Annotated in this window: 353 protein-coding genes, 4 tRNA genes, 3 pseudogenes and 2 riboswitches; of the genes and pseudogenes, 216 read left to right on the top strand and 144 right to left on the bottom strand. The window is 62.2% G+C overall.

Translation table 11 applies throughout. The annotated features are described in order from the left end of the window. Window positions 1-235: 235 nt before the first annotated feature. A tRNA-Met gene (locus BM216_RS13775) sits at window positions 236-312 on the top strand. Window positions 313-627: 315 nt separating this feature from the next. Here the strand turns inward: BM216_RS13775 and BM216_RS13770 are convergent. Continuing rightward, on the bottom strand, window positions 628-1,341 hold the full coding sequence (locus tag BM216_RS13770) for a GntR family transcriptional regulator (protein WP_177230782.1): 714 nt from the start codon (window positions 1,339-1,341) through the stop codon (window positions 628-630). A gap of 149 nt (window positions 1,342-1,490) precedes the next feature. Here BM216_RS13770 and BM216_RS13765 point away from each other — a divergent pair, with 149 nt between their 5' ends. From BM216_RS13765 to BM216_RS13735, 7 genes are read left to right on the top strand one after another with little or no spacing between them, the layout of a single operon-like run. After that, entirely contained in the window at window positions 1,491-2,489 is a 999-nt protein-coding gene (locus BM216_RS13765) for a Bug family tripartite tricarboxylate transporter substrate binding protein (protein ID WP_092999737.1), read from the top strand. A 21-nt stretch (window positions 2,490-2,510) separates the two neighbouring features. Further along, window positions 2,511-2,978 (top strand): tripartite tricarboxylate transporter TctB family protein, encoded by a 468-nt coding sequence (locus BM216_RS13760; protein WP_092999736.1) that lies wholly within the window; start codon window positions 2,511-2,513, stop codon window positions 2,976-2,978. Between the two features lie 4 nt (window positions 2,979-2,982). Next, the gene (locus BM216_RS13755; protein ID WP_092999735.1) at window positions 2,983-4,524 is read left to right on the top strand and encodes a tripartite tricarboxylate transporter permease; all 1,542 of its coding nucleotides are present in this window, start codon (window positions 2,983-2,985) and stop codon (window positions 4,522-4,524) included. Between the two features lie 35 nt (window positions 4,525-4,559). Then, window positions 4,560-5,423 (top strand): isocitrate lyase/PEP mutase family protein, encoded by an 864-nt coding sequence (locus BM216_RS13750; RefSeq protein ID WP_092999734.1) that lies wholly within the window; start codon window positions 4,560-4,562, stop codon window positions 5,421-5,423. 16 nt (window positions 5,424-5,439) lie between these two features. Further along, window positions 5,440-6,855, top strand: a complete 1,416-nt coding sequence (gene leuC / locus BM216_RS13745; RefSeq protein ID WP_092999733.1) for a 3-isopropylmalate dehydratase large subunit — start codon at window positions 5,440-5,442, stop codon at window positions 6,853-6,855. Continuing rightward, window positions 6,852-7,469 carry a 3-isopropylmalate dehydratase small subunit gene (gene leuD / locus BM216_RS13740; protein WP_092999732.1) on the top strand — a complete coding sequence of 206 codons (618 nt, stop codon included), beginning with the start codon at window positions 6,852-6,854 and terminating at the stop codon, window positions 7,467-7,469. Before leuC (BM216_RS13745) ends, leuD begins: the two co-directional genes overlap by 4 nt. 12 nt (window positions 7,470-7,481) lie before the next feature. After that, window positions 7,482-8,408 carry a 3-hydroxyacyl-CoA dehydrogenase gene (locus BM216_RS13735; RefSeq protein ID WP_092999731.1) on the top strand — a complete coding sequence of 309 codons (927 nt, stop codon included), beginning with the start codon at window positions 7,482-7,484 and terminating at the stop codon, window positions 8,406-8,408. Between the two features lie 19 nt (window positions 8,409-8,427). On the opposite strand, the gene BM216_RS13730 is transcribed toward BM216_RS13735, so the two are convergent. Both BM216_RS13730 and hisD read right to left on the bottom strand, forming a co-directional pair. Then, a complete protein-coding gene (locus BM216_RS13730; RefSeq protein WP_092999730.1) occupies window positions 8,428-9,180 on the bottom strand; it encodes an SDR family NAD(P)-dependent oxidoreductase in 753 nt (250 codons plus the stop codon). Further along, a complete protein-coding gene (hisD, locus tag BM216_RS13725) occupies window positions 9,177-10,487 on the bottom strand; it encodes a histidinol dehydrogenase (RefSeq protein WP_092999729.1) in 1,311 nt (436 codons plus the stop codon). The genes BM216_RS13730 and hisD overlap by 4 nt, the downstream gene beginning before the upstream one ends. Before the next feature lie 96 nt (window positions 10,488-10,583). On the opposite strand from hisD, the gene BM216_RS13720 reads away from it, so the two are divergent. The 4 genes from BM216_RS13720 (at window position 10,584) to BM216_RS13705 (ending at window position 14,690) form a co-directional block, all read left to right on the top strand. Further along, window positions 10,584-11,564 carry a LacI family DNA-binding transcriptional regulator gene (locus BM216_RS13720; protein ID WP_092999728.1) on the top strand — a complete coding sequence of 327 codons (981 nt, stop codon included), beginning with the start codon at window positions 10,584-10,586 and terminating at the stop codon, window positions 11,562-11,564. Between the two features lie 174 nt (window positions 11,565-11,738). After that, a complete protein-coding gene (dctP, locus tag BM216_RS13715) occupies window positions 11,739-12,728 on the top strand; it encodes a TRAP transporter substrate-binding protein (RefSeq protein WP_177230781.1) in 990 nt (329 codons plus the stop codon). Window positions 12,729-12,877: 149 nt separating this feature from the next. Next, a complete protein-coding gene (locus BM216_RS13710) occupies window positions 12,878-13,408 on the top strand; it encodes a TRAP transporter small permease (RefSeq protein WP_092999726.1) in 531 nt (176 codons plus the stop codon). 1 nt (window position 13,409) lies between these two features. Next, window positions 13,410-14,690 (top strand): TRAP transporter large permease, encoded by a 1,281-nt coding sequence (locus tag BM216_RS13705; RefSeq protein ID WP_092999725.1) that lies wholly within the window; start codon window positions 13,410-13,412, stop codon window positions 14,688-14,690. A 39-nt stretch (window positions 14,691-14,729) separates the two neighbouring features. Here the strand turns inward: BM216_RS13705 and BM216_RS13700 are convergent, their stop codons facing one another. After that, entirely contained in the window at window positions 14,730-15,755 is a 1,026-nt protein-coding gene (locus BM216_RS13700) for a LacI family DNA-binding transcriptional regulator (protein WP_092999724.1), read from the bottom strand. Between the two features lie 186 nt (window positions 15,756-15,941). On the opposite strand from BM216_RS13700, the gene BM216_RS13695 reads away from it, so the two are divergent. From BM216_RS13695 to BM216_RS13665, 7 genes are all read left to right on the top strand, one after another. Further along, window positions 15,942-17,309 (top strand): LLM class flavin-dependent oxidoreductase, encoded by a 1,368-nt coding sequence (locus BM216_RS13695; protein WP_092999723.1) that lies wholly within the window; start codon window positions 15,942-15,944, stop codon window positions 17,307-17,309. 21 nt (window positions 17,310-17,330) lie between these two features. Continuing rightward, window positions 17,331-18,692, top strand: coding sequence for an acyclic terpene utilization AtuA family protein (locus BM216_RS13690; protein ID WP_210217041.1), 1,362 nt, complete (start codon window positions 17,331-17,333; stop codon window positions 18,690-18,692). Window positions 18,693-18,694: 2 nt separating this feature from the next. Next, entirely contained in the window at window positions 18,695-19,012 is a 318-nt protein-coding gene (locus tag BM216_RS13685; RefSeq protein WP_092999722.1) for a DUF4387 domain-containing protein, read from the top strand. An 81-nt stretch (window positions 19,013-19,093) separates the two neighbouring features. Continuing rightward, window positions 19,094-20,437, top strand: coding sequence for an MFS transporter (locus tag BM216_RS13680; RefSeq protein WP_092999721.1), 1,344 nt, complete (start codon window positions 19,094-19,096; stop codon window positions 20,435-20,437). A gap of 36 nt (window positions 20,438-20,473) precedes the next feature. Further along, window positions 20,474-21,442: a flavin reductase gene (locus BM216_RS13675; RefSeq protein WP_092999720.1), complete on the top strand. Its 969-nt coding sequence runs from the start codon at window positions 20,474-20,476 to the stop codon at window positions 21,440-21,442. A gap of 25 nt (window positions 21,443-21,467) precedes the next feature. Next, window positions 21,468-22,349 carry an MBL fold metallo-hydrolase gene (locus tag BM216_RS13670; protein ID WP_092999719.1) on the top strand — a complete coding sequence of 294 codons (882 nt, stop codon included), beginning with the start codon at window positions 21,468-21,470 and terminating at the stop codon, window positions 22,347-22,349. Window positions 22,350-22,384: 35 nt separating this feature from the next. Further along, window positions 22,385-23,509: a zinc-dependent alcohol dehydrogenase family protein gene (locus BM216_RS13665; RefSeq protein WP_092999718.1), complete on the top strand. Its 1,125-nt coding sequence runs from the start codon at window positions 22,385-22,387 to the stop codon at window positions 23,507-23,509. 24 nt (window positions 23,510-23,533) lie between these two features. Here BM216_RS13665 and BM216_RS13660 read toward each other — a convergent pair whose 3' ends face one another. The 6 genes from BM216_RS13660 to BM216_RS13635 form a co-directional block, all read right to left on the bottom strand. Next, on the bottom strand, window positions 23,534-24,427 hold the full coding sequence (locus tag BM216_RS13660; RefSeq protein ID WP_092999717.1) for an ABC transporter permease: 894 nt from the start codon (window positions 24,425-24,427) through the stop codon (window positions 23,534-23,536). Window positions 24,428-24,443: 16 nt separating this feature from the next. Next, a complete protein-coding gene (locus BM216_RS13655; protein WP_092999716.1) occupies window positions 24,444-25,394 on the bottom strand; it encodes an ABC transporter permease in 951 nt (316 codons plus the stop codon). Between the two features lie 123 nt (window positions 25,395-25,517). Next, window positions 25,518-27,197: a peptide ABC transporter substrate-binding protein gene (locus tag BM216_RS13650; protein ID WP_092999715.1), complete on the bottom strand. Its 1,680-nt coding sequence runs from the start codon at window positions 27,195-27,197 to the stop codon at window positions 25,518-25,520. Window positions 27,198-27,278: 81 nt separating this feature from the next. Next, window positions 27,279-28,610, bottom strand: coding sequence for an NAD(P)/FAD-dependent oxidoreductase (locus BM216_RS13645; protein ID WP_092999714.1), 1,332 nt, complete (start codon window positions 28,608-28,610; stop codon window positions 27,279-27,281). Between the two features lie 57 nt (window positions 28,611-28,667). Continuing rightward, a complete protein-coding gene (locus tag BM216_RS13640) occupies window positions 28,668-29,165 on the bottom strand; it encodes a MarR family winged helix-turn-helix transcriptional regulator (RefSeq protein ID WP_092999713.1) in 498 nt (165 codons plus the stop codon). A 274-nt stretch (window positions 29,166-29,439) separates the two neighbouring features. Further along, window positions 29,440-30,162: a GntR family transcriptional regulator gene (locus BM216_RS13635; protein ID WP_092999712.1), complete on the bottom strand. Its 723-nt coding sequence runs from the start codon at window positions 30,160-30,162 to the stop codon at window positions 29,440-29,442. 371 nt (window positions 30,163-30,533) lie between these two features. Between BM216_RS13635 and BM216_RS13630 the strand changes: the two genes are divergently transcribed. The 8 genes from BM216_RS13630 (at window position 30,534) to BM216_RS13595 (ending at window position 41,332) form a co-directional block, all read left to right on the top strand. After that, a complete protein-coding gene (locus tag BM216_RS13630) occupies window positions 30,534-31,502 on the top strand; it encodes a 2-hydroxyacid dehydrogenase (protein ID WP_244530168.1) in 969 nt (322 codons plus the stop codon). Window positions 31,503-31,544: 42 nt separating this feature from the next. Next, window positions 31,545-33,206 carry an amidohydrolase gene (locus tag BM216_RS13625; protein WP_177230780.1) on the top strand — a complete coding sequence of 554 codons (1,662 nt, stop codon included), beginning with the start codon at window positions 31,545-31,547 and terminating at the stop codon, window positions 33,204-33,206. Between the two features lie 40 nt (window positions 33,207-33,246). Continuing rightward, window positions 33,247-34,875, top strand: a complete 1,629-nt coding sequence (locus BM216_RS13620) for an amidohydrolase (RefSeq protein WP_092999710.1) — start codon at window positions 33,247-33,249, stop codon at window positions 34,873-34,875. After that, window positions 34,872-35,810, top strand: a complete 939-nt coding sequence (locus BM216_RS13615) for an ABC transporter permease (protein WP_092999709.1) — start codon at window positions 34,872-34,874, stop codon at window positions 35,808-35,810. Before BM216_RS13620 ends, BM216_RS13615 begins: the two co-directional genes overlap by 4 nt. Further along, complete coding sequence (locus BM216_RS13610; protein ID WP_092999708.1) at window positions 35,807-36,703, top strand: ABC transporter permease; 897 nt, start codon at window positions 35,807-35,809, stop codon at window positions 36,701-36,703. Before BM216_RS13615 ends, BM216_RS13610 begins: the two co-directional genes overlap by 4 nt. A 76-nt stretch (window positions 36,704-36,779) precedes the next feature. Then, window positions 36,780-38,375, top strand: a complete 1,596-nt coding sequence (locus BM216_RS13605; protein ID WP_210217040.1) for an ABC transporter substrate-binding protein — start codon at window positions 36,780-36,782, stop codon at window positions 38,373-38,375. 98 nt (window positions 38,376-38,473) lie between these two features. After that, window positions 38,474-39,820 (top strand): aspartate aminotransferase family protein, encoded by a 1,347-nt coding sequence (locus BM216_RS13600; RefSeq protein ID WP_092999707.1) that lies wholly within the window; start codon window positions 38,474-38,476, stop codon window positions 39,818-39,820. 78 nt (window positions 39,821-39,898) lie between these two features. Next, window positions 39,899-41,332: an amidohydrolase family protein gene (locus tag BM216_RS13595; RefSeq protein WP_092999706.1), complete on the top strand. Its 1,434-nt coding sequence runs from the start codon at window positions 39,899-39,901 to the stop codon at window positions 41,330-41,332. Between the two features lie 41 nt (window positions 41,333-41,373). Here BM216_RS13595 and BM216_RS13590 read toward each other — a convergent pair whose 3' ends face one another. Next, window positions 41,374-41,955, bottom strand: coding sequence for a cytochrome b (locus BM216_RS13590; protein ID WP_177230779.1), 582 nt, complete (start codon window positions 41,953-41,955; stop codon window positions 41,374-41,376). Between the two features lie 230 nt (window positions 41,956-42,185). On the opposite strand from BM216_RS13590, the gene BM216_RS13585 reads away from it, so the two are divergent. From BM216_RS13585 to BM216_RS13560, 6 genes are all read left to right on the top strand, one after another. Next, window positions 42,186-42,845: a TetR/AcrR family transcriptional regulator gene (locus tag BM216_RS13585; RefSeq protein WP_092999704.1), complete on the top strand. Its 660-nt coding sequence runs from the start codon at window positions 42,186-42,188 to the stop codon at window positions 42,843-42,845. Between the two features lie 28 nt (window positions 42,846-42,873). Next, entirely contained in the window at window positions 42,874-44,181 is a 1,308-nt protein-coding gene (locus tag BM216_RS13580) for an MFS transporter (protein ID WP_092999703.1), read from the top strand. Between the two features lie 101 nt (window positions 44,182-44,282). Continuing rightward, window positions 44,283-45,527 carry an amidohydrolase family protein gene (locus BM216_RS13575; protein ID WP_092999702.1) on the top strand — a complete coding sequence of 415 codons (1,245 nt, stop codon included), beginning with the start codon at window positions 44,283-44,285 and terminating at the stop codon, window positions 45,525-45,527. A 46-nt stretch (window positions 45,528-45,573) separates the two neighbouring features. Next, complete coding sequence (locus BM216_RS13570) at window positions 45,574-46,275, top strand: creatininase family protein (RefSeq protein ID WP_092999701.1); 702 nt, start codon at window positions 45,574-45,576, stop codon at window positions 46,273-46,275. Then, a complete protein-coding gene (locus BM216_RS13565) occupies window positions 46,272-47,291 on the top strand; it encodes a ketopantoate reductase family protein (RefSeq protein ID WP_092999700.1) in 1,020 nt (339 codons plus the stop codon). Before BM216_RS13570 ends, BM216_RS13565 begins: the two co-directional genes overlap by 4 nt. After that, entirely contained in the window at window positions 47,288-48,034 is a 747-nt protein-coding gene (locus BM216_RS13560) for an SDR family NAD(P)-dependent oxidoreductase (RefSeq protein WP_092999699.1), read from the top strand. Before BM216_RS13565 ends, BM216_RS13560 begins: the two co-directional genes overlap by 4 nt. 219 nt (window positions 48,035-48,253) lie before the next feature. Here BM216_RS13560 and BM216_RS13555 read toward each other — a convergent pair whose 3' ends face one another. From BM216_RS13555 to BM216_RS13545, 3 genes are read right to left on the bottom strand one after another with little or no spacing between them, the layout of a single operon-like run. Next, window positions 48,254-49,684 carry a cytochrome c gene (locus BM216_RS13555; protein WP_092999770.1) on the bottom strand — a complete coding sequence of 477 codons (1,431 nt, stop codon included), beginning with the start codon at window positions 49,682-49,684 and terminating at the stop codon, window positions 48,254-48,256. A 2-nt stretch (window positions 49,685-49,686) separates the two neighbouring features. Beyond that, the gene (locus BM216_RS13550; protein ID WP_092999698.1) at window positions 49,687-51,318 is read right to left on the bottom strand and encodes a GMC family oxidoreductase; all 1,632 of its coding nucleotides are present in this window, start codon (window positions 51,316-51,318) and stop codon (window positions 49,687-49,689) included. Between the two features lie 43 nt (window positions 51,319-51,361). Next, window positions 51,362-51,868 carry a sorbitol dehydrogenase family protein gene (locus BM216_RS13545; RefSeq protein ID WP_210217039.1) on the bottom strand — a complete coding sequence of 169 codons (507 nt, stop codon included), beginning with the start codon at window positions 51,866-51,868 and terminating at the stop codon, window positions 51,362-51,364. A 351-nt stretch (window positions 51,869-52,219) separates the two neighbouring features. Between BM216_RS13545 and BM216_RS13535 the strand changes: the two genes are divergently transcribed. Further along, window positions 52,220-52,663 carry a MarR family winged helix-turn-helix transcriptional regulator gene (locus BM216_RS13535; protein WP_177230778.1) on the top strand — a complete coding sequence of 148 codons (444 nt, stop codon included), beginning with the start codon at window positions 52,220-52,222 and terminating at the stop codon, window positions 52,661-52,663. Window positions 52,664-52,675: 12 nt separating this feature from the next. Here the strand turns inward: BM216_RS13535 and BM216_RS34030 are convergent, their stop codons facing one another. After that, window positions 52,676-84,700: an Ig-like domain-containing protein gene (locus tag BM216_RS34030; RefSeq protein ID WP_177230777.1), complete on the bottom strand. Its 32,025-nt coding sequence runs from the start codon at window positions 84,698-84,700 to the stop codon at window positions 52,676-52,678. Window positions 84,701-85,136: 436 nt separating this feature from the next. Here BM216_RS34030 and BM216_RS13525 point away from each other — a divergent pair, with 436 nt between their 5' ends. The 4 genes from BM216_RS13525 to BM216_RS13510 are packed head-to-tail and all read left to right on the top strand — an operon-like array spanning window position 85,137 to window position 90,982. Further along, complete coding sequence (locus tag BM216_RS13525) at window positions 85,137-86,603, top strand: TolC family protein (protein WP_092999693.1); 1,467 nt, start codon at window positions 85,137-85,139, stop codon at window positions 86,601-86,603. Window positions 86,604-86,618: 15 nt separating this feature from the next. Further along, on the top strand, window positions 86,619-87,374 hold the full coding sequence (locus tag BM216_RS13520; protein ID WP_092999692.1) for an efflux RND transporter periplasmic adaptor subunit: 756 nt from the start codon (window positions 86,619-86,621) through the stop codon (window positions 87,372-87,374). Window positions 87,375-87,377: 3 nt separating this feature from the next. Beyond that, entirely contained in the window at window positions 87,378-88,763 is a 1,386-nt protein-coding gene (locus tag BM216_RS13515; RefSeq protein ID WP_092999691.1) for an efflux RND transporter periplasmic adaptor subunit, read from the top strand. Then, the gene (locus tag BM216_RS13510; protein ID WP_244530167.1) at window positions 88,760-90,982 is read left to right on the top strand and encodes a site-2 protease family protein; all 2,223 of its coding nucleotides are present in this window, start codon (window positions 88,760-88,762) and stop codon (window positions 90,980-90,982) included. The genes BM216_RS13515 and BM216_RS13510 overlap by 4 nt, the downstream gene beginning before the upstream one ends. Window positions 90,983-91,016: 34 nt before the next feature. Here BM216_RS13510 and BM216_RS13505 read toward each other — a convergent pair whose 3' ends face one another. The 6 genes from BM216_RS13505 to hutI all read right to left on the bottom strand — a co-directional run bounded on the left by BM216_RS13505 (window position 91,017) and on the right by hutI (window position 102,193). Beyond that, window positions 91,017-95,675: a beta strand repeat-containing protein gene (locus BM216_RS13505; protein ID WP_092999690.1), complete on the bottom strand. Its 4,659-nt coding sequence runs from the start codon at window positions 95,673-95,675 to the stop codon at window positions 91,017-91,019. Window positions 95,676-96,082: 407 nt separating this feature from the next. Next, entirely contained in the window at window positions 96,083-97,042 is a 960-nt protein-coding gene (locus BM216_RS13500) for a siderophore-interacting protein (RefSeq protein ID WP_092999689.1), read from the bottom strand. A gap of 106 nt (window positions 97,043-97,148) precedes the next feature. Next, a complete protein-coding gene (locus tag BM216_RS13495) occupies window positions 97,149-97,715 on the bottom strand; it encodes a HutD/Ves family protein (protein ID WP_092999688.1) in 567 nt (188 codons plus the stop codon). Between the two features lie 5 nt (window positions 97,716-97,720). Next, window positions 97,721-99,406: a urocanate hydratase gene (hutU, locus tag BM216_RS13490; protein WP_092999687.1), complete on the bottom strand. Its 1,686-nt coding sequence runs from the start codon at window positions 99,404-99,406 to the stop codon at window positions 97,721-97,723. 28 nt (window positions 99,407-99,434) lie between these two features. After that, window positions 99,435-100,970, bottom strand: a complete 1,536-nt coding sequence (hutH, locus tag BM216_RS13485) for a histidine ammonia-lyase (protein ID WP_092999686.1) — start codon at window positions 100,968-100,970, stop codon at window positions 99,435-99,437. After that, a complete protein-coding gene (gene hutI, locus BM216_RS13480; protein ID WP_092999685.1) occupies window positions 100,967-102,193 on the bottom strand; it encodes an imidazolonepropionase in 1,227 nt (408 codons plus the stop codon). Before hutI ends, hutH begins: the two co-directional genes overlap by 4 nt. Window positions 102,194-102,295: 102 nt before the next feature. On the opposite strand from hutI, the gene BM216_RS13475 reads away from it, so the two are divergent. Then, entirely contained in the window at window positions 102,296-103,639 is a 1,344-nt protein-coding gene (locus tag BM216_RS13475; RefSeq protein ID WP_092999684.1) for a formimidoylglutamate deiminase, read from the top strand. A 5-nt stretch (window positions 103,640-103,644) separates the two neighbouring features. Here the strand turns inward: BM216_RS13475 and BM216_RS13470 are convergent, their stop codons facing one another. The 5 genes from BM216_RS13470 to ytfQ form a co-directional block, all read right to left on the bottom strand. Next, window positions 103,645-104,433 (bottom strand): FadR/GntR family transcriptional regulator, encoded by a 789-nt coding sequence (locus BM216_RS13470; RefSeq protein WP_092999683.1) that lies wholly within the window; start codon window positions 104,431-104,433, stop codon window positions 103,645-103,647. 2 nt (window positions 104,434-104,435) lie between these two features. Then, on the bottom strand, window positions 104,436-105,422 hold the full coding sequence (gene yjfF, locus BM216_RS13465) for a galactofuranose ABC transporter, permease protein YjfF (protein ID WP_092999682.1): 987 nt from the start codon (window positions 105,420-105,422) through the stop codon (window positions 104,436-104,438). Further along, on the bottom strand, window positions 105,419-106,450 hold the full coding sequence (locus BM216_RS13460; protein ID WP_177230776.1) for an ABC transporter permease: 1,032 nt from the start codon (window positions 106,448-106,450) through the stop codon (window positions 105,419-105,421). Before BM216_RS13460 ends, yjfF begins: the two co-directional genes overlap by 4 nt. Next, entirely contained in the window at window positions 106,450-107,976 is a 1,527-nt protein-coding gene (locus tag BM216_RS13455) for a sugar ABC transporter ATP-binding protein (RefSeq protein WP_092999680.1), read from the bottom strand. The genes BM216_RS13460 and BM216_RS13455 overlap by 1 nt, the downstream gene beginning before the upstream one ends. Window positions 107,977-108,069: 93 nt before the next feature. Next, window positions 108,070-109,032, bottom strand: a complete 963-nt coding sequence (gene ytfQ, locus BM216_RS13450) for a galactofuranose ABC transporter, galactofuranose-binding protein YtfQ (RefSeq protein WP_092999679.1) — start codon at window positions 109,030-109,032, stop codon at window positions 108,070-108,072. Window positions 109,033-109,354: 322 nt separating this feature from the next. Between ytfQ and araD1 the strand changes: the two genes are divergently transcribed. The 9 genes from araD1 (at window position 109,355) to BM216_RS13405 (ending at window position 122,433) form a co-directional block, all read left to right on the top strand. Beyond that, entirely contained in the window at window positions 109,355-110,347 is a 993-nt protein-coding gene (gene araD1 / locus BM216_RS13445) for an AraD1 family protein (RefSeq protein WP_092999768.1), read from the top strand. A gap of 7 nt (window positions 110,348-110,354) precedes the next feature. Then, window positions 110,355-111,281, top strand: a complete 927-nt coding sequence (locus tag BM216_RS13440) for a Gfo/Idh/MocA family protein (RefSeq protein ID WP_092999678.1) — start codon at window positions 110,355-110,357, stop codon at window positions 111,279-111,281. Window positions 111,282-111,284: 3 nt separating this feature from the next. Next, window positions 111,285-113,114: an IlvD/Edd family dehydratase gene (locus BM216_RS13435; RefSeq protein ID WP_092999677.1), complete on the top strand. Its 1,830-nt coding sequence runs from the start codon at window positions 111,285-111,287 to the stop codon at window positions 113,112-113,114. 105 nt (window positions 113,115-113,219) lie between these two features. Continuing rightward, on the top strand, window positions 113,220-114,281 hold the full coding sequence (chvE, locus tag BM216_RS13430) for a multiple monosaccharide ABC transporter substrate-binding protein (RefSeq protein ID WP_092999676.1): 1,062 nt from the start codon (window positions 113,220-113,222) through the stop codon (window positions 114,279-114,281). 57 nt (window positions 114,282-114,338) lie between these two features. Next, on the top strand, window positions 114,339-115,901 hold the full coding sequence (gene mmsA, locus BM216_RS13425) for a multiple monosaccharide ABC transporter ATP-binding protein (protein ID WP_092999675.1): 1,563 nt from the start codon (window positions 114,339-114,341) through the stop codon (window positions 115,899-115,901). Window positions 115,902-115,904: 3 nt separating this feature from the next. Continuing rightward, window positions 115,905-117,095: a multiple monosaccharide ABC transporter permease gene (gene mmsB / locus BM216_RS13420; RefSeq protein WP_092999674.1), complete on the top strand. Its 1,191-nt coding sequence runs from the start codon at window positions 115,905-115,907 to the stop codon at window positions 117,093-117,095. A 308-nt stretch (window positions 117,096-117,403) separates the two neighbouring features. Beyond that, window positions 117,404-119,980, top strand: coding sequence for a bifunctional lysylphosphatidylglycerol flippase/synthetase MprF (gene mprF, locus BM216_RS13415; protein WP_092999673.1), 2,577 nt, complete (start codon window positions 117,404-117,406; stop codon window positions 119,978-119,980). After that, complete coding sequence (locus BM216_RS13410) at window positions 119,977-121,383, top strand: virulence factor family protein (RefSeq protein ID WP_092999672.1); 1,407 nt, start codon at window positions 119,977-119,979, stop codon at window positions 121,381-121,383. The genes mprF and BM216_RS13410 overlap by 4 nt, the downstream gene beginning before the upstream one ends. A 396-nt stretch (window positions 121,384-121,779) precedes the next feature. Further along, window positions 121,780-122,433: a TerC family protein gene (locus BM216_RS13405; RefSeq protein ID WP_092999671.1), complete on the top strand. Its 654-nt coding sequence runs from the start codon at window positions 121,780-121,782 to the stop codon at window positions 122,431-122,433. An 85-nt stretch (window positions 122,434-122,518) separates the two neighbouring features. On the opposite strand, the gene BM216_RS13400 is transcribed toward BM216_RS13405, so the two are convergent. Together BM216_RS13400 and BM216_RS13395 are read right to left on the bottom strand one after the other, a co-directional pair. After that, complete coding sequence (locus tag BM216_RS13400; protein WP_092999670.1) at window positions 122,519-123,598, bottom strand: acyltransferase family protein; 1,080 nt, start codon at window positions 123,596-123,598, stop codon at window positions 122,519-122,521. 243 nt (window positions 123,599-123,841) lie between these two features. Next, a complete protein-coding gene (locus tag BM216_RS13395; RefSeq protein WP_092999669.1) occupies window positions 123,842-124,765 on the bottom strand; it encodes a methylenetetrahydrofolate reductase in 924 nt (307 codons plus the stop codon). Between the two features lie 212 nt (window positions 124,766-124,977). Between BM216_RS13395 and BM216_RS13390 the strand changes: the two genes are divergently transcribed. Together BM216_RS13390 and pbpC are read left to right on the top strand one after the other, a co-directional pair. After that, window positions 124,978-130,431: an alpha-2-macroglobulin family protein gene (locus tag BM216_RS13390; RefSeq protein ID WP_092999668.1), complete on the top strand. Its 5,454-nt coding sequence runs from the start codon at window positions 124,978-124,980 to the stop codon at window positions 130,429-130,431. 285 nt (window positions 130,432-130,716) lie between these two features. After that, window positions 130,717-132,798, top strand: a complete 2,082-nt coding sequence (pbpC, locus tag BM216_RS13380; protein WP_092999666.1) for a penicillin-binding protein 1C — start codon at window positions 130,717-130,719, stop codon at window positions 132,796-132,798. Between the two features lie 380 nt (window positions 132,799-133,178). Here pbpC and BM216_RS13375 read toward each other — a convergent pair whose 3' ends face one another. The 5 genes from BM216_RS13375 to BM216_RS13355 form a co-directional block, all read right to left on the bottom strand. Beyond that, entirely contained in the window at window positions 133,179-134,033 is an 855-nt protein-coding gene (locus tag BM216_RS13375; RefSeq protein ID WP_092999665.1) for a dipeptide ABC transporter ATP-binding protein, read from the bottom strand. After that, complete coding sequence (locus tag BM216_RS13370; RefSeq protein ID WP_092999664.1) at window positions 134,030-134,905, bottom strand: ABC transporter ATP-binding protein; 876 nt, start codon at window positions 134,903-134,905, stop codon at window positions 134,030-134,032. Before BM216_RS13370 ends, BM216_RS13375 begins: the two co-directional genes overlap by 4 nt. A gap of 2 nt (window positions 134,906-134,907) precedes the next feature. Next, entirely contained in the window at window positions 134,908-135,774 is an 867-nt protein-coding gene (locus BM216_RS13365) for an ABC transporter permease subunit (RefSeq protein WP_244530172.1), read from the bottom strand. A gap of 77 nt (window positions 135,775-135,851) precedes the next feature. Beyond that, complete coding sequence (locus tag BM216_RS13360; protein WP_092999662.1) at window positions 135,852-136,856, bottom strand: ABC transporter permease subunit; 1,005 nt, start codon at window positions 136,854-136,856, stop codon at window positions 135,852-135,854. Between the two features lie 160 nt (window positions 136,857-137,016). Beyond that, window positions 137,017-138,615 carry an ABC transporter substrate-binding protein gene (locus BM216_RS13355; RefSeq protein WP_092999661.1) on the bottom strand — a complete coding sequence of 533 codons (1,599 nt, stop codon included), beginning with the start codon at window positions 138,613-138,615 and terminating at the stop codon, window positions 137,017-137,019. Window positions 138,616-139,148: 533 nt separating this feature from the next. On the opposite strand from BM216_RS13355, the gene BM216_RS13350 reads away from it, so the two are divergent. The 6 genes from BM216_RS13350 (at window position 139,149) to BM216_RS34025 (ending at window position 145,827) form a co-directional block, all read left to right on the top strand. Then, entirely contained in the window at window positions 139,149-140,543 is a 1,395-nt protein-coding gene (locus BM216_RS13350) for an amidohydrolase (RefSeq protein WP_244530171.1), read from the top strand. Window positions 140,544-140,685: 142 nt separating this feature from the next. Further along, a complete protein-coding gene (locus BM216_RS13345) occupies window positions 140,686-142,041 on the top strand; it encodes an aspartate aminotransferase family protein (RefSeq protein WP_092999659.1) in 1,356 nt (451 codons plus the stop codon). A 52-nt stretch (window positions 142,042-142,093) separates the two neighbouring features. Continuing rightward, window positions 142,094-143,554, top strand: a complete 1,461-nt coding sequence (locus tag BM216_RS13340; RefSeq protein WP_092999658.1) for a phospholipase D-like domain-containing protein — start codon at window positions 142,094-142,096, stop codon at window positions 143,552-143,554. 53 nt (window positions 143,555-143,607) lie between these two features. Continuing rightward, window positions 143,608-144,432 (top strand): endonuclease/exonuclease/phosphatase family protein, encoded by an 825-nt coding sequence (locus BM216_RS13335; protein ID WP_092999657.1) that lies wholly within the window; start codon window positions 143,608-143,610, stop codon window positions 144,430-144,432. A gap of 106 nt (window positions 144,433-144,538) precedes the next feature. Beyond that, window positions 144,539-145,513 carry a threonine ammonia-lyase gene (locus BM216_RS13330; RefSeq protein ID WP_092999656.1) on the top strand — a complete coding sequence of 325 codons (975 nt, stop codon included), beginning with the start codon at window positions 144,539-144,541 and terminating at the stop codon, window positions 145,511-145,513. Between the two features lie 170 nt (window positions 145,514-145,683). Beyond that, window positions 145,684-145,827, top strand: coding sequence for a hypothetical protein (locus BM216_RS34025; RefSeq protein ID WP_177230774.1), 144 nt, complete (start codon window positions 145,684-145,686; stop codon window positions 145,825-145,827). A 212-nt stretch (window positions 145,828-146,039) separates the two neighbouring features. Here BM216_RS34025 and BM216_RS13325 read toward each other — a convergent pair whose 3' ends face one another. After that, a complete protein-coding gene (locus tag BM216_RS13325) occupies window positions 146,040-147,203 on the bottom strand; it encodes a M20 aminoacylase family protein (RefSeq protein WP_244530166.1) in 1,164 nt (387 codons plus the stop codon). 347 nt (window positions 147,204-147,550) lie between these two features. Here BM216_RS13325 and BM216_RS13320 point away from each other — a divergent pair, with 347 nt between their 5' ends. After that, window positions 147,551-156,010: a glycoside hydrolase family 94 protein gene (locus BM216_RS13320; RefSeq protein WP_092999655.1), complete on the top strand. Its 8,460-nt coding sequence runs from the start codon at window positions 147,551-147,553 to the stop codon at window positions 156,008-156,010. Window positions 156,011-156,722: 712 nt separating this feature from the next. Here the strand turns inward: BM216_RS13320 and BM216_RS13315 are convergent. Beyond that, a complete protein-coding gene (locus BM216_RS13315; RefSeq protein ID WP_092999654.1) occupies window positions 156,723-158,513 on the bottom strand; it encodes a glucan ABC transporter ATP-binding protein/ permease in 1,791 nt (596 codons plus the stop codon). A 287-nt stretch (window positions 158,514-158,800) separates the two neighbouring features. On the opposite strand from BM216_RS13315, the gene BM216_RS13310 reads away from it, so the two are divergent. The 7 genes from BM216_RS13310 to BM216_RS13280 all read left to right on the top strand — a co-directional run bounded on the left by BM216_RS13310 (window position 158,801) and on the right by BM216_RS13280 (window position 168,475). Continuing rightward, complete coding sequence (locus BM216_RS13310; RefSeq protein WP_092999653.1) at window positions 158,801-159,541, top strand: helix-turn-helix transcriptional regulator; 741 nt, start codon at window positions 158,801-158,803, stop codon at window positions 159,539-159,541. Between the two features lie 127 nt (window positions 159,542-159,668). Beyond that, window positions 159,669-163,127, top strand: a complete 3,459-nt coding sequence (gene pyc / locus BM216_RS13305; protein WP_092999652.1) for a pyruvate carboxylase — start codon at window positions 159,669-159,671, stop codon at window positions 163,125-163,127. 27 nt (window positions 163,128-163,154) lie between these two features. Next, a complete protein-coding gene (locus BM216_RS13300; RefSeq protein ID WP_092999651.1) occupies window positions 163,155-164,282 on the top strand; it encodes a hypothetical protein in 1,128 nt (375 codons plus the stop codon). Between the two features lie 104 nt (window positions 164,283-164,386). Then, the gene (locus tag BM216_RS13295) at window positions 164,387-165,199 is read left to right on the top strand and encodes a DeoR/GlpR family DNA-binding transcription regulator (protein ID WP_092999766.1); all 813 of its coding nucleotides are present in this window, start codon (window positions 164,387-164,389) and stop codon (window positions 165,197-165,199) included. Beyond that, entirely contained in the window at window positions 165,196-166,389 is a 1,194-nt protein-coding gene (locus BM216_RS13290; protein WP_092999650.1) for an MFS transporter, read from the top strand. The genes BM216_RS13295 and BM216_RS13290 overlap by 4 nt, the downstream gene beginning before the upstream one ends. A gap of 98 nt (window positions 166,390-166,487) precedes the next feature. After that, window positions 166,488-167,738 (top strand): flavodoxin-dependent (E)-4-hydroxy-3-methylbut-2-enyl-diphosphate synthase, encoded by a 1,251-nt coding sequence (gene ispG, locus BM216_RS13285; protein WP_092999649.1) that lies wholly within the window; start codon window positions 166,488-166,490, stop codon window positions 167,736-167,738. A gap of 77 nt (window positions 167,739-167,815) precedes the next feature. After that, a complete protein-coding gene (locus tag BM216_RS13280; RefSeq protein WP_092999648.1) occupies window positions 167,816-168,475 on the top strand; it encodes a YiaD family glycine zipper/OmpA-like lipoprotein in 660 nt (219 codons plus the stop codon). An 81-nt stretch (window positions 168,476-168,556) separates the two neighbouring features. Here BM216_RS13280 and BM216_RS13275 read toward each other — a convergent pair whose 3' ends face one another. Next, complete coding sequence (locus BM216_RS13275; RefSeq protein WP_092999647.1) at window positions 168,557-169,198, bottom strand: LysE family translocator; 642 nt, start codon at window positions 169,196-169,198, stop codon at window positions 168,557-168,559. Between the two features lie 48 nt (window positions 169,199-169,246). Next, window positions 169,247-170,170, bottom strand: a complete 924-nt coding sequence (locus BM216_RS13270; protein WP_092999646.1) for a polyprenyl synthetase family protein — start codon at window positions 170,168-170,170, stop codon at window positions 169,247-169,249. Between the two features lie 212 nt (window positions 170,171-170,382). Here BM216_RS13270 and mtgA point away from each other — a divergent pair. The 4 genes and pseudogenes from mtgA to rpmF all read left to right on the top strand — a co-directional run. Further along, window positions 170,383-171,048, top strand: a pseudogene (gene mtgA, locus BM216_RS13265) (monofunctional biosynthetic peptidoglycan transglycosylase); the annotation flags it as partial. Window positions 171,049-171,141: 93 nt separating this feature from the next. Next, window positions 171,142-171,885 (top strand): DUF1868 domain-containing protein, encoded by a 744-nt coding sequence (locus BM216_RS13260; protein WP_092999645.1) that lies wholly within the window; start codon window positions 171,142-171,144, stop codon window positions 171,883-171,885. Continuing rightward, complete coding sequence (locus tag BM216_RS13255) at window positions 171,878-172,537, top strand: glutathione S-transferase family protein (RefSeq protein ID WP_092999644.1); 660 nt, start codon at window positions 171,878-171,880, stop codon at window positions 172,535-172,537. Before BM216_RS13260 ends, BM216_RS13255 begins: the two co-directional genes overlap by 8 nt. Window positions 172,538-172,705: 168 nt before the next feature. After that, window positions 172,706-172,891, top strand: coding sequence for a 50S ribosomal protein L32 (gene rpmF / locus BM216_RS13250; protein WP_092999643.1), 186 nt, complete (start codon window positions 172,706-172,708; stop codon window positions 172,889-172,891). A 92-nt stretch (window positions 172,892-172,983) separates the two neighbouring features. Here the strand turns inward: rpmF and phaR are convergent, their stop codons facing one another. Next, window positions 172,984-173,580, bottom strand: a complete 597-nt coding sequence (gene phaR, locus BM216_RS13245; RefSeq protein WP_092999642.1) for a polyhydroxyalkanoate synthesis repressor PhaR — start codon at window positions 173,578-173,580, stop codon at window positions 172,984-172,986. Window positions 173,581-173,801: 221 nt separating this feature from the next. Here phaR and BM216_RS13240 point away from each other — a divergent pair, with 221 nt between their 5' ends. Both BM216_RS13240 and BM216_RS13235 read left to right on the top strand, forming a co-directional pair. After that, complete coding sequence (locus BM216_RS13240; protein ID WP_092999641.1) at window positions 173,802-174,983, top strand: acetyl-CoA C-acetyltransferase; 1,182 nt, start codon at window positions 173,802-173,804, stop codon at window positions 174,981-174,983. Window positions 174,984-175,043: 60 nt separating this feature from the next. Then, entirely contained in the window at window positions 175,044-175,769 is a 726-nt protein-coding gene (locus tag BM216_RS13235; protein WP_092999640.1) for a beta-ketoacyl-ACP reductase, read from the top strand. A gap of 257 nt (window positions 175,770-176,026) precedes the next feature. On the opposite strand, the gene BM216_RS13230 is transcribed toward BM216_RS13235, so the two are convergent. Both BM216_RS13230 and BM216_RS13225 read right to left on the bottom strand, forming a co-directional pair. Next, complete coding sequence (locus BM216_RS13230; RefSeq protein ID WP_092999639.1) at window positions 176,027-176,281, bottom strand: YMGG-like glycine zipper-containing protein; 255 nt, start codon at window positions 176,279-176,281, stop codon at window positions 176,027-176,029. A gap of 34 nt (window positions 176,282-176,315) precedes the next feature. Beyond that, the gene (locus BM216_RS13225) at window positions 176,316-176,471 is read right to left on the bottom strand and encodes a DUF3309 family protein (RefSeq protein WP_092999638.1); all 156 of its coding nucleotides are present in this window, start codon (window positions 176,469-176,471) and stop codon (window positions 176,316-176,318) included. Between the two features lie 500 nt (window positions 176,472-176,971). Between BM216_RS13225 and BM216_RS13220 the strand changes: the two genes are divergently transcribed. The 6 genes from BM216_RS13220 (at window position 176,972) to BM216_RS13195 (ending at window position 184,822) form a co-directional block, all read left to right on the top strand. Next, the gene (locus BM216_RS13220) at window positions 176,972-180,133 is read left to right on the top strand and encodes a helicase-related protein (protein ID WP_092999764.1); all 3,162 of its coding nucleotides are present in this window, start codon (window positions 176,972-176,974) and stop codon (window positions 180,131-180,133) included. Window positions 180,134-180,146: 13 nt separating this feature from the next. Continuing rightward, window positions 180,147-180,584: an RNA-binding S4 domain-containing protein gene (locus tag BM216_RS13215; RefSeq protein WP_092999637.1), complete on the top strand. Its 438-nt coding sequence runs from the start codon at window positions 180,147-180,149 to the stop codon at window positions 180,582-180,584. Between the two features lie 190 nt (window positions 180,585-180,774). Then, complete coding sequence (gene fdxA, locus BM216_RS13210) at window positions 180,775-181,113, top strand: ferredoxin FdxA (protein ID WP_092999636.1); 339 nt, start codon at window positions 180,775-180,777, stop codon at window positions 181,111-181,113. Between the two features lie 170 nt (window positions 181,114-181,283). Further along, complete coding sequence (locus BM216_RS13205) at window positions 181,284-182,510, top strand: acyl-CoA dehydrogenase family protein (RefSeq protein ID WP_092999635.1); 1,227 nt, start codon at window positions 181,284-181,286, stop codon at window positions 182,508-182,510. Window positions 182,511-183,102: 592 nt separating this feature from the next. Beyond that, complete coding sequence (locus tag BM216_RS13200; RefSeq protein WP_092999634.1) at window positions 183,103-183,675, top strand: CarD family transcriptional regulator; 573 nt, start codon at window positions 183,103-183,105, stop codon at window positions 183,673-183,675. Between the two features lie 280 nt (window positions 183,676-183,955). Beyond that, entirely contained in the window at window positions 183,956-184,822 is an 867-nt protein-coding gene (locus BM216_RS13195) for an RNA polymerase factor sigma-32 (RefSeq protein ID WP_092999633.1), read from the top strand. A 101-nt stretch (window positions 184,823-184,923) separates the two neighbouring features. Here the strand turns inward: BM216_RS13195 and BM216_RS13190 are convergent, their stop codons facing one another. The 8 genes from BM216_RS13190 to BM216_RS13150 all read right to left on the bottom strand — a co-directional run bounded on the left by BM216_RS13190 (window position 184,924) and on the right by BM216_RS13150 (window position 194,054). Then, a complete protein-coding gene (locus BM216_RS13190; RefSeq protein WP_244530170.1) occupies window positions 184,924-186,342 on the bottom strand; it encodes a M48 family metalloprotease in 1,419 nt (472 codons plus the stop codon). A 315-nt stretch (window positions 186,343-186,657) separates the two neighbouring features. Next, on the bottom strand, window positions 186,658-187,353 hold the full coding sequence (locus BM216_RS13185) for a thiamine ABC transporter ATP-binding protein (protein WP_092999632.1): 696 nt from the start codon (window positions 187,351-187,353) through the stop codon (window positions 186,658-186,660). Beyond that, complete coding sequence (gene thiP / locus BM216_RS13180; protein ID WP_092999631.1) at window positions 187,346-188,968, bottom strand: thiamine/thiamine pyrophosphate ABC transporter permease ThiP; 1,623 nt, start codon at window positions 188,966-188,968, stop codon at window positions 187,346-187,348. Before thiP ends, BM216_RS13185 begins: the two co-directional genes overlap by 8 nt. 35 nt (window positions 188,969-189,003) lie before the next feature. Next, the gene (thiB, locus tag BM216_RS13175) at window positions 189,004-190,014 is read right to left on the bottom strand and encodes a thiamine ABC transporter substrate binding subunit (RefSeq protein WP_092999630.1); all 1,011 of its coding nucleotides are present in this window, start codon (window positions 190,012-190,014) and stop codon (window positions 189,004-189,006) included. Between the two features lie 41 nt (window positions 190,015-190,055). Further along, window positions 190,056-190,161, bottom strand: a riboswitch (TPP riboswitch). Window positions 190,162-190,451: 290 nt separating this feature from the next. Beyond that, window positions 190,452-190,847, bottom strand: a complete 396-nt coding sequence (locus BM216_RS13165) for a VOC family protein (RefSeq protein WP_092999629.1) — start codon at window positions 190,845-190,847, stop codon at window positions 190,452-190,454. A 113-nt stretch (window positions 190,848-190,960) separates the two neighbouring features. Further along, entirely contained in the window at window positions 190,961-191,413 is a 453-nt protein-coding gene (locus BM216_RS13160) for a response regulator (protein ID WP_092999628.1), read from the bottom strand. 160 nt (window positions 191,414-191,573) lie between these two features. Beyond that, window positions 191,574-193,394 (bottom strand): ABC-F family ATP-binding cassette domain-containing protein, encoded by a 1,821-nt coding sequence (locus tag BM216_RS13155; protein ID WP_092999627.1) that lies wholly within the window; start codon window positions 193,392-193,394, stop codon window positions 191,574-191,576. A gap of 9 nt (window positions 193,395-193,403) precedes the next feature. Continuing rightward, window positions 193,404-194,054: a thiamine diphosphokinase gene (locus tag BM216_RS13150; RefSeq protein ID WP_092999626.1), complete on the bottom strand. Its 651-nt coding sequence runs from the start codon at window positions 194,052-194,054 to the stop codon at window positions 193,404-193,406. Between the two features lie 185 nt (window positions 194,055-194,239). Here BM216_RS13150 and BM216_RS35020 point away from each other — a divergent pair, with 185 nt between their 5' ends. The 3 genes from BM216_RS35020 (at window position 194,240) to BM216_RS13140 (ending at window position 196,659) form a co-directional block, all read left to right on the top strand. Then, the gene (locus tag BM216_RS35020; protein ID WP_280141679.1) at window positions 194,240-194,362 is read left to right on the top strand and encodes a hypothetical protein; all 123 of its coding nucleotides are present in this window, start codon (window positions 194,240-194,242) and stop codon (window positions 194,360-194,362) included. Between the two features lie 60 nt (window positions 194,363-194,422). After that, window positions 194,423-194,500: riboswitch (SAM riboswitch) on the top strand. A gap of 64 nt (window positions 194,501-194,564) precedes the next feature. Then, entirely contained in the window at window positions 194,565-195,485 is a 921-nt protein-coding gene (metA, locus tag BM216_RS13145) for a homoserine O-acetyltransferase MetA (protein ID WP_092999625.1), read from the top strand. Window positions 195,486-195,636: 151 nt separating this feature from the next. Next, the gene (locus BM216_RS13140) at window positions 195,637-196,659 is read left to right on the top strand and encodes an aldose epimerase family protein (protein ID WP_092999624.1); all 1,023 of its coding nucleotides are present in this window, start codon (window positions 195,637-195,639) and stop codon (window positions 196,657-196,659) included. Window positions 196,660-196,754: 95 nt separating this feature from the next. Here the strand turns inward: BM216_RS13140 and BM216_RS13135 are convergent. Beyond that, window positions 196,755-196,829, bottom strand: a tRNA-Gly gene (locus BM216_RS13135). A 263-nt stretch (window positions 196,830-197,092) separates the two neighbouring features. On the opposite strand from BM216_RS13135, the gene BM216_RS13130 reads away from it, so the two are divergent. From BM216_RS13130 to BM216_RS13115, 4 genes are all read left to right on the top strand, one after another. Continuing rightward, window positions 197,093-197,602 (top strand): prolyl-tRNA synthetase associated domain-containing protein, encoded by a 510-nt coding sequence (locus BM216_RS13130; RefSeq protein ID WP_092999623.1) that lies wholly within the window; start codon window positions 197,093-197,095, stop codon window positions 197,600-197,602. 55 nt (window positions 197,603-197,657) lie between these two features. Further along, window positions 197,658-198,656, top strand: coding sequence for a thioredoxin (trxA, locus tag BM216_RS13125; protein WP_092999622.1), 999 nt, complete (start codon window positions 197,658-197,660; stop codon window positions 198,654-198,656). A gap of 107 nt (window positions 198,657-198,763) precedes the next feature. Continuing rightward, entirely contained in the window at window positions 198,764-199,441 is a 678-nt protein-coding gene (locus tag BM216_RS13120; protein WP_092999621.1) for an LON peptidase substrate-binding domain-containing protein, read from the top strand. A 7-nt stretch (window positions 199,442-199,448) separates the two neighbouring features. Next, a complete protein-coding gene (locus BM216_RS13115; RefSeq protein WP_092999762.1) occupies window positions 199,449-199,637 on the top strand; it encodes a Trm112 family protein in 189 nt (62 codons plus the stop codon). Window positions 199,638-199,778: 141 nt separating this feature from the next. Here BM216_RS13115 and BM216_RS13110 read toward each other — a convergent pair whose 3' ends face one another. Then, window positions 199,779-200,993 (bottom strand): ubiquinone biosynthesis hydroxylase, encoded by a 1,215-nt coding sequence (locus BM216_RS13110; protein WP_092999620.1) that lies wholly within the window; start codon window positions 200,991-200,993, stop codon window positions 199,779-199,781. Window positions 200,994-201,081: 88 nt separating this feature from the next. Here BM216_RS13110 and tesB point away from each other — a divergent pair, with 88 nt between their 5' ends. The 6 genes from tesB to BM216_RS13080 all read left to right on the top strand — a co-directional run bounded on the left by tesB (window position 201,082) and on the right by BM216_RS13080 (window position 208,471). Beyond that, window positions 201,082-201,966, top strand: coding sequence for an acyl-CoA thioesterase II (tesB, locus tag BM216_RS13105; RefSeq protein WP_092999619.1), 885 nt, complete (start codon window positions 201,082-201,084; stop codon window positions 201,964-201,966). 206 nt (window positions 201,967-202,172) lie between these two features. Continuing rightward, a complete protein-coding gene (locus BM216_RS13100; RefSeq protein ID WP_177230773.1) occupies window positions 202,173-202,523 on the top strand; it encodes a P-II family nitrogen regulator in 351 nt (116 codons plus the stop codon). Between the two features lie 28 nt (window positions 202,524-202,551). Next, window positions 202,552-203,913: an ammonium transporter gene (locus BM216_RS13095; RefSeq protein ID WP_092999618.1), complete on the top strand. Its 1,362-nt coding sequence runs from the start codon at window positions 202,552-202,554 to the stop codon at window positions 203,911-203,913. 204 nt (window positions 203,914-204,117) lie between these two features. Next, window positions 204,118-206,799 carry an FtsK/SpoIIIE family DNA translocase gene (locus tag BM216_RS13090; RefSeq protein ID WP_092999617.1) on the top strand — a complete coding sequence of 894 codons (2,682 nt, stop codon included), beginning with the start codon at window positions 204,118-204,120 and terminating at the stop codon, window positions 206,797-206,799. A 101-nt stretch (window positions 206,800-206,900) separates the two neighbouring features. Then, on the top strand, window positions 206,901-207,542 hold the full coding sequence (locus tag BM216_RS13085; protein ID WP_092999616.1) for an outer membrane lipoprotein carrier protein LolA: 642 nt from the start codon (window positions 206,901-206,903) through the stop codon (window positions 207,540-207,542). 125 nt (window positions 207,543-207,667) lie between these two features. Then, a complete protein-coding gene (locus BM216_RS13080) occupies window positions 207,668-208,471 on the top strand; it encodes an exodeoxyribonuclease III (protein ID WP_092999615.1) in 804 nt (267 codons plus the stop codon). 262 nt (window positions 208,472-208,733) lie between these two features. Here the strand turns inward: BM216_RS13080 and BM216_RS13075 are convergent, their stop codons facing one another. Together BM216_RS13075 and BM216_RS13070 are read right to left on the bottom strand one after the other, a co-directional pair. Continuing rightward, window positions 208,734-209,189, bottom strand: coding sequence for a cyclic nucleotide-binding domain-containing protein (locus tag BM216_RS13075; protein ID WP_092999614.1), 456 nt, complete (start codon window positions 209,187-209,189; stop codon window positions 208,734-208,736). Continuing rightward, window positions 209,189-209,869: a response regulator transcription factor gene (locus BM216_RS13070; protein ID WP_092999760.1), complete on the bottom strand. Its 681-nt coding sequence runs from the start codon at window positions 209,867-209,869 to the stop codon at window positions 209,189-209,191. Before BM216_RS13070 ends, BM216_RS13075 begins: the two co-directional genes overlap by 1 nt. 145 nt (window positions 209,870-210,014) lie before the next feature. Here BM216_RS13070 and BM216_RS13065 point away from each other — a divergent pair, with 145 nt between their 5' ends. Next, entirely contained in the window at window positions 210,015-210,566 is a 552-nt protein-coding gene (locus BM216_RS13065) for a L,D-transpeptidase family protein (RefSeq protein WP_092999613.1), read from the top strand. A 218-nt stretch (window positions 210,567-210,784) separates the two neighbouring features. Here the strand turns inward: BM216_RS13065 and leuC (BM216_RS13060) are convergent, their stop codons facing one another. Further along, complete coding sequence (gene leuC, locus BM216_RS13060) at window positions 210,785-212,194, bottom strand: 3-isopropylmalate dehydratase large subunit (protein ID WP_092999612.1); 1,410 nt, start codon at window positions 212,192-212,194, stop codon at window positions 210,785-210,787. A 347-nt stretch (window positions 212,195-212,541) separates the two neighbouring features. On the opposite strand from leuC (BM216_RS13060), the gene BM216_RS13050 reads away from it, so the two are divergent. Continuing rightward, window positions 212,542-213,573 carry a sensor domain-containing diguanylate cyclase gene (locus BM216_RS13050; RefSeq protein ID WP_092999610.1) on the top strand — a complete coding sequence of 344 codons (1,032 nt, stop codon included), beginning with the start codon at window positions 212,542-212,544 and terminating at the stop codon, window positions 213,571-213,573. Window positions 213,574-213,575: 2 nt separating this feature from the next. On the opposite strand, the gene BM216_RS13045 is transcribed toward BM216_RS13050, so the two are convergent. From BM216_RS13045 to BM216_RS13035, 3 genes are read right to left on the bottom strand one after another with little or no spacing between them, the layout of a single operon-like run. Then, a complete protein-coding gene (locus tag BM216_RS13045) occupies window positions 213,576-214,208 on the bottom strand; it encodes a class I SAM-dependent DNA methyltransferase (RefSeq protein ID WP_092999609.1) in 633 nt (210 codons plus the stop codon). Then, on the bottom strand, window positions 214,205-215,029 hold the full coding sequence (locus BM216_RS13040; RefSeq protein ID WP_092999608.1) for an amino acid ABC transporter permease: 825 nt from the start codon (window positions 215,027-215,029) through the stop codon (window positions 214,205-214,207). The genes BM216_RS13045 and BM216_RS13040 overlap by 4 nt, the downstream gene beginning before the upstream one ends. A 28-nt stretch (window positions 215,030-215,057) precedes the next feature. Next, a complete protein-coding gene (locus BM216_RS13035) occupies window positions 215,058-215,855 on the bottom strand; it encodes a transporter substrate-binding domain-containing protein (RefSeq protein WP_092999607.1) in 798 nt (265 codons plus the stop codon). A gap of 186 nt (window positions 215,856-216,041) precedes the next feature. On the opposite strand from BM216_RS13035, the gene BM216_RS13030 reads away from it, so the two are divergent. Continuing rightward, the gene (locus BM216_RS13030; protein WP_092999606.1) at window positions 216,042-217,349 is read left to right on the top strand and encodes an MFS transporter; all 1,308 of its coding nucleotides are present in this window, start codon (window positions 216,042-216,044) and stop codon (window positions 217,347-217,349) included. Window positions 217,350-217,524: 175 nt separating this feature from the next. Here the strand turns inward: BM216_RS13030 and rplS are convergent, their stop codons facing one another. Beyond that, complete coding sequence (gene rplS / locus BM216_RS13025) at window positions 217,525-218,067, bottom strand: 50S ribosomal protein L19 (RefSeq protein WP_092999605.1); 543 nt, start codon at window positions 218,065-218,067, stop codon at window positions 217,525-217,527. A 262-nt stretch (window positions 218,068-218,329) separates the two neighbouring features. Here rplS and BM216_RS13020 point away from each other — a divergent pair, with 262 nt between their 5' ends. After that, window positions 218,330-219,076 carry a sulfite exporter TauE/SafE family protein gene (locus BM216_RS13020; RefSeq protein ID WP_092999604.1) on the top strand — a complete coding sequence of 249 codons (747 nt, stop codon included), beginning with the start codon at window positions 218,330-218,332 and terminating at the stop codon, window positions 219,074-219,076. Window positions 219,077-219,082: 6 nt separating this feature from the next. Here BM216_RS13020 and trmD read toward each other — a convergent pair whose 3' ends face one another. The 6 genes from trmD to BM216_RS12990 form a co-directional block, all read right to left on the bottom strand. Then, a complete protein-coding gene (gene trmD, locus BM216_RS13015; protein WP_092999603.1) occupies window positions 219,083-219,763 on the bottom strand; it encodes a tRNA (guanosine(37)-N1)-methyltransferase TrmD in 681 nt (226 codons plus the stop codon). Continuing rightward, on the bottom strand, window positions 219,760-220,341 hold the full coding sequence (gene rimM, locus BM216_RS13010) for a ribosome maturation factor RimM (RefSeq protein WP_092999602.1): 582 nt from the start codon (window positions 220,339-220,341) through the stop codon (window positions 219,760-219,762). The genes trmD and rimM overlap by 4 nt, the downstream gene beginning before the upstream one ends. Before the next feature lie 108 nt (window positions 220,342-220,449). Then, window positions 220,450-220,824 carry a 30S ribosomal protein S16 gene (gene rpsP / locus BM216_RS13005; protein ID WP_092999601.1) on the bottom strand — a complete coding sequence of 125 codons (375 nt, stop codon included), beginning with the start codon at window positions 220,822-220,824 and terminating at the stop codon, window positions 220,450-220,452. Window positions 220,825-220,972: 148 nt separating this feature from the next. Then, complete coding sequence (locus BM216_RS13000) at window positions 220,973-221,281, bottom strand: chorismate mutase (protein ID WP_092999600.1); 309 nt, start codon at window positions 221,279-221,281, stop codon at window positions 220,973-220,975. Window positions 221,282-221,293: 12 nt separating this feature from the next. Then, complete coding sequence (gene ffh / locus BM216_RS12995; protein WP_092999599.1) at window positions 221,294-222,868, bottom strand: signal recognition particle protein; 1,575 nt, start codon at window positions 222,866-222,868, stop codon at window positions 221,294-221,296. Between the two features lie 285 nt (window positions 222,869-223,153). Next, window positions 223,154-223,729: a hypothetical protein gene (locus BM216_RS12990; RefSeq protein ID WP_092999598.1), complete on the bottom strand. Its 576-nt coding sequence runs from the start codon at window positions 223,727-223,729 to the stop codon at window positions 223,154-223,156. A gap of 221 nt (window positions 223,730-223,950) precedes the next feature. Between BM216_RS12990 and BM216_RS12985 the strand changes: the two genes are divergently transcribed. Both BM216_RS12985 and BM216_RS12980 read left to right on the top strand, forming a co-directional pair. Then, the gene (locus tag BM216_RS12985; protein ID WP_092999597.1) at window positions 223,951-225,036 is read left to right on the top strand and encodes an MBL fold metallo-hydrolase; all 1,086 of its coding nucleotides are present in this window, start codon (window positions 223,951-223,953) and stop codon (window positions 225,034-225,036) included. 53 nt (window positions 225,037-225,089) lie between these two features. Continuing rightward, window positions 225,090-225,677: a biliverdin-producing heme oxygenase gene (locus BM216_RS12980; protein ID WP_092999596.1), complete on the top strand. Its 588-nt coding sequence runs from the start codon at window positions 225,090-225,092 to the stop codon at window positions 225,675-225,677. A gap of 19 nt (window positions 225,678-225,696) precedes the next feature. On the opposite strand, the gene BM216_RS12975 is transcribed toward BM216_RS12980, so the two are convergent. Then, window positions 225,697-226,368 carry a spermidine synthase gene (locus BM216_RS12975; RefSeq protein ID WP_092999759.1) on the bottom strand — a complete coding sequence of 224 codons (672 nt, stop codon included), beginning with the start codon at window positions 226,366-226,368 and terminating at the stop codon, window positions 225,697-225,699. Between the two features lie 158 nt (window positions 226,369-226,526). On the opposite strand from BM216_RS12975, the gene dapF reads away from it, so the two are divergent. From dapF to BM216_RS12945, 6 genes are all read left to right on the top strand, one after another. Next, entirely contained in the window at window positions 226,527-227,429 is a 903-nt protein-coding gene (dapF, locus tag BM216_RS12970) for a diaminopimelate epimerase (RefSeq protein WP_092999595.1), read from the top strand. After that, window positions 227,426-228,706: a tRNA (N(6)-L-threonylcarbamoyladenosine(37)-C(2))-methylthiotransferase MtaB gene (gene mtaB / locus BM216_RS12965; RefSeq protein WP_092999594.1), complete on the top strand. Its 1,281-nt coding sequence runs from the start codon at window positions 227,426-227,428 to the stop codon at window positions 228,704-228,706. The genes dapF and mtaB overlap by 4 nt, the downstream gene beginning before the upstream one ends. 19 nt (window positions 228,707-228,725) lie before the next feature. Further along, the gene (gene ftsY, locus BM216_RS12960; protein ID WP_092999593.1) at window positions 228,726-230,414 is read left to right on the top strand and encodes a signal recognition particle-docking protein FtsY; all 1,689 of its coding nucleotides are present in this window, start codon (window positions 228,726-228,728) and stop codon (window positions 230,412-230,414) included. Between the two features lie 70 nt (window positions 230,415-230,484). Continuing rightward, window positions 230,485-231,138, top strand: coding sequence for a septation protein A (locus BM216_RS12955; protein ID WP_092999592.1), 654 nt, complete (start codon window positions 230,485-230,487; stop codon window positions 231,136-231,138). Continuing rightward, window positions 231,135-231,722, top strand: coding sequence for a DUF2585 domain-containing protein (locus BM216_RS12950; RefSeq protein WP_092999591.1), 588 nt, complete (start codon window positions 231,135-231,137; stop codon window positions 231,720-231,722). The genes BM216_RS12955 and BM216_RS12950 overlap by 4 nt, the downstream gene beginning before the upstream one ends. A 114-nt stretch (window positions 231,723-231,836) precedes the next feature. Further along, window positions 231,837-233,021 carry a GGDEF domain-containing protein gene (locus BM216_RS12945; protein ID WP_092999590.1) on the top strand — a complete coding sequence of 395 codons (1,185 nt, stop codon included), beginning with the start codon at window positions 231,837-231,839 and terminating at the stop codon, window positions 233,019-233,021. A gap of 25 nt (window positions 233,022-233,046) precedes the next feature. Here BM216_RS12945 and BM216_RS12940 read toward each other — a convergent pair whose 3' ends face one another. The 5 genes from BM216_RS12940 to ccmA all read right to left on the bottom strand — a co-directional run bounded on the left by BM216_RS12940 (window position 233,047) and on the right by ccmA (window position 236,273). Then, a complete protein-coding gene (locus tag BM216_RS12940) occupies window positions 233,047-233,658 on the bottom strand; it encodes a DsbE family thiol:disulfide interchange protein (RefSeq protein ID WP_092999589.1) in 612 nt (203 codons plus the stop codon). Further along, window positions 233,655-233,840, bottom strand: coding sequence for a heme exporter protein CcmD (gene ccmD / locus BM216_RS12935; protein ID WP_092999588.1), 186 nt, complete (start codon window positions 233,838-233,840; stop codon window positions 233,655-233,657). The genes BM216_RS12940 and ccmD overlap by 4 nt, the downstream gene beginning before the upstream one ends. Before the next feature lies 1 nt (window position 233,841). Further along, on the bottom strand, window positions 233,842-234,612 hold the full coding sequence (locus BM216_RS12930; protein ID WP_092999587.1) for a heme ABC transporter permease: 771 nt from the start codon (window positions 234,610-234,612) through the stop codon (window positions 233,842-233,844). A 64-nt stretch (window positions 234,613-234,676) separates the two neighbouring features. Further along, on the bottom strand, window positions 234,677-235,336 hold the full coding sequence (gene ccmB, locus BM216_RS12925; RefSeq protein ID WP_092999586.1) for a heme exporter protein CcmB: 660 nt from the start codon (window positions 235,334-235,336) through the stop codon (window positions 234,677-234,679). Between the two features lie 262 nt (window positions 235,337-235,598). After that, window positions 235,599-236,273 (bottom strand): heme ABC exporter ATP-binding protein CcmA, encoded by a 675-nt coding sequence (gene ccmA, locus BM216_RS12915; protein ID WP_092999758.1) that lies wholly within the window; start codon window positions 236,271-236,273, stop codon window positions 235,599-235,601. A 270-nt stretch (window positions 236,274-236,543) separates the two neighbouring features. On the opposite strand from ccmA, the gene acnA reads away from it, so the two are divergent. Beyond that, window positions 236,544-239,237, top strand: coding sequence for an aconitate hydratase AcnA (gene acnA / locus BM216_RS12910; RefSeq protein WP_092999584.1), 2,694 nt, complete (start codon window positions 236,544-236,546; stop codon window positions 239,235-239,237). A 93-nt stretch (window positions 239,238-239,330) separates the two neighbouring features. Further along, window positions 239,331-240,068, top strand: a complete 738-nt coding sequence (locus BM216_RS12905; protein ID WP_210217038.1) for a sulfite exporter TauE/SafE family protein — start codon at window positions 239,331-239,333, stop codon at window positions 240,066-240,068. On the opposite strand, the gene BM216_RS34020 is transcribed toward BM216_RS12905, so the two are convergent. Continuing rightward, window positions 240,069-240,260, bottom strand: coding sequence for a hypothetical protein (locus BM216_RS34020; RefSeq protein ID WP_092999583.1), 192 nt, complete (start codon window positions 240,258-240,260; stop codon window positions 240,069-240,071). It abuts the gene before it with no gap. Between BM216_RS34020 and BM216_RS12895 the strand changes: the two genes are divergently transcribed. Further along, window positions 240,259-241,008, top strand: coding sequence for a DUF1223 domain-containing protein (locus BM216_RS12895; protein WP_092999582.1), 750 nt, complete (start codon window positions 240,259-240,261; stop codon window positions 241,006-241,008). The two genes, BM216_RS34020 and BM216_RS12895, sit on opposite strands and share 2 nt — an antisense overlap. A gap of 297 nt (window positions 241,009-241,305) precedes the next feature. Beyond that, the gene (locus BM216_RS12890; protein WP_092999581.1) at window positions 241,306-241,695 is read left to right on the top strand and encodes a DUF2794 domain-containing protein; all 390 of its coding nucleotides are present in this window, start codon (window positions 241,306-241,308) and stop codon (window positions 241,693-241,695) included. Between the two features lie 19 nt (window positions 241,696-241,714). Here the strand turns inward: BM216_RS12890 and BM216_RS12885 are convergent, their stop codons facing one another. From BM216_RS12885 to BM216_RS12870, 4 genes are all read right to left on the bottom strand, one after another. Continuing rightward, entirely contained in the window at window positions 241,715-242,272 is a 558-nt protein-coding gene (locus BM216_RS12885) for a GNAT family N-acetyltransferase (protein ID WP_092999580.1), read from the bottom strand. Window positions 242,273-242,387: 115 nt separating this feature from the next. After that, on the bottom strand, window positions 242,388-243,125 hold the full coding sequence (locus BM216_RS12880; protein WP_092999579.1) for a Bax inhibitor-1/YccA family protein: 738 nt from the start codon (window positions 243,123-243,125) through the stop codon (window positions 242,388-242,390). 233 nt (window positions 243,126-243,358) lie between these two features. Further along, a complete protein-coding gene (locus BM216_RS12875; protein ID WP_092999578.1) occupies window positions 243,359-245,902 on the bottom strand; it encodes an ABC transporter permease in 2,544 nt (847 codons plus the stop codon). Continuing rightward, window positions 245,899-246,609 carry an ABC transporter ATP-binding protein gene (locus BM216_RS12870; RefSeq protein WP_092999577.1) on the bottom strand — a complete coding sequence of 237 codons (711 nt, stop codon included), beginning with the start codon at window positions 246,607-246,609 and terminating at the stop codon, window positions 245,899-245,901. The genes BM216_RS12875 and BM216_RS12870 overlap by 4 nt, the downstream gene beginning before the upstream one ends. Window positions 246,610-246,716: 107 nt before the next feature. Between BM216_RS12870 and BM216_RS12865 the strand changes: the two genes are divergently transcribed. The 4 genes from BM216_RS12865 (at window position 246,717) to BM216_RS12850 (ending at window position 248,788) form a co-directional block, all read left to right on the top strand. Further along, window positions 246,717-247,343 carry an arylesterase gene (locus tag BM216_RS12865; protein WP_092999756.1) on the top strand — a complete coding sequence of 209 codons (627 nt, stop codon included), beginning with the start codon at window positions 246,717-246,719 and terminating at the stop codon, window positions 247,341-247,343. A 69-nt stretch (window positions 247,344-247,412) separates the two neighbouring features. Then, window positions 247,413-248,003: an RNA 2',3'-cyclic phosphodiesterase gene (gene thpR, locus BM216_RS12860; RefSeq protein ID WP_092999576.1), complete on the top strand. Its 591-nt coding sequence runs from the start codon at window positions 247,413-247,415 to the stop codon at window positions 248,001-248,003. Window positions 248,004-248,014: 11 nt separating this feature from the next. Next, window positions 248,015-248,317: a 4a-hydroxytetrahydrobiopterin dehydratase gene (locus BM216_RS12855; RefSeq protein ID WP_092999575.1), complete on the top strand. Its 303-nt coding sequence runs from the start codon at window positions 248,015-248,017 to the stop codon at window positions 248,315-248,317. Window positions 248,318-248,383: 66 nt separating this feature from the next. Continuing rightward, window positions 248,384-248,788, top strand: coding sequence for a YkvA family protein (locus BM216_RS12850; protein WP_092999574.1), 405 nt, complete (start codon window positions 248,384-248,386; stop codon window positions 248,786-248,788). Between the two features lie 15 nt (window positions 248,789-248,803). On the opposite strand, the gene BM216_RS12845 is transcribed toward BM216_RS12850, so the two are convergent. Next, the gene (locus tag BM216_RS12845) at window positions 248,804-249,364 is read right to left on the bottom strand and encodes a sigma-70 family RNA polymerase sigma factor (protein WP_092999573.1); all 561 of its coding nucleotides are present in this window, start codon (window positions 249,362-249,364) and stop codon (window positions 248,804-248,806) included. 321 nt (window positions 249,365-249,685) lie between these two features. Between BM216_RS12845 and BM216_RS12840 the strand changes: the two genes are divergently transcribed. The 3 genes from BM216_RS12840 to BM216_RS35015 all read left to right on the top strand — a co-directional run bounded on the left by BM216_RS12840 (window position 249,686) and on the right by BM216_RS35015 (window position 252,022). Continuing rightward, entirely contained in the window at window positions 249,686-250,189 is a 504-nt protein-coding gene (locus BM216_RS12840; protein WP_092999572.1) for an invasion associated locus B family protein, read from the top strand. Window positions 250,190-250,430: 241 nt separating this feature from the next. Beyond that, on the top strand, window positions 250,431-251,669 hold the full coding sequence (gene rlmN / locus BM216_RS12835; protein ID WP_092999571.1) for a dual-specificity RNA methyltransferase RlmN: 1,239 nt from the start codon (window positions 250,431-250,433) through the stop codon (window positions 251,667-251,669). A 221-nt stretch (window positions 251,670-251,890) separates the two neighbouring features. Next, entirely contained in the window at window positions 251,891-252,022 is a 132-nt protein-coding gene (locus tag BM216_RS35015; RefSeq protein ID WP_280141678.1) for a hypothetical protein, read from the top strand. Here the strand turns inward: BM216_RS35015 and BM216_RS12830 are convergent, their stop codons facing one another. Continuing rightward, window positions 252,023-252,664 carry a LysE family translocator gene (locus BM216_RS12830; RefSeq protein WP_092999570.1) on the bottom strand — a complete coding sequence of 214 codons (642 nt, stop codon included), beginning with the start codon at window positions 252,662-252,664 and terminating at the stop codon, window positions 252,023-252,025. Between the two features lie 71 nt (window positions 252,665-252,735). Further along, window positions 252,736-253,593, bottom strand: a complete 858-nt coding sequence (locus BM216_RS12825; RefSeq protein WP_092999569.1) for an SDR family NAD(P)-dependent oxidoreductase — start codon at window positions 253,591-253,593, stop codon at window positions 252,736-252,738. 113 nt (window positions 253,594-253,706) lie between these two features. On the opposite strand from BM216_RS12825, the gene BM216_RS12820 reads away from it, so the two are divergent. Together BM216_RS12820 and BM216_RS12810 are read left to right on the top strand one after the other, a co-directional pair. Next, window positions 253,707-253,955 carry a type II toxin-antitoxin system ParD family antitoxin gene (locus BM216_RS12820; RefSeq protein WP_092999568.1) on the top strand — a complete coding sequence of 83 codons (249 nt, stop codon included), beginning with the start codon at window positions 253,707-253,709 and terminating at the stop codon, window positions 253,953-253,955. Window positions 253,956-254,362: 407 nt separating this feature from the next. After that, window positions 254,363-255,586: an argininosuccinate synthase gene (locus tag BM216_RS12810; RefSeq protein WP_092999566.1), complete on the top strand. Its 1,224-nt coding sequence runs from the start codon at window positions 254,363-254,365 to the stop codon at window positions 255,584-255,586. 55 nt (window positions 255,587-255,641) lie between these two features. Here the strand turns inward: BM216_RS12810 and BM216_RS12805 are convergent, their stop codons facing one another. Then, on the bottom strand, window positions 255,642-256,817 hold the full coding sequence (locus BM216_RS12805; RefSeq protein ID WP_092999565.1) for a multidrug effflux MFS transporter: 1,176 nt from the start codon (window positions 256,815-256,817) through the stop codon (window positions 255,642-255,644). A gap of 22 nt (window positions 256,818-256,839) precedes the next feature. Next, on the bottom strand, window positions 256,840-257,334 hold the full coding sequence (locus BM216_RS12800) for a MarR family winged helix-turn-helix transcriptional regulator (protein WP_092999564.1): 495 nt from the start codon (window positions 257,332-257,334) through the stop codon (window positions 256,840-256,842). 250 nt (window positions 257,335-257,584) lie between these two features. On the opposite strand from BM216_RS12800, the gene BM216_RS12795 reads away from it, so the two are divergent. From BM216_RS12795 to ppa, 7 genes are all read left to right on the top strand, one after another. Continuing rightward, entirely contained in the window at window positions 257,585-259,672 is a 2,088-nt protein-coding gene (locus BM216_RS12795) for a M3 family metallopeptidase (RefSeq protein ID WP_092999563.1), read from the top strand. 142 nt (window positions 259,673-259,814) lie between these two features. After that, on the top strand, window positions 259,815-260,909 hold the full coding sequence (locus BM216_RS12790) for an ABC transporter ATP-binding protein (RefSeq protein ID WP_092999562.1): 1,095 nt from the start codon (window positions 259,815-259,817) through the stop codon (window positions 260,907-260,909). A gap of 13 nt (window positions 260,910-260,922) precedes the next feature. After that, window positions 260,923-261,882: an ABC transporter substrate-binding protein gene (locus BM216_RS12785; RefSeq protein WP_092999561.1), complete on the top strand. Its 960-nt coding sequence runs from the start codon at window positions 260,923-260,925 to the stop codon at window positions 261,880-261,882. 24 nt (window positions 261,883-261,906) lie between these two features. Beyond that, window positions 261,907-263,586, top strand: coding sequence for an ABC transporter permease (locus BM216_RS12780; RefSeq protein ID WP_092999560.1), 1,680 nt, complete (start codon window positions 261,907-261,909; stop codon window positions 263,584-263,586). 120 nt (window positions 263,587-263,706) lie between these two features. After that, window positions 263,707-265,530, top strand: a complete 1,824-nt coding sequence (typA, locus tag BM216_RS12775; protein WP_092999559.1) for a translational GTPase TypA — start codon at window positions 263,707-263,709, stop codon at window positions 265,528-265,530. 202 nt (window positions 265,531-265,732) lie between these two features. After that, complete coding sequence (locus tag BM216_RS12770) at window positions 265,733-266,245, top strand: GNAT family N-acetyltransferase (RefSeq protein ID WP_092999558.1); 513 nt, start codon at window positions 265,733-265,735, stop codon at window positions 266,243-266,245. A 125-nt stretch (window positions 266,246-266,370) separates the two neighbouring features. Then, window positions 266,371-266,904, top strand: a complete 534-nt coding sequence (ppa, locus tag BM216_RS12765) for an inorganic diphosphatase (protein WP_092999557.1) — start codon at window positions 266,371-266,373, stop codon at window positions 266,902-266,904. Between the two features lie 3 nt (window positions 266,905-266,907). Here the strand turns inward: ppa and BM216_RS12760 are convergent, their stop codons facing one another. Further along, window positions 266,908-267,219, bottom strand: coding sequence for a DUF167 domain-containing protein (locus tag BM216_RS12760; RefSeq protein WP_244530165.1), 312 nt, complete (start codon window positions 267,217-267,219; stop codon window positions 266,908-266,910). After that, window positions 267,216-267,506, bottom strand: a complete 291-nt coding sequence (locus tag BM216_RS12755; RefSeq protein WP_092999555.1) for a YggT family protein — start codon at window positions 267,504-267,506, stop codon at window positions 267,216-267,218. The genes BM216_RS12760 and BM216_RS12755 overlap by 4 nt, the downstream gene beginning before the upstream one ends. A 186-nt stretch (window positions 267,507-267,692) precedes the next feature. On the opposite strand from BM216_RS12755, the gene BM216_RS12750 reads away from it, so the two are divergent. After that, window positions 267,693-268,931 (top strand): MFS transporter, encoded by a 1,239-nt coding sequence (locus tag BM216_RS12750; protein WP_092999554.1) that lies wholly within the window; start codon window positions 267,693-267,695, stop codon window positions 268,929-268,931. A 6-nt stretch (window positions 268,932-268,937) separates the two neighbouring features. On the opposite strand, the gene BM216_RS12745 is transcribed toward BM216_RS12750, so the two are convergent. The 6 genes from BM216_RS12745 to hemC form a co-directional block, all read right to left on the bottom strand. After that, a complete protein-coding gene (locus BM216_RS12745; RefSeq protein ID WP_092999553.1) occupies window positions 268,938-269,711 on the bottom strand; it encodes a glutamine amidotransferase in 774 nt (257 codons plus the stop codon). 4 nt (window positions 269,712-269,715) lie between these two features. Then, window positions 269,716-270,201 carry a tellurite resistance TerB family protein gene (locus BM216_RS12740; RefSeq protein ID WP_092999552.1) on the bottom strand — a complete coding sequence of 162 codons (486 nt, stop codon included), beginning with the start codon at window positions 270,199-270,201 and terminating at the stop codon, window positions 269,716-269,718. A gap of 23 nt (window positions 270,202-270,224) precedes the next feature. Then, window positions 270,225-271,856, bottom strand: a complete 1,632-nt coding sequence (locus tag BM216_RS12735) for a heme biosynthesis protein HemY (RefSeq protein ID WP_092999551.1) — start codon at window positions 271,854-271,856, stop codon at window positions 270,225-270,227. Between the two features lie 15 nt (window positions 271,857-271,871). Next, the gene (locus BM216_RS12730; RefSeq protein ID WP_092999550.1) at window positions 271,872-273,260 is read right to left on the bottom strand and encodes a mitofilin family membrane protein; all 1,389 of its coding nucleotides are present in this window, start codon (window positions 273,258-273,260) and stop codon (window positions 271,872-271,874) included. A gap of 90 nt (window positions 273,261-273,350) precedes the next feature. Next, window positions 273,351-274,061, bottom strand: coding sequence for a uroporphyrinogen-III synthase (locus BM216_RS12725; RefSeq protein WP_092999549.1), 711 nt, complete (start codon window positions 274,059-274,061; stop codon window positions 273,351-273,353). Between the two features lie 3 nt (window positions 274,062-274,064). Next, window positions 274,065-274,994 carry a hydroxymethylbilane synthase gene (hemC, locus tag BM216_RS12720; RefSeq protein WP_092999548.1) on the bottom strand — a complete coding sequence of 310 codons (930 nt, stop codon included), beginning with the start codon at window positions 274,992-274,994 and terminating at the stop codon, window positions 274,065-274,067. 82 nt (window positions 274,995-275,076) lie between these two features. Between hemC and tsaD the strand changes: the two genes are divergently transcribed. The 5 genes from tsaD to BM216_RS12695 are packed head-to-tail and all read left to right on the top strand — an operon-like array spanning window position 275,077 to window position 278,576. After that, on the top strand, window positions 275,077-276,174 hold the full coding sequence (gene tsaD, locus BM216_RS12715; RefSeq protein ID WP_092999547.1) for a tRNA (adenosine(37)-N6)-threonylcarbamoyltransferase complex transferase subunit TsaD: 1,098 nt from the start codon (window positions 275,077-275,079) through the stop codon (window positions 276,172-276,174). Continuing rightward, window positions 276,171-277,154, top strand: a complete 984-nt coding sequence (locus BM216_RS12710; RefSeq protein WP_092999546.1) for an NAD(P)H-dependent glycerol-3-phosphate dehydrogenase — start codon at window positions 276,171-276,173, stop codon at window positions 277,152-277,154. Before tsaD ends, BM216_RS12710 begins: the two co-directional genes overlap by 4 nt. A 26-nt stretch (window positions 277,155-277,180) precedes the next feature. Continuing rightward, window positions 277,181-277,471: a YciI-like protein gene (locus BM216_RS12705; RefSeq protein ID WP_092999545.1), complete on the top strand. Its 291-nt coding sequence runs from the start codon at window positions 277,181-277,183 to the stop codon at window positions 277,469-277,471. 9 nt (window positions 277,472-277,480) lie between these two features. Continuing rightward, entirely contained in the window at window positions 277,481-277,921 is a 441-nt protein-coding gene (locus BM216_RS12700; RefSeq protein ID WP_092999544.1) for an EVE domain-containing protein, read from the top strand. 10 nt (window positions 277,922-277,931) lie between these two features. Then, window positions 277,932-278,576 carry a class I SAM-dependent methyltransferase gene (locus tag BM216_RS12695; RefSeq protein WP_092999543.1) on the top strand — a complete coding sequence of 215 codons (645 nt, stop codon included), beginning with the start codon at window positions 277,932-277,934 and terminating at the stop codon, window positions 278,574-278,576. A gap of 125 nt (window positions 278,577-278,701) precedes the next feature. Here the strand turns inward: BM216_RS12695 and BM216_RS12690 are convergent, their stop codons facing one another. Then, the gene (locus tag BM216_RS12690) at window positions 278,702-279,145 is read right to left on the bottom strand and encodes a hypothetical protein (RefSeq protein ID WP_092999542.1); all 444 of its coding nucleotides are present in this window, start codon (window positions 279,143-279,145) and stop codon (window positions 278,702-278,704) included. Window positions 279,146-279,426: 281 nt separating this feature from the next. Here BM216_RS12690 and sdhC point away from each other — a divergent pair, with 281 nt between their 5' ends. The 15 genes from sdhC to BM216_RS12615 all read left to right on the top strand — a co-directional run bounded on the left by sdhC (window position 279,427) and on the right by BM216_RS12615 (window position 296,100). Next, entirely contained in the window at window positions 279,427-279,816 is a 390-nt protein-coding gene (gene sdhC, locus BM216_RS12685) for a succinate dehydrogenase, cytochrome b556 subunit (RefSeq protein ID WP_092999541.1), read from the top strand. 14 nt (window positions 279,817-279,830) lie between these two features. Continuing rightward, window positions 279,831-280,211, top strand: coding sequence for a succinate dehydrogenase, hydrophobic membrane anchor protein (gene sdhD / locus BM216_RS12680; RefSeq protein WP_092999540.1), 381 nt, complete (start codon window positions 279,831-279,833; stop codon window positions 280,209-280,211). Window positions 280,212-280,217: 6 nt separating this feature from the next. Further along, window positions 280,218-282,086: a succinate dehydrogenase flavoprotein subunit gene (gene sdhA / locus BM216_RS12675; protein WP_092999539.1), complete on the top strand. Its 1,869-nt coding sequence runs from the start codon at window positions 280,218-280,220 to the stop codon at window positions 282,084-282,086. Between the two features lie 19 nt (window positions 282,087-282,105). Next, a complete protein-coding gene (locus BM216_RS12670; protein WP_092999538.1) occupies window positions 282,106-282,885 on the top strand; it encodes a succinate dehydrogenase iron-sulfur subunit in 780 nt (259 codons plus the stop codon). A gap of 213 nt (window positions 282,886-283,098) precedes the next feature. Beyond that, the gene (locus BM216_RS12665; protein WP_092999537.1) at window positions 283,099-283,626 is read left to right on the top strand and encodes a protease inhibitor Inh/omp19 family protein; all 528 of its coding nucleotides are present in this window, start codon (window positions 283,099-283,101) and stop codon (window positions 283,624-283,626) included. A gap of 30 nt (window positions 283,627-283,656) precedes the next feature. Further along, a complete protein-coding gene (gene zapE / locus BM216_RS12660; protein ID WP_092999536.1) occupies window positions 283,657-284,820 on the top strand; it encodes a cell division protein ZapE in 1,164 nt (387 codons plus the stop codon). A gap of 174 nt (window positions 284,821-284,994) precedes the next feature. After that, window positions 284,995-285,957: a malate dehydrogenase gene (gene mdh, locus BM216_RS12655; protein WP_092999535.1), complete on the top strand. Its 963-nt coding sequence runs from the start codon at window positions 284,995-284,997 to the stop codon at window positions 285,955-285,957. Between the two features lie 56 nt (window positions 285,958-286,013). Then, on the top strand, window positions 286,014-287,207 hold the full coding sequence (sucC, locus tag BM216_RS12650; protein ID WP_092999534.1) for an ADP-forming succinate--CoA ligase subunit beta: 1,194 nt from the start codon (window positions 286,014-286,016) through the stop codon (window positions 287,205-287,207). 18 nt (window positions 287,208-287,225) lie between these two features. Beyond that, complete coding sequence (gene sucD / locus BM216_RS12645; protein WP_092999533.1) at window positions 287,226-288,131, top strand: succinate--CoA ligase subunit alpha; 906 nt, start codon at window positions 287,226-287,228, stop codon at window positions 288,129-288,131. A gap of 210 nt (window positions 288,132-288,341) precedes the next feature. Continuing rightward, window positions 288,342-291,341, top strand: coding sequence for a 2-oxoglutarate dehydrogenase E1 component (locus tag BM216_RS12640; protein ID WP_092999532.1), 3,000 nt, complete (start codon window positions 288,342-288,344; stop codon window positions 291,339-291,341). A gap of 60 nt (window positions 291,342-291,401) precedes the next feature. After that, on the top strand, window positions 291,402-292,643 hold the full coding sequence (gene odhB, locus BM216_RS12635) for a 2-oxoglutarate dehydrogenase complex dihydrolipoyllysine-residue succinyltransferase (protein ID WP_092999531.1): 1,242 nt from the start codon (window positions 291,402-291,404) through the stop codon (window positions 292,641-292,643). Window positions 292,644-292,773: 130 nt separating this feature from the next. Beyond that, window positions 292,774-293,187, top strand: a complete 414-nt coding sequence (locus BM216_RS12630; RefSeq protein ID WP_092999530.1) for an MAPEG family protein — start codon at window positions 292,774-292,776, stop codon at window positions 293,185-293,187. Between the two features lie 14 nt (window positions 293,188-293,201). Beyond that, window positions 293,202-293,966 carry a DUF4241 domain-containing protein gene (locus tag BM216_RS12625; RefSeq protein ID WP_177230772.1) on the top strand — a complete coding sequence of 255 codons (765 nt, stop codon included), beginning with the start codon at window positions 293,202-293,204 and terminating at the stop codon, window positions 293,964-293,966. Between the two features lie 82 nt (window positions 293,967-294,048). Next, a complete protein-coding gene (lpdA, locus tag BM216_RS12620) occupies window positions 294,049-295,455 on the top strand; it encodes a dihydrolipoyl dehydrogenase (protein WP_092999528.1) in 1,407 nt (468 codons plus the stop codon). Window positions 295,456-295,605: 150 nt separating this feature from the next. Next, a complete protein-coding gene (locus BM216_RS12615; RefSeq protein ID WP_092999527.1) occupies window positions 295,606-296,100 on the top strand; it encodes a cytochrome b in 495 nt (164 codons plus the stop codon). A gap of 152 nt (window positions 296,101-296,252) precedes the next feature. On the opposite strand, the gene betT is transcribed toward BM216_RS12615, so the two are convergent. From betT to BM216_RS12595, 4 genes are all read right to left on the bottom strand, one after another. Beyond that, complete coding sequence (gene betT / locus BM216_RS12610; protein ID WP_092999526.1) at window positions 296,253-298,250, bottom strand: BCCT family transporter; 1,998 nt, start codon at window positions 298,248-298,250, stop codon at window positions 296,253-296,255. A 121-nt stretch (window positions 298,251-298,371) separates the two neighbouring features. Next, on the bottom strand, window positions 298,372-299,391 hold the full coding sequence (locus BM216_RS12605; protein WP_092999525.1) for a TraB/GumN family protein: 1,020 nt from the start codon (window positions 299,389-299,391) through the stop codon (window positions 298,372-298,374). A 102-nt stretch (window positions 299,392-299,493) separates the two neighbouring features. Further along, complete coding sequence (locus tag BM216_RS12600; protein WP_092999755.1) at window positions 299,494-300,567, bottom strand: TraB/GumN family protein; 1,074 nt, start codon at window positions 300,565-300,567, stop codon at window positions 299,494-299,496. A gap of 92 nt (window positions 300,568-300,659) precedes the next feature. After that, window positions 300,660-301,595, bottom strand: coding sequence for a tyrosine recombinase XerC (locus BM216_RS12595; RefSeq protein WP_092999524.1), 936 nt, complete (start codon window positions 301,593-301,595; stop codon window positions 300,660-300,662). Window positions 301,596-301,731: 136 nt separating this feature from the next. Between BM216_RS12595 and BM216_RS12590 the strand changes: the two genes are divergently transcribed. From BM216_RS12590 to BM216_RS12550, 9 genes are all read left to right on the top strand, one after another. Then, window positions 301,732-302,661, top strand: coding sequence for a GNAT family N-acetyltransferase (locus BM216_RS12590; RefSeq protein ID WP_092999523.1), 930 nt, complete (start codon window positions 301,732-301,734; stop codon window positions 302,659-302,661). Window positions 302,662-302,701: 40 nt separating this feature from the next. Beyond that, complete coding sequence (locus BM216_RS12585; protein ID WP_092999522.1) at window positions 302,702-303,853, top strand: AAA family ATPase; 1,152 nt, start codon at window positions 302,702-302,704, stop codon at window positions 303,851-303,853. Window positions 303,854-304,120: 267 nt separating this feature from the next. Beyond that, window positions 304,121-306,358 carry a primosomal protein N' gene (locus tag BM216_RS12580; RefSeq protein WP_092999754.1) on the top strand — a complete coding sequence of 746 codons (2,238 nt, stop codon included), beginning with the start codon at window positions 304,121-304,123 and terminating at the stop codon, window positions 306,356-306,358. Between the two features lie 169 nt (window positions 306,359-306,527). After that, window positions 306,528-306,911 (top strand): AGROH133_08824 family phage infection protein, encoded by a 384-nt coding sequence (locus BM216_RS12575; RefSeq protein WP_092999521.1) that lies wholly within the window; start codon window positions 306,528-306,530, stop codon window positions 306,909-306,911. Between the two features lie 261 nt (window positions 306,912-307,172). Continuing rightward, a complete protein-coding gene (locus BM216_RS12570; protein ID WP_092999520.1) occupies window positions 307,173-307,739 on the top strand; it encodes a F0F1 ATP synthase subunit delta in 567 nt (188 codons plus the stop codon). Next, window positions 307,739-309,268, top strand: a complete 1,530-nt coding sequence (gene atpA / locus BM216_RS12565; RefSeq protein ID WP_092999519.1) for a F0F1 ATP synthase subunit alpha — start codon at window positions 307,739-307,741, stop codon at window positions 309,266-309,268. The genes BM216_RS12570 and atpA overlap by 1 nt, the downstream gene beginning before the upstream one ends. A 32-nt stretch (window positions 309,269-309,300) precedes the next feature. Continuing rightward, window positions 309,301-310,188: a F0F1 ATP synthase subunit gamma gene (locus tag BM216_RS12560; protein ID WP_092999518.1), complete on the top strand. Its 888-nt coding sequence runs from the start codon at window positions 309,301-309,303 to the stop codon at window positions 310,186-310,188. 23 nt (window positions 310,189-310,211) lie between these two features. After that, window positions 310,212-311,642 (top strand): F0F1 ATP synthase subunit beta, encoded by a 1,431-nt coding sequence (gene atpD / locus BM216_RS12555; protein ID WP_092999517.1) that lies wholly within the window; start codon window positions 310,212-310,214, stop codon window positions 311,640-311,642. 130 nt (window positions 311,643-311,772) lie between these two features. Beyond that, window positions 311,773-312,180 carry a F0F1 ATP synthase subunit epsilon gene (locus BM216_RS12550; RefSeq protein WP_092999516.1) on the top strand — a complete coding sequence of 136 codons (408 nt, stop codon included), beginning with the start codon at window positions 311,773-311,775 and terminating at the stop codon, window positions 312,178-312,180. 201 nt (window positions 312,181-312,381) lie between these two features. Here the strand turns inward: BM216_RS12550 and BM216_RS12545 are convergent, their stop codons facing one another. Next, window positions 312,382-313,278, bottom strand: a complete 897-nt coding sequence (locus BM216_RS12545; RefSeq protein ID WP_092999515.1) for a LysR substrate-binding domain-containing protein — start codon at window positions 313,276-313,278, stop codon at window positions 312,382-312,384. A gap of 110 nt (window positions 313,279-313,388) precedes the next feature. On the opposite strand from BM216_RS12545, the gene BM216_RS12540 reads away from it, so the two are divergent. From BM216_RS12540 to BM216_RS12485, 11 genes and pseudogenes are all read left to right on the top strand, one after another. Then, window positions 313,389-314,573: an iron-containing alcohol dehydrogenase gene (locus tag BM216_RS12540; RefSeq protein ID WP_092999514.1), complete on the top strand. Its 1,185-nt coding sequence runs from the start codon at window positions 313,389-313,391 to the stop codon at window positions 314,571-314,573. A gap of 86 nt (window positions 314,574-314,659) precedes the next feature. Next, window positions 314,660-316,159 carry an aldehyde dehydrogenase gene (locus tag BM216_RS12535; protein ID WP_092999513.1) on the top strand — a complete coding sequence of 500 codons (1,500 nt, stop codon included), beginning with the start codon at window positions 314,660-314,662 and terminating at the stop codon, window positions 316,157-316,159. 206 nt (window positions 316,160-316,365) lie between these two features. Then, a complete protein-coding gene (locus BM216_RS12530) occupies window positions 316,366-317,490 on the top strand; it encodes a mandelate racemase/muconate lactonizing enzyme family protein (RefSeq protein ID WP_092999512.1) in 1,125 nt (374 codons plus the stop codon). Window positions 317,491-317,714: 224 nt separating this feature from the next. Next, window positions 317,715-318,269: a flavin reductase family protein gene (locus BM216_RS12525; RefSeq protein WP_092999753.1), complete on the top strand. Its 555-nt coding sequence runs from the start codon at window positions 317,715-317,717 to the stop codon at window positions 318,267-318,269. Window positions 318,270-318,431: 162 nt separating this feature from the next. Next, the gene (locus BM216_RS12520; RefSeq protein ID WP_092999511.1) at window positions 318,432-319,328 is read left to right on the top strand and encodes a LysR family transcriptional regulator; all 897 of its coding nucleotides are present in this window, start codon (window positions 318,432-318,434) and stop codon (window positions 319,326-319,328) included. Between the two features lie 128 nt (window positions 319,329-319,456). Continuing rightward, window positions 319,457-319,936, top strand: a complete 480-nt coding sequence (locus tag BM216_RS12515) for a formate dehydrogenase subunit gamma (protein WP_092999510.1) — start codon at window positions 319,457-319,459, stop codon at window positions 319,934-319,936. After that, window positions 319,933-321,489 carry a formate dehydrogenase beta subunit gene (locus tag BM216_RS12510; RefSeq protein WP_092999509.1) on the top strand — a complete coding sequence of 519 codons (1,557 nt, stop codon included), beginning with the start codon at window positions 319,933-319,935 and terminating at the stop codon, window positions 321,487-321,489. The genes BM216_RS12515 and BM216_RS12510 overlap by 4 nt, the downstream gene beginning before the upstream one ends. 285 nt (window positions 321,490-321,774) lie before the next feature. Next, a complete protein-coding gene (gene fdhF, locus BM216_RS12500; RefSeq protein ID WP_092999508.1) occupies window positions 321,775-324,654 on the top strand; it encodes a formate dehydrogenase subunit alpha in 2,880 nt (959 codons plus the stop codon). Window positions 324,655-324,664: 10 nt separating this feature from the next. Further along, window positions 324,665-325,492, top strand: a complete 828-nt coding sequence (fdhD, locus tag BM216_RS12495) for a formate dehydrogenase accessory sulfurtransferase FdhD (protein WP_092999507.1) — start codon at window positions 324,665-324,667, stop codon at window positions 325,490-325,492. Beyond that, window positions 325,482-325,799, top strand: coding sequence for a formate dehydrogenase subunit delta (locus BM216_RS12490; RefSeq protein WP_092999506.1), 318 nt, complete (start codon window positions 325,482-325,484; stop codon window positions 325,797-325,799). The genes fdhD and BM216_RS12490 overlap by 11 nt, the downstream gene beginning before the upstream one ends. 72 nt (window positions 325,800-325,871) lie before the next feature. Beyond that, window positions 325,872-327,520 (top strand): annotated as a pseudogene (locus tag BM216_RS12485) (OFA family MFS transporter). Between the two features lie 143 nt (window positions 327,521-327,663). Here the strand turns inward: BM216_RS12485 and BM216_RS12480 are convergent. The 5 genes from BM216_RS12480 to BM216_RS12460 all read right to left on the bottom strand — a co-directional run bounded on the left by BM216_RS12480 (window position 327,664) and on the right by BM216_RS12460 (window position 337,198). Next, window positions 327,664-329,412 (bottom strand): methyl-accepting chemotaxis protein, encoded by a 1,749-nt coding sequence (locus BM216_RS12480; protein ID WP_092999505.1) that lies wholly within the window; start codon window positions 329,410-329,412, stop codon window positions 327,664-327,666. Between the two features lie 205 nt (window positions 329,413-329,617). Then, entirely contained in the window at window positions 329,618-330,097 is a 480-nt protein-coding gene (locus BM216_RS12475; protein ID WP_092999752.1) for a chemotaxis protein CheW, read from the bottom strand. A 221-nt stretch (window positions 330,098-330,318) separates the two neighbouring features. Then, window positions 330,319-334,818: a translocation/assembly module TamB domain-containing protein gene (locus BM216_RS12470; RefSeq protein ID WP_092999504.1), complete on the bottom strand. Its 4,500-nt coding sequence runs from the start codon at window positions 334,816-334,818 to the stop codon at window positions 330,319-330,321. Between the two features lie 16 nt (window positions 334,819-334,834). Then, the gene (locus BM216_RS12465) at window positions 334,835-336,760 is read right to left on the bottom strand and encodes an autotransporter assembly complex protein TamA (RefSeq protein ID WP_092999503.1); all 1,926 of its coding nucleotides are present in this window, start codon (window positions 336,758-336,760) and stop codon (window positions 334,835-334,837) included. Between the two features lie 174 nt (window positions 336,761-336,934). Further along, window positions 336,935-337,198 carry a glycine zipper domain-containing protein gene (locus BM216_RS12460; RefSeq protein WP_092999502.1) on the bottom strand — a complete coding sequence of 88 codons (264 nt, stop codon included), beginning with the start codon at window positions 337,196-337,198 and terminating at the stop codon, window positions 336,935-336,937. Window positions 337,199-337,572: 374 nt separating this feature from the next. Here BM216_RS12460 and hemA point away from each other — a divergent pair, with 374 nt between their 5' ends. Continuing rightward, entirely contained in the window at window positions 337,573-338,787 is a 1,215-nt protein-coding gene (hemA, locus tag BM216_RS12455; protein ID WP_092999501.1) for a 5-aminolevulinate synthase, read from the top strand. Window positions 338,788-338,952: 165 nt separating this feature from the next. Here hemA and dxr read toward each other — a convergent pair whose 3' ends face one another. Further along, entirely contained in the window at window positions 338,953-340,140 is a 1,188-nt protein-coding gene (gene dxr, locus BM216_RS12450; RefSeq protein ID WP_092999751.1) for a 1-deoxy-D-xylulose-5-phosphate reductoisomerase, read from the bottom strand. A gap of 129 nt (window positions 340,141-340,269) precedes the next feature. Between dxr and BM216_RS12445 the strand changes: the two genes are divergently transcribed. The 3 genes from BM216_RS12445 to BM216_RS12435 all read left to right on the top strand — a co-directional run bounded on the left by BM216_RS12445 (window position 340,270) and on the right by BM216_RS12435 (window position 342,733). Beyond that, window positions 340,270-341,499: an FAD-dependent oxidoreductase gene (locus BM216_RS12445; protein ID WP_092999500.1), complete on the top strand. Its 1,230-nt coding sequence runs from the start codon at window positions 340,270-340,272 to the stop codon at window positions 341,497-341,499. Between the two features lie 97 nt (window positions 341,500-341,596). Further along, a complete protein-coding gene (locus BM216_RS12440) occupies window positions 341,597-342,181 on the top strand; it encodes a DUF2937 family protein (RefSeq protein ID WP_092999499.1) in 585 nt (194 codons plus the stop codon). An 87-nt stretch (window positions 342,182-342,268) separates the two neighbouring features. After that, window positions 342,269-342,733 (top strand): hypothetical protein, encoded by a 465-nt coding sequence (locus BM216_RS12435; RefSeq protein ID WP_092999498.1) that lies wholly within the window; start codon window positions 342,269-342,271, stop codon window positions 342,731-342,733. On the opposite strand, the gene BM216_RS12430 is transcribed toward BM216_RS12435, so the two are convergent. Next, window positions 342,706-343,437 carry a response regulator gene (locus tag BM216_RS12430; RefSeq protein WP_092999497.1) on the bottom strand — a complete coding sequence of 244 codons (732 nt, stop codon included), beginning with the start codon at window positions 343,435-343,437 and terminating at the stop codon, window positions 342,706-342,708. The genes BM216_RS12435 and BM216_RS12430 overlap by 28 nt on opposite strands. Before the next feature lie 116 nt (window positions 343,438-343,553). On the opposite strand from BM216_RS12430, the gene BM216_RS12425 reads away from it, so the two are divergent. The 3 genes from BM216_RS12425 (at window position 343,554) to BM216_RS12415 (ending at window position 346,801) form a co-directional block, all read left to right on the top strand. After that, window positions 343,554-344,288, top strand: a complete 735-nt coding sequence (locus BM216_RS12425; protein WP_092999496.1) for a helix-turn-helix domain-containing protein — start codon at window positions 343,554-343,556, stop codon at window positions 344,286-344,288. 17 nt (window positions 344,289-344,305) lie between these two features. Next, a complete protein-coding gene (locus BM216_RS12420; RefSeq protein WP_092999750.1) occupies window positions 344,306-346,228 on the top strand; it encodes a hybrid sensor histidine kinase/response regulator in 1,923 nt (640 codons plus the stop codon). A gap of 225 nt (window positions 346,229-346,453) precedes the next feature. Then, window positions 346,454-346,801 carry a hypothetical protein gene (locus BM216_RS12415; protein WP_092999495.1) on the top strand — a complete coding sequence of 116 codons (348 nt, stop codon included), beginning with the start codon at window positions 346,454-346,456 and terminating at the stop codon, window positions 346,799-346,801. 37 nt (window positions 346,802-346,838) lie between these two features. Here the strand turns inward: BM216_RS12415 and BM216_RS12410 are convergent, their stop codons facing one another. From BM216_RS12410 to BM216_RS12400, 3 genes are all read right to left on the bottom strand, one after another. Further along, window positions 346,839-347,600, bottom strand: coding sequence for a class I SAM-dependent methyltransferase (locus BM216_RS12410; RefSeq protein WP_177230771.1), 762 nt, complete (start codon window positions 347,598-347,600; stop codon window positions 346,839-346,841). 279 nt (window positions 347,601-347,879) lie between these two features. Then, window positions 347,880-347,956: transfer RNA gene (locus tag BM216_RS12405), tRNA-Arg, on the bottom strand. A 68-nt stretch (window positions 347,957-348,024) separates the two neighbouring features. Next, window positions 348,025-349,188 (bottom strand): M20 aminoacylase family protein, encoded by a 1,164-nt coding sequence (locus tag BM216_RS12400; protein WP_092999493.1) that lies wholly within the window; start codon window positions 349,186-349,188, stop codon window positions 348,025-348,027. Between the two features lie 203 nt (window positions 349,189-349,391). Between BM216_RS12400 and BM216_RS12395 the strand changes: the two genes are divergently transcribed. Both BM216_RS12395 and BM216_RS12390 read left to right on the top strand, forming a co-directional pair. After that, the gene (locus tag BM216_RS12395; RefSeq protein WP_280141680.1) at window positions 349,392-350,438 is read left to right on the top strand and encodes a D-alanyl-D-alanine carboxypeptidase family protein; all 1,047 of its coding nucleotides are present in this window, start codon (window positions 349,392-349,394) and stop codon (window positions 350,436-350,438) included. 12 nt (window positions 350,439-350,450) lie between these two features. Beyond that, on the top strand, window positions 350,451-351,650 hold the full coding sequence (locus tag BM216_RS12390; protein WP_092999492.1) for a CobW family GTP-binding protein: 1,200 nt from the start codon (window positions 350,451-350,453) through the stop codon (window positions 351,648-351,650). Here the strand turns inward: BM216_RS12390 and BM216_RS12385 are convergent. From BM216_RS12385 to BM216_RS12365, 5 genes are all read right to left on the bottom strand, one after another. Continuing rightward, window positions 351,640-351,900 (bottom strand): sulfurtransferase TusA family protein, encoded by a 261-nt coding sequence (locus BM216_RS12385; RefSeq protein WP_092999491.1) that lies wholly within the window; start codon window positions 351,898-351,900, stop codon window positions 351,640-351,642. The two genes, BM216_RS12390 and BM216_RS12385, sit on opposite strands and share 11 nt — an antisense overlap. Then, window positions 351,897-353,177, bottom strand: coding sequence for a L,D-transpeptidase family protein (locus tag BM216_RS12380; protein ID WP_092999748.1), 1,281 nt, complete (start codon window positions 353,175-353,177; stop codon window positions 351,897-351,899). Before BM216_RS12380 ends, BM216_RS12385 begins: the two co-directional genes overlap by 4 nt. A 177-nt stretch (window positions 353,178-353,354) precedes the next feature. Beyond that, complete coding sequence (locus BM216_RS12375; protein ID WP_092999490.1) at window positions 353,355-354,308, bottom strand: acetyl-CoA carboxylase carboxyltransferase subunit alpha; 954 nt, start codon at window positions 354,306-354,308, stop codon at window positions 353,355-353,357. Window positions 354,309-354,371: 63 nt separating this feature from the next. Beyond that, window positions 354,372-355,316 (bottom strand): site-specific tyrosine recombinase XerD, encoded by a 945-nt coding sequence (xerD, locus tag BM216_RS12370; protein WP_092999489.1) that lies wholly within the window; start codon window positions 355,314-355,316, stop codon window positions 354,372-354,374. 16 nt (window positions 355,317-355,332) lie between these two features. Continuing rightward, complete coding sequence (locus tag BM216_RS12365) at window positions 355,333-355,497, bottom strand: hypothetical protein (protein ID WP_092999488.1); 165 nt, start codon at window positions 355,495-355,497, stop codon at window positions 355,333-355,335. Between the two features lie 144 nt (window positions 355,498-355,641). Between BM216_RS12365 and BM216_RS12360 the strand changes: the two genes are divergently transcribed. The 3 genes and pseudogenes from BM216_RS12360 to BM216_RS12350 form a co-directional block, all read left to right on the top strand. Then, entirely contained in the window at window positions 355,642-356,247 is a 606-nt protein-coding gene (locus tag BM216_RS12360) for a shikimate kinase (protein ID WP_092999487.1), read from the top strand. Further along, window positions 356,244-357,374 (top strand): 3-dehydroquinate synthase, encoded by a 1,131-nt coding sequence (gene aroB / locus BM216_RS12355; protein WP_092999486.1) that lies wholly within the window; start codon window positions 356,244-356,246, stop codon window positions 357,372-357,374. The genes BM216_RS12360 and aroB overlap by 4 nt, the downstream gene beginning before the upstream one ends. 11 nt (window positions 357,375-357,385) lie before the next feature. Then, window positions 357,386-358,255, top strand: a pseudogene (locus BM216_RS12350) (transporter associated domain-containing protein); the annotation flags it as partial. On the opposite strand, the gene BM216_RS12345 reads toward BM216_RS12350, so the two are convergent. Continuing rightward, on the bottom strand, window positions 358,256-358,591 hold the full coding sequence (locus BM216_RS12345) for an antibiotic biosynthesis monooxygenase family protein (protein WP_092999484.1): 336 nt from the start codon (window positions 358,589-358,591) through the stop codon (window positions 358,256-358,258). A gap of 55 nt (window positions 358,592-358,646) precedes the next feature. Then, the gene (locus BM216_RS12340) at window positions 358,647-358,928 is read right to left on the bottom strand and encodes a BolA family protein (protein ID WP_092999483.1); all 282 of its coding nucleotides are present in this window, start codon (window positions 358,926-358,928) and stop codon (window positions 358,647-358,649) included. A 105-nt stretch (window positions 358,929-359,033) separates the two neighbouring features. On the opposite strand from BM216_RS12340, the gene BM216_RS12335 reads away from it, so the two are divergent. From BM216_RS12335 to BM216_RS12320, 4 genes are all read left to right on the top strand, one after another. Continuing rightward, window positions 359,034-359,672, top strand: coding sequence for a J domain-containing protein (locus BM216_RS12335; protein WP_092999482.1), 639 nt, complete (start codon window positions 359,034-359,036; stop codon window positions 359,670-359,672). Window positions 359,673-359,734: 62 nt separating this feature from the next. Next, on the top strand, window positions 359,735-360,727 hold the full coding sequence (cobS, locus tag BM216_RS12330; protein WP_092999747.1) for a cobaltochelatase subunit CobS: 993 nt from the start codon (window positions 359,735-359,737) through the stop codon (window positions 360,725-360,727). Between the two features lie 19 nt (window positions 360,728-360,746). Next, the gene (cobT, locus tag BM216_RS12325; protein WP_092999481.1) at window positions 360,747-362,654 is read left to right on the top strand and encodes a cobaltochelatase subunit CobT; all 1,908 of its coding nucleotides are present in this window, start codon (window positions 360,747-360,749) and stop codon (window positions 362,652-362,654) included. Window positions 362,655-362,662: 8 nt separating this feature from the next. Further along, window positions 362,663-363,649, top strand: coding sequence for an esterase-like activity of phytase family protein (locus tag BM216_RS12320; protein WP_244530164.1), 987 nt, complete (start codon window positions 362,663-362,665; stop codon window positions 363,647-363,649). A gap of 30 nt (window positions 363,650-363,679) precedes the next feature. Here BM216_RS12320 and BM216_RS12315 read toward each other — a convergent pair whose 3' ends face one another. Together BM216_RS12315 and rpmB are read right to left on the bottom strand one after the other, a co-directional pair. Next, window positions 363,680-364,321 (bottom strand): queuosine precursor transporter, encoded by a 642-nt coding sequence (locus tag BM216_RS12315; protein ID WP_092999479.1) that lies wholly within the window; start codon window positions 364,319-364,321, stop codon window positions 363,680-363,682. A 111-nt stretch (window positions 364,322-364,432) separates the two neighbouring features. After that, the gene (gene rpmB, locus BM216_RS12310) at window positions 364,433-364,729 is read right to left on the bottom strand and encodes a 50S ribosomal protein L28 (RefSeq protein WP_092999746.1); all 297 of its coding nucleotides are present in this window, start codon (window positions 364,727-364,729) and stop codon (window positions 364,433-364,435) included. 242 nt (window positions 364,730-364,971) lie between these two features. On the opposite strand from rpmB, the gene BM216_RS12305 reads away from it, so the two are divergent. Then, complete coding sequence (locus tag BM216_RS12305; RefSeq protein ID WP_092999478.1) at window positions 364,972-365,745, top strand: DUF3108 domain-containing protein; 774 nt, start codon at window positions 364,972-364,974, stop codon at window positions 365,743-365,745. A 38-nt stretch (window positions 365,746-365,783) separates the two neighbouring features. Then, window positions 365,784-366,671: an aromatic amino acid exporter YddG gene (locus BM216_RS12300; RefSeq protein WP_092999477.1), complete on the top strand. Its 888-nt coding sequence runs from the start codon at window positions 365,784-365,786 to the stop codon at window positions 366,669-366,671. A gap of 56 nt (window positions 366,672-366,727) precedes the next feature. Here BM216_RS12300 and BM216_RS12295 read toward each other — a convergent pair whose 3' ends face one another. Together BM216_RS12295 and gloB are read right to left on the bottom strand one after the other, a co-directional pair. Beyond that, complete coding sequence (locus BM216_RS12295) at window positions 366,728-367,153, bottom strand: cupin domain-containing protein (RefSeq protein WP_092999476.1); 426 nt, start codon at window positions 367,151-367,153, stop codon at window positions 366,728-366,730. A 15-nt stretch (window positions 367,154-367,168) separates the two neighbouring features. Further along, the gene (gloB, locus tag BM216_RS12290) at window positions 367,169-367,939 is read right to left on the bottom strand and encodes a hydroxyacylglutathione hydrolase (RefSeq protein ID WP_092999475.1); all 771 of its coding nucleotides are present in this window, start codon (window positions 367,937-367,939) and stop codon (window positions 367,169-367,171) included. A gap of 89 nt (window positions 367,940-368,028) precedes the next feature. On the opposite strand from gloB, the gene BM216_RS12285 reads away from it, so the two are divergent. Further along, window positions 368,029-368,772 (top strand): class I SAM-dependent methyltransferase, encoded by a 744-nt coding sequence (locus BM216_RS12285; protein ID WP_092999474.1) that lies wholly within the window; start codon window positions 368,029-368,031, stop codon window positions 368,770-368,772. On the opposite strand, the gene BM216_RS12280 is transcribed toward BM216_RS12285, so the two are convergent. Next, window positions 368,769-369,197 carry a nuclear transport factor 2 family protein gene (locus tag BM216_RS12280; RefSeq protein WP_092999473.1) on the bottom strand — a complete coding sequence of 143 codons (429 nt, stop codon included), beginning with the start codon at window positions 369,195-369,197 and terminating at the stop codon, window positions 368,769-368,771. The genes BM216_RS12285 and BM216_RS12280 overlap by 4 nt on opposite strands. A gap of 164 nt (window positions 369,198-369,361) precedes the next feature. On the opposite strand from BM216_RS12280, the gene hisC reads away from it, so the two are divergent. Together hisC and BM216_RS12270 are read left to right on the top strand one after the other, a co-directional pair. Next, entirely contained in the window at window positions 369,362-370,468 is a 1,107-nt protein-coding gene (gene hisC / locus BM216_RS12275; RefSeq protein WP_092999472.1) for a histidinol-phosphate transaminase, read from the top strand. Continuing rightward, the gene (locus BM216_RS12270) at window positions 370,468-371,397 is read left to right on the top strand and encodes a prephenate/arogenate dehydrogenase family protein (RefSeq protein WP_092999471.1); all 930 of its coding nucleotides are present in this window, start codon (window positions 370,468-370,470) and stop codon (window positions 371,395-371,397) included. The genes hisC and BM216_RS12270 overlap by 1 nt, the downstream gene beginning before the upstream one ends. 57 nt (window positions 371,398-371,454) lie before the next feature. Here the strand turns inward: BM216_RS12270 and BM216_RS12265 are convergent, their stop codons facing one another. Beyond that, complete coding sequence (locus BM216_RS12265) at window positions 371,455-372,459, bottom strand: DUF2125 domain-containing protein (RefSeq protein ID WP_092999745.1); 1,005 nt, start codon at window positions 372,457-372,459, stop codon at window positions 371,455-371,457. Between the two features lie 144 nt (window positions 372,460-372,603). On the opposite strand from BM216_RS12265, the gene BM216_RS12260 reads away from it, so the two are divergent. Next, on the top strand, window positions 372,604-373,146 hold the full coding sequence (locus BM216_RS12260; RefSeq protein ID WP_092999470.1) for a gamma-glutamylcyclotransferase: 543 nt from the start codon (window positions 372,604-372,606) through the stop codon (window positions 373,144-373,146). A 6-nt stretch (window positions 373,147-373,152) separates the two neighbouring features. Here the strand turns inward: BM216_RS12260 and BM216_RS12255 are convergent, their stop codons facing one another. From BM216_RS12255 to ftsE, 4 genes are all read right to left on the bottom strand, one after another. Then, window positions 373,153-373,944: a lysophospholipid acyltransferase family protein gene (locus BM216_RS12255; RefSeq protein ID WP_092999469.1), complete on the bottom strand. Its 792-nt coding sequence runs from the start codon at window positions 373,942-373,944 to the stop codon at window positions 373,153-373,155. A gap of 154 nt (window positions 373,945-374,098) precedes the next feature. Then, entirely contained in the window at window positions 374,099-374,767 is a 669-nt protein-coding gene (locus tag BM216_RS12250) for a YdcF family protein (protein WP_244530163.1), read from the bottom strand. Window positions 374,768-374,898: 131 nt separating this feature from the next. Further along, window positions 374,899-375,849, bottom strand: coding sequence for a cell division protein FtsX (locus tag BM216_RS12245; protein WP_092999744.1), 951 nt, complete (start codon window positions 375,847-375,849; stop codon window positions 374,899-374,901). 88 nt (window positions 375,850-375,937) lie between these two features. After that, window positions 375,938-376,597 carry a cell division ATP-binding protein FtsE gene (gene ftsE / locus BM216_RS12240; RefSeq protein ID WP_177230769.1) on the bottom strand — a complete coding sequence of 220 codons (660 nt, stop codon included), beginning with the start codon at window positions 376,595-376,597 and terminating at the stop codon, window positions 375,938-375,940. Window positions 376,598-376,799: 202 nt separating this feature from the next. On the opposite strand from ftsE, the gene BM216_RS12235 reads away from it, so the two are divergent. The 3 genes from BM216_RS12235 to BM216_RS12225 all read left to right on the top strand — a co-directional run bounded on the left by BM216_RS12235 (window position 376,800) and on the right by BM216_RS12225 (window position 378,605). Continuing rightward, on the top strand, window positions 376,800-377,474 hold the full coding sequence (locus tag BM216_RS12235; protein WP_092999466.1) for a hypothetical protein: 675 nt from the start codon (window positions 376,800-376,802) through the stop codon (window positions 377,472-377,474). 64 nt (window positions 377,475-377,538) lie between these two features. Next, complete coding sequence (gene hpt, locus BM216_RS12230) at window positions 377,539-378,081, top strand: hypoxanthine phosphoribosyltransferase (RefSeq protein ID WP_092999465.1); 543 nt, start codon at window positions 377,539-377,541, stop codon at window positions 378,079-378,081. Window positions 378,082-378,227: 146 nt separating this feature from the next. Continuing rightward, window positions 378,228-378,605 carry a response regulator gene (locus tag BM216_RS12225; protein WP_092999464.1) on the top strand — a complete coding sequence of 126 codons (378 nt, stop codon included), beginning with the start codon at window positions 378,228-378,230 and terminating at the stop codon, window positions 378,603-378,605. A gap of 218 nt (window positions 378,606-378,823) precedes the next feature. Here the strand turns inward: BM216_RS12225 and BM216_RS12220 are convergent, their stop codons facing one another. From BM216_RS12220 to argH, 4 genes are all read right to left on the bottom strand, one after another. Further along, window positions 378,824-381,631, bottom strand: coding sequence for a TIGR02302 family protein (locus tag BM216_RS12220; protein ID WP_092999463.1), 2,808 nt, complete (start codon window positions 381,629-381,631; stop codon window positions 378,824-378,826). Between the two features lie 145 nt (window positions 381,632-381,776). Next, complete coding sequence (gene lysA / locus BM216_RS12215; RefSeq protein ID WP_092999462.1) at window positions 381,777-383,045, bottom strand: diaminopimelate decarboxylase; 1,269 nt, start codon at window positions 383,043-383,045, stop codon at window positions 381,777-381,779. Between the two features lie 30 nt (window positions 383,046-383,075). Beyond that, window positions 383,076-383,273: an LPS translocon maturation chaperone LptM gene (locus tag BM216_RS12210; protein ID WP_092999461.1), complete on the bottom strand. Its 198-nt coding sequence runs from the start codon at window positions 383,271-383,273 to the stop codon at window positions 383,076-383,078. A gap of 103 nt (window positions 383,274-383,376) precedes the next feature. Continuing rightward, a complete protein-coding gene (argH, locus tag BM216_RS12205; RefSeq protein ID WP_092999460.1) occupies window positions 383,377-384,777 on the bottom strand; it encodes an argininosuccinate lyase in 1,401 nt (466 codons plus the stop codon). Window positions 384,778-384,802: 25 nt separating this feature from the next. On the opposite strand from argH, the gene BM216_RS12200 reads away from it, so the two are divergent. From BM216_RS12200 to BM216_RS12185, 4 genes are all read left to right on the top strand, one after another. Further along, window positions 384,803-385,483, top strand: a complete 681-nt coding sequence (locus BM216_RS12200; RefSeq protein WP_092999459.1) for a thiol:disulfide interchange protein TlpA — start codon at window positions 384,803-384,805, stop codon at window positions 385,481-385,483. A gap of 70 nt (window positions 385,484-385,553) precedes the next feature. After that, a complete protein-coding gene (locus tag BM216_RS12195) occupies window positions 385,554-385,796 on the top strand; it encodes a type II toxin-antitoxin system VapB family antitoxin (protein WP_092999458.1) in 243 nt (80 codons plus the stop codon). Then, window positions 385,796-386,194 (top strand): type II toxin-antitoxin system VapC family toxin, encoded by a 399-nt coding sequence (locus BM216_RS12190; RefSeq protein WP_092999457.1) that lies wholly within the window; start codon window positions 385,796-385,798, stop codon window positions 386,192-386,194. Before BM216_RS12195 ends, BM216_RS12190 begins: the two co-directional genes overlap by 1 nt. A gap of 157 nt (window positions 386,195-386,351) precedes the next feature. Next, a complete protein-coding gene (locus tag BM216_RS12185; RefSeq protein WP_092999456.1) occupies window positions 386,352-386,777 on the top strand; it encodes a cupin domain-containing protein in 426 nt (141 codons plus the stop codon). A gap of 9 nt (window positions 386,778-386,786) precedes the next feature. Here the strand turns inward: BM216_RS12185 and BM216_RS12180 are convergent, their stop codons facing one another. The 7 genes from BM216_RS12180 to BM216_RS12145 form a co-directional block, all read right to left on the bottom strand. Then, a complete protein-coding gene (locus tag BM216_RS12180) occupies window positions 386,787-387,656 on the bottom strand; it encodes a 3-hydroxybutyryl-CoA dehydrogenase (protein WP_092999455.1) in 870 nt (289 codons plus the stop codon). Window positions 387,657-387,807: 151 nt separating this feature from the next. Beyond that, window positions 387,808-388,737: an electron transfer flavoprotein subunit alpha/FixB family protein gene (locus tag BM216_RS12175; protein ID WP_092999454.1), complete on the bottom strand. Its 930-nt coding sequence runs from the start codon at window positions 388,735-388,737 to the stop codon at window positions 387,808-387,810. 18 nt (window positions 388,738-388,755) lie between these two features. Next, window positions 388,756-389,502, bottom strand: a complete 747-nt coding sequence (locus BM216_RS12170) for an electron transfer flavoprotein subunit beta/FixA family protein (protein WP_092999453.1) — start codon at window positions 389,500-389,502, stop codon at window positions 388,756-388,758. 150 nt (window positions 389,503-389,652) lie between these two features. Next, a complete protein-coding gene (locus BM216_RS12165) occupies window positions 389,653-390,399 on the bottom strand; it encodes a rhomboid family intramembrane serine protease (RefSeq protein WP_092999452.1) in 747 nt (248 codons plus the stop codon). A 172-nt stretch (window positions 390,400-390,571) separates the two neighbouring features. Beyond that, a complete protein-coding gene (locus BM216_RS12155; RefSeq protein ID WP_092999451.1) occupies window positions 390,572-391,144 on the bottom strand; it encodes a cob(I)yrinic acid a,c-diamide adenosyltransferase in 573 nt (190 codons plus the stop codon). Between the two features lie 14 nt (window positions 391,145-391,158). Then, window positions 391,159-391,362 (bottom strand): twin transmembrane helix small protein, encoded by a 204-nt coding sequence (locus BM216_RS12150; protein ID WP_092999450.1) that lies wholly within the window; start codon window positions 391,360-391,362, stop codon window positions 391,159-391,161. A gap of 13 nt (window positions 391,363-391,375) precedes the next feature. Next, window positions 391,376-392,209 (bottom strand): SDR family oxidoreductase, encoded by an 834-nt coding sequence (locus tag BM216_RS12145; RefSeq protein ID WP_092999449.1) that lies wholly within the window; start codon window positions 392,207-392,209, stop codon window positions 391,376-391,378. A 91-nt stretch (window positions 392,210-392,300) separates the two neighbouring features. Between BM216_RS12145 and BM216_RS12140 the strand changes: the two genes are divergently transcribed. Then, window positions 392,301-393,284, top strand: a complete 984-nt coding sequence (locus BM216_RS12140) for a YihY/virulence factor BrkB family protein (RefSeq protein ID WP_092999448.1) — start codon at window positions 392,301-392,303, stop codon at window positions 393,282-393,284. On the opposite strand, the gene gluQRS is transcribed toward BM216_RS12140, so the two are convergent. Further along, the gene (gene gluQRS, locus BM216_RS12135) at window positions 393,213-394,121 is read right to left on the bottom strand and encodes a tRNA glutamyl-Q(34) synthetase GluQRS (protein ID WP_092999447.1); all 909 of its coding nucleotides are present in this window, start codon (window positions 394,119-394,121) and stop codon (window positions 393,213-393,215) included. The genes BM216_RS12140 and gluQRS overlap by 72 nt on opposite strands. A 35-nt stretch (window positions 394,122-394,156) precedes the next feature. Between gluQRS and BM216_RS12130 the strand changes: the two genes are divergently transcribed. Both BM216_RS12130 and BM216_RS12125 read left to right on the top strand, forming a co-directional pair. After that, window positions 394,157-394,798, top strand: a complete 642-nt coding sequence (locus BM216_RS12130) for a DNA-3-methyladenine glycosylase family protein (RefSeq protein WP_092999446.1) — start codon at window positions 394,157-394,159, stop codon at window positions 394,796-394,798. A gap of 111 nt (window positions 394,799-394,909) precedes the next feature. Then, complete coding sequence (locus tag BM216_RS12125; protein ID WP_092999445.1) at window positions 394,910-395,467, top strand: HNH endonuclease; 558 nt, start codon at window positions 394,910-394,912, stop codon at window positions 395,465-395,467. A gap of 184 nt (window positions 395,468-395,651) precedes the next feature. Here BM216_RS12125 and BM216_RS12120 read toward each other — a convergent pair whose 3' ends face one another. Further along, the gene (locus tag BM216_RS12120) at window positions 395,652-396,161 is read right to left on the bottom strand and encodes a disulfide bond formation protein B (RefSeq protein WP_092999742.1); all 510 of its coding nucleotides are present in this window, start codon (window positions 396,159-396,161) and stop codon (window positions 395,652-395,654) included. 343 nt (window positions 396,162-396,504) lie between these two features. Between BM216_RS12120 and BM216_RS12115 the strand changes: the two genes are divergently transcribed. Together BM216_RS12115 and BM216_RS12110 are read left to right on the top strand one after the other, a co-directional pair. Continuing rightward, window positions 396,505-397,476: a glycosyltransferase family 2 protein gene (locus BM216_RS12115; RefSeq protein ID WP_244530162.1), complete on the top strand. Its 972-nt coding sequence runs from the start codon at window positions 396,505-396,507 to the stop codon at window positions 397,474-397,476. A 16-nt stretch (window positions 397,477-397,492) separates the two neighbouring features. Beyond that, complete coding sequence (locus BM216_RS12110) at window positions 397,493-398,344, top strand: capsular polysaccharide synthesis protein (RefSeq protein ID WP_092999443.1); 852 nt, start codon at window positions 397,493-397,495, stop codon at window positions 398,342-398,344. Window positions 398,345-398,392: 48 nt separating this feature from the next. On the opposite strand, the gene BM216_RS12105 is transcribed toward BM216_RS12110, so the two are convergent. Both BM216_RS12105 and BM216_RS12100 read right to left on the bottom strand, forming a co-directional pair. Next, entirely contained in the window at window positions 398,393-399,223 is an 831-nt protein-coding gene (locus BM216_RS12105) for an FkbM family methyltransferase (protein ID WP_092999442.1), read from the bottom strand. A gap of 26 nt (window positions 399,224-399,249) precedes the next feature. Further along, window positions 399,250-399,334 (bottom strand) — tRNA-Leu (locus BM216_RS12100). 237 nt (window positions 399,335-399,571) lie between these two features. On the opposite strand from BM216_RS12100, the gene BM216_RS12095 reads away from it, so the two are divergent. Then, on the top strand, window positions 399,572-400,306 hold the full coding sequence (locus BM216_RS12095; protein ID WP_092999441.1) for a hypothetical protein: 735 nt from the start codon (window positions 399,572-399,574) through the stop codon (window positions 400,304-400,306). Window positions 400,307-400,492: 186 nt separating this feature from the next. Here BM216_RS12095 and BM216_RS12090 read toward each other — a convergent pair whose 3' ends face one another. The 3 genes from BM216_RS12090 to secA form a co-directional block, all read right to left on the bottom strand. Continuing rightward, a complete protein-coding gene (locus tag BM216_RS12090) occupies window positions 400,493-401,770 on the bottom strand; it encodes a GNAT family N-acetyltransferase (protein ID WP_092999440.1) in 1,278 nt (425 codons plus the stop codon). A 2-nt stretch (window positions 401,771-401,772) separates the two neighbouring features. Continuing rightward, window positions 401,773-403,182, bottom strand: a complete 1,410-nt coding sequence (locus tag BM216_RS12085) for a lipopolysaccharide biosynthesis protein (RefSeq protein WP_092999439.1) — start codon at window positions 403,180-403,182, stop codon at window positions 401,773-401,775. Window positions 403,183-403,359: 177 nt separating this feature from the next. Further along, window positions 403,360-406,071, bottom strand: coding sequence for a preprotein translocase subunit SecA (secA, locus tag BM216_RS12080; protein ID WP_092999438.1), 2,712 nt, complete (start codon window positions 406,069-406,071; stop codon window positions 403,360-403,362). A gap of 243 nt (window positions 406,072-406,314) precedes the next feature. On the opposite strand from secA, the gene BM216_RS12075 reads away from it, so the two are divergent. The 6 genes from BM216_RS12075 to BM216_RS12050 all read left to right on the top strand — a co-directional run bounded on the left by BM216_RS12075 (window position 406,315) and on the right by BM216_RS12050 (window position 410,368). After that, window positions 406,315-407,220: a peptidylprolyl isomerase gene (locus tag BM216_RS12075; protein ID WP_092999437.1), complete on the top strand. Its 906-nt coding sequence runs from the start codon at window positions 406,315-406,317 to the stop codon at window positions 407,218-407,220. A 60-nt stretch (window positions 407,221-407,280) separates the two neighbouring features. Continuing rightward, on the top strand, window positions 407,281-408,522 hold the full coding sequence (gene argJ, locus BM216_RS12070) for a bifunctional glutamate N-acetyltransferase/amino-acid acetyltransferase ArgJ (RefSeq protein ID WP_092999436.1): 1,242 nt from the start codon (window positions 407,281-407,283) through the stop codon (window positions 408,520-408,522). Window positions 408,523-408,530: 8 nt separating this feature from the next. Then, on the top strand, window positions 408,531-409,304 hold the full coding sequence (locus tag BM216_RS12065) for a GNAT family N-acetyltransferase (protein ID WP_244530169.1): 774 nt from the start codon (window positions 408,531-408,533) through the stop codon (window positions 409,302-409,304). 3 nt (window positions 409,305-409,307) lie between these two features. Beyond that, entirely contained in the window at window positions 409,308-409,718 is a 411-nt protein-coding gene (gene mutT, locus BM216_RS12060) for an 8-oxo-dGTP diphosphatase MutT (protein WP_092999434.1), read from the top strand. A 103-nt stretch (window positions 409,719-409,821) separates the two neighbouring features. Further along, a complete protein-coding gene (locus tag BM216_RS12055) occupies window positions 409,822-410,142 on the top strand; it encodes a hypothetical protein (protein WP_092999433.1) in 321 nt (106 codons plus the stop codon). A 49-nt stretch (window positions 410,143-410,191) separates the two neighbouring features. Beyond that, window positions 410,192-410,368, top strand: coding sequence for a Flp family type IVb pilin (locus BM216_RS12050; protein WP_092999432.1), 177 nt, complete (start codon window positions 410,192-410,194; stop codon window positions 410,366-410,368). A 12-nt stretch (window positions 410,369-410,380) separates the two neighbouring features. Here the strand turns inward: BM216_RS12050 and BM216_RS12045 are convergent, their stop codons facing one another. After that, a complete protein-coding gene (locus tag BM216_RS12045) occupies window positions 410,381-411,247 on the bottom strand; it encodes a methyltransferase domain-containing protein (protein WP_092999741.1) in 867 nt (288 codons plus the stop codon). A gap of 56 nt (window positions 411,248-411,303) precedes the next feature. On the opposite strand from BM216_RS12045, the gene BM216_RS12040 reads away from it, so the two are divergent. The 5 genes from BM216_RS12040 to BM216_RS12020 are packed head-to-tail and all read left to right on the top strand — an operon-like array spanning window position 411,304 to window position 414,258. Beyond that, complete coding sequence (locus BM216_RS12040; protein WP_092999431.1) at window positions 411,304-412,080, top strand: ComF family protein; 777 nt, start codon at window positions 411,304-411,306, stop codon at window positions 412,078-412,080. A 50-nt stretch (window positions 412,081-412,130) separates the two neighbouring features. Beyond that, window positions 412,131-412,388: a glutaredoxin 3 gene (gene grxC, locus BM216_RS12035; protein WP_092999430.1), complete on the top strand. Its 258-nt coding sequence runs from the start codon at window positions 412,131-412,133 to the stop codon at window positions 412,386-412,388. Between the two features lie 10 nt (window positions 412,389-412,398). Continuing rightward, a complete protein-coding gene (locus BM216_RS12030) occupies window positions 412,399-413,256 on the top strand; it encodes a carbon-nitrogen hydrolase family protein (RefSeq protein ID WP_092999429.1) in 858 nt (285 codons plus the stop codon). Then, the gene (locus BM216_RS12025) at window positions 413,253-413,681 is read left to right on the top strand and encodes a DUF1178 family protein (protein ID WP_092999428.1); all 429 of its coding nucleotides are present in this window, start codon (window positions 413,253-413,255) and stop codon (window positions 413,679-413,681) included. The genes BM216_RS12030 and BM216_RS12025 overlap by 4 nt, the downstream gene beginning before the upstream one ends. Window position 413,682: 1 nt before the next feature. Beyond that, a complete protein-coding gene (locus tag BM216_RS12020) occupies window positions 413,683-414,258 on the top strand; it encodes a DUF3291 domain-containing protein (protein ID WP_092999427.1) in 576 nt (191 codons plus the stop codon). On the opposite strand, the gene ubiG is transcribed toward BM216_RS12020, so the two are convergent. After that, window positions 414,259-415,005 (bottom strand): bifunctional 2-polyprenyl-6-hydroxyphenol methylase/3-demethylubiquinol 3-O-methyltransferase UbiG, encoded by a 747-nt coding sequence (gene ubiG / locus BM216_RS12015; protein ID WP_092999426.1) that lies wholly within the window; start codon window positions 415,003-415,005, stop codon window positions 414,259-414,261. Between the two features lie 267 nt (window positions 415,006-415,272). Here ubiG and BM216_RS12010 point away from each other — a divergent pair, with 267 nt between their 5' ends. The 7 genes from BM216_RS12010 to BM216_RS11980 all read left to right on the top strand — a co-directional run bounded on the left by BM216_RS12010 (window position 415,273) and on the right by BM216_RS11980 (window position 424,395). Further along, window positions 415,273-416,139: an SH3 domain-containing protein gene (locus tag BM216_RS12010; protein WP_244530161.1), complete on the top strand. Its 867-nt coding sequence runs from the start codon at window positions 415,273-415,275 to the stop codon at window positions 416,137-416,139. A gap of 228 nt (window positions 416,140-416,367) precedes the next feature. Further along, a complete protein-coding gene (locus BM216_RS12005) occupies window positions 416,368-417,642 on the top strand; it encodes an aspartate kinase (RefSeq protein ID WP_092999425.1) in 1,275 nt (424 codons plus the stop codon). An 80-nt stretch (window positions 417,643-417,722) separates the two neighbouring features. Beyond that, complete coding sequence (gene ptsP / locus BM216_RS12000; protein WP_092999739.1) at window positions 417,723-419,987, top strand: phosphoenolpyruvate--protein phosphotransferase; 2,265 nt, start codon at window positions 417,723-417,725, stop codon at window positions 419,985-419,987. A gap of 31 nt (window positions 419,988-420,018) precedes the next feature. Beyond that, window positions 420,019-421,101: a peptide chain release factor 1 gene (prfA, locus tag BM216_RS11995; protein WP_092999424.1), complete on the top strand. Its 1,083-nt coding sequence runs from the start codon at window positions 420,019-420,021 to the stop codon at window positions 421,099-421,101. Beyond that, complete coding sequence (gene prmC / locus BM216_RS11990) at window positions 421,098-421,967, top strand: peptide chain release factor N(5)-glutamine methyltransferase (protein ID WP_092999423.1); 870 nt, start codon at window positions 421,098-421,100, stop codon at window positions 421,965-421,967. The genes prfA and prmC overlap by 4 nt, the downstream gene beginning before the upstream one ends. A gap of 288 nt (window positions 421,968-422,255) precedes the next feature. Continuing rightward, window positions 422,256-423,128 (top strand): DUF4167 domain-containing protein, encoded by an 873-nt coding sequence (locus BM216_RS11985; protein WP_092999422.1) that lies wholly within the window; start codon window positions 422,256-422,258, stop codon window positions 423,126-423,128. Between the two features lie 304 nt (window positions 423,129-423,432). Continuing rightward, window positions 423,433-424,395, top strand: coding sequence for a class 1 fructose-bisphosphatase (locus BM216_RS11980; RefSeq protein ID WP_092999421.1), 963 nt, complete (start codon window positions 423,433-423,435; stop codon window positions 424,393-424,395). Between the two features lie 132 nt (window positions 424,396-424,527). Here BM216_RS11980 and BM216_RS11975 read toward each other — a convergent pair whose 3' ends face one another. From BM216_RS11975 to BM216_RS11970, 3 genes are all read right to left on the bottom strand, one after another. After that, complete coding sequence (locus tag BM216_RS11975) at window positions 424,528-426,285, bottom strand: phospholipase D-like domain-containing protein (protein WP_092999420.1); 1,758 nt, start codon at window positions 426,283-426,285, stop codon at window positions 424,528-424,530. 110 nt (window positions 426,286-426,395) lie between these two features. Continuing rightward, the gene (locus tag BM216_RS33315; protein ID WP_143102769.1) at window positions 426,396-426,575 is read right to left on the bottom strand and encodes a hypothetical protein; all 180 of its coding nucleotides are present in this window, start codon (window positions 426,573-426,575) and stop codon (window positions 426,396-426,398) included. A gap of 330 nt (window positions 426,576-426,905) precedes the next feature. Further along, on the bottom strand, window positions 426,906-428,021 hold the full coding sequence (locus BM216_RS11970; RefSeq protein WP_244530160.1) for a vWA domain-containing protein: 1,116 nt from the start codon (window positions 428,019-428,021) through the stop codon (window positions 426,906-426,908). Window positions 428,022-428,366: 345 nt separating this feature from the next. On the opposite strand from BM216_RS11970, the gene clpB reads away from it, so the two are divergent. Next, entirely contained in the window at window positions 428,367-430,967 is a 2,601-nt protein-coding gene (clpB, locus tag BM216_RS11960) for an ATP-dependent chaperone ClpB (RefSeq protein ID WP_092999417.1), read from the top strand. 72 nt (window positions 430,968-431,039) lie between these two features. Here the strand turns inward: clpB and BM216_RS11955 are convergent, their stop codons facing one another. Then, window positions 431,040-432,977, bottom strand: coding sequence for a M23 family metallopeptidase (locus tag BM216_RS11955; RefSeq protein WP_092999416.1), 1,938 nt, complete (start codon window positions 432,975-432,977; stop codon window positions 431,040-431,042). Window positions 432,978-433,597 lie beyond the last annotated feature (620 nt).

Below are 433,597 nucleotides of genomic sequence, written 5' to 3'. Positions count from 1 at the left end.
GGAAAACAATCTTCTCGAACGAAACCTACGGCCCCTGGCCAACACCAAAGGGCCGCCCCAAAAGCGGCCCTTTGTCGTTCAAGGGATAAAGCAGAACGAAATCGAATGCCAAGGCAGGCTCACAGGTCTTGATCTGCTGCCCGCCTTACAGGAGACAAAACCTTCGGTTTTGCTCCGGCACAGTCCGCCAACGCTAGACGTTGGCGTAGTCGCGCAAACCAAAGTTTGCGCTTGGCGCGGGGTGGAGCAGCCCGGTAGCTCGTCAGGCTCATAACCTGAAGGCCGCAGGTTCAAATCCTGCCCCCGCAACCAATATCCTTCCCCAAAGATGACAAAGACACGAAACGGACGTTCGTCGCCGAGGCACGCCCAACCTAAGCTGCAGACGCTAACCTTCTTGTGACAGAAGGCGCCAGAACACAGCTGCGGTTTTAGTCGCCAACAAAGCGCCGAAGCCGCAAGCCGCTGAAAAGCACCCGCAGCCTCTGCAGGAACGGGATCGGATCGTCGCGATCAGTGGGCCTCCTGCCGGCGGGAGATCCTCCCTGACCGAAAGGCGATGTTGGCGCCCGAAGCATGCCGAGGCATTGCGCGGGTGGGCCGAGGCGATGTTTGCCGAGGCATGGATCACCGGCGAGCCCGATCCTCGTTATCCCCGCTGTCCGTCTCCCGCAAAATCGCCGAGGCCGTCAGGATGTGCGTCCGCATCACCGAATGAGCGAGAAGTTCATCCTTCAGGCGGAAGGCGCGAAGGAGGATGCGGTGATCCTCGTTGCTGCGATGAACCTCCTCGCCGCCGAAGCGGTTGAAGGTCATCGTCAGCACCGCAAGGTCCATCAGCTGCATGGCCGTGCGCTCGGCATAAGCCAGGCCGGATATCTGAAGCACCCTCAGATGCAGCTGTCGATTGAGCGTGCTGCGGGATTGCGGCGCCAATGCTTCATCATGGCTGTCGGACTGCTCCATGAGATCGCAGAGAGCGGCAAGTTCATCGATCTCACCAGGCGTTATGCGCCTTGCTGCATGTGCCGCCGCCTGGGCCTCGATGTCGGCCCGGATGACGAAGCTCGACAGGAGCTCATCCAGCTTCCACGGTTTGACGATTGCTCCGGCATGCGGGCGAAGCTCGATGAATCCGTCGGCTGCAAGGTTTCTGAGCGCCTCCCGGACCGGCGTACGGCTGACGCCGAGTTCCGTTGCAAGGTTGACCTCTCCCAGGCGCTCAGCCGTCCTGAAGGTTCCGGATAGTATGCAATCGCGGATATGCGTATAGACGCGCTGCATGGCCGTCGATCCGACTTCGGTAGATCCATCCGTTGTTTTGTCGAGGGTTTTCTTCATTTCACCTGACTTCCATCCAGCTCTGGATGCCATGAAAATTTTTCATTCACATGATCGGAGATTGACCATTTGCATACAATACGGCTTTCTTGACCTTGGCAATGTGGAGGCGTTGCCGGTGACGGGATTTGCGTGCAAGGGAGGAAATCATGCAGTTCGATCGTCGTACATTCATGAAGATCGCGGGCGCGACACCGCTGGCTGCGGGGCTGGGTTACCTGCCGGCTCAGGCGCAGGATGCCTATCCGCATAACAAGCTGACGCTGCTTGTCCCGTTCGACGCGGGTGGATCCGCCGATCGGCTTGCGCGTGCCATTGCTCAATTCCTGCCCGCCGAGCTCGGCGATATTCCGGTTACCGTCGTCAACCGCTCCGGCGGTTCGGGCACGCTCGGCTTCACCTGGTTTTCACGCCAGAAGGACGATGGCTCGATCGCCATGGTCGCACCGGTCAATCCCTATCTCATCTCCGCGGTCCTGCGCGGGCAGGGCAATCTGAAGTGGGACGACTTTCATCATATCAACGGCCAATGGCAGGACTATTACGTCGTGCTCGTCAACAAGGCGCAGCCCTACCAAACGCTGGAGGCTCTGCTGAACGATATCCGCGACAATCCCGGCAAGGTCAGCTGTGCGGTCATTCCCGGCGACGGGGGCCATCTCTCGGCGGTCATCATGCTGGAGAAGCTCGGGATACCGAAGGAAAACGTGAACTGGATCACCTATGACGGCGGCGGGCCGATGCGCACCGCGATTGCCGGCGACCAGGCGACGATGACCTTCATCTCGGCGCTCGGCAGCAATGTCATCGTGGACCAGGTGCGTCCCCTCGCCGTCTATCGCGAGGAGCGGGACGATGCGCGCTGGCCGGCGCCGACGATCAACGAGGCGCTGAAGCCGCTCAATGTCGAAGTGCCGGTTCTGGCAGCAGACCTGCGCTGCCTCTCCGTGCAGAAGTCCTTCGTCGATGAGCATCCGGATGTCTATGAAAAGCTGGTTGCCGCCTATCGGCGCATGCTCGATCGTCCGGATTTCCGCGAATTTGCCGCCAAGGGCGAGATCGGCGGTGACTGGATGGGGCCTGAGGAAACGGCGGCCTCGCTGAAGAAAAGCTACGAGATCTTCGAGCAGTATCTACCCCAGCTCTGACGTCGCGACGGGATCAATATCATGAACATCACCCTCAACAGGGCAGGCCATTTCGGCTTGCTGCTGGTCTTCGCTGCATTCGTCGTCTGGTTCGCCCACAATTCCTGGATGGCCAGTCCGACCACGATCAACATGCTGCTGATCGGACCAACGGCGCTGCTTGCGCTTGGCCTGATCATTGCCATCGCGGTCGGGCTCTTCCTGCATCCGGAGCGGGATGCAGACGGGCCGGAGGAGGAGAACGACGGGTCGTTGCGCCAGCGCTTCGGTGTCCCGGTCGCCTGCCTGATGCTGACGCTCTACATCCTGAGCCTCGAGACGATCGGATACGACATTGCCGGCGTTCTCTTCTGCGCGGCAACGATGATCATGATGGGCAAGCGCAACTATGCGATCATCGCGGCCTACTCGCTTCTTGTCGGCTTCGGTCCTGTCTGGATCCTGCAATATCCGATGGGAATTCCCGTTTATTCCCTGATCCTGGAGTAGTCGGATGATCGATATTCAAGCCATTTTCGACGCTTTCACATCGCTGTTTGCCACCCCCATGGTCTGGGTGGTCGCGCCGCTCGGAATTTTCATCGGGCTTATCTTCGGCGCCATTCCGGGCCTGTCCGTCCCGATCGCAATGGCGATCTTCCTGCCGATGACGCTCTACATGGATTTCGTCGAATCCATTCTCTTCCTGACGGCAATTTTCACCGGTGGCGGCTTCGGCTGCGCGATACCTGCCGTGCTGATGAACGTGCCCGGGACCTCGGCTGCCATCGCCACTTGTTTCGATGGCTATCCGATGGCCAAGAAGGGGTTGCACAACGAGGCGCTGGGCCTGTCGCTGAGTGCCTCGACGGTCGGGACGGCATTCGGTTACGTGATGCTGTTTCTCATCCTGGAGCCGCTGTCCCACGTCGTGCTGAAGCTCGGTGCGTCCGAACTCTTCCTCGTCGCGGTGGTCGGTCTGCTGCTGATCGGCCTGATGACGGAGGGGCGTTTCTGGAGAGCGATCACTGCGGGTGCGCTGGGCGTGCTGCTGGCGCTGATCGGTATGAGTTCGGCGGGAACGGAGCGCGGCACGTTCGGATCGCTCTATCTGCTCGATGGCGTCGATTCCAATGCCGCGATGATCGGTCTGTTTGCAGCGTCCGAACTCTTCCTGCTCGTCAAGAGCGACTACATCGTCAAGGACCAGGAAAGCCGCAAGGTCAGCACGCGGGAGATCGTCAGCGGCTTCTTTTCCATCCGCCATAATCTGGGAACGCTGTTTCGCGGATCCGCGCTGGGCGCAGGCCTCGGTGTCGTGCCGGGCCTCGGCTCGTCGATCGCCAATCTTGTCTCCTATACGCTGACGAAGCGCTTCTCGAAGGATCCCGACAGTTTCGGCAAGGGCAATCCCAATGGCGTCATCGCGGCGGAATCGGCCAACTCGTCCTCGGAAGGGGGCTCGATGGTGGCGCTTCTGGCGCTCGGGATACCGTCCAGTGCGGCAACCGCGATCATGCTCAGTGCCTTCTCCATGCACAACGTGACAGGCGGGCCGCGCTTCATCGCCGACCAGAAGGATGTCGTCTACGCGATCATCGCCGGCAGCTTCATCCAGGCGATCATCCTCGCCGTAATCGGTGTCCTCTTCATCCGCTTCGTCGTCTATATCGTGCGCGTGCCGCTCGCCTATCTTCTGCCGCCCGTCGTCACCTGCACGGCGCTCGGCTCCTATGCGCTGACGACCAGCATCAGCGGCCCGGTGACGCTTCTCGTCTTCTCGATCCTCGGCGTGCTGATGAAGCGCTACGGTTATTCCGTCGTGGCGATGGTGATCGGTCTGCTGCTTGGGCTGATGATGGAAGGTAATCTCGTCCGCACCTGGCAGCTTGGCGGAAGCAGCCTGTCGCCGCTGATCGAGCGGCCGATCTCGATCGGCATCATCGCGCTCATCGTCATTTCGCTCGGCGCGGTCTTCTACGGCTCGTGGAAGCGCCGCCGGATGGGCGTCTCGTCTCTCATGCCGGGCGAGGATCTCGCCGGCAGGGATGCTTAGGCGCATCCCGCATTTCATTCCAAAGGAGAAACCTCATGTCCGACCCCAGACTCAAGCAAGCCATTGCGGCCGGTGACTTCGTTGTTGCTCCCGGCGTCTTCGACCTCATCTCTGCGCTCATGGCAAACTCCATGGATTTCAAGGCGCTCTATGTCACCGGATACGGCACGGTCGCGTCCTATCTCGGCATTCCGGATGCGGGTATCGCCACCTATCGTGACATGCTCGAGCGGATCGCCCAGATCTGCAAGCGCACGGAGAAGCCGATCATCGCCGATGCGGATACGGGTTATGGCGGGCTGTTGAACGTCCGAACGACGGTTGAAGGATATGAGGCCGCCGGCGTCACCGCGATCCAGATCGAGGACCAGGAATTCCCGAAGAAATGCGGCCATACGCCGTTTCGCCGGGTGATCCCGATCGCCGACATGCAGCGCAAGATCGAGGTCGCGGTCAAGGCGCGCAAGTCGGATGATTTCCTGATCATCGCGCGCACCGACAGCCGCACATCGCTCGGGATCGACGAGGCGATCAAACGTGGGCAGGCCTATGCGGAAGCGGGAGCGGATGTCGTCTTCGTCGAATCGCCGGAAAGCGAGCAGGAGATGATCGATGCGGCCAACGCCATCAAGGCACCGATGTTCGCCAACATGGTCAATGGCGGGCGTACGCCGCTTCTCTCCGCGGAGCGCTTGAAGGAGATGCGTTATGCGATCGCCATCCACCCGGCCGTCGGCTTCCTTGCCGTGACGCGCGCGCTGGAAAAAGCCTATGGCGATCTGCTCGCCAATGGCATGACCAGCAGCGATATCGATCTCTACTCCTTCGCCGAAATGAACAAGCTGCTCGGCTTCGAGGACATCTGGTCGTTCGAGAAGGAATGGGCGGAAGCGGTCTGAAACGGGAGACAGCCGGATGAGCAAGCCCCGCACCCTCTACGAAAAGCTCTGGGACAGCCATGTCGTACGATATCTGACGGATGAGACCGCGCTTCTCTATGTCGATCGCCATCTGTTGCACGAGGTGTCGACGCCGCAATCCTTCGTGGCGCTCGACAAGCGGGGTTGCGGGGTTCATCGGCCGGCGGCAAATCTTGCCGTGCCGGACCATGCCATTCCAACGCGTCATCGCGACCAACCGATCGCCGATCCGCAGGCGCGAGCCCAGACGGCGCGGCTGGTCGAAAATGTCGAGCGCTACGGCATTCCCTTCATCCCGCTGAACGATATCCGGCAGGGCATCGTGCATGTGATGGGACCGGAGCAGGGATTTACTCTGCCGGGCACGACGCTCGCCTGCGGGGACAGCCATACGTCGACGCATGGGGCATTCGGCACGCTGGCATTCGGGGTGGGCGCGTCCGAATGCGGGATTGTCATGGCGGCGCAGGCGCTGGTCCAGCGCAAGGCGCGCACCATGGCCGTACGTATCGAAGGGACATTGTCGCCGGGCGTCAGCGCCAAGGACGTGGCGCTCGCGTTCATCGCCAAGGTCGGGATCAACGGCGCGGCGGGCTATGCGATCGAATATCTGGGACCCGTGGTGCGCGGCTTTTCAATGGAAGCGCGCATGACGCTCTGCAACATGGCGATCGAGGCGGGCGCCCGGGTTGCGCTGGTGGCGCCTGATGACATCACCTTCGACTGGCTGAAGGGCCGCCCGATGGTGCCGAAGGGTGACCTTTGGGATCAGGCTGTTTCCTATTGGCGGAGTCTGCCGAGTGACGAGGCTGCCGTCTTCGATCGCGAGGTGACGCTCGATGCCGGCGGGATCGCCCCGCACGTGACCTGGGGGACGTCACCCGAGGATACGATCGCGATCGACGGGATGGTGCCTGACCCGGAGACAATCGAGGATGAGCAGAGACGGGCCCGCCTCAGTCGGGCGCTTGACTATATGGGGCTTTTGCCCGGAAGGCCGATTGCCGGCACGCCGGTCGACATGGTTTTCATCGGTTCCTGCACTAACGGGCGACTGGTGGATCTGGAGGCTGCGGCGGAAATCGTGAAGGGACGGAAGGTCGCGCCGCATGTGCAGGCGCTTGTCGTGCCGGGATCGGGGCTGGTGAAGCAGGCCGCGGAGGAGAAGGGGCTCGACCGTATCTTCATCGATGCCGGTTTCGAATGGCGCGAAGCCGGCTGTTCCATGTGCGTGGCAATGAACGACGACCGGCTGAAGCCCGGGCAGCGCTGTGCCTCGACGTCCAACCGCAATTTCGAAGGGCGACAGGGGCGGGGTGGGCGCACCCATCTCCTTTCGCCGGCAATGGCGGCGGCGGCGGCAATTACCGGGACGATCACCGACATACGCAAGCTGGAGGTGCGGTCATGAGCGAACCCCTGGTCCATGTTGCCTCGCAGGCGATTTCACTGCCCGATCCGAATGTCGATACGGACATCATATTCCCGGCGCGCTTTCTGCTGAAGATCGATCGCGACGGCATGGCCGACTGTCTTTTCCATGATCGCCGTTTTGACGCGGACGGCGTGGAGCGGAAGGACTTTCCGTTCAACAAGGCAGATCGGCAGGCGGCGAAGTTTCTGGTCGCGGGGCCTGGCTTCGGCTGCGGGTCGTCGCGGGAGCAGGCGGTCTGGGCGCTCACCGACTGGGGCATCCGTGTCGTCATCGCGCCGGATTTCGGCGATATTTTTTCTGGCAATGCCGCGAAGAACGGGCTGCTGCTGATCCGCCTGGATAAGGAACGCGTGGCCGAACTCGCGATCAAGGCGGAGCGGGGTGCGATCTTCTCCGCGGATATACCCGGCCGCTCATTCACCGTGGACAACGAGGAGATCTGTCGCCTCGATATGAACGACGAGGCAGCCGAGGCGTTCATGGAAGGGTGGGAGGAAATCGACATCATCCTCAACCGCGAGCGGGAACATGTCGCCGCCTTCGAGGCTGTGCACAGAACCCGCCAACCATGGTTGTTTGCCGAGAGTTAGGAGAATGTATTGATGAATGCAATCAGGACAGTTGCCATTGTCGGTGCCGGTCTGGTGGGGCAGGGCTGGGCAATCGTCTTCGCGCGGGCCGGAAAGCAGGTCGTCATCCATGACGCGCGTGAAAATGCCGAGGCGATCATCGGTGCTCAGATCGAAAAGGCTGTTGCCGACCTGGTCGAGGGCGGGCTCTGCGACGACGCGGGAGCGATCCTGTCGCGTATCCGGTTCGCCAGGGATCTCGACGATGCGGTGTCAGGCTGCGACTACGTGCAGGAATCTGCCTTCGAGCGGATCGACGTCAAGCGTGAGGTGAGCCTCGCCATTGATGCCTTCCTGCCGGCGCATGCCTTTGTGGGAAGTTCCACTTCCGGCTTTCCGGGATCCGCCTTCTATGAAGATTGCAAGAACCGCGCGCGCATGATGGTCGTGCATCCGGTCAACCCGCCGCATCTCGTGCCGCTGGTCGAGATCGTTCCCACACCTTGGACAGCGCCGGAAGAGGCTGCCCGTGCGCGGCAGTTGATGGAGGATGTCGGGCAGTCGGCGGTTTCGCTGTCGCGCGAGATCCCCGGCTTCGTGCTCAACCGTCTGCAGGGTGCGTTGCTCGACGAGGCCTTCGCGCTTTATGCGGAAGGGTATGCGACGGCGGAGGATATCGACCGGACGGTGCGTGACGGGCTCGGCCTGCGCTGGGCCTTCATGGGACCGTTCGAAACGATCGATCTCAATGCGCCGAAGGGGCTCGCCGATTATGCAGAGCGGTTGGGGGCGATGTATTCGGGCTTTGCCGGTCAGCGGAAGGCCAATCGGGACTGGGTGCCGGAGGCGGTGGCGCGGGCGGATGCGGAACGCCGCGAGGTTCTGCCGGCAGGCGATCTCGATGCCCGGCGTTCATGGCGTGACGAGATGCTGATGCGGATCGTCAAGGCGAAGCGTTAGAAGAGTTGAGGACGGCGGATCAGTCCGCCGTCCAGCCGCCGTCGAGCATGAGGGCGGAGCCGGTCATCAGCGACGAGGCGTCCGAGGCCAGGAAGATGGCGGCGCCGACAATGTCGGACGGCTGGCCGAGGCGGCCGAGCTTGATCTTCGAGAGTGTCTGGCGGCGGAATTCCTCGTTTTCGAAATAGGGGGCGGTCATCGGCGTCTCGATGAAGGTCGGGCAAATTGTGTTGACGCGGATGCCGCGCGGTCCGAGTTCGACGGCCAAGGCCCTGGTGAAGCCTTCCAGCGCCCATTTCGAGCCACAATAGAGCGTGCGGTTGGCGGCGCCCACATGGCCCATCTGCGAGGACATGTTGATCACCGAGCCCTTTATGCCGTTTGCGAGCATCATCGATGTCACCGCCTGTGCGGCAAAGATCGCGGCCTTGACGTTGAGGTCGAAGACCGCGTCGTAATCCTCTTCCGTCACCTCTGTGAGTGGCTTCGGGCGATTGGTGCCGGCATTGTTGACGAAGACGTCGAAGGGGGCCTGGGCTTCGATCTGCTTACGGAAACCGGCAATATCCGTGACATCACCAACGAGGGGGCTGGCTTTCAGCCCTCTTGCTGTGAGCTCGGCGCAGGCGGTTTCGATCTCGGGCTGCGAGCGGGCGCAGAGCGTAACCTCTGCTCCCGCCTCGGCAAGACCTTCGGCGATCGCTCGCCCGATGCCGCGGCCCGCGCCGGTGACCAGCGCCCGCTTTCCGGTCAGATCAAACAGCGTACTCATTCGGCGGCAACGCCATAGGGCACGTTCTGGCCGCCATAACGGCGGACGCGGAGATTGGCCTGTTCGGCATGGCCTACAAAACCTTCGAGCATGCAGAGGCGCGAGCAGTAGGCGCCGATCTCGGCCGCTGCCGCGTCGGTCGTCACCTTTTGGTAGGAATGGGTCTTGAGGAACTTGCCGACCCACAACCCGCCGGTATAGCGCCCGGCCTTCTTGGTCGGCAGCGTGTGGTTGGTGCCGATCACCTTGTCACCGTTGGCAACGTTGGTGCGCGGGCCGAGGAAGAGCGCGCCGTAGGAATGCATGTTCTCCAGGAACCAGTCGTCGCGATCGGTCATCACCTGGACGTGTTCGGAGGCGATGTCGTTGGCGACATCCAGGATCTCCTCGTAGGTGTCGCAGAGGATGACCTCGCCATAGTCGCGCCATGAGGTGGAAGCGGTTTCGGTGGTCGGCAGGATCTTCAGGATGCGGTCGATCTCTTCCAGAGTAGCCTTCGCCAGCTTTTCCGAATTGGTCACCAGAACTGCAGGTGAATTGTAGCCGTGCTCGGCCTGACCCAGCAGATCGGTGGCGCACATTTCTGCGTCTACGGTATCGTCGGCGATCACCATCGTTTCGGTGGGACCTGCGAAGAGATCGATGCCGACGCGGCCGTAGAGCTGGCGCTTGGCTTCGGCGACGAAGGCGTTGCCGGGGCCGACGAGCATATCGACGGGGCGGATGGTCTCGGTGCCGAGCGCCATGGCGCCGATCGCCTGGATGCCGCCGAGAACGTAGATCTCATGGGCGCCGCCGAGATGCATCGCGGCGACGATTGCCGGATGGGGCACGCCTTTCTGCGCCGGCGCCGCCGCCGCGATACGCGGCACGCCGGCGACACTCGCCGTTAGCACCGACATATGGGCCGATGCGACCATGGGGAACTTTCCGCCCGGGACATAGCAGCCGACCGACTGGACCGGGATGTTGCGGTGGCCGAGAATGACGCCCGGCATGGTTTCGACCTCGATATCGGTCATCGACGCGCGCTGCGCCTCTGCGAACCTGCGGATCTGGGCCTGGGCGAACTTGATGTCCTCCATGTCGCGGGTCGATACCTTGCCCATCGCGGCCTCGATTTCAGACGCAGTCAGGCGGAAGGATGGCGGAGAGAAGTTGTCGAACTTTTCCGACAGTTCGTGCACCGCGGCATCGCCGCGTGTCTCGATATCCTTGAGTGTCGTCTCGACCAAAGACCGGACTTTCGCATCGTCCTCGGCACGCTCGGCGGCGGCCTTTCCCTGTTTCAGATAACGGATTGCCATGGCTGAATACCTCCCTTTTGGAGCAAAGGGTAATGTGCTAGCGATGAGAGATGCAAGTTTTCATCGATATTTGAAAAAATTTCACGGGAGCGGGAATTGAAGCCGACAGCCAAGCAGGTGGCGCATGAGGCGGGTGTCTCCATCTCCGCGGTATCGCGGGCATTCTCTCCCGGATCGTCGATCGATCCCGAGAAAAGGCAGCGCATCCTGCAGGTGGCGGTGCAGCTCGGCTATACCAGCCCGGCACGGCGCACGGCCGAGGTGATTTCGGCGGGCACGGTGACGCTGGTCGCCGGCGATCTTGCCAATCCCTTCTATCCGCTTGTGCTCGATACTCTGGCAAAAGCACTCCAGGCGGTCGGACGGCAGCTGCTTGTTTATGCAATCCCGCCCGGCACCGACATGGATCACCTGACGCCGCAGATCCTGGCAGCCCGACCCAACGCGCTGGTCGTCACTTCGGCGAGCCTGACATCCGGCATGGCGTTGGCCTGCCGGCAGCATGGCATCAGGGTGGTGCTGGTCAACCGGATCCAGCGCGACGTTCGCGTCAACGCCGTTGCCTGCGACAATCATGCGGGCGGTCGGGATGCCGCGACATTTCTGATGGCGCGAGAACGGCGGCGGATCGGCTTTATCGGCGGCGTCGCGGATACTTCGACGCATCGCGACCGCATCACAGGGTTTCGTGAGGCGCTGCAGGAGGGCGGGCAGTCGCTCTTTGCGGAGGCGACGGGCGGTTACACCTATCGCGGCGGCTATACCGCGGCACAGGCGATGCTGACGAACAAGGTGCGACCGGACGCTCTGTTCTGCTGCAACGACATCATGGCGCTTGCCGCCATCGATGCGGCGCGCGAGCTGGGATTTTCCACGCCGGATGACCTTTCGATCATCGGTTTCGACGACATCCCCATGGCAGGCTGGACATCCTATCGGCTGACCACGATCCGGCAGCCGATCACGCGGATGATCAACGAGGTGGTGGACCTGATCGAGGCCGGAGCAACGGTGCCGATCGACGAGACGACAACCAGCATCCTGCCCGGCAAGCTTATGGTTCGCGGCAGCGCCTGAACGTCGCCATGCCCGGCTGCGGCCTGATCGGATTTTTTTGACGAAAGGCAAAAAGAAACTTGACTGACCCGGCAAATTTGACATGTTTCATGCACACGTTTGCGCACTAAGGCGGTGACGAGGCTGGAGGGCCTCTCCGCTTGATTGATGCGGGAAATCGAACGGGAGGAGCATATGAAGTTCAGAGCCATGGCCGTTTTTTGTGCGGCTATTCTTGCTGTCGCAGGTCAGGGATTTGCCGCCGAACGTGCTCTGCGCGTCGCGACGAGCGTCCCCCACAATCACTACCTGACGAAGGTCATCAAGGAATTCGCGGAGAACGTCACCAAACGGACCAATGGCGAAATTACCTTCGAGTTCTATGATTCCGGCTCTCTCGTCAGCGACCAGCACATGGACGAGGCGGTGGCCAACGGCACGATCGACATCGGGATCGCTTCGGCATCCATTCTGGCCGGTACGGTGCCGGCGCTCAACGTCTTCGCCGTGCCCTTCTATTTCGATACCCGCGAGAAGCTCGACCGCGCCGTCCTGCCCGGTGCGCCGATCCGCACCATGCTGGACAACCGGATCAACGAGACGGGTTCGCACGCCCTGTTCTGGATCCCTTACGGCTTCATCACGATGATCACGGTCGGCAAGGAAGTGCATACGCCCGCCGACATGAACGGGCTGAAGATCAGGACGTTCGGCACGACTGTCAGCGAGTTCGTCGAAGCGGTCGATGCGGCACCGGTGGTGACGAGTGGCAGCGAACAGTTTCTGGCGCTTCAGCGCGGTATCGTCGATGGCGGGTTGACCGGATGGCCGTCGATCGAGGAGCGGCGACTCTACGAGGTCTCCAAATATGTGATCGCCACCGACCATATGTATGAGACCCATTTCGCCCTGATGAGCGAGAAGGCACTGGAGAAGATGCCGACCGAGCTGCGCACCATCTTCCGCGAGGAGGCGGCGAAGCTTGAGACCGTGCTGATGGACCGAATCTTCGACGCCACAGAGCATACGCGTGACGTTCTCTCCACGAAGATGCAAATCGTCGACCTGACGCCGGAAGAGATCGGCCAGTGGAAGGAGAAGACGGCGCCTGTCGCCAAAGCCTTCTATGAAAACGGCAACGAGCTTGCGCGCTCGGTGTTTGAAGAAGCGCAGAAACTGCAATAGGCGGCTGCGCGCCGCTCACGCTGCCGCAACGGAAATGGACCAATCAACATATCAGAAGCAAGGGCGGTGGCTTGGCCACCGTCACGGCCAACTGCGCATTCGCGCAAGCGTCTGAGGGTCAGGCGCGGAATTCTGGGAGGAACGGCAACATGCCCCCGCAGGAAAAGAAATGGGTCGGCGCGATCGAATCGACCATCATGAAGATCGGCGAATACAGTTCGTGGATCTATCTCTTCATCGGCGTCATCGTCGCCTATGAAGTGGTGCTGCGATACTTCTTCAACGCTCCGACGGACTGGGTCGAAGAGACCTCGCGGCTCGGCATGGTCTGGGCAACATTCCTGTTGTTTCCGGCCTGCATGAACCGCCGCCAGCTGATATCCATCACGCTTCTTTCCGATGCGGTAGGCGAGCGCGGCAAGGTGATGCTCGAGGGGCTGGCCTTCGTGATCATCTCCGTGGCCTGCGCCGTCGTTGCCTGGGAGGCAATGATCGCCGCATTCGATTCCGCCGCTGTGGGTCGCGCTACGGCGAGTGTGCTGCGCATTCCGTACTGGCTCTTCTATCTGCCGGTTGCCCTCGGCTTTCTCCTCTTCTTCATCCAGGCCGCGCTGGAGCTGATCCTGCTCGTCGCCACCGGCCAGCGTCGCAAGACCGAACTCAGCCACGAGGAGATCTGACATGGAAAGCATCCTCGTACTGATTGCGCTTTTCGTCTTCCTGTTTGCCGGCATCCCTGTGGGCATCGCGCTGACGACGACCGGCATTGCGCTGATGATGATGAAGGGCGTGCCGCTTGCCGCGGTTTCGATGGAGTTCCTCGGCTCGGTCAACAATTTCATCCTGCTCGCAGTGCCCGTCTTCCTGCTGACCTCCAACATCCTGCTGAAGGCAGGCGTGGCGAAAGACCTGTTCGACGCCGTGCAGCGATGGGTCGGGGGTGTCCGGGGTGGGGTCGCGATCGCGACGATCATCTCCTGCGGCATCTTTGCCGCGATCTCCGGTTCGTCCGTTGCCGTCGCAGCGATGATCGGCACCGTTGCCATCCCGGAAATGGTGAGCCGCGGCTATGATCGCCGCTTCGTCATGGGAACGCTCGCAGCCGGTGCCACGCTCGGCATCCTCATCCCGCCGTCGATCCCGCTGATCATCTATTCGGCGGTGGCGGAGGAATCCACGGCGCAGATGTTCCTGGCCGGCGTCGGACCCGGCCTGTTCCTGATTGCAGCCTTCCTCGTCTATTGCGTCATCAAGTCGTTCATGGGTGGCGCGCCCGAAATCGAAGCGGGTGCTTCCGGTCGCGGAGGACGCACGGCGGCCAGCATGCGGGCCCTGCCGACGATCGTCATCGCGCTCACCATGATCATCGGCATCTATGCGGGCGTCTTCACGCCAACGGAATCGGCTGCCGTCGGTCTCGTCATGACGCTGATCTATGTCTTCGGCATGCGCCGCGGCGTGTCCTTCGCAGACTTTCGCGAAGCGGTGTTCGGCGCGGGCCTGACAACCGCCAACCTGCTTCTGATCATCGCCGGCGCCAATGTCTTCGGCAAGGCGATTATGCTCTACCGGATCCCTTACGAGATTTCCGGATGGATCGCGACCAACATCGAATCCGCCAGCCTCTTCATGATCACGGTCACCGCGGTGCTGCTCGTCATGGGCCTGTTCCTGGAAGGGATCGCGATGATCCTGATCGTACTGCCGGTGCTGCTACCGTCACTCGGTGTCCACGGCATCGACCCGGTCTGGTTCGGCATCTATTTCGTGCTGATGATCGAGATCGCGCTGATCACGCCGCCTGTCGGCATGAACCTCTTCGTCATCCAATCCGTGGCGAGATCGAGTTTGAAGGAGGTAATCCATGGCTCCGTGCCTTATGTATTCATCATGCTGGGTGCGGTGCTGGCCATCTACTTCTTCCCGGAGATTGTGACCTACATTCCGTCACTGGGTAAGTAAGATATTGCTATCAGGAAGGGGCGCGTCGAGCGCCCCTTTTCACGTCTGTCCGGTGGAGCCGCGGATGATGAGCTTGCCGCGCATGGCGATCAACTCGTCCGGCAGGCTCGGGTCGAGGGTGCGGGCCTGCAAGAGCTCGAAGGCGCGTTGGATCATCAGGGGCAGCGGTTGCTGGATGGTGGTCAGGTCATAGATCGGCCGCGCCGAACTCGCTAGTCCGTCGAAGCCGGCGACGGCAATGTCTTCGGGTACGTTGACCGATGCGAGACGCAGACCGTCGAGAACGCCCATTGCCATGATGTCACTCAGGGCGAAGATCGCATCCGGCCGCTCCTGTGCGAGCAGGGCCGCAATCTCCTGACCGGCTGCGAAGCCGCCGTCGTAATTGGAGTGGCCGTCGATGCGGACGGTCAATTTCAGCCCCGCCTGCTCCAGTTCGGACACGAAACCTTCCTCGCGTTCGCGCGAAGTCGAGCTGCTGGAGGCTGTGTAGACCAGCCCGAAACGGCGTCTGCCGCGGGCGATCATCAACCTGGCGATCTCTGCGCCGCCGGCGCGGTTGTCGCAGGTGACGAAGCACCCGTGGGCGAGGGCCACACGGTTGACCATGACGAGCGGCACATGGTTGCGGGCGCAGATTTCCGCCGCATGGGACGACAGGATGGCGGACGAGATGATGCAGCCGTCGACCTGGTACTGGATCAGCGCCTGTGCGGTGATATCTTCGATCGGTCCGCCGCCGGCATGGATGATCAGCAGGCGGAAGCCGAGCTTTTCAGCCTGACGCGTCGCCTCATGCAGAAGCTCCATGTAGAAGGGGTTTTCGGCCGATCCCAGGACAAGGCCGTAGAGCCCGCTCTTGCCGGAGGAGAGCGTGCGCGCCAGCGCATTGGGCATGTAGCCATGCTCTTTCGCGAGGCCGAGAATCAGATCCCTTGTCTTCTTCGAGATCCGGGTGTCGCCCTTCAAGGCACGCGTCACCGTCGACGGCGCGACGCCAGCGAGTTCAGAAAGGGTGACGACCGTTGCTCTGCGTGGTGCCGGTGGGGTCAAAATCGAGCTCATGAGGCTTCATAACAAAACGGCTGCGGCCTGTCGCGTCGATACGCGTCATCCGCGAAATGGCGGAAAATGCCCCAGGCTGCGACAAAATTTCCGAACGTAACTTGACATGAAACTTATAAACGGTTTGGATCAGTTTGCGCAAACGTTTGCGCACATATTGCGATTGACGATGACACGGGAGGAACGATGTCTACTTCAAAACGCCAGATGAAAATGGTGGGCTTCCTGCAGGCGCAGAACTGCTCCATTGCACCCGGCTCGTGGCGACATCCCGCCGGTGCCACCGATTTTCTCTCAGCCGAATATTTCCAGCGCATCGGTCGCATTCTCGAGGAAGGCAAGTTCCATCTCGCATTCTTCGACGACCGCCTGGCGATGCCGGATATCTACGGCGACGACCATGAGGAAGCGGTCGAGAACGGCGTGCGCGTCGTCAAGATGGACCCGGTCTCGATCATCACGGCGATCGGCATGGCGACGAGCCATATCGGCCTCGGCATCACCTATTCGACCACCTATTACGAGCCGTTCCACGTCGCGCGCCTGTTCGGCACGCTCGACCTGATGACCAAGGGCCGCGCCGCGTGGAACGTGGTGACGTCGCTCAACAATTCGGAGGCCGCCAATTTCGGTCGCACCGAGCATCTTGCCCACGACCTGCGCTACGAGCGGGCCGACGAATTCCTGGAGGTCGTCACCGGCCTCTGGAACAGCTGGGAGCCCGACGCTTTGATCGTCGACAAGGAGACCGGCCAGTTCGCCGATCCGAAGAAGGTTCATCGTCTGGATCACAAGGGCAAGTATTTCAGCTCGCGCGGTCCGCTGCCGGTGCCGCCGTCGGCGCAGGGACGTCCTGTGCTCATCCAGGCCGGCCAGAGCGGCCGCGGCCGACAGTTCGCCGGCAAGTGGGGCGACCTCATCTTCGTCGTCTATCCGACGCTCGAGACCGGGCAGAAGCAGTATGCCGCGGTGAAGCAGGAAGTTGCTGCCGCCGGCCGCGATCCGGACGAGGTGGCAATCTGCCCGGCCTGCTATGTCTGCGTCGGCGAAAGCGTTGAGATCGCCGAGGAGAAGCGCGAATATATCCGCGCGCTCGCCAAGCCGATCGATGCTGTCGTGCTTCTGTCGGAGGCGCTCAATTTCGACTTCGCCAGCAAGCCGATGGACAGCGAGTTCACCGACGAGGAACTGCAGAAGCTGTCCTGGTCCGGCTTCAAGGAGCGGGTGATCACGCTGAGCGGCAAGCCCAACCCGACTGTGCGCGACTTCGTGCATTATTCCGGTCGCGGCACGATCGGCGAATTCCCGATCTTCTGCGGCACGCCGACAATGGTCGCCGACCAGATGGAAGAGTGGTTTACTTCCGGGGCCTGCGACGGCTTCGTGCTCGCGGCCACCCATACGCCCGGCGCCTACGAGGACTTCGTCCGCTACGTCGTGCCGGAGCTGCAGCGCCGCGGGGTCTACCAGAAGGACTATGCGGGCACGACGCTTCGCGAAAACCTCGGCATTTCCATGCCCACCCATCCTGCCCAGCGCCAGGCGGCCGAATAAGCCAGCAGTCGGAGAAGATTGATGAAAGAATTCAGAATGCTCTCGACGAGCGGTATCCTCGGCTATGGTTATGCCGAGGAATCGCTCAAGATCGGAATGTCCTGGGAGCCGCATGTCATCGGTTGCGATGGCGGCAGCACCGATCCGGGTCCCTATTATCTCGGCGCCGGCAAATCCTTCTGCTCGCGCCTGTCGGTCAAGCGCGACCTGCGGCTGATGCTGCAGGCAAGCATCGCGGCCGGCATTCCCTGCATCATCGGCACGTCCGGCGGTGCCGGCGGCGAGCCGCATCTGCAGGATACGGCGGCGCTGGTGCGCGAGATTGCGCGAGAGGAAAAGCTCTCCTTCAAGATGGCGCTCATCCATTCGGAACAGAACAAGAGCGATCTTGCCAAATGGACCGAAAGCGGCATCACCAAGCCGCTCGCCAAGATGAAGCCGCTCGATCGCGGCATGATCGATAACGCCACCCGCGTCGTCGGCATGATGGGACCGGAGCCGTTCGCCAAGGCGCTCGACGAAGGGGCGCAGGTCATTCTCGCCGGCCGCAGCAGCGACCCGGCGCAATGGGCCGCCCCCGCGATCCGCGCCGGCATGGCGCCGGCTCCATCCTGGTATGCCGGCAAGATGCTGGAATGCGGCGCCGAGCCGACCGTGCCGAAGGAGCCGGACTGCATCTTCCTGCGTGTTCGAGACGACCATGTGGTCTGCGAGCCGCCGAACCCGATCCGCCGTTCGACGCCGCTCGCTGTGGCGAATTTCGCTCTGCACGAGAATTCCAGCCCGATCCACCATGTCGAGCCGGGTGGTCTTCTCGACACGGCCAATTGCCGTTTCGAGGCGATCAGCGACCGCGCCGTCAAGATCGACGGCATGACCTGGACGCCGGCCGAGCGCTATACGGTGAAGCTCGAGGGCGTCGAGATGGCCGGTTACCGTGCGATTGCCATCTGCGGCACGCGCGACCCGATCCTGATCTCGCAGATCGACGATTATCTCGCTACCCACCGCGAAAAGGTCGCCGTGAAGGCGGAATCCTTCGGCGTGCCGCGCGACGACTACAAGATGATCATCCATTGCTACGGCAAGGATGGTGTCATGGGTGGCTGGGAGCCGGTCAAGCAGATCACCAGCCATGAACTCGGCTTCGTCATCGAGGTGGTCGGCAAGACGGCAGATGTCACCAATGCGGTGATCGCCATGGCGCGCACCTCGATGCTGCATGCCGACTTCCCGGGGCGTCTATGCAAGGAAGGCAACATGGCCTTCCCGTTCAGCCCTTCGGACATCGACATGGGGCCGATGTATCGCTTCAGCATCTTCCATACGGTCGAGGTCAGCGATCCTTGCGCCCTCTTCCCCATCGAATACGAGAAGGTTTGATCATGGCCCTCATCAGAGACATTGCCCAAATCTGCAAGAGCAAGAATGCCGGCCCGTTCAACGTGACGATCGACGTGCTGTTCGAGGATCACGACCTCTATCACCGGGTCAAGGCGACCGGCGCCCTGAACGCCGCGCTGTTTTCAAAGCTCTACGGCGTGAAGGAAGAGGACGTGCTCTTCACCCCCTATGACACCGCGGCTGCGTTCAAGGCAACGTTCCCGCGTGCCATCCCGGCCGGCGATATTGGAGATACCGACGTTTACGGCGCGCAGCAGCATGCGCCCCTGCTGGATGTCGATATCCCGCTCGAAAAATAACCAACGACTACGCACGGATCCTGCCGGTGGAGGAATCGGCAGGATCCGTGCGCATGCCAAGAACAGCTCGAGGAGGAGCTCATGGCCACTGAAACATCCGACATCCGCAAGGTCGCGCTGGCGAGCTTCATCGGTTCGACCCTGGAATGGTACGATTTCTTCATCTTCGGTACCGCCACGGCGCTCGTCTTCAACAAGCTGTTCTTTCCCGAATTCAATCCGGTCACGGGCATGATCGCGGCCTTCGCGACCTTTGCCGTCGGGTTCATCGCCCGCCCGCTGGGCGGCATCGTCTTCGGTCACTATGGTGACCGGATCGGCCGCAAGGCCATGCTGGTGCTCAGTCTCACGATGATGGGCGGCATCACCTTCCTGATCGGTCTCATCCCTACCTATGCGGTGCTCGGCATCGGCGCGCCGATCCTGCTCACCGTACTTCGCTTCCTGCAGGGTTTCGCCGTCGGCGGTGAATGGGGCGGTGCGACGTTGATGGTGGTCGAGCATGCGCCCAACAAGACGCGCGGCTTCTTCGGCAGCTGGCCGCAGATGGGCATTCCGGCCGCGCTGCTTCTGTCATCCGGCATGATGGCGCTTGTCGGAGGGCTGACGACGCCGGAACAGTTCATGGCCTGGGGATGGCGCATCCCGTTCCTGTTCAGCGGTGTGCTGCTGGTCTTCGGCATCTACCTGCGCCGCCGCTTGGCGGAATCGCCGAGCTTCCAGAAGATGAAGTCCGAGGGTGAGCGCGAGCGCCTGCCGATCGTCGAGGTGCTGGGCAAGCACGGCAAGAAGACCGCATTGCTCGTCGCCGCACAGGCGGCGGAGAATACCAGTTTCTATGTGGTTGCCGTCTATTCGCTGGTCTATCTCACCACCGTGGTCGGTATCGATCGTGGCACCGCATTGAATTCCCTGATGATCGCAGCCGTCTGCTGCTTCGTCGCCCAGCCGATCTTTGCGGCGCTCTCCGACCGGATCGGGCGCAAGCGGGTCTTCATGGGCGGGATGATCTTCAACGGCCTTTTCATCATCCCGTTCTTCCTCTTCCTCGATACGGCGAACGTGTTCTGGATCACGGCGGCCATGACGCTCTCCATCGTGCTCGGGCAGGCGACGACGCAATCGACGCAGACCAGTCTCGTTGCCGAGCAATATGCCGCTTCGGTTCGCTATAGCGGTGTCTCGGTCGCCTATCAGTTCGCCACCGTGCTGTGGAGCGGCCCGACGCCGATGATCGCGGCAGCGCTCTGGGCCTGGTCGGGAAGCTGGATACCGCTCGCTTGCTACATCATCGCAGCCGCCTGCCTGTCGGTCCTCACCATCATTCCGCTGCGCGAAGCCGCCGGTGCCGATCTCGAAGAGGAGCGGGGCGAGGACGCGTTCGAACCGGCGTCCTCGGCACGCGGCGTTCATCAATATCAGTAAGACGGGCAATACCACTAAGACAGGGAGTTTTCCGCCATGTCCAACGATCCACGCATTCTCCGCAACGCCCTCGGGTCCTTCGCCACGGGTGTCACAATCGTCACCACGCGTGGCGCCGACGGCCAGGATATCGGACGTACGGCCAACAGCTTCAGCTCGGTCTCGCTCGATCCGCCGATGATCCTCTGGAGCCTGGCGAAGACCTCGTCCAGCTTCGAGGATTTCAGGCAGGCCGAACATTTCGCCGTGCATATTCTGTCTGCGGATCAGAGCGACATATCCGGCCTGTTCGCCAGCAAGAAGGAAGACAAGTTCGAAGGGCTGACGGTCGAAAGGGGGGAGGGCGAAATCCCTCTGTTGAAAAGTTGCGCCGCCCGTTTCGAATGCCGCACAGCGTATCAGTACGAGGGCGGTGACCACATCATTTTTGTCGGCGAGATTACCGGCTTCGAGCATTCCAGCACGCCGCCATTGGTCTTCCACGGCGGGCAGTATGGCCGGCTCATTCGCCATGCCGGCGAGAGTACGTCTTTCGAGAAGAAGGAAAGCAGCCTTTCGCCGGACGACTTCATCTACCAGATTTCGCGGGTCTTCTATCAGATCCGCAGCGATGCGATGGCTGAGAGGCGCCGACGGGGATGGAGCGGCGCGGACTATGCCGTGCTGACGCTGCTCGGCCATGAGGATGGCCGCACGCTGGAGGACATTCGCGATATCGGCCGGTCACGCGGAGACGAGATTACTGGCGAGACGATCGAAAAGCTCACGTCCATCGGCCTGATCAAGGTCGATGGCTCGGTGCCACCACGAGCGCATCTGACCGCTGACGGGCGCAAGGCGATGATCGAGATCGTTGCCATGCTGAAGGCGGCGGAGGCCGAATGCCTTGCCCTTCTGGACGAGAATGAGGTCTGGGTGCTGAAGCAGCTCCTCAACAGGCTTGCGACATCGCGGGACACCGGCTGGCCGCCGGTGCGTCAGCAGGCGGCCCTTGCATCCGCTTGAACCGGCTCGGATATTGGAGGGTGTCATGACCCGATTTGCTATCGGAGACGTTACCGTCTCCGCCATATGGGAGATGGAAGACACGTCGTTCCGGATGAAGTCCTTCTTTCCGCTCGTCACGGAGGAGATGCTGGCGAGGGAACGGTCCTGGCTCACGCCGACCTTCCATGATCCTGATACCGACCAGATCAAGCTCAGCATCCATGCATGGCTGATCGATACCGGCCGGCACAAGATCCTCGTCGATACCTGTGTCGGCAACGACAAGCAGCGCCACGCGCGCAAGCAATGGTCCGATCTCAATACGCCGTTCCTCGAACGTCTGCGTGCGGCGGACGTCGAGCCCGAAGCGATAGATTATGTTTGCTGCACCCATCTTCACGCCGATCATGTCGGCTGGAACACGCGGCTCATCGACGGACGCTGGGTGCCGACCTTCCCGAATGCGAAATATATCTTCGGGCGGAAGGAATACGATTACTGGGCGGAGAAATACGGCTCCGACCCGGGCAGCCATCATCTTGCTGCCTATAGCGACAGCGTGTTGCCAGTCGTCGAGACGGGCCAGGTCGTGCTGGTGGATGATGGATACGAGCTGGACGGCTGCCTGACATTCAAGCCGGCGCCCGGCCACACGCCCGGCCATGTCGCCATCTGGCTGCATTCCAACGGCCGGCAATGCGTGTTTTCGGGCGATATCATCCATCATCCGATCCAGCTCACCTATCCGCAACTGAGCTGCATGGGCTGCGAGGATCCGGCGCAGTCGGTGCAAACCCGAAGCGCGTTGCTGGGCGGCATCGCGGATACCGAAACGATGCTGATGACCGGGCATTTTCTGGCGCCGCATGCGGCCCATATCCAGTCCGAAGGCGAAAGTTTTCGCGTGCGGTGCTCGGAATGCTAGCGTTGCTGGCGACAGTTTGAATCAGGGAGAGAGACATGAAGATCAGAGCCGCCACGCTTCGCCAGATGGGCGCGAGCCTGCCTTATGCTGAGAGCAAGCCGCTGGAAATCGCCGAGCTTGATCTGGAGCGTCCCGGGCAAGGGGAGGTTCTCGTGCGCATCCGCGCGGCCGGGCTTTGCCATTCCGATCTCTCCGTCATCAACGGGAGCAGGCCGCGACCGCTGCCGATGGCGATCGGCCACGAGGCTGCCGGTGAGGTGGTCGAACTCGGCGAGGGCGTCGACGATCTTCAAGTCGGAGATCATGTCGTGCTCGCCTTCGTGCCGAGCTGCGGTCATTGCCTGCCCTGTTCGGAAGGACGGCCGGCGCTTTGTGAGCCGGGTGCTGCCGCTAACGGCAAGGGCACCTTGCTGACCGGCAGCATCCGGCTGAAATACCAGGGAGAACCGGTGCATCATCACATCGGCTGCTCGGCCTTTGCCGAACATGCGGTCGTGTCGCGCCGCTCGATCGTCAAGGTCGACAAGGATCTGCCGTTCAACGAAGCGGCACTGTTCGGCTGCGCCGTGCTGACGGGCGTCGGCGCAGTGGTCAACACGGCAAAGGTTCAGGCGGGCCAGACGACCGTGGTCATCGGCCTCGGTGGCGTCGGGCTGGCGGCGCTGCTCGGCGCGATCTCCGCCGGTGCCGCACAGGTGATCGCCGTCGATCTTTCCGACGAGAAGCTCGAGATTGCCCGTCAGCTCGGGGCGACGGCAACGGTCAATGGCCGCGACGCGGATGCGGTCGAAAAGGTTCGTCAGCTTACCAATGGCGGCGCCGATTTCGCCTTTGAGTTTGCAGGCTCGGAAAAGGCGCTGGAAAGCGCCTACAAGATGACGCGGCGCGGCGGCACGACGGTGACGGCCGGACTGCCGGCGCCGACGGCGGCGATGCCGCTCAACATCGTCAGCCTCGTGGCCGAGGAGCGCACGGTGAAGGGCAGCTATATCGGCACCTGCGTGCCGGTTCGCGATATCCCGCGCTTCGTCGCGCTCTACAAGGCGGGACGCCTGCCGGTAAACAAGCTGCTCAGCGGCTCGATCCCGCTTGACGAGATCAACGAGGGGTTTGATCGTCTGCACAAGGGCGAGGTGATCCGGCTGGTGGTGGAGATGTGACCGGGGGTTAATCGGGTCAGCTCCTCACTCCAGATCGCTGCGCGCGTCCAGCGCATCGCGCAGGCCGTCGCCGATGAAGTTAAAGCTCGTGACCGCTAGGGTGATCGCGACACCCGGAACGATGGCGAGCCATGGCGCCCTGTCGAGATATTGCTGGGCGCCGTTCAGCATATTGCCCCAACTCGGCAGCGGCGGCTGGATGCCGTAGCCGAGGAAGCTGACATAGGCTTCGAGCAGGATGGCACGGGCAACCGTCAGCGTGCCGGCGACGATGATCGGGCCGATCGCATTGGGCAGCAGTTCCTTCAGCATGATCGTACTGTTGCGGTAGCCGAGCGAGCGCGCCGCAAGCACGAAATCGCGTTCCCGTATGGAGCGGATCTCGGCATTGACGATGCGTGCGACCTCCATCCAGCTTGTCAGCGCGATGATGACCGTGATCATAAACGGGCTCGGCTTGATGAAGGCGGCGAGCGCCAGAAGCAGGAAGATCGAGGGGAAGGAGAGGAAGGCATCGACGATGCGCATCAGGATCGCACCGGTGAGACCGCCGCGATAGCCGGCGATGATGCCGATGAGAGTGCCCAATGCCGTCGACATCAGCATGGCGAAGAAGCCGACGAGCAGCGAGATGCGACCGGCATTGAAGAGGCGCGCGGCGATATCGCGGCCGAGCGGATCGGTCCCGAAGATATGGTAGCCGGTGAGCGGCGGGGCAAAACGGGCCCGCAGGTCGATGAAGAGTTCGTCATAGGGCAAAAGGTACGGGCCGAAGACGCAGCTCAGGACGAGGATTGTAATCATCGCCACGCCGATGACCGCAAGCCTGTGGCGCATGAAGCGCCGGAGCGTGCGGCTCTTCCACCAGTGGGTCTCTTCGGACGCTGTGGCGGGCGATGGAATAGTCACGGAAGACATAGGCTTTCCTTTCTGCCTAGCCGAGGCGAACGCGCGGATCGACGAACGCGACCAGAATGTCTGCGATCAGGCTACCGACGAGGACGAGGATAGCAGAAAACATCAGGAGGCCCATGACGACCGGATAGTCGTGATAGCCGAGGCTATCGAGGAACAGGCGTCCCATGCCCGGCCAGGTGAACACGGTTTCCGTCACCAAAGCGCCGCCCAGAATGGTCGGCAATTGCAGGCCGGCGAGCGTGATCATCGGGATGAGCGCGTTGCGCAGCACATGCGTCATCAGCACGGCCCGTTCCGAGAGCCCCTTGGCGCGGGCGGTGCGGACGAAATCCTGGTTGATGACATCGAGCGTCGCCGTGCGCATATAGCGGCTCCAGACGGCGATATCGACGAGCGCAAGCACCAGGCTCGGCAGGATGAGGTGGGTTGCGTAGTCCATGAAGGAGCCGTCGCCGACCGTGTACATATTGCCGGCGGGCAGCCATTTGAGCCGGAGCGCAAAGACATAGATGGCGACGAGGCCGAACCAGAAGGTCGGGATCGACAGCGCCACCATAGCGCCAACGGTCGCTGTATAGTCGAATATCGAATAGCGCTTCGTCGCGCCGCGCACGCCGATCCAGGTGCCGACGGCGATCGAGATCACCATTGAGGTGCCCATCAAAAGCAGGGTGGCGAAGAGGTGGCTGGAGATAATCTGAAGCACCGGCAGCTGATCGCGATAGGATTTTCCCCAATCCCCCTGGAGCAGGCGCCAGATCCAGTCGAGATACTGGATCGGCAATGGTCGGTCGAGGCCCATCTGGTGGGCGATCCGGTCCATAGTCTCCTGCGTCATGCCGGGTGTGAGCGCATATTGGGACAGCGGCCCGCCGGGCGCGAGATTGAGAACGGCAAAGCCGATGATCGATACGAGCAGAAGCAGGACGAGGCTCTGCAACAGCCGGCTGACGATATAGGACAACATGGGATCAACTCCGGTCTCGCGATGGATACGAAGCCTGCCGCCTGCGGATACTCAAAGTGCGCAAGCGGCAGGCATGGCATCATGACAGCCGGTCATTTGCCGGCTGCCAGTCCCTGCGAGGCGTCAGGCCCTGCGCCACATTCCGACATTCCAGGTGTTGATGCGGGTGTTGACGTTCGGATTGATGCCTTCGATGCCCTGTTTGTTGCCTTGCACGGTCGCGTACTGGAAGAGCGGCAGGAAAGGCAGATCCTTGCGCATGATCTCCTGTACCTTGGCATAGGCCGCCTTGCGCTCTTCCGGCACGAAGACCTCGCCGCCCTTGGCGAGGAGGGCATCAACCTCTGGATTGGCGTATTGCCAGGTGTTCTGGCCGGCGCCACCCTTGGCCGGGATGGATGTCGAGCGGAAATAGTCGGACGTGTCGGGATCGGAACCGGTGAGGAAGTTGAGGCCGACAATGACCGTGTCGAATTTCGACATCATCCAGTATTCGCCCCACATCACCGCTGGCGGCAGGTTGGAGATCGACATCTCCACGCCGAGATCCTTGAAGGACTGCTGGATATATTGCTGGACCTGTTCGCGGATGTGGTTGCCGGCGGTCGTCGAGCAGGTGAAGGCCAGCTTCACGCCATCCTTGGCGCGGATGCCGTCCGGCCCCGGTGCCCAGCCGGCCGTGTCCAGCAGTTCCTTCGCCTTGTCGATGTCATAGGCCTGCTTCGGCAGATCCGGATTATAGTAGAAGGACTGCTGCGGCATGTAGGTTTCGGTTGGCGCCGGCAGGCCGTAATAGAGCGCGTCGATGATGGCGGCCTTGTCGATCGCCGCGTAAAGCGCCTCGCGCACGGCGGGATCCTTGAACTGCGGGCGGTCCATATTGAAGGAGAATGATTCCACCGTCGCGGCCGGCACAACGGAGACGGTCATGCCGGGAAGATCCTTCGCCTCTTCGTAATGGTCCGGCGTGATCCATTGCAGGCCAAGAACGTCGATGTCGCCGGCCTTGAACTGCGTGTACATGACGTTGAGATCGGGAATGTATTTGTAGATCAGCCGTTCGACATAAGGGCCCTCGGCGAAATAGTCGGCATTGGCTTCAAGCGTGATGTGGTCGCCTGCGACGCGCTCGACCCATTTGAACGGTCCCGTGCCGACCGGCGCATTGTTGAACGGTGCGTTGTTCGGATCGGCGGAGGCTGACATCAGGTGCTTCGGCGTGATGAAGGTCGAGGCGAGGATCGATGGGTAGGGCGCGAACGCCTTTTCCATGCGCCAGGTGATCTCGGTCGGCGAAACGACCTTCAGGTCGCGGATCAGGTCATGGCCGGTCTTGCGCCAGCTGCGGAAATCGGGGTTCACCAGAAGCTCGAATGTCGCCTTCACATCCTCGGCGGTGAAAGGCGCGCCGTCATGCCACTTCACGCCCTCGCGCAGCTTCACCTTCCAGGTCAGGCCGTCGGCGGAAATGCCGCCGTTTTCGACCGTCGGGACTTCGGCCGCGAGAGCCGCGACGAACTTGCCCTCGGGATCGACATAGAAGAGCGGATCGAAGAGGCTGAAATGGATGCCGTCGTCCACTTCGATATGCGGCATATGCGGATTGAAGACGGTCGGCTCCTGCGAGAAGCTGATGATCAACTGTCCCTTGATCGACTTCTCTCCGGCGGCGAGCGCCTGGCTGAAGCCAGGCACGCCGGAAAACACCACGCCCGAAGCCCTGAGCGCCATCAACCCAAGCGTCTGGCCCATGACCTGGCGACGTGTCGGGTGGGTCAGAACATCATTCTTGTTATCAGACATTTCATATCCCCTATGGTTGGTTGTGTCGTTCATGCTTGTTTGTCGCCCTCTGGCGGGGCGTTGGAATTTTGTGCGGCGGCGTCAGAAGCCGCTGACGAGTTCGATCTTCGAACCGTCCGAGAAGCGCTTGAAGCGGAAGGCCGTGGGATCGACGATCGGAGGCTTGCCGGTGACGATATCGGCCATCAATTTGCCTGCGGCCGGCCCGATCCCGAAGCCATGACCGGAAAAACCGGTCGCGAGATGGAAGCCGGGAATGGCATCGATCTTGTCGATCACCGGCACGGCATCCGGCGTCACGTCGATCATGCCGCCCCAGCGCTGGGCGATCTCAGCTTTCTTGAAGACCGGAAAAGCCTTGCTCAGACGCGACATGGCGCCATCGATCATTTTCTTCGACGGGATCGGGTCGAGCACGCGATTATACTCGAAAGGCGACGGTTCATCGAGCGACCAGCGGCGTGGGATGCGTGCATCGTCGAAATAACGGCCGCCGAGGCGGAAACGGAGTGAGCGCCACTCGTATTTATAGGCGGGCATGAACTGCCGCGCATAACGGAAGGATGCCGGCACGATATCGACGATGTTCTGCATGCCGTCGGCGATCGTATAGCCGCCATCCAGACGTTTGCGCAGGGCAAAGCCCGAGGCCCATATCGCTTCTTCCGGGCCGCCTTCCAGCGGCTTGGTGCGGAGAACGGAGTTGAGCACCCGCAGCTGCGGCAGGTCGAGACCGCTATTGCCCATGAACAGGCTGGACCAGGCGCCGCCGGCCAGAACCACCGCCTTGCAGGCGATTTCGCCGCGTTCCGTCACCACGCCCGACACCCGGCCACCGGAAAGCTGCAGGCCACGGACGGCGCATTCCGTCAGGATATGGGCGCCTCGTTCGCGGGCGGCCTCGGCGATAGCGGGGGCGGCCCGTTGCGGTTCGGCACGGCAATCGCCGGCGGTGTAGAGCGCGCCCTTGATATCGAGGTTGGAGCCCGGATATTTCTCCTTGAATTCGGCAGCGCTCAGCATGCGGCTTTCGATCTGGTAGCCTTCCAGATTGCGTGTCCAGCGTTCATGCTCTTCATATTGCTGGTCGTTGGCGCAGGTGAAGACGATGCCGGCGCGCTTGAAACCCGTTTCGCGGCCGGTGCGGCGGTTGAGATCCGCCCAGATGCGCAGGGATTCCGCCATCAGCGGCACTTCGCGCGGGTCACGTCTCGAGATGCGGACCCAGCCCCAGTTACGGCTGGACTGCTCGTGGCCGATGCCGCCTTTTTCGCAAAGCGCGACCCTCATTCCCTGCTCGGCAAGTTCGAGTGCCGTCGATGATCCGATAATGCCGCCGCCGATGATCACGACATCGACTTCCTTGGGCAGTTCGGCATCACCGTGAACGGGAACGACATAGGGACCGGGCATTTCAGTATTACTCCTTGGGATGGCTTGAATGGTGGGGTAGGCCGGTCGCGGCCAATTTCATGTGCTGTTGAGACTGACGATGCGACGATAGGTGCGGCTGAGGATGGAGATCAGCAGTCGGTGTTCCTCGTCGGTTACGTCCGGAAAGAAATCCCGCGACTGCTTGACAACGATGGGACGGATCGTCGCGGCGAGATCACGGCCCTTGCGGGTGATGAACAGGCCCTGGGCGCGGTTGTCGTCACCGTCGGTCTTGCGCGTGAGGAGCCCATGTTCCTCCATCTGGTCGATGACACGCACCATGGCCGAGCGGTCGCGCAGGATGAGTTCGGCAATGGCGGAGGGGCGAATTCCCGGGTGCCGGTCGACGAGGAGCAGCGTGGTGATCTTGCCTGTGCCCTTGGCGACTTCGAGCCCGTCGAGCTTCTCGTCGAGATCGCGCGAGACCGCGATATTGAGGGTGCGGATGTAGTAGCTCAGGATGTCCTCGAGCACATCCAGGCCGAGATCGGCCACTTCCGCCGCGCCGGTACCACGTCTGACTGCACTCGCCATGCTGCCCCCTGATGAAGACAATAGATTTCACTTCCGGCAGCCAGAAACTGCAGGCTTAAATCACGCTGGATGCACTCAATTTACTGACGGAGGACCGCGAAGATCCGCGTCTCAGGTCTTGTTTTGAAGCTGCTCCGCCGGATATGCGTGCGCCTCACCACTGGCATTCAAATCCCATTAGTGGACGTTTGCAACTATTATTCCGCAAAATTGCCGATAAAAATTTCAGCTTCGGAAACTGCGCAATTTATGTGCGAATGACGATAGCCTTTGTCTACCGGGCCTTTTGTTGCTGGATTGGGGAAAGCGGATAACCCGGCAAATCCTCGGCTGGGCTGGCCGGCCATTGGCGGTAGATTTCCACGACATGTGTCGTCGCATCCTGCAGATGCTCGTGTAGTTCGTCGCGCAGGCGGATGACGTCACGGGCGCGCAGGGCCTCGATGATCGGATCATGGGTTTTGGCAATCTCGACGGGATTGTCATAGATGCGGCCGACAAGGGCGATGCCTGAGCGGAGCTCGGTGGCGATCTGGTCGAAGAGCTTGAGAATGCGGGAATTGCCGCCGACTTCGCAGAGCATCCGGTGGAAGGCGTAGTCCTCGACCACCTGTTCTTGGGTCCGGCCCTCCGCGCCGAGCTGCTTCAAGAGCTCAACCTGGGCTTCGAGGCGCTTGAAATCATCGTCGGTCATCTTGGCGATAACGGCCTGGGCGTTGTGGAGCTCCAGACATTCGCGCAGGTCGTAGATCTCCAGCAACTCGTCGGCATTGTAGCTCTTCACGAAGAACCCGCGTCGCGGATGCGAGACGATCAGTCCCTGGCTTTCCAGCAGTCGCAGGGCTTCGCGCACCGGTGCGCGGGATGTGCCCATCTGTTCGGCCAGCCGGGCTTCGGTGACACGCTCGCCCGGCCGCAAAAGCCCGTCGCCGATGGCGCGCAACACCAGGTCGGCGATACGACTTGGCAAATCGGCCTGCTCAAGCACTCGAAACATTCTGCCGGTCCTTTTCTCATCGGTTGCACGTTTTTAGCCGCATCCCGCAGGGCTGGCATCCCAAAGCGGGATGCCGGTTCGTGGAGCGCCGTACCGACAAGATAGATCGTCGTTCGTCGATTGTCGACGATTGACACGGAGGTCGAGGTCGGTATCATGACCACAAAATGACCGCTGTACAAAAAATGCGCAGCGACAAGAATAGTGGGAACAGATGTGACGAAACCGAACGGGACAGCCGGCGAGGCTGCGCTGGGGCTGGCTTGTTGTCCTGATGCCGGGCTCGCGAAGCATAGGGAGATGTCTGCGGCCACCCGCCGTGGCCGCGGGTGTTCACCCGACTTTGATGCCGCACGAAGCGAGGCTGCCTCGTGAGCGCGCTGGCTGGCGGCCAGGCCGTGGAGGTCGTTGCTCTTTCCCGTACATTCGACCTTTGCCGGATATTCGAAAGCAATGCCGATGTGGCGTTGCGGGTGGTTAGGCCTGATGAGGTTGTCGATCCGGCACGCGTCGAGATCGCACTCGCCTGGATGCCTGAGGAAAGGGCGTTCGATGCCTATCCCAACCTGAAAATGGTGTCGTCGATCGCCGCCGGCGTCGACAGCATATTGGCTTGTCCTTCGCTGCCGAAAGATGTGGTCGTGACGCGGGTACGCGATCACGCCCAGGCCGATCTGATGGCTGGTTTCGCCGCCTGGCAGGTGGTCTGGCATCACCGGCGCATGGGCGACTATATCACCAACCAGGCGCGGCGCAGCTGGGATCGCAGTTTTCGCCCGCAGGCTCCCGGCTCTGTCACGGTCGGCGTGCTCGGCTACGGATTGATGGGCAGGCGCTGCGCGATGGCAATTGCAGCCATGGGATTTCGAGTTCTCGTAGCCCGCAGCTCCGTTCCCACGACACCAGAAGCACCGCTTGACGGGATCGAGATCATCGCCGGCCCAGGTGCCATTCTCAGCGTTGCGGCGGAGGCTGATATTCTCGTCAACGTTCTGCCGCTTACGGATACGACGCGGGATCTGCTGGACGGAAACTTCTTCGCGCAGATGAAGCCGGGTGCGGCGCTGGTCCAGATGGGTCGCGGCGAGCATATGGTCGAGGCCGATCTTATCGAAGCTCTCGATGGTGGTCAGCTGGCCGGCGCCAGCGTCGATGTCTTTCGGCAGGAGCCACCGGCCGAGGACCATCCGTTCTGGTCTCATCCCAGGATCATGGTGACGCCGCACAAGGCATCCGACACCACGCCGGCGGAAATCCTCCGCCAGGTCACAGAGAATTTTTCGGCGCTCCGCGAAGGGCGCCTACCACCGGGTCTCGTCAACAGGGAAGCCGGCTACTGATCTCGTAAGCATTCCAATCTCGATTTCATGAAGGACAAGAGCATGACAGTGCCTACTCGCCTAATGACGAACGGAAAGATCTGGTGCGGCCTCAAGGAAGGGTTTGCAGAAGCGATCGCCATCGACGGCGACAAGGTTCTGGCAACGGGCACAGCCGCTGAGATGGCTGCGCTTGCAGGTCCCGAAACCGAGATCATCGATCTTGAAGGCAAGCTCGCGACGCCCGGTCTCAACGATGCGCATATGCACCTGCATCACTACGGAAGAAGCCTTGTCGAACTGGATCTGCGTCCGGCTGCCGGTGTCACCAGCGTTCAGGCGATCGTCGACCTCGTTAAGGAGGCCGTTGCCAATGCCGAGCCGGGACAATGGATCCTCGGACGTGGCTATGACCATGACAAGCTTGCCGAACTCGAACATCCGACGAAATGGGATCTCGATACCGTCTCGCCCGACAACCCGGTTTTCCTGACCCGCACCTGCGGACACACGACGGTCGGCAATTCGCTTGCGCTGAAGGCCGGCGGCATCGGCCGCGATACGCCCGACCCGTTCGGCGGCAAGATCCGCCGCCGCAACGGCGAACCCGACGGCATCCTTTTCGAGAACGCCCGCGATGCCGTGCGGGCTGTCATGCCGCCGATCACGGAAAGCCAGCTTGTCGCGGCCATCGAACGCGGTGGCAAGAAGCTTCTTACATTCGGCATCACCTCCATCATGGAAGCCGCGATCGGTATCGGGGAAGGTGAGGTCGAACTCGACGCCTACCTGACGGCGCATGAGCAGAATCGCATTCCGCTGCGTGTGGCCGGCACGCTGATGGGCGATCTTGAGCGCAATATCGTCGACTATGCCCATTCCAAGGGGCTGGTGACCGGCGTGGGCGACGATATCTTCCGCATCGGTCCGGTCAAGTTCTTCACCGATGGGTCGGCCGGTGCCGGCACGGCCTGGTTCTCGATCCCTTACGAGAACGACGAGACAAATTTCGGCGTCCGCTGCCTGACGCAGGAGCAGACCGACGAACTGACGCTGAAGGCGCATCGCCTCGGTTATCAGATCGCCCCGCATGCGATTGGCGACGCAGCCATTTCCATGGTGCTCAACGCCTATGAGAAGGCCTATGCGGAAATGCCGGATCCTGACCGCCGCCACCGCATCGAGCATTGCGGCTGGCATGTGCCGGAGGATCTGGCGCGCCTCAAGGCGATGAAGGTCATTCCGGCCGGCCAGCCGTCCTTCCTCTATTTCTTCGGCGAGGGCTATTACACGATCCTCGGTTCGGAACGGCCGCAGCATTGCTATCCGTTCAAGACCTGGTTCGAAGAGGGCCTGCATCCTTCCGCCTCCACCGATTGCCCGGTCACTTCGCCGGATCCGATGCCCTGCCTTTACGCGATGGTCGCCCGCAAGTCCGATACCGGCAAGCCGCTCGGCCTGGCGCAGGCGCTTTCCGTCGCCGAGGCACTGCATCTCTACACCTACGAGGCGGCTTACGGTGTCCATGACGAAGAGCGCAAGGGACGCCTGATCCCCGGCCAGCTCGCCGATATCGCGGTGTTCGACACGGACTTCTTCGCTGTCGAACCGGAAGCATTCCTGTCCGCCAAGTGCCTGATGACCGTGCTCGGCGGCGAGGTGGTCTACCGCGCCCGAGACAGGTTGCCCCGCCATACCCGGAACTCGCCCAAGCGGGCTCCCTGAAATGCACCGACCTCGCGATATCATGAAATGGAAGGCACCCATGACGACAACTGCAGACGTGATTCTGACCGGCGGCAAGATCTGGCTCGGTCAGAAGGAAGGTTTCGCCGAGGCGCTTGCCATTTCCGGGGACAAGGTGCTTGCCTCCGGCTCCGCGGCCGAGATGGCGACGATTGCCGGCCCGCAGACCGAGGTGATCGCGCTCGAGGGCCGACTTGCCACGCCGAGCTTCTATGATGTGCATACGCATCTGGCGGCCTTCGGTCTCGGCCTGAAGAACCTCGATCTCAATCCGCGCAAGGTCACGTCCGTCGGTTCGCTTCTGGGCGAGGTCGCCGAAGCCGCAAAATCCCGTCAGCCCGGCGAATGGATCATCGGCCGCGGCTATGACCATTCCAAGCTTTCCGAAAACCGCCACCCGACCCGCCGCGAGCTGGACGAGGTCGCGCCGAACAATCCGGTCTATGTGGTGCGCGCCTGCGGCCATGTGGGCGTCGCCAATTCGATTGCCCTGCAGCTAGCCGGCATTGGCCACAACACGCCCGATCCGGACGGCGGCACGATCGGCCGGGCGAATGGCGAATTGACCGGCCTTTTGGCCGAAAACGCCCGACAGCCGGTCGCCGAGCAGATGCCGGCGCCGGGTCTGGAAGATTATGTCGAGGCGATCGAGGCCGGCGGCAAGATGATGCTGAGCTACGGCATCACGTCCACCATGGATGCCGCCGTCGGCATGAACCACGGCTGGACCGAGTTCAAGGCCTACGAAACCGCCAAGCAAACCGGTCGCCTGCCGGTGCGCGTCTCCATGTGCCTGATCGGCGACAAGGAGCGCAACATTCTCGAAAAGGCGACCGAGGAAGGTTATGTCGCCGGACAGGGCGACGACATGCTGCGGCTGCGCCAGGTCAAGATCTTCGTCGACGGCAGTATCGGCGGCAAGACGGCGGCGATGAAGACGCCCTATGCCGGCACGAAGGATGAATACGGGCTCTTCTGCCTGACGCAGGACGAGACCGACGGGCTGGTGAAGCGCGCCCATGATCTCGGCTACCAGATGGCCGTGCATGCGATCGGCGACGCGGCGATCGAGCGGATCCTCGATGCGATCCGCGCCGCGCAGGACGCCAATCCGGCGGCCGACCGCCGCCACCGGATCGAGCATTGCGGCTGGCTGAGCCACGAGCAGATCGCCACCATGGTCGAGCTCGGTGTCATTCCGGCGCCGCAGCCAGATTTCATCTATTATTTCGGCGACCAGTATGTGGAAGTGCGCGGCAAGGAAGCGTCCGACTTTGCCTATCCGATGCGCACCTGGATCGATGCCGGTCTGCGCCCGTCTGCTTCGACCGACTGCCCGGTGACGCCGCTCAATCCCTTCGCCGGCCTCTATGCGATGGTGACCCGCACCACCGACAAGGGGACCGTGCTCGGTGCCGACCAGGCGCTGACCATGGAAGAGGCGCTCAACGCCTATACGCTGGAATCCGCCTATGCCGCCCATGAGGAAGAGGTGAAGGGGCGCCTGGTGCCCGGCCAGCTCGCCGATATCGCGGTCTTCTCGAACGACCTCTTCGAAATCGAGCCCTCCGAGATTCTCAACACAAGCTGCGAGATGACGCTTCTCGGCGGCAAGGTCGTCTACACGAAGCAGGAGGTGCAGACATGATTGCAGTCATCCTGCGTCGCCTGGGGCTCTCGATCCCCGTTCTTTTCGGGGTTCTCGTTTTCGGCTTTCTGCTGTTGCAGATGGTGCCCGGTGACCCGGCTATCGTTCTCGCCGGGCCGACCGCGCCTCCCGATGTGGTCGAGGAGATCCGGCGGTCGATGGGACTAGATCAGCCGCTTCTCGTGCAGTTCTGGATGTATCTTGAGCGGGTGCTTGTCGGCGATCTCGGCCGGTCGATGATCTCCAACAAGCCGGTCATCGAGGAGCTTCTGACGGCCATCGTGCCGACGATCGAGTTGATGTTCGCCTGCCTGATCTGGTCGATCCCGCTCGGGATCGCCATGGGCACGGTCGCCGCGATGCGTCGCGGCTCGCTCGTCGACCGCGCGGTGATGGCGCTGTCGGTTGCGGGTATTTCCCTGCCGGTCTTCTTTATCAGCCTGATCCTCATCCAGGCCTTCGGGGTGTCGCTCAGGCTGTTTCCCTTCGTCGGCCGCGGTGGGCCTCTCTGGACGCTTGATGGCCTCAGCCACATCTTCCTGCCGGCGCTGTCGCTCGGCATGGTCTTCATCGGCCCGGTCGCCCGCATGACACGCTCGTCCGTGCTTGAAGTGCTCGAACTCGACCACGTTCGTACCGCCCGCGCCAAGGGACTGCCGGAGCGCACGGTCGTGTTCCGCCACGGATTGCGTAATGCCCTGATCCCCGTGGTCACCCTGGTCGGTTTGCAGACCGGCTACCTGCTCGGCGGCGCCGTGGTGACGGAGACGATCTATTCCTGGCCGGGCATCGGACGGCTCGCCGTCGGCGGCATCCTGTCCAGCGATTTCACCATCGCCCAGGGCTGCATCCTCGCCATGGCCGTGACCTTCATTGCGATCAACCTGATCGTCGACCTCCTCTATTCGGTTCTCGACCCGCGGGTGAACAGATGAGCGCTATCACGACAGACGACACCGCCAAGCAGGCTGCGGCTGCACCCGCCGATCGTGCCTGGTGGAAACGCTTCCTGCGGGATCGCGCCGCACTTCTTGCGATCACCGTGTTGGCGCTGATCTGCCTTGCGGCGATCTTTGCGCCGCTGCTGGCGCCCTACGATCCCTATGAAAGCTCTCGCAGAACCATGCTGCCGCCGGCCTGGGCCGCGCGGGGGAATATCGAGTATTTGCTCGGAACGGATCCTCAGGGACGCGATATCCTGAGCCGGCTGCTCTATGGCACGCGGCTGACGTTGCTGATCGGCCTCGCCTCGGTCGCTATCGGCGGCGTGCTGGGCTCGTTCCTCGGCCTGCTCGCCGCCTTCTACCAGAAGCTCGATCCGTGGATCATGCGTTTCTCGGATATCCTCCTGTCGCTGCCGGCGATCCTTCTCGGGCTGGCGCTGGTTGCCGCCATGGGCCAGGGCGTCACGCCCATCCTGCTGGCGCTGGTCATCTCGACTATTCCGGACTGTGCCCGTGTGGCGCGGGGTATCGGCATCGGCATCATGGGGCAGGAATTCATCACGGCAGGCCGCTCGCTCGGCATTCGTGATCCGCAGCTGTTCTCGCGCTACCTCGTGCTCAATTGCATTTCGTCGGTGCTGATCTTCCTTAGCCTACGCTTTGGCCAGCTGATCCTGATCGCCGCGTCGTTGTCCTTCCTCGGACTCGGCGCCCGTCCTCCGGTCGCCGAGCTCGGCATGATGGCGGCGCAGGGCCGGGACTTCTTCCTGTTCGCCCCGCATATCGCGGTCATCCCCTCCATCCTCATCCTCGTCATCGTGATGGCCGCCAATGTGGTCGGCGACACGCTGCGCGACGTGCTGGATCCGCGTCTCAAGACCTGACCGGGAGCGGGCTCCCACCGCTCCCGGCCTGCCTGAACTGCTGACATGACCCCTATCCCAACAAGGAGCCATTGCCATGATGATGAAACGCCACAGACGACTGATGACAGCGACCCTTGCCGCCGCCGTCACGCTGACGTTCGGCACGCTTGCCATGGCGCAGGACGTAAAAATCTCGCGCCGCATCGACAGCAACAATTACGATCCGCACAAGACGACGGCGACGGCCGCTGCCGAAGTGCTGTTCATGCTGGCCGATACGCTGGTCACCATCGACTACGACATGCAGACGCTGCATCCGGGCCTGGCGAAAAGCTGGGATGTTTCCGCCGATGGCCTGACCTACACGTTCCATCTTCGCGACGACGTGAAATTCTGCGGCGGCAAGTCGATGACGGCGGAAGATGTCGCCTACAGCTTCAAGCGCTGGATCGACCCCGCGACCAAATCGCCGGTGGCATGGCGCGCAGGCGAGGTCGAGAGCATTACCGCAACCGATCCGACGACCCTGCAGTACAAGCTGAAGAAGCCCTATTCGGAACTGCTCTACCAGCTGACCCAGAGCTTCGCCGTGGTGATTGACAAGGAATCCGTCGACAAGCTCGGACCGGATTTCGGCGTCAAGGGCATGAATGCCACCGGTCCGTTCTGCTGGGGCGAATGGGCGCCGCGCGACAAGATGGTGCTCACCCGCAACGATGCCTATACCTGGGGTCCGGAAATCTACGCCAACAAGGGACCTGCCAAGGTCGACGGCGTCACCTGGTCGATTATCGGTGAGGAAAACACCCTCACCGCGGCCCTGATGACCGGCCAGACGGACGTATCTAACTACGTGCCGCCGATCGCGCTGCAGCAGTTCGAGAGCATGCCGGGCTTCGTCACCAGCAAGTCCCAGTCGGCGCGCTATACCTATTTCGTCGGCTTCAAGCTCGACAAGCCGACGGTCAGCGATCTCGCCGTCCGCCAGGCGATCAACTACGCGGTCGACCGCGTCGCCCTCGTGCAGGACCAGCTCTACGGCACGGTCGAGCCGGCCTATACCTACATCACCGAGGACACGCTGGACTGGAACAAGGACGTCGACAAGACGCTCATCAAGGATTTCGACCCGGAAAAGGCCAAGAGCCTGCTGGATGAAGCCGGCTGGAAGGTCGGGTCGGACGGCATCCGCGAAAAGGATGGCGTCAAGCTCGCGCCGGTTCTCTACAGCTTCAACGGTGCATGGATCAACATCATGCAGCAGGTGCAGGCCGAGCTTCTGAAGATCGGCGTCAACCTGCAGATCCAGACCTTCGACGCGACCGTCGTGTGGGGCAAGCTCGCCACCCAGGAATACGACATGTTCACCATGGGCTACCCGTATTTCTCCGCGGGTGACGCGATGAACCTCTATTTCCGCTCGGGCAACACGCCGGCCCCGAACCGCACGAACTGGAAGGATCCGGAAACGGATGCGCTGCTGGTCGCCGGCTCGGCCGCGACATCCGAGGCCGAGCGCGCCAAGGATTTCGGCAAGGTGCTCTACAAGGTGCATGAGGCCGTCAACTGGCTGCCGCTCTACCACACGCCGATCATCATCGTGCAGAGCGACAAGCTGAAGCCTCTCAAGGCGCATCCGATCTATGGCGCGGCCTATTACAAGGGCCTCGACCTGGAATTCACCGAGTAACGAATGCGACGGCCGGTCCCGGGATCCGGGGCCGGCCGTTCCCGATCTCTACATCACCCTGCGACAGGACAGGCCGCGCAGTCAGAAAGGTCAATGCAATGAACATGCTCCCGAATTCGATCGAGGCGCGCGATATCCGCTCACAGATGCCGGCCGTCGCAGACATGCGCAAGCATGAGGAAACCGGTTCGCTGGTCATCGAACGCGGCGAGGGCATCTATGTCTTCGACAACAATGGCAAGCGCTATATCGAAGGCCTTGCCGGTCTCTGGTCGGTTGCCGTCGGCTTCGGCGAGGAGCGGCTTGCAAAGGCTGCCTATGACCAGATGTCGAAGCTGCCCTACTACCACATCTTCAACTACAAGACCCACGGCCCCTCGGTGGAACTGGCCGAGAAGATCCTGTCCATGCTGCCTTTCGAAATGTCGAAAGTGCATTTCGCCTCGTCGGGATCGGAAGCCAACGACCTCTCCGTCAAGCTGGTCTGGTATTACAACAATGCGCTCGGCCGGAAGGACAAGAAGAAGATCATCGGCCGCATCAAGGGCTATCACGGCGTCACCGTCGTCGCCGCCTCGATCAATGGCCTGCCGCGCAATCACGAAAGCTTCGACCTGCCGCTCGAGCGGATGATCCACACGTCCTGCCCGTCCTACCCTCATTTCGGCAAGGATGGCGAGACCGAAGCCGAGTTCACTGCGCGCACTCTGCAGGAACTGGAAGGCCTGATCCTCAAGGAAGGCCCGGAAACGATCGCCGCTTTCTGGGGCGAGCCGGTCATGGGGGCCGGCGGCGTGCTGATCCCGGCTGCCGGCTATTGGGAAGGCGTGCAGAAGATCCTGAAGAAATACGACATCCTGCTCGTCGCCGACGAAGTCATCTGCGGCTTCGGCCGCACCGGCAAGATGTTTGCCTGCGAGACCTATGATATCGTGCCGGATATCCTCGTCCTGTCGAAGCAGATTTCGTCCTCCTACCTGCCGCTTTCGGCGATCGTTCTCAATGACAAGCTCTATCAGGTTGTCGCCGACGAATCCCATCGCATCGGCTCCTTCGGCCATGGCTTCACGGCATCGGGCCATCCGGTCGTCACGGCCGTCGCGCTGGAAAACCTGAAGATCATCGAAGAGCGCGATCTGCTCGGCAACGTTCAGCGCCTGTCGCCCGCGTTCCTGAAGGGTCTCGAAGAGCTGGCTTCCCATCCGCTTGCGTCGTCCTGGCGCGGTATCGGGCTGATCGGCGCCGTCGAACTGAAGCCCTCCGACAAGGCGGGCGCGATGGCGACGGCAGTTGCCGAGCGCATGCAGGAGGAAGGCCTGATCATCCGCGGCATCGGCGAGGCGCTCTGCTTCTGCCCGCCGCTGATCATCACGGAAGAACAGATCACCGATATGTTCGCCATCGCCCGCAAGGCGCTCGACATGGTCGCCGCCGAGCAGGCTTAAGCGGCCGATACTTCTTTGAGCTCCGCATTCTTAGAGCGGGGCTCTCACCACTATCCATATTCATAGGGAGCCGATCACATGAGGAAGGTCATTCGCGCAGGGCACGTCGTCGCGTTTCAGGATGGTGGGCACAAGAACCTGCGCAACGGCACCATCGTCATCGAGGATGATCGTATCGTTCATGTGGGCGGCGGCGAGTTCGAAGGGCAGGCAGACGAATTCATCGATGCCACCGACAAGATCGTCACCCCGGGTTTCATCAACACCCATACGCATATCAGCGAGGGTTATTTCGACCGCTCCTTCGTCGAAGACCGCGGGCCGCGCAATTTCTATCTTTCCGGCTTGTTCGAGTTCCTGACCGCCCGCAACGGGGCGATCACCGAGGAAGCGCGCGAGGCTTCGATTCGCGCCTCGATGCCGGAACTGATCCGCACCGGCACGACGACGGTGGTCGAGATGGGGCTGAGCGGCCACTACGTTGCCGGGCAGGCGGAGAAGGCGGGACTGCGTGCCTATATCGGCGAATTCTACCGCTCCGGCCGCTGGTATACGGACGACGGCCGAAGCGTGAAATACGAATGGCTGGAGGATGATGGCGCCGCTGCAATGAAGAAAGCGGTCGATTTCGTCAAGGAGATCGATGGACGCGCCAATGGCAGGATCAAGGGTTTTCTCACGCCCGCGCAGGTCGATACCTGCTCCGAAGCGCTTCTTCGTCGTTCCCGTGAGGTGGCGGAGGAACTGAAGGTGCCGATGGCGCTGCATGTGTCGCAGTCGGTGCCGGAATTCCAGGAAATGGTGCGCCGGAACGGCTGCTCACCGATCGAGTGGCTGGAAAAGATCGGCTTCCTCGGCAATGACGTCATTCTCGGCCATGCCATCATGCCGGGTGGTTCGAGCTGGGTGAATTACTATGCCGACGATCTCAGTATCCTGGCCGATACCGGTACCAATGTCGCCCATGCAGTCTGGGTCTTCGCCCGCCGCGGCATCGCCATGGAAAGCTATTCGAAATACCTCGCCCGCGGCATCAACATGACGCTTGCGACCGACACCAGCCCGCAGAGCATGATCGAGGCTTTGCGCTGGACGGCCGTCATCGCCAAGATCATGGACCGGCGCACCGAGGTGGCGACAGCGGCCGACGTGTTCAATTCGGCGACGCTCTCCGGCGCGAAATCGCTCGGCCGCGACGATCTTGGACGCCTCGCGCCCGGTGCCAAGGCGGATCTGCTGTTCTGGGAAGGTGCCAGCCTGTTCATGACGCCGATGCGCGATCCCATCCGCAACATCGTCTATTCCGCGCAGCCGGAAGACCTGAATGCGACGATGGTGGACGGGGTCTTCATCATGAAGGACCGCATCGTGCCGGGCTATGACATCAAGGCCATCACGGCGGACCTGCAGAAGGGCGCCGAGCATATGTGGGCAAACATGCACCATCAGGACTGGGCGCATCGCGACATCAATGCCCTGTCGCCGGACAGTTATCAGGAATTCCGGGTCTAGCCGCGGATCGGCGGCGCGTAATGCTGCCGCCGGATTTCGGGCTAGCGCCTGGAGCTTTTCGGGCCGGGCAGCATCGAGCGCAACACGCCGTCGCGCATAACGTAGTGATGGAATAGCGCTACGCAGGCATGGGCTACCGCCACGCCGATGATGATCCAGGCAATGTTCTCGTGCAGCGTCAGAACCAGATCACGGCTGTCACCGGGCACGACGACGAGGGGCGTTATTGTCGGAATGCCGAATAGCGGAAAAGGCTTTCCCTGCGACCATCCAAAGAGATAGCCCAGCACGGCCTGGGCGATGAGAAGACAGTAGAGCAAGCCATGGACGGCATTGGCGGCGACACGCTGCAGGCGCGGAATGGCAATCGGGCTGCGCCTACCCCTGGTCATCCGCCAGATCAGGCGCAGCAAGATGACGATCGACAACGCGACCCCGAGCGTCATGTGGGATTGCGCGAGAAAAGATCTCGGCGCAGTTCCTCTTTCGAGAAGCGGCCAGATCTGCGAGCTGCCGAACTGCCAAAGCACGAGGGCAACGGTCAGCCAGTGAAACAGGATCGTTGTTCGATCATAGCGGCCAACATTCTTGATGCGGATTTCTGCGCGCGTGGTTTGGTCCATGGGACACCTCCTTCGGGTACGGAGGAAAGACACTGCAGGCGGCTGATTTATTCGTTCACTTCGGCGGGAGGTGGCCATGCGCAATTGGCGATTGTGGGTGCATCGGCGATTTTGCCGTGAATCTCAACCAGTTGGTGAGTGCGCAATAAAACCCTGAAAACCAAGGTATGTCGGCAATAAAAGATTACGCTTGAGTCTATTTACATACCGATTGATATGTATGTAATAGCATGATTATGAAAAAGGCACAGGTATCCCGTCGCTCACAAATTGAGCGCACCGCTGAAACCCAGTCGGTGTTGATCCAGGCTGCAGTCCGGCTGTTGGCAACGGCCGGCTATGGCAAGACCACGACCCAGTCGATCGCCAAGGAAGCGGGCGTGACCACAGGCGCCCTGCACCATCATTTCCCGACCAAGGACGACCTGATGCTGGCCGTGCTCGACCAGTCGGCCATCACCGTCGAGGCGAAGCTGGAGGCGGAGAACGCCATGCCGTTCACCGGCAAGGCGAGTATCCGCGATGTGGTCGACCATCTCTGGCAGATCTACGGCCAGCCCGATTACTGGGCGGTCTGGGAAATCATCATCGGCACGCGTGTCGATGCCGGCGTGCACCAGCGGGTGCTGGAGCACCGTGCCCAGTCGATGGCCAATGTCATGCTGCCGTGGCTGAAGCGCGTCGACAGCCTGACCGGTTCCGTCACGCGTAGCGATGCTGCCGAGATCTTCGAATTCATGCTGATCACCATTCGCGGCCTCAGCCTCGAGCGCTTCATGGACAAGGACCCCGCCTATTTCGAGCGGCATCTCTCCATGCTGGCGGATTTCGTGAGCTTCCGTCTCCAGAGCCTGGAGCAGCAGCTCGCTCACCAAGAAACCAAACTTTGAGATCCATATAAGAGGGGACTTCAAGACCATGCATTCCAGCATCGACCATACGGCGGGCTCACCCGCCGGCGTCAACGGGCGTCTCAAGACGCTTGTCGGCGGTTCCATCGGCCACTTCATCGAATGGTTCGACTGGGCCATCTACGGCCTCATGGCCGGCGTCATTGCCCACCAGATGTTCCCGGCAAGCGACCCTGCTGTATCCCTGATCGCCAGCCTTTCGGCCTTCGCAATCGGCTTCATCGGTCGCCCGATCGGCGCGATCATTCTCTCGCCCATGGCCGACAAGTACGGCCGCCGCACCCTGCTGGCGGCAACGATCATCATGGCCGGTATCGGCAGCTTCGTGATCGGCATCATGCCCAACTACGAACAGATCGGCATTCTTGCTCCGATCCTGATCGTCTGCGCCCGTCTTCTGCAGGGCCTTGCCGGCGGTGCTGAATATCAGATCTCCGCGACCTTTCTGAACGAGCATGCCTCGGTGAAAAACCGCGCCTTCAACGCCTCGCCGCAGCAGATCGCGATCGGTCTCTCGGTTCTGGCCGCCACCGGCGTCGCCACTGCGACGACGACGTTCTTCACGCCCGAGACGCTGGAAGCATGGGGCTGGCGCGTGCCGTATCTGCTCGGTGCCGCGATGTCCGTCTACGGCTTCTTCATGCGCCGCGGTCTCGACGAGACGCCGTCCTTCGAAGCCAATGCCAAGAAGATGGCCAATCGTTCGCTCGGCTCCATCCTGGCGGCCGTCGCCAAGTACCCGAAGGAAACCTTCATCGTCTTCGTACTGCAGATGAACGGCGTCATGTACTATCTCTGGCTGATCTTCCTGCCGACCTACGCCAACATGATCGGCGGCCTCAGCCGGTCGGAGGGTTTTGCCGGCAACATGGTTTCGACGATCGTCTACATCTTCGGCGTTCCGACCTTCGCCTATATTTCCGACCGCATCGGCCGCAAGCCGCTGCTGTTCGCGACCGCCATCCTGTTCCTGCTGTTCGTCTATCCGCTGCTGTCGCTGCTCAACGGACAGGTCTCTTTCTGGACCTTCACCTTCGTATCGGCGATCGGTGCACTCTTCCTGTCGATGAACAATGGCGTCCTCGGCACCGTCCTGTCCGAGCTCTTCCCGACGGAAGTCCGCACATCCGGCATCGGCATTCCCTATGCCATCTGCGCGGCTCTCTTCGGCGGCACGGCTCCGCTCGTCGCAACCTGGCTGCACGGCCAGGGCGGCGTTCTCTATGTGTCGCTCTATGCCATGCTGATCTGCGTCATCAGCATTCTGACCCACTTCTTCCTGACGCCGGAAACCCGGGGCCGGTCGCTCGATTGAGCGACCTTTCCCAAACCGCAGCATTGTAAAGACTGCGCATCCTAGCGGCCGAAAGCCGATCCCGGCTTTCGGCTCGATGTGCGGGTGACGGGAGTAATCTGATGAAGACCCTTCTCAAGGCCGACCGCGTCATCGTTGGCGATGGCAGGGCGCCGCTTACCGGCGCAACCGTCGCCATCGAAGACGGCAGGATCACCGGTGTCTATCAGGGCGACGTGCCCGAAAGCGCCGCTGCCGGCGCCACGATACGCGAATTTGCGGGCGCGACGATCATGCCGGGCATGATCGACACCCATGTGCATCTCAATCTTCCCGGCGACGGAACCTCGCTCGAGGATGCCGTCAAGGAAGACGAAGGCGTTCTCATCGCCACCGCGACCTTTACCGCCGGACGGGCGCTTGCAGCCGGCATCACCACGGTGCGCGATCTCGGCGCGATGAATTCCACCGTCTTCAACCTGAAGCGGGCGCTGGCACTTGGCCACGGTACCGGTCCACGGATCGTCGCCTGCGGCCAGCCGATCACCATTACCGGCGGCCACACCTGGTATCTCGGCGGCGAGGCCGACGGTGTCGACGGACTGCGCAAGAAGGTGCGCGGCATGGTCAAGCAGGGCGCCGACTTCATCAAGGTCATGGGATCGGGCGGCGGCACTGTCGGCACGCTGTCCTGGCGCGCGGCCTATACGCGCGAAGAGATGCAGGCGCTTGCCGACCAGGCCCATGCGCTCGATCGCAAGATTGCCGTGCATTGTCTCTGCGCCGAATCCACCGAACAGGCCATTGATGCCGGTGTCGACCATATCGAACACGCAGGCTTCCTGACCGACGGCAAGGGCAACCAGAAATTCGACCCGCGTGTCGCCGACAAGTTGGCGAAATCCGGCATTCCGGTCACCGGTACGCTGGCCGTCTCTGGCGCCGTGGTGAAGATGATGTCGGCCAGGGAAAACCTGACGGAAGCCGAACAGGCTTTCCTCACTCGCTGGCGTGGCATGATGGCCGACAATATTGAGCAGTTCCGCAAGCTGCGCGAGGCGGGCGTGCGTTTCGTCGCCGGTACCGATGCCGGCTGGCGCTTCACGCCCTTCGACGGCTTGCCGCTCGAAATGGAAATGATGCAGCAGGGCGGCATGTCCACCCTTGAAGCGATCACCGCCGGAACCGGCTTTGCGGCAAAGGCGATCGGCATCCACGACAAGGTCGGAACGCTGACAGCCGGTCTTGCTGCCGACGTCATCGTCGTCAAGGGCAATCCGCTCGATGATCTCGATCGCCTGCGCCATCTTGAACTGGTGCTGCAGGCCGGCGTTGTGCGCCCGCATGCCGAAGCTCCGGCCGCCTGAGGGCGACCGGATCACTTTCCAATTCCATGAATGAAAGGCAGAGCCGGTGAGAATCTCCGACTGCAATTGGCAGCAAATCGAAGCCTATCTGAAGACCGACGATCGCGTGATCCTGCCGCTCGGCAGCACCGAGCAGCACGCGCAGCTGTCGCTGTCGGTCGATTCCATCCTCTCCGAGCGCGTCGCCGTGGAAGCCGCTGAGCCTTTCGGCATTCCGGTCTTCCCGGTGCTTGCCTATGGCATCACGCCTTATTTCATGGCCTATCCCGGCACGATTAGCCTGCGGATGGAGACCTACGCGGCGATCATCCGCGACATTCTTGACGGGCTGAAGCGCCAGGGCTTTCGCCGCATCCTGATCGTCAACGGTCATGGCGGCAACCAGCCCGGCGGGAGCCTGGCGGTCGAATGGATGACCGACAATCCGGGCGTTGCGGTCAAGTTCCACAACTGGTGGAATGCGCCGAAGACCTTCGCCAAGGTGCAGGAGATCGACAAGGTCGCGTCGCATGCATCCTGGATGGAAAATTTCCCCTGGACGCGGCTTGCCGGCCAGGTTCTGCCGAGCGAGCAGAAGCCGATGATCGATTTCGGCCGGATGCGCGTCATGGATCCATATGCGGTCAAGGCCTATGTCGGCGACGGTAATTTCGGCGGCTATTACCAGCGGCCGGATGACGAGATGCAGGCGGTCTGGGATGTAGCGATCGCCGAGACCCGCGAATTGCTGGAGGGGCCGTGGAAATGACCTCTCCCATCGTCATCTGGGGCGCCGGTGCGATCGGCGGCACACTCGGAGCGGCCTTTATCCGCGCCGGCCATGAGGTCGTCTTCGTCGACAATGTGAAGGAGCATGTCGAGGCGATCAACGCTCGCGGCCTGCAGATCAGGGGGCCGATCTTCGAGGACACGGTAAAGGCCAAAGCCTATCTGCCGGAAGAGATCGAAGGCGTTTACGAGCGCATCTTCCTCTGCGTCAAAGGTCATCACACCGAGGCTGCGGCTAAGGCGCTTGCACCGCATCTGGCGGAAGACGGCTATGTCGTCTCGGCGCAGAACGGCTTGAACGAAGCCGTCATCGGCCGTGTCGTGGGCGATCATCGCGTCGTCGGCTGCTTCGTCAATTTCGGCGCGGATTATGTGGAGCCGGGCGTCGTCAACTATGGCGGTCGCGCTGCGGTCGTCGTCGGCGAGATGGACGGCAAGACAACGGAGCGGATCAAGGCGATCCACGCCATGATGCTGCAGTTCGAGGAACGAGCCGTCCTCACTGACAATATCTCCGGCTATCTCTGGGGCAAGCTGATCTATGGCGCCCTGCTGTTCGCCACTGCGGTCACCAATGACAGCATTGCCGACGTCTTCGCCAACCCGGCCTATCGCCCGGTGCTGACGCGGCTCGCGCATGAGGTCGGCCATGTCGCGCAGGCGAGCAATGTCCGTCCGGAAGCCTTCGACGGGTTCGATCCGGCTGCTTTCGCTCCGACGGCACCTGCTGAAGAGACCGAGCGTTCCTTCGATGGAATGGTCGCCCACAATCGCCGCTCGACCAAGTCCCATACCGGCGTCTGGCGCGACCTTGCCGTGCGCAAGCGCAAGACCGAGGTCGATGCGCAGATCCTGCCGATCGCCGAGACCGGTAAAGCGCTCGGCATTGCGACGCCGGTGACGTTCAAGCTGGTCGAACTGATCCATGAGATCGAGGCGGGTACACGCCCGCTCGATACCGCAAACCTCGACGAACTGGTGAGGATCCCCGCATGAATATCGACTTTACCGGCAAGACGGTCATCGTGACCGGCGGCGCGCATGGCTTCGGCAGGGCGATTGCTCTCGGCTTTGCAGAGCGCGGCGCTGCCGTGCATGTGTGCGACGTCAACGAGGAAGGCCTGGCGGAAACCGTGCGCCTTTGCGGCGACAAGGCCAGGGCGCACAGGCTCGATGTGGGCGATCGTAATGCTGTTCAGACGACGGTTGCCGCAATCGGTGATGTGGACATTCTCGTCAACAATGCCGGCGGCGTGCGCGGGCAGGTCGGTCGGCCGATCGAGGAGATTTCGGAAGAGGACTGGAAGGCGATCTTCGACGTCAATCTCTCCGGTGCCTTCTTCGTTTCGCAGGCCGTCGCGCCCGGCATGAAGGCCAAGAAATCGGGCCGCATCATCAATATCTCCAGCGGTGCCGGCCTCGGCATTTCGCTGACCGGTATCCAGGCCTATGCCAGCTCCAAGGCGGGCCAGATCGGCCTGACGCGCCAGCTCGCCCATGAGCTCGGCCCGTTCAACATCACCGTCAACAACGTCGCCCCGGGCTTCGTCCGTTCCAACCCCGCCACCGAGCGGCAATGGGAGGCGATGGGATCCGAAGGACAGGCGAAGCTGTTGCAGAACATCGCACTCAAGCGTCTCGGTGCGCCTGAAGATATCGCCGCCATGGTGATGTTCTTCGCGTCCGACTTCGCGGGCTGGGTCACCGGCCAGGTCATCAGCGTGGATGGCGGCAAGTAACGGCCACCCAATTCGACGCCGGAGCGTGCGCGCTGCGGAGCATTGAGACGCCGCCAGCCCGACACGCTGGCGGCGTCTCTGCGTTCCCGGTCGGCGGGCGTGGCGGCGGGTCCTGAAAGACCGCGGCTGTCCGGCTGCCGATCCCGACTCATTTCCAAGGTGCATGGCCGCATCGCGCATGTAGCCTTTATGATGCGCGATGCGGCTGTTTCTGTCGGCTTACGCTTCCAGTGGCTCGGCCGGCTTGGCCTTGCGGCCGCGAAGCCAGACTATCCCGGCCAGCAGAAGGACGATGGCAGCAGCGCCTGCGCCCATTCCGATCCGCGCCATTTCCACGAGATTGGAACTCGGTCCGCCATCACGAATGACCTGAACGTCCTCCGGCGTCACCTTCAGCGTCTCGTTGCCGTATTGCGCCAGCAGATAGTTGGACAGTGACGCGACCTCGACATTGTTCAACTGCACGACGGCATTCACTTGGTCGCCGAAGGGCGGCATGAAGACATGGCCGGCCTCGGTATGGCGATCGACACCATTGAGGATCGCCGAGATGACGTTGACCGAGTTGTCGCCGGCGGTGGCCGCGTTGTGGAAGAGGCTCGGATAATAGCCGTCCTTCGTGCCCTGGGCGTTGTAGCCGTGGCAGGAGGCGCAGTTGGCGGCGAAGATCTGCGCGCCGGCGTGGTCGCCTGCGAGACCTTCCGCATAGCCCTTGCCGCGGAACCCGGACTGGTCGTTGCCTGCCGCGCCCTTGTCGAAGCGGGTAGCGCCGCCTGCCTGCGCCGCATTGGCCGATGGGACGCTGCGGACATAGGTGGCGATCGCGTTCAGATCCGCATCGGTCATGTGCTGGAAGGAATAGCTGACCGCCTCCGCCATGCTGCCGGCGGCCTGCGCCTTGTTGCCCAGCTTGCCGGTCTTCAGGTAGGTGACGAGCTCTTCCTGCGTCCAGGAACCGATGCCGTGAACCGGATCGTTGGTGATGTCAGGCGCATACCAGGCGCCGACCTGACCGCCGGTGAGGTTGAGGTTCTTCTGTTCCTGCATGAAGACGCCGCGTGGCGTGTGGCAGGTGCTGCAGTGAGCCGCACCTTCGGCCAGATACTTGCCGCGGTTCCACTCGGCCGACTGCGCCGGATCATCCTTGTGCATCTCGTTCGGACGGAACAGCAGGTTCCAGCCGATCATCGAGGCGCGGATGTTCATCGGGAAGGGCAGGGTGGTTTCCGGCGCCTTTTCGTCGATCGGTTGCACGCCCTGCATGAAATAGGCGTAGAGCGCGTGGATATCCTCATCCGTCATGTTGGAATAGGACACGTAGGGCATGGCCGGGTAGAGATTGGCGCCGTCGCCACGGATGCCCTTGCGCACCGCGTCGGCGAACTGGGATTCGGTATACGCGCCGATGCCGAATTGCTTCGACGGGGTGATGTTGGTCGACATGATCGTGCCGACCGGGGAGGCCATGGGCAGGCCTCCTGCCATCGGCTTGCCGCCCGAATGGTTGGTGTGGCAGGCGACGCAGTCGGACGCGGTCGCGAGATAGCGGCCCTTCTCGATCAGCTCCTGGGAAAATTCCTGGGCATTTGCCGGGGCAAGGGCGGCGAGCGCCAGCGGGGCCGCGAGGGCGAAGGATTTTACCGTCTTCATGATCATGCGCCCCGCATCTGTTCGACAATGGCGTCGCCGGCCTTGATGGCGAGCGCGGTCATGGTGATGGTGCTGTTGCCGCAGGCCGTCGACGCCATGGCGCCACCGCCCGGAATGAATAGGTTCTCGTGGTCATGGGCACGGCAATCGGCGTCGACGACCGAGTTCGACGCGTCATTGCCCATGATCGTGCCGCCCATGATGTGCTTGCTCTGGGCAAATTTCGGCGAGATCTTCACGTCGGTCGCGCCCATCGCTTCGGCGATGCGCTTGCCGATCGGCAGCGAATAGACCTCGGCGGACCTGCGGGTGTATTCGCCGACATCGTAATGGATATGCGGCTTCGGCAGGCCGAGCCAGTCGGTCTTGTCGGAGAGCGTCAGGCGGTTGTTCGGATCGGGCAGGACTTCATGGGCTGCGACGATATCGGCCGTGCAGGCCGTCATGCGGCGGATTTCCTCGTCCAGCGCCTTGCCGACCAGGCCCTTCTTCAGCGCCGCGAAGGTGACGAAACGGTTGCGGGCGAAGTTATTGTAGCGGAAATACGCCCCGGCATGCTCCGAGCGGAACGCGCCTTGCGAGGTTTCCATGATCCCGGAATTGACGACCGGGCCGATGCCCGACCAGAAGGGCTCTTTGGTGGTGACCGTCAGCGTCAGCTGCGGATGGTCCATCATGTTGCGGCCGACCTGATCGGAGGAGTTGGCAACGCCGTTCGGGTTGCGGTCGTCCTTCGACATCAACAGCAGCTTCGGGTTTTCCAAGCCGTTGCAGGCGAGCACGAAAAGCTTGCCGCCGATGCGGTGCGTTTCCTTGTGCTGGTCGTAAAAGTGAACCGCCTCGATCTTGTTCTGGGCGTTGGTCTCCACCTTGTAGACGACCGAATCGACGAGGATCGTTGCGCCCTTCTTTTCCAGGCGGTGCAGCGCGGTCTCTGCGTCGTATTTGGCGGCAACGGGACAGACGGGAACGCAGTTGTTATTGGCGCAGCAGGCCGGGCGGCCGTCATAGGGCATGCCGCTATTGCGGGCCTGGGCGACCGGGATGTTGTTGTAGCCGAGCGTCTTGGCGATCTCGGTGAAGCGGGTTTCTCCCGGAGAAAACGGCAGGGCCGGCATCGGATAGGGAGCGGAACGCTCACGCGGCGGCCATTGCAGAGCCGGATCCGACGGACCGCAGATGCCGAGCTTGTTTTCAGTGCGGACGTAATAGGGCTCCAGCGTATCGTAATCGAAGGCCCAGTCGCGGCCGACGCCGTAAAGCGAGTTGAGGCGCATGTCTTCCGGCGTCAGGCGCCAGGACGTACCGGCCCAGTGCCAGGTCGAGCCGCCGGCATAACGGATGAAGGTCTGAGCGTAGCTATCGGGGCCGCTGAGCTGCAGATAGGGTTCGTCGCCCTTTTCATTGCCCATCGGATGCGGTGCCCAGGGGCGCGACGGATAGGCGACGGAGGTATCGCCCTTCACTCCGAGCGGCGCATTGCGCCAGTTCTCGACCACTTCGGCGCGTGTCACACGCGGACCGGCCTCGATCATGAGGACGGAATGGCCTGCATCGAGCAGCTGTTCGGCGATCACGACGCCGACGACGCCCGTTCCGACGATGACGACGTCGGCACTAGTCTTGGTAACCATGGGAATAAGACTTCTCTTTGGTGGATTTCGCCAGAAGGCCGGATCAGAAGGTCGGCATCGGGGCGGAGAGCGGCAGGTTGGGACGCGTCCACTGGTTCGGGCCGGAAATGCCGTAGGAAGGGATGGTCAGGATGTCGCTGGTCGTCTTGAAGGTCAGCGCTTCCTCATAGGTGAAGACGGTGGCGTCACGCTTCTCCGAGGAGCAGCCGCTGTACCAGGCGAAGATCACCCAATGGGCAAAGTCCTTCAGTTCGCCATCCGGAATGTCGGCGAAGAAGTCCTCGACCTGCGTTCCCTGCTTCTTCTCGGCAATCGCGATGATCGCGTCGAGCATCTGGGACAGGTTCTGGTATTGGCTCGTTGCCGTCTCGGCGATACGGGCACCGACGGCCGGGCTGAGCTGGTGATTGATCAGCAGGTTCGACAATTCCATGAAGCGGGCCGCAACGCCGTTGTCGACTGCCGCCAGCGAAATGGTCGGACAGAGCGATGCGGCCATGCCGGCGCCAAGCACCATGGCGCTGCCGAGCAGCAGCCCGCGTCGCGACATCAATAGTTTTTCGTTGGGATCTCTCGTCCGTCCGCTCATATCATCTACCTGACAGGAAGGAGGCGTCTGCCTCGGGAAGTGGTCCGGCAGCGCCGGCATGCTGCATGGGCAAGAGATGCCGGCTCGACATTCCTTTTGCGCCCGCCGAAACGGCAGGGTTTTCCGATGGGAAAAAGGAAGATAGAAGGGGCGTCTCAGGCATGGGTGTCACCATGGCGCAAGCGGCAGCGTTTGCGCCCCGTCACATGACGATGAGCACATTCTGCCTCCGCACCATAATAGTTGGATAGCTGATTGTCAGCTATCCAACTAATTGACCGTTGTCAATTAGCCAAGAGGATGCACCTGCCTGTGGCCCTGACTGCCGATTGGATGCTGAACACGCATGGAATTCTGCTGAGGCGCTGCCAGCAGGTGGCGCTGGCGATCTTTACCGAGGAGGCGGCCGATCTCGGTTTCTCTCCAACGCATTTCAGTGCGCTTGCCTTTATCCAGATCGAGCCCGGCATTCACCAGAATGTGCTGGGCGAGCGGGTCGCCCTGGATCGTTCCTCGGTCACCAAATGCGTCGAGAATCTCGAAGGGCGCGGCATGATCCGGCGCGAGGTGGACAGGAACGACAAGCGTGCCAGGCTGCTCTTCATCACCTCCGAGGGCGAGGAGATGCTGGAAAAGGTTGCCGCCGCTGCCGCGCGGGCGAGGGCACGGATAGAACAGTCCCTGGGCCAGGAGCGCTTCCTGAATTTCCTGAAAGACATGAAGGCCTTCAGCTCCATTCTCGACAAGGAAGGTTGAGGCCGCGCCGCGTCAGCTGCGCGGCGCATCGTTCCACTGTTCCAGCGCCCGCGCGAGTGCCGAAAGGCTGCCATCACCCATGTCGGTTGGCATCGAGGCCAGCAGGCTGTCGGAGAATAGCGTCGGGGAATATTCGGTACGCTGGTCGCTGACATGATCGAGGATCGCACCGGTATGCAGGTCGATGCGGATCGTGTCGGAAATCACCCCATCCGAGGACGTGCCATAGATGCGCAGATCGATGTACTGGAGGCCGACCGGTGGACGGCCGATGACGAGACCCTGGCGCGTCGGCTTCAGCCAGTCGGGCAGCGGGCTGCCATCCGCCAGCGTCACGCCGAAGGATGCTTCCTCCACCCCGCCCTCGGATGACGGCATGATGTAGAGATAATCGTTGTAGACCATCGTATCGATCTGGAACCAAGTGCTTTCTGCGCCCTCCCGCTCGAGATGGATGTTGGAGCCGCCCTTGAAGAAGCCGGCCGTCAGCTCGTCGATGATGTAGCCACTCTCTCTCCAGCTGCCGATCTGGCTTGAAGCATAGAGCACAGCGCCCTGTTCAGGCAGGTATCCTATCCCGTTCAACGAGCGGATGGAGTTCACGATGTTGACGATCGGACCCTGGGCGGTGAGATCGGCGATGCCGTTCAGATCGTCCATGATCGAGGATATCGGCGATTGCGATCCGCCCGTGATGCCTTCCGAAGATGACGGCGGTTGCCACGGATCGGTCGGCTCGGCGCTGATCGGCGGCGGCGGATCGACCTCCAGAGGCGGACGGGGCTCTTCCGGCCCCTCGACCGGGTCCACAGTGATGGTGACGATATAGGTTGCGGTATTGGTGCCGTCGCTGACCGTATAGGTGAAGCTGTCGGACCCGTTGTAACCCGCCGCCGGCGTGTAGGTATAGGTACCGTCAGGATTGATCGTCACCGTACCATGCTGAGGCCCGGCGCCGAGGCCGTAGCTGATCGGCTGGCCTTCAGGATCGAAGGCCGGAGGCAGGCTGCCGGAAACCGACGTTCCTTCCGTCACCGAGATGGCCGTATCGGATGCCGTCGGCGGGTCGTTCACCGGATCAACGGTGATCGTGACCGTATAGATCGAGGTCGAGCGGCCGTCGCTGACGGTGTAGGTAAAGGTGTCCGTACCGTTGTAGTTCAAAGCCGGCACATAGGTGTAGGTACCGTCGCGATTGACCGTGACCGTGCCATGAACTGCCTGCGCGCCGAGACCGTAGGTCAGTGGATCACCATCGGGATCCGTCGCGACCGGCAGGCGACCGTTGAGCGGCGTATCCTCGAAGGCCACGACACTGGCGTCGGCACCGACCGGCGGCTGGTTCGCCGCGCCGACCGAAACGGTAACGGTATAGGTGGAGGTCGCCTGGCCGTCGCTCACCGTATAAGTAAAGCTATCGCTTCCTGAATAGCCGGCTACCGGTGTGTAGCTGTAGGTGCCGTCCGGGTTGATGGTGACCGTGCCGTGCTGCGCCTGGGTTCCAAGACCATAGGCAACGGGCGACCCTTCGGGATCGGTTGCCGGCGGCAGGCTTCCTATCGTCGTTGAACCGGATGTCGCCGCGATCGACGTATCGGAGCCAATCGGTGCGTCATTGACCGGCGTTACGGTTATGGTGACGGTATAGGTCGAGGTCGCCGTACCATCGCTCACCGTATAGGTGAAGCTATCGGTGCCGTTGAAATTGCGGTTCGGCGTGTAGCTGTAGGTGCCGTCCGCGTTGACGGTGACGGTACCGTGAGTCGCGCCTGCGCCGAGGCCGTAGGTAAGCGTGTCGCCATCAGCATCCGTTGCTGTCGGCAGGCGGCCTGTGGTGACTGTGTCTTCCGGCGTGGTGATCGCGGCATTCTCGCCGACAGGCGCGTCATTGACCGAAACGACAGTGATCGCGATCGTATAGCTGACCGCGGTCGTGCCGTCGCTGACAGTGTAGACGAAGCTGTCGGTGCCGGAGAAGTTTGCTGCCGGGACATAACGATAGGTGCCATCAGCGTTGACCACGACCGTGCCGTGGCTCGCCTGGCTGCCGAGACCGTAGGTGAGTGCATCGCCATCCGCATCGGTAGCGATGGGCAGGCGGCCGTTGAACGCCGTGTCCTCATTGGTGGTGATCACCCCGTCGGAACCGACCGGAGCATCCTGGACGGGATTGACGGTGATCGCGATCGTATAGGTAACGGTCGTCGTTCCATCACTGACCGTGTAGGTGAACGAGTCCGATCCGCTGAAATTAGCCGCCGGAACGTAACGATACGTGCCGTCTGCGTTGACGACCACCGCACCGTGGCTCGCCTGGCTGCCGAGACCGTAAGTCAGTGCGTCGCCATCCGCATCTGTCGCGATGGGCAGGCGGCCGTTGAACGTCGTATCCTCGTTGGTGGTGATCGCCCCGTCGGAGCCGACCGGGACATCCTCGACGGGATTGACGGTGATTGCGATCGTATAGGTGACGGTCGTCGTTCCATCGCTGACAGTGTAAGTGAACGAATCCGTGCCATTGAAATTGGCTGCGGGCACGTAACGGTAGGTACCGTCCGCGTTGACGACCACCGCACCGTGGCTCGCCTGGCGGCCGAGGCCGTAGGTCAGCGTATCGCCATCCGCATCCGTCGCGACCGGCAGGCGGCCGTTGAACGCCGTGTCCTCATTGGTGGTGATCGCGCCATCGGAGCCGACCGGGGCGTCCTCGACCGGGTTGACGGTGATGGTGACGGTGTAGGTAACGGTCACGCTGCCGTCGCTCACCGTATAGGTGAAGCTATCGGTGCCGTTGAAATTGGCGCGCGGCACGTAGGTGTAGCTGCCATCCGGGTTGACCGTTGCGGTGCCGTTTCCGGCCTGGCCGCCAAGTGCATAGGTCAGAGCATCGCCGTCGGGATCGGTCGCCTGCGGCAATTGTCCCTGCGACGTGCCGTCCTCGTCTATCGTGACATCGAGATCGGCGCCGACCGGCGGATCATTTTCGCCGCCGACCGTGATGGTGATCGTATAGGTCCGCGTCGCGCTGCCGTCGGTGACGGTGTAGGTGAAACTGTCCGTGCCGTTGAAATCGGCATTCGGCGTATAGGTATAGCTGCCGTTCGCATTGACGGTGAGGGTGCCATTCGCCGGGTCGCTGCCCTTCGCATAGGTGAGCGTATCGCCGTCGGCATCGGTGGCGACTGGAAGCTGGCCGTCGAGAGGCGTATCCTCGTCGGTCGATGCCGTGCCGTCGCTGCCGACCGGCGGGTCGTTGACGGCACCGACCGTCACCGTGACCGTATAGCTGACGCTCGTCGTGCCATCGCTGACGGTATAGGTGAAGCTGTCGGTACCATTGAAATTGGCGGCCGGAACATAGCTGTAGCTGCCATCCTCGTTGACGATCACGGTGCCGTTTTCAGCCTGGGTGCCGAGACCATAGGTCAGTGCATCGCCATCCGGATCGGATGCCGTCGGCAGCTGGCCGTTGAAGGTCACATCCTCGCTTGTCGAAACCGCAACGTCGCGACCGACGGGAGCGTCGTTCTGCGGGGCGACCGTGATCGTGATCGTATAGGTGCTCGTCGCCGTCCCGTCGGTGACGGTGTAGGTGAAGCTGTCGGTGCCGTTGAAATCGGCGTTCGGCGTGTAGGTGTAGGTGCCGTCTTCATTGACCGTGACCGTGCCGTTTTCCGGATCGCTTCCCTTGCCATAGACGAGCGGGTCGCCGTCGGCGTCGGTGGCAACCGGAAGCTGGCCGTCAAGAGGCGTATCCTCGTCGGTCGATGCGGTCCCGTCCTCGCCGACCGGCGGGTCGTTGACGGCGCCGACGGTCACCGTGACGGTATAGCTGACGCTCGTCGTGCCATCGCTGACGGTATAGGTGAAGCTGTCCGTGCCGTTGAAATTGGCGGCCGGCGTATAGGTGTAGGTGCCGTCGGAATTGACAGTGATCGAGCCGTGTTCGGGAAGTGTCGTACCCAGGCCGTATGTCACCGGCTGGCCGTCCGGATCTGTCGCCGGCGGCAGCGTGCCGCTTGCGGGCACATCCTCGGTCACGGAGATACTGGTGTCCGAACCAACCGGCGCGTCATTCACCTCGGCGACATTAATCGTGACGGTGTAGACCGCCGAGGCCGATCCATCGCTGACGATATAGGTGAACGAGTCCGTACCGTTGAAATTCGGGTTTGGCGTATAGGTGTAGGTTCCATCGCCGTTGACGGTGACCGAGCCGTTGATGGCATCCCGGCCGAGCGAATAGGTCACCGGGGAACCTTCCGGATCTTCCGCTTCGGGCAGTTCGCCGGACAGGACCACGTCTTCGACGGCATCCACCGTGGTGTCCTCGGCAATCGGCGGCTGGTTGGCAGCGCCGACCGTGATGGTGACCGTATAGGTGGAGGCCGCGTCGCCGTCACCGACCGTGTAGGTGAACGTATCGGTTCCGCTGAAGCCCGGAGGCGGCGTGTAGCTGTAGGTGCCGTCCGTATTGACCGTCACCGCGGCGCCGGGCGTTATGGCACCAAGTGCGTAGGTAACGGGCGAACCTTCGGGATCAATCGCCGGTGGCAGGCTGCCGGTCGCGGTTCCGTTGTTCTCGACGGAGATCTGCAGATCGGAGCCGACCGGCGCGTCATTCACCGGATCGACCGTGATGGCGACGGTATAGGTGGAGGTCGCCGTGCCGTCCGTCACCGTGTAGGTGAAGCTGTCCGTGCCATTGTAGTTGGCTGCGGGTTGATAGACGTAGCTGCCATCCGCGTTGACCGTGACGGTTCCGTGCAGCGGCTGGCTGCCGAGGCCATAGGTCAGCGGATCGCCATCGGCATCCGTCGCCTGCGGAAGCTGGCCTTCGAAGGCGACATCCTCGTCTGTCGAAATCGCATCATCTTGGCCGACCGGCGGATCGTTGATCGCGCCGACCGTCACCGTGACCGTATAGCTGACAGTCGTCGTGCCATCGCTGACGGTGTAGGTGAAGCTGTCGGTACCGTTGAAATCGGCATTCGGCGTGTAGGTATAGCTGCCGTCTTCATTGACGATGACGGTGCCGTTTTCTGCCTGCTCGCCAAGGCCATAAGCCAGCGTATCGCCGTCCGCGTCGGTTGCGACCGGAAGCTGGCCGTCGAGCGGCGTGTCTTCGGCCGTCGATACCGCATCATCCCGGCCGACCGGAGGATCGTTGACCGCGCCGACCGTGACAGTGACCGTATAGCTGATAGTCGTCGTGCCATCGCTGACGGTATAGATGAAACTGTCGGTGCCGTTGAAATCGGCATTCGGCGTGTAGGTGTAGCTACCGTCTTCGTTGACCGTGACGGTGCCGTTTTCCGGATCGCTTCCCTTGCCATAGGTAAGCGTGTCGCCGTCGGCGTCTGTCGCCGTCGGAAGCTGGCCGTCGAAGGCGGTATCCTCGTCCGTCGCAACCGCATCGTCCTGGCCGACCGGCGGATCGTTGACCGCGCCGACGGTGATCGTGACCGTGTAGGTAACCGTCGTGGTGCCGTCCGTCACGGTATAGTCGAAGCTGTCGGTGCCGTTGAAATTGGCATTCGGCACATAGGTATAGCTGCCATCACCGCTGACGGTGACGGTGCCGTTTGCGGCCTGTTCGCCCAGGCCATAGGTCAGCGTATCGCCGTCGACATCCGTCGCAACCGGCAGCTGGCCGTCGTAAGGCTCATCTTCGTTCGTCTCGACCGCATCGTCGCGGCCGACGGGGGCATCGTTCTGCGGTGTCACCGTCACGGTGACGGTATAGGTGCGGATGACCGTTCCGTCGCTGACGGCATAGGTGAATGTGTCGGTGCCGTTGAAATTGGCATCCGGCGTATAGGTGTAGGTGCCGTCGGCATTGATCGCGACGATGCCGTTTTCGGCCTGAACCGCCAAGCTGTAGCGCAGGGTGTCGCCATCCGGATCGGTCGCGACCGGCAGCACGCCTTCAAACGCGGTGTCCTCGGCCGTGGTGATCGCATCGTCGGCGCCGGTCGGCGGATCATTGACCGCATTGACCGTCACCGTGACGGTGTAGCTGACCGTCACGGTTCCATCGCTGACCGTATAGGTGAACGTGTCGGTGCCGTTGAAATTGGCGTCCGGCACATAGCTGTAGCTGCCATTCTCGTTGACTATGGCGGTGCCGTTGCCGGCCTGCGTGCCGAGGCCGTAGGTCAGCGGATCGCCGTCCGGATCCGTCGCCTGCGGGAGCTGGCCTTGCGCGGTGCCGTCCTCATCGATCGTGACGTCGAGGTCTTCGCCGACCGGCGGGTCGTTCTCGGCGCCGACCGTTACCGTGATCGTGTAGGTGCGTTCGATCTGGCCGTCGCTGACCGTGTAGGTGAAGTTGTCCGTCCCGCTGAAGTTGGTATTCGGCGTGTAGGTATAGCTGCCGTCGAGATTGATCGAGACGATGCCGTTCTCCGCCTGCCCGGCGAGGCTGTAGGACAGCGGATCGCCGTCCGGGTCGGTGGCGACCGGCAGCTGTCCGTCGACCGGCGTATCCTCGTCCGTGCTGATCGCGCCGTCGGATCCGGTAGGCGCATCGTTGACGGCATTCACCGTGATCGTGACGGTATAGGTGCGTGTCGCGATGCCGTCCGAGACGGTATAGGTAAAGCTGTCGGTGCCGTTGAAATTGAGGTTCGGCACATAGGCATAGCTGCCGTCCGAATTGAGCGTGAGCGTGCCGCTCGCCGGATCGCTGGCCTTGGCATAGGTCAGCGTGTCGCCGTCGGCATCCGTGGCAGTCGGCAACTGGCCGTTAAAGGTCGTGTCCTCGTCGGTCGAGACCGCGTCATCGCTGCCGATCGGCGCATCGTTGACTGCACCCACCGTGACGGTGACCGTGTAGGTCGAGGTCGCAGTGCCATCGGATACGGTATAGGTGAACGTGTCGGAGCCGTTGTAATTTGCGGCCGGCGTATAGGTATAGGTGCCGTCGGCATTGACGGTAACCGAACCATGGGCCGGCAGGGTCGTGCCGAGGCCATAGGTCACCGGCTGGCCTTCGGGGTCCGTGGCGCGGGGCAGAGTGCCGCTCGCCGGCACGTCCTCGGTGACGGAGATGCTGGTATCGGATCCAATCGGCGCGTCATTCACTTCCGTGACATTGATGGTCACCGTGTAGGTCGACGAGGCCGATCCATCGCTGACTGTGTAGGTGAACGAGTCGCTGCCGCTGAAGTTCGGGTTCGGGACGTAGCGATAGGTACCGTCAGCATTGACGGTGACGGTGCCGTTCACCGCCTGGGTGCCGACAGCATAGGTCAGCGGATCGTTCTCCGCATCGGTTGCGGGCGGCAACTCGCCGTCGAACGGCGTGTCCTCGACAACCGTTATCTCATCGTTCGACCCGACCGGTGCATCATTGACCGCATTGACGGTGATGCTGATCGTGTAGGTGGATGTCTGCGCACCGTCGCTGACCGTGTAGGTGAACACGTCGGAGCCGTTGAAATTGGCGTCCGGGGTATAGGTATAGGTGCCATCTGCATTGAGCACGATCGTGCCGCTGGCGGGGGCGGTCTCGAGGCTGTAGCTGACCTTATTGCCTTCCGGATCGGTCGCGGCCGGCAGCGTTCCGCTGAAAGGCACGTCTTCCGTCACGGTAATCGCGCCGTCCGAGCCGATCGGTGCATCATCCACCGCATTGACGGTGATCGCCACAGTGTAGGTTGAGGTCGCGATGCCGTCGGATACGGTATAGGTGAAGCTGTCGGAACCGTTGAAATTGGCATTCGGCACGTAGCGATAGCTGCCGTCGGCATTCACGGTGACCGTGCCGTTGCTGGCGGGGCTGCCCAGCGCGTAATCGAGATCGTCGCCTTCGGCGTCGGTGGCCACAGGAAGCTGACCTTCGAAGGGAACGTCCTCCGTAACCGTTATCGCATCGTCCGAGCCGACCGGCGCATCATTGACCGGTGTCACGGTGATCGCGACGGTGTAGACGGCTGAAACGCCCGAGCCATCGGTGACGGTGTAGGTAAAGCTGTCCGTGCCGTTGAAGTTTGCATCCGGCGTATAGGTGTAGGTCCCATCCGCATTGAGCACGAGCGTGCCATTGGCCGGGCCTTCACCCAGGACGTAGCTTATATCGTCGCCTTCGACATCGGTCGCTACGGGAAGCTCACCGACGAACGGCGTGTCCTCGGTTACCGAAATCGCGGTATCCGATGCGACAGGCGCATCGTTTACGGCATTGACGGTGATCGTCACCGTGTAGGTGCTCGTCGCCGTACCGTCGCTCACCGTATAGGTGAACGAGTCGGTGCCGTTGAAATTGGCGTCCGGAACATAGGAATAGGTGCCGTCCTCGTTCACCGTGACGCTGCCGTTGAGCGCATCGCGACCGAGCCCGTAGGTGACGGGTGATCCTTCCGGATCGATGGCGACCGGCAGAACACCGTTAGTGATCGGAGTGTCTTCATTCGTGGTTGCCGTGGCATTTTCACCGATCGGCGCATCGTTGACCGGCGCAACGGTGATCGCGACGGTGTAGACGGCTGAAACGTCGGAACCGTCGGTCACGGTATAGGTAAAGCTGTCCGTGCCGTTGAAGTTTGCATCCGGCGTATAGGTATAGGTGCCGTCCGCATTGAGCACGAGCGTGCCATTGGCCGGTCCATCGCCCAGGACGTAGCTTACATCGTCGCCTTCGACATCGGTTGCCGGTGGCAGGTTGCCATCGAAGGCCACGTCCTCGGTGACAGAGATCGACGCATTCGAAGCGACCGGCGCATCGTTGATGGCATTGACGGTGATCGTTACCGCATAGGTGCTGGTCGCCGTGCCGTCGCTCACCGTATAAGTGAAGCTGTCGGTGCCATTGAAATTGGCATTCGGGACGTAGGAATACGTGCCGTCCTCGTTCACCGTGACGCTGCCGTTGAGTGCATCGCGCCCGAGCCCGTAGGTGACGGGCGATCCTTCCGGATCGGTCGCGACGGGAAGCACGCCATTGGTGATCGGCGTGTCTTCATCGGTGGTTGCCGTCGCATCTTCGCCGATCGGTGCGTCGTTTTCCGCACCGATCGAGATGGTCACGGTATAGGTGTTCGAATCCACCCCGTCACTGACGGTATAAGTGAAGCTGTCAGGCCCGTTGTAATCGGCATTCGGCGTATAGGTGTAGGAGCCGTCCGCGTTGAGCACGATGGTTCCGTTCGTCGGACCGGTGCCGAGTGCGTAGGTAATATCGTCGCCTTCGACATCGGTTGCCGGCGGCAGGTTGCCATCGAAGGCCACGTCCTCGGTGACGGCGATCGAGGTGTCGGAGGCTACCGGCGCATCGTTGACCGGGTTGACCGTGATGGTCACGGTATAGGTCGCGGTCGCGGTGCCATCCGTCACCGTGTAGGTGAAGGTATCGGTTCCGTTGAAATTGGCGTTCGGCACATAGCTGTAGGTTCCGTCCGCAGTGACGGTAACGGTGCCGTTGGCCGCCTGGCTTCCAAGCGCATAGGAAACCGTATCGCCGTCCGCATCGGTGACGGCCGGCAAGGCGGCATCGGTGATCGACATATCCTCGTCGATCGTCACTGAATCATCGCCTGCCACCGGCGGATCGTTCACGGCACCGACGGAAATGGTGACGGTATAGGTGTTGAAATCGACGCCGTCGCTCACCGTATAGGTGAAGCTGTCCGGGCCGTTGTAGTTGGCATTCGGCGTATAGGTGTAGGAACCGTCCGGATTGATGCTGACGGTGCCGTTTGTCGCCTGGTCGGCGACCGCATAGACCACATCGTCGCCCTCGGCGTCGGTTGCAGCCGGCAGGCTGCCGCTGAAGGGGACATCCTCGGTAACGGAGATCGACGTATCGGAGGCCACCGGCGCATCGTTGACCGGGTTGACGGTGATGGTGACCGTATAGGTGTTCGAGGCCATGCCGTCGCTCACCGTATACGTAAATGTGTCCGTGCCGTTGAAATCGTCGTTCGGCACATAGCTGTAGGTGCCGTTTGCGTTGACGACAACCGTGCCGTGGGCGGCCTGGCTTCCAAGCGCATAGGAAACCGTATCGCCGTCCGCATCAGTGGCGGCGGGCAGGGCGGCATTAGTGATCGACGTATCCTCGTCGATCGTTACGGAGGCATCGCCTGCCACCGGCGGATCGTTCACGGCACCGACGGAGATGGTAACGGTATAGGTATTGGAGTCTACGCCGTCACTGACCGTATAGGTGAAGCTGTCCGGGCCGTTGTAGTTGGCGTTCGGCGTGTAAGTGTAGGAACCGTCCGGGTTGATGCTGATGGTGCCGTTGGTTGGCTCGTCGGCGACCGTATAGACAACATCATCTCCCTCGGCGTCGGTTGCAGCCGGCAGGTTCCCATTGAAAGGAACATCCTCGGTTACGGAGATTGACGTGTTCGAGGCGACGGGCGCATCGTTGACGGGATCGACGATGATGGTGACCGTGTAGGTGTTCGAGGCCGAACCGTCGCTGACGCTATAGGTGAAGGTATCGGTGCCGTTGAAATTGGCGTTCGGCGTGTAGCTGTAGGTGCCGTCAGGATTGACGGTGACGCTGCCGTTCAGCGGGCTGCTACCGAGTTCGTAGGTAATGGCATCGCCTTCCGCATCGGTCGCTTCGGGCAGGGCGCCGTTCACGATCGGTGTGTCTTCGTCAATCGTCACCGTCAGGTCGTCGGCGATCGGTGCGTCGTTCACCGCACCGACGGTGATCGTCACGGTATAGGTGTTCGAGGCGGCGCCGTCGCTGACCGCATAAGTGAAGGTGTCGGTGCCGTTGAAATTGGCATTCGGCGTATAGCTGTAGCTGCCGTCGGCATTGACCGTGACGGAGCCGTTCGCGGCTGTCGTCTCAAGCTCGTAGGTGATGGCGTCACCCTCGGCGTCGGTCGCCGTCGGCAGCTGGCCGTTGAAAGGCGTATCCTCGTTGATCGAGATCGATGTGTTCGAGCCGACCGGCGCGTCGTTGACCGCATTGACGGTGATCGCGATCGTATAGGTGCTCGTCGCGGTGCCGTCGCTCACCGTATAGGTGAAGCTGTCGGTGCCGTTGTAGTTGGCGGCCGGGCTGTAGCTGTAGCTGCCGTCGGCATTGACCGTCACCGTACCGTGGGCCGGCTGGCTGCCGACCGCATAGCTGACCGGTGATCCTTCCGGGTCCGTCGCTGTCGGCAACTGGCCGTTGAAGGGCACGTCTTCCGTGACCGTGATCGCGCCATCGGAGCCGATCGGCGCATCGTTGACCGGCGAGACGTCGATCGTGACGGTCGCCGTGGTCGTGCCGCCCTGGCCGTCGGAGACGGTGACCGTGAAGCTGTCCGTGCCGTTGAAATCGGTGTTCGGCGTGTAGAGATAGGCGCCGGAGGCATCGATCGTCACCCGGCCATTGGCCGGCTGGATGGTTACGACATAGGTCAGCGGATCGCCGTCCGCATCGGTTGCGGAAATGGTGCCCGCGACCGGCGTGTCTTCCGGCGTCGAGATCAGCTGGTCGGTTGCAACGGGCGCATCGTTGACCGGGTCGATCAGGATCGAGGCCGTGCTGGTGGCGGAAAGGGCTCCGCCCACGCCGGTATTGCCGCCGTCATCGGTCGTCATCGTCAGTGTGACCGCGGCGCTGCTGTTGGCGACAGGTCGGTAGACGGGTGCCGTCGGACCCGCGAGCCAGGCATTGATATTGGCGACCGATCCGGTGAGCGTGATGCTCGCCGATCCGCCGCCGGCGACCGTGACGCCGCCTCCCGAAAACGCGATCAGCGCGCCGGCATCGACGCCGAGCGTTACCGTGACCGGGGCGTCTTCGGCATCGACATCGGTAATCTGGATGCCGGTAAGCGGCAGATCGGTGTCTTCGGAGCCGGTGAAGCTGCCGGGCAGCGCGTTGACCGGCGCGTCATTGATGGCGCGAACGATGCCGGATACGATCGCGTCGCGGCTGACCGTGCCGTCCGAAACCGTATAGATGAAGGACGGGTTGCCGTTGTAGTTCGCTGCCGCGGTGAAGGTCAGCGTGCCGTCGGCGTTGAGCGAGACGCTGCCACCGGTGACCGAGACCGGATTGCCGGTCGTGATCGCCTGGCCGTTGATAGCGGTGACCGTCAGCGTGTCGTTGTCGGGATCGCTGTCATTGCCGAGCACATCGATCGTGGCGCTGCCGTCCTCGTCGATCGCGAACGTGTCGTCGGCCGGGACCGGCGGATCGTTGACCGCGCCGATATTGATCGTGACGACCGCGGTATCGATGCCGCCGTTGCCGTCATCGACCTGATAGGTGAAGCTGTCCGTGCCGTTGAAGAAGGCATTCGGCTCATAGGTGAAGGTGCCGTCGGTATTCAGCGTCAGGGTTCCGTTGGCCGGTCCGTTGACCAGCGAGACCGTCAGCGGATCTTCGTCCGCATCGGCGCCATTGCCGTTATTGGCCAGCACATTGCCTTCAAGCGTGTCGCCTTCGTCGATCGAGAAGGTGTCGTCCTGCGCCACCGGTACGGGGTTGGTGACGGTCCAGGTGAAGCTGCGCTCCACCGAACCGCCGTTGCCGTCGCTCGCCGTCATGGTGACGGTGAATGCGAATGTGCCGGTCGGGCCGGAGGCAGCGGGATCGATCGTGCCGGTGATCGTGCCCGTCGCGGGATCGTAGGTCAGGCCGGTCGGCAGGCCGGTGACGGTGTAGGACAGCGTGTCGCCATCGATGTCGGAGAACTGGCTGCCGAGATCGAGATTGATCGCGGCACCATCGACATCGGTCCGCGGCGGCAGGGTGGGGGCGGTGGGAGCGTCATTGACGCCGGTGACGGTGACGGTCAGCGTCGCGGTATCCGTGCCGCCATTGCCGTCGGAGATCGTGTAGGCGATCGACGTCGTGCGGCTTTCGCCGGCCTGCAGATCCTGGAAGGCCGCGCCGGGATCGAAGCTGTAGGAGCCGTCGGCAAGGATGACGAAGCTGCCGCCATTCGAGCCGGCAAGCGTTGCGCCGACACCGTTGGAGCCTGCGCCGACTTCGATCACCGTCAGCGTATCGCCATCCGGATCACTGTCGCTGCCGATGATGACATTGCCCTCGATCGCGGTGTTCTCGTCGGTCGTCGCTGCGTCATCCACCGCAACAGGTGTATCGTTGACCGCATTGACCTGACCGGAGACCGTGGCAGTCGAGGTCGTGGTGCCATCCGAGACGGTGTAGGTGAAGGTCAGCGGACCGTTGAAATTCGCGGCCGCCGTGAAGGCCAGCGTGCCGTTCGCATTGAGCGTGATCGTGCCGCCGGTGATGGACACGGTTTCGCCCATACCGATCGCCTGGCCATCGATTGCGGTGATCGTCAGGGGATCGTTGTCGGCATCGCTGTCGTTGGCAAGAACGTCGATCGTCGTGCTGCCGTCCTCGTCGACCGTGAACGTGTCGTTGCCGAGCGCCGGTGCGTCATTGACCGCACCGACATTGACGGTGACCGTATAGGTGACGGTCGCCGTGCCGTCGCTGACGGTATAGGTAAACGAGTCTTCGCCGTTGAAGTTCGGGTCGGGCGTGTAGGTGTAGGTGCCGTCGGCATTGACGACGACGCGGCCGTTGTCGGGCTGGCTGCCGGCGGCATAGGTCAGCGGCTGGCCTTCCGCATCGGTAGCGACGGGCAAGGTGCCGTTGAAGGCCGTGTCCTCGGTAACGTCGATCGTGGTATCGGCTCCGACCGGGGCATCGTTGGTGCCGGTAACCGTGACGGTGAAGGTCGCGGTCGATGTGCCGCCCTGACCGTCCGAGATGGTGTAGGTGACGCTCGTGGTGCGGCTCTCGCCGGCGGCGAGATCGTCGAAATCCGTGCCCGGATTGAACGTATAGCCACCGCCTGCCGCGATCGTAAAGCTGCCACCAGCGGTGCCGATAACGCTTGCGCCGACACCGGCCGCGTTGCCGTTCACAGCCGAGACGTTGATCGCATCGCCATCCGGATCGCTGTCAGCACCGGAACCGTTATTGGCGAAGACGGAGCCGGTGGCCGGCGTGTTCTCCTCAGTCGTGATCGCATCGTTCTGGGCGATCGGTGCCGGGTTGGAGACAGTGATGGTGAATTCGCGGGTGATGGTTCCGCCCGTCTGGCCGTCGCTGACGGTCACGGTGACGACATAGACCCCGCCGCTCACCTGCGACGCATCGCTCTCGAGCGTGCCGGTGATCGTGCCGTCGGCACTCATTTCCAGCCCTTCCGGCAGACCGGCCTGGGTGAAAGTCAGCGTGTCGCCGTCGGCGTCGGTGAAGAATTGCGAGACGTCGAGCGAGACATCCTCGGCATCGTCATAGGCCTGGTTCGGGATCTCGCCGACCGGCGGATCCTCGACATTTTCGACATTGACGGTGACCGTGAAGGTCACAGTCGTGCGGCCGTCATTGACCGTATAGGTGAAGCTGTCGGCACCGGAGAAATTGGCAGCCGGGACATATGTATAGCTACCGTCAGTGCCGATCGTGATCGTGCCGTTGGCCGGCTGGCCGGTGACCGCATAGGTGAGCGGATCGCCGTCGACATCGGTGACCGGCAGGAAGCCTGTCGCGGTCGTGTCTTCCATCGCATCCAGCGTGAAATCGCCGCCGACCGGCGCATCGTTCTCGCCTGTGACGGTGATGGTCAGCGTCGCGGTCGCGGTGCCACCCTGGCCGTCGGAAATCGTGTAGGTGACGTTCGTCGTGCGGCTCTCGCCGACCTGAAGATCGTCGAACTCTGTGCCGGGATCGAACGTATAGGTGCCGTCGGCGGCGATCACGAAGGTGCCGCCGTCGGAGCCGTCGATCGCCTCGCCCGGATCACCGGTGCCGACCGCGATGACGGTGAGCGTCGCACCTTCGGCGTCGCTGTCATTGCCGAGCACGCTCGGGCCGTTGGTGATCGGCGTATTCTCGCCGGTGGTGGCATTGTCGTTGACTGCGACCGGCGGATTGTTGACCGCGCCGACGCTGACGGTTGCCACCGCTTGGGTCTTGGCGTTCTGGTTGTCGGTGACGGAAATCGTCAGCGTACGGTTGCCGTCCGTCGGATTGTCGTCGCGGTTTTCGTATTGCAGGGCGCGCAGCAATGCGCTCGCCGCAGCGTCGGGCATGGGTGTGGACGCGCCGGCGGCATTTTCGAAATGCAGGGCGTTGCTGCCATTGTAGCTGTAGAAGAAGGTCGTGCCGCCGAAGGCAATCGTGCCGCTCGAGGCCGTGCCGAAAATGATATCGACGGCACCGTTCAGATGGATGACCTCGCTGCCGCCATCTGTGAAGCCGGCAAGGTTCACGTCGAGCGAGACGATACCGCCTTCGACATCAGAGACGATCGCATCCGGCGTGACGATCCTAACCGGCGCGTCGCCTTCGGTGAAGGAAACCTGGTTGCCGGTGCCCCCGGCTGCCGTGCCGTTCAGGTCGATAACCGGAGCGTCGTTCACTGCGGCGATGTTGAGCGTCACCGAAGCGTCGGAGAAACCGCCATTGCCGTCGCTGACGCGGTAGGTGAAGCCGACCGTGCCGTTGAAGTTGGGGGCCGGCGTGAAGGTCAGGTTGCCGTCCGCGTCAATCAGCGTGACGCTGCCGCCTGCGACCGTAATCGTGCCGCCCACGGCAATGGCCTGACCGTCGATCTGGGTAATGGTCAGCGGGTCGCCGTCCGGATCGATGTCTTCGCCGGCATCGCCGCTCGCCGTGCCTTCGCCGGTAATGGGGTTGAAGGTGACCGGCGTGTCTTCCGATGTGTTGACCGTATCGTTTGCCGCTTCAGGTGCCGGGTTGGTAACGGTGAAGACGAAACTGTCGGAGACCGAGGCTGTCCCGTCACTGGCGGTGACGGTGATCGTATAGGGGCTGCCCTGCGACGCGGCGGCGTCGAGCGTGCCGCTGATCAGGCCGGTTGCCGGGTTGAACGTCAGGCCGGGCGGAAGCGCACCAACGGTGTAGGTGAGCGTCTGGCCGTCGACATCGCTGAAATAGGGCCGGACATCGAGGCTGAAGGCGGAGCCGTCGACCTGCGTGCGGTCCGGGATCGGTGTTGCCACCGGCGCATCGTTGACCGGCGTCACGGTGACCGTGACGGTCGCGCTATCGGTGCCGCCGTTACGATCTCCGATCGTGTAGGCGAAGGATTCCGTGCCGTTGAAATTGGCATTGGGAGTAAAGCGCAGGACTTCCCGGCCGGCAGCGTTCAGCACGAGCTGAACGGAACCGTTGGCGGTCATCACCGCAGGGCCGCCGACTGTCAGGTTGACGCCTTCGACGAGGATCACCGTATCGGTATCGCCATCCGCATCCGTGTCGTTTGCAAGGATGTCGATGTCGACCGGCGTATCTTCCGGCGTCGTTGCCGTATCGTTTTCGGCGTTCGGGGCGACATTCCGGATGGTGTAGGTGAAGTTCTCCGAGACGCTGCCGCCATCCGGATCCGTTGCCGTGATGGTGACGACATAATTCTGGACGCCGGTCGGGCCGGAGGCGCCCGGGTCGATCGTACCGGAGATGACGCCGGTCTCGGGGTCGATCAAAAGTCCTGGCGGCAGGCCGTTCGCCGCATAGGTCAACGGCTCGCCTTCCGGATCGGCGAAATTGCCGGAGATGTCGAAGCTGATGTCCTCGCCATCGTTGCGATCGAGATCGGCGATCGGCGAGGAAATCGGCGGATCGTTTTCGGCATCGACGGAAACGGTGATGATGCCGGTGCTGAAGCCGCCCTGGCCGTCGGTGACGCGGTAGACGATCGTGTCGGTGCCGTTGTAATTCGCGTTCGGGGTATAAGTAAGGGTTCCGTCCTGATTGACGACGACCGTGCCGTTGCCGGCGACCGGCTCGAAATCCGGGTCGATGAACAGCGCATCGCCGTCCGGGTCGGTATCCGCTCCGTCGTCGCCGCTGGTCGTGCCTTCGCCGGTGATCGGGTTGAAGGTGACGGGCGTGTCCTCGCCTGTAACGACCGTGTCGTTATTGGCTGTCGGGGCAGGATTGGTGACGGTGAAGCTGAAGGTCTGTTCCACCGTTCCGCCCCGGCCGTCGGAGGCGGTGACGGTGACCGTATAGACGCCATCTCCGTTCGGGCCGCCCTGGCTGGCTGCATTGTCGATCGTCCCGGTGATCGTGCCGTCCGCAGCCATGGTCAGGCCCTGCGGCAGGCCGTCCTCCGTGAAGGTCAGCGTGTCGTTGGCATCGATATCCTGGAAGAAGGCGCCGAGATGCAGCGGATGCGTGGTCAGCGACTGACCGTCGGCGCGGGTATAGTTCGGGATCGTATCGGCGGTCGGGGCGTCGTTGACGCCGTTGATGGTTACGGTGATCGTCGCCGTATCGACATTCGTGCCATCGGTGACGCGGTAGGTGATGGTCGTCGTGCGCGGCGGATCGCCGACGGACATGTCGTCGAAGTCGGTGCCCGGGTTGAACGTGTAGGTGCCGTTGGCGTTGATGACGAACGTGCCGCCATTGGAGCCCTGGACAGCCACGCCGACATTGACGCCTGCGCCCTCGACCTGGTCGACGCTCAGGGGGTCACCGTCCGGGTCCTGATCGTTGCTCAGGACATTGCCGCCACCGGACGTGTTCTCGCCGAGCGTCAGCGTGTCGTTGAAGGCCTTGGGCGGCAGGTTGGTGACGTACCAGGTGACGGTGCGGACAGTCGTGCCGCCATTGCCATCGGATGCGGTGATCTCGACCGCATAGGGGCCGCCGTTCGATGCATTGGCCGCAAGCGTGCCGGTAATGCGGCCGGCTTCATCCATGGTGAGGCCGGGCGGCAGGCCTTCAGCTTCGAAGGTCAGCGTATCGCCGTCGACATCATCGAAATAAGGGCTGACGTCATAGCTGACAGACTGGCTGTCGCTGTCATACTGGTCGGGGATCGGATCCGAAGTCGGGTTGTCGTTGACCGGCGTTACCGTGACCCGGATCGTTGCCGTCGAAACACCGCCGTCGCCATCGGAAATCGTATAGACGATCGTGTCGACGCCGTTGAAATTCAATTCCGGAAGATAGGTGATGGTGCCGTTGGCATTGATCGTGACGCTTCCGTTGCCGGCACTCGCTGCGGTGATCGTCAGCGTATCGCCATCGGGATCGATATCGTTGGCGAGCGGGTTGATGGTGATCGTTGTGTCTTCGTTGACCGTGACTGTGTCGTTGTTGGCCGTCGGGCCCGGATTGGTGACGGTAAGCTGGAAGGTCTGCGCCGGGGTCGTCGACGTACCGTCCGAGGCTGTGATCGTGACCGTATAGACGCCGTTATTTCCGCCCCGGCTGGCATTGTGGTCGATATTGCCGAAGATCAGGCCGGTCGCGGCATTGTATGACAGTCCTGCCGGCAGGCCGCTGATGGTGAAGGTCAGGTCGTCGCCATCCGGATCGGTGAAGAAGTCCGAAACGTCATAGGAGAAGGACTGGCCGTCGGCGCGTACGCGGTCCGGAATCGGCTGGGTCGGGGTCGGATCGTCGTTGACCGGCAGCACGGTGACCGTCACCGTTGCCGTATCCATCCCGCCATTGCCGTCGTCGATCGTGTAGCTGAAGCTTTCCTGTCCGTTATAATCGGCGTCTGGCGTGAAGCGCAGGAACTGGCTGCCGTCCGGGTTTTCGATCAGTCTTACCGATCCATGGGTGGTTTCAACCGCCACGCCATTGGGTGTCAGGACCTGGTTGTTGACGCGGATCACCTCGGCCGCATCGCCATCCGGATCGCTGTCATTGGCGAGGATGTCGATATCGACCGGCGTGTCCTCGTCGGTCGTGACTGCATCGTCATTGGCGACCGGAGGGATGTTGAGGACGGTGTAGCTGAAGGTGATCACCGCCGTGCCGCCGGCACCATCGGATGCCGTGACGCGGACGGTATAGACCCGCTCCCCCGTCGGCCCCGATGCATCGGCGGCAATGTCGCCGGAGATCGTATTCCCGCTCAGCGTCAGGCCAGCAGGAAGGCCCTCGACGGTATAGGTCAGCGCATTGCCTTCGGGATCGGAGAAGAAGGCCGACAGGTCGAGGCTGTCCGTGTCGCCGTCGTTGCGGGTGCGATCGGCGATCGGGCTGCCGACGGGGTCGTCGTTGACCGGGGTGACGGTGACCGTCACCGTGCCGGTGGCCGTGCCGCCATTGCCGTCGGAGATCGTGTAGGTGATCGTGTCGGTGCCATTATAGTTGGCCGAAGGCAGGTAGGAGATCTGGCCATTGGCAAGGATCGTCACCGAACCGTGCGCCGCCGTCGCCGCGGTGATGGTCAGCGGGTCGCCGTCCGGATCGCTGTCGTTCGCCAGCACGTTGATGGTGACGGCCGTATCCTCGGCCGTCGTCGCAGTGTCGTTCACCGCGATCGGTGCCGGGTTCGACACCGTTAGGGTGAATGTCTGCTGAGCCGTGCCGCCATTGCCGTCGGAGACGGTGACCGTCACCGTGTAGGCGCCATTGGTGCCGCCCTGGCTCGCCTGGTTGTCGATCGTACCGGTGATCACGCCGGCCGCGGTGATGCTCAGCCCGCTCGGCAAACCTGTCTGGGCATAAGTCAGCGTGTCGCCATCGGCATCGGAGAAGAAGCCGGATACGTCGAAATTCACCGTTGCGCCGTCATTGGCGGACCGGTTGGGCAGCGGCGTGCCGACCGGCGCGTCGTTTTCGCCGGCAATGGTGACGGTCACCGTGTATTCGTTGCGTCCTCCGTTCGGGTCCGTGACGACGAAGCTGAACGTGTCGCTGCCGTTGAAATTGGCGTTCGGCGTGTAAGTGTAGGTGCCGTTGGCATTGATGGTGACGGTGCCATTGGCGGGCGTCGTGGTGCCGGCCGAGAAGGTGATTGCGTCGCCATCGACATCGGTTGCCGTCAGCGTGCCGCTGAACGGGGTATCTTCCTGCGTCGAGATGCTGACATTGGAGGAGATCGGCGCGTCATTGACTGCGGTCACGGTGCCGTTGACGGTCGCCGTCGCGGTGCCGCCATTGCCATCGGAGACCGTGTAGCCGAAGCTTATTGCGCCATTGAAGTTGGCGGTCGGCGTGAAGCTCAACCGGCCGTCTGCATCGAGCCTTACGGAGCCGCCGGTGATCGCAACGGACTGACCTGTCGCAATCGCCGTGCCGTTGATGGCCGTCACCGTCAGGGCGTCACCATCCACATCGCTGTCATTGGTTCTGACATCAATGGTGATCGCCGTGTCTTCCGGTGTGATGAACGTGTCGTTGCCGGCGACCGGCGCATCGTTTACCGGCGTGACCGTACCGTTGACGGTTGCCGTCGCGGTGCCGCCATTGCCGTCGGAGACGGTGTAGGTGAAGCTCGGGTTGCCGTTGAAATTGGCGGCCGGGGTGAAGGTCAGAGTGCCGTTGGCATTCAGCGTCACAGTGCCGCCAGTGACCGAGACCGTCGCAGCGGAAACGATTGCTGTGCCGTTGATCTGCGTGATTGTCAGCGTGTCGCCATCGACATCGGAATCATTGGCGCGGACATTGATGGTGACGGCCGTATCTTCGGCAGTCGTAAACGTGTCGTTGCCGGCAACCGGTGCATCGTTGACCGGGGTTACCGTGCCGTTGACGGTTGCGGTCGCGGTGCCGCCATTGCCGTCGGAAATCGTGTAGGTGAAGCTCGGGCTGCCATTGTAATTGGCGGTGGGCGTGAAGGTGAGCGTGCCGTTGGCATTCAGCGTCACCGCGCCACCGGTAACGGAAACCGTTGCGCCCGAGGTGATCGCGGTGCCGTTGATGGCGGTGATCGTCAGTGCATCGCCGTCCGGGTCGCTGTCATTGCCGAGAACGGAGATCGTCGTCGGCATGTCCTCGGCGGTCGTGAACGTATCATTACCGGCGACCGGTGGATCCTGTACCGGATTGACCGTGCCGTTGACGGTTGCCGTTGCCGTGCCGCCCTGGCCGTCGGAGATCGTGTAGGTGAAGCTCGGGCTGCCATTGTAGTTGGCCGCCGGGTTAAAGGTCAGCGTGCCGTTGGCATTGAGCGTGACGGTGCCGCCGGTCACAGCGACCGAGCCGCCGGAGGAAATCGCCGTGCCGTTGATGCGCGTCACCGTCAGCGGGTCGCCATCGACATCCGAGTCATTGGCGCGCACGTCGAAAGTAACGGCGGTGTCTTCATTGGTGGTGAACGTGTCGTCGGTTGCCACCGGCGGATCCTGCACCGGATTGACCGTGCCGTTGACGGTTGCCGTCGTCGCGCCGCCCTGGCCGTCGGAGACGGTATAGGTGAAGCTCGGGCTGCCGTTGTAATTGGTGGCGGGCGTGAAGGTCAGCGTTCCATTCGCATTGAGCGAAACCACGCCACCCGTGACCGTCACCGGGTTTCCGGCGGAGATCGCGGTGCCGTTGATCGCCGTGACGGAAAGCGTGCCACCGTCGACATCCGAGTCGTTCGCCAACACATTGAATGTGACGGCCGTATCCTCGTTGGTGGTGAATGTGTCGTTGACCGCGACAGGTGCATCGTTCTGACCGGTAACCGTGACGGTGACGGTTGCCGTCGCGGTACCGCCCTGGCCGTCGGAGATGGCGTAGGTGACCGAGGTCGTGCGGGTCTGGCCTGCGGCGAGGTTGTCGAATGCAGTGCCCGGATTGAAGGCATAGGTACCGTCGGCGTTGATCGTAAAGGTGCCGCCGTTCGAGCCGGCGACCGCCGCACCGACGCCGGCGCCGCTCCCGCCGACAGCCGAAACCGTGATCGGATCGCCGTCCGGGTCGCTGTCATTGGTCAGCACCGAGCCGTTGATCGCGGCATTTTCGGTGGTGGCGAAGGAATCGTTGCCGGCGATCGGCGCCGGGTTGGCGACGGCCCATGTGAAGCTGCGGCTCGCCTGCGCGCCGGCACTGTCGGTGGCCGTCACGGTGACCGAATAGGGACCGGTGACGCTGGCGCTGCGGTTGATCGTGCCGGTGATCACGCCGGCGGCACTGATCGACAGGCCGGGTGGCAGGCCGGTTGCAGTGAATGTCAGGCTGTCGCCGGCATCCGGATCGCTGAAATTGCCGGAAACGTTGAGCGAGATCGCCTGCGCGTCACTGGAACTCTGGTTTGCGATCGGGGTGGAGATCGGTGCATCATTGATGCCGGTCACCGTGACGGTGAAGGTCGCGGTGGCGGTGCCGCCATTGCCGTCCGAGACCTGGTAGGTGATGGAGCTCGTGCGCGTCTGGCCTGCGGCGAGGTCGACGAAAGCCGTGCCCGGATTGAAGATTGCCGCGCCATTGGCGCCGATCGTGAATGTGCCGCCATTGGAGCCCGCGACCGCAACCCCGACATTGCCGGCGACGCCATTGACCTGAGAGACGGTCAGCGGGTCTCCGTCGACATCAGAGTCGTTGGTCAGGACATTAGCGGCGACATTGCTGTTGGCGGCGGTCTGAGCAGTGTCATTGGCCGCGACCGGCGCGTCGTTCACGGCGTTTACCGTGACGGTGACCGTGTATTCGACCGTCGCCGTGCCATCACTCACACGGTAGGTGAAGGTGTCGGTGCCGTTGAAATTGGCCGCCGGTGCGTAGGTATATGTGCCGTTGGCATTGACGACCACGACACCGTGCGAGGGACCGGTGGAGCCGGCGGAATAGGTCAGCGGATCGCCGTCGACGTCGGTCGCGACCGGCAGCGTGCCGGAGAAGACAGTGTCCTCATTGGTGCTGATCGCGGCGTTCGAGCCGACAGGAGCATCGTTGACCGGTGCAATCGAGATCGTTGCCGTATCGGTGTCTGAAAGTGCGCCACCCGTGCCGGTATTGCCGCCATCGTTGGTGACCATGGTCAACGTCACTGCGCCATTGGCATTGGCGACCGGCGTATAGACCGGCCGCGAGGCGCCGCCGAGGAAGGCGTTGATGTTGGCGATCGTGCCGGTCAGCGTGATGGTGCTCGTGCCGGAGCCGGAAATCGCGACACTGCCACCGGCCGTGGCCGCGAGCGTGCCCGAGCCGACCGACAGCGTCACCGTGACATTGCCGGTACCGGCATCGACATCGGCAATCGACAGCCCAGTCAGGGCCAGTGCCGTGTCCTCGTTGGTGGCAAAGCTGCCCGGTAGCGTGTTGACCGGCGCGTCGTTGACGGCCGTGACGTTGAAGGTGATCGTGTTCGGCGTCGGATCGGTATCGACGCCGCCGTTGGTGGTGCCGCCATTGTCGCGCACCTGGAATGTGAAGGAGGCGAGTGCCGCGCCATTGGCATTGGCGGTTGGCGTGAAGGTAAGACTGCCGATGCTTGCCGCATTGATAACTTGGCCGGCGGTGACCGGCACGCCGCCGAGGGAAAGGACGCCGTTGGTCGGCAGCGTGTTGATGACGATGGCCGACAGCGTGTTGGCGGGTGAATCGTTCGGATCGGTGAAGCCGAAATCGGCTGCCGTGAACGCGTAGCTGCCGTCTTCTGCAAGCGTGATCGTCTTGTCGGTGCCGGCAGGTGCATCGTTGACCGGAGTGATGGCGATTGTCGACGTGTCGATATCGGTCAGCGCCGGGCCGCCGGTATTGCCGTTGTCATTGGTCGTCATCGTCAGCGTGACATTGGCGACGGAGTTGGCGGCGGGGGTGAAACTCGGCCGCGAGCTACCTGCGAGATAGGCGTTGATGGCGGAGATCGTACCGGACAGGACAATCTGGCCGGTGCCGTTGCCGGTGACTGTGACGCCGCCTGCCGTCGTGGCGTTCAAGCGTCCCGTATCGACGGCGAGCGTGACGGAGACGGCTCCCGTGCCTGCATCGGCATCGCTGATCGAAAGGCCGGTGAGGCCGAGTGCCGAATCCTCAAGCGTCGTGTAATTGGCCGGGATGGTGTTCACCGGCGGCGTGTTGATCGAAGCGACCGCGACGGTGACGGTTCCCGTTTCGGTGACGCCGCCCGAGGTGACGGTGTAGGTGAAGGTGGTGACGCCGTTATAGTCGAGCGTCGGGGTGAAGACGAGCTGACCGCCGGCCGTCAGCTGGACGCTGCCGTTGCTGACCGCAACCGTGCCGCCGGCGGCAATGGCCGTGCCGTTGATCGCGGTGATCGTGCGGCCGGGATTGTCGAACGTGTCATTGGCGAGAACCGGGATGGTGACCGCGACATCCTCGTCGGTGGAGACGGAATCGTTGGCGATATCGGCAACGGATGTAATGGTCACGCCGATCGTATCGCTGTCGGTCAGCGTACCATCCGAGGTGGTGAGCGAGATCTGTGCCGGGCCATTGTAATCGCGGGTCGGCACATAGGTTGCGCCAGCCAGCGCCGCATTGATCGCGGCGGCGGTGCCCGAGAAGGTCATGGTCGCGTCGGACGTGCCGTCGCCGGCCGTGAATGTCAGGCCCGTGATGCCGGAAAGCGAGAAGGCGCCGTTGGTGACATTGACCGTCACCGTCAGCGTACCGCTGTCGATATCGGCAACCGAGATGGCATTACCGGCCGCGGGAGAGAAGGTGATAGTGCCGTCCTCGGCGATCGTCTGCGCACCCGGCACGGTGTTGACCGGTGCGTCATTCACCGGCGTGACATTGACGGTGACTGTCGCGGTCTCGGTCACTCCGCCGGATGCGACGGTATAGGTGAACGTCGTCTGGCCGTTATAGTCGGCAGCCGGGGTGAAGGTGATCGTGCCGTCGGCATTTAGCCGCGCGGTGCCATTGGCAACCGTAACCGTGCCGTTGACCGCCACCGCCGTGCCGTTGATGGCGGTGATCGTGTGGCCGGCATTTTCAAAACTGTCATTGGCGTTGACGTTGATCGTCACCGCCGTGTCCTCATTGGTCGTGACGCTGTCGTTGGCGATATCGGCAACAGGCGTGACGCTGATGGCGATGCCGTCCGTATCGCTGAGCTGGCCGTCCGAGGTGACGACCGTCAGCTGGGCCGAGCCGTTGTAATCGGCCGTCGGTGTATAGGCGAGACCGGCAAGCGCGGCATTGATCTGGGCCGCCGTGCCGGCGATCGTGACCGTGCCGGTGCCGTTGTTGGTTATCGTGGCACCGCCGCCTGCGGTAACGGAGAGCGCGCCATTGGTAACGCTGACGGTCGTGGTCAGCGACCCGCCATCGACATCCGAAACGCTGACGCCGCTGATCGACAGAGCCGAGTCCTCGGCCGTCGTCTGCGCACCTGGCACCGTGTTGACCGGTGCATCGTTGACGGCGGTGACATTGACGGTCACGGTTGCCGTTTCGGTCACGCCACCGGAGGTGACGGTATAGGTGAAGGTCGTCTGGCCGTTGTAATCGGCTGCCGGGGTGAAGGTCAGCGTTCCGTCGGCATTGAGGCGAACGGTGCCGTTCGTTACGGTAACGACACCGTTCGAGACGATCGAGCTGCCATTGATGGCGGTGATCGTATGGCCGGCATTCTCAAAACTGTCATTGGCATTGACGTTGATCGTCGCCGCGGTGTCTTCGTTGGTCGTCACCGTGTCATTGGTTATGTCCGCCACCGGCGTGACGGTGATCGTCCGGCTGTCGGTATCGGTAAGCGAACCGTCGCTGCTCGTCATGGTCAGCGTCACGGCGCCGTTGAAATCGGCGACCGGGGTGTAGACCGGCTGGCTCGCAGCAGCGGCCAGATAGGCGTTGATATTGGCGAGCGTGCCGGAAAGTGTGATCGTGCCGGTACCCGAGCCGGAGATCGCGACACCGCCGCTTCCCGTCGCGACGATCGTGCCGGAATTCACCGAGAGCGAAACGGTCATCGTACCCGTGCCGGCATCCGGATCGGCGAGCGACAGCCCGCTCAGCGACAGGTTGGTGTCCTCGGCGGTCGTGTAGCCTGTCGGCAGCGTGTTGACCGGCGGATCGTTGACCGGAATGACCGAGACGGTGGCGACCGCAGTGTTGGAATTCGCTGCGCCGTCATTGACGAAGACGTTGATCGTGCGGGCGGTCGAACCCGGATCGTCGGAGCTCGACGAATAGCGGATCTGCTGCAATGCGGTCTGGTAGTCCGCCTTGGTGGCAGAGCCGGTCAGCGTCAGCGTGAAGGTTGCAGCATTGTAGCTGAAGGCGATACCGGTCGGCAGCGTGCCCGCTATGGACAGCGCATCGCCCGCCTGGCCGTTGGCTATGACGATCGTGGCCGATGTCATATTGGCATTGTCGACATCGGTCACCAGCACATCGGTATCGACGATCGCAACGCCGGTGCCGTTTTCCGTATAGCTGGTGGTGAAGCCCGTGCCGGCACCCGATGCGTCGAGATCGAGGATCGGTGCATCGTTGACTGCGGTGACCGTTATGGTCGAGGTGTCCACATCCGTCAGCGCACCGCCGGAACCGGTGTTGCCACCGTCATTGGTGGTCATGGTCAGGGTCACGGCGCCGTTGAAATCGGTAACCGGTATAAAAGTCGGGCGGGATGCGCCCGCGAGGAATGTGTTGATATTGGCAAGCGTGCCGGTGAGCGTGATCGTCCCCGTGCCGGAACCCGACACCGTGACGCCGCCAGCCGCGCTGGCCGTCAGTATCCCCGAGTTGACGCCCAGCGTCACTGTCATCGTGCCGGTGGCGGCATCCACGTCGGAGATCTGTATGCCGGTGAGGCCGACAGATGTGTCTTCCGCCGTCGAATAGCTGCCGGGCAAGGTGTTGATCGGGGCATCGTTGACGGCAGAGATGGTGATGGGGCGCGTATCGATGTCGGTCAGCGTGCCGCCGGTACCGGTATTGCCGCCATCGCTGGTCGTCATGGTCAGTGTGACGCTGCCGCTCGCATTGGCGACGGGTGCATAGACAGGCGCTGCCGCGGAAGCGAGGTAGGCGTTGATATTGGCGAGCGTGCCGGTCAGCGTGATCGTGCCGGTGCCGGAACCTGCAACGGAGACGCTGCCGCCTGAGGTCGCCGTGATGCTGCCGGACGTGACGGCAAGCTGGACGGTCATCGTGCCGGCGCCGGCATCGACATCGGCGATCGACAGGCCGGTCAGGGCGACGCCGGTATCCTCGCTGGTCGCCCAGCCGGAGGCGGGCAGGGTGTTGATCGGCGCGTCGTTGACGGCGGTGACGTTGACCGTAACCGTTGCCGTCTCGGTCACGCCGCCGGACGTGACCGTATAGGTGAAGCTCGTCTGGCCGTTGAAATCGGCCGTCGGCGTATAGGTGATCGTGCCGTCGGCATTGAAGGTGACGGTGCCCTGGCCGGCAGGTGGCTGGGTGACTGAAGTCAGCGTCCGGCCGGAATTCTCGAAGTTGTCGGCGGATGCGCCATTGGTGCCGGTGATGACATTGAAGCTGAGTGGCGTGTCTTCCGTCGTCGTTACGGTATCAGGCACGATATCGGCGACCGGCGTGATGGTGATCGCGACCGTATCGGTGTCGGAGAGCGAGCCATCCGAGGTGACCATGGTCAGCGTGTCGGAACCGTTATAGTCGGCATTGCCCTGGTAGCGCAGCGAGGCAAGCACGCTGTTCACCTGCGCCTGCGTGCCGGAGATCGTGACCGTCCCTGTGCCCGAACCGGTCACCGTGCCGGCCGTGGTCGACGGAGAGAGGATGCCGTTCGCCACCGTCAATGTCACCGTAACATTGGTGCTGTCGACGTCGGTGACCGAGAGGCCGGTGATCGCCGTCAGCACGTCTTCCTGCACCGTCGCCGGTCCGGGCACCGTGTTGACCGGCGCGTCGTTGACCGCGATCACGTTGACGCTCGCAACTGCCGTGTTTGAATTGGCTGCGCCGTCATTGGTGGTGACATTGATCGCGCGGGCGATGGTCGACGGGTTTTCGGATGTCGAGGAGTACCGAACCGCCTGCAGCGCCGTCTGGTAATCCGCCTTGGTGGCCGAACCGGTCAGCGTCAGCGTGAAGGTCGCCGCATTGTAGCTGGCGGTGATGCCGGCCGGCAGTCCGCCTGCGGCAAGCATGTCACCGGCCTGACCGTTGGAAATCACGACCGTCATCGATGCCATGTTGGCGTTGTCGACATCGGTGATCAGGCTCGCCGCACCGGTGATTGCGACGCCGGTGCCGTTTTCCGTGTAGCTGGTGGAATAGCCGGTACCGGTGCTTCCCGTATCGAGATCGAGGATCGGGGGATCGTTGACCGGCGCGATGGTGATCGTGACCGTGTCGGAATCGGTAAGCGGGCCGCCGGTTCCGGTGTTTCCCGCATCGCTGGTGGTCATTCTCAACGTGACCGCGCCGTTGGCGTCGGCAACCGGGACGTAAACAGGTGCTGCCGCCGAGGCTAGATAGGCATTGATATTGGCGAGCGTGCCGGACAGGACGATCGTGTTCGTGCCGGATCCCGTCACGGTGACGCTGCCGCCGGAGGTCGCCGTGATCGCGCCCGACGTGACATTGAGCGTCACCGACATCGTGCCGCTCGCGGCATCGAGGTCGGCAATGGAAAGCCCGGTCAACGCGACGCTGGTATCCTCGTTGGTCGACCAGCCGGCCGCGGGAAGGGTATTGACGGGGGCGTCGTTGACAGCCGTGATCGCGACCGTCGTGACTGCGGTATTGGAGGCGAGCGCTCCGTCACTGACGGTGACGCTGATATTGCGACCGGTCGCGGTGCCGCCGATCGTCGGATTGTCCGAGGTGGAGGAATAGAGGATCTGCGCCAGCGCCGTCTGATAGGCGGCCTTGGTGGCAGATCCCGTCAGCGTCAGCGTGTAGGTTGCCGAATTGTAGCTCGCGGTGATGCCGGTCGGCAGTGTGCCGTTGGCGGCAAGCACATCGCCGACCTGGCCATTGGTGATGACGACCGTAGCGGACGCCATGTTGGCGTTGTCGACGTCGATGACCGAGTTATTGGCATTGGCGATCGCCACGCCGGCGGCGTTTTCCGTGTAGCCGATCGAATAGCCTGAACCGGCCGTCGAACCATCGAGGTCGAGAACGGGCGCGTCGTTGACCGCGTTGATGGTGATGTTGCGGGTATCGACATCGGTCAGCGGACCGCCGGTGCCGGTATTGCCGTTGTCGTTCGTCGTCATGGTCAGGACGACAGTGCCGTTGGCGTCGGCGACGGGCACATAGAGCGGGGCTGCGGCGGAGGCCAGATAGGCGTTGATGTTGGCGAGCGTACCGGACAGTGTGATCGTGCCGGTGCCGGAACCCGTCACCGTGACGTTGCCGCCCGAAGCGGCGGTGATCGTGCCGGTCGCGACATTTAGCGTGACCGTCATCGTACCGTTGCCGGCATCGAGATCGGCGATCGACAGACCGGACAGCGCCACGCTTGTATCTTCGTTGGTCGTCCAGCCGGAAGCGGGCAGCGTGTTGACCGGCGCGTCGTCGACGGCGATGACGCTTATCGTCGAGGTGGCTACGGCCGATGTCAGGCCGCCGTCGCTAACCGTGACGTTGATCACGCGTGCCGTGGTGCCGGGGTTGTCGCCGCTGTTGGAGAAGGTGATGCCGCGGATCGCGGCCGCATAATTTGCCTTGGTCGCCGTGCCGGTCAGCGTCACGGTGACCTGTCCCGCAACGGATGTATCGACCGAGCCGCTTATGCCGCTTGGCAGGGTGCCGAGGGTCAGGAGGTCTCCGGCCTGGGCATTGGTCAGCACGATCGTGGCGGAGCGGATGGTGGTGCTATCGAGGTCGCGCACATCGGTCACGGTGCTGCCGATCGAAACGCCTGCGCCATTCTCCGTATAGGTCGTCGTGTAGTTCACGCCGGCCACGGTATCGACATTGGTCAAGGCGCTGACATTGTCGATGAAGATATCGTCCGTGCTCGGTGTCAGCAGGCCGCCCGCGGCGGAATAGCTGAAGACGAGGTTACCGGTCGGGGCCACCGTTGACGGCAGGTTCAACGTCACCGTCGTGCGGCCCCAGGCCGTCGTGCCGGCGGCAGATGCCGCGACGGTGGAGGGCGAGCCGCTGGCACCATTGAAATAGGTGATCGTCGCCGTGTTCGGGGTGCCGCCGGTCGTTCCGGTTGTGACGCGCGCATAAAGAACGCCACCGATGGTGATGTCGAGCGTTGCCGGCGTGTTGTTGTCGTTCGACAGGCCAAGCAGCAAGTTGTTGCTCCAGCCCACATCAAAGACCAGCTGTGCTGCACCTGACGGCGCAAGGCCATCATTCCAGCCGGAAATATTGGTCTGGGTCAGCGTCCCGGTGCCGCCATCGGTCGTCCAGGCGAATCCGCCATTCGCTACCCCGCCACTGCCGCCCACCGTCCAGCCGGTCGTTCCCGGCGTGCCGCCATTGGTGATGATCTGCGTCGGGGTGGTGCCGGAATTCAGGTCGACGATCGGTGCCTGGGCATTGTAGCCGAAGTCCGCCGCGACATTTGCCGCACCGACGGTCGTCAGCGTGATCGCCTGCGTTGCGGCGGTCGTCAGAGGGGCGCTGCCGAGCACGCCATTCGCATCGGTAACGCGCACGATGTATTGGCCGGGCAGGAAGCCGGTGAAGAGGTACGTGCCGTTCGCATTTGTGATGTCGGTTGCCAGTACGCGTTCGCCGCTGTCGACAACGCCGTTACCGTTGACGTCATCGATCAATTGCACGGTCACGTTCGCGATGCCGGCATCACCGCTGTCGAAGGTGCCGTTCGTGTTGTTGTCGTCATAGATCTGGTCGCCGATCGAGCCGGTCGGCGGCACCCAGCGGGCACCATCGGCAACCGTGCCGATCGCGGTCGTGCCGTTGGTTGTAATGGCGATCGCCGATCCGATTGCGGCACCCGTTGACACGTTGATCTGTTGGATCGACGAGCCGACGAGATAGGTATTGCCGTTCAGGTCGCCGCCACCCTGGGCTAGTGTTGTGCCGGTCGGGTTGGTCAGCGTGCTGACGATCGCGCCTGTCGACAGATTATAGCGCGTGATGGCGGAGGACGCGCCGCTGATGCTGAGGAGATAGTTGTTCGTCGTGTCGATCGCGAAATCGCCCCAGTCGTTGGTGCCTGTGATGGCTGCCCCGAAGGCCGATGCGCCCGCGATGGTACGGCCGTTGCCGCTGAAGGTGATGCGCCAGATCTGGTCGTCGGTGCCGCTGACATTTTCGATGCCGAGGTAAAGCGAGCCGTTGTAGAAGGTGCCTGCTCCACCTCCCACACCGCTCGTGCCGACGGTGATGCTCAGTCCGGCGCCGTTATTGGTCAGGTCGTTGTCGATCAGGATGTGGGTGTTGTTGACGAAGTCATAGGCGAACAGGGCGCGGTTGGTGTTCGCGTTGTTGCTGTCGGTGTAGTAGATCAGGCCGTTCGCCTGATCGACCGCGAGCGAATTGAGCGTGTCGCTGAGGCTGACGCCACCGATCGTGGTCGGTGCCGTGGTGATTGCTGTCGCCTTGCCGGTCGTGACATCGACGCTGTAGATGGTCCGGCCCGATACGACCAGCAATGCGCCGTTGCCGACGGAAGCCTGGACATTCATGAGTTCGGCATAGTCGCGCTGGGCATCCAGTGTCGGTGCCACCTTCGCATCAATGTCGCCGGTGCTGTATTCGAGATCCCAATCGCCGCCGAGATCTGCCGCGCCCGTCGCGTCGGTCGATGCCGCGATGTCTGCGCCAGTCATGTAGCCCATCATCCGGGCTGCGTTCTGGCCGAGTTCGCCCCGGGCGAAATCGCAGCCATAGATCATGATGTCGGCGTCGTCCGTCAGGACGCTTTTCAGGCTTTGCAGCTCGTCGGCATAGTCGCCGCTCATCGATTCGATCGTCAGCTCGGCGGAACCGAGATACAGCCTGCCTTCGTCGCCGTGGGAGATGATGTGGACGGCATCGATGTCCTTCATGTGGGACAGTGCTTCGGCCAGCTGCTCGACCCCGTCACGACCCTTTTCAAGGACGATGACCTCGAAGTCTCCGTCTATTCCCTGCAGCAGTGATTCGTAGTCGGGTACGGAACTGTCGACGACCACGACCTGCCGTGCAGGTTCGTCCACCGGTTGCGTTTCCGTCTGGCCCTGTTCCGGAACGGCCGCAAGGGCTGCGGCTAGTGCGTCACTATCCTTGGTTCCGGCATCCTGATGATGCGAGGCATCGCCGCCGTCGTCGGGCGTCGCGGAATGCTCATCCTTTGTGTGGTCTATGGTTGCGGCACCGGCAGCATCGAAGGCGATGCGCTGCTCGAGCTCCATCAGAGACGAGGCGAACCGATCCTGCGCCCCCCGCTTCGACTTCGTCTTTTTCTTATCGGCCGAAAGCGTTTTCCCGGGACGAGAAAAGTGCTCGTTCATGCGCATTGCCTCCCGCTCTGCTACGCTGACAAGCCGCGCGGATTGGGCGCTCGACCTCCAACGAAACAGTCGAGCAACGGCCTGTCCGATTAACAGTTCCGAGAATGAAGCCCCGATTATTTACAAAAGGCTAATTCTCATATCGAAAATTTAGCAAATAATCATATATGTGTAAATGCGCAGGAAATTGAGACATTTCGGCTGATGACAAAAGGGTATGCAGCTACCGCGGGAGGATAAATTCGGGCTGCACGTTAGCTTTCGCTAACTCTTTAGGCGCTTGTTAATCATATTTGTAAATGATCATGAAGCCCTGGGTTTCTGAACCGCGTAGCGCTCCATCTGTGGTTTGATGGAGCAATTTGGTTTGGAAACACGCGTTGTCTTGTATCGCTTACCGCAAGGGCTTCGTTGCAATTGCTTACGAGGTGACGCAGTGAAGTTTCCGCTTATCTGGACCTTGCCGGCCGTGTTGCTTGCAACCGGCTGCACGGTGAAAACGGAGCCGTTCACGCCCCAGGCGAATTCTGTCTTCGCCAATGAAAAACTGATGAGGGCGACCGCCAACCAAGAGCCGATCGTCGGCTCCATCGACCTCTATGAGGCGATGGCCAGGGCATTGAAATACAACCTCGACACGAAGGTCGAGATCATGCAGGCTGCGCTGAAAATGCGCGAAGCGGACCTCGTCACCTACAGCGCGCTTCCCAAGCTTGTCGCAGGCGCGGGCTATGCCGGCCGCAACGAGGCCGATGCATCGACACCCTCGACGCGCGATGACAGCATTTATACGAGCGACCTCACCTTCTCGTGGAATATCCTCGATTTCGGCCTGTCCTATGTCCGGGCAAAGCAGGCTGCGGACGAGACGCTGATCCAGGAGGAGATGAAGCGGCGCATCGTCAACAAGGTTGTCGAGGATGTCCGCACGGCCTATTGGCGCGCGGTCAGCTACCAGCGGCTGGTCGGTCGCATGCGGGCTCTGGAAGGGCGTGTTGCCCGCGCATTGCGTGATACGCGCGGTCTTTCTTCAGGCGGAGAAAGCTCGCCGCTCGTCGCGCTGACCTATGAGCGCGAGCTGATCGAGGTGAAGCGCGAAGTCGAGTTGCTGGAAGGCGAACTGATGGTCGCCAAGAGCCAGCTCGCAGCGCTGATGAACGTCACGCCCGGAACCAGTTTCACGCTGACCGTACCGAAGCGCACCAGGACCAAGCTGTCGGTGCCGAACAATATGCCGGAAATGTTCCGCATCGCCGCCGAGAACAGGCCTGAGATGCGCGAGGTCGCCTATCGCATGCGGATCAACGAAAAGGAGGTCAATGCGGCCCTTCTCGACATCCTGCCGGGCTTCAACGTCTATGCCGGCACGAACTACGACTCCAACGAGTTCATCGCCACCAATGACTGGCTGTCCTGGGGCGCCAAGGTCAGCTTCAATGCAATGAAGCTCGCGGCCCTGCCGGCCGTCAACAAGAAGATCGATGCGCAGAGCGAAGTGCTCGACGCGCGGTCCCTTTCGGTGGCAATGGCGATCATGACCCAGGTCCATATCAGCCGCACCCGTTATGCCCACCTCAGCAAATCCTACGGAACGGCGGCAGCGCTTTCCAACGTCTCGCATCGCATCCTCAAACAGGTGCGCGACGAGACCGTGGCGCAGAAGACCAGTGAGCAGATCCTCATCCGTGAGGAGATGAATGCGCTTCTGGCCGATGCCAAGCTGGATATGGCCTATGCCGACCTGCAGAACGCCTATGCCAATATCTACGCATCGCTCGGCGTCGATCCGTTCCCGACCGGGCTCACCACGACGCAGAGCGTGGACAATATCGCGACGCAGCTGAGGACGATGTGGACCGATACCGGCGGTCCGGCAAAGATCGAGGTGGTCGCCACCAAGTAAGCGAAGGAGTGCGACGTGCAAGCATGCGATGGAAAGGGACTGGTTCTTGCGGTGCTTCTGGCAGCGTCCGCGAGTCCCGGGTCACTATATGCGCAGGGGGGCGGAGAAGCCCTGCGCGGCATCGTCAAGTCGGTGAACGAGGCGATGATCGGGACCGACCTGATCTTTCCCATTGCATCCCTCCCTTTCCGGGAGGGGCAGCATTTTTCCAAGGGTGACGTGCTCGTCGCCTTTAACTGTGCCGATCTTGCAGCGCAGGTGAAATCCGCCGAAGCCGTGCTGAGGGCGGAACGCATCACGCAGGAAAATACCGCGAGGCTGGCGCGATCCAAGGCGGTCGGTGCCTTCGAAGTCGACATGGCGCGTGCCAAGATGGATCAGGCCGCGGCAGAACTGGAAGCCTACCAGAGCAAGATGTCGCGCTGCGTCGTCCGGGCTCCCTATGACGGGCGGATCGCCTTCATGCGGGCGCATGAACATGAAATCCCCGAACCCAATCAGCCATTGATGCAGATCGTCAGCGAGGGCGAGCTTGAAATCGAGGCACTGCTGCCGTCCAGCTGGCTTCGCTGGTTGAAACCCGGCAGCCGGTTCTCGATCACCATCGACGAGACCGGCGAGAAGAAACAGGCCGAGGTCGTCCGGATCGCGGCCATTGTCGATCCCGTCAGCCAGACCGTGAAGGTGACGGGGCGGTTTTCGGACGATACGATAGGCATTCTCCCGGGCATGAGCGGCCCGACCGAATTCAACCCCGCATCGGGGGGATAAAGCATGGCTCGAGACGTCAAGCTTACGGCCAGACCATCCCAGGGAGCCCCGGTTCCGGATGCGGGCGGGGCAGTGAAAGCCTATGATCTCCTCCTGAGGGTGGAAGCTGAAGCGAGGCAGGCGCAGACGGTCGGCGAGCTTGCCTTCCTCATCGCCAACGAGACGATCCGCATCGCCAAGTGCCGGCAGGTCTTCGTGCTGGCCGGGCGAAACGAAAACCTTCTGGTGAGGGCGGTCACCTCGGTCGGCAGCGTCGACAGGAACTCGCCGCGCATCCGCTGGATCGAGGCGATCGTGAAGGGGATTTCCCGCAGCGAGAAGGGGCTCGGATCAGCCCTTGATTTTGCGCTGCCCGCCTTCTGCCCGCCGGGTGACGAGGAGCACAAGGACTTTCCCTATGGTTTCATCGCCTGGCTTCCCTTCAAGCTGCGCGGCGGTACGGTGTTCGGCGGCATGCTGCTTGCCCGCGACGTGCCGTGGAACGAACAGGACCTGCTGATCGCCCGGCGGCTGTCCGAGACCTATTCCCACGCCTGGGCGGCCCTTGCCGGCGAACGCAGGCTGAAGCGCCGCATCAAGATCAAGCCGTTCATCGCCGCTGCTGCCCTGGCAACCGTAGCGCTCGGCTTTTATCCCGTACCGATGATGGTTCTGGCGCCGGTCGAAGTCGCACCGATCGCACCACGCATCATCGCGGCGCCCATGGACGGCGTCATCGAGAGCATTGCGGTCAATCCGGACCAGGCGGTGAAACAGGGTGATCCGCTGTTGAAGATGTCGGATGTGACGCTGCGCAACGAACTGGCGGTCGCCGAGCAGGATGTGCGCGTCGCCGAAGCCAAGCTGATGCAGGTCACGCAAGGTGCGGTATCCGATCCCAAACTGCGCGCCGATCTTGCCATTACCCGCAGCGAACTGACGGTCGCCGCCGCCAAGCGCGACTATGCCCGCGACATGCTGCAGCGCTCCGATGTGCGGGCGCCTTCCGACGGTATCGCCATCTATACCGACCGGCGTGACTGGATCGGCAGGCCGGTGACGACCGGCGAGCGGGTCATGGAGGTGGCTGATCCGACGCGCATGCAGCTCAGGATCGACGTGCCTGCCGCAGACGCGATTGCCGTCGCGCCCGGCGCCAAGGTGCGGGCCTTCCTCGATTCCGATCCGCTCAAGCCGGCCAGCGCCGAGGTGGTCGCCGCATCCTTCGAGGCGCGGCTGATCGAAGGCGATATTCTGGCCTATCGCATCTATGCAAGGCTCGACGAGCAGCCACACGGCATGCGGCTCGGGATCCGCGGCACGGCGCAGATCAGCGGACAGAAGGTGGCGCTTGCCTATTACCTGTTCCGCAAGCCGATCTCCGTCATCCGCCAGCGGTTCGGCCTATGAAGATCCCCCAACCGCAGATCGGCCAGCCGCAGATCGGACAGTCTCAAACCAGCCAGTCGCAAGTCGGCCAGCCGCAGATGATCCAGCCTCGCGACGCGCCGCTGCCGGCGCTGCGCGAGGATCTGCAGATCATGCGGGTCGGCGCGAGCTATTCCGGCGCACCGACCTGGGTCGTGTTCGATCCGATCCGCAACCGCTTCTTCCGCATCACCTATGAAATGTTCCAGGTTTTAAGTTCCTGGCGGATCGGCGGCACGGTTGGCAACCTCCTGAAGATTATCGACAGCCGCTTCGGCAATCGCCTGACGGTCGAGGATATCGGCACGGTCGTGCGCATGCTGGAGCATAACCTGCTGCTGGTGCAGCCGACCCGCGGTGCGTGGCGGGCTCTCCACCAGAAGGCACAGCAGCGCCATTCCTGGTTCATGCGGCTCATTCACAACTACCTGTTCTTCAAGATCCCGCTGGTCAGGCCCGAGCGGTTCATCCGCAACTCCTGGCCTCACGTCGCCTTCCTTTTCAGCAAGGCGTTCTGGTTCATCTCGGCGATCGTCGGTCTCGCCGGCCTCTATCTCGTCTCGCGCCAATGGGATGCCTTTGTCGGCACCTTCCCCTTCGTCTTTTCCTGGGAAGGCGCGACGATTTCGATCCTGTCGGTCGTTTTCATCAAGTGCCTGCACGAGCTGGGTCATGCCTATGTGGCGCATCGCTTCGGCTGCCGCATCCCGACCATGGGCGTCGCCTTCATGGTCATGGTGCCGCTGCTCTATACGGATGTCAGTGATGCCTGGAAGCTGAAATCGCGCTGGCAGCGGCTCAGGATCGATTCCGCCGGCATGCTGGTGGAGCTGACTGTCGCCGCTTACGCCCTGCTCGCCTGGGCCTTCGTGCCGGATGGCCCGTTACGAAGCGCGATCTTCGTTCTGGCGGCAACCGGCGTGGTGTTGAGCCTGCTGGTCAATCTCAATCCGTTCATGCGGTTTGACGGCTACTACATCCTCGCGGACCTGCTCGGCGTCGAAAATCTCCAGCCTCGCGGTTTTCGCCACATGCGGTGGCGGCTGCGCGAGCTTCTGTTCCGTCCCGGCTATCCGGCGCCGGAAGCGTTTCCACCGCGGCTTGACGTGATCCTGACACTCTATGCGATAGCAACCGCGATCTACCGGATAACGCTCTATCTCGGCATCGCGCTTCTCGTCTATCACTTCACGATCAAGCTCATCGGCATCCTGCTGTTTATCGTGGAAATCGGATTTTTCATTCTTCGCCCCGTCATCATGGAAGTGAAGGAGTGGTGGGCCATGCGCAGCGATATCGTCAGAAGCCGTCGGACCTATGTGACGGCGTCAATCCTCCTCGTGCTTCTGGTCCTTGCCTTCCTGCCGATCTCGACACGGATCTCGGCACCGGCCGTGATCTATCCGCAGCAGTTCGCGCGGTTCTATCCAAGGGAGCCCGGGAGGGTCGAAAAGATCGAGGTTACGGCCGGGCAGAAGGTCAAGACCGGCGACATGCTATTCGTCATCGATGCGCCCGAGATCGGCGAGGAAATCGGGATCGTCGATGTCGAGATCGAGCTTGCGCGGTTGAGGCTCGCGCGCATCGTTGCCAATGCCGAGGATCTCGCACAGCGCAGCAGCATAGCCAGTGAGCTCAATGGCCTCCTGGCCAGGCGGCAGGGGCTGGAGGAAAGGCGGGCAGCGCTCGTCGTCACCGCACCATTCGACGGCACGATCACCGATGTCAATCCGGAAGTCCTGCCCGGACAATGGGTCGGGCGTGGCGAACAGGTCGTGTTCCTGTCAGCCGGTGCGGGCTCGATCGCGCGCGGTTATGTGGCGGGTAACGACAGCACGAGACTTGCGGCAAACGCGTCGGGCTGGTTCATCCCGGACGATCTCTCGCTGTCAAAGTCGCCCGTCACGCTGCTCGCGATCGCCGAGACGGGCGCACAGGAAATCGACGTGCCGCAACTGACCTCGCATTATCATGGGGCGATCGCTGTCCATCCGTCCGCGGCGTCGGCTGCCGCGGGCAAGCGGCAGAGGTTCGTGCCGATCACCGCTCAGTACGCGGTGATGGCCAGGGTCGCTAACGAGACCTTCGCGCCCGGCCGATCGGTCCAGGGCGTGCTCCTGCTCGACGGCGATGGCGTCAGCCTTGCGGCCCGCGCCTGGCGCCGTGTGCTGATGGTGCTGTTCCGCGAGGCGGGCTTCTGAAGCGCCCGCCCTGGCAGGCGGACACGTCTCTCTATCAGGAAGACGCCTCGTAGGCAGAGGCCATGGCGGCGATCTGTTCGGAATTCATCGCCTGCATCTGCGTCGGCGTTATGGCCTGCAGCTGAGCCTTGCTGAACGCCTTGATCTGCGTGGTGGACAGGCCCGGCAAGGCGGCGGTGCTGATCGAGGCTATGTCGGTCGGCGAGAACTGGGCCAGTTGTGTCGTGCTGAGAACGGCGATCTGCGAGGAATTCAGCGCCGCGACCTGTGCGGAGGTCAGGGCCGCCGCCTGTGCGGGCGTCAGTGCCGAAACCTGGGCGGTGGTGAGACCGACGATGGATTTCGCGCTGAAGGCCGCCACCGCTTCCGGTGAAAGCAGCGCCAGCTTGTCGGTACCGAAGGCCGCGATCTGGATCGGGTTGAACGCGCCGATCTGCGTGCCGGTCAACACGCCCACCTGGAGGTCGTTCAGCCCCTGGATCTGATAGAAGCTGAAGTTTGCGACCTGTGCCGCGGTCAGGGCGGTCGTCTGCTCGGCATCGAGCGTCGCCAGCGTTACCGGCGACATGCCGGTCATCGCGGTGGCACTGATCGCTGCGATATGGGCCGGCGTCAGCTGGTCGATATCATCCGGGTCGAGCGCTGCGACCTGGGTCGCCGTGAACGCGGCCACCTGAGCTGTCGTGAACGTGCCGATCTGGGCCGGGCTGAAGGCGGAAATCTGGCTGGCGGTCAGGCTCGAAATCGCCGTCGCGCCAAGTGCGCCGATCTGCGCCACCGTCAGGCTTGCGATCCTGTCCGTCGAGAGGCCGGCGATCTGGGTGCCGGTCAAGGCCGCGACCTGGGTCGTGGTGAGCGCACCGAATTGCGTCGGGGTCAGCGCCGCAATCTGTGCCGGCTTTAACGATGCTATCTGGGCGGTCGTCAGGGCGCCGATCTGCTCAAGCGAAAGCCCTGCTATGGTCGAGGGCTTCAGCTCGGCGAGGGCGGCCGGGCTGAGCGCGGCTATCTTGGCCGGCGTGAGCGACGACATCTTTTCCACCGTGAGGGCCGGTGTCTGCTTCGAGGTCAGTGCGGCGACCTGCGCATTGGTCAGCGCATTGAGCTGTGCGGATGAAAGCAGACCGACCTGGTCCGGCGTCAGGCCCGCCAGCGCGCTGGCGCTGAGCGCCGTAATCTGTTCGGAGGACAGGGCGGCAATGCGATCCGACGGCAGGCTCGCGATCTGTGTTCCCGTCAGCGCGCCGACCTGTGCCGTCGTCAGCAGCGAGAATTGCGTCGGGCTCAGCGCAGTGAGCTGCGCCGAGGTCAGGACAGCGACCTGCGCGGTGGTGATCGCGGCAAGCTGCTCGCCGGACATCGACTGGAAAGTCTCCGGAGCCATTCCGGCCAGGGCCGCGGGTGTCAGCATCGCGATCTCGGCTGCCGAGAATGTTGCAAGTTGCACCGGTGTCAGCGCGCCGACCTGTGTGGCGGTGAGGGACGCGAGCTGGGTGGAGGAGAGGGCATCGATCTGGCTCGGCGCCAGTCCCTTGATCTGGTCGCCCGTCAGCCCGGTTATTCCCGCAGCCGTGATGGCGGCAAGCTGTTCGGAGGAAAACCCGCCGACGGAAGACACAGGCAGGGCGCCGATCTGTGTCTTTGTGAGCGCCGCGATCTGCGTCGTCGAAAGAGCCTGGACCTGCGGAAGGGTCAGCGCCTGCAACTGGGCCGACGTGAGCGCGCCGATCTGTGCGGCGTTCAGAGCGGAAGTCTGGGCGATCGTAAGGCCGGCGATGTTCTCCGCGGTCAAGCCGGCCAGGGCGCCGGTGCCGATCGCGGCAACCTCTTCCGGCGTGAATGTCGCCAGTTCGTCCGCCGTAAGCGCCGCAATCTGGGACGAGGTGAGGCCGCCGATCTGCGTGCTCGTCAGGGCCTCCGCCTGAGCGAGGCTCAGCGACGTGATCTGGGCGCTGGTCAGTCCGGAAATGCCCTTCGCGCTGATGGCGCCGATCTGGTCCGGAGTAAGCTTGGCCAGGCTGTCCGTCGACAGGGCTGCCACCTGAGCCGCGGTGAGCGCCTTGATCTGCGCCGAGCTCAGGGCTTCCGTCTGGATCGGAGTGAATGTGTCGATCTGGTCGGCGGAGAGCGCCGCGACCTGTGTCGAGGTCAGCGCTGCGATCTGTGCGGACGACAGGGCGGCGATGCTTTCCGGCGACAGGCCGGCAATCGCCTTGGCGTTGATCGCGGCGATGTCCTGTGTCGTGAATGTCGCCAGCTCCTCGGGCGTCAGCACCGCAAGCTGGGCCGATGTGAGAACGCCGACCTGCGCCGAGGTCAGGGCCTCGGCCTGTTCCGTGCTGAGGGCGGCGATCTGCGTGGTGGAGAAACCGGCCACGGCCTTGGTGCTCAAGGCGGCGATCTGGTCGCCCGACATGACCTCAAGGTTCGCTACGGTGATTGCCGCGGCCTGGCTGGCGCTGAAGAGCTTGATCTGGGCAGCTGTCAGGCTTGCCGTCTGGGATGGCGTCATCGCGGCGATCTGGGACGGCGTCAGGGCCGTGATCTGGGCGTTGGTCAGGGCGGCGACCTGATCGTCGCTCAATGTCGGGACATTCTCGAGCGGTATGCCCGGTATCGTCTTGGCGTTGATTGCCGCCATCTCTTCCGGCGAGAAGGTCGCGAGCGCCTCGGCGGTGAGCGCGGAAACCTGGGCGAGCGTCAGCGCACCGATCTGCGCCTTGGTGAAGGCGTCCACCTGATTGGGATCGAGTGAGGTAATCTGATCCTTGGTCAGGCCTGCAATGGCCTTGGTGCTCAAGGCGGCGATCTGCGTTCCGCTGAGAGCAGCGAGCTTCTCGGGCGTGATCGTCGCGACCTGCGCGGCGCTGAGGCTGCCGATCTGGCTCGTGGTCAGCGCCGTAAGCTGGACGTCGGTCAATGCGGCGACCTGAGCGGGCTTCAGAACGGAAATCTGGGTCGGTTTCAGCGCCGCGATCTGCTCCGATGTCAGGGAGGCGATCGTTTCCGGCGTCACTCCCGCGATGGCGGTCGGGGTGATGGCGCCGATCTGCGTGGGAGAAAGCGATTCAGCCTGGGCAGGGGTGAGCGTTACCGTCTGCCTGGCGCTGAGCGCGCCCATCTGCGCCGTCGTCAGGGCGCCGATCTGGCTGGGATCCAGTATCGCCAGCTGTGCCGCCGTCAGGCCGGCTATGCCCTTGGTGCTGATCGACGAAATCTGTGCCGGCGAAAACGCCGTCAGGCTTTCCGGCGGCAATGCACCGATCTGCGATGCGTTGAGGGCACCGATCTGTGCCGGCTTCAGAATGTCCACCTGCTCAGGTGTCAGTGCGCTGAACTGCGGGGACTTCATCGCTGTCAGCTGCGCGAGCGTCAGCGCCGCGGTCTGCTCCAGGGTCAGGCTGGCGGTCGCCTGCGCCGACAGGCCGGCAATGGCCGAAGGCGTCAGTGCCGCGATCTGGGTGGGCGAGAGCGCGTTCAGCTGCTCTAGGCTCATCGCCGTGGTCTGCTTGGCCGTCAGGACAGCGACCTGCGCCGTGGTGAAGGCTGTGATCTGCGATGTGCTCAGCGCGCCGATCTGTGCGGTCGTCAGGCCGGACGTGGCCTTGGGATTGATGCCGGCAAGCTGCTGATTGGTGAAGCCGGAGACATTGGCCGGCGCGAAGGCTGCGAGCTGAGAGGAGGTCAGAACGGCAAGCTGCGTCGTGGTGAGCGCGGCCGTCTGGGCGGTGGTCATGGCGCTGATCTGCGCCGGTTTCAGCGCCTTGATCTGGGTCGGCGTCAGCGCCGCGACCTGTTCCGGCGTCAGATCGGCAATCTTGCCGGCCGGTATGCTGGACAGGGCGAGAGCACTGATCGACGCCATTTTCGACGGCGAGAAGGCGGCCAGGGTCGTCTCGCTGATCGCCGTCATCTGGCGGGCGGTGAGGGCGGCGATCTGCGTCGTGGTCAGCGCTCCGGCCTGCTCGCTGCTCAGCGCCATCATATGGGCGCTCGTCAGGCCGCCGATTGCCTTGGCGCTGATGGCGGCAATCTGGTTGGGAGTGAGGGCTTCGACAGCGGCGGACGTGAGGCCGGATACCTGGGTCGCCGTCAAGGCAGCGATCTGCGTAGCGTTCCAGGCGCCGAGCTGTTCGGTCGAGAGTGCGGCCACCTGCGTCGTCGACATGGCGGAAATCTGGGTCGGCTTCATCGCCCCGATCTGCTGGCTCGTCAGCATCGCCAACTGGCTTGTGGTGAGGCCGCGGACCGCGGAGGGAGAGATTGCCGCGATATCGTCACGGGAGAAGGTGGCGAGATCCTCCGGCGAAAGCGCGCCGATCTGCGCGGAGCTCATTTTGGCAATCTGTGCCGGGGTCAGTGCTTCCACCTGCTCCACGCTGAAACCGTTCAGCTGGGACGTGGTCAGGGCGCCGACCTGCAGTGAGCCCATGCCGGCGATCTTTTCCGCCGAAAGGGTGGCGATCTGGTCGAGGCTCAATCCGACAACGGCTCGTGACGCGATGGAGGAGATCTGCGACGTGGAAAGCGTGGCGACGTTGCCGGCGGACAGGGCCTTCACCTGCGTCGAGGAGAGGGCGGCGATCTGGGACGAAGAAAGCGCTTTTACGTCTTCGGTGGTCCAGGCTGCAATGGCGGATGAAGAAAGGGATTTGATCTGAATGGTGCTGAGGGAAGGAATGGTGGTCGTCATGAAAAAAATACTCCTCCTCGATAGCTGAAAAAGGCATCGATTCTCGAGCGAGGTCGAATCGCGCCAATGTACGACGTGCTCTACCTCCGCTTGCTTGCCTCAGACTGGCTTTCTCTCGAACACACCCGCAGCCGAAGGCCGTCGCTCGTCGTGGGGCGACATGTCGTGATCAATCTGGAGTGGAGAATTAGCGGTTGGTGATCAGCCCGGCCTGCACAGCATCGGTTCGGCGTCTGCCGCAATTCGGCGCATCGGCGTTCAAACAGTTCCGGCAGAAGTGCGTAGCGGTTTTGCGTTTGGAACTGCGTAAGATCAAAGGATCAGAGCGATTTCGCGTTTCGGAGAAAAAGCGGAAACGCTCCAGATATCGCGGCTTCCGCTGATCGGCTGCGAGCGAGTTGTCTGCCTCAGCTCCAATAGGCGGCGGCGGTGAAATCCTTCTTGGCGACACCGCGGGCGATCAGATGGGCGCGGGCGGCCTTTGCCTTGTCGGCATGGCCGGCGAACCAGACATAGGCGCCGTCGGCAATTTCGGCCTCTTCCAGGGCCTTGCCCATATCCTCCACCAGCGAGACGCGGGCGTCGGCGGCCAGTTCGCAGAGGTCTTCGCGGCGTACCTGAAGGAAGGCGCGAACGTTTCCGGGGGCCTCCTGCAGCATGCGGATTATGGCGGGCATGGCGGTCTCGTCGCCGAACAGGACGAGATTGTCGTTTTCCGGGCATGCGCCGCCGCCCGGGCCGATGATGCCGACCGTGCGGCCGACAGGCTCTTCGGCGGCCCAGTCGGAGGTCGGGCTGCCGTCATGGCGGAATATGTCGAATTCCAGCCAGTTCTCGCCATAGGCGACCGTCGTGTAGCAGGGGCGGTTCAAGGCGTCGTCACCTTCCGGCCAGACCGTCCGGCCGGATGCTGCAATGCGCGGCCAGCACGGCGGGCGGCCCTTGCGGGGGATCAGAAGACGGAAATGATAGCTGCCGGTGCCGAAGCGCTCGGCATCATGGCCCTCAAGCCGAACGCGGGTAAAGCCCTCCGAACGCTTGGTTACAGCCACGACCTGCATCAGCGACATGCCGGGCGCCAGCGCGCCTTCGGCCACCTCGTCCCATTTCGGGCAGAGCAGGCATTCCTCGAAAAGTTCGGTCAGGCTGCCCTGCAGCGTCTGCAGCAGGCGCTGTTCCGGCGAGGAGATCTCGATCGACACGCCCATCTCGTCGGGAATGAGCGTCGCCTTGGAATTCCAGACGTGGAAGCAGAAACCCTTGGCCTCTTCCGTCAGCGGCACATCCCATTCCAGCGCGCGCTTCTTCAGCGCGTCGATCGCGGCTCCGTTGTCACGGGTGATGCGGCCTTTGGTCTGGTGGAGCATGGTGGCTGTCCGGAAAATCGTACTGTGCCCGGACTAAAATCATTCATGACTTATGAAGTCAAGATTGCTGATGGCGGGACCAATGGGCCGATCCCGCCATGATCGGCTACAGTCGCTCTTCGAGGCGGATGACAAAGCCGTGACCGGATCCCGTAAGCGTAGCCGTCCTGCCGGCGGGCAGGATCGCGCAATCGAGCTCTCCGAGTATTTCGGTGCTTTCCCCGTCCGTGACCTGCATCTCGCCGTGATGGCAGAGGAGAAGCGTCAGGGCATCCGTGGGTTCGATCGTCGCCGGCACCGAGATCGTCTCTACGACATGCACAAACCGTCCGCGCCGGGTCATGACGTTGAGGTCGGTGATCGTGCCATCCGTCAGCCGGGCCGTGGTCGGCGCATCGGCCGGGAAGGGATAGGGCGCGGAGGCCTGCGTCAGCAGCTCCTTTTCGCGATCCTCGATCGCCAGTTCCATTCCATGGCCTTCGAGGATGGACAGCGTGCGGTCGATACCGGGGAAGACGGAGAAAGCGCCATCTTCGGCCACCGTCGCCATGCTGACGCGCCAGTCGAACGTATCGACTGTGGCGCCCTGCGGAAAGACGGCGATCTCCACCGTCTCGCCGCGTCCGTTTTTCCACGGCATGCGCTTGTGGGTGCCGGAGCGAAGGATCTGCATGAGGCTCAGTTCCCGAGAATGCCGGGCAATCTGAGGCCCTTGTCTTTGGCGCAGTCGATGGCGATGTCATAGCCGGCATCGGCATGGCGCATGACCCCGGTGGCCGGGTCGTTCCACAGCACCCGTTCCAGCCTGCGATCGGCATCTTCCGAGCCATCGGCGCAGATAACCATGCCGGAATGCTGCGAGTAGCCCATGCCGACCCCGCCGCCGTGATGCAGCGATACCCAGGTGGCGCCCGATGCGGTGTTCAGCAGCGCATTCAGCAGCGGCCAGTCGGACACGGCATCCGATCCGTCCTGCATTGCTTCCGTCTCGCGGTTCGGCGAGGCGACCGAGCCACTGTCGAGATGATCGCGGCCGATGACAATCGGGGCGGAGAGTTCGCCGGTCCTAACCATTTCGTTGAAGGCCAGCCCGAGCTTGTGGCGGTCGCCGAGCCCCACCCAGCAGATGCGTGCCGGCAGGCCCTGGAAGGCGATGCGCTCGCGGGCCATGTCAAGCCAGTTGTGCAGGTGCTTGTTGTCCGGCAGCAGTTCCTTCACCTTGGCATCGGTCTTGTAGATATCCTCCGGGTCACCGGAAAGGGCCGCCCAGCGGAACGGGCCGATGCCGCGGCAGAACAGCGGACGGATATAGGCCGGCACGAAGCCCGGGAAGGCGAAGGCGTTCTCAAGCCCTTCGTCCTTGGCGACCTGACGGATGTTGTTGCCGTAGTCGAGGGTCGGCACGCCGGCATCCCAGAAGGCGACCATGGCCTCGACATGCGCCTTCATCGACGCACGGGCGGCAACTTCGACAGACTTCGGATCGCTTTCGCGCTTGGCCTTGGCCTCCTCGACCGTCCAGCCGATGGGGAGATAACCGTTCCTCGGGTCATGCGCAGAGGTCTGGTCGGTGACGATGTCGGGACGCGGGCCACCGGCCTGCATGCGCTTGACCAGTTCCGGAAAGATTTCCGCCGCATTGCCGAGCAGGCCGACGGACTTTGCCTCGCCCTTGCCCGTCCATTCCTCGATCATCGCCAGCGCTTCATCCAGCGTCTTGGCTTTCGCATCGACATATCGGGTGCGCAGGCGGAAATCGATGCGGGTCTCGTCGCATTCGACGGCCAGGCAGCAGGCGCCGGCCATGACGGCGGCCAGCGGCTGGGCGCCGCCCATGCCGCCGAGCCCGCCGGTCAGGATCCACTTGCCCTTGAGGTTGCCGTCATAATGCTGGCGACCGGCCTCGACGAAGGTTTCATAGGTGCCCTGCACGATCCCTTGCGTGCCGATATAGATCCACGAACCGGCGGTCATCTGGCCGTACATGGCCAGGCCCTTCTTATCCAGTTCGTTGAAATGGTCCCAGGTCGCCCAGTGCGGCACGAGGTTGGAATTGGCGATCAGCACCCGCGGTGCATCCTTGTGGGTGCGGAACACGCCGACCGGTTTTCCCGACTGGACGAGCAGCGTCTCTTCCTCGGTCAGCGTCTTCAGCGTCGCGGCGATGCGGTCGAAATCGTCCCAGGTGCGGGCGGCGCGGCCGATGCCGCCATAGACGACCAGTTCATGCGGGTTCTCGGCCACGTCCGGATCGAGATTGTTCATCAGCATCCGCAAAGGTGCTTCGGTCATCCAGCTCTTGGCGGTAAGCTCTGGCCCACGCGGGGAGCGCACGTCGCGGATGTTGTGGCGCGGATTGGTCATGACTTCTGTTCCCGTTGTTCTTCTGCTGTCAGATGTCGAGCACCGGCAGGATGCCGGGCGAGATGGCGGCGGCGAGTGCGCCGGTGGCGACGAGGTCCGCAGCGGCTGCAAGATCCGGCGCCATATAGCGGTCGTCATCCAGTGACGGCACGGCGACGCGCAACACGGCGGCGGCCTTCTCAAGCTCGGGGCTGGTCTTCAGCGGGCCGCGTAGTTCCACCCCCTGCACGGCGGCAAGCGCCTCGATGCCGAGAATGCCGAACAGGTTTTCCGTCATGCCGAGCAGGCGGCGCGCGCCGTGGCAGGCCATGGAGACATGGTCCTCCTGGTTGGCCGAGGTCGGTGTCGAATCCACCGAGGCCGGGTGCGACATCTGCTTGTTCTCGCTCATCAGCGCGGCGGACGTGACTTCGGCAATCATTAGGCCGGAATTCAGACCCGGCTTCTTGGAAAGAAATGCCGGCAGGCCGTAGGAGAGGGCGGGGTCGACCAGCAGGGCGATGCGGCGCTGGGCGATGGCGCCAATCTCGCAGATGGCCAGCGCCGTCTGATCGGCGGCAAACGCGACGGGTTCGGCGTGAAAGTTACCGCCGGAGACCACTTCGTTGTCGGAGAGGACCAGCGGGTTGTCGGTCACCGCATTGGCCTCGATCTCCAATGTCCGCGCGACCGAGCGGAGAAGGTCGAGGCATGCGCCATCGACCTGCGGCTGGCAGCGGATGCAATACGGGTCCTGCACACGCTCGTCGCCCTCGATATGGCTGGCGCGGATTTCCGAGCCTTCAAGCAGCGTGCGGAGCGCCCCGCCCGCGTCGATCTGGCCCTTGTGGCCGCGCAGCGTGTGGATATCGGGGTGGAAGGGAGCGGACGAACCCATGGCCGCATCGGTCGAGAGCGCACCGGTGACAAGCGCCGTCTGGGCGGCGCGATGAGCACGGAACAGGCCGGCGAGAGCAAGAGCGGTCGAGGTCTGGGTGCCGTTGATCAGCGCCAGCCCCTCCTTTGCCGCCAGCACGACCGGCGCCAGGCCGGCTTTCTTCAAGGCCTCACCGGACGGCATTCGTTCGCCGGCTAAGAAGGATTCGCCTTCGCCCATCATCGCGGCAGCCATATGGGCGAGCGGGGCAAGGTCACCCGAGGCGCCGACCGAGCCTTTTTCGGGAATGACCGGGATGACGCCCTTGTCGAGCATGCCTTCGATCAGGCGGATCAGCTCCAGCCGGACGCCGGAGGCGCCACGGCCAAGCGAGATCAGCTTCAGCGCCATGATCAGCCGCACGACATTTTCCGGCAGGGGGGCTCCCAGTCCGCAGCAATGGGAGAGGATGAGATTGCGCTGCAGGGTGGCGAGGTCTGCCGCATCGATCTTGATCGAGGCCAGCTTTCCGAAACCGGTATTGATGCCATAGACCGGCGCATTGCCGGCCGCGATTTCGGCGATGCGGGCGGCTGCCTTCTCGATGCCGGCGTCGAAGGAGCGGTCGAGTACGGCCGCATCATTGTTCCAGTAGATCGCGGCGAGATCGGAGAGCGGGACGCTGCCGGGATGAAGCGTGATCGTCATGCGGATACCTGCTGACCTCTGAAGATGCGGGAATGGAGTGGATTGAAGCCGATGCGGTAGACGAGTTCGGCAGGGCGCCCGATGTTCCAGAGGGCGAAATCGGCGGACTTGCCGACTTCCAGCGTGCCGGTCTCTTCAAGAAGGCCGAGTGCACGGGCCGCCTCGCGGGTGGCGCCGGCAATGCATTCATCCACCGTCAGGCGGAACAGCGTCGCCGACATGTTCATCGTCAGCAGCAGCGAGGTGAGCGGTGAGGTGCCGGGATTGCAGTCGGTGGCGATCGCCATTTTTACGCCGGCATCGCGCAGCGCGTGGATCGGCGGCTTCTGCGTTTCGTTGATGGCATAGAAGGCGCCGGGCAGGATGACCGCGACCGTCCCGGCCTCGGCCATCGCGGCAGCACCCTGGGCATCGAGATATTCCAGGTGATCGGCTGACAGCGCGCCATAGGAGGCCGCCATCTTGGCGCCGCCGAGGTTCGACAGCTGTTCGGCATGCAGTTTTACGGGAAGCCCGAGCGCCTTGGCATGATCGAAGACGCGGCGCATCTCGTCGACCGAGAACGCGATGCCCTCGCAAAATCCGTCGACGGCATCGATCAGGCCTTCCGCATGGGCCTTTTCCATACCGGGAAGGACCACGTCGGTGATGTAATCGCCGTTGCGGCCCTTGTATTCCACCGGCGTCGCATGGGCGGCGAGATAGGAGGTAACGACGCGGACCGGCCGGACCTTTTCCAGCGCGCGGGCGGCGCGCAGCATGTTGAGTTCACCTTCAATCGACAGGCCGTAGCCCGACTTGATCTCCAGCGTCGAAACGCCCTCGGCCAGCAGCGTATCGACCCTTGGCAGAGCAGCCCGAATCAGTCCTTCGACGGTCAGTGCGTTGGTGGCCTTGACCGAGGAGACGATGCCACCGCCGGCGCGGGCGACTTCCTCATAGGTCGCGCCTTCCAGCCGCATCTCGAATTCCATCGCCCGGTCGCCGCCGAAGACCATGTGGGTGTGGCAATCGATCAGGCCAGGCGTGATGACACGGCCTTCGCAGTCGACGATTTCGGCCTCTCCCGACAGCGAGAGCGGCAGATCCTGCCAGCGGCCGACAAAGGCGATCCGCCCGTCGCGCACGGCAATCGCCGCGTCCTCGATCAGGCCGAGCCCGGGCAGGTTCTCGTCGAGCGTTGCTATCCTGGCATTGCGCCAGATCTGCGTTGCATCAGCCATTGCGCTCCCTCATATGCGTCTTGTGAATGGCCTTGTTGCCCGTTATGTATATACTTAATGATCGACGAGGCAAGCCGGTCTGTGAGATAAAAGGGGAATGCCGTGGATGTGATTTTTGCCGACTATGCTCTTGTGGGCGACGAGATCAGGGCGAATGTCCGAATTTCCATCGCCGAGGGCCGCCTCGGATCAGTCGAGGTCGGTGCCCAGCCGCAAGCCGGTGACGAGCGCCACGCCTTCGTCCTGCCCGGCATGCCGAACCTTCACAGCCATACATTCCAGCGTGCCATTGCCGGCCTTGCCGAAACCCGAGGTCCCGGCGCCGACAGTTTCTGGAGCTGGCGCACGGTCATGTACCAGTTCGGCCTGTCGATGAACCCAGACCAGCTGGAAGCAATCGCCGCCCAGGCCTTCATGGAAATGGTCGAACAGGGCTTTTCCCGCGTCGGCGAGTTTCATTACCTGCATCACGATCGCGACGGCTCGCTCTATGCCAATCCGGCGGAACATCTGGATCGGGTCGCCGCCGCCGCCGGCGCGACGGGCATCGGGCTCACCATGCTGCCCGTCTTCTATGCCCATTCTGGCTTCGGCGGCTTAGCTCCAGCGGATGGCCAGCGGCGCTTCATCCACGATCTCGATCAGTTCGCCCGGTTGATGGAGCGCGGTACCGAGATCACCCGCGAACTGCCGGGCTCCAATCTCGGCCTCGCCCCCCACAGCCTGCGCGCCGTGACGCCGGAAGAGCTGTCGGCTCTGACGACAATGACCACGGGACCGATCCATATCCATGTCGCCGAACAGGTGAAGGAAGTCGAGGATTGCATCGCCTGGTCCGGCGTCCGGCCGGTCGAATGGCTGCTTGATCATGCGCTGGTCAATGGCCGCTGGTGCCTCGTCCACGCCACCCATGTGACAGAAAACGAAGTCACGGCGATGGCAAATTCCGGCGCGATCGCCGGTCTCTGCCCGGTCACCGAGGCCAATCTCGGCGACGGCATCTTCCCCGCATCCTCATTCATCGCCCAGGGTGGCCGTTACGGCGTCGGTTCGGATTCCAACGTCTCGATCTCGCTCCGTGAAGAGCTGCAGATTCTCGAATATTCGCAGCGCCTCGCCGAACGTTCCCGCAATGTCATCGCGGCACCCGGCCAATCCACCGGCGTTTCGCTCTTCACCAAGGCGCTTGTTGGCGGCGCTCAGGCGCTGCAGTCCGAATCCGGTATCGTCTCGGGCGCCCCCGCAGACCTGTTCTCGCTCGACCTGTCGAACGTTCCGTGGTCGGCAAAACATATGATCGATCAATGGATTTTCGGCGCGGGCATCGGCATCGACTGCGCCTGGGTGCGGGGCCGCAAGCTCGTCTCCGGCGGCCGGCATGTCGGACGTGACGAGATTTCGGCGCGGTTCCGGACGGTCGTCTCGGATCTGATGGCGGCCGGCTAAGCTTGTCAGCTGGTCTCGGCGGCGATGACCTGAAACGGTTCGCCGTCGGCCGTTTCCTGCTGCATGCCTTCGATCGAGCCTCGAATCCGGCTCTTGCCCACTTCGATGACATGGCGCATCGCCGACATCGCCTTGGCCGGATCGCGCGAGGCAATGGCATGGACGATGCGCAGGTGATTGGTGGCGACCTCGTCGATCGTTTCCGGCGATGAGGCCGGAGACGAGAGCTGGAAGGAAATCGCCAGAGCCGCCTCGATCAGTGCGCTGGCCGAGCGCATGAACGGGTTGCCGGACATTCGGGCGATGGCAAGATGGAACTCCAGATCGACCTGCGCCACCGTCTCCGGCGTGTGCTTCAGATCGTCGAAGCGGGCGGCGATTGCGTAGAGCGCGACGATGTCGTCGCTCGTGGCGCGCACAGCCGCTGCCGCCGCCGCTGCCGGCTCGAGCGCCAGTCGGATTTCGGCCAGGTGCTCGATGAAGTCGTAGTCGAGCCCCGATTGAAAGCGCCAGCTGAGCACATCCGAATCAAAGAAGTTCCAGCTGTCGCGCGGCAGCACGCGCGTGCCGACCTTGGCCTTGGCCTCGATCAGGCGCTTCGCCGACAGTGTCTTCATAGCCTCGCGCAGGACGGTGCGCGACACGCCAAAACGGGCCGAAAGTTCAGCATCTCCGGGCAGAAGCGAGCCTTCCGGGATCTTGCCGGAGACGATGCCGCGTCCAAGCTCCGCCACCACATGTGCGTGGTTGCCGCGTCGCTTCCGGCCGCTGATCGCCGTTTCCAGAAGACCCAAAATCACACCTCTTTCAATTGCCTGACCGCAAGTTGGCGGTTTGAATACCAGATGATTGTGCGCTGCAACACGATGAATACGAATAACAGGATGCCGATGACGATTTTCGTCCACCAGGACGACAGGGTGCCGTCGAAGACGATGTAGGTCTGGATCAGTCCCTGCAGCAGGATGCCGACGAAGGTTCCCGCGATCAGCCCGACGCCGCCGGTCAGAAGCGTCCCGCCGATGACGACCGCCGCGATCGCATCGAGCTCCACGCCGACCGTCGCCAGCGAATAACCCGACGAGGTGTAGAGCGTGTAGACGATGCCGGCGAGGCCCGACAGGAAGCCCGACAGCGCATAGATGCGGATCGTCGTGGAGCCGACCGGAACGCCCATCAGCTCGGCCGACTGGATATTGCCGCCGATCGCATAGACATTGGCGCCGAACCTCGTGCGCGAGGCGATGAAGATGCCGGCGATGAAGACGGCGAGCATGATCATGGCCAGCAGCGTCAGGCGCCCGCCGCCGGGAAAGCGGATGTAGAAGCCCATCATCGCGTCGATGAATTCATGGGTGATCGGCACGGATTCCGTCGAGACCAGATAGGCCGCGCCTCTGGCCAAGAACATGCCGGCCAGCGTCACCACGAAGGGCGGGATCAGCAGATAGCGGATCATCGCGCCCATCAGGCAGCCGAACAGGGTGGAGATGACGAGGGCTGCGATGAAGGCGGTCAGCGGGTGAACGCCGAAGGAGCCGACCATGACGGCGACGAAGACGCTGGTAAAGGCGATCACCGAGCCGACCGACAGGTCGATGCCGCTCGACAGGATGACGAAGGTCATGCCGACCGCGGCGATACCGAGGAACGCGTTGTCGGTGAGCAGATTGCCGATCACCCGCGTCGACAGCATGTTGGGAAACTGCAGCACGCAGAGGGCGTAGGCGATCACGAAGATGGCCAGCGTGGTGATGAAGGGAAGGTTGCGGGCGTGGATCATCGGGTCGCCTCCTTCGTGCCGTGCGTCAGCGTCTCCCGCCGCCGCGAGAATTTCATGAAGCCGAGCAGGGTCATGACCGCGGGCGACTGCAGCGTCAGCACGATGATGATGATGCCGGCCTTGATGATGAGGTTGAATTCCGGCGGGAAGCCCGAGACGAGAATGCCGGTGTTGATCGACTGGATGATCAAGGCGCCGATCAGCGAGGCGGTGATCGAGAAACGCCCGCCATTCAGCGACGTGCCGCCGACGACGACGGCCAGGATCGCGTCGAGCTCCAGCCACAGGCCGGCATTGTTGGCGTCTGCGCCACGGATGTCGGCGGTGACGATCATGCCGGCGATCGCGGCGCAGAGGCCGGAAATGGCGTAAGCCGCGAAGATCAGGAAGCGGGCGCGCACGCCGGCAAGGCTTGCCGCGCGGCGGTTGATGCCGGTTGCCTCGATGAGGAAGCCGAGGGCGGTGCGGCGCATGAGAAGGCCGACGATCAGTGCCGTTCCGAGCCACAGGTAGATTGGGATCGGGATGCCGGCGAATGCGCCGGATCCGAGGGCGGAGAACGTGTCGTCGTTGAAGGTCAGGATCACGCCCTCGGTGATCAGCTGGGCGATGCCGCGGCCCGCGACCATCAGGATCAGTGTCGCAATGATCGGCTGGATGTCGAGGATCGCCACCAGAACGCCGTTCCACAGGCCGCAGGCGATGCCGACGCCGAGCGAGATCGCGATTACGACCGGCAGCGAATAGCCTTCGGTGATCAGGCTTGCGGCGACGGCGCCGCAGATGGCGATGACGGCGCCGATCGAGAGATCTATGCCGCGGGTCGCGATCACCAGCGTCATGCCGACGGTCAGCAGTGCCACGGGTGCGGCGCGCACGAGAATGTCGATGAGGCTGCCATAGAGGCGGCCGTTCTGGACCGAGACGGTCAGGAACCCCGGTGCGACGAGGCTGATGACGCCGAGGATGATGGCGAGCGCGATGAGCTGCGGGGCGAGACGGCGCAGGCGTCGGGTGATCACATGCATCAGGCCGCCTCCGTCCTGCCGGTGCCGGCAATCGCTTCGATGATGGCATCCGTCGTCAGCTGGCTGCCGGAAAGCTCCGCCACATGGCGGCGGTCGGACAGGACGACGACACGGTGCGCGACGGCGGTCAGTTCTTCGAGTTCGGACGAAATGACAATGAGCGACATGCCTTCGGAACAGAGCCTTTCGATCATTTTCAGGATTTCCGCATGGGCGCCGATATCGATCCCGCGGGTCGGTTCGTCGAGGATCAGCAGCCGCGGCTCGGTGACCAGCCAGCGGGCGAGGATCGCCTTCTGCTGGTTGCCGCCGGAAAGAAACTTGATCGGCCGCTCGCGGTCCGCCGGGCGGATGTCGAGCGACTTGATGAAGGCGTCGGCCAGTTCGCGCTTCTGCGCCGACGAGATCGGCCGCATCCAGCCGCGGCTCGCCTGTAGCGCCAGCACGATGTTGTCCGCCACCGAAAGATCGCCGACGATACCGTCGGTCTTGCGCTCTTCCGGGCAGAAACCGAAGCCGCTGGCGATCGCGGCCTCCGGCGATGAGATATTCGCCTGTGCGCCGTCTATCGTGGCCGTGCCGCTATCGGCGCGGTCTATGCCGAAGAGCAGGAATGCGGTCTCGGTGCGGCCCGAACCGAGAAGGCCGGCGACGCCGACGACTTCGCCCGGCCTGATATCCAGATCGAAAGGCGCGACGCTGCCCTTCTTGCCGTAGTTCTGGAAGCGGATCGACGGCGCGCCGCGCTCGTCGACCGTCTCAGGTTCGGCCTGGTGCTCACGGGTGATGTGCTGCAGCTCGCGACCGAGCATCATCGAGATCAGTTCGAGCCTCGGCAGCTCGGACAGTGCGCGGCTGCCGACAAGGCGACCATTGCGCAGCACGGTGACGCGGTCGGCTATCTCGTAAACCTGGTCGAGGAAATGGGTGATGATGACGATGCCGAGACCTTCCTCACGCAACTGGCGCAGAACGGAAAACAGGCCCTTCACCTCATTGGCATCAAGGCTTGCGGTCGGTTCGTCGAGTACCAGCACCTTGCCGGAAAGATCGACGGCGCGGGCAATCGCGATAAGCTGCCGGATGGCGACCGAATAGGAGGCGAGCAGCGCGTCGACGTCGATATTCAGCCCGTATCGTGCCAACAGCGCCTTCGACTGTTCGCGCATGGCGCGGCGGTCGATCATACCGAAACGGCGGGGCTGGCGACCGAGAAACAGGTTTTCGGCGACGGTGAGATTTTCGAGGAGATTGACCTCCTGGTAAACGGTGCCGATGCCGAGCGCCTGGGCTTGGCCGACATCCTCGGGGGAAACCTCGTTCCCGTCCAGCGCAATCGTGCCCCTGTCGCGGCGATAGACCCCGGTCAGGATCTTGATCAGCGTCGATTTTCCCGCGCCATTCTCGCCGAGCAGCGCATGGATTTCACCCCTGCCGAGCGTGAAGTCCACCTCGTCGAGCGCTGGTATGCCGAAGAAGGATTTGCCGATCCCCCGGGCTTCCAGAAGAGCGTGTTGTGCTGACATGTCTCCGTCCCGCATGCTTGGGGAGCCGAAGCGGGATAAACCGCTTCGGCAATTTGCGATGTCCGGCCTTGATCGGCCGGACCGCGGGAAAGATCAGTAGCCGAGGCCCTTCTTGGCTTCGTAGACCTTCATCGGATCGTCAGCCTGCGTATAGAGCTTGGACTCGGTCTGGATCCACTTCTTCGGCTCCTTCTTGTCCTTCAGATACGCGTCCAGCGCATCGAAGGCCGGGCCCGCCATGTTCGGCGTCAGTTCGACGGTCGCATTGGCTTCGCCCTTTGCCATGGCCTGGAAGATATCAGGCACGGCGTCGATCGAGACGACCTTGATGTCTGTCCCCGGCTTCAGCCCGGCTTCCTTGATGGCCTGGATGGCGCCGACGGCCATGTCGTCGTTATGGGCGTAAACGGCACAGATATCCTTGCCGCCGCCTTCCGCCTTGATGAAGCTTTCCATGACTTCCTTACCCTTGGTGCGGGTGAAGTCGCCGGTCTGCGAGCGGACGATCTTGATGTTGGTGGCAGCCTTGATGCCTTCCTCAAAGCCCTTCTTGCGGTTGATGGCCGGAGAAGAGCCGGTCGTGCCCTGAAGCTCGACCACCTTGCAGTCCTTGGAGCCGACTTCCTTGGCCAGCCATTCGCCGGCAACCTTGCCTTCGAAGACCTGGTCGGAGGTCACGGCAGTCAGATAGAGGTCCTTCGGGGATTCGATCTCGCGGTCGAGAAGAATGACCGGGATGTTTTCCTCCTTGGCTTCCTTCAGAACCGCATCCCAGCCGGTGGCGACCACCGGTGCGATCAGGATCGCGTCGACGCCCTGGGCAATGAAGCCACGGATCGCCTTGATCTGGTTCTCCTGCTTCTGCTGGGCATCGGCGAATTTCAGCGTGACGCCACGCTTTTCGGCCTCCTGCTTGGTCACGGTCGTTTCGGCCGCACGCCAGCCGGATTCAGATCCGATCTGCGAGAAGCCAACTGTCAGTGATTGTGCGGAAACGCCTGAAGAAAGTGTCGCGAAAATAGCGGCAGCAGCTGCCGCGACGAGAGCTTTTTTCATCTTAATCCTCCCAGAGATGATGAAGCAAACTGGCGAGGCAAGGATTCGCATATAATAATACTTTTTCAAGCCCAATTTTGGCGTGTGGCGAAAAAATCCTCGCGAATTACGAATATGCTAATGAAATGAGCTAGAATTGGTGCTTGTTCGCGCAAAGATTCATCACCGCTGATTTACCTTTACGGAAAAAGACATTCTTGACAGTAGCGTCGAAAATCCAATAGTCGTATTTTTCAATTGCATCGGATCCTGCGGTCTGATGGGAGGAGACATGGCCTGTGGAGGCGCCATGTCAGTTCAGACAAATTGGATGACGATATCGATGCTGAGAATTCTGCAGATTGCTGATGATGCGGGCGCGATCAAGGTTGTGGCATGGGCTGGCGAAGGCGCCGGCCATGTCGTCAACGGCGTTTCCTCGACCTATGAGCTGGCGACGCAGGCGATTGCTGCCGGCCGCAGCCTTGCCGCACAAGTCGATACGCTTGGCCGCGGCGCAGAAGTCGATGTAGAAACCGCAGCCCGCGAAGGACGCATCGGCCTGCCGATTTCCCATCCCGATCCGGCCCATTTTGTCGTCGCCGGTACCGGCCTGACGCATCTCGGTTCCGCCGATGGCCGCGACAAGATGCACAAGGCCGCTCAGGCCGAAGACAAGCCGACCGATTCCATGCGCATGTTCTTGCTCGGCGTTGAAGGCGGCAAGCCTAAGCCCGGCCAAGTCGGTGCGCAGCCTGAATGGTTCTTCAAGGGCAATGGTTCGCAGCTCAAGTCCACCGGCGCCGAACTCGTGTCCCCATCCTTCGCGCTCGATGGCGGCGAAGAACCGGAACTCGCCGGCATCTATCTGATCGGCCCTGACGGCAATCCGCACCGCGTCGGCTTCTGTCTCGCCAACGAGTTTTCCGACCATGTGACGGAGAAGGGCAACTATCTGTGGCTTGCCCATTCCAAGCTGCGTGAGGCCGCGCTCGGCCCGGAACTGCTGGTCGGTGATCTGCCGGACCACGTCGAAGGCACGTCGCGCATCCGCCGCGGCAACGATGTGATCTTCGAAAAGCCGTTCCTGTCGGGCGAAGCGAACATGTCGCACACGATCGCCAATCTCGAATATCATAACTTCAAGTACGACATTTTCCGCGAGCCGGGTGACCTGCATGTCCACTTCTTCGGCACGGCGACCCTTTCCGTCTCGCATGGGATCAAGACCGAGGCCGGCGATGTCTTCGAAATCGATGCAGCACCGTTCAAGCTGCCGCTGGTGAATACGCTCGCGGTTGCTGCTGAACGTCCCGTGACCATCAAGAAGCTCTGAGGCGACCATGTCAGCCATCCGCCTCGCTATCGTCGGTTTGGGCAAGATCGCAAGGGATCAGCATCTCGGCGCGATCGAAGCGACCGACGGGATCGATCTCGTCGCTGTCGCCAGCCGCAATGCCGAGCTTGCCGGCGTGCACTGTTTCCACGACATCGCTGATCTGCTTGCCTCGGATGTCGAGATCGACGCCGTGTCTCTCTGCACACCGCCGCAGGGCCGTTTCGAACAGGCCACGGCTGCGCTCGATGCCGGCAAGCATGTCATGCTGGAAAAGCCGCCGGGCGCGACGCTGTCGGAAGTCTTCGCACTGGAGCAGCTGGCGAAGTCCAAGGGGCTGACGCTGTTTTCCACTTGGCATTCCCGTGCGGCTGCAGCCGTCGAGCCTGCGCGTGCTTTGCTTGCCAAGCGCAGGATCAGGACCGCCTCCGTCGAATGGAAGGAAGACGTCCGCCACTGGCATCCGGGCCAGGCCTGGATATGGGAGCCGGGCGGTCTCGGCGTGTTCGATCCGGGCATCAATGCGCTCTCCATCGTCACCCGCATCATGCCGGAAAAGTTCCATCTCACCCGCTCCGACCTGACCTTCCCGGCCAATCGCGCAGCACCGATCGCGGCCAGCCTGACTTTCGAAACGGCGTCCGGCCTGCCGATCGCTGCCGAATTCGACTGGCGCCAGACCGGCCCGCAGACCTGGGATATCCGCGTCGAGACCGACGAGGGTTCCGTTGTGCTTACCCATGGCGGCAGCCGGCTCATCGTCGATGGCGAGGCGCAGATCGTCGAGGAAGACCGCGAGTACCGCAATCTCTACCGGGATTTCGTCGCGCTCGTGAACCAGGGCGCCAGCGACACCGATTTTTCGCCGCTCGTGCATGTGGCCGACGCCTTCCTGCTCGGCCGCCGCATCGAAACTGAAGCATTCGAGGATTGAACAATGGCAGACAACGGCAAGACCCCTTCCACCGAGCTCTCCACCACGGGTGGACGCAAGCTCCGGTCCCGCGCCTGGTTCGACAATCCCGATAACGTCGACATGACAGCGCTCTATCTCGAGCGCTATATGAATTTCGGTCTGAGCCAGGCCGAGCTGCAGTCCGACCGCCCGATCATCGGCATCGCGCAGACCGGTTCGGACCTGTCGCCCTGCAACCGCCACCATCTCGAGCTTGCCAATCGCCTGCGCGAAGGCATTCGTGAAGCCGGCGGCATCGCGATCGAATTCCCGGTCCATCCGATCCAGGAAACCGGCAAGCGCCCGACCGCCGGCCTCGACCGCAACCTCGCCTATCTCGGCCTCGTCGAGGTGCTTTACGGCTATCCGCTCGACGGCGTCGTGCTGACCATCGGCTGCGACAAGACCACGCCGGCCTGTCTTATGGCCGCGGCAACCGTCAACATCCCGTCGATCGCCCTGTCGGTCGGCCCGATGCTGAACGGCTGGTTCCGCGGCGAGCGCACCGGCTCGGGCACGATCGTCTGGAAGGCGCGCGAACTTCTGGCCAAGGGCGAGATCGACTATGCCGGCTTCGTCAAGCTGGTCGCATCGTCGGCGCCTTCCACCGGCTACTGCAACACGATGGGCACGGCGACAACGATGAACTCGCTTGCCGAAGCGCTCGGCATGCAGCTTCCGGGTTCGGCCGCGATTCCGGCGCCATACCGCGACCGCCAGGAAGTCGCTTATCTCACCGGCCTTCGCATCGTCGAAATGGTCAAGGAAGACCTGAAGCCGTCCGACATCCTGACCAAGGACGCCTTCGTCAATGCCATCCGCGTCAACTCGGCGATCGGTGGCTCGACCAATGCGCCGATCCATCTGAATGCGCTTGCCCGCCATATCGGCGTGGAACTGACGGTCGACGACTGGCAGACCTATGGCGAAGAAGTGCCGCTACTCGTCAACCTGCAGCCGGCCGGCGAATATCTGGGTGAAGACTATTACCATGCCGGCGGTGTTCCCGCCGTCGTCAACCAGCTGATGGGCCAAGGCCTGATCAACGAAGACGCGATGACCGTCAACGGCAAGACGATCGGCGACAATTGTCGCGGCGCGATCATCGAGGACGACAAGGTCATCAAGCGTTACGACGAACCGCTGAAGGCGCGTGCCGGTTTCCGCGTTCTGCGCGGCAACCTGTTCTCGTCGGCGATCATGAAGACCAGCGTCATCTCGCCGGAATTCCGCGAGCGCTACCTGTCGAACCCGAACGATCCGGAAGCCTTCGAAGGTAAGGCCGTGGTGTTCGACGGTCCGGAGGATTATCATCACCGCATCGACGATCCGTCGCTCGGCATCGACGAGCATACGGTCCTCTTCATGCGCGGCGCCGGTCCGATCGGTTATCCGGGCGCTGCCGAGGTGGTGAACATGCGCGCGCCCGATTACCTGCTGAAGCGGGGCATCAGCTCGCTCGCCTGCATCGGCGACGGTCGCCAGTCCGGTACGTCCGGCAGCCCGTCGATCCTGAATGCTTCCCCGGAAGCTGCGGCCGGCGGCGGTCTCGCGCTTCTGAAGACCGGCGACCGGGTCCGCATCGACCTTGGCCGCGGCGAGGCGAATATCCTGATCTCGGACGACGAGCTCAATGCTCGCCGCGGGGAGCTGGAGGCCAATGGCGGCTATCATTATCCGAAGCACCAGACGCCCTGGCAGGAAATCCAGCGCGGTATTGTCGGCCAGATGGAGACCGGTGCGGTCCTCGAGCCGGCCGTCAAATACCAGCGCATCGCGCAGACCGAGGGTCTGCCGCGCGACAATCACTGACCCGAAGGGCGCGCGAGGCGCGCCCCAAGGATCGTGAGGGCGGCGAGGAGCCGCCCGATCAACACGGCGGCTCGTTGGGGGCCGGCCTTAACGGAGGAGTACATTATGAAATTATTTAAGACTGTGGCCATGGCTGCAATCATGGCGGGCGTTGCGTTTGCTGCTCCCGCCTTTTCGCAGGACAAGGGTCTCGTCGGCGTTGCCATGCCGACCAAGTCCTCGGCCCGCTGGATTGCCGACGGCGACAACATGATCAAGGTCCTGCAGGAGCGCGGCTACCAGACCGATCTCCAGTACGCAGAAGACGATATTCCGAACCAGCTGTCGCAGATCGAAAACATGATCACCAAGGGCGCCAAGGTGCTCGTGGTCGCCTCGATCGATGGCACGACCCTGTCGGACGTGCTCGCCCAGGCTCATGACGCCGGCATCAAGGTCATCGCTTATGACCGCCTGATCCGCGATACGCCGAATGTTGACTACTACGCCACCTTCGACAACTTCCAGGTCGGCGTCCTGCAGGCAACGACGCTGGTCAAGGCTCTCAAGGCCGATACCGAAGCCGGTCCGTTCAACATCGAACTCTTCGGCGGCTCCCCGGACGACAACAACGCCTACTTCTTCTATGACGGCGCGATGAGCGTTCTGCAGCCGCTGATCGACAAGGGCACCCTCGTCGTCGGTTCCGGCCAGACCGGCATGGACAAGGTCGCCACCCTTCGCTGGGATCCGGCAACCGCCCAGGCCCGCATGGACGCGATCCTCTCCTCGACCTATTCCGACAAGAAGCTGAACGCGGTCCTGTCTCCCTATGACGGCATCTCGATCGGCATTCTCTCGTCGGTCAAGGGCGTCGGCTACGGCTCGGGCGACATGCCGATGCCGTTCGTTTCCGGCCAGGACGCTGAAGTTCCTTCGGTCAAGTCGATCATTGCCGGTGAGCAGTATTCGACCATCTTCAAGGACACCCGCGATCTCGCCAAGGTTACGGTCGACATGGTCGATTCCGTCATGAGCGGCAAGGAGCCTCAGGTCAACGACACCAAGACCTACAACAACGGCGTCAAGGTCGTTCCGTCCTACCTCTTGAAGCCGGTCGCCATCGACAAGACCAATGTCGATCTGCTGGTCAAGAGCGGCTACTACACGGAAGCCCAGATCAAGTAATTCCGAAGGCCGCGCGGCATTCAAGCCGCGCGGCCCATTTTTTATTGGGAGTCGGTCATGCTTGATCCCGTATTATCTGCCGCGGAAAAACCGCCCATTCTCGAAATGCGTGGCATTTCGAAGAGTTTCGGCGCCGTGAAGGCGCTTTCTGATGTCAGCTTTAATGTCCGGGAAGGCGAAATCCACGCGCTTGTCGGTGAAAACGGCGCCGGCAAGTCGACCCTGATGAAGGTCCTGTCGGGCGTTTACCCCTACGGTTCCTATGAGGGATCGATCCTGTTCGACGGGCAGGAACGTCATTTCCGCGATATCAACGATTCCGAAAAGCTCGGCATCATCATCATCCATCAGGAGCTTGCACTCATTCCGCTGATGTCGATCGCCGAGAACATCTTCCTGGCGAATGCCCCGTCCAAATTCGGGGTTATCGATCGCGACGAGCGCTACGTGCGCACCCGCGAGCTTCTGTCCAAGGTCGGTCTCGGCAGCGAAGTGCCGGAAACGCTGATCACCAATCTCGGCGTCGGCAAGCAGCAGCTGGTCGAAATAGCCAAGGCGCTGTCGAAGGATGTGCGCCTCCTGATCCTCGACGAGCCGACAGCGTCGCTCAACGAGACGGACAGCGCCGCACTTCTGGAACTGCTCAAGGAGTTCCGCCGCAACGGCATTACCTCGATCATGATCAGCCACAAGCTGAACGAGATCACCGAAGTCGCCGACCGGATCACCGTCCTGCGCGACGGGCGCACCGTCGGCACGCTCGACTGCCACGAAGGCGCCGTCGACGAGGATGAGATCGTGCGGCGCATGGTCGACCGCGATCTCGAAAGCCGCTACCCGGCCCGTACGCCGAAGATCGGCGACGTGATCTTCGAGGTCGAGAACTGGTCGGTCTACCACCCGCAGCATTCGCACCGCCAGATGGTCAAGAATGTCTCGATGAAGGTGCGCGCCGGCGAGGTCGTCGGCATTTCGGGCCTGATGGGCGCCGGACGCACCGAGTTCGCCATGAGCGTTTTCGGCAGGGCCTATGGCCGCGATATCACCGGCACCGTGAAGATCCACGGCAAGGAAGCCGATACCTCGAACGTCCACCGCGCCATCAAGGCGGGTCTCGCCTATGTCACCGAAGACCGCAAGCAGCTCGGGCTGATCCTTGCCGAAGACATCCGCAAGAACGTCTCGCTCGCGCATCTCGGCGGCGTATCGTCCTCGGGCGTGATCGACGACATCATGGAAATGCGGGTGGCGCAGGAATTCCGCACCCGCATGCGGATCCGCAGCCACAATGTCTATCAGGAAACCGGCAAGCTTTCCGGCGGCAACCAGCAGAAGGTGGTGCTGTCGAAATGGCTGTTCACCGGGCCGGACATCCTGATCTTGGACGAACCGACGCGCGGCATCGATGTCGGCGCGAAATACGAAATCTATTCCATCATCAACGAACTTGCGGATGCCGGTAAGGCCGTCATCGTGATCTCGTCGGAAATGCCCGAGCTCATCGGAACCTGCGACAGGATCATGGTCATGCACGAAGGCGAATTCGTCGGCGAAGTCGCCGGCGAAGAGGCAACGCAGGAAAATATCATGCGCGCCATCATGCGCCGCAAAGGGAGATAATCCATGAGCACTCCACAGGAAGCAGTTGTGGCTCCGAAAGCGGGCACCGGTTTCTGGAAGGAAAATCTTCGCGATTACGGCATGCTGATCTCGCTCGTCGTGATCGTCATCTTCTTCCAGTTCGCCACCGGCGGCATTCTCTTGAGGCCGCTCAACGTCACGAACATCGTGCTGCAGAACGCCTATATCGTCATCATGGCGCTCGGCATGCTGATGGTCATCGTCACCGGCCATATCGACCTTTCCGTCGGATCGGTCGCGGGCTTCATCGGGGGGCTTGCGGGTCTATTGATGGTCAGGTGGGGCATCAACCTGCCGCTCGCCATCCTCGCCTGCCTCGTGGTCGGCGGCATTATCGGCGGCATCCAGGGCTATTTCGTCGCCTATTTCAAGATACCGTCCTTCATCGTGACGCTGGCGGGCATGCTTGTGTTCCGCGGCTTCATGATCGCCATCCTCGGTAGCCAGGCGATCGGCCCCTTCCCGCCGATCTTCCAGAAGCTTTCCTCCGGTTATCTTACCGAACTCATCTCGTCTGAAGGCGGTCTCTACCTGACCTCCTTCGTCGTCGGCCTTATCCTCGCCGTGTTGATGGTCTGGCAGAATTTCCGCAGCCGTGCGCGTCGCGTATCGCATGGCGTCGAGAGCGAACCGATGGGCTTCTTCATCGGCAAGAACGTCGTCGTCTTTGCGGCGATTGCCTATGTCGCCTACCTGATCTCCTCGCATCGCGGCCTGCCGAATGTGATGATCATCATGGCGGTGCTGATCGTCGCCTACGGCTTCTTCACCAACCGCACCATTCTCGGCCGACAGATCTATGCCGTCGGCGGCAACGCCCGCGCGGCGGAACTGTCGGGCATCAAGACGACACGTCTGGTGTTCTGGACCTTCGTCAACATGGGTGTGCTCGCAGCACTTGCCGGTCTCGTCGTTGCGGCCCGCCTGAACAGCGCCACGCCGAAGGCTGGTACGGGCTTCGAGCTCGACGTCATCGCGGCCTGCTTCATCGGCGGCGCATCGGCTTACGGTGGCGTCGGCAAGGTGACGGGTGCCGTCATCGGCGCCTTCCTGATGGGCGTGATGAACAACGGCATGTCGATCCTCGGCATCGGCATCGACTACCAGCAGGTCATCAAGGGCCTCGTGCTGCTCGGCGCCGTCTGCGTCGACGTCTATAACCAGCGTCGCTAGGCACCATATCGATCGAAGACGGAAAGGGGCGCCCTGCGCCCCTTTCGCATTTTTACTTCCGCCGTCGGCGGCCGGTCTCTGTGGCAATCTGATCAGCCGGCCCAACCGGTGACACAAATGTTGCGTCGAATGGAGGCGGTGATCCCGGAATTCAGCCGGAGCGAAAATACGGCCAGACGATATTGATTGGCCGCGCATTACAGGAAAGTATGATCCCTGCAGGTGGCAGCGACACACTTAAGCCTTGATCCGGTTGCTCATCCCTGCGCGTTTTCAATTTCGAGCTTGTCTTCGAGGCAAAGCACACCATGGCGTCCAGCAGTCGTTCCAGTCGTATTCGGGAAACCCTCCAGGCGTATCGCGGCATACTTGTTTCCCTTGTGGTTCTGCTGGTCTTCGGCTTCACCGCCTTTGCCATCTACGGCCTGACAACGGAAGTCAGCTATGACGAGGTCATCGCCGCGCTTGCAGACACGCAATGGTCGTCGATCGCGCTGGCCGTGCTCTTCACCACGCTCAGTTTCGCGGCGCTGACGGCCTACGATCTCAATGCACTTGCCTATATCGGCCGCAAGCTGCCGCCCGTGCCGGTGGCCATGACCGCCTTCAGCGCCTATGCGGTCGGCAACACGGCAGGGTTCGGCGCGCTCAGTGGCGGAGCGATCCGCTTCCGCGGTTATTCGCGGCTCGGCCTTTCGCCGGAAGATATCGGCCGCGTCATCGCCTTCGTCACCTTCGCCTTCGGCATCGGCCTCTTGGCGGTCACGGCGCTTGCCTGTCTCGTCACGGCGCCGCGGGTCGGCCAGATCGTGGGCGTCGGCGAGCTGACGATCCGGCTGATCGCGCTCGTCATTCTGGCATCCCTGGTGGTGCTGGTCTTCATCGGCCGCGACGGGCGGGAGATCGCGCTCGGCAAGCTGCATCTGCGCCTTCCCGACAGCCGCACCTCGTCGCAGCAATTCCTCATCACCGCGCTCGACATCTCGGCCTCCGCCTCGACGCTCTACGTGCTGTTGCCGCATACGGATATCGGCTGGCCGTCCTTCCTTGCCATCTATGCGACGGCGGTGGGTGCCGGCGTTCTCAGCCACGTGCCGGCCGGGCTCGGCGTGTTCGAGACGGTCATCGTCGCGGCGCTCGGCAGCACCGTCGATATCGATCAGGTGCTGGGCAGCCTTGTCCTTTACCGCGTCATCTATCACGTCCTGCCGCTGGTGGTCGCCACGCTGTTCGTCATCATCCTGGAAGTGCAGCAGCTCTCGCGGCATCCGGTGGCATCGACCCTGCGAAAACTGGAATTCCGCCTGGCGCCGCTGCTGCTTGCGGCGTTTTCGCTGATCGCCGGTGCAATGCTCGTCCTGTCCAGCGTCACGCCGACGCCGGACAGCAATCTCAACTTCCTCGGCAATTTCATGCCGCTGCCGCTGGTCGAGGGCGCGCATTTCCTCTCCAGCGTCATCGGCATCGTTCTTTTCATCTCCGCCCGCGGCATCGCCCAGCGGCTCGACGGCGCATGGTGGACGGCCGTCATCTGCAGCATCCTGGCCCTTCTCTTCTCGCTCCTGAAGGCGCTCGCGCTGTTCGAGGCGGTGTTCCTCGCAGTGCTGCTTGCCGGCCTTCTCCTCAGTGCCAAGCAGTTCAACCGCCCGGCCTCGATGCTGCGCCAGGCGCTGACGCCGCCGTGGATCGTCGCAATGCTGATCCTGGTCGCGGCCGCCGTGACGATCCTGTTCTTCGTCTATCGCGAAGTCGATTACAGCCACGAGCTCTGGTGGCAGTTCGAATTCTCCGCCGAGGCGCCGCGCGGCCTGCGCGCCATACTCGGCATCGCCATCGTTGCCGCCGCCGTGTCGATCTTCAGCCTGCTGCGACCGGCGCTGACACGCTCGCAATCCTCGACAGAGGAGGATCTGGTGCGCGCGACCGAGATCGCCATGGCGCAGAACTTCGCCGACGCCAATCTCGTGCGGATGGGCGACAAGCGGCTGATGTTCTCAGACAGCGGCAAGGCGTTCATCATGTACGGCATTCAGGGCCGTTCCTGGATCGCGCTGTTCGATCCGGTCGGTCCGGGCGACGAGATTGGCGAACTCGTCTGGCGCTTCGTCGAGGAGGCCCGCACCGGCGGTGGACGGGCGGTCTTCTATCAGATCTCCCCGTCGCTTCTGTCCTATTGCACCGATGCCGGCATGCGCGCCTTCCGCCTGGGCGAGCTGGCGATCGTCGATCTGGAACGTTTCGACCTAAAGGGTAGCCGGCTATCTGGCCTGCGCCAGGCTGCCAACAAGGGCGTGCGCGAGGGGCTGGAATTCGAGATGCTCCAGCCCGAACAGATCCCGCCTTATCTCGACGCGCTGCGTGCCGTGTCGGACAGCTGGCTCGACGTTCACAACACGCGGGAAAAGACCTTTTCGCTCGGTGCCTTCCGGGATGACTACGTCCTGGCGCAGCCGGTCGCCGTCCTTAGAAAGGAAGGCCGTATCGTTGCCTTCGCAACGCTTGCGGTCACCGACACGAAGGACGAAGGCACAGTCGACCTGATGCGGTTTGCGCCGGATGCGCCCAAGGGTTCGATGGATTTCCTGTTCGTCCGCATCATGGAACATTTGCGCGATGCGGGCTTCAGGCAGTTCAACCTCGGCATGGCGCCGCTTTCCGGCATGGCGCAGCGGGAAGCCGCACCGGCCTGGGACCGGATCGGCAGCGTGATCTTCGAGCATGGCGAGCGCTTTTATAATTTCAAAGGCCTGAAGGCCTTCAAATCGAAATTCTACCCGCGATGGGAGCCGCGCTATCTTGCCGTGTCCGGGGTCGGTCCCGCCATGGCGATGATGGACGCGACCCTGCTGATCGGCGGTGGTATCAGAGGAGTTGTGGGTAAATGAGACCGTTTCCAGCCCTGTTGCTCGCCCTTGGCCTGGGGGCCGCCGCATCTTCGCAGGCCCTGGCGCAGGAGCCTGAATACAAGACCGGCATGATCGTGTCGCCGCACATCTATCTGCCGCAGAAGCAGGATCAGGCCGGCCAGAATGCCGATAGTCAGGACGCGAAGAGCCCGGAACTGACCGGCATGGTCTTCCTCGTGTCCGGCGGCAAGGGATGGGGCGAGGCGGAAGAGACTGAGGCGAAGGAGATCGTCGACAGCGGCGCGGCCGTGGTCGGCATCGATTTTCCTTCCTACATGCAGTCGCTTGCCGCCGATGATGGCGACTGCATCTACATGATCTCCGATATCGAGGACATCTCGCAGCAGATCCAGCGGCGGATCGGAAACCGCGATTACCGCCATCCGATCCTCGCCGGTGCTGGCGAGGGCGGTGCGCTGGTGCTGGCAATGATCGCGCAGAGCCCGCTCGCCACGATCGGCGGCGCGGTCGCGGTCGATCCGGTCGAGGGCGTGCCGCTGAAGAAGCAGCTCTGCACCCCGGCCGACAAGCGCCCGACGGATACCGGCATCGTCTACGGGCTGACTGACGGTGCTTTGCCGGCGCCCGTCACGATCGCGTTTACGCCGGATGCCGATCAGACCGGCAAGACCCATGGCCTCGCCCTCAAGCAGGCTCATGCCGATATAACGGTGAAGGAAACCTCGGACGACGCCCAGGACTACTTGAGCACATGGCTGGAAGGGCAGCTCTCCGCCGATCGGTCCCAGGGGGATCTGGGCCTGCCGCTTTCGGTTCTCGAGGCGAAGCCTGCCATGGACACGATGGCGATCATCTATTCCGGCGACGGCGGCTGGCGCGATCTCGACAGCGAGGTCGGCGGTTATCTGCAGTCCCAGGGCATGCCGACCGTCGGCGTGGATTCGCTGCGGTATTTCTGGACCAAGCGCACGCCCGAAGAGACATCGGAAGACCTGAAGCGCATCATCGACACCTATACCGACAAGTGGGGCGTCTCGAACGTCGTGCTGATCGGCTATTCCTTCGGTGCCGATATCCTGCCGGCTGCCTACAACATGCTGCCCAAGGCGACGAAACGGCGGGTGAAGCAGATCTCGCTCATGGCGTTGTCACCCCAGGTCGATTACGAGGTCTCCGTCACCGGCTGGCTCGGCATGGCAGGCGACGGTGAAGGCGGCAAGACCGTCGACGACATCGTCAAGATCCGCAGCAACCTGGTGCAATGCATCTACGGGACGGACGAGGACGACGATCCGTGCCCGACACTGAAGGCGAAGGGCGTCGAATCCGTGCCCATCGATGGCGGCCACCATTTCGACGAGGATTATGCGGCGCTCGGAAAGCGGATCCTCGACAGCCTGCAGACGCGCCTGCCGAAATGAACATGCGCCAGCCACTGGACCGGTTCCAGCGAAAGTGCGTAGCGGCTTTGCGTCCGGAACTGCGTAAGATCAGAGGATCAGAGCGATTTCGCGTTTCGCAGAAAAGCGGAAACGCTCTAACGCGAGGCTCCGCGGTGAATCACGGACCGCCCACGGTTTCGTGAACTCGCCCCTTGAGTTTCGGGCGCTGCGGCGTTAAGTCTCGCTTCACCAGGACCGGGCCCCTCTGGCAGTTTGCGTTGTGAACTGTGATGTCGGACTGGATTTTCCAACTTCGGTGCCTGGTATCGTGAAGATTTCTGCTGAACGGATGACTGGATCTGGCGACAAGGCCGGATTTCGTTCCGCAGCGGTGTTCGCGAACTCCGGCGCCCCTGCCTTGAGATGGGTGTCCATATGATGGAGTTCTTCACGCCGGAGGCATTGTCCGCTCTCCTGCAAGTTATCATGATCGACCTGGTTCTGGCCGGTGACAACGCGATCGTCATCGGTCTGGCCGCTGCCGGCCTGCCGAAGGAACAGCGTGCCAAGGCCATCCTGGTCGGTATCATTGCCGCGACCGTCCTGCGTATCGGTTTCGCGCTGGCTACGACCCAGCTTCTGCAGATCGTCGGCCTGCTGCTTGCCGGTGGCGTCCTGCTGCTGTGGGTCTGCTGGAAGATGTGGCGCGAGCTGCGCACGCCTCATGCCCATGAGGACGAGGCCAACGAGGCGCTCGCCGACAGCGACATCAACAAGGACGGCACTGTTGCCGGCGGTGCACCGCGCAAGACCTTCGCCCAGGCTGCCTGGCAGATCGTCATCGCCGACGTTTCCATGTCGCTCGACAACGTTCTGGCCGTTGCCGGCGCCGCGCACGAGCATCCGGAAGTGCTGATCTTCGGCCTTGTCCTGTCGATCGCACTGATGGGCATCGCGGCAAGCTTCATCGCCCGCCTGCTCAACAAGCATCGCTGGATCGCCTATGTCGGTCTCGCCGTCATCCTCTACGTCTCGCTCGAAATGATCTGGCGCGGCTTCCACGAGATCATGCCCTATATCGGCATGTAAGGATCGGGCTCCGCTTCTCGGAGTAAGAATCAATGTTGGCGGCGCGGTTCCTTCGGGACCGCGCCGTTTCGTTTGCGCAACCGCTTCAGGCGGTGCCGCGGATGCGCCGCAGGGCAAGATCACGCCCTTGCAGGCATAAAGCGATGAGGCCGCGCCGGCAGGGCGGCTCGAAGAACCTCGCGATCACCCACGCGACAGTGCTCAAGGCAATGACGATCCCGCACAGCACCAGCCAGCGGTTTTCCTCGCTCGCGATATTGGCGAAGATCGCATAGCCGATATTCTGGTGCAGCAGGTAGAGCGGATAGGTGAGGCCGCCGAGGCCGATGGCGAGTGCCGCCGGGATCGGCAGGGCTGGCGAAAAGGTCGCGATCACCACGGCTGCGAGGCAGAGCGGCCCCATGAGCATCAGTCCCAGCTCCGGCCGCATGATCGCATACATCTCGACGAAATCCGGCTCGGTGATGAAGGCCGCGCAACTGGCCCAGATCGCGGCGGCGGAGAGAACGATGAAATCCCGTTTCTCGCGGCCCGTGCGCAGCTTGAAGAGGCAGAGCCCGAAGCCGAAGAAGCCGGAATATTCGGTGATGAAGAGTTTCTGGATCGCGCCGCTGCCGATGACCAGTTCATTCAGCGCCGAGAGCGCCAGCCAGGCGATCACGATCAGGCGCCAATGGCGCTTGAACAGGCCAAGTGCGGAAAAGACGAAAACCCAAAAATAGAAGATGATCTCGTAGACGATCGTCCAATAGGCTCCGTCGAGAAAAGGCTGGCCGAGCGCGCGGGACACGATGACGAGATGCGCCAGCCATTGCTTGACCGTCGGCTGCTCGAGCGTCGGGACCGGAAACAGCGTCAATACGATCGCGGTGATCGTCGCGCAGAGCACGAAGGTCGGCCACAGCCGGGCAAAGCGTCCGGCGGCAAATTCGAAGGCGGGACGACCCTTCGCCGACATGGCAATGACATAACCGGAAATGGCAAAGAAGATCAGCAGGCCGGCATCGAACCACATGGCGACCGGTGCCAGTTCCGGAAAGCCGATGCCGCCGCCTTCGCCTGAAAGCCGCATGCGAAAACCGTAGTGGAACAGCAGCACCATGACCGCCGAGACGAGGCGCAGGATATCGAGGTTGAGCAGTCTTTGCGGTTTGGCGGTGGTCATGATGCTGCTCGGTCCCGAAAGCGTAAAGCGCACGCTAACGCTTCGACCTTCGCAAAAGATGAATGAGGTAGTGTGTTCCCGCCGTTCGAGGGGCGCACCTTATGCGACGTCATTCTCGGGCTTGTCCCGAGGATCTGCTACGTCCTGATCATGTTCAACATGAGTAGATTCTCGGGACAAGCCCGAGAATGACGAAGAGTGGTTTCACCACTTGGGTATATCGGCCAAATCCACTCGGCGATCTTAAACGGCCAGAACCTGTGCCTCGGCGGCTCGCTCGTTCATCCAGTCGGCGCTCGGGCGGATGCCGCCCAAGGGGAAGACGTGGATCTGCTCGATCAGGCTCTGCGGATTGCTGGCCTTGTAATCGGCGATCTCGGCCAGGAACTCGTCCGGCTCGTAAGGGGTGAGAAGCTTGCTCAGGTCCAGCGCGCGCTTCTGCAATACGCTCAGCGACGGGCCGACGCCGCAGGAAATGGCGAACTTGATCAGCGTCTGAAGCTTGGTCGGGCCGGCAATACCGAGATGGATCGGCAAGTTGACGCCGGCGGCGGTAATGCGTTCGGCCCATTGAATGACCGGCTTGGCATCGAAGGCGAACTGGGTGACGATCGCCATCTCCGCGTCGCTGCTTTCCGCATAGGCCTGTTTGAACTTCAGCGCCTCGTCGACGACGGCGGTTGTGCCGTCCTTGTCGATATCCTTGTTGCCTTCCGGGTGGCCTGCGACATGCAGGCGCTTGAAGCCGTAGCGGTCGAAAAGGCCGGTTTCGATCAGGTGCAGCGAGCTGTTGAGATCGCCCGCCGGCGTGGCGACGCCGCCAGCCAGAAGCAGCGCCTGGGTGACGCCCGCCTCGTTGTGATAACGGTTGAGCCAGTCATCCAGCATCACCTTGCCGTGGATGCTGCGCGCCGGGATATGCGGCATGACTGCATAACCCTCGTCGGTCAGGCGCTTTGCCGTCGCTATCATGTCCTCGATCGGCGTGCCGTCGATATGGGCGATATAGACCCGCGTGCCGACTGGCAGGAAGTCGCGGAAATTCTCGATCTTGGCCGCCGTGCGCGGCATGACCTCGATCGAATAGCCGCCGAGCAGACTGCCGAAGCGCGCCGGCTCCGGCCTGTCGTCCACGCGCTTGTTTCTGAACACATTGAGAATTGCCATTTCGACTGCCTTCTACATCACAAGACTGTCTGTCCGCCATCATCAAAGGACAGGCGAGACGGCATTTCTGGCACAGCTTTGCAGGGCGCAGTTTCCTCACCGCGCCACTTTCGGTTTGATTTCGTCCGTTTGCGACAGCAAGAGCCTCGTTGACAAGCGTTCCCGCACATTGGACAACATCGCATCCGACGGCAGCCACGGGGGGACTTTTCATGTCTAGGCGCGCGATCTTCGGCCTTTCAGCCTTGCTCTTTTCCGCATTGGCTTTCGTCTCACCACTGAATGCTGCCGAACGGCGGATCGAGACGACCGCGGATGGCGATTATCTCGGCTTCGACCTGCGCACCGTCAAGAATGTCAGCCAGGACCAGTGCGAGACGGCTTGCATCGGCGACAACCAGTGCCGGGCCTTTACGTATAATGTCAAAGCCGCATGGTGCTTCCTCAAGTCCGACCACGGCCAGTTGAACACGTTTGCCGGCGCGGTTGCCGGCAAGATTGTCGAAGTTGCGGCCGAGCCGGATATCGGCGCCCCGCCGCGCCTGTCCTTCCTGTCGGACGACATGCTGACCCAGGCGCGTGAGCAGAAGGATGGCCTATCGCTTGGCGACAACCAGCAGGGCTACGGCATGGAAAGCCTGAAGACGATTGCCCAGAACGAACTTCTCTCCGGCCAGGTCGATACGGCGATCTACAATTACAAGGGTGCCTTGTCGTTCACGCCGGATGACGTTGATCTCTGGATCGCGCTTGCCCGGGCCGCCGGGATCGCAAGGAACAACAGCACCGCAGACAGCGAAGGCACGCTTGCCGCGATCAACGGCTATCTGATGTCGCGCACGACGCAGAGCCGCGCGGATGCGTTGGCAGTGCTCGGCGCCGCACTCGCCAAGCAGCAGAATTATCGCCAGGCGCTCACCGCCTACAAGCAGAGCCTTGCCCTCGTCAGCGCCCGCACCGTGCAGGCCGCCTATAACGACCTGCGCGAACGCCAGGGCTTTCGCGTCAGCGGCAATACGGTCGATGCCGACAGCGCCAATCCGCGCGCCTGCGTGCAGTTTTCCGAACCGCTGGTGAAGGCCGGCGTCGATTACGCCCCCTTCGTCACGCTCGACGGCCAGGCGCCGAAGGCGATGGAAGCCAAGGACAACCAGATCTGCGTCGAGGGCCTCATCCACGGCCAGCGCTACAAGCTGTCGCTGCGCCGCGGCCTGCCGTCCTCGGTCGACGAGCCGCTGCCGGCCCAGGTGGATCTTGAGGTTTACGTCAAGGACCGCTCGCCGATGGTGCGCTTCACCGGCGACAGTTTCGTCCTGCCGTCGACTGCGCGCCGCGGCATCCCGATCGTCTCGGTCAATACCGAACAGGCCAACCTGAAGCTCTACCGGATCGGCGACCGCAACATAGCGCCGCTTCTCACCAATTCGCAGTTCCTCACCCAGATGACCGGCTACAGCGCCGACCGCATCGAACAGGAAAACGGCGAGCTCGTCTGGCAGGGCACGATCGATCTGGGCCAGGATCTCAACAAGGACGTGACCACCAGTTTCCCGGTCGACGAGGCGCTGCCCGAGCACAAGCCCGGCGTCTATGTGCTAACGGCCTCCGCTGCCAATGCCGTCAACCAGGAATGGGACAACAAGGCGACGCAATGGTTCGTCGTTTCCGATATCGGCCTCACCACCTATGCCGGCACGGATGGGCTGCATGTGTTTGCCCGCTCCCTCGGCTCGGCAAAACCGATCGAAGGCGTCGACCTGCAGCTTCTGGCCAAGAACAATGAAATCCTTGGTACCGCAAAGACCGATGCCGACGGCCGCGCCACCTTCACCGCCGGCCTGATGCGCGGCACGGCGGCCATGGTGCCGGCAGTACTGACGGCCCAGAGTGGCGGAAAGGATTATGTCTTCCTCGACATGACCCGCGCCGGCTTCGATCTTTCCGACCGCGGCGTCACCGGTCGCCCCGCACCAGGCGCGATCGACCTTCTCTCCTGGACCGAGCGCGGCATCTATCGCCCCGGCGAGGTGGTGCATGCGAGCGCCCTTGCCCGTAATGTCGATGCGACAGCGATCGAGAACCTGCCGCTCACCTTCGTCTTCCTCAGGCCCGATGGTGTCGAGGACCGGCGGATGGTCAAGAACGGCAATATCGGCGGCTATACGCTCGATCTGGCCCTCCAGGACACCTCCATGCGCGGCACCTGGACGATGCAGGTGTTTACCGATCCCAAGGGCTCGGCGATCGGCGAAAAGACTTTTCTTGTCGACGATTTCGTGCCGGATCGCATCGAATTCGACATGACGAGCGAGGCGAAGGAAATCACCGTCGGCGAGCCGGCTTCGGTGACGATCGACGGCCGTTATCTCTATGGTGCTCCGGCCGCAGGCCTCGGCCTCGAAGGTGAGATTGCCTTGAAGCCGACCCGCGAAAACGCGGCCTTCCCCGGCTACCAGTTCGGCCTCGCCGATGAGGAAGAGACCGAAACCGTCCGAATCCCGCTCGATGCGCTGGAGGACACGGACGAGGACGGCAAGGCCACGTTCGACGCTGATGTCACTGAGCTGCTGTCCACCACCAAGCTCATCAACGCCGATATCGTCGTGCGGATGCAGGAGACGGGCGGCCGCGCGATCGAGCGCAATCTGTCGCTGCCGGTCAAGGCGGATGGGCCGAGGATCGGCATCAAGCCGGAATTTTCCGGCGATCTGCCGGAAGGTGCCGTCGGCAATTTCAACTTGATCCTCGTCGATGAGGCCGGCGCCAAGCAGGCTTCGAAGGGTCTGCCGTGGAAGCTGGTCAAGGTCGATCAGGATTACCAGTGGTATCGCGACGGCAATTCGTGGCGCTACGAGCCCATCACCCGCACGCGTCAGGTCGCCAACGGCACCACCGACGTGACGACAGATGGCGGGCGCGTGTCCGTGCCGGTCGAATGGGGTCGCTACCGCCTTGAGGTCGAGACTACCGATATCGGCGGTCCGGCCTCCAGCGTCGAGTTCGATGCTGGCTGGTTCGTCACCGCCACATCGACGGAAACGCCGGATGCACTGGAAGTCGCGCTCGACAAGCCGAGCTACAAGGTTGGTGATACGGCCAAGCTCAAGGTCTCCTCGCGTTATGCCGGCGAACTGATGGTCATGGCCGGCTCCGAAGAGCTGATCACCGTCGAGACCGCCAGCATTTCCGAGAATGGCGGCGAGGTCGAAATCCCCGTGACCGCCGATTGGGGCGCAGGTTCCTACGTCACCGCGACGCTCTATCGTCCCGGTGAGGCCCGCGAAAGCCGCATGCCGATGCGGGCAATCGGCATTACCTGGCTGAAGGTCGATCCGGAAGCGCGTGATCTCGCGATCGCCATCGAGGCACCGGACAAGACGCTGCCGCGCCAGCCGCTCGATATCTCGCTGCAGGTGGCGGGTGCCGGCGCCAATGAAGACGCCTATGTCACGGTCGCGGCTGTCGATGTCGGCATTCTCAATCTCACCCGTTACGAGCCGCCCGCACCCGACGACTGGTACTTTGGCCAGCGTCGCCTCGGGCTCGAAATCCGCGATATCTACGGTCGGCTGATCGATGGTTCGCTCGGTGCGACCGGGCGTCTCAGAACCGGTGGCGATGGCGGCAGCATGGCGCTGCAGGCAAGCCCGCCGAAGGAAAAGCTGGTGGCATTCTTCTCCGGTCCGGTGAAACTGGACGCGGAGGGCAAGGCGAAGGTCTCCTTCGACGTCCCGCAGTTCAACGGCACGGCGCGGGTCATGGCCGTCGCCTGGTCGAAATCCGGCGTCGGTCACGGCGTCAAGGATGTGATCATCCGCGATCCGATCGTCATTACCTCCAGCCTGCCGCGTTTCCTGGCGCCCGGAGACGACAGCAATCTGAGGCTCGACATCGCCAATACCGATGGACCGGCCGGCACCTATGACCTCACCGTTGAGACCAGCGATGCGGTCGCCATCGGCCAGAGCGCCGTCAAACCGGTTGAATTGGCCGCTGGTGGAAAGACGAGTGTCACCCTGCCGCTGGTCGGCATCGAGCCCGGCGACGGCACGGTTTCGATCAAGCTCGCCAACAGCTCCGGTCTTTCCGTCGATCAGGTACTCAATATCCCTGTCCGCCCGGCGGCCATGCCGGTGACGGAACGGCGGCTGGTCGATCTCAAGCCGGGTGCCAGCGTTACGGTAGACGGCAATCTTCTGGCCGACAGCGTCCTCCAGGGCGCTTCGGTCAGCGTCAATGTCAGCCGCTCGAATGCGTTCGACGTGCCGGCGCTGCTGATGAGCCTCAGCCGCTACCCCTATGGCTGCGCCGAGCAGACGACGAGCCGTGCCCTGCCGCTGCTCTATCTGAGCGAAATGGCGGTACAGAACGGGCTTGCCGACGATGCCGAGGTGAAGAAGCGGGTGCAGGATGCGATCTATCGTGTCCTCTCCTTCCAGGCCTCCGCCGGCAGTTTCGGCCTCTGGGGGCCTGATGGTGCGGGCAGCGATCTCTGGCTCGATGCCTATGTGAGCGACTTCCTCTCGCGGGCGCGCGAACAGGGTTACGACGTGCCGGAAAAGCCGCTCGTCCAGGCGCTGGAAAACCTGCAGAACACGCTCGCCTACACGACCAATGTCCGCGACCAGGGCAACCAGATCGCCTATGCGCTCTACGTGCTCGCCCGCAACCGCAAGGCGGCGATCAGCGATCTGCGCTATTACGCCGACACGATGCTCGGCGATTTCCCGACGCCACTCGCCAAGGCGCATATCGCGGCAGCACTCTCGCTTTACGGCGACGGCCAGCGCTCGCAGGCGATCTTCAATGCCGCGCTGCAGATGTCGGCGGATGCGCAGGTTCATAAGGTCAGCCTTGCCCGCTCCGATTACGGTTCGTCGCTGCGTGATGGTGCGGCCGTGCTGGCGCTTGCCGCCGAAAGCCGGCCGGTGCCGCCGATCGTGCCGGCATTGGCGGATGTCGTCGCCAAGGAGTGGAGCGCCAAGAAATATACCAGCACCCAGGAGCAGACCTGGATGCTGCTCGCCGCCCGCGCCCTGCAGAACGGTGATGACAGTCTCCGCCTCAACGTCAACGGCGCTGCCCATACCGGCACGCTGATGTCGCAGATGGCGGGCGATGTCCTGCTCGACCATCCGCTGACGGTGCGCAACGACAGCGGCGATCCGCTGTCGGCTGCCATCACCACCGTTGCCGCACCCGCCACGCCGCTGCCGGCCGGGGGCGATGGGTTCGAGATTTCGCGGACCTATTACACCATGGCCGGCGAAGAGGCGAATGTCAGCGCCGCACAGCAGAACGAGCGCTATGTCGTGGTGCTTAATGTCACCGAGACCAACGACTGGCCATCGCGCATCGTCGTCACCGATCTCCTGCCCGCCGGTTTCGAGATCGACAATCCGTCGATCGTCAACAGCGCGAACCTCACCAATTTCGACTGGATCGAGGAAGTGCAGGCGGCCCATACGGAATTCCGCAACGACCGCTTCGTCGCCGCTTTTGATCGCTCCCAGGGCGACAACCGGCAGATCACGCTGGCCTATGTCGTCCGCGCCGTGACGCCCGGTGTCTACGATCATCCGGCCGCGCAGGTGGAGGACATGTACCGTCCGCAGTTTTCCGCACGCACGGCGATGGGCAAGATGGAGGTTGTTGGGGGGCAGTGATGTCGGAGCATATGAAGAGAAGACCCCTCCCAACCCTCCCCACAAGGGGGAGGGCTTACCCAGCCTCACCGCTACAGCCCAATCGAGGCAGGTGATTGCGGCGAGTCTTCTCCCCCTTGTGGGGGAGATGGCCGGCAGGCCAGAGGGGGACTTGCTTCATAGGCGATTGAATCTCTTGCAGGAAAAGCGGAGGCAGCCGGATGAGGGGGCGCCGGCGCCACTGATGCAAGTGCAGACTGATATTCCGGCATATGCCGGGAGGCCAAAACAAACAGAAGATCTCATATGAAGCGCAGGTGGAAATTCTCGATCGGTGTCGGCACCTGCCTCATTCTGGCGGGGGCGGCCTGGCTCGGTCTGGAATGGGCCGATCGCGCCTATCCGCCGCCGCTGGAGAATGCCACCACCGTCTCGCGCGAGGTGCTGGATTCCGATGGCGAGCTGCTCCGCGCCTTCGCCACGCCGCAGGGCCGCTGGCGGCTGAAGACGGATGTCGAGGATGTCGACCCGCGTTTCCTCGACATGCTGATCGCCTATGAGGATCGTCGCTTCTACGAGCATGGCGGCATCGACCCATGGGCGATCGGGCGTGCGGCGTTCCAGCTCGTCACCAATGGCCGGATCGTCTCCGGTGCCTCCACGCTTTCCATGCAGGTGGCTCGGCTGATCGAGCCGCGGGAGACCCGCTCCCTTTCCGCAAAACTGCTGCAGCTCGCCCGCGCCATCCAGATCGAGCGGCGGCTCGGCAAGCGGGAGATCCTGCAGCTCTATCTCACCCACGCCCCCTATGGCGGCAATCTGGAGGGGATCCGCGCCGCAAGCCTCGCCTGGTTCGGCAAGGAGCCGAAGCGGCTGACGGTGGCGGAGGCGGCCCTTCTCGTCGCCCTGCCGCAATCACCGGAATCCCGTCGCCCGGATCGAAATCCGAAGATGGCGCTTGCGGCGCGGGAACGCGTTCTCACCCGTCCCGCCGTTTCCGAGGTTACGGGGGAGGGTGAGGCGGAGCGTGCTTCCCATGACGTGATCCCGCAGCGCAGGCTGCAACTGCCAGCCTATGCCGCGCATCTTGCCGAAGCCGCCATCCGTAGAAAGCCGAACGCGGAGGAATACCGCAGCACGCTGAAGCGCAATATCCAGCAGAAGCTGGAGGAGGTGGCGCGCGATGCCTCGGCCAAGCTCGCCCCAAAGGTGTCGCTTGCTATGGTGATGGCCGATGCGACGACCGGGGAAATAGTAGGCGAGGTGGGATCGGCAGATTATTTCGATGCCGGACGATCCGGCTGGATCGACATGACGCGGCGGCTGCGTTCGCCCGGTTCTACCTTGAAGCCCTTCATCTACGGGCTTGCCTTCGAACAGGGGCTCGTCTCCCAGGAAACGATGATCGAGGATCGCCCGGCGGATTTCTTCGGCTACCGGCCGAAGAATTTCGACATGACCTACCAGGGCGACGTGACGGTGCGCCAGGCCCTGCAACTGTCGCTCAACGTGCCGGCGGTGCGCTTGCTCGATGCGGTCGGCCCGTCGCGGCTGATGATCCGGTTTCGCCGCGCCGACGTGAGGCCGGTCCTGCCGCCGAACGAGGCGCCGGGACTGGCGATCGGTCTCGGCGGCGTCGGCATCACGCTCAAGGATCTGGTGCAAAGCTATGCGGCGCTCGCCGATGGCGGCCAGCCTGTGCGGGTCGGCAACGGCATAGACGAGCAGCCGGCGATGCTGGACAATGAGCCGATCCTGGAGCGCCAGGCGATCTGGAACGTCACCGATGCGTTGTCCGACGTGCTGCCGCCAACCGGCAGCCGAAAACTCGGCATCGCCTACAAGACGGGGACGAGTTACGGCTATCGCGATGCCTGGTCGGTCGGTTATGACGGGCGTTATGTGCTGGGCGTCTGGGTCGGCAGGCCCGACAATGGCGCCGTGCCCGGCATCGCCGGCTACCAGACGGCGGCGCCGATCCTGTTCGAGGCCTTTTCCCGCTCCGGCGTGCCGATCACCCCGCATCCATCCGCCCCGCCCGGCGCAGTGCGGCTGGCGCAGACCGATCTGCCGATCGGGCAGCGGCGTTTTGCGATAACGGCAAGCGGTCTGGTTCGCGCGTCGAGCCGCGAGGCCGCGCCGCAGATCGTCTATCCGCCGGAAGGTGCGAAGGTCGATCTCGGCGCACTGTCGGGAGATATTTCGCCGCTCGTCCTGAAACTACAGGGCGGTCGCCCGCCGTTCCGCTGGCTCGCCAACGGCAAGCCGCTCGCCGATCTTTCCCGCCGCCGCATCAACCAATGGCTGCCGGAAGGCGCGGGGTTTTCGACGCTGACGGTGATCGACAGTGCAGGCAGGGCGGCGACGGTGCGGGTGTTTGTGGAGTAGGTTGAAGGGGAAAAGTGTGGTGCAGATCCCATCACTTGCGATTTCTGAAACTTAGCCTTTGGCTAAGATTTCGAAATCGCTTTCTCTCCCACAAGGGGGAGAGATACCGGTGCCGCGCCCTCGACGCCCTACCTCTCCCTCGGCGGGAGAGGTTACAAATCATGATCTTGCCGAAGGCTAAGTCATAGATTTTGTTGGTGAGGGGGTATGGCTTGGAGTGGAGCACGCGATTGCCCCTCATCCGCCTGCCGGCACCTTCTCCCCGCAGACGGGGAGAAGGAAGTTAACCGAAGCGTTTTTGAATTCCCCTCGCCCCGTTTACGGGGAGAGGGCGCGCCGAGCGCAGCGGAGGCGGGTGAGGGGCTTTTGAAGTGACCTGCTTAAGCCGCCGAAGCAGCCTTCTTCTTGGCAACACGTGCCCGGATCGAGTCCACGTCGGCACGCGGCGTCGCCTTGAACAGGGTCTGCGTATATTCGTGCTTCGGCGCCGAAAACACCTCGTCGCGCGTGCCGTATTCGACCGCCTCGCCAAAATACATCACCATCACCTCGTCGGCGATGTAGCGGACGACCGACAGGTCGTGGCTGATGAAGACGTAGGTGAGGTCGAATTCGTCCTGCAGGTCGGCGAGCAGGTTCAGCACCTGGGCCTGGACCGAAAGGTCGAGCGCCGAGACCGGCTCGTCGAGGACGAGCAGCTTCGGGTTCATCATCAGCGCGCGGGCAATGGCGATACGCTGGCGCTGGCCGCCGGAGAACATGTGCGGATAGCGGTTGTAGTGCTCCGGGCCGAGGCCGACCTTGATCAGCATCTCGGTGGCGCGGTCACGACGCTCGGAAGCCGGCATCGAGGTGTTGATCGCCAGCGGTTCGCCAAGAACGTCGCCGATCTTCTGGCGCGGGTTGAGCGAGCCGTAAGGGTTCTGGAAGACGATCTGCACCTTCTGGCGCATTTCGGGCGTCAGGTGGCCCGGGCGGGTGTCCATCTTCTGGCCGTCGATGATCAGCTCGCCGGCGGTCGGCTCGTCGATGAAGGTGATCATGCGGGCGAGCGTTGACTTGCCGCAGCCCGATTCACCGACGATCGCCAGCGTCTTGCCGCGTTCCAGCTTGAAGGACACGCCCTTTACCGCATGGACGGTCTTCTTCGGCTTCATGAAGCCGGCCGGCAGTTCGTAGTCGCGCTTGATGTCGCGCACTTCGAGCATGGTGTCGGTGGTCTTGGTGTCGCTCATGCGTTTGCTCCAGCACTTGGCGCCGCCGAGGGGGCAGGCTCCGGATTGCCGTCGAAGAAGGCGGAAACGGTGGTCAGGCGGTCGCCGGTGGCGTTTTCCGGCAGGGCCGCCAGAAGCGCCTTGGTATAGTTGCTCTTCGGGTTCTCGAAGAGGGAAAGCACGTCGGCCTCCTCCATCTTGCGGCCCTTGTATTGCACGACGACGCGGTCGGCGGTCTCGGCCACGACGCCCATGTCATGGGTGATCATGATCAGGCCCATGCCGGTGCGTACCTGCAGGTCCATGATGAGATCGAGGATCTGCTTCTGGATCGTCACGTCGAGCGCGGTGGTCGGCTCGTCGGCGATCAGGAGCTTCGGGTCGCAGGCGATCGCGATCGCGATCATCACGCGCTGGCACTGGCCTCCCGACATCTGGTGCGGGAAGCTGTTGAGGCGTTCTTCCGGGTTCGGCAGGCCGACGAGCTTGAACAGTTCGATGGCGCGGGCACGACGATCCTTCTTGTTCAGGCCGAGGTGAATGCGCAGCACTTCCTCGATCTGGAAGCCGACGGTGAAGCAAGGGTTGAGGCTTGCGACCGGCTCCTGGAAGATCATGGCGATATCCTTGCCGATCAGCTTGCGGCGCGCAGCCGGGCTCAGGGCCTGGATGTCCTGGCCTTCGAACAGCATGCGGTCGGCGGTGATCTTTGCCGTCCACGGCAGGAGGCCCATGACGGCCAGCATCGAGACCGACTTGCCGGAACCGGATTCACCGACGATGGCGAGCACTTCGCCCTTGTCGACCGAGATGGAGACGCCGTCGACGGCACGGAACCAGCCGGTTGCGGTTTCGAATTCGACGGTGAGATTGTCGATTTGCAGAAGCGCCATGATCAGGACCTCTTCAGTTTCGGGTCAAGCGCGTCGCGCAGGCCGTCGCCCATCAGGTTGATGGCAAGAACGGTGATGAGGATTGCAAGGCCCGGGAAGGTGACGACCCACCAGGCGCGCAGGATGAATTCGCGGGCTTCGGCCAGCATCGTGCCCCATTCGGGAGCCGGCGGCTGGGCGCCCATGCCGAGGAAGCCGAGGGCTGCCGCGTCGAGGATCGCGTTGGAGAAGGACAGCGTCGCCTGGACGATCAGCGGCGCGGTGCAGTTCGGCAGGATGGTGCGGAACATCAGGCGCAGCGGGCTCGCGCCGGCAATGCGGGCGGCTGTCACGTAGTCGCGGGTCTTCTCGGCCATCACGGCTGCACGCGTCAGGCGCACGAAATGCGGCTGCAGCGTCAGCGCGATGGCGATCATGCCGTTGGTCAGGCTCGGGCCGAGGATGGCGACCAGAACCAGCGCCAGAAGCAGCGACGGAAACGCCAGGATGATGTCCATCAGGCGCATGATCACGGTATCGACCCAGCCGCGGTAATAACCGGCGATCAGGCCGACGAGGATGCCGCCGACGAGCGACAGCGTCGTCACGAACACACCGATGAACAGCGAATACTGGGCGCCGTAGATCAGGCGCGAAAGGATGTCGCGGCCGACCGGATCGGTGCCGAGGATGTAGGTCCAGCTACCGCCCTGCTGCCATACCGGCGGCGTCAGCACCGCGTCGCGATACTGTTCGAAGGGCGAGTGCGGGGCGATCAGCGGCGCGAAGACCGCGACGATGACGAGAGCGACGAAAACGTAGAGGCCGATCACGGCGCCGCGGTTTTCGGAGAAATAGAACCAGAACTCCTTGAGCATCTGGCGGCGCATCTGGCCGCTCGTCACCGGCGCGGAGGTCTTGTTGACGGTTGCATCTGCCATGGGATTTTTTCCTTCTTCTCGGCGGACTAGTGACGAATTCTCGGGTTGATCAGGCCGTAGAGCAGATCAACGATGAGATTGACGGTCATGATGATGCCGGCGATCAGAAGCAGGCCACCCTGGATGACCGGGTAGTCGCGACGGAACACGCTGTCGACCATCCACTTGCCGATGCCCGGCCAGGAGAAGATCGTCTCGGTCAGGATGGCGCCGGCCAGCATGACGCCGATCTGCAGGCCGATCGTGGTGATGACCGGGATCATGGCGTTGCGCAGCGCGTGGACACCGACGACGCGGAAGGGCGACAGGCCCTTGGCGCGGGCGGTGCGGACGTAGTCTTCGGACAGGACTTCCAGCATGGCCGAACGGGTCTGGCGGGCGATGACGGCGAGCGGAATGGTCGCCAGCACGATCGACGGCAGCGCCAGGTGGCTGACGGCCGAGGCGAAGGCACCCTTCTGGCCGGAGATCAGACTATCGATCAGCATGAAGCCGGTGACCTGCGGGAAATAGAACATCAGCGAGATGCGGCCCGAGACCGGGAACCATTGTAGGATGCCGGAGAAAAGGATGATGAGAAGCAGGCCCCACCAGAAGATCGGCATGGAATAACCGACGAGCGCGATGCCCATCAGGCCCTGGTCGAAGATCGAGCCGCGCTTCATCGCCGCGATCACGCCGGCCGGAATGCCGAGCACGATGGCGATGAACATGGCACAGAGCGACAGTTCGACGGTCGCCGGGAACAGCGCGAAGAACTGGTCGATGATCGGCTTCTTGGAGACGATCGAGGAACCGAAGTCACCCGTCAGCACGCCGCCGAGATAGTCGAAATACTGGATGACCATCGGCCGGTCCATGCCGAGCTGGGCGCTGATCTGCGCATGGCGCTCGGGCGACATGACGCGTTCGCCGGACAGAAGCGCCACCGGATCACCCGGCAGAAGCCGGATGAACGAGAAGGCGATGATGGAGACCCCGAGGAAAGTCGGGATCAATACGGCGAGACGCCGCAGAAGGAAGCCAAACATTCTAAAACCTTTAAGGGTTCGCTGCGGGCCGGTTCCGGCTTTTTGTCAAGCCCAAGGAAGCGGCAATTGCGGCGTCATCGCCACATTTTTGGGCGTCTCATAAGAAAATGCCGCGGGAAACGCAATGTATCCCGCGGCAAAAAGTTGTGGTGTGGCCGGATTACTCGGCGATATCGACAGCTTCGAAGGTGAAGTCGCCGAGCGGGCTCTGGGTAAAGCCGGTCACGCCCTTAGCCATCGGAACGATCGCCAGCGAGTGGTCGATGGTTGCCCAGGGGGCTTCCTTCTTGAACACGACCTGAGCCTGTTCGTAGAGCTTGGTGCGCTCTTCCTGGTCGGAAGTGACCTTGGCCTTCTTCACCAGGTCGTCGAATTCCTTGTTGCACCACTGAGCGCGGTTGTTGCCGCCGACGGCGTCGCAGCCGAGCAGGGTGTCAAGGAAGTTGTCCGGGTCGCCGTTGTCGCCGGTCCAGCCGAGGATGGCGGCACCGTCACGGTTCTTGTCCTTCGAACGCTGCAGGTATTCTGCCCATTCGTAGGAAACGATCTCGACCTTGACGCCGATCTTGGCGAAGTCGTCCTGCATGATTTCAGCCGCACGACGGGCGTTCAGCATGTAGGGGCGCGAAACCGGCATGGCCCAGATCTTCATGGAAAGATCCTTGACGCCAGCGTCCGCCAGCATCTTCTTGGCGGCGTCGAGGTCGTAGGTGTCGTCCTTGGTTTCCTGGTTGTAGGACCACATGGTCGGCGGGATCGGGTTCGTAGCCGGCGTCGCCATGCCCTGGAAGACGGCGTCGACGATTGCCTTCTTGTTGATCGCCTTGTTGAGGGCGATACGGACTTCCGGCTTATCGAACGGAGCCTGGGTCGTGTTGTAGGCGAGGTAGGCGATGTTGAGGCCTTCCTGCTCCATGACCTTCAGGTTCGAATCCGACTTCATCGATTCGACGTCGGCAGCGTTCGGGAACGGCATCAGGTGGCATTCGCCGGCCTTCAGCTTCTGGTAACGAACGGAAGCGTCGCTGGTGATCGCGAAGACGAGGTCGTCGATCTTCGGAGCGGTGCCCCAGTAGTCGGCGTTCTTCTTGTAGCGGATGATCGCGTCCTGCTGGTAGGCAACGAAGGTGAACGGACCGGTGCCGACCGGGTTCTGGTTCAGCTGTTCCTTGGTGCCGGCCTTTTCGAGGCTGTCAGCATATTCCTTCGACAGGATCGAAGCGAACGGCATGGCAAGGTTGGCGAGGAACGGTGCTTCCGGACGGTTCAGCGTCATCTTGACCGTCAGGTCGTCGACCTTTTCGACCGACTTGATCAGCTTCGGGAAGCCCATGCCTTCGGCATATTCCCAGGTGCCGCCGGAGATGTACTTGGCCCAGGCGTTGTTCGGGTCGATCTGGCGACCGATCGAGAAGACGACGTCGTCGGCGTTCAGTTCACGCGACGGGGTGAAGAACTCGGTCGTCTGGAACTTCACGCCCTTGCGGAGCTTGAACGTGTAGACCGTGCCGTCTTCGGAAATGTCCCAGCTCTCGGCCAGACCGGCTTCCGGCTGCGTCGTGCCCGGCTTGAATTCGAGCAGACGGTTGTAGATCGGGTGTGCCGAAGCATCGAACGTCGTGCCGGCGGTGTAGAGGCCCGGATCGAAGCCTTCCGGCGAACCTTCCGAGCAGTAGACGAAGGTCTTGGCGCTGGCGGCGCCGGCGAAGAATGTTGCGGACAGAAGCGCTGCTGCCGCGAGAGTAAGCGTACGTTTCATGAATAGTCTCCCTACCTGTACCGGCTCGGCCGGCACGGTTGATTTCCCTGATTTTTTAGTGCGGCTGGCGCACCCTCTGGACAAGTCTTCTTGTAGTCACCTCCTGACCGGCGAGCGGACGCTGAACCGGTCGTATATTTTCCCCGATACGGAATGAACTTCACGCCGCCGGAATGATGATCCAACAGGCATCAAGGGAGAGTTTTTCTTCCTTGCTGTCTGCCTTGGAACATCATGCTCCTGTTTGGTGTGTTCACCCCATGTTTGTTTTCCGGTTCGGAGTTTCGTCCTAGACGTGTCCTGGTACCGTGGCGCGGGAGAATAGCGATTATGGATCGGTTGTCGAGACACTAAGATTCACCCGTTGATCACAAGTGTCGAAATGGTGCCTAATTGGTGTGCGCCGCCTTAATTCCTCGCAATAGGCGTTGCACCGCCCTCAGAATGGCGTAGGTATGCGAACCTTCTCTATCCATTGTTGAAGGCAAGGTTTCATGAGTGCAGGCAATTCCAATCTTCCTCTCGTCTGGGACATGGTGGACCGCAAGAAGGAAGTCTTCACCGAGCTGGCTGACCGCGTCTGGGAGACGCCGGAAACCTGCTACATGGAAATCCAGTCGGCCGCCGCGCATCGCGAAATGCTCGAGGCCCAGGGTTTTGCAATCACCGACAATGTCGCCAATATCCCCACCGCGCTGATGGGGGAGGCGGGCAAGGGTGGTCCCGTCATCGCCTTCCTCGGCGAATACGATGCGCTTGCGGGCCTCAGCCAGAAGGCCGGCGCAACCGAGCATGATCCGACGACGCCCGGTGCCAACGGCCATGGCTGCGGTCACAACCTGCTCGGTTCGGCAGCACTTCTTGCCGCAACGGCGTTGAAGGACTGGCTGGAAAAGACCGGCACGCCCGGTCGCGTGCGCTATTACGGCTGCCCGGCTGAGGAAGGCGGCGCCGCCAAGGCCTTCATGGTGCGCGAAGGCGCGTTTTCCGACGTCGATATCGCGATCAGCTGGCATCCGAGCAATTTTGCCGGTGTGCAGCGCGAGACGTCGCTTGCCAATTGCCGCATCGATTTCACCTTTACCGGACGCGCCGCCCATGCCGCGGCCGTGCCGGAACTTGGAAGAAGTGCGCTCGATGCCGTCGAACTTATGAGCGTCGGTGTCAATTACATGCGCGAGCATATGCCGTCTGATTGCCGTATCCACGCCGCCATCATCGATGCCGGTGGCATCTCGCCCAATGTCGTGCAGGCCCATGCCAAGGTGCGCTACGTGGTGCGCTCGCCGGACCTCCAGGGGCTCCTGACGCTGATCGAGCGGGTCAAGAAGGTGGCCGAAGGTGCGGCCCTGATGACCGAGACGAAGGTCGAGAGCGCCATTCTCGCCGGCGTCTCCAACCTCATCGTCAACACGCCGCTGATGGATGCGATGCAGGACATCTGGGACAGCATGGGTGCGCCCGTCTTCGACGGCGAGGATGTCGCCTTTGCGGAAAAGATCCGCACCACGCTGACACCGGAAGACATCGCCGCGAGCTGGGCGCAGGAGCGCATCGAAGAGCGCGACGTCCCGCTCGCCGATTTCGTCCTGCCGGCCCATAACGAAGTCCGCCAGATGGGCGGTTCCACCGATGTCGGCGATGTCAGCTGGGTCGTGCCGACGGTGCAGGCCTATGGCGCGACGCTTGCCATCGGCACGCAGCTGCATACCTGGCAGGTCGTGACCCAGGGCAAGAGCCCGCTTGCCCACAAGGGCATGGTTTCCGTCGCCAAGGCCATGGCCGCGACGGGGCTGGCGGTGCTGACAAGCGAGCAGTTGCGCGAGGCGGCCTGGGCCGATCTCAAGCGTCGCAAGAAGGGGCAGGAATACACGAGCCCGATCCCCGCGTCGTCCGAGCCGCCGATTGCGGCGATGACGTCCCGCTGAGAAATCCGCGATGAAAACGGCTGATGGCGCCCGTCAATTATTTTGAGGGCGGGCGTCATTCGCGTCTGCTTTTGGGGGTGGGCAACCTTCCCGATTCCTCATATGAGATTCCTATACGCATTCGCGTGGAGGAGCTCCCGTCGTGACAATACAACCCAATTCGCTTGAAGCCCGTGACAAGGCCTATCACCTGCATTCCTACACCAATGCCCGCGCGCTGGAGCGCGACGGTGCACTGGTGATCGACCGCGGCGAGGGCATCTATGTCTACGACAATGCCGGCAAGCAATATATCGAGGGCATGGCGGGGCTGTGGAGCGTGGGCGTCGGTTTCGGCGAAAGCCGGCTGGTCGAGGCCGCGACGAAACAGATGGCGAAGCTTCCCTACTACCACACGTTCACGGCCCGCACGCACAGCCCGTCAGTCGAGCTTGCCGAAAAGCTCATCCAGATGGCGCCGGTGCCGATGTCCAAGGCCTATTTCACCAACTCCGGTTCGGAAGCCAACGACACGGCGATGAAGATCGTCTGGTACCGGTCGAACGCGCTCGGCAAGCCGGACAAGAAGAAGATCATCTCGCGCATCAAGGGCTATCACGGCGTCACCATCGCCTCGGCCAGCCTCACCGGCCTGCCTAACAACCATCGGTCCTTCGACCTGCCGCTGGCACGCGTGCTGCACACGACCTGCCCGCATTACCGTGTCTTCAAGACCGAAGGCGAAACGGAGGCGCAGTTCGTCGAGCGTTGCGCCAGGGATCTCGAGGATCTGATCCTCAAGGAAGGGCCGGATACGGTTGGTGCCTTCATCGGCGAGCCGCTCATGGGCGCGGGCGGCGTCATCGTGCCGCCAGCCGGGTATTGGGAGGCGATCCAAAAGGTTCTGAAGAAATACGACGTTCTCTTCATCGCCGACGAGGTGATCTGCGGTTTCGGCCGCACCGGCAACATGTTCGGTACCACGACCTTCGAGCTGCAGCCCGACATGATCACGCTGTCGAAGCAGATCTCGTCATCCTACCAGCCAATCTCGGCGCTTCTGATCAACGAGAACGTCTATCAGCCGCTGGCGGATGAATCGGCGAAGATCGGTACTTTCGGTCATGGCGTTACCGCCGCCGGCCATCCGGTCGCGGCCGCCGTCGCGCTGGAAAACATCGCGATCATCGAGGAGCGCGATCTCGTCGGCAACGTCCGGTCGCTCAGCCCGAAATTCCTCAAGCGCCTGCAGGCGATCGCGGAAAACCCGCTGGTCATCGAATCCCGCGGTGTCGGCCTGATCGGCGCCTTCGAACTTGCGCCGCGCGAAGGTTTTGATGCCGGCCAGCTCGGGCCGAAGCTCTTCCCGATCCTGATGGAAGAGGGCGTGATCAGCCGCGCGATCGGCGATTCACTCGCCTTCTGCCCGCCGATGATCATCACCGAGGCGCAGGTGGACGACATGTTCGACAAGGTCGAGCGCGGCCTGGAAAAGTTCGCCAGGCAGCTGGCGGCCTAAACCGCTGATTTCACCAATTGTCTAGCATCATGGCGTCCCTATATTGGACGCCATGATATCGCTCTTCGACGCCTATTGGCCACACATCCTCTTCATTGTCTCGGTTGTGGCCGGGGCGGCCGCTGCCATTCATGCAGCGATGACGAAGGAGGAAGTGCGCGCGGCGATCGGCTGGGTCGGCGTCATCATCCTGTCGCCCATAGTCGGTGCCGCGCTTTATCTCGTTGCCGGTATCAATCGTATCCGCCGCAATGTCATCGGTGACCGGCGCTCGCTGCTGCAGGGAGCCGAGCGGACAGATTTCGCCTCCTATGACGCGAGCGACGACCAGGTCGTGCGCGATTTCGGTTATCGCTTCCGGGCGATGAAGACACTCGGCGACCGGGTGAGCCGGCATCACCTGACGACCGGCAATGGCATCGAGGCCTATGACACGGGCGACGCAGCTTACGGCGCGATGCTGGCGGCGATCGGCAGCGCCAAGCATGCCGTCCTGCTGGAGACCTATATTTTCGACCGCGACCGGATCGGCATGCGTTTCGTCGAAGCGCTCGGTGCGGCAGCCAAGCGCGGGGTCGATGTGCGCGTCCTGATCGATGCGGTCGGCGCGCGTTACTCAGTGCCGAGCGTTCTCGGCATGCTGCGGGAGAACGGCGTGACCGTCGACGTGTTCAACGGCAATGTCATCACCGGCCTGCGCCTGCCCTATGCGAACCTGCGCACCCACCGCAAGATCATGGTGGTCGACGGGACGGTCGGCTTTACCGGGGGCATGAACATCCGCGAGGGCTTTTCCAGCGAGTTCAACGGTGACAGCAGTGCCGTCGACACGCATTTCAAGGTGAGCGGCCCGGTGGTTGCCGATCTTCTCGCGATTGCCGCTGCCGACTGGGAATTCACCACCGGCGAAAGGCTGGAGAGCGACGCCTGGGCCGTGCCGACGCCGGAGACGGAGCCGGGATCGGCGATCCTGATGCGTGCCGTTTCGTCCGGTCCGGACCGCAGCCTCGAGACCAATCACAAGACGCTGATGGGCGCGTTTTCCATCGCCCGGTCGTCGATCAAGATCGTCTCTCCCTATTTCCTCCCCGACCGGGAACTGATCACCGCGCTCGTCACCGCCGCCCGGCGCGGGGTCAGCGTCGATATCGTCGTGCCGAGCGCCAACAACCTGACGCTTGTCGATCTCGCCATGACGGCGCAGTTCGACCAGATGCTGAAGAATTACTGTCGCATCTGGCGGGCATCCGGCCCGTTCAACCATTCCAAGCTGATGGCTGTCGACGGCTGCTGGTCCTATGCCGGATCCTCCAATATCGACCCGCGGTCGTTGAGGCTGAATTTCGAGGTCGATCTCGAGGTTTTCGACCGCTCATTCACGGAAGCCTTGGAACGAAGGATCGATCTGGCGATTTCCTCTGCGGAGGAAGTGACCCTGCATGGCCTCAGATCGCGGCCGTTTCTCAAGCGCTTCATAGAGCGCGTGCTGTGGCTGGGGTCGCCTTATCTCTGAGAGGAAGAGGGCCGGAGGGAGCGATGTTTAACGGACGAACAGAACGAAGAACGATGCACCAGAACCGCCGCGCCAGTCTTCCCGCCAGCATTCTCGCGTCGATCAGGGCGCGCAAGGACAGGGGGGCAGGCAGCCATTCCCCGCATGATCCGAGTTCCGGTCTGCTCGTCGCCTCCTACAACGTCCATAAATGCGTCGGCGTCGACGGAAGGTTCGATCCCGGCCGCATCGCCCAGGTCATCCGCGAAATCGGCGCCGATATCATCGCGCTGCAGGAGGCCGACACGCGCTTCGGAGAGAGGCGCGGCCTGCTCGACCTCAACTGGATGGAGCGCGAGACCGGGCTCTGCCCGGTGCCGGTCTCCGGCGTGGCCCGCGCCCATGGCTGGCATGGCAATGTCGTCTTCTTCCGCGAAGGCCTGGTGCGCGATGTCCACCAGATCAAGCTGCCGGGGCTCGAGCCGCGCGGCGCGCTTCTGACCGAACTCGACCTCAGCGACGGCAGCACCTTTCGCGTCATCGCTGCCCATCTCGGCCTGCTCAACCGCTCGCGCCAGCAGCAGGCGCGGATGATCCTCGATATCCTAGGCTCCCGCGCGGAGCATCCGACGGTGCTGATGGGTGACCTCAATGAGTGGCGGCTCGGCGACCGGTCCTCGCTCAACACGCTGGCGACAGTCTTCGGCCTTCCGGCCGCGGTGCCGAGTTTTCCGTCGCGGCTGCCGGTGCTGGCGCTCGATCGGATCATGGCCAACCGGCCGGGCCTGATTGATCAGGTTCAGACCCATGACACGCCGCTCTCCCGCCTCGCCTCCGATCACCTGCCGATCAAGGCGGTGGTCAAGATCGACGCCCTGGCGAACGGCGCGGTCGGCTGAAATCCCTCTGAATTGACAGGGTGACAACTTCCAGATGGCCGGCAGCTTTACCCGGCGCGGAAGCGATAATAGGCTTTTCCCATTCATTTGCTGATTTGGGATTTCCATGACCGATATTGCCATGATCGAAGCCGCCCGGGCCCGTCTCGACGGGCGTGCCCGCCGCACGCCGCTGCTCTCCTCGCCTTTCCTCGACGAGATCGCCGGGCGAAGGATATTCGTGAAGCCCGAATGCCTGCAGCATACCGGATCATTCAAGTTTCGCGGCGCATGGTCGGCGATCTCCGCGCTTGATCCAGATGTCCGGGCTCGCGGCGTGATCGCTTTTTCCTCCGGCAACCATGCGCAGGGCGTGGCGCTTGCCGCCAGGATGCACGGTATCCCGGCCGTCATCATCATGCCGAACGACGCCCCAAAACTGAAGATCGAGAATACCCGCGCCTATGGCGCCGAAGTGGTGCTTTACGATCGGGTGAAGGAGGACCGCGACGAGATCGGTGCAAGGCTTTCCAGGGAGCGCAATTTGACGCTGGTCAAGCCGTTCGACGATCCGCAGGTGATCGCCGGGCAGGGTACGGTGGGCCTCGAGATCGCGGAACAGGCACGGGAACTCGGCATCGAAAAGGCCGATGTGCTGGCGCCGGCAAGCGGGGGCGGGCTCCTGTCGGGCATCGCGCTGGCACTCGAAGCCAAGGCGCCCGGATTTGTCGTGCATTCCTGCGAGCCGGAAGGGTTCGACGATCTGGCCCGCTCGCTGCTCTCGGGAAAGATCGAACGCAATGCGTCGCTCACGGGATCGCTGTGCGATGCGATCCTTTCTCCCCAGCCGGGCGATATCACGTTTCCGATCATGAAGCGCCTTTGCGGTCCCGGCCTCGTCGTTTCGGAAGACGAGGCGCTGAAGGCCATGGCGCTCGCCTTCAGCCGCTTGAAGATCGTCGTCGAGCCGGGCGGCGCGGTGGCACTGGCAGCCGCGCTCTTCCACGGCGAAACGCTGGGAGACACGGTGATCGCGGTCTGCTCGGGCGGCAATGTGGATGCCGATATCTTCCGGGTGGCGCTCGAAAGACAGGGCGTCTGATGCGCCGTTTCGGCGGTCAGGTATAATAAACCGTTAACGGTATGATACTGGCGTTAATAAAAAAGGATTTTCTACGGAACCGGGTTCTCGCTGGAACATTATCTCTACCGGGTTGATAGAGATAAGTTACAGTACGTGCGAAGTTAAGAGATCAAACTCGGGAGGATCGCATGCAGCCCATCCAGAACCAGACCCGGACATTTGCGACCCGTACCACCGCTCACCACAGCCGGTGGGCAGCCGTCGGCCATACGGCCCTCGTGACCGCCGCCTTCATCTTTGTCGGTGCGGTAACGCTCGGCATTCTCGCCTGACGCGATAGGCCGTCGCAAGAGACAGAAAAACCTCCCGTGCCGACAGACGGCCCGGGAGGTTTTTTTTATGCGATGATGCGTTGCTCTCGTAGCTTTCCGTCATCCTCACCCTCGGGTTAAACCCGAGGGTGTCCCAAGGATCCAGCCACTTCGAGCAAGATGCGAGTTCAGTGGATGCTCGGCACAAGGCCGAGCATGACGACGGAGGAAGCTCACTTCGTCGGCAGATAGGCTTCCGCCAGCTCCACCCACAGATTGACCCCGGTCGGGATGATGTCGTCGTTGAAGTCGAAGCGGGGGTGGTGCAGCGACGGGTCGTTGTCGGTCTTGGCGGTGCCGAGGAAGAAGTAGCTTCCGGGGCGTTCGACCAGCATATAGGCAAAGTCCTCGGCGCCCATCATCGGCCGCTCGATCTCGGCGACATTCTGCTCGCCGACGACCTTTTTTGCCAGATCACGGACGAAATCGGTTTCGGCCGTGTGGTTGACGGTCGCCTCATAGCCGCGGTCGTAGTTCACGGTCACTGACATACCATAGCTTGCCGCCTGGCCTTCCGCGATGGCGCGGATGCGCTCTTCCAGCATGTCGCGGACCTTCGGGTCGAAGGAGCGGATGGTGATCGCCATTTCCGCCCGCTCGGGAATGACGTTGCTGGCAATGCCGGCATTGAAGGCGCCGACGGTCACCACCGCCTGGTCGAGCGGATGGAGATTGCGCGAAACGACCGTCTGCAGCGCCATGATGATGCTGGCGCCGGCCACGATCGGGTCCCTGGCCGCCTGCGGTTCGGCACCGTGGCCGCCAAGGCCGTTGACGATCAGGCGGCATTCGTCGACCGCGGCCATGATCGGGCCGTCCTTCACATAGACCTTGCCGAAGGGAAGCCCCGGATCGTTGTGCATGCCGAAGACGGCGTCGCAGGGGAACCTGTCGAACAGGCCCTCGTCGATCATGATCTTGGCGCCGCCGAAATTCTCTTCCGCCGGCTGGAAGATCAAGTGGATCGTGCCGTCGAAATTTTTCCGTTCGGCCAGAATCTTCGCCGCACCGAGCAGCATGGCGGTGTGTCCGTCATGGCCGCAGGCATGCATGACGCCCTTGTTCCTGCTGGCATAGTCCGCGCCGGTCTCCTCGGTGATCGGTAATGCGTCGATATCGGCGCGGATGCCGATCGAGCGGGTGCCGGTGCCGTTGCGCAGCGTCGCGACGATGCCGGTCTTCGCCAGCCCACGGGTCACCTCGTAGCCGAGTTCTTCCAGCCGGGCGGCAACGAAGTCGGACGTCTTGAATTCCGAAAGGCCGATTTCCGGGTTTTCGTGCAGGTGCCGACGAATGGCGACGACGTCTGCCATGTCATTGGAAAATCGCATCGTCATCTGGCCTGCCTCTCGATATGCCGGGGGATCGGATCGAGGTCGATATACCAGCCCGCGCCGCCTGCGCCAACACGGCCTTGCCCGGACCATCGTTTTTCATCGAAATCAAAGATTTGAAGCCGTTCAGCCTTTATTCAGGCTGCGGGCGATAGAGGCTTAGAATGTGTCAATCCGATTTGCAGCTGGCGATAGTTCATGTGTTTCGTTTGCATTATTGAAGCCGGCCTCTATCTCCTAGCGCGGATTGCACCGGATGCGGTCGTCGTTTCCCGAACGATAACGCGGTGTCCGGCGTAGGCCGAGCAATTTGGCCCATAAACCCCGAATTTTCATTCAGAAGCGTATCCATGTCCCTTGAAAATCCGAAGTCAGTCTCCTCGCGAGAAACAGATGTCAAACAGGTCGATCACAACGATTCGATCCGTGCGACATATCTTACGATAGAAGACCTCAGGGATCACGGCGAGCAGCTGGGTCGCGAGGCGATCACCGAGCTCCCGGGCTTCATGTCCTTCGAGTTTTTCCAGCAGCATTCGGACAACGAGAAGGAAATCCTTCGCGTGTACCGGGCGGCCGCCCTGGATGTCGATGCCGGAGCCTCGATCACGCCGGCGGCCGAATGGCTGCTCGACAACTACTACATCGTCGAAGAGGCGATCCAGGAAGTCCGCCGCGACTTCCCGAAGAAATTCTTCAAGCAGCTGCCGACCCGCGTGGTCGGAGGGCAGAAGATCCCGCGCGTTCTGGCGCTTGCTTGGCTTTATGTCGCCCATACCCATAGCGGCGTGAACCGCGAGACGCTGGCGGCCATGGTCGAGGGCTTCCAGGAGAACGAGCCTCTTGAGATCGGCGAGATCTGGGCCCTGCCGTCCTTCATCCGCTTCGTGCTGATCGAGAACCTGCGCCGCATCGCCACCCGCGTCGATCGCTCGCGCAACATGCGCAAGGCCGCCAACGACACGGCCGATGAGATCATCCGTCTGAACGACGAGGCCGAAAGCGCCAAGGTTCTGGCCGGCGTCGAGAGCTTGGCGCGCGACAACACGTTCGCGGCGCAGTTCCTCTATCGCCTGCGCAATGCCTCGCAGGCATCGGGCTTTGCGACTTCGTGGCTGGAACAGCGCCTAGCCGCCGCCGGCACCGATGCCGAGACGGTTACCCAGGCCGAGCAGAGCCGCCTTTCGTCCGGCAACGTGACGATGGGCAATATCATCAAGAGCCTTCGCCTCATCGTCGATACCGAATGGAGCGTCTGGTTCGAGGACGTCTCGCAGATCGACAAGCTGTTCCGCGAGCATACGGATTACGAAGCGCTCGATTTCGGTTCGCGCAATGCCTATCGCAACCGCATCGAAAAGCTTGCCCGCCTGTCCAAGCGTAGCGAAGCGGAAGTCACCCAGGCCGCAATCAAGCTGGCAACGGATGCCGCTGCCGCAAACCCGGACGTGCGCGAGACCAATGTGGCCGCCTTCATCGTCGGGCGTCATCGCAAGGAACTGGAAGCGGCCGTCGGTTACAAGCCGCCGATCCTTCAGCGCGCCGTGCGCGCCTATCGTCGCCTCAACTGGTTCGCGATCGCCGGACCGGTGCTGTTTCTCACCGTACTCGCCATGGCGATTGCCGGTTATTTCCTCGTCCAGGCCGCCATTCCGCTGGTCGTCGTATTCTTCCTGCTCGTCATGCTGGCGCTGCCGGCGTCGGAGGGCGCTACCGGCCTGTTCAACACGGTCGTTACCTATTTCGTCAAACCGGCACGGCTGGTCGGCTACGAATACAAGGAAGGCATTCCGGAAGAGGCGCGCACGCTTGTCGTCGTACCCTGCCTGATTTCCGACCGCGATACGGTGGATGAGCTCATCCGCAATCTCGAGGTCCACTATCTCGCCAACCCGAACGGCGAGATCTATTTCTCGCTGCTTTCCGACTGGCGCGACAGCAAGACCGAGCAGAACGAGGCCGACCTCGAAATCCTCGAATATGCCAAGCGCGAGATCGAGGTGCTCAATGCCCGCTACCAGGAAGAAGGCGGGAACCGCTTCTACCTGCTGCACCGCCGCCGCCTGTTCAATCCGAACGAAGGCGTATGGATGGGCTGGGAGCGCAAGCGCGGCAAGCTGCATGAGCTGAACCTGCTGCTGCGCGGCGACCGCGACACGACCTACCTGCAGGGCGCCAACATGGTGCCGGAAAACGTCCAGTACGTCATGACGCTCGACGCCGACACCCGCCTGATCCGCGATGCGGTGACCAAGCTCGTCGGCAAGATGCACCATCCGATCAACCGCCCGGTGCTCGATCCGGTTACCAACCAGGTGATCAAGGGCTACGGCCTGATGCAGCCGCGCGTCACCCCGTCGCTGACGACGGGCACGGAAGCCTCGGTCTTCCAGCGCGTCTTCTCGGTCGGCCGCGGTCTGGACCCTTACGTCTTCGCCGTCTCCGACGTCTACCAGGACCTGACCGCCGAAGGCTCGTTCACCGGCAAGGGCCTCTATCACGTCGACGCCTTCGAGACCTCGCTCAAGGGCCGGATCGAAGAGAATGCGGTTCTCTCCCACGACCTTCTCGAAGGCTCGTTCGCCCGCTGCGCGCTTGTGACCGACGTCGAACTGGTCGAGGATTTCCCGACCCGCTACGAAGTCGAAGTGTCGCGCCAGCATCGCTGGGCCCGTGGCGACTGGCAGCTCCTACCCTACATCCTCGAGGCGAAGCGTGGCGTGACCGCGCTCGGCCGCTGGAAGATGCTGGACAACCTGCGCCGGTCGCTCACCCCGATCGCCTGGTTCTTCGCATCGGTTCTCGGCTGGTACTTCATGGACCCGCTTGGCGCGCTGATCTGGCAGATCCTCCTGATCTTCTCGCTCTTCGTCGCGCCGACCATCTCGCTGCTGACCAACCTGCTACCGCGTTCGAGCGATAACGTCGCCAAAGCGCATTTCTATTCGGTCTGGACGGATGTGCGTTCGACGAATGCGCAGGTCGCACTGCGAATCGTCTTCATCGCCGATTCCGCCTGCATCATGACGGATGCGATCGCCCGTTCGCTCTACCGCCTGCTCGTTTCCCGCAAGCTGATGCTGGAATGGAAGACCGCCGCCTCGATCCAGTCGGGCGCGCAGGGCAGCCCGGCGGAATATTACCGTTCGATGTGGCATGCGCCGGCAATCGCCGTGCTCAGCATCCTGCTTGCCGCGATCCCAGGCGACAACGCCTTCCTCGTCGGCATTCCGTTCGCGGTTCTGTGGATCTTCTCGCCTTTGGTCGCCTGGTATGTCAGCCAGTCCGCCGAGACGGAAGACAAGCTGTTTGTGCCGGAAAACGTCTCGGTCGAGCTGCGCAAGATCGCGCGCCGCACTTGGCGCTATTTCGAGACCTTCGTCACGCCGGAACAGAATTACCTGCCGCCGGACAACTACCAGGAAAAGCCGAACCCCTCGATCGCCAAGCGGACGTCGCCGACCAATATCGGCGTCTACCTGCTGTCGACCATTTCGGCGCGTCATTTCGGCTGGATCAGCTTTGCCGACACGATCGAGCGACTGGAGCAGACGATCGCGACCGTCGAGCGCGCGGATAAATTCCGTGGCCACATGTACAACTGGTATCACACCGACACTCTGAAGCCGCTGATGCCGCGCTACGTCTCGTCGGTCGATAGCGGCAACTTCGCCGGTCACCTGATCGCGATCTCGTCCGCCTGCCGCATCTGGGCGGAGGCGCCCTCGGCGCATCTGCAGGGAAATCTCGACGGCATCGGCGACGTCGCCGGCGTTCTCGCCGAGACGCTGAAGGCGCTGCCGGACGACCGCAAGACCGTGCGTCCGCTGCGCCGTCGCCTGGAAGAGCGGATCGTCGGCTTTGCCAATGCGCTCGCCGCCGTCAAGCGCGAGCATGAGTTCGCCTCGATCCGCATCATCAACCTGTCGGTTCTTGCCCGCGACATCCAGAAGCTCGCCACCAACCTCGATCACGAGGTCCGGTCGGCGCAGAGCGAGGAAGTCATCAAGTGGTCCGCATCGCTGGTCGCGGTCTGCGAAGCGCATATCTCCGACTCGACGTTCGACAACGCCAATGTCGAAGAGTTGCGTGATCGTCTCGCGTCGCTGCGCGACCGTGCGCGCAAGATCGCTCTCGCCATGGACTTTAAGTTCCTGTTCCGCAAGGACCGTCGTCTCCTGTCGATCGGCTACCGAGTGGAAAGCAACGAGGTGGACGAGGCCTGCTACGACCTTCTCGCCTCGGAGGCGCGTCTCACCAGCCTGTTCGGCATCGCCAAGGGCGACCTGCCGAACGAGCACTGGTACAAGCTCGGCCGTCACGTCGTGCCGATCGGCGCGCGCGGTGCGCTCGTCTCCTGGTCGGGCTCGATGTTCGAATACCTGATGCCGCCGCTCGTCATGCAGGAGCGCCAGGGCGGTATCCTCAACCAGACCAACAATCTGATCGTCAAGGAACAGATGAATCATGGCCGCCGTCTCGGTACGCCATGGGGCATTTCGGAAGCCGCGTTCAACGCGCTCGACCATCAGATGCACTACCAGTACACCAACTTCGGTGTGCCGACGCTGGGCCTCAAGCGCGGTCTCGGCCAGAACGCGGTCATCGCGCCCTATGCGTCGATCCTGGCCAGCCAGTACGACCCGATCGCAGCCGTCGAGAATCTCGCCGAACTGCGCGATCTCGGTGCGCTCGGCATCTACGGCTTCCACGATGCGGTCGACTTCACCCCGACCCGCGTGCCGGAAGGCAAGCGTTGCGCAGTGGTCTACAACTACTATGCCCACCACCATGGCATGTCGATCGCGGCCGTCGCCAACGTCGTCCTGAACGGCCTGTTGCGCGAACTCTTCCACGCCGATCCGGTGATCGAGGCGGCGGAGCTGCTGCTGCAGGAAAAGGCGCCGCGCGACATCCCGGTGATGAGCGCCAAGCACGAAGAGAAGCCGGGTACAGGCGGCGGCGAGCTGCTGCGTCCGGAAATACGCACCATCACCAACCCGGCCACCAAGGACCGCGAGCTGGTGCTGCTGTCCAACGGCCATTATTCGATGATGCTGACGGCGACCGGTTCGGGTTACTCCCGCTGGAACAACCTGTCGGTCTCCCGCTGGAGGGCGGATCCGACCGAGGACCGCTGGGGCCAGTTCATCTTCCTGCGCGACACGACAACCAACGACTGGTGGTCCACCACGTCGGAACCGCGCCGTGCGGAAGGCGAACAGACCAAGGCGGTGTTCGGCGACGAAAAGGCCGAGTTCCACAAGACGGTCGGTGAACTGACCAGCACGGTCGAGGTCATCGTCGGCACCGAGCACGATGCCGAGGGCCGTCGCGTCACCCTGCTCAACATGGGCACGGAAGATCGCTTCATCGAAGTGACCTCCTACATGGAGCCTGTTCTGGCCGGCGACGACGGCGACCAGGGCCATCCGGTCTTTTCGAAGATGTTCATCCGCACCGAGATCGGCAAGCGCGGCGACGTGATCCGCGCCTGGCGCAACAAGCGCGATCCGAGCGAACCGGACCTGCTGGTCGCCCATCTGGCGGCCGACAATGCCGGTTCCTCGCGTCCGACCGAATACGAGACGGATCGCCGCAAGTTCCTCGGCCGTGGCCGCACGCTCGGCGAGGCTGCCGCATTCGATCCGGGTGCGACGCTCTCCAACACCGACGGCTTCACGCTCGACCCGATCCTGTCGCTGCGCCGCACCGTGCGCGTTCCGGCCGGCAAGAAGGTCAGCGTGATCTTCTGGACCATCGCGGCACCGAAGCGGGATGATCTCGACAAGGCGATCGAGCATTATCGCCACGCCGAGAGCTTCCAGAGCGAGCTCACCCAGGCCTGGACCCGCACGCAGATGCAGATGCGCCATCTCGGCGTCACCTCGCAGGACGCAGCGGCGTTCCAGCATCTCGCACGCTATCTCGTCTATCCCGATATGCAGCTTCGCGCCGACCAGCAGACGCTGCATGCCGGGATGCAGCAGCAGTCGGGCCTCTGGCCGTCGGCTGTGTCCGGCGACCTGCCGATCTTCACCCTGCGGATCAACGACGAAAGCGACCTGCCCGTCGCCAAGGAAGCGATCCTGGCGCAGCAATATCTACGGTCGCGCGGCGTCGTGTCCGATCTCGTGATCTTCAACGAGCGATCGGCTGAAGACGCGCAGGACATGCAGACCTCGATCGAGCACATGTCTGCGCGCATGGGCCAGGAAGGCGGGCGCCAGCATGTCTTCACCCTGCGTCGCGATCTTCTGGAAGGCGGCGGAGCGGACGGTCTCATTGCCGCGTCGCGTGTCGTCCTGCACGCCCGCAATGGGGAGATGAGCGACCAGCTCAATCGCACCAGCACGATCTTTGCGCCTTCCACGGAACAGCAGATCGAGGCCGATCGCCGGCCTCTGCTGAACGGCGAGATCTTCGCTCCGCAGGCCGAAATCGCAGAAGGTCCGGCGGGCGTCGAATTCTGGAACGGCTTTGGCGGTTTCTCGCAAGACGGCAGCGAATATGTCATGCGCCTCAATGGCGGGCAGTCGACGCCGCATCCGTGGATCAACGTCATCTCCAACGATACGTTCGGCTTCCATGTCTCGGCCGAGGGCGCAGGTTTTACCTGGGCCGTGAACTCCCGCGACTATCAGCTGACGCCGTGGACGAACGATCTCGTGATCAACCGTCCGGGCGAAGGCTTCTATGTCGCCGATCTCGACAAGGGCACCGTCGCCACCCCGTTCGCCGCCTTGTCGCGTCGTCCGGAAACGGTGTTCGAAGCCCGCCACGGTCTCGGCTATTCCGTCTTCTCGACGGAAGAGGACGGCCTGAAGCTGGCCCTGACCCAGACGGTGGACCGCAACCGCGCGGCCAAGCTGTCGCATATGGTTCTGCGCAATACCGGTTCGGAAACCCGCAAGCTCCGGCTTTACGGTTATGTCGAATGGCTGCTCGGCACCAATGCGGCGAAGACGGCGCCGTTCATCCTCTCGTCGCGTGACGAGGAGACGGGGGCTCTGATCGCCACCAATCCGTTCAGCATCAACTTCCGCCGTTTCGCCGTCATGGGCATGATGCAGACCCCGTCGGGCTTTACCGCAAGCCGTCGCGAATTCCTCGGTCGCTTCGGTTCGGTCCAGCTGCCGGCAGCGGTGATGAGCGGCTCGGCACTCAGCGGTTCGCTCGATCTCGACGGCGATCCCTGCGCGGCACTCGCCTATGACGTCGAGCTCGCGCCAGGCCAGGAAACCGAAGTCACCTTCTTCCTCGGCGATGCCGAGACGAAGGAGGAGGCGCAGGCTCTCGCTGCCCAGCTGAAGGGCGACACGTTCGACAGCATTCTTGCCGAAAATCGCGGCTTCTGGACCGGCTTTACCGGCCGCCTGAAGATCTCGACGCCGGACAAGTCGCTCGACAACATGGTCAACCACTGGCTGCCCTACCAGGCACTCGGTTGCCGCATCATGGCGCGCACGGCCTTCTACCAGGCCTCCGGCGCGTTCGGCTTCCGCGACCAGCTGCAGGATACGCTGGCCTTCCTCGTCCACGAACCGTCGCTCGCCCGCAAGCAGATCGTCAATGCGGCGTCGCGTCAGTTCAAGGAAGGCGACGTGATGCACTGGTGGCTGCCGGGTACGGGTGCCGGCGTGCGCACGATGATCTCCGACGACGTGGTCTGGCTCGCCTATGCGATGCACCAGTATGTCTCGGTGACCGGCGACAAGACGCTGCTCGACGAGAAGCTGCCGTTCCTCAACGGCCCGATCCTCGAAAAGCACAAGCACGACGCCTTCATCCAGCCGGAAGTCACCGACGAGATCGGCGACCTCTACGAACATGCCGCCCGGGCGCTCGATCTTGCGATCACCCGCACCGGCGACATGGGCCTGCCGCTGATGCTCGGCGGGGACTGGAACGACGGCATGAACCGTGTCGGCATGAACGGTCGCGGCATGAGCGTCTGGCTCGGCTGGTTCCTGGCGGCTGCGCTGCGCAACTTCCTGCCCTACGCGGAAGAACGTGGCGACGGCAAGCGCGTCGATCGCTGGAAGGCGCATATCGACACGCTGAAGGAAGCGCTCGAAACCGACGGCTGGGACGGCACCTACTATCGCCGCGGCTATTTCGACGACGGTTCGCCGCTCGGTTCGGCCAAGAGCGACGAATGCCGCATCGATTCGCTCGGCCAGTCGTGGAGCGTGCTCTCCGGCGAAGGCAATGCCGAGCGTTCGGCCCAGGCCATGGACGCCGTCATGGAAAAGCTGGTCGACGAGGAAGCGGGCATCATCCGCCTCTTCACGCCGCCCTTCCAGGACACCCGCAAGGATCCGGGCTATATCAAGGCCTATCCTCCGGGCGTGCGCGAAAACGGCGGCCAGTATACCCATGCGGCGATCTGGGTCGTCCTGGCGCTGGCCGGCTTGAAGCGCGGTGACGATGCCTGGAAGTGCTTCCAGCTCCTGAACCCGATCAACCATGCGCTGACCAGGGATGCGGCCGAAACCTACCGTGTCGAGCCCTACGTGGTTGCCGCCGACGTCTATGGCGCCGGCGACTACCAGAGCCGCGGCGGCTGGACCTGGTACACGGGTTCCGCCGGCTGGCTCTACCGTGCGGCCGTCGAGGGCATCCTCGGCATCAAGCGCAATGGCGACCGCCTGCATGTCGACCCGGTCCTGCCGACGGGCTGGAACGGCTTCGAGGCCGAACTGACGATCGATGGCGTTGCCCATGCGATCAAGGTCGAGGGCGGTACCGTCACCGTGGACGGCAAGGCGGCGGATGCCGAAAACAGCTTCATGCTGTCGTCGAAATAATCTGTCAGCCTGACGCAAACAAAAAGTCGCCCCGAAAACCAAAACCGGTTTTCGGGGCGATTGCTTTTTACGTCATGGCACGTCCTTTCCCGTCTTACAGGCATCACTTGGGTCCGCGACGGGGAGAGCCCGTTGCGGCCGGCCAGGTGGGAGGCGGGCAGTGCGGTGGTTCATTGTGTATTCGTGTCAGGCATTCTGCCCGCCCGATCGATTGGCGTTCCGGTCGTTGATGCGGAGGGTCCAAATTACGCATCCCGTTTCCGGTGGAGGATCCTGCCCTGACGGCCAAATCCTCCCGCCTTTCAACCATCATCGGGCACCGGATGTTGATCCTGCGGATCCGGTTCGCGACCCGGTTCCCCGCCCAATGACAGGATCAGATTAGTTCGGCTGGTAAGGGCCGGGATGGGCGCGGCGTAAAATTCTGGTTGAAGTGTTGATTTTCAATGATGTTTTCTGCCGCGCAGCAGGATTTCGTCCCCGGGCATGATCAGCTCGCACTGGGTGAGCCACGCATCGATGGAGCGAAGAAGATTTCCGTTGTCATGCTCGGGCTTGCCCCGAGCATCTAACCACGTCGAGTGGGAAGGATGGTTGGCAGATCCTCGGCACTAGCCCGAGGATGAAGGAGAGAGCTGGCTGCGCCTCCAAACAAAAAGCCCGACGCTTCCTGGAGCCTCGGGCTTTCATTTCGCTAGCAATGTCCAGCCGGTCAGGCCGGGCTCGGCGACGCCTCGGGCTTCTTGTCCTTCTTCGCGTCGTCTTCGTCTTCCTCCTCGTCATCCAGCAGGCCGCTGGTGCGCAGCAGCGAGGCGAAGCGGCCGCCGAGCTGGCTGAGCTCGTCATAGCTGCCCATTTCGGCGATACGGCCGTTGTCGAGGAAGATCACCGTATTGGCGTCGCGTACGGTCGACAGGCGGTGGGCGATGATGAAGGTCGTGCGGTCCTGGCGCAGCTTGTCGATTGCCGCCTTGACGCGGGCTTCCGTCTCCACGTCGAGCGCGCTGGTCGCCTCGTCAAGCACGAGGATCGGCGCGTTCTTCAGGATGGCGCGGGCAATGGCGATGCGCTGGCGCTCGCCGCCGGAAAGCTTGTTGCCGCGCTCGCCGACCGTCGTCTCGTAGCCGTTGAGGCGGCTTTCGATGAACTCGGTGGCGGCCGCCGCTTCCGCGGCCTTCAGAATATCCTCCTCCGTCGCACCCTCGCGGCCGAGGCTGATATTGTCGCTGATCGACCGGTTCAAGAGGCCGGCGTCCTGGAAGACGGTGGCGATCTGCTGTCTCAGCGACTTGCGCGTGACGGTGGAGATGTCGACGCCGTCGACGAGGATCTTGCCCTGCTGGGGATCGTAGACCCGCTGCAGAAGGTTGATCAGCGTCGTCTTGCCGGCGCCCGTCGGGCCGACGATCGCGACCGTCTGGCCAGCCTTGGCCGTGAAGGAAACATGGTGGACGCCCTGCTTGGTATTGGCAAAGCCGAAGGAGACGTCGCGGAATTCGACCTCGCCCTTCACGTCGCGAAGCTCGCCGGCATTGGCCGGTTCGGCGCGGTCGTCGACGGAATCCTCGAGCACGAAGAAGTCTTCCAGCTTGGCGCGCGCTTCGAAGATCTGGGTGGCGAACTGGCGCAAGAGGTCGAGACGGGCGATCAGCAGGTTGGCGAAACCGATGAAGGCAACCACGTCGCCGACGCGGATTTCGCCGCGCTGCACGAGCATCGTGCCGATGACCAGGATGACGCCCATCGAGACTGTCGAGGCGGTGCGGTTGAGACCGCCGGCCAGCGCCCACCAATCGAGAACCGGATATTGGGCGGCGAGCAGGTCCTTCGTATAGGCCTTCAGCGCCTGGGTCTCGGCCTCGATGCGGTTGTAGCTGTGCAGCACCGAGACGTTGCTGATGGAATCGCTGACATGGGAGAAGACCTGGTGGTAATGGCTCTCGACCGAGGCCTGGCCTTCCTTCGTCCGCTTCATGACGGCGACGCCGATGATCCAGTAGAAGATGCTGAGCACAAGCAGGACGAGACTGAGACGCCAGTCCATCGAGACCGCGGTCGGGATCAAAAGCACGATCGCGACGGCTGTCGCGAGATGCGTGCGCATGAATTCCAGCCACAGCCCGAACAGGCTTTCTGCTGCACGCAGCAGAGTGTGGAGTGCATTGGACGTGCCGCGCTGGTGATGCCAGGCGAGCGGCATGGAGATGATGCGGCCGAAAGCTTCCGTCAGGAGCGAGGCGCGGCGGCCATGGGCCAGCCGATCGGCCTCGCGCGCCACCAGCACATAGGCTATCGTGTTGAACACGCCGAAGCCGGCCCACATCAAGAGCACGGAGGTGACGTCTCCCTTGGACGAGATGGCGTCGATGATCCAGCCGAAGAGGATCGGCTCCGCGATGGTGATGACCGCAAGCACGATGTTGGCGATCACGATGGCGGTCACCCGCCATTTGTTCTTCGCCAGATATCCTAGGGCCCGGGCGTAAACCTGGAATAAAGTCAAAACGCTAACCTCGTCAGTCACCAATATGCGTTATTTGGGTAAAAGAGCATTATGGACAAGACCGGGCGATTCCAAGCCTCTATCGCGGTGGCAATGCGACAAAGGAAATAAGATTTTTTCGTGCAAACGAAACCGAATACACGTATCCGTGGTAATTGCCCCAGAAGCGGTGCTAAATATGGCCATGCGGTTTCAACGAATGCTAACCATGCATGTCCAATGTAGGCTTTATTGATATTGATTATTTTAGATAAATTGAATGCGGCCGATTGGGCTTGGGGGCGCTGTTGAATATAACCTTGATCGTCCAGTTCCTCGTGTTGCTCGGAGAAGCAAAAACGGCGGAACAGGCGCGTGCCCAGTTCGAGAGCCTTCTCGCCACCTACGGCTTTGACTTCTACAGCGTCCTTATCCAGCCCCTGCCGCACCTGCAGCAGCAGAGGGAAGTGCTTGCCGCGCGCTGGCCCCAGGGCTGGACGGAGCTGTATTCGCAGCGCAAGTACAGCCTGATCGATCCGACATTGCGATGGCTCAGAATGGCGCAGCGACCGTTCCGATGGAAGGACGCGCTGCTTACCCTGAAGGCGGATCCGCATCGCCAGCGGATGAAGCGCATGATGCAGGAGGCGGCGCGCCACGGCCTTCACGACGGCTACCTGTTTCCCGTCCATGGCCGTAACGGAATGCTGGGCAGCATGGCGGCGGGCGGGCGCCCGGTCGATCTTTCGCCGGCCGAGCTTAATCTTTTCGATGCGGCGGCCAAGGCGCTGTTCTGGAAACTGCTGCAGTTTCGCCGCCAGACCGATATCCTCGAAAGCGCGGTCAGCACCGACGTGCAGCTGACACGGCGCGAGATGGAAGTCATCCTGCTGCTCGCCAATGGCTTGACCTCCAATGAAATCGCCAAGGAACTCAGCATTTCCAGCCATACGGTGGACTGGTACATCAACGGCCTTCACGAGAAGCTCGGCGCCAACAACCGCCAGCACCTGATCGCGCTCGCCTTCCGGCTTGCCTTGATCGCCTGAGGCATTGCCGGCCGGCCGCATCGACGGCGCGATCGTCTTCCTTCTCGACGCAAATTGTTCTTGCCTAATGCAAGTGATGTTGCTCTCTTGCAGCGCAGCATGTCCATAATGCCTTGAGGAGGTTGCGTTGCCGATATCCAAGATTCTCGTTGCCAATCGCTCCGAGATTGCCATCCGTGTTTTCCGCGCCGCCAACGAACTGGGCATCAAGACTGTCGCGATCTGGGCGGAGGAGGACAAGCTGTCACTCCACCGCTTCAAGGCCGACGAGAGCTACCAGGTCGGCCGCGGCCCGCATCTGGAAAAGGATCTCGGGCCGATCGAGAGTTATCTGTCGATCCCGGAAGTGATCCGCGTCGCAAAACTTTCCGGCGCCGATGCGATCCATCCCGGCTATGGACTTCTGTCCGAAAGCCCGGAATTCGTCGATGCCTGCGACGAGGCGGGTATCATCTTCATCGGCCCGCGGCCGGATACGATGCGAAAGCTCGGAAACAAGGTCGCGGCCCGTAATCTCGCCATTTCCGTCGGCGTGCCCGTCGTGCCGGCGACCGAGCCGCTGCCGGACGATATGGCCGAGGTGGCGAAGATGGCCGAGGAGATCGGCTATCCGGTCATGCTGAAGGCCTCCTGGGGCGGCGGCGGGCGAGGCATGCGCGCGATCCGCGATCCGAAGGATCTCGCGAGAGAAGTGACGGAAGCCAAGCGCGAGGCGATGGCCGCCTTCGGCAAGGACGAGGTCTATCTGGAAAAGCTGGTCGAGCGTGCGCGGCATGTCGAGAGCCAGATCCTGGGCGATACCCATGGCAATGTCGTGCACCTGTTCGAGCGTGACTGCTCGATCCAGCGCCGCAACCAGAAGGTCGTCGAGCGGGCACCCGCTCCCTATCTTTCGGAAGCGCAGCGGACCGAACTCGCCGGATATTCGCTGAAGATCGCGGGCGCCACCAATTATGTCGGCGCCGGCACGGTCGAGTATCTGATGGATGCCGACAGCGGCAAATTCTACTTCATCGAGGTCAACCCGCGCATCCAGGTGGAGCATACGGTGACCGAGGTCGTCACCGGCATCGACATCGTCAAGGCGCAGATCCACATCCTCGACGGCTTTGCCATCGGCACGCCGGAATCGGGCGTGCCGGCGCAGGAGAACATCCGGCTGAACGGCCATGCCATGCAGTGCCGCATCACGACGGAAGATCCGGAACACAATTTCATTCCGGACTACGGCCGCATCACCGCCTATCGCTCGGCGTCGGGCTTCGGCATCCGGCTCGACGGCGGCACGTCCTATACCGGGGCGATCATCACCCGCTATTACGATCCGCTACTGGTCAAGGTGACCGCCTGGGCGCCGCAGCCGCTTGAGGCGATCTCGCGCATGGACCGCGCGCTGCGCGAGTTCCGCATCCGCGGCGTCGCCACTAACCTGACCTTCCTCGAAGCGATCATCACCCACCCGAAATTTCGCGACAATTCCTATACGACGCGGTTCATCGACACGACGCCGGAACTGTTCGAGCAGGTGAAGCGCGCCGACCGCGCCACCAAGCTGCTCACCTATCTCGCCGACGTCACCGTCAACGGCCATCCCGAAACCAAGGGGCGGCCAGAACCTTCGGCCAATGCGACGAAGCCGGTCGTGCCCTATATCGAGGGCGATATCCCTGCCGGCACGAAGCAGAAGCTGGATGAACTCGGCCCGAAGAAATTCGCCGAGTGGGTGCGGGGCGAGGGCCGTGCTCTCATCACCGACACGACTATGCGCGACGGGCACCAGTCGCTGCTCGCCACCCGCATGCGCACTCATGACATCGCGCGGATCTCCGGGGTCTATGCTCGGGCGCTGCCGAACCTCTTCTCGCTGGAATGCTGGGGCGGGGCGACCTTCGACGTGTCGATGCGCTTCCTCACCGAAGACCCGTGGGAGCGGCTGGCGCTGATCCGCGAGGGCGCGCCGAACATCCTGCTGCAGATGCTGCTGCGCGGTGCCAACGGCGTCGGCTATACGAACTATCCCGACAATGTGGTCAAATATTTCGTGCGCCAGGCTGCTGCAGGCGGCATCGACCTGTTCCGCGTGTTCGACTGCCTGAACTGGGTCGACAACATGCGGGTGTCGATGGATGCGGTCAACGAGGAGAACCGGCTCTGCGAGGCGGCGATCTGCTACACCGGCGATCTGCTTAACTCCGCCCGGCCGAAATACGATCTCAAATATTACACGGCGCTGGCTACCGAGCTGGAAAAGGCCGGCGCGCATATCATTGCGGTGAAGGACATGGCCGGCCTGCTGAAGCCGGCGGCAGCGCGCGTGCTGTTCAAGGCGCTGCGCGAGGCGACTTCGCTGCCGATCCATTTCCACACGCATGACACATCCGGCATTTCGGCGGCCACCGTGCTGGCTGCGGTCGATGCCGGCGTCGATGTCGTCGATGCGGCGATGGATGCGTTGTCCGGCAATACGTCGCAGCCCTGCCTCGGCTCGATCGTCGAGGCGTTGTCGGGCACCGAGCGGGACACCGGTCTCGATCCGGAATGGATCCGCAAGATTTCCTTCTACTGGGAGGCCGTGCGCGGCCAGTATGCGGCCTTCGAAAGCGACCTCAAGGGACCGGCGTCTGAAGTCTACCTGCATGAAATGCCGGGCGGTCAGTTCACCAATCTGAAGGAACAGGCCCGTTCGCTCGGGCTCGATACCAAGTGGCACAAGGTCGCCCAGACTTATGCGGACGTGAACCGGATGTTCGGCGATATCGTCAAGGTCACGCCGTCGTCGAAGGTGGTCGGCGACATGGCGCTGATGATGGTGTCCCAGGATCTCACCGTCGCCGATGTCGAGAACCCGGCCAAGGACATCGCCTTCCCGGATTCGGTCGTCGCCATGCTGAAGGGCGATCTCGGCCAGCCTCCGGGCGGATGGCCGGAAGGCATCCAGAAGAAGGCGCTGAAGGGCGAAAAACCCTATACGGCGGTGCCCGGCTCGCTGCTGCCCCCGGCCGATCTCGACGCCGAGCGGAAAGTCATCGAGGACAAGCTGGAGCGCAAGGTCGACGATTTCGAATTCGCCTCCTACCTCATGTATCCCAAGGTGTTCACCGATTTCGCGCTGGCATCGGACATGTACGGACCGGTCTCGGTCCTGCCGACCCACGCCTATTTCTACGGCATGGATGACAGCGAGGAACTGCATGCCGATATCGAGAAAGGCAAGACGCTTGTGATCGTCAACCAGGCGGCCAGCGCGCCTGATGCGCAGGGCATGGTGACCGTCTTCTTCGAACTCAACGGCCAGCCGCGCCGCATCAAGGTGCCAGACCGCAACCGTGCCTCGGCAAGCTCCGTGCGGGCCAAGGCCGAGACCGGCAATGCGGCCCATCTCGGCGCGCCGATGCCGGGTGTCGTCTCGACGGTTGCCGTCTCTGCCGGCCAGACGGTCAAGGCCGGCGACGTGCTGCTGTCGATCGAGGCGATGAAGATGGAGACGGCGCTGCATGCGGAGAAGGACGGCACGATCGCCGAAGTCCTCGTCAAGGCGGGTGACCAGATCGACGCCAAGGATCTGCTGATCGTCTATGGAGGATGATCGGCCGCCGCAAGGGAGCAGTGCGTCGTGACCGAAGCCATCCTGCTGGATCTCACCGGCCCCCGAAGCCACAAGCTGAAAATGGAGGCTGGAAAGGGGAGCCTTTCGATCGGGTCCAAAGGGGCGGCCAGAAAATCGGATCTTCTGGTCGCGCCCGATGACGTGATCAACTGGGCGGTCTTTGACGAGATGCGTACCGGTTCGGGTTACGACTGGCCGCGTTGGGTATATTACGAGGGCAACGATACGAGTCTCTTCGAATGGACGCGGACGCGCAGGACGGAGGATGTCACATTCCGGCCTCTCTCGGATCTCGAGATCGACATGCGCGCATCCATGATCGGAAATCTCATACTTGAGCCGGGGCAACATCGGCTGCATGTCGCCCTGCCAGACGGGCTGCGGCGCCTTAACATCCATGGCAATCCGGCTCTGTTGGAGTTGAGCCATCCCCTCGATACCGACAGCCTCCCGTCGGTCAACGTCGAGGACGAGGGAGATTTCGTATTGTCCGATCTCGCGGGCGCGGGATATCTCAGTTCCGTCCGGGAGCTCGGAATTCGCCGCAAGGTTTTTGGAGACGAGGGTTTCGACTGTGCCAGCCTCGTGGAATTCCAAAACCTGAGGTCACTCTCGCTTCACGGCAAAATGCGCAATCTCGAAGTGCTGGCCGAATTGCCTCTTGAGACGCTTGAATTGCGATACGTGCCTGACCTTACGGGCCTGCCGGAGCTTTCCACCTGGCGGCTGTCGCAATTTACCGCCTGGAATGTCGAGCGCGATCGGGGCAAGGCACTGCAGGGTTGGGTCAAGGCGAACGCGTCGGAAGGCGATTTTTCGGTAAGCCAGTTGCGCGATAAGGCATGGTTTATCGAGGAGTATGGCCTGCCCTTCGGCGCATGGCATCCGAAAAGTGAGAAGGCGGCGAGCAAGGCCTACAGGCTGGCGGCTAAGGTTCTCGCCAAGGCGGATGACAAGGCCGCGGCTGAAGAGGCGATTACGCAATTCGTTGCAGTCATCAACGGCCTTCCGGGTATCGAGACCAGCGAGCGGGAAGATGCCGACGTTGCGGTCAATCTCCTGGCCACGACCCGACCGGACCTGATCGCTCGCGAGGACGCACAAGTCTGGTTCGACGCCGCACGGGATTTCTGAAACCCGCATCAGGCCAGGAACTGGCCGCTCTTGCCGCGGATTTCTTTGCAAAATGACAATGCCCGTTATTGCACGTTTATTCCGATTCATGCATGATTGTCGGCATGGACCATTTCGTCGGTGAAAGACAGGCTCAGATACTCGCGGAGCTGCGCGTCAAGGGACGGGTGTCAGCGCAGGAGCTTGCGTTGGCATTTGATGTCTCGGAAGACACGGTGCGGCGTGACCTCAGGGAAATGGCGGCGCGGGGCGAGTGCGAGCGCGTCTATGGCGGCGCCTTGCTGCCGGGGGCCAAGACCGTGCCGCTCAGGACGCGGATGGATGAACAGCCGGATCGCAAGGCAATGCTGGGAGAGATGGCTGCGGGATTGCTGGTCGAAGGCAGCGTCGTCTTCTTCGACGCGGGGTCGACCAATCTGGCCATCGCCCGCAGCCTGCCGGATGGATTGCGGCTGACGGCCGTTACCAACACGCCGGTCATCGCGGCGGAACTTGCCGGGCGAGCCGGCATCGAGCTTGTCGTGATCGGCGGCAGGGTCGACCCGGCGGTGGGCGCTGCGATCGATGCGACCGCGATCCGGCAGCTGGAGACGATGCGGCCGGATCTCTGCATTCTCGGCGCCTGCGGCCTGACGCTCGAAGACGGGCTTGCCGCCGATGTCTTCGAGGATGCCGCCTTCAAGCGGCTGGCCTGCGCGGCGGCCAAGCGCAGCCTCGCCGCCATCACAACCGACAAGCTCGGCCACCGGGCGGCATTCCATGTGCATGACCTCGCCGCGCCGCTTTCGCTGGTGCTGGAGGCCGATGCGGATGTGGCGCTGGTCGAGCAGGTGGTCCGGCAGGGTGTCGAGGCGCATCGTTGCGAAGCCGTCACCGAAATCAAAGATAAAAAAGCAGCAAGAGGAAACGCGCCATGAGCCAGTCGGAAGTCGAAAAGATGGAGCGGCCGCTTGGATCCTATCTGACGAAGGAGCGAGCCGGTGTTGCGCTGCTCTTTCTGATGAACGGCTTCATGATCGGCTCATGGGCGCCGAAAATTCCGGAATTCGCCGCGCGGCTCGAGCTCAGCGAAAAATCGCTCGGGCTGATGATCCTCGCCTTCGGCCTCGGCTCGATCATCATGATGCCGATCGCCGGCAGCCAGATCGCCCGTTTCGGCTCCAGCACCGTGTCCAAGGTCGCCGCGGTGCTGCTGACGCCGATGCTTTTCCTGCTGTCGCTGACGGGCGATATCTGGAGCGGAGCGGTGGCGATCTCGCTGTTCGGCGGGCTGATCGGAGCAATGGACGTGGCGATGAATGCCAATGCTGTGGCGACGGAAAAACATATGCGCCGCGCCATCATGTCGTCCTGCCATGCCTTCTGGAGCCTCGGTGGCCTGCTCGGCGCATCGACGGGCGGCTTCCTGATCGAACGGTTCGGCGTGTTCACCCATTCCGTTATCGTCACGCTGGTGGCCGCACTGATGATCGCCGCCTGCTGGAAGGTCGTGCTGCATGACGCGCCGCACCCGGACGACGCGAAGGACGAGACCCGCAGCCGCCTGCCGCGCTCGCCATTGCCCTGGCTGATCGGCCTGATCGCGCTGTTCTGCATGGTTCCGGAAGGTGCGATCCTCGACTGGGGCGCTCTCTACATGCGCAACGAACTCGGGGCATCGGTCGCCCTGTCCGGCTTCGCCTTCGCCGGCTTCTCCTTTACGATGGCCGTCATGCGCTTTGCCGGCGATCTCATCCGCGACAGGCTGGGGGCCGTGATGACGCTTCGGATCTGCGGCACGATCGCGATCTGCGGGCTCGCCATTATTGGCCTCGCACCGAACTCTACCGTTGCAATTGCCGGCTTCGCGCTGGCGGGGATCGGGATTTCCAACATGGTGCCGATCGTCTTCTCGGCAGCTGGCAACCTGCCGGGCATGGCGGCGGGCGTCGGGCTTTCGGTGGTCACGACCATGGGCTATTCGGGCATTCTGCTCGCCCCGTCGGTCATCGGCTTTGTCGCCGAACATACGGGGCTTGCTTCGATCTTCCTGGCGCTCTCGGCATTTCTGGTCGTCGTGCTCGCCGTATCGCGGCTTGCCAGACATGCGGACGGCGCGCATCATTGACCGGTGCGCCGCAAAACTGACAAAGCTCGATGGTTGACAAGCGGCAAGGCATACGCCACCTGAATTGCAATCCCGCTTGAAGGCATCTGGAAGCGACCATGACATCACCCATCGACTTTGATCCGAAGCCGCGCCGCCACACCGTTGCGGTCGATGTGGGCGGGGTGATCGTCGGTGGGGGTGCGCCTGTCGTCGTGCAGTCGATGACCAATACGGACACGGCCGATATTGACGCGACCGTCGCCCAGGTGGCGGCCCTCTACACCGCCGGTTCGGAAATCGTGCGCATCACAGTCGACCGCGACGAGAGCGCTGCCGCCGTGCCGAAGATCCGCGAGCGGCTGCTGCGGCTCGGCATGGATGTGCCGCTTGTCGGCGACTTTCATTATATCGGCCACAAGCTGCTTTCCGATCATCCGGCCTGCGCCGAGGCTCTTGCGAAATACCGCATCAACCCGGGCAATGTCGGCTTCAAGGACAAGAAGGACAAGCAGTTCGCCGACATCATCGAGATGGCGATCCGTTATGACAAGCCGGTCAGGATCGGCGTCAACTGGGGTTCGCTCGACCAGGATCTGCTCACCACGCTGATGGACCGCAATGCGGATGCCGGCTCGCCGCTTTCCGCCCGTCAGGTCATGCATGAGGCGATCGTGCAGTCGGCGCTGATCTCGGCAGAGCTTGCCGAAAGCATCGGCCTGCCGCGCAACCGTATCATCCTCTCGGCGAAGGTCAGCCAGGTACAGGACCTGATCGCCTGCTATTCGATGCTGGCCGAGCGCTCCAACCACGCACTGCATCTCGGCCTCACCGAGGCCGGCATGGGCTCGAAGGGCATCGTCGCCTCGTCGGCCGCCATGGGTTATGTGCTGCAGCACGGCATAGGCGACACGATCCGCGTGTCGCTGACACCGGAACCGAACGGCGACCGCACCAAGGAAGTGCAGGTGGCCCAGGAAATCCTGCAGGTCATGGGCTTCCGCCAGTTCATTCCGGTCGTTGCCGCTTGTCCCGGCTGCGGCCGCACCACGTCGACCGTCTTCCAGGAACTCGCCCAGCGCATCCAGGACGACATCCGCAAGAACATGCCGGTCTGGCGGGAAAAATATCCGGGCGTCGAGGCATTGAACGTCGCGGTCATGGGCTGCATCGTCAACGGTCCGGGCGAAAGCAAGCATGCCGATATCGGCATCTCGCTGCCCGGCACCGGCGAAACGCCGTCGGCGCCCATCTTCATCGACGGCAAGAAGGCGATGACGCTCAAGGGCCCGAACATCGCCGGCGATTTCGAAAAGCTGGTCATCGACTATATCGAGAACCGTTTCGGCCAGCGTACGGCCGCCGAGTAATTCGACACCCCGTTTCCTCGTTTCGCCGCATTTCGTGGTAAGGAAGTGCGACCACCTAGGACGGGGAAACGATTCGAATGCTCAAGAAATTTGCCATCGTCGCGCTGGCCGCGACCTTCCTTTCCGCTTGCACCACGACTGACCCTTATACAGGCGAGCAGAAGGTTTCCAACACGGCTGGCGGTGCCGCGATCGGTGCCGGCCTCGGCGCGGTCGGCGGCCTTCTCGTCGGCGGCGGCAACAAGGGCCGCAATGCGCTGATCGGTGCCGCGATTGGCGGTCTCGCCGGCGGTGCGATCGGCAACTATATGGACCGGCAGGAATCCGAGCTGCGCCAGCAGCTGCAGGGAACCGGCGTTTCGGTCACCCGCCAGGGCGATCGCATCATCCTCAACATGCCGTCGAACATTACGTTTGCGACCGACCAGGACCAGGTCATTCCGCCGTTCTATCAGACGCTCGATTCGGTTGCGATCGTGCTCAACAAGTTCGGCAAGACCTATATCGACGTCAACGGCCACACCGACTCGACCGGCAGCCTGCAGCATAACCAGGCCCTGTCGGAACGCCGCGCGGCCTCCGTCGCCAACTATCTCGGCGGTCGCGGCGTCGACCAGCGCCGCATCTCGACCATGGGCTTCGGCCCGTCGCAGCCGGTCGCTTCCAACGCGACGCCGGACGGCCGCGCCCAGAACCGCCGCGTCGAAGTGGCGATCGCGCCTATCGAACAGAACTGATCCGCGTTACGCGGATTTAGCGATCAAAAGCCCCGCGCGTCTTTCATGATGCGCGGGGCTTTCGCGTTTCAACGATACGGCTCAGATGCGGCTGGTCAGCAGCTTTATGCCGGCAAGGCTGTAGAAAACGGCCATCGTGGCCTCGATCCAGCGCCGCGCCGACCTGTAGACGCGCAGCGCATGGCGGGTCGAGAAAAGGACGGCGTAGCCGGTGAAGATGATGAAGCTCGACGTGCTGAAGATCGAGACGATCAGCATCACGGCAGAAGGCGGGGCATTTTCCGGCAGGCCGAGCGAGATCACCGCCAGCCAGCCGAAGATCGCCTTCGGATTGGTGATGTGGATGGCATAGCCGCGCAGCCAGAGCTGTCTTGCCGTACGGCGTGTCTTCGTATCGCCGAAGGTGAAGTCGGTGTCAGGCCTGCGTGCCGACTTGTAAGCCTTCCAGGCGAGATAGATGAGGTAGAGGCCGCCGAGGATTTTTATGATTTCGAGCGCCACCGCGTAGGTGCGCAACAGGGCGGCCAGGCCGAGGGCTGCGGCGCAGGCCCAGGTGAGCGAGCCGCAGAAGACGCCGAGTGCTATGATGAGCCCGGCGCGGCGGCCTTCGGAGATCGCGGTCGTCATGATGGCGAGATTGGCCGGGCCGGGGCTGAGCACCGTGATGAGATAGGCCATGTAGGCCGGCCAGATATAGGGCAGGTAGGTCGAGATATCCGGCATGTCATCCCTCTCGAATTGTCCGGAAGGCGTGCCCTATCCCGGACCTGATCAGTTGGTGCGATCGGCAATGAAGCGTGCCGCCTGCTGCAATATGGCAGCCTTTCCACCGTAAGGCGAGAGAAGCCCGACTGCCTCTTCGGTCAGTAAGTCGAGCCGATTTTCCGCCCATTCAATGCCGTGCATGCCGACCAGCGTGCCCTTGCCGCGGCCGGCATCCTTGCCCGCCGCCTTGCCGAGTGTCGCGGTATCCGAGGTGACGTCGAGCAGGTCGTCGGCGAGCTGGAAGGCGAGGCCGATTTTTTCGCCGAAGATCCGCATCCGCCGACGGTCGCTGTCGGATGCACCGGCGATGATCGGACCCGCCTCGCAGGCGAAGCGCAGCAGCGCGCCGGTCTTCATCGACTGCAGGGTGCGGATGCCGCGTTCATCGGGCGCGCTCTTCTCGGCCGCAAGATCGAGCGCCTGGCCGCCGGCCATGCCGCCGATACCGGCTGCGCGGGCGAGCAGAAGCGTCAGCTGCACCTTGCGCTCGGCCGCGATCTCCGTCTCGGGGGCCGCGATGATGTCGAAGGCGTAGGTAAGCAGGCTGTCGCCGGCAAGGATCGCGGTCGCCTCGTCGAAGGCCTTGTGCACAGTCGGCTGGCCGCGACGAAGATCGTCATCGTCCATGGCGGGCAGGTCGTCGTGAATCAGCGAATAGCAGTGCAGGCATTCGAGCGCTGCGCCGATGCGCAGGGCGGCTTCATGTTCGGCGCTGAAGAGGGCTGCACTCTCGATGACGAGAAAGGGCCGAAGCCGCTTGCCGCCGTTCAGCGTGCCGTGGCGCATCGCCGCCAGCAGGTTTGCCGGCCTGACGATCTCGTCGCTCGCGGCATCCGGCGACAGCAGCGCCATCAGCAGGTCCTGCGTCTCTGCGGCGCTGGCCCTCAGGCGGCTTTCGAAGGATGTCAGCTCGGTGATCTCTGTGTCCATGGGGCGCTGTTTTGCACGCCCTTAGAGCGCTGGCAACGGGATTCACCACCCCACAGGAAGTTTTGGAGCGAGACTCGTCACAAGGCGTTAGAGTGGCTATGAACGTCATGGGCCATGGGAAATAGCACTTGGACATCACGCCGGATCGAAGAGCCGACGAAGAGGAGGAGCCCGCCATGCCGAGAAGGCTGAAGGCGGGGTCGCTTTCGCATATTGCAAGGCGCGCGGTCACCGTGCTCGTCGTGCTTCTGGTGCTGCCTTACCTGCTGATCCCCGTTTATGCGCTGCCGTTCACGCGACCGGTCTCGACGCTGATGCTGTCGGAGCTTTTCCTGCTGCGCGGCTATGACCGGCAATGGGTGGATCTGGATGATATTTCGCCCAATCTCGTGCGCGCCGTGATGATGTCGGAAGACGGCCAGTTCTGCGCCCATGGCGGCGTCGACTGGGTGCAGATGCGCGGCGTCGTGCAGGATGCACTGGACGGCGAGCAGACCCGCGGCGCCAGCACCATCTCGATGCAGACCGCCAAGAACCTGTTTTTATGGAACGGTCGCTTCTTTGTCAGGAAGATTTTAGAGCTGCCGCTTGCCATGACCTCGGATTTCATCTGGTCGAAACGGCGGATGATGGAAATCTATCTCAACGTCGCCGAATGGGGCCCGGGCATCTATGGCGCCGAGGCGGCCGCGCAATATCACTTTAAGACGAGCGCAGCAAAGCTCTCCAGCAGCCAGGCGGCGCTGCTTGCCGTGGCGCTACCCAACCCGTTCACCCGCGTCGCCAGCAAGCCCGGCCGCGGCATGCGCCGCCTCGCCGGCATCGTCGAACGCCGGGCGCGCAGCTCCGGCGAATACATCAAGTGCATTTATGACTGAGGCCCGCCGAAGCCATCGGCTTCCGCGTGTCATCCGCAGGTCTTACGCCTGCTCTAGGCCGGATCTGAACAGGATCGAGCGGGAATCATAGAGATGGATGCAGCCAAGTTTTCTCCAGGACTTCGACGTTACGCCAAAAGCTTCAACCCGAAGCCGCCCAGCCATCTCGGCACGCGCTATGGGGTAAAGGGCGGGTTCCTGCCCGATGCAGGCAACACCGTGGTCTGCCATCTGGAAAAGGGATCGCAGACGCAACGCGCCATCGTAGAGGCGCGCGAAAAATATCTTGCCATCCCCGAGGCCGAACAGTTCGTCTTCACGCCGATCACCAGCCTGCATATGACTCTGTTCCAGGGTGTCATGGATAATCGGCGTGTCGAGGGTTTCTGGCCGACCGACCTGCCGCTTGATACGCCGATCGAGGACATGAGCGAAATTCTGGCAGCGAGGCTCGAAGGGTTTGAGGCGCTCGATCCGTTCCGGGTTGCCGTTGTCGGTGCGGATCCGACCGCTCTCGTCGTGGACGGCGCTGGCGAGAAAGATCGCAGGGCGATGCGCGCGTGGCGGGATGCCTTTGCCAGGTTGTTCGGCTACAGTCACCCGGACCATGATGACTACGTCTACCATATTACCTTCACGTACCCGATCGAGAGGTTGTCTGACGCGGTGCTGCCCGCGTGGCAGGCAATGCTGGATGAGACCGTTGATGAGATCACTCGTCGTGCGCCCGTGCTGGAGATGACGCCACCAGCCTTCTGCGTGTTCGAAGACATGAACCATTTCCACGAAATCCTGGTCTTCGATGCCGAAGACAGCATGGAGCCCACTGATGGATGAACTGACCCTCTACATCGCCAACAAGAACTATTCGTCCTGGTCATTTCGGCCGTGGATCGCGATGACGGCGGCGGGCGTGCCGTTTCGCGAGGTTCTGATCCCCTTTGATAACCCGGCAGGAAATCCGAAGTTCAAGGACATCTCACCGACCGGGCGTGTGCCGGTGCTGCATCACGGCAATGTCCGGGTGTGGGAATCGCTGGCGATCATCGAATATGTCGCAGAGCTGTTTCCGGAAAAGCGGATCTGGCCGGAGCCTGCCGCCGAGCGCGCGGTGGCCCGCTCGATTTCCATGGAAATGCTCTCCGGCTTCCGGGCGCTGCGCAATGCCTGCCCGATGAACATTCGCCGGCCGAAGGGCAGGCTCGACCTCGCCGAAGACGTGAAGGCCGGCGTGGATGCGGATGTCGCACGTATCCTGGCGATGTGGAAAGAGCTGCTTGAGCGTTCGGGCGGCCCGTTCCTGTTCGGCGAATTCTGCGGCGCGGATGCGATGTTTGCGCCGGTCATCAACCGGTTCGCGGCCTATGAGCTGGTGATGGACGCCGCCGTGCTGGATTATATGGCTGCGGTGAGAGGCCATCCGGCCTGGAAATCCTGGGAAACGGCGGCGCTTGCCGAGCCATGGATCGTGCCGGAAGACGAGGTCTGACGCGGCCGATCGATAAGAACGGGCAAGGCTGCGAAAAAATGCCCGTGGGGACTGGTCAAAGCCCTGACGTGCATGTATAAGCCAGCCAAATTTCCGAGATCGAGACGTGATGGGTTCGGCCTCACCAGGCCCGGATATCACTGTCTTGCACGAAGTGGAGTAACGAAAATGGCAGTACCGAAGAGAAAAGTTAGCCCGTCCAAGCGCGGTATGCGCCGCTCCGCCGACGCGCTCAAGACCCCGACCTATGTCGAGGACAAGAATTCCGGCGAACTTCGCCGTCCGCACCATATCGACCTGAAGACCGGCATGTACCGCGGTCGCCAGGTTCTGACGCCGAAGGAAAGCGCATAAGCGCTTGACCTACGTCGCATGCTTTAAAGGCCGGTTTGACCGGCCTTTTTTGTTGCGCGCTTTTCAGGTGTGAAGACAGAGTTCGGACGACATCAGGCCCCCAGGCTGTCGAGCCTGCTCTGCAGCGAACGAAGCTGCTCCTTCAGGTCATCGATGTCCCTGGCGTCCGCCTTGCGGGACGAGGATGCCGCCTGGGCCGGGGAAACGGGTGCCGCGGCAAAAGGCGTGAACATCTGCACGGCCTGGCGGAACATCTCGGTGTTGCGACGCACCTGATCTTCCATCATCTGCATGGGAACCTGCAGGTTCTTGCCGAGCGGCGTTTCTCCGAAGGCGCGCGTCACCTGTTCGCGCATCTGCACCTGCTGGTCGGTGAAGGCCTGCATCGACTGTTCGAGATAGGTCGGCACGACCATCTGCATCTGGTCGCCGTAGAACGAGATGAGCTGGCGCAGGAAAGAGACCGGCAGCAGGGTGTTTCCCGTCTTGGATTCCTGTTCGAAGATGATCTGGGTCAGGACTGAATGGGTAATGTCTTCGCCGGTCTTGGCGTCCTGGACCGAGAATTCCTCGCCCTTCTTCACCATCTTGGCGAGATCTTCCAAGGTCACATATGTGCTTGTGCCGGTATTATACAGCCGCCGGTTGGCGTATTTCTTGATAATCGTTTCGCCTTCGGCTTTTGCCATGGCTTTACCTCCCTAAGAATCATTTTTTGATTTTTCGGGCTTGCGCCCTTCTCCCAAGGGAAATGTAAGCCCAAATCAGGGGCGGAGACAATGTTTTTGTGCGGCGCAGTGAATTTCGTGTTGCGCAGCAAATTTTGCGGGATCACCCGGCTCGCGTGTGCGGTTTGACACCTTGGGCAAGCTTTGACAGTCTCCGCGCAAAGAATTTCGGAGGAAGCCTCTTGTCCACACCATCGATCGTCATCGCATCCGCCGGCCGCACGGCCGTCGGCTCGTTCAACGGCGCGTTCGCAAATATCGCGGCCCATGAGCTTGGCGCTGTCGCCATCCAGGGCGCTTTGGCGCGTGCCGGCGTCGATGCCGCCGAGGTGGATGAAGTCATTCTCGGCCAGGTCCTGCCGGCCGGCGAAGGGCAGAACCCCGCACGCCAGGCGGCGATGAAGGCCGGCGTGCCGCAGGAGGCGACCTCCTGGGGCGTCAACCAGCTCTGCGGCTCCGGTCTTCGTGCGGTGGCGCTGGGCATGCAGCAGATCGCGCTGGGCGATGCGAAGGTCATCGTTGCCGGCGGGCAGGAATCCATGTCGATGGCGCCCCATTGCGCCCACCTGCGCGGCGGCGTGAAGATGGGCGACTTCAAGATGATCGACACGATGATCAAGGACGGCCTGACCGACGCCTTCTACGGCTATCACATGGGCATCACGGCGGAAAACATCGCGCGCCAGTGGCAGCTTTCGCGCGAGGAGCAAGACCAGTTTGCGGTCTCTTCGCAGAACAAGGCCGAGGCCGCGCAGGCTGCGGGCCGCTTCAAGGACGAAATCCTGCCGTTCATCGTCAAGACACGGAAGGGCGATGTAACGGTCGACCAGGACGAATATATCCGCGCGGGCGCGACGCTGGATGCAATGGCCAAACTCCGCCCGGCCTTCGACAAGGAAGGCACCGTGACGGCGGGCAATGCGTCGGGGCTCAACGACGGTGCAGCAGCCGTGGTGCTGATGACCGAGGAAGAGGCGCAGCGCCGGGGCATCCAGCCGCTGGCACGCATCGCCTCCTGGGCGACGGCGGGCGTCGATCCGCAGATCATGGGCACCGGTCCCATCCCGGCCTCCCGCAAGGCGTTGGAAAAGGCGGGCTGGAAGGTCGGCGATCTCGGGCTCGTCGAGGCGAACGAGGCATTTGCGGCGCAGTCCTGCGCCGTCAGCCGCGACCTCGGCTTCGATCCCGCCATTGTCAACGTCAATGGTGGCGCGATCGCGATCGGCCACCCGATCGGCGCGTCAGGTGCGCGCATCCTCAACACGCTTCTGTTCGAAATGCAGCGCCGCGGAACTGCCAAGGGACTGGCGACGCTGTGCATCGGTGGCGGAATGGGGGTCGCCATGTGCCTCGAACGCCTCTAATTAGAGGCGGATGCGATAACGGCGGGCCACGAAGTCGGCCAAAAATGACAGGGAGAATCGATGGGACGAGTTGCTCTCGTTTCTGGCGGAACGCGCGGCATCGGGGAAGCTATCTCCATTGCGCTACAGGCCGCGGGATACGCGGTCGCTGCCAGCTATCACGGCAATGAAGAGAAGGCCGCCGAATTCCATCGGGCCACCGGGATCCCCGTGTTCAAGTGGGACGTATCGGACTACGAAGCCTGCGTCGCCGGAATTGCACGTGTGGAAGAGCAGCTCGGACCGATCGACATCCTCGTCAACAATGCCGGCATCACGCGGGACGGCATGTTCCACAAGATGACGCTGGCGCAGTGGAACGAGGTCATCGGCACCAATCTGAACGGCCTGTTCAACATGACCCATCCGGTCTGGCCCGGGATGCGGGACCGCGGCTTCGGGCGGGTCATCAACATCTCGTCGATCAATGCCCAGAAGGGGCAGGCGGGGCAGGTCAACTATTCCGCCTCGAAGGCAGGCGACCTCGGCTTCACCAAGGCGCTGGCGCTCGAAGGCGCATCCCGCAACATCACCGTCAACGCGATCTGCCCCGGCTATACGGCCACCGACATGGTGCGCGCCATTCCGCAGGCGGTGCTGGATGAGAAGATTTTGCCACAGATCCCGGTCAAGCGGTTGGGGCTGCCGGAGGATATCGCGCGCTGCGTGCTGTTCCTGGCTTCAGACGATGCGGGCTTCATCACCGGCTCGACGCTGAGCGCCAATGGTGGCCAGCATATGGAATGATGCCGGCTGGGCTACTCGGCGTAGCAGGTGCCCGTTAACTATCGGGTCGGCTACGGATCCCAAGTCATACACAGGCGCTATGGTTTAAAAACCGTTAAACATCAATATCTTGTCGGGAACGAAGCGTGAAGGCTGCAACGTCTCCGATTCGTCGATGATTCGTTCCGCATTTGATCGACGGCTGGTTTCGCCGATAAAAAGTTAAGGCCGGTGTCGATTGCTCGACACCGGCCTTAACTTGCAAAGGTTGCTGGCGCTTAGCGGCAGCGCGCCTCGTAGGTGCGGCCATAGCGGTCACGATAGACGCAGTAGCCCTGGCGCTTCTGGGATTCGCCGATAGCTGCGCCGACAAGGCCGCCACCGACTGCGCCGACTGCAGCGCCACCCCAGCTGTTGGTCACAGCGCCACCGATAACGGCGCCTGATGCTGCGCCGATTGCGGTTCCCTTCTCCGTCGACGTGCAGGATGCCAGTGTGCCGACGAGTGCGGCGATCAGCATGATCTTTTTCATTGTTTGGTTTCCTTCCCTTCCAAAATTAAGCCTATCAGATCCTGCCCAAGAGCAGCAGGATGATGATGATGAGAACGACGAGCCCCAATCCGCCGGACGGGCCATAACCCCAACCCCGGCTGTAGCCCCAGTTCGGCAAAGCGCCAATCAGGAGCAGGATGAGTATGACGAGCAGTACCGTTCCGAGCATGGTGTTATCTCCACTTCCCTGAAGCTGGGATGAATTTGCGGTGACAACGTAAGCCTGGAACTTTTGTTCCATCGGGACTAAAACACCTGCATTCACACGTTGTTACGGTGTGTTAACGGGTGGCCTTGCAACCATTTCCACTGCTGACATGCAATGTAAAATTGAATCGCGCACTCCGTTGACTCTTCGCGCTAAACGAGTCCTGCCAGCTCTTTCAGCGCGATGCATGCCGATTCGCGGCGAAACACCAGATCAGGTATTCATGGCTCTCCATCTGTCCATATGTTGTGAGAACGGACAGTGAATCCATTGAGTCGTCGATTCGTCGCCGATTCGTTCGCATCTGTTCCGGCGGTTTTAAAGCCGGCTCGAATTCGCCGGGGAAGGCCGCTTTTCTACTTGCGTTTGGCCTGCCGTATCGCCATGTGTGGCGAAACTCCGGGCGTTCCGACGCACGCGATGTTTAATGGACGCGGAACTTCGCTTTGAATTCTCAGCCGATGATCTTCAGCGGGCGTGGCGTTACTGCCGTACTCGGCCCGACAAACACCGGAAAGACGCATTACGCGATCGAGCGCATGGTGGCACATGGCTCCGGCGTGATCGGCCTGCCGCTGCGTCTGCTCGCGCGCGAGGTCTATACGCGGCTGGTCGAGAAGGTCGGACACCATAATGTTGCGCTGATCACGGGCGAGGAAAAGATCACGCCGCATATGGCGCGCTATTCGGTCTGTACCGTTGAAGCGATGCCGCGCGAAACGAAGGCGTCCTTCGTCGCCATCGACGAGGTTCAGCTCGCCGGAGATCTCGAGCGCGGCCATATCTTCACCGACCGTATCCTCAACCTGCGCGGCAAGGACGAGACGCTGCTTCTCGGCGCCGCAACGATGCGGCCGATCCTCGAAAGCCTTTTGCCGGGCATTACGATCGTCGAGCGGCCTCGGCTTTCGCAACTGTTTTACGCCGGCCAGAAGAAGATCACCCGCCTGCCGCAGCGCTCGGCCATCGTCGCCTTTTCGGCGGACGAGGTTTACGCGATTGCAGAACTGATCCGCCGCCAGCGGGGCGGGGCCGCGGTCGTGCTCGGCGCGCTCAGCCCGCGCACCCGCAATGCTCAGGTCGGGCTCTACCAGGAAGGCGATGTCGAATATCTGGTGGCCACCGACGCGATCGGCATGGGCCTCAATCTCGATGTCGATCATGTCGCCTTTGCCCAGGACCGCAAGTTCGACGGATATCAGTTCCGCAATCTCAACCCCGCCGAAATGGCGCAGATTGCCGGTCGCGCCGGCCGTCATCTGCGCGACGGCACGTTCGGGGTGACGGGCCAGGTGGCGCCGTTCGACGAGGAACTGGTGGAGCGGATCGAGGGCCATCACTTCGACAATGTCAAAGTCCTGCAATGGCGCTCGAAGAACCTGAGCTTCGCCTCGCTGCAGGATCTGCGGCGCAGCCTTGATGCCGCGCCCACCATCCATGGACTGACCCGGGCGCTGCCGGCGACCGACAGCCAGGCGCTGGATCATCTTTCCCGTTATGCCGAAGTGCGCGATCTCGCGACCACGGCGGAGCGGGTCGAAAAGCTCTGGGATGCCTGTGCGCTCCCCGATTATCGCAGAATTGCACCTGCGCAGCACGCGGACCTTATTTCGACGCTTTTCTTCGATCTTGTGCGCCACGGCACGGTGAACGAGGACTTCATGGCGGAGCAGGTTCGACGTGCCGATCGTACTGATGGCGAGATCGATACCCTGTCTGCCCGGATCGCTCAGATCCGGACCTGGACTTATGTCTCTAACCGCCCCGGCTGGCTTGCTGATCCGACACACTGGCAAGAAAAGACGCGGGAAATAGAGGATAGGTTGTCGGACGCGCTACATGAAAGGTTGACGAAACGCTTTGTTGATCGCAGGACATCTGTGCTCATGAGGCGCCTGAGAGAGAATGCAATGTTGGAAGCTGAAATCAGTGTAAATGGCGACGTGTTTGTCGAAGGACATCACGTCGGACAATTGGCGGGCTTCCGCTTTACTCTTGCATCGGGCACGGAAGGTCCGGATGCGAAGGCCGTGCAGGCTGCTGCACAAAAGGCGCTTGCGCTTGAATTCGAAGCGCGCGCCGCGCGTCTTTATGCATCGGGCAACAGCGACCTCGCCGTCGGCTCGGATGGTTCCGTCCGCTGGCTCGGCGAGCCCGTCGCACGGCTTGCCGCAAGCGACCACGTCATGCGCCCGCGCGTCATCCTGCTGGCAGACGAGCAACTGACCGGCAATGCCCGCGAGCATGTGCTTGCCCGCATCGAGCGCTTCGTCAATCATCATATCGCGACCGTCTTGAAGCCGCTCGACGACCTTTCCCGCGCAGAAGACCTGCAGGGTCTGGCGAAGGGCCTGGCGTTCCAGCTGGTCGAAAATCTCGGCGTCATGTTCCGTCGCGATGTCGCCGACGACGTGAAGTCACTGGATCAGGATGCGCGCGCTTCGATGCGCCGCTACGGCATCCGCTTCGGCGCCTATCACGTCTTCATGCCGGCACTTCTGAAACCGGCTCCGGCCGAACTCATCACGCTCCTCTGGGCGCTGAAGAACGACGGCCTCGACAAGCCGGGTTATGGCGAACTCATTCCCGCTCTTGCAGCAGGTCGTACATCGGTTGTCGCCGATCCGTCCTTCGAGCGGACCTTCTACAAGCTCGCAGGCTTCCGTTTCCTCGGCAAGCGCGCCGTGCGCGTCGACATTCTCGAGCGTCTCGCCGATCTCATCCGTCCGCTCTTGCAGTGGAAGCCCGGCACGACGCCGCGTCCGGAAGGTGCCTATGACGGCCGCCGGTTCACCGCGACGACCGCCATGCTGTCCATTCTCGGCGCAACGCCGGACGACATGGAAGAGATCCTGAAGGGCCTCGGCTACCGCGCCGATGCCGTGCCGGCCGAAGAGGCCCAGGCGCATCTTGTCAGCGTCGATGGCGCTGCAGCGCCGGCTGCCGAGGCTGTTGCGGCTGAAGCTTCTGCCGAAGAGACGGTGACCGAAGAAACTACGGATGCTGCACCTGCCGAAGCGGCACCAGCTGAGAACGCAGAGACCGAGACGGTGATCGAAAGCGTATCGGCGGAAGCCGAAAACGCATCGGGAGCGGCTGAAGAGACCGTTATTGAAGCCGTTTCTACTGCGGAAACACCCGTCGAGGCCGAGAAGCCTGCAGAGCCCGAGGAGGCCAAGCCGGTTCTCCTGTGGCGTCCGGGCGGCGGTCGCGAAAACAATCAGCGTGGCGGACGCCCGCATGGCGATCGTCAGGGTGACCGTCGTGGCAACCAGGGCGGCCAGCGCAATGCCGGTGGCGAAGACGCGGCCCAAGGCCGTCGTGATGGCGGTGGTCGTCGCGACGATCGCCGTGGTGGCGAAGGACGGGGTGGCGAGGGACGTGGCCAGGAAGCCCGAGGCGGACGCGACGGCAATCGCGGTGATCGCCGGAACGACAACCGTGGTGACCGGCCGCCGCGCGGCGATCGCCACGAGGGCGGTCCGCGCAACGACCGGAACGATCGCAACAAGAATTCCCAGCCGGCGCGCTTCGAAGCCAAGCCGCCGCGCAAGGAAAAGCCGCTCGATCCGGATTCACCTTTCGCAAAACTCGCTGCTCTCAAGGAGCAGATGAAGAAGTAAGAAGACTTCAGCCATGACGGAAAAGCCACAAGCAGAGACGCGCCAGCGCATCGACAAGTGGCTTTTCTTCACCCGCATGGTGAAGTCACGCTCGCTTGCGCAGGGTCTTTTGAACAGCGGCCACGTGAAGGTGAACGGCGCGTCGATCCGTCAGCCGAGCTTCCAGGTCAAGACGGGCGACAGGGTCGAGCTTGCGCTCGAACGCCGCGACATCATTCTCGTCGTCAAGTCGGGCGGCGAGCGACGCGGACCCTATGAGGAAGCCAAACTTCTCTACGAAGACCTGACGCCGCCGCGCGAGGAGACCGAGCGGCTGAGTGCGTTCGAGCAGGCGCAGCGCGCCAAGGGCAGCGGGCGGCCTACCAAGAAGGAGCGGCGCGAGACCGACCGCCTCTTCCCCGGACCGAGCGGTTCGGCCGCCGATCGCTTCGTCGATCCTTGGGACGATTAGAAAATCCACCTTCCAGCGCCGCTTTTTCGGAAAGCTTTATTCTTGCTAAGGGACGGCAAAGGCATTACGTCACGTTCGAAAATGCCGGGTAGCCCGCCTCTGGTTCCAGCGGTTGCGTTGCTTGTCTCCGGCGCCTCCGGCCCGACCTTCCCAATCGGTGTCCTGATCAACGCGCTATGTGGAGTGCCTCATGACGTATGTCGTGACCGATAATTGTATCCGCTGCAAGTACACCGATTGTGTCGAGGTCTGCCCGGTCGATTGCTTCTATGAAGGCGAGAACTTCCTCGTCATCCATCCCGACGAGTGCATCGATTGCGGCGTCTGCGAGCCGGAATGTCCCGCTGAGGCGATCAAGCCCGATACCGAGCCGGGGCTGGACAAGTGGCTGAAGATCAATGCCGAGTTCGCGCAGATCTGGCCGAATATCACGGTCAAGAAGGACGAGATGGAAGGCGCCAAGGAAGTCGACGGCGAAGAGGGCAAATACGAGAAGTATTTCTCCGCCGAGCCGGGCAAGGGCGACTGACCGACAGTTCCAAGGTGTGAAACGAAGACGGAGATTGGTCTGCGTCTTCGCAAGACCAAGGATGGCTGTTTTGATCGTTACGATTGAAGCTCATTCGTTTTGTCGTGCAACAAAGGCACCTGCGACGTCGTGAATAATATGCTGGTAACCTTTACCGAGGAATCAGCCATATGAACGTTCTGACATCCGCACCCGAGAAAACCTCACGCATAGCGGCTCCCTACCGTCCGGACCTCGTTGCAGCAGCCGAGGCGATCGCAGCAAACCTGCGGGACCGGCGCGAGGAAACAGACAGGCTTGGCCGGCTGCCTGACAGCACTGTGGGAGAACTCGAAAGCGCCGGTCTATTCGATATTCTGACACCTGTCGCCCATGGCGGTCACGAGGCCTCATTCGAGACGCTGATGGACTGCGTCATTGCCCTGTCCAGGGGTGACGCTGCCGTCGGGTGGACGGTGTCCCTGCTGGGCGGCGGCGGATGGGGGGCTGCTGCATTCTACAGCAAGGAGATTGCCTCGTCGTTCTTTTCGTCAGGCCGGAATGTGCATATGGCCGGAGCATTCCAGCCCAAGACCGCGAAGATCCGCCGGGTGGCGGATGGTATCGTCATCGACAGTGGTGTTTGGGGCTTCGCAAGTGGCATTCGCCATGCAGGCTGGGCTTTCCTGGGGCTACCGATCTTCGACGAAGACGGACAACTTGCGGAGCTGGCCGGCGGGGCCGTTCCGATTTCCGATGTCGAGATACTCGATGATTGGGATACTATCGGATTGAGGGGCACCGGGAGCAACAGTGTTTCCGTATCGGACGTCTTCGTTCCCAACGCGCGAATTGTCGACCTCGCGCAAGCCATGGCCGGTATCTATAAATCCGAGCATCTCGAGGACCATGCGCTGTATCGCATACCGATGGTGCCGTTCTTTTTCACGAAGCTGGCGTTTACCAGCGTCGGGATCGCTAAGGCGATGGTGGACGAGTTCGTAGAGCAGGCCGCACGGCGGGGCATACTCTACACGCCATATCAAAAGCAGAGCGAAGCTCCGGTTGCGCATCTGCAGGTCGGTGAGGCGACCGCCAAGATCGAGGCTGCCGAACTGCTGTTGCGAAAATGCGTTCAGGTTCTGGAACGGGCCGCCATCGACGGTTCGGCCGTATCGTTGCCGGTGAGGACGGAGCTTCGGCGGAATGCGGGCTATGCGAACAAGCTCACGATGGAGGCGGTCGACATGCTCGCGGGTGCAGCCGGTGCCTCCTTCGCATTCCAAGATCACCCCCTCAATAGGCTATGGCGCGATGCCCGCGTGGCCAACCTGCATGCCGGCATCAATCCGACATGGGCATTCGAACTTTACGGCCGCGTCAGGTTCGGGCTCGATCCCGGCAGCCCGATGGTTTGAGGCAGGTTGGAGCGGTGGGGTTGAAGATCCGGTCGCCTCTTCGGCGCAGTCTTGCCGGACGGGCGAGCAGGGATGTGCCGTCCCGTTGCCCATTTCGCGCCATATGGATCGTATGCCGGCGACTAAAGCCTTGATCAGGATGTCGAATTTTGCACCGCTCAGGACGAGATCCCATATACACGGCTTAACGACTTTCCGGGCGTAAGCCGCTGCGCGCGGCAAGGCGATCATTGCGTTCACGCAGATCCTGCTTGATTTATAGGCAAGGACCGGTTGATGTGTCTTTTGCGCGCTCTAAAACCAAATTATTGATTTACGCACTTTTTTGTGGTAGAGAAGAGACACTGTTCCTCAAAGAGGCACTCGCGTGCCCAAAAAACATCACGAAAGAAACAGACCAGCCCTAGCGCCATCGGTGGCATAACAGCGTTGCAGCGCTGACGGTCGCATTTTGGCGAAGGGCCTGTTTTTCGTGCGCGTTTGGGCGGATCAGTATGGAGTGACCCGACGGTTTCCCCCGTCTCATCCGGGCCTGACTGACCCGGTTTCCCCGACCCAGAAATGGGTGAGTAGAAGGGAGTTTTGGAAACGAATGACGACTCAGCAGAAAAAGAATTCCCCTGCACGCCAGGGCTTCAAGACCGGCGAATCGATTGTGTATCCGGCGCATGGCGTAGGTACGATTACCGCGATTGAAGAGCAAGAAGTAGCTGGCATGAAGCTCGAGCTTTTTGTCATCGACTTTGAAAAAGACAAGATGCGGCTGAAGGTTCCGGTTACCAAGGCCGTGACGATTGGCATGCGCAAGCTTTCGGAGACGGATTTCGTCGAACGCGCACTCAAGGTGGTTCAGGGCAAGGCCCGCGTCAAGCGTACCATGTGGTCGCGTCGCGCCCAGGAGTATGATGCAAAGATCAATTCCGGCGACCTGATCATGATCGCAGAAGTGGTTCGCGATCTCTATCGCGCTGAAAACCAGCCGGAGCAGTCCTATTCCGAACGCCAGCTTTACGAAGCTGCGCTTGATCGGATGGCGCGCGAAATTGCTGCCGTGAACAAGATGTCGGAAACCGAAGCCGTTCGCCTCGTCGAGGTAAATCTGGCCAAGGGCCCTAAGCGCGGCAAGTCCCTGGATGAAGACGAAGCCCAGGAAGAAGCTGCCTGATCCGAGTTGAAATACGCATGCAAAAAACCCGGCCTTGTGCCGGGTTTTTTTATTGGAACTTTTCCTCGACTGCCGCGTTAACCCGCCGGAACGGCGAACTGATTGCTGCGTAACGCTGCCCTTGGTTCCCGTCAAAACGATGACGATTACGGGTTTTCCGGGTCGTCACAACCAGGGGGACGAAAGCAGCCAATCCGATCCTACGCCAGCATCCTTGCGGCTGCTTGTTTCCGGTCATCCCGCTGTTTTTGTCAGACCAGAACCGTTGACGGAGAAGACAATGACAGCCATGTCCGCAGACCGTACCATGATCAAGATAGCGATGTCGGCTCCATATCTCGCCCGCGAAGAGGAGCGAGATCTCGCCATCCGCTGGAAGGACGCTCAGGACCAGAATGCGCGCAACCAGATTGCACTTGCGCATATGCGTCTGGTCATCGCAATGGCTTCGAAGTTCCGGGGCTTCGGCCTGCCGATGAGCGACCTCGTACAGGAAGGTTATGTAGGGCTGCTCGAAGCGGCGGCAAGGTTTGAGCCGGAACGGGACGTACGTTTTTCAACCTATGCAAGCTGGTGGATCCGCGCTTCCATGCAGGATTACATCCTGCGCAACTGGTCGATCGTCCGCGGCGGCACCAGTTCTGCGCAGAAGGCTCTCTTCTTCAATCTCCGTCGTCTTCGCGCCAAGCTTGCCCGCGGCGATTCCAACCTGACAGCCCGCGCCATCCATGAAGAGATTGCCGTTGCGCTCGGTGTCAGCGTCGCCGACGTACAGACGATGGATGCACGCCTTTCTGCCAACGACGCGTCGCTGCAGGCTCCGACAATTGCGGGCGACAACGACAGCGGCGAACGTCTAGACATGCTGGAAAGTGGAGAGCCGCTGCCGGACGAGCAGGTTTCCGGCATGATCGACGGCGAGCGCCGCCTGAAGTGGCTGCAGGGTGCGCTGACGAAGCTCAACGATCGCGAAAAGAAGATCATTCGCGCCCGTCGCCTGACCGATGACGGTGCGACGCTCGAAGCGCTCGGCGCCGAGCTCGGCATTTCCAAGGAACGCGTGCGGCAGATCGAAAGCCGTGCCATCGAGAAGCTGAAGTCTGCTCTCGTCTCGGCCAATCCGCAGATGGCGGCGGCTGCCTGCTGATATTTTAAGTGCCGACCAGCCGGGGCGCATGCGCACCTCGGCAACTCGCCTGAACATCGGGCTATCCGAAAACCGGTTCGGTCTTCGGATAGCCCGATCTGTTATTCGGAGATGATCTTGACCTTCTGGCCGGGCGACACGGTTGCGCCGGCCGGGAGCGCGTTGATCAGCTTGAACAGATCGACCTTGCGGTCCGTGCCCATCATCCGGCCGGACAATGAGGCGAGGCTGTCATTCGGGCCGACGGTGACGATGCGGATCCTGAGCGGCTTGAGCGACGCGATTTCCTGCGGCGTCATGCGGCGGAAGCTGTTGCGAAGGGTATCGGCCGTGCTTTCCAGCGTAGCCGTGCCTTTCGGCACGGCGGTGAGGAAGCGGAATATCTGCTGGTCCACCCGCACTACCGTCACATCGAACTCCCAGCGCTCCGCCGAGGCGCGCGCGGTGGCGGCCGGCAGGCCGTTGACCGTGGTTTCGCGCACCGTCTCGGGCTGCAGACCGGCGACCCAGCCGCTGGTCAGGTAATTGCTCAGGTTGTTATTGTCGCCGGCTGCAACGCCATCGAAGCGGATCGCGCTTTCACCAGGCCCGGTGGCAAGCACGGCCTCGACCTTGTTGTCGATGCGGAAATCCGCGGGCACGTCGAAGCGGATGCCAAGGCTGCCGTGCAGGAAGGTCTGGCCGCGAACATAGCCTTCCTGCGGGCTGTCGCCGTAGAGAAGCCCGTCGATGCCGGCGAGATAATAATCCCGACCGCGATCACCGACGCCTTCCTGGCCGAAGGCGCGGGCATGGCGGCGGGCAAGATCGACGCGCTGGGCGGAATTCGGGTGGCTCGACAGGAAGTCGAGGCTCTGGTCGCTGTCGGGATCGACGGCGGAATAACGGGCGTAGGCCGCCATGGAATCGAGGAAGCGGGCCGCCGCATAAGGATCGTAACCGGCTTCGCCGAGCATGCGCACGCCGATGACGTCAGCCTGCAGTTCCTGCTGCCGGGAAAAGGCTGCAAGGCGCAGCTTGCCGCGGGCCAGCGCCTGCTTGCCGGCGAGATCGCTGGACAGGACCTCGGCGACGACACGGCTGGCGATAACCTCGGCCTCTTCACGCTTCTGCCGCTCGATGCCGTGGTTGGCAGTGACGTGGCCCATCTCGTGGGACAGGACGGCCGCTACTTCCGAGGCGTCGTTGGCAAGCGCCAGCAGGCCGCGCGTGACGTAGAGATAGCCGCCCGGCAGCGCGAAGGCGTTGATCGCCGGCGAATTCAGGATGGTGATGCGGAAAGACTGGGTCGGGTTTTCCGATACCGCCGTCAGCGCGCCGGTGATGCGTGCGACGAGCCGCTCGGTCTTGGCGTCGCGATACTCGCCGCCATAGCTTGCGACGATGCGCGGATGCTCGCGGGCGCCCATGGCTGCGCGCGGGTCGTTCTTCTGCACCTGGTCGACGGTCTGCGGATTGTCCGACGGCGAGACGTTGGGCGTATAGGCCTGTTCGAAGATCGACTGACAGCCGTAAAGCATGGTCGTGGCAAAGCACAGTGCAGCTATGGGACGAAGCACGCGTAGACGCCGCATGGCTACCTTCTGCTTTGCGTCGTCCCTGATTTCCGTATTCGCTTGCACCATCATCTCCGGAATTGCGCGATCAGTCGAGGTAGCCGCGCCTTGCCTCGTCTGCCGCAACCGTCGCTTAGCGTCTTTCGCGCCGGCTGCACAGATATTCCTAAATGAATATGTATCTTCCGCGGGGTTTGAAAAGAAATTTACGAGCAAGGGCGATGCCATCAGGCCACGTCCAAATTGTGGCAGGCCTTCCGCACGCTTCCTTACGGGCGTTCACATACCAGCGGCCGATGGCTCCGTCCGGTCGAAAAACTCTGCCTTGCGCAGGTGACGGGCGATCCGTCCCTGCTCCACCACGAGAACCCGGTCAGCGACCCTTCTGATCTCGTCGCGGTCATGGGTAACGATGACGACCGTGTTTCCCGTCTCCTGATGCAGGTCCACCAGAAGCTTGGCCATCTGGACGCGCAGATCAGGGTCGAGCGAGGCGAAGGGTTCGTCGAGCAGCAGGACCGGCCTCCTGCGGACCAGCGCACGGGCGAAGGCCGCGCGCTGGCGCTCGCCGCCGGACAGCGAGCCGGGCATGCGGCGGCCGAAGCCGCCAAGGCCGACGCGCGTCAGGGCGTCATCCACATTCGCCCTGTCCGCCGCCGTCAGCCGCATGGACGGGCTGACGCCAAGCGCAACATTGGTGAAGATGTCGAGATGGGCGAAGAGGTTGTGATCCTGAAAGACGAGCGAGATCGGTCGTTCGGCGGGGTGGCGTCGCGTATGCTCGGATCCGGCGATGACGAGGCGGCCGGAGCGCGGTTGCTCAAACCCGGCGATCAGGTTGAGGAGCGTCGACTTGCCTGCGCCGGAAGGCCCGGCGATCGCGGTGATGGCGCCGCTTTCGATGCCGCAATCGAAAAGGAAGCCGGCCGTGCCGAGCGTGAGTTCGACCTGATCGAGCACGATGCCGTCATGCATTCTCATTTTCCTTGTCGCCGGCGGTGCCGAGGATGGTCAGTGCAAGGCAGACGAACCCGAGGATCAGCGCCAGACCATCCGCATCATTGGTGCGATAGCTGGAAAGCGTGCTGTAGACCAGCCAGGGCAGGGTGATGAGATCGCTGGAGCCGAACAAGGCCACAGCGCCAAGATCACCCAAAGACAGCGCCATGGCAAAGGACAGGGCGGTCAGCATCGGCCTGAGCAGTACGGGAAGATCAACCAGCCGCCATTTCGGCCAGCCGGTCATGCCGAGCGATGCGGCAAGGCGGGAGATCTGGCGGGTGTGCTCGTCTAGTGCAGGCTCCAGCACCCGCATGACGAAGGGCAGGGCCATCAGGGCGTTGATCAGCGCCACGAGATAAGGCGCGAACAGGCCGACATCACCAAAGGGGCGCAGAACCAGGAACCAGCCCGTGCCGAGAACGACGGGCGGGACGAGCAGGACGAGGGACGATGTGCCGGCTAAGGATGTCGAGAGCAGCCGCATCGGCCTCGATCTGGCCGGTAGGGCGGCAATGGCCTGGCGGGCGGAGACGATTGCGAGCGAGGCGCTAACGGCGATCATGCCAGCGGCGATCGCGATGCTAAGGCTCGTTGCTGCGGCGCGGAGGAACAGCGAGCCGGTGACGAGTTTCACAAGGTCGGCGCGCAGGCCGGCGGCGAGGACCGAGGCGAGGGGGGCGGCGATGAAGAAGACAGCGGCTGCGACGATGGCCGCGTCCCAGAGCCGCGTGTTTGCGGTCTGTCCGTCGAAGCGCCGTATTTTCCTTCCAGCGGCCCTGACGGTGTCGGTCGCGGCCGGCAGAAGCGCGATGAGGCCGATTATCGCGCCGGTCAGGGCGATCTGCAGGAAGGCGAGCGCGATGGCACGGGGCGGATCGAAATCGAAGCGCAGCGCCTGGTAGATCGCGACCTCCAGCGTCGTTGCTGCCGGCCCGCCGCCAAGCACGAGAACCAGCGTGAAGCTGGTTGCGCAGAGCATGAAGATTAGCCCCGCCACGCCGGGAATGACGCGCCGCAGCGCCGGCCATTCGACGAAGCGGAAGACGGAAAGAGGCCGCATGCCGAGACCGGCCGAGAGCAGCCAGTATTCCGCAGGCTGGCGTTCGAGCGCTGCGAGGAGTAGGCGCACGGCGAGTGGGATGTTGAAGAATGTATGGGCGAGGAGAATGCCGGTGAGGCCGTAAATGCTGACCGGCTGTTCCAGCCCGATCGCCGCCAGTCCTCCGTTGACGATGCCCTGCCGGCCCCAGATGCCGACGAGCCCGAGTGCGCCGACCAAAGCCGGCAGGCCCATGGGTAGCGCCATAAGCCGGACGATCCACACTCGGCCCGGGAATTCAGGGCGACGGGTGAGCGACAGCGCGACCGGTATGGCGAACAGGACCGAGAGCAGGGTGGATAGCGTCGCCTGCCACAGCGTGAATTGCAGGATGCGCCAGGTATAGGCCGAAAACAGCCGGGATGCCGACTGGTCGCCATCCCAGAGGAGGAGGGTCGCAACCGCCGTGCCGACGAACAGGGCGACGGCGAGGAGTGCGGCAATACCTGCTCCCAAACTCCGCCTTCGCTCTGCAATCGTCTGCACCATGCTTGTCTATCCGCTTAGCCGAGTTTCGGCTCGGCTCAGTTACGGCTCATGGCCGTCAGCCATTCGTCGATCCAGGCCTGGCGGTTCTTCGCCACTTCGTCGGAACCGAGCAGGAGCGTCTTCTTCGGCTGGATGAGCTTGCCGAAGGCATCCGGCAGGGGATTGGTGGTGGCGGCAACCGGCATCATCCAGTTCGTCGTCGGGATGATGTCCTGTGCTTGCGGCGAGATGAGGAAGGTCAGGAAGCTCTTTGCCAAATCCGGATCCCTTGCGTCCTTCAGGATGCCGGCGACCTCGATCTGGACATAGTGACCTTCGGAGAAGGAGGCTGCCTGGTAACGGTCGCTCTTTTCCTCGACCATGTGATAGGCGGGCGATGTCGTGTAGGAGAGCACCATCGGCACTTCGCCCTTGGTGAACAGGCCATAGGCTTCCGACCAGCCGGGCGTGACGGTCAGCACGCGGTCCTTCAACTTCGACCAAGCTTCCGGCGCCTTGTCGCCATAGACCGATTTCATCCAGAGCAGCAGGCCGAGGCCGGGGGTCGAGGTGCGCGGATCCTCGATGACGATCTTCTGCGAGGCATCGCCCTCGACCAGATCCTTGAGGCTCTTCGGCGGGTTCTTGATGGTCTCGGTGTCATAGACCACGGCAAAATGGCCATAGTCATAGGGAATGAAAGTGTCGTCGCTATAGCCGCCCGGCACCTCGACCATGCCGGTATCGACGCCGGCATGCTGGAAGAGGCCGGTCGCCTTGGCTTCCGAGATCAGGCTGGTGTCCAGCCCGAGCGCGATGTCGGCCTTGGTGCCAGCGCCTTCGAGCTTCAGGCGGGTCAGCAGCGCCACGCCATCGGCGACGCCGACAAAATTCACCGTGCAGGCGCAGGTCTTTTCGAACTCGGCCTTGATCTTCGGGCCCGGACCCCAGTCCGATATGAAGCTCTCATAGGTATAGACGGTCAGTGTCTTGTCCTGGGCTTCGGCGGCAAAGGGTGCAAAAGCCGCGGCCGCCGCCGCCAGAAGAAAAGTCGAAATCCCGCGCATCAGCGCCTCCTCACATGGTTCAAAATGGGGAATAGGGCGCTGGTAATGAGCCGTCTAATCCCTCCGCCGGTTTTAGCCGGATCAGGTTCCGCGGGTTGGCATCAAGCCTCTCAGCCCTGCAAACGCAGGGCACCCCGTTAGAGCGTGCAAAGATTTAGCGGGCTCGCCGGATGCTGGCAAGGGGGGCGAGGGGCGGCCGTTGTTCCTATGCCCTCATTCCTGTGCTCCTGGGGCTTCGCCCACGGTATGTCACAGGAATCCAGCCAGCCCAAGTCCTTGGGCTGGAAAGGGTTTCTCGCCACGCATACGCGCGTCGGCCGGATCCCTGTGGCGAGCACAGGGACGAGGGGACGTGAGGCGGCTTGGCGCCACCTAAACGGATGATCTGAAACAACAGGTTGGCGACTTGGGAGCGACAATATTGCGGCGCAGGTCGATCAGACGCCGGACATATCCATATACATCACTTCCCAGACATGGCCGTCGGGATCCTGGAAGCTGCAGCCGTACATCGGGCCCATTTCCATATTTGGCTTCCAGTCGGCGCCGCCGGCGGCGAGGGCCTTCTGCTTGAAGCCATCCACCTCATCGCGGCTGGTTGCCGAGAGGCAGGTCAGGACTTCGGTCGTCTTCTTCGCGTCGGCGATCTCGCCGTTGATGAAGGTCCTGAACTTGTCGTGAGTCAGCAGCATGACGTAAATCTGCTCGCTGACGACCATGCAGCTCGCCGTGTCGTCGGAAAAGTCGGGATTCTTGTTGAAGCCAAGAGCGGTGTAGAAGGCGGTTGACGCCTCGAGGTTTGTGACCGGCAGGTTGACGAAGATCATGCACATGCTGTCTGTCCTCCATTGGAACGGCGCCCCGGAGCGAGCGCCATATCCTCAAAGACGGATCATGCAGCAGGTATCCGACAAGTCCATGTCGAATACATGCCGGAATTCTGAATTCAGTGACGATTGCCTTGGAACACCTTCAGGTCACGCGGCACGATCGCCATGCCGCCCAGGCGGTTGGCGAGGGCATAATCCACCGTCTGCTCGACGACTTCAGGCAGGACCGGCTTGGTGAGAACACCGAGCGTGCCGTCGACACCATTCGCGATGTCATCCGGATTGGCGGTCATGAAGACGACCGTCAGGCCGTATTGCTCGGCCAGTTCGCGGCCGATCTCGGGGCCTGTGCGGCCATCGGAGAGATTGACGTCGACGAATGCGATATCTGCCAGAGGGGCGAGCGCGATCGCCTGCTTTCGGGCGCTGGCAAAACCGGCGACCTTCAGACCCATATGTTCGATCGTGTCGGCAACATCAAGGGCGATGAGAAACTCGTCCTCGATGATCAATACGCGCTGATTCATTGCCTCACTGGCCAGCCGACGACGCGATACATTTGTCAGCATTGGACATCTCCCAGAGTTCATCTCGGTTCAGTTCAGTCTTTGCGGCTGCCTCACTTCAACAACCGAACTGCCAACCGAACGCCATGAACAGGGGTATTGTTCCGCAGCGGGACAATCTTTTCTGTTAGTAACTATCTGTTAATACTAACAAATAGTTACGTTATCCTTCCAGTTCCTCGCGCAGCATTTCCAGTTCCAGCCACTCTTCTTCCATGGCGGTCACCTTTTCGCGCAGCTTTTCCATCTCGGCCGCCAGCTTGTTGAAGGTCGCGGGATCCTTGGTGAAGAGGCTTGGATCGGCCATCTTCTTTTCGCGCGCGGCGATCTCGCCTTCGGCCTTTTCCATTTCCTTCGGCAGGTTTTCGAGTGCGAATTTCTGCTTGTAGGAAAGCTTGCCCTTGGCTTTTGGCGCGTCTGAAGACGAGGCTGCTTCTGCCTTCGGCTTTTCCGCAGCCTTCTCCGCCCTGCGGCGCTCTTCCTGGGCGCCCTTTCGCTGGGCGAGCATGTCGGTATAGCCGCCGGCATATTCGATCCAGCGGCCGTCGGGCGCATCCGGGACCGCCGGCGCGATAGTTGAGGTCACGGTGCGGTCGAGGAAGTCGCGGTCGTGGCTGACGAGGATGACGGTGCCGTTATAGCCGGCGACGATTTCCTGCAGCAGGTCCAGCGTCTCGATGTCGAGGTCGTTGGTCGGTTCGTCGAGGATCAGAAGATTAGACGGCTTGGCCATGATCCGCGCCAGCATCAGCCGGGCGCGTTCGCCGCCGGAAAGGTTCTTGATCGGCGTGCGGATCTGTTCCGGTTGGAACAGAAAATCCTTCATGTAGCCCGCGACATGACGCTGTTCGCCATTGACGAGAAGCGTTTCGCCACGACCGTCCGTCAGGTAATGGGACAGCGTGTCGGACGGATCGAGATCCTCGCGTTTCTGGTCCAGCGTGGCGATTTCCAGATTGGTGCCGAGCTTGACCCAGCCCTCATCCGGTTCCAGCTGGCCGGTCAGCATCTTCAGAAGCGTCGTCTTGCCGGCGCCGTTCGGGCCGACGAGACCGATGCGGTCGCCGCGATGGACGCGGATCGAAAACGGCGCGACGATCGGCTTGTCATAGGTCTTGGTGATGTTTTCCGCTTCGATGACGAGCTTGCCGCTCTCCTTGCCTTCGGTTGCTGAAGCCTGGATGGAACCCTGCGGACCCTTGTGGCCGCGATAGGCGGAGCGCATGGCCTGCAGCTCGCCGACGCGGCGCATGTTGCGCTTGCGGCGCGCGGTGACGCCGTAGCGCATCCAGTGCTCTTCGCGCTCGATCGCCTTGCCGAGCTTGTGCTGTTCCAGCTCCTCGGCTTCCAGAACCTCGTCGCGCCAGGCTTCGAAATGGGCAAAGCCGCGGTCGAGGCGGCGTGAGGTGCCGCGGTCGAGCCAGACAGTGGCGGTGGAGACCTTTTCGAGGAAGCGACGGTCGTGGGAAATCAGCACGAGTGCGCTCTTGGTACGGCGCAGCTCGTCTTCCAGCCATTCGATGGTCGGCAGGTCGAGATGGTTGGTCGGTTCGTCCAGCATCAGGATATCCGGTTCCGGCGCCATGACGCGGGCAAGCGCCGCACGGCGGGATTCACCGCCGGAAAGACGGTTCGGGTCTTCCTCGCCGGTCAGGCCGAGATGCTGCAGCAGATAGGTGACACGGTAGGGATCATCGCCCGGGCCAAGGCCCGCTTCCGCATAGGCCTGCACGGTCGTGTAGTCGCCGAAATCGGGTGCCTGTTCGAGGTAGCGGATCGTCGCGCCCGGATGGCGGAAGACCTCGCCCGATTGGGCCTCGACCATGCCGGCTGCGATCTTCATCAGCGTCGACTTGCCCGAGCCGTTGCGTCCGACAAGGCAGATGCGGTCGCCCGGCTCCACCTGCAGGCCGGCGCCGTTCAGAAGCGGTGTGCCGCCGAAGGTCAGGACAATATCGTCAAGCTTGAGAATGGGAGGTGCCATGAGGACCTTTTATGCTCCGGAAAAGTCGTGGGGACGGGCAAGGATCATCGCCTTGCCCTCTCTTAGATGGAATTCGACCGGCCCTTCCGCAACATTGGAAACGGTGCGGGACGAGCCGAAGGGCAGCGAGAAATCCTTCAGCGGATAGCGCGCGCCGAGAATGTCGAGGCCTTTAAGGGCGGAAAAGCCGAGGACGGAGAAGAGCGCGCCCTTGGGCAGGTTGACGGTCTTCGTGCCGGGCAGGAAGGGAATGGCCTCCTCGTCTCCCGACATTAGCAATATGTCGAAGCCACGTTCGGCAAGGCCCATGGCGTGCAGGAGGTGCTGGAGCGCGTGGTCGGACCGCTCCCCGCCGAGTGCGCCAATGAGGATCAGCCGCGTCGCACCGCGTTCGATCGCCTCGGCCGTCGCGATCTCGCCGTCGGTCTCGTTCTTGGCCAGGGGATAGGTCTTGCGCTCAACCTCAGGAAAGCGCTCGATCAGCTCGGCATCCGAGGAATCGAAATCGCCCACCCAAAGCTCCGGCGTCACCTCCAGTTCCAGCGCGTGGCGCATGCCGCTGTCCGCGGCAATGACACGGCTTCCCGCGATCGCATCTCTGACGCGATCGGTGACGGTCAGGTTTCCGCCGAGCAGGATGGTGAAGGTCGAAAGGTTCATCGGCAAAGCCCTTAGCGCATAGGCCGGCCAAGGCAAAGCGCCTGCTCGCTTCAGATGGCGTGCATGGGTGAAAAACTTTGCTGACGGCGTGCGGCAAGGGCACGAAGACGTGATGGGCGCGATCGTCCAAGTCCGGCGCGATCGACCTATGTAAAGATTTCTCAACGGATCAAAAGGAGATCGGCATGCGCACCAAGCTCATCCTATTGTTCGCCCTCGTCGTCCAGGCCGGTTGCCAGAGCCTGCCGCCCAATGCCAACGGCCGCTACCACACCGCCGAAGTCGGCATGCGAGGAAGCAACCGCTGATGCAGCGTCGGTCGTTTTTGCTACCATTGACGGCCGACGCGGTAAGGATTATCTGAGAAGTCGAACTTCCGTGGTGATTTGGCCGGCCGGCTTGCAGCCACGTAAAAAAAGTCGCTAAAGGGCCGCGAGAAGATGTTCAAAATCTTTCCCACGGGCCGGTTGCGATTTTTCGTTGCCGGCTTTTTGTTTGTGGATTGATGACATGCCGATCAAGATTCCCGATACGCTTCCTGCGTTTCAGACGCTCGTCTCCGAGGGCGTGCGCGTGATGACCGACACGGCCGCGCTGCGTCAGGACATCCGCCCGCTGCAGATCGGCCTGCTCAACCTGATGCCGAACAAGATCAAGACCGAGGTGCAGATGGCGCGGCTTGTCGGCGCCTCGCCGCTGCAGGTCGAGTTCTCGCTGATCAGGCTCGGCACCCACAAGGCGAAGAACACGTCCGAAGAGCACCTGCTTTCCTTCTACGAGACCTGGGAGGAAGTGAAGGACAGAAAGTTCGATGGCTTCATCATCACCGGCGCGCCCGTCGAGACCATGCCCTATGAGGACGTCACCTATTGGGACGAGATGAGGCAGATCTTCGAATGGACGGCGACCAACGTGCATTCGACGATGAATGTCTGCTGGGGCGCGATGGCGGCGATCTACCATTTCCACGGCGTGCCGAAGCATGCTTTGGAAGAGAAGGCATTCGGCGTCTACCGTCACCGCAATCTGGCGCCTGCATCCGTCTATCTCAACGGCTTTTCCGACGATTTCCAGGTGCCGGTGTCGCGCTGGACGGAGGTGCGCCGCGAGGATGTCGAGAAGTCCGCCGATCTCGAGATCCTGATGGAATCGGAAGAAATGGGCCTGTGCCTGGTGCATGAGAAGGCCGGCCGCCGGCTCTACATGTTCAACCATGTCGAATACGATTCCACCTCGCTGGCCGACGAATATTTCCGCGACGTCAATGCCGGCATCCCGATCAAGATGCCGCATGACTATTTCCCCCATAACGACGATACGCTGACGCCGCAGAACCGCTGGCGCAGCCATGCGCATCTGCTGTTCGGCAACTGGATCAACGAGATCTACCAGACGACGCCCTACGATCTCGACAAGATCGGCACGGAATAGGGGCTGGCTCGGTCCCGCGGTCTATGTGCCAGTGCCATGATATGACGGTTTGAAGACGCCGATTTTCGTTGCGGCACCTTCTCAAATCGCGCAGTTTGCCCCCCATCGCCGCATGTCCATGTCGATTTGCGGCGCCATGCGGAGGAATATCATGGCAGAGCAGGCATTCGAGGTCTTCGGCACCACGAGGGACGGAGAGCCCGTCTATCGCGTCCGTATCGCCGGAGGCGGATTGACGGCCCATGTCCTGACCTGGGGCGCTGTCATCCAGGATCTTCGCCTCGACGGCCACGAACCGCCGCTGGTGCTCGGGTTTGAGGCGTTCGATGCCTATCCTGCTCATTCGCCCTATTTCGGCGCGACGCCCGGCCGCTGCGCCAACCGCATCGGCGACGGAAAATTCTCGATCGACGGCAAGGATTATCAGCTGGAGCTCAACGAGCGCGGTGTCACCCATCTGCATGGCGGTTCGGACGGGATCGGGCGCGGGCACTGGTCCATCGTCGAGTATGAAGCCGACAAGGTGGTGCTCGATATCGTTGATCCCGATGGCCGCGCTGGCTATCCGGGCGATTCCACCACCACTGTCACGTATCAGCTCAAGGCCGATGGCGTTCTCTCGGTGATTTACGAGACGGAAGCTGACCAGCCGACGCCGGCCAATGTCTGCCAGCATTCCTATTTCAACCTCGACGGCCGCGAGGACGTCTTCGGCCACGACATCATGATCGCCGCCGACCAGCTGACGGCGGTCGATGATCGGCTGATCCCGACCGGCGAACTGATGGACCTGACAGGCTCGCCCTTCGACCTGCGCGAGATGGGACCGATGCGGCGGACGCTGGAAGACGGCGCCCAGGTGCCTTTCGACCATAATTACTGCCTATCGCCCGAACGGGTCGAAAAACGTTCGGTGGCGCTGGTGCGCAGCCTCTATTCGGGTGTCTCGCTGGAAGTGCGCACGACCGAGCCCGGCGTGCAGTTCTATGCTGGCGTGATGCTCAACGTGCCGGTCCCGGGCTTCGACGGTCGCCGCTACGGCCCCTATGCCGGCTTCTGCCTGGAAACTCAGGTCTGGCCGGACGCAGTCAACCACGAGAATTTCCCGAACGCGGTGCTACGTCCCGGCGAGGTACTTCGGCAGGAAACGGAGTATGTGTTTTCGAAGGGGTAACGGATAAAGATCGGCTTCGGCCGGTCTATGTCGACATACAGAACAAGACGCCTGAGGCGTCTTGTTCTGTATCGAAAATGTCCGTTGGGAGGGACTGGAGCGGGCGAAGGGGTTCGAACCCTCGACCCCAACCTTGGCAAGGTTGTGCTCTACCACTGAGCTACACCCGCTCATCAATCCGTCAGTCCCTGTGGTAGTGGGGACCGTGGCGCCGCGGCTTGTTGCCGGCGACGGGCGCTATATGGCCCAGCCGATTTTCAAATGCAACAGGGAAATGACGATCGCGATGAAGATTTTTTGGCCGATCGCCAAACCCCTTGGAATGTAAGGCTTCCGGCGTAGCGCTCATTGGGCGGATGGCTGGGGATGAGATCTTTTCCCCCTGTCGCATTCTCTCTATAGTCCCGATCTCCCGCCAATCTCTTCCCCGGATATGACCGAAATCATGCAAAAGACTGCCGCCGACCTGTTCGCCTTCCTCGACAGCCTCAACATTCCCCAAACGACGAAAAACCATGCCCCGGTGTTCACCGTCTCCGAATCGCAGAGCCTGCGCGACGAGATCCCGGGCGGGCACACGAAGAACCTGTTCGTGAAGGACAAGAAGGACCGGTATTTCGTCCTGACGGTCGAAGAACATGCGACCGTCGACCTGAAGACGGTCCACAAGGTGATCGGTGCGTCCAGCCGCGTGTCGTTCGGCAAGCCGGAAATGATGCTCGAATATCTCGGGGTCGTGCCCGGATCGGTGACGGTGTTCGGCGCATTCTGCGATACCGGCAACAACGTTACCTTTGTTCTTGATGAAGATCTGATGCACTATGATACCATCAACGGGCATCCGCTTTCCAACGACGCGACGACCTCGATCGGCCGCGACGATCTGATCCGGTTTCTGGAAGCCACCGGCCATACGCCGCTTGTCTTGAAAGTCACCGACTGACATACGATGTTTTGACCTTGAATTGATAACCACAAAGGTTCCCGGGAGAACACTCATGAGCGGCAGCGACAACCCTTATTCCGGGTCCTATGGCGGCAGCTACGGCGGCCAGATGAATGCCTCGACCAGTTTTGGCGCAGCAGCACCTGTGGATGCAGCGCCACAGGCCGCTGCCGGCGGTTATGTGGGCGACACGACGACGGCAGGCTTTGCCAAGGACGTTCTCGAAGCGTCGCGCAACCAGCCGGTCCTGGTCGATTTCTGGGCACCCTGGTGCGGTCCGTGCAAGCAACTGACCCCGGTGCTCGAAAAGGTCGTCAACGAAGCCGAGGGCCGCGTCAGGCTGATCAAGATGAATATCGACGACCATCCCTCGGTCGCCGGCCAGCTTGGCATCCAGTCGATCCCGGCCGTCATAGCCTTCGTCAACGGCCAGCCGGTCGATGGTTTCATGGGGGCGGTGCCGGAAAGCCAGGTGCGCGAATTCATCGACAAGCTTGCAGGCCCGGCCGGCGCCGACCAGGCTGCCGAAATCGAGTCCGTTCTCGCTGAAGCCGAGGGACTGCTCGCTTCGGGCGACATCCAGGGTGCCGCCCGGCTTTACGGTGCCGTCCTGCAGGCCGATCCGGACAATGCCAAGGCCGCGGCCGGCATGATGCAGTGCCTGATCGCCATGGGCGAGACGGAGCGCGCCAGCCAGATGCTCGCCTCGCTGCCGGAAGAAATGGCGGGCGACGCGGCCGTCCAGGCCGTGGCGAAGAAGCTCGAGCAGATCGAGGAAGCGCGCAAGCTCGGCGATCCGGTGGCGCTGGAGCGGGAATTGTCGGCCAATCCGGACGATCACGACGCGCGGATGAAGCTTGCCAAGATCCTCAATGTGCAGGGCGAACGCGAGCAGGCGGCCGATCACCTTCTGACCATCATGCGCAAGGACCGTACGTTCGACGACGACGGCGCGCGCCGGGAATTGCTGCAGTTTTTCGAGGTCTGGGGACCGAAGGATCCTGCGACAATCGCGGCCCGGCGCCGGCTTTCGTCCATTCTGTTTTCCTAAACCGCATTGAATGCGCTGCCGGCAGACTTGCGTTAGCCGGCAAGAGCCCCAGATTACACCTCAGTGGCAACAGCTGCACGGAATGATCTGCGGGAGGTGACTGACTGATGCATGTGGGAAACGCACGGTACTTGAAGCGAGAGGACCTGCCGGAAATCGTGCCGGTCTTTCCGCTGACCGGGGCCCTGCTTCTGCCGGGCGGTCAGTTGCCGCTCAATATTTTCGAGCCGCGCTATCTGTCGATGTTCGATGCCGCGCTTCTGGGTGACCGCCTGATCGGGGTCATCCAGCCGTCGCTGGTGGAGGAGGCGGGCAGCGGCGATCCGCTTCGTCCGGCGCTGGCCACGGTCGGCTGCATCGGGCGCATCACGTCCTTCGCCGAGACGGGCGATGGACGCTACATCACTTCGCTCGGTGGCGTGGCCCGCTTCCGGTTGCTGGATGAGGTCGCAGGGTCACAGCCCTATCGCGTCTTCAAATTCGCGCCCTTCATGTCGGACCTGACGGAGGAGGACGACGAGGCTTCGGTCGATCGCGGGGAACTGCTGCGCGTCTTCAAGGCCTATCTCGACGCCAACAAGCTGGAGGCCGACTGGGAGAGCATCGAGCGCGCTGGCAACCGCACGCTGGTCAATTCGCTCTCGATGATGTCGCCCTTCGGCCCGGCGGAGAAACAGGCGCTGCTCGAGGCGGCGGATCTCAAGACGCGGGCGGACACGCTGATTGCGATAACCGAGATCCTGCTCGCACGCGGGCTCGCGGATACGGATACGATTCTCCAATGAGGTGCGCGTGGACGAAAAGCTGAGCAAAGTCGATCCAAAGCTCCTCGACCTTCTCGTCTGTCCGCTGACCAAGGGGCTGGTCGTGTTCGATCGCGAGCGCAATGAGCTTGTGTCGGAAGGCGCGCGGCTTGCCTATCCGATCCGCGACGGTATTCCGATCATGCTGGTCTCGGAAGCGCGCAAGCTGGAAGACTGAGATTCTGCTGCAGAATCCGTCATGCTCGGGCTTGTCCCGGGCATCTGCTACGCCTCGGTTTATGGAAACGTGGTTGGATCCTCGGGACAAGCCCGAGGATCACGATGGAGAATGCCGTCCTGTCGGGAGGCCTGCCGTCGCTTAGATTGCCTCACCGGCCAAAAGCTTCGGATGGCCTTCGCCGGTGGTACCGGCGGCCTGGCCGATGAAGAAATCCTTCAGCTTTGGCATGCGCTCGACGAGGCCGAGGCCGAAGTCACGGGCTATCCTTATCGGCGTCACGTCGTTGGAGAAGAGGCGGTTCAAGACGTCTGTCGTGACCCCCATGCGGTAGGTGTCGAAGCGGCGCCAGGTCTGATAGCGCTCGAGAACCGCGAGCGAGCCGATATCGAGGCCGAGACGGTCAGCCTCGACGACGGTTTCGGCGAGCGCCGCCACATCCTTGAAGCCGAGGTTGAGGCCCTGGCCGGAAATCGGGTGGATGCCGTGGGCCGCGTCACCGGCGAGTGCAAAACGCTGTGCGACGAAGGCGCGCGACAGGGTAAGCCCGAGCGGGAAGGCACGGCGACCCCCGACAAGCGTCAGTTCGCCGAGCTTGTGGCCGAAGCGGCGCTGCAATTCGTCCTCGAATACCAGATCATCGGAGGCGACCAGCCGGTCGGCGTCGTCGGTCCGCTCGGTCCAGACCAGCGACGACTGGTTGCCCGGCAGCGGAAGGATCGCGAATGGGCCGGACGGCAGAAAATGTTCCTCGGCGACGCCTTCATGCGGGCGTTCGTGGGCAACGGTCGCGACGATGCCGGACTGGCCGTATTTCCACGTCACCGTCTTGATGCCCGCCATGTCGCGCAGCTTGGAGCGGACGCCGTCGCAGGCGACGAGGAGGCGGGTCTCGATGGTCGAGCCGTCGGACAGCGTCACCGTCGTGCAGTTGCTTTCGGTGGCAAAGCTGGTGGCGGACAGGCCGTGGCGGATTGCAATGCCGAGCCGCTCGGCGGCACCGCGCAGCGCGCGAACCATGGCGACATTCGGGACCATATGGGCAAAGGGTTGTCCGTCCTCGATCCGGCCGTCGAAGGTCAGGAAGACCGGGCGCACCGGGTCGGAGGTGCGGCTGTCGGTGACGATCATCTTGTTGATCGGCTGCGACTGCGCGACGATCTCGTCCCAGACGCCCAGCACGTTCAGCATCTTGCCGGCGGCGGCGATGATCGCGGATGCGCGCTCATCCTTTTCCCAGACGCCGGCCGGGGCTGCCTCCACGACTTCGACGGAGAGATGCGGTGCGGCCTGCTTGACGGCCACCGCCGCCCCCAGACCGACATAACCTCCACCTACAACCATCATGTCCAACATCTGCCTGGCTCCCGTCAGTCTTGTGATCATCAACGATCCCGATATAGATCATCCGACCGTCGCTTCCTATTGCCGGAGTAAATCAAAAATGTCGCGCCCTTCCGATCATTCTACCCCCATGGAGCAACTGATCCGGACGCTCGACCTGGAACAGCTGGAGCACGACCTCTATCGCGGCACCAGCCCGGATGTCGGCTGGCAGCGCGTCTTCGGCGGCCAGGTGATTGCCCAGGCGCTGGTCGCGGCGCAAAGGACTGTCGATGCCGACCGATTCGTCCATTCGCTGCATGCCTATTTCATGCGGCCCGGCGATCCGTCCGTGCCGATCATCTATCAGGTGGATCGCATTCGCGACGGATCAAGCTTCGCCACCCGCTGGGTGGTTGCGATCCAGCACGGCAAGGCGATCTTTTCCATGTCGGCCTCCTTCCAGCGGGACGAGGAGGGGTATGATCACCAGATCGAGCTGCCCGCCGTTCCGCAGCCGGAAGAGCTGATGGACGAGGAAGAGTTTCGCAAACGGTTCCTGCAGAAGGCGCCGGAGGCGATCCGTCGATACTGGGAGCGTCCGCGGCCAATCGAGCTGCGTCCCGTGTCGCTGGCGCATTACCTGACGACGGACAAGCTGGAACCCCGCCAAGATGTCTGGGTGCGAACGCTCGGCCAAGTGCCGGCGGAGCGGACCTATCAGGCGGCGGTGCTTGCCTATCTCTCCGACATGACGCTTCTGGATGCGTCGCTCTATCCGCACGGGACATCGATCTTCGACCCGCGCCTGCAGGTCGCCAGCCTCGACCACGCCATGTGGTTCCATCGCCCGGTGGAATTCGATGATTGGCTGCTCTACAGTCAGGACAGTCCCAGCGCATCGGGTGGCCGCGGGATGACGCGCGGCAGCCTTTACACACGTTCTGGTACCCTTGTCGCGTCGGTGGCCCAGGAGGGGCTGATTCGCAAAAAGGCAAATGACTAGTTTTTGTGCATAATCAGGGTTAACGCACAGCATTTCGGCGTCTTTATGACGCCTGCCTGCCTGTTTTCTGGCAGGTCGCCTTTGCGCCTTTATTTTTCAATGACTTAAGTCCCGTTCGAAACTGGCACGCCCTTTGAATGTAGAGGTCCAGTCGCTGGCGCATGCCGGTGATCAGGAGAGTCGGCTTAAGGCCGAGACAACAAAGGATGGGAAGCCAGATGAAAATCGTGATGGCCATTATCAAGCCGTTCAAGCTGGATGAGGTGCGCGAAGCACTCACGGCTGTCGGTATCCAGGGCCTGACCGTTACCGAAGTCAAAGGTTACGGACGCCAGAAGGGACATACCGAGATCTATCGCGGCACCGAGTATGCCGTAAGTTTTCTGCCGAAGCTGAAAATCGAGATCGCCGTGCCGTCCGACCTCGTGGACAAGGCTGTGGAATCGATCGCTTCTGCGGCGAAGACTGGCCAGATCGGGGACGGCAAGATCTTCGTCTATTCGATCGAGCAGGCCGTGCGCATCCGTACCGGCGAAACCAACACCGAAGCGCTTTAAGCACGGCTTACAGGGGAGTTTTCAAGCTATGCAATTGACCAGAATTTCTAACCTCGGACGCATGGGCGCTGCCGCTGCAGCCTTCCTTGCGCCAGTCGTCGCCTTCGCGCAGGACGCTGCAGCGCCGGCGGCCGAGGCTGCTGCTGCCGCTCCGGTTCCGGACAAGGGCGATACCGCCTTCATGTTCATCTGCACCCTTCTCGTCCTCTTCATGCTGATGCCGGGTATCGCGCTGTTCTACGGCGGCCTCGTGCGCGCCAAGAACATGCTGTCCGTCCTGATGCAGTGCACGGTCGCCGGTTCGGCCATCATGCTGATCTGGGTCATCTACGGTTATTCGTTCGCCTTCGGCGGCGGTACGTCCGCTTTCTGGGGCGGTACTGCCAAGATGTTCCTATCGGGCGTCACGACGGATTCCACCGCCGCAACCTTCTCCGACGGCGTCGTCATTCCGGAATTCATCTTCGTGATGTTCCAGATGACCTTCGCAGCGCTGACGCCTGCCCTGATCGTCGGCGCGTTTGCCGAGCGCATCAAGTTCTCCGCGTCCATCCTGTTCTGCCTTCTGTGGGTCACCTTCGTCTACTTCCCGATCGCCCACATGGTCTGGGATGCCAACGGCCTGATCTTCGGCTGGGGCGCGCTTGACTTCGCAGGCGGCACGGTCGTTCACATCAATGCAGGTCTCGCAGGCCTCATCGGCGCAATCATGATCGGCAAGCGTACCGGCTACGGCAAGGACATGATGGCTCCGCACTCGATGACGCTGACGCTCGTCGGTGCCGCCATGCTTTGGGTCGGCTGGTTCGGCTTCAACGCCGGTTCCAACCTCGAAGCTTCCGGCGGCGCGATGCTCGCAACCGTCAACACCTTCGTTGCCACGGCTGCCGCTGTGCTTTCGTGGTGCGTCGTCGAAACCTTCACCCGCGGCAAGGCTTCGCTGCTCGGTGCCGTTTCGGGCATGATCGCCGGTCTCGTCGCCATCACGCCTGCTGCCGGCATTGCCGGTCCGATGGGCGCCATCATCATGGGCATCATCGTTTCGCCGCTGTGCTACTTCTTCGTCGCCGTCATCAAGAACAAGTTCGGCTACGACGATACCGCTGACGTCTTCGGCGTCCACGGCGTTGGTGGTTTCTTCGGCGCTCTCGCAACCGGCATCTTCGCATCCTCGTCGCTCGGTGGCATCGGTTATGCCGAAGGCGTCACCATGGGCGGCCAGTTCATGACCCAGCTCTACGCTGTTCTCGTCACCATCGCATGGTGCGGTATCGGCTCGCTGATCATCTACAAGGTCGTCGACCTGATCGTCGGCCTGCGCGTTCCGGTCGAAGCCGAGCGCGAAGGTCTCGACCTCGCGTCGCACGGCGAAGCTGCCTACCACAACTAAGAGGGACAGCCGGCCTCGGCCGGCTGCTGCCTTCCGATCGAGATGGCCCGGAGTTTTCCGGGCCATTTTCGTTTGGAGAACCGGCCCTCTGGCGCGTGGTTAAAGCTGCGTTAACCATCGCCGCGTTAGGCTCTGGTGGAATTGCGTGGCGGCATCTGCCGATTTTCTCGCATTGTTGATTTTCACGGACGACGGGCAGATACGATGGGCAGAAGCAGTTCGGCGGCACTGACAAACCGGTCCACCCGCTCGGTCGTCAGCTCCTTCGTCTTGCGCCAGACGCTGGCGCTTGCCGGCTTCGGCATCTTTTTCGGCCTGGCGCTCGCGGTTGCGGCGCTGGCGACCTGGAACATTGCCGATCCGAGCTTCTCCTACGCCACCGACAACGAGCCGACGAATATTCTCGGCGTCGGCGGGTCGACATTTGCCGACCTGATGATGCAGTTCTTCGGCCTTGCCAGCATCCTCGCGCTCTTGCCGATTCTTGCCTTCGCGCTGGCGCTGATCTCCGGCCGCCGGTTCGACCGCATTCCGGCGCGGCTTGCTGCCTGGGGTGGCGGCACGATCCTCGCGTCGGCCACGCTCGGCTGCTTTCCCTCGCCGCAGACATGGCCCATCCCGAACGGGATCGGCGGCGTCATCGGTGACATGATCCTACGCTTCCCGGCGCTTTTCGTCGGCGCCTATCCGACCGGCATGGTGGCGATGGTGCTCGGCTGCATCTTCACCCTTCCGTGCATCTGGCTGATGCTGTTTGCCTCCGGCCTTGTCGGCGACCCGCTGGAATATGACATCAAGGATGACGACCAGCCTGTGCCGGCGGTCGCTTCCCGCGCCAAGCGCGAGGAGGTCGAGGAGGACGAGGACGACGATCGCGGCAGCCTGCTCGAGCGCATCCTGCCGCTCGGCGCCGTCGCGCATCACTGGTACACGACCCAGGCGCGTTTCCGCCGCCTGTTCGGGATCAAGCCGAAAGCGCGCAGTGCCTACGAAGAGCCTTATGACTTTAACGACGACGAGTTCGGTACGCTGAACGAGCCGGTTCGGCCAAAGTCTGCCGCGGTCAATACGCGCCGCCGAGAGCCGTCGCTGGACGGTGATGGAGAACATGTCGCGCCGTCTCGCCGCGTGGTCTCGGCACCGCCGATGTCGGATTACGACGATCCGCCGTTCGACATGGACGACATGCCGAAACGGCCCGCAAGCATTCTGGCTGACGACGACGAGGACGACGAAGCGCCGTTCGTTACGTCCCGCGCACCGCAGGGTGCCGGCGGACGCTCGGCGCGTGTCACGCCCGCGGCAGCCCCGCCAAAGCCCAGTGCGCGGGTCACCCGTGATGCGCAGGGCTCCTTCATCCGTCCCGACGGGTTCCAGCTTCCCTCGGTCCATCTGCTCGCCGAGCCGAAGGCTGTTGCCCGCGACGCATCGCTTTCCGCCGACGCGCTGGAACAGAATGCCCGCATGCTGGAAGGCGTGCTGGAGGATTTCGGCGTTAAGGGCGAGATCATCCATGTGCGTCCCGGTCCCGTTGTCACGCTTTACGAACTGGAGCCGGCGCCGGGCATCAAGTCGTCCCGCGTCATCGGCCTTGCCGACGACATCGCCCGCTCTATGAGCGCGATCGCCGCCCGCGTTGCCGTCGTGCCCGGCCGCAACGCGATCGGCATCGAACTGCCGAACCGCACCCGCGAAACGGTCTATCTGCGCGAGATGATCGGCTCGAAGGATTTCGAGACCAGCAAGGCGAAGCTCGCCATGGCGCTCGGCAAGACGATCGGCGGCGAGCCCGTCGTCGCCGACCTCGCCAAGATGCCGCATCTGCTCGTTGCCGGTACCACCGGCTCGGGTAAATCGGTCGCCATCAATACGATGATCCTGTCGCTTCTCTATCGTTACACGCCGGAGAAGTGCCGCCTGATCATGATCGACCCGAAGATGCTCGAACTGTCCGTCTATGACGGCATCCCGCATCTGCTTTCACCTGTCGTCACCGATCCGAAGAAGGCCGTCGTCGCGCTCAAATGGACCGTCCGCGAGATGGAAGAGCGCTACAAGAAGATGTCGAAGATCGGCGTGCGCAATATCGACGGCTTCAACACCCGCGTCGAGCAGGCCAAGGACAAGGGCGAGATCCTGACCCGCACCGTGCAGACCGGCTTCGACCGCCAGACGGGCGAGGCGATGTATGAGACGGAAGAATTCGATCTCGAGCCGATGCCCTATATCGTCGTCATCATCGACGAAATGGCCGACCTGATGATGGTTGCCGGCAAGGATATCGAAGGCGCCGTCCAGCGCCTGGCGCAGATGGCCCGTGCGGCCGGCATCCACGTCATCATGGCGACGCAGCGTCCCTCGGTCGACGTCATCACCGGCACGATCAAGGCCAACTTCCCGACCCGCATTTCCTTCCAGGTGACGTCGAAGATCGACAGCCGCACGATCCTCGGCGAACAGGGTGCCGAACAGTTGCTCGGACAGGGCGACATGCTCTACATGGCCGGCGGCGGGCGCATCCAGCGTGTCCACGGACCGTTCGTTGCGGATAACGAGGTCGAGGACATCGTCGCCTACTTGAAAACGCAGGGCTCGCCCCAATATCTCGAAGCGATCACGGCCGACGACGAGGATGAAGACGGCGGTGGCGGTGGCCCGGCAGGCACGTCCAATCTCGGCGATTCGGACGATCCGTATGACCAGGCTGTCGCTGTCGTGCTGCAGGATGGCAAGGCTTCGACCTCCTACATCCAGCGGCGCCTCGGCATCGGCTATAACCGCGCCGCCTCGCTGATCGAGCGGATGGAGAAGGAAGGGCTGATCGGACCGGCAAACCACGCCGGCAAGCGCGAGATCCTCGTGCCGACCGAAGCCGACATTCTCTAGCGGTCAGGTTTGCGTGATCGGGCTGAGGCTAAGAAATTTCGCTCTCGGCCCGTCATCAAGACGCCGCGTTTGCGGCCCAGTGCAGGTGGATGGAGACCAGAATGACCAAAGAAAAGAACGCTCTTTCCATCCGGATCGACCGCAGACAGTTTTCGGCAGGCCTGTTCGGGCTTGCGGCCACGGCGATGATGCCGACAGTCACGCGCGCCCAGGGCGCTGGCGGGGCCGCCGCGCAGAAGATCGCCGACCATTTCTCCTCGGTGAAGACGATGATGGGCGAGTTCGTCCAGTTCGGCCCGCGCGGGGAACAGACGGGCGGCAAGTTCTTCATCGAGCGTCCCGGCAAGCTGCGCTTCAATTTCGACGACCCGTCGCCGCTGCGCGTCATAGCCGATGGCCGCAATGTCGTCGTCGGCAATATCAAGCTGAAGACCTGGGACATATACCCGCTGTCCAAGACGCCGCTGACGCTGCTTCTGGCCGACAAGATCGATTTGACCAATGATGCCGTGCGCGGGGTGAAGGAAGAGAGTGACCTCACCACAATCGTGCTCGGCAACAAGACGATCTTCGGCGATTCGACGATCACCATGATGTTCGACAGCAAGACTTATGACCTGCGTCAGTGGACGATCACCGACAATCAGGGCAAGGACACGTCCGTCATGATCTACAACGTCAAGACCGGCGTCGGCTTCGACGAGCGCGTGTTCACCGTTCCCTATGACCAGGTACGGAAGTAATCGCGCCAGGTGCGTCATCGATTATCGCAAAGGGCTGCGCCGGATAAAGGTGCGGCCCTTTTTGCTTCTCACCCCGGGTGAATCGCTCTAAACCTCGGCGACAATAAAGGGCAGGGCATCCACGCATGACATTCTCCATCACCACCTGGAACATCAATTCGGTGCGCCTGCGCATGCCGATCGTGCAGCAGTTCATCGTGCGCAACCAGCCGGATATCCTGTGCCTGCAGGAGATCAAGTGCCAGGAGCCGGAGTTTCCCTACCAGCCGCTGAAGGATCTCGGCTACCAGCACATCATCGTGCACGGGCAGAAGGGCTATCACGGGGTAGCGATCGCCTCGAAGATCCCGCTCACCGAGGATCACCGCCAGAACTATTGTGGCGTCGGCGATGCGCGGCACATCTCGGCGCTGTTCGAGCGGGGCTCTCGGCGCATCCGGCTGCATAATTTCTATGTGCCCGCCGGCGGTGACGAACCCGACCGGACGATCAATCCGAAATTCGGCCACAAGCTGGATTTCCTTGAGGAGATGAAAGTGCTGAAGGCGGATGCGATGCCGGGCATTTCGTCCATTCTCGTCGGCGATCTCAACATTGCGCCTTTGGAACACGACGTCTGGTCGCACAAGCAACTGTTGAAGATCGTCAGCCATACGCCGGTCGAGACCGACGGCATGAAGGAGGTCATCGCCAAGGGCGGCTGGCTGGACCTGATGCGGCAGCACACGCCGGAGCCGGAAAAGATCTACACCTGGTGGAGCTACCGCGCCAAGGACTGGGAGGCCGCCAACAAGGGCCGCCGCCTCGACCACGTCTGGTCGTCGCCGGATCTCGGTCCGTTCCTGGAGAGCATAGACATCCTGAAGGAAGCCCGCGGCTGGAACCAGCCGTCCGACCACGTGCCGGTGACGGCAACGTTCAAGTTCTGAGGGTTTCGGGGTTCACGAACGTAAAAGGCCCCTTCCCAAACCCTCCCCACAGGGGGAGGGCTTAACCCGGCCGTTCCGCCGAAGCTATTCGGAGCAGGCAGTGCCGTTTGGCCAAGTTTGAATTGGGCCAGGCGATTGCCGCGACTCTTCTCCCCCTTGTGGGGGAGAGGCTAGAGGGGGATTGCCTCGTTCAATGGCCGGGTGATGGGTGAGAAAAAGGTTGTGGCACCTGAGCAAGGGGCTGTGGCCTCGCGGAAGGGACTTACCGGAACCGATGTTCCATCGCCGCCGCCGCCTTGGCGAGGCCGGCGATATTCTCCCGGATGCGCGCTTCGATCAGGCGCCCGACCTGGGGGTATTCCTCCAGAAGCCGCTGGAACAGCTGGCGATTGACCTTCAGCACTTCACAGTCCGATGCAGCAACCGCGGTAAACTTCCGCTCGACCATCGTCACCAGCGCAAGTTCGGAAAGCAGGGTCGCTGCACCGACATCCTTCTGGTGGCGAATGTCGCCCATACGGTCCATGGCGTAGAGACCGATCCTGCCCCGCACGACGATATAGGCTGCTTCGGCAGGCGAGCCCTCGCGAAACAGTTCCTGACCCTCCGCAAGCGACCGCCGCTCGGCGCCGAAGGCGATCAGGCGCAGCTGATCTCCGTCCAGCTGCCGGAACAGCGGGACCTGGGACAGAAGCTGGATATCGTCATTCAGCGCCATTACGGAACGATCTTGTAGCCGCCGTTTTCGGTGACCAGGATTTCGGCGCTGGACGGATCGCGCTCGATCTTCTGGCGAAGCCGGTAGACGTGGGTTTCGAGCGTATGGGTGGTAACGCCGGAATTGTAGCCCCAGACCTCTTCCAGCAACACGTCGCGGGTGACAACCTTCTGGCCGGCGCGATAGAGATAGCGGATGATCGCCGCTTCCTTCTCGGTGAGGCGGATCTTCTTGCCGTCATCGGTGGTCAAGAGCTTCTGGCTCGGCTTGAAGATATAGGGGCCGACGGTGAAGGTCGCGTCCTCGCTCTGCTCGTACTGGCGCAGCTGCGCGCGGATGCGGGCGAGAAGAACGGCGAAGCGGAACGGCTTGGTTATATAGTCGTTGGCGCCGGCTTCGAGACCCAGAATGGTGTCGGAATCGGTGTCGTGGCCCGTCAGCATGATGATCGGCGCCTTGAAGCCGTTCTTGCGCAGGAGCTTGACGGCCTCGCGGCCATCCATGTCGGGAAGGCCGACATCCATGATCAGCAGGTCGACCTGGGTGGTTTTGGCCGTGTTCATGGCCTTAGTGGCATTCTCTTCCTGCAACAGCGAAAACTCGTCGTATAACGACAATTGCTCGACCAGCGTCTCGCGCAGATCGTTGTCGTCATCGACCAAAAGTATCGTTCTTGCCATTCGGTTCTTGCCTTTCGTATCGCCCGTCGTGCCTCGGCGCCGGTCAAGTCGGCGCATTCCATGCGTATTTAGGGCTCTTCGATCTAATTCCCAACATGCTATGATTTCAAACAAAATCATATTCAAAGCAAAAGCTCGTGAGAAAATGCCGCTTTTCCGTGTGCAGACTGTAACAGAGCGATCGGTCATTACCGTGAGGACGGCACCCGGCAATCGACAGCGGGCAATCATTTCGATCGATGGCCTGACGATTCGCGCCGCCATCGGCCGGTCCGGCACCACGGCCTTCAAGCGGGAAGGGGATGGCGCAACCCCGATCGCATCGATGAAGCTCATTTCCGGTTTCACCCGAGGCGAGCGCGTCCGATTGCCGCCCACGGCGCTGCCCATGCGGCGGATCGGCAAGGACATGCTGTGGTGCGACGAGCCGAAGCATCCGGCGTATAACCGGCTGGTGAAGGCGCCGTTCAAGCCGAGCCATGAGGAGATGATGCGCGCGGACGGGCTCTACGATATCTGCCTGGTGATGGACTGGAACATAGCGTCGCGCAAACGCTATGGCGGATCGGCGATCTTCTTCCACCTGATCAAGCCGGGTTACCAGCCGACGGCCGGCTGCGTGGCGGTGCATCCGCGGGATATGAAGCGGTTGCTGCCGTTTTTGCGGAAGGGGACGGTGGTGAAGGTGGTGGGGTGAAGCTTGAGAGTATCCCCTCACCAACAAAATCTAAGACTTAGCTGAAGCTAAGATCTTGATTTTGTGACCTCTCCCACAAGGGGAGAGGTAGGGCGTCGAGTGTGCCGCGGTCGCCGATATCTCTCCCCTTGTGGGAGAGAAAGCGATTTCAAGTCTTAGCCGAAGGCTAAGTCTTAGAAATCGCAAGTGAGGGGATATGCCCCCTCACCGTCATTGGTTCACTTCCACTCGCGGATATCGACGAAGTGTCCTGCCACCGCAGCTGCCGCCGCCATCGCTGGCGAGACCAGATGGGTGCGGCCCTTGTAGCCCTGGCGGCCTTCGAAATTGCGGTTCGAGGTGGAGGCGCAGCGCTCGTACGGGTTCAGACGGTCGTCGTTCATGGCAAGGCACATGGAACAGCCAGGCTCGCGCCATTCGAAACCGGCCTCCTTGAAGATGACGTCGAGGCCTTCGGCTTCCGCCTGTTCCTTGACGATGCCGGAGCCCGGCACGATCATGGCGTTGACGGTGGAGGCGACCTTCTTGCCCTCGACAACCTTGGCGGCGGCGCGCAGATCCTCGATGCGGCCGTTGGTGCAGGAGCCGATGAAGACGCGGTCGACGGTGATGTCGGTCATTTTGGTGCCCGGCTTCAGGCCCATATAATCGAGCGCGCGCCATTTCGACGTGCGCTTGTTTTCGTCCTGGATGTCGTCTGGGTTCGGCACGGCGCCTTCGACGGAGATGACGTCTTCCGGGGAGGAACCCCAGGAGACGATCGGCGGCAGGTTGGCGGCATCCAGAACGACGACCTTGTCGTAATGGGCGCCTTCATCCGTATGCAGCGTCTTCCAGTAGTCGACGGCCATATCCCAGGCCGTGCCCTTCGGCGCGCGCGGCTTGTCCTTGATATAGGCAAAGGTCGTCTCGTCCGGCGCTATCAGGCCGGCGCGGGCGCCGCCTTCGATCGTCATGTTACAGATCGTCATGCGGCCTTCCATCGACAGCGAGCGGATCGCTTCGCCGGCAAACTCGATGACGTGGCCGGTGCCGCCTGCGGTGCCGATCTCGCCGATGATGGCGAGGATGATGTCCTTGGCGGTGACGCCTGCCGGCAGCGCGCCGTCGACGCGCACCAGCATGTTCTTCGCCTTCTTCTGCACCAGCGTCTGCGTGGCCAGAACATGCTCGACCTCGGACGTGCCGATACCGTGGGCCAGCGAGCCGAAGGCGCCGTGGGTCGAGGTGTGGCTGTCGCCGCAGACGATGGTCATGCCCGGCAGGGTGAAGCCCTGTTCCGGCCCGACGATGTGAACGATACCCTGGCGGATATCCTTCTCCGAGTAATATTCCAGCCCGAAGTCATGGGCGTTCTGCGCCAGTGCCTCGACCTGAATGCGGCTTTCCTCGTTCTTGATGCCGAGATGGCGATCAGCGGAGGTTGGGACGTTGTGGTCGACGACGGCAAGCGTCTTTTCCGGCGCGCGGACCTTGCGGCCAGCCATGCGCAGACCTTCGAAAGCCTGCGGACTCGTCACCTCGTGAACCAGGTGACGATCGATGTAGAGAAGACAGGTGCCGTTTTCGTCCTCGGAGACGACGTGGTCGTCCCAGATTTTATCGTACAGGGTGCGGGGTGCGCTCATGGCTGCCATCCGTTGAAGAACAGGTTTTGAAAGAAGAGACGGGATTTCGGCAAAAACGTGTTGCCGCGGCACGGGCCGCAAATGCGGCCGTCAGCTAAGTCGGCTGTTGAGCGCACCGGAGACGCGCGCGAAGAAGCGTGCCGGCAGACGCTTGTGGTCCTGCAGCACGATAAATCTGTTCGCGAGGCATCCGAATTTCGATCCCATGGGCGTTGCCATAGCAGTTTTTTGAGGTCGCGGCAATTGTCTGGAAAGGGTGTGCATGCCACAAGCCTAAAGTTCGTAAACCTGCATAACCTTCGAGGCCATAGTTGGCGTCGCCGCGGATGGAAAACAAGGAGGAGCTTATGGCTCTCACAGTCCAGCTTCCTGTCAATGAAGCTGAACGCCTGCAATCCGTCCGGGCGTTGATCGCTCCCGATGGCTATTCCACGCCGGAGCTGACGTCCCTGGTTCAGCTCGCCAAGGACGTGTTCGGCAGCCCGGTCGCAGCGGTCAATATCGTTGACGAGGACTGGCAGCGCGTCACCTGCCAGGTGGGCAGTATCCAGATCAATGCCTGCTCGCGCGATGCGTCGATCTGCTCGCGCGTCGTGTTCGAGAACGAGGTCGTCGTCATTCCCGACATGACCCGCCATCCCGAACTGCGTGACATGCCTTTCGTTACCGGGGAGCCGCATTTTCGCAGCTATGCCGGCGCGCCGATATCGCTCGATCCCGAGCTGCCGGTCGGTGCGTTCTGCCTGATCGACACGAAGCCGCGCGATTTCAACGATGACGAAATCCGCCAACTGCGCCAGTTCGCCGATGTCGCGAGCGGCCTGCTGCGGCTGCAGAAGGCCAATTTCCTGATGGAATTCGCCGAGGAGAAGCTGAAGCTTGCGGCGATGACCGATCCGCTGACCGGCTTCTACAACAGGTCGGCGCTCGTCTCCCTGATCGATGTGATGCTCAGCAACGCGCTGTCGTCGCAGCAGGGTTTCGGCGTTCTCTATCTCGACATGGACGGGTTCAAGACAATCAACGACCGTTACGGCCATCACACCGGCGACGAGGTTCTGACCCATGCCGCAAAGCGCATCAGCGAATGCGTGCGGGCGCAGGATGTCGTCGTGCGTATGGGCGGCGACGAGTTCGCCATCTTCGTGCCTGACCCGCCGGATGTCGCGGCGCTGTCCGGACTGTGCGAGCGGCTGCTCAGCGAATTCCGCCGTCCCTTCGTCGTGGGAGACATGTTGCTCAGCGCAAGGCTGAGCATCGGGGTCGCACTTGCCCCCGATGCGGGGTCCGACAGGCTCGGCCTCTTGAGGGCGGTCGACGAGGCGCTCTACCAGGCGAAGGCGGCCGGCCGCGATCGATTCGTGATCAGGGAAACCTGATCTCAGTTGATCCGGAAGACGTAGGTCCTGACCAGTACGTCCGGCTCGTCGATCGCATAGGAGCGCCAGAGCGGGCTTTCCTCGACCGCCTGCCAGATGCCGAGCGCAGCCAGTTCGGCGAAGACCTCGGCAAAACCGCCGGCATCGAACACCTTGTCGCGCACGGTGAAGATGCCGTAGCCGCCGGGGCGGGTGATGCGGCAGAGCTCGAACAGGCTTTTTGCCGGCGCGTGGCCTTCCGTGAACACGCCGGTGGACAAGAAGCCCGAAAAATGGGCGTCCGGCCAGGGAAGTTCCTCGCCAAGCGTCGCGCGCTGAAGCAGGTCATAGGCGCCGCGCTTTTGCGCCAGCGCCAGCATTTCCTCGGAAAAGTCCAGGCCCTCGACGGTGCCGTAGCCGAGTGCCTTCAGATAGGGACCGGAGAGGCCGGTGCCGCAGCCGGCATCGAGTAGCGGCCCGGCATCAGGGGCGAGATAACGCGCGACCCATGCTGTGATCATGAAGGGCAGGTTGTAGCCCGAGGACAGGTTTTCCCGGTCGTAATCGGTCGACCATGCGGCATAGGCTGATGTCAGTTCGGCATCCGATTTCGAGGCGTAGACCTTTGCCAGTCCTTCGCTTTTGCGTTCGCTCATCGACGGTTCCCTTTCTCGCGCATGCGTTGCTCGACCTTTCTCAGCATGATGGAAAGGCCGATCGTCAGGATCAGGTAGATATAGGCGACAATCGAATAGGTCTCGAAGAAGCGGAACGAGCCGGAGGCGTAGATCTTGCCGGCCTGGCTGATATCGGCGACGCCGAGCACCGAGACGAGCGAACTGTCCTTCACCATCGACACGAAGTCGTTCGAAAGCGGCGGAAAGATCACCCGGATCGCCTGGGGAAAGACGATCAGGCGAAATCGCTGGGAGCGGCTAAGGCCGAGCGCCATGGCCGCCTCGATCTGGCCGCGGTCGACGGACTGGAAGCCGGCACGAAAGATCTCCGCGATGAAGGCCGAATAGCCGATCGTCAGCGCGATGATCGCCCGCCACATGAGCGAGAGGTCGCGGACCTGCGCCGGCTCCATCCAACCGCCATCGACCAGCGGCGTGATGGCGAAATTATAGAGGCTGACGAGCCCGGGTGCGCCGACAAAGGCGATGTAGAAGAGAAGGACGAGGATCGGGACGCCGCGCACGACCTCGACATAAAAGCGCGCCGTCTGGCGCAGCGCGATATTGTCCGACAGGCCGGCAAGCGAGATCAGCAGTCCGAGCCCGCAGGCGAGCGCGAAGGCGATGATCGTGACGAAGATCGTCACCCAGATGCCCCGCGCGACAACGGTGAAGACCTGGGCATAGAGATCGTTGACCGCGATGACGGCGGCGATCGAAAGGCCGATGACGATCAAGGCATAAAGCCACCAGGGGCGATCATCATCGCCATTCGATGCCGGCAGGGTCTGGAAGCCCATCAGGCTGGAGCTTTCCGCGGCCTTGCCGTCATTGGCCCATCTTGTAGTCAAGGAACCACTTCTTGTTCAGCGCGTCGAGCGTGCCGTCCGCCTTAAGCGCCGCGATCGCGGCGTTGACTGGTGCTACCAGATCCGAGCCCTTCTTGAAGATGAAGCCGAAATCCTCGGTGCCGAGCGGGCCGCCGATAAGCTTGAGGCCGCCGTTGGAGGCATCGACATAACCCTTGCCAGCAGTACCGTCGGTCAGCACCGTGTCGACATCGCCGGTCTTCAGCGCCTGTACGGTGGCGCCGAAGGTCTCGAACAGTTTTATGCGCGGGTTTTGCTCGTTGCCGTCCAGGACCGAATAGACGGCCGTGTAGAATGGCGTGGTGCCCGGCTGGGCGCCTATGAGGGCGTCATCGACCTTGGCGAAGCTCTCGGCATCGGAGAAGCGCTTCTCGTCGCCGCGCACCAGCATGAACTGTTCCGAGCGCATGTAGGGATCGGAAAAATCAACCTTTTCCTTGCGGTCGTCCTTGATGGTGATGCCGGTCATGCCGATGTCGTACTGGCCGTCGGACACAGCCTGGATCATCGCGTCCCACGAGACGTTCTGGTATTCGACCTTGAAGTTCAACTTCTTCGCGATCTCGTTCATCGCGTCATATTCCCAGCCGATTGCATTGCCGGACTTCGGATCGACGAACTGCAGCGGCGGATAGGCGTTTTCGGTCACGACGACGACCGTGCGGCCCTTCAGGCCGGGAAGCGCCTGGGCACAGGCCGCGGCGGGGGCAAGGGCTGCAAGGGTGAGGCCCGCGAATAGAGTGCGTCTGGTCAGCATCAGGGCAATCCTCGGAAAATGTGTCTGTCACAAATGTCCCCAATTCCGCGACGATGGCAAGCGGAACCGGTGATCACAGAGCCAGGCCTTTGCATCTTATGGAGGTGCGACCCCTTGCCGCATGCTGCGGCGCAACTACTTCCCGTTGACAGTTAAGGGATTGGCCGTCAGGCCCGGAGGAATACCTTGGTTTCCGAAAATAACACGATCTCAAAAATCACCTGGCGGCTGATGCCGTTCCTGGGGCTGCTTTATCTGATTGCCTATATCGACCGGCAGAACGTCAGCTATGCCAAGCTGCAGATGGTCGATGCGCTGGGCATGAGCGAATATGCCTATGGCCTCGGCGCGTCGCTGTTCTTCATCGGCTACTTCATCTTCGAAGTGCCGGCCAACCTGTTTCTGACGCGGTTCGGCGCGCGGATCTGGTTTGCGCGCATCCTGATCTCGTGGGGCTTCGTGACGATCGCGCTCGCCTTCACGCAGAACATGATGATGTTCTACATCCTGCGCTTCCTGCTCGGCGTATGCGAAGCCGGCTTCTTTCCCGGGGTGCTCTACCTGCTGACGCTGTGGTTCCCGAAGGACTATCGCGGCCGCATGGTCGGGCTGTTCATGATCTTCAGCGCACTTGCCAATGCAATCGGGGCGCCGCTCGGCGGCATGCTGCTCGACCTCGACGGCGCGCTCGGCCTGGCAGGCTGGGAATGGGTATTCCTGGCGACCGGCGTTCCGGCCGTCATCGCCGGCATCGTCACGATCTTCTATCTCGACGACACGCCCGAGAAGGCGAAGTTTCTGAGCGATGAGGAGAAGCGCTGGCTGAAGGACCGGCTGGCCAAGGAAAACGAGGGGATGGAGAAGGATGCCGATCACGGCTTCAAGGCCCTGATCAATCCGCGCGTGCTCCTGATGGCGCTCTGCTATGTCGGCTTCCCGCTCGCAGCCTATGGTCTCAGCTACTGGCTGCCGACTATCGTCAAGGGTTTTGGCGTCTCGAACACGACGAACGGCTTCATCAACGTCATTCCGTGGCTGATCGTCGCCGTGGCGCTTTGGGTGGTCCCCGCTGCCGCCGACAAGACGGAAAAGAAGACGCCTTATATCGTCGCCCCGGCCTTTATCGGCGCGATCGCGCTTGCGGCCTCCGTGCTGGTTGCCTCGCCCTATGCGCAGTTCTTCTTCCTGTGCATTGCCGCCGCAGGCATCTTTGCCGGCCAGCCGGTTTTCTGGAGCCTGCCGGGTCGGTTCCTCAAGGGCGCGGGTGCAGCGGCCGGCATCGCGGCAATCAACTCGGTCGGCAATCTAGGCGGCTTCGTCGCCCAGAACGTCGTGCCATGGATCAACGATGCGACGGGCAGCAATATCCTGCCGATGTTCTTCCTTGCAGCCTGCCTTGCGGCGGCCGGGGTGCTGGTCATCATCGTCGGCCAGATGCTTGGCCATCACTCGGACGATGTTCCGCCTTCGGCCCGTCCCGGCGGCTTGCGGTAATCCCGCGACCAGAGCGTTTCCGCTTTTCCTCGAGACGCGAAATCGCTCTGGTCCTTTGATTTCAAGCAGTTCCGGACGCAAAACCGCTACGCACTTTTGCTGGAACTGCTCCGGGCGAACAAACAAAAAAGGCGGCCGAGAGGCCGCCTTTTTCTCATGCCGTAATCGGCAATTCTTATTCTGCAGAACCTTCGGCAGCCTTTGCTGCTTCAGCTTCCTGGGCAGCCTTGGCTTCAGCGGCTTCCTGTGCTGCCTTTTCGGCGGCCAGTGCCTGTGCTGCTGCTACCTTTTCGGCTTCCAGGCGTGCCTTTTCCTCAGCGATAGCGGCGCGCTCGGCGTCGTTCAGCTTGCGGGCGCGGGTGCCGGTGTTCTCGACGATACGAGCCGACTTGCCGCGACGATCGCGCAGGTAGTAGAGCTTTGCGCGACGGACCTTACCGCGGCGAACGACATCGACGCTTTCGACGAGCGGCGAGTAGATCGGGAATACGCGCTCTACGCCTTCGCCGTAGGAGATCTTGCGAACGGTGAAGCTCTCGTTGATGCCGCCGCCCGAACGAGCGATGCAGACACCTTCGTAAGCCTGTACGCGGGTACGGGTGCCTTCCTTAACGCGTACGTTGACGCGCAGGGTGTCGCCCGGGGAGAATTCAGGAAGCTTGCGCTGAGCTTCGATCTTGGCTGCCTGTTCGGCTTCCAGCTGCTGGATGATGTTCATCGGTCAAACCTTTTCAGTTCTTCTGAAACAGCCAGAGCGCCAACGTCCTTGGTCACCTCATCCGAGGGCCTCGCGACGTGCCTTGCGGCAGGCGAATTCGCCATTCTTTGTTGCTGGTCGACGGGAATAATCCCATTTCCGCGGGCGGCAATACACCAAGCCCGAGCATTTGTCATCCCGTTGTCGCGATTTTTTGCCGCCAAAGGCCGTTGATGCACCGGCTGGAAGCAGATATCCCGATTTTCGGGAAGAGGAAACACCAATGACAATCACGATGATGCTGCTGCTGGCCGCGGCCGGCTTCCTGTCGGGCGCCGTCAACGCCATAGCGGGAGGAGGAACGTTCCTGACCTTCGGGGCAATGACGATTGCCGGCATTCCGCCGATTTCCGCCAATGCCACGTCCTCGATCGTCCAGTTTCCGGGTTACGTGACATCGACGCTCGCCTATCGCGCCGAGATCATGCATCGCTGGCGCAGCGTCGTCGTGCTCGGCGTGGTTTCGCTGTTCGGCGCACTCGCCGGCGCGCTTATCCTGCTGTCGCTCGACAATCCGTCCTTCAGGGCGCTGGTGCCGTGGCTGCTTGCCGCGGCGACCGCAATCTTTGCCGCCGGACCTTGGCTGAAGCCGAAGGTGACGGCGGAGCACAGCGCGAACACGCCGACCAGCATCGTCAGCCAGTTTCTGAACGCCATTTACGGCGGGTTCTTCGGCGCCGGCATGGGCATCATGATGCTGGCGGTGCTGGGGCTGACGACGGGCGGGAGCTACCATCATCTCAATGCGATGAAGAACCTCTTCGCCATGCTGATTGCCGCCGTGGCGATCGTCGTCTTCATCGGCGGCGGCGTGGTGGCATGGCCGCAGGCGCTGGTGATGATCCCTGCCGGTGCGCTTGGCGGCTATTCGGGCGTCTGGCTTGCCCGTCGCGTGCCGCAGATGGTGCTGCGCTCGTGCGTGGTGGCGGTGGGCACGGCGCTGACGGTCTATTATTTCGTCACGGGTTGATGTGGATCAGTCGTCCGTCAGCAGATCGGGCCGACGCTCTTCGGTGAGGCGCAGCGCCTGTTCCAGCCGCCACTTCTCGATCGCGGCGTGATTGCCGGAGGTAAGCACCGCCGGGATCTCCATGCCTTCGAACACCTGCGGACGCGTATAATGCGGATGTTCCAGCAGGCCGTGCTCGAAGCTCTCATTGGTGCCGGAATGGGCATTGCCCATGACGCCCGGCAGGAGGCGGATGACGCTGTCGAGAACGGTCAGCGCCGCGGGCTCGCCGCCGGAAAGAATGTAGTCGCCGATCGAGACTTCCTCGAGCTGGCGTCCGTCGATCACCCGCTGGTCTACGCCTTCGAAGCGGCCACAGACGATGACCACGCCTTCGCCGTCCGCCAGTTCGCGCACGCGCTTCTGGGTCAAGGGCTTGCCGCGCGGGCTCATTAGCAGGCGGGGACGTGTGTCGGCATCGAGGGAATCGATCGCGCTTGCCAGGATGTCCGGCTTCAGCACCATGCCGGCGCCGCCACCGGCGGGGGTATCATCCACCGTGCGGTGTTTGTCCCCGGCGAAGTCGCGGATCTGAACCGTATCGAGCGACCAGTCGCCGCGCTCCATCGCCTTGCCGGAAAGAGAATAGCCGAGATGGCCCGGAAACATTTCCGGGTAGAGCGTCAGGATCGTTGCGCGGAAGGTCATTCCTTGTCCCTGGACTTGCCCTTGGGAGGAAGGCCGAAGCCCTTTCCTTCGTCGTCGGGGTTTTCGATCAGACCGGCTGCATCCGGGTCGATCAGGATCTTGCCCGCTTCGAGGTCGATCTCGAGAACCGCAGCCTCGGAAAACGGAATGAGGGCAGGGCGGCGGCCCGGGCCTTTCAGTTCGAGAAGATCGCCGGCGCCGAAATCGAAGACGGCGCTGACCGTGCCGTAGCTCTTGCCGCTGGCATCGACCGCTTCCAGGCCTTCGAGATCGGCATAATAGAACTCGTCGTCCTCAAGCTCATCATCCGGCAGGTTGTCCCGCTCGATGAACAGTTCCAGGCCGTTCAGCGCCTCGGCAGCATTGCGGTCATTGATGCCGCGGAAGCGGACGATCACGACAGTCTTCGCCTCGCGGATTTCCAGGATCTCGAAGACCCGTCCGTCTTCAGCGTAGAGGTGGCCGTATTCTCCGAGCGCCGTCGGGTCATCGGTGAAGGAGCGGACGCGCACCTCGCCCCTGAGGCCTTGAGCGGCACCGATCGTCGCCATGAGGATGGGGTTTTCGAGCTTGGTCATCCGGTCTTTCCATTTAGCTGCGCTCATTTAAAGCGGATCGCGCCTAATGAAAACAGCAAAACGGGCGGCGCGTCACCGCACCGCCCGTCGTTTGTGAACTCGCAGCTATTATTCTGCGGAAGCTTCGGCAGCAGCTGCCTTGGCATCTTCGATCTTCTGAGCCTTTTCAGCAGCGCGCTCGGTCGCCTTCTTGCCCGGCTTTGCCTTTTCCGGGTTGTTCTTGGCATCGCGGGTAGCGATGTTGGCGTCGGCGAGGAAGCGCAGAACGCGGTCGGTCGGCTGGGCGCCCTTGGCGATCCATTCCTGGATGCGCTCGGCCTTCAGCTCAACGCGCTTTTCGTCGTCCTTGCCGAGCATCGGGTTCCAGGAACCAACGGTCTCGAGGAAGCGGCCGTCACGCGGCGAACGGGCGTCGGCAACGACGATGTGGTAGTACGGGCGCTTCTTGGAGCCACCGCGGGCGAGACGAATCTTCAGGGACATTGTTTTACTCCTTGGTTTCCGATGGCCGCCTTCAGGCGGGTCGGGTCTTGTTTGGGGCCACCATCCGGTGGGCCATTGGTTGTCACGAGCCGCCTTCGACGGGCCGCGGTTGGTTTGAGGCCGCCGTCAGGCGGGCTCGGTCATGCTCTTACTTCGCACCGCCGTGTTCGGCGGCGATGGCTTCATGATGCCGGATGACTTCCTTGATGACGAAGTTCAGGAACTTCTCGGCGAAATCCGGATCCAGATTGGCTTCCTTCGCCAGGCGGCGGAGGCGTTCGATCTGGTATTCCTCGCGCGCCGGGTCTGCCGGCGGCAATTCGTGCTGGGCTTTGAGAACGCCCACTTCCTTGGTGCAGCGAAAGCGCTCGGCGAGCATATGCACCAGAGCTGCGTCGATGTTGTCGATCGACTGGCGGTAGCTTGAAAGCCGTGCCTTGATCTCGGGGTCAACCATCGTCGCTACTCCTTACTTCTTCTTGCCGGGCAGGCCGGGGAAGCCGCCGAGGCCGGGGAGCTTCGCCCCACCCAGGCCTGGAAGACCACCCATTCCGCCCCCGAGGCCACCGGGCATGCCGCCGCCCGGCTTGAGGCCGGCGGCTTCCGCCTGCTTCTGCAGCGCTTCGAGCTGTTTCGGGTCGAGCTTGGAGAGGTCGGGCATTCCGCCCATTCCACCCATGCCGCCGCCGAGGCCCATCTTGCCGGCAAGGCCGCCCATCATCTGCTTCATCATGCCGCCCTTGCCCTTGCCGCCCATCATTTTCATCATGTCGGCCATCTGGCGGTGCATTTTCAGAAGCTTGTTGATTTCCGCAGCATCGGAGCCGGAGCCGGCGGCGATGCGCTTCTTGCGGGAATGCTTCAGCATGTCGGGGTTGGCGCGCTCGGCCTTGGTCATCGAGGAGATGATGGCGATCTGGCGGTCGAACACCTTGTCGCTCATGCCGGATGCGGCGAGTTTGTCCTTCATGCCGGCCATGCCCGGCATCATACCCATGATGCCGCCCATGCCGCCGAGCGATTTCATCTGGCGCAGCTGGTCGGCAAGGTCGTTCAGATCGAACTTGCCCGACTGCATCTTCTTGGCCATCGCCGCGGCTTTTTCCGCGTCGATGTTTTCGGCAGCCTTCTCGACCAGCGAAACGATGTCGCCCATGCCGAGGATTCGGTCGGCGATGCGACGGGGATGGAATTCCTCCATCTCCGTCATCTTTTCGCCGACGCCGATCAGCTTGATCGGCTTGCCGGTGACGGCGCGCATCGAAAGCGCTGCACCGCCACGGCCGTCGCCGTCCATGCGGGTCAGAACGAGGCCGGTAATGCCGACGCGCTCGTCGAAGTTGCGCGCCAGGTTGACGGCGTCCTGACCGGTCAACGAGTCGGCGACGAGCAGGATTTCATGCGGATTGGACTTCCGCTTGATCTCCGCCATTTCCTGCATCAGCGGTTCGTCGATATGGGTGCGGCCGGCGGTGTCGAGAATGACGACGTCATGGCCACCGAGCTTTGCCGCCTGCACGGCGCGGGCTGCGATATCGGTCGGCGACTGGCCGGCGATGATCGGCAGCGTATCGACCTGCGTCTGTACGCCGAGTTGGCGCAACTGTTCCTGAGCTGCGGGGCGGCGCGTATCGAGCGACGCCATCAGCACTTTCTTCTTCTCGCGATCGGTCAGCCGCTTGGCGATCTTGCCGGTCGTGGTCGTCTTGCCCGAGCCCTGCAGGCCGACCATCATGATGACGACGGGAGCGGCGGCATGAAGATCGATGCCGACGCCTTCGGAGCCGAGCATCTCGACCAGTTCGTCATGGACGATCTTGACGACCATCTGGCCGGGCTTGATCGACTTCAGTACTTCGGCGCCGACGGCCTTTTCACGGACCTTGTCGGTGAAGGCGCGCACGACTTCCAGCGCCACGTCGGCTTCCAAGAGCGCGCGGCGAACCTCGCGCAGGGCGGCGGAGACATCCGCTTCGCTCAATGCGCCACGGCCGGTCAGTCCATTCAGAATGGAGCCAAGACGGTCCTGGAGGTTTTCAAACATCGTGTCTTCCTTCTTCGCTTCCGGGGATTGTTCGGAAACGTCGGGTCTTTTGCCGGCAAAAACAAGACGCAAAGCCAAAAAGCACCCGAGGGCGCAACGCGCTGTCGGATGTTGACCTCCGGGATCGATTTATACCTCGAGGGGTCCCGGTCGGTGGCTCCAAGTCATAGAACTTGTCAGCAGATCGCCGGGCTTAAACAGGAAATGGGACTGGGAGTCAAGGTGTGGCGGCCTGTTTTGCCGACCATGGGGGCGCCATCCAATGAGGGCGGCGCCCCTGCGAGGTTACTTCTTGGCGTAGCGGGCGGCGTATTCCGCCTTGTAGGCGGCGATCGTCTCATTCCACTTGAGGATGGCGGCGCTATCGCCGGCCATTCCCTGCTCGCGCAGCTTGCCGATCCAGTAGGTGCCGTCCTGGCTGAACTCGAATGTCGTCAGGTGATGTTCTTCCAGAACCTTCTGCGGATCGACGCCGGCCTCGGTCGCAGCCTGCATATGGCCGGACAAGCGCGCATAATCCTCGAAGGTCTTCAGCTTGCGCTCCGTCTCCTGGCTGTTTGCCGCGAAGCGACCCGCATTCAGGTTGCTGAAGGCCTGGCCATAATAGGTGATCAGCTTGAAGTCCTTGTCGTCCTTCAGGGCCTTGCTGAAGCTCTCGTTGACCTCTTCGAACTGCTGCTTGTCGATGGACAGCGTTTTCAGCACTTCGTCCTCGCTGGTCTTGTTGGAAAGTCGCGCTGCTGCCGAGGCCCATTCGTCGAAGGTCACGCCGTGTACCGGCGCGGGGATCTCCTGGGCAAAGGTTACCGTAGAGAATAGCGAAATTGCGCCAGCGATCATCAATGTCTTGAGAAAATTCATTATCCATCCATCCGTCTGAAGCATTCGCAGGCGAACGCGTCCCTCAAATATCGGGTAATAACTAGGCGCCGTTTCATCACGAGCAAGGACCGATTTTTGGTAGTTCATGCGAATACACGACTAAGTATCATGTTATTGGAAGTATCGAAGTCGCGTGATCGTGTCCTCTTCTGCGCCAGAGCAGTCTCCCCCTTGAAGAAACCTCCTGCTACACAGATTTCATGAACCGTCGCACATTCTTCAAATGGTCCGGTCTTGCAGCTATCGCCACGCTTGCCGGCGGTATCACTGCAAGGAGCGCCATGGCCGCCAACAAATACTATTCCGGTCCCGTTTCCGATCATTTCGACGGGACGCATTTCTTCAATCCGGGCGGCGAAGAGCCGCGCGGCAGCTTCGATCTTTTGAGGTGGAAATTCGGCAACGGCAATATTCCCTGGCCGGATACGTTTGCCAGTCCGTTTCCGCAGGCTGTGCCGGAGACCCGTGTTGCCGGGGATCGCGTGGTCGTCACCATGATCGGCCATGCCTCGATGCTGATCCAGGTCGCCGGGCTAAATATTCTCACCGATCCGGTCTGGTCGGAGCGGACCAGCCCCTTCACATTCGCGGGTCCGAAGCGGGTCAATCCGCCCGGCGTCCGCATCGGCGACCTGCCGCCGATCGATATCGTGCTGGTTACGCATAATCATTACGATCATCTCGATCTCGAAACACTCTGGGTTCTCCAAGGGCGCGATAAGCCGCATTTCGTCACGCCTCTGGGCAATGACACGATCATCCGTGACAAGGTGCCGGATGCGAAGGTCACGGTCATGGACTGGGGCGGCAGCGAAACATTCGGTCCGGGTGTCACCTTCCATTGCGAGCCGTGCCATCACTGGTCGGCGCGCGGGCTCGGCGACCGGCGTCAGGCGCTTTGGGCCGCCTTCGTGTTCGAGACGCCGGCGGGAAAGATCTATCATATCGGCGATACCGGTTTTCACGACGGCATCAACTACCGCGCCGCGGGCGAGAAGCATGGGCCATTCCGCCTCGCCAATCTGCCTTTCGGCGCCTATGAGCCGCGCTGGTTCATGAAATCCCAGCACCAGAATCCGCAAGAGGCCGTCGAGGGCATGCAACTTTGCGGCGCTTCCTTCGTTGCCGGTCATCACTGGGGCACGGTGAAGCTGACCGACGAAGGCATCGAGCAGCCGGTCGAGGCATTGCATGCGGCACTCGATGCCCGCGGCATTGCCCGCGAGCGGTTCCGCCCAATGCGGCCGGGTGAAATTTTCGAGGTTCCGGGTTCGCGTCCGGCTTGACGTGACCCCGTTCGATTTGCTTCATGGGAAAACATGAGTGCGTGAGGAAAGAAATGCAGATCGAGCTCGAACGTCCAACGGAAGCCACCCGCATCCAGCGTCTGAAGGCGCTGACGACCGGGACCCATGACACGCTCGACAAGCGCATCATGCGAGCGGAGCCGTTTGCCAGCCGCGAGCGCTATGCCCTGTTCCTCGACGTGCAGCATCAGTTCCATGCCGATGTCGCGCCGCTTTACGCGTCTGAGGATCTCAATCGCCGCCTGCCCGGACTTGCCGATCGCAATCGCTACGAGGCCTTGCGGCAGGATATCATCGATCTTGGTGGCGTTGCCGATGAGCTTTCGTCGACCACCGGTCCCTTGACATCGGCTGCAGCGCTCGGCTGGGTCTATGTCGCCGAAGGCTCCAATCTCGGTGCCGCCTTCCTGCGCAAGGAAGCGGCCAAGATCGGCCTGTCGGATGATTTCGGCGCCCGCCATCTCGCCGGCCATCCGGACGGTCGCGGCCTGCATTGGCGCAATTTCGTCGCCGCCTATAACGACCTGCCGCTCACCGAGGCCGAAGAGCTGGAAGCTGCCGAAGGCGCCAAGGCGGCGTTCCGCCGCGTGCATGGTCTGGTCGAAGAGATCTTCGGCTAATTTGTTTTGACGAGGCGCGTCACCGCTTAGTCGCCACCCAGATCACGTGCTTTACGCCGCGCTTGCCATTGGCGCGGGTGTTGACGACTTCGGCATTGTAGCCGCAGTTGTCGAGGCGTTTGGTGAAGGCATTGTCCGGGCCCGACGACCAGACGGACAGGACGCCGCCGGGGCGCAGGGCCTGATGGGCCGTGCGCAGGCCGCGGGTATTGTAAAGCGCGTCATTGCTCTCCCGCGTCAGGCCATCAGGACCATTGTCGACATCGAGCAGGATGGCGTCGTACACGCTCTTCGAGCCACGGATGAGTTCGCCGACATCGCCCTGATAAATCTTTGTGCGCGGGTCGTCTAGGCAGCCCTTGAAGACCTCGGCCATCGGGCCGCGCGCCCATCTGACCACGGCAGGGACGAGTTCAGCGACGGTGACGGTCGCGTCCGGCGGCATGATCGCAAGTGCTGCGCGCAGGGTAAAGCCCATTCCTAGCCCGCCGATCAGGATGGACGGCTTGGGGCGGTCCTTGATCTTCTCCCAGGATAGCGTGGCAAGCGCTTCTTCCGATCCGCTTAGCTGGCTGTTCATCAACTCGTTCGATCCGAGCATGATGGAAAATTCCTGGCCGCGCTGCTTCAGGCGCAGTTCGCCGCCATCGTCCGGTATTCTTGCGCTGTCCAGTTGAACCCAAGGGAGCATGATCAAAGCCTCTTTTGCGGCTCCCCTAACACGCGATGAGGCGGTGCGCCAATCTTTAGGGCCATGCACCGGCACTGGTAATTTGCGGCGCTTTCGGCCATATACGCCTTGAAGAAGCGGGCCATTGTTGGTTTGGCGCCCGCATATGGATCAGCATCATGGCAGGACAGGTCGAATTTGCGCGTATGAACGGGCTTGGCAACAAGATCCTGGTCGTCGACATGCGCGGCCGCACCGACAAGGTGACGGCTGCCGCCGCGATCGCGCTCAATGCCGATCCGGCGACCCAGTTCGACCAGATCATGGCGATCCATGATCCGAAGGCGCAAGGCACCGACGCCTGGATCGATATCCTGAATTGCGATGGTACCAAGGCGCAGGCCTGCGGCAACGGCACGCGCTGCGTGGTGCAGGCGCTGGCCTCCGAGACGGGCCGCAAGACCTTCACCTTCCAGACCGTCGCGGGCATCCTGAACGCTGAGGAGCATGAGGACGGCACTATTTCCGTCGACATGGGCAAGCCGGTCTTTGCCTGGGACAGGATCCCGCTTGCCGAGGAATTCGTCGATACCAGTCGGATCGAGCTGCAGATCGGGCCGATCGACAAGCCGATCCTGCACTCGCCGGCCGCGATGTCCATGGGCAATCCGCATGCGATCTTCTGGGTCGACAAGGACCCGATGAATTTCGACCTGGAGCGGTTCGGTCCGATGCTGGAAAACCATCCGATGTTTCCGGAAAAGGCCAATATCACGCTGGCGCAGGTCACTTCCGGCGACAGCCTGCGCACCCGCACGTGGGAGCGCGGCGCGGGTCTGACGCTTGCCTGCGGTTCGGCCGCCTGTGCCGCTGCCGTATCTGCCGCGCGCACGGGCCGCACGGGCCGCAGGGTGACGATCGATGTCGCCACGGCGCCCACGCGCCAGCCGCTCGTCATCGACTGGCGGGAGGACGATCATGTCGTCATGACCGGCCCGGCGGAATGGGAGTGGTCCGGCAAGGTGGACCCGGAAACCGGCGCTTTTTCCCGTGACGAAGAGCCCGAGGTGAAGGCAAATTGAGCGGCGTCGAGGTCATAACCTTCGGCTGTCGGCTCAATACCTATGAATCGGAAGTGATGCGGGCCGAGGCCGAAAAGGCGGGCCTCAACAATGCCGTGCTGGTCAATACCTGCGCCGTCACCGGCGAGGCGGTGCGCCAGGCACGGCAGGCGATCCGCCGTGCGCGACGAGAAAACCCGCATGCGCGCATCATCGTCACCGGCTGCGCGGCGCAGACGGAAAAACAGACTTTTGCCGACATGGCGGAAGTCGATGCCGTTTTAGGCAACGAGGAGAAGCTGAAGAGCAACTCTTATCGCGGCCTGCCGGATTTCGGCGTCTCGGCGGAAGAAAAGCTACGCGTCAACGACATCATGAGCGTCAAGGCCACGGCGCCGCAGATGGTGAAGCATATCGACGGGCATGTGCGCGCCTTCATCCAGGTGCAGAACGGCTGCGACCATCGCTGCACCTTCTGCATCATCCCTTATGGCCGCGGCAATTCCCGCTCGGTGCCGATGGGCGCAGTGGTGGAACAGGCCCGCAGGCTGACCGAGAGCGGTTATCGCGAGATCGTGCTGACCGGCGTCGATGCGACGAGCTACGGTGCCGAGCTGCCGGGCCAGCCGACATTGGGTTATCTCGCCAAGACGCTCCTCAAGCAGGTGCCGGAAATCCTGCGTCTGCGCCTGTCTTCCATCGACAGCATCGAGGCGGACAATCACCTCTGGGATCTGATCGCCGACGAGCAGCGCTTCATGCCGCATCTGCACCTGTCGCTGCAGCATGGCGACGACATGATTTTGAAGCGGATGAAGCGTCGGCATTCGCGCGCTGAGGCGTTGGCCTTTGTCGAACAGGCACGGCGTCTGCGGCCGGAAATCGCCTTCGGGGCGGACATGATCGCCGGTTTTCCGACCGAGACGGAAGAGATGTTCGAGGGCGCGGCAACGCTTGCGGAAGAGGCCGGCATTTCGTTCCTGCATGTCTTCCCATACAGCCCGCGCCCCGGCACGCCGGCAGCGCGCATGCCGCAGGTGGATCGCGCGCTGGTGAAGGAGCGCGCGGCAAGGCTTCGTGCGCGCGGCGAGGCGTTGCATCATGCGCATCTGGAACGGATGATCGGGACGGAGCAGGCCATTGTCGTCGAAAACAACGGCATGGCGCATACGGAAAACTTTTCGCTGGTTGCAGCGCCGGGGCTGGTTCCCCGTGACATTCAGCGCGTTATGATTACAGGACATAACGGCAAACATCTCGACATGCGGGTGATGGCTGCCCACGAGCAGGCGGCCTGACCGAAACGGATTGTAAGTAATGGTAAGCTTCATCAAACGCGTCTTCACCTTCGGCGACAAGCCCGTCGAGCAGCCTGTCGAGCCGCCCGTAGCGGAGCAGGCGCCCAAGCAGGCGGAGGATGTTGCTGCCGTCCAGGCTGAGCTTGAGCCGAAGCCGCGGGATGAGGATCTGCCGGTCGCACCTGTCGATCCGGTGACGCCGGTAGAGATGGATACTGCGGGCGGGCCATCGGATGACGTTGCCGACGATGATGAGGCCGCCGCGGTTCTTCCCGGTATCGAAGAGACGTCTGATCTAGGCGTCGTACCGCTCTCCTTGCTGGAGGCCGAGGCTGAAGCGGAGACGGCACCTTCCGCTGAAACACCCCCCTCTGCCCTGCCGGGCATCTCCCCCACAGGGGGGGAGATCACGGATGCGCCGTCGCCGGCTGCGTCTGACCGGAGCGAGAAGGTGGCCGAGAATGGCGCGCATGCCGGCATCGTCACGGATGCCGGAACGAGTGCGGATAACGAACCTGTGGCCGACGATGACGTTTCAGTGCGCTCGGCGTCTGCGGAAAAGCGAGCGGCAGGCCACGGGCCAATCTCCCCCCTTGTGGGGGAGATGTCCGGCAGGACAGAGGGGGGTGTTTCCACATCCACCGATGCCGGCAGCGAAGAGGCTGTAGCAACGAACGTTTCCAGCCCAAGCGAGGCGGTGGCTACGCCCCCTGTCCTTCCTAAAGGCTTCTCCACCTCCAAGTCCGAGCCGGAAGCCGTGGCCGTCGTGCCGCCGCTCAAGCTTACATGGTTCCAGCGCCTGCGCGCCGGACTTGCGCGCACCTCGTCGCAGCTCACCGGCCAGATCGCGGCGCTCTTCACCAAGCGCAAGCTGGACGACGAGACGCTGGAGGATCTGGAGGATCTGTTGATCCAGGCCGATCTCGGCGTCGAGACGGCGATGCGGATCACCGGAACCTTGTCTTCCGAACGTTACGGCAAGGATGTGACCGGCGAGGACGTGTCGCGCATCATGTCGGCGGAAATCACCAAGGTTCTGGCGCCGGTTGCAAAACCGCTGCAGCTCGATCTCAATCACAAGCCGCATGTCATTCTCGTCGTCGGCGTCAACGGCACGGGCAAGACGACGACGATCGGCAAGCTGGCGGCGAAACTTTCAGGCTCCGGCCTCAAGGTCATGCTCGCCGCCGGCGATACGTTCCGCGCTGCCGCCATCGAACAGCTGAAGATCTGGGCGGATCGCACCAATTCCGAATTCATCGGCACCAAGCTCGGCGCCGATGCCGCAGGGCTCGCCTACGATGCCTATGTGCAGGCGAAGGAAAAGAAGTCCGACGTTCTGATCATCGATACGGCCGGCCGCCTGCAGAACAAGGCCGAACTGATGGCGGAACTGGAAAAGATCGTCCGCGTGCTCGGCAAGCTCGATCCGGATGCGCCGCATACGGTTCTGCAGACGCTCGATGCCACGACCGGCCAGAATGCCATGAACCAGGTGGAGATCTTCCGCAATGTCGCGGGCGTCAGCGGGTTGATCATGACCAAGCTCGACGGCACGGCGCGGGGCGGCATCCTGGTCGCCATCGCCGCCAAGCATAGGCTGCCGGTCTATTTCATCGGCGTCGGCGAAGGTGTCGACGATCTCGAACCCTTCGAGGCGAAGGATTTTGCCGAGGCGATCGCCGGGCTGGCACCGGCGCCGCATTGATGACACAGAAAAACGATCTGGCTCCGCGCAACAATAGATTTTGATTGGCCCCCTGTTTAAGTTGGACCCCATGCAGACGATCGAAAGCGATACCACGCCGACCAAGGAAGAGAAGCAGCATCCGGGCCTGAAGATGGCCTTGGAGCTTGGCCCGCTTCTGGTGTTCTTCTTTGGCAACCTGCGCGGCGAGTGGCTGGTCAGCAAGTTCCCGGCGCTTTCGGCGATCGGCGGCCCGCTATTGATCGCGACCGCGCTGTTCATGGTTGCCACCGTGATCTCGCTGATCATTTCAAAGATCGTCTTCAAGCACCTGCCGGTCATGCCCTTCGTCTCGGGCATCGTAGTGCTGGTGTTCGGATCGCTGTCGATCTGGCTGCAGGACGAAACCTTCATCAAGATGAAGCCGACCATCGTTAACACGCTGTTCGGCGTGCTGCTTCTCGGTGGCCTGTTCTTCGGCAAGTCGCTGCTCGGCTACGTCTTCAATTCGGCCTTCCAGCTCGATGCGGAGGGCTGGAAGAAACTGACGCTGCGCTGGGGCATCTTCTTCTTCTTTCTCGCGGTGCTGAACGAGGTCGTCTGGCGCAATTTCTCCGACGAGGCCTGGGTCAATTTCAAGGTCTGGGGCACGATGCCGATCACCATTCTCTTCACGCTGTCTCAGATGCCGCTGATCATGCGGCATACGGTTCAGGACACGGCTGCTGCCGAGGGTGAGAAGTGACGGTGCTGATACCGGGCGAGACACATCCCGCCCGGCGCTGGCTCGTTGTCGCGCTCGTCCTGTTCCTGGCTCAGATCGTTATCCTCTATGCCATGGGCCGCATCCCGATCTGTGAGTGCGGTTATGTGAAGCTGTTCGAGCCGGGGGTGAACTCGCCCGGCAATTCGCAGCATCTGGCCGACTGGTATACGCCCTCCCACATCATCCACGGCTTCCTGTTTTATGGGCTCGGCTGGCTCATCCTGCGACGCGCGCCGCTGTCGGCACGCCTGTCGCTTGCGGTGCTGATCGAGGCCGCCTGGGAGATCGCTGAGAACTCGCCCTTGATCATCGACCGCTATCGTACCGCGACGATGGCGCTCGGCTATTCCGGCGACAGCATCCTGAACTCGGCAATGGACACGGTGTTCATGGCGCTCGGCTTCCTGTTTGCTGCTCGCGTGCCGGCGTGGCTGACGGTTTTGGTCGCCATTGCCTTCGAACTCTTCACCGGCTGGCTGATCCGCGATAATCTTACCCTCAACGTGCTGATGCTCGTGTGGCCGGTCGAGGCGATCAGGACCTGGCAGGGCGCGCTCGGCTAAAGCCTTGCGCATGAGTGGTTTTTGCCCCTCGGCTGACGTCAAATTGTTAAGGTTCAAAGCCTAGGAGTGTCGCACATATCGATGGGAGCATGATGGCTTCCAGTGCAGGGTCCGATGGAACAGACCGATAATTTTGCCTATTTATTGCCGTTCATCTTTTTTGTCTTCGGCACGATTTTCCTGATTGCCAACCGCTGGTCTCCCGGCTCAGCCCGCTATTGGGGTCTGGGTTACATCTGCGCGGCGTTCGGCTTCGCCTTTCCCATTCTGGCCTATTGGCTGCCGCTGCCCATCCAGGCGATCTTTTCCAACCTGCTGTTCTTTGCGGCCTTCTTCTCCTACGGCCAAGCGTTACTGGTCCGTTTCAATCGCCCGACATGGTTCTGGACCCGGTTCGAATTCGCCATCGGCGCCTTTGCCGTCGTCTGCTGGCTGATCGTTGTTCGCGAGGACCTGAGATCGCAGCTTGTGATCGGCGACGCATCGCTGGCCGTTCTGCTCGCCATCTCGGTCTTCGCGGTCTGGAAGCATGCCAGATCGCCGATCGACAAGATGCTCGTCGGCATGGCATCGCTCGTCGTGTTCGAGACGGCGGTGCGCGTCACCGTCCTTCTGGTCTCGACATCGGCCGGCGATTTCGCCTCGCTCGACCAGTTCCTGTCGTCGGACTATGCTTTCCTGATGCAGGTTTTTGCCAGCATCATCGGCTTCGTCATGGCGCTGACGGTGCTGGGGTCGGTCGTCTTCGACGTCGTGACCGGCCACCGTCGCGCCGCCGAGCATGATCCGCTGACCGATCTTCTCAACCGGCGCGGTTTCGAGCAGGCGCTGCCGGACGCGAAGGATGGGGCCTTTCCCGCCGGCGCTGTGATCATCGGCGATATCGATCATTTCAAGCAGGTGAACGACCGGTTCGGCCATGCCGCCGGCGATCATGTGATTATCGGCTTTGCGGAGCGCCTTCGGGCAAGTTTCAGGAATGCCTCCGCAATCGCGCGTTTCGGCGGCGAGGAGTTCGTCACCTTCCTGCCCGATGTCAGCCGCACGGATGCGGCCGACATGGCCGAGGAGGCGCGGCTTGCCTTCGAGGCAATGGACTGGAGCGGGCAGGGCGTCCTCGGATCGATCACGGCGAGCTTCGGCGTGTCCACCACGGCACCAGGCGATCATTCGGTACATGATGCCATCGCGCGGGCGGATGCCTGCCTTTATGTTGCGAAGAATGCCGGGCGCAACCGGGTCATCAGCGAAGGCCAGCGTCCACCGGACAGCCCGCCGACTCTTCGAGTGGTCTCGTAAAGCATCCCGCTTTGCTGGAATTGCTTCAGGAACCGGCCTTGGTTGAGGCCTTTTCGATCGCCGGCATCAGGCCCTGGGTCAGGCTGCGCTCATCGAAGGGGCCGACCTTCTTGTAGAGGATCGTTCCGTCGGGGCCGACGAGATAGCTTTCCGGAATGCCATAGACGCCCCAGTCTATCGCCGCCTTGCCGTTCGGATCGACGCCGATCGCCTTGTAAGGGTTGCCGAGTTCGCCGAGGAAACGCAGCGCGTTGTCGTTGCGGTCCTTGTAGTTGATGCCGACGATGTTCAATCGGCTGTCGTTCGCCAGTTCCTTCAGGATCGGGTGTTCCTGCCGGCAGGGCACGCACCAGGATGCGAAGACGTTGACGAGGGTCAGCTTGCCCTTCATCGCCCCATCGGTCAGCGCCGCGGTATTGGAGCCTTCCAGCGGCGGCAGTGTCAGGGACGGCGCGGTCTTGCCGATTAGGGCCGAGGGGATGGCGGAAACGTCGAGGCCGTTGACGTCCTGGTCATAGAGCATCTTGCCGGCGATCACGGCGAAACCTGCAAAGACGGCAAGGGGGATGAGCGCCAGCGCGTAACGGGCGCGGCTGCGGCGCGGCTTGAGCTCGGTATTGTCGGCGTCGGTGGTCATGCCGGCCCTCCGGTCTCGGTCGGGGCGGCCGGCCTTGCCGAGCGGCGGCGGATGCCGGAGGCCTCGAGTTCGGCCAGTTCCCGCTGCCGGGCGCGGCCATCCAGCCACACCCAGGCGATCAGACAGAGCGTGACGATGCCGGCGACGATATAGGACGCGCTGATATAGAAGAGGTGGCTCATCTTACGCCTCCTTCGCATTGGTCTGGCCGGCCATGCGGGCGGCCATGCGGCGCTGGGCGGTGACGCGGCGGCGCCAGATCTCGTTGCGCATGGCGGCGACATGCAGGGTGAAGAACAGCATTGTGAAGGCGATCGCCATGATCAGCAGCGGCCAGAGGAAGGACTGGTCGATCGTCGGGCCATCCAGGCGAACGACGCTCGCCGGCTGATGCAGCGTGTTCCACCAGTCGACCGAAAACTTGATGATCGGAATGTTGACGAAGCCGACAAGGATCAGCACGGCGGAAACCCGTGCGGCCCTGCTCGGATCGTCCATGGCGCGGTTCAAGGCGATCAGGCCGAGATACATCAGGAACAGGACGAAGACGGAGGTGAGGCGCGCGTCCCAGACCCACCATGTTCCCCACATCGGCTTGCCCCAGAGGGAGCCGGTGGCGAGCGCGATCAGGGTGAAGGCGGCGCCGAGCGGGGCTGCCGCCTTGTGGGAGACGTCGGCCAGCGGATGACGCCAGACCAGGGTGCCGATCGCCGATAGCGCCATGACCGTATAACACATCATCGACAGCCAGGCGGCCGGCACATGGATATACATGATGCGCACCGTCATGCCCTGCTGGTAGTCGCCTTCGCCGGAAAAACTCAGGTAAAGGCCGATCGCAAACAGGATCGCGGTGATCGCGGCCATCCAGGGCAGGAGGCGCGCGGCGAGAGCCAGAAACCGGGTCGGGTTGGCGAGATCGCTCAGTTTGGTGATCGCGAGACTGTCGGACATCGTAATTGTTCTACTCGATGGGGCTCTTCTTAATCGGTAGGCCGCCCTTTGACTTTGCTTCTAGTCAATCGGCTGCATTTCTCAAAGCCAGCGCGGCGCCTGCTGGACCGATTACCGCAAAAAACATCGTGATAGCCAGCAATATCAAGAAAGGCGGCATAAACGGGGCGGGATCCTGCACGGCAGCATAGGAAGCGCTGACGCCGAAGATCAGCACCGGGACGGCAAGCGGCAGGACGAGGATGGAGACGAGCAGACCGCCGCGGGGAAGCGCTACGGCAACCGCAGCACCGACGGCCCCGATGAAGGTCAGCGCCGGCGTGCCGACCAGAAGAGTCAGCATGGTCGCGCCGATCGCCACTTCGTCCATGTTCATGAACAGGCCGAGCAGCGGAGAAGCGATGACCAGCGGCAGGCCGTTGCCCAGCCAGTGGGCGAGGCACTTGACGAGCACCGTCAGCGCCAGCGGATGCTCCTGCATCAGGATCAGGTCGAGCGATCCATCCTCCCGGTCCGTCTGGAACATGCGGTCGAGGCCGAGCAGGGCGGAAAGCAGCGCGCCGATCCAGACGATGGCGGGGCCTATGCGGGAGAGAAGGTTGAGATCGGGACCGACGCCGAAGGGGATGACGGCGACGACGGTCATGAAGAACAGCACGCCGATCAGCGCCCCACCGCCGGCACGGACCGAGAGTTTGAGGTCGCGGAGAAGGAGGGCGGTCATCGGGCGGACTTTCGAATGTGGCTTCCTGCCATGGGTGCCGGGCAGTTGTCTTGGTGGGCGGAGTTACCCCCCTCTGTCCTGCCGGACATCTCCCCCACAAGGGGGGAGATCACAAGAGGTCTGACCTTCGCTCCTCCAAAAAGCACGCGCTTTGTGAAAGGATTGAAGTGGGCCGAGGAGCATGCGCCCAGCTGATCTCCCCCCTTGTGGGGGAGATGCCCGGCAGGGCAGAGGGGGGCGGACTGGGCGAGACGATAATGGGTCACCATATCTCCTCCATCACGCCGGCAAAGCCCGTCATCCGCAATTCCCGCGCATCCTCCAGCCCGAGCGGCTGATGCGTCGCGGCAAGCACGATGCCGCCAGCGGCCAGATGTTCCTTTATCAACGCTGTGAACACTTCTTCCGCACTGACATCCAGCGCCGCCGTCGGTTCATCGAGGATCCACACCGGGCGCCAGGCGACGAGGAGCTTGGCGAAGGCCATGCGGCGCTGCTGGCCGGCGGAGAGATAACCGAAGGGCAGATGGGTGATGCCGCCCAGGCCAACCGCTTCCGCCGCGTCGCCGATCGGCATGCCCTTGCGCGCCGAAACCGGCCTGTCGGAATCGCGCCCGGCGGCAAAATTACCGAGAAAGTCGCGCCAGAAGGAGAGGTTCTCGGAGACCGACAGCTCCGCCTTCATCGCATTGCGGTGGCCGAGATAGTGACAGGCTTCGGCGGTGCGCATGCCGGCCTCGGATCCGTTGGAAACCCAGCTTATGCGGCCGCTCTCGGGGCGCAGAAGCCCTGCGACCGTGCGCAAAAGCGTCGACTTGCCCGAACCGTTGCGGCCCGTCAGCACAAGGCTCTCGCCAGAGCCGAGGGTGAAGGAAATATCCTTGAAAATCAGATCTTCGCCGCGCCTGGCGCTCAAATTCTCGGCCGTCAGCCGCATCACTAGGACCTTGATTGGGGTTTCGAACATCTAGCCGCAAAAAATCTGCCGTGCCCTGCGACAAAGGGTCTGGAAGGCTACTTAGAAACTATCTATATACATGGCAACCACGCCAGCGGCCGGTGTGGTTTCCACTCAGCGCCGGACCTGAAGATCAAAATCTTCTCGTGCGGACAGCGGAAATGGTCGCACCCGCATCCTATAGTGCATTTCGATGCATAGGCGTCCGCACGCGCGTGTTGGCTCTTGATATCAGCGGGGTAGTTATCCGTGACCAAATCTATCGACAGCTTTCAATGTCGTTCCGTCCTTACCGTAGGCGGTAAGGACTATGTTTATTACAGCCTTCCGAAGGCGGAAGCGAACGGGCTTCCCGGCGTTTCCAAGTTGCCCTTCTCGATGAAGGTTCTCCTTGAAAACCTGCTGCGCTTCGAAGACGGACAGTCCGTCACGAAGGAGCAGATACTTTCGGTCGCCGAATGGCTCAACAACAAGGGCCTGACCGAGGCGGAAATCGCCTATCGTCCGGCACGCGTCCTGATGCAGGACTTTACCGGCGTTCCGGCGGTGGTCGACCTTGCCGCCATGCGTGACGGCATCAAATCGCTCGGCGGCGATCCGGAAAAGATCAACCCGCTCGTGCCCGTCGATCTCGTCATCGACCACTCGGTCATCGTCGACGAATTCGGCACGCCGACTGCCTTTGCCCGCAATGTGGAGCTGGAATATCAGCGCAACGGCGAGCGTTACCGCTTCCTCAAATGGGGCCAGCAGGCGTTCAAGAATTTTCGCGTGGTGCCGCCCGGTACGGGTATCTGCCACCAGGTGAATTTCGAATATCTCGGCCAGACCGTCTGGACGAATGAAGAGGATGGCGAGACCGTCGCTTATCCGGACACCTGCGTCGGCACCGACAGCCACACGACGATGATCAACGGTCTTGGCGTTCTGGGCTGGGGCGTCGGCGGTATCGAAGCGGAAGCCTCGATGCTCGGCCAGCCGGTGTCCATGCTTCTGCCTGAGGTCATCGGCTTCAAGCTGACCGGCAAGCTGAAGGAAGGCGTTACCGCGACCGACCTCGTGCTCACCGTCGTGCAGATGCTGCGCAAGAAGGGCGTTGTCTCCAAGTTCGTCGAATTCTTCGGCCCGGGCATGGACAACATGCCGGTCGCGGACCGTGCTACCATCGGCAATATGGGTCCGGAATACGGCGCGACCTGCGGCTTCTTCCCGGTCGATACAGAGACCGTCAACTACCTCAACATGTCCGGCCGCACCAAGGAGCGTATCGCGCTCGTCGAAGCCTATTCGAAGGCGCAGGGGATGTGGCGTGACACGGATGGTTCCGAGCTTGTCTTCACCGACACGCTGGAACTTGATCTCGGCGACGTCGTGCCGTCCATGGCCGGCCCGAAGCGTCCGGAAGGCCGCATTCCTCTGGAAAACATCGCATCCGGTTTCGCCGGCTCGATGGATGCCGACTACAAGAAGCCTGGCCAGCTCGACAACCGCTATGCGGTCGAAGGCACGGATTTCGATCTCGGTCATGGCGACGTGGCGATTGCCGCCATCACGTCCTGCACCAACACGTCGAACCCGTCCGTGTTGATCGCAGCCGGTCTGCTTGCCCGCAACGCCGTTGCCAAGGGCCTGAAGACTGCTCCGTGGGTGAAGACCTCGCTCGCACCGGGATCTCAGGTCGTCGGCGAATATCTCGCCAAGTCCGGCCTGCAGGAATCGCTCGACGCGCTCGGGTTCAACCTCGTCGGCTTCGGCTGCACGACCTGCATCGGCAATTCCGGTCCGCTGCCGGCGCCGATCTCCAAGACGATCAACGACAAGGGTCTGATCGTTTCGGGTGTTCTTTCCGGCAATCGTAACTTCGAAGGCCGTATCTCGCCGGACGTCCAGGCCAACTATCTGGCTTCGCCGCCGCTCGTCGTCGCCTACGCGCTCGCCGGCACGGTGCAGAAGGACCTGACCAAGGAGCCGCTCGGTGAGGACAAGGAAGGCAATCCCGTCTACCTCAAGGATGTCTGGCCGACCTCTGCCGAAGTGCAGGAGTTCATCCAGAAATACGTCACCCGCGAACTGTTCGAATCGAAATACGCGGATGTCTTCAAGGGCGACGAAAACTGGCAGGCCGTGCAGATCCCCGACGGCGATACCTATGCATGGGACGACAAGTCGACCTATGTGCAGAACCCGCCGTACTTCGTCGGCATGGGCAGGACCGGCTCGGGCCTGAAGAACATCAAGGGCGCCCGCGTTCTCGGTCTCTTCGGCGACAAGATCACCACCGACCACATTTCTCCGGCCGGTTCGATCAAGGCATCCTCGCCAGCCGGTGCATACCTCACCGAAAACGGCGTCGCCGTTGCCGACTTCAACCAGTACGGCACCCGTCGCGGCAATCACGAAGTGATGATGCGCGGCACCTTCGCCAATATCCGCATCCGCAACCACATGCTCGGCCCGAACGGCAAGGAAGGTGGCTACACCATCCACTATCCGTCCAAGGAAGAGATGTCGATTTACGATGCGGCCATGAAGTACAAGGAAGAAGGCACGCCTCTGGTCATCTTCGCCGGCGTCGAATACGGCAACGGTTCGTCGCGTGACTGGGCCGCCAAGGGCACCAACCTCCTGGGCGTCAAGGCCGTGATCGCCCAGTCCTTCGAGCGCATCCATCGCTCGAACCTGGTCGGCATGGGCGTCGTTCCCTTCGTCTTCGAAGAAGGCACGACCTGGGCTTCGCTGAACCTCAAGGGTGATGAGGTGGTCGAGATCGACGGTCTCGAAGGCGATATCAAGCCGCGCGAGTGGAAGATCGCCAAGATCACCTATGGTGACGGCACGGTGAAGGAGATCAACATCCTCTGCCGCATCGATACGCTCGACGAGGTCGTCTACATGAACAATGGCGGCATCCTGCAGACGGTTCTGCGGGATCTCGCCGCTTAAGGCTCACCGATACAGCGCCCGCCGGTTCGTCCGGCGGGCGTTTCTCTTTCCGACAAGTCAGCATCGCATCGCATCGTTTCAGGTTCCCTTCCCGTGTCCCTCATCATCTTTATCGGAATGGCGGTCGCCGTTTTCCTTACATCCCTGCTTTCCGGCATTTTCGGCATGGCGGGTGGCTTGATACTTCTCTGGATCCTGTTGTTTCTTTATCCGGTCGGCACCGCAATCGCGATTCAGGGCGTCATTCAGATCACCTCGAATGGGTCGCGTGCATGGTTCTCGCGCGCTTACATTGATTGGAAAATTCTCGGTGTTCTGTGCATCGGCGTGGGCGTTTCCGCGGCGGTTCTTTTTGCCATCGACTACACGCCGAGCCTGATCGTGGTTCTGATCGGCATCGGCTTGGTGCCGATCCTCGTATGGCTGCCGGTCAAGCGGCTGGAGCTTGATGCGTCCCGCCCGTCCCATGCACTGGTCGCCGGGCTTCTCTCGGGCTTCCTCAATATCAGCGTCGGCGTTGCCGGTCCGACCATCGACATCTTTTTCATCCGCACGCAGATGGATCGTCGCAAGATCATCGCCACAAAGGCGTCGATCCAGACGCTGTCGCATCTTGCCAAGATTGCCTTCTACTGGGATGCGGCGATGAGGCTCCCGGCAACCGACCAGATCGCCGTGTTGATTGCAGCTCCGATCGCCATTCTTGGCGCGCTAGCGGGCAATGGTATCCTGCAGAAGATGACGGATGCGAATTTCCGCTCCTGGACCCGCTGGGTGGTGACTGGCGTCGGCGCCGTCTATCTGGCGCAAGGCATCCTGAAACTCATCTGATCAGGATCGGGTGACGGTCACAAATCCGTCTTTGAAAATCGAGATAGGATCACATTTATCCATCTCACCCGTTCGTGACTTTCTCTTGAAATTGTGGATGGTTACTTTCCGCCAGCCCGCCTGATCTGTTGTTGTTTCCCGCTGGCCGTCTATGTCCGTGATTGCTCCTGCCAAAAGAGGTCCGTTGCTCATGCCGTTTTGCTTCCGCGCCCTGATCGTCCTTGCGGGCCTGCTGTGCAGCAGTGCCGTATTCGCAGGCGAGGTGCGGACGCCCAAAGGCGTAATAGAACTCTTCACCTCACAGGGCTGCGCTTCCTGTCCGCCGGCTGACTCGGCGCTGTCGCAGCTGGTCGCGCAGGGCGACATGGTGGTTCTGTCCTATCACGTCGACTACTGGAATTATCTCGGCTGGACCGACACGCTGAGCTCCAAGGAAAATACGGAGCGCCAGTACGGTTATGCCAAGACGATGGGGCGCAGCGGCGTCTATACGCCGCAGGCCATCATCAACGGTCGCGAGCACGTCAAGGGAACCGATCTCGCCGTCATCAACGCCAAGGTCGACGGCATGCAGAAGAGCGGCGAGGGACTGACCGTCCCGATCGGCGCCGCCATGCGCGGCGACGAGATCGAAATCGAGATCGGCGAAGGACAGGGCCAGGCGGAAGTGGTCGTTGCCTATTTCACCAAGCGCCAGATGGTGGACGTGACGAAGGGCGAAAACAGCGGCAAGAACATGGAATACTGGCACAGCGTCTACGATGTTCAGTCGGTCGGCATGTGGAACGGCAAGAAGATGACGCTGACGCTTCCCGGCAAGGCGCTCGGCAAGACGAAGAAGGATGGCTGCGCGATCCTGCTGCAGTCCTCAGGGCCTGGTGGTGAGCCTGCCGCCATAATTGGGGCAACCGTTCTGATGGCCGGCCGCAAGAAGAACTGATCTTCCCATTGTCCGAATGGGACGTGTTGGCTGATGGCCCGGCCCGGAAACATTGGGGGGCTGGGGGTAAGGGTCAATGCACCGAACCGGGCCAATGGCGCTAGGACGCGCCAACCAACATCCGCAAGATGGATTGGGAATCGGGCGCTCTTTTGTCCGAATTTGGGCAGATGAAAAAAACCGCGAGCGCGTGTCTGCCGGCCTCGGGCACGGCGTTACAAGCGCGACGGCGGACTTGCATTTTTATCCGGCTGGGGCACACTGTCATACCAACGACATGTAACCATTGGAGCTTTGATGGCTGATCAATCTGATTTGCCAAAGGGCGCAAAGGCGCAGGACGCAGGCGTCGTCGTCAGTCTCAACGAATACCGCCAGAACCTCGATCCAATCCCGGTGACGTTCCACCGCCGGGAGCTCGACGCTATTCTATGGATCTACGGCCGGATGGTGGGCGAGGGTGAGTGGAAGGATTATGCCATCGACCACATGCGGGAGAAGGCTGTGTTCTCCATCTTCAAGCGATCCGGCGAGATGCCCTTGTTCAGGATCGAGAAGAACCCCAAGCTTGCTGCCAAGCAGGGCGCTTACTCGGTGATCAACACCAACGGTATGATCCTGAAGCGCGGCCACGAGCTGCCGCAGGTGCTCAAGGTGTTCAACAAGGTTCTGAAACTGGTCGACTAGGCGCGCTTGCTGCTGCCGATCACCCGACGAAAAGCGAGCCGGGATAGGTGGACAGATCCGGATCGGTTTCGTTGCCCTCGCCAAGCGCGATCTGCATCAGTGCCGTATCCAGCCATTTGCCATGCTTGAAGCCGGTGCCCTTTAGGGTGCCGGTCAGTTCGAAGCCGAGGCTCCTGTGGACGGCGATCGAGGCGGGGCTGGCGCCGCCGATGACCGCCACCATCTGGCGGAAGCCGAGCGCCTCGCAGCGCACGAGCAGTTCCTTCAGCAGTGCCTTGCCGATGCCTTTTCCCTGCGCTTCCGGCGCGAGATAGATCGAATCCTCCACCAGCCAGCGATAGGCGGGGCGGGTGCGGAATGCCGAGGCATAGGCATAGCCGAGGAGCGTTCCGTCATCGGCTTCCGCGACGATGTAGGGATAACCCTTCTCCACGATACCGGCATGCCGGCTGGTCATTTCCGTGAGGCCTGGCGGGCTGATCTCGTAGCTTGCGGTGCCGGTCAGCACGCTGTCGCTGTAGATTTCGGTGATCGTGGCAAGGTCGGCGGTGCTGGCGTCGCGGATCGAAAATGTCATGGGTGTCGGGATCATCGATGGGAGGGCTGTCGGCGCAGGCTAAGACAGCTCATGAAACCGGGCAACAAAAAAGGCGGCCCGGGGGCCGCCTTCTCCGGTCTCGTTTCCGACCTGCTTATTCGTCGCGGTTGCCCATGAACTGCAGCAGGAAGGTGAAGAGGTTGATGAAGTCGAGATACAGGGTCAGTGCGCCCATGATGGCCATGCGGCCGGTCGCGGTGGCGTCGTTACCTTCCCAGTACATTTCCTTGATCTTCTGCGTGTCGTAGGCGGTGAGGCCAGCGAAGATCAGCACGCCGATGGCGGAGATCGCGAAGCCCATCGCGGAAGACTGCAGGAAGATGTTGACGATCGACGCGATGATCAGGCCGAACAGACCCATGATCAGGAACGAGCCGATGCCCGACAGGTCCTTCTTCGTCGTGTAGCCGTAGAGCGACAGTGCGCCGAACGAAGCTGCGGTGACGAAGAACGTCTGGACGATGCTCTCACCGGTGAAGACCAGGAAGATCGAGGACAGCGAGAGACCCATCAGTGCGGCATAGACCCAGAAGGTCATCTGCGCAGCCGGAACGCTCATCGAGTTGATGCGGAAGCTCAGGAAGAAGACCATTGCCAGCGGAGCCAGCATGATGACCCACTTGAGCGGGCCGCCGTAAAGCGCCTGTGCCACGGCCGGGTTGGAAACCGCGAAAGCATAGGTGCCGTATGCAGCAACACCGGTGATCGCAAGTCCGAGAGCCATCAGGTTATAGACCCGGAGCATGTAAGAGCGAAGGCCCTCGTCGATCATCGCGCCCGACTGAGCGCGGGTCTGCGCCATTCGGTTCTGGTAGTTGTTGAAGTCAGCCATTGTTTCCTCTTTAAGCTCCGGAATTATTCACGGTGTCGGGCCCCCATAATTCTGACCCAGGCGCCGCTGCGGAGCTCCAGCAAGCCTATCGCAGAATATGATGCGAGATCGCCTTACATGCAAGGGGCGTTGCGCGGGAAATACATCAGCCGGCAGCATGATTTAGCAACCTGTGGGACATTCTGACGCGAAATTGATCAATGCCAATCAGCAATAATGCAACCTATGCGATATTATAGCTCTCTCAGGACCGGAGCTGCCTTCTGGCCCAGGATCCTCCAGGTGCCGATGAGGCCTATGCCGACCGTCAGAACGAGAGACAGGATGATCGTCGTGATCGCCACGTCCGGCAGGAAGCCCCATTGCATGCGCATGATGCGGGCCACCACGAACCATGCCGCGATGCCGCCTGCCAGAAGCGCGAAAACGGCCGTCGCGGCGCCGAGTATGACATATTCGTAGCCGAAGGCCCGCATCAGCATCGTGCGTGTCCCGCCAAGCGTCTTGAGCACGACCGCATCGTGGGTTCGCGCCCTGTTGCCGGCAGCGAGCGCACCGGCAAGCACCAGGACCGATGCGATCAGCGCCACTGCGGCGGCTGCGCGGATGGCGGTTGCAAGCTGGCCGACCAGCTGGTCGACGAGATCGATCGCGTCCTTGACGCGGACGCTGGTAATGGTGGGGTAGGCGTCAGTCACCGTTCGCAGGATCTCCGCCTCCTTGGCGGCCGATGCCGACGGGTCGGTCAGGGTCGAAAGCCACGCATGGGGTGCGCCCTGGAAGGTGTTGGGCGAGAAGATCATGACGAAGTTGATCGAAAGCGATTGCCATTCGACATTGCGGAAACTGGCGATCTTGGCGGTGATATTGCGGCCGAGCACGTTGACGGTGACGGTATCGCCGAGTTTCAGGCCGAGTTCGCCCGCCTCCTCGGCCGAGAAGGACACGAGCGGTTCACCGGAATAATCCTGCGGCCACCATTCGCCCTCTGTCAGTGTCGACCCTTCCGGCGTGTTTTTCGCATAGGTGATGCCGCGGTCGCCGCGAAGCACCCAGCGGCCCGCCGCAGGCACGTTCATCTGGCTGACGTCCTGGCCGTTGAAAGCGAGAATGCGCCCGCGCAGCATGGGTACTTCGAAGACTTTGGCCTCCGGCGCCTGCTGTTTCAAAAGCTGGCGGAAACCTTCCACCTCGCTGCCCTGGATATCGACGAAGAAGAAGTTCGGGGCCTGTGCCGAGATGCGGCCCGTCAGCTGGTTGCGCATGTTGCCATCGATCAGCGCCAGCGTCACCAGCAGGGCAAGGCCGAGGCCGAGGGATAGCACGACCGACGGCGTAAGGGCGCCCGGGCGATGGATGTTGCCGATCGCTAGCCGCAATGCCGGCGAGTTGACGCTCGGGCTCTTTCGGGCAAGGGCGGTGATGCCGGCGGCGACGATGCGCAGCAGCAGAAACGCGCCCGCCACGGATATCAGGAATACCGAAGCGATGCGGCGATCGTCAGCCCAGAGGATGGCAAGTGCCGCAAGCGCCGCGAGTGCCGCACCGGCCGCCAGAAGATAAGGCCAGGACGGCAGGCGCCGCGCTTCGAAGCCCTGCTCGCGGAAGAGCGCGGTTGCCGGCACTTCACGGGCGTGGCCAAGCGGCAGGATGGCGAAGGCGAAGGTAACGACGATACCGAAGGCCGCGGCAATGGCGAGCGCCGAAGGATAAAGCGCGCCGCCCTCCGGCACGGGCAGGACGCCCTCCAGATAGTGGAAGGCGATGAACGGGGCGATGGCGCCTACCACGAGCCCGACCACGATGCCCACCGCAGCCAGCAGCATGATCTGGATTAGGTAGATCATGGTCACGACAGAAGCCGGTGCGCCGAGGCATTTGAAGGTCGCGATCGTTGTCCGCTTGGCGTCGAGAAATGCGCGCACGGCATTGGCGATGCCGACGCCGCCGACGATGAGGGCCGTGAGGCCGACCAGCGTGAGGAATTGCGAGAAACGGTCGATGTTCTCGGCAAGGGAGGGGGCTGCGCGGTCGCTGGTGCGCACCGACCAGCCGGCGTCGGGAAATTCCTTGCCGGCGCGGGCGGCGATCGCTCCGCGCGTCGAAGGTTCGGCGAGCCGGATCTTGTAGGAATGTTCGACAAGGCTGCCGACTGCGATCAGGCCCGAGGCAGCCAGTGCATCGCGGCTGACCATCAGTCGCGGCGCGAAGCCGAAACCGTCGGACAGGGCATCGGGTTCGTTGGTAATCGTGCCGCGAACCATGATGCGGGTGTTGCCGAGAAGGAGTTCGTCACCCGGCGAAAGCCCAAGGCGATCCATGAGCAGCGGCGCGGCCAGCGCGCCGTAAATGCCGCCTTCCTGGCCAAGGAGATCCGGCAGCGGCTGCTGCGGCTCGGTCTCGACCGTGCCGTAGAGCGGATAGCCGCCATCGACACCCTTGACCTCGACAAGCGCCTGTCCCGACCCGTCAGCCTTGCGCGCCATGGATCGCAGGCCGGTCGACACGCTGACCTCGCCGAGACCCTCGAGGAAGGCCGTTTCCGGTTCGCTGGCTTCGCGATTGTTGAGCTCGAAACGCAGGTCGCCTGCAAGCAGCGATTGGCCCTGGCTCGATATGGCTCCGGTGATTGCCGTCGAGACGGAGTTGACGGTCGCAATCGCGCCGGTTCCGAGCGCGATGCAGCCGAGGAAGATGTAGAAGCCGCCGAGGCCGCCGCGCATCTCGCGCAGGGCAAGGCGAAAGGCAATCGAAAGCCGGGCCATCGCCGGGCTCATGCGGACACCGCCCGGCCGAGGCTTTGGTTCGCGCTGTCCTCGACGATCTCGCCGGAGCGCACTCGAACCTGTCGGGTGCAACGGGCTGCAAGGCTGTTATCATGGGTGACGAGAAGCAAAGTCATGGCGCGCTCGGCCTGCTTGGCAAACAGAAGATCGGCAATCTGCCTGCCGGTCTCGGTATCGAGGTTCCCGGTCGGCTCGTCGGCAATCAGTAAGGCGGGCGAGGGGGCGAGCGCGCGGGCGATAGCGACGCGCTGCTGCTCGCCGCCGGAAAGCTGGCCGGGATAGTGGTTCAGCCGTTCGCCGAGGCCGACGGCCGTCAGTTCGCGCCTTGCGATGTCGAACGCGTCCTTCGAGCCGGCGAGTTCCAGCGGCACGGCGACATTTTCCAAGGCCGTCATGTTGGCGATCAGGTGGAACGACTGGAAGACGATGCCGATATTGCGGCCGCGGAATTCCGCCAGCTTGTCTTCCGAGAAGGTGTGGAGCGGCGCGCCATCGATGACGATCTCGCCGCTGTCCAGCCGCTCGAGCCCCGCCAGCACCATCAGCAAGGTCGACTTGCCCGAACCGGACGGGCCGATAATGCCGACAGCCTCGCCCGCCTCGATCGTGAGGTCGATCCCTTTCAGGACGTGGACTGAGGCGGCGGCATTGCCAAGAGTAAGGTCGGCATTTTTGAGGTCGATGACGGTTTTAGTCAAAATGAGAAGCCCTATATCAAGGATATGCCGAACATATCCCGCCCGGTTTTCGAAAATCTAGGAGACGTCGTGTGAGTTTTAAAGCAAGCCTTCTTCACTTCGTCGTCATGGCTGGCGCATGGGTCGGCGTTTGTCTTGGCTTTTCCCCGGTCGCAGCCCAGGAGCGCGCGATCAATCTGGTCGGTTTCGGCGATAGTCTGATGGCAGGTTATCAGCTTGCGCCCAATGAATCCTACACGGCCCAGCTCGAAGCGGCGCTGAAGGCCAAGGGGGTCAATGTCGCGATCACCAATGCCGGGGTCTCCGGCGACACGACCTCGGGCGGACTGTCGCGCATCGACTGGTCGGTTCCGGATGGCACTGACGGAGTGATACTCGAACTCGGCGCGAATGATGCGCTGCGCGGCATCGCGCCGGAGCAGTCCGAGAAAAACCTCGATTCCATGATTTCCAGGTTGAAGGAGAGGAATATCCCCGTCCTGCTCGTCGGCATTCTCGCACCGCCGAACATGGGCGGCGACTATGCCGAAAAGTTCAACCCGATCTACAAGCGCCTCGCGGAGAAATATTCCACGCCGCTCTATCCGTTCTTTCTCGATGGCGTGGTGACGGTCAGCGGAATGCAGCTCGAAGACGGCATGCATCCGAACGCGAAAGGTGTCGCCGCCATGGTCGAGCGTTCGCTGCCGCTGGTCGAAGCATTTCTAGGGGAGATCGGTTCGGCGAATAAATAACTACTTGCACGGAACGGCATTGCATGATTCGCTGTTAGTATCTGCAAGAGATTCGAGGAGGTTCAGCGTATGCCGAGACTTTTCACCGCCCTCGAAGTTCCGCGCAATGTTGCCATGTCACTTTCTCTCCTGCGGGGAGGAATACCGGGCGCGCGCTGGATAGATGTCGAAAACTATCACATTACTCTGCGCTTCATCGGTGATGTCGACAACCGCACGGCCGACGAGATCGTCGATCGGCTGGACCGGATCGACCGGCCCGAGTTCCAGACAAAGCTGACCGGGATCGGTTCCTTCGGCTCTAAGAAGCCGCATTCCGTCTGGGCCGGCGTGTCGGTGTCGCCCGAATTACTGGCGCTCCAGGGCGAGATAGAACGGATATGCCAGCAGCGCATCGGCCTGCCGCCGGATCCGCGCAAGTTCATGCCGCATGTCACGCTGGCGCGGCTGAAGAATTGCCGGCTCGATGACGTGGTGCATTATCTTTCAGGCCGCGGCAATTTCTACACCGCGCCCTTTACGGTATCGCGCTTCGTGCTGATGTCGTCGAAGGAATCCGTCGGCGGCGGTCCCTACCTGACAGAGGAGATATTCTCCCTGTCCGAAACCCATTCCGCCTACGAATACGGCGATATGGAGCCCGCCAAGCAGTATCTCTGAGGATGCCCGCAATGGCCTATATGCTGCTCGATGCCGAGGCTGTCGCCCGGGAGGTGGCAAAGCTTGACGGCTGGGGCCTTGGAGCGGACGGGGTGTCGATTTCCAAAAGCTTCAAGTTTGCGAGCTTCGTGGAGGCATTCGGCTTCATGGCCGAGGTGGCGCTTGTGGCGGAGAAGCTTGATCATCATCCTGACTGGAGCAACAGCTATTCGCGGGTCGATGTGACGTTGACAACGCATGCCAAGAAGCAGCTGACCGATCGCGACTTCAGACTGGCTTCCGCGATGGATGAGGCTGCGGCCCGGCGTTCCTGAATTCCGCGCCTTTGATTTCCGTTGCCGTTGGTCCCATATCATACATGGCAACTCGACGGAGCTTCCATGGACGACGTTAAAATCGGCGAAATCCTTCTTCCTGGTGATGAAGACACCCAGACGCGCCGGGAAAAACAGGTGCGGGCCAAGTTCTGGCCGACGCTCAAGCGGGCAGCGCGTTATGTTCCTTTCAGCCGGGATCTTGTCGCGTCCTACTATTGCGCGGTCGACCCCAAGACGCCGATGCGCGTGCGCGGGATCCTGCTCGCGGCGCTCGCCTACTTCATCCTGCCTTTCGATTTCCTGCCGGACGTGCTGGTCGGCGTCGGCTTTACCGACGACATGGCGGTGATTGCGGCTGCCCTCAAGATGATCCAGGGGCATATCGCCGATCGGCACTATGACGCCGCCGACCGGGTGCTGGCGGATAATCCGGACATCCAGGCGCCAGAGGCCGGCAAGAAGGCCTGAAACGGTCACCTGCGACTAGATAGGTGAGGTACCTTCCAGCGCCTTGCGCAAGTGTTGGAAGGCCAGCCGGATACGTGATTTGACCGTACCAAGCGGTAGGCCCGTCGCGGCGGCGATCTCCGAATGGGACTGCCCGAGAAAGAACGCGGCCTGCACCAACTTCATCTGTTCGCCGGGGATCTGGCTCAGGGCGCGGCGAACACGGGCATCCCGTTCCTCGCCCTCGAGAAGCGAATCCGTCGCCTCCATCTCTATCAGGAGCCATTCGGTTTCGCCGAGGGCCTGTTTGCCGCGGGCACGCCGCTGGGCATCCAGCCTGCGATTGCGTGCAATGCGGAACAGCCAGGTGGACAGCGAGGATTTCTGCGGGTCGTAGAGCGAAGCGCGATGCCAGAGAATGGTCATCACTTCCTGTACCAGTTCTTCGGCTTCATCGACGGCAACGGACTGATGAACAAGCCAGGATTTCAGGCGCGGGCCAAAATGGTCGAAGAGCAGGCCGAAGGCTGCTTGATCGCGCTGCTCAGCCACTGCTCTGGCCAGGCGCGCAAAATCGTCCCTGTCTTCACCCTGCATCCAGACTACGCAATTTTTTCTGACTTAGATTCGCATCATATGCGGCCATACTAATGTCATTGCCGGAGTTTGGAAGAGGACAAACTCTTGCCTAATTCGTTATGTCATTGACACAACAACCCACCGAGTTCCCGCTCATGCCGCGACGGGCTGTCTCTCCTCGAGCCGAGGCTCATGGAAATGGTCTGCAAAACTAGTATGCAGACCATCGCGGTGTTGACGGATTGGTAACCAGAATTAAGTCAAAATGAACCTAATCATGGCCCGTCTCACACAGTTCTTCGGCTGAGACGTCACGTATAACAGACCCGGCAGGAACCCATGTTCGCACGCACAGTCGCAATCGCACTCGCTCTTACGTTCGTAAGCGCAGGCTTCGCCTCGGCCCAGACGCCGACCCGTATCCAGCAGTTCAAGGCCTGGGGTGCCTATTCGTACAAGTCCGGCAACAGCACCGTCTGCTATGTCCTGTCCGTGCCCACAACCAAGGAGCCGGCAAACGTCGACCACGGTGATATCTTCTTCATCGTCTCGCAGCGCCCGGGCCAGAACATTTCCTACGAACCGCAGGCCATGGTCGGCTATTCGCTGCAGGCCAATTCCAAGGTCACCGTGACGGTCGACGGCAAGAACTTCACGATGTTCACCAAGGACAAGGCTGCCTGGGTCGAGAACGCTGCCGAAGAGCCGGCACTCGTCGCTGCCATGAAGAGCGGAAGCTCGATGAGCGTCAGCGCCGTTTCCGGTCGCGGCACCAAGACTTCCTACACCTATCAGCTCGCCGGCATTTCCGCCGCGCTGAAGCAGATTGAATCCTGCAAGTAAGCGGGTTTGCCTTTCGAAATTCTGCTGAAGGCCGGCTCGTCCGGCCTTTTCGCATTGCAGCCCTGTTCTGCAACGATAGTGACGTGGCCCTGATTTGATGCTAAAGGCCGCGGCAACACTGGTTCCGCGCTATGCTTTGAAGAGCAGCGCTTTGCGAACCACAGGAATTCACGGATAGTTATGCCAGACGATGCACCCTGATGAAGTGCGTGCTCGGCATCTGTTGGACAGGATGAAAGACATGTCGGTTTCCGCGGCTCTCGCACCCGTCGAGATCAAGGCCCCTCTGGTCGCTAATCCGGACCTCTTCAGCGCCAAGCCGTCGCTGATCGGCCTGACGCGCGAGATGATGGCGAATGCCCTGAAGGAAAAGGGCGTTCCCGAAAAGCAGGTGCGCATGCGCGTCAGCCAGCTGTGGCACTGGCTCTATATCCGCGGCGTGTCCGATTTCGATGCGATGACCAATGTCGCGAAGGACATGCGCGAAATGCTGAAGGCGCATTTCACCATAGCTCGTCCCGAGATCGTCGAAGAGCAGGTGTCCAATGACGGCACGCGCAAGTGGCTGCTGCGCTTTCCGCCGCGTGGTGCCGGTCGTCCGGTCGAGGTCGAGACCGTCTACATCCCGGAAGAAGGTCGCGGTACGCTCTGCATTTCCAGCCAGGTCGGCTGTTCGCTCACCTGTTCTTTCTGTCACACGGGCACGCAGAAACTCGTCCGCAACCTGACATCGGAGGAAATCCTCGCGCAGCTCTTGCTGGCGCGCGATCGCCTCGGCGATTTCCCGGGTGCCGACACGCCACCGGGCGCTTTCGTGCCGACCGGCGAGCGCAAGGTCACCAATATCGTCATGATGGGCATGGGCGAGCCGCTCTACAATTTCGAGAGCGTCAAGACCGCGCTGCTGATTGCCACCGACGGCGATGGCCTGTCGCTGTCGAAGCGCCGCGTCACTCTGTCGACCTCCGGCGTCGTGCCGGAAATCTATCGTACCGGTGAAGAGATCGGCGTCATGCTGGCAATCTCGCTTCATGCCGTGCGCGACGAACTGCGCGACATGCTGGTGCCGATCAACAAGAAGTATCCGCTCAAGGACCTGCTCGACGCCTGCCGTGCCTATCCGAGCCTGTCGAATGCGCGCCGCATCACTTTCGAATATGTGATGCTGAAGGACGTCAACGACAGCCTGGAGGATGCCAAGCTGCTGACCCAGCTCTTGAAGGGCATTCCGGCGAAGATCAATCTCATCCCGTTCAACCCTTGGCCGGGCACGAATTACCAGTGCTCCGACTGGGCGACGATCGAGAAGTTCGCCGACTTCATCAACCAGGCGGGTTACGCCTCGCCGATCCGCACCCCGCGCGGCCGCGACATCCTCGCCGCCTGCGGCCAGTTGAAGTCGGAATCGGAACGCATGCGCAAGACCGAGCGTCTGGCATTCGAAGCAATGATGATCGCAGGTCACGGCGAAGACGATTGATGGCAAACCTCGTCCGCAACGAAGGGACGAAGCTAACAGCGACCTACTTAAACGTGCGCGCTATAGCGGTTTTCGCCGTCGGTGCCTTGGCGCCGTCTATCAGTGCAACAAGTTCACAGGCCCCACCATGGCCTGTTCTTGTGCCGACCATCGTGATTTGCATTCTCATCTCCACCGCTCTACATTTTTGGTGGCGAGGCGTATTTTAAAGGGTCTTGAAGATGACGAATGAGCTTGCACAGTTTCTGTCATTCATGATCGCGCCGGTCGATATGTTGAGTTTTGCCGGCATCATGCTTTACGTCACGCGTCACGATCGCCGCGACGCAGAGAAAAAGCACTCCTCTCACTAATTACTTTGCCTGAGTGAAAAATATCTTCGCCGCGAACACGGAAAAGACGCCGGCAAAGGTGTAGTCGATGCCGCGCAGGATCTTCGGGTTCGCCTGCAGCCAGGCCGAGAGGCGATCGGCGGCGAGCACAACGATCAGGTTCACCGGCATGCCGATGACGATGAAATAGATCCCGAAGAAGATCAGCTTGCCCGTGACATGCGGGTCCGTCGCGGTGACGAACTGCGGCAGGAAGGTCATGAAGAAGATGATGACCTTCGGGTTCAATATGTTCACCCAAAAGCCGACAGAAACGTTTGCGAGCGCGCTGCTCTGCGGGCGCTCGACCTTTTCGACCGACAGGCTGGAGCCGAAGCGGATCGCCTGGATGGCAAGCCAGAGAAGATAGGCGGCGCCACCGGTCTTCAGGATGAAGAAGGCAGTCGGCGAGGCGGTGATCAGCGCCGAGATACCGAAGGCCACCAGCAGCGTGTGGCAGACGACGCCTAGACTGGTGCCGAGGACCGTATAGAGCGCCGGGCGGCGACCCTGTCCGAGTGCCCGGCTGATCGACAGCGTCATATCCGGTCCGGGCGTTATCGCCAGAAGAAGGCCGGCGGCGGTGAAGGCAAGCAGGGCAGGCAGGCTCGGCAGGAATTCCATGGTCACACTCGAAAGCCGGATGATCGGGGATCCTGATTATCCGGCTTTCGGCATGCTGCCAAATCAATGAATCAGTTGCCTGCTATGAATTCCTTTGATGCGTCGGCGAAATCCGGGTGCCAACGCGACAGCGGTGGACGGTTCTCGATGACATCGCCGATCGCCCAGGCCATGCGGCGTTCGTCGGTTGCGCGGTCGACATCGTTATCGGGGCATAGGATATAGAAATCATCGCGTTCGAGACTTTGCAGCATGAACTCGACCGTCTGTTCCGAGGTCCAGGCGCCTGCCGGCTTTTCGGTGCGACCACCGGCTGCGAGCGGGGTGAAAACGAAGCCGGGAATCAGGAGATGTGCGGATACCTGGCAGCCTTCGGTATTGCGGAGTTCATACTGCAGCGCTTCGGTGAAGGTTTTCACGCCTGATTTCGAGACGTTGTAGGCGGGATCGCCCGGAGGGGTCGTGATGCCCTGCTTGGAGCCTGTGTTGATGATCAGCGCTGGCTCGCCATGGGCGATCATCGCCGGGCCGAATATGCGGCTGCCGTTGACGATGCCCATCAGATTGACGGCGAGCACGTTGTCCCAGTTCGCCTGAGGGCCGAAAATGCTGCTGCCGGGCTGGATGCCGGCATTGTTCATCAGCACATGGACACGGCCGAAGCGCTGCACGACAGCGCGCTCCAGCGCGGCCAGCTCTTCCGGCTTGGACACGTCGGTGCCGATTGCAGCGACATCATGATCGCCGCCTTCGGCAAGACTTGCCACTTCGCGGGCGGCCTCGGCCAGCTTGTCGCCTTCCAGATCGACCAGCACGACGGAAAGGCCCATGCGGGCAAATTCCTTGGCAGCGGCGAGCCCGATGCCTGAGGCGGCGCCGGTAACGACGGCGACATTGTCTTTCTTCAAAGCGGGATGAGTAACGGCCATGGGAGATCTCCTCTTGGGCGCTGCCATTAAAAGGTACGGTTCAAAGGTTGGGCGGATATGGTATGTCTGGCTACTGCGTCAACATGACGGGATATTGAAGCGGAGCCAAGCCGGTGGGCGAGATCAAGTCGATCAAGGTGGACGAGGAGCTGACGGCGTTCGTCAGGAAGCAGGTCGATGGCGGACGTTATGCGTCTGAGAGCGAGGTCGTCGAAGAGGCGTTACGGCTGCTGAAAGAAAGCGAAGAGGAAGCCATCGAGGCGATCCGCACGGCGATCGACGAGGGCGAAGCTTCGGGAGACCCGCAACCGTTTGACCCCGAGGAATTCCTAGTCGAGTTGCATCGCAAGCATGTCGGCTAAGCAAGCTGGATACAAGCTCTCCCCACGAGCAAACCGCGATCTCGCTGAAATCTGGCTTTACACTCGAGACAGTTGGTCGGTCAAACAAGCGAACACGTATTACCGCGAGCTGGTTTCTGCGATGGATGGCTTGGCAGAGGGTGCAAGGCGTGGAAAGCCCATCGACGATATTCGCGCAGGTTAACTGAGTTGGTCATCGGGCTCGCATCGGATCATCTATCGACATAGGCACGGGTTCGTTGTGATCGTCCGCATCCTTCACCAGCGCATGAACGTGCGACGCCATCTCTGATACTGCATCACCCGGTTTTTCTTGCGTGCCTTCGCAAACTCGCTAAAAGTTCCGCCATTCCCGATCCGGCGGCCCTCAACAAAGCCGCCACCACCACAGACGGACGCAAATCGACATGGCACTTCCGAAAGACGTAAAGAAGGTCGTTCTCGCCTATTCCGGCGGTCTCGACACCTCGATCATCCTGAAATGGCTGCAGACCGAACTCAACGCTGAGGTCGTCACCTTCACCGCCGATCTCGGCCAGGGCGAAGAGCTGGAGCCGGCCCGCAAGAAGGCCGAGATGCTGGGCATCAAGGAGATCTATATCGAGGACGTCCGCGAAGAGTTCGTCCGCGATTTCGTCTTCCCGATGTTCCGCGCCAATGCCGTCTATGAAGGCGTCTACCTGCTCGGCACGTCGATCGCCCGTCCGCTGATCTCCAAGCATCTGATCGAGATCGCGAAGAAGACCGGCGCCGATGCCATCGCCCATGGCGCCACCGGCAAGGGCAATGACCAGGTTCGTTTCGAGCTTTCGGCCTATGCGCTGAACCCGGACATCAAGGTCATCGCCCCGTGGCGCGACTGGTCGTTCAAGAGCCGCACCGACCTCCTGAACTTCGCCGAACAGCACCAGATCCCGGTTGCCAAGGACAAGAAGGGCGAAGCGCCGTTCTCGGTCGACGCGAACCTCCTGCACTCGTCCTCTGAGGGCAAGGTTCTTGAGGACCCGGCCGTCGAGGCTCCCGAATACGTGCATATGCGCACGATCTCGCCGGAAGCCGCCCCGGACAAGGCGACCGTCATCAAGATCGGCTTCCGCAAGGGTGATGCCGTCTCGATCAACGGTGTCGAGATGTCGCCGGCGACACTGCTCAAGACCCTCAACGACTACGGTCGCGACAACGGCATCGGCCGTCTCGATCTGGTCGAGAACCGGTATGTCGGCATGAAGTCGCGCGGCGTCTACGAGACCCCCGGCGGCACGATCCTGCTCGCGGCCCACCGCGCGATAGAATCCATCACGCTCGACCGGGGTGCAGCTCACCTCAAGGACGAGCTGATGCCGAAATATGCCGAGCTCATCTATTACGGCTTCTGGTTCTCGCCGGAGCGCGAAATGCTGCAGGCCCTGATCGACAAGAGCCAGGAGCATGTCGAAGGCGAAGTGACGCTGAAGCTCTACAAGGGCAATGTCATGGTCACCGGCCGCGAGAGCGCCAAGTCGCTCTATTCCGACCAGCTCGTTACCTTCGAGGACGACCAGGGCGCCTATGACCAGAAGGATGCGGCCGGCTTCATCAAGCTCAACGCCCTTCGCCTACGCACGCTCGCCAAGCGTAACCAGACGAAGTAAGCCTTCTATCAGCTGCTGAACACGAGCCCCGTCGCCATCTGGCCACGGGGCTTTTTCATTGCCTTCGGCTGATGGTCCGGAAGGCGAAATAGCTTCCGACAGCGATGAACTCCATCAGCGGTATGATCGTGCCGAAGGAGGCGAGCGGTGTGGCGAAGGCGGCAGCCGCAAGGCCGCCGGCAAATCCGCCGCCCATCTGGATGAAGCCCATCAGCGCCGATGCGGAGCCCGCGACTCTTGGAAAGGGCGCCAGTCCGGCGGTAACGATGTGAGGCGTCAGGAAGGCGATGCCGAAGGTGCAGATGCCGACCGGCAGCATGATCGACAGGAAGCTCGGGTCGATCAGGTGGGCAGACAGGAATATCAACGTTCCGCCGACCGCGCTGCAGGCGATGCCGATGGAAACAGTCCTGGGGCCGGACATATGCCTAGACGTCATGCGCAGGGCTACTGAGCCGGCGAGATAGGCACCGGTCTGCGCCAGCATGCCGATGCCGTATTCGGTCGGCGTGAGGCCTACGACGTCGATCAACACGAAAGGCAGCATCGTGCCCTGAGCGTAGAGAGCGCCGACCGAGCCGCCGAGGATGAGCGCCGGAAGGAGAAACCGCATGTCGCCGAGAAGACTGACATAGGTGCGCACAAGCGTTGCCGGCTTGAGGCGCGAGCGATCCGGAATCGCGGTTTCCCTGAGCAGAAAAATGCAGCTTAAGAGCAGGCCGCCGCCGAAGGCGATCATCAGCAGGAAGATCGATTGCCAGCCGAAGGCCGAAAGCGCCAGTCCGCCCACCGTCGGGCCAAGCGCCGGTCCGATGGCGAGGATGATGCCGATCATGTTCATGATCCGCGATGCCTCGGCGCCGGTGAACTGGTCGCGAACGGCGGCACGGGCAACGGTCACGCCAACCGAAGCCCCGATACCCTGGATGAGCCGTCCGGCGAGGATGACGTCGACCGTGCTGGCCATGGCGGCCATCAGCGAACCGAGAACATAGATCGCGAGAAAGGCGATCGAGGCGGCGCGGCGACCGAAAGCGTCGGAGACTGGTCCGGCCAGAAGCTGGGCAATCGCGAAGCCGCCGAAATAGAGCGAGAGGCTGAGCTTGATGGCCGCTTCCGTCGTGTCGAACGCTCGGACCAGTTCGGGCATGGCCGGAGTATAGACCGCCATCGAGACGGGGCCGATGGCTGTCAGGAAGGCGCCGAGCACCGTCGTGCGCCGTTCACTCATCAATGGTGCCGGGGCGGCGGGATCAGCGGCTTTCATTGGATCCGGAGGAGGGCGGCAGGCTGGCCTGGAGGTTCTTGTTCAACTTGGCGAGCGAGGCAGCGAGGCAACGTCTTTCCGTCTCAGGCATGCCGGTTGTGGCCTGCCCGACGATCTTTTCGAATTCCGCCCGGATCCGGCGCAGCATGTCGTCCGATGCCGGCGTCAGGATGATCCGCTTGGCGCGCCGATCGGCGGAGCATTTGTGGCGTTCGATCAGCCCGAGCGCCTGGAGCTTGTCGAGATAGGCGCAGAGCGTCATCGGTTCCACGCCCATCCGCGCCGCGATATCGAGCTGACGGTTGCCCTCGAGATCGGCGATATTGATCAACGCTCTCGCCTCGCCGGCGGTGAGGCCGAGACCGGCCTCGGAAATGCGCTGCTCGAAGGCCGCACGCATCAGCCGCGCGGCATCGACGATGAGGAAGCCCAACGGGTCGCGCAGGGGCGGTGCGGAAGATATCTCGGCCAAACTGGTCATAAGTCTGCCTTACTATCTTTCAGTTGTAGCGCAAATCGAAAACCGCGGCGATCGCGGAACGTCTGCGTGACCTCGCAAGGCGCCCCAAGCCGCCCAAGACGGTTAGGATTGAAATGATGGGCTGGACACATCGCCGATATCCATCATTTTTGCCCCTTGCTTATTGCAGAGATGCGTCCCGCCTCACACTTGATGCAGGCGTCCCCTATCCTATGCTTACGACAAGTCATTTTCGCAGAAGGAACATTCCATGGCTCAGGCTCCCGTCAATCGCGCTCTCGTCGAATGGAATGGTCATGAGGGCCTTCCGAAATTTGATCTGGTCAAGGACGAGGATTTTGCGGAGGCCTTCGATGCGGCGATCGCAAGCCACGAGGCGGAGATCGATGCGATCAGCGGAAATCCGGAGCCTGCGACATTCGACAATACCGTCGTTGCGCTGGAAGTGGCCGGTGACGAGCTTTCCCGCGTCTCGTCCCTTTTCTGGGGCAAGGCCGGTGCCCATACCAACGATACGATCCAGGCGCTGGAACGGGTGATGGCGCCGAAAATGTCGCGTCACTATTCCAAGATCGGCACCAATGCGGCGCTGTTTGCCCGCATCGATACGCTTTGGGGCAAGCGTAAGGAACTCGACCTGACGCTCGAGCAGGAACGCGTTCTGGAACGTCACTGGAAGGGCTTCGTCAAGGCCGGCGCCAAGCTGGAAAAGGCCGAGCAGGACCGGCTGGCGGAGATCAACGAAAAGCTCGCCGGCCTTGGTGCGCAGTTCGGGCAGAACGTTCTCGGCGACGAGAAGGACTGGTCGCTGCTGCTGACGGATGAGGCTGATCTCGAAGGGTTGCCGACCTTTCTTCGCGATGCGATGGCGTCGGCCGCGAAGGATCGCGGCGAGCCGGCCGGTTATGCGGTGACGCTGTCGCGTTCGATCATCGATCCGTTCCTGACTTTCTCGGCGCGGCGTGATTTGCGCGAACAGGCCTTCAAGGCTTGGGTGGCGCGCGGTGAAAACGGGGGCGATCGGGACAATATCGGCATCGTGCGCGAGACGCTCGCGCTTCGCGCCGAGAAGGCAAAACTGCTCGGCTATGAGAATTATGCTGCGCTAAAGCTCGACGACACGATGGCGAAGACGCCAGACGCGGTGAACAGCCTGTTGAACAAGGTCTGGGACAAGGCGCGCGGCAAGGCGCTGGAGGAAGAGGCAAGCTTGTCGGGGCTGATTGCCGAGGAAGGCAAGAACCATCCGGTCATGCCCTGGGACTGGCGCCATTATGCCGAGAAGCTGCGGGAACGCACATTCTCCTTCTCGGAATCGGAGCTGAAGCCCTATCTGCAGCTGGAAAAGGTCATTGACGCCTGCTTCGATGTTGCGGGCCGGCTGTTCGGCATCAAGGCGAAAGAGGTCAAGGGCGTGCCTGCCTATCACCCCGATGTCAGGGTTTTCGAGATCTACGACGGCGAGGGCAAGCTGAAGGCGCTGTTCCTCGGCGACTATTTCGCCCGGTCATCCAAGCGCTCGGGTGCCTGGATGAGCTCGTTCCAGTCGCAGCACAAGCTGCCGCTGAAGAACGGTTCGGTTGGTGAATTGCCGATTATCTACAATGTCTGCAATTTCGCGAAGCCCGCCGAAGGCAAGCCGGCGCTGCTGTCGCTCGAGGATGCCCGCACGCTGTTCCACGAGTTCGGGCATGCGCTGCATGGCATGCTGTCGGATGTCACCTATCCCTCTGTCTCCGGAACCGGCGTCTCGCGCGACTTCGTCGAATTGCCGTCGCAGCTTTACGAGCATTGGCTGACGGTGCCGGAAATTCTGGAAAAATACGCCGTTCATTACGAGACCGGCGCGCCGATGCCGAAGGATCTGCTAGACAAGGTTCTCGCGGCCCGCACCTTCAATGCCGGTTTCGCCACTGTCGAGTATACGTCCTCGGCGCTGGTCGACATGGCTTTCCACACGAAGGCGGTCGTCGATGATCCGATGGCGGTTCAGGACGAAGTTCTGGCTGAACTGAACATGCCCGCCTCCATCGTGATGCGCCACGCCACCCCGCATTTCCAGCATGTCTTTTCCGGCGACGGCTATTCGGCCGGCTACTATTCCTACATGTGGTCGGAAGTGCTCGATGCGGATGCCTTCTCCGCCTTCGAAGAGGTCGGCGACGTGTTCGACCCGGTCACGGCGCGCAAGCTGAAGAACAATGTCTATTCGGTCGGCGGCTCCATCGATCCGGAAGTCACCTACAAGGCCTTCCGCGGCAAGCTTCCCGATCCGGAAGCGATGCTGAAGAAGCGGGGGCTTTCGATGGTCGCGGAGCTGACAGGCGGCGACGTCTAGTTGAGCGAGGGCTCTATTTGTAGTCCTGGCTCTACCCTGGGTTTTTCTTGGCATGTATGGCGACCTTGAGTGGGGCGTTGTCACATGACTGTCATCGACGCTTAATAATCAACCGGCATCGCCCTCCCGATGCCGGTTTTTCATGACTTCTGAGCCAGACGCGACCACTGCCGCCGTTTCGACGGCTGACCTCCAGCTGCATTACGGGCAGACGACGGTGCTGAAGGGTATCGACATCGCCCTTGGGCGCGGCAAGACGCTGGCGCTGCTCGGCCCTTCCGGCTGCGGCAAGACCACGCTTCTGCGTCTGGTCGCGGGCCTTTTGGCGCCGAGCAAAGGCTCAGTTTCCATCGCGGGTAAGGTCGTGGCGGATGCCGCGACGGGCGCCTTCGCACCGCCGGAAAAGCGCAATCTCGGCATGGTCTTCCAGGATTATGCGCTCTGGCCGCATATGACGGTCGGCGGCAATGTGGCCTTCCCGCTGGAAATGCGCGGTATCGGCCGCACTGAGCGGCAGGCGCGGACCATGCGGGCGCTGGAGCGTGTCGGGTTGTCCGCCTTTGCCGATCGCCGCCCGAGCGATCTCTCCGGCGGCCAGCAGCAGCGCGTCGCGATCGCCCGCGCCATCGTCGCCGAGCCGCAGCTCATCCTGTTCGACGAACCGCTTTCGAACCTCGACCGCGAGCTGCGCGAAAACATGGTCGGCGAACTGGCGGAACTGATCGCCTCGCTCGGCCTCACTGCCATCTATGTGACCCATGATCACTCGGAAGCGCTGACGCTGGCCGATCAGGTCGCCGTCATGCGCGCCGGCCGTGTCGAGCAGCTTGCGTCTCCCGACGCGCTGATCGCCCGCCCGGCCACGCCCGAAGTCGCCGACTTCCTGCGTCTCGGCGGTATTGCCGACCTCGAACGTCGTGGTGAGAGCTGGAACTTCAAGGGCAGCGATATCGCGCTGATGCCGGCGGCGACCGGTGCCGTTGGAACTGCCCGTGTGTTGATCCCGGTCGCGGCCATCATGCCCGGCGACATGCAGCCCGGCCGCCTGGCTGCAACCGTGCTGCGCTCGCAATTCCGCGGTGACGGGCATCTGGCCACTGTTTCGCTTGCCGGTACCGACCATGTCGAACTGCAGGTCCTGAGCCGCATCAAGCTGCGTCCCGGCGAAAGCGTCGGTCTTGCCATCGATTCCAACCAGGTCCGCTGGTTCGAAAACTCTCTGCCTTCACCCCAATAGGAGATTTTGGGATATGTTCAAGTCGCTGAAGAGCCTTACACTCGGCGTCGTTGCCGCCACGCTTCTGGCCGGCGTCGCCCATGCCGACATCACCGTCTACACCGCCGGCCCGCAGAGCCTGATCGACAAGATGTCGGAAGGCTTCACCAAGGAGACCGGCATCAAGGTCAACGTTTTCCAGGCGACGACCGGCAAGGTCATGGCCCGTATCGAGGCAGAAGCCTCCAATCCGGTCGTCGACGTGCTGATCTCCGCTTCTTGGGACACCGCGACCGATTTCGCCAAGCGCGGCTGGCTCGTGTCCTATACAAGCCCGAACGCTGCCAAGGTTCCTGACTTCCTGAAGACCGACACCGCCGTTGCCCAGGGCATCTCGGCCCTCGGCATCGCCTGGAACACCAAGAGCGGCACGCCGAAGCCTTCCGAATGGGCTGACCTGACAAAGCCGGAATACAAGGACATGGTCAACATTCCCGACCCGGCGCAGTCTGGCTCGTCCTTCGAACTGACCGCCGCTCTCGCCGGCCAGGACGATTTCAAGCTGTTCAAGGATCTGCAGGCCAATGGCGCGATCATTGCCGGCGCCAATGCCGAAGCGCTGAACCCGGTTCTGCAGGGCGCCAAGGCCGCCGTCTTCGGCGCTGTCGACTACATCACGCTCGCCGCCGCCAAGAAGGGCGAAACGGTCGAGGTCGTCTTCCCGGCTTCCGGCACGGTCATCGCGCCGCGTCCGGCGATGATCCTCAACTGGTCGAAGAACCAGGACGAGGCGAAGAAGTTCATCGACTACATGCTGTCCGACGCAGGCCAGAAGATGGTTGCCGCCCAGATGCTGATGCCGGCCCGTACCGACATCCCGGCCGATCGCCCGCTGATCGGCGATCTGAAGCTGCTGAAGTTCGACAACGCTGCCGTCTACGGCAAGCGCAAGGAAACGCTCGGCGAGATCACCAAGATCTTCGGCGGCAAGTAAGACGCTCGGGCAGGGGACGGCAGAATGAAGGGACATGCGAATGGCGGATCGGCTCCGGCCGCCTGGCTGGCGATTGCGGGACTGGTTCTCGTCGTCGCCGTTCCCTTCGCAGCCGTCGTCCTGCAGGGCATTTTTCCCAATCTCGGACAGGGCTCGTTTTCGGGCCCTTTCTCCTCGTTCGTCGCGACGCTGAATGACAGCGCGCTGATCGGCATGGCCGGCAACACGGTCCTGCTCGGCGCCTGCGTGGTTCTGGCCTCGGCGCTGGTCGCGGTTCCGCTCGGCGTGTTTCGCGCGCTTTACCGCGTGCCGCTGGCGCCGCTCTGGGACGTGCTTCTGCTCGTGCCCTTCATGATCCCGCCCTATATCGCCACGCTCGGCTGGATCATGACGCTGCAGCCACGCGGTTATCTGCAGCAGGTTTTGGGCTTCAACCTCGCGCCCTTCCTGTTTTCGCTGGCGGGCATGACCGTGGTCATGGCCTTCAACACCTTTCCGGTCGTCTATTTCGCCGTCTCCCGCACGGTGGAAGCGGTCGGCGCCCGTTATGCCGATGTCGGCCGCGTCTTCGGCGCGACGCCGGCCAAAGCCTTCTGGCGCATCACGTTGCCGCTCTCCGCGCCCGGGCTGGCGGCCAGCCTGATGCTGGTCTTTGCCGCGGCGATCGAGGAATACGGCACACCGGCAGCGCTTGGCCGCCGCGCCGGTTTCCAGGTTCTCGTGACCGGTATCGACTTCAGGATCTCCGACTGGCCGATCGACCTGCCGGGTGCTTCCATCATGTCGCTGCTGCTGGTCGGGCTGTCGCTCGTTACCTTCCTCGGCCAGCGCTGGATTTTGTCGCGCCGCTCCTATCAGACCGTCAACGGCAAGCCGACGGCCAAGGACAAGCGGCCGCTCGGCGCGATGAAATTGCCGGTCGTGCTGGCCTTCGCCATAGTTTCCTTCTTGGCGACGGGCGTGCCGCTGCTCTCGATCCTGGCGACGGCGCTATCGAGGACGATCTCCGGCGGGCTGGCGCTCGATAATATGAGCCTCGACAATTTTGCGCTGGTCTTCCAGAACAGCGCCGGCGCGCTCGGCGCTCTCGCCAACAGTTTTTCGCTCGGGATCGGCACGGCTCTGATCACCGGCCTGATCGGCGTCACCGCCGCCTATACGGTGGTCAAGACGAAGATCCGCGGCCGGCTGGCCATCGATACGCTGACAATCATTCCGAACGCGCTTCCGGGCATTGTCGTCGCCGTCGGCCTGATCCTCGCTTGGAACATGCCTTGGCTGCCGGCGACGCCCTACAACACGCCGTTCATCCTGCTGCTCGCCTATTGCTGCATCCTGCTGCCGCAGCCGATGCGGTATGCGGCCGCTGCCTTCCAGCATATCGGCGATAATCTGGAAGCCGCAGCGCGCGTCTTCGGCGCCTCCGGCGTGACGGCCTTCCGGCGCATCCTTCTGCCGCTCGTCTTCCCCAGCCTTGCGTCGGCCATGCTGCTGGTCTTCGCACTCGCCTCTCGTGAACTCGTCGCCTCCGTCGTCATCGCCCCCGTCGGCATGCAGACAATTGCCACCTTTATCTGGCGGCAGTTCGAGCAGGGTTCGATCGGTCTCGGCATGGCCATGGCCTTCATCGCCATCCTCATCACCACCCTCCTGCCGCTCCTGCTTCTGGCACTCCTGAGGCGCAGCGGATTGGTGGCCGAATAGGGATCAAAAGCTCACTATGCGCTCGCCCCCTTTCGCTAAGGCGAAAAACAGGGTATGAGCGCGCCAACGAAATTAGGCGCCTCCTCCCATTTGCGCGCCCCAACTTCAGAGAACCCCAATATGGCACTTCGCAACATCGCGATCATCGCGCACGTTGACCATGGCAAAACGACCCTCGTAGATGAGCTCCTGAAGCAGTCCGGTTCGTTCCGCGAGAACCAGCGTGTTGCAGAACGCGTCATGGACTCGAACGATCTCGAAAAAGAACGCGGCATCACCATTCTCGCCAAGGCGACCTCCGTCGAGTGGAAGGGCGTTCGCGTCAACATCGTCGACACCCCCGGCCACGCCGACTTCGGCGGCGAAGTCGAGCGCATTCTCTCGATGGTGGATGGCGCGATCGTTCTGGTCGACTCGTCCGAAGGCCCGATGCCTCAGACCAAGTTCGTCGTCGGCAAGGCACTCAAGGTTGGTCTGAAGCCGATCGTTGCGATCAACAAGATCGACCGTCCGGACGGCCGCCACGAAGAAGTCATCAACGAAGTTTTCGACCTGTTCGCGAACCTCGACGCCACCGACGAACAGCTCGACTTCCCGATCCTCTACGGTTCCGGTCGTGACGGCTGGATGAACTTCAACCCTGAAGGCCCGAAGGACGAAGGTCTGGCACCGCTGCTCGATCTGGTTCTCAAGCACGTTCCGGAGCCGAAGGTCGAAGAAGGCCCGTTCCGCATGATCGGTACGCTTCTCGAAGCCAACCCGTTCCTCGGCCGCATCATCACCGGTCGCGTAGCTTCCGGCTCGATCAAGCCGAACCAGGCCGTCAAGGTTCTGTCCCAGGACGGCAAGACGGTGGAAACCGGCCGTATTTCCAAGATCCTCGCATTCCGCGGTATCGAGCGTCAGCCGATCGAAGAAGCAGTTGCCGGTGACATCGTCGCCATTGCCGGTCTCTCCAAGGGCACCGTTGCCGACACGTTCTGCGACCCTTCGATCACTGAAGCCATGCAGGCCCAGCCGATCGACCCGCCGACCGTCACCATGTCCTTCATCGTCAACGACTCGCCGCTGGCCGGCACCGAAGGCGACAAGGTTACCTCGCGCGTCATTCGTGACCGCCTGTTCAAGGAAGCCGAAGGCAACGTCGCTCTGAAGATCGAAGAAGCCGAAGGCAAGGATTCGTTCTACGTTTCCGGCCGTGGCGAACTTCAGCTCGCCGTTCTGATCGAAACCATGCGTCGTGAAGGTTTTGAGCTTGCCGTTTCGCGTCCGCGCGTCGTCATGCACAAGGACGAAACGACTGGCCAGACCATGGAGCCGATCGAAGAAGTCGTCATCGACGTCGATGAAGAACATTCCGGCGTCGTCGTGCAGAAGATGTCCGAGCGCAAGGCCGAGATGACCGAACTGCGTCCTTCGGGCGGCAGCCGCGTTCGTCTGAAGTTCCTTGCTCCGACCCGCGGCCTGATCGGCTACCAGTCGGAACTTCTGACCGACACGCGCGGCACGGCGATCATGAACCGCCTGTTCAACGACTACCAGCCTTACAAGGGCGAGATCTCCGGCCGTACCAACGGCGTTCTCCTGTCCAACCAGGCTGGTGAAGCTGTTGCCTACGCCATGTTCAACCTGGAAGACCGCGGCCCGATGATCATCGAGCCGGGCGACAAGGTCTATATGGGCATGATTATCGGCATCCATACCCGCGACAACGACCTCGAGGTCAACGTTCTGAAGGGCAAGCAGCTGACGAACATCCGTTCGGCCGGCAAGGACGAAGCCGTTCGTCTGACCCCGCCGATCCGCATGACCCTCGACCGCGCGCTCTCCTGGATCCAGGACGACGAGCTGATGGAAGTCACGCCGAAGTCGATCCGCCTGCGCAAGATCTATCTCGATGCGAACGACCGCAAGCGCTTCGACAAGTCGAAGGCTGCTCTCTAATCTTGCATTAGTTTCGATGCACTCAAGCCCCGGCAGCAATGCCGGGGCTTTTTCTTGTGCCCTGCTTCGCTCAAGGCTTGTTACGAAGGTTAAAAAGGCGTTAACGTGACTGTCGTTGTCCCCATGAAAACCCTGTGGGCAATCCGTCTGGTTAATGGAAGACCGGTGGCGGATTGGGCACGGCTGGACCTAAAGTTGCGTTATGAAGACGTTGTCGATCGATGTTCGGCGGGCTGATCCGCAAGACGCGCGAGCTATCTCGGAAGTGCACCGGGAAGCCTGGGCTCAGGCCTATGCCGGCCTTATCCCGCACAAGTCTTTGACCCAGATGCTGGAGCGTCGCGGCGAAGGCTGGTGGCGCAAGGCGACCGACGGGCCGGCAACGCTTCTGGTCCTCGATGTCGCCGGCAAGATCGCCGGCTATGCCACGATCGGCCTTAATCGCGCGCGGGCGCTCCCCTATGACGGCGAAATCTACGAGATCTATCTGCGCCCGGAATTCCAGGGCATCGGCCTTGGTCGGCGCCTGTTCGGCGAAAGCCGCAGGCTGTTGAAGTCGCTCGGCTGCGAAGGCCTGGTCGTCTGGTGCCTGGAAGACAGCGAGCATGCCAGCAGCTTTTTCCGGCGTCATGGCGGCGTGGATGCTGTCGAAGGCATGGAGGATTTCGGCGGTACCCAGCTTCGCAAGCTCGGCTTCGTCTGGCCTGCGACTTAAGGCCACTGCCCGGTCGAGGGCGCGTCTGCCCGACCGCTTACGTGTGCAATCAGAGACTTATTGCCTTGCCGGGCAATTCCCGCTATCGACGTTTTGATTGAAATTGAACCTGATTGAGGATCAAAATGCGTATCGATGCAATCTCCATCGGCAAGAACCCGCCGGAAGACGTCAACGTCATCGTTGAAGTTCCGGTTGGCGGCCAGCCCATCAAGTACGAGATGGACAAGGAAGCCGGCGCGCTGATCGTCGACCGTTTCCTCTATACGCCGATGACCTATCCGGGCAATTACGGCTTCATCCCGCATACGCTGTCGGAAGATGGCGATCCGTGCGACGTGCTGATCTGCAATACCCGTCCGCTGGTGCCGGGTTGCGTCATCAACGTGCGCCCGGTGGGCGTGATGATCATGGAAGACGATGGCGGGAAGGACGAGAAGATCCTGGCCGTTCCGGTTCCGAAGCTTACCCAGCGCTACGACAAGATCAAGAACTACACCGATCTGCCGGAAATCACGCTGAAGCAGATCGAGCACTTCTTCGAGCATTACAAGGATCTTGAGCCCGGCAAGTGGGTCAAGATCGGCGGTTGGCAGGATGTCGACGTTGCCAAGAAGCTGATCGTCGAAGCGATCGACCGCTACAAGGCGTCGAAGTAAGCTTCAGCCTTCGGCCAGGGTTTTCAGCCTTTTCGACAAATCCTCCGGATCACCATCGATCCGGAGGATTTTTTTGCGCGCGGTTTCGCCGGAGATGAAGCCGACTGCGCTTTTCGGAATTCGTAGTTTCTTGGAAAGAAGCGCGATCAGCGCCTTGTTGGCCTTGCCGTTCTCGGGCACGGCGGCCACGCGGGCTTTCAGGTAATCCTGGCCCTCGGCATTCGTCTCGATGCCGTCTATCGCATCCCGTCCGCCATTCGGTGTCAGGCGGACGGTCAGTCTCACATGATCGGGAAAGGCGCTGAACGCGCTCACGCGACCATTGGGTAAAGCGTCGTCCACATGAACGAGCGCAGGAAGAAGATGATCAGCAGAACGATGATCGGGGAGATGTCGATGCCGCCGAGATTGGGCAGGACGCGACGCAGCGGCGCCAGGACCGGTTCGGTGACGTTGTAGAGAAAGCGGCCGATCGCCTCGACGAACCGATTGCTCGAATTGATCACGTTGAAGGCGTAGAGCCAGGAGAAGATGGCGCTTGCAATCAGCACCCAGGTGTAGAGGTTCAAGGCCAGGTCAATGGTCTGAAACAGCGCGAGCATTCACGTCTCCAATCGCGTTGCCGGGTCCGTCCTGCCAGAGCAGCAGCGAACGGGGCCGTAATTCCTAGTTGACAGACATGTAGACATTGGAGAACTAACGGGCAAGTGCCGCGTCCGCCGCTCGCCCGGGATGTTTAACGTCAACGGGTGCCAGTTTCGCCCCATCGGGCCCTGAAAGATCTTGCGATGTCCATTCCCGCCGACGGCGACCGTTTTGCAGCCTTTCGCCATGCCTCCTATACCCGCTTCTTTCTGTCCCGCTTCTTTGCCGCCTTCGCGATCCAGATCATCAGCGTCTCGGTCGGCTGGCAGATGTATGACGAGACGCGCAACCCGCTCTATCTCGGCCTGATCGGCCTCTTCCAGTTCCTGCCGTCGCTGCTCCTCATCCTCGTCACCGGTACGGTCGCCGACCGTTACAATCGCCGCATGATCATGGCGGTCTGCATGGTTGTGGGAGCCGCCTGCTCGGCGGCGCTGCTAGGCCTGACGATCACCGGCACGTTCTCGCCCTGGATCGTGTTCGCCATTCTCGTCGTCTTCGGTATCGAGCGCGCCTTCATGGGGCCGGCCGTCCAGTCGCTCGGCCCCAACCTGGTGCCGGAGCGGGATCTCGCCAATGCGGTCGCGTGGAACTCGTCCTCGTGGCAGACTGCATCCATCCTCGGTCCCGTCGGTGGCGGCCTTCTTTATGGCCTCAGCGCAACGGCCGCCTATGGCGTCGCGCTGGTGCTGCTCGCGCTTGCCGCGTTGTTGGTCTTCCTCATTCCGAAGCCCGCGCAGAAGACGTCGGCCAGCAAGGTCGATCTCGAACATATCCTTGCCGGCTTCCGCTTCATCTCGCAGGAGAAGGTGGTGCTCGGCGCGATCTCGCTCGATTTGTTCGCGGTGCTTCTCGGCGGCGCCGTGGCGCTGATGCCGATCTTTGCGCGCGATATCCTCGATCTCGGACCATGGGGCCTCGGCCTGCTGCGCGCCGGTCCCGGCATCGGGGCGATCTTCGTGGCGGTCTGGCTCGCTTTCCATCCGATCCGCCATCATGCCGGCCTTGCCATGTTCGTCGGCGTCGGGTTCTTCGGCCTCGGCACGCTGGTCTTCGGCCTGTCGTCGACGCCATGGCTGTCGATCGCCGCGCTGATGTTGATGGGCGCAGCCGACATGATCTCGGTCTATATCCGCGAGACGCTGATCGCGCTCTGGACGCCGGACGAGGTGCGTGGCCGCGTCAATGCCGTCAACATGGTCTTCGTCGGTGCGTCCAACGAACTCGGCGAATTCCGCGCGGGCACGATGGCGCATGCCTTCGGTGCGGTTCCGGCCGTCGTGATTGGCGGCGTCGGCACGCTCGCTGTCACGGTGATCTGGGCACTCGGTTTCTCCAAGCTGCGCCGCATCGACACGCTGGAAGCGCCCGAGCGCGCTTGAGCCGGTTCAGGCCGAACGTAGATTGAAACCGGCCTGGCTATTGGCGGCGTTCTTCGCCGCCGTCTCGTCGCGCAGGAAGACGAGATCGAGGAAATCCGACAGCCACGCCCTGAGCGGCGCGTCGAAGATCATCCGGCCTTCCAGGTGTTCGCGACCCTGCTGGGCATTCGGCAGGGCGAAGTAGTCCGCACCGTGCACGATCCAGCGCTGCATCATCGCGCGGGTCAGTTCCGCGTGAAACTGAACGCCCCAGACATTGTCGCCGTAACGGATCGCCTGATGGGGATAGGCGTCGCCCTCGGCCAGCAGCTTTGCACCGCGGGGAAGGCCAAAACCCTCGCCGTGGAAGTGATAAACCATGTTCGGCCATTTCATCAGCAGGCGGCCGTGCTCTGTCGTGCGCAACGGATACCAGCCGATCTCGGTTGCTCCCTTGCCGTTGGCCTCGACCTTGCCGCCGAGATGGCGCACCATCATCTGGGCGCCGAGGCATATGCCGAGAAAGGGCTTGTTCTCCTTCAGCGGTACGCCGATCCAGTCGATTTCCTGTTTCACAAAGGGGTCAGGCGCATTGGCGCTCATCGGGCCGCCGAAAATGACGGCGCCGGAATGGCCGGACAGCGTGCCCGGCAGCGCATCGCCGAGGACGGGACGTCTAACGTCGAGCGGAAAGCCTTTGTCGAGCAGCATCTGGCCAACACGGCCAGGGGATGAAAGCTCCTGATGGAGCACGATCAGTATGGGTAGAAAAACCGTCTTTTGACGGGGAAGCACAAGCATTTGGTTAGCCTTTACTCTCCTCGCGCTCTCCTCCTGCAAGACGCGCCGCGGCCTCCTGGCGCTGCAGCACGCGATCCCGGGACGATACGCCGAGCAGATCCGCGATCCTCCAGATCACATGATCCTCGATTTCGCTTCTCTGTCCATCGGCGTAGACGATGTCCCAGAGAATGCCGAGAAGCTCGACGCGGTCGTCTTCTTTGACCAGGTGCCTTCTTAGATCCGAAGTGAATCGGTAATAGTCAACCGCCTCGCTGCCGGCCCGATGACCGGTCTCAATCAGCGAGTTGAGCCGATCGCGGCTGAGGTCATAGCGCTCACGCAGCAGGTCGCGAAACTTCTGCTGCTCCTTTTCGGAGACATTGCCGTCCGCCTCCATCACCTGGAAACAGAGCGCCACGAAGGCGACGCGCGGATCATCCGGCGCGAATTCGCCGTCGTGATGGGATGAGGTCAGCGTATGGAGAAAGGCCTGAATGCGGTCCAACATGGATAAGGCCTTGCCCCTTTTTTCTAGAACAGCCGCAGCCTCGTCTTGGTCTGGTCGGCGTTCTGATCCTTCACGCCCGGATCATCTGGTGGACGTCCGAAAAATGGAACCGGTTCCTCGCCATTTTCTTGCGTTTTGGCAGGTGGCGGCGCGGTTTTCTCCGGTGATGTTGTCTTTGCTGCAACAGCGTCGGTATCAGGGTGCGTCGCGGCAGGTGGTGCGGTGACCTTCGCCGGCTTAGCTTCTTCGGCGCGCGGCTTCGTTTCGACCGGTGCAACGGGCGGGCGGGGGCTGCTTTCCGTCACGGCGGGCAGGTTGGCGATTGCCTCGTCGGCAGCCGCCTTGCCTTCCACGACAGGGCCTTCGAGCTGGCTGAACGGCACCTTCCATTCGAAGGCATCGAGCTTGCCGCTGATAGGCGAGATCGGCAGCCAGTTTTCCGAAACGAAGCCGTCAGCAACCCAGGAGGGATCGCGCGGCGCACGCAGCGCCTGCTGCATCCAGTGGCGGATACGACCCTGGTCGCCAGTCTCGGCTTCCTCGATATCGGCGAGAAGCAGATAGACGCGCTCGCTCGCTTCCATGCGGGCGGCAGCCTCTGCCCGGGCGCGGGCCTTGGCGAAATCCTGCGCGTCGAGCGCTGCCTGCGCTACAACCAGCAGAGATTCGAGATTGTTCGGACGTAGCGCCTCAAGCTTCTCGGCGCGCTTTAGGCGGTCGAGCGTGCTGTCGCCGCTGCGGGCGCGAACATAGGTGCGGGCGATATCTGGATGGGGGGCGAGCTTCCAGACACCTTCCAGCGCGGAGGCGGCCTTGCGGACATTGTCTTCCCGCAGATAGGCCTTGGCCGCAACGATGGCCGCCGGCACGAGATCCTTAGCCAGCTTCAGAGCGGATGTTGCGTCCTCGCGGGCGCCCTTGGGATCGCTTTCGAGGCGGTCGCCCGCCCGTGCGGTGAGCAGGACGGCCTTCAGTCGATCGGCTTCCGACTTGGCCACGATGTTGGCTGCGCGCTGCTGGCTGAGCGTCTGCAGGGCCTCGTCCCAACGGGCCGACTGGCTCTGGGATTCAAGCGTTGCCTGGGAGGCCCAGGGCAGGTAGGGCGCGTGTTCGACGGCGCGTTCGGCATATTGCCGGGCTGCCTCGTTGGCGCCGAGGCGACGGGCTTCCATATAGAGGCCGCGCAGGCCGAGTTCGCGCGTCTCGGGGTCGTCGGCCATGCTTTCGAACTTGGCGCGGGCATCGTCATACTTGCCTTCGATCAGCGCCGTCTGCGCGTCGAGCAGATGGATCAGCGGTTCCTGATCGGCGCTCAACAGGCCGCGGGTGCGGATGCTCATCTTGCGGGCGAGCAGCGAATTGCCGGCGCCGGCGGCGATCAGACCGGTCGACAGAGCCTGGTACCCACGGTCTCGCTTGCGGGCGCGAAAATAGCGGCGGACCGAATAGGGCGAGGTCCAGATCACGCCCACGATCCACCAGAGCAGCATCACGGCGCCGATGAGCGCGACCAGCACGGTGGCGGCGACCATGAGGCTGGTCTCGATCAGGTGGTCCTGCCAAGTGATCGACAGGAGGCCGGGACGATCCGCCAGCCAGGAGAAGCCCCAGCCGAGACCGAGGATGATAAGAAGGAAGATGAAAAGCCTGATCATTCCGTTATTCCGTCCTCACCCTTGCGTGCCGGCAATCGCGCGGGTCAGAGCCCCGCCGACGAGATTTTCCACCTGGATACGGGCATCGAGCTCCTGCTTGAACTCCTGAGAAGCGGCCTTTGCCGGATCGGGCAGCGCGTCCCATTCGCGGGCGGCGGCAGGCAGGTTACCCGAGCGCAGGCGGTCCTCGAAGCGCGCGACGATCGCATCCGGGGTGTCGCCTTCGACATCGCCGACGCGGCGGACCTTCACGACCGACATGGCGGATGACAGAAGCCGCGAGGCGATGCCCTCGTTGGGATCCGGCTGCGAAACCGCGTCGATCATGCTGTTGGCGACCGTGGAGGCCTGACGCTGCAGCTCGGTGCGGGACAGCACACCCTTCGTGGCGAAGGGCTGGAGCTCGGCAATCGCCTGGTCTCCGCCGGCAACCGTTTCATAGGTCCGCAACTCGGCTTCGAAGGAGCCGCCGCGGTCGATCGCGCCCTTGAGGGCGGCTGCAGCGACGGCGCGTGCGGCCTGCTGCTCGGGGCCGCGGTCGTTGATCTGGGCTTCTGCCTGCTGCAGCCGGCCGGCATTGGCTTCCGTCGTGGACTTGATGCCGGACAGCTCGCTTTCCAGCGCTGCGAGGCGCTGGGTCAATGCCTCGTCAGGTGCGCCCGTCGAAGCGCTGCTCTCCAGAGCCGCGACACGGGCCGTCAGATCGTCCGAAGAGCCCGTCGGTCGGCTGGAAAGCGCTGAAACTTCCTGGCGGAGCGCTGCAAGCTCGGCGGAAACATCGGCATCCGCCGACTGGCTCGGCGAGGAGCTGCTGCCGGGAATGAAGCCGGCATATTGCATGCTTCCGGCGAGCAGCAGTGCTACGATACCGCCGAAAATGCCGGCCGCAACCAGCGTCGAGGTCGCCGGTGCGGACCGCTGGGGTTGCTTCGGCTCGGGCCGGGGTTGCTTGGGCTCAGACTGGCTTTGCCGGGCCGAATACTCTCGGCTTGGCTCTTTTGGCTGAGACTTCGGCGGCAGGTCGCTCGCCGTTTCCGCAGCAGCTTTCTCCTCCGTGGCCGGTTTCGCTTCGGCTTCAGGCACGGTGCCAGCGGTGCCAGTCGTGCCGGTGGTGGTCGTGCCGGGGGGCGTTTCGGACGGCGGAGCTGCTGCAGGTTCGGGCTCGTCGAAGCGCGGGGTTTCGGCCTTGGGCATCTCGGCTCCGGCGCTCTTCTCCTTCACCGGTCCCGGGGACGGGGAAGCCGCGGTGGTCCCGGCCGCATCCTTCTCGGAAGCGGGAATGAGATCGTCGGTATCGTTGGCACGAACCGGCTCAGCGACCGCGGGCGTTTCCTCCGCTGTCAGGTCGATCGTGACCGGTTCCTTGTTGGCTTTGGACCGGCGCGGTGGTTTTTCGGGGACCATCTCGACCTCTTCGTTACCTGTGTTGCTTAAAACCTAGTTGGTGGCCCCCCGGAAGGAAAGGGGCGGATCGGCAATTTGGAAAATGGCTGGCTAAAGAAGCGTCAACAAGGCGTCTTCGCTCGGTGCTTCGGCCACGCGAACGTGCCGGTGATATTCGGCGGGCACCTTTGCTGCCGTTCTGTCACTCATGCAGAATATTTGCATGTCGGCCAGGGCGGCGGCGTAGGGCGCGGCGAGATCGAAAAAGCGCTGCGTGTTTTCCCGGGAATAGAGAAGAACGGCGCCGGGCCGGGAGGTCAGAAAGATGTCAACTAGATCCGCCGGCTGGTAGTCTACCGGGGCCATTTCGTAGACTTCGGCGATCCGCAGGGGCAGTCCCAGCGCTTCGAGCCGCTCCTCGAATGTCCGCGCCCTCGGCCGGCCGGCGAGATAGAGAATTCCGTCGCCGAGATCGACTGTCGAGCCGGCAATCAGATCGGCCAGGTCCTGCCCGTCACCCGCTCCGGCATGGACTTCGCCGAAGCCCGCGGAACGCGCAGCCGCCGCGGTCGCATCGCCGACGGCAAAAAGGGGTTTGCCGAGGTCGATGGCGGATCGGATTTCGGGCGCGGCGATCGCGCGCAATGCTTCCGCGCTGGTCACGGCCAGTGCCGCATGGGGCAAGAGCAACGCTTCCGCGGCTTTCCGCGGGTGATGCACCGCCTTGCTGAGCGGCAGCAGAACCGGTTCGTGTCCCATGGAGATCAGCCGCTCGGCAGTGCGAGCGGCGGAGAGTTTCGGGCGGGTGACGAGGACCCGCAAGGGTCAACTCCAGCTGTCGAAGAAATCGGTGCCGGCAGCGGCACGGACGGCCTCGCCGGCTCGGGCGCCGAGTGCCTCGGCATCTGCGCGCTTGCCTTCGGTCTCGATGGCATGCTCGCGTCGGCCATCCGGCGTCAGGATCAGGCCGGAGAATTTCAGCGCGTCACCGTCGCAGATCGCGAAACCGCCGATCGGGGTACGACAGGAACCGTCGAGGGCCGCCAGGAAGGCGCGCTCGCAGGTGACGGCATCATAGGTCGGGCGATCGTTGATAGGAGCGACAAGATTATCGATCCGGCTGTCGCCCATGCGGCTTTCGACGCAGATCGCGCCCTGGGCCGGCGCCGGCGGGAAGTCGACGGGATCAAGCAGTTCGGTGACGACTTTTTCCATGGCGAGGCGCTTCAGCCCGGCATAGGCAAGCAGCGTCGCGTCGACATGGCCTTCATTGAGCTTGCGCAGGCGGGTGCCGACGGAGCCGCGGAAGATCGTCACCTCGATATCCGGCCGCAGGCGGCGGATGAGCGCCTGGCGGCGCAGCGAGGCGGAGCCGACGATAGCGCCGTTTGGAAGTGCCATCAGGCTCGGCGCGGTGCGGCCGATGACGGCATCGCGAAAATCCTCGCGCGGCAGGTAGGCGGAAATGTAGAGCCCGTCCGGCAGTTTCGTCGGCATGTCCTTGGACGAATGCACGGCGATATCCAGTTCACCGGATTGCAGCTGTTCTTCCAGTTCCTGGGTGAACAGGCCCTTGCCGCCGATTTCGGAAAGCGCGCGGTCGGTGATGCGGTCGCCGGTCGTCGACAGGACGACGATCTCGAACATCTCTTCCGGCAGGCCATGGGCGGCCATCAGCCGGGCGCGGGTCTCGGCTGCCTGGGCGAGCGCAAGCGGGCTGCCCCTGGTGCCGATCCGGAAAGGTTTTGTTTGCATCCGTCTCAATCCGTTGTTACCGGAAGCTCTCGTAGACCGGATCATTCGGCATCGCAATAAAATCGCAGTGAACGAGAGGGCAATGGCGCCATTTCTCCGCATCCTCGGCATCGAAACAAGCTGCGACGAAACCGCTGCAGCCGTTGTCGCGCGGCATGAGGACGGTCGCGGCGAGGTGCTCTCCGACGTCGTTTTGTCGCAGCTCGACGAGCACAGCGCCTATGGCGGCGTGGTGCCGGAAATCGCGGCCCGCGCCCATGTGGAGGCGCTGGACGAACTTATCGAGGAAGCGCTCACGCGCGCCAATGTCAGTCTCGACGAGGTCGACGCGATCGCCGCCACCTCCGGCCCAGGCCTGATCGGCGGGCTTCTCGTCGGCCTGATGACGGCGAAGGCGATTGCCCGCGTCTCCGGCAAGCCGCTGATGGCGATCAACCATCTCGAAGGCCACGCACTGACGGCGCGGCTGACGGACGGGCTTTCCTTCCCCTATCTCATGCTGCTCGTCTCCGGCGGTCACACCCAGCTCATCCTTGTGCGCGGCGTCGGCGAATACGAGCGCTGGGGCACGACGATCGACGACGCGCTGGGCGAGGCCTTCGACAAGACGGCGAAACTGCTCGGCCTGCCTTATCCGGGTGGCCCCGCGGTGGAGAAGGCGGCGCAGTCTGGCGATCCCGACCGTTTTTCGTTGCCTCGGCCGCTGGTCGGCGAGGCGCGGCTGGATTTTTCCTTCTCCGGTCTCAAGACAGCCGTCCGGCAGGCAGCGACCGAGATCGCGCCGCTGACGGAGCAGGATATCGCTGATATCTGCGCCTCGTTTCAGAAGGCGGTGTCGCGGACGCTCAGGGATCGCATCGGGCGTGGGCTGGCGCGGTTCAGGCAGGAGTTTTCCGGGCTCGATACCGAGCCGGCGCTGGTCGTGGCCGGTGGTGTAGCCGCCAACCAGGAGTTGCGGCGCACACTGCAGGCACTTTGCCTCGAGTATGGCTTCCGCTTCATCGCGCCGCCGCTTCGTCTCTGCACCGACAATGCGGCGATGATCGCATGGGCTGGGCTGGAGCGACTCGCGGAAGATTTTCCGGCCGACGAGATGAGTGTGGCACCGCGCTCGCGCTGGCCGCTGGACAAGGACGCCAAGACATTGCTGGGATCCGGCAAGCGGGGAGCCAAGGCATGAGCAACGAACGGATTGCGGTTATTGGCTCCGGCGCATTCGGCACCGCGCTTGCCTGCGTCTTCGCGCTGGAAGCCCGGCATCCGGTGACGCTGGTCGGCCGCCGTCCGGACCTGATGAGCGACCTGCGTGACGACCGTGTCCATGACGCGGCGCTTCCGGGCGTTCCCTTGCCGGATAATCTCGCCTTTTCCGCCGAGCCGGACGCCGTGGCCGAGGCGACGATCGTCCTCTTCGCCATGCCCTCGCAGGCCCAGGTGGATGCTGCGCGTCACTATGGTCCCTATCTTTCGAAGGACGCGGCTGTCGTCGTCTGCGCCAAGGGGCTCGACCGGTCCGAGCGGCTTCTGACGGACGTTGTGTCGGCTGCGCTGCCGGGTGCCGGCATGGCGGTTCTCTCCGGTCCGGGGTTTGCCGCCGATATCGCTCGCGGCCTGCCGACGGCGATGGCGCTTGGTTCGCAGGATCTGGCGCTGGCCGAGAGGCTGGCTCATGTTATGTCTGGCCGCACCTTTCGGCTCTATGCCTCGTCCGACGTCGTCGGCGTCCAGCTTGGCGGGGCGTTGAAGAACGTGCTGGCGATCGCCTGCGGCATCGTCGAAGGCGCCGGGCTCGGCGATTCGGCCCGGGCCGCGCTGATTTCCCGCGGCCTGGCCGAGATGTCGCGTCTCGTCGAGGCGATGGGCGGCAATGCAGATACGGTACGTGGTCTGTCCGGCCTCGGCGATCTCGTGCTGACCGGTACGAGCCACCAGTCGCGCAATCTTCGCTTCGGCATCTCCGTTGGCCAGGGCGAGCCGGCCCAGACTGCCGGTGGGCCGCTCGTCGAGGGTGCCTATGCGGCCTCCGTCGCCGCCCGGCTCGGCCGCAAATTTTCCGTCGACCTGCCGATCACCGAAGCCGTCGCCGCGATCATCGATGGCCGCCTCGACGTGATGACGGCGATGGAGCAGTTGATGACCCGGCCGATCAAGGCCGAGTAAATTCTGAATTTTTGAGGAGAGACCCGATGCTGTTTGCCTTTCTCTGCACCGACAAGCCCGGCCACCTGCAGGTCCGCATGGACACCCGTCCGACGCATGTCGAGCATCTGAACAAGCTCAACGCCGAAGGCACGCTGAAATTTGCCGGCCCATTCCTGGATGACGAAGGCAAGCCGAACGGCAGTCTCGTGGTGGTCGAAGCCGCCGACATGGCAGCAGCCCGCGCGATCGCGGAGGCCGATCCCTATTACCTCGCCGGCCTGTTCGAAAAGGTTGAGGTAAAGCCGTGGAACTGGGTCTTCAACAAGCCGGAGTAAGAAGAGAAAATGGCGTACTGGCTTTACAAATCCGAGCCCAATGTCTGGTCCTGGGAGCAGCAGAAGGCGAAGGGTGCTCAGGGCGAGGAATGGACCGGTGTGCGCAACTACCAGGCGCGCAACAACATGCGGGCCATGAAGATCGGCGACAAGGGCTTTTTCTACCATTCCAACGAAGGGCTGGAGATCGTCGGGATCGTCGAGGTCTGCGCGCTGTCGCATCCGGATTCGTCGGCCAAGGGCGATCCGAAATGGGATTGCGTCGATATCCGCGCCGTCACCGACATGCCGAAGCCGATCACGCTGAAGGATATCAAGGCGAACCCGAAGTTCGAGAAGATGTCGCTCGTCACCTCGATGCGCTTGTCGGTGCAGCCGGTGACGGAAGAGGAATATTTCGAGATCTGCCGGCTTGGCGGGCTCGACAATCCGCCGAAATCTCCGGCCTGAGCCTGCCATCTTGAAGACCGATCCGGAGGCCTTCATCCTCGACAATACCGATCTCATGCGGCCGCCGCATGTGCCGGAAATCGAACTTCATCTGGCAACCGAGGCGCATGACCTCTGGCTGAAGACGGAGGAGGATCTGGAGGCGATCGGCCTGCCGCCGCCGTTCTGGGCCTTCGCCTGGGCCGGCGGGCAGGGGCTTGCGCGCTACATTCTAGACAATCCCGAAACGGTAGCTGGCCGGCGGGTGCTCGATTTCGCCAGCGGCTCAGGGCTGGTCGCGATCGCGGCGAAGCGTGCCGGAGCGTCTGATGTGCTGGCTGCGGATATCGATCCCTGGACGGCGACTGCCGTGGCGCTGAATGCGGCGCGTAACGGAGTCGAGATCCGGTTCACCGCCGAAAACCAGGTCGGCCGGGCGATCGCAGCCGATGTCGTGCTGGCGGGCGACGTGTTCTACGACCGCGATTTCGCTGCCGTGCTGGTGCCGTGGTTCGCGATGCTGGCGGGCGAGGGCAAGACGGTTCTGGTCGGCGATCCGGGGCGCAGCTATCTGCCGAAGGAGCGGCTCGAAGAGCTTGCGGTCTATCAGGTGCCGGTGACGCGGGCGCTTGAGGACAGCGAGGTGAAGAAGACGACGGTTTGGCGGTTCGGGTAAAGTTCCTTACTTGCGATGCGCCAACGGCCCATCTCGCGCCTTATGGGAGAGATTACAAAGTCATGATCCTGGCCGAAGGCTAAGTCATCGATTTTTTGGGTGACGGCGTTCTATCGCCGGTAGCCTCAGTTCCCGCCGCGGATGACGCAGACGCCCACTTCGAAGGTGCAGTCGTTGGTAGCGGCAAAGCTGTGGTCGGCCATTGCCTGGTTCACGTCAATGATCTTGGCCGTCGGTGCCGGGATCATTGTGCGATCCTGTTCGCCCCAGTAGCCGCCGTCGCTGTAGAAGACGACGCCGCCTGATACGAAGCCGATCGAGCCGCTCCCGCTGCCTCGCGATTTCGAAGCCGTCACTACCCGGCTTGCACCGCCGAGCGACCTGTCGGAAAGCATGTTGAGGCGGTTGTGGCCGTAGTGATGGCCATGGCCGTGACCGTGGTGAGACCCGTGATATCCGGGAGCGCCGTGGCCGTAGCCGGGCCAACGATCGCGGGCGGAGGCGCCTGTCGCCAGAAGGGCGAGCAAAGCGGTTGCAACGAGCGCAGGTTTGATACGATTCGCGATCATGGCGAACTCCGGAAATCATGGTTAACCGGAAGTTAACACGATCTGGCCGAAAACAAATGCGTGGCAACCAAATCTTTGGATTTCTTGGTTAACGTGCCGCGACGAAATGTCCGAGCGGTTGCCACTTGAAAGTCACAATCGATTAAATTCGGGCTCACTTGGAATTGTTCTTGTGGTCCGGGAAATCGAAGATTAAACCGGGCCGATGATGCAATGCACATTTTCTCGGCATAGTGCATTGCCGGGCGCCCGCCCGCTTTAGACGACGCCGCGAGGTAATGATGGCGAATGTAACGAATAACCGGCCCCTGTCGCCGCATCTGCAAATCTACAAGCCAATCCCCACCATGGTCATGTCGATCGTTCACCGCATTACCGGTGGCGCGCTGGCCGTCGGCACGATCCTTCTGGCCTGGTGGCTGGTGGCGGCCGCCTCGGGCAAGGAATATTTCGACTGGATCAGCTGGCTGTTCGGTACCTGGATCGGGCTTCTCGTCCTGTTCGGCTACACCTGGGCGCTCGTCCATCACATGCTGGGCGGCATGCGTCACTTCATGTGGGACATGGGCCACGGCTTCGACAAACACTTCACCACCAAGCTGGCTATTGCCCTGCCGATCGTTTCGATCTGTCTGACCGTGGTGATCTGGATCGTCGGTCTGGCGATCTGAGGGGGATTACAATCATGGATATGCGTACGCCGCTCGGCAAGGTTCGCGGCCTTGGCTCCGCCAAGGAAGGTACCGAGCATTTCTGGGTTCAGCGGATGTCGGCCGTGGCACTCGTGCCGCTGTTCATCTTCTTCATCATTTTCCTGATTCGCTATGCGGGCGCTCCCTATGAGGAAGTCGTCGGCGCGCTGTCGAACCCGATCGTTGCGGTCCTGTTCGGCCTGATGATCATTGCCGGGCTCATCCATATGCGCATCGGCATCCAGGAAATCATCGTCGACTACGTGCATCACGAAGGGCTGAAGTTCCTGTCGCTGATGTTGAGCACTTTCTTTGCAATGCTGATCGGTGGCCTCTGTCTTTTCGCCGTTCTGAAGATTGCGTTCGTAGGATAATCCATCATGGCATCCGTAACACCTATCGCCACCCCCGGCGCAAATGGGGCGTCTCAGAACGGCAAGGCATATACCTACGTCGACCACTCCTATGACGTGATCGTCGTGGGCGCCGGTGGCGCCGGCCTGCGCGCCACGCTCGGCATGGCCGAGCAGGGCTTCAAGACCGCCTGCATCACCAAGGTTTTCCCGACCCGCTCGCATACCGTCGCGGCGCAGGGCGGTATCGCCGCCTCGCTGCAGAACATGACGCCAGACAGCTGGCAGTGGCACCTCTATGACACCGTCAAGGGTTCCGACTGGCTCGGCGATGTCGACGCCATGCAGTACATGGTCATGGAAGCGCCGAAGGCCGTCTACGAACTCGAGCATTACGGCGTGCCGTTCTCGCGTAACGAGGAAGGCAAGATCTACCAGCGCCCATTCGGCGGCCACATGCAGAACTTTGGCGCCGGCCCGCCGGTACAGCGCACCTGCGCCGCTGCCGACCGTACCGGCCACGCCATCTTGCACACGCTCTATGGCCAGTCGCTGCGCAACAATGCCGAATTCTTCATCGAGTATTTCGCGCTCGACCTGATCATGTCGGATGACGGCAGCCGCTGTGAAGGCGTTGTCGCCTGGAACCTAGACGACGGCACGATCCATCGCTTCGCCGCCAAGATGGTTGTTCTGGCGACCGGCGGTTACGGCCGCGCCTATTTCTCGGCGACGTCGGCCCATACCTGCACCGGCGACGGCGGCGGCATGGTTGCCCGCGCCGGCCTGCCGCTGCAGGACATGGAATTCGTCCAGTTCCATCCGACCGGCATCTATGGTTCGGGCTGTCTCATCACCGAAGGCGCACGCGGCGAAGGCGGTTACCTCGTCAATTCCGAGGGCGAACGCTTCATGGAGCGTTATGCCCCTTCGGCGAAGGACCTTGCCTCGCGTGACGTCGTCTCGCGCTGCATGACGCTGGAAATCCGTGAGGGTCGCGGCGTCGGCAAGAACAAGGACCACATCTTCCTGCATCTCGACCATCTCGATCCGGCCGTGCTGCACGAACGCCTTCCGGGCATTTCGGAATCGGCGAAGATTTTCGCCGGCGTCGATGTCACCCGCGAGCCGATCCCGGTTCTGCCGACCGTGCACTACAACATGGGCGGCATTCCGACCAACTACTGGGGCGAAGTGCTCAACGCCGACAGCAGCAACCCGGAGCGCATCCTGCCCGGCCTGATGGCCGTTGGCGAAGCCGGTTGCGCCTCGGTTCACGGCGCCAACCGCCTCGGCTCCAACTCGCTGATCGACCTCGTGGTCTTCGGCCGCGCCGCCGCCATCCGTGCCGGCCAGGTGATCGACCGCGAAAGCCCGATCCCGGCACTCAACGTCGCCGCCTGCGACAAGATCATGGATCGCTTCGACAGCCTGCGCTACGCCAAGGGCGGCACGCCGACGGCCGTGCTGCGCGACAAGATGCAGCGCGCCATGCAGGATGACGCCGCCGTGTTCCGCACCCAGGAATCGCTGGAATCCGGTTGCCGGCGCCTTTCGGCGATCTGGGGCGAGATGAAGGACGTCAAGGTCACCGATCATTCGATGATCTGGAATTCCGACCTCGTCGAGACGCTGGAACTGCACAACCTGATGGCAAACGCGATCACCACGGTCTACGGCGCGGAAGCCCGCAAGGAAAGCCGCGGCTCCCACGCCCGCGAGGACTATACGGAAGGCGCATTCGCCGGCCGCGACGACGTGAACTGGCGCAAGCACACGCTTGCCTGGGTCAGTGACGCCGGCGACGTAAAGCTCGACTACCGCCCGGTCCACACGGACCTGATCGCCGAGGGTATCGATCCTTACAAGATCGAGCCCAAGGCTCGCGTGTATTGATCGGAGAGGGATAGGACAAATGGTTGAACTCGCTCTTCCCAAGAACTCGCAGATGACCGAAGGCAAGGTCTGGCCGAAGCCGGACGGTGCCAAGAACCTGCGCGAATACCGCATCTATCGCTGGAACCCGGATGACGGGCAGAACCCCCGGATCGACACGTTCTATGTCGATCTCGACGATTGCGGCCCGATGGTGCTCGACGGTCTGCTCTACATCAAGAACAAGATCGACCCGACGCTGACGCTGCGCCGTTCCTGTCGCGAAGGCATTTGCGGTTCCTGCGCGATGAATATCGACGGCACGAACACGCTCGCCTGCACCAAGGGCATGGACGACATCGGCGGAACGGTGAAGGTCTATCCGCTGCCGCATATGCCGGTGGTGAAGGATCTCGTGCCCGACCTCACCAACTTCTACGCCCAGCATCGCTCGATCGAGCCCTGGCTGAAGACGGTGTCTCCGGCGCCGGCGAAGGAATGGAAGCAGAGCCATGAGGATCGCCTCAAGCTCGATGGCCTCTACGAGTGCATTCTCTGCGCCTGCTGCTCGACCTCCTGTCCGAGCTACTGGTGGAATGGCGACCGCTATCTCGGTCCAGCCGTCCTGCTGCAGGCCTATCGCTGGCTGATCGATAGCCGCGACGAAGCCAAGGGTGAGCGCCTCGACAATCTCGAGGATCCGTTCCGCCTCTATCGCTGCCACACGATCATGAACTGCGCCCAGGCCTGCCCGAAGGGCCTGAACCCGGCCAAGGCGATCGCCGAGATCAAGAAGATGATGGTCGAGCGCCGCGTCTGACGCTCTCTTTCTTCGAGGCCGCAACCTTAGAGTTGCGGCCTTTTTCATTATAGAAGCCGCGCGCGGCGCACGCCTTTTTGATCAAGACAAGGGTCGCGATTGTGCCCGAAAGTCTGGCTACCCTTGATTAACCAAGTGCGTTTACGATATTCCCGGCCAAACTGTCGTGCCCGCACCGGGTGCAGTATGAAGTAATCCGGACAGGAGTTTTTGATGCAGTTCAAATATGTGGCAACAGGTCTCGTTCTGACCCTCGCACTGGCCGGCTGCCAGCGCACATCCTACAGCCCGTATAACGACCTGCCTTCGCAGCCTGCTCCGCTTCAGGCGCAGCCCGTGCAGGGTGTGCAGGGCAGCCAGCTGCCGCCTCCGGGCGGTGCGTCGCAGTATCCGGCCGCTCCGCAGCAGGGCCAGAACATGGCCATGGCCGATCCGAACGCCGCCGCACCGGCAAGCGCGCTCGACGTGACCAAGCAGCAGATGGTCGGCAACTGGCGCGTTTCCAACGGCGGCGCTTCCTGCGACATGTTCTTGACGCTTACCAATCTCGGCAGCGGTTCGCGCGGCGGTACCCGCGGCTGCTCCGGCGAGCTGACGACGATGGGTTCGTGGGAAGTCTCCGGCAAGATGGTGCAGTTCAAGAACCGCAACGGCGATGTCATCGGCCGCGTCTACAAGAGTGCCGACAACCGCTTCGACGGCACGACCAATTCCGGCCAGCCGCTCAACCTCAGCCGCTAATCCCCGATCCTTCATGAAGGGGCGTCCCTCGTGGAACCCATCCCCGAATATACGTCGAGTGTCGGCGAGGAGCTGAAAGCCCTTGCCGCATCCGGTGTTCTGACGCCCGATGCGGCGCAGATGGCGGTCGCGGCCAAGCTCGATCATATCCTGACCTGCCTCAAGGAAACAAAACCGGCGAAGAAATCGAGCGCGCTCGGCTGGCTGTTCGCCAAGGGCTCCGGCAAGCCGCGCAAGATCCGCGGGCTCTACGTCCATGGCAGCGTCGGCCGCGGCAAGACCATGCTGATGGACATGTTCTTCAAGAAGGCGCGGATCGAAAAGAAGCGCCGGGCGCATTTTCACGAGTTCATGGCGGATGTGCATAACCGCATCCACGAGCAGCGCCAGAAGCTGAAGCGCGGCGAGACAAAGCAGACCGATCCGGTGCCGCCAGTCGCCGCTGCCCTGTTCGCCGAGGCCGAGCTGCTCTGCTTCGACGAATTTTCCGTCACCGACATCACCGATGCGATGATCCTGGCGCGGTTGTTCACCGAGCTCTTCAATCTCGGCTGCGTACTGATTGCGACCTCCAACGTGGCGCCGGAAAACCTCTATAGGGACGGGCTCAATCGCGGGCTCTTCACGCCCTTCATCGGACTGCTCAACGAGCATGTCGATGTGGTGACGCTGGATAGTCCGACTGATTACCGGATGCAGAAGAACGCCAATCTTCCTGTCTACCTGACGCCGCTCGACGGGCGTGCGGATGCGGCGATCGAATCCGCCTGGCACCAGATGACCGATGGCAAGCGGGCGGAGCCGCTGGACCTGCCGATGAAGGGCCGCAGCATTCATGTGCCGCAGGCGGCGGGACGGGTTGCCCGCTTCTCGTTTGCGGATCTATGCGAAAAACCGCTCGGCGCGTCCGACTATCTTGCGATTGCGGCACGGTTCGATGCCGTCTTCGTCGAGCATATCCCGCAGCTCGGTCCGGAAAAGCGTAATGAAACGAAGCGCTTCATCAATTTCGTCGATGCGCTCTACGATCAAACCGTCCGGCTTTTCGTTTCCGCCGCCGCGGCGCCGGATGCGCTTTTGACGGAAAAGCGCGGCACCGAAGGCTTCGAATTCGACCGCACCGCTTCCCGTCTTTTCGAGATGCGTAGCGCCGAATATCTTGCACTGCACAATGAGAAGCGGCAGTCCGTCTGACACATTTATGACGGATTATCTTACGTTTACGTAAGAATTGCATGATCTAAACGATTGAATTTATTGGTCTCAAAATAATAATTTGCCATTTTTTTCAGATGGCGTTATCGGTGCTGCCGCAAGGAGAGCCTGCGATGTCTTGCCGCAGGTCAGGATTTGAGAGGAAGCATTTCCATGTCGCGTAAGAAGATCGCACTTATTGGTTCTGGCATGATCGGTGGCACGCTGGCGCATCTTGCCAGCCTGAAGGAACTGGGCGACGTCGTCCTGTTCGACATTGCCGACGGCATTCCCCAGGGTAAGGGCCTCGACATCGCACAGTCCGGCCCCGTCGAAGGCTTCAATGCGAAGCTCTCCGGCGCCAGCGACTACGCGGCGATCGAAGGCGCAGATGTCTGCATCGTCACCGCCGGTGTTGCCCGCAAGCCGGGCATGAGCCGCGACGACCTGATCGGCATCAACCTCAAGGTCATGGAACAGGTCGGCGCGGGCATCAAGAAATACGCCCCGAACGCCTTCGTCATCTGCATCACCAACCCGCTCGACGCGATGGTCTGGGCCCTGCAGAAGTTCTCCGGCCTGCCGAAGAACAAGGTCGTCGGCATGGCCGGCGTTCTCGACTCCGCCCGTTTCCGCCTCTTCCTTGCCGAAGAATTCAACGTTTCCGTCCAGGACGTCACCGCGTTCGTTCTTGGCGGTCATGGCGACACGATGGTGCCGCTCGCCCGTTACTCGACGGTTGCCGGCGTTCCGCTCACCGATCTCGTCAAGATGGGCTGGACCACCCAGGAAAAGCTCGACCAGATCATCCAGCGCACCCGTGACGGCGGCGCCGAGATCGTCGGCCTCTTGAAGACCGGTTCTGCCTATTACGCCCCGGCCGCTTCCGCGATCGAGATGGCCGAATCCTACCTCAAGGACAAGAAGCGCGTCCTGCCGGTCGCCGCTCACCTGTCCGGCCAGTACGGCGTCAAGGACATGTATGTCGGCGTTCCGGTCGTTCTCGGTGCCGGTGGCGTCGAGCGCATCGTGGAAGTCGAATTCAACAAGGACGAAGAGGCAGCCTTCCAGAAGTCGGTCGGCGCCGTTGCCGGGCTTTGCGAAGCCTGCATCAGCCTCGTGCCTTCGCTGAAGTAATTTTCAGGCGCCGGAGCAATCCGGCGCTCACGCCATTCCAATAGGGATCAAGCCCCATGAATATCCATGAATATCAGGCCAAGGCTCTGCTGAAGGGCTATGGCGCACCGGTCGCCGAAGGCGTCGCGATCCTCAAGGTCGAGGAAGCCGAAGCCGCTGCAAAGCAGCTTCCGGGCCCGCTCTACGTCGTCAAGAGCCAGATCCATGCCGGCGGTCGCGGCAAGGGCAAGTTCAAGGAACTCGGCCCCGATGCCAAGGGCGGCGTTCGCCTGGCGAAGTCGATCGAGGAAGTCGTGGCTCATGCCAAGGACATGCTCGGCAACACGCTGGTAACGGCCCAGACCGGCGAAGCCGGCAAGCAGGTCAACCGCCTCTACATCGAAGACGGCGCCGATATCGACCGCGAACTTTATTGCTCGCTGCTGGTCGACCGTTCGGTCGGTCAGGTTGCCTTCGTCGTTTCGACCGAAGGCGGCATGGACATCGAGGCTGTCGCCCATGACACGCCGGAAAAGATCCACACGATCGCCATCGACCCGGAAACGGGCGTAACGGCTGACGACGTTGCCAAGATCTCCAAGGCACTGGAACTGTCCGGCGCTGCCGCAGAAGATGCCAAGTCGCTGTTCCCGGCGCTCTACAAGGCGTTCGGCGAAAAGGACATGGCTCTCCTCGAGGTCAACCCGCTGATCGTCATGAAGGACGGCCATCTGCGCGTCCTCGACGCCAAGATGTCCTTCGACGGCAATGCGCTGTTCCGTCACGACGACGTCAAGGCTCTGCGCGACGAGACCGAGGAAGACTCCAAGGAAATCGAAGCTTCCAAGTGGGACCTCGCCTATGTTGCCCTCGACGGCAATATCGGCTGCATGGTCAATGGTGCCGGTCTCGCCATGGCGACGATGGACATCATCAAGCTGTACGGCAAGGAGCCGGCAAACTTCTGCGACGTTGGCGGTGGAGCCGGCAAGGAGAAGGTTGCTGCTGCCTTCAAGATCATCACCGCCGACCCGAAGGTCGAGGGCATTCTCGTCAACATCTTCGGCGGCATCATGCGCTGCGACGTCATCGCCGAAGGCGTTGTCGCTGCCGTGCAGGAAGTCGGTCTGAAGGTTCCGCTCGTGGTTCGCCTCGAAGGCACCAATGTCGAGCTCGGCAAAAAGATCCTCAACGAGTCCGGCCTGGCGATCACCGCCGCCGACGATCTCGACGACGCTGCGAAGAAGATCGTCGCGGCGATCAAGGCCTAATCCGGAAGGACCGAAAGAATGTCTATTCTCGTCAATAAAGACACCAAGGTTCTGGTTCAGGGCCTGACCGGCAAGACCGGCACGTTCCATACCGAACAGGCGCTCGCTTACTACGGCACCAAGATGGTCGGCGGTATCCACCCGAAGAAGGGTGGCGAATCCTGGTCGTCGGGCGTCGACGGCACTTCGCTGCCGATTTTCGCTTCGGTTGCCGAAGCCAAGGAAAAGACCGGTGCGGACGCATCCGTGATCTACGTTCCGCCGGCAGGCGCCGCGGACGCGATCATCGAGGCGATCGAAGCCGAGATCCCGCTCATCACCTGCATCACCGAGGGTATCCCGGTCATGGATATGGTGCGCGTCAAGGCCAAGCTCGACAAGTCCAAGTCGCGCCTGCTCGGCCCGAACTGCCCGGGCGTTCTGACGCCGGAAGAATGCAAGATCGGCATCATGCCGGGCTCGATCTTCCGCAAGGGTTCGGTCGGTATCGTGTCGCGCTCCGGCACGCTGACCTATGAAGCCGTGTTCCAGACGTCCAACGAAGGCCTCGGCCAGACGACGGCTGTCGGCATCGGCGGCGACCCGGTCAAGGGCACCGAGTTCATCGACATGCTGGAAATGTTCCTCGCGGACGACGCCACCCAGTCGATCATCATGATCGGCGAAATCGGCGGCTCGGCTGAAGAAGACGCAGCCCAGTTCCTGATCGACGAAGCCAAGAAGGGCCGCAAGAAGCCGATGGCAGGCTTCATCGCCGGCCGTACGGCTCCCAAGGGCCGCACCATGGGCCATGCCGGCGCTGTCGTTTCCGGCGGCAAGGGCGACGCGGAATCGAAGATCGCGGCGATGGAAGCGGCAGGCATCAAGGTGTCGCCTTCCCCGGCCCGTCTCGGCAAGACGCTGGTTGAAGTCCTCAAGGGCTGAGACCACATAAAGGTCCGTCGCCGCCGATAGATAGGTGGCGATGGACACACAGGTCCAAGCCCGCGAGCGGAGGAATTCGCAGGCGGGCCAGCTGCCTTCGGGCAGTGCCGCTTCGGCGGTCGAAATAAGACGACACCAGGAGAATGCGGAACCGGCCAGCTGAAAGGTTCCGACCACGTGAGGAGGCGGGCGCGGCGCCCGCAATAGGCCATGTCTCGGCAAGAAGCCAACGAGCAGTTTCTGATCACTTCGTTCCTGGACGGTGCGAACGCCGTCTATATCGAACAACTCTACGCCAGCTATGAAGCGGATCCGAACTCCGTGTCGGAGGAATGGCAGTCCTTCTTCAAGGCGCTGGCCGACAATCCCGACGATGTGAAGAAGGCTGCGCAGGGCGCCTCCTGGAAGCGGACGAACTGGCCGATCCCGGCCGGTGGCGATCTGGTTTCCGCGCTGGACGGCAACTGGCCGATCGTCGAGAAGGCAATCGAGACGAAGGTGAAGGCGAAGGCCGAAGCGGCTGCAGCCGCCAAGGGCGCGCCGGTCAACGAAGGCGATGTGCATCAGGCGACCCGTGATTCGGTGCGCGCCATCATGATGATCCGCGCCTACCGCATGCGCGGCCACCTGCATGCCAAGCTCGACCCGCTCGGCATCGCCGTCGCCGTGGAAGATTATAACGAGCTTTCGCCGAAGTCCTACGGCTTCGAGGAAGCGGATTACGACCGCAAGATCTTTATCGACAACGTGCTCGGTCTCGAATACGCGACCGTCCGCGAGATGATCGACATTCTCGAGCGCACCTATTGCTCGACGATCGGCGTCGAATTCATGCATATGTCCAGCCCGGAGGAAAAGGGCTGGATCCAGGAACGCATCGAAGGCCCGGACAAGGGCATCGAGTTCACGCCGGAAGGCAAGAAGGCGATCCTGTCCAAGCTGATCGAGGGCGAAGGCTACGAACAGTTCCTCGACGTCAAGTTCAAGGGCACCAAGCGCTTCGGTCTCGACGGCGGCGAGGCTCTGATCCCGGCGCTCGAACAGATCATCAAGCGCGGCGGCCAGCTGGGCCTCGAAGAAGTCATCGTCGGCATGGCCCACCGTGGCCGCCTGAACGTTCTGACCAACGTGATGCACAAGCCGCATCGCGCCGTGTTCCACGAGTTCAAGGGCGGCTCCTACAAGCCTGACGAAGTCGAAGGCTCGGGCGACGTGAAGTACCACCTCGGTGCGTCTTCCGACCGTGAATTCGACGGCAACAAGGTTCACCTGTCGCTGACGGCTAACCCATCGCACCTCGAGATCGTCAACCCGGTCGTCATGGGCAAGGCCCGCGCCAAGCAGGACATGCTGACCAAGGCCTGGGACAAGGACAACATCATCCCGCTGTCGGAACGCGCCAAGGTTCTGCCGCTGCTTCTGCACGGCGATGCGGCCTTTGCCGGCCAGGGCGTCGTTGCCGAAATCCTCGGCCTGTCGGGCCTGCGCGGTCACCGCGTTGCCGGCACGATGCATGTCATCATCAACAACCAGATCGGCTTCACCACCAATCCAGGTTTTTCGCGCTCGTCTCCGTACCCGTCCGACGTCGCGAAAATGATCGAAGCGCCGATCTTCCACGTCAATGGCGACGATCCGGAAGCGGTCACCTACGCCGCCAAGATCGCCACCGAATACCGGATGAAGTTCCACAAGCCGGTCGTAATCGACATGTTCTGCTACCGTCGCTTCGGTCATAACGAAGGCGACGAGCCGTCCTTCACCCAGCCGAAGATGTACAAGGTCATCCGCGCCCACAAGGCCGTGGCCGAGCTCTATGCCGAGCGTCTGATCGGCGAAGGCGTGCTGACCGAAGCCGAATTCGACAAGATGAAGGCCGACTGGCGCGCCCATCTGGAGACCGAATTCGAAGCCGGCCAGAGCTACAAGCCGAACAAGGCCGACTGGCTGGACGGCCAGTGGTCGGGCCTGCGCTCGGCCGACAATGCCGACGAGCAGCGCCGCGGCAAGACCGCGATGCCGATGAAAAACCTCAAGGAAATCGGCCGCAAGCTGTCGACCATTCCGGAAGGCTTCAACGTTCACCGCACGATCAAGCGTTTCATGGAAAACCGTGCGCAGATGATCGAGACCGGCGAAGGCATTGACTGGGCGATGGCGGAAGCGCTCGCTTTTGGTTCGCTCGCCGTCGAAGGCACCAAGATCCGCCTCTCGGGTCAGGACTGCGAGCGCGGCACGTTCTCGCAGCGTCACTCGGTCCTCTACGACCAGGAAAGCGAAGAGCGTTATATTCCGCTCGCCAACCTGCAGGCCGGCCAGGGCAAGTATGAAGTCATCAACTCCATGCTGTCGGAAGAAGCCGTTCTCGGGTTCGAATATGGTTATTCGCTGGCCCGTCCGAATGCGCTGACGCTCTGGGAAGCCCAGTTCGGCGACTTCGCCAACGGTGCGCAGGTCGTGTTCGACCAGTTCATCTCGTCCGGCGAACGCAAGTGGCTGCGCATGTCGGGTCTCGTCTGCCTCCTGCCGCACGGCTATGAAGGCCAGGGTCCGGAACACTCCTCGGCCCGCCTAGAACGCTGGCTGCAGATGTGCGCCGAAGACAACATGCAGGTCGCAAACTGCACGACGCCGTCCAACTACTTCCACATCCTGCGCCGCCAGGTGAAGCGCGACTTCCGCAAGCCGCTGATCCTGATGACGCCGAAGTCCCTGCTGCGCCACAAGCGCGCGACATCGACGCTGGCGGAGATGGCGGGCGAAAGCTCGTTCCACCGCCTGCTGTGGGACGATGCGGAAGTCATCAAGGACGGCCCGATCAAGCTGCAGAAGGACGCCAAGATCCGTCGCGTCGTGATCTGCACCGGCAAGGTCTATTACGACCTTCTGGAAGAGCGCGAAAAGCGCGGCATTGACGATGTCTACCTGCTGCGCATCGAACAGCTCTATCCGTTCCCGGCCAAGGCTCTGATCAACGAGCTGTCGCGCTTCAAGAACGCCGAAATGGTCTGGTGCCAGGAAGAGCCGAAGAACATGGGTGCATGGTCGTTCATCGACCCGTACCTGGAATGGGTTCTGGCGCATATCGATGCCAAGTATCAGCGCGTCCGCTACACGGGCCGCCCGGCTGCCGCTTCTCCGGCAACCGGCCTGATGTCGAAGCATCTGGCACAGCTCGAAGCCTTCCTCGAAGACGCACTCGGCGGCTGACTTTTCAGCCGTCTCCCCTAATTTGCCCAGAACACAATCTGAGAAACACGGAAACAGATCATGGCCACCGAAATCCGCGTCCCAACCCTCGGCGAGTCCGTCAGCGAGGCAACCGTCGGCACCTGGTTCAAGAAGGTCGGCGACACGGTCAAGGCCGATGAGCCGCTGGTCGAACTGGAAACCGACAAGGTTACCGTCGAAGTCCCGGCTCCGGCCTCGGGCGTGCTGACCGAAATCGTCGCCCAGAACGGCGAAACCGTCGGCCTCGACGCGCTGCTCGGCCAGATCGCCGAAGGCGGCGCTGGTGCAGCTCCTTCGGCTCCGGCCGCAAAGCCTGCCGAAGCTGCTCCGGCAAAGGCTGCCGAGCCGGCTGCCCCGGCTCCTGCTGCCCCGGCCGCAGCGCCTGCTGGTGGCTCCTCCATGCCGGCCGCTCCGGCTGCCGCCAAGGTTGCTGCCGACAACAACATTTCGACCGACGACGTCGACGGTTCGGGCAAGCGCGGCCAAGTCCTGAAGGGCGACGTGCTGGCAGCGATCGCCAAGGGCCCGTCTGCTCCGGCAGCTCCGGCTGCTCCGCGTCCGGTTTCCTCGGCCGACGACGCTTCCCGCGAAGAGCGCGTGAAGATGACCCGGCTGCGCCAGACGATCGCCAAGCGCCTGAAGGACGCCCAGAACACCGCGGCCATGCTGACCACCTATAACGAGGTGGACATGTCGGCCGTGATGGACCTGCGCAACCGCTACAAGGACGTGTTCGAGAAGAAGCACGGCGTGAAGCTCGGCTTCATGGGCTTCTTCACCAAGGCCGTCACCCACGCGCTGAAGGAACTGCCGGCCGTCAACGCCGAGATCGACGGCACCGACATCATCTACAAGAACTACTGCCATGTCGGCATGGCTGTCGGCACCGACAAGGGCCTCGTCGTTCCGGTCATCCGTGACGCCGACCAGCGTTCGATCGCCGGCGTCGAGAAGGAACTCGGCCGCCTCGCCAAGGCAGCGCGTGACGGTTCGCTCGGCATGGCCGACATGCAGGGCGGCACGTTCACCATCACCAATGGCGGCGTCTACGGTTCGCTTATGTCCTCGCCGATCCTCAACGCGCCGCAGTCGGGCATTCTCGGCATGCACAAGATCCAGGAGCGCCCGGTCGTCGTCGGCGGCCAGATCGTCATCCGTCCGATGATGTATCTGGCGCTCTCCTACGATCACCGCATCGTCGACGGCAAGGAAGCGGTCACCTTCCTCGTCCGCGTCAAGGAAAGCCTGGAAGATCCGGAACGTCTGGTTCTCGATCTCTGATCCAGTCTATCCCGAGGCGGCATGCGATCTTTCCGGTCGCCTGCCGCCTTGGTTTGCAGTTTTTGCCGCACGCCGTGATGGCAGACCGCACCACAGTTTGCACGACATGCTTTGACCAAGGGAGAACAGCATGGAACCGGATTCCGCGAACGCCACGCATCTGGTCGTGCTGCTGTCCCTCAGCGTCATCCTGCTAATCGTCCATATCCTGCTGCAGGCTTCGTTCGCGACACGCGAATTGGGGCGCACCTGGAATGCCGGGCCGCGGGACAAGGGTGAGCAGCCGGTCAGTGCAAGGGCAGGGCGCGCCGCACGTGCCTCGAAGAACTTTCAGGAGACCTATCCGGCCTTTATCGGCCTTCTCCTGGGCCTCGCCTTCATCGGCGATCCGACCGGGCTTGGCATCGGCGGCGCGTGGTTCTGGCTGATTGCCCGTATCGCCTATGTCCCGATCTATCTCGCTGGCATCGCCTATATCCGCACGCTCGTTTGGGGTCTGAGCATTGTCGGGCTGCTGATCATGATGGCCGCCTTGCTGGCTTGAGGGCGGGAGAGATGATGCGCAGAGGACTGCTTCGCACGACATTCAGCTTATTCGCCACTCTCTCGGGTGGCGCCCGTGTGTTGGCGCAGGCCGAACAGCAGGCCGGTGCAGAGCCCGAAGCGTCAGAGGGCGATGACGCCAGCACCAACCGCCCGATCGCCTCGATGAGCGATGCGGAGCTTTCCGAGCGCGAGATCAGCTGGCTAGATATCGGTGAGGTCGTGGTTTCCTCGGGACGGCTGCGGGCCTGCGATCCCTTGGCCTATCCCGATTTTCCGCCGCTGAAGCGCGTGGTGGAGCCGGGCCGTTATCCGGTTCGTCTCTATGTCGCCTTCGGGCGGGTCGCGGCGGCTACGCTGAGGATCGCGGATGGCCGTCCCGTGACATGGGAAGAGGCTCTCCACGAGGCCGGCGACGACGGCAAGCAGGCCTCGCCTTTTGGCGGCTATCCCGTCGATGCCGGCATGGGCGCCTATTGCGATGCCGACGCGCTAGAGCAGATGCGCCGCCGCGTCAGGGACGTGATGGAAAAGACCGGCCGCAAGGACGTCAATTATTATGACGACGTCACGGCCGAGGAAATCGACAAAAACGATGGCGAATGGGCCATGCACCGACCGATGCCGGACAGCGACCTGAATGTCGCGATGTTTCACAGCGGCTGGGGCGACGGCTTCTATCCCGTCGACTGGGGCTTGGCCGAGGACGGCAGGCCCCTCGTGCTGTTCACCGATTTTCAGGTGCTTGAAAACGCGGACGGGCGAAAAGAACCGGAATAACCGAATAGCCGCGTTTGGCGGCAGTAAAATGAAATGAACTGAACGGGCGGGCAGGTTGTCCGCGGGAAGAAAGGATTAGAACATGTCTTATGATGTCGTCGTCATCGGTAGCGGCCCTGGCGGTTATGTCTGCGCGATCAAGGCAGCACAGCTCGGCCTGAAGGTCGCGGTCGTCGAGAAGCGCGCCACCTATGGCGGCACCTGCCTCAACATCGGCTGCATTCCGTCGAAGGCCCTGCTGCATGCGTCGGAAATGTTCCACCATGTCGCTCACGGCGTCGACCAGCTCGGCGTCGAGGTTTCCGCTCCGGTGCTGAACCTCGAAAAGATGATGGCGCACAAGGATGCAACGGTGAAGTCGAACACCGACGGCGTCGCCTTTCTGTTCAAGAAGAACAAGATCGACGGCTTCATCGGCACCGGCAAGATCGTTTCGGCCGGCAAGGTTTCCGTCACCGGCGAAGACGGCAAGGTGCAGGAAATCGAGACGAAGAATATCGTCATCGCCACCGGTTCCGACGTTGCCGGCATTCCGGGCGTCAATGTCGAGATCGACGAGAAGGTCATCATCTCGTCGACCGGCGGTATCGCCCTCGACAAGGTGCCGCAGAACTTGATCGTCGTCGGCGGCGGCGTCATCGGCCTCGAGCTCGGTTCGGTCTGGATGCGCCTCGGCGCCAAAGTCACCGTCATCGAATATCTCGACAAGCTGCTCGGCGCCATGGATGCCGACGTATCGAAGCAGTTCCAGCGCATGCTCGCCAAGCAGGGCATGGATATCCGCACCGAAGCCAAGGTTACTGGCGTCGAGAAGACGGCAAACGGCGCCAAGGTGACCTATGAGCCGGTCAAGGGCGGCGATGCGGTCACCGTCGAAGCCGACGTCGTTCTGATCTCCACCGGCCGCAAGCCCTATACCGAAGGCCTTGGCCTCGAAGGTGCGGGCGTCGCGCTCGACAATCGCGGCCGCGTCGAGATCGACGGCGGCTTCAAGACCAACGTTGCCGGCATCTACGCGATCGGTGACGTGGTGAAGGGCCCGATGCTTGCCCACAAGGCGGAAGACGAGGGCGTTGCGCTCGCCGAGATCCTCGCCGGCCAGCACGGCCATGTGAACTACGACGTCATTCCGAGCGTCGTCTACACCCAGCCGGAAGTCGCTTCCGTCGGCAAGACCGAGGAAGAGCTGAAGGCGGCAGGCATCGCCTACAAGATCGGCAAGTTCCCGTTCACGGCGAACGGTCGCGCCCGTGCGATGCTGGCGACCGACGGTTTCGTCAAGATCCTGGCCGACAAGGAAACCGACCGCGTTCTCGGCGGTCACATCGTCGGCTTCGGCGCCGGCGAGATGATCCACGAGATCACCGTGCTGATGGAATTCTCCGGTTCGTCTGAAGATCTCGGTCGCACCTGCCACGCTCACCCGACCATGTCGGAAGCCGTCAAGGAAGCCGCGCTCGCGACCTTCGCCAAGCCGATCCATATGTAATCGGCGAAAGCCTCGAAACTCGAAAGGCGGGGCAATGCTCCGCCTTTTCTTTTGTCTGCTGTTTCAGATGCGATGCGCGCCTCTCTTGCCGATGCGGCAGGCCGCCATAGACTCCATGGAGCTTTCCCGCTTTCCAGACAGGTGGCTCCGATGAAGACCGCGTTCTCGATCCCCCAGCGCATCGTGCACTGGCTGATGGCTGTGCTGATCCTGTTCAACCTTTTGTTCTCCGATGTGATGACGACCTTCGGAGAGCTTTATTTCGGCGACAAGCCGATACCACCGGACGTGATGTCGTCGGCGAATATCCATGCCTATGTCGGGATTGCGATCCTGGCGCTGGCGCTCACTCGGCTCTGTCTTCGCATCGCGCAAGGGGCGCCGGCCCATCCCCCGGAGGAGCCGGCTTTCTTCCGCTTCGTGGCGACGATCGTGCATTGGTCGCTCTATGCGATGTTCATCATCATGCCGTTCGCCGGGATCGGCGCTTTCTACTTCAAGAACAGCACGGCCGCCTTCGCCCATATCGGCTGGATGAAGACCGCGCTATGGGTGCTGATCGGGCTGCATTTGCTTGGCGTTCTGGCGCATCAGTTCTACTGGAAGACCAACATCCTGCGTAGGATGACGACCGGCCGGACGTGATTTTTCCGTTGCTGTCGCTTCAAGTCTGCCGAGGGCGTCATGCTCGGGCTTGTCCCGAGCATCTGCTGAGTCTGCTTGTTGGAAACGTGGGCAGATCCTCGGCACAATGCCGAGGATGACGAACAGACGGCGATGTCGCCCGGCGCCCTCCCTCACGCTCTGACCGCGTGGAGATACTGGAAGTGGCGGTCGTATTGGGCGAGCACGTCCTGGATCAGTTCCTCGCGGGTGAGGCCCATGACGTCGTAATCCTGGCCGCCATCGGAGAGAAATACCTCGGCGCGGTAATATTTGTCGGCGCTCTGGCGGTTGGCCTGGCTTTCGATGAAGCTGTAACTCGGCATATCATAGGGCCGGATACGGATGCCGTAGGAGAATTCCTCCTCGCCGCCGGGCGTGACGATCATCTTCAGACGGTTGTCGTCATGGCGGATTTCCGCGTCCAGCGAGCGCTTGCGCAGTTCCGCCACCACGTCCTCCAGTGCCGGTGTCGCGGTTTCCTCCAGGAATTTGGCGACCTCGGATTTACGCGGATAGCTGATGATGCCGTGCAGCTGCCTTTGCCAGCTGACCGACTTCCGCGGCCTCAGGCTCTGGACCAGCGCGTTCTGGCGCACGCCTTCACGGCGAAGACCCTGGAACAGGCCCCAGCACATCAAGAGCATGACGAAGGTGAAGGGCAGGGCGCCGGCAATCGAGGCCGTCTGCAGCGCATCGAGTCCACCCGCTGCGAGTAGGACCGCACCGATGACACCACCGGTGATCGCCCAGAAGACACGCCGGGCCACCGGACCGTCCTCGCGGCCGCCGGAGGTCAGCGTGTCGATGACGAGGGCGGATGAGTCTGCGCCGGTGACGAAGAAGAAGACGATCAGCGCCATGGCGAACCAGGAGACGTAGACGCCGGCCGGGAACTGTTCGAGGAAAACGAAGAGCGCCAGCGTCACGTCCTTTGCCACAGCTTCCGAGACGGCCGTCGTTTGGCCGGTCAGGTGCATGGAGAGCGCGGTATCGCCGAAGACGGTCATCCAGGCGAAGCTGAAACCGGCCGGCACGAGCAGTACGCCGAAGATGAACTGACGGATGGTGCGGCCGCGGGAGATGCGGGCGATGAACATGCCGACGAAGGGCGACCAGGCGATCCACCAGCCCCAGTAGAACAGGGTCCAGTCGCCCAGCCACTCGGCCGGCTGGTCGTTAGGGGCATAGGCATACATGTAGAAGGTGCGCAGCACGAACTGGTCGAGATAGGCGCCGAAATTCTGCACGAAGGCGCGTAGCAGGAAGGTCGTCGGACCCATGATGAAGACGAAGGCCATCAGCGCCACGGCCATGATCATGTTGAGGTTCGACAGGAACTTGATGCCCTTGTCGAGGCCGGTCGCGACCGAGATGGTGGCCATGCCGGTGATGATGACGATGAGCGGCAGCTGCACCCAGAAATCCATCGGCCAGCCCAGCACATGGGCAAAGCCGGCATTGACCTGCAGCACGCCGAGACCCAGCGAGGTGGCGACGCCGAACAGCGTGCCGATGACGGCGAAGATATCCACTGCATTACCGATCGGCCCGTAGATGCGGTCGCCGATGATCGGGTAGAGCGCCGAGCGCATGGTGAGCGGCAGGCCGTGGCGGTAAGAGAAATAGGCGAGCGACAGGCCGATCACCGCATAGACGGCCCAGGCATGCAGGCCCCAATGGAAATAGCTGATTTCCATGGCGGTACGCGCGGCCTGGATGGTGGCGGGATCGCCGACGGGCGGCTTGGTGAAATGGTTGACGGGTTCGGCGACGCCGAAGAAGACGAGGCCGATGCCCATGCCGGCGGCAAACAGCATGGAGAACCAGGCCGGATAGCTGAAATCCGGCTCCGAATGGTTGGGGCCGAGCTTGATATTGCCGTAGCTCGAGACGCCGAGATAGAGCATGAGAAGCAGGAAGACCGCCACGGCGAGAAGATAGATCCAGCCGAGTTCGGAGACGATCCAGCTCTGCACGGCGGCAAAGGTTGCCGCCGACGCTTCGGGCGCGATCACGCCGCTCAGCACGAAGACGAGCGTGATTCCGACAGACCAGAAGAACACGGGCCGGTTTACACCCTCCATCAAGCCGATCTTGCGGGAGTTTGGTGTTTCGCTCGCGTCTGCCATGAATGCCCCTGCGCTTGCCGTTAAACTGCGGCAGCGGAGCATGTTTTAGCCCCACCGCATAAGCGGCATATGGAGCCATGGGAACATTCGCCAAGGGGCGAAACGGATAACCGACAGACCGTCAGTTTGCGCGCTTCACCTTGAAGCCCTGCTTGCGCAAAAGCTCGACCAGGCCTTCCTCTCCCTGGAGATGGAGCGCGCCGACCGCGACGAAGGCATTTCCTTCCCTGAGATAGGGCAGGACCCTTTCGGCCATGACATGGTTGCGGCGGATGACGACGGCATCTTCGAACTCGGAATAGACATCGGCCGCCATCGACGTGTCGTCGCGCGAGATTTTTCTGAGCAGCGGCTGGATCGGTCCAAGGTCGCCTTTACTGTAGAGTTCGATCGTCGTCTCGTCGGCGTCTGCCAGCCGGCTGGCTGAGGTGATCGAGGAGAGCAGGCTCTTCACCTGCGCTTCCAGCGACATGGTGTTGAAGGCGCTGTACTGTTCCTCCAGGGTTTCGAGGCCTCGGACAGGAATCATGTTATTGGCGGCATCGATCGCCAGCTGCTGATCGAGAACCGGTACGGGCTCCTTGGCCTGCGGCGTCTTGCAGCCTGCATTGAAGATGTTGGCGACCATCCAGGGGCGCAGATAGTTGACCGCGGACAAGGGCGCGCCCCTTGCCGTCAGCGCTTCATTCACAAAGCTCTTCTGGTCAGGTGTGAGAAAATCCTCGATCCGCTTGCCGGCAGGCATCATCATCATGTCCGGCTTGGTGAAGGCCAGGATGCGGGCCTTGCCGAGATCGAGAAGCTGATCGGATTCCAGCACGGTGACGCTCGCCCGGCGTTGCGCTTGCTTCACGGCCCGCGCCATCTTGAGTACGCGCGGATCGGCGACATGCATCGTGCCGAACAGGTATGACGGTTTCAGTCCGCGCTTTTCGATCTTCCAGAACAGGCCCTTTGCATTGGGGATTTTCCGACCCTCGGCGATGATCCTGTCATAGGCTCGGCGGTCCTCCTTCTTCATCTTCGCCAGAAGATCGGTTCCGCCGCATTGCGGCGTTTCGGCATGGGATGGTGCACCGGAGGCGATGAACAGGACAAGGCTGGCGAGCAGGGTGAACAGGCTGCGGATGGAATGGCGCATGAACAGGAACTCGTCAAAAAGGGCTTCAGGACAATGCCCGGAAGATTGACGAGATTTGCCGATGGCGCAACTGCCGAATAGCTTTGCTGGTCTGATCGAGGGCTAGTTGGCTCTGGTCACGGAAAAGCCCTGCTTCCTGAGCAGTTCGACGAGGCCTTCCTCGCCCGGCAGGTGCAGCGCGCCGACGGCCATGAAGACATTGCCTTCCGACAATATCGGTGCGGCGCGTTCCGCCATCAGGTGGTTGCGCTTGGTAACGATCAGCTCTTCGAACTCAGCATAACCTTCGTCATCGCTGCCGTCGGGAGCCACCTGTTTCAGAAGCGGGATGGTGAGGCCCATCTCGCCGCTCAGGTAGAGATCGGTCATGGTTTCGAAAACGTCGTCCATCTTCGCGCCGAGCTTGATCGTCTCCACCAGCGACTTCAGATGAATGTCGGTCGGGATGGAGGCCATGGCGCCGAGCTGTTCGGCATAGGTTTCGAGGCCCTTGACCGATTTCCCAGCGGCTGCTGCGTCCATCGCGATCCGCTTGTCGAGAAAGGCTTCCGCCTTCGCCTTGCGCGCCATTTCGCAGGCAGGAAGGGAGACAAAGGCCATCAGCATCCAGGGTTTCATGCGCGAAACGGCGGCGAGCGGGATGCCGCGCTGTTTCAATCCGCTCTCCAGAAGGGCCAGATCGTCCTTGCTCAGCAGCTTTTCGATAGAGGTGCCGTCGGTAAACATGGTGAGTTCGGGATTGGCCAGAACGCTGCCCATTGCCTTCTGCTCGTCCAGCACCTCGGCGGATTCGACGATGATGGTCTTGGCATCCGTCAGTGCTGCGTCGGCGCCGGCCGGCATTTTCAGCACGCGCGGGTCCGTGACATGCATGGTGCCGAGCAGCCATGAGGTGGCAGTGCCCGGCTTCTCGATCTTCCAGAAAATGCCCTTGCCGTTCGGCACCTTGTCGCCTTCGGCGACGATCCGCTGATAGGCGGCAGGGTCCTTCGCCTTCATCTCGTCGACAAGGCTTGTGCCGTGGCAGGCGGGTTCCGGCTGCTGGGCATGGGCCGTCAGGGAACCAAGAACCAGAACGAGCGAAGCGAGGACAGCCACGTGGATGGCGGCGATCAGCCAGAGCAAGAGGCCCTGCAGACGCTCGAAACGGGTGCCGGAGAAGAAGGAAACGTTCATGTCATCGATCCGCAATTGTCATGCGAAACTATCAATCCGAGTTCGACAGCTGCTTAACGGGTTTGGTTAAGGAATGGTTCTCCATCGGGCGGTCACGCCCGGGGATGTGCCCGATCGTAGACTTCCAGCAGGCGTGAGGTATCGACACCGGTATAGACCTGTGTCGTCGACAGACTGGCATGGCCGAGCAATTCCTGGATGGTGCGCAGGTCGCCGCCGCCGGCAAGAAGATGGGTGGCGAAGGAATGCCGGAGTGCGTGCGGCGTCGCGGTATCCGGCAGGCCGAAAGCGCTACGCAGCTTCTGCATCTGTCGCTGGATGATCGCCGGCTGCAGCGGTCCGCCGCGGGCGCCGCGAAACAGCGGCTGGTCCTCGGTCAGGTGGTATGGGCAGATATCGCGGTAGTGCGTGACCGCTTCGGAGACCGCCGGAAGCACCGGCACGATGCGAGTCTTGCCGCCCTTGCCCTTGATGCGCAGCGTCGCCGTGCCGGGTTCGATCTCGTCGGGCTTGAGGCCAAGCGCTTCGGAAATACGCAGGCCGCAGCCGTAGAGAAGTGCCAGCACGGCGGCATCGCGGGCGGCGATCCATGGCTCGTCATGCAGCTGGATGTCGGAGATCGTCAGGTTGGTCGCCTGCCGGTCGGTCAGCGGCTTGGGCAGCGATTTCGGCTGTTTCGGCGCGCGGATGGCGCCGGCGGCTGCGGCATTCACCAGGCCCTGGCGCTCGAGATATTTGAGGAGGGACCGCAGACCGGCGAGATGCCGGCCGAGCGAACGGGCGCCCGAGCCGTCGCGGCGACGCTGCGCCAGGAAGGCGCGCAGATCGGCCGGCCGCAGCGTATGGATGTCGGAAAGTTTCGGCGGGCCGGCGAGGTGGCCGGTCAGAAAGGTCAGGAACTGCCGGGTGTCGCGCTCATAGGCATCGAGCGTATTGGCGGAGAGCCGGCGCTCGTTTTCGAGGCTTTCCAGCCACTCCTGGCGCTTGGCCGAAAGGTCCGGCGCGGCAATGATCAGCAGTTCGTTCAAGCTCTTGCCCGTTGATTTTGGTGGAAAGCCGCACCAGATTGCTATCGGTAGCGTTACGAAAATCCTAAGTGCCGGTACTCTGCCAAAGTTTTATCATACAGGGCTGCCACAAAGCCGCCCTGCCCAAGGAGTTTGTATGGCCCGCCGTGATAGTTCGACGACCTTGAGTCAATTCGCGGAAACCATAACTCTCAACTCGCGGGGCCGGCCCGGCCATATCGTCGATACGCTGATCGGGGAGCGCGGCAAACGCATCGTCGGCAGCCCGTTCTGGCCGGTCATGCGGCCGTTTCTCTACACGCTGCTGCGCTATGGCAAGGCGATCGAGTTCGCCGACGACGTGGCGCCGAAAAGCGGCTTCCAATGTTTCGAATATATGAGCGATCTGCTGAAGCTGGAGATCAAGGCGAAGAATGCCGAGCGAATTCCGCAAAATGGCGGTTTCATCCTGGTCAGCAACCACCCGACCGGCATTGCCGACGGCGTTGCCGTCTTCGATCTGTTGAAGGCAACCCGCCCCGACCTGATGGTCTTTGCCAATCGTGATGCCGTGCGCGTCAATCCGCGCTTTGCCGAGATGATCATTCCGGTCGAGTGGCGCGACGAATACAAGAGCAAACTGAAGACCCGCGAGACTCTGGTGCTGACCAACAAGGCGGTCGAGGAGGGCAAGGTGATGGTGCTCTTCCCGTCCGGCCGCATCGCCTATTGGGCAAACGGCAAGCTCAACGAGCGGCCGTGGAAGACTTCCGCCGTTAGCCTGGCGCGCAAATACAATCTGCCGATCCTGCCGATCCATATCACGGCGCGCAATTCCGGCCTGTTCTACTGGTTCGCCAAATGGTCGACCGAATTGCGCGACATGACGGTGTTCTATGAGCTCTTGAACAAGAAGGGCAACCGCTTCGACTTCACCGTCGGCCAGATGATCGAGCCCGACCAGTTGGAAGGCGATCCGGCGGAAGTGACCAAGGCGCTGGAGCACCACACCGTCGTCGAACTGGCGGCCGATGGCGATGCCCGGTTCGCGGGGCTAGTCAAGCCGGAGGTCGTTTCGGCGGCTTGAGCAAAATCGCTTAGACGATTGAAGCCATGGGAGGTTCGGCATGCTGCTTCGTTCCATGTCAGCGAAGAACTATCGCTCCCTGCGGTCGATCGGCATGGATCTATCAGGCGTCAACCTGTTCATCGGCGAGAACGGTGTCGGCAAATCCAATCTCTATCGTGCGCTGCAGCTGATCCAGGCGGCTGTGCGCGGCACGCTGGCTGCCGAAATCGCGGCGGAAGGCGGAATGGCTTCGGCGCTCTGGTCCGGCCATCGGCGCAACGAGAAGAATTTCCGCATCAAGCTCAATGTCGAGGTGCTGGACGAGGAACGTGCCATCACCTTTCGATACCGGGTGGAAGCGGGGCTGAGGCCGCCGAAGGCTGCCGCCGGTTTCGCCTTCGAACCGCAGATCAAGGAAGAGGAGCTCTCGATCGAGACCGGCTCGCGGCCGGTGGCGATGATGAAGCGGGCAGGGCCCGGCATCATGGTGCGGGATGCCGCCAACCGAATGCAGGAATATCCGGAAAAGGCGATGACGTCGGAAACGGCGATCGCGCTGCTCGGCGATGCCGGGCATTATCCGGAGATCGGGGCTTTTCGGCGGATGGTGGAAAGCTGGCGCTTCTTCCACGGGTTTCGCACCGACCGCGATTCACCGATGCGGCAGCCATGTCTGGCGGTCACTGCGCCTCTGCTCGACGAGGACGGTGCGAATATTGCGGCGGTGTTCGCCACGCTGGAACATATCCGTGGCGACACGATCGAATTGAACCGAGCGATTGCCACCGCCTTCGAGGGCGCGAGGCTCTCGGTGCCGGAGCCCGGCGAATATGCGGAATTCGGGCTGGTCTTCCCGCATATGCCGCTAAGGGTCTTCAAACCGCGCGAATTGTCGGACGGGCAGATCCGCTTTCTCGGGCTGGCGGCGGCGCTTATGTCCTATCGACAGCCGCCGCTGATCGCGCTCAACGAACCGGAAGCGAGCCTGCATCCGGATATGCTCGAGCCGCTGGCCGATATGATCGGCGAAGCGGCGAAGTCGAGCCAGATCTGGATCGTCACCCATTCCGAGCAACTGGCTGCCGCCGTGCAGGAGCGCTGCGGGGTACGGGCCAAGCGGGTCATTCGCAAGGAGGGCGCCACCTGGATCGAAGGCATGCGGGCGACGGGGCTGATGGACGAGGATGACGAGGACTATGGAAGCTGTTAGCGGTCAGGGCTCAACGCTATCTCCCTCATTCCTGTGCTTGTCACAGGAATCCAGTGCGCCCAAGTCCTTGTGCGCACGAAACTCTTTATAAGAATAAGATACAGTCCCCTCATGACGCAGACGCGCCATGGCTGGATTCCTGTGACGAGCACAGGAATGAGAAAGGTCTGTGGGCCATCCCTACGACAGCCGACACGTTGTGAAGCCGTTCAGAATCCCATTGTCCAGGGTTCACTTTTGTTCTCTTCCGATGCATGGTCGCGCCGCATGGCCAGAGATTCTTCCGACATGATGAGTTCGCTGTTCGGCGACGCGCTTGCGCCGTCGCGGGCGCCCGTGCGCGTCGTGCCGGTTCTGGTGCCTCTGCCGGTGCCGGTGGCCTATAGCTATGCCGTGCCGGAGGGCATGCATGTCGAGCCCGGTTCAGTCGTGCAGGTGCCGGTCGGACCGCGCCAGGTGATCGGCGTTGTCTGGGAGGGCGAGAACGACGAGCGGCTCGATCCCAAGAAGCTTCGTCCGATCACGCTCGTCTTCGACTGCCCGCCGCTGTCGAAGGATATGCGCGACTTCGTCGACTGGGTGTCTGCCTATACGCTCTCGCCGCCGGGGCTTGTCGCCCGCATGGCGATCCGGGCGCCGGCGGCGCTCGATCCCGAGCCGATGGTGGAGGGCCTGCGCTATCTCGGCGGTGAGCCGGATCGGCTGACGCCGGCGAGAACCCGCGTGCTTGACATGGCGCGCGAGCAGGATGCGCCGTGGACGCGGAGCGGGCTCGCCCATGCCGCGGGCGTGTCGCTCAGCGTGATCGACGGGCTGATCAAGCAGGGCATGTTCGACACGATCTTTCTGCCTCCGCCGCCCGTCGTGGCGAAACCGGATCCCGACTATATTGCCCCGCGCATCGAAGGGCCGCAGAAGGATGCGGCGCAAGAGATCGTTGCCTCCATCCGTGAAGGCGGGTTTGCCGCCTCGCTGATCGACGGGGTGACGGGCTCCGGCAAGACGGAAGTCTATTTCGAGGCGATCGCCGAGACGCTGAGGCGTGGCAAGCAGGTGATGATCCTCTTGCCCGAGATCGCGCTGACGCCGGCCTTCCTCGAGCGTTTCGAGCAGCGTTTTGGCGCCAAGCCGGCCGAATGGCATTCCGATCTTTCGCCCCGCATGCGCGAAAAGGTGTGGCGCGGCGTGGTGACGGGCGAGGTGCGCGTCGTGGCCGGTGCGCGTTCGGCGCTGTTCCTGCCCTTCGAGGAACTCGGCCTCATCATCGTCGATGAAGAGCACGACCCTGCCTACAAGCAGGAAGACCGCGTTTTCTATAATGCGCGCGACATGGCGGTGGTGAGAGCCCGGATCGGCGACTTTCCGGTCGTCCTCGTCTCGGCCACTCCTTCTGTCGAAAGCCAGGTCAACGGACTGTCCGGCCGCTACAATCTCGTGCAACTGCCGACCCGTTTCGGCGATGCGGCGTTGCCGGACCTGCATCTTATCGACATGCGGCGCCATCCACCGGAACGCGGCGGCTTCCTGTCGCCTCTGCTGGTGCGGGCGATCGCGCGGACGATCGAGAAAAAAGAACAGGCGCTGCTCTTCCTCAATCGACGCGGTTATGCGCCGCTGACGCTCTGCCGCGTCTGCGGCCACCGGTTCCAGTGCCCGCAATGTTCGAGCTGGCTGGTCGAGCACCGCTTCAAGAACCAGATCCAGTGCCATCAATGCGGCTATCACCAGCATACGCCGGAAGCCTGCCCGGAATGCGGGACGCTCGATCATCTCGTTGCGTGCGGTCCGGGTGTCGAACGTATCGCCGAAGAGGTGGAGAAGCATTTTCCCGATGCGCGCACGATCGTCATGTCTTCGGACATTCTCGGCGGGGTCAAGCGCATGCGGCTGGAACTCGAAGCCATCGCCAAGGGTGATGTGGATATCGTCATCGGTACGCAGCTCGTCGCCAAGGGCCACAACTTTCCGCTGATGACACTGGTCGGCATCGTCGATGCCGACCTCGGCCTGTCGAACGGCGATCCGCGGGCGGCCGAACGGACATTCCAGCTGCTCAGCCAGGTGACAGGCCGCGCCGGGCGAACGGGCTTGAAAAGCCATGGCCTGATCCAGACGTTCCAGCCGCAGCATCCGGTGATGCAGGCGATCGTATCGGGCGATTCCACTGCCTTTTACGAGCGCGAGATTTCGGAGCGGGAAAAAGCGCTGCTGCCGCCCTTTGGCCGTCTCGCTTCGCTGATCGTGTCTGCCGATACGCGGGCGGATGCGGAAAACCATGCCCGCGGCCTTCGCGCGGCCGCTCCGCATGTTTCCGGCATCGCGATCCTCGGGCCGGCGGAAGCGCCGATCGCGCTCGTGCGTGGCCGCTACCGCTTCCGGCTTCTCGTGCATGGACGGCGCAATTCCGACATGCAGGCCTTTCTGCGATCGATGATCGGCAATGGACCGAAGGCCCGGGGAACGGTCCAGGTTCAGCTCGACGTCGATCCGCAGAGCTTTCTCTAGAGCCGTTCCGGACACAAGACCACCGCCCCTCCTCGCTGGAACCGGTCGGGTGCATCGACGCGACGCCCAAACGGTTTCGGAAAGTACGGGGCTCCGCCCTTGAACGCCCATCTTTGCGACTTGTTTACCCTGTTGGCTAGAATCGGGACGATTCGCAGAGGGACGACGCATGGAATTCTACTTTCCGACTGAAATGAACGAGCAGGTGGCCTTTGTCGCCTGCGCTATCACGGCCGTCATCGGTCTTCTGGTCTTCCTCTGCCCCGGACCCGTCCTTCGGCTTTCCGCTTTCCAGATCGGCCAGGTCCTGCCGGAAGGCTACGGTTCCGTGCGGGCGGCAGGCGCGCGCTATATCGGCCTTGGTGTCCTGCCCATCCTGCTCGCCCAGGACTGGTTCTACATGGCGACCGGCGTGGTGCTGGCGCTCGGTGCCGCCGGACGGCTCGTCTCCTTCTTCGCCGACCGTGGCTTCACCTCGCGAAATATGCTGTTTTTCCTACTGGAGGTTGTCCTGGCTGCGGGGCCGCTCGCCTATGTGTTTGGCTACATTTGACCGGCCTTATTGACGCAGGCCGGCGCCCGCGCCCGAGATTCCTTCACTGCCGCGTCAAAAATGTGCGCATCCCCTTGAAGGACGGGCGTTTTCGATGTCGAGGCGTGTTGCGAGTCCCTACATCCTATGCTAGACGGACCCCGAACGTCGGAAAGGGTGGGCTGGAGGCTTCGCAGGTTCCGAGGGAAATTCAATTATTTTCAAGACCTTGCTTGAACATGAGTTCCAGGTTGGGCGCTTGAATGGCAATTCAGGGAAACTGTGCCCGTGGCTGACACGTCCCCGCTTATTTCCGGTGTTGCGGAGCGCTATGCTTCGTCGCTGTTTGAATTGGCTTTGGAATCTGGTTCCATCGACAGTGTCGGCGCCGATCTCGATCGTTTCCAGGCTCTTCTGGACGAGAGTGAAGATCTGCGGCGTCTGGTTGCAAGTCCGGTCTTCTCTGCCGAAGATCAGCAGAAGGCTGCCAGTGCCGTTGCCGAAAAGGCCGGCATCTCCGGTACCGTTCTGAACTTCATCAAGGTCGTGGCTGGCAATCGCCGTCTGTTTGCCCTTCCGGGCATGATCCGCGCCTATCGCGAAATCGCCGCTGAACACCGCGGTGAAGTTACCGCCGAGGTCACCTCGGCCCATGCGTTGACCGCAACGCAGGAAAAAGAACTCAAGTCGGCGCTGAAGGGCGTTACCGGCAAGGACGTGACCATCGCGGTCACGGTCGATCCGTCGATCCTCGGCGGCCTGATCGTCAAGGTAGGCTCGCGTCAGATCGATACTTCCCTTCGCACCAAACTTTCCACCCTTAAGCTTGCATTGAAAGAGGTCGGCTGATGGATATCCGTGCAGCGGAAATTTCCGCAATTCTCAAGGACCAGATCAAGAATTTCGGCCAGGAAGCTGAAGTTTCGGAAGTCGGCCAGGTTCTTTCCGTCGGCGACGGTATCGCTCGCGTCTACGGCCTCGACAATGTCCAGGCCGGCGAAATGGTCGAATTCCCGGGCGGAATTCGCGGCATGGCGCTGAACCTCGAATCCGACAATGTCGGCGTCGTCATCTTCGGCTCCGACCGTGACATCAAGGAAGGCGACACCGTCAAGCGGACCGGCGCCATCGTCGACGTTCCGGTTGGTCCGGAACTGCTCGGCCGCGTCGTCGACGCGCTCGGCAATCCGATCGACGGCAAGGGCCCGATTAACTCGACCCGCCGTTCGCGCGTTGACGTCAAGGCTCCGGGCATCATCCCGCGCAAGTCGGTTCATGAGCCGATGTCGACCGGCCTCAAGGCCATCGACGCCCTCATTCCGGTTGGCCGCGGCCAGCGCGAGCTCGTCATCGGCGACCGCCAGACCGGCAAGACCGCCATCATTCTCGACGCGTTCCTGAACCAGAAGTCGATCCACGACAACGGCCCGGACGGCGACAAGCTGTTCTGCGTCTACGTTGCTATCGGCCAGAAGCGTTCGACCGTTGCCCAGTTCGTCAAGGTTCTCGAAGAACGCGGCGCACTGCAGTATTCGATCGTCGTTGCCGCGACCGCTTCCGACCCGGCTCCGATGCAGTATCTCGCACCGTTCGCCGGTTGCGCCATGGGCGAATACTTCCGCGACAACGGCCAGCACGCCCTGATCGCTTATGACGACCTTTCCAAGCAGGCCGTCGCCTACCGTCAGATGTCGCTCCTGCTGCGCCGCCCGCCGGGCCGTGAAGCTTATCCGGGCGACGTCTTCTACCTCCACTCGCGTCTCCTCGAGCGCGCCGCAAAGCTCTCCGACGAGCGCGGCGCCGGTTCGCTGACGGCTCTGCCGGTCATCGAAACCCAGGGTAACGACGTTTCGGCCTTCATTCCGACCAACGTGATCTCGATCACCGACGGCCAGATCTTCCTCGAAACCGACCTGTTCTACCAGGGCATCCGTCCGGCCGTTAACGTCGGTCTGTCGGTTTCCCGCGTCGGCTCGGCCGCGCAGGTCAAGGCGATGAAGCAGGTTGCCGGCTCGATCAAGGGCGAGCTTGCCCAGTATCGCGAAATGGCTGCCTTCGCGCAGTTCGGCTCCGACCTCGACGCCTCCACGCAGCGCCTGCTCAACCGCGGTGCACGCCTGACGGAACTCCTGAAGCAGCCGCAGTTCTCGCCGCTGAAGACGGAAGAGCAGGTTGCGGTGATCTTCGCAGGCGTCAACGGCTACCTCGACAAGGTCGCGGTTTCCGACGTCGGCAAGTTCGAACAGGGCCTGCTGTCCTACCTCCGCTCGGAAGGCAAGGCAGTTCTCGATACGATCCGCACCGAAAAGCAGATCTCGGACGACACGAAGGCAAAGCTGAAGTCGGCTCTCGACGCCTTCGCAAAGTCTTTCGCCTAAAAGTACGGATCTAGCTCAAGGACCGATAACGGATGCCTTCACTTAAGGATCTGAAAAACCGGATCGCCTCCGTCAAGGCGACGCAGAAGATCACCAAGGCGATGAAAATGGTCGCCGCGGCGAAGCTGCGTCGTGCGCAGGAAGCGGCCGAGGCCGCCCGTCCTTACGCAGAACGGATGGACAAGGTATTGGGCAGCCTTGCTGCTGCCAATGCCGGCAATGCGGATGCGCCGATCCTGCTTTCCGGCACCGGCAAGGACCAGGTTCACCTCCTGGTCGTCGCTACCGGCGAGCGCGGTCTGGCGGGGGGCTTCAACTCCTCGATCATCCGTCTGGCCCGCGATCACGCCCAGAAGCTTCTTGCCCAGGGCAAGACGGTCAAGATCCTGACCGTCGGCCGCAAGGGCAACGACGTTCTGCGCCGTTCGTTCAAGGACAATATCGTCCACTACATCACCTTCCGCGAAGTGAAGCAGCTTGGTTTCGTCCAGGCTGACGAAGTCGCACACAAGGTGCTTGAGATGTTCAACGCCGGCGAATTCGACGTCGCCACGCTGTTCTTCTCGCGCTTCCAGTCGGTGATCTCGCAGGTCCCGACCGCACAGCAGATCATTCCTGCAAAGTTCGAAACGAAGGACGCAGGCGAACCGGCAACCGGTTCGGCAGCGCTCTACGAATACGAGCCGAGCGAAGAGGAAATCCTCGAGGACCTGCTGCCGAAGAACATCGCAGTGCAGATCTTCCGGGCGCTGCTCGAAAACAACGCTTCCTTCTACGGTGCGCAGATGTCCGCAATGGACAACGCAACGCGCAATGCCGGCGACATGATCAACAAACTGACGCTTTCCTACAACCGCCAGCGTCAGGCGCAGATCACGAAGGAACTCATCGAAATCATTTCGGGCGCGGAAGCGCTCTGAGGTAAAGAAAGAGGGTAAGAATCATGGCTACCGCAACGGGCTCGTCCCTCGGCAAAGTGACCCAGGTTATCGGCGCTGTCGTCGACGTCGCGTTTGACGGCAAACTGCCGGCTATCCTTAACGCGCTTGAGACCGAGAACAACGGCAACCGCCTCGTTCTCGAAGTCGCACAGCACCTCGGTGAAAACCAGGTCCGCACCATCGCTATGGACTCGACCGAAGGTCTCGTCCGCGGCCAGCAGGTCACCGACACCGGTGCACCGATCTCGGTTCCGGTCGGCGAGCAGACGCTCGGCCGCATCATGAACGTCATCGGCGAGCCGGTCGACGAAGCCGGTCCGCTTGACCGCACCAACCTGCGCGCCATCCACCAGGACGCTCCGGCCTATGTCGAGCAGTCCACGGAAGGCCAGATCCTCGTCACCGGCATCAAGGTCGTCGACCTGCTCGCGCCTTACGCAAAGGGCGGCAAGATCGGCCTGTTCGGCGGCGCCGGCGTCGGCAAGACCGTTCTGATCATGGAACTGATCAACAACGTCGCTAAGGCACACGGTGGTTACTCCGTATTCGCCGGCGTTGGTGAGCGTACCCGTGAAGGCAACGACCTTTACCACGAAATGATCGAATCGAACGTCAACAAGCATGGCGGCGGCGAAGGCTCCAAGGCTGCGCTCGTTTACGGCCAGATGAACGAACCGCCGGGCGCCCGCGCTCGCGTCGCTCTGACGGGTCTGACGATTGCTGAAGACTTCCGCGACAAGGGCCAGGACGTTCTGTTCTTCGTCGACAACATCTTCCGCTTCACCCAGGCAGGTTCGGAAGTGTCGGCTCTGCTCGGCCGTATTCCTTCGGCCGTTGGTTACCAGCCGACGCTCGCCACCGATATGGGCCAGATGCAGGAACGCATCACCACCACGACTAAGGGCTCGATCACCTCGGTTCAGGCCATCTACGTTCCCGCCGACGACTTGACCGACCCGGCACCGGCAACCTCGTTCGCCCACCTGGACGCAACGACGGTTCTGTCGCGCTCGATCGCTGAAAAGGGTATCTACCCGGCCGTCGACCCGCTCGACTCGACCTCGCGCATGCTCGACCCGATGGTTGTCGGCGAAGAGCATTACGAAGTCGCCCGTAAGGTTCAGACGACGCTTCAGCGCTACAAGTCGCTGCAGGACATCATCGCCATCCTCGGCATGGACGAACTGTCCGAAGAGGACAAGATGACGGTTACCCGCGCCCGCAAGATCGAGCGCTTCCTGTCGCAGCCGTTCTTCGTTGCCGAAGTCTTCACCGGTTCGCCGGGCAAGCTGGTTGCTCTCGAAGACACGATCAAGGGCTTCAAGGGTCTCGTCAACGGCGACTACGACCACCTGCCGGAAGCTGCCTTCTACATGGTCGGCTCGATCGAAGAAGCGATGGAAAAGGCCAAGAAGCTGGCCGAAGCCGCTTAATTACAAGCTTGAGACGGCGCGTCGGGAAACCGGCGCGCCTGTCACTCCGTAAGAATTCGAATTTTCACGCAGTCCCGCATGCCGAGCCCATCAGGCGCCTTGCAGGATCTGCCATAGGAAGTGGACCATCATGGCCGACGCTTTCAACTTTGAACTGGTTTCGCCCGAGCGCCTGCTCGTTTCGGAGAAGGTCTCCGAAGTGGTGATCCCGGCGACGCTTGGCGAAATGACGGTGCTGGTCAACCACGCGCCGACGATGACGACCATCAAGCCGGGCGTGGTTTCCGTGAAGCTCGCTTCCGGCCAGGTCAACAAATACGTCGTGTTCGGCGGTTTTGCCGACATCCTGCCGGACAGCTGCACGCTGCTGGCGGAATCCGCCGTTCCGGCTGCCGAGCTGACCCGCGAGACGCTGCAGCATCGGATCGAAACCACGCAGGCCGACATCGGCAAGGCAACGAGCGACGAGCACAAGACAAAGCTCGAACAGTTCCTCGCCGAGCTGACGCATCTCAACGGTGTCGTTGTCGCGGCTTAATTCGCTCGACATCGCATTTATCGAGGCGGTCCTTGTGGGCCGCCTTTTGCGTTTCCAGAGGCTGGTCGTCATCCTCGGGCTTGTCCCGAGGATCCAACCACGTCGAGAAAAGCGGAACGGTAGTAGATGCTCGGGACAAGCCCGAGCATGACGGGAGAAGGAGGCGCTACCTTTGCCCAAATGCATGCGATCTGCCGGGTCTCAAATCCCAGCAAGCAGATGCTGATGCAGCCGCGCTGCACCCGGTGTCAGCGAGCGATAGCGCGGCATGCCGAGATGGTAACCGTAACCGGTCTCCAGCCGCCGGGATCCGAGTTCGACCAATGCGCCGGAGGCCAGCTCATCTGCGATCAGGCCGACACTGCCGAGCGTTACCCCTTCGCCGCGAAGCGCCGCATCGACCGCCAGCGAATAAGTGGAGAAGGAAAGGCGGGGCGTGATGCGCGCCTTGGGTGGATCGGGCAGCCGCGCGAACCACTGGCGAAACGAGATCCAGTGGGCGTTGAAGCGCTCATAGTCGATCAGGTCGAGGCCGGCGATTTCGTGCGGGGCGACAGCGGCGGGGTCGATCCGGTGTCTCTCGATGAAACCCGGGGAGGCCACGGGCACAAGCTCTTCTTTCATCAGCAGGGTCAGATTCCAGCGCGGATGCTCGCCGGTTGAGTAGAGGATCACGAGGTCGTTGGCTTCGGACGCGAGTTCCGAAGGCGCATCGGTCGTCAGCAGTCGCACCGAGACCGAAGGGCTTTCATTGTCGAAATCCTTCAGCTGCTTGGCGAGCCACAGATGCGAGACGGAACCGCTGGCCGCGATCGAGATCGTCTCGCGCCCTTCGCCGCGGAAGGGTTCGAGGCTTTCCTCCAGGTAGTCGAGCGTGGCCCGGACGCGCTGGGCCAGACGATCACCCTCCGGCGTGAGCGCCAGATTGCGGCCGCGGCGGGTGAAGAGCTTTGTGCCGAGCTGTTCCTCGAGGCCCTGGATGCGGCGGCTGACAGCCGCTTGGGTGATATGCAGCTCGCGGCCGGCGCGGGAAAAGTTCATGTAGCGGCAGGCCGCATCGAAGACGCGGAATGCTTCCAGGGGTATGCGATCCAGCATAGACCTCTCCATGATCTCAGATCATCAACTAACCCGATATTTCGATGGATTTGAAGAGCTGACATTGTGATGCAGAGTGCGCGCGTCATTCCACTGTGTCGGCGGTCATCATGCAGTTCTCTACCTCCTTCATCCCCGACATTCGCTTCGGATCGGGCCTGTTCCACGAACTGGCTGGTGTCGTCCAAAGCTTCGCGGGCGCGCGGGCGGCCCTGATCGTCATGGACGGTTTTCTGGCATCGACCGGCCTTGCCAAGAGCCTTGCCGGAGAGCTGGCTGCGGCAGGCATCGAGCCGCGCCTCTATTCGGATTTCTCCGGCGAGCCGAAGCTTGCGCATCTGCGGGCGGCGAGCGAGATGGCTGAAGGCGCCGATGTCGTGGTCGGTATCGGCGGCGGGTCGGCGCTCGACATCGCCAAGGTCGCGGCCTGCTGTGCCGCTTCCGGGGAGGATCCCATGCATTACGCGCTGGCGGCCAACCCCCTGCCGAAGAACCCGCTGAAGAAGATCATGGTGCCGACGACCGCAGGAACCGGATCGGAGACCTCCGCCACCAACATCTTTGCCGGGCCGGAAGGCAAGAAGCTGTGGATCTGGGGCGCCGAGACCAAGGCCGATCTGGTGCTGCTCGATCCCGAGCTGACGATTTCCCTGCCGCCGCATCTGACCGCGTGGTGTGGAATGGATGCCTTCATCCACGCCTTCGAGGCCTGCACCAACCGCAATGCCCATTCAGGCGCAAAACTTTATGCCCATGAGGCGATGCGTCTCGTAGCAGGTTCGCTGGAAGCCGCCGTCAAGGCGCCGGGCAACCTGGAAGCGCGCGGCAAGGTGCTGCTCGGCTCTTGTTACGCCGGTATCGCCATCGACAATTGCGGCACGGCCATCGCCCACAATATCAGCCATGCGCTGGCGGGGCTCGCGCCTATCCATCACGGGCTTGCCACGGCACTCGGTTTCGAGGCGACGCTGGGCTGGCTAGTCGATGCCGATACGGCCGATCTCAACGATGCGGCCCGCGCGATCGGGCTTGCCGATGCGGCGGCCCTGCCGGGCTTCGTTTCGGATCTGATGGACCGTTGCGAGATCGTTCGTGCGCTGCCGGACGCATTCGACGCCTTCTCCGCCAAAGACCTCGCCGCGGAAATGCGCGCGCCGGAAAATCAGCCGATGCGCCGCTCGACCATTCGCGAGATCTCGGACACCGATATCGATGCTTTTGCGGCCGCGATCATGTCGCTGCCCACCGTATCGTCCGCAAAGCCGCAACCGGTTTTAGAGACGGATGATGCCTAGCTCGCCCGGTAGACCGAAGGGGCATAGCTTCTGCGATCTTTGGGATCCATGTCGCTCCATAACATTCTGACGAGGGGGCTGCTCTCATGACCAAGACCTATACACGCGACTACTGGGAAAATGCGCTGTCTGCCCTCAAGCTCGAAGGGCGGAATTTTATCGGTGGCGAGTATCGCGCGGCGGTGTCCGGCGGGACGTTCACCCGTGTCCGTCCGATGGATGGCGGGCCGGGCGCCGAACTGGCGCGCGGCGGGGAGGCGGATATCGATGCGGCCGTCGCCTCGGCACGTGCTGCTTTCGAGAGCGGCGTCTGGCGCAAGAAGGATCCGCTCGAGAAGAAGAAGATCATGCTGAAATGGGCGGAGTTGATCCGCGCCCATGGCGAAGAGCTCGCCATGCTGGAGACGGTCGATGTCGGCAAGCCGGTGCTGGCCTCGCTCAATGTCGACGTCCGCCTATGCGCCGACGGCATCCAGTTCTACGGCGAGATGATCGACAAGCTCTATGACGAGATCGCGCCGACAGGACCGAATGCCCGCGCACTGGTGCGCAAAGTGCCGCTCGGGGTCATCGGGGCGATCACGCCGTGGAACTATCCGATGATCATCGACGCGTGGAAGCTCGGGCCTTCGATCGCCGCCGGCAATTCCGTCGTGCTGAAACCGGCCGAACAGTCGTCGCTTTCGGCGATCCGGCTGGCGGCGCTGGCGGTCGAGGCCGGACTTCCGGCAGGCGTGCTCAACGTCGTCACTGGCTACGGCGAGGAGGCCGGCAAGCCGCTGGCGCTGCATATGGATGTCGACATGATCGCCTTTACCGGCTCGACCGAAGTCGGCAAGCTGATCATGGGCTATGCGGCGCAATCCAACGTCAAGCGGGTGGCGCTGGAACTCGGCGGCAAGTCGCCGCTCGTCGTCTTCGAGGATGCCGATCTGGATGCTGCGGCCTCCGCCGCCGCCTGGGGATGTTTCTACAATTCCGGTGAGACCTGCCACGCTTCGACAAGGCTTCTCGTGCATCGCTCGGTGCAGGATAGATTGATCGCCAAGATCGAGGCGGTGACGAAGAGCGATATCGCTCTCGCCCATCCCTTCGAGCCATCGGCGCAGATCGGTGCGTTGATCGAAGAACAGCATATGACGAAGGTGCTCGGCATGATCGCCGCAGGTGAGAGGGAAGGCGCGAAGCGGGCCTTCGGGGCCCAGCAGGTGATGAGCGAGACGGGCGGCTACTACATCTCGCCCGGCGTCTTCGTCGACATGACCAACGACATGAGCCTCGCGCGGCAGGAAATCTTCGGACCGGTCCTGGCAGCCATTCCCTTCGATACGGAGGAAGAGGCGCTGCGGCTCGCGAACGACACGATCTATGGGCTCGCAGGCGCAGTCTTCACCAGGGACATGGACCGCGCGCACCGCTTCTCCGAGGCGATCCATGCGGGTACGGTGTGGATCAACACCTATGACATGTCGAACTTCGCCACACCGTTCGGCGGGTTCAAGCAATCCGGCTTCGGTCGTGATCGCTCGGTGCATGCGATCGACAAATATTGCGACTACAAGACGATCTGGCAGCAGTTCGGGTAGGCTTTCCAGGTGTTGAAGGCTTGCCCCTCACCCTAGCCCTCTCCCCGCAAGCGGGGAGAGGGGACGTGCCACGATCTGGGCGAGGAAAGTGCGCCTTGTGTCCTTCTCCCCGTCAAAACGGGGAGAAGGTGCCGGCAGGCGGATGAGGGGCATTTGCCAAAGACTGGATAAGGCGCAGGCCGAAGATAAATGAGGGAAGAGACAGAATGAGCCGCATCGCATCCATCGAGATCACCCACCATCGTCTCCCTCTCGATCCGCCGTTCAAGGCAAGCTGGGACGGGCGGCCGCGCAAGCAGTTCGATGCAACCATCGTACGGGTGAGGGATGACGAGGGGCGGGAAGGGATCGGTTCAGGCGACCTTATGAAGGGGTTCGAGGGGCACGAGGACCTGTTCATCGGCGAGGATCCGCGGCATCTGGAACGGCATTACGAAGTGCTGTCGCATATCAATTTCCACTATGGCCGCTGCTGGCCGATGGATCTGGCGCTCTGGGATCTGGCCGGAAAGGTGTCCGGCGAGCCGATCTGGAGGATGCTGGGCGGGCGGTCGGACAGGGTCCGGCTCTACGCCTCCTCCGGCGTGCTGCGCGATCCCGCCGCCATGGCCGATCAGGCGGAGCGCTATATCGAGGAAGGGTTTCCGGCGATGAAGGTGCGCTTCTCATCCTCTGCCGGAGGCCGGTCGGGGTGGCGTGATGACGTAAAGGCGCTGGAGGCGATCCGCGCGCGTGTCGGGACCAAGCTGGAGCTGATGGTCGACTGTAACCAGGGCTGGCGAATGCCCTGGGACACGACGCTGCCCTGGACCTTCAAGGATGCGCTGGCGGTGGCGAAGGAGCTGGAAAAGCTTGATATCTACTGGATGGAGGAGCCGCTGTTCCGCTCGGACCGCAAGGGCATGAAGGCCTTGAAGGAGGCCACCTCGGTCAGGATCGCCGGTGGCGAGATGACCCGCGAACTCTACGAATTCCGCGACATTATCGAGGAACGCGCCTTCGACGTCATCCAGCCGGACGTGGCGTTGGTCGGCGGCATTACGGGCTGCCGACGGCTCGTCTACCAGGCACGCGAGGCCGGTGTGACGTTTACCCCTCATAGCTGGACCAACGGCATCGGCGTGCTGGCCAATGCGCATCTGACTGCCGGTGTCGGTGACGCGCCCTTCCTCGAATACCCCTACGATAATCCTGAATGGAGCGAGGCGCGGCGCGACTATCCGATGATGTCGCCCCTGAAGCACAGCAACGGCTGGCTGGAGTTGGGCGAGGCGCCCGGCCTCGGCATCGTTCTCGACGAGGAGCGATTGAAGGCGACACGGATCGGTTGATCCGCCTATCCCACCGATTGACGAACGACGCGCAGATCGCAAGTCTACCGAGCAGGAGGAGAGGCCCGAGTCGGGGAATGTCCGCACCAGCGAGAGGGGAGGAGGCTGGCTGCCGCATTCTGCAGAAAAAGGAATGAATGACGATGGATGCCAGTCACACCGTCGCAGGGGAACGCAAGCAATTCGACTTCACCGCGCTTACGGCGCGAGAACGCTATAAGCTGATGATCGGCACGATCATTCCGCGGCCAATCGCGCTCGTAACAACAGTGGATGAGCACGGACGGATCAACGCGGCACCGTTCAGCTTCTTCAACTGCCTGTCGGCCGATCCGCCGATCCTGGCGATCGGTGTTGAAAACAATGCCGACATGTCTTTCAAGGATACCGGCCACAATATCCGCATGACTGAGGTGTTCACGGTCAATATCGTGTCCTTCGCGATTGCCGAGGCAATGCATGTTTGCGGCGCGAAATATCCGCGCGGGGTCGATGAATTGAATGAGGCGGGGCTGACGGCCGCCGCTGGCATCAAGGTCGCCTCTCCTTACATCGTCGAGGCACCGGCGGCCTTCGAATGCCGACGGCATGTGACGCTCGAACTCGGCAAGTCCCGACAGATCATCCTGGGTGAGATCGTCTATGCCCATTATGGCGAGGGCATCGTCGACGAGAACCTGCATGTCGATCCGGCTGGCGTCGATGCGATCGCCCGGCTCGGCGGGGATACCTGCTCGACGATCCGCGACCGGTTCGAAATGCTGACCCCGAAGCTCTGATGCCCGCGCACTTGGCTGTGGCAGGCGGGGCCGGAAGCGTCTAGACATTGTGAGGCATAGAGATCTCGGAGGAGCGATGCTGGCGGGTTTACCCAACTGTGACTGGCGGCGGGTTCGGATGAAGTCCGGCCAAACAGCCCTGGCCCCGGTGCGGATATCGGCATGATCGACAAGCTGGAATTCTTCATCGCGCTGGCGAAGGAAGGCCATTTCGGGCGGGCCGCCGAGGAATGCGGTATTTCCCAGCCGTCACTCTCGGCTGCGATCCGTCAGCTGGAAGAGAGCCTTGGGGTGCAACTCGTCGTGCGCGGTTCGCGCTACCAGGGTCTGACGCCGGAAGGCCAGCGGGTGCTGGAATGGGCGCGCCGCATTGTCGGTGATGCCCGGACGATGCGCGAGGAGATGCGAGCCGCCCGCAAAGGCCTGACCGGCCATATCAGGCTTGCCGTCATCCCGACTGCGCTCGCCATGGTGCCGCGGCTGACCGAGCCGTTCCAGGCCCGGCATCCGGAGGTCACCTTCTCTGTCGTATCGCGAAATTCTCTGCAGGTGCTTTCCCAGCTCGACAATTTCGAGATCGATGCGGGGATCACCTATCTCGACAACGAGCCGCTCGGGCGTGTCACCAGCGTGCCGCTCTATGCCGAGCGCTATACGCTCGTCACGGCCGAGGGCACGGCGTTTGCCGATCGCGAGACCGTAACCTGGGCGGATATGGGCGGTGTTCGGCTTTGTCTATTGACGCCGGACATGCAGAACCGGCGGATCATCAACCAGAACCTGAGCAATGCAGGTATCCCGGTAAGGCCGATGCTGGAATCCAATTCCATGGTCGTTTTGCTCTCCCATGTCGCAACGGGACGATGGGCGAGCATCATGCCGCGAAATGTCGCCAGATCCTTCGGTTTTTCCGACAAGATCCGGATGATTCCGATCGTCGAGCCGGAAGCAGTGCATGTTGTCGGGCTCGTTGCCACGCATCGAGAGCCCTTCACGCCGCTTGTCTCCGCCCTGCTTCACGAAGCGCGCAGCCTCAACCTGAGCGATGAAAATCGATAGTTTTTTTCTATCGCGTAACCGAACAGCTTTATTGATCCCGTTGCGACCTCTTGTCAGACTCCATCGACGTAAGTGCATTCGCCGCTTTGGTTCTTCCGTTGCGGCGACCGGCTGGGAGGCTGTCAGGAATGAATGTGCGTGTAACGAGCGGCGCCTATGCCGAGCGTGCCCTTCCGATCATCCAGGAACTGAAAGGCCTGGAAGGTCCGATGCTGCCGATCCTGCACGCTATCCAGGCCGAGTTCGGCTATGTGCCGGAAGAGGTAAAGCCGGTCATTGCCAGCGAACTCAACCTTTCGCGCGCCGAGGTGCATGGCGTTGTCACCTTCTATCACGAGTTCCGCGATCACCCGGCGGGCCGGCATGTACTCAAGCTCTGTCGGGCCGAGGCCTGTCAGTCGATGGGCAGCGACCGTATCGCAGACCGCGCGCGACAATTGCTCGGCATCGACTTTCACCAGACGACGCTCGATGGCGCGGTGACGCTGGAGCCGGTCTATTGTCTCGGCCTTTGCGCCTGTGCCCCGGCGGCGATGCTGGATGACGAAGTCTACGGCCGGGTGGACGAGCACTGTCTTTCCGACATGGTAGCGGAGGCGCGCCGATGACGGTGACGATTTTCATTCCAAAGGATGCGGCCGCTCTGGCGCTTGGCGCTGAGAAGGTGGCAAAGGCTTTTGCGCGGGAAATCGAGGCGCGCGGGCTCGATGCGCGGATCGTGCGCAACGGATCCCGCGGCATGTTCTGGTTGGAGCCTCTGGTGGAGGTACGCACCGAGCGCGGCAGGGTTGCCTACGGGCCGGTCAAGCCCGGTGACGTGGAGAGCCTGTTCGATGCAGGTCTGCTTGACGGTGGAGGCCACGAACTCTGTCTTGGGCTGACGAAGGAAATTCCCTTCCTTCGTCAGCAGACACGCCTGACCTTCGCCCGCTGCGGCGTCACCGATCCGCTTTCGCTGGATGACTATCGCCATTACCAGGGCCTGAAGGGGCTGGAAAAGGCTGTCGGCATGGCGCCGGCGGATATCGTCAAGCAGGTCACCGACAGCGGCCTTCGCGGTCGCGGCGGCGCGGGTTTCCCGACCGGCATCAAGTGGAAGACGGTGATGGATGCGGCAGGCCCGCAGAAATACATCGTCTGCAATGCCGATGAAGGCGATAGCGCAACCTTTGCCGACCGGATGATCATGGAGGGTGATCCCTTCGTGCTGATCGAGGGCATGGCGATTGCCGCGGTCGCGACCGGCGCGACCAAGGGCTATGTCTATATCCGCTCGGAATATCCGCATGCGATCGCGACCATGACGGCGGCGGTGAAAATTGCCCAGGCTGCCGGCATTCTCGGGCCGTCGGTGATGGGTTCGGCTCACGCGTTCGACATGGAGATCCGGTCGGGTGCCGGCGCCTATGTCTGCGGCGAGGAGACGTCGCTGCTCAATTCGCTGGAAGGCAAGCGCGGTATTGTGCGTGCAAAGCCGCCGCTGCCGGCGCTGCAGGGCTTTCTCGGCAGGCCGACGGTGGTCAACAATGTCATTTCGCTCGCCTCGGTGCCGATCATCATGGATCGCGGCGCGGAGTTCTATCGCGATTTCGGCATGGGCCGGTCGCGCGGCACGATCCCGATCCAGATCGCCGGCAACGTCAAGCATGGCGGGCTGTTCGAGACGGCCTTCGGCCTGTCGCTCGGCGAGATCGTCGATCATATCGGTGGCGGCACGGCGACCGGTCGCCCGGTCAAGGCGGTGCAGGTGGGCGGGCCTCTTGGCGCCTATTTCCCGCGTGAACTGTTTAACACGCCGTTCGACTATGAATCCTTCGCCACGAAAGAAGGGCTGATCGGCCATGCCGGGATCGCCGTGTTCGACGATAGTGCTGACATGCTGAAGCAGGCGCGGTTCGCGATGGAGTTCTGCGCCATCGAAAGCTGCGGCAAGTGCACGCCCTGCCGCATCGGCTCGACCCGTGGCGTGGAAACGGCAGACAAGATCAGGCAGGGCATCGAGCCTGAGAAGAACAGGGCGCTGCTGGCGGATCTCTGCAACACGATGAAATTCGGCTCGCTCTGCGCGCTCGGCGGGTTCACGCCCTATCCGGTGATGAGCGCGATGACGCATTTCCCGGAGGATTTTGAGCCGGCACCGATGGTGGAGGCTGCGGAATGATGAGTGATCTGCAGAGACCCACGCAAAGCGGACATTCGCGGTTGTGCACCCCCCTCTGCCCTGCCGGGCATCTCCCCCACAAGGGGGGAGATCGGCCGGGAGGTCGCTCCCCGGTCTTAATCAACCTTCTCATCAGCATAGATGCTGCGACAAAGGCGATGGTCGTACCGCTTGTGATCTCCCCACCTGTGGGGGAGATGCCCGGCAGGGCAGAGGGGGGCTGGCTTGCGCCTGCGTTCGCCGGTTCGCTACCCGCGCTCACCGCTTCCAACAAGGAGACACATCATGTCCCTCGTTCATGAAATCGACTATGGCACGCCGGCTTCGCGGTCCGAAGCGCAGGTGACGCTGACCATCGATGGCCGCGCCATCAGCGTGCCGGAAGGCACGTCGATCATGCGGGCCTCGATGGAGGCCGGGATCAAGGTGCCGAAACTCTGCGCTACCGACATGGTCGATGCCTTCGGCTCCTGCCGCCTGTGCCTCGTCGAGATCGAGGGGCGCAACGGCACGCCCGCCTCCTGCACCACGCCCGTTGCGGCGGGCATGGTCGTCCATACCCAGACAAGCCGGCTGAAGGATATCCGCAAGGGCGTGATGGAGCTCTATATCTCCGACCATCCGCTCGACTGTCTCACCTGCGCCGCCAATGGCGACTGCGAATTGCAGGACATGGCGGGCGCCGTCGGCCTGCGCGATGTGCGCTACGGTTATGAGGGCGACAACCATGTTCGCGCCCGCAACAATGGCGATATCAACGCCAAGTGGATGCCGAAGGACGAGTCGAACCCTTACTTCACCTATGACCCGTCGAAATGCATCGTCTGCTCGCGCTGCGTGCGCGCCTGCGAGGAAGTGCAGGGCACATTCGCGCTGACGATCGAGGGGCGTGGTTTCGGAAGCCGCGTGTCGCCCGGCGCGCATGAGCATTTTCTCGATTCCGAATGTGTCTCCTGCGGCGCCTGCGTGCAGGCCTGTCCCACCGCGACGCTGACGGAAAAGTCGGTGATCGCGATCGGCCAGCCGGAACATTCGGCGGTCACCACCTGCGCCTATTGCGGCGTCGGCTGCTCGTTCAAGGCGGAAATGCGCGGCGAGGAGCTGGTGCGCATGGTGCCGTGGAAGGACGGGCAGGCGAACCGCGGCCATTCCTGCGTCAAGGGCCGCTTCGCCTATGGTTATGCGACCCACAAGGACCGCATCCTCAACCCGATGATCCGCGAAAAGATCTCCGATCCGTGGCGGGAAGTGACGTGGGAAGAGGCCTATGCGCATGTCGCCTCCGAGTTTCGCCGCATCCAGTATCAATACGGCCGGGAATCGATCGGCGGCATCACCTCGTCGCGTTGCACCAACGAGGAAACCTTCCTCGTCCAGAAGTTGATCCGCGCCGGCTTCGGCAACAATAATGTCGATACCTGCGCCCGCGTCTGTCATTCGCCGACCGGCTACGGCCTCGGCCAGGCGTTCGGCACTTCGGCCGGCACGCAGAATTTCGACAGTGTCGAGCATTCGGATGTGGTGATCGTGATCGGCGCCAACCCGACCGACGGCCATCCGGTCTTCGGCTCACGGTTGAAGAAGCGGCTGCGCCAGGGCGCCAAGCTGATCGTCATCGATCCGCGCCGCATCGATCTCGTCAAGACGCCGCATGTCGAAGCGGCCTATCACCTGCCGCTGAAGCCCGGCACCAACGTGGCGATCATGACGGCGCTGGCGTATGTCATCGTCACCGAAGGCCTGTTCGACGAGAAGTTCATCCGCGAACGTTGCGACTGGTCGGAATTCGAGGACTGGGCGGCTTTCGTTGCCGAGGAGCAGCATAGCCCGGAAGCCATCGAGCAGTTCACCGGCGTCGAGCCGGAATTGATCCGTGGCGCCGCCCGGCTGTTTGCCACCGGCGGCAATGGCGCGATCTATTATGGTCTCGGCGTCACCGAACACAGCCAGGGTTCGACGACCGTCATGGCGATCGCCAATCTTGCGATGGCGACCGGCAATATTGGCCGTCCCGGCGTCGGCGTGAACCCGCTGCGCGGCCAGAATAATGTCCAGGGCTCCTGCGATATGGGCTCTTTCCCGCACGAGCTGCCGGGCTATCGCCATATCTCGGACGATGCGACGCGTGACACGTTCGAAAAACTCTGGGGCGTGACGCTCAACAACGAGCCGGGCCTGCGTATCCCCAACATGCTGGATGCCGCCGTTGAGGGCACGTTCAAGGGCATCTACATCCAGGGCGAGGACATCCTGCAGTCAGACCCGGATACCAAGCATGTCTCTGCCGGTCTCGAGGCGATGGAATGCGTCGTCGTGCACGACCTCTTCCTTAACGAGACCGCCAATTACGCCCATGTGTTTCTGCCGGGTTCGACCTTCCTGGAAAAGGACGGCACCTTCACCAATGCCGAGCGGCGCATCAACCGCGTGCGCAAGGTCATGAGCCCGAAGAACGGCTATGCCGACTGGGAAGTGACCCAGAAGCTTGCCCAAGCGATGGGGCTCAACTGGAACTATGCGCATCCGTCTGAAATCATGGACGAGATCGCCGCGACGACGCCGAGCTTCGCGCTCGTATCCTACGACTATCTGGAGAAGCTCGGCTCGGTTCAGTGGCCGTGCAACGAAGCGCATCCGGAAGGTTCGCCGATCATGCATGTCGACGGCTTCGTGCGCGGCAAGGGCAAGTTCATCCGCACCGAATATGTGGCGACCGATGAGCGCACCGGTCCGCGCTTCCCGCTGCTGCTCACTACCGGGCGCATTCTCTCGCAGTACAATGTCGGCGCCCAGACGCGGCGCACCGAGAATGTCGCATGGCATGCGGAGGACCGGCTGGAGATCCATCCGCATGATGCCGAACAGCGCGGCGTGAAGGATGGGGACTGGATCAAGCTTGCCAGCCGCTCCGGCGATACGACGCTCCGGGCACTGATTACCGACCGTGTGGCGCCGGGCGTGGTCTATACGACCTTCCACCACCCGGATACGCAGGCCAATGTCATCACTACCGATTTTTCGGACTGGGCGACGAATTGCCCCGAGTATAAGGTGACGGCAGTTCAGGTATCACCATCCAACGGCTCCAGCGAATGGCAGAGCGATTACGACGCGCTGTCGCGCCGGTCGCGCCGTATTGCGGGCAAGCTGGAAGCAGCGGAGTAAGGAAGAGCGAATGGCAGGTTTCAAGACGACTACCGTTGCGCAGGAAATCATTCGCCGCAATGGCGTCGTTCGTGCCGGAAGCCGCTCCGTGCCTGAAGAGGTGCCGATTGCCTTTTCCTATGGTGGCTCCACTCATGCGGTGATGATGGGTACGCCAGCGGATCTGGAAGATTTTGCCGTCGGCTTCAGTCTGACCGAAGGCGTCATCACGTCGATGGACGAGATCGAGGAGGTCACGGTTCTGGACGAAGGCCGCGGGCTCGACGTGCAGGTGCGCCTCGCCGAGGACAAGGAAGACGCGCTGCGCGCCCGCCGCCGGCACATGGCCGGGCCGGTGGGCTGCGGGCTTTGCGGTATCGAATCCATCGACCAGGCGATGCGTGTCGTGCCGGATGTCTCGGAAATTTCAATGACGCTCAGGCCTCATGACATCACCACGGCCATGGATGCGCTCAACGGCGCCCAGCCGCTGCATGCGGAAACCCGTGCTGTTCACGGCGCCGGCTTCTTCATTCCCGGCGAGGGCCTGATTGCCGTGCGCGAGGATGTCGGCCGGCACAATGCGCTGGACAAGCTGGCGGGTGCGGTGATCCGCGCAGGCCGCAGCGGTGCCGAAGGTATTGTCGTTGTCACCAGCCGTATCTCCGTCGAGATGGTGCAGAAGACGGCGATCCTCGGGGCTTCCACGCTCGTCGCGATCTCCGCGCCGACGGCGCTTGCCATCCGCACGGCCGAAGAGGCGGGCATGACGCTGGTGGCGCTGACCCGCGGCGAGGATTTCGAGATCTTTGCCGGTTCACAGCGCATTTCCGTGGGGGCGATTTCCAATGTCGCATGAGGCCGGACACAATGATGGGCACGACAAGGGGCAGGAAAAGCTGATCCGCATGGCGAACCAGATCGCCACCTTCTTCATGTCCCAGCCTGAAAAGGTGCGGGTAGAAGGTGTCGCCACCCATATCAACAAGTTCTGGGAGCCGCGCATGCGCCGGCACCTGTTCGAGCATATCGACAGCGGCGGAGAGGGACTGATGCCGCTCGTTGTGGAAGCTTCCGCATTGATCAAGAGACCTCTTGCCCCCGCGCCGACGAGCGCGGCGGGAGGCGATACTCAGACGGCCGTGCTCGCGACGCCGCAAAACTAGTATTGATTTCGCATTTGCCGGCCACCAGCGCCGGCCTTGTTTTTTCAGCCATGGGTCTTGAGGAGGGAATTTATGGCAGTCGCAGGGGTAACCACACGGGACATTCCACAACCGGGCCTGCTCGATCGCGAGCGGATTATCGCAAAGCCGGGCTTCAACCGGTGGCTCGTGCCGCCGGCAGCGCTCGCCATCCACTTATGTATCGGCATGGCCTATGGCTTCAGCGTGTTCTGGTTACCGCTGACCAGGGCGATTTCCGGCACGCCTGATCCATCCTGCGCCAGTCTTAACCTAGTCTCCGCGCTGTTCACCACGAGCTGCAACTGGCGCGTGGCCGATCTCGGCTGGATCTATACCCTTTTCTTCGTGCTCCTCGGTTGCTCAGCGGCGCTCTGGGGCGGCTGGCTGGAGCGGGTCGGCCCGCGCAAGGCGGCTTTCGTCTCGGCCTGCTGCTGGTGCGGCGGCATTGTCATTGCCGCGATGGGCGTGATGACGCACCAATTGTGGCTGATGTGGCTCGGTGCCGGCGTCATCGGCGGCATCGGTCTCGGGCTCGGCTATATCTCGCCGGTCTCGACGCTGATCAAGTGGTTCCCCGACCGGCGCGGCATGGCAACCGGCATGGCGATCATGGGCTTCGGCGGTGGCGCGATGATCGGCGCACCGCTTGCCAACATCCTGATGAACACGTTCAAGACGGATGTTTCGGTCGGTGTGTGGCAGACCTTTATCGTGATGGCGGCCATCTATTTCGTCTTCATGATGGGTGGTGCCTTCGGCTATCGCATCCCGCCGGCAGGCTGGCGCCCCGAAGGCTGGGCGCCGCCGGTCAGCATGGGCAAGTCGATGATCACCCACAAGCATGTGCATCTGCGCGACGCGCACAAGACGCCGCAGTTCTGGCTGATCTGGGCCGTGCTCTGCCTCAACGTATCGGCGTTCTCGGCATGGCCTCGCCGATGCTGCAGGAAATTTTTGCCGGCTCGCTGATCGGCTTGCCGGACCTGACCTTCTCGCAGCTCGACGCGGGCCAGAAGGCGCAGATCGCGGCGATTGCCGCAGGCTTCACCGGGCTGTTGTCGCTGTTCAACATCGGCGGGCGGTTCTTCTGGGCCTCGCTGTCGGACAAGATCGGCCGCAAGAACACTTATTACTGCTTCTTCGTCATCGGCATCGTGCTCTATGCGCTGGCGCCGACGCTGGCGGACATGGGCAGCAAGGCAATGTTCGTGCTCGCCTTCGGCATCATCCTATCCATGTACGGCGGCGGCTTCGCGACCATCCCGGCCTATCTCGCGGACATCTTCGGCACCCAGTTCGTCGGCGCGATCCACGGCCGGCTGCTGACAGCCTGGGCGACCGCCGGCATTCTCGGTCCCGTCGTCGTCAACTATATCCGCGAGGCGCAGATCAGCGCCGGCGTTGCCCCGGGACCGGCGCTCTATACCGGCACGATGTATATCCTTGCCGGCATGCTGGTGCTTGGCCTGATCGCCAACGCGCTGGTCCGTCCCCTGTCCGACAAGTGGTTCATGTCGGATGAGGAAGTCGCTTCGCTGCAGGCAAAGACGGCGGCGGCCAATGCCGGCCCGACCGGCTCCTTCGGCATCGGCACCGGCGGTATGGATGCCAAGGCGGCCATGGCCTGGGCAGTGGTCGGCATTCCGCTTCTCTGGGGTATCTGGGTGACGCTCAGGAGCAGCTTCGCGCTGTTCGGGTAACGACGCCATAGATCAGTACGCGACCGGGCGGCGATGTGATGCCTCCCGCTTAAAGAAAAACAGCCCGCTACGGTCACTCGTAGCGGGCTCGAATTTTTACTCCACGTTATTATCCCGGCGTCATGCCGGTTTATCGGGATGGCTCAGAAATCTTCCCAGCCGACCGCCTTCTTGAGATCGGAATGAGGAGCGCTTGGCATCTGCGTGACGCGACTGCCCCGGGGTGCCATGTGCACGGGGACTGCCGTAGCCCCGCCGATATCGAACTGCATCAGCAGGCCGCGCAGGCTTTCGGCCTCGTTGGCGAGTGAGTGGCTGGCCGCGGTTGTTTCCTCCACCATGGCCGCATTCTTCTGGGTGGCGTGATCCATCTGGTTCACCGCCTGGCTGATCTCGCGCAGGCTGGCTGCCTGTTCCCGCGAGGCTTCAACGATCGCGCTGACATTCTCGTGGATGCTCGAAACCTGGGACAGCATGTCCTTCAGCGACGCGCCGGTGCGGCCGACCAGCTCGACACCGCCGGCTACCTGATGGCTCGACGTGTTGATTAGCGTCTTGATTTTCTTGGCCGCAGTGGCGGAGCGCTGGGCGAGTTCACGGACCTCCTGCGCAACGACCGCAAAACCCTTGCCGGCCTCTCCGGCGCGAGCTGCCTCGACACCGGCGTTGAGTGCCAGAAGATTTGTCTGAAAGGCGATGTCGTCGATCACGCCGATTATGTTGGTGATCTCGTTGGACGATTTGGCAATCTCGTCCATGGCGGAGATGGCGTCGCGGACGACAAGGCCGGATTGTTCGGCATTCTGTCGCGTGCTGGTCACCAGACGGCCGGCTTCCTCTGCACGCTGGCTGGAATCGCCGACGGTGCGCGTGACCTGCTCCAGGGCGGCTGCCGCCTCTTCAAGCGACGCCGCTTGTTGTTCCGTGCGCTGGGCGAGTTCCTGGGATGCGTCGCGCACCTCGACGGAGGCGGCGGCGATGCCGGAAGCATTCTGAGCGACGATCTTCATCGCGTCGCGCAGCTTGGCGGCCACCGCATTGAAGTCGTGACGGGTGGTTTCCATGCTCGGAACGAAGCGGGTGCCGATCTCCTGATCGAGCTTGCCGTTCGCCAGGTCCCGCAGCCCGCTGCCGAGCATGCCGATGGCGCTCATGCGGGGGGTGACGTCGGTGGCGAATTTCACGACCTTGCAGACCTTGCCGCTCATGTCGACGATCGGGTTATAGGCCGCCTGGATCCAGATTTCCTTGCCGCCCTTGCCGTAACGCACGAATTCGTCGGCGATGAACTCGCCGCCGGCGAGACGCTTCCAGAACTCGGCATATTCGGCCGAGGCGGCATAGGCGGGGTCGCAGAACATCCGGTGATGGCGGCCCCTGATCTCGGAGAGATCGTAACCGAGACCGGCACAGAAGTTTTCGTTGGCCTCGAGAATTTCGCCGGTCGGGGTGAATTCGATCACCGCCTGGGAGCGGCTGAGGGCGAGAAGCTTGCTTGCATCCTCCGCCGAGCGCATCTTGGCGGCGGTGATGTCGGTCGCGATCTTGACGACCTTGTGCGGCCTGCCGCGGCGCAGGATCGGATTGTATGAGGCCTGGATCCAGATTTCCTTGCCGGACTTGGTGAAGCGCTTGTATTCCCGGGCATCGAAATTGCCGGCGCCGAGATTGGCCCAGAAGGCGTTGTATTCTTCGGATGCGGCATAGGCTGGTTCGCAGAAGATGCGGTGATGCTTGCCCTTTATCTCATCCAGCGAATAGCCTAACGCCTGGCAGAAATTGGCATTGGCATCGAGAATATGTCCGCTAAGATCGAATTGAATGACTGCCTGAGATTTTGAAATCGCAGCCAGTATGTCCGCTGCACCCGCCGTCCTGCCCAGTCCCAGCATGGAATGTCCCCTAGACCGCGTAACCCCTCTGGTTACGGCCGTGTTTTTTTTGGAAGGCGCTGTTAACTAATCAACGCGCTGAACTTCCACTTATATTAGGACATCTAAACATTAACGCGGACTTTATTCGAATTGCGAATAATAGCCTGACAAAAAATAAGCCGCCCGGAGACGGCTTGGTTTGGCAAAGCGGGAGAGGAGGCCTTTAAGCGGCGATATCTTCCATCTCGGTGCCCTTGAACATCTTGGAGAGGTTCAGGAAGCAGATCATGCCCGTCTCGTTGGCGATGATGCCTTCCGAGAAGGACTTGTCGAAGGAGGCGGAGACTTCCGGAACCGGCTGAACCTGGCTCGACGGGATGGTCAGGATGTCGGAGACGCGATCCACCAGCATGCCGATGACCATATTGTGGACTTCGGCGACGACGATGGCGCTGCGCTCGTTGGCAACGGTGCTCTTCATGCCGAGCTTGTAGGCAAGGTCAATGATCGGGATGACCGAGCCGCGCAGGTTCATGACGCCGATGACGTCCTTAGGGGCATGCGGGAGAGGCGTGGACGGAGCCCAGCCGCGAATTTCGCGGATCGTGGTCGTCTTGACGCAGAATTCCTGATCGTGAAGGCGGAAGGCGATGATTTCCAGCACTTCGCCGCTGTACATTGTCGAATTGATCGTGGTTGCCATCATTGTCTGTCCCTGCTGTCCGTTGCCCCCGCGACGGTGGTGCCAGAAGAATTTGGGCAACCGGATACCATCACGTCGCGTGCCGCTCGTTCGCAAGCGAATCTCAAGACGCGCACCATGGACTATAGCCGGCGATTATTGCTCAAACCTAAACTGTTGGCGGCAAACATGGATTTCTTCGCCTTCCGCAAGCATCGGCTAAGAAAAGAGCGAAGAGCCGCTCAGTATTCCTTTTCGTAGAAGATGCCGGCGGTGCCGCCTTCGCTTCCCGCCCCGGCCTTCAGCTTCACGCCGCGGCCGACATCGAGATTGATCGTTGCCTGCGCGCCGTTCTGGCCGCCCTGCTCGACCTGGATATAGGTGCGGTTGTTGATGTAGCGGCCGACCGACACCGTCGTCTGGCCGGTCGAATCGGTGTTGATGTCGAGATCGTCGACGCCGAGATTGCTGCGCAGCGTCTGCAGAAGCGAGGTCGAGCCACCGCCGGCGAGCTGGCTCACCGCATCCGCCAACTGGGCGATCTGCAGAGGAGACAGGCGCGACATGGACTGGCCGAAGATCAGCTGCGCCAGAACCTCGTCCTGGGGCAGGGCGGGCGACGAGCTGAAGGCGATCGTCGGATCGTCCGCCAGGCCGGTGACGCCGACCGTAATCGTCGTCTGGCCGGAGGTGGTGTCGGCGGACATGTCGAGAACCGGAACGAGGCCGCCGCCGAAGGTGATGTCGCCGCGGGTGAAGTCCAAACGCTTGGTCAGGATGACTATGCGTCCGCGGCGCATCTCGAAGCCGCCGGAAACCTGCGGCGCGACCGCGTTGCCGGCAACGGTCAGCTCGCCGCCGAGCTCCGCATCGATGCCGCGACCGCGCACGAAAATGCCGTTCGGCGCGTTGATCCGCAGGTCAAGCTTCATCGGGTTGGAGCTGCCCTGCGCCTGCTTCGGACGGATCTCTTCCATCTGGCGCAGCACGTCGGCCGGTGCATTGCGGTGGCGAATGTCGATTGAGGACAGCGAGCTCGGCAGCTTGGCAGGCACGGTAATGGCCGCCTTGACCAGCGTGACCGCGCCGGCGAGCGTCGGGCCGGAGGTGAGGGGGCCGGTCAGCGTCAGCGTGCCGTCGGCCGTCACAGCAAAGAGCGTGCCGTCTGCATAGGCTGCCTTGGCAAGCTTTACCGTGATATCAGCCGGGAATCCGGAGCCGGGCTCGATGCCGACGGTGCCTTCCACCGATACAGTGCCGCCCGTCGAGAGCGTGCCGGTGACGCCGGAAAGTCGTGCCGTGCGTCCGTCCAGCGCGACATTGGCCGCCAGATTATTGATCGCGAGGTTACGCCTGACATCGATCAACTGGGCGCCGGACGTGGCGAAGGTGCCGGTGATCGCGGGGGAGGCGGCAGGGCCGCCGACGGCGATATCTACGCGGCCGGTGCCCTGCAGAACGAATCCTTGAGCGGCGAGCTGTCCCGCCAGAACCGAGAAGGGGAAGCTGCCGTTGAATTTCAGGTCCAGCGGGCGATCGCCGGTGATGACGACCGAGCCGCCACCCGAAAGCGAGATGCCGCCACCGCCGGAAAGGCGGGTGTCGACGGTGACGCGTCCGTCCTGGAACGTGCCCTGCGCCGTGATGTCGACTGCTGCGACGCCAGCACCGGTCGTCTGGCTGACGGCTGCGTCGGCCCAGCGGAGCGAGTAGCGCACGGCCGGAGCCTGAGGCGTGCCTGTGGCGGTGACGTCACCGGATATCGTACCCCGGGCGCCGAGGCCGGGTGCGAAGGCATTGGCGATGGCAGCCGGGATGGCGCGCGCCTTGGCGTTGACGTTGAGTGCCGGTCCGCCCTCGCCGTTGAGGATGATCCGACCATCTGCGGTGACTTCAAGGCCGCCGCCGCCGGTGACGCGGGTTTGTTCTAGTGCGACTGTGCCATTTGCGAATGTGCCTGCTGCATTGATGCGAAACGGACTGACGCCAGCATCGCGCGTCTGGCGAAGCTGGGCATCACTCCATTCCAAATCATAGCGTATGGCCGGGGCGGCACTCGTGCCGGTGGCGTTGATCGTGCCCGAAATGCTGCCTGCGGCGTTGATCGCGGGCAGGAAGGTGTTGAGCAGGCTCGCCGGCAGCGCCTTGATGGTTGCCGTCAGGTCGAGTGTGGATCCGGCCGTGCCGTCGACAGCGAGGCTGCCGGAGCCGGTAGCAATCGTCAGGCCGGACAGTCTCGCGCTGCCGTTTTCCATCACGATCCGGGTCGGGTTTGCCAGTCTCACCGGAATGTTGCGCGGTGTCGCCTCGAAACTGTCGAGCCCGATCGCAAGGCCGTTGGCGGTGTCTATGGTCGCCGCGGTCGTCAACGGGGCGTTGTCGTAACGGGCTGCCAGATTGATCGCGGTCGTCGTGCCGCTATGGCGCAGGCCGACGTCCAGATTTTCAAGGAAGACCGCATCGGTGCCGAGCCGGGTTGCGCGGATGGAGCCCTGGGCTGCGATCGTGCGGATGTCGGGGATGGTCAGGTCGATATTCGGCGCGATCAATGCCGCACCGCCCTGACGGAGCGCGGAGCCAGTCGCCTTGATCACCGCACCGGTCGTCTCCCCGGTCTTGTTGAAGACCACGGATCCCCTGAGATCGCCCTGGGCCTGTTGGGCTGCGAGTGCGGCGAGCAGCGAGACATCGGGGAAATCGAACTGCAAATCACCGGAGGGCGTGAAGTCCGGCGAAAAGGCCAGCGCTCCGGTCAGCCGGTTCGGGCCGATCTCAGCGTTGATCGCAGGAGCGCGGGTTTCGCCGTTGGAGGATGCCACGTCTGCATTGATGCGGATCGGCTTGCCGTCGATGGCGCCGTTTACGGCCACGCGGCCCTGTGGGGCATTCGGATCGGCTGTACCCTCGACGACGAAGCTCAGGTCTTCCAGCTTGCGGCCCACGAGGCGGGCATCGGCGGAATTGATCACGGCCTTGACGGCGGCACCGGTCAAGGGACCCTTAGCGGTGATGTCGAAGCCGGCAGCACCTTCGGCATCGCCCAGCCAGCGCTTGATGTCGGGCAGTCGTCCGGCAAGACGGCCAGAAATGTTGCCGTTCTCCATCAGCACATTGCCGTGCGCCTCGACCGCATTCGACTTCACGACCAGGTTCTCAAGGCTCATCCGTCCGCCTTGAACCACGTCGACATAGCCCTCGGTGGCAATCATGCCTTCAAAACGCGAGGCTAGAGCCGGCGGCAGGACGGAAGGATTGGCGGAGAGGCGGAAATTGCCGGTGACAGTCTGTTTCGACGTGTCATAGGCACCGCTGACGGTTCCGTTCAGGCCGGCGCTTTCCAGTGTTGCGGCATCCAGACCGATCGCGGGAGGGGCGAGGCGCAGGGGAGCGTCCAGCGTAACGGGGCCGCGAATGACCCTTGCTATATCAGGATTGGTGAAGTTGAGATCCGCCACGGTCAGGCGGCTGCGGATGCTGCCGGCCCGGGTGATCAGATCGAGGTCTTCGCTTTCCGCCTGCAGCCTGATCTGGCGGAAGCGACCTTGCGGAAGCTCCACCAGGGGAAGGGCGGCTGTCGCGTTGAGGCGGGCAGCGGTTGCGGCGCCCGTCAGCGTTGCATTGAATGTCTCGACCGAGAAATGGCTCACCTGGCCGTTGATCGGCCAAGCCACATCGACCGGGCCCTTCGTTCCGGCAAGGCTTGCCGTCAGGCTGTTGTCGCCGGCTGGATCCCAGGCGCCCTTGGCCGAGATGCGCACGGCGCCGGAGGTCAGCTGGCCACGCTCGAAATCCACCCGGCCCGAGGGCGAGTATGTCGTCGCGATGTCGATATCGGTTGTGCCGTCGAACAGTTCGCGGAAGGCCGGCGGCATCAGGGTGGCGAGCTGGCCGCCGCCCTTTATCTCGACGCGATGGGCGCCGTTGTTGACGAGCAGGTGGCGACCACTGACGGAAATGACCGGCCGGTTGTCGACCTCGCCATTCAGTCGCCCCGCCCAGTTGGAGAGCGGGCCCTCGCCATCAAGCGCCAGTTCGACGGACGGCGCACCGGGCAGGCGCAGCAGGCGGGCAAGCAGACCACCCTGGGGTTCGGAGACGGATGCCTTCAGGGTCAGGCGGTTCTCGGACGGGGCGTAGACGATATCGGCAAGCGCCTTGGCGTCCGGCTCGTCCTTGCGGGTGGCCTGGAGGTCGAGCGCGATATTGGGGCCGGTCGCGTCGATCGAGCCCTTCAGCGAGAGCGCGAAGTCGCGGCCGGACAGCGCCTGCGAGAGATTGATGTCAGGAAGGTCGATCTGGGCGACCCGCACGCCGACGGGCAGCGGGGAGCCTGAGGACGAGCTGGACGACGAGGACGTAGTGGTCGCGGCTGCCGGCTCGGGCGGGCGGATGAAGTTTACCGAGGTCGCAGCGACGCGGTCCGCGCGGAATTCACCAGTAATCAACGCAGTCGGCGACCAGTCGATCTCGATGCCGTTGATTTTGGCATAGGGCCCCTTGCTATCCGACAGGGTCAGGTCGCTGACGCGCAGATCCCCGGTCAACAAGCCCTCAGGGCGTGAGAATGAAATCGCGCGGTCGGGCGTGGAGATCAGCGAGGAAATGCGTGTCGCAGCGATCTGTCCGCCGGCAGGCGTGAGGGCGACGAAGAGAACAACGCCGAGCGCCATGACGAAAAGGACACCGACCGCGGCAATCGCGGCCTTCAGGGTCCATTTCAGGAGGCGGACGATGAATGTCATAGTGAATTAGTGCCTTTTAGAACGCCTGGCCGATGCCAGCATAAATACCGAACGATTCGCCACCGTCATACTTGTTCAGCGGAACGGCGACATCCAGACGGATGGGGCCGAAGGGCGTCGCATACCGAAGTCCGATACCCGCACCAGCGCGAATATCATTGAAATCAGGCACGAATTCGGTTGCGACGGTGCCGACATCCACAAACGGGACTATACCGATGCTCTCTGTCACTTTTACGCGCGTCTCGAAAGAGGCCAATACATAAGATCGGCCGCCGAGCGCGTCGTCATCACTATTATAGGGCGATATTTCCCGATAGGCATACCCACGCACGGATCCGCCGCCGCCCTGGTAGAAACGCCGCGTTGCCGGAATGTCCTGCAGGTCGCCGGTGCCGATCAGCGTGCCGGCCGCGAGCCTGCCGGCGAGCACGACCTTGTCCTCGGCGCCGAGACCGTAATAACCGGCGATAGACCCCTCGAAGGACGAGAAGACATTGCCCTTCAAGGCTTCATAGCTCGGCTTGGCGGAAAGCGTGCCGTAATAGCCCTCGGTCGGGTCCAGCTTGTTGTCGCGCATGTCGCGCTCGTAGGAGACCGGCAGGCTGAAGGTCAGGTATTCGTTTTTCCCGAAGGCGTCCTCGTCGGTCCAGAAATAGGCGATCTCGCCGCCGCCGGTGAGCTTGTCGTGCTCGCTGAGTTCGTAGCTCAGGCCGGCGGAATAGATGACCGACTGCGCCTGATAGGCGTCCGGATTTTCGCTCTTTGCCTCGAGACGGGATTCGAATGTGGCTTCCGGCACGAAGGCGCCCGGCTTGGTGAAGATGATGCCGGCCGAATAGTCGAAGGTCGTGATGTCGCTCGCGCCGATGCCGGAAACCTTGCCCTCGACTCTCAACGATTCCGCCTCGCCGAACAGGTTGCGGTGGCCCCAATAGCCCGAGACGCCGGCGCCATCGAGCGAGGAATATTCAAGACCGAAGCCGAAATAACGATGCTTGCCCTCGGAAACCTCGATCATCAGCGGCAGTGAGCCGTCCGGCGCGAGGCTGTCGGGCTCTTTGGTCGTGATGCTGGAAAAGACGCCGAGTTCGCGTAGGCGCTCGGAAGCCTTCTTCAACTGCTCCGGCGAATAACGCTCGCCCCTGTCGAGGCGGGAATAGCGGCTGACGAAATCCGACTTGACGGTTTTCGTGCCTTGCACGGTGACGGTTCCGAACGGAGCGACGGGTCCGCCCTCGGCGCCGAGAACGACATCAATGGTGCGTTTGGCGTGGTCGGCGGTGACCTGGCGCTCCATCGGCTTGGCCAGCGGTCGGCCTTCCTCCTTGATGTCCCGGACCAGCTTTTCGCCGGCTTTAAGGATCACCAGCGAGCCTGCTTCTCCGCCGGGCACGAGATCGTAGTCCGCCGGGTTCCTGCCTGCTGCGTCGCCTTCGAAGCGAACTGCGCCAATCGTGAATTCCGGGCCCGGCTCGACATTGATTGTCACCGGAACAGGCTTGGAATGGTCGAATGTCGGGTTGGGTGGAAGACTGTCGATGTCCGTGCCGGCGACAGCGATGCGGACAACACCGCCATAGCGGGCCCGTTCGTAAAGGGCTGCGACAAGCCGGTCGCGGTCTTCACGGGCCTTGATGACGACGCCGAGATCGCCGGAAACCGGTTCGTCCTCGTCGCTGACCAGGGCGGATGCATTTTCCAGGCGTTCGTTGAGATCGGCATCCGCATCGCCCGTTTCCAGCGTCGCTTCGTAGCGCACGGGGTCGATCACATCGACCGTTTCGTCATCGCCTCCGAAGAGGGTAATGCCGAAAATCTTGAAGGCGTAAGCCTGACTGGAGAGGGCTGGAGAAATCGCGATGGTCGTTGCCAGCAGGCAGGCCGCGCCGACTCGCCGGCCGCTCCAGTCGCTCGTCCTCCCCGCTTTTTTCTTTTCCATACGCAGACTTAATTATTGCAACTGATCGGTCAGACCCTCATGGCCGTCGAGAACTTCTGTACCCGCAAAATACCACAAGGGGTACCCTTGATGTCGTATGCATGATCATTTGGTGAAATAAAAAGCCCCGAAGCGTGCTTCGGGGCCACAATAGTCGATGGAACTGATCGGGTATCAGTAACGGCGCGGGCAATCGTCGATATAACGACGGCCGTAGCGGTCACGATAGTAGCACTGGCCCGGCTGTTCGGAGACATTGCCGATCACGGCACCCGATACGCCGCCGATTGCGGCGCCCACGGCTGCGCCGCGGACATTGCCGGTCACAGCGCCGCCGATGATGGCGCCCGATGCTGCGCCGATGCCGGCGCCTTTTTCCGTGGCGGTGCAGCCTGCGAGCGACGCGCCAAAGAGCACTAACATTATTACTTTCTTCATGGCTTCCTCCAGCCTTCACACTGCTGCGCCCCGATTGTTGCCTGCGGCAACGGGAGCGAATGGTGGGAACAATAGTTCTCGGCCTTCAAGAGTCCATATCAGGCGATATGATTTTATTCCGATCTCCGATGGTCGTTTCAGGTGTAGTCTTCCTGGGGTTGCAGATTGATTATGCGTTACAATCTCATGGGATACGGCTTTTTCGCCTATACTTGATGTGCGTCAATCTTCACATTTTGGGTAGCGTTAGGATTTGGATTGGAATAATTCAAAAAAATGGGCCATTTGCCGCAGGCAGGTTCAAATCATCTCTTTCGAGTTGACTAAGAGCGCGGCAAAGAGCCAAAAAACTGCGCAGGTTCTGGAGTGTTGGCATGGATTTCGAGGCATTTTTCAAGAGCGAGCTGGATGGTCTCCATCAAGAGGGCCGATATCGTGTGTTCGCCGACCTCGAGCGCCAGCGTGGCCAGTTTCCCCGTGCGACCCATCATACCCCTGACGGCACCAAGGAAGTAACCGTCTGGTGTTCCAACGATTATCTCGGCATGGGCCAGCACCCCGCCGTGCTGCAGGCGATGCACGAAGCCATCGATCACTGTGGCGCGGGTGCGGGAGGCACCCGGAATATTTCTGGCACCACGCACTACCACGTTCTTCTCGAGCGCGAACTCGCCGACCTGCACGGCAAGGAATCGGCGCTGGTCTTCACCTCCGGCTACATTTCGAACTGGGCAACGCTCGGTACGCTCGGCCAGAAGATCCCCGGCCTCATCATCTTCTCCGATGCGCTAAACCACGCGTCGATGATCGAAGGCATCCGCTATGCGAAATGCGACCGGGTGATCTGGAAGCATAACGACCTCGAAGACCTCGAAGCGAAGCTCGCTGCCGCCGATCCGAAGGCGCCGAAGCTGATCGCATTCGAGAGCGTCTATTCGATGGATGGCGATATCGCACCGATTAAGGAAATCTGTGATCTCGCCGACAAGTATGGCGCGATGACCTATCTCGATGAAGTTCATGCCGTCGGCATGTACGGCCCGCGCGGCGGCGGCATTGCCGAGCGCGAAGGCCTGATGGATCGCCTGACGATCATCGAAGGCACGCTCGGCAAGGCATTCGGCGTCATGGGCGGTTATATCGCCGCATCCACAGCGCTCTGCGATTTCATCCGCTCGTTCTCTTCCGGCTTCATCTTCACGACGGCGATCCCGCCGGCGATCGCGGCCGGTGCCGTCGCCTCGATCAAGCACCTCAAGGTCAGCCAGCTGGAGCGCGCGCGCCACCAGGAACGGGTGCGCAAGCTGCGCGGCCTGCTCGATCGCCAGGGCATTCCGCATATGCCGAACCCGAGCCATATCGTGCCGGTCATGGTCGGCGATGCGGCCAAGTGCAAATGGATCTCGGATATCCTGCTCGACACCTGCAACGTCTATGTGCAGCCGATCAACTACCCGACCGTGCCGCGCAAGACCGAGCGCCTGCGCATCACCCCGACGCCGCTGCATACGGATGCCGATATCGAGCATCTGGTCGCTTCGCTGCATCAGCTCTGGTCGCGCTGCGCGCTCGCCCGGCACGTGGCGTAATCAGCATCTACACATTCTCCTCATCCCTGTGCTTGTCACAGGGATCCAGCCAGCCCAAGTCCTTGGGCTGAAAAAGCTTGGTTGAGAACGAGCCATTCACAGCGCAGACGCGCCGTGGCTGGATTTCTGTGACAAGCACAGGAATGAGGAAATAGGGCCGGCCGCTTATGCGGCCATTTCCTTGACGACAATCGCATCGGCCGCGCGGCGGCGTGCCTCGGCGTCGGCAGCGAAGACGTCGTCCATCGTCACAGCGGCGCCGTAACCCGTCATCTCCTCCATCACCTGTTCGGCGATGTCGGCCATCTGCAGGAAGCCGATGCGGCCGTCGCAGAAGGCATGGAAGGAAACCTCTTCGGCGGCGTTCATGACGGCGCCCTGGACGCCGCCGCGTTGCATGGCGGTGCGGGCGAGCCGCAGCGCCGGGAAGCGAACCTCGTCCGGTGCCTCAAAATCCAGCCTTGCGAGCTTGGCGAAGTCCAGTCGCTCGACGTCGAGCTTCGGCCGGTCGGGATAGGTCAGCGAATAGCCGATCGCGGTGCGCATGTCGGGGCAGCCGAGCTGCGCCAGCACGGAACCGTCGGTATAACCGACCATCGAATGGATGATCGACTGCGGATGGACGATGACTTCGATCTGATCCGGCCGCACGTCGAACAGGTGCTTCGCCTCGATCATCTCGAGCGCCTTGTTGAACATCGAGGCGCTGCCGATCGAGATCTTCAGGCCCATCGACCAATTGGGATGGGCGCGGGCGATATCCGCCGTCACGCCGGCCATCTGTTCGCGCGACCAGGTGCGGAAGGGTCCGCCTGAAGCGGTGAGCACGATGCGTTCGACGGCGTGGTGCTGGTCGTCCTCCAGGGACTGGAAGATGGCACTGTGTTCGCTGTCGACCGGGATGAGCCGTCCGCCACCCTCGGCAACCGCCTTGACAAACAGGTCACCGGCCGAAACCAGGCATTCCTTGTTGGCAAGAGCGATATCGGCACCGCGCTCGGCTGCCGCCAGCGTGGGGGCAAGACCGGCGGTGCCGACAATGGCCGCCATGACCCAGTCGGCGTCGCGCTGGCCCGCCTCGACAAGCGCCTCGCGGCCGGCCGCGACTTCTATACCGCTTCCGGCAAGCGCCTCCTTGAGGGCCGCGTACTGGTTTTCATCCGCGGTCACCGCAAAACCGGCGCTAAAAGCCTTTGCCTGTTCCGCAAGAAGCGCGACATTGCTGTGGCCGGTCACCGCAACCACATCGAAGGCTTCACGTCCGCCGAGCTGCTGCAGGACGTCGAGTGTGTTGACGCCGATCGATCCGGTCGAGCCAAGAACACTGATGCGACGCCGTCCGATTTCTGCCATGCGATGATCCATTCAACCAATTGCCGCTGGTCTACAAGTGAATGCCGCCGGCCACAAGTCCAGCGGTATTGCTGCCGAATGCGACCATCTGCGGCTTGATCTCGGCCGAAATGGGAGCGAAATGGTGCAATGAGCGAAAACGAGACGATCAAAACGACTTGCGTCGTTGCCGGTGCCGGCCCCGCCGGTCTGATGCTGGGCTTTCTCCTCGCACGTGCCGGCGTTGACGTGACCGTCGTTGAAAAGCATGCGGATTTCCTGCGCGATTTTCGCGGCGATACCATCCATCCGTCTACCCTTCAGGTCATCGAGGAACTGGGGCTGATGGACGATTTTCTGGCGCTGCCGCATACCCGCGCTGAAAAGCTTTCGGCCGAGATGGATGGGCGCACGGTCACCATTGCCGACTTCTCGAAACTGCCGGTGAAGAACCGCTTTATCGCTTTCATGCCGCAATGGGATTTTCTCAATTTCCTGGCAGCGCAGGCGAGCCGCTATCCGAATTTCCGGCTAATCATGCAGGCCGAGGTGACGGAAATCAGGGAACGAAATGGCAGGGTCATTGGCCTGTCCGTCCGCACTCCGGAGCGCGAGATCGATATCGACGCCGAGCTCGTGGTGGGCGCGGACGGTCGCAATTCGATCGTGCGGACCAAGGCCGGGCTGACCATCGAGAGTTTTGGCGTGCCAAGTGAAGTGGTCTGGATGAAGCTTTCCAAGCAGGTGGGGGATCCGAACGAGGTGATGGGCCATGCCGGCCCGCGCCAGGGTTTCGTGCTGATCGATCGCGGTGAGTATTGGCAGTGCGGTTTGGTGATCCGCAAGACCACATTCGCGGAGATCAAGAGCCAGGGCATCGAGGCGTTCCGGAAGATGGTGGCTGACGTCTCGCCGCTTCCGGCCGATCGTGTCGAGGAACTGCGCTCATTCGACGATACGAGCCTGCTCACTGTCCGCATCGATCGGCTGGCTCAATGGTGGCGGCCGGGCCTGATCTGTATCGGTGACGCAGCCCACGCGATGTCGCCTATCGGCGGTGTCGGCGTCAACCTCGCCATTCAGGATGCGGTTGCTACGGCAAACATTCTGGCAGCCCCCCTCCGGGAAGGTCGTCTGGCGGATGCCGATCTGGCGGCGGTCGAGAAGCGCCGCAGTTTCCCGACCAAGGCAACGCAGAAGATGCAGCTGATGATGCGCAGCAGTCGCCGCAAGGATAAGGGGGACGACCAGAAGCGCAAGGGTCCGCCGGCCTTTATCCGCGGTATTGCCCGCTGGCCGGTGCTTGCCCACCTGGCCGGCCGGCTGATGGGCATGGGCTTCCGGATGGAGCATGTGAAGGCAACCAAGTCTCACGCCTGACGGCCCTCTGCCTCTTTGCCGGTGGTTTTTACCGGTGCTGCGTTGCAACCTTTACGATTCTTCGCCGTTGACCCACCGGTATCAACCGAGGTCCGGCATGCGTCTTCTTCGTCGAGTTCTGATTTTGCTGGTGGCTATCGCCGGCGGTGTGACGTTTTCGCAGGCGCCGGAACTGGCTCAGCAATACCGCCAGCGCCTCGGCGGCGCGATCGACGAGCTGACGACGATCATCCAGAATTTCGACGAACAGGCCAATCACAACGGGCTGGAGCGGCAGGCAGCGCTCAACATCTATGCCGTCTCGCCCGAACAGTTCCTGCGCAGCCAGGGCGATTCGATGCGCCAGGCATTCGATCGCAACGAGGACCTGTCCGATCAGCTTCTCCACCTGACATCCGCGTCGCCCATCCTGAGGCCGCTGATCATCGCCCGAAGCCCGGATGCTGCGACCCTGGCCAATGCGTGGCGGGATTTCGTGCCGGGTGTGCCGGTAAGCGTTGCAGGCCTGGTTTGGGCAATGCTCGGCGCCGTCGTTGGCCTGATGGTGGCCGTTATTCTCGTTGTCGTCCTGCGGGCCATTGCCGTGATCGGCGGCAGATCCCGCGGTCGCGCCACGCCAAGGGTGGCAACGAGCGCCGGACGTCAGGTATTTTCCGAGCCTTACCCAAAAGCCCGTCATTGACCGGCGTCAAAGCCTGCCGGCCTGCCGCGTGCAACATCGTCCGATCGATTGTCGGCGATGGCAACGGTATACGACGTGGACCGGTGCATGGCGTTCAAGATCTCCAGGATGAATTCCCGTGACACGTCCCGTGCCTATGCGCTGGTCGAGCGGGCAATCCCGGGCCTCGAGCTTGGCCACTGGACTGCGCTGACGGCTTCGATGGATCTGCGCAAGGCCTGGTTCGTTGCCAAGGACGGGGAGGGGTATGTCCGTGGCATCTGCCATGTCGCGGTGAGGGGCGAGGGGGATCGCCGCCGCCAACTGGAGGTTCCGCTGCTTGTCGCCGTCGGTCTTCTCGACAGCCGGGAGATCGAGCGCGGTCTTCTTGATGCTGCGAAGGCTTATGCGGTCGCTCAAGGATGCAGCCTGCTGCATGTCTGGACCGCCGTCCCGTCCAGCTGGGCGACGCTGATCGACTATCTGGAACACGGTCCTTGGGACCACGGTTTGATTTTGACGACCGAGGGTGATGACGATCCGGATCAGCCTATCCGGCCGGTGAAGATGTAGCCGACGCCGCGCACCGCCTTGATGAGCTGCGGATGCTGCGGATCCGCCTCGATCTTGCGTCTGAGCCTGACGATCTGCGCATCGATCGTGCGATCGAAGGCTTCCATCTGGCGACCGCGCGTCAGGTCCATGAGAAAATCGCGGGTGAGCACCCGGCCGGCATGGTTGAGGAAGGCGGCCAGCATATCGAACTCACCGGTTGTCAGTTCGACCTCGCGTCCACCCGGATCGAGAAGCTGGCGGCGCGAGGTGTTGAGCGTCCAGCCCTCGAAGCCGACGATCTCGTCTGTCTGTTGTTGTGCCGGCTTTGTATTCGCCGGCTGGCGGCGGCGGAGAATGGATTTCAGCCGGGCATGCACTTCGCGCAGGTGAAAGGGCTTGGCGATATAGTCGTCCGCGCCGATCTCGATGCCGATGATGCGATCGACGACATCGTCGCGGCCGGTCAGCATCATGATCGGGATATCGGAACTGGCGCGGATATCGCGCGCAAGGTCCAGCCCGTCGCGCCCTCCCGGCAAGGAGAGATCGAGCAGGACTGCGTCGAAGCCATCCTGCCGCATGGCGACGTTCATCTCGACGCCATCACCGGCAGTGGTGACCCGATATCCCTCTCCCTCGAAATAGCGGGTGAGCATCTGGCGGATACGGGGATCGTCATCAACGACGAGTATGTGCGCCGCATGGGCTGGATCAAAAGACATTCAGCAGGCCGGGCCGTTACAAACTGTTACCAATTCGAACCGTCTATTACGCCCGTAGCATTCGCGCGTTACGCGCAGCGGGTCAACTGCCCCCATCGAATGACGGGGGCCAGAGCATGTTTCTCACCAGCTATAATCGCGAACTCAATACGGCAAACCTTCTGCGTGAAGAAGAACCGGAGACGCTCGCCGGCCTCTTCGCGCGCCAGCCGGCCGAACAGTTGCAGCCCGGCCAGTCGCTGTTTTTCGAAGGTGACGATGCCAGGCATGTGTTCGAACTGGCTGAAGGTGCGCTGCGCATATTCCGGATCATATCCGATGGTCGCCGCGTCATCACCGGCTTCGTCTACGAGGGCGATCTCGTCGGCGTGTCGTTGAAGGGCAATTATCTCTATGGCGCCGAAGCGATCGTGCCGACGAAGATCCGCCGCCTGACGCGCCGCGCCTTCGAGGGCGCGGTCACCGAATCGGACGAACTCCGCTCGCAGGTCTTCGAGCGGGTCTGTGACGAGATGGCGGCGGCGCAGGACCAGATGGTTCTGCTGTCCTGCAAGAATGCCGAGGAACGTCTCTGCACCTTCCTCCTCAAGCATGCGCGCCGAGCATCGGCCACCGGCGTTGCACAGGCTCTGGTTCAACTGCCGATGACCCGCCAGGACATGGCGGATTATCTCGGGCTGACGATCGAAACCGTATCGCGCACTATTACCAAGCTCGCGGCCAAGGGCGTGCTCGGCTGCGTCGGACGTCATTCCATCAAGATCATCAAGCCGATGGCGCTTGCACAATTGGCGGGAGACGACGATGAATACGGCCACGGGATGGGGCTTCAGGAGAAGCGTCATCACTAGAAGCAGCCAGGATGCCGATGCAGGACAATAACGCTACCGATCTCACCACCCAGGCCCAGCTCGATGCCGTTATCAGACTGCTCGACGATGCCAATATCATCGTCCACGGCGCTGATGGCGTCATCATCCGCTGGAGCGCCGGTTGCGAGGCGCTCTATGGCTGGTCGAGTGAGGAGGCTGTCGGGCGGACCGTGCATCAACTGCTGCAGACGCGCTTTCCGGTGCCGCTCGACGAGATCCGCGGGCATGTTGCGCGTCACAAGGCTTGGGAAGGTGAGGTCGAGCATCGCACACGGGACGGCCGGTCCGTCTTCGTCGCAACCAGGTGGGTCGCCGCTGTTCTTTCGGCCGAAGCCGGATCCATCATCATTCAGACAAACAACGACGTGACCGAAATGAAGCGGGTGCAGAACGATCTGGCGGAACGGGAGGCGCATCTGCGCTCCATTCTCGATACCGTGCCGGAATCGATGATCGTCATCGATGATGCCGGCATCATCAGTTCCTTCAGCGCGGCGGCGGAGCGCCTGTTCGGCTACCGCGGAGAAGAGGTCTGCGGCCACAACGTCAAGGTCCTGATGCCCAATCCGGACCGCACGGCGCATGACGACTATATCTCCCGTTACCTGACGACCGGCGAGCGCCGCATCATCGGCTACGGCCGCGTGGTCACCGGCCTGCGCAAGGACGGATCGACGTTTCCGATGGAGCTTTCCGTCGGCGAGGCGCGAACGAACGGCCGGCGTATCTTCACCGGCTTCATCCGCGACCTGACCAGTCGCCACAAGATCGAAGAGGAACTGCGGCAGTCGCAAAAGATGGAAGCGATCGGCCAGCTGACCGGAGGCCTTGCTCACGACTTCAACAACCTGCTGACCGTGATCAGCGGCAATCTGGAAATGATGGAGTACAAGCTATCCGACCCGAACCTGAGGGTTCTCTTGCAGGAGGCGCAGTCGGCGGCGGATGACGGCGCCAAGCTCACCGGCCAGCTTCTGGCCTTCGGACGACGCCAGCCGCTCAACCCGGTGCTTGTGGATGTCGGGCAGCTCGTCTCCGGCTTTTCCGAACTGATGCGGCGGACGCTCGGCGAGGCGGTCGAGTTCAAGACGGTCGTCAGCGGCACGTCCAACGAAGCGCTGGTCGACGGGTCGCAGCTGCAGAATGCGCTGCTGAACCTCGTCATCAACGCCCGCGATGCCATGCCCCGCGGCGGCAGGCTGACGCTGGAGATTTCCCGCGTGAAGCTCGATGTCGACTATGCGCAGATGTATCCGAATGTCCGCACGGGGGATTTCGTGCTGATCGCCGTTACCGATACGGGCAGCGGCATGACGCCGGAGGTGAAGGAAAAGGCGTTCGAGCCCTTCTTTACCACCAAGGGCCTGGGCGCGGGCACGGGGCTGGGCTTGAGCATGGTTTATGGCTTTGCCAGGCAGTCCGGCGGTAATATCCAGATCTATAGCGAGCCTGGGCAGGGCACCTCGGTCAGAATGTTCCTGCCGGCAGCGCAGCGGGCCGTCGACAGCGATGCGCGCGAGACCGGCGACAGCCAGACGCCGAGCCCGCCGCCCGGCGGCAACGAGACGATCCTCGTCGTCGAGGACGACGCGCGTGTCAGGCGCGTCGCCGTGTCGCGGCTGACGAGCCTGGGCTATGCGGTGATCGAGGCAGAGAACGGCGTGCAGGCCCTGGCGCAGCTCGAACGCCATGGCGACATCGCGCTCCTGTTTACCGATGTGGTGATGCCGGGCGGAATGACCGGCGACGAGCTCGCCAACCAGGTCCGCGCCGAGCGCCCTCATGTCAGGGTCCTGTTTACCTCGGGCTATGCCGAACCGGCCATCGCCGGCCGAGAACTGGCGCTTTCCGGAAGCTGGCTGCAGAAGCCGTATACGGCAAGGGAACTGGCAGTGCGGCTGCGGGAGTTGCTGGATTAGGGTGCAAGGCAAGCTTATTGTAATCGCCGGCCATCGAACAATCGCGGCTAAGTGCCCAACGGGCGCCGAAATCATATTCTTGAAGCGCGCCTGCTTGCGGCTTTGAGATAAAGGGCGAAGTAACAACAGTTCGCGGTATCATGATCCCAGCCGACGCGATAAGTTGGAGGGGCGTCAAATGACGCTGCTAGCAATGTACCTTATTCACCGATAAACGAGAAAACGATGGAAGCCTCTGAGATCATTGAAAATTTAGAGCAAGCCAAAGGTCATCTCATGTGGATCGATGAGGTAATTGCCATGCGAATTGGCTATCGGAAGGTCGGCGGTGATCCGCCATCCTGGTTTTCCCCAAATGGCGCGAGGTTGCCGAGGGCGCCCTATTTCACACTCTCTTTGGATAGGGCCTACGAATTTGCGCAGGCAGTTCTTCCGGATAGTGTCGTGGCGGTAGCCAAAACCGATGATGGCGTCATTCGGGCCGTGGTTGAAGGTGGGCCTCAGTGCGAGGGGGCGAACAAGGCGATTGCGGTGATCATCGCCACGTTAAAGGCCAGTCCTCGTTCTGCTTAAATGGCGCGGCAACCATTTATCGCCGCGCCATAGGAAATCACTTACATTTCTGGATAACCGCTAAGCCGCGACCGTCACGGTGGACCAATTGGGCGTGAGTGCTGCCCGGTGTCGCGTCTCCGCCATTGAAGACGAAATACTTATACTCATTGTCGGCACACCATTTTTCCAGCGCGCCGGCAACTGCGCCCTTCTCGGGGTCGTATTCTCGCGCGGCATTTGATGCGTCGTGGAGGAAAATGAAGCCGTTCTTTTTAAGCCGGCCAATCCACAGATCAAGTTCCTTCAGCGTATGCTCATACTTATGGGAAGAATCGATCAACACGATTTCGGGCTCTCCGCCAATGAAGGCTTCAGCCTGATCCGCTGCCTCTGCCGAGGCGGAATCTGCAGTGATGACCTTCACATGATCCGAGAATTCGAAACGATCCATCCATTCCTGGGTATATTTCGACATGCGATCCGATATATCTATCGTGGCAAGCTTGCCGCCTGTGATCTTCTTGAGCACGAGGCCGAGATTGATGGACGAATAGCCTGCGTAGTGGCCAAGTTGCACTACGCGCTTCACTGCATTGCCCGAGATGAAGCCCATCAGGACCGATGCAAGGGGCGGGGTGCATTCGCCGATGAAGTTCTTTGCCTCGGTGTCGCGATACCACTCTGCGAAGAGATCCCGCTGATGTTGATCCATCAGGTGATATACAAGCGGATCGTGATCTACATCGCCGATTCTCCACCACCAGAAACGACGATGATCGGAGTCCTTGTACGCTTTAGTAGAAAATGGAGGGGTCATTTTATCCTCGGCTTCCATAGTGAGCGAGAGTTGTATGAACCCCAATTTTGCATGTCAACTGTACGAACAGGGAGCTTGATGTCGTTATCAGTCAAAGGCAGTGCATATCCACTGGACGACGCATAAGTTGCTTTGCGCGCGCTGTCGACCTGCTGCAATGCCCTGAAAAATGGGCGACGGCTGAACCCAAATGCCTGCCAGCCACCGGCAGGGCAAGTCTGTGTCAGATTGTCTAATTGGAGAGCGGGAGAACAGGTGTTCCCGAAAGTCTGCAGACGTTGGTGATCCCAGATGGATTCGAACCATCGGCCTCAGGATTAGGAATCCTGCGCTCTATCCTGCTGAGCTATGGGACCACTTGCTGCCACCCATACAAAAGCCAGCCGGATTAGCCAAGTCCTTTTGCGGCTTCCTCTGGCTGACGTCACTCCGTCAGCCGTTTTTCCGTCAGGCGTACCCAATAGGAGATCCCGTAGGCGATCGCTTCGTCGTCGAAATCGTAGCGGGGATTGTGCAGCGGAGCGGTTTCTCCGTTGCCGATGAAGATGAAGGCGCCGGGGCGTTTTTTCAGCATGAAGGCGAAATCTTCGCCGGCCATGGTCGGGTCGACATTCGCGTCGACATTGTTCGTGCCGACGACCTCTGTGGCGACGCTGATGGCGTGATCCGTCTCAAGGTCGTGATTGAAGGTGACGGGGCACTGACGATAGTAGTCGATCGTCGCCTCCGCGCCATGGGCGCCGACAATGCCGTCGACGATCTGGCGGATGCGGTTTTCCGCAAGGTCACGGGTATCCTCGTTCAGCGTGCGCACCGTGCCCATGATCGTCGCCTTGTCGGGGATGATGTTGTGGGTCGTGCCCGCATCGAAGCGGGTGACGGAAATGACCACCGACTGGACCGGATCAGCATTGCGGGCGGCGATCGCCTGCAGGCTGCCGACCAGCTGCGAGCCGATGAAGATTGGGTCGATCGTCTTGTGCGGCTGGGCCGCATGGCCGCCGCGTCCGCTGACGGTGATGGTGAAACGATCGGGTGCGGCCATGATGCCGCCCTTGCGAATGGCGAACTGGCCGAGCGGGATGCCCGGCATATTATGCATGCCATAGACCTCGTCGATGCCGAAGCTTTCCATCATGCCGTCTTCCACCATGGCAAGCGCGCCGGCGCCGCCTTCCTCCGCCGGCTGGAAGATCAGAGCCACGGCGCCGTTGAAATTGCGGGTCTCGGAGAGATATTTCGCGGCACCCAGCAGCATCGAGGTATGGCCGTCGTGACCGCAGGCGTGCATCGCGCCCGGTGTGGTCGAGGCATAAGGTTTGCCCGTCACCTCGGTCAGCGGCAGGGCGTCCATGTCGGCGCGCAGGCCGATCGTGCGGGAGCCTTCCCCCTTGCCGCGGATGATGCCGACGACGCCGGTGCGGCCGATTCCGGTCGCGACCTCGTCGACGCCGAACTCGCGTAGCTTTTCCGCCACGAAGGCCGCGGTGTTGTCGACGTCATAGAGGATTTCGGGATGTTGATGGAGAAATCGTCGCCACTCCGTCACTTCGCCCTGAAGTTCGGCAGCGCGGTTCAATATCGGCATTGTCTATCCTATCAGTGGCTTCACGCGGTTATGACTCCCCTCCTTCAGCGATACTGCCTGTACAGATTGACGTAATCAATCTTCTTTGCCATTGCTTGGTCATATAGGCCATCTAATGGCCCCACTCGTTAACATCGAGACGAGGAACCACCTTGCCGCATCAGAATATCCGCCAGCGCACCACCAGCCGGCTCGCCTGCCTCGTGGCGGCAATCGGTATCATCGCATCGGCGCAGAGCGCTGCCGCCAATCCGCGCATGATCATCGACGTCAATACCGGGCGCATCATCGCCCATCAGGATGCGTTCCTGAAATGGTACCCGGCGTCGCTCACGAAGCTGATGACGGCCTATGTCACGTTCAAGGCGCTGAAAAGCGGCCGCCTGTCGCTCGACAGCACCGTTGTCATGAGCAAGAACGCTACCGACCAGCCGGCGAGCAAAATGTATTTCCGGCCCGGCTCGCAGCTGACGATGGACAATGCGCTGAAGATCATGCTGGTCAAGTCGGCCAATGACATGGCGGTCGCCGTTGCGGAGACGGTCGGCGGATCGGCGGACCAGTTCGTCGCGATGATGAATTCCGAAGCCCAGCGCCTCGGCATGTCCTCCAGCCACTTCATCAATCCCCACGGGCTGCCGGGCAAGGGCCAGTATACGACGGCGCGCGACCTCGCCATCCTGGCGCTGCAGATCAAGCGGGAATTCCCGCAATATGCCGGCTATTTCACCATCGAGGGTATCGATACCGGTAAGAAGCAATATCCCAACTTCAACACCCTGATCGGCCGCTTCGACGGCGCCGACGGCATGAAGACGGGGTTCATCTGTGCCGCGGGCTTCAATCAGGTCTCGTCGGCCACGCGCAACGGCCGCACCGTCCTGTCGGTCGTGCTCGGCGCCGACAGCCTTGCCGGCCGCGCCGACGATTCCGCCAACCTGCTGCAGCAGGGCCTGACCTCTTCCGGCAGCCAGGGCGTGCCGCTGGCGTCATTGGCGCCTTACGGCGACACGGCCAATGTCAACGATGTCAGCCAGGTCATCTGCAATCCCAAGGCCGCCAAGGTGCGCAGCGAAGGCCGCGACGATGCCGGCCGCACGATCATGCATTCGCCTTATATCCACGAAATGGCGCGTCCGCCGCAATACAGTTTCGCGGGTCTGATCCCGGGCAGCGAGCCCGAGCCGACTGCGATCGGCAACAAGACCTACGCGAATATCCCGATCCCGGTGCCGCGCCCGACGTTCTGATTGGAATAGACCATGGCCTACGGGCAGGACCGCATACCGGTCTCCATCATCACCGGGTTCCTCGGTGCCGGCAAATCGACGCTGCTCAACCGCATGCTGCGGGATCCGGCGGCCAAGGATATCGCCGTCATCATCAACGAGTTCGGCGAGGTCGGTATCGACAATCTGCTCGTCGAGGCATCGGGGGATTCGCTGGTCGAGCTGTCGAATGGCTGCCTATGCTGCACGGTGCGCGGCGAACTGGTCGATACGCTCGCTTCCATGATCGACGCGTTCCAGACTGGGCGCGCGAAGCGGGTGACACGGGTGGTCATCGAGACGACCGGCCTTGCCGACCCGGCGCCCGTCATGCAGTCCGTCATGGGCAATCCGATCATCGCGCAGGATTTCGAGCTCGCGGGCGTGGTCACCGTTGTCGATGCCGTCAACGGTTTTGCGACGCTTGATGCCCATGAAGAGGCGGTGAAGCAGGTCGCCGTCGCTGACCGGCTTGTTATTTCGAAGCAGACGCTTGCCAGCGCCGAGCAGCTCTCTGCGCTTCGTGCACGGCTTACGGCGCTCAACCCGCGTGCAGCGGTGACGGATGGCGATGACGCCTCTGCCGGCAGTCTGGCTATCCTGGAAAACGGGCTCTGCGATCCGTCGAGCAAGATCGCGGATGTGGACCGCTGGCTGCGCGATGAAATGGCGGCCGATGCGCATCACGACCATGGCCACGGCGAGCATCGTCACGATGCCCATAGTCATCATCACGGGCATGGCCATGAACACCATCATGGTCACCATTCGCACGACCACGGCCATCACCACCATCATCATGACGTGAACCGTCACGGGGCGGATATCCGGTCTTTCTCCATCGTGCACGACCGGCCGATCGATCCGATGGCGATCGACATGTTCATCGACCTGCTGCGCTCGGCGCATGGCGAGAAGCTGTTAAGGATGAAGGCGATCGTAAAGCTTTCGGACAACCCGGGGCGGCCGCTCGTTCTGCATGGCGTACAGACGATCTTTCATCCGCCTCAGCGCCTTGCCGCCTGGCCGGTCGGGTCGGACGAGAAGACGCGGATGGTGCTTATCACCAAGGGGCTGGAGGAAGAGTTCGTCTCCGACCTGTTCGCCGCCTTCACCGGGGATCCGCGCCTCGATCGTCCCGATCGCGCGGCTCTGGAGGATAACCCGCTGGCGGTGCCGGGCTTCAGCCGCTGACCGGCATTTCGACCGGCAGGCCCTTGCGGATGACGAAGCGATGGCCGTCCGGCGTCTTCAGCGCCTCGACCAGCTCATGGCCTTCCTGATTGCAGAAATGCGGAATGTCGATGCCGGCGAGCGGATCGCTCGTCTCGATCGTCAGGCGATCGCCGGTCTTCAGCAATTTCAACCGGCGGCGAGTCTTCAGGACCGGAAGAGGGCATCTCAACCCTCTCAGATCATAGACGCCGTCAGTGTCGAGGGTCACTGCTTGTCCCAGAACTTCCAGAACGGCTTCTTGGCTTCGCTGACCGGGGCTGCCGGAGCGGCGTAGGCAAGCGGGTTCTGTTCCGGTACGGGGACGGCCGAGGTCTTGCCTTGGGCGGTCTCGACCGTTGGGGTCGCAGCCTGCGGCGTGCTGGCGGTCGGTAGGCGATCCTGCTTCATGCGCTCTGCTGCGGTGGCCGGACGCGGTGCCGTGGAGGTGGACGCCAGCTGGGTCGTTGCCGGCTTCGGCTGGCCCGCTGCCATGCGCTTTTCCATCATCGCCTGGAATTCGGACTGGCTCATCAGCTTGCCGGCCTCGAGCGAGGTACCGGTCGGGGCATAGGCCAGTTCGCGGCCCTTGCGCTTTGCCGCTACCACGGCCTTGCGCTCAGCTTCGGTCGGCTCGTACCAGATCTTGGTGCCGAGCTTGCCCACAGCTTTCTCGTAGGCGACGTCATAGGTCTTGTTGTAGGACGACAGGGCCGAGACCAGTGCCGGCGGCGTCGACATTTCCGGGCAGGCGGCAGCGGCGTTGACCGGGCCGCTGGCCTGCTGGTTGAACGTGTATTTCTTGCCGCAGACGGCCACTTCCGGCGGACGCTTGGTGACTTCGAAATTGTCGTAGCCGACCTTGATCATCTTCCAGAAGTCGTAGTGCTCGCTCTCGCGATGGCGGGCCATGTTCTCGGCCGTCATGCGGAAGGGCAGCGCCTGCAGCTGGACCGCCGTCTGTCCGCCCTTGAAGGCGTCGCGCGCGAAAGCGTAGATCTCGAGGATCTGCTCGTCGGTCATCGAATAGCAGCCCGACGACGAGCAGGCGCCGTGGATCATCAGGTTCGTGCCGTTGCGGCCGTTGGCGGCATCGTAACGGTTCGGGAAGCCGGTATTGATCGCGAGGTAATATTTGGAATTCGGGTTCAGGTGCGCCGGCGTCAGGCTGTAGAAGCCTTCGGGCGCCTGGCGGTCGCCTTCCTTGATCTTCGGGCCGAGCTTGCCGGACCAAGCGCAGATGTCATAGCTCTTGATCATGTCGAAGCGGTTGTCCGCCTTCGCCTTCCAGATCTCGAGCTTGCCCTCTTCCTTGTAGATGCGGATCATGATCGGCGACGTGCGCGGCATGTTCTTCGCCTGCATGTCGGCGACGATCTTTGCCGGCAGGGGCTGTTCCACCTTGTTCTTGACCTTGGTGAGGTCAGTGCTGGCGGAATCAAGCGTGTCGTTGCAGCCTGTGAGGGCTGTTGCGACCAGAAGAGCGAAGGCGATGTGCTTCAGACGCATCGTAACGGACCACATATCTAGTACGGCATCAAACCGGGGCAGAGGTGTGCAATAATAAAGCGGTAATCTTTACATCTTCTTAACCGCTAAAAATTGGCTGTCCAGTAAAACCCTCTGCGCGCATTGTTATGAGCAATGTGGCCGAAATTGGCAAGCCGCCTCGCGGCGCGCCAATCTTTAGAGATTGCGGCCGATATCGAGGAATTTTTGGCGGCGTGCGGCGCGAACTTCCTCGCCGGACAGCTTGCCGAGGTCCTGCAGGGCCGAGGCGATCACCTTGCCGGCGGCGTTCATGACGGTTACCGGCTCGCGATGGGCGCCGCCGATCGGTTCCGGGATGATCTCGTCGATGATGCCGAGGCCTTTCAGGTCTTCGGCCGTGATCTTCATGTTGGTCGCCGCTTCGCGGGCGCGGGTGGAATCGCGCCACAGGATGGAGGCAGCCCCTTCCGGCGAGATGACCGAGTAGATCGCGTGTTCGAGCATGTAGACGCGGTTGCCGGTTGCGATCGCGATCGCGCCGCCGGAGCCGCCTTCGCCGATGACCATGGAGATCATCGGAACCTTGACGCCGAGGCACATTTCCGTCGAACGGGCGATGGCTTCCGCCTGGCCGCGCTCTTCGGCACCGACGCCCGGATAGGCGCCTGCCGTGTCGACGAGGCTGATGATCGGAAGGCCAAAGCGGTCGGCCATTTCCATGACGCGGATCGCCTTGCGATAGCCTTCAGGACGCGGGCTGCCGAAATTGTGCTTCAGGCGTGTCTTGGTGTCGCTGCCCTTTTCCTGGCCGATCAGGGCCACCGGCATGCCGTTGAAGCGGGCAAGGCCGGCCTGGATGGCGGCGTCCTCGCCGAAATTGCGGTCGCCAGCGAGCGGCGTGAATTCGGTGAACAGATGGGCGGCGTAGTCGACGAAGTGCGGACGCTGCGGATGGCGGGCGACCTGCGTCTTCTCCCAGGCGCCGAGCTTGGAATAGATGTCCCGCGTCGCTTCCTTGACGCGCACTTCGAGCCGGGTGATTTCGTCCGACGTGTCGATGCTTTCGTCTTCCGCAGCAAGCTTCTTAAGCTCGTGAATCTTTCCCTCGAGGTCCGAGATGGGCTTTTCGAAATCGAGATAAGTCTGCATGAGATCCGGTTTCCCGTTTGTCTTTACGCCGGGAACGCCGCGTTCCCATTTTCAAGTGGGCCTCTATTCCCGGTTTTTGCCCTCTTTTGCAAGGGGGTGATGCGATTCGACCAGTTGGCGGAGCCTTTCCTCCAACACATGTGTGTAAATCTGCGTGGTCGAAATGTCTGAATGTCCAAGCAGTTCCTGCACGACACGCAGGTCCGCGCCGTTCGCCAGAAGGTGGCTTGCAAAGGCATGGCGCATGACGTGGGGCGAAATCGCCGAAGTTTTCAGTCCGGCTCGCGCGGCCAGCCCCTTGAGGTCGCGGGCGAAGACCTGGCGCGGCAGATATCCGGCGCTGCCATAGGATGGAAATAGCCACGGGCTTTCCTCGGCATCGCCCTCTGCGGCGCGCTTGGCCTCGCCATAGGCGGCAAGCGCCGTGATAGCCGATCGAGACAGGGGCACCACGCGTTCCTTGTTGCCCTTGCCGCGGATCATCAGGAACCGGCCTTCCTGCTCCAGAACCTTAAGAGGCAGGGATACGAGCTCGCTGACGCGCATGCCTGTGGCATAGAGAAGTTCGAGCAGGGCAAGCATGCGCAGGCGGGACAACCGTCCGTCTCCCGGCTCGTTTGCCTCCAGTGTTGCCCGCTCCAGAAGGCGGCTCACGTCCGCCTCGCTCATGTTCTTCGGCAGGGCGCGTCCCTTTTTCGGCGCATCCAGTACCGCCGTCGGGTCGTCGGTCCGCAGTCCTTCCGCGTAGAGGAACTTGTACAATTGGCGCATGGCCGAAAGCCGTCGCGCCTGGGAGGAGGGGGCGAAGGCGCGCTTTCCGAGATGCGTCAGGTAGGCGGAGAGATGACTGCTTTCGGCGTTGAGAGGAGAGGTCTTCGCCGAGATCAGAAATTCGTGAAGGTCGTCCAGATCGCGCCGGTAGGATAAAAGCGTATTTTCCGCCGCGCCGCGTTCGGCACTCAGCATTTCGAGAAAGGCTTCGATATGGGCGCCGGAGAGATCCCTCATCGCAGGCGGTCCTTGCTCACGGTTGGGTCGAAGGGGCTGGCGGGTTCAGCCGCTCGGAGGGTACGCGTACTGTAATTTCCCGCTCGCGCGGCTCCACCAGAACGACAAGCGCGACCATTCCGCCGTAGATCACGCCGGCGATCAGCGCCAGTATGAAGAGAAAGCGGAAAAGTGTCGGCATCGAAAACTCCGTATATGCTCGCCGCACTATATCCGGAATGGTTTACAGATCGACAAGATGTGCAGCTTTGACGCTCTCACCTCAACCGTGGCTTGACGCTGGATGAACATTTGGTGATACCGTTTTTCAAGAACGGACGGCATCATGAGTGAAGTAGCAACAGTCGGGCGAGAGCCATCGCAGGATCGGGCCTTGCGGGATCAGGCGCGTGAAGCGCTCGGCAACCGTAACCTGATTTTTGTCGGCCTGATGGGGGCGGGAAAGTCCGTCATCGGCCGGCTGGTCGCCCAGACGCTGGGCATTCCCTTCATCGATACCGACGCCGAGATCGAATCCGTATCCCGCATGTCGATTGCCGAACTCTTCGCCCAATATGGCGAGACCGAGTTCCGGGCGTTGGAAACGCGCGTGGTCGAGCGGCTGCTCAAGCAGGGGCCACGCGTGGTCTCGACCGGCGGCGGTGCTTTCATCAACGAGGCGACGCGCGAGCAGATCAGGCTCGGTGGCATATCGATCTGGCTCAAGGCCGATCTCGATGTCCTGTGGGAGCGCGTCAACCGCCGCGACCACCGGCCGCTGCTGAAGACCGAAAATCCAAGACAGACGCTGGAAAACCTGATGATCCAGCGCTACCCGATCTACGAGCAGGCCGACCTGACTGTGATTTCGGGCAATGTCCGCAAGGACGTGATGGTCAACGAGGTGCTGCAGGCGCTCGCCGACCTCGCGCAGGAAAGTGAAGCCCCATGACAGTGCAGACCCGCTCCCCCGAACGACTGGTTCATGTTCCGCTCGGCGAACGGGCCTATGACATCCTGATCGGTCCCGGCCTCCTGGCGCGGGCGGGCGGTGAGATCACCACCCGGCTGAAGGGACGCAGGGCCGCGATCGTTACGGATGAGAATGTCGCGCCGCTCTATCTCGAGGCCCTGATGGACGGTCTGCAGACCGACGGGATCGAGGCCGTGTCGCTGACGCTTCCGGCCGGTGAGAAGACCAAGAGCATGGAGCATCTCGCGACCGTCTGCGACATGGTGCTGGCGGCCCGCATCGAGCGCAATGACGCGGTGATCGCGCTCGGCGGCGGCGTCATCGGCGATCTCGCGGGCTTTGCGGCCGGCATCGTCCGTCGCGGCGTGCGCTTCGTGCAGATCCCGACCTCGCTTCTCGCGCAGGTCGACTCTTCCGTCGGCGGCAAGACGGGCATCAATACCCGCCACGGCAAGAACCTGCTCGGCGTCTTTCATCAGCCGGATCTCGTGCTCGCTGATACCGCGGCACTCGATACGCTTTCGCCGCGGGAATTCCGTGCAGGTTACGCGGAAGTCGCCAAATACGGGCTGATAGACAATCCCGACTTCTTCGAATGGCTGGAAAAGAACTGGCAGAACATGTTCGCCGGCGGGCCGGAGCGGATCGAGGCGATTGCCGTCAGCTGCCAGTCCAAGGCGGATGTGGTCGTCGAGGATGAGCGCGAGACCGGCCGCCGGGCTCTCCTCAATCTCGGCCACACGTTCGGTCATGCGCTGGAAGCGGCCACCGAATATGACAGCCGCAGGCTGGTGCATGGCGAAGGTGTGGCGATCGGCATGGTGCTGGCGCATCAATTCTCCTCGCGCCTCAACCTCGCCAGCATGGACGACGCGGGCCGGGTCGAGGCACATCTGAAGGCTGTCGGCCTGCCGACCAACATCTCCGATATTCCGGGTGACATGCCAGGTGCGGATGTGCTGCTCGATGCGATCATGCAGGACAAGAAGGTCAAGGGTGGCAAGCTCACCTTCATCCTCACCCACGGCATCGGCCAGTCCTTCGTCGCTGACGACGTTCCCTCATCGGAAGTGCTGAGCTTCCTCAAGGAAAAGTTGCCCCGATGACTTCGCCAAGCGGCCCTTTTTCGCGCGCTGTCAACGCGGTCATCCGCGGTGTGATGCGTGCGACGGGCGTGCCGTTGAACCAGAAGACGCTGGAGCTCGGCGACCATGACGCGCTTCATGCGGCGCTGGACGCGATCCATCGCGAAGGCAATTTCGAGGGCAAGGACCGCGACCGGCTGAGCGCGCTCTTCGATCTGGAAGAGCTCGAAGTCTCCGACGTGATGAAGCACCGCATGGCGATGCTGGCGATCAACGCCGACGATCCGGCCGAAGTCTCGGTCCGCACCGTGCTGGAAAGCCCCTATACGCGCATGCCGGTCTGGCGCAATTCGACCGAAAACATCATCGGCGTCGTCCATGCCAAGGATCTTTTGCGCGCGCTGCTGGAGCCGGGCGTCGGTCCGGGCGATGTCGATATCGTCAAGATCGCGCAAAAGCCCTGGTTTGTGCCGGACAGCACCAGCCTCAAGGACCAGCTTGCCGCCTTCTTGAAGCGACGGGTGCATTTCGCCGTCGTCGTCGACGAATATGGCGAGGTACAGGGCATCGTCACCTTGGAAGACATCATGGAAGAGATCGTCGGCGATATTGCCGACGAGCACGATGTCGAGTTACGTGGCGTGCGGCAGGAAGCCAACGGCTCTGTCGTGGTCGACGGCTCGGTGCCGATCCGCGATCTCAACCGGGCGCTCGGATGGGATCTTCCCGATGAGGAGGTCACGACCATCGCCGGCCTCGTCATCAACGAATCAAAACTCATCCCTGAGGAGCGCCAGGCCTTCACCTTCTACGGCAAGCGCTTCATCGTGATGAAGCGGGAAAAGAACCGCATCACCCGCCTGCGCATCCGTCCGGCCGAGGACGAGGGCCTGCCGACGTAATCAGAACGTCGTTCCGTCGCTGCTGACGAGCCAGAAAATTTGAATGCTCTTCGGAAGCTCGATCAGAAATTCCTCGTCGCGCGGCAGGTGGTGGATCGCGGTCGGGTCGCTCCCGGCAAAGCTCGTCATCGCCTCCATGCTCTCCCAGTAAGAGATCGTCATGAATTCGCTTTCGGTCTCGCGGTCCTCACGAAAGGTCTGCACGCCGAGCGCCTTTTCGACCAGAGGCACGATACCGACCTCTCGATTATAGACCTCGTATTCGTCCGCCCTGTCGCGGGTCGTGCGGCCGCGCCAGATCCGAGCAATATTCGCTTTCGTGGCCAGATTGACCATCTGCTCCTCCTTGGATCAAGGAGGTCGAACGCCTATATGGACAGCGGGTTCCCCGTCACCAGCGCGTCGGCTCACCGGGTGCTGCGGCTTCCACCGCAAGCGCGTGGAGACCGGCGTCCAGTTCGGACTTCAGGAGAGCATTCACGGTCCGGTGCCGGTCGATCCGGCTCATTCCCGCAAATTTGGCTGTCACGATGCGCACCCGCATATGGGTCTCGCCGTCACCGGTGATGTTGGGCTGGTGCCCGGCATGATGATGGCTTTCGTCGATCACCTCCAGCCTTTCGGGCGCGAGGTTGTCGCGAAGCGTGGCTTCTATACGGGTTCTGACGGACATTTTTAGGCTCCGGAGTGCGGCGCAAGAGGGGAACTCAGAAACCAGCAACAAAGCGCTTTGTCAATTCTTGTTCGCCCTTCGCGGCAGCCCCATAATGAGTGCCTCATGAAGCTCGACTCCAAATATTTCGACCGTATCCGGACGCGCCGGAAAAGGCAGCAAGATGCCCCGTCGCAGGCCCCGACCTGCCAGTGGGACGGTTGTGACAAGCCGGGCGTGCATCGTGCGCCGGTCGGTCGCAATGCCGAGAACCAGTTTTTCATGTTCTGCTTCGAGCACGTGAAGGAATACAACAAGGGCTACAATTATTTCTCCGGCCTGTCGGATGGGGAGATCGCGCGCTACCAGAAGGAGGCGATCACCGGCCATCGCCCGACATGGACGGTCGGCGTCAACAAGGCCGCCAAGGATGCGCCCCTGCATTCCAGTACCCGGTCCGGCGCGGCAGGTTCGGCCTATACACAGCAGCGATACAGGGATCCATTCGGGTTCGTTTCCCAGGCGCGGGCGGGTGGCGGTGGCCGTTTCGAGACGCAGGGTCGGAAGTTGAAGACACTGGAGGCGAAGGCCTTCGAGACGATGGAGCTCGGCGCCAATGCATCGTCGAGCGATATCAAGAGCCGCTACAAGGAACTGGTCAAGAAACACCATCCGGATGCGAATGGTGGCGACCGCGGGTCGGAGGAACGTTTTCGTGCCGTGGTGCAAGCATATCAGTTGTTGAAGCAGGCGGGTTTCTGCTAAGCCGTAGAGACCTATGGCAGCGAGGATGACAGCCGGGCGGTTGCCCGTGCCCTGGAGTGATGATGAGCAAGATTGATTTGGACATTTCCAACCTTCCCGACACGACGGTTTCCGTCCGGGAGGTTTTCGGCATCGATAGCGATCTCAAGGTTCCGGCCTACAGCAACGGCGACCCTTACGTTCCGGATCTCGATCCCGATTATCTTTTCGACCGCGACACGACGCTCGCCATTCTCGCGGGCTTTGCCCATAACCGACGCGTCATGGTGTCCGGCTTCCACGGCACAGGCAAGTCGACCCACATCGAACAGGTTGCTGCCCGCCTCAACTGGCCCTGCGTGCGCGTCAACCTCGACAGCCATGTCAGCCGTATCGACCTCGTCGGCAAGGACGCGATCGTCCTGAAGGACGGCAAGCAGGTCACTGAATTCAAAGACGGCATCCTGCCCTGGGCCTACCAGCACAATGTCGCGCTGGTCTTCGACGAATACGATGCCGGTCGCCCGGACGTGATGTTCGTCATCCAGCGCGTGCTAGAATCGTCGGGTCGCCTGACGCTGCTCGACCAGAGCCGCGTCATTCGTCCTCACCCCGCCTTCCGCATTTTCGCGACTGCCAACACCGTCGGCCTCGGCGATACGACCGGCCTCTATCACGGCACCCAGCAGATCAACCAGGCACAGATGGACCGCTGGTCGATCGTGACGACGCTGAACTACCTTCCGCATGAGAAGGAAGTCGATATCGTTGCCGCCAAGGTGAAGAGCTTTGGCTCCAGCGCCGAAGGCCGCGAGACGGTCTCGAAGATGGTGCGCGTTGCTGATCTCACCCGCTCGGCCTTCATCAACGGTGATCTTTCGACGGTCATGAGCCCGCGTACGGTCATCACCTGGGCGGAAAATGCCGAGATCTTCGGTGACGTCGCCTTCGCATTCCGCATTACCTTCTTGAACAAGTGCGACGAACTGGAGCGCACCCTTGTGGCAGAGCAGTATCAGCGCGCCTTCGGCGTCGAGCTGAAAGAAAGCGCCGCCAACATCGTTCTTGGAGCATAACTTACAGAAAGCGAAGCCGATGGCAGGTCGCGGAGACAATTCCAAAGGCAAGCCCGCCGGTCCGGTCGATACCGAGCCGATGCGGCGGGCGATCACCGGCTGCGTGCGGTCGATCGCCGGCAATCATGAGGTGGAGGTTTCCTTCGCCAATGAGCGGCCGGGACTCGCCGGCGAGCGCATCCGCCTGCCGGAAATTTCCAAGCGTCCGACGGCGCACGAGCTTGCGGTCACCCGCGGGCTCGGCGATTCTATGGCGCTGCGGCTCGCCTGCCACGACACCAATGTCCATGCGACGCTCGCGCCGCAGGGCTCGGACGCCCGGGCGATTTTCGATGCCGTCGAGCAGGCGCGCGTCGAATCGATCGGTTCACTGCGCATGGCCGGTGTCGCCTCGAACCTGAATTCGGTGCAGGAAGAGAAATACGCCAAGGCGAATTTCTCCGGAGTCGAACGTCAGGAAGACGCCCCGATCGGTGAGGCGATGGCCATGCTGGTGCGCGAAAAGCTGACCGGCCAGAAGCCGCCCGCCAGCGCCGGTAAGGTGCTCGATCTCTGGCGCCCGTTCATCGAGGACAAGGCGACCGCCGATCTCGACAACCTGAAATCCGTCATCGAGGACCAGCAGGCCTTTGCCAAGCTCGTCCGCCACATGCTCTCCTCCATGCAGATGGCCGAGGATCTGGCAAACGACGACAGCGAGCCGGAAGAAATCGAGAACCAGAGCGACGAGGACCAGCCGAGCAGCGGCGAGACCGAGAACGAGGAAGTCGAGGAAGAAGCCGGTTCCGACGCCGCTCCCGCCGAGCAGAGCGATGCTGCCGACGAGGAGATGGACGAAGGCGAGATGGACGGCGCGGAAATGTCGGATGACGATCTGTCCGACGAGGCCGACGACCATTCCGAGACGCCCGGCGAGACCCGCCGGCCGAACAGCCCGTTCGACGATTTCAACGAAAAAGTCGACTACCACATCTTCACCGAGGAGTTCGACGAGGAGATCACGGCGGAAGAACTCTGCGACGAAGCGGAACTCGATCGCCTTCGCGCCTTCCTCGACAAGCAGCTGGCGCATCTCCAGGGCGCCGTCGGTCGCCTTGCGAACCGCCTGCAGCGCCGCCTGATGGCGCAGCAGAACCGCTCCTGGGATTTTGACCTGGAAGAGGGTTATCTCGACCCGGCGCGTCTCGTGCGCCTGATCATCGACCCGATGCAGCCGCTCTCCTTCAAGAAGGAGCGCGACACGCAGTTCCGCGATACGGTCGTCACCCTCGTCATCGACAATTCCGGCTCGATGCGCGGCCGGCCGATTACGGTTGCAGCCTCCTGCGCCGACATTCTGGCCCGTACGCTGGAGCGCTGCGGCGTCAAGGTCGAGATCCTCGGCTTCACCACCAAGGCCTGGAAGGGCGGGCAGGCGCGCGAGCAGTGGCTGGCGAGTGGCAAGCCCGCGGCGCCTGGCCGCCTCAATGACCTGCGCCACATCGTCTACAAGTCGGCCGATGCGCCGTGGCGCCGTTCGCGCCGCAATCTCGGGCTGATGATGCGCGAAGGCCTGCTCAAGGAAAACATCGACGGCGAAGCGTTGATGTGGGCGCATCAGCGGCTGATCAACCGGCCGGAACAGCGCAAGATCCTGATGATGATCTCCGACGGCGCGCCGGTCGATGACAGCACGCTGTCGGTCAATCCGGGCAATTATCTGGAGCGGCATCTGCGTGCCGTCATCGAGCAGGTGGAAACCAAGTCGCCGGTGGAACTGCTGGCGATCGGTATCGGCCACGACGTGACACGCTACTATCGCAACGCCGTGACGATCGTCGACGCCGACGAACTAGCCGGCGCCATGACCGAGCAGCTCGCCGAGCTCTTTGCCGATAAATCGGCCGGCGGTACTGCCCGTGGTGGCCGCATGCGCCGAGCGGGCTGAGGCGCTTGTTGAGGCTGAAACGTCTTCTATTGGCCGGCATTGCATTCGCGCTATTGCCGGCCAGCCTCGCTGCGCAGGATGCAGTCTCGGTTACCGCAACGCCGATCACGCGCTTCAAGACGGGGTCCGACCAGAAGGTGTTCGGGCCGCTGGAATTCCTCGGAGGCATCGACTTCCGTTCGAGCAACGGTCGCGTCCAGTCTCTTTCCAGTATCCGCTTCCGGCCGGATGGTGCGAGTTTCGTTTCAGTGCTCGATACCGGCGAATGGCTGACCGGGAAGATAGAGCGTGATGCGGACGGAAAACTGACGGGCCTTACTAATCTCACGGTCAGCCCCATCCTGTTGCGCGATGGGCGCACAGGCTCCAAGGCAGCCTCGGACGCCGAAGGCCTGGCGTTGCGTCGTGGGGAGGCCCTTGTAAGTTTCGAGCAGCAGCATCGCGTCGATGCCTATACCGATCCCGGGTTCGAAAGCGCATCGCCGCTACGCAGCGTTGATTTTCTGATCCCGCGTAGCGAGCTTCGCCGCAATGGCGGGATGGAGACGCTTGTCGCATCGCCGGCCTCCAGCCCGCTTCGCGGCGGACTCATCGCGATCACTGAGCACAGCCTCGACGAAAGCGGCAATCTCTTTGCCGCGATCGTCGACGGACCGCTCAAGGGGCAATTCAAGCTCGTGCGCCATGAGCCCTATGATGCGACCGACGGGGCGTTCCTGCCAAATGGGGATCTGCTCCTGCTGGAGCGGAGTTTCAGCTTCCTTGGCGGTCTCGGTATGCGTATCCGGCTGATCAGGGGTGAGGATATCCGTCCGGGTGCCGCAGTCGACGGCGAGGTGCTGGTCGAAGCCGACATGGGCTATGCCATCGACAATATGGAAGGCATCGACGTCATCCAGGGCGCGGATGGTAAGCCGCATGTCATCCTCGTCTCTGACGACAATGGCAGCATTCTCCAGCGGAACGTGATGCTGGAATTCGTACTGAACCAATAAAAAAGGGAGCCACTGGCTCCCTTCGTTTTGTCAGGCGGTCTTGGGTGCCAGCTGAGGCATGGGCTTCAGCACGTTCATCAGCGCGCCGTAGGGCAGAAGCAACACGACGCCGACCACGACCTTCACCACGAGATCGCCAAGCGCCCAGGAAATCCAGCGCGGTGCTTCTGTGGCAAAGACGCCGAGAACGGGAGCAGGGGCGATCGCGAAGTCGAGGTTCGGGCCGATGAAGGCGAAGAACGGCGCGAAGGCGATGGAGAAGAACAGGATCGTGTCGATCACCGTGCCGATCATCGAGGCAGCCAGCGGCGCCTTCCACCACGTCTTGCGGCGCAGTTCATTGAAGACCGAGATGTCGAGAAGCTGGCCGATCAGGAAAGCGGTGCCGGAGGCGATCGCGATACGCGGGTCCGACAGCCAGAAGGACAGTGCGACGCCGACGACGAAACCGACGAACACGATGCGGCGGGCAATGGCCGGGCCGAACTGACGGTTGGCAAGGTCGGTGACGAGGAAGGCGACGGGATAAGTAAAAGCGCCCCAGGTGAGGATATCACCAAGCGCGATGCCCCAAAGCGTGCCCGTCAGGTGAAACTGAACGAGGACGTTGGAGGCGACGACGATCGCTGCCATCGCAAGCGAATAGAGAAAGGTATAGCGTGCTACGTGCATTTTTTTATCCTGGGGTATGCCACCAGTTGCGGAAAGCCCAAGAGAAAAGGCTTGTCCGGAATTAACCGGTCAAGCCTTCTCCAAAGCCGGTGAAGTCGAAGCGAAGCGCTATTAAGCGGCTACGGCTTCTGCAGTCTTCTTGGCGATCTGGCGACGCAGCAGACGGGCGCGCATCGACAGGTCGTTCTCGTCGGACTTCAGGAGGAAGGCGTCGAGGCCGCCACGGTGTTCGACCGAGCGGAGAGCGTGCGCGGAAACGCGCAGACGGAAGCGCTGGCCGAGAGCGTCGGAGATCAGCGTGACCTGGCACAGGTTCGGCAGGAACCGACGACGGGTCTTGTTGTTGGCATGGCTGACGTTATTGCCGGTCATTACGCCCTTGCCGGTCAGTTCGCATACACGAGACATGGCATTCACCTTTGTTTTCTTCTGCAATCGGATGGTCATCCGGACAATGTCCGGCGCGCCGATCCAACTGGTCCTGATTGGAAAGTTGCGGTTCTATAGTCAGTGAGACCCGGCCCGTCAAGCCAAAACCTCGGCTTTCGGATGGGTTTGCACGGCAAGCGTTAGTCGTCACCGCTATTTTCTTGCCATGATGCACATCTTATATCACCAAATCCGAAGCCTCAAACCATTGCGGACAAATCATGTTTCGTCTCAGCCGGCTGCTTGTGGGAATTCTTTTGGCATATGGTGCAAGCGCCGGAGCCTCGTCGGCCAAAGAGGTGAAAAGCGTCAGCGAATACAACATAACCCTGGGTATCCTGCCGATCGGCAGCGCAAGCTTTTCCAGCGAATTCGATGGGAACGGCTATAAGATCAACGGCATCTTCAAGTCAGGCGGCATCGTTAACATCATCAAGCGCGTCTCGGCGGAAACCAATGTTGCCGGGCGGATAACCGGGGATCGCCTTCAGGCGGATCGCTATAATCTGGTCTACAGGCTCGGCGATCGGACACGCATCTATGACGTCACCTACCGCAATGGCAATGTGACCGACACGACGATCAAGCCGGCACCGCGCCGAAGCCCGGAAAACTGGGTGCCGGTGACGCCGAAGGACCTGCGTTCCGTCCTTGATCCACTGAGCGGCTTGATCTTCCCCGAGGGCGCGAAAGTCTGCGCGGGCCGGGTGCCGGTCTATGACGGCGAGTCGCGGATGGATCTCCTGCTGAAGAATGAGGGGACTAAGCCCTATGAGACGAAGGGCTTCAAGGGTGAAGTGATTGTCTGCACCGTGCGCTACGTGCCGAAATCGGGCTTCAAGAAGGGCCGCAGCGATATCGAGTATCTGAAGAAGACACCGATGGAAGTGTGGTTTGCCAAGGCCGACCGCGGCACTGTATATGCCCCTATATACGCCCATATCCCGACGAGGATGGGCCCGCTCTACATCACGGCCGTGCGTTACGGCGGGTGAGGCGGCAGCCCAGGGCCAAGAATAAGGGGATCTGGGCTTTGAAATTACGGGGTACTCTGATCGGCTTCACCGCAATTCTGATGTGGTCGTTGCTGGCTCTCATGACGGCTGCATCCGGCAGCGTTCCGCCTTTCCAGATGAATGCGATGACTTTCACGATCGGCAGCCTGCCGGGGCTGGTGCTTCTCGCGCTGAAGCCTGAGCGCATCAGGCTGCTGAAGCAGCCGGCCAAGGTCTGGATCATCGGCATTGCCGGCCTGTTCGGCTATCATTTCCTGTATTTCACCGCGCTCAGAAACGCGCCCGCCGTCGAAGCGGGACTGATCGCCTATCTCTGGCCACTGCTCATCGTCGTCGGGTCGGCGCTTCTGCCGGGCGAGAGGCTGCGCTGGTATCATGTCGTCGGCGCGCTGGCCGGGCTCTGCGGCACTGTCGCGATCGTGTCGCGCAACGGCGTGTCCTTCGACCAGTCCTACCTTCTTGGCTATGGCGCAGCTCTGCTCTGCGCCTTCACGTGGTCGGGCTATTCGCTCATGACGCGCAGTTTCGATCGGGTCTCGACGGATGTGGTGACGGGATTCTGCCTTGCGACCTCGCTGCTGTCGCTCGCCTGCCATCTGGCGCTCGAAACGACCGTCTGGCCAGCCGATGGCGGCGAATGGCTGGCCATCATCGGGCTTGGCCTGCTGCCGGTCGGCGCCGCCTTCTATGCCTGGGACTACGGCGTCAAGAATGGCGACATCCAGGTCATCGGCGCGGCCAGCTACGCCGCCCCGCTGCTCTCGACGGTCATCCTGCTCCTGAGCGGCTTTGCGGAACCTAGCTGGCGTATCCTGCTCGCCTGCGTGCTGATCACCGGCGGCGCGGTGCTGGCGGCGAAGGAGATGATCAGGCCGAAAAAGGTCGCGGCAGCGCCGGCGGAATAGCAGAGATGTCGGCTACCATAGCTCTCGCGTGATCAGGCCGTATCTTTTCTGAAGATCTAGCCCGGCTCCCAGCCGGGCTCTGCCATTTCAAAGCCTGAAAATTCGAAGCCCGGCGCTACCGTGCAGCCGACGAGCGTGAAGGCTCCGAGCGGTTCGGCGGCCTGCCACGCATCTGCGGGAACGATACCCTGGGGGCGCTCGCCCGCAGCCAGATCTGTTCCGAGGCGGATGTCCTTGACAGTCTTGCCATCCGATATCCGCAGCAGCAGCGGGTCGCCCGCATAAAAGTGCCAGACCTCGGCTGCATCGCGGACGCGGTGCCAATGGGAGCGCTCGCCCGCCTGCAGCAGGTAGTATATAGCCGTCGAGGCGCTGCGGCCTGTGCCGTTGCCATCACGAAACGTCTCGACGAACCAGCCGCCTTCCGGGTGGCGCTGCATGCCGAGCGTGGTGATGATGTCTTCCGCGGTTTGCCGAGCCATATCTGACGTCCTCGGTTAGAAATTGTCCTTGCGCTTGCGGATCTCGGCAAAGACCTCTTCGTTGGTCTTGCCTTCCATGATGAGATTGCGGCGGATTGCGGGGTCGTTTGCCCGCAGGAAGGGGTTCGTTTCCTTTTCCAGCCCCATCATCGTCGGAATGGTGAACTTGCCCTCGGCACGCATCTCTTCGACCTGGGCAGCGCGCGCCTTCAGGCGCTCATTGTCGGGGTCGATCGTCAGGGCAAATCTAGCATTGGACAGCGTGTATTCATGGCCGAAATAGATGGCCGTCTCGTCGGGAAGCACGGCGAGTTTCTGCAGCGAGTGCCACATGTCAGCCGCCGGACGTTCGAACAGGCGTCCGCATCCGAGCGCAAACAGCGTATCGGCGGCAAACAGGATCTTGTCGTCCGGGAAATGGAAACAGATGTGGCCAGCCGTATGTCCGGGCGTTTCTATGACGCGAACCAGATGGTCGCCGAAATGGAACTCGTCGCCATCCGTCATGGTCTTGTCTAGGCCCGGAATGGCGACCGCCTCGTTGACCGGCCCGATGATCTCCAGCCCGTAACGCTCCTTCAACGCGAGGTTCGCTTCCACGTGGTCGGTGTGATGATGGGTGGTGAAGATATGGGTGATCTTCCAGCCGCGGCGCTCGGCGGCTTCGACAATCGGCTTTTCCTCCGGGGCATCGATCGATACCGTCAGTCCGCTTTCCGGATCATGCACAAGGACGCCGAAATTGTCGCTCCGGCAGGAAAAAACTTCGATTTCCAAAGGCCTCATCAGAATGCACCTATTGCTCAACGCTTATCGTGGAACAATGTAGAGAGAGGCACCTTCGAAACCAACCACCGAACACGAGCATTTTTATCTTGTCCGTCGATATCGTTGATCTTCGCCAATTTTATCATTCGTCGCTCGGCCGGCTTGCCGAGCATTCGATCGCCATGGCGCTCGCCTCGCTCTGGGCGCGTCTACCCGAGGAACGGCTGGTGGGGCTCGGATATGCGGTGCCTTATCTCGACCGGTTCCGGGCCGATACGGAGCGTACCTTCGCCTTCATGCCCGCCGGGCAGGGGGCGGTGAACTGGCCGGTGGGCGAGCTGTCCTCCACCGCGCTGGTGTTCGATGAGGAGCTGCCGCTGCCGGACAGTTCCATTGATCGCGTGCTTATGGTGCATTCGCTGGAATTTGCCGAAAATCCGCGCGAGAGCCTGAAAGAGGCCTGGCGTGTGCTGGCGCCGGGCGGACGGCTCGTCATCGTCGTTCCCAATCGGCGCGGCGTCTGGGCGCGCATGGAGCACACGCCTTTCGGTTCGGGCCGGCCCTATTCCCGCAGCCAGCTGACGACGCTGCTGCGCGAGGCGAATTTCACGCCTGGCGCCACGGCCGAGGCGCTGTTCTTCCCACCGTCAAAGATCAAGACCGTGCTGAAACTGCGGCATATCTTCGAGCGCATGGGGCGCCGCTTCTGGCCGGTGTTTTCGGGCGTCCTCGTGCTCGAAGCGCAGAAGCGGCTCTATCAGGGGCTTCCGGTTGCCGCACGCTCGTCGCGCCGGGTGTTCGTGCCGGTGCTGACACCGCAGGGCGTGCGCACGACCCGGGATCGCAGCTAGGGTTTCAGATCGAAAAGGCCGAGCGGCTCTCCCTCCATAGCGAAGGGCACGGATTCATGGGTGTGGACGATCCGCCAGCGGCCGTCCTCCCGGGCAAAGGCGAGCGTCAGGCGATACCAGAAGCCGACCTTGCCCTGACCAATCTTGTTGCCGCCAAGCCAGGCGAATGCCGAGCACCAGGCGATATCACCGCCAAGGCGCAGATCCGTGTCGCGGCTCTCGAATTCCAGCGGTCCTTCCCAAGTGTCGAACCAGGACTGAAGCTCCGCCCCATCTCCACCACTCTGCTGAAGCGGAGGGGCGAGCGTGAATTGCCGGATCGTGGCGGATTCGCAGGCCATGATGCCTGCCGCATCCTTCCGTCGCAAAGCCTGCGTCCAATCGTCCAGCAGAGCCCTGATGTCGTCGTGATCTCCCGTGCTCATGATGTCCTCCTTGCACACTGTTCGTTTGAAAGACGTGCCGGCAGGGATCGTTCCGACACCCGTATTCAAAGAGCCGCGGATACTCGCTCTCGACAAAGCCCTGTTTCAGATTTAATGCCTTCGCATTCCCTGTCGTTGCAGGCATTTCCGAGAAGGTAGATCCGATGAGCATCGTTGCGAATGAGCCCGTTCCGCGTCCAGGCATTCTGGACATCGCCGCCTATGTGCCCGGCAAGGAACATGCTCCGGGCGTTGCTCGGGTGTTCAAGCTTTCCTCCAATGAAACGCCGCTCGGTGCCAGCCCCAAGGCGATCGAAGCTTTCCGCCAGTCGGCCGGCCATCTCGAACTCTATCCGGACGGCCAGGCGCTGGCGTTGCGTGAGGCGATTGCCGGCGTGCATGGTCTCAACGCCGCCAACATCATGTGCGGCAACGGCTCGGATGAGCTGCTCGGCCTGATCTGCCATGTCTATCTGGGTGCCGGCGACGAGGCGATCATCACCCAGCACGGGTTCCTGGTCTACAAGATCCAGATCATGGGCGCCGGCGCCAAGGCGATCGAAGTGCCGGAGAAGGATTATACCGTCGATGTCGACGCGATCCTGGCCGCAGTCACCGAGAAGACGAAGCTCGTCTTCATCGCCAATCCCGGCAATCCGACCGGCACCTATGTCCCGGTCGCCGATATCCGTCGCCTGCATGCCGGCCTGCCGAAGAATGTCATCCTCGTGCTCGATGCGGCCTATGCTGAATATGTCCGCAAGAGCGACTATGAGGCCGGTATCGAACTCGTGTCGTCGAACAAGAATGTCGTGATGTGCCGCACCTTCTCGAAGGTCTACGGTCTGGCGGCGCTTCGCATCGGCTGGATGTATGGCCCGGCCAACATTCTCGATGCATTGAACCGCATTCGTGGCCCGTTCAACATGAACGCGCCGGCGATTGCCGCCGGATCTGCCGCGATCCGAGACCAGGAGTTTGTCGGTGAAGCCATCGAGCACAATGTGCTGTGGATGGACAAGCTGGTCCATGCCTTCGAGGCGATCGGTCTCAAGGTCACGCCGTCGGTCACCAATTTTGTGCTGATCCACTTCCCGGAGATAGACGGCAAGCGCGCGTCGGATGCCGACGCCTTCCTGACTAGCCGTGGCTATATCCTGCGTGCGGTAAAGGGCTATGGCCTGCCCAATGCGCTGCGTATGACCGTCGGCTCCGAAGAGGCTAATCGCGGCGTGATCGAAACGCTCGGCGAGTTTATGGGACGTAACTGATGACGGAGCCGCATTTCGAGCGGATCGCGCTGATCGGCATCGGTCTGATCGGCTCGTCGATTGCCCGGGACGTCAAGGAACTCGGGCTTGCCAACCAGGTCGTGGTGTCGACGCGCAGCGAGGAAACGCTGGCGCGCGCCGAGGAACTTGAACTCGGCACGGAATACACTGTGTCCGCAGCGGATGCCGTGAAGGACGCGGATCTCGTCATCGTTTCGGTCCCTGTCGGCGCATCTGAAGCCGTTGCCAAGCAGATTGCGGGCAGCCTCAAGCCGGGCGCGATCGTCACCGACGTCGGCTCGACTAAGGCTTCCGTCATCGCCCAGATGGCGCCGCACATGCCGGACAACGTCCATTTCATCCCCGGTCACCCGCTGGCGGGTACGGAGAAGTCGGGACCGGATGCCGGCTTTGCCGGCCTGTTCCGTGACCGCTGGTGCATCTTCACGCCGCTGCCGAATACTGATCCCGAGGCGCTAGGCAGGCTGAAGGCCTTCTGGATGGCGCTCGGCTCACGTGTCGACGACATGGACCCGGAGCATCACGACAAGGTTCTGGCGATCGTCTCCCACCTTCCGCATATCATCGCCTACAACATCGTCGGCACGGCCGATGATCTGGAGACGGTGACGGATGCGGAAGTCATCAAGTATTCGGCTTCGGGTTTCCGCGATTTCACGCGTCTGGCTGCTTCCGACCCGACCATGTGGCGCGACATCTGTCTGCACAACAAGGATGCGATCCTCGAGATGCTGGCGCGGTTCTCCGAGGATCTCGCCTATCTGCAGCGCGCGATCCGCTGGGGCGAGGGCGACAAGCTGTTCGAACTCTTTACCCGCACCCGCGCCATCCGTCGGTCGATCGTCCAGGCCGGCCAGGATGTCGATGCACCCGACTTCGGTCGCCATGCACTGGACGCCAAGAAGTAGCTCTCTGCTTTCAACATCATGGTTCCGAAACCCGTCGCAGGGTTTCGGATTGATGCATCAGATCGGCGGGATTTCGCCGATGGGGATCAGGCCGCCGGCCAGAACCTTGCCGCGCCGGATGGTGATGTCGATCGACGCGTCGCTGCCGCCACCGAGCGCGGCCAGCATGTTGGCCGCAGTCTGGATCGTCGGTGCGAAATCCGGAAAGGCTTGATCAAGGCTCTGCTGCCAGGCTTCGATCTTCTCGATGCGCAGTTTCAGCTTGCCCGACATGCGGCCCCTGTCATCGAAGGAAAAAGGACCCGCAAGTGTCAGGACCTGGCCCTCGCCGAGATCTACTTTGAAGTGGCGAAGTTCGCCCTCCGATCCCTGCATGGCGAGGCCGTTCTGGTCGCTTCCGTCCAGAACGCCGCCGCGGCCTGCGAGTGTCACATCGACGCTCGCATTCGTCGGCGGCAGAAGCTGGGGCAGTCCCTCGGCCGTCGTCGTGGCATTGGTCAGCTGAATTGCGGCATCGAGATCGTCGCCGTTCTGGCGCAGATGGATTTCCGAGTGGTCGGCAGCAACATCGAACGACTGCCCGATGGCGGAGGAAACGATGCTGGTCTTTGACTTCTCCAGCACGATCGACGCGCGCTCCACTCCGCGCAGCTTGGTATTCAGGCTGGATTGCAGGCTTTGCCAGACGGTCGAGACCGTCAGCCCGTGGCTGGTGCGCACTTCGGAAGGTGCATCGAGTTCCCAGACGATATGGCTCGGGGCATAGACCTGCGCTGCGGACCGCAGCGCGCCGAAACTGCCCGAGATGCCGTTGACGTTGTCGTCGACGGTGACCTTGGAGCAGAACAGGCCGATGCGGAACGGGTAGCCGCGATAATCGGCGTTCTCGCATGTCGCCGAGACGCCGGCATCGGTCTGCTGGCCGAGAAGCGCCAGGGTGTTTTCCCGCAGCACGGAGGCGGCGTAGAACCAGCCGGCAGTATAGAGCCCGATGACGAGCACAACGGCGCTCGCAAGCATCCATAATTTTCTGCTGATGCCGGTTCGGCTTGACGCTGCCATGTTGTTCTCCCAATGGTGCGACGCAAGATTATAGCGCCGTGCGCCATATGGTGCGCAAATGACGCTGTAGCAATTCCAGAGCAGGCGCATCGTGCTTCCGAAGATCATTTCGGGATTCGAAAGTAGAATGCGCCAAGCGACGACATGGCGCGGGATATGGACGAATTTTGGGTGTTTGGCTACGGATCGCTGATGTGGAATCCGGGATTTCCCTATGTCGAGAGGCAGCAGGCTCGCATTCATGGCTTTCGGCGCTGCCTCTGCGTCTGGTCCGTCGCCCATCGCGGCACCGAGAAACATCCCGGACTTGTGATGGGACTTGATCGGGGCGGTTCCTGCCTCGGCGTGGCGTTCAGGGTGGCCGATGAAGAGCGTGACGGAGCCCTTGATTATCTGCGCAAGCGCGAACTGATCACCAATGTCTATCAGGAACGCCTGTTGCCGATCAGTCTACCGGAGGGGCGGCGCGCGCAAGCCGTAACCTATGTGGTCGATCGCCGACATGACCAATATGCCGGCCATCTTGAGGTCGAGGAGGCGGCCCGGATCGTGCTGCAATCCCATGGCCAGTCGGGACCAAATGATGCCTATGTGCTGAATACGGTGACCCATATGAAGCAGATGGGCATCCGCGATCACTGGCTGGAGGCCGTGGGTGAAGTCATCAAGGCTGCCGGCGCTCCTTGACTACTTTCAGGCGGCTGACTGGGCCCGAAGCTCCGCCAGGCGCTTTGCTGCCGTGGGCGGCAAAGGCAGGTGCGGGTTCGCCTTCACCGTCTCGATCAGCAACTGGTCGCTTGCCGTTTCCAGTGTCTCGATCAGGTGGGCGTAGAAGGCGTCCGGGTCCATTCCAGGCTGGATCGGGGGAAGGATCTTCACCTTGAAGCGGCCGGGATACTTGATGAGCTTGCGGCGGCCCCAGAACAGGCCCCAATGGGCGACGATCGGCACGACCGGCACCTTGATGTCGCGATAGATGCGGGCGATGCCGTAGCGATATTCAGGCTCCGCGCCCGGTGCACGACGCGTCCCCTCGGGGTAGATGATAAGCTGGCGTCCGGCGTCCATCTCTTCCTTGGTGCGCTTCATCACCTCGACCATGACCTTGCCGCGGGCGCCGCGATTGACGGGGATCATCCGCTGCTTGGCGACATACCAGCCGAACAGCGGGATCCACATCAGCTCGCGCTTGAGGATATAGACCGGGTCACGCTGCCAGGGCAGAAGCGCGAACGTGTCCCAGGCGGACTGATGCTTCGGCGCGAAGATGCAGCCGCCTTCCGGAATGTTTTCCAGTCCTTCGATCTCGAAGGTGGCACCGACGATGTTCTTCATCAGCCAGTTGTTGGAAGAGGCCCAGCCCTTGGGGATGCGGAAAGCGGCCTTGCGCGGCGTGAGGAAGTAGATCGGCGACAGCAGGATCATCCGCCCGAACAGGTTGATGTAGAAGGCTGTATTGAACAGGATCGAGCGCAGCAGCAGCATATGGTGGCATCCTCTACGGCATCCGGCATCCCGGAGGACGCTTGCAAGATGCCGTAACCCTTTTGAACCTAAGCACAGGCGTTGCCTACACGAGATCGTGCGTGGAAAAAAGGGTCGGGCCTTTCAAGCCCCCTAGGGGATGTCGGGGATGTTGTTAGAGCGATGCGCCCTGGCTGCTGCCGCGATTGTCTTCCTCGGTCCGCAGGCCGGTCCATCGTGCCACGCCCATCCAGTCGCGGAGCGAAGCCAGGACCACCTTGCCGTATTCCGACAACATGGTGCGCAACGTGTCCGGCTCTAGGAACCAGGCCCGACGGGTAAGATCGGCGTTGATCACGGGGTAGGGGATGAATTCGGTGCCGGGATCCGCGCGGCGTAGTTCATGAAGGCTGCGCAGCATGTGGTAGTTGTTCGTCACCACGAGAATGGACTTGTAATTATGCTCGTGGATCCAGCGGGCGATCTCGTTGGCATTGCCGATCGTGTCGATCGCGTCATAGCCGATATCGACGCAACAGGCGAAGAGATCGGCCGATGCCTGGGTCGCCTTGCGAATCTGGTTCGGCGTGGTGGTCGGGTGGGCGCCGGAGATGAGCAGCCGTTTCCCGGCTCCATCGCGCAGAAGCCCGAGCGCCTGCTCGATCCTCAGATATCCGCCGGTCAGGACGACAATCGCGTCGGCCTTCACGCCGTCCGGTGCGCGTAGCGAGGTAACCGAATCGGCGAACCAGAGAAAGCCGCCGCCGAGGATGGCGATACCGACGAAAAGCAGGAGGATGAGACGCCTCGCGAGCCGCCGCAAACCGCTGTTGCGGGACAGCAATCTGCTTCTCCCGCCGGGCGGTTTGTCATCGGGATTCCAGCGATTGGTCTTGCCGAATATCATGGCCCGTCAATAATCGCAGTTTGAGGCAGTGCATAGTCCCATCTCTGTACAGAGAATGTGACTGGTTGTCATGATGGCGGCAGGCCGTCGGAACGCGACGGATCGGACCGTACGAGGTCGATCTCGTCTATCGTTCGCATCACCGTGAAACGTGCCGTCACGGTCGTCAGCAGGGCTATGACGATCATGGTGGCGAAAATGCCGAGATAACCCGACCACCCGATGCTGAATGAGCCGAACAGGGCCATCGCTTGTTCGCTTTCGGGCGTTGCCCGCGAGCTCGATTGCCAGACATTGGCGGTGGCAAACAGGAAGGCCGCCAAGGCGCCCCCGATCGCCGATCCCTTGAGGCTGATGCGCAGGAAATGTTTCTGGAATTCCCTGGCAACGAAGCCGCGTTCGGCACCGACGAAGTGCAGCACCTCGACGATGTGGCGATTGCCCGACAGCGCGCCACGCGTCGCGAAGATCACGGTCAGGATCATTGCGGTGAAGACGAGGATCAGCACCCCGGTGCCGATCCACACGGTCGTGCGCGCCATGGAGACCAGCCGGTCGACCCAGGTGCGGTGATCGTCGAGAAATGCCTGCGGCACTTCGGTTTTCAGCAGGTCGCGCATCGCCGCGAAGTCCGGCGGATTGCTCTCGTCGATGGTGACGATCACCAGCCGCGGTACCGGCAGTTCGTCGAGCTGCAAATCGGCGCCGAGCCATGGTTCAAGCAGCCGCGCGGTCGCAGCGTCGTCCATGATCGTGCCCGACCGGGTGCCGACGAAGGTGAGTGCCAGATCCCGCGCCTTGACGAGCGCCGCATCCATGTCCAGCCCGTCGTCAGGCTTGATCTGGATGGTGATCTCTCGAGAAATCTGGCTCTGCCAGCCTGCGGCGGTCGTGCGCACCATGCTGACGGCGCCGAGCGTGAGACAGGCGAGGAAAGCCATGATGGCGATTACCACCATCAGGGCGTTGCCCTGGATATTGGATGGGGGGAGAATCGGAGCCGTCGGGCGCACGCGCATTTCCGCGCGCCGCGGCTGGTTGCCGCTGCGGCGATCTGCTTCGCCTTGGCCCGTCTGCGAGGCCGCTGGCTGGTTTGCCCGGCTCACCTCATTCATAGATATCCAGTCGCCCTTCCGTCAGGATCATGCGTCGGGCATCGATCTGGTCCATCAGGGCCAGGTCGTGGGTCGCGATGACGACCGCCGTGCCCAGTCGGTTCAATTCCATAAACAGGCTGAGAAGACGGCGCGCCATGGGTGGGTCTACATTGCCCGTCGGCTCGTCCGCAAGCAAGATCTCGGGCCGGTCCATCAGAGCACGGGCAATCGCCGCACGCTGCTTCTCGCCGCCGGAAAGTACCGGCGGCAGAACGTTGATGCGCTCGCCGAGACCTACCCATTTCAACAGATCGATCACGTCATTGCGATAGGAGGCCTCCTCCTTGCCACGCACTCTGAGCGGCAGCGCAACGTTCTCATAGGTCGTCAGATGGTCAAGGAGGCGAAAATCCTGGAAGACGATGCCGACGCGACGGCGAAGCATCGGAAACTCGTCGCGCGGGATCTGCGACAGATCGCGCCCGAACATGCGGATGATGCCGCGCGTCGGGTTGAGCGACATGAACAGCAGTCTCAGCAGCGTCGTCTTGCCCGCGCCTGACGGCCCGGTCAGGAACTGGAAGGACCGCTTCGGAATGTCGAACGTCATGTCCCGGAGGATCTCCGGGCCCATGCCGTAACGCAGACCGACATTTTCAAAATGGATCAACGGAGAATCGAGTCCTGATTGAATGATTACCCGACGGCCATCTCTTAACGCCGAGGGTAAACGAAGGGTAAATCAAGCGGTCAAAAGGGCGATTTTCAGGCCGAATTTGCAATGTGTTAACCATTTTAATTTACGACTGGTGGGAATTTCTTTCAATGCCCGGCCGAGGCGATGTCGAGACGGCCTGGGAGAAGAGGGTATCATGAGCACCTTCAGCGACCGTCGGCAAGCCAGGGCCAACGTGACGATCGACATCCTGCCTCCGGAAGACGGCAACGCAAAAGTGATCCACTTTCGCCGGCCGAACGAGGTCGTCGATGCCCATTTCGAGCCGGTGAGAAATCCGTCGGCTCGGCGAGCCGCCCCTCGGTCACGCGACGGCAGCGCCACCGACAGGCGTCCGGCGCCCAAAGCGGAGCCGAAAACCGCGGCAACAATCTTCGCGACTGTCACCGATGCAATCGAGCGCCGCCTGCTGCGTCTTTCGCCCGACGCCTTCCTCGCCCTTGTGGCTGCCATCTCGGTCGCGGTCTTCACCATGTTCGGCGGCCTGTCGCTGATCAACGGTTCCGGCGATGCGGCGGTATCGGGGCCAGCGCTTGACATCACCCATGTGACGATGACGCCGCAGGATGCCAACGGAATGCGCGTCCTCCTGATCAACGGCATCGTCGAAAACAGGACCGAGGGTCGCCTCGCCATGCCGTCGATCCGCGCCGAGCTGATGTCGGGAGAAGCGGTCGTCGCCAGCACGCTGATCACCACCGAGACCACCCAGATCGGCGGACGCGAGAGCTACGGATTTTCCGCCCGCGTGCCGCATCCCGGTGGAAAACTGCCTGATCTGAGGCTGTCTCTGGCCGAGCGGGGCGCTTAGCACTTTGGTTTGCAAGGCGGAATGTGCTATCGCCGGGCTTTGAAGGGACACCGAGGAGACACCCATGCCCGTCGTTCGCGGCAAGCAGATCGAACCGCTATTCACCGCAGAGCAGATCGCCGAGCGCAATCGCTCCATCGCCGCCGAGATCGCAAAAGGCCCGACCAAGGACCTGCTGGTCATCGCCGTCCTGAAGGGCTCGTTCATCTTCGCCGCCGATCTTCTGCGCGCGCTGCATGAGACGGGCCTTGCCCCGGAAGTCGAATTCATCACGCTGTCCAGCTATGGCACCGGGACGGTTTCCCAGGGCGTGCGCATCGTCAAGGACATCGACAGCGACGTGCATGGCCGCGACGTGCTCCTGATCGACGATATTCTTGAATCCGGCCGGACCCTGAAATTCGCCAAGGAACTGCTCTACGAGCGCGGCGCGAACCATGTGTCGCTCGCCGTGCTTCTCGACAAGAAGGTCAAGCGCAAGGAAGAGCTGGAAGCCGATTACGTCGGTTTTGAATGCCCCGACTATTTCGTCGTCGGTTACGGGATGGACGTGGCCTACGCCTTCCGCGAGCTTCCCTTCGTCGGTGTGGTCACCGGCGACGCGTAAGCCCATACCGCCTCGAAGCAGGAAATCGCATCGGAGCGGTGGCAAGGTGTTAACCATGGCGGCCCCCGACGGCAGGCCGTTTACTCCTCGAAAAGGAAAGTCTGGTCATTTGCTCCCGAATTGACACACAGGGAGCGATGATCGCTATGGCCAAAATCCTGATTACCGAAGACGAGGAATCTCTGCGCCGCTTCGTTGCCAGAGCGCTTCGCCTGGATGGCCATGAAACCTTCGAGGCGGGCGATGGCGCCGAAGGCCTGGAACGGCTCGACGAAGGCTCCTACGATCTGCTGCTTTCCGATATCCGCATGCCCGTCATGGACGGCATCGAGCTCGCCCACCAGGCGGCGGCACGCTTTCCGCAGATGAAGATCCTGCTGATGACCGGTTATGCCGAGCAGCGCGAACGGGCGGACGACCTTGCCGCCAAGATCGTCGACGTCGTGCCGAAGCCCTTTGCGCTGCCTGATATCCGCAAGGCGGTTGCGATGGCGCTTGCGGGGATGCCGCGCCACGCGGCTTGAGATCCTCGCAGGTCGTATTACCCCCTCACCAACAAAATCTATGACTTAGCTGAAGCTAAGATCATGATTTTGTAACCTCTCCCACCAAGGGAGAGGTATGGCGCCGAGTGCGCGGCACCAGTATCTCTCTCCTTTGTGGGAGAAAAAGCGATTTCAACATCTTAGCGTCAGCTAAGTGTTAGAAATCGCAAGTGAGGGGATCATTTCTTCGCCAGCCCCTACCGAATCTCCAGCAACCGCTCCAGATACTGCCGCTCGGCATCACCCGACAGCGCGCCACCCAGCTTCTCCCGGATCGCGTCGAGAATTTCGCGGGCGCGCTGGACGTCGATCTCGTCCGGCACCTTCACCTGGTCGCCGAAATCCGGGCCGGACGTGGCGCGCGGACGGCCAAGCGGGTCTCGGCCGTTCTGGCCGCCCTGGTTGGCCATGCCTTCGCCCTCGCCATTCTGCTGGCCTTCCTGACCCTGGCCCTGCTGCATGGCCTGCATCATCTGCTGCATCATGTTCTGGGCGCCCTGGCGCAGTGCGTTGAGCGCATTGCCCTGGCCCTGCACTGCCTGTTCGCCTTCGCCCTGGCCGAGCGCCTGGCCGGCATTGCCCATCTCGCGTTCAGCCTGGCCAAAGCCTTCGCCGGGCTGCATGCCCATGCCCTTCAGTGCCTGCTGCAACTCGCCTAGCTTCTTGCCGAGACCTTCCTGCTGCGCACGGAGGTTCTTCAGTGCCTCGCGCAGCTGTTCGGCTGTCATCTGGTCGGGATTCTGCTGCTGACCCTGACCTTGACCCTGTTGGCCTTGACCTTGCTGGCCCTGCTGCCCCATCTGACCCTGTTGCTGCTGGCCACCCTGCTGACCTTGCTGCTGCTGGCCTTGCTGGCCCTGTTGCGACTGCTGCTGATCGCCTTCACCCTGCTGGTCGGGATCGCCGCGCTGCATGCGGTCGCGCAGCGCCTGGTCCAGCTTGAAGGTCTGGTCCATCAGCCGCTGCTGTTCCTGCATGATCTCGCCGAGCTTGTCGATCTGCTGGCGCATCTGGCCGTTCTGCTGCTGTTGCTGGCCCTGCTGACCGCGCTGCGGCCGACCGGCCTGCAGGTTGTTCATCATCCGCTGCATCTCGTTCAGCATCTGCTGGGCGGCATCGCGGTTGCCTGAACGGGCCAGGTTCTCGATCTGGTCCATCATGTTCTGCAGGTCGCGCTGGCGGATGACGTTCTGCGCCTGCATGTTCTGCTGTCCCTTCGGCGCATTCTGCATCCGCTGGGCAAGCTCGTTCATGAATTGCTGCATCGCCTCGCGCATTTCCTGCATCAGGCGGGCGATCTCCTGGTCATTGGCGCCGTTCTGCAGCGCTTCGGAAAGATTGCGCTGGGCATCGCGCAGGCGGCGTTCGGCGAGCGACAGATCGCCGTCCTCGATGCCTAAGGCAATTTCCCAGAGATAGTCGGCCGTATCCTTCAACTGCTCGTCCGTGCGGGCAAGCTTCATGCGCTCCAGCGCGGAGCGGATCAGCAGGAAGTGACCGAGGTTCGGAATGGTTTCGTCCGGGCGGATTGTCAGTGCCTCGTTGAGCTCGATCGCCTTCGGCATCTGGCGGGTGTCGAGCGCGAAGACCTGCCGCTGTTCGGCAACGGCGGCTGCCAGCGGCTCGGAGAAGCCGCGACCGGGCATGATCATCTCATGGGCGGGGCTGCGGCCGGTCTGCCCGGCACCGTCGGTGGCGACCAGCGTCACACGCACGCGCTTGCCGGCGAGCGGGTGCTCGATCAGGCTGCGGCTGGTCAGGCCCTTGAGCTCCTGGCCCCTCTGCTGTCGGGGAAGGTCAAGGCGATATTCCGGCAGCGGATAGAGCGGGGTCGCGGCCGGGTCCTGCGGGCCGACGGGCTCGATCAGCGCATGGGCTTCGCGGATGCCGTAATCGTCCTTGGCGCGAAAGCCGATTTCCAACGCGCCGTTGACCGAGCGCTTCGGCTGGCCTTCGAAGGCGATTTCGGGGGCTCGGTCCGGAATGACGTTGAAGGTCCAGCTCTGGCCGTTGACCGAAAGCTCGCCGCTTTCACCGACCGACATGGCATAGGTGCGCGGCGGCAGCGGCTGGTCGCCGCTCTGAGCCGTCTGGGGGGCCGGCTGAGGCGCAGCGGGCTGTGCCGCCGGTGCCGAGGCGGCCGTATCGCTTGCGGCTGATGGCTTCTGCTCTGCCTCTGCGGCCTTCTTCGCGGCGGCCTTGGCTTCTTCGGTCTGCAGTGTGGCAGCGTCGCCCTCTGCCGGCGAAAAGACCACTGCCTCTTCGCCTTCACCGCCCGTCACGCGGACGGTCAGCGCCGAGTTCTGCGGAATGGAGACCGGGCCTGCATTGTTCTGCGCCTGCTGGCCGGTCAGGAAGATCGGCGCACGACCGGTATAGGAAGGCGGCGTCAGCCAGGCATCGATGCGCAGATCCGGATTGATGCTCGGGGCTGCCGGCGCAGGCTGGAAGGCGTCGCCGATGCCGCCGCCGCCATTGGAGAAGGAATAGCCGAAGGCGATGGCGAAGACTAGCGCGGGAACGGCGCGCAGGGCAAACCGGTCATGGCGTGCGATATCCGGGCGCGGCATGCCGGTGTCGAGCGCGGCAATGCGTTCCGCCATGCGGATCTGGTGCTCTTTCCACAGCGCGCGCGAGAACGGGGTTTCGAAAGCCGGCTCGTCTTCCTGCACGCCGACGGGCTGGTGCGGCAGGTTGTTGCGGTCCTCGAGCAGCCGGTCGGCGTCATCGGCATCCGGCCAGCGCACACGCGTGAGCGGCAGGAGGGTGTAGACGAAGCCGAGCGCGAAGGCGGCAAGCAGGATCCAGCGCAGCCAGTTCGGCGAGACGCGGAAGATGCCGAACCAGGATGCCGAAATGAAGAGGGCGGCGACGCCGAGCGGAGCGATCGCAAGCGGCAAAGCGCGTTCGCAGAAAAGGACGAACCGGGCGAAGGAACGTTTCAAGGCCACGCGGCGGGCGAGCGTCGTATGCGTCTCGAAGGCACCTTTGCGGGTAGCGCTCATGCGGTCCGTCTCCAATCGTGGCGGCGCGAACAAGCTTTCAAGATAGCAGTCTTTGTGGCGAAGACGAGGGCAGGCGTGCGCCGGCCCCCATATTTCGGGCGGTTTCCCGCAATTGTGAATGTCGCGTCAGACGCGAAGAAAGGCTCTAACCCAGCCAGGATGGCATGGAATCGAGGGCGATCAGCTCTTCATACGTGCCGCGCGGACGGATGACGTGGAACTCGGAACCCCGGACCAGGACTTCGGGAACCAAGAGCCTCGTATTGTAGGTTCCGGCCTGCACGGCGCCATAGGCACCGGCGGACGAGACGGCAAACAGGTCGCCAGGCTTCGGCACCGCCATGTCCCGGTCGAGCGCCAGGTAATCGCCTGTTTCGCAGACGGGGCCAACGAGATCGGCCTTCACATGCGGGACATCCTTGTCCGGCACGACGACCGGGCGCACGCCGTGATAGGCGTCGTAAAGCGTCGGGCGGATCAAATCGTTCATGGCGCCGTCGACGATAACGAAGGTCTTTTCGCCCGCATCCTTCACATAGAGCACTTCGGTGACCAGAATGCCGGCATTGCCGACGATCAGGCGACCCGGCTCGGTGACGATCCGGCAGCCGAGGCTTTTCAGCTCGTCGGTCACGATCTCGGCATAGGCGGTCGGTTCCGGCGGCGGGTTGTTGTCGGCGTGATAGGGAATGCCGAGACCGCCGCCGACATCCACATGGGTAATGCCATGGCCATCGGCGCGCAGCGTGTCGACCAGTTCGCGCAGCAGCTTGAAGGCATCGCGGAATGGCTGCAACTCGGTGATCTGGCTGCCGATATGCATGTCGATGCCGGTCACCTCGATGCCATCAAGCGTCGCGGCATGGGCATAGACGTCGCGGGCGCGCTTGTAGGAAATGCCGAACTTGTTTTCCTTCTTGCCCGTCGAGATTTTCGCATGGGTGCGGGCGTCGACATCCGGGTTGATGCGGAAGGAGACATGCGCCTTCTTGCCTGCCTTAATGGCGCGCAGGTTCAGCACCTCCAGTTCCGGCTCGGATTCGACGTTGAAGCAGTAGATGCCGGCCTCAAGGGCGAAATCCATCTCGGCCACGGTCTTGCCGACACCGGAAAAGACGATGCGCTCGGCCGGGATGCCAGCCGCCAGCGCGCGGCGCAGCTCACCGCCAGAGACTACGTCGGCACCGGCGCCGAGCCGGGCGAGCGTCTTCAGCACCGCCTGGTTGGAATTGGCCTTCATCGCGTAGCAGACCATGGCATCGACGCCGTCGAAGGCCTTGGCGAAGACCTTGTAGTGACGCTCTAGCGTCGCGGTCGAATAGATGTAGAAGGGCGTGCCGACAGTCTTGGCGATCTCGGGAATGGCAACGTTCTCGGCGTGCAGCACGCCGTCGATATACTGGAAATGGTTCACGGCAATTCTCGAGAATTAGGGGGCGTCGAACTACAGGAGCGGGTCGAGGACGAAGGGCCGCTCGGGAACGGGCCGGTTCTTCTGCTCGGTCGTCTTGCGGACGTTCTGCTGTTCCACCGGCGTGCTCGGGCGGTCGAGATCACCCTTACGGCCGCAGCCGACGACAACGACGCCGGCAAGGCTCAGCGCAAAGGTGATGCGGGCAATTTTGACCAGCGACTTCGACATTCTCTTCCTTCTCCGGCACATGGGGGCGGGAACTTTCATAGCGAAGTTCCGCGCGCTTGTGCAGTCTTTAATCCGGCTTGCCGGATGGTTGCGGATTTCGGGCTCAGTTGCGGCCGCGCCAGTAGGCGATCTGCTTCCTGACCTCCGACGGCGCCGTGCCGCCAAAACTCTGGCGGCTGGCAACGGAGGCGTCGACCGTCAACACGTCGAAGACCTTGTCGTTGATCGCCGGGTTGATCGCCTTAAGCTCGTCCAGCGAGAGTTCGGCAAGCTCGCAGCCCTTCTTTTCGGCCAGTGCCACGGCATGGCCGGTTGCATGGTGGGCGTCGCGGAAGGGCAGGCCCGCCTCGCGCACCAGCCAGTCGGCCAGATCGGTGGCGGTCGAGTAGCCGGAGCCGGCGGCGGCGCGCATGCGGTCTTCGCGGATCGTCATGTCGCGCATCATGCCGGTCATGGCGGCAATCGCCAGTTCCAGGTTCTCGGCGGCATCGAAGACCTGTTCCTTGTCTTCTTGCATGTCCTTGGAATAGGCGAGCGGCAGACCCTTCATGACGGTTAAGAGCGCCACCAGCGAGCCGTTGATGCGGCCGGTCTTGGCGCGCACCAGTTCGGCGGCATCCGGGTTCTTCTTCTGCGGCATGATCGAGGAGCCGGTCGAAAACGCGTCGGACAGGCGCACGAAGCCGAATTGCGGCGTCGACCAGATGACGATTTCCTCGGCCAGACGCGACAGGTGCATGGCGCAGATCGCCGCGACCGAGAGAAATTCCAGCGCGAAATCGCGGTCGGAGACGGTGTCGATCGAGTTGCGGGTCGGCTCGCGGAAGCCGAGGGCCTTCGCCGTCATGTGGCGATCGATCGGGAAGCCGGTGCCGGCAAGTGCAGCGGCACCGATCGGGCTTTCGTCCAGGTGGTCGATCGCATGGCGCACGCGGGCGCGGTCACGGCCGAACATTTCCACATAGGCCATGCAGTGATGGCCGAAGGTGACCGGCTGGGCGGTCTGCAGATGGGTGAAGCCCGGCATGACGGTTTCGGCATGCTCTTCGGCGCGATCGAGGAAGGCTGCGATCAGGTCGGTCAGCATGCGCTCGGTCTTGGTAAGCTCTTCCTTGACCCAGAGGCGGAAGTCGAGCGCGACCTGGTCGTTGCGCGAACGGGCGGTGTGCAGGCGGCCGGCAGCCGGGCCGATCAGGGTTGCGAGCCGCGCCTCGACATTCATGTGAATGTCTTCGAGCTTGCGGGAGAATTCGAACTGGCCGCTTTCGATCTCTGACAGGATCGTGTTCAGGCCGGATACGATCTGGTCTTTATCTTCGGGCGAAATGATGCCCTTTTCGGCCAGCATGGTCGCATGGGCGATCGAGCCGCGAATATCCTGGGCGAACAGCTTCTTGTCGAAACCGATCGAGGCATTTATCTCCTCCATGATCGCATCCGGCCCGGAAGCGAAGCGCCCGCCCCACATCTGGTTGGAAGATGTCGCGTCCTTCGTATCGGCCATGAGATATCAGTCCTGGAGTTTTGTAATGACGTCCAAAAGACCGCTTGGTCTCCCGTCCGCCCGATTGATCATGATTGCCGCCGTCGCAGGGATCCTTGCCGGTGCCGTGGCGGTATACGTGAGGAACACAGGGTCTGGCAATGGCATGGAGGGCGGCTCGGGAAGCCAAATGGCCGCCTCCGCCGGGCAATGCAAGGGCGCGGTCGATCTCGCCAAGTCGGTTGCCGCCTTCTCCAAGGGCGAGGTCGCAGCAATGGTCGAAGCGCAGCCGCCGCGGCCGCTCGACTTGAGCTTCAAGGGGCCTGAGGGGCAGGATTTGAAGACCGTCGATCTCGCCGGCAAAACGGTGCTGCTCAATCTCTGGGCCACATGGTGCGTGCCGTGCCGCGAAGAAATGCCGGCACTCAATGCGCTGCAGAGCACGATGGGCGGCAGTGACTTCGAGGTCGTGGCGGTCAATATCGATACCGGCAGCGACCAGAAGCCGAAGAATTTCTATCAGGACTACAAGCTCGACAAGCTTTCCTTCTACCGCGACAGCTCGATGGGCGTATTCAACACGCTGAAGAAGGAAGGTCTCGCCTTCGGCCTGCCCGCGACACTGATCCTCGATAAAAAGGGCTGCCTGATCGGCTCGATGAACGGCCCCGCTGCCTGGGACAGCGAGGATGCCAAGGCGCTGGTAAAGGCCGTGAAGGGCGTTTGACCACTAATTTGTATGGATGACGGCTGTCATTTGTAATGATACTATCCGGCATTATCGCTGGAGCAGGCCCATGACCCTTCAAATTCGTGATGAGCGAGCCCGAGAACTTGCCGAAGAGCTTGCCAGGAAGCGCAAGGTGACGATGACGACAGCCGTCATCCAGGCACTTGAGGAAGAGTTGAAGCGGGAAACTGCCAAAGTCCCGCTTTCGCAACGGATCGCGCGCATGGCGGATGAGCTGAAGGCTCAGGCCGGGCCGAATGGTCGCATGCCGAGCAAGCGGGAAATCGACGACATGTGGGGCCAGCCCTGATGTTCATCGACACGTCGGTGATTGTTGCTCTCCTCGCTGACGAGCCCGATGCGGCTCACTACGCAGAACGTATCGAGAAATCGGCAGGATGCCTGACATCCGGCCTCGTCATACTTGAAGCATCCATGCGCCTCGCCACCATGCTGGATATCGATCCCATCCTGGTCGAAGCCCGTATCGGACGCCTGCTTGCGGAGGCGCAGGTCGCGGTCATGCCGATCGATGACGTCGTGGCGACTGCGGCGGTTGGTGCCTTCGCACGATACGGCAAAGGGCGCGGTCACCGTGCCCAGCTCAATCTTGCAGATTGCATGTCCTACGCATGCGCGAAGGTTCGCGGCGTGTCCTTGCTGTTCAAGGGCAACGACTTCTCCCGCACGGATATCATGCAGGCCTAAGCGTTCATCCGGTCGGATGAAATAGTGCTGCCGCTGATCTAACTGATTGCGTTTGAAATTCGGTGGCCTGCCAACCTTGTTGGCGATTTATCGCGTCCATAGGTTGGTTTGCTAGGGCTGACAGAGCCCCTGCTGCAACCGCGTATCAGAGGCTGCGATGGAAACTGGTATCACGCTCGATTTCGAGACCACAGAATTTGCCGGGATGAAGACGAGGATCCTCAATCCCTATCCGTCTCCCTTCACCATGCTGGAAATGACGATCCAGCCCGGCTACGGGGCGCCGGCGCATATTTCCATGACGGAGGACAAGCTGTTCATCGTGCTCTCCGGCGAGATCAGATATCTGATCGGAGAGGAAACGCATCTGGTGCCGGTCGGCGCCCGCGTGCAGGTGGCGCGCGGCGTCGTGCATGGGTTCAGCAATGTGGGGAACGAGCCGGCAAAGCATATCCTCGTGTCGACGCCACGCCGCCACGAGGAATTCTTCAGGGACATGCACAACGCGCCCGAACCGCGCGCGGACAATATCCCTGCAATCGCCGCGAAGAACGATCAGGCGATCGTCGGCCCTTTGCCGTGATCCAATTGTTTAGCGGGTCGGAACCGGCGTCTCGCCGCGATAGTCGTAGAAGCCGCGGCCGGATTTGCGGCCGAGCCAGCCGGCTTCGACATATTTTACCAGAAGCGGGCAGGGGCGGTACTTGCTGTCGGCGAGGCCGTCATGCAGCACCTGCATGATCGACAGACAGGTGTCGAGGCCGATGAAATCGGCGAGCTGCAGCGGGCCCATCGGATGGTTGGCGCCGAGTTTCATCGCGGTGTCGATCGCCTCGACCGAGCCGACGCCTTCATAGAGCGTGTAGATCGCCTCGTTGATCATCGGCAGCAGGATGCGGTTGACGATGAAGGCCGGAAAATCTTCGGCGACGGTCGTCGTCTTGTCGAGCGCCGTCACATATTCCTTGGCGGCGCGGAAGGTCGGCTCGTCGGTGGCGATGCCGCGTACCAGTTCGACCAGCTTCATCACCGGCACCGGGTTCATGAAATGGATGCCCATGAAGCGTTCCGGCCGGTCGGTTGCGGCGGCAAGCCGGGTGATCGAAAGCGAGGACGTATTGGTGGCCAGCAGCGCTTCCGGCTTCAGCACGGGGCAGACCTGCGCATAGATCTTGCGCTTGACGCTTTCGTCTTCAGTCGCGGCCTCGATGACCATGTCCATCGGTGCCAGATCGTTGACATCGGCCGAGCCCGAGATGCGGGAAAGCGCGGCGTTGCGGTCCTCGTCGGACAGCTTGCCGTTGGAAACCTGGCGGGCAAGATTGCCGTTGATCGTCGCGAGAGCGCCTTCGATGCGGTCCTTCGACAGGTCGTACATCTGCACATTGTAGCCGGCCAGCGCCGAAACATGTGCAATTCCACAACCCATCTGGCCTGCGCCTATGACGCCGATATTCTTCATGACGATGCCTTTGCCTCGCTCCCTTTGGGCCAGCGTCGCATTGCGCGGCCCTTTATGAAAATGCCGGACGCCCGTTGGCCGCCCGGCAAGATTTTTATTCCGCTATAGCGCGTTTTTCCAGCACTTTTCGCGCTTGCGAAAAGTCAGATGCTCAAAGCGCCTTTTCGAGCTTCGGCAGGATGTCGAAGAGATCGCCGACGAGGCCGTAATCGGCGACCTGGAAGATCGGTGCTTCCTCGTCCTTGTTGATGGCGACGATGACCTTGGAATCCTTCATGCCGGCGAGATGCTGGATCGCGCCGGAAATGCCGACCGCGATATAGAGCTGCGGCGCAACGACCTTGCCGGTCTGGCCGACCTGCCAGTCGTTCGGGGCATAACCCGCATCGACGGCGGCGCGGGATGCGCCGACGGCAGCACCCAGCTTGTCGGCCACCGGCAGGATGACCTCCTGGAACTTTTCCGAGGAACCGAGTGCACGGCCGCCCGAGATGATGATTTTTGCCGAGGTCAGCTCCGGGCGCTCCGAAGAGGAGAGCGCGTCGGAAACGAAGCTCGATACGCCCGGGTTTGCGGCAGCCGAGGCGCTTTCGACGGAAGCCGAGCCACCTTCGCCCGCCGCGGCAAAGGATGCCGTGCGCACGGTGATGACTCGTCTGGCGTCGGTCGACTGGACGGTCTGGATCGCGTTGCCGGCATAGATCGGGCGCTTGAACGTGTCGGCCGACACGACCTCGATGATTTCCGACACCTGCATCACGTCGAGCAGGGCTGCGACGCGCGGCATGATGTTCTTGGCCGAGGTCGTGGCCGGCGCGATGATCGTGTCATAGGCAGGCGCCAGCGAAACGATGAGGGCCGCGACCGGTTCGGCGAGGTTGTTGGCAAGGCTCGCGTCGTCGGCAAGCAGAACCTTGGAGACGCCGGCGAGCTTGGCGGCGGCATCGGCCGCAGCCTGCGCACCGGATCCCGCGACCAGAATATGCACGTCGCCACCGATCTGGGTGGCCGCGGTCAGCGCCTTGGCGGTCTGGTCGGAGAGGCTTGCATTGTCGTGTTCGGCGAAAAGAAGAATGGCCATGATGTTCTCTCCTGTCCCTTAGATCACGCCGGCGGTCTTGAGGCTGGAAACCAGCTCTTCGACGCTCGAAACCTTGACGCCCGCCTTGCGGCCGCCCGGCTCTTCCGTCTTCAACACCTTCAGGCGCGGCGCGGTATCGACGCCGAAATCGGCAGGCGACTTCTTGTCGAGCGGCTTCTTCTTGGCCTTCATGATGTTCGGCAGCGAGGCGTAGCGCGGCTCGTTCAGGCGAAGGTCGGTGGTGACGACGGCCGGGAGCGTGACTTCGATCGTCTGCAGGCCGCCATCGACTTCGCGCGTCACGGTCGCCTTGTCGGCGGAAAGCTCGATCTTGGAAGCGAAGGTCGCCTGGGCGGAGCCGAGCAGGGCCGCGAGCATCTGGCCGGTCTGGTTTGCATCGTCATCGATCGCCTGCTTGCCGACGATGATCAGGCCGGGCTGTTCGGCATCGACGACGCCCTTCAGGATCTTGGCGACGGCGAGCGGCTCGACGAGGTCATCCGTCTCGACCAGGATCGCGCAGTCGGCGCCCATGGCGAGTGCGGTGCGCAGCGTTTCTTCCGCCTTGGCCGGGCCGATCGAAACGACGATCACCTCTTCCGCCTTGCCTGCTTCCTTCAGGCGAAGAGCCTCTTCGACGGAAATTTCGTCGAACGGGTTCATCGACATCTTCACATTGGCCAGCTCGACGCCCGTACCATCCGGCTTCACCCGGATCTTCACGTTGTAATCGACCACTCGCTTGACAGGCACCAGGATCTTCATGGGGTCCTTCCTTGACTTTCACTGACGGCAAATTGCGACATTTGCCATCTCCTCAATTGTCAGTGGGCGACATGGATACGCATTTTTCGGCCGAACACAACGCGATTTGCACTCGAATTCCATGCCGGCACTTGCGCATTTCTCATATCCCTATTCGGCAAGGGTGCCCACCCGCGGAACGCTCGTTCTGTGCCGGACGGCACGGGGTGTGACGATCTGCCTGTCGAACAGCGGCACGCCCTTGCGCCGCATGACGAGAACCAGCAGCGCACCGGCAACGATGCCGCCCACATGGGCGCCCCAGGAGACCATGCCATCGAGTTCGAGCGCCAGCATGACGAATTGCTGGCCGATCCAGAGCGCCAGCGGGATAAAGGCGGGCAGCGGAAGTGGAATACGGAACAGCACCAGCACCCAGACTCGCACCTTCGGATGCAGCAGGAAATAGGCAGCGACCACGCCTGCCACAGCACCGGATGCGCCGATCAGCGGGCCTTCAGACGAGGGGCCGACAAGCCCGTGGAGTGCTGCACCCGCTGCGGCACAAAGCAGATAGAAGACAAGAAAGCGGACATGGCCCAGAGCATCCTCGACATTGTCGCCGAAGACCCAAAGGAACAGCATGTTCGGCGCCAGATGCCAGAAGTCGATATGGAGAAATGCGTAGGTCAGAAAAGTTGCGTCTTCCGGCACGATGACGAGCGACGGGTCCAGTACCGCATGATCGAAGATCAGCGCCGGGATGAAGCCCAGCGCCATCGCCGCCCGCTCCGACTGGTCGGAAGGGGCCAGCGTCGTGAACAGCCATGCCAGTACGTTGAGGACGATCAGCCCGATCGTGACGTATTGCACCTTGATGTATCTCAGCTGGTTCGCGTCATGCAGCGGAATGAACATCTAACGTCTCCACACGTTCTGCCCTCATCCCTGTGCTTGTCACAGGGATCCAGTCGGCGCGCGTCTGCGCGGCGAAAGAGTTTTTCTCAGCCCAATGACTTGGGCTGGCTGGATTCCTGTGACAAGCGTAGGAATGAGGGAGGCTGGGCCCGCTTATCCTTAGCGTAGCCACTCACCTGTGCTTCCCCGGAACCCACAAAATATCAGCCTGTCCGCGATCGTTGGCAAAGCGGGCCGCAACGAACAGGAAGTCCGAAAGGCGGTTGATGTATTTCAGCGCCGCCTCGCCGACCCGTTCCTGGCGGGACAGTTCGACCATCAGCCGTTCGGCGCGCCGCGCCACCGTGCGGGCCATGTGCAGATGCGCGGCCGCGGCCGTGCCGCCCGGCAGGACGAAGGATGTCAGCGGATCAAGCTCGCCGTTCAGGCTGTCGATCTCGCGCTCCAGCCGCTCCGCCTGCGCCTCGATGATGCGAAGCGGCTCGTAATCGAGCTCTTCGCCCGTGTCGGGCGTGGCGAGGTCGGAGCCGAGGTCGAACAGGTCGTTCTGGATGCGCACCAGCATGACATCCAGTTCGTCCACACCGGCGGTGTGGAGGCGGGCAAGGCCGACGGCGGAATTGGCCTCGTCGACCGTGCCATAGGCTTCGACGCGCAGGTCGAACTTTTCACGGCGCGGTCCCGAGACGAGCCCTGTCGTGCCCTTGTCGCCGGTGCGGGTATAGATCTTGTTGAGTTTGACCATGGTCTTGCCGTTCCTCAGGTGGGCCTGCCGCCGCCGGTGATCCAGAGCGTCAGCATGATGAGCACGATCGCGACCGCCTGCAGAACCAGCCGAAGCTGCATCAGTTTGTTGGACCGGTTGGCGTCCTGGCCCTTCATCATCGTGAACAGCCCGCGGATCAGGACGAGCACGACGAGGCCCATCACGATCACGGTGAGAATGGTGGTGAATGTAGACATCGGGCTCCTCCCGTCAGTCGAACCGCTTCAACAGCGTATAGAAAAGCGAAGCGGGAAGCAGCCTCTTCAACAACGCGCCCTGTTTGGCAGGTCTGGTTACCAGATAGTGCGGGCGCGGACGAGGGCTGTTGAGGGCCTGGCGGAGAACCTCATGGACCGCGTCGGGGCCGAGCCTGTGGCGATTAACCGGGCCGCTTCCATCGAGCCGTCTCAACTGGCGCCTGTATTCGGCCGCATGGGCCGAGCCTTCGAGATCGATGTGATCGTTGATCTTGGCCAGCGCATTGGCCGTGAAGCGCGATTCGATCGGACCCGGCTCGATCAGGCTGACCCCGATGCCGCTGCCTTCAAGCTCCATGCGCATGGTCACTGTCAGCCCCTCCAGCGCATATTTGGAGGCCGTATAGGCACCACGATAGCGATAGGGAACGATGCCGAGGATGGACGAGCAATTGACGATCCGGCCCTTTCCCTGCGTCCGCATCATCGGAATGACGCGGCGGGTCAGTTCATGCCAGCCGAAGACATTGGTCTCGAACTGCTCGCGCAGCACGTCGGTCGTCAGGTCCTCGACGGCACCGGGCTGGCCATAGGCGCCGTTGTTGAACAGCGCGTCGATCCGGCCTCCCGTCCTGTCTGCAACGGCCTCGACCAGCCGGGCGATCGTCTCGGGTTTCGTATAGTCCATGACCAGCGCCTCGATCCCGTCGGCTTCGAGTGCTGCGAGGTCTTCGTCCCGGCGCACGGTGGCGAAGACGCGCCAGCCGTCTGCCTTCAATGCTCTTGCGCAGTATGCGCCGATGCCGGAGGAACAGCCGGTGACGATGATCGTTCTTGTGGCAGTCATTGTTAAGTATATCCCGGCTTACCTGTACAAGTGGCGGTGTTCCTCCCATATTTCGCCGGAAGTCACAACGGAGTGTTCATTGTCGGAAGAGATGCGTCGGCCACGATGGCACCGATTGGCCTTCAAGGTATTGTGGGATGCCTATTGGCATTTCTCCGAGGACGACGGCTGGGCAATGGCGAGCCATGTCGCGCTGTCCGGCCTGCTGGCGCTTTTCCCCTTCCTGATCTTCGGTACGGCATTGGCCGGTTTCCTCGGCGCGGGCGGATTTTCCGAAACGACGCTGCATGTGATGTTCGACGCCTGGCCGGCGGATATCGCCGATCCGATCGCGTCTGAAATTCAGCGGGTGCTTGAAATGCCGCGTGGCGGGTTGCTCACCGTCTCGGTTCTGGCGGCCGCCTATTTCGCCTCGAACGGGGTGGAGGCCGTGCGCGTTTCCCTCAATCGCGCGTACCGGGTGACGGAAACGCGGCCCTGGTATGTGACGCGCCTCGCCAGCCTCGGTTATGTCATCCTGGCGGTCATGATCTTTGCCGTCATCAGCATCCTGCTCCTGGCCGTCCCCATCGCCAGCCGGTTCGCCCAGACACGATTCTCCTGGCTGATAAGCGATCTTCCCTGGCTAATCGGTGATCTGAATACCGTCGCCAACTGGGGCCTGATCGGCACGGCGCTTCTGCTGATGATCGGCCTGCTCGGTTCGCATAAATGGCTGCCAGCCGGCCATCGCCGGCTGATCGACATCCTGCCGGGCGTCGCGCTCACCGTGGTGCTCTGGACCGCCTTCGGCTTCGGCTTCGCCGCCTATCTCTCGACCTTCGCCAATTATGCCGCGACCTATGCGGGCCTGGCGTCGATCATGATCGTGCTCGTGTTTCTCTATATGGTCGGCGTGATCTTCATGCTTGGCGCCGAGTTCAATGCTGCGATCCTCAAGTACAAGGTCTATTCGGTGGTCAAGCAGGTCAAGCGGCAGCGAAAGGTGCGCCGGGCGCAAAGCCTAGAGGCCGACAAGGCGGCGAATGTCGTCGGCGAGGAGACCTTCGTCTCGAAGAATCGCAATTCCGGTTGAACCCTCGCTTTTTGAAAGCTTCCGCCCGTCGCTGTCCAATATCAGCCGATGGTGGTGATAGACCGGTTCGGGAAGATCGAGCAGTACCTGCAGCAGCCGGTGCACGGCGGTCGAGGCAGACAGGTCCTGCCCGCGTACCACATGGGTGATGCCCTGAAGCGCGTCGTCCGTCACGACGGAGAGATGATAGCTCGACGGCGCATCCGAGCGCGACAGCACGACATCGCCCCATAGACCCGGATCAGCTGTAACCTCCCGGATACGGTCTTCACCGGTCTCCTTCCAGGAAAGCGCTTTTCCGGCCGCCGCCATCGCCCTGTCCATATCCAGCCGGTAAGCATGCCGAACACCCTCGGCGATCAGTTGCCGCCTTTCGGTTTCGCTTCGATGCCGGTCGTCGTGCGGATAGAGCGGCGAACCATCCGGATCACGCGGCCAGCTACCGCCGCCGCGCTCGTAGTCTGCCACGCGCGACTTCACCTCGCCGCGGGTCATGAAAGCGGGATAGACGAGGCCCATATCCTGCAGCCGGTCCAGCGCCTGCCGGTAGAAATCGAAATGCTCCGACTGCCGCCGCACCGGCATCTCCCAGGTGAGGCCGAGCCAGGCGAGATCCCGATAGATCATCTCTTCGAATTCGGGTGTGCAGCGCGCCACATCTATGTCTTCGATGCGCAGCAGGAAACGGCCGCCCTGCGCGCTTGCCATGTCGTGGTTCATGAGTGCGGAAAGCGCATGGCCGAGATGCAGGAGCCCATTCGGGCTTGGCGCGAAGCGGAAGACAGGGCTATCAGGGTAAGGGGCAGGATGTCGGGTCGGCATGCAGTCTTCTGCCATGCTTTGGGCCCAAGGGCCAACGGGAGAATGGATCGGTGCGGATCATAACATGCGAAGCGGATGTCGCGGCCGGGCTTGAGCAATTATTGCTGCTCGACACCCGGCTTGCGCCGATCGCCGAACTGGCCGGTCCGCTTCCCTTGCGTCTCTCCGAGCCGGGCTTTGCCGGTCTTGCCTCGATCATCGTGTCGCAGATGGTTTCGCGCGCCAGTGCCGATGCGATCTGGCGCAGGATTGCAGCGGCCGGTCCGGTGACGGCGCCGGCCTATGCCGCGCTCGGCCCCGACGTCATCGCCACATTCGGCCTCTCCAGGGCAAAGGCTGCGACCCTGATGGCACTGTCGCAGGCTGTCCTCGACGAAACAGTCGATCTGCACGGCATCTGTGAGCTGGACGGTGGCGAGGCGATGAAAAGGCTGACGTCGCTGCCCGGCATTGGCCCCTGGACGGCGCAGGTCTACCTAATGTTCTGCGCCGGCCATCCGGATGTCTTCCCGTCCGGCGACGTGGCGCTGCAGGCATCCGTCGGCCGTGCTTTCGGCATGGACACGCGGCCCGATTCGAAAGCGCTGGCTGCGATGGCCGCGCAATGGGCGCCACACCGATCCATCGCGGCCCGCCTGTTCTGGGCCTATTATGCCGTCGCCATGCGGCGCAATGGCCTGCCGATCGCTTAAATCTGTGCGAAGCTTCGGTGAACGAAGCCACTGCATTTATTGGGCTTCACAATCCTGTAACAACGGACCTAATATAGAGGAGATAGATGCCGAATCGGGTAGGAGCGTCATTTGACGATTGCAGTCTCCCCGCAGGCCTTGCCGGCGCTCGTCCTGAACGCTGACTACCGGCCGCTGAGTTACTATCCCTTGTCGTTGTGGTCCTGGCAGGACGCGATCAAGGCGGTCTTTCTTGACCGTGTGAACATCATCGCCGAATACGAACATTCGGTCTGTTCACCCAGTTTCACGATGAAGCTGCCAAGCGTCGTCAGCCTCAAGACCTATGTCCAGCCGACCCGTAACCCCGCCTTCACCCGCTTCAATGTGTTCCTGCGGGATAAGTTCGAATGCCAGTATTGCGGTGCGCATGACGACCTGACCTTCGACCACGTCATCCCGCGCGCCCATGGCGGCGAGACAACTTGGGAAAACGTGGTCGCGGCCTGTTCGCCCTGCAATCTCAGGAAGGGCAGCAAGTTGCCCAAGCAGGCAGGCATGTTCCCGCACCAGAAGCCCTATCCGCCAAGCGTGCAGGACCTGCACAATAACGGCCGGCTCTTTCCGCCGAACTATCTGCACGAAAGCTGGATGGATTATCTCTACTGGGATACTGAGCTGCAGCCGTAAGGCGCCGTCTTCTTCCTCATTCCTGTGATCGTCACAGGAATCCGGCAGCGCCGCGTCTGCGGCGCAAGAGACCCTTTTACGCGAAGCCCTTCATATGGCAGGATTCCCGTGACATCCCGTCGGCGAAGCCGTGGGGGCGGAGGAATGAGGGGAGAGTGCCTCTCGTAAACTGGCTTGATTTAACTCAAGCGGCCTTTTTCGCGCCGATGAAGGCGATAGCGGCGAGCACGACGCTGGCGATGACGTTCCAGCCGGCGAAGGAGAGGCCGAGCACGCGAAGGGCAGCCTCCGTGCAGGACGGGCCGTGCACGGTGTTGAGGTCGCCCAGCAGATTGCCGGCATTGGTGGTGACGCCCGCGCCGCCGCCGCAACTTGCCGGTCCCGGCCAGAAGCTCCATTCGACGCCCGAATGGTAGACGCCCATGCCGGCGCCCACGAGCATCATAATGCCGACGATGATCAGCAGCACGCGGGTAATCCAGGCCGGAAGCCCGAAGGCGGCCGAGCCGATGGCAAGAATGCCGACGGGAATGCCGAAATAATAGGGGTCGCGCTGCAGCAGGCAGAGAGCGCAGGGAATGTAACCGCCGAGATATTGGAAACCGAGAGCGCCGCCGACGGCCGCCGCCATGCCGAGCGTTACGAGTATCGCATGGCCGGTGCCGGGGCGGTTGGTCGGGGCGGTGGTTGTCAGCGCCATGGGGCTCTCCTTGCTGCTCACCGTCGAGCCGGCCATGCACTGCATGGATGACCGGTGTGACGGCATCGTGGCGAAGCTGTAGAGCATGACGGGCCTTTCTGTAAACCGGTGGACGCGGCCACGGGCGCCGCCGTTTCCGGCACATTCGCGTGATCGTTGACTGAAGGCCGCAAGGGGGCTGCAGGGAGCCTCCGATTGCCAGCGCCCGTCTTGTTTAGTACGAGACGGGCAAAGATGTGCCGGCCGGACTGCCGCCGCATCATGTGTTTTGCCCAACAGGCAGGTGAACAGAGTGGACTACCCTTTCAGGAACGGTCGACCCGATATCCGTCGGAGCATGAAAGACAGGCTGCGCACGGCCTATGAGACATGGCGCATCACCCGGCGCGAACGTCGTGACACTCAGGATGTCCCGCTTGCGCCCGCCGCAGCGGTCAAGCCTCTGTCGCCCGAAGACCTGCCGCTGGTTTTCGTCACCCACAACGACCTGACCATCCTGCCGTTCTTCCTCAGGCATTACCGCCGCCTCGGCGTGACACGCTTCATCTGCGTCGACGACGTCTCGCAGGACGGAACGCGCGACTATCTTTTGGCCCAGCCGGATGTGGACTTGTGGACCTCGCCGCTGCGTTTTGGAGAGGCACGGCGCGGTCGCCGCTGGCGCGAACAGCTGTTTCGCCACTATGGAAAGGACCGCTGGTATCTGAATGTCGATTCGGATGAATTCCTGCTCTACGACCAGTGGGAACGGCAACCGCTGCGGGCACTCATTCGCGTGCTGGAAAGGGAAGGTGCGAGGCGCCTGCCTTCGCCGATGATCGACATGTATTCGGGGCCGGGTGCGCGCGAGCCGGGAGCCGAGGCGGACATGCCATGGGTCTTTTCCAATCATTTTGACGGCGAAGGTTACAGCTGCGAAGCCGAGAGGCGCGGGTTGAGCATCCAGGGCGGCCCGCGGCGCCGTCGCTTCAATGAAGACAACCAGCTCATCAAGTATCCGGTGATTTTCTGGGACGATACCTGCTTCTTCGGCAGCAGCCTGCACCGCCCCCTGCCATATGACCGGAATTTCGGCGCGATGTGGGGCGCGCTGCTTCACTTCAAGTTCTTCACCAACTACCGCGAGAAGATCGCCGAGGCGGCTCAGGGCAAGCAGCACTATAACGATTCGGAACACTACAAGGCGATGATGTCGGAGCTCCAGAGTTCGGGCGAGCTGGAACTGGTCGACGAACATTCGTGGCAGTTCCGCGACGGCGCGCAACTGGTTGACCTGGGGTTCATGACGAAGATCGATTTCGAGAGATAGGAATACGCCCGTGACGATGCCTATTTTCGACGCGTTCCTGATCTGGAAAAAGATCGCCCACTCGATCCGCCGCACATTCGTGGGCAAGCGCAAGCTGCATGTCCAGAATTACAACTGGGCGATCGACGCACTGCCGAAGCGCCTGCCGAAGACGATCTGGCTCTATTGGGACAAGCCGCTCGATCAGGCGCCGCCTGTGGTCCAGGCTTCGGTCGCGAGCTGGATCCGGCACAATCCCGGGTGGGATGTGCGGCTTTTATCCGACGACAACCTCGACGAATTCGTGAGCCTGCCGCAGGCGGGTGGTATGCGGAAGATACAGTGGAAGGCGGACCTCATTCGCGTCGCCCTGCTACGGGATCATGGCGGGGTCTGGGCGGATGCCACCAGCTTCTGCCAGATGCCGCTCGACAACTGGCTGCCGCCGCTGATGCAGAGCGGATTCTTTGCCTTTCCAGACACCTATCCAGGTCGCGTGATGCAGAACTGGTTTCTAGCGGCGCTGCCGGGCAATTATCTCGTGACGCGCTGGGCCGAGAGGATGGAGCGCTACTACGGCAAGCGCGGCAAGCTGCTTCACTATTTCTGGGTCATGTACATGTTCGAATATGTCGTTCGAACGGATCGCAAGGCTGCCCGGATCTGGGATTTCACGCCGAAGATCTCAATGAAGGGCGCGCTGCTGCTGAAGCGCATCATGACCCAAAAGGATCTCGCGGAACGCATCCCTGAAACGGTCGACCTCTCCGCCATTCCCGTGTTGAAGATCAGTTCCGGAGCGAAGACGGACGAGCCGGAATTCAATGCCGCGATAGCGCAGCGGCGCGATATCGATCTTGCTAAGGCGGCAGCGCATCTCGTAAAGTAGGAGTGAGCGCCTCGATCCGTTGGAAGAAGGCGCCGTCCCGAAGATCTTTTACTTAACGGCGAATAGGTCTATCTGTCGGCCATCGGCGACTAGGCTTCCAAGGTCGAGTGTCTCGATCTTCTGGCCGGACGACGTGTAGAAGTGCTTGAAGTGCCGGATGAGGATGGTCTGGAGCTTGGCTACTCCTTCATCCTTCAGCATGCTTGGCGTTATCTCGACGCACAGTCCCTCGGCATGGTTGGCCAGGTAGCTCTCGGCGCCGAGAAGCACATGCACCTCATATCCCTCGGTGTCGATCCAGAGAAAGCCCGGCTTGGAGTCAACGACGTCGTCCAGTCTCACGACTTCGACCTCCTCCGAGCCTTCACCGAAGTCCCTCATGAAGGAGTTCTTGCCGGTGCTGCCACGGCTGAGATGAATCTCCAGTCGGCCCGGTTCCGTGCCGACTGCCTGATGTCGGGTTTTGACACCCAAGCCTGATACGTTGTGCTGCAAGAGAGAAAAGTTTTGGCCAACGGGCTCGAAAGCAACAATGTCGCGGAAGCCCGCTTCAAACGCGTTAAGGCACGACGTTCCGATATTGGCACCGATGTGCATGAACTGCACGTCCCGCCTCGGATAGAATTGGCTGAGGACTTCGAAGAGATCGAACTGGAAATGGCCGTGACGCAGGACCGATTCGGTAATGCTTCTCCCGTTCACATCGAGGAGGACGGGATATTTATCAAGATAGCGGTAGCCGAGCGTGCTGATTCCAGCGGAAATACAGCCGCTGGTCACAAGAGCCGGATCGAGTGCGCCTTGTCTTCTCCAAACCCGTCCGAGGTAATGAGAGCGTTTCCGGGGGCGCAGAAGTGCTTTGAGCAGGTCTACATCCATGATTGCCTCTCAATGTAGGTGAATTCTGGTGCCCCGTGCCGGAATCGAACCAGCACTCCTCTCGGAACCTGATTTTGAGTCAGGCGCGTCTACCAATTCCGCCAACGGGGCACGGAGGGTGATCAGCGCTCTATCATGCGCCGTCGGCCAAGTGCAAGGAGGAAGTGCGCGAAAATATGCTGCATGCAGCGGCCGCATGTCCTGCTTCCTGACGTCCGGGATATGGGGCGCAAAAGCCGTTAAGCCTATGTGGAATTTATATTAGAACATTCTGAAACACAAGCGCCGGGATGCGCATTGATACCCGTCGTCGGCCCGCAGCGTGCGGACCACATGGAGGAGAATATCATGCACAGGTCAGTTAGTTTGGTGCTTGTGTCGACCTGCGTCGCAGCGGCACTGGCAGTGCCCGCTGTCGCGCAAAGCGTATCGATCGGCGGTGCCAATGGTGTCAGTGCCGGGATCAGCGGCGGTAATGGCGGCCTTGGGGCCGGCGCGTCCGTCGGTGGTGCAAACGGTGCCAATGCGGGCGCCAGTATCGGCGGAGGCGGCGGTGTCAGTGCCGGCGCGTCGCTCGGCGGTTCCGGCGGCGTCGGCGCCGGGGCGAGTGTCGGTGGCTCGGGAGGAAGTAGCGGTTCAGGCGGATTGGGTGCCGGTGCATCTGCTTCCATCGGAGGCAGCGGCGGCGTGAATGCCGGCGCCGGCGCCAGAACGTCGGATGGGATCGATGCGGGTGCGACTGCGTCGATCGGCGGTACCAATGGCGTCAATGCGGGCCTTGGTGCCCGTGTCGGCGGAACGGCCGGCACGGGCGCGGGCATCCAGGTCGGGATCGGCGGGGAGCTCGTCGGTGGAGGGCCCGGTGCCGGCGGCGGTACCGGTGGCGGCATCGGTACGGGTGGTACCGGCTCCGGCGCCATTGGAGGCGGTGCCCTAACCGGTCCGCAACGTGCTGCCTTCGACAGCATGTCGCCCAGCGAACAACGCAGGCTGATCACCCGTTGCTCGCAGATTTCCGGTGGCGGCTATGATCCGGCTCTCGTGCAGCTCTGTCGGATGCTGCGCATGAGCGCTTCGCGCTAGGGCAGTTCCAGCAAAAGTGCGTAGCGGTTTTGCGTTCGGAACTGCGTAAGATTAAAGGATCTGAGCGGTTTCGCGTTTCGGAGAAAAAGCGGAAACGCTCCAGCATTCAGGAATGAGGCAAGCCGGGGTCATGACATGGCCCCGGCTTTCGCTTGTCGTTAGACTATCAAGGCCGGGATATGCAGCTCAGCCGTCGCGGCCCGTCAGCTGCATGATCTTCTCGCGCAGGATGCGCGCCATGTTGCGGGTATTGCGGTAGAGATGCAGCTGGGCTGCGACCTGGCGCACGTCGCGGTCGGCGTTGCGATTGAGGCCGATGACGAGATTGCCCATCTCTTCGCGTTCTTCCCATAGCCGGCTCATGATCGGATGGTCGGGAACAGCGCAGGAATCGGTGCGGACGATATTGGCATCGTCCAGGTGCCATTCCGTCAGCTTCATGATCAGGAGCTTGCCGGGAGAATGCTGCGCAAGACTCTCGTCATAGGCGGTCTTCCAGGTATACGCCTCGCCGGCCATCAGGAAGACGACGATCGATGCAATCGCCCGGCCGTTCAGATCGATGGTATGAATGCGAACGGCGTCGATTTCAGCGAGGTTGGTGATCGCTTCGCGGGCAAAGGCTGCACGGTAACGGTCACTGATCAGCGCCGTCCGTTTCTTGCCCTTCCAGCCTTTCGCCTCCAGCGCCAGGAATTCCTCCATCCGCAGGCGGATCTCTTCCGGCTGGCGCGCGATATTGTAGTTCACCGGGCCTAAGCGTTCGAGGTGGCGCCACTGGCGACGCATCTCGCGGTAATGATGGGCGGAAACCGCATGCTTGAGATAGGCCTCGCCATCGACCAGGCTTTCCAGCATCGGCCGCTGGGCGGTTCCGCTCAGCGCGATCGGAAGGTCATGGCTGATCGCGACAGCCTTGGCGAGCTGGGCGAAGCGGCCGTTCACGCGAATATCCGGGAAAACCAGGATCGAGGGCATGCGCGCCCGCGGCGACACGAGCACTTCGAGCAGGTTGTCGATGGTCTCAGCTGCGTCCTCCGCGTCGACGAGCGGCGTGCCGAGCGGGCCAAATGGGTTGGCCCAGGCGCGGATGATCGGCGCTCCGACCGAGAAGCCCGGTTTCTCGACCGTGAACGGCATGAGCAGGCGCAGACGGCTGCGATTGCCGTTATCATCGCGGATCAGCGCGAAGCGCACCTGCTTGTCCTCCACCCGCGGCATGGCGGGGGCGAGCAAGCGGGCGGAAAAGAAGATGTTCGGCTCCATGGCACGATGCGAGAGGAATTCGAGTTCCTCCTGCAGATCGTAGCCGAGGGCGGCCGGATAGATAGAAAACTCCCGCCCGGTCCTGCCAATCGCCAGCTGCAGATCCGCTTCGGGCAGAGGGCCGCGAGGCGCCTGCTCCTTGGCGGCACCGTTGGCGTCGGCTTGCTCGATGTCGTCGGACGACGGCGGGATCCGCATGGTCAAGTCGCTCCTGGACGGTTGGGGTCTGGCCGGGCGAAGGCAAAGAGGACAATGCCGAGCGTGCGCCTAACGGCGACGTGCAGCAGGAGGGCCTCAACCATGACCGCACCTGCGGATGACATGGCGGCCCCTGTCAGACCATAGAGCGGAATGAGCATCACATTCAAGGTGATCGCGACTATAAGCGTGATTGCATATAATGCTACGCACAGGTTCTGCTTGCCGGCCATGTTCAAGAGCACTTCGCCGGGGCCGACCGATGCCTTGGCGAGGATGCCGGCAAACAGGATGGCCATCAGCCAGTGGCCCTCGGTGAAGGCCGGGCCGAAGAGCGACAGAAGCAGTTCGCCGGCCGCGAGCGTGCAGATGCCGATCGCAAGCGACGGCCAAAACGTCCAGCGTGCGGCTTCGCCGGCAAAGGTCGCCAACGCCTTCATGTCGTTCTCGGCGATAATGGCGGAAAAGCGTGGTGCAGCGGCTGCCTTGATCGAGAAATAGACGAACTGCACGAGCACGATCGTCTTGGCTGCCGCGAAATAGATGCCCACCTGATCGGGCGGGAGGTAGAGGCCGACCACGACCACATCGGCATTGGTCAGAAGGAAGCTTATGCCGTCGACGAGGAAGAGCGGCAGGGAAAATTTGAGCCAGGTGCCGAGCTGGTAGCGGCGCGGCGCAGTCCCATAGGCGCCGCGCAGCCGAAGGGTCAGCTGCAGGATGTGAGCGAAGGTGGTCACGTAGGTTGCCGCCAGCGCGGCCGCCATGGCGGTCCTGGCGCTTGCCGGCGCGCCCGACAGCGCTGCCGTCGCCATGAAGGTGAGGATCAGGATGGGCCTCAGGATATAGGTCGGGGCGAGCGCCGAGATCGTCCAGCCCCGGGTTCTGGCCATGCCATCCAGAATATCGCCGACGGCAATCATCGGAATGATGAAGAGCGCGATGCCGACCGGCACGACGTAATAGGGCTCGATATGATCACCGAAGAGGAAGAGGAAGGCGAAGCCGAGGCATCCGAAAACCGTGGAGGCGGCAAGCGCGATCAGGCAGGACGCGATGTTCAGGCCCCGCACCATGCCCGGCTCGCCGTCGGCGATATATCGGTGCGAGAAGCGGATGATCGAGGTGTGGAAGCCGAGGCAGGACAGGCTGCCGGCCAGGATGACGATCACCCAGACGAAGGCATAGAGGCCGTATTCGAACTCGCCCATGATCCGGGCAAGCAGGATCTGCGACAGGAAGGCGATGGCGGCGCTGGCGATGCGGATGGCAAACGCGGTCAGTGCCTGGCGCTGCGCGCGTGCCGTCTCGCCCTTGTCGGTCAGTGCGGTGGCGACCTTGCCGACAAGCGGCACGACCCGGGCACGCAGGCTTGGCGGGAGCAGTCTTTCCACTGTTTCGATGACCGCCATGAGGGGCACGCGATGCTCTTTAATGCCGCACAAACAATGGGTGGACCCTGCCATGGCAGGGTTAAGAAACGGTTCTTCCGCACAGTTACAGCCGTTAGCGGGCATGGTCCAGACCAAACGAAAACGCCGCCCTTGCGGGCGGCGCCAATCGGTCATTTCACGGGGTTCGTGCGGGCCTTACGCCTGCTCAAAGGCGCCGTGGCAATGCTTGTATTTCTTCCCCGAACCGCAAGGGCAGTTCTCGTTGCGGCCGATCTTGCCCCAGGTGGAGGGATCTTCCGGACGGCGGTCCTGCGGGGCTGCGATAAAGTCCTGACCGCTGCGGCCCGTCACCTGGTCTTCGCCGGTCAGCGGGTCGAGGTGATGTTCCTCATAGACCGGCGGCGGTTCAGGTGCCTGCGGGTTCTGGACCAGCTCGACGCGCATCAACTGGGCGGTGACGGCCTCGCGCAGGTTGGCGAGAAGCGCCTGGAATAGCTCGAATGCTTCCGCCTTGTATTCCTGCAGCGGATCGCGCTGGGCATAGCCACGGAAACCGATGACGGAGCGCAGGTGGTCGAGGTTGACGATGTGTTCGCGCCACAGGTGATCCAGCGTCTGTAGCAGGATCGAGCGTTCGACATAGTTCATGACGTCGGTGCCGAAGCGGTCGCGACGATCTTTCGCCGAAGCCTCTGCGGCCTGGGTGATGCGCTCGCGGATATCGTCTTCGCCGATGCCCTCTTCCTTAACCCACTCCTCGATCGGCAGGTCGAGGTCGAGCAGGCGCTCTACGTCCTGGTGCAGGCCGGCGCCGTTCCACTGTTCGGCATAGGCGCGCTCAGGGATGTGCTTTGCGACGATGACCTCGATAACCTCGGTGCGCATGTCTTCGACGGCTTCCGAAACGTCCTCGGAATCCATCACTTCGAGACGCTGCTCGAAGATGACCTTGCGCTGGTCGTTGGTGACGTCGTCGTATTTCAGAAGGTTTTTGCGGATGTCGAAGTTGCGGGCTTCGACCTTCTTCTGGGCGCGTTCCAGCGCCTTGTTGATCCAGGGATGGACGATTGCCTCGCCTTCCTTCAGGCCGAGCTTCTGCAGCATTCCGTCCATGCGGTCGGAGCCGAAGATGCGCATCAGGTCGTCCTGGAGCGACAGGTAGAATTTCGAGCGGCCAGGGTCGCCCTGACGGCCGGAACGGCCGCGCAGCTGGTTGTCGATGCGGCGGCTTTCGTGGCGCTCGGTGGCGATGACGTAGAGACCGCCGGCCTCGAGAGCCTTGGCCTTGAGTTCCTTGATCTCGGCGCGGATCGCGGCTTCCTTGGCGTCGCGCTCGGCCTCGTCCTCGATGCCTTCGAGCTCGCGCTCGAGGCGCATGTCGACATTGCCGCCGAGCTGGATGTCGGTACCGCGGCCGGCCATGTTGGTGGCGATCGTGACGGCACCCGGCACGCCGGCCTGGGACACGATATAGGCTTCCTGCTCGTGATAACGGGCGTTCAGGACATGGAATTTGTCGAAGCCCGATTGGCGCAGCATGGTCGCCAGGATTTCCGACTTCTCGATCGAGGTCGTGCCGACGAGAACCGGCTGGTTGCGCTCATGCGCATCCTTGATCTCGCCGATGATTGCCTGGAACTTTTCTTCGAAGGTCCGGTAGACCTCGTCGTCCTCGTCGATACGGGCGATCGGCAGGTTGGTCGGAACCTCGACCACTTCGAGCTTGTAGATATTGCCGAATTCTTCCGCTTCGGTCGATGCCGTGCCGGTCATGCCGGCGAGCTTCGAATACATGCGGAAATAGTTCTGGAAGGTGATCGAGGAGAGCGTCTGGTTCTCCGGCTGGATCTGCACCTTTTCCTTGGCTTCTAGCGCCTGGTGCTGGCCTTCGGAGAAGCGGCGACCAGGCATCATGCGGCCGGTGAACTCGTCGATGATGACGATCTCATCGTTGCGGACGATGTAGTCTTTGTCGCGCGAGAACAGCTTATGAGCCTTCAGCGCGTTGTTGATGTGGTGCACGATCGCGACGTTCTCGACGTCGTAGAGCGATTCGCCCTTCAGGAGGCCGGCCTGGCGCAGCAGGTTTTCCAGCTTTTCCGTGCCGTCTTCCGAGAAGTTGGCCGAACGCTGCTTTTCGTCGATCTCGTAATCTTCCGGCGAGAGCAGCGGGATGAACGCGTCGATCGTCGTGTAGAGGTCGGAGCGGTCGTCGAGCGGACCGGAAATGATCAGCGGCGTGCGCGCCTCGTCGACCAGAATCGAGTCCACTTCGTCGACGATCGCGTAGTTGTGGCCGCGCTGAACCATCTGGCCGCGCTCGTATTTCATGTTGTCGCGCAGAAAATCGAAGCCGAGCTCGTTGTTCGTCGCGTAGGTGATATCGCAGGCGTAGGCCGCGCGGCGTTCCTCGTCGGACAGGCCATGCATGATGACACCGGTCGAAAGGCCGAGGAAGCTGTAGAGGCGGCTCATGATGCCGGCGTCGCGCTGGGCGAGGTAGTCGTTGACGGTGACAACGTGGACGCCCTTGCCGGACAGTGCGTTCAGATAGACGGGCAGGGTGCCGACCAGCGTCTTGCCTTCACCCGTCTTCATTTCGGCGATCGCGCCGTCATGCAGGATCATGCCGCCGGTGAGCTGGACGTCGAACGGCCGCATACCGAGAACGCGACGGGAGGCCTCGCGCACGACAGCAAAGGCCGGGATCAGGATGTCATCGAGCGTCTTGCCGTCGGCCAGCATCTGGCGGAACTCGACGGTCTTGTTGGCGAGCTGCTCGTCGGTCAGCGCCTTGGTCGTTTCCTCGATGGCATTGATCTTTTCGAGTGTCGGCTTGTAGCCACGAACGCGGCGCTCGTTAGCCGAACCGAACAATTTGCGGGCGATGCCGCCGAAGCTGACCATGCAAATGGTCCTTTCTGATCTCAGTCCCATGGGAGACGGGGCAGAGTGCCGGTCGTTTCCGGTGCCGGCAAATTGACCCGCTGCGCCCGGAAACTCTTCTGGACGCCAAGTTGCGTGACAGATAAGAGGGGGTCCGAATTATGTCAACGGTTGCGGCCGATACAGAATGGCCACATTCCGGTGTTTGTGAAGGATTTTAGGCTGGCCTCACACGAGGCCGGCGTCCATGCGAAAGGTAACTTGATGTTGCGCCACAAACTTCTCGTAACGGCGGCCATCGCCGCTGCGATCTCCTTCCAGGCTCCCGCATTCGCGCAGGAAGACCCGGTCGTCGCCAAGGTCGGCAATCTGGAGATCCACCAGTCCGAGCTGGATCTGGCCGTACAGAATCTCGATCCCCAGCTCGCCCAGCTGCCCGACGACCAGAAGAAGGTCGCGGCCCTTTCCGGCGCCATCGACATCAAGCTTCTCGCCAGCGGCGCAATCGCTGAAGGCGTCGACAAGACCGAAGATTTCAAGCAGCGCATGGCCTATATCGGCGACCGCGAGCTGCATAACGCCTTCTTCCGCAAGCATGTCGTCGAAGCCACCACCGATGAAGAGGTGAAGGCCCGCTACGACAAGGAAATCGCCGGCCTGCCGAAGCAGGAAGAAATCAAGGCCGCCCATATCCTGGTGAAGACCGAGGACGAGGCCAAGGCGATCATCGCCGACCTCGATGCCGGCAAGGATTTTGCTGCGATCGCCAAGGAAAAGAGCCAGGATTCCAACAAGGACGAAGGCGGTGACCTCGGCTGGTTCGGCCCGGGCCGCATGGTTCCGGAATTCGAACAGGCGGCAATGGCGCTTGAAAAGGGCGCCTATACCAAGACCCCGGTCAAGACCCAGTTCGGTTTCCACGTCATCAAGCTCGAAGACAAGCGCGACGCCCCGCCGCCGCCGTTCGAGCAGGTCAAGGATCAGGTCAAGCAGCTCGTCATGCGCGACAAGTATGTCGCGATGATCGACAAGGCGAAGGCCGACCAGAAGATCGAGATCACCGACGAAGCCCTGAAGAAGGGTTATGAAGAAGTCGGCAAGATGCAGGATGCCGGCGGCGATGCTGCGGCTCCGGACGCCGCCGCGCCCACCGCGCCGGCTCAGCAGTAAGTGCAATCATGGGCCCGGTTCATCCGGGCCCCTTTCATATTAGACAGCCAGGGTCCGCCGATGTCCGCTTCCATCTCCCCTCTCGCGCCGAAATCCTATCCCGAAATGCCCGTGGTCCGCGGCGTGCGGATGGCGACAGCGGCTGCCGGTATCAAGTACAAGAACCGCACCGACGTGCTGATGATGGTGTTCGACGAGCCGGCGACAGTTGCAGGCGTCTTCACCAAGTCCAAATGCCCTTCGGCACCTGTCGATTTCTGCCGCTCGAACCTGTCGCACGGTGTTGCCCGCGCCGTGGTTGTTAATTCGGGCAATGCCAATGCCTTTACGGGCGTCAAGGGCAAGGCTGCGACGGCACTGACCGCGAAATCCGCTTCGGAAGCCGTCGGCTGCGGCGAGAATGAAGTCTATCTCGCCTCCACCGGCGTCATCGGCGAGCCGCTCGATGCCGGCAAGTTTGCCGGCGTGCTCGGCGACATGCACAAGACCGCGACCGGCGATTTCTGGCAGGAAGCCGCCAAGGCGATCATGACCACCGATACCTATCCGAAGGTTGCCACCCGCACCGCCGAGATTGGCGGTGTCGAGGTGACGATCAATGGCATTGCCAAGGGTGCGGGCATGATCGCGCCGGACATGGCGACCATGCTCTCCTTCGTCGTCACCGATGCGGATATCGCGGCACCCGTGCTGCAGAACCTGCTGTCGGCCGGCGTCGAGCCGAGCTTCAATTCGATGACCGTCGACAGCGACACGTCGACCTCCGATACGCTGATGCTGTTTGCCACCGGCGCTGCCGCCAAGGATGGCCAGAAGCAGATCGTCGACGCAAAGGATCCGGCGCTCGCTTCCTTCCGCGAGGCGTTGAATGCCCTGTTGAAGGATCTCGCGATCCAGGTCGCCCGCGATGGCGAGGGCGCTACCAAGATGCTGGAAATCACCGTGACGGGCGCAGAAAGCGACGCGGCCGCCAAGACGATCGCGCTGTCGATCGCCAATTCGCCGCTGGTCAAGACCGCGGCCGCCGGCGAGGACGCCAACTGGGGCCGCATCGTCATGGCCGTCGGCAAGGCGGGCGAAGCCGCCGACCGCGACAAGCTGGCGATCTGGTTCGGCGACGTGCGCGTTGCCGTCAATGGCGAGCGCGACGCGGGCTATTCGGAAGAGGCGGCCTCGAACGTGATGAAGGGCCAGGACATTCCGGTTCGCGTCGACCTTGGCCTTGGATCGGGCAAGGCGACCGTGTGGACTTGCGACCTGACCAAGGAATATGTCGCCATCAATGGCGACTACCGGAGCTGATGCAGGTGATAACAATATCTTCCGCCCCTGCCGACCTGCCTTTGGTTCGCAGGCTCGAAGCCGTAGGCTTCCGGGCCTGGCCTGCGGCATCGGTCGTCTATGACGGAAGCTGGCAGGTGCGGCTGACCGGCGGGCATCCGTCGAAGCGGCTGAACTGCATCGTTCCTCTCGACCCGTCCGATTATCGCGACCTCGACACGCGGCTTGCCAAGGCAACCAAGCGTTTCGAGGATTACGGCCGCCGGCTTGTGCTCAGGGAAACGCCGCTCGCGCCGCCGCCGATGATCCGGCATCTGGAGGAGAGCGGATGGGAGGCCTTCGAGAGTGTCGACGTGCTGACGGCCGGGCTGGCGAGCCTGGAGCTGCCCGACACGCTCGACTATCTGCCGAGCCACGATATCGGCCGCTTCGCCGATGCCTGCCTGCAGGTGGGTGAAGAGGATGCTGCACTCAAGCCAGCCCTCGCGGAAGTGCTGAGTGCCATCAAGCCGCCGTCCGGCTATTTCATGAAGCAGGATCCGAACAACGGCGCGGTCGCGACCGTGCTCTGCGTGCAGGACAACGACCTCGCCGGCATTCTTTCCCTTGCAGTCGCCGAGAAGCACCGGCGCGAGGGGCTCGGTACCGAGATGATGTCGTCGGCATTGCGCTGGGCCCGCATCAGCGGCGCCAAGACCGCGTGGCTACAGGTCGAGAAAAGCAATGAGGCGGCACTGTCGCTCTATCACCGCCTCGGCTTCCGCAAGGCCTATTCCTATCGATATTGGCGGCAGGGAGACTAGAGAATGAGCGTGGAGAGAAAGATCCTGCTGGTCGCCGCCTGCGCGCTGATCGATTCCGACGGCCGCATTCTGCTCGCCCAGCGTCCGGAGGGCAAATCACTCGCCGGCCTGTGGGAGTTCCCTGGCGGCAAGGTGGAGCCGGGCGAAACACCCGAAGAAACGCTCATCCGCGAGCTGGACGAGGAGCTTGGTATCGTGACCAAGGTCGCCTGCCTTGCGCCGCTGACCTTCGCCAGCCACAGCTACGAGACCTTTCACCTGCTGATGCCGCTTTACATCTGCCGTCGCTTCGAGGGCATCCCTACCGGGCGGGAGGGGCAGCAGATCAAATGGGTGCGCCCGAATGCGCTGCGGGACTACCCCATGCCGCCGGCGGACGAGCCGCTGATCCCGATCCTGCAGGATCTGCTTTAACTAAAATTAGCGGCGTCGGATTTAGATCGCGTTAACAATTCATTCAACGGATTCTGGCATCGTCAGTGCTTGGCACCTGATAGCATTGGCGAGGCTTCGAGGAATGGACGACGAGTTCTGGAAAACTGTACGCGATCGCCAGCGCGCGACGTACAGATCCGGCAAGACCGGCATACTCAACGTCGCCCTGCTCTTCGGCACGGCAGCCATCGCACTCTCGCTCATTGTCACGCCGATGCTTGCCGAACGTGCGGAGAAGCAGCGCATGGCGAATGTGCAGCAGGATTTCGACATGCTGACGACGGGTTCGATCAAGCCCGCCGAAGGCAATATCAAGCACTATACGATCCGCCGCAGCGTCCTGCAGGACACGCCCGGTTCGGTCTGCGTGGTGCAGGGATACGGGGTCGACGGGGATTGCTGACCGCCGGTTCGAGCATCACGCGAAGGCGACGGTCTTGAGAGGACCTTTCATGCGTTTTTTCCGTAGCCTTCTGTCGGACAGAAGCGGCGCGACCGCCGTTGAATATAGCCTGCTGGCCGCCATCATCGGCATCACGCTGGCCATCGCTCTCGGCAATTATTACGACCTGATGAACGCGATGTTCGGCCACATCGGTAATACCTATCAGAACGCCATATCGCGCTAAGCGAACTCCCCCTCAATCCAGTTTCTTCAGGGCATCGGCCAAGCGCACCTTTGCCGAGCCGGGTTTCAGCGGCTGCTGCTGGCTGTCATGCGGCGCCCAGCCCGATGCGTAGATGATCGTGAAGGTGGCGCGGATGCGGCCGTCCGGATCCGAATAGCGTTCCGCATAGATCTCGGCCGCCCTCAGGAAGAAAGCGCGGTTGAGCGGCTTTCTGCTGCGTCCGGTGAGCGGGTTGGTCATGCCCATGGCCCGCAGATCCCGCATCAGGGGAAAGAGCGAGTCATAGCGCACCGTGTAGCTCTCGGCATCGACGACAGGAAGGGTGAAGCCCGCGCGCTGCAGCAGCGATCCGACATCGCGGACATCCGCAAAGGGAATGACGCGCGGGCTGGCGCCACCGGTCAGTTCGGCTTCCGCGGCGAGCAGCACGTCGCGCAGCTCGGCAAGCGTGCCGGCACCTGGGATCGCAGCAAGGAACAGTCCGTCCGGCTTCAGCGCCCGGCGAATGCGCACGAAGGTGCCGGGTGTGTCGTTGACCAAATGCAGGGAGAGTGGCGACAAGACGAGGTTGACGCTTTCGGGCGCCAGCGGCACGTCGTCGAGATTGGCGACCTGGATCTCGCCGCCGGCAGCGAAGGTCGCACTGGTCTCGATGCGGGAAATGGCTTCAACCTTGCCGGTCGCCAGCGCATTGCGGGCAGCCGCGCCGGTGGCGCCATGCAGTTCGACCGCCTGCGGGAACCGCCGCTCGACGACGGACAGCCGCTCGGCCATTTCCTGGGCTGCGATCTCCAGAAGGAAATCGGCCTTGTCCGTCCGTCTGGCGAAGGCCTGCTCGCGCCTTTTGGCTACCAGCGTCTCGTCGAAAAGAATTTCCATCATCACCACTCGAATTGTTCTTCGCTAAGGCGCCGTCTGGCGCTTATTGTCAAGCCATGACCGACCATCCGGCCCTCAGTCTCGTCTCCAGTCTCGGCGCTTCCGCGTCTGGATGGGCGCGGCGTGCGGCCGATCTGATCTATCCGCCGATCTGTCTCGGATGCGGGGTCATGACCGGCCGCCACGGCGCTGTCTGCGCTGCCTGCTGGCAAAAGCTGCGGTTCATTGAACGCCCCTATTGCGACATGCTCGGCCTGCCATTCTCCTACGACCCCGGCCCGGGCATGCTGTCGGCGCAGGCGATCGCGCATCCGCCGGTCTTCGCCCGGCTTCGCTCCGCGGTGATTTTCGACGGTGCGGCCCGGGTGATGGTTCATGGGCTAAAATATAAGGATCGAGGCGATCTGGCGCCAACCATGGCGGCGTGGATGGAGCGGGGAGGGCAGGACTGCCTCGACCGATGTGATGCGATCGTGCCGGTGCCGCTGCATCGGACGCGGTTCGTCCTGCGGAAATACAATCAGGCCGCGGAGCTGGCGCGGCACCTCGCGAAGCGGGCGGACAAGCCTTACCTGCCGGCCGCGCTGGTTCGGACCAAGCGGACCCGCCGCCAGGTTGGGCTGACGGCTCGGGCGAGAGAGGAAAATGTGCGGGCGGCATTCGCGGTCCCGCCGGGGCGCGAACCGGAGATCTTCGGCAAGCGCGTCGTTCTCGTCGACGATGTCTATACGACCGGTGCCACTGTGTCCGCTGCGACACGGGCGCTCAAGAAGGCCGGCGCCGCAGAGGTCAGCGTGTTGACCTTTGCAATGGCTCTCGCCGAGATTATATGACGGATAGACAACAGACGGCGCTGCCCTTCTTTCGGCGCCCGGAGATTACCATGACAGACGTTACAATCTATACCCGCGAGTATTGCGGTTACTGTTCGCGCGCCAAGGCGCTACTGACTTCCAAGGGCGTCGACTATGTCGAGCATGACGTGACCTATTCCCGCGAGTTGCGTGAGGAAATGATCGCCAAGGCCAACGGCCATTCGACATTCCCGCAGATCTTCATCAACGGCCAGCATGTTGGCGGTTGCGACGATCTCCATGCACTGGAGCGCCAGGGCAAGCTGGACGCGATGCTGGCGCAGTAAGGATATCGGAATGACGATCAGGGTCGCTGCAGTTCAGATGTGCTCCGGGGTAAACCCCGAGAAGAACGCTGCCTATATGGCGCGGCTGGTGCGGGATGCTGCCTCGCGTGGTGCGGTCTATGTGCAGACGCCCGAGATGACCGGCATGCTGCAGCGCGACCGCAAGGCGGCCCGCGAGGTTCTGCGCGGCGAGGCGGATGACGTCATCGTGACGACCGCCCGCAGGCTGGCTAAGGAACTCGGCATCACCCTGCATGTCGGCTCGACGGCGATTGCCCGCGATGACGGCAAGATCGCAAACCGGGCCTTCATCTTCGCGCCGGATGGCAGCCAGGTATGCACCTACGACAAGATCCATATGTTCGACGTCGATCTCGACAATGGCGAGAGCTGGCGGGAAAGCTCGGCCTATGAGCCGGGCGATACCGCCAAAGTCGCTGATCTCGGCTTCGGTCGGGTCGGCATGGCGATCTGTTATGATGTTCGCTTTCCGCAGCTGTTTCGCAGCGAAGCCGTTGCTGGTGCCGAAATTCTGACGGTTCCCGCCGCCTTTACCCGCCAGACGGGTGAGGCCCATTGGGAGATCCTGCTGAGAGCTAGGGCGATCGAAAACGGCGCCTTCTTAATCGCTGCCGCCCAGGCCGGGCTGCACGAGGATGGCCGCGAGACATACGGCAATTCGATGATCATCGATCCGTGGGGCAAGATCCTCGCCAGAGCCGGCGACGCGGGTGAAGAAGTCCTCATCGCAGATATCGATCTCGACGCCGTGCCGGCCGCCCGGCGCAAGGTTCCCAATCTCAAGAATGCACGCGAGTTCGTGCTGGAAGACGTGCCTGGCCAAAAGGCCGGAGGAGTTGCCGCGTGATCAAGTATTCCCTGTGCTGCGACAACGCTCACACATTCGAAGGCTGGTTTTCCGAAAGTGCGGATTTCGACCGTCAGGTCGCAAGCGGGTTCCTCACCTGTCCCGTCTGCAATTCCGGCTCGATCTCCAAGTCGCTGATGGCGCCGTCGGTCTCCACTGCTCGCAAGCAGGAAGCCAAGCGGCAGATGGCGATGGATATCGTGCGCCAGGAGGCTATGGCGAAGCTGCGTGAGGCGGTCGCCAACATTCGCGCCAATTCCGAGGATGTCGGCGAGAAATTCCCCGAAGAAGCGCGCAAGATCCATTATGGCGAGGCGGATGCCCGCGGGATCATCGGCCAGGCGAGCCTCGACGACGTGCATGAACTGCTCGACGAGGGCATAGACATCGCGCCTCTGCCAAACCTGCGCGACGACACCAACTAGCATGGTGGAGGCGGCGAAACTGGCGATCTACAATTTCGGCCTGTTCGTTGCCCCTTACGAGAGTGATGCCGTCGAGGGCTTTCGGCTTCGGGAGCCAGCGAATTTCGCCGCCGCCGAACGCGCTGAAGGTTTCCTCGGCCGCGCGGGCTATGGTGAAGAACCGGGGGCGGAAAGCTGGGGAGAGCAGGTCTTTCCGCGCTTCATCGAAGGCAGCGGTTTCGACTGGGCGCCGTCGTCTCTTTCGCTCTGGGCCGATCTCGAAAGCCTGATGGCGTTTTCCTATTCCGGCGTGCATGCCGATGCGCTGAAACATGCCCGCAACTGGCAGGTAGAACGGCGTTGGCCGGCGCTCGTGCTCTGGTGGACGGACACGCGTCCCGACTGGGCTGAAGCCGTGGAGCGGTTCGAGCGTCTTCACGACCATGGGCCGGGTCCGTCAGCCTTCCATTTCAAAGAGCCCTATGGGCCGAACGGCGAACGGATATCGATCGACCGGCCCCGCGTGCGCGACCTCGCCGCGCTCAATGCGGAAAGACACGAGGATATTCTCGCCCATGTGCTGTCTATCGGCGGATGATCACGTTTCCCGCTTGGCCAGCAGCATGTAGTTGACATCCATGTCGGGCGACAGGTTCCAGCGATCCTGGAGCGGATTGAAGAAGACGCCGGTGCGGTGGATGATGTGCAGGCCCGACGCTTCTAGCGGGCGCTCGATCTCTTCAGGGCGGACGAGCTTTTCGTATTGATGGGTGCCGCGCGGCAGCCAGCGCAGGACGTTCTCGGCGGCGAAGATCGCCAATGCGCGGGCTTTCAGGGTGCGGTTGATGGTGGCGACGAACATCAGGCCACCGGGACGGACCATGCCGGCGCAAGTCTCCAGGAACAGGTTGACGTCGGCGACATGCTCGACGACCTCCATGTTGAGCACGATGTCGAAGCTCTCTCCGGCCGCAGCCAGGTCTTCCGCCGTGACCGCGCGATAATCGACCGCAACGCCGGTCTCCTTCGCATGGGTTGACGCGACACCGATGTTCTTTTCCGACGGATCGGCGCCGACTACTTCGGCGCCCATGCGGGCGATCGGCTCCGACAGCAGGCCGCCGCCGCAGCCGATATCGAGGATGCGCAGGCCGGCAAGCGGCTGGTGCGCCTTCGGATCACGGCCGAAATGCTGGCAGATGCGGTTGCGGATATATTCAAGACGAACAGGATTGAACTTGTGAAGCGGGCGGAATTTCCCGGTCGGGCTCCACCATTCGGCGGCCATCTTCGAGAACATTTCGACCTGGTCCTTGTCGACCGTCGTCGGCGCCGCTTCCGTCATTTTCGTCATCCTTCGTGTTCGATCCTGAAGTCGGACGTTGGGCGGGAGAAGTCAAGTGCGCCGCGCCGACGCAGGATGAGAGGCAGATCAAAGTGATCCTGTGCGAGTACGAGCTGACAACCCGCACATGGGATGAACTATGCCCTACTAACTCGTTCACGAGCCATTCAGGGCGCAACTGGAACAATCGGGGTCAATCGACATTTAGGCGATAAAAACATGGAGCGAAAAATATTCGCTCCGAAAAGGTGATCAGGAGGAAACCCGTTGAAGAAGTTCTTGATGAGCGCTGCAGCCTTCTGCGCGCTTCTGGTGGCGCCATCGATCGCCGATGCGGCGGTTCGCGGCTATGCCACCGCCAATGTCAATATGCGGTCGGGACCGAGCACCGCCTATCCGGCCGTGACGATCATCCCCGCCGGATCCCCGGTGACGATCAACGGCTGCATGAGTGCCGTCAACTGGTGCGACGTGTCGTTCTATAACGGTCGCGGATGGGTGTCCGGCAATTACGTCCAGGCATCCTATCGCTCCAATCGCGTCTATGTCGCGCCGGACTATTACCAGGGTCTCGGCATTCCGTCGGTGACGTTCGAGGTCGACAACTATTGGGGCCGCTATTACCGCGACCGCAATTTCTACCGCGAGCGCGATCGCTGGCGGGACTATAACTGGCGGGCAGACCGTCTTCCGCCGCCGCCCCCGCCGCGCTGGGACGATGGCCGCCGTCCGCCACCGCCCGGCTGGGATCGAGACCGTGACCGCGACAGGTGGGATCGTGACCGCGACCGTGATCGGGACCGTTGGGATCGCGACAGGGATCGTAATCGCTGGGACCGTGATCGCGACAGGGACAGAGATCGGGACCGGGACCGCTCGGATAGGGACAGGAACCGCGACCGTGACCGCGACGAGGGCCGTCGCCCGCCGCCGCCTCCCGGCTTCGACCGCGACCGCAACGACCGCCGTGACCCGCCGCGTGCCGAGCGCCCGCGTGAGGAACGGCCTCGCGCGGAACGTAATCGTGACGAACGGCCTCGTCCCGAGCGCCGGGATGCGCCGAGTTCGGAACGGGCGCGGGGCGATGGCCGCGTGATCGTTCCCGACGAGAAGCGTTCCGTCTGGGATCACTGATCGGTCGAATGACCGAAACCGGAAAACGAGTAGGGTCGCGGCGCGGCCCTTTTCTTTTATGACAGGCGTACCGCTCAGCCAGATTCCGGCCATTGCACGCCTCGCCCCTTTTCGATATGAGACGCCAACTCGATGCTGGCCTCTGTCATCCGATTTTTCAGGGCGGCTTTTTGTGTGTGGAAATTGGCGCTCCGGCCAGGCCGTGAGCGAGTTGGTGGTTTTAGTCGTATGGCTCGCATCGTCATGAAGTTCGGCGGCACTTCCGTCGCCAATCTTGAACGCATTCACAACGTTGCACGCCATGTCAAACGCGAGGTCGATGCCGGGCACGAGGTTGCCGTCGTCGTTTCCGCCATGTCCGGCAAGACCAACGAGCTGGTCGGCTGGGTCCAGGACATGCCGAAAGTCGCCGGCGCCAATTCGCCCTTTTATGATGCGCGCGAATATGATGCCGTCGTCGCCTCCGGAGAACAGGTAACGTCCGGCATCCTGGCGATCGCGCTGCAGTCAATGGGCATCAATGCCCGGTCCTGGCAGGGCTGGCAGATCCCGATCCGCACCGACAACGCCCATGGCGCCGCGCGCATTCTTGAGATTGACGGCTCCGACATCGTCAAGCGCATGGGCGAGGGCCAGGTGGCCGTCGTCGCAGGCTTCCAGGGTCTCGGTCCGGACAACCGTATCGCGACGCTCGGCCGTGGTGGTTCGGATACCTCGGCGGTCGCGATCGCCGCTGCCGTCAAGGCGGACCGTTGCGACATCTATACCGACGTCGACGGCGTCTACACGACGGACCCGCGGATCGTGCCCAAGGCGCGCCGCATGAAGAAGGTGTCCTTTGAGGAAATGCTGGAAATGGCCTCGCTCGGATCGAAGGTCCTGCAGGTCCGCTCCGTCGAGCTCGCCATGGTCCACAAGGTGCGCACCTTCGTTCGCTCCAGTTTCGAGGATCCCGATGCACCGGGCATGGGCGACCTCTTGAACCCACCCGGTACGTTGATTTGCGCAGAGGAAGAAATCGTGGAACAGGAAGTCGTTACCGGCATCGCCTATGCCAAGGATGAGGCACAGATCTCGCTGCGTCGCGTCGCCGACCGTCCTGGCGTTTCGGCTGCAATCTTCGGCCCGCTGGCCGACGCCCATATCAATGTCGACATGATCGTCCAGAATATTTCCGAGGACGGTTCGAAGACCGACATGACCTTCACCGTGCCTTCGGGCGACGTCGAGAAGGCAATCAAAGTTCTGGAAGACAACAAGCCGGCGATCGGCTTCGACGTCGTGCAGAGCGAATCAGGTCTGGCCAAGGTTTCGGTCATCGGCATCGGCATGCGCAGCCATGCCGGCGTCGCGGCCACCGCTTTCAAGGCACTTGCCGCAAAAAGCATCAATATCAAGGCCATTACGACATCAGAAATCAAGATTTCGATCCTGATCGACGGTGCATATTCGGAACTTGCAGTTCGGACTTTGCATTCCGCATACGGTCTCGATAAAAGCTGATAGAAGCCCTTCCGGCATGATGCTCCGCCAGGCGCGTCGCCGGGCGGCGATGGAGAGGCTGTAAGGGGAGCACTATGCCGATGAGAGACCTGTCGGCTGGGCCGCGCGTTCTTTTGAAGCGTCTGCGCGAACTGATGGCCGAGCCACTGGACCCGCAGGAACGCCTCGACCGTATCGTCAGACAGATTGCGAGCAACATGGTGGCGGAGGTCTGCTCCGTCTACGTGCTGCGTTCGGACGGCGTGCTGGAACTCTATGCCACCGAAGGCCTCAACAAGGAGGCCGTCCACACCTCGCAGCTGAAGATGGGCCAGGGCCTCGTCGGCACGATCGCGGCATCGGCACAGCCGCTCAACCTCTCTGACGCCCAGTCACATCCCGCCTTCCGCTACCTGCCGGAGACGGGCGAAGAAATCTATCATTCTTTCCTCGGCGTGCCGATCCTGCGCGCCGGCCGCACGCTCGGCGTCCTCGTCGTGCAGAACAAGGCGAGCCGCAACTATCGCGAGGACGAGGTCGAGGCGCTCGAGACAACGGCGATGGTGATCGCCGAGATGATCGCCACCGGCGAACTCAAGAAGATCACGGCACCGGGACTGGAACTCGACCTGACGCGCGCCGTCTCGATCGAGGCGCATGGCTATAACGAAGGCATCGGGCTCGGCCATGTCGTGCTGCACGAGCCGCGCATCGTCGTCACCAACCTCCTGAACGAGGATTCCGACAAGGAAATCGGCCGTCTGGCGGAAGCGCTCGGCTCGCTCAGGATCTCGATCGACGACATGTTGCAGCGGCGTGATGTGGCGCAGGAGGGCGAGCATCGCGAGGTGCTGGAGACCTACCGCATGTTCGCCCACGACCAGGGCTGGGTGCGCCGCATGGAGGAGGCGATCCACAATGGATTGACCGCCGAGGCCGCCGTCGAGAAGGTGCAGAGCGACACCAAGGCGCGCATGATGCGCCTGACCGATCCCTATCTGCGCGAGCGGATGCATGATTTCGACGATCTGGCCAACCGTCTGCTGCGCCAGCTGACCGGCTTTTCCGGCCGTCGTGCGGATGATTTTCCGCCGGACGCGATCATTTTGGCACGCGCCATGGGGGCGGCGGAGCTTCTCGACTATCCGCGCCAGAACCTGCGCGGCCTCGTGCTCGAAGATGGTGCGGTGACCAGCCATGTGGTGATCGTAGCGCGTGCCATGGGCATTCCGGTCGTCGGCCAGGCGGCGGGCCTCGTGGCGCTTGCGGAAAACGACGACCCGATCATCATCGACGGTGACGACGGCCATGTGCATGTACGGCCGCTGATCGACATCCAGAAGGCCTATGAAGAAAAGGTTCGCCTGCGTGCCAAACGGCAAGAGCAGTTCCGGGCGCTGAAATCGGTCGAGCCTTTGACCAAGGACGGCAAGGCGATCAGCCTCAACATGAATGCCGGCCTGATCGTTGATCTGCCGCAGCTTGCCGAATCCGGGGCGCAGGGCATCGGCCTGTTCCGCACCGAGTTGCAGTTCATGATCGCCTCGACCATGCCGAAGCTCGAGGAGCAGGAGGCATTCTACCGCAACGTCATCAAGCAGGCTCAAGGGAAACCGGTGACGTTCCGCACGCTCGATATCGGCGGCGACAAGGTGGTCTCCTATTTCAGAGCGCAGGAAGAGGAAAACCCGGCGCTCGGCTGGCGGGCGATCCGCCTGTCGCTCGACCGGCCGGGCCTGCTCCGGACCCAGTTGCGTGCTCTTCTGAGGGCGGCGGCAGGCGTCGAGCTGCGGATGATGCTGCCGATGGTGACGGAAGTCTCCGAGATCCATGCGGTGCGTGACCTGCTGCAGAAGGAGGTGCAGTATCTGTCGAAATTCGGCTATGTGCTGCCGCGCAAGCTGCAGTTCGGCGCCATGCTGGAGGTGCCGTCGCTGATGTGGCAGCTGGACGAGCTGATGGCGGAAGTGGATTTCGTCTCGGTGGGCTCCAACGACCTGTTCCAGTTCTCGATGGCGGTCGATCGCGGCAATGCGCGGGTGTCCGAACGGTTCGACAATCTGGGCAAGCCGTTCCTGCGCATCCTGCGCGATATCGCCAGAGCCGGGGAGCGCAACCGGACGCCGGTGACGCTGTGCGGCGAGATGGCCGGCAAGCCGCTTTCGGCCATGGCGCTGATCGGCGTCGGCTTCCGCTCGGTGTCCATGGCGGCGACGTCGATCGGTCCGGTCAAGGCCATGCTGCTCGGGCTCGATGCCGACCAGCTGGCATCGGAGCTGAACGCCGCGCTCGACGACACGAAGTCCACAGGCTCGATACGCGAATTGTTGATGCGGTTTGCAGAAACCAACAACATTCCTCTATAGCCTCTAAAACAAGAACAAATGGAGCGATTGGGTGGCGAAGCTTCCTGTCGATAAAATGCGCGAGCTGGAACGCCGGTTCGGCGAGATCGAGGCCCGCATGTCGGAAGGCCCGGCCGCCGACGTCTATGTGAAGCTGGCGTCGGAATATTCCGAGCTGCAGCCGGTGGTCGGCAAGATCCGGGAATATCAGAAGACGATTTCCGAAGTCGCCGACCTCAAGGCCATGCTGTCCGACAAGGGTACCGACCGCGAGATGCGCGAGCTCGCCGAGATGGAGCTGCCGGAAGCGGAAGAGCGGATCGAGGCCCTGGAGAAGGACATGCAGGTCCTGCTCCTGCCGAAGGATGCGGCCGACGAGAAGAGTGCTATCCTGGAAATCCGCGCCGGCACCGGCGGCAACGAGGCCGCGCTCTTTGCGGGCGACCTGTTTCGCATGTACGAGCGCTATGCGAGCGAGCACGGCTGGAAGGTGGAAGTGCTTTCCGCCAGCGAAGGCGAAGCGGGCGGCTACAAGGAAATCATCGCCAACGTCACCGGTCGTGGTGTGTTTTCCAAGCTGAAGTTCGAAAGCGGTGTGCACCGGGTGCAGCGTGTACCCGATACCGAGACGCAGGGGCGTATCCACACGTCGGCCGCCACCGTGGCGGTGATGCCGGAAGCCGAGGAGATCGATATCGAGATCCGTCCCGAAGACATTCGTATCGACACGATGCGTGCCTCGGGTGCCGGCGGTCAGCACGTCAACACGACCGACTCGGCCGTGCGTATCACTCACCTGCCGACCGGCATCATCGTCGTCAGCGCCGAGAAGTCGCAGCACCAGAACCGGGCCAAGGCGATGCAGGTCCTGCGCTCGCGGCTCTACGACATGGAGCGGCAGAAGGCCGACAGCGAGCGTTCGGCGGACCGCAAGAGCCAGGTCGGATCGGGCGACCGGTCGGAGCGCATCCGCACCTACAATTTTCCACAGGGCCGGGTGACGGACCATCGCATCAACCTGACGCTCTACAAGCTGGACCGGATGATGGAGGGCGAGATCGACGAAGTGGTCGACGCGCTGATTTCCGACTATCAGGCGGGGCAGCTGGCGCAGCTCGGCGAGAGCCAGGGATGACGGTGACGCTGGCCGAAGCCGTGGCGACCGCGCGCAGCAGGTTCGCGGATGCGGGCCTCCCGGATGCGGCGATCGAGGCACGGCTTCTGATCGGCGGGCTTCTGAAGCTTTCCAGCACGGATGTCTTCGTCAATGGCGACAGGGTGCTTGGCTCCGACGAAACAAAGAAAATCGACGATGCGGTTGCCCGGCGCTTGAAACGGGAGCCGGTGCACCGCATATTAGGTTCAAGAGAATTCCACGGCCTCGATTTCCTGCTCTCGAAGGAAACGCTGGAGCCACGGCCAGACACGGAAGTATTGGTCGACACTATTCTGGAATTCGCCCGTCAGCTTAAAGAAGACAGGATCAGGATTCTTGATCTCGGCACTGGAACCGGTGCCATTGTTCTTTCGTTATTGAATGCGCTGCCTAATGCCTCAGGGGTTGGCAGCGACATTTCCGGCGATGCATTACAGACGGCGCGCGCCAATGCGAGAGAACTGGGGCTGGATAGCCGGTTCGAGACGGTACAAAGCCACTGGTTTGACATGATTGAGGGGCGCTTTGACATAATAGCGTCAAATCCGCCCTATATACGAAGAGAAGTCATCCCCACTTTGGAGCCCGAAGTCCGCAATTTCGATCCTGCGGCGGCACTGGATGGCGGGGCTGATGGACTAACGGCATATGTTGCCATTGCTGGTCATGCAGCCGAATTCCTCGAACCTCATGGATATGTGGGACTGGAGATCGGTTTCGACCAGAAAGACCCGGTGATCGCGATCTTCGAAGCAGCTGGTTTTGCACTCGTGCGGGCCCAGCGTGACTACGGTGATAATGATCGGGTATTGATTTTCACAAGGCCACCGTCCGATGTTGCATAGCGAAAGAAAAGGCTTGGAATTCCTAAGTAATCGCGATAGCTTGCAGCTACGCATCGGGGCGGCTGGGAATGAACAACGATTCGTTCGGGTTAAAGGTCAACCCTTAATTCTGCTCTTTTCGAAGAGCCGGCTAGGTTGAACATCCCGGTGCGTGAATCAGGTAATTTGACTTTGAAAGCGGCAGGCCGCCTTTGTCGACCTGTGCGCAGCACGCGAAGTCTTGCTCCGGTTTTGACCGGCGAGCCGCGTGGCCCCTATCAGCAAAGAAGAAGAGTTGGTGAACGATAAATGAGGCCAGGACAGCAGAATAAGCGTGGTCGAGGGCGTGGTAACAACAATAACGGCGGCGGCGGTGGTGGTGGTAACAACAACTTCAACCGCAAGGGCGGAAACCCGCTCAGCCGTACCTATGACAGCTCCGGCCCGGACATAAAGATCCGCGGCACTGCTCAGCACATCGCAGAAAAATATTCGCAGCTTGCGCGCGACGCGCAGAGCTCGGGTGACCGGGTTATTGCCGAAAACTACCTGCAGCATGCCGAGCATTACAATCGCATCATCGCAGCGGCGCAGGCCCAGATGCAGGATCGTTTCCAGCATCAGGAGCGCGGCGAGTTCCAGGATCGCGACGGCAACTCGATCGACCAGGACGACATGGACGCCGGTGACGGCGACGATCTGGGCTACGCACCGCAGCCGGTCATCGAAGACCAGCAGCAGCGCCGCGAGCAGAACCAGAACCGCGAGCAGAGCCAGCAGAGCCAGCAGGGCCAGGACCAGCAGCCACGCGAAAACCGCCGCGACCGCAACGAACGCCGCGAGCGTCGTCCTGATCGCAACGAGCGCAACAACCGGTCGGCAGCCGCAGAGCAGCCCGACGCAGACAACGCTCCGGCGGCTCCGGTCGCGGCAGAAGCTCAGCAGCGTCCGGCAGAAGGTGCAGCGATCTCCGCACCAGTCGCCGACGGTTCCGGCCCGCAGCCGGTGATCGAGGGTACCCCGGCGGAAGTGGCGGTCGAAGAAGAGGCGCAGGGTGAAACCGCGCCGCGCCGTCGCCGCACCGCAAGCACCCGTCCGCGTCGCCAGTCGCGTAAGACGGAAGGCGAGGGAGACGCCGGAAGCGAAGGCGGCGAGCCTGCCTTGGCGGAAGCCGGCGAATAAGTCGCCAGCCAAAGCGCATCAATCGAAAAACTCCGGTCATTGACCGGAGTTTTTTGCGTTTGGGCTCGAAAAACATCCGGGATGCCGAACCGTCATCAGCTCACCATCGAAACGATTGAATGGCGGCTTACGCAGGAAAAACCGCAAGCCGCTTGCCGCTGCGTATTGAGTGGCGATTTTTCAAACGATTATAACTGCTTACCGCATTGCGAAAATTTATTGCGCTTCTGCAAAAAGTCCGCACTACATAGGAGCGAGAGCGGCGCTAGGCGCCTTGTCCGCGGTTTTGCAGGGAGAAAGCTTGATGACGACATTCGAAACCTATCTCGAAAGCCACAAGGGTGCGATGCTGAGCGACGACCTGGTGACGGTGCTGCGCAATGTCGCCGAAGCCACGAGGCAGATTTCCGACAGGCTGAGAACGTCTTCCCTGGACGGGCTGACTGGCGCCACCGAAGTGACCAACGTTCAGGGCGAAACGCAGAAGCCGCTCGATATTCTTTCCAATGACATTCTGCTCGAAGCCTGCCGCCGGTCGCCGTCCGTTTCCTTCGCCGTGTCGGAAGAGCTCGACAGCGAAGTCGCCATTCATGCAGACGGCAAGCATGCGGTCATTTTCGATCCGCTCGACGGTTCGTCCAATCTGGACGTCAACGTCACGGTCGGCACCATCTTTTCGGTCATCGAAGCGAAGACATCCGCCGATATCCTCAAGTCCGGCCGCGGCCAGTTGGTTGCGGGTTATGCCGCCTACGGGCCGCAGACCATGCTGGTCCTTACGGTTGGCGCCGGGGTGCAGATCTTCACGCTCAATGGTGACGGCATCTATGTGCTGACCAATGCGGATGCGAAGATCGTTCCCGATGCCAAGGAGTTCGCCATTAATGCGGCCCGCCGCGCTTCGTGGGAAGACGTGGTTGCCGCCTATATCGACGATGCGATCGATACGGGGCACAATATGCGCTGGGTGGGGTCGATGGTGGCCGATGCTCTCCGCATCTTCAATCGCGGCGGCGTGTTCCTCTATCCGGCGGATCGCCACAAGCCGGCTTCGGGTGGGCGCCTGCGGCTGCTTTATGAGGGCAATCCGATCGGCCTGCTGGCGGAGGCCGCCGGTGGAGCGGCGATCATCGGCGACACCGCGATCCTCGACGTCCAGCCGACCTCTCTGCATCAGCGCGTACCGGTGATCTTCGGCTCCAAGGCCGAGGTCGACAAGATCGCCGCTGCCTATGCAGCGCGCGTGCACGAGGCGGCCGCCGAGTAAGGTCTTCGGGCGGTGGCCCGGTCTTGGAGCGTTTCCGTTTTTCTTCGAAACGCGAAATCACTCTAATCCTCTGATTTCACGCAGTTCCGGCTTTCTCAAGGCGGTGAACCGGCCTTCCGGGTGACGCCCGGCTCAGCCGGAGCGGCCGAAAAGCAAGCGGTCGCGGGCGCGAACGGGGTCGGTCCAGTCGCGTTCGAACCAGGCGGCGGCGCCGGCCTGCGGCGGCGGTTTCAGCTCCAGGGGCTTCGCCGGTCCTTCGTGTTCGCCGGAGGCGACACGGAAGACATAGTGGTCGTACATGCGCAGCGCCTCGATCATATAGCTGGTGGCGACGGTGCGGTTGCGGACGAGAACGAGGTTTTCGCCATTATCGTCATCGGCGGGCTCCGAGAAATTGTAGGAGCCGAGATAGACCCGGGCATCAGGCGTGTCGAAGTCGAGAACGATGAACTTGTGGTGCATTCTCGTGCCGCGCTTGTTGCCGTCGGCGCCGGCCAGTCCGGACGGTTCGGTGAGAAAGGGCGGCGGCACGTTGCCGGTCAGCGCTGCGGCCCTGACCAGTCGTTTCCTGCCATCCGGATTGATGACCGTCAGACCCAGATTGTCCGCCTCCACCCTGCCATCGGCGATGCCCATCACATGCATGTCGGGTTTTTCCAGCGCGCGTCCGAGTGCCGGACCGATCGGGCCTCTGGTCATCTGGCCGAGGAAGGCGAGGGAGAAGATGACGCTGGAGCCGGCTCTGTCGATGTCGGCTCCGATCTCCTCCAGCCGGCCGGCGGCGTCGGCATGGGGTGAAAAGGCGACCTTGGCATCGATTCCGGGGAGACCGAGATCATGCCACCTGCCGGCGCTCGGCGAATTGCGGAAATCGGCGGCGCGCCCGGCGTCGAAATAGCTGTCGAAGGCGGTGAAATAGTCGGCGACGGCGGTCTCGCCGTGAACGATCAGGCTGTTGTTCGACTGCACGTAGAAGCCGCGCCAACTGTGATTGGTCGAACCGTAGACGACGGTGTTCATGCCCCCGCCGCGGATGGCAATCGACTTATGGTGCTGAAGGTTGGCCATGTGCTGGCGCTTGACATTGGCAGCGCCGGCAGAGGCGACCAGGCGATTGGCGGCCTTCGTTTCGGGGGAGTTTGGCCGGCCATGCCCGTCGCCCGGATTGCTGTCGTCGATGATGATCCTGAGCTTTGCCCCCAGTTTCTCCAGTCGTTCCACCACTTCCGGCAGGTTGAGGTCATAGACGATCGCGCGGACTTCCGCGCCGCTCTCTTTTGCCTGTTCGAGAAGCGACAGGGTTTCGGCGCGCGCCTCAAAGCCCATCCAGGACAGTGCCCGGTCGGCCTGCGCGTGGGTCGGAACGAAATCAAGGCCCTCCTCGGCGTCGGGCGGGACAAGCGTGGTGATGCTTCCGCCATCCGTAAAGTTGCGCACGAAGGCCTGGGACGACACATATCCGCGGGTGAAGGCAACATTCAGCTTCCCGGGTATGGTTTCGCGCTTCAGCGCGAGCGCCGCCTCCTGCGGTTCGCCGGCTGAGAGCCGGCCCTCGGCATCCATGAACATGGGGGTGATGCGGTAGAGATAGTCGCCCTGGAGATCGGCGTCGAAGGGAAAGTGGACCCATCGGAATTTCTGGATCGGAGCCTCAGTGGTTCGAATGCCGGCGGCGGGCACTAATTGGCCCGGAAAGCCGATGCGGTTGCGCACCGTCTTGAAGAAGGCCGTGCCGGGCTCCCGGTACTGGATCGCGAAACCTGCGAAGTCGGCGGGTGGCTGGCCCGCTTTCCAGTCCATGCCGAGAAGGACCATGCCCTCACCGCGATGGATGGTGAGCGAGATCGGCGATGCCGCATTCGTTCCGGTTGCCTGAAAATCCGTCAGCATCGCCATCTCCATCGAAGATGGTGCGACCTTAGCGTGTTATTGTGACGGATAATATCGCGCCCTCGTAGGGGCGGAAGGCCTGCCAGCGCCGACGGCTGGCAGGCGGGTGATCAGAACAGTGTCTGATGGCTCTCGACTTCGTCGCGCGCTTCATCGAACTCGTCGACATGCGCCTGCGCGAAGGCCTGGAAATCAGGGTCGGAGATCTGTTCGATCCCTCGTGGCAGGCCATGGTCCTGGAACAGGGTCTTGAAAATTCCGATGAGCTGGGTGGTCTTGTCTTCTGACATTGCTGGTACCTTTGGGCTGTTACCTCTGGCGATTACGCCGTGGACATCGAGGTGGCGCCCGCCCCCAGAAGGGCGTCACGTTTTTGATCTAGGTATCCGGGGCCTGCGACAAAATGGTCTTCACGAGTATATGATAACGTTGGGTCGCATGGCGGGACACGAAGAGGCGGCTGCGGGGAAGCTATTGCGGAGAGCGGAAGCCGCCTCTTTCATCCGGCGGGCTTTGAAACTCCGGCCTCCCGGCCGGAGCTTTTGTCGTTTGGGCGGTAAGAGGTGATCGGGCCGCAGTTTCTTCCTTCAAATCCTTTGGCCTCAAATCCATTTGCGATGTCAGTTGGTCAGGCGGGTCGGTACCTTGGTGGCTTTCTGGCCGATATCGGCGAAGCTGGCGATCAGGGCATCCATCGTGGTCGGCTCGTAATAGTTGGCGCTGGAAGAGGCGCAGTATTGCAGCAGGCTCTTGCCTTTGTCGGGGGCCATGAAGGCGACGGTGAAGATCTTGATGCCGCCGTCCTTCGCCGCCTTGCAGGCATCTCTCACACTCTGGTCAAGCGAGGCGCTCCAGTTGCCGGTGTTGCCCTCCATCTGGCCATCGGTCATCAGCACGATGATGCGCTCCACCGCCGTGTTCTGGTATTTGGCGTGCGCGACGCTTTCGGCATCCGTGCCATAGATGTTTCGTCGTATGGCCTTATCGGCGGTGGTGACCGCGGCTGTCGCATCGGTGCCGCCGGTCGGGTTCAGGGGCATTGCGTTCACGTAAGCGCGGGAATCGGCCGTGCCCCAGTTCATCGCCGACTGACCCTTGATGCCGTTGGCATAGGATATCGTGCCGGTTCGGACATGCTTGAAGGTTGGGTCGGCCTTGTCCAGTGAATCGAAAAGAGCGGTAGCGGCCTTTTTCAGGGCTTCGATTTTCGACATGGAGCCGGGCTTGTAGCTGAGGCAAATCCCGAGCAACATCAAGATGCATTCCTTGCCTTCCGCCATCGAGCCGGATTCATCCAGCAGCACTTCCATCGAGACGCCGTTGCGTGCCGTGCCGATGCCGCTTGCGGCATTGCTTGCGACCGTGATCGTTCTCGTGCTGCCGCCGATGAAGCTGCTGAAGGGGCTGAGCGCAACCGCCGCGGACGACGAGACGACGACGGCGAAGGTCTTGCCGGTTCCCGATGTCGTCGTGGTGATCGAGACATTCGTGGCGCTCTTCACCGCCGCCGCCTCGCTGGTGGTCATGTAATTGGCGACCTGGCCGGAAACGAAGTTCTTGCCGAGCGTCTGTCCGGTCGTAGCATCGGCCGTGCCGTCGGCCAGCGCCGATGAAACCGCGAGCGCCGCGCCATCGGCTGCCTGCTGCAGCTGCGTTTGTGAGAGCGAAAGATTGAGCGTGTCCATCGCGAGACCGGCCACGCCGATGAGCACGGGCAGGAGGATGGCGGTCATCATGCCGAAATTGCCGTTTCGGTCTACGCAGAAGCCGCGATTGAGATTTTTCTCGAGGTTTCCCATCCCTCACGAACGCACAGGAAGGGCGAAGGTCTCCGGCTATATAAGCATGTGCTTAATTTATGGTAAGGCGCCGGGCGATGGCTGACCGATAGTGGGATCGTGCCCCGGCAGAACCATGCAAGCTTTCAGTGAAAAGCGTAGGGTAATCTCCTTTAAAACGATGAAGGACGCTCCCATATCTCCTCCGACGCCGATCGCGGCGCGGGCTTGCCTTTGAGGGAGCTCAATCTCGACCATCGGTCTGTGCCTTATCGAAGGGCAGGGCGATACAAGGAGGTACATATGAACATCGAAAAGTATTCCGAGCGGGTACGCGGTTTCCTGCAATCCGCCCAGACCCAGGCGCTTTCGGCGGGCAACCAGCAGTTTGCGCCCGAGCATTTGCTGAAAGTGCTGCTCGACGACGACCAGGGCATGGCGTCCTCGCTGATCGAGCGTGCCGGCGGCAATGCCAAGGATGCGCGGATCGCCAATGACGCGGCCCTCGCCAAGCTGCCCAAGGTTTCCGGCGGCAATGGCGAGATTTATCTCTCGCAGCCGCTTGCCAAGGTGTTCTCGACCGCAGAAGACGCTGCCAAGAAGGCCGGCGACAGTTTCGTCACCGTCGAACGGCTGCTGCTCTCGCTTCTGATCGAAAGCTCCGCCTCGACATCGGCGACCTTGAAGAAGGCCGGCATTACCGCGCAGGGTTTGAACCAGGTGATCAACGACATCCGCAAGGGCCGCACGGCCGACAGCGCCAATGCCGAACAGGGCTTCGAGGCGCTGAAGAAATATGCCCGCGACCTGACGGCGGAAGCCCGTGAAGGCCGGCTTGACCCGGTGATCGGCCGCGACGACGAGATCCGCCGCACGATCCAGGTCCTGTCGCGCCGGACCAAGAACAACCCCGTCCTGATCGGTGAACCCGGCGTCGGCAAGACGGCGATCGCCGAGGGCCTTGCGCTGCGCATCGTCAATGGCGACGTGCCGGAAAGCCTCAAGGACAAGAAGCTGATGGCGCTCGACATGGGCGCGCTGATTGCCGGTGCGAAATATCGCGGCGAGTTCGAGGAGCGGCTGAAGAGCGTGCTCAACGAAGTGCAGTCGGAAAACGGCGAGATCATCCTGTTCATCGACGAGATGCATACGCTGGTCGGTGCCGGCAAGTCCGATGGCGCCATGGACGCGTCCAACCTGCTTAAGCCGGCGCTTGCCCGCGGCGAGCTGCATTGCGTCGGCGCGACCACGCTCGACGAATACCGTAAGCATGTGGAGAAGGACCCGGCGCTTGCCCGTCGCTTCCAGCCCGTCATGGTCGACGAGCCGACGGTCGAGGACACCATCTCGATCCTGCGCGGCCTGAAGGAGAAGTACGAGCAGCACCACAAGGTGCGCATCTCGGACTCCGCTTTGGTGGCCGCGGCGACGCTGTCGAACCGCTATATCACCGACCGCTTCCTGCCGGACAAGGCGATCGACCTGATGGACGAGGCTGCATCGCGGCTTCGCATGCAGGTGGATTCCAAGCCCGAGGAATTGGACGAACTCGACCGCCGCATCATGCAGCTGAAGATCGAGCGCGAGGCGCTGAAGAAGGAAACGGACCAGGCGTCCGCCGACCGGCTCGTGCGTCTCGACAGTGAGGTGACGTCGCTTGAAGAGCAGGCCGATGCACTGACGGCGCGCTGGCAGGCGGAAAAGCAGAAGCTCGGCCTCGCCGCGGACCTGAAGAAGCAGCTCGACGAAGCCCGCAACGAACTGGCGATCGCCCAGCGCAAGGGTGAATTCCAGCGTGCCGGCGAGCTGACCTACGGCGTCATTCCGGAACTGGAAAAGCAGCTCACCGATGCCGAGGCCCAGGATACCTCCACCAATGCCATGGTGCAGGAAGTGGTCAATCCGGATGCGATCGCGCATGTCGTCTCCCGCTGGACCGGCATCCCGGTCGACAAGATGCTGGAAGGCGAGCGCGACAAGCTCTTGCGGATGGAAGACGAACTGGCGAAATCGGTCGTCGGTCAGGGTCATGCGGTGCAGGCGGTGTCGCGTGCGGTTCGCCGTTCGCGTGCCGGGCTGCAGGATCCGAACCGGCCGATCGGCTCGTTCATCTTCCTTGGGCCCACCGGCGTCGGCAAGACGGAGCTGACTAAGTCTCTGGCCCGCTTCCTGTTCGACGACGAAACCGCGATGGTGCGCCTCGACATGTCAGAATACATGGAGAAGCATTCCGTCGCGCGGCTGATCGGTGCTCCTCCGGGCTATGTCGGCTACGAGGAAGGCGGCGCGCTGACCGAGGCGGTGAGGCGCAAGCCATACCAGATCGTGCTGTTCGACGAGATCGAGAAGGCGCATCCGGACGTGTTCAACGTTCTCCTGCAGGTGCTCGACGACGGGCGCCTGACGGACGGGCAGGGCCGCACGGTCGACTTCAAGAATACGATGATCATCATGACCTCGAACCTCGGGGCCGAATATCTGACCGGTCTTCGCGAGGACGAGGATTCGGAAAGCGTTCGCGAACAGGTGATGAGCGTCGTCAAGGCATCGTTCCGGCCGGAATTCCTGAACCGCGTCGACGAGATCATCCTGTTCCATCGCCTGAAGCGGAACGAGATGGGGGCGATCGTCGATATCCAGCTGCAGCGTCTCCTGAAGCTTCTCTCCGATCGCAAGATCGAGCTCGAACTGGACGGCGATGCGCGAGAATGGCTGGCGAACAAGGGATATGACCCTGTCTACGGGGCTCGTCCGCTGAAGCGGGTGATCCAGAAGTTCGTGCAGGATCCGCTGGCCGAGGACATTCTCGGTGGTAAGATCCCGGATGGCTCGACCGTCAAGGTGACATCCGGTTCCGACCGGCTGCTGTTCCGGGTCAAGGGCAGCATGAGCGAAGCGGCTTAAGCCGCGACCCCGTCACGCAAAACAAAATGGCGGCTTCGGCCGCCATTTTCGTTCAGTTCCGAAGGGTTTGACTTAGCGGCTCGCGACTTCGTCGGGCTGGGTGTTGAGCAGGGCGTCGATGCGCTTGCGTTCGTCCTCGAAGCGGGCGAGTGCCGGGCCCTCGAGCGACTTGCCGCCGGGCAGGCGCACTTTCATCGCGTCGACCTTGGTGCCGTTGACGATCAGCTCGTAATGCAGGTGGGCGCCGGTCGACTGGCCGGTCGAACCGACATAACCGATCACCTGACCCTGGGTGACCTTGGCGCCTTCGCGAACGCCGCGGGCAATCGCGCTCTGGTGATTGTAGGACGAGACATAGCCGTTCGCGTGGCGGATCAGGGTCTGGTTTCCGTAGCCGCCGGAATCCCAGCCGGCCTTTTCGACGATGCCGTTGCCGGTGGCGATGATCGGCGTGCCGCGCGGGGCTGCCCAGTCGGTACCGGTATGCATCAGGGCGCGGCCGAGGATCGGATGGGCGCGCATGCCGAAACCTGACGTCATGCGGGCATTGGGGACGGGGCTGCGCAGCAGAAACTGGCGGATGCTCTTGCCGTTCTGGTCGAAATAGTCGACCGAATTGTCTTCGGCGGGATTCTGGAAACGATAGAAGCGCGTGTCGTTGTCGCCGAAATGTGCGTCGACATAGAGGAGTTCGGAATCCTTGCCCGCCTTGCCTTCCTCGTCGGCGACGGAGAAGAAGGCCTCGATCTTGTCGGTTGGCCGCAACTGTGCCTGAAGGTCGACATTGCTGGCGAGAAGCTTGACGAGAAGCGCCGTCATCTCCTTGCTCATTCCGTAGGACAGGGCGGCACGATAGATGCCGTCATAGACGCTCGGCAGATCGCGGCCGGCCATGATCTGGGGTGCCTGGTCGCTGAAGGCGGACTGAACGGCCGCCAGCATCGGCGGCTCCTGGCCGTCGATGAAGCGGCCATGATCGTCCAGCGCCACCGTTACCTGATGGTCGCCATGGCGATAAAGGCTTGCCCGGACGACGAGAACCATCTCGCCTTCCTGGATGACGCCGATGCGAAGGACGTCGCCCGGTTCGACCTTGGCATCGCCGAGGCGGGTCTGCAGATAGCCGGAAATTTCCTTCGCCTTGCCGTCGGGATAACCGACCGCCGTCAGGGCCTCGGCTACCGTCGTGGGGCGGCGCACGGGAACGATATCATCCGCATATTCGCGCGTATGCGGGGTAATCGGTTCCGGGTCCGAGACCGACATGTTTTCCTCGACGATACGGGCCGTCAGCCCGGACGTGAGGTCGACATTGTCCTCGGCGGTGGAGAAGCGCTGCGGATCGACATAATAGAGGGCCGAAAGCTGGGCATCGCCGGCGGTCAGGACCGAACCGTTCGAGCGAACGTTCTCCTCGACCTCCTCCAGCGTCATCGGCGCCGCATAGGCAAAGTCGCTGCCCTTGGTCGGGAATGCCACGGTCTGCAGGCTGACCTCGGATTCGACGTTGGAGCCATAGATCAGGCCGGTCCTGTTGAGCGGCGGGGGCGGCGCCTCGCTGGAAGCGAAGATCGCCAGCGGATCGAAATTCGGATAAGTCTCTGGCGCGACGTGGTCGGCGGCGAGGTTCATCTTCACATGCGAGAAGGGACGGCGGCGCACGACTTCCTTGTTGCCCTCGTGCACGACCGTGGAGACTTCCATGATCTTGCGGTCTGTGGGCATGGCGACGATCTTGCCGCCGAGCAGGCGCTTTCCGCGCTGGACGAGATCGCCGTCGTGATCGGTGGGGATGGAGGCCGAGGCTTCCGCCGGAATTGCCAATTGCTGCCGGCCGTCGAGCGCGGCGAACAGGGCCACACCCATCAGGATGGAAGAGGTGATACCGGTCAGGAAGGTGCCGGACAGCCAGCGGAAGGAGATCTCGCGCCGGTCCGGCGCACGCCGGCCGTCTGCAAGGATAGGCGGTTCGTTGCCGAGCGATTGTATGGTGCTGCGGGCGACGTTCATGCCGTTTGAGCCAGTCCCTTTTATACTCGTTATTGCCCTGGACAGCCTACAATCTGCCTAAGGGACCTTGGGCCAAACATGTGCCCGTTTCGGAGAATGGAGTCAAATCGGGGCCGATACGTGCATGTATACGCGCGCGGGCTTCGGTTTACGTCAATCCCACCTACGCTCTTCCCATGGGATTGTGAAAATGCTGGGGCGATTTTGGGGCAGGGGGCGCGATCCACGATTTTTGCACTATCTGTAGGGCGGGAGGACGAGTGGAAAACTGACCTTTCGCCCTCGAACACCAAATATTCCTTTTATTCCAGTCACTTACGATTTTCTTGAAGTTTTTGCGACGCGGTGTGTTGACTTGGAAAAGGGGTGTCCTCTATAAGCCCACTCACTGACGAGGGCGGCGGCGCTGCTGGCGACGAAGTTCTTGTCGATAAAATCTCAGACAGATTGGCTGATGCTGATTGGGACCGGTTTAACGGTTGGTCTCCTGGGGTTTTGACGTTTCGGTCTTTTTAATGAGGCTGTTGAGCGTCTGTTTTTTGACAATTGAATATGGAAGAAAGAGAAACGTGGTCGGCGGGTTTTCGCGGACGAGGTCTAGGCCTTGTCTAGTTAGAAGA

The sequence above is a fragment of the Rhizobium sp. NFR07 genome (assembly GCF_900111905.1).
GTDB lineage: Bacteria > Pseudomonadota > Alphaproteobacteria > Rhizobiales > Rhizobiaceae > Neorhizobium.
Note: the sequence above shows the minus strand (reverse complement) of the source record. Positions and strands in the feature narration are given on the sequence as shown.

What these genes read in the sequence shown, in the direction of transcription:
- BM216_RS12190 (WP_092999457.1), top strand. Translation starts at nt 385,796, where the DNA reads ATGTTCATCGACACGTCGGTGATTGTTGCTCTCCTCGCTGACGAGCCC.
- BM216_RS13165 (WP_092999629.1), bottom strand. Translation starts at nt 190,847, where the DNA reads ATGTGCATGATCTTCGTCAACCTGCCGGTCACAAACCTCGAGGCGTCA.
- BM216_RS12145 (WP_092999449.1), bottom strand. Translation starts at nt 392,209, where the DNA reads ATGACTGCCACAAGAACGATCATCGTCACCGGCTGTTCCTCCGGCATC.
- BM216_RS12615 (WP_092999527.1), top strand. Translation starts at nt 295,606, where the DNA reads ATGAAGACCGCGTTCTCGATCCCCCAGCGCATCGTGCACTGGCTGATG.
- BM216_RS12465 (WP_092999503.1), bottom strand. Translation starts at nt 336,760, where the DNA reads ATGGAAAAGAAAAAAGCGGGGAGGACGAGCGACTGGAGCGGCCGGCGA.
- BM216_RS13220 (WP_092999764.1), top strand. Translation starts at nt 176,972, where the DNA reads ATGATCTTCAGCGGGCGTGGCGTTACTGCCGTACTCGGCCCGACAAAC.
- BM216_RS12090 (WP_092999440.1), bottom strand. Translation starts at nt 401,770, where the DNA reads ATGCGGATCCCGCCGTCGTCCGACGACATCGAGCAAGCCGACGCCAAC.
- BM216_RS12890 (WP_092999581.1), top strand. Translation starts at nt 241,306, where the DNA reads ATGGCTGATCAATCTGATTTGCCAAAGGGCGCAAAGGCGCAGGACGCA.
- BM216_RS12530 (WP_092999512.1), top strand. Translation starts at nt 316,366, where the DNA reads ATGAGCCGCATCGCATCCATCGAGATCACCCACCATCGTCTCCCTCTC.
- BM216_RS13455 (WP_092999680.1), bottom strand. Translation starts at nt 107,976, where the DNA reads ATGTCAGCACAACACGCTCTTCTGGAAGCCCGGGGGATCGGCAAATCC.
- BM216_RS12225 (WP_092999464.1), top strand. Translation starts at nt 378,228, where the DNA reads ATGGCCAAAATCCTGATTACCGAAGACGAGGAATCTCTGCGCCGCTTC.
- BM216_RS12630 (WP_092999530.1), top strand. Translation starts at nt 292,774, where the DNA reads ATGGAACCGGATTCCGCGAACGCCACGCATCTGGTCGTGCTGCTGTCC.
- BM216_RS13665 (WP_092999718.1), top strand. Translation starts at nt 22,385, where the DNA reads ATGAAGATCAGAGCCGCCACGCTTCGCCAGATGGGCGCGAGCCTGCCT.
- BM216_RS12375 (WP_092999490.1), bottom strand. Translation starts at nt 354,308, where the DNA reads ATGCAGACTTATCTCGATTTCGAAAAGCCCATCTCGGACCTCGAGGGA.
- BM216_RS13660 (WP_092999717.1), bottom strand. Translation starts at nt 24,427, where the DNA reads ATGTCTTCCGTGACTATTCCATCGCCCGCCACAGCGTCCGAAGAGACC.
- leuD (WP_092999732.1), top strand. Translation starts at nt 6,852, where the DNA reads ATGAGCGAACCCCTGGTCCATGTTGCCTCGCAGGCGATTTCACTGCCC.
- BM216_RS13150 (WP_092999626.1), bottom strand. Translation starts at nt 194,054, where the DNA reads ATGAACCTTTCGACCTTCACCATCCTGCTCGGCGGAAACCTGACCGTC.
- BM216_RS12170 (WP_092999453.1), bottom strand. Translation starts at nt 389,502, where the DNA reads ATGAAGATCCTGGTGCCTGTCAAGCGAGTGGTCGATTACAACGTGAAG.
- cobS (WP_092999747.1), top strand. Translation starts at nt 359,735, where the DNA reads ATGAGCAAGATTGATTTGGACATTTCCAACCTTCCCGACACGACGGTT.
- BM216_RS13095 (WP_092999618.1), top strand. Translation starts at nt 202,552, where the DNA reads ATGCAATTGACCAGAATTTCTAACCTCGGACGCATGGGCGCTGCCGCT.
- BM216_RS12975 (WP_092999759.1), bottom strand. Translation starts at nt 226,368, where the DNA reads ATGCTCCCTTGGGTTCAACTGGACAGCGCAAGAATACCGGACGATGGC.
- BM216_RS12740 (WP_092999552.1), bottom strand. Translation starts at nt 270,201, where the DNA reads ATGTTGGACCGCATTCAGGCCTTTCTCCATACGCTGACCTCATCCCAT.
- BM216_RS12105 (WP_092999442.1), bottom strand. Translation starts at nt 399,223, where the DNA reads ATGGATGTAGACCTGCTCAAAGCACTTCTGCGCCCCCGGAAACGCTCT.
- leuC (WP_092999612.1), bottom strand. Translation starts at nt 212,194, where the DNA reads ATGAGCGCACCCCGCACCCTGTACGATAAAATCTGGGACGACCACGTC.
- BM216_RS13435 (WP_092999677.1), top strand. Translation starts at nt 111,285, where the DNA reads ATGGCAGACAACGGCAAGACCCCTTCCACCGAGCTCTCCACCACGGGT.
- ytfQ (WP_092999679.1), bottom strand. Translation starts at nt 109,032, where the DNA reads ATGAAAAAAGCTCTCGTCGCGGCAGCTGCTGCCGCTATTTTCGCGACA.
- BM216_RS12980 (WP_092999596.1), top strand. Translation starts at nt 225,090, where the DNA reads ATGCAGATCGAGCTCGAACGTCCAACGGAAGCCACCCGCATCCAGCGT.
- BM216_RS12895 (WP_092999582.1), top strand. Translation starts at nt 240,259, where the DNA reads ATGCCGTTTTGCTTCCGCGCCCTGATCGTCCTTGCGGGCCTGCTGTGC.
- BM216_RS12390 (WP_092999492.1), top strand. Translation starts at nt 350,451, where the DNA reads ATGGCCTACGGGCAGGACCGCATACCGGTCTCCATCATCACCGGGTTC.
- BM216_RS13645 (WP_092999714.1), bottom strand. Translation starts at nt 28,610, where the DNA reads ATGCCCGGTCCCTATGTCGTTCCCGTTCACGGTGATGCCGAACTGCCC.
- BM216_RS13675 (WP_092999720.1), top strand. Translation starts at nt 20,474, where the DNA reads ATGTCCAACGATCCACGCATTCTCCGCAACGCCCTCGGGTCCTTCGCC.
- grxC (WP_092999430.1), top strand. Translation starts at nt 412,131, where the DNA reads ATGACAGACGTTACAATCTATACCCGCGAGTATTGCGGTTACTGTTCG.
- clpB (WP_092999417.1), top strand. Translation starts at nt 428,367, where the DNA reads ATGAACATCGAAAAGTATTCCGAGCGGGTACGCGGTTTCCTGCAATCC.
- BM216_RS12755 (WP_092999555.1), bottom strand. Translation starts at nt 267,506, where the DNA reads ATGCTCGCGCTGTTTCAGACCATTGACCTGGCCTTGAACCTCTACACC.
- BM216_RS13500 (WP_092999689.1), bottom strand. Translation starts at nt 97,042, where the DNA reads ATGCTCCACCAGACCAAAGGCCGCATCACCCGTGACAACGGAGCCGCG.
- BM216_RS12315 (WP_092999479.1), bottom strand. Translation starts at nt 364,321, where the DNA reads ATGCACGTAGCACGCTATACCTTTCTCTATTCGCTTGCGATGGCAGCG.
- BM216_RS12165 (WP_092999452.1), bottom strand. Translation starts at nt 390,399, where the DNA reads ATGTTCATTCCGCTGCATGACGCGAACCAGCTGAGATACATCAAGGTG.
- BM216_RS11975 (WP_092999420.1), bottom strand. Translation starts at nt 426,285, where the DNA reads ATGCTGACGGATTTTCAGGCAACCGGAACGAATGCGGCATCGCCGATC.
- BM216_RS13260 (WP_092999645.1), top strand. Translation starts at nt 171,142, where the DNA reads ATGGATGCAGCCAAGTTTTCTCCAGGACTTCGACGTTACGCCAAAAGC.
- BM216_RS13515 (WP_092999691.1), top strand. Translation starts at nt 87,378, where the DNA reads ATGGCTCGAGACGTCAAGCTTACGGCCAGACCATCCCAGGGAGCCCCG.
- BM216_RS12510 (WP_092999509.1), top strand. Translation starts at nt 319,933, where the DNA reads ATGACGGTGACGATTTTCATTCCAAAGGATGCGGCCGCTCTGGCGCTT.
- typA (WP_092999559.1), top strand. Translation starts at nt 263,707, where the DNA reads ATGGCACTTCGCAACATCGCGATCATCGCGCACGTTGACCATGGCAAA.
- gloB (WP_092999475.1), bottom strand. Translation starts at nt 367,939, where the DNA reads ATGAGGCCTTTGGAAATCGAAGTTTTTTCCTGCCGGAGCGACAATTTC.
- BM216_RS12730 (WP_092999550.1), bottom strand. Translation starts at nt 273,260, where the DNA reads ATGGTCCCCGAAAAACCACCGCGCCGGTCCAAAGCCAACAAGGAACCG.
- BM216_RS12270 (WP_092999471.1), top strand. Translation starts at nt 370,468, where the DNA reads ATGACGGAGCCGCATTTCGAGCGGATCGCGCTGATCGGCATCGGTCTG.
- BM216_RS12475 (WP_092999752.1), bottom strand. Translation starts at nt 330,097, where the DNA reads ATGGCAACCACGATCAATTCGACAATGTACAGCGGCGAAGTGCTGGAA.
- BM216_RS13355 (WP_092999661.1), bottom strand. Translation starts at nt 138,615, where the DNA reads ATGAAACGTACGCTTACTCTCGCGGCAGCAGCGCTTCTGTCCGCAACA.
- BM216_RS13405 (WP_092999671.1), top strand. Translation starts at nt 121,780, where the DNA reads ATGATGGAGTTCTTCACGCCGGAGGCATTGTCCGCTCTCCTGCAAGTT.
- BM216_RS12535 (WP_092999513.1), top strand. Translation starts at nt 314,660, where the DNA reads ATGACCAAGACCTATACACGCGACTACTGGGAAAATGCGCTGTCTGCC.
- BM216_RS13650 (WP_092999715.1), bottom strand. Translation starts at nt 27,197, where the DNA reads ATGTCTGATAACAAGAATGATGTTCTGACCCACCCGACACGTCGCCAG.
- BM216_RS12445 (WP_092999500.1), top strand. Translation starts at nt 340,270, where the DNA reads ATGAGCGAAAACGAGACGATCAAAACGACTTGCGTCGTTGCCGGTGCC.
- BM216_RS12175 (WP_092999454.1), bottom strand. Translation starts at nt 388,737, where the DNA reads ATGGCCATTCTTCTTTTCGCCGAACACGACAATGCAAGCCTCTCCGAC.
- BM216_RS13655 (WP_092999716.1), bottom strand. Translation starts at nt 25,394, where the DNA reads ATGTTGTCCTATATCGTCAGCCGGCTGTTGCAGAGCCTCGTCCTGCTT.
- BM216_RS12750 (WP_092999554.1), top strand. Translation starts at nt 267,693, where the DNA reads ATGTCCATTCCCGCCGACGGCGACCGTTTTGCAGCCTTTCGCCATGCC.
- metA (WP_092999625.1), top strand. Translation starts at nt 194,565, where the DNA reads ATGCCGATCAAGATTCCCGATACGCTTCCTGCGTTTCAGACGCTCGTC.
- xerD (WP_092999489.1), bottom strand. Translation starts at nt 355,316, where the DNA reads ATGAGGGATCTCTCCGGCGCCCATATCGAAGCCTTTCTCGAAATGCTG.
- BM216_RS11985 (WP_092999422.1), top strand. Translation starts at nt 422,256, where the DNA reads ATGAGGCCAGGACAGCAGAATAAGCGTGGTCGAGGGCGTGGTAACAAC.
- ftsY (WP_092999593.1), top strand. Translation starts at nt 228,726, where the DNA reads ATGGTAAGCTTCATCAAACGCGTCTTCACCTTCGGCGACAAGCCCGTC.
- BM216_RS13275 (WP_092999647.1), bottom strand. Translation starts at nt 169,198, where the DNA reads ATGCCGGATATCTCGACCTACCTGCCCTATATCTGGCCGGCCTACATG.
- cobT (WP_092999481.1), top strand. Translation starts at nt 360,747, where the DNA reads ATGGCAGGTCGCGGAGACAATTCCAAAGGCAAGCCCGCCGGTCCGGTC.
- BM216_RS34030 (WP_177230777.1), bottom strand. Translation starts at nt 84,700, where the DNA reads ATGAACGAGCACTTTTCTCGTCCCGGGAAAACGCTTTCGGCCGATAAG.
- BM216_RS13325 (WP_244530166.1), bottom strand. Translation starts at nt 147,203, where the DNA reads ATGACGATGCGATTTTCCAATGACATGGCAGACGTCGTCGCCATTCGT.
- BM216_RS12255 (WP_092999469.1), bottom strand. Translation starts at nt 373,944, where the DNA reads ATGCTGCTGCTGCGCTCGATCCTGTTCAATACAGCCTTCTACATCAAC.
- BM216_RS12280 (WP_092999473.1), bottom strand. Translation starts at nt 369,197, where the DNA reads ATGAGCACGGGAGATCACGACGACATCAGGGCTCTGCTGGACGATTGG.
- BM216_RS12265 (WP_092999745.1), bottom strand. Translation starts at nt 372,459, where the DNA reads ATGGCAGCGTCAAGCCGAACCGGCATCAGCAGAAAATTATGGATGCTT.
- BM216_RS13360 (WP_092999662.1), bottom strand. Translation starts at nt 136,856, where the DNA reads ATGTTTGGCTTCCTTCTGCGGCGTCTCGCCGTATTGATCCCGACTTTC.
- BM216_RS11980 (WP_092999421.1), top strand. Translation starts at nt 423,433, where the DNA reads ATGACGACATTCGAAACCTATCTCGAAAGCCACAAGGGTGCGATGCTG.
- BM216_RS12295 (WP_092999476.1), bottom strand. Translation starts at nt 367,153, where the DNA reads ATGGCTCGGCAAACCGCGGAAGACATCATCACCACGCTCGGCATGCAG.
- tesB (WP_092999619.1), top strand. Translation starts at nt 201,082, where the DNA reads ATGTCGCGCCCTTCCGATCATTCTACCCCCATGGAGCAACTGATCCGG.
- BM216_RS12875 (WP_092999578.1), bottom strand. Translation starts at nt 245,902, where the DNA reads ATGAGCCCGGCGATGGCCCGGCTTTCGATTGCCTTTCGCCTTGCCCTG.
- hutH (WP_092999686.1), bottom strand. Translation starts at nt 100,970, where the DNA reads ATGACGATCACGCTTCATCCCGGCAGCGTCCCGCTCTCCGATCTCGCC.
- BM216_RS13705 (WP_092999725.1), top strand. Translation starts at nt 13,410, where the DNA reads ATGGAAAGCATCCTCGTACTGATTGCGCTTTTCGTCTTCCTGTTTGCC.
- BM216_RS12780 (WP_092999560.1), top strand. Translation starts at nt 261,907, where the DNA reads ATGAAGGGACATGCGAATGGCGGATCGGCTCCGGCCGCCTGGCTGGCG.
- BM216_RS12140 (WP_092999448.1), top strand. Translation starts at nt 392,301, where the DNA reads ATGCGTCGGCCACGATGGCACCGATTGGCCTTCAAGGTATTGTGGGAT.
- BM216_RS13235 (WP_092999640.1), top strand. Translation starts at nt 175,044, where the DNA reads ATGGGACGAGTTGCTCTCGTTTCTGGCGGAACGCGCGGCATCGGGGAA.
- BM216_RS12480 (WP_092999505.1), bottom strand. Translation starts at nt 329,412, where the DNA reads ATGCTGGGACTGGGCAGGACGGCGGGTGCAGCGGACATACTGGCTGCG.
- BM216_RS13205 (WP_092999635.1), top strand. Translation starts at nt 181,284, where the DNA reads ATGAACGTTCTGACATCCGCACCCGAGAAAACCTCACGCATAGCGGCT.
- BM216_RS12305 (WP_092999478.1), top strand. Translation starts at nt 364,972, where the DNA reads ATGTTTCGTCTCAGCCGGCTGCTTGTGGGAATTCTTTTGGCATATGGT.
- BM216_RS13625 (WP_177230780.1), top strand. Translation starts at nt 31,545, where the DNA reads ATGACAGTGCCTACTCGCCTAATGACGAACGGAAAGATCTGGTGCGGC.
- chvE (WP_092999676.1), top strand. Translation starts at nt 113,220, where the DNA reads ATGAAATTATTTAAGACTGTGGCCATGGCTGCAATCATGGCGGGCGTT.
- BM216_RS13320 (WP_092999655.1), top strand. Translation starts at nt 147,551, where the DNA reads ATGTCCCTTGAAAATCCGAAGTCAGTCTCCTCGCGAGAAACAGATGTC.
- BM216_RS12360 (WP_092999487.1), top strand. Translation starts at nt 355,642, where the DNA reads ATGAGTGAAGTAGCAACAGTCGGGCGAGAGCCATCGCAGGATCGGGCC.
- sucD (WP_092999533.1), top strand. Translation starts at nt 287,226, where the DNA reads ATGTCTATTCTCGTCAATAAAGACACCAAGGTTCTGGTTCAGGGCCTG.
- BM216_RS13390 (WP_092999668.1), top strand. Translation starts at nt 124,978, where the DNA reads ATGTCTAGGCGCGCGATCTTCGGCCTTTCAGCCTTGCTCTTTTCCGCA.
- BM216_RS13760 (WP_092999736.1), top strand. Translation starts at nt 2,511, where the DNA reads ATGAACATCACCCTCAACAGGGCAGGCCATTTCGGCTTGCTGCTGGTC.
- BM216_RS13100 (WP_177230773.1), top strand. Translation starts at nt 202,173, where the DNA reads ATGGGAAGCCAGATGAAAATCGTGATGGCCATTATCAAGCCGTTCAAG.
- hutU (WP_092999687.1), bottom strand. Translation starts at nt 99,406, where the DNA reads ATGACCAATCCGCGCCACAACATCCGCGACGTGCGCTCCCCGCGTGGG.
- BM216_RS12810 (WP_092999566.1), top strand. Translation starts at nt 254,363, where the DNA reads ATGGCACTTCCGAAAGACGTAAAGAAGGTCGTTCTCGCCTATTCCGGC.
- BM216_RS12795 (WP_092999563.1), top strand. Translation starts at nt 257,585, where the DNA reads ATGGCTCAGGCTCCCGTCAATCGCGCTCTCGTCGAATGGAATGGTCAT.
- mprF (WP_092999673.1), top strand. Translation starts at nt 117,404, where the DNA reads ATGGCGTCCAGCAGTCGTTCCAGTCGTATTCGGGAAACCCTCCAGGCG.
- BM216_RS12575 (WP_092999521.1), top strand. Translation starts at nt 306,528, where the DNA reads ATGGAATTCTACTTTCCGACTGAAATGAACGAGCAGGTGGCCTTTGTC.
- BM216_RS12885 (WP_092999580.1), bottom strand. Translation starts at nt 242,272, where the DNA reads ATGACATTTTCGATCCGCGACGCCAGCACCGCCGACCTTGCCACGATC.
- BM216_RS13270 (WP_092999646.1), bottom strand. Translation starts at nt 170,170, where the DNA reads ATGGACACAGAGATCACCGAGCTGACATCCTTCGAAAGCCGCCTGAGG.
- BM216_RS13040 (WP_092999608.1), bottom strand. Translation starts at nt 215,029, where the DNA reads ATGGGCTTCCAGACCCTGCCGGCATCGAATGGCGATGATGATCGCCCC.
- fdhF (WP_092999508.1), top strand. Translation starts at nt 321,775, where the DNA reads ATGTCCCTCGTTCATGAAATCGACTATGGCACGCCGGCTTCGCGGTCC.
- argH (WP_092999460.1), bottom strand. Translation starts at nt 384,777, where the DNA reads ATGGCCGATACGAAGGACGCGACATCTTCCAACCAGATGTGGGGCGGG.
- BM216_RS12805 (WP_092999565.1), bottom strand. Translation starts at nt 256,817, where the DNA reads ATGAGTGAACGGCGCACGACGGTGCTCGGCGCCTTCCTGACAGCCATC.
- BM216_RS12955 (WP_092999592.1), top strand. Translation starts at nt 230,485, where the DNA reads ATGCAGACGATCGAAAGCGATACCACGCCGACCAAGGAAGAGAAGCAG.
- BM216_RS13690 (WP_210217041.1), top strand. Translation starts at nt 17,331, where the DNA reads ATGAAAGAATTCAGAATGCTCTCGACGAGCGGTATCCTCGGCTATGGT.
- BM216_RS12155 (WP_092999451.1), bottom strand. Translation starts at nt 391,144, where the DNA reads ATGGTCAAACTCAACAAGATCTATACCCGCACCGGCGACAAGGGCACG.
- ffh (WP_092999599.1), bottom strand. Translation starts at nt 222,868, where the DNA reads ATGTTTGAAAACCTCCAGGACCGTCTTGGCTCCATTCTGAATGGACTG.
- BM216_RS12705 (WP_092999545.1), top strand. Translation starts at nt 277,181, where the DNA reads ATGCTGTTTGCCTTTCTCTGCACCGACAAGCCCGGCCACCTGCAGGTC.
- BM216_RS13230 (WP_092999639.1), bottom strand. Translation starts at nt 176,281, where the DNA reads ATGAAAAAGATCATGCTGATCGCCGCACTCGTCGGCACACTGGCATCC.
- BM216_RS35020 (WP_280141679.1), top strand. Translation starts at nt 194,240, where the DNA reads ATGCGCACCAAGCTCATCCTATTGTTCGCCCTCGTCGTCCAGGCCGGT.
- dapF (WP_092999595.1), top strand. Translation starts at nt 226,527, where the DNA reads ATGGCAGGACAGGTCGAATTTGCGCGTATGAACGGGCTTGGCAACAAG.
- BM216_RS13460 (WP_177230776.1), bottom strand. Translation starts at nt 106,450, where the DNA reads ATGCATGTGATCACCCGACGCCTGCGCCGTCTCGCCCCGCAGCTCATC.
- BM216_RS12585 (WP_092999522.1), top strand. Translation starts at nt 302,702, where the DNA reads ATGCTGCTTCGTTCCATGTCAGCGAAGAACTATCGCTCCCTGCGGTCG.
- thiP (WP_092999631.1), bottom strand. Translation starts at nt 188,968, where the DNA reads ATGGTGCAGACGATTGCAGAGCGAAGGCGGAGTTTGGGAGCAGGTATT.
- BM216_RS13065 (WP_092999613.1), top strand. Translation starts at nt 210,015, where the DNA reads ATGCCGCTTTTCCGTGTGCAGACTGTAACAGAGCGATCGGTCATTACC.
- BM216_RS13295 (WP_092999766.1), top strand. Translation starts at nt 164,387, where the DNA reads ATGGACCATTTCGTCGGTGAAAGACAGGCTCAGATACTCGCGGAGCTG.
- trxA (WP_092999622.1), top strand. Translation starts at nt 197,658, where the DNA reads ATGAGCGGCAGCGACAACCCTTATTCCGGGTCCTATGGCGGCAGCTAC.
- BM216_RS12735 (WP_092999551.1), bottom strand. Translation starts at nt 271,856, where the DNA reads ATGATCAGGCTTTTCATCTTCCTTCTTATCATCCTCGGTCTCGGCTGG.
- BM216_RS13335 (WP_092999657.1), top strand. Translation starts at nt 143,608, where the DNA reads ATGCACCAGAACCGCCGCGCCAGTCTTCCCGCCAGCATTCTCGCGTCG.
- BM216_RS13710 (WP_092999726.1), top strand. Translation starts at nt 12,878, where the DNA reads ATGCCCCCGCAGGAAAAGAAATGGGTCGGCGCGATCGAATCGACCATC.
- BM216_RS12600 (WP_092999755.1), bottom strand. Translation starts at nt 300,567, where the DNA reads ATGAACGTTTCCTTCTTCTCCGGCACCCGTTTCGAGCGTCTGCAGGGC.
- BM216_RS12415 (WP_092999495.1), top strand. Translation starts at nt 346,454, where the DNA reads ATGGAAGCCTCTGAGATCATTGAAAATTTAGAGCAAGCCAAAGGTCAT.
- dctP (WP_177230781.1), top strand. Translation starts at nt 11,739, where the DNA reads ATGAAGTTCAGAGCCATGGCCGTTTTTTGTGCGGCTATTCTTGCTGTC.
- hisD (WP_092999729.1), bottom strand. Translation starts at nt 10,487, where the DNA reads ATGGCAATCCGTTATCTGAAACAGGGAAAGGCCGCCGCCGAGCGTGCC.
- BM216_RS13160 (WP_092999628.1), bottom strand. Translation starts at nt 191,413, where the DNA reads ATGCTGACAAATGTATCGCGTCGTCGGCTGGCCAGTGAGGCAATGAAT.
- thpR (WP_092999576.1), top strand. Translation starts at nt 247,413, where the DNA reads ATGCCGAGACTTTTCACCGCCCTCGAAGTTCCGCGCAATGTTGCCATG.
- ispG (WP_092999649.1), top strand. Translation starts at nt 166,488, where the DNA reads ATGACATCACCCATCGACTTTGATCCGAAGCCGCGCCGCCACACCGTT.
- BM216_RS35015 (WP_280141678.1), top strand. Translation starts at nt 251,891, where the DNA reads ATGACGAATGAGCTTGCACAGTTTCTGTCATTCATGATCGCGCCGGTC.
- BM216_RS13550 (WP_092999698.1), bottom strand. Translation starts at nt 51,318, where the DNA reads ATGGTTACCAAGACTAGTGCCGACGTCGTCATCGTCGGAACGGGCGTC.
- BM216_RS12050 (WP_092999432.1), top strand. Translation starts at nt 410,192, where the DNA reads ATGCGTTTTTTCCGTAGCCTTCTGTCGGACAGAAGCGGCGCGACCGCC.
- BM216_RS12180 (WP_092999455.1), bottom strand. Translation starts at nt 387,656, where the DNA reads ATGAAGAATATCGGCGTCATAGGCGCAGGCCAGATGGGTTGTGGAATT.
- BM216_RS13610 (WP_092999708.1), top strand. Translation starts at nt 35,807, where the DNA reads ATGAGCGCTATCACGACAGACGACACCGCCAAGCAGGCTGCGGCTGCA.
- pbpC (WP_092999666.1), top strand. Translation starts at nt 130,717, where the DNA reads ATGAAGCGCAGGTGGAAATTCTCGATCGGTGTCGGCACCTGCCTCATT.
- BM216_RS13580 (WP_092999703.1), top strand. Translation starts at nt 42,874, where the DNA reads ATGCATTCCAGCATCGACCATACGGCGGGCTCACCCGCCGGCGTCAAC.
- BM216_RS12005 (WP_092999425.1), top strand. Translation starts at nt 416,368, where the DNA reads ATGGCTCGCATCGTCATGAAGTTCGGCGGCACTTCCGTCGCCAATCTT.
- BM216_RS13700 (WP_092999724.1), bottom strand. Translation starts at nt 15,755, where the DNA reads ATGAGCTCGATTTTGACCCCACCGGCACCACGCAGAGCAACGGTCGTC.
- BM216_RS13565 (WP_092999700.1), top strand. Translation starts at nt 46,272, where the DNA reads ATGACCTCTCCCATCGTCATCTGGGGCGCCGGTGCGATCGGCGGCACA.
- BM216_RS12340 (WP_092999483.1), bottom strand. Translation starts at nt 358,928, where the DNA reads ATGTCCGTCAGAACCCGTATAGAAGCCACGCTTCGCGACAACCTCGCG.
- hemA (WP_092999501.1), top strand. Translation starts at nt 337,573, where the DNA reads ATGGATTTCGAGGCATTTTTCAAGAGCGAGCTGGATGGTCTCCATCAA.
- lpdA (WP_092999528.1), top strand. Translation starts at nt 294,049, where the DNA reads ATGTCTTATGATGTCGTCGTCATCGGTAGCGGCCCTGGCGGTTATGTC.
- BM216_RS34025 (WP_177230774.1), top strand. Translation starts at nt 145,684, where the DNA reads ATGCAGCCCATCCAGAACCAGACCCGGACATTTGCGACCCGTACCACC.
- BM216_RS12210 (WP_092999461.1), bottom strand. Translation starts at nt 383,273, where the DNA reads ATGTCGAAGTCGCTGGTCAAAATTGCCCGCATCACCTTTGCGCTGAGC.
- sdhD (WP_092999540.1), top strand. Translation starts at nt 279,831, where the DNA reads ATGGATATGCGTACGCCGCTCGGCAAGGTTCGCGGCCTTGGCTCCGCC.
- BM216_RS13365 (WP_244530172.1), bottom strand. Translation starts at nt 135,774, where the DNA reads ATGCGCCGCCAGATGCTCAAGGAGTTCTGGTTCTATTTCTCCGAAAAC.
- fdhD (WP_092999507.1), top strand. Translation starts at nt 324,665, where the DNA reads ATGGCAGGTTTCAAGACGACTACCGTTGCGCAGGAAATCATTCGCCGC.
- BM216_RS13585 (WP_092999704.1), top strand. Translation starts at nt 42,186, where the DNA reads ATGATTATGAAAAAGGCACAGGTATCCCGTCGCTCACAAATTGAGCGC.
- BM216_RS12040 (WP_092999431.1), top strand. Translation starts at nt 411,304, where the DNA reads ATGACCGACCATCCGGCCCTCAGTCTCGTCTCCAGTCTCGGCGCTTCC.
- tsaD (WP_092999547.1), top strand. Translation starts at nt 275,077, where the DNA reads ATGGCGCCATTTCTCCGCATCCTCGGCATCGAAACAAGCTGCGACGAA.
- BM216_RS13185 (WP_092999632.1), bottom strand. Translation starts at nt 187,353, where the DNA reads ATGCATGACGGCATCGTGCTCGATCAGGTCGAACTCACGCTCGGCACG.
- BM216_RS13330 (WP_092999656.1), top strand. Translation starts at nt 144,539, where the DNA reads ATGACCGATATTGCCATGATCGAAGCCGCCCGGGCCCGTCTCGACGGG.
- sdhA (WP_092999539.1), top strand. Translation starts at nt 280,218, where the DNA reads ATGGCATCCGTAACACCTATCGCCACCCCCGGCGCAAATGGGGCGTCT.
- trmD (WP_092999603.1), bottom strand. Translation starts at nt 219,763, where the DNA reads ATGACCTTCCGCGCAACGATCCTGACGCTCTACCCGGAAATGTTTCCG.
- BM216_RS12590 (WP_092999523.1), top strand. Translation starts at nt 301,732, where the DNA reads ATGGCCCGCCGTGATAGTTCGACGACCTTGAGTCAATTCGCGGAAACC.
- BM216_RS13370 (WP_092999664.1), bottom strand. Translation starts at nt 134,905, where the DNA reads ATGGCGCTTCTGCAAATCGACAATCTCACCGTCGAATTCGAAACCGCA.
- BM216_RS12440 (WP_092999499.1), top strand. Translation starts at nt 341,597, where the DNA reads ATGCGTCTTCTTCGTCGAGTTCTGATTTTGCTGGTGGCTATCGCCGGC.
- BM216_RS13350 (WP_244530171.1), top strand. Translation starts at nt 139,149, where the DNA reads ATGGTGGACCGCAAGAAGGAAGTCTTCACCGAGCTGGCTGACCGCGTC.
- yjfF (WP_092999682.1), bottom strand. Translation starts at nt 105,422, where the DNA reads ATGATCCACGCCCGCAACCTTCCCTTCATCACCACGCTGGCCATCTTC.
- BM216_RS13505 (WP_092999690.1), bottom strand. Translation starts at nt 95,675, where the DNA reads ATGACGACCACCATTCCTTCCCTCAGCACCATTCAGATCAAATCCCTT.
- BM216_RS12940 (WP_092999589.1), bottom strand. Translation starts at nt 233,658, where the DNA reads ATGACCACCGACGCCGACAATACCGAGCTCAAGCCGCGCCGCAGCCGC.
- BM216_RS33315 (WP_143102769.1), bottom strand. Translation starts at nt 426,575, where the DNA reads ATGTCAGAAGACAAGACCACCCAGCTCATCGGAATTTTCAAGACCCTG.
- BM216_RS13400 (WP_092999670.1), bottom strand. Translation starts at nt 123,598, where the DNA reads ATGACCACCGCCAAACCGCAAAGACTGCTCAACCTCGATATCCTGCGC.
- rplS (WP_092999605.1), bottom strand. Translation starts at nt 218,067, where the DNA reads ATGAACATCATCCAGCAGCTGGAAGCCGAACAGGCAGCCAAGATCGAA.
- BM216_RS12345 (WP_092999484.1), bottom strand. Translation starts at nt 358,591, where the DNA reads ATGGTCAATCTGGCCACGAAAGCGAATATTGCTCGGATCTGGCGCGGC.
- BM216_RS12560 (WP_092999518.1), top strand. Translation starts at nt 309,301, where the DNA reads ATGCCTTCACTTAAGGATCTGAAAAACCGGATCGCCTCCGTCAAGGCG.
- secA (WP_092999438.1), bottom strand. Translation starts at nt 406,071, where the DNA reads ATGGTCAGCTTCGGCGGCATCGCCCGCAAATTGTTCGGTTCGGCTAAC.
- gluQRS (WP_092999447.1), bottom strand. Translation starts at nt 394,121, where the DNA reads ATGGCAGAAGACTGCATGCCGACCCGACATCCTGCCCCTTACCCTGAT.
- leuC (WP_092999733.1), top strand. Translation starts at nt 5,440, where the DNA reads ATGAGCAAGCCCCGCACCCTCTACGAAAAGCTCTGGGACAGCCATGTC.
- BM216_RS13340 (WP_092999658.1), top strand. Translation starts at nt 142,094, where the DNA reads ATGATATCGCTCTTCGACGCCTATTGGCCACACATCCTCTTCATTGTC.
- BM216_RS12095 (WP_092999441.1), top strand. Translation starts at nt 399,572, where the DNA reads ATGCACAGGTCAGTTAGTTTGGTGCTTGTGTCGACCTGCGTCGCAGCG.
- atpA (WP_092999519.1), top strand. Translation starts at nt 307,739, where the DNA reads ATGGATATCCGTGCAGCGGAAATTTCCGCAATTCTCAAGGACCAGATC.
- BM216_RS11970 (WP_244530160.1), bottom strand. Translation starts at nt 428,021, where the DNA reads ATGATGACCGCCATCCTCCTGCCCGTGCTCATCGGCGTGGCCGGTCTC.
- BM216_RS13680 (WP_092999721.1), top strand. Translation starts at nt 19,094, where the DNA reads ATGGCCACTGAAACATCCGACATCCGCAAGGTCGCGCTGGCGAGCTTC.
- ptsP (WP_092999739.1), top strand. Translation starts at nt 417,723, where the DNA reads ATGAGAGACCTGTCGGCTGGGCCGCGCGTTCTTTTGAAGCGTCTGCGC.
- BM216_RS12020 (WP_092999427.1), top strand. Translation starts at nt 413,683, where the DNA reads ATGGTGGAGGCGGCGAAACTGGCGATCTACAATTTCGGCCTGTTCGTT.
- mdh (WP_092999535.1), top strand. Translation starts at nt 284,995, where the DNA reads ATGTCGCGTAAGAAGATCGCACTTATTGGTTCTGGCATGATCGGTGGC.
- BM216_RS12515 (WP_092999510.1), top strand. Translation starts at nt 319,457, where the DNA reads ATGAATGTGCGTGTAACGAGCGGCGCCTATGCCGAGCGTGCCCTTCCG.
- BM216_RS12470 (WP_092999504.1), bottom strand. Translation starts at nt 334,818, where the DNA reads ATGACATTCATCGTCCGCCTCCTGAAATGGACCCTGAAGGCCGCGATT.
- BM216_RS12260 (WP_092999470.1), top strand. Translation starts at nt 372,604, where the DNA reads ATGGCGCGGGATATGGACGAATTTTGGGTGTTTGGCTACGGATCGCTG.
- BM216_RS12845 (WP_092999573.1), bottom strand. Translation starts at nt 249,364, where the DNA reads ATGCAGGGTGAAGACAGGGACGATTTTGCGCGCCTGGCCAGAGCAGTG.
- BM216_RS13755 (WP_092999735.1), top strand. Translation starts at nt 2,983, where the DNA reads ATGATCGATATTCAAGCCATTTTCGACGCTTTCACATCGCTGTTTGCC.
- odhB (WP_092999531.1), top strand. Translation starts at nt 291,402, where the DNA reads ATGGCCACCGAAATCCGCGTCCCAACCCTCGGCGAGTCCGTCAGCGAG.
- ccmA (WP_092999758.1), bottom strand. Translation starts at nt 236,273, where the DNA reads ATGCGGCTGACGGCCGAGAATTTGAGCGCCAGGCGCGGCGAAGATCTG.
- BM216_RS12425 (WP_092999496.1), top strand. Translation starts at nt 343,554, where the DNA reads ATGTTTCTCACCAGCTATAATCGCGAACTCAATACGGCAAACCTTCTG.
- BM216_RS13075 (WP_092999614.1), bottom strand. Translation starts at nt 209,189, where the DNA reads ATGGCGCTGAATGACGATATCCAGCTTCTGTCCCAGGTCCCGCTGTTC.
- BM216_RS34020 (WP_092999583.1), bottom strand. Translation starts at nt 240,260, where the DNA reads ATGAGCAACGGACCTCTTTTGGCAGGAGCAATCACGGACATAGACGGC.
- BM216_RS13225 (WP_092999638.1), bottom strand. Translation starts at nt 176,471, where the DNA reads ATGCTCGGAACGGTACTGCTCGTCATACTCATCCTGCTCCTGATTGGC.
- BM216_RS13280 (WP_092999648.1), top strand. Translation starts at nt 167,816, where the DNA reads ATGCTCAAGAAATTTGCCATCGTCGCGCTGGCCGCGACCTTCCTTTCC.
- ccmD (WP_092999588.1), bottom strand. Translation starts at nt 233,840, where the DNA reads ATGAGCCACCTCTTCTATATCAGCGCGTCCTATATCGTCGCCGGCATC.
- BM216_RS13080 (WP_092999615.1), top strand. Translation starts at nt 207,668, where the DNA reads ATGACATTCTCCATCACCACCTGGAACATCAATTCGGTGCGCCTGCGC.
- BM216_RS13685 (WP_092999722.1), top strand. Translation starts at nt 18,695, where the DNA reads ATGGCCCTCATCAGAGACATTGCCCAAATCTGCAAGAGCAAGAATGCC.
- BM216_RS12800 (WP_092999564.1), bottom strand. Translation starts at nt 257,334, where the DNA reads ATGACCAGTTTGGCCGAGATATCTTCCGCACCGCCCCTGCGCGACCCG.
- hemC (WP_092999548.1), bottom strand. Translation starts at nt 274,994, where the DNA reads ATGCAAACAAAACCTTTCCGGATCGGCACCAGGGGCAGCCCGCTTGCG.
- mmsB (WP_092999674.1), top strand. Translation starts at nt 115,905, where the DNA reads ATGAGCACTCCACAGGAAGCAGTTGTGGCTCCGAAAGCGGGCACCGGT.
- BM216_RS13290 (WP_092999650.1), top strand. Translation starts at nt 165,196, where the DNA reads ATGAGCCAGTCGGAAGTCGAAAAGATGGAGCGGCCGCTTGGATCCTAT.
- BM216_RS13395 (WP_092999669.1), bottom strand. Translation starts at nt 124,765, where the DNA reads ATGGCAATTCTCAATGTGTTCAGAAACAAGCGCGTGGACGACAGGCCG.
- BM216_RS12195 (WP_092999458.1), top strand. Translation starts at nt 385,554, where the DNA reads ATGACCCTTCAAATTCGTGATGAGCGAGCCCGAGAACTTGCCGAAGAG.
- rlmN (WP_092999571.1), top strand. Translation starts at nt 250,431, where the DNA reads ATGTCGGTTTCCGCGGCTCTCGCACCCGTCGAGATCAAGGCCCCTCTG.
- ccmB (WP_092999586.1), bottom strand. Translation starts at nt 235,336, where the DNA reads ATGACCGCCCTCCTTCTCCGCGACCTCAAACTCTCGGTCCGTGCCGGC.
- rpmB (WP_092999746.1), bottom strand. Translation starts at nt 364,729, where the DNA reads ATGTCTCGTGTATGCGAACTGACCGGCAAGGGCGTAATGACCGGCAAT.
- BM216_RS13090 (WP_092999617.1), top strand. Translation starts at nt 204,118, where the DNA reads ATGGGCAGAAGCAGTTCGGCGGCACTGACAAACCGGTCCACCCGCTCG.
- BM216_RS12420 (WP_092999750.1), top strand. Translation starts at nt 344,306, where the DNA reads ATGCAGGACAATAACGCTACCGATCTCACCACCCAGGCCCAGCTCGAT.
- BM216_RS12525 (WP_092999753.1), top strand. Translation starts at nt 317,715, where the DNA reads ATGATCGGCACGATCATTCCGCGGCCAATCGCGCTCGTAACAACAGTG.
- hpt (WP_092999465.1), top strand. Translation starts at nt 377,539, where the DNA reads ATGCCCGTCGTTCGCGGCAAGCAGATCGAACCGCTATTCACCGCAGAG.
- rpmF (WP_092999643.1), top strand. Translation starts at nt 172,706, where the DNA reads ATGGCAGTACCGAAGAGAAAAGTTAGCCCGTCCAAGCGCGGTATGCGC.
- BM216_RS12245 (WP_092999744.1), bottom strand. Translation starts at nt 375,849, where the DNA reads ATGCGCGTGCGCCCGACGGCTCCGATTCTCCCCCCATCCAATATCCAG.
- mutT (WP_092999434.1), top strand. Translation starts at nt 409,308, where the DNA reads ATGAGCGTGGAGAGAAAGATCCTGCTGGTCGCCGCCTGCGCGCTGATC.
- rimM (WP_092999602.1), bottom strand. Translation starts at nt 220,341, where the DNA reads ATGACCAAGCTCGAAAACCCCATCCTCATGGCGACGATCGGTGCCGCT.
- BM216_RS12430 (WP_092999497.1), bottom strand. Translation starts at nt 343,437, where the DNA reads ATGTCTTTTGATCCAGCCCATGCGGCGCACATACTCGTCGTTGATGAC.
- BM216_RS12640 (WP_092999532.1), top strand. Translation starts at nt 288,342, where the DNA reads ATGTCTCGGCAAGAAGCCAACGAGCAGTTTCTGATCACTTCGTTCCTG.
- BM216_RS13545 (WP_210217039.1), bottom strand. Translation starts at nt 51,868, where the DNA reads ATGTCGCGACGCGGGCTGCTGCTCGGCAGCGCCATGGTGCTTGGCGCC.
- BM216_RS12850 (WP_092999574.1), top strand. Translation starts at nt 248,384, where the DNA reads ATGGACGACGTTAAAATCGGCGAAATCCTTCTTCCTGGTGATGAAGAC.
- prmC (WP_092999423.1), top strand. Translation starts at nt 421,098, where the DNA reads ATGACGGTGACGCTGGCCGAAGCCGTGGCGACCGCGCGCAGCAGGTTC.
- BM216_RS13695 (WP_092999723.1), top strand. Translation starts at nt 15,942, where the DNA reads ATGTCTACTTCAAAACGCCAGATGAAAATGGTGGGCTTCCTGCAGGCG.
- BM216_RS13050 (WP_092999610.1), top strand. Translation starts at nt 212,542, where the DNA reads ATGGCTCTCACAGTCCAGCTTCCTGTCAATGAAGCTGAACGCCTGCAA.
- ppa (WP_092999557.1), top strand. Translation starts at nt 266,371, where the DNA reads ATGCGTATCGATGCAATCTCCATCGGCAAGAACCCGCCGGAAGACGTC.
- BM216_RS13085 (WP_092999616.1), top strand. Translation starts at nt 206,901, where the DNA reads ATGACCAAAGAAAAGAACGCTCTTTCCATCCGGATCGACCGCAGACAG.
- BM216_RS12335 (WP_092999482.1), top strand. Translation starts at nt 359,034, where the DNA reads ATGAAGCTCGACTCCAAATATTTCGACCGTATCCGGACGCGCCGGAAA.
- BM216_RS12865 (WP_092999756.1), top strand. Translation starts at nt 246,717, where the DNA reads ATGGCTGGCGCATGGGTCGGCGTTTGTCTTGGCTTTTCCCCGGTCGCA.
- BM216_RS12670 (WP_092999538.1), top strand. Translation starts at nt 282,106, where the DNA reads ATGGTTGAACTCGCTCTTCCCAAGAACTCGCAGATGACCGAAGGCAAG.
- atpD (WP_092999517.1), top strand. Translation starts at nt 310,212, where the DNA reads ATGGCTACCGCAACGGGCTCGTCCCTCGGCAAAGTGACCCAGGTTATC.
- BM216_RS12185 (WP_092999456.1), top strand. Translation starts at nt 386,352, where the DNA reads ATGGAAACTGGTATCACGCTCGATTTCGAGACCACAGAATTTGCCGGG.
- BM216_RS12945 (WP_092999590.1), top strand. Translation starts at nt 231,837, where the DNA reads ATGGAACAGACCGATAATTTTGCCTATTTATTGCCGTTCATCTTTTTT.
- BM216_RS12855 (WP_092999575.1), top strand. Translation starts at nt 248,015, where the DNA reads ATGGCCTATATGCTGCTCGATGCCGAGGCTGTCGCCCGGGAGGTGGCA.
- BM216_RS13215 (WP_092999637.1), top strand. Translation starts at nt 180,147, where the DNA reads ATGACGGAAAAGCCACAAGCAGAGACGCGCCAGCGCATCGACAAGTGG.
- thiB (WP_092999630.1), bottom strand. Translation starts at nt 190,014, where the DNA reads ATGCGCGGGATTTCGACTTTTCTTCTGGCGGCGGCGGCCGCGGCTTTT.
- sdhC (WP_092999541.1), top strand. Translation starts at nt 279,427, where the DNA reads ATGGCGAATGTAACGAATAACCGGCCCCTGTCGCCGCATCTGCAAATC.
- BM216_RS12410 (WP_177230771.1), bottom strand. Translation starts at nt 347,600, where the DNA reads ATGACCCCTCCATTTTCTACTAAAGCGTACAAGGACTCCGATCATCGT.
- BM216_RS12235 (WP_092999466.1), top strand. Translation starts at nt 376,800, where the DNA reads ATGAGCACCTTCAGCGACCGTCGGCAAGCCAGGGCCAACGTGACGATC.
- BM216_RS13070 (WP_092999760.1), bottom strand. Translation starts at nt 209,869, where the DNA reads ATGGCAAGAACGATACTTTTGGTCGATGACGACAACGATCTGCGCGAG.
- BM216_RS13140 (WP_092999624.1), top strand. Translation starts at nt 195,637, where the DNA reads ATGGCAGAGCAGGCATTCGAGGTCTTCGGCACCACGAGGGACGGAGAG.
- BM216_RS13590 (WP_177230779.1), bottom strand. Translation starts at nt 41,955, where the DNA reads ATGGACCAAACCACGCGCGCAGAAATCCGCATCAAGAATGTTGGCCGC.
- BM216_RS13255 (WP_092999644.1), top strand. Translation starts at nt 171,878, where the DNA reads ATGGATGAACTGACCCTCTACATCGCCAACAAGAACTATTCGTCCTGG.
- BM216_RS13375 (WP_092999665.1), bottom strand. Translation starts at nt 134,033, where the DNA reads ATGAGCGACACCAAGACCACCGACACCATGCTCGAAGTGCGCGACATC.
- BM216_RS13765 (WP_092999737.1), top strand. Translation starts at nt 1,491, where the DNA reads ATGCAGTTCGATCGTCGTACATTCATGAAGATCGCGGGCGCGACACCG.
- BM216_RS12085 (WP_092999439.1), bottom strand. Translation starts at nt 403,182, where the DNA reads ATGGCGGTCATCGAAACAGTGGAAAGACTGCTCCCGCCAAGCCTGCGT.
- BM216_RS11955 (WP_092999416.1), bottom strand. Translation starts at nt 432,977, where the DNA reads ATGAACGTCGCCCGCAGCACCATACAATCGCTCGGCAACGAACCGCCT.
- BM216_RS13510 (WP_244530167.1), top strand. Translation starts at nt 88,760, where the DNA reads ATGAAGATCCCCCAACCGCAGATCGGCCAGCCGCAGATCGGACAGTCT.
- BM216_RS13045 (WP_092999609.1), bottom strand. Translation starts at nt 214,208, where the DNA reads ATGAGCGAACGCAAAAGCGAAGGACTGGCAAAGGTCTACGCCTCGAAA.
- BM216_RS13730 (WP_092999730.1), bottom strand. Translation starts at nt 9,180, where the DNA reads ATGAGTACGCTGTTTGATCTGACCGGAAAGCGGGCGCTGGTCACCGGC.
- BM216_RS12790 (WP_092999562.1), top strand. Translation starts at nt 259,815, where the DNA reads ATGACTTCTGAGCCAGACGCGACCACTGCCGCCGTTTCGACGGCTGAC.
- BM216_RS12435 (WP_092999498.1), top strand. Translation starts at nt 342,269, where the DNA reads ATGGCGTTCAAGATCTCCAGGATGAATTCCCGTGACACGTCCCGTGCC.
- BM216_RS13035 (WP_092999607.1), bottom strand. Translation starts at nt 215,855, where the DNA reads ATGCTGACCAGACGCACTCTATTCGCGGGCCTCACCCTTGCAGCCCTT.
- argJ (WP_092999436.1), top strand. Translation starts at nt 407,281, where the DNA reads ATGTCCGCTTCCATCTCCCCTCTCGCGCCGAAATCCTATCCCGAAATG.
- BM216_RS13130 (WP_092999623.1), top strand. Translation starts at nt 197,093, where the DNA reads ATGACCGAAATCATGCAAAAGACTGCCGCCGACCTGTTCGCCTTCCTC.
- araD1 (WP_092999768.1), top strand. Translation starts at nt 109,355, where the DNA reads ATGCTGAGAATTCTGCAGATTGCTGATGATGCGGGCGCGATCAAGGTT.
- BM216_RS13190 (WP_244530170.1), bottom strand. Translation starts at nt 186,342, where the DNA reads ATGCTTTACGGCTGTCAGTCGATCTTCGAACAGGCCTATACGCCCAAC.
- BM216_RS13600 (WP_092999707.1), top strand. Translation starts at nt 38,474, where the DNA reads ATGAACATGCTCCCGAATTCGATCGAGGCGCGCGATATCCGCTCACAG.
- BM216_RS12520 (WP_092999511.1), top strand. Translation starts at nt 318,432, where the DNA reads ATGATCGACAAGCTGGAATTCTTCATCGCGCTGGCGAAGGAAGGCCAT.
- BM216_RS12625 (WP_177230772.1), top strand. Translation starts at nt 293,202, where the DNA reads ATGCGCAGAGGACTGCTTCGCACGACATTCAGCTTATTCGCCACTCTC.
- BM216_RS13670 (WP_092999719.1), top strand. Translation starts at nt 21,468, where the DNA reads ATGACCCGATTTGCTATCGGAGACGTTACCGTCTCCGCCATATGGGAG.
- ubiG (WP_092999426.1), bottom strand. Translation starts at nt 415,005, where the DNA reads ATGACGGAAGCGGCGCCGACGACGGTCGACAAGGACCAGGTCGAAATG.
- aroB (WP_092999486.1), top strand. Translation starts at nt 356,244, where the DNA reads ATGACAGTGCAGACCCGCTCCCCCGAACGACTGGTTCATGTTCCGCTC.
- BM216_RS13615 (WP_092999709.1), top strand. Translation starts at nt 34,872, where the DNA reads ATGATTGCAGTCATCCTGCGTCGCCTGGGGCTCTCGATCCCCGTTCTT.
- hisC (WP_092999472.1), top strand. Translation starts at nt 369,362, where the DNA reads ATGAGCATCGTTGCGAATGAGCCCGTTCCGCGTCCAGGCATTCTGGAC.
- mmsA (WP_092999675.1), top strand. Translation starts at nt 114,339, where the DNA reads ATGCTTGATCCCGTATTATCTGCCGCGGAAAAACCGCCCATTCTCGAA.
- BM216_RS12985 (WP_092999597.1), top strand. Translation starts at nt 223,951, where the DNA reads ATGAACCGTCGCACATTCTTCAAATGGTCCGGTCTTGCAGCTATCGCC.
- BM216_RS13155 (WP_092999627.1), bottom strand. Translation starts at nt 193,394, where the DNA reads ATGGCACCTCCCATTCTCAAGCTTGACGATATTGTCCTGACCTTCGGC.
- BM216_RS12045 (WP_092999741.1), bottom strand. Translation starts at nt 411,247, where the DNA reads ATGGAAATTCTTTTCGACGAGACGCTGGTAGCCAAAAGGCGCGAGCAG.
- BM216_RS12840 (WP_092999572.1), top strand. Translation starts at nt 249,686, where the DNA reads ATGTTCGCACGCACAGTCGCAATCGCACTCGCTCTTACGTTCGTAAGC.
- BM216_RS12490 (WP_092999506.1), top strand. Translation starts at nt 325,482, where the DNA reads ATGTCGCATGAGGCCGGACACAATGATGGGCACGACAAGGGGCAGGAA.
- BM216_RS12540 (WP_092999514.1), top strand. Translation starts at nt 313,389, where the DNA reads ATGCAGTTCTCTACCTCCTTCATCCCCGACATTCGCTTCGGATCGGGC.
- BM216_RS13750 (WP_092999734.1), top strand. Translation starts at nt 4,560, where the DNA reads ATGTCCGACCCCAGACTCAAGCAAGCCATTGCGGCCGGTGACTTCGTT.
- BM216_RS12785 (WP_092999561.1), top strand. Translation starts at nt 260,923, where the DNA reads ATGTTCAAGTCGCTGAAGAGCCTTACACTCGGCGTCGTTGCCGCCACG.
- BM216_RS12580 (WP_092999754.1), top strand. Translation starts at nt 304,121, where the DNA reads ATGGCCAGAGATTCTTCCGACATGATGAGTTCGCTGTTCGGCGACGCG.
- BM216_RS12380 (WP_092999748.1), bottom strand. Translation starts at nt 353,177, where the DNA reads ATGCGTCTGAAGCACATCGCCTTCGCTCTTCTGGTCGCAACAGCCCTC.
- BM216_RS12605 (WP_092999525.1), bottom strand. Translation starts at nt 299,391, where the DNA reads ATGCGCCATTCCATCCGCAGCCTGTTCACCCTGCTCGCCAGCCTTGTC.
- BM216_RS12220 (WP_092999463.1), bottom strand. Translation starts at nt 381,631, where the DNA reads ATGAGCGCTACCCGCAAAGGTGCCTTCGAGACGCATACGACGCTCGCC.
- BM216_RS12200 (WP_092999459.1), top strand. Translation starts at nt 384,803, where the DNA reads ATGACGTCCAAAAGACCGCTTGGTCTCCCGTCCGCCCGATTGATCATG.
- BM216_RS12930 (WP_092999587.1), bottom strand. Translation starts at nt 234,612, where the DNA reads ATGTCCGACAGTCTCGCGATCACCAAACTGAGCGATCTCGCCAACCCG.
- BM216_RS13595 (WP_092999706.1), top strand. Translation starts at nt 39,899, where the DNA reads ATGAGGAAGGTCATTCGCGCAGGGCACGTCGTCGCGTTTCAGGATGGT.
- BM216_RS13770 (WP_177230782.1), bottom strand. Translation starts at nt 1,341, where the DNA reads ATGAAGAAAACCCTCGACAAAACAACGGATGGATCTACCGAAGTCGGA.
- BM216_RS12075 (WP_092999437.1), top strand. Translation starts at nt 406,315, where the DNA reads ATGTTGCGCCACAAACTTCTCGTAACGGCGGCCATCGCCGCTGCGATC.
- BM216_RS13110 (WP_092999620.1), bottom strand. Translation starts at nt 200,993, where the DNA reads ATGTTGGACATGATGGTTGTAGGTGGAGGTTATGTCGGTCTGGGGGCG.
- BM216_RS12055 (WP_092999433.1), top strand. Translation starts at nt 409,822, where the DNA reads ATGGACGACGAGTTCTGGAAAACTGTACGCGATCGCCAGCGCGCGACG.
- BM216_RS13620 (WP_092999710.1), top strand. Translation starts at nt 33,247, where the DNA reads ATGACGACAACTGCAGACGTGATTCTGACCGGCGGCAAGATCTGGCTC.
- BM216_RS12745 (WP_092999553.1), bottom strand. Translation starts at nt 269,711, where the DNA reads ATGCTTGTGCTTCCCCGTCAAAAGACGGTTTTTCTACCCATACTGATC.
- BM216_RS12700 (WP_092999544.1), top strand. Translation starts at nt 277,481, where the DNA reads ATGGCGTACTGGCTTTACAAATCCGAGCCCAATGTCTGGTCCTGGGAG.
- BM216_RS12665 (WP_092999537.1), top strand. Translation starts at nt 283,099, where the DNA reads ATGCAGTTCAAATATGTGGCAACAGGTCTCGTTCTGACCCTCGCACTG.
- BM216_RS13410 (WP_092999672.1), top strand. Translation starts at nt 119,977, where the DNA reads ATGAGACCGTTTCCAGCCCTGTTGCTCGCCCTTGGCCTGGGGGCCGCC.
- BM216_RS12550 (WP_092999516.1), top strand. Translation starts at nt 311,773, where the DNA reads ATGGCCGACGCTTTCAACTTTGAACTGGTTTCGCCCGAGCGCCTGCTC.
- BM216_RS12110 (WP_092999443.1), top strand. Translation starts at nt 397,493, where the DNA reads ATGCCTATTTTCGACGCGTTCCTGATCTGGAAAAAGATCGCCCACTCG.
- BM216_RS12825 (WP_092999569.1), bottom strand. Translation starts at nt 253,593, where the DNA reads ATGGCCGTTACTCATCCCGCTTTGAAGAAAGACAATGTCGCCGTCGTT.
- BM216_RS12880 (WP_092999579.1), bottom strand. Translation starts at nt 243,125, where the DNA reads ATGGCTGACTTCAACAACTACCAGAACCGAATGGCGCAGACCCGCGCT.
- BM216_RS13495 (WP_092999688.1), bottom strand. Translation starts at nt 97,715, where the DNA reads ATGCAGATCCTTCGCTCCGGCACCCACAAGCGCATGCCGTGGAAAAAC.
- BM216_RS13195 (WP_092999633.1), top strand. Translation starts at nt 183,956, where the DNA reads ATGACAGCCATGTCCGCAGACCGTACCATGATCAAGATAGCGATGTCG.
- BM216_RS13605 (WP_210217040.1), top strand. Translation starts at nt 36,780, where the DNA reads ATGATGATGAAACGCCACAGACGACTGATGACAGCGACCCTTGCCGCC.
- fdxA (WP_092999636.1), top strand. Translation starts at nt 180,775, where the DNA reads ATGACGTATGTCGTGACCGATAATTGTATCCGCTGCAAGTACACCGAT.
- BM216_RS12150 (WP_092999450.1), bottom strand. Translation starts at nt 391,362, where the DNA reads ATGTCTACATTCACCACCATTCTCACCGTGATCGTGATGGGCCTCGTC.
- phaR (WP_092999642.1), bottom strand. Translation starts at nt 173,580, where the DNA reads ATGGCAAAAGCCGAAGGCGAAACGATTATCAAGAAATACGCCAACCGG.
- BM216_RS13000 (WP_092999600.1), bottom strand. Translation starts at nt 221,281, where the DNA reads ATGGTTGACCCCGAGATCAAGGCACGGCTTTCAAGCTACCGCCAGTCG.
- BM216_RS12770 (WP_092999558.1), top strand. Translation starts at nt 265,733, where the DNA reads ATGAAGACGTTGTCGATCGATGTTCGGCGGGCTGATCCGCAAGACGCG.
- BM216_RS12365 (WP_092999488.1), bottom strand. Translation starts at nt 355,497, where the DNA reads ATGCCGACACTTTTCCGCTTTCTCTTCATACTGGCGCTGATCGCCGGC.
- BM216_RS13020 (WP_092999604.1), top strand. Translation starts at nt 218,330, where the DNA reads ATGACAATCACGATGATGCTGCTGCTGGCCGCGGCCGGCTTCCTGTCG.
- BM216_RS13120 (WP_092999621.1), top strand. Translation starts at nt 198,764, where the DNA reads ATGCATGTGGGAAACGCACGGTACTTGAAGCGAGAGGACCTGCCGGAA.
- BM216_RS12710 (WP_092999546.1), top strand. Translation starts at nt 276,171, where the DNA reads ATGAGCAACGAACGGATTGCGGTTATTGGCTCCGGCGCATTCGGCACC.
- BM216_RS12545 (WP_092999515.1), bottom strand. Translation starts at nt 313,278, where the DNA reads ATGCTGGATCGCATACCCCTGGAAGCATTCCGCGTCTTCGATGCGGCC.
- BM216_RS12830 (WP_092999570.1), bottom strand. Translation starts at nt 252,664, where the DNA reads ATGGAATTCCTGCCGAGCCTGCCTGCCCTGCTTGCCTTCACCGCCGCC.
- BM216_RS12460 (WP_092999502.1), bottom strand. Translation starts at nt 337,198, where the DNA reads ATGAAGAAAGTAATAATGTTAGTGCTCTTTGGCGCGTCGCTCGCAGGC.
- BM216_RS13440 (WP_092999678.1), top strand. Translation starts at nt 110,355, where the DNA reads ATGTCAGCCATCCGCCTCGCTATCGTCGGTTTGGGCAAGATCGCAAGG.
- BM216_RS12030 (WP_092999429.1), top strand. Translation starts at nt 412,399, where the DNA reads ATGACGATCAGGGTCGCTGCAGTTCAGATGTGCTCCGGGGTAAACCCC.
- BM216_RS12400 (WP_092999493.1), bottom strand. Translation starts at nt 349,188, where the DNA reads ATGCCGATATTGAACCGCGCTGCCGAACTTCAGGGCGAAGTGACGGAG.
- BM216_RS13555 (WP_092999770.1), bottom strand. Translation starts at nt 49,684, where the DNA reads ATGAAGACGGTAAAATCCTTCGCCCTCGCGGCCCCGCTGGCGCTCGCC.
- BM216_RS13575 (WP_092999702.1), top strand. Translation starts at nt 44,283, where the DNA reads ATGAAGACCCTTCTCAAGGCCGACCGCGTCATCGTTGGCGATGGCAGG.
- BM216_RS13640 (WP_092999713.1), bottom strand. Translation starts at nt 29,165, where the DNA reads ATGGCGAGTGCAGTCAGACGTGGTACCGGCGCGGCGGAAGTGGCCGAT.
- sucC (WP_092999534.1), top strand. Translation starts at nt 286,014, where the DNA reads ATGAATATCCATGAATATCAGGCCAAGGCTCTGCTGAAGGGCTATGGC.
- betT (WP_092999526.1), bottom strand. Translation starts at nt 298,250, where the DNA reads ATGGCAGACGCGAGCGAAACACCAAACTCCCGCAAGATCGGCTTGATG.
- BM216_RS13200 (WP_092999634.1), top strand. Translation starts at nt 183,103, where the DNA reads ATGACGACTCAGCAGAAAAAGAATTCCCCTGCACGCCAGGGCTTCAAG.
- BM216_RS13735 (WP_092999731.1), top strand. Translation starts at nt 7,482, where the DNA reads ATGAATGCAATCAGGACAGTTGCCATTGTCGGTGCCGGTCTGGTGGGG.
- BM216_RS12990 (WP_092999598.1), bottom strand. Translation starts at nt 223,729, where the DNA reads ATGAATTTTCTCAAGACATTGATGATCGCTGGCGCAATTTCGCTATTC.
- rpsP (WP_092999601.1), bottom strand. Translation starts at nt 220,824, where the DNA reads ATGTCCCTGAAGATTCGTCTCGCCCGCGGTGGCTCCAAGAAGCGCCCG.
- hutI (WP_092999685.1), bottom strand. Translation starts at nt 102,193, where the DNA reads ATGGCTGATGCAACGCAGATCTGGCGCAATGCCAGGATAGCAACGCTC.
- BM216_RS13635 (WP_092999712.1), bottom strand. Translation starts at nt 30,162, where the DNA reads ATGTTTCGAGTGCTTGAGCAGGCCGATTTGCCAAGTCGTATCGCCGAC.
- BM216_RS13560 (WP_092999699.1), top strand. Translation starts at nt 47,288, where the DNA reads ATGAATATCGACTTTACCGGCAAGACGGTCATCGTGACCGGCGGCGCG.
- BM216_RS12690 (WP_092999542.1), bottom strand. Translation starts at nt 279,145, where the DNA reads ATGATCGCGAATCGTATCAAACCTGCGCTCGTTGCAACCGCTTTGCTC.
- BM216_RS12115 (WP_244530162.1), top strand. Translation starts at nt 396,505, where the DNA reads ATGAAAGACAGGCTGCGCACGGCCTATGAGACATGGCGCATCACCCGG.
- dxr (WP_092999751.1), bottom strand. Translation starts at nt 340,140, where the DNA reads ATGGCAGAAATCGGACGGCGTCGCATCAGTGTTCTTGGCTCGACCGGA.